Source organism: Klebsiella sp. CN_Kp097 (genome assembly GCF_040064495.1).
GTDB classification, from domain to species: Bacteria; Pseudomonadota; Gammaproteobacteria; order Enterobacterales; family Enterobacteriaceae; genus Klebsiella; species Klebsiella aerogenes.
Genome location: NZ_JBEAIL010000007.1, coordinates 564638 through 1020865, shown reverse-complemented (window position 1 = coordinate 1020865; position 456228 = coordinate 564638). Strand labels below are relative to the sequence as shown.

Below are 456228 nucleotides of genomic sequence, written 5' to 3'. Positions count from 1 at the left end.
ATAGTTGCGATGACCGTCAAATTCAGCAGCAAACAGGAGTTTACTGCCGTCACATGTAAAGCTTTTTTGATAGAAATAGTTGCGATGACATATCACATCTGGTGGTGTCAGACGCGTTATCCGAGCCCCGGTATGCGGGTCACTGAAATGGTGAAAATGTAACTGAATCGTTGAACCCTTAGCCATTACTAGCCCCTGCATTACAGAAGGAAATTTTATTATGAAATTGTGTTTCATAATAATAAAAACAAAGTATCTTTTCTGTCGAGGGGGAATGTCCAGTACCGATGATGGAAATGTAACCCCGGTCACAATTTCTTCAGAAGCGCCCTTAGCAATGTTTTTAATGTGAACATACTCACCTTTCTTTACGGCTATCCTGACTATAAAACACAGTCTTATAAAATCTAAAACGCTATTTCGTTTCTTGTTTGATAACAAAGGGCAGGGTTATGAAGATAGAAAGACCAGTTCTTTTCAGGCATCAGCTCGCATATGGAGGGGGTAACTTGCTGGGTAGCGGGGCACTGGCTATTGCCGGTATCTGGTTACTTTACTTTTACACCACCTTTTGTGGTCTGACACTGCTGCAGGCTTCGGCTATTTTTTCGGTTGCCAGTATTATTGATGCCATCAGCAATCCGCTCATGGGATATATTTCAGATAATTTCGGCAAAACGCGTCTCGGTAAACGCTTTGGCCGCCGCCGGTTCTTCATTCTGCTGGGCATCCCCCTGATGATGGTCTACCCCCTGCTGTGGATCGATGGATTTGGTTTCTGGTATTACCTTTGTACCTATGTGTTGTTTGAGTTGATCTACACCTCTGTCATGGTGCCCTATGAAACACTCGCCACTGAAATGACCGCAGATTTCGCGAAACGATCTAAACTCACTGGTTTTAAAGCTATTTTTGGTAAAGTAGCCAACTTTCTCGCCGCTTTCATTCCGGGCCAGTTCATTCTTGTTTACGGTAAAGAATCGGCCACCCCATTTTTTTACACCGCCCTGACATATGGGGTGATTTTATGTGTGGCGATGGGGACACTCTGGTATTACTCGTGGGAGCGCCCGGCCGCAGATGCTTCGCCGGAAAGTGAAGAAAACACCACGCTCAGCCATGCAATGCTGGCATTGCTGAGGGAGATGAGATCGACTTTTTCACTGCGTGTTTTTCGCAAACATCTGGGTATGTATTTGTGCGGCTTCGGGGCAGAGTGGCTGTTTGCTTCTGTCTTTACCTACTTTATCATTTTTGTCCTGCAGTATGATCCGACCATGGTATCCGGACTGAGCAGCCTGAACTCCGTACTTCAGCTCTTTTCCACAGCTATTTTTATTGCTATCTGCGTAAAACATGGGTTCAGCAAGCCCTATATACTTGCGCTGGGTATCGTTATTTTTTCCGTACTGTGTTATGCCGCGCTCTTTTTTTTCCACCTACCTCAACAGTATGCCACTGCGGCGATGCTGGCGATTACCGTTGTCTTCGGGATCGGTACGGGCGGGGTGTATTACATTCCCTGGACTGTGTATACCTTTCTCGCTGATGTTGACGAAGTCTTTACCGGACGCCGCCGTGAGGGGATCTATGCCGGCACGATGACCTTCTCCGGTAAACTTGTGCGCTCTGTGATTGTGTTTACTATGGGAGCGATCCTGAGTTTCTATGGATTCCAGTCTAAATCGCAAACCCAGCCGGAAAGTGCGGTAATGGCTATTGCGCTGGTCTTTTGCGTCGGTGTGATTGCACTGGCTCTCGCGGGGATTTATTTCAGCGCGCAGATGAAGCTGAACCGGAAGGCACATCTGGTGGTGCTTGCTGAGGTGGCACGTATCCGGGCTGGTGGCCAGATTTCACATGTCACAGCGGATGTTCGTGCCGTCATGGAAGCCCTGATCGGTTTTCCGTATGAACAATGCTGGGGTAACAGTACCGTCTGTTGCGATGGCAGAAACAAGCATCCTGACAGGACACCACTTGTCGGCACGACCCGACAACCCTGAGGTATACCGGTTTCTGTCAGGGCTCGGAAGGGAGGCGGAGTCAGAAGCCGGTGATGTTTCTTCTACCCCCCGGAAGGAGCACCTTTTCCTGACGCTGTCGCATCTCATGGTTTGCGAAACCAGTTCAGTCTGGCCGGGTGAACCAGCCCGTGCAATGCGCGGGAATAATCCAGAACCAGCCCGGGTGTCCAGGCCATGGTAGTGGCACGGCGGCGGAGTTGTGCTGCGATCCAGAGCTCCGGCTGCAAGAAGAGCCGTAAAAAAACTGACCAGCCGCTCCGGTTGCACAGCACACCATCTAACGCGGCTTCAAGTGCGTATGCCACACTGCTGGAGCAATTTCGCCAGGTAAGGTTATATATTTCCTGGCGGCGATAGTATGTAGTGAATGCCCGGAGCGATACCGCGTTGAAAGTATGAAAACAAACCTGTCTGTCGGCTTCACACCAGGCGGCGGACTCTGATGCGTAACTGTCCTGAAATTTTCCGGGTACATTATTCTCCCGTACGGCCCGGAGTGTGCGAAAAAACTCCGAAGGGGACCGATCTATATCCACTGCCGGGTAAAGACTGATATAGATATCCTGCATCTCCAGCGCGGCATGTCCGGTAGAAATGACCCCGGCAGAATCCACTGCTGCAATATAGCGATTCATCACTGGCCGGGGGAGAGTGTCCTGAGTAGCAGAACCTTCCGGTGTCCAGACCAGAACACGGAGCTCTGTCGCTTCCAACGCCACTTCTTCCTGACAGGGATGCTGTGGTTCTGTATTTGTCGGCGCGTATCCTGTGCTGTCCGGAGACTGGACATCAAAAATAGTCACCCCCGGGGCCAGACTTCGGAGCCGAAAAGCAAGCAGAATGCAGTCAACGGCACTGAGCAGCATCAGCGCCCCGATGAACTGAGGAACCGTTCCATCATGATGAGTGGGATAGGGCTGGAAAAGGAATACCGCATACAGGATCTGACACATCCCGCCAGCCAGCGCGCGTCTCCAGTACGGATAACGAACCACCCAGGCGGCAGCAACCTGAAAAGCGCCGGACAACAAACAGATAAATCCCAGTATGATAGCCAGGAGGAGATTACTGCCTGAATATCCTGACAGAATAAGCAGGGCCACGGCTCCAATAATCCCACCTTTAAACAGATAAATTCCTCGCTTAGCCCCGGTGGCACCGGATGACGCAACAAGCGTTAACAGACTCTCGCACAAAAGAAACCAGCCAAAAAGTCCGAGCGGAAAATAGCGTGCTCCCAGCATACCGTCCGCCAGTACCAGAAAACCGAAAAGACCCCAAATCAGACCTGCAGCAGTAAGAAGGTACCGGTTGCCACCGATAAAACGTCGGCCGCATAAAAGCAGTGCAATCTGCAGCATATTCAGTGGTCCTCCGGACGGATAACGGAAACCGGACCACTGGCGGGTAACCAGTATCCGACGAGGAATCCACCTGTTGTACCGGGCAAAAAGAATAGTCCCCGCTCGCAGATCATTACGTGTTCATCTCCCGGCAATGTAAGCCGGAATATCAACGATCCGCCTACGGGCAGGCCGCGGATTGCCTGTTCCCAGCGTGATGTTAACTGTTGCCTGACAGCAGTATCCACGCTCTGGAGCAGGATTTTTCTGTCAGGCAGGTGTGCCACCGTATCTGCCAGCACCGGTGTTCCCTGCAGATCCCAGTCGATCCGGCCACTTCGGATATCCATGCGAAAGGCGGTTTCTTCGTGATGCATCTGCTTACGCCCCGGACCGTTTAGCTTATCCGGCAACCGCAGTAACAGCCGGACAAAGATAGTCAGGATGGCCGTACCGGACAGGTATCCCTGAGCGAGAAGCAGCGGTTCGCCCGGATCCAGGCCATTAATAAAAAAGGGGCCTGTCTGGTGCCATGAAAAGGAAACCACAACGATGCTCAGTGCCAGAAAAGCCAGCGCGCCGGCTTGGGCACCGGCGATGACCGGGACGACAGCAGTCAACAGGACCGGCAAGCAGGCCAGTCCGTAAATGAGCCCCGCCCGGGACTCTTCCCCGGAAGGGGAAGAGAAAATGAGTATGGCAATCACCGCGACCAACAGCACGCTGGCTAGGGTCTTTACGACGTCCCTCGTTGCCTTCCGGGCTGGCTCCCATGTCAGACCTGTCAGTATGGTAGTGGCGACGATGTTGCCGCTGACATTTGCCGCCCACCACAAAGCAGTGGTATCCGCAAAAGACACGGGATGACGCGAAGACAGCCATCCTGCTGCGGCCATACCAGCCAGCGCGCTGATGATAAGAGTACTGATTAGCCAGACACACACCTTACGAAAATCATCCTGTCCACGACTGTAGTGCTGTACGGCCAGCGCTACTGTAACGTCACCACTGACTGAAATCAGGGAAAGTATCAGGGATGTTTCCGAAGAATGGCGCATCAGCAGATCCATCCCTGCGCGGGCAGCAAAGAGCACGATATACATTGCGGGCCAGAATCGTCGCGGCAGAGAAAGGAAAGCGCTGACAGCAGCACCGGCAGGAAACCAGACCATCGCTACACGATTTTGCGGATCGTCCAGTTTCAGAGAGATAAATGCCAGAATAAGATAAATGACGGGCCAGATAATGAGGGCAGGAAGATAGTTTTTTTCTGCAATCTGTATACGTTTCGGCATATCCAGTACCTGCAGGTAATATCAGTGCGTGACGGTGGAGGAAAACAGCTGAATGACCACCACCCCCGACAGTATCAAGCCCATCCCTGCAATGGCGGGAAGATCAAGCTTCTGGCCGAAGAGAAACCAGGAAAAAATGGAGACAAGAAAGATGCCCAGGCCGGCCCATATCGCGTAAGCGATCCCCAGATTCATGACCTTAACGACCTGAGAGAGTCCGTAAAATGACACGGCATAACCGGCGACGACCCCAAGGGAAGGAAGCAGGCGTGTGAATCCTTCTGATGCTCTGACCATGGTTGTTGCAAAGGTTTCGGCCGCGATGGCCAAAATCAGGATGATCCACGTGTTCAGCATGACCTCATTGCCTTAAAGAAAGGGTTCTGGTTTAAAAAATAGGAAACAAACCCGGAATTGGCCACCTGTTGATCAATACCGGTACGAAGGGTTGCATGAACACTGCGGCTGTGACCCTGACCCGAAATCCTGCACCATTCAGAAACAGAATGCCGTCATGATCTACACTCCCTGAACGGAGGTGGTGCCGATGAAAAAGTCACGATTCACCGAAGAACAGATTGTTTTTGCCCTGAAGCAGGCTGAACTGGAGACGTCCGTGCCGGAGGTCTGCGGTAAGCAGGGCATTTCCGATGCCACGTTCTATACATGGCGCAAGAAATAGGGCGGGATTTCTCCTTCGGAGCTGAAACACACGCGGCAGCTCGAGGAAGAGAATCTCAGGTTGAAGAAGCTGGTTGCCGATCTGAGCCTCGACAAGGCCATGCTGCAGGATGTGCTGGCAAAAAAGAACTGACGCTAGCGCGTCTGCGCGAATGGGTCCGGGACCAGCAGGCACGCTACGGAGCCAGTGAGAGGCAGGTCTGTTTTGCGCTACGGGTCAGCCGCAGCTCTTTCCGCTACTGTTCTGTTGCAGCAGACGACAGTGCGTTGCGCCTCCGTATCAGGGAGATCACCGAAACCCGGGTTCACTATGGCTACCGCAGGGTTCACGTCATGCTCAGGCGGGAGGACTTGCGGGATAATCATAAACGCATTTACCGACTCTACAGCGAGCAGGGGCTGTCCCTGCGTCTCAAACGCCCACGCCGGAATAAATCGGCACAGCGCCGACAGTCCCAGCCTCAGGGGCTGTATCCGAATCATGTCTGGGGCATGGACTTTGTCTCTGATGCCTTATTTGACGGGCTTCGGTTACGTCTGCTGACAGTCATTGATCTCTACACACGCGAATGTCTGGGGAACTGCGTGGGCCAGAATCTGCACTCAACGGAGGTCGCAGAGATGCTGAACACCATTGCGCTCAGACGTCCCTTACCACAGTTGCTGAAAACCGATAACGGCTCTGAATTTGCAGGGAAAATGCTGGGCAAGTGGGTGTATGAACGAGAACTGGTTCATGTCTCTGGAGGATGCACAGTGCAAAATCGCGGCCTGGCGCATACACTATAACCAGAGGCGTCCCCATTCTGCACTGGGCTGGATGACGCCATCCGAATTCGCTGAGAAGTCTGCCGGTTGGCAGAATATGCAGCCAACATGAAGCCGGTTATTCCTGATTATGAATGGATCACATATGGGGAGCGGGTCACCAACCGACATTACTAACTGAAGGTTGTATCTAATCCTGGGGGCAGGTCAATCGCAAGTGCGTGATACCGGACAGCAGTGCGGAGTGAACCGGGTCTGGCGACTGATGAAGCGTGCCGGAATAAAAGCTTAGATACAGTGATTTGCTCGAAGTCAGGTGATTCACTATATACAGTTATCTAACTATTCTGATGAGCTCTTTAGTAGTAAGGAAATTGTTTTGCAACTTCAATCTACCCGACTATATCTTCGCCCCGTAACGAAGTCTGACCTTGATGACCTTTTCAGAATTTATGGTGACCCGGCTACGAACACCTTTAACCCCGCAGGGCCCTATCCTGACATACATCATGCTCAAACTGTTTTAGCTCACTGGATTAACCACTGGGAAACCCACGGTTTTGGAAACTGGGCAATCTCTTTGAAGGATAGCCCGGAAAAAATCATTGGCTTTGGGGGGCTGCGTATCCGTAGTTATGCGGATATAGTAATTAATAATTTAGGGTATCGTTTCGCCACAGAGGCATGGGGAAAAGGTCTGGCGACAGAGTTCTCGAAAAACTCTGTCCAATATGGATTTTGTAAGTTAAATCTGTCCGAGATATCCGCCGTAGTGAGAGCTAACCACCTGGCATCGCAGAAGGTTCTAAAAAAAACTGGGTTTCAATATATAAAAGAGATTTATGATGTGAAAGATGCACCGCCGAGTCTGATTTTTTCCCTCAAGCAAAGTGAATGGTTAAGACAACCAATGTGAGCGTACATACTCTATATCATTTAAATAAAAGAATCGTTCTACTGCGCTTTGGATAGAAATAACGTCGGTCATTGGCACGAAGCGGAATAGTTATACAAGCTGAAGGTCCGCTGCGAGCGAGGAGCGGACGATGCAACTTGGAGCTAGACACGCCTTGACTCAGGAGTTCCCTGATGGAATACCATTTGCCATTGGCCATTTCCACTCATTTCCCAGCATGAAGAACGAAGAGAGGCATTACTACCATCTGGATCAAAAGTCCGGTAATGCAATATTGCGAAATTATTTCTAACGATGATAAGTCTAAATTCGTCACTGTGAATGATTGGTCTATCAACTTCAGTAGAAAGTGCCTCTATTGTTTCTGCCCGATCAACTAACATGCCAGATCGCGTTATCTCTCGAAATTCCTCATGAAGTATATGTTCAAGCCATTTCCGATCGTTCCGCTTGTTATCATGAAGAGAACATTCGAGACGTTTAAGTCTCTCAAGGAGCATAGTATTGTCCTGATTACATTGGGTCATTAACTTTTAGGACAATGAACGCTGGAAAGCAATGTCTGCTACTGGCATATTTCGGACGTTATCAATTTATAGGCGCTCAATAGCCTCGATTAATTCTGGCCGTTACCCACGGCCCGGGAAACAGGGTACCATGTAAAATGGTCAACTGACACGGAACCGTCTGCAGCTATTTCTTCGGCTTCTTTCCCTCCTGTATCCTGTCTTATCCATTCCCTGGCTGCTTCTGGTGAAAGTACAAGCGGCCGGCGGTCGTGAATATCTACCAGCCCTTTATCTGCAGCCGCGGTGACAATCAGAAAGCCTTCTGCTTCATCTCCGCGTTCAAATGGTGTGCTTCCGATTGCTGCCATGAATATCGGCTGGCCATCGGCACGATGGATAAAGTAGGGCTGCTTCTTGTCGCCTTCTTTCTTCCATTCGAACCAACCATCAGCAAAGCAGATCGCCAGGTCATGTTGCCATAGCGGCTTAAACATCCTGCTGGTGGCCGCCGTTTCGACGCGTGCGTTAATCAGAGGTGGTTTATCCCACCATCCTGGCGCATAACCCCAGTAGACAGGATCGATATGCAATTGTTCATCGCGTTCGCTCAGAAGCAAAACTTTGGTACCGGGCGCGACGTTGTATCGACCAATCGGCTCCGGGTCATATGCGATGTCACGATCGGCTTCATCGGCAAGACAGGAAAGATAATCTTCACGGGTCATTGACTGGGAGAAGCGTCCGCACATATCAACCTCCAGTGGTCAGACTGAAAGTATAGAAGACGTATCGAGGATCCAAGGAAGGGCGACCATTCTGCACTTAGTGTACCTAAATGCGTCCTTTACAGAATGATCGCTATATTATGATTGGTATATCTTACTGATATTAACTAGCTAATTTGCTTAACTAAAATACTTTCTTGTAAGGTTTCACCGAGACGTGCTGATAGACGCCCGCGGCGATATAGGGGTCATCGTTGGCCCAGGACTGCGCCGCTTCCAGCGATTCAAATTCTGCGATAACCGTTGAGCCGCTAAATCCTGCCGCGCCAGGTTCATTGCTATCCACCGCGGGCATCGGGCCTGCGGTCAGTAAACGGCCTTCATCATGTAATAGTTGTAGGCGCGCCAGATGGGCAGGGCGCACCGCCTGGCGTTTTTCCAGAGAATCGGCGATATCTTCTGCGTAGATGACGTAAAGCACGGCAAGGCTCCTTAATCAAAAAATAGGCAAATCACGTGACGTGAAAGCGTTATGGGCAGCAATGTAAGATGCGCACGCCTTTAGCATGCCACGGCACGCCGGTTTTTTTCCACAAAACGAGGCAAAATTTGATGCAAGATAACACGTCTTATTGAATATGATTGCTATTTGCATTTAAAATCAGGGCATCATTTTTCAACAGAAACGACTATGAGCGCAATGACCCTTGATTTACCTCGCCGCTTTCCGTGGCCAACGCTGCTGTCCGTGGCTATCCACGGTGCCGTTGTGGCGGGGTTGCTTTATACCTCGGTACATCAGGTTATTGAAAAGCCTTCGCCTTCACAGCCAATCGAAATCACGATGGTGGCGCCGGCGGATTTAGAGCCTCCGCAGGCGGCGCAGCCGGTCGTTGAACCCGTTGTTGAACCGGAGCCGGAACCGGAGCCTGAAGTGGTGCCTGAGCCGCCAAAAGAGGCACCAGTGGTTATCCACAAACCGGAGCCGAAGCCCAAACCCAAGCCGAAACCAAAGCCTAAGCCGGAGAAAAAAGTCGAGCCGAAACGCGAGGTGAAGCCCGCTGAGCCGCGCCCGGTCTCGCCGTTTGAGAATAACAATACGGCGCCTGCGCGTACTGCCCCGAGTACCACGGCGGCAACGGCAAAACCGATGACCACCGCGCCGAGCGGTCCTAAAGCGTTGAAACGCGGCGACCCGTCTTACCCGCAACGTGCGCAGGCGCTGCGTATTGAAGGTGACGTGCGCGTGAAATTTGATGTCACCGCCGATGGTCGGGTGGAGAATATCCAGATACTCTCTGCGAAGCCGGCCAATATGTTTGAGCGTGATGTCAAAACCGCGATGCGCAAATGGCGCTACGAGGCAGGCAGGCCGGGCACTGGTTTGACGATGAATATCAAATTCCGCTTAAACGGCGTAAAAATGGATTAAGCTCGCTGATGAAAAAGGCCCTTTTGAGGGCCTTTTTTTACGCCTATTGCAGGGCTTCATCGAGCGCTTTTTGCGCGGTGACCAGGTGCTGACCGCCGAACAGAATTGCCCGATTAAGTAAAGTGTATAGCTGGTAAATCGGTTGCCGTTCAAGGAAACCAGCGGGCAGCGGCGAGACCGACTGATAGCCATCGTAAATCTGCGGCGGTTGTTCCGGATGCAGAGGCAGCATTGCCAGATCGCATTCGCGATCGCCCCAATAACATGCCGGATCGAAAATATACGGCCCATTGGGCCCTAGCGCGCAGTTCCCGGACCACAAGTCGCCATGTAATAAAGAAGGCTGCGGCTGATGGCTGCTGAGCCGCTGCTGTACACTTTCGACAATGTTGTCGATATCGCCGAAGTGCAGTCCTTTTTCCGCCGCTAGCTCCAGCTGCCAGCCAATGCGTTGTTCAGCGAAAAACGTTGACCAGCGGCGCTGCCAGGCATTCGGCTGCGGGGTCGTCGACAGATCGTTGTCAAAATCAAGGCCAAACTGCGGCTGGTCGCTCCACTGATGTAAATGGGCGATTTGCTGACCAAGCAGAAACGCGTTATGCGCGTCCAGCGGTCGCGGCGGCAAATATTCCATCACCAGAAAACTGTAATCCCGGTCGCTGCCGACGGCAAAAACCTGCGGAACGCTGACGGTTTTACAGCGCGAGAGCAGCTCCAGCTGGTCCGCCTCCGCGGTAAAAATGGGGAGCAGTTCGCGTTCATCGCATTTGACGAAATAATCTTTTCCGCCAAAACGTAAATGCCAGGCGGCATGGATCTCTCCGCCGGGTAGCTCGTTGCGCAGTTCGATTTCAGCGCCGTCAGTGTGCTGCTCGCTTAACAAATTGCTAATAGCTTGCCACATGCTGTCTCTCCCCATGTTTTCCACCATATCATAAGGTTAGCGTATAACCTGGCCGTAAAGTTCGAGCTAACGCACAACTGACGTCTTCCACGATGGCGATCGCACTTATTGAGCTTTTAACCATTCGCTAAATGTGGTGATGGCGATCTCTGCCGGCCTGCCTAAAGCGGCTTCCGCGAGACCTGCGCTTAATGCCCGAACGTCTTCGGGGCTTTGCGCGCTCAGCAGGCCAAATGTGTTGGTACCTAAATCATGGGTTTTGCCATCATCGTCGTTGAGCGTCAGGACGAAGCCTGCGCGAATGAAATGATTGCTGAGCTCGTTAATCTCAGTCAGCGCTTGTTCCTGGAACTTAACGGTGATCACGTGCGCGGTAATATCGTTGCTCATTTTTCACTCTGTTGTTATGCATGGAATTTCTAGCATAGACCATGGTAGCGAATTGACCCCCTTCACCCGGGTGAAGGGGGTCGAGACTAGCGGCCACAAAGGTAATCGTAGATTTTCTGCGTGTTGGTTAATGAACACAGGCGGGTGCCGTGGTTAATCGTGGCGGCGCTACCGGCGGCAACGCCAAAGCGGACCATATCCTCAAGCGAGGCATGTTCCGCCAGACGTAGCGTCATTGCGCCGACCATACTGTCACCCGCGCCAACGGTGCTCTGGCTTTTCATCGGTGGCGGCACCACCTGTACGCTGCCGGTGGCATCAACTCCCAGCGCCCCCTGCGGACCCAGCGAAACCACAACCCGGCGTACTTTTCCGGAGCGGATTAGTTCCAGCGCGGCATTACGCACGTCGTCAGGTTGGCTGAGGTCGCGCTGTACCAGCGCGCTAAGCTCTTTCTGGTTCGGTTTGACCAGCTCGATGTTGCCGACATCCAGCGCGGCGGCCAGCGCATCGCCGGAGCTGTCGATGATGCAACGTAGCCCGTGCTGCTGCGCGTTTTTTACCAGTTGAGTCAGATGTTCGACGCTGATTCCGGGCGGCAGACTGCCGCTGATAACCAGCAGAGAACCGGGCTCAATCGCGAGTACTTTCTCTTCCAGGCGACGGAACTCATCTTCGGTTAGCGCCGCGCCGGGCATGACAAAGCGATATTGTTCGCCGCTGGCATCGACATGCACATGTAAGTTCTGCCGCGTCCAGTCGCGGGTTTCTATTGTTTCGACCGGGACCTGCTCATCAGCCATCAGGGCGGTAAGATGCTCGCCGGTGGCGCCCCCAACCGGGAAAATCGCCGTCGCTTTACCGCCCAGAAAGGTAATGGCCCGGGCGACGTTGATCCCGCCGCCTCCGGGTTCGAATACCGGTGCGCTACAGCGTAACTTGCCTTCAGGGTATATTTGCGGTGTCAGCGTTGCGCTATCGAGTGATGGGGCCAGCGTGAGCGTATAAATTTTGGTCATCCTGTTCCTCCTTAATACGAATAAAGCTGCTTTTTTAAGCATGGCACTGAAATGGAGTGAGGGGAAGCGGGGCGGACGATGGATTTACAAAGATGTCTGGGTTTTTATCTTTATGAAATAAAGATTGTTTTGGGAACCGTCTTATTCAAAAAACGAAATAGTAACTGATTGCTAAGTTATTCGTGCTTTTTTATAATCAAGCGCCTTTCTTAGGACTCGCATTCAGCGCGCCTCGCGAAAGTTTCCGGGACCTGCCTGGTCTCCTTAAATGTTGTACGGACTCTAAATTAAATGAAGGGATCGCTGGTCCATTCATCATTTGTACTGTCCTGAAGATATGTATTTTAGAGAGTTATAATGAAGCTTTTGAAGACAGTACCCGCAGCGGCATTGCTGGCGGGGGGGCTTTTTGCGTCTGTAAACGCACTGGCCGATGATTCCGTTTTTACCGTCATGGATGACCCTTCCACTGCCAAAAAACCTTTCGAAGGTGCTGTGAATGCGGGTTATCTCGCTCAGTCCGGCAACACGAAAAGCTCCTCAATGACCGCTGACTCCACGTTGACCTGGTACGGCGATACCACGGCCTGGTCACTGTGGGGCAATGCGAGCAACACGTCCTCTAACGATCAACGCTCTTCGGAGAAATATGCCGTGGGCGGCCGTAGTCGTTATAACCTGACCGATATGAACTATGTATTTGGCCAGGCCAGCTGGCTGACCGATCGCTACAACGGCTATCAACAGCGCGATGTACTGACGGCCGGTTATGGTCGCCAGATCCTCAACGGCCCGGTTCACAGCCTGCGTTTTGAATTTGGTCCGGGTGTGCGTTACGACGAGTATACCGATGGCGATAACGAAACTCAGCCGCTGGGGTACGCCTCCGGCACCTGGGCATGGCAGATGACCGATAACGCCAAATTTACTCAAGGTGTTTCGGTATTCGGCGCTGAAGACACGACGCTGAACTCGGAAAGCGCATTAAATGTGGCAATCAACGCCCACTTTGCGCTGCGTGTCGCCTATAACCTGACGTGGAACTCGCAGCCGCCGGCTTCGGCGCCGGAGCATACCGACCGCCGCACCACCTTATCGCTCGGTTATAAAATGTAATTTTCAGGCCGGGCAACCGGCCTGATTCCTGTTATTTCCTGCCGGGTATGAATTCTCACTATAACGGATGATTCTTTCATTTCGCTTTTTAGCGGTGGTGGTATTTATCTCTTCATTTCAGGTAATTTATCGGTTAATTAACCGTGTGGTTTAAGCGGGAATTGGGCTGACCCCGCCCCGGTAGACGATTCTGTCCCATATTTGCGTTTGATCTATCAGAACACCAAGCCTCGCCATCGTGCTGGGCTTTTTTATGCCTGCGATCCGGGCAGGGCTCTTGGGTAGAGATGTACTGAATGAAACTATAATACCGTGTTGCAAGGGCCATCTACGATATAACTCTTATAGTTTCTGGTTGAAATTAATTAAATATGAAAAAATATATATTTGTTTTCATATTTGGTGATTTTTTGTGATTTTTAGAGTTTTATTTGTGTTCTTTGCTGTACTTTCTGCAAGTGGGTGCGTTCAGAAAACTTTAGATGAGCGTATATCGGAAGCTAAAGGAAAATACGTGACTCAATCAGCGGCGGGTAGTTCTGGTCTGGACCCCACTCAAGATGTTAATCCACTAGTTAGGTTAGAATGCAGTACAAAGGCTGGTACCAAAATCTCTGCACTGGTAAATGGTACATCTCAGATAGTGACGATCAGCGGTGCAGTCTTCCGTTATGTTGATCGATTTGACGATTCAAATGGAAAAGATACTCTGATGTTTGGTCGGGTTACCCATGGCGAAAAGTACGCGTTATTTATTCAAATGGATAGTTTTCCTGTGCCTCTCACCATGTATAGCGAAAAAATGGGTGTCATAAATTTTTCATGTCAGCCTTACACTGAATAATACACTCCATCTCCAACCAGGCTGCGCTTTTGCGTGGCCTTTTTTATTTTCAGGACCGCGGGAATCATCTGCGACGAGCATTGTTGATAAATCAACCCGACGGTCCTCATCCTTTCAAACATACAGCACCCGCTAACTACGCAAGGTGAGAGTATGTATCGCATGGAAAAGATAACCACTGGTGCTGCTTATGGCGCTTCAGCCGGGAGCATCCTGAATGGCATGCTTAATGCCTACAGCCCCGAGCAGTGGAATGCCATCGGCGTGCTGGCGGGCATTGTCATTGCCGTACTTACGTACCTGACGAATTTGTATTTCAAAATACACGAAGACAACCGACGAAGCAGGAGCAGAGATGAACCCGACGCTCAGGAATAAGATTGCGGCGTTGTTTGAATCGGCGATGTGCGCATTGATTACCCACACACTGAATGATGCAAAGCGCCTGTTTCAGGAAAAGGTGAAGTATGCATACGACAAACTGCCGGCGGAGATAAAGGCGGCTAACCCAGACAGCAACGATTCGTCTGGCGAACTCGTTTTTAAGAAAGGCGGCTCGCTATACGTCAGCACGTCGTTTTGTGGCGGTACGCTGCGCTATCTGCATGTTTCCGAGTTCGGGAATATATGCGCCAAGTATCCTGACAAAGCCCGTGAAATCGTCACTGGTGCGTTTGAGGCGGTATCGACAGGCTGCTTCGCTACTATCGAGAGCACAGCGGAAGGCCGGGCGGGTTACTTCTTCGATTACTGCCAGACGGCAGAAAAAGCCTTGCTGCAGGGTAAGCCACTATCCGCGCTCGACTGTAAGTTCTTCTTCTTTTCCTGGTGGAAGAATCCGCATTACGCAATTGACCCGGTTGAGTCGCTACCTCAGCGCTTAGTTGAATACTTTGCTGAGGTGGAGGCAAAGCACGGAGTAGTCGTCAGCGAGCGTCAAAAGGCCTGGTATTACGCCAAAAGAGAAAACACTCGGCGATGACATGAAGCGCGAATAACTGGGCGACGGTCGCCTCATTCTCAACGACTAAAGTTGTCCCTTCGCTTGAACCCAGGTTTACGCGAACAATTCTCACAATTTACAATCAGCTATTTCAAAGGGTTGCATAATGCTGATTGGCTACGCGCGGGTGTCTACCGGCGATCAAAACCTCGATTTACAGAAAAATGCACTGGTTCGCGCAGAATGTGAGCTAATTTTCGAAGATACCGCCAGTGGGAAGAACGCCAGACGACCTGGTTTAAGAAAAGCTATTCGCCGCCTTCGGCCCGGAGATTCACTGGTTGTCTGGAAACTCGATCGCCTTGGTCGTAGTGTGCGAGATCTCATCACGTTGGTATCAGAGCTGCAGGATCGAGGAATTCATTTTCGCAGCCTGACCGACAGTATTGATACCAGTACGCCGGCAGGACGCTTTTTCTTTCACGTCATGAGCGCTCTCGCAGAGATGGAAAGGGAGCTGATAGTTGAACGTACCCGGGCAGGGTTAGCCGCGGCAAGAGAACAGGGGAGAGTTGGAGGGCGCCGCCGGGTAATGACCCCGTAGGTCTTGGAACGATGCCAAAAATTGCTGGGGAATGGGGCGACCCGGCAGCAGGTGGCTGATGTTATCGGTGTTGGAGTAAAGACGATATATAAATATTTCCCTTCGCAAGCGGAAAATCGAATTCCTGGAAAAGTATACTCTGAGCATGTGTCGCCTCAATAGCTTATATTGAACCGACCATAATGGAGCTTCACGACCATCTTGAAAAACTCCCGGTTCGATAAAACTGGATTTCACTTACAACTTATATAATATACTATTGGAAGATTATTAGAATCCTTTCGCTAAGGGGAATAACATGCATAAAAGAGCAAATATTGAACGGTTTGCGGCAGTATGCATGGTAGTGACTTTATCATTAGGTATGGTTCTGTTCTCGCCTAATGTAAGTTCTGAAAATAAATTACATTCAACGACAAGTGCTGTGTCTCAATGCAATAAGGTCAGAAATGTAATCGGTGAATATAGACCTGTAAATGTCAAATACTTTACAGGAACGATGATTGTATATAATGATGATTTTAGTAATCGCTTCAGATATGCACTGCGAGCAAACGATGGGTTTACTAGTGTTTATGAAATAGCAGAGCATGTCAGAGGGTGTAAGTATAAAATCATTAGCAATGACCAGAACTACATCACTTTTAAAGGTGATATCCTAGAATATCATCATATTGGTTCTACCGGGTGGGTAGACAGCTATAGTAAGAAATAATAGGAAAATCATTATGGTTAATGCATCAAGATTAATAGTTGCCAGTCTTTTTGTTCTCCAGGCAGGCTTAGCTGGGGCGGCCACTTTATCTTGCATAGAACAGGGTGCTGATACTACAAAAGCTCAGCCAATAATCAGTTTTATACAAGACAGTAGTGGTAATGTGCAAAAAAACACCTTGGCGACGAGCGGAAAAACTGAGGAAGGTTTGTTTTATTTTTACTCAGGCCAACGAGAGGTTAAGGATAAAAATATTACTATGTTAATGTACAGTACCAGACAGAAGGGGCAGGTTGATAAAGTTGCAGCAGCAGACACATTGGCCATTTACCTTCCACATGATGAGAAGTTAGGGACTGTTGCAAAAGAGTTTCATACAGATAATGAAGGAAATATTACCGATGGTAATTCATATGTATGTGTTGATTTAAATAAATAAAAACTTATTGTACTGTTTGTCAATGCTTGCTGGTATTGCATTAATTTTGGTCAAATTGAACGCAGCCCTGTAAACATGGAGCCTTATGCAATTAATACGTTTTAAAATCAATGGTGAGCAATAGGCTCGATCAATTCAGGTCGGGGCACTTCACATTACCCGCGGCGCGCGTCACTGAATGCCAGATAAACTTATCTGCGGGCGCAGTACCGTCCGCAGCTATTTCCTCCGCCTCTTTCCCTTCAATACTTTGCCTCATCTATTCCCTTGCTGTTTTTGGTGACAGTTCCAGTGTCTGCAGTTTCGATACGTGCTTAACCAGCGGTGTTTTATCCCACCTCCTGGGCATAACCCCAGAAAACTGGATCGATATGCAGTTGTTCGTCGCGTTCGCTCAGAAGCAAAACTTTGGTGCCGGGCGAGACGTTGTACCGGCCAATAGGTTCCGGGTCGTATGGGATGTCGCGATCGGCTTCATCGACAAGACAGGAAAGATAATCTTCACGGGTCATTGACTGGGAAAAGCGTCCGCACATATCAACCTCCAGTGGTCAGAATGAAAGTATAGAAGAGGGAAGAGGGGTTGAAATGAGGTAATAAGGACTCATATATAAAGTCCACAATAAAAGTGTGCAGTTAATGCCATTACCGCGCTTTTACAATTTATCAAGGGCGTGTACTATTGAGGCTCGTTATCAGCAGGCGAAGGTAGGTACATTTAGGAAGTTTACATCCTGATGTACACAGTTTGCAGAGTGAAGCAAATAAAGCCATCTAACCTGATGATATAGTTAATTTATTTAGTTTTGTATGTGCTCTTTCGTGCGGGGCACCACTGCAAATAAGGACATAAAATGCCTGTAATTACGCTTCCTGATGGCAGCCAACGCCATTTCGACCATGCAGTTAGCCCGATGGATGTCGCTCTGGATATCGGTCCAGGCCTGGCGAAAGCCACCATCGCCGGACGTGTAAACGGTGAGCTGGTTGACGCCTGCGACCCGATCGAAACTGACTCCACGCTTTCTATTATCACCGCAAAAGATGAAGACGGCCTGGAGATCATTCGTCACTCCTGCGCTCACCTGTTAGGTCATGCGATCAAACAGCTGTGGCCGAACACTAAAATGGCCATTGGCCCGGTTGTCGACAACGGTTTTTACTATGATGTCGATCTGGACCACACCCTGACTCAGGAAGACATCGACGCGCTCGAAAAACGTATGCACGAGCTCGCCGAGAAAAACTACGATGTCATCAAGAAGAAAGTCAGCTGGCACGAAGCGCGTGAAACCTTCGTGAAGCGCGGCGAACCCTATAAAGTTTCTATTCTTGACGAAAACATCGGCCATGATGACAAGCCAGGCTTGTATCATCACGAAGAATATATCGATATGTGCCGCGGTCCGCACGTACCGAATATGCGTTTCTGCCATCACTTCAAACTGATGAAAACCGCTGGCGCGTACTGGCGTGGAGACAGCAACAATAAAATGTTGCAGCGTATCTACGGCACCGCCTGGGCAGATAAAAAAGCGCTGAACGCCTACCTGCAGCGTCTGGAAGAAGCCGCTAAGCGCGATCACCGTAAAATTGGTAAACAGCTTGACCTGTATCATATGCAGGAAGAAGCGCCGGGTATGGTGTTCTGGCACAATGATGGCTGGACTATCTTCCGTGAACTGGAAACTTTCGTTCGTTCGAAACTGAAAGAGTATCAGTATCAGGAAGTCAAAGGCCCGTTCATGATGGACCGTGTGCTGTGGGAAAAAACCGGCCACTGGGACAACTACAAAGATGCGATGTTCACCACCTCTTCCGAGAACCGTGAATACTGCATTAAGCCGATGAACTGCCCGGGTCACGTGCAGATCTTCAACCAGGGGTTGAAATCTTACCGCGATCTGCCGCTGCGTATGGCTGAATTCGGTAGCTGCCACCGTAATGAACCGTCGGGCGCGCTGCATGGCCTGATGCGCGTTCGTGGCTTTACTCAGGATGATGCGCATATCTTCTGTACTGAAGATCAGGTTCGCGATGAAGTAAACGCCTGTATTCGTATGGTTTATGATATGTACAGCACCTTTGGCTTCGAGAAAATCGTCGTCAAGCTGTCTACTCGCCCGGAAAAACGTATCGGTAGCGATGAGACCTGGGATCGCGCGGAAGCGGATCTGGCGGTGGCGCTGGAAGAAAACAATATCCCATTTGAATATCAATTGGGCGAAGGGGCGTTCTACGGCCCGAAAATTGAATTTACCCTGTATGACTGCCTCGATCGTGCATGGCAGTGCGGTACTGTACAGCTGGACTTCTCCCTGCCGCAGCGTTTAAGCGCCTCTTATGTTGGCGAAAACAACGAGCGTCAGGTACCAGTAATGATTCACCGCGCGATTCTCGGCTCGCTGGAGCGCTTCATCGGCATCCTGACCGAAGAGTTCGCTGGCTTCTTCCCAACCTGGCTTGCGCCAGTGCAGGTAGTGGTCATGAATATTACTGATTCTCAGTCTGAATACGTTAACGAATTGACGCGTAAACTACAAAATGCGGGCATTCGCGTAAAAGCGGACTTGAGAAATGAGAAGATTGGCTTTAAAATCCGCGAGCACACTTTACGTCGTGTCCCGTATATGTTGGTCTGTGGCGACAAAGAAGTCGAAGCCGGCAAAGTGGCCGTGCGTACCCGTCGCGGTAAAGACCTCGGCAGCATGGACGTAAATGAAGTGATCGAGAAGCTGCAACAAGAGATTCGCAGCCGCAGTCTTCAACAACTGGAGGAATAAGGTATTAAAGGCGGAAAACGAGTTCAAACGGCACGTCCGAATCGTATTAATGGCGAGATTCGCGCCCAGGAAGTTCGCTTAACTGGTCTGGAAGGTGAGCAGCTGGGTATTGTGAGTCTGAGAGAAGCTATCGAAAAGGCTGAAGAGGCTGGAGTAGATTTAGTTGAAATCAGCCCTAACGCCGAACCGCCAGTTTGTCGTATCATGGACTACGGCAAGTTCCTTTATGAAAAGAGTAAGTCTTCTAAGGAACAGAAGAAGAAGCAGAAAGTTATCCAGGTTAAGGAAATTAAATTCCGCCCTGGTACTGATGAAGGTGACTATCAGGTAAAACTCCGCAGCCTGATTCGCTTTCTCGAAGATGGCGATAAGGCCAAGATCACGCTGCGTTTCCGCGGTCGTGAGATGGCCCACCAACAGATCGGTATGGAAGTGCTTAATCGCGTGAAAGACGATCTGGTTGAACTGGCAGTAGTCGAATCCTTCCCAACGAAGATCGAAGGCCGCCAGATGATCATGGTGCTCGCTCCGAAGAAGAAACAGTAAGGCCATCAAGTAACATTCCGGTGGGCTTCGGCTCACTGGTTTGTTCGCCTTTGTTTCGTTTATTAACAATGCGAAGTGGAAGTTATTAAAATGCCAAAAATTAAGACCGTACGCGGTGCTGCAAAGCGCTTCAAAAAAACCGGTAAAGGTGGTTTTAAGCACAAGCACGCTAACCTGCGTCACATTCTGACCAAAAAAGCTACCAAGCGTAAACGTCACCTGCGTCCGAAAGCCATGGTTTCCAAAGGCGATCTGGGCCTGGTAATCGCGTGCCTGCCGTACGCATAAGTCGTTAACCCTTTTAACTTTTTAATTAGAATAGATACAGGAGAGCACATATGGCTCGCGTAAAACGTGGTGTAGTTGCCCGTGCACGTCACAAGAAAATTTTGAAACAAGCTAAAGGTTACTACGGTGCGCGTTCTCGCGTATACCGCGTTGCCTTCCAGGCTGTTATCAAAGCTGGTCAGTACGCTTATCGTGACCGTCGTCAGAAAAAGCGTCAGTTCCGCCAACTGTGGATTGCGCGTATCAACGCAGCAGCACGTCAGAACGGTATTTCTTACAGCAAATTCATCAACGGCCTGAAAAAAGCCTCTGTTGAAATCGACCGTAAGATCCTGGCTGACATCGCCGTATTCGACAAATTAGCGTTCACCGCTCTGGTCGAAAAAGCGAAAGCAGCTCTGGCATAAGCCAGTTGAAAGAGGGAGCTTGTCTCCCTCTTTTCGTTTCAACACTATCAATACATTGACTTTTATCCGTGCAGGCTTTTCAATACAGGTCTGACATTTCTTACCAGACAAGGTAATGCAAGCATGAATGCTGCTATTTTCCGCTTCTTTTTTTACTTTAGCACCTGAACTCAGGAGGCTAGCGCGTGAAAGAAGAAACGGAAAACAGCGCCAGAAAGCCTCCCCTGTGGAGGCTTTTTTCGTATATAGATTCGGGATATTTATTTCACTAAAACCGGTGTCTGCACCGACATAATGAGGAAAACCATGTCACATCTCGCAGAGCTGGTTGCCAGTGCCAAGGCAGCCATTAACGAGGCATCAGATGTTGCCGCGCTGGACAACGTCCGCGTTGAATATCTGGGCAAAAAAGGGCATCTGACCCTGCAAATGACCACCCTGCGTGAGTTGCCGCCGGAAGAGCGCCCGGCAGCGGGTGCGGTCATTAACGAAGCGAAAGAGCAGGTGCAGCAGGCGCTGAACGCGCGTAAGGCTGAGCTGGAAGGCGCCGCGCTCAATGCCCGTCTGGCGGCAGAGACCATCGACGTCTCGCTGCCGGGTCGCCGCATCGAAAACGGCGGTTTACATCCGGTTACCCGCACCATCGATCGTATCGAAAACTTCTTCGGCGAACTCGGCTTCACCGTGGCGACTGGCCCGGAAATCGAAGATGACTATCATAACTTCGATGCGCTGAACATTCCGGGTCACCATCCGGCTCGCGCCGACCATGATACCTTCTGGTTCGATGCGACCCGTCTGCTGCGTACTCAGACTTCTGGCGTACAGATCCGCACCATGGAAAACCAGCAGCCGCCAATTCGTATTATCGCGCCGGGCCGCGTCTATCGTAACGATTACGATCAGACCCACACCCCGATGTTCCATCAGATGGAAGGTCTGATTGTTGATAAGAACATCAGCTTCACCAATCTGAAAGGTACCCTGCACGATTTCCTGAATAACTTCTTCGAAGAAGATCTGCAGGTACGCTTCCGTCCGTCCTACTTCCCGTTCACCGAGCCGTCTGCAGAAGTTGACGTGATGGGTAAAAACGGTAAATGGCTGGAAGTGCTGGGCTGCGGCATGGTGCACCCGAACGTACTGCGTAACGTCGGCATCGATCCGGAAGTTTACTCCGGCTTCGCCTTCGGCATGGGCATGGAGCGTCTGACCATGCTGCGTTATGGCGTGACCGATTTGCGCGCATTCTTCGAAAACGATCTGCGTTTCCTCAAACAGTTTAAATAAGGGCAGGACAGAACAATGAAATTCAGTGAACTGTGGTTACGCGAATGGGTTAACCCGGCGATCGACAGCGAAGCGCTGTCCGATCAGATTACCATGGCGGGCCTGGAAGTTGACGGCGTTGAGCCGGTGGCCGGTAGCTTCAACGGCGTGGTCGTCGGTGAAGTGGTCGAGTGCGGCCAGCATCCGAATGCTGACAAACTGCGCGTTACTAAAGTCAATGTCGGCGGCGAGCGTCTGCTGGACATCGTCTGCGGCGCGCCAAACTGCCGTCAGGGCCTGAAGGTGGCCGTCGCGACCATTGGCGCCGTACTGCCGGGCGATTTTAAAATTAAAGCGGCGAAACTGCGCGGTGAACCGTCAGAAGGGATGCTGTGCTCTTTCTCCGAGCTGGGTATTTCCGACGATCATAGCGGTATCATCGAACTGCCGGCCGATGCGCCGATTGGTACCGACATTCGCGAATACCTCAAGCTTGACGACAACACCATCGAAATCAGCGTTACGCCAAACCGCGCCGACTGCCTGGGTATTATCGGCGTGGCGCGCGATGTCGCTGTGCTGAACAAAGCGCCGCTGAACGCGCCGGAAATCACTCCGGTTGCCGCGACCATTGACGACGTGCTGCCGATTCAGGTTGAGGCGCCGCAGGCGTGCCCGCGTTATCTGGGCCGCGTGGTGAAAGGCATCAACGTCAAAGCGCCGACCCCGCTGTGGATGAAAGAAAAACTGCGCCGCTGCGGTATCCGTTCCATCGATGCGGTGGTTGACGTGACCAACTACGTGCTGCTTGAACTGGGCCAGCCGATGCATGCCTTTGACCGCGACCGCATTGACGGCGGTATCGTGGTGCGGATGGCGAAAGAGGGCGAAACGCTGGTGCTGCTGGACGGCTCTGAAGCTAAGCTCGATAGCGATACGCTGGTTATTGCTGACCATAAGAAAGCGCTGGCGATGGGTGGTATCTTCGGCGGCGAACATTCCGGCGTTAACGATGAAACCCAGAACGTGCTGTTGGAATGCGCGTTCTTCAGCCCGCTGTCTATCACCGGTCGCGCGCGCCGTCATGGCCTGCACACCGATGCATCCCATCGCTACGAGCGCGGCGTCGATCCAGCTCTGCAGTATAAAGCGCTGGAGCGTGCGACCCGTCTGCTGATCGACCTGTGCGGCGGTGAAGCCGGCCCGATTATCGATGTAACCAACGAAGAGACGCTGCCAAAACGCGCCACCATCACCCTGCGCCGCAGCAAGCTGGATCGCCTGATTGGCCATCATATCGATGACGCGCAGGTTAGCGACATTCTGCAGCGCCTGGGTTGCGAAGTGACCGTTGGTCAGGACCAGTGGCAGGCCGTTGCGCCAAGCTGGCGTTTCGATATGGAGATCGAAGAAGACCTGGTTGAAGAAGTGGCCCGCGTCTACGGCTACAACAACATTCCTGACGAGCCGGTACAGGCGGGTCTGATTATGGGAACCCACCGTGAAGCGGATCTGTCGCTGAAGCGCGTGAAAACGCTGCTGAACGACAAAGGTTATCAGGAGGTCATTACCTACAGCTTCGTTGACCCGAAAGTACAGCAGCTAATCCACGCCGGTGAAGAGGCGCTGATTCTGCCAAGCCCGATTTCCAGCGAAATGTCGGCGATGCGCCTGTCGCTGTGGACCGGTCTGTTGGGCACCGTCGTCTACAACCAGAACCGTCAACAGAGCCGCGTGCGCATCTTTGAGAGCGGTCTGCGCTTCGTGCCGGATACGCAGGCGCCGCTGGGCATTCGTCAGGATGTGATGCTGGCCGGGGTGATTAGCGGTAACCGCTACGAAGAACACTGGAACCTGGCAAAAGAAACCGTCGATTTCTATGATTTAAAAGGCGATCTGGAATCTGTTCTTGATCTGACCGGTAAATTAGCCGATATCGAATTCCGCGCAGAAGCGGCTACCGCACTGCATCCGGGACAATCCGCGGCGATTTATCTGAAAGGTGAACGCATTGGTTTCATTGGGGTTGTTCATCCGGAACTGGAACGTAAACTGGATCTTAACGGCCGCACTCTGGTGTTCGAAATCGAGTGGAACAAGCTTGCAGACCGCGTGGTGCCTCAGGCGCGCGAAATTTCTCGCTTCCCGGCGAACCGTCGCGATATCGCGGTACTGGTCGCGGAAAACGTCCCTGCAGCCGATGTTTTGGCCGAATGTAAGAAAGTTGGCGTAAATCAGGTAGTTGGCGTAAACTTATTTGACGTGTACCGTGGTAAGGGTGTGGCGGAAGGCTTTAAGAGCCTTGCGATTAGCCTGATCCTTCAGGATACCAGCCGTACACTCGAAGAAGAGGAGATTGCCGCTACCGTTGCCAAATGTGTAGAGGCATTAAGAGAGCGATTCCAGGCATCATTGAGGGATTGAACCTATGGCGCTTACAAAAGCTGAAATGTCAGAATATCTGTTTGATAAGCTTGGGCTTAGCAAGCGGGATGCCAAAGAACTGGTAGAGTTGTTTTTCGAAGAGATCCGTCGTGCTCTGGAAAACGGAGAACAGGTAAAACTCTCCGGGTTTGGCAACTTCGATTTGCGTGATAAGAACCAACGCCCGGGACGTAACCCGAAAACGGGGGAAGATATTCCCATTACAGCCCGGCGTGTGGTGACCTTCAGACCCGGACAGAAGTTAAAAAGCCGTGTCGAAAACGCTTCACCCAGAGAGAAATAATCTGGACTGACTAATTAAAAAGGCCGCTATGCGGCCTTTTTTCTTACCTGTTTTATCTTACGCTTTTACGGCGGTGACCATGATTTCCACCAGGATGTCGGGCCGCGCCATCTCGGCCTGAACGGCCGCCCGCGCTGGGCTATGGCCTTCCGGCATCCACTTCACCCAGACCTCATTAAACGCGGCAAAATCGCGTGAGATATCTTTAAGCCAGATTTGTGCGGAAAGGATGTGCTGCTTGTCGCTACCGGCGGCGACCAGCAGAGCGTCGATCTTCTCCAGTACTTCGCGGGTTTGCAGCGCAATATCATCAGCGCTGCTTTTCGGCGTTTGGCCGGAGAGAAACACCAGGTTGCCGTACTCGACGCTGGAGGAAAGTCGGGGTTGCGGATTATTACGAATAATTGTCATGCGGATTGTTTCCATGTCAGACCATCTAAAGAAATTGCCGGCGCTTCGCCATCGAGGAGTGCTCCCAGTATCACGGCGCTGCCGGCCGCGAGCGTAAAACCAAGGCTACCCTGGCCGAGATTCATCCACAGATTCTGGTATCCGGCGCGCCCCAGCATCGGTGGGCCCGCTGGCGTCGACGGGCGCATACCGGTCCAGGCTTCAGCCTCATCCAGCCCCTGCAGATCGGGGAAGCTGTTCGCGACGATATTTTTCAGCGCCTGAACGCGGCTATCCCGTATTTCTTCACCGTCGTAGCCGATATCCACCATCGCCGCGATGCGTAACCGATCGCCCAGGCGGGCGTAAACGATTTTGTGTCCGTAGTCAGTCACGCTGATATCCGGCGCGATCCCGGCCTCTTTAGGGTAGGGAAGGGTCAGGCTGTATCCCTTCAGCGCGCACAGCGGCACGCGCACGCCCAGATGACCCAGCAGTGGGCCGCTACCGTTGCCGGCGGCGACGACATAATCATCGCCGGTTATTGTACCGCGGCTGGTCTCAAGCGAACTGATGCGCCCGTCGCGCTTATTGAGCCGCAGCACCTCGCAGTGGGTGAGTAGGCTGAAGTTGCTGCTGGCATTGAGTTTGTCGAGCAGGGCGAGGCAGAATGTATGGCAGTCTGCCGTTTCATCTCCCGGTGAATAAATCCCGCCTTGTAGCGACTGGCTGATGTGTTTCAGGGCCGGTTCCAGTTGCAGGCAGGCTTCGGCGCTCAGGGCATGCTGATACTGGGGATTAATCCCTTTTGCCGCTTTATGAAAGTCGTACTCCCGGCGATGAATAATGAGTTTACCGCTACGCCGCCAGTGAAAATCAGCAAGATTATCTTCATCAAGCCACGACTGCATAACCTGACGGCTGAGCAGGGATAAGCGTAAAATATGATCGCCGTTAATTTTGTTGCTTTGGCTATTGCAGGCGCGCAGGAACTGCAACAGCCAGCGCCACTGCTGGAAAGACATTTGCAGGCGCATATTCAGCGGTGAATCGGCTTTGCCCATCCATTTAATTCCCTGCAGGGGAACGCCGCGGTCGGCAAGCGGCGCCACGTAGCGGTAGCTTAATTGCCCGCCGTTGGCGAAACTGGTGGCGCTGCCCGGCTCGGCGTTGCGCTCCAGTAGCTGCACCTGGTGTCCGCTCTTAATTAATACCCAGGCGGTGGCCAGCCCTACCACGCCGCCGCCGATAATCACAATGCGTTTTTTCATAACCTGATATATCCACCGCTGATAAATATCTTGCGGTTATGTCAAAGCATTTACCCCAGCGGCGCAATTGACTTTTTATGGTCAGGGTATAACTGCAGGTTAATTTCTTTGAGCTGTTGACGCAGCTGTTTACACAGAAAATCGACAAATTTCTGTGTGATTGGGCTGAGCGAAACATCGGCGCGACGCAGCAGGCAAAGGTTGATTTTCATTGGCGGCGTAATCGGGTGAATCATCTCCGGCGACAGATTATGTCGCGCCGAAAAGATATCGGTGATGCTGCAGCCGATACCGCGCTTCACGAACTCGGTGGCCATGTAGTAGGTCTGTACATTAAGCCGGGTAGTGGAAAAATCACGGCGGGTGGCGATGGCGGCAGAGAGCGAATGCGGCCCCGGCGAGATCCAGCGCTGCTGATCGATCTCTTTGATGTCCACCGCGCCTTGTCGGTAGTCGCGGTCGATATAGACCAGCGGCACTTCGGCAATCAGGGTGGTGATGATCTCCCCCTGCTGGACCGGCTGCAGCGTCAGCGCTAAATCTATTTCGCGCAGATCCAATTTCTTGACCAGCGTCTCAGTATGCTCGGTGGTTAAGGTCATCACCAGATTACTGTTTTGTTGATAAAAATCGGTCACCAGCTCCGGCACCAGGCTTAATCCGAGGCTTGGTAAACAGCCTAAGGTGATCTTGGCGCGCGGATCGCGGGCCAGATTATCCGCCAGCAGGCGCAGGTTATCGAGATCCTGATAAATGCTCTGCGCTTTTTCAAAAAGTGTGAGCGCTTCGCTACTTGGCAGCAGCTTACCCCGTACCCGCTGAAACAGCTTAAAACCGAGCTTAAGCTCGGCGTTTTTTAACGCTTTACTGGCGGCCGGCTGGGAGATATTCAGCGATTCCGCCGCACGTGAAAGAGAGCCGCAAGTCATTACGGCGTAGAAGATTTCCAGATGGCGCAGTTTCATGAACAGTTAACTCAGGGTTATAGCTTGCCGATAAAAAGTCATTTTCTACTAACACTAAATTAACATAAATTTAATCGCCAATCAGCGCTCCGGTTACATATTGTGCTGCTGGTACCGTCTTCAGGCGGTCTTTTACGTTCTCAGAACCATTCCCTTTGTACCCTACAAACCCTCAGGCCATGAAGCCAATAATGATAACGAGGGGGGATATTTTCTGAGCAGGCCCGAATACGCCAACCTGCAATCGCGGTCGGTTCTAATGGCTTTAAGGAGTTATATGAGTGACTCAACGCTCGCTGGCAATACGCTCGCCAGACGAAATATCACAAGAAAAAACGTTATTATTGGCCTGTTATTGGTGCTGTTTGTGTTGACCGCGTGGTGGTGCCATGGCCGCCCGAGTAATGAACTCGGCCTGTTGGGCTTTACGCCATTAGTGGCGTTAGCGGTGCTGTCTCTGGTCGGTGTCGATATTGTGCTGGCGGTGATTTCTTCGATTATTATCGCCATGATTATGACCTCCACCGGGTTGCCGGAAATGGGCACCATGCTGGCGAAATCCACCGGTTCATTTATCGCCACCGTCGGGTTGATTATTATGCTCGGCGCCGGGGTGGGCGAAGTCGCCACCCGTACCGGCGCCGCGGTTGAGTTAGTGAAATTTGTGGTTCACCGCATCGGCCTTTCCAGCCAGACCCGAGTGAAGTTTGGCATTGTGGTGTCCTCGATTTTAATCTGCGGCTCGCTGGGGACGATGGCTGGTGGTAACGCGATTATTGTCGCGGTGATCATCCCGGTGGCGGCAGCGGTACGCCTGACTCCGCCGACGGTGGCCGCGCTGATGATGACCGCCGGATCCGTGGGATTGTTTACCGGGCCGTTTACCCCCAGCACCGTGACTATCCTGAGCCTCGGCGGATTAAGCTATCCGGATTATCTGCTGTACGTGGGGCTGCCGATGAGTGCGGTGACGCTGCTGGCCGGCTGGGTGATGGCGGGGCGGATCCAGAAGATGACCGAAGGAAAACTACGCTATGAAGTCGACCTCACGGAGAAGCCAATAGAAGCACTGAGCGCTGCGCAGCTGCGTCGGCGTAAGCTCAGCGCGTTGGCCTTCGCGGCAACGATTATCGTGATGGCGGTCATTGGCGTGGTGATCAAAGCCGGATTCAGCTTTGCGATTATCGTGATGCTGCTGGTGGCCTTGATTACCGGGCTGGTGGGCGGCCTGCGTCCGACGCAGATCCTGCAGGCGCTGTACCACGGTTGTGGCCGTCTGGTTTGGATGTTTATCCTCTACTGGCTGTATAACCCGATCCTGGAGCTGATGGATGGCCTTCATGCCTATCAGGGGCTGCTCGACTATACCCAGCCGCTGCTGGAAGGTATTTCGCCTGCCTGGCTGTGCTTTTGCATCTTCGCTTTCAATATTATTGGCCACGTACCGGGGGCGGCGGTGGCGCAGATGACCTTCACCCACAAAATTTTCGGCCCGATGCTAATGGCCGCCGGCGTGCCGCCGCAGGGGACTACCGCGGTGTTACTGGCCTCTTCGCAGGTCGACTGGTTTGGCCCATTCCCCTCTTCGGATATGTTTGGTCAGATGGGGCTGGCGCAGTCTACCCATCTGAAATATATGCTCTATAACGGCTGGGCGATTGTGGTGGCGAATATCATTCTCTTCGCGTTACTGTTCCAGGTATTGGTGTAAATTCCATTCCCACGCTGGCGTCACGAGGAGCGCTGGCGCCAGCGTGGGAATGACTCTGAGTTTTTCCTTTTCTCCCCGCCATCGCCACCGTAAAATCAATCACCTCGCTCACTTGCCTCCGGGACTTATGCAGACCTTTGCCGATATTCAACAGCGCCATAACCGTCGTTGGCTAACCGCCTTAACGCTGATCCTGCTCGTCACATTGACTATTAGCCTGTGCGCCGGCGACCAATGGATCCCGCCGCAGGAGTGGTTTAGCGCCAAAGGCGAGCTGTTTATCTGGCAAATCCGTCTGCCCCGCACGCTGGCGGTGCTGTTAGTGGGGGCGGCGCTGGCGCTTTCCGGCGCGATCATGCAGGCGCTGTTTGAAAACCCGCTGGCGGAACCGGGACTGTTGGGCGTCTCTAACGGCGCGGGCGTTGGGCTGATTGCCGCCGTGCTGTTAGGCCACGGCGTGTTACCCATGTGGGCGCTGGGGCTGTGCGCCATTGCCGGCGCGCTGCTGATTACCTTTATTCTGCTCCGTTTCGCCCGGCGTCACCTGTCTACCAGCCGTCTGCTGTTGGCGGGCGTGGCGCTCGGCATTATCTGTAGCGCGTTGATGACCTGGGCGGTCTATTTCTCAACCTCTTTTGACCTGCGCCAGCTGATGTACTGGATGATGGGCGGTTTTGGCGGTGTCGACTGGCAGCAGCTGTGGCTGATGCTGGCGCTGCTACCGGTGCTGCTGTGGGTATGCTGGCAATCGCAGCCGCTGAATTTACTGGCGTTGGGCGAAGTCTCGGCGCGTCAGCTCGGCCTGCCGCTGTGGCTATGGCGGAAATTACTGGTGGTGGCCACCGGCTGGCTGGTCGGCGTCAGCGTGGCGCTGGCGGGGGCGATTGGCTTTATTGGTCTGGTGATCCCGCATATTTTGCGCCTGTGCGGCCTGAGCGATCATCGGGTGCTGCTTCCCGCCTGCCTGTTAGCTGGCGCCAGCGCGCTGCTCGGCGCCGATATCATCGCCCGGCTGGCGTTATCGGCGGCGGAATTACCGATCGGCGTGGTGACGGCGACGCTGGGGGCGCCGGTGTTCATCTGGTTGCTGCTGCGTTCAGGGCGACGGGGGTAGGGAGACGCCGTCAGCATGGACGGCGTCGGGGGACGCTTACCAGCCTTTGATGGCATCGCCTTTATAGACTTCCTGCGCTTTATCGGCGACTTCCCTGGTCTGGAAGGCCTCTTTCAGCTCCTGAATTTTCTTGCTGTCTTTATTATCTTCGCGCGCCACAATCGCATTGACATAAGGTGAATCCGGGCCTTCCATAAACAGACCATCGCGGGCGGCGGATAAACCGACCTGCGCCGAGAAATTAGTGTTGATGATGGCCAGCGTTACGTTCGGGTCGTCGAGCGTACGGGTCAGCTGCGGAGTATCGACTTCAACAATCTTCAGATGTTTCGGGTTATCAATGATATCCAGCGTAGTGGGCAGATAGCCTACGCCGTCTTTCAACTTGATTAATCCTTGTGCCTGTAACAGCAGCAGGCTGCGGCCAAGCGTGGTGGTTTCGTTAGAAATAGAGACGGTCGCGCCGTCAGGCAGTTCGCTGATATTTTTGATTTTGCGCGAATAGGCGGCAATCGGGAAGACGAATGTTTTACCGACGATGGCGAATTTATAGCCGCGCTCTTTCGACTGCGCTTCGAGATAAGGCAGCGTCTGGAAAGCGTTAGCGTCGACATCCTTATTATTTAACGCTTCATTCGGCAGGACGTAATCATTGAAAGAGATAACCTCAACGTCGAGGTTATATTTATCTTTTGCTACCTGCTCTACGACTTTCCAGATAGCTTCATCCGGGCCGGTATTGATCGCGACTTTAACCTTATTGTTATCGTCCGGAGAGCAGGCGGATAACAGCGCCACCGATGTGGCGATTAACACCGAGCTTAACAACTTCTTCATCTCTAAAAACTCTCTTAAATTAACAAGTAACGAAACACTATTACATACTTTTCACACTGTACACTGATTTGTCCGCTGCGGATATTGAGAGGAATTCATGTTGCCGTTGGCAAGCGCAGCGCTGTCACATCAAGCGACATTTGCCCGCGAATCAAAGTAGAATCAAGCGCGTTGAATCCGCTACAGTAGATAGGGATCTTCTTAACCTGCATTATTGACTGAGGGAAGGCTATGCAACACGACATTCTTAATACCGAAGTGACGACCATTGATGGCGAAAAAACCACCCTGGCAGCGTATGCCGGAAAGGTGCTGCTGATCGTCAACGTGGCCTCAAAATGCGGCCTCACGCCGCAGTATGAGCAACTGGAAGCGCTGCAAGAAGAGTTTGCCCCGCAGGGATTTAGCGTCCTTGGCTTCCCATGTAACCAGTTTCTCGGCCAGGAGCCGGGCAGCGAAGAAGAAATTAAAACGTTCTGCAGCATGACCTACGGCGTCACCTTCCCGCTGTTCAGTAAAATTGACGTCAACGGCGAACATCGCGCGCCGTTGTATCAAAAATTGATTGCCGCCGCCCCGAAGGCCGTCGCACCGGAAGGGAGCGGGTTTTATGAGCGGATGGCCAGTAAAGGGCGCGCACCGCTGTACGTTGATGACATCCTGTGGAACTTTGAAAAATTCCTCGTTGGCCGCGATGGTCAGGTGATTCAGCGTTTCTCGCCGGATATGACGCCGGACGATCCGCAACTGCTGGCTGCGGTAAAAGGAGCATTAGCGCAATAATGCCGTTTTTGATGCAGCTACAGGATGTAGCGGAAGCGGGGCGGCTGTCGCCGTTTACCGCTGACGTGCGGCCCGGTGAGATAATCCATCTCGTGGGGCCGAATGGTGCCGGCAAAAGTACCCTGCTGGCGCGCATGGCCGGGCTGACCAGCGGTCCCGGTTTGATTACGCTTAACCAGCGGGCGCTGGCTCAGTGGCCCGCAGCGGAGCTTGCCCGCCATCGCGCCTATCTGAGCCAGCAGCAGCTCCCGCCCTTCGCGATGCCGGTGTGGCACTATCTGTCGTTACATATGCAGGATAGCGCCCCGCAGGAGTTGCTCAACGAGATTGCCGGGCAACTGGGCTTAAGCGATAAGCTGGGGCGCCAGGTCAACCAGATCTCCGGCGGCGAGTGGCAGCGGGTGCGTCTGGCGGCGGTGATCCTGCAGATTCACCGGCGCGCGAATCCAGCCGGGCAGCTGTTGTTATTGGATGAACCAATGAACAGCCTTGATGTGGCGCAGCAGGCGGCGCTGGATAACGTGCTGGCGTCGCTGTGCGCGCTGGGGATCGCTATCGTGATGAGCAGCCACGATCTCAACCATACATTGCGTCATGCGCAGAGGGCGTGGCTCATTTGTGAGGGGCAGATGATTGCCTGCGGGGAAACGTATGAGGTGTTAAGTGAAGAGAATTTGACCGCCGCTTATCATATCGCTTTCCAGCGGGTGGAAGTCGCGGGTCATCTTATGCTCGTGGCGTCACAGTAGCGGGTAAGGATCTTGCCTGTAAGCCGCTAAACAGGCTAAATTATTGCAATAACAGGACAGGGAACAGAGGAATCGTCTGAGATGCGTGTGTGGTTCATTCTAATTGCGGCGATGGTGCTGGCAGGCTGTAGCAGCCACCGCGCGCCGCCGCCGAATCCACGGCTGGCTGATTCCATTACCGTGGTAGCCAATCTCAATGAGCAATTGCGCAACTGGCGCGGCGCGCCGTACCGCTATGGCGGCATGACGCCACGCGGCGTCGACTGCTCGGGCTTTGTGGTACGCACGTTCCGTGACAAATTCGCCATGCAGCTGCCGCGGGAAACTCGCGAGCAGGCGGAAATCGGCACCCGAATTGATAAAAGCGATCTGTTGCCCGGCGACCTGGTGTTCTTCAAAACCGGCTCCGGCGAAAGCGGCCTGCACGTCGGTATCTATGATACCGACAATCAATTTATTCACGCCTCCACCAGTCAGGGCGTAACCCGCTCGTCGCTGGACAACGTCTACTGGAATAAGAAATTCTGGCAGGCGAGGCGCATTTAACCCGCATCTGGCGAGAAAAGGGAGCGAGAGCTCCCTTTTTTAATTGCCATAACCCTGCAGTTCGCCCGTGTTAATCCCCTGTTGAAGGCACTACACTGGCGGCAGGAGGAACCATGACCCTGTCTTTTACTACTCACTGGCGCGATCGGCTGCCGGGTTTTTACACTTCACTGGCGCCCACGCCGCTGGATAACGCGCGTCTCATCTGGCGCAACACCGTGCTGGCGCAAACGCTGGGCGTCCCGGAGACGTTATTTAATCCGCAACATGGGGCGGGCGTCTGGGGAGGCGAGGCGGTGCTGCCGGGAATGTCGCCGCTGGCGCAGGTCTACAGCGGCCATCAGTTCGGCGCCTGGGCCGGTCAGCTTGGCGACGGGCGCGGAATTCTGCTTGGCGAGCAGCAGTTGCCGGATGGTCAACGTTTTGACTGGCATCTTAAAGGCGCCGGTCTGACGCCCTATTCGCGAATGGGCGATGGCCGGGCGGTACTGCGCTCGACTATCCGCGAAAGCCTTGCCAGCGAAGCAATGCATGCGCTGGGGATCCCAACCACCCGCGCGCTGGCGATGGTGACCAGCGACACGCCGGTTTACCGCGAACGCGAAGAACGCGGCACCATGCTGATGCGCATCGCCGAAAGCCACGTCCGCTTTGGCCATTTCGAACATTTTTACTATCGTCGCGAAGCGGAAAAAGTTCAGCAGCTGGCAGATTATGTGATTGAACACCACTGGCCGCAGCTGCAGCAGGAGGCGGATAAGTATATTCTTTGGTTTCGTGACGTTGTCACGCGTACCGCTGAAATGATCGCCAGCTGGCAGACCGTTGGCTTTGCCCACGGGGTGATGAATACCGACAATATGTCGATTCTTGGCCTGACCATGGATTATGGTCCGTATGGCTTCCTCGATGATTTCCAACCCGGTTTTATCTGTAACCACTCTGATTACCAGGGGCGCTACAGCTTTGATAACCAACCGGCGGTAGGGTTGTGGAACCTGCAGCGTCTGGCCCAGTCGCTCTCGCCGTTCATCAGCGCCGACGCGCTGAACGCGGCGCTGGATGACTATCAGCATGCCTTGTTGACTACCTACGGCCGCCGCATGCGCGACAAACTCGGCTTCTATACTCAGCAAACCGGTGATAACACTCTGCTTGATGGACTGTTCAGCCTGATGGAGCGTGAAGGGAGTGACTACACCCGTACCTTCCGGATGCTGAGCCAAAGCGAGCAGCACAGCGCGGCATCGCCGCTGCGTGATGAGTTTATCGACCGCGCGGCCTTTGATAGCTGGTTTGCCGACTACCGGGCGCGGCTGCGCGATGAACAGATCGACGATAGCGAACGCCAGCAGCGGATGCAGGGCGTCAACCCGGCGGTGGTGCTACGCAACTGGCTGGCGCAGCGGGCGATAGAAAAAGCCGAAGATGGCGACATGGGCGAGCTGGAACGTCTGCATGAAGCCCTCGCGCAGCCGTTCGCCGATCGTACAGATGATTATGCCAGCCGCCCGCCTGATTGGGGTAAACATCTGGAAGTGAGCTGCTCCAGTTAACCGTAAAGCCTCGCCATCGCGCGGGGTTTTATTTGGTCAAAATTAGCTTACCGGCGTGGGTCTGGCGCAGCAGATAGCGCTGGCCGTCATGTTCGATCACCACGCGACCTTCCGCACCCAACAGCGTCCGGCTGCTGATTTGGCGATCGCTGGCAAGGGGATAGGGAGCATTGTCTTTCGTTTTCTCAGCTGTGGCAGTGTTATCCATACGCGTCATAGCACCAAAATAAAAGCAACAATGATAATCATTATCAGTAATGTTAATTTTCACGGCAAGCCTTTTTTGTTGTGGCTTACCATTTCAGGTAGTTATTGCGCAGAGGATGAACGGCGAGCGGTGAAATCCCGCCGCGAGCGCGGCGGGGGGAGGGATTACAACCGTGTAGCGGTGGCTGCAGCCAGTTCAGCGAGCATTTTTTCGCTATCTTCCCAGCTCAGGCACGGGTCGGTAATCGACTGGCCCCAGATCAGCGGCTGACCGGGGATCACTTTTTGCGTCCCTTCGGCGAGGAAGCTCTCCGCCATGATCCCGGCAATGGCGGTGGAGCCCTCGCGGATCTGCTGGCAGATATTGGCGCACACTTCCAGTTGACGGCGATGCTGCTTCTGACAATTGCCATGGCTGAAGTCGACGACCAGTTGCTCAGGGAGATCGAATTCGCGTAGCGCTTCGCCGGCGGCGGCGATATCCGCAGCATGATAATTTGGCCGTTTACCGCCGCGCATAATGATATGGCCGTACGGGTTACCGCTGGTCTGGTAGATGGTCATCTGGCCCTGTTTATCCGGTGACAGGAACATATGGCTGGCGCGCGAGGCGCGTATCGCGTCGACCGCGATACGGGTGTTGCCGTCGGTTCCGTTTTTAAAACCAACCGGGCAGGAGAGCGCCGAGGCCATCTCGCGGTGGATTTGGCTTTCGGTGGTGCGCGCGCCGATGGCGCCCCAGCTAATCAGATCGGCGATAAACTGCCCGGTCACCATATCCAGGAATTCGGTGGCGGTTGGGATACCCAGCTCGTTGATCTGCAGCAGCAGACGACGCGCCAGTTCGATACCGTGATTGACCCGGTAGCTGCCGTTGAGATCGGGGTCGGAAATAAGACCTTTCCAGCCCACGACGGTGCGCGGTTTTTCGAAATAGGTGCGCATGACAATTTCCAGCTGCGGCTGGTAACGTTCGCGCATGCCCTGCAGGCGGCGCCCATATTCCAGCGCCGCTTCAGGGTCGTGAATGGAGCAGGGGCCGATAATTACCAGCAGGCGGCGGTCTTCGCCGTTGAGGATTTTTTCAATCCGCCGGCGGGAGGCGGAGACGTGGGCGGCAACCTCGGCCGTCACGGGATGGCGCTGCGCCAGTTCCGCGGGCGTTACCAGGCTTTCAATGCGCGCGGTACGCAATTCGTCTGTTTTATTCATTGGGGTCTCAAAAATCTGTTTCTTCCGCGGCGAAAATGCCGGGAAGTGATGCGCATCACGATAAACCAATCCCTGCTTATTGCAAGAGCAGGGCATGATCCTGTATAGGCCACGAGCGATAGCATAAACAAATTTGCAATAATGTACTAGTGTGTTAGTACATTCTGCGATTCAGCCCCATGATATCCATGATTTTGGTGGCAATTTCCTCTACCGAATAGTTGGTACTGTTGAGGCAGGGGATCTTGTTTTTGCGGTACAACGCTTCGACTTCGGTCACTTCCATGCGGCACTGGCGCAACGAGGCGTAGCGGCTATTTTCCCGGCGCTCTTCGCGGATTGCCGCCAGTCGCTCCGGGTTAATCGTCAGGCCGAACATCTTGTGCTGCAGCGGCTTTAACGAGGCCGGGAGAACCAGATTGTCCATATCGTCGGCGATAAAAGGGTAGTTAGCGGCGCGAATACCGTATTGCATGGCCAGATACAGGCTGGTCGGCGTTTTGCCGCAGCGCGAAACGCCGAGCAGGATCACCTGCGCCTGATCGAGATTGCGCAGCGAGATGCCATCATCGTGGGCAAGCGTGTAATCGATGGCGGCGATACGCGCATCGTATTTAATCAGGTTACCGGGATTCAGGCCGTGGGTGCGGTGAGCCACCGGCGTGGGATCCAGATGTAACTCTTGTTGCAGCGGGGCGACCAGCGCCTGCACGATATCCTGACAAAACCCCTCGCTTTGCAAAATTATGTCGCGAATTTCGGGGATAACGATGGAGTAGAAGACCAGCGGCCGGATGCCGGTTTGTTGAAAAATGGCATCGATTTGCTCTTTTACCGCCCGGGCGCGGCTGACGTTTTCGACGAACGGCAACGTCACGCTACTGATAGCCACTGGGAATTGCGACATTACCGCATGGCCTAAAACTTCCGCCGTAATAGCGGTACCGTCAGAAATATAAAATACGTGGCGATCTACAGCACTGTCCATTTTGACCATCCGGTATAATTATCTAAAAGCAGAGTAAATTTAAGCACAGAGCTTTAACCTTTGTCTCACTTAAAAAAATGAAACGCTATTTTTGTTTTTAATGAAATGGCAGGTCCAGTTTCTGATTTTGCCCATTATTTGTATCAAATATCAATAGAGTTCATTTTAATCATAGAGTTAGACAATTCTGGAAAACAATCCGAAAAACAGAAAATTAATTTGCTTGAACGATTCACCGTTTTTTTCAGCGGCATAAATATGTCAGGATGAATACCGTAGTCGATCGTGTGTTTTCTATAATTTGTATTAAATCACAAAAGGATTGTCTCGATGTCCAACAATGGCTCGTCACCGCTGGTGCTTTGGTATAACCAACTCGGCATGAATGATGTAGACAGAGTTGGGGGCAAAAATGCCTCCCTTGGTGAAATGATTACTAACCTGTCCGGTATGGGTGTCTCCGTACCAAACGGGTTCGCCACCACCGCTGATGCTTTCGATCAGTTCCTGGACCAAAGCGGTGTTAACCAGCGCATTTATGCACTGCTGGATGAAACCGACATTGACGACGTTTCCGCATTAGCGAAAGCGGGCGCGCAGATCCGTCAGTGGATCATCGACACCCCCTTCCAGAGCGAACTGGAAAACGCGATTCGCGAAGCTTATGACCTGCTGTCCGCCGATGACGCCGAGGCCTCGTTTGCCGTGCGCTCTTCCGCGACGGCGGAAGATATGCCGGATGCTTCCTTCGCCGGTCAGCAAGAGACATTCCTCAACGTGCAGGGTTTTGACGCCGTGCTCGTTGCCGTGAAGCACGTATTCGCTTCACTGTTTAACGATCGCGCGATCTCCTATCGCGTGCATCAGGGTTACGATCACCGCGGCGTGGCGCTATCCGCCGGGGTGCAGAGGATGGTGCGCTCCGATCTGGCCTCCTCCGGTGTGATGTTCTCCATCGATACCGAGTCCGGTTTCGACCAGGTGGTGTTTATCACCTCGGCGTGGGGGCTCGGCGAGATGGTGGTGCAGGGCGCGGTGAACCCGGACGAATTTTACGTCCATAAACCGACGCTGGCGGCTAATCGCCCGGCTATCGTGCGCCGTACCATGGGGTCGAAAAAAATCCGCATGGTTTATGCGCCGACTCAGGAACACGGCAAGCAGGTGCGCATTGAAGATGTGCCGCAGGCGCAGCGCGATGTTTTCTCGTTAACCAACGAGGAAGTGGAAGAGCTGGCGAAGCAGGCGGTGCAGATCGAGAAGCACTACGGTCGCCCAATGGATATCGAGTGGGCGAAAGATGGCCATACCGGTAAGCTGTTTATCGTCCAGGCGCGCCCGGAAACCGTCCGTTCGCGCGGTCAGGTGATGGAGCGTTATACGCTGCATGCCCAGGGGCAGATCATTGCCGAAGGGCGAGCTATCGGCCACCGTATCGGCGCCGGCCCGGTCAAGGTTATCCACGATATCAGTGAGATGAACCGCATTGAGCCTGGCGACGTGCTGGTCACCGACATGACCGACCCGGATTGGGAACCGATCATGAAGAAAGCCTCGGCAATCGTCACCAACCGCGGCGGGCGTACCTGCCACGCGGCGATTATCGCCCGTGAGCTGGGCATCCCGGCGGTGGTCGGCTGCGGCGATGCGACCGATCGCATCCAGGAAAACCAGAATGTCACCGTTTCCTGCGCTGAAGGCGACACCGGCTATGTCTACGCGGAGCTACTGGACTTCAGCGTGAAGAGCTCAAGCGTTGGCGAGATGCCGAATCTGCCGCTGAAAGTGATGATGAACGTCGGCAACCCGGATCGCGCCTTTGACTTCGCCTGCCTGCCGAATGAAGGCGTGGGCCTGGCGCGTCTGGAATTCATCATCAACCGCATGATTGGCGTTCACCCGCGTGCGCTGTTGGAGTTTGACGACCAGGAGCCGGGCCTGCAGAACGAAATCCGCGAGCTGATGAAAGGCTACGACTCACCGAGAGAGTTCTACGTTGGCCGCCTGACCGAAGGGATCGCTACCCTTGGCGCCGCCTTCTACCCGAAACGGGTGATCGTGCGTTTGTCCGACTTCAAATCTAACGAGTACGCCAACCTGGTGGGCGGCGAGCGTTACGAGCCGGAAGAAGAGAACCCGATGCTCGGATTCCGCGGCGCCGGACGCTACGTTTCAGAAAGCTTCCGCGATTGCTTCGCTCTGGAGTGTGAAGCCATGAAACGCGTGCGTAACGACATGGGCCTGACCAACGTGGAAGTGATGGTGCCATTCGTACGTACCGTGGCGCAGGCGAAAGCGGTGGTCGAAGAGCTGGAACGTCAGGGACTGAAGCGCGGCGAGAACGGGTTGAAGATCATTATGATGTGCGAAATCCCGTCGAACGCGCTGCTGGCGGAGCAGTTCCTCGAGTACTTCGATGGCTTCTCGATTGGCTCGAACGATATGACGCAGCTGGCGCTGGGCCTCGATCGCGACTCCGGCGTCGTGTCTGAGCTGTTTGATGAACGCAACGACGCGGTGAAAGCGCTGCTGTCGATGGCCATCCGCGCGGCGAAAAAACAGGGCAAATACGTGGGCATCTGCGGCCAGGGGCCGTCCGACCACGAAGACTTTGCCGCCTGGCTGATGGAAGAGGGGATCGATAGCCTGTCCCTGAACCCGGATACCGTGGTGCAAACCTGGTTAGGTCTGGCTGAACTGAATAAATAAGTTCAACGCGGATAGCCCAATCCCTGGCAGAGATGCCGGGGATTTTTTTTGCCTTCAGCAACGTTTCGCGATGGTTGGTTTTGACGTAAAAAAAAGCCCATCGTGGGAGATGGGCAAAGACTACACACAGCAATTCGTTGTTTCACTCAGGGGATTTCCATGCTTATAAATCAATATCTTGATCTATAACCGTGGGCTAATAGTAGGCATCAGGGCTGTTGGCGTCGATCGGATTCTTCTCAATAGTTAAATCAGTGTGAAGAATATGAGAGGTAAATATCGAGCTGGAACATGAATATGCCGGAAGTGGCGGGGGATTGATAAATTTAGCTTAAGTTTAAGGCGGGTTTCCCCGCCTTTCGGTTACTTTTCGCTTTTGTTATGGCTGGCATTAAGCTCGGCGAGCTCCGCCAGAACCAGATCCGGGTCCAGCGGCGGTGGCGGCACTTCCTGTACCCAGGCGTCGTAAAGACGCCAGGAGACGGCCAGCAGCACCGGACCAATAAACAGGCCAATCATCCCGAAGGCGATCAGGCCGCCGATAACGCCGGAGAGGATCAGAATCATCGGCAGGTCGGCGCCCATGCGAATCAGTACCGGACGAATCACGTTATCCATCGTACCCACCACGCAGCTCCACACCAGCAGCACCGTGCCCCAGGTCGTATCGCCGGTCCAGTATAGCCAGATAATTGAAGGGACCAGCACGATAAGCGGCCCCAGCTGTACCAGACAGGTGAAAATCATCACCACGGTCAACAGCGCGGCGTAAGGCACGCCGCTTATCGCCAGCCCGATACCGCCGAGCACCGCCTGCGCCAGCGCGGTGACAACCACGCCCAGCGCTACGGCGCGTACCGCCTGTCCGGCGAGGACCACCGCAGCATCGCCACGCTTTGAGGCCAGACGGGTCGCGAAGTAGCGGAAACCATAGGCGACGCGCTCGCCGCGCCAGTAAAGCAGGGCGCTGAACAACAGCATCAGTCCGCAGTAAACCAGAAGTTTACCAATGTGCGCCGCCTGGCCGACAAACCAGGTGGTGGTGGCGCCAATATAAGGGCGAACCTTAGCCATAATCGCCGCGCCGCCCATCTCCAGCAGGCTATGCCAGGCGGAATAGAGTTTATCGCCGATCAGCGGAATCGAGTTCAGCCAGGCGAAATCCGGCAGCGTTACCTGGCCGGTGCTGACGATTTTGATCAGCGGGGCGCTATTATCGACCAGGCTATTCACCAATAAGGCGATAGGAATAACGAACAGTAAAAACAGCAGCAGCGTCATCACCAGCACCGCCAGCGAGCGCTTGCCAAACAGCAGCTTTTGCAGACGCAGCAGCACCGGCCAGGTGGCGATGACCACGGTACCGGCCCAGGCAAAAGAGAGAATAAATGGTTGCACAACCCACAGGCAGGAAATAATTATCAGGGACAAAAACAGCACCGACAGCAGAATTTGCGGTATGTCCCGGGGCTGATGTTGGTTAATCATAGAGAAAATTTACCTTTCCAGTCGCGTCTCAATGCTGACGCAGCGTAATTCCATGTACAGATAATAATATCAATAATTTCGCGCGCCTGATTTTGCCCGTAAATCTCGTGGGCGGATATGAAAAAAATGTGATAAAAAGTTGAGTGCGCCACGCAAACGTTTAATTTGCGCATTATTACATCTTCTAAACACAACATATTCAGGCAGGGTCAAGCGTCATGATCCCACAGATTTCTCAAGCGCCGGGCGTCGTTCAGCTGGTGCTGAATTTTTTGCAAGTACTGGAGCAACAAGGTTTCACCGGCGATACCGCCACCAGCTATGCCGACCGGCTCACCATGGCGACAGATAACAGCGTCTATCAGCTGTTGCCGGACGCCATTCTGTTTCCCCGTTCCACCGCAGACGTCGCTTTACTGGCGCGACTGGCGGCGGAGCCACGCTTTAAATCGCTGATTTTTACCCCACGCGGCGGTGGTACCGGCACCAATGGTCAAGCGCTGAACGCGGGGATTATCGTCGATATGTCGCGCTATATGAACCGTATTATCGAAATCAACCCCGAAGAGGGATGGGTGCGGGTAGAAGCCGGGGTAATCAAAGACCAGCTTAACCAGTTTCTTAAGCCCTACGGCTATTTCTTTGCCCCTGAACTGTCGACCAGTAACCGCGCGACGCTCGGCGGTATGATCAATACCGATGCCTCCGGACAGGGGTCATTGGTCTACGGTAAAACCTCCGATCATGTGCTTGGGGTGCGATCGGTTCTCATGGGCGGCGATATCCTTGATACCTTACCCATTCCCGCCGCGCTGGCGGAAACGCTGGGGCGCGAGCAGTCAGCGATTGGCCGCATCTACCGTACCGTCTATCAGCGCTGCAAAGCGCAGCGTCAGCTGATCATCGATAAATTCCCGAAACTGAACCGCTTCCTGACCGGCTACGATCTGCGTCATGTCTTTAATGATGAGATGAGCGAGTTCGACCTGACGCGCATTCTGACCGGCTCCGAAGGCACGTTGGCATTTATTACCGAAGCGCGGCTCGATATTACGCGTCTGCCGAAGGTACGCCGGTTGGTCAACGTCAAGTATGACTCTTTTGATTCGGCGCTGCGTAACGCCCCCTTCATGGTTGAAGCAAAGGCGCTGTCGGTGGAGACCGTCGATTCGAAGGTCCTTAATCTGGCGCGCGAAGATATCGTCTGGCACTCGGTGAGCGAACTGATCGCCGATGTGCCGGAAAAAGAGATGCTGGGGCTCAATATTGTTGAGTTTGCCGGTGATGATGCTGAATTAATAGACGGCCAGGTAACCACCCTGTGTCAGCGTCTTGATGAGCTAATGGCGCAGGGCGCCGCCGGGGTGATTGGCTGGCAGGTCTGTCATGAACTCGATGGCGTCGAGCGCATCTATGCCATGCGTAAAAAGGCGGTAGGTCTACTGGGCAATGCTAAAGGCGCCGCGAAACCGATTCCTTTTGCAGAAGATACCTGCGTGCCACCGGAGCATCTGGCGGATTACATCACCGAGTTTCGTGCTTTACTCGACGGACATGGTCTGAGCTACGGCATGTTTGGACACGTCGACGCCGGCGTGCTGCACGTTCGTCCGGCGTTGGATATGTGCGATCCGCAACAGGAGGTGCTGATGAAGCAGATCTCCGACGAGGTGGTGGCGTTGACGGCCAAATATGGCGGTCTGCTGTGGGGCGAACACGGTAAAGGTTTCCGCGCCGAGTACAGTCCGGCCTTCTTTGGCGAGGAGTTATATAGCGAACTGCGTAAAGTGAAAGCCGCTTTTGATCCGGATAACCGATTGAATCCGGGGAAAATTTGCCCGCCTGAAGGCGTTGACGCGCCGATGATGAAAGTCGATGCGGTGAAACGCGGCACCTACGATCGCCAAATTCCCATCGCCGTGCGTAGCGCCTGGCGCGGCGCGATGGAGTGTAACGGCAACGGTCTATGCTTTAACTTCGATGTAAAAAGCCCGATGTGTCCGTCAATGAAGGTCAGCAATCAGCGCATCCATTCGCCGAAAGGCCGCGCGACGCTGGTGCGCGAATGGTTACGCCTGCTGGCCGACCGCGGGATAGTCCCGAACAAACTGGAGCAAGAACTCCCGGAGAAAGGTGTAAGCCTGCGCGCCCTGATCGAGCGTACCCGCAACAGCTGGCATGCGCGTAAAGGCGAATATGATTTCTCACATGAAGTGAAAGAGGCCATGTCCGGCTGTCTGGCCTGTAAGGCCTGTTCAACCCAGTGTCCGATTAAGATTGACGTGCCGGAATTCCGCTCCCGCTTCCTGCAACTTTATCACAGCCGCTACCTGCGTCCGGTACGCGACCATCTGGTCGCGACGGTCGAGTCCTACGCGCCGCTGATGGCCCAGGCGCCGAAAACATTCAACTTCTTTATCAATCAGCCGTGGATGCGCAAGCTGTCGGAAAAACATATCGGTATGGTCGATCTACCGTTGCTCTCCGTGCCGTCGCTCAAGCAGCAGCTGGCAGGCCATCGTTCCGCCAATACCACGCTTGAGGATCTGGAAGCGATGAGCGTCGAACAGCGTGCGAAGAGGGTGCTGGTGGTACAGGATCCGTTTACCAGCTATTACGAAGCGCAGGTGGTGGCTGACTTTGTCCGCCTGATTGAAAAAGTTGGCTATCAGCCGGTGCTGTTGCCGTTCTCGCCGAACGGTAAAGCGCAGCATATCAAGGGGTTCCTGACGCGCTTTGCGCGTACCGCGCAGAAAACCGCTGATTTTCTCAACCGCGTAGCGCGGCTGGATATACCGATGGTTGGCGTCGACCCCGCGCTGGTGCTCTGCTATCGCGATGAATATAACCAGACGCTGGGCGAGAAACGCGGCGATTTTCGCGTGATGCTGGCGCATGAGTGGCTGACCCAGGCGATAGCGCCATCGGCCGGTCAGGACAATAGCGGCGAACCCTGGTATCTGTTTGGCCACTGTACGGAAGTGACGGCGCTACCGGCCGCGCCCAAACAGTGGGCGGAAATATTTGCCCGTTTTGGGGCGAAAATGGAGTACATCAGTACGGGGTGCTGCGGTATGGCTGGTACCTATGGTCATGAAGTGAAAAACCATGCCAACTCGCTGGCGATTTACGCGCTTTCCTGGCAGCAGGCGATGGCGCGTTTACCGCGCAGCCGCTGTCTGGCTACCGGTTATTCCTGCCGCAGTCAGGTGAAGCGTATCGAAGGCAGCGGAGTGCGTCACCCGCTGCAGGCTCTGCTGGAGATTATCGGATGATTTGGAAACGTCAGGCTTCGCTAGCGCAGCTTAACGCGATGGGCGAGGGGAACATGGTTGGCCTGCTGGATATTCACTTTGTGGCCATCAGCGATAACGCCATTGAAGCGACGATGCCGGTGGATCACCGCACACATCAGCCATTTGGCCTGCTCCACGGCGGCGCATCGGTGGTTCTTGCTGAAACGCTGGGTTCGGTCGCGGGCTATCTGTGTACCGAAGGGGAACAGAAAGTGGTCGGCCTGGAAGTGAATGCCAACCATATTCGTTCGGTACGCAGCGGGCGGGTGCGTGGGGTTTGTACCGCGCTACATGTGGGGTCGCGCCATCAGGTGTGGCAAATCGATATCTCCGATGAGCAGGGGCGTTTGTGCTGCTCATCACGACTGACCACCGCCGTGGTGTAACGGTCGGCAGAATATTTAAGGGGATGCACTTGCATCCCCTTCTTGTTTATTGCGTTTCGTCCTTAATGACCTCGCTGGCACCGTTTCTCTGCACCGAGGCGATGCCCTTTTTGGCCGCATCTTTCGATGAATACATCTCACTGGTGGCGATGGTCTCATGGTTGTCAGCCTTCAGCAGAAAATACCACGGCTGTGGGACGCTCTTATCAGACTTTTTCAGTACGTAATACCCCATTCTTCACCCCTTTCGTTATTAACGAGCACTGAATAATCTGTAGACCAGGGCTAGCGAAACGGCAAGCAATCATCTAATAAATATATATTTGTTAAATCATTCGTTATAATTATGCTACTATTTTAATTACGAAATACTTTCACGGTAACAAAGAGGACGGAGTTAACCATGGGTATCATTTCCTGGATCATTTTTGGTCTGATCGCTGGTATTTTGGCTAAGTGGATTATGCCGGGCAAAGACGGCGGTGGATTTATTGTCACCGTGATCCTCGGTATTATCGGTGCGGTAGTCGGTGGCTGGATCAGTACGTTATTCGGCTTTGGCAAGGTTGACGGTTTTAACTTCGGCAGCTTTGTTGTGGCGGTGATTGGCGCAATCGTTGTGCTGTTTATCTATCGTAAAGTGAAGAGTTAATACGCCGAGCGCATATTCACTCTGAAACAGTAAACCGCCGTTCACCACGGCGGTTTTTTTATGCCCGCGACAGACGCTCGTAAACAAAAAAAAGCCCGCTGGATACCCGCGGGCGAACCCATTTTGGCAAATTTTTTCGGCTGCCTCCTGACAAAGGGCGTAAACTCCGTTTTGCAGGATGGTAAGGCGCAGCCTGACTGCTTCCCGGCTGGAGAAGCAGCGAGGTAATTTTATGTTTAATTCCGGGGTTACATAAGCTGACAAAAACAGTAGGGGGAGGGTTACTCCAGCAACACGCTCATCACCAGCAGCACTACCATGCACATCGACATAATACTGATATCAATCATCCTGTACGACACTCGCTCCCGTAAACCATAATCCGACTTTGCATCGGTAAACATTTACAAACGACGCGAATTGTACATGAGTAAACGCTGCCTAAACCAACCCTGTTTTTAAGAATTAACCGATCACATCACAAAATTGAATCGTTCTATTAGTCGCCAGCTGCGCCGATTGGCGCTTTGGCGAAAATCTGCAACCGGGCTTCGGAGTTGTAAAATGGAATCAGCAGAAAAGCTAAACCCGCGCCACCGGTTGCATACTGCACTGCCAGATCGGCGCTGTGGGTGATAAATATTTGATGTCCCCCCCAACTACAACCCACGCTCATATCCGGAGTACAGTTTTTCCATTTGCTAAGTAACTCGCCACTTTTCGTCAGATATAAATACTTCGTATCCGAACCCGATGGCGGCGTCGCGGATTCGGCTAACAAGGCGAACGTTTGAGTACTTACTACTTTCCCTTGCTCGTCTAACGATGAAGCCTGCAGCGTGGCGGTGGGGAAATTGAAACGTAATTCAATGGTTGCGGCATTTTTATCACTGACGTAAAAAACCTGCGTTAAATTATCCGCACCCCAATATTTTCCGCCGCTGGGTTGCAGCGGTTTGATCTTAAATCGATATACGTTCTGCGTGCGTATATCCTGGCGCTGGGAGTACTCGGCATTGTATTGCGCGCTTTGCGGCGCGTTAACCGAGCAGCCGGTAAGTAACCCCATTAATAGTAGTGCTGTAAATTTGCGCATCCTTTTTCCCGGCGATCGTTCATCTACTGGTGCCGGTTGATTATGCCCGTTATGACAAACGATAAAAAACACAGAACGCTACCAAAGCAGGTAGGTTTTTGCGCTCTGCACAATCTGCCACACCGCTAAAATAAGCTGTGCCATGCTTGTTATCGGATGCTGGAATAGAGAGGAAGAGATGACGATTACGCTATGCAAAGCTTGTGGTACCTCCTATGAATTTAGCGAAAACCCTCCGCAACATTGCCCGATATGCGAAGACGAGCGGCAATTTGTTCCGGTGGGCGGCCAGCAGTGGATTGCATTAAATAAGCTCACCGCATCGCACAGCAATAAGTGGCAACAGCATAACAGCGCGCTTTTTAGCATTCGCACTATTCCTGACTTTGCCATTAATCAGCGGGCATTTCTGCTGCGTACGCCGCAGGGCAATATTCTATGGGACTGCATCGCCAACCTCGATGAGGCGACAAAAACGCTGGTTTCCGCGCTGGGTGGGCTGAAAGCCATCGCTATCTCACATCCGCATTACTACAGTTGTATGCAGGATTGGGCGGCGGAGTTCAAGGCGCCAATCTATCTGCACGGGGATGACCGCCAGTGGGTCATGCGCGACAGCCCGTGGATTACCTTTTGGGAGGGCAATAGCCTGCAACTGACGGCCGATGCCAGTCTGATTCGCCTGGGGGGGCATTTTGCTGGTGGCTGCGTCCTGCACTGGGCGCAGGGCGACGGCCTGCTATTATCCGGCGATATTGTCCAGGTGGCGCCCGGAGCAAACGCCGTTTCTTTCATGTGGAGCTATCCCAATATGCTACCGCTGCCGGCATCAACGGTCACGGATATCATTCATCGGCTGGCTGGCGTGAAATTCAGCCAAATCTACGGTGCGTTCGAGGGGCGGGAGATTCTGAATAACGCCGGGGAGATCGTCCGTCGCAGCGGGGAAAAGTATGTTGCTTGTTTGCGAAAGTAAGATGGGAGTTCGACAACGCCAGTTGCTATCCGTTGTCTCAGGTATTTCAATCCGTAAACGTCAGCCTGATTGAATTTTCAGTCGCAGCAATATAGGCGCTTTTATCGGTGCCTTGCAAAGACCAGCGGGTGCCGAATACCGGATCTTTTTCCTGGCGATAACCTAAAGCGCGTAGGTATTCAGACAAGATGTTTTCGTCCGTATCCCTGGCGTATTCAATCTCGTCTATCTGGGGGGAGGCGCCATCAGCAGCCCTGAAGTGAATCGGCGTGCTGTCATTGATGAGGGGGGCATGTTTAACTTCGCTCGGTGCAATCAGATAGAAGGTGAGCCAGTCCGCGCGCGAGTAATCGGCGCTAGCCGCCATGGCAATCGACGCGGTTTTATATATCCCGCACAACACGACAGCCAAAACCGCGAGCGAACTAAATTTGGTGACCTTCGTCATTAGAGTTCCTTTATGAACGACCTGCTTATCCTGTGATTTTCTGCGGTAGATTAACCCCCTTCATATCCCCAACACTGACGAAAAGTGCCATTTCCGGTCTCTATCGCATAAATCGGTATTTTCGATACATCTTTTCCATTGCCGCTTCGCCTGCGCTCTTATCCTCAATAACTTATTATTTATCAATCTATTAAATATAAGAATTGCTTCCTGATAACCCCTTCACCAGGGTCTATGCTTATAGAAAAGCGCAGAAACGGGCGAAATGGCCGAATACCCCTGCTGCGGCAGGGTTGAAGTGATAATCATTATCACTAACATGAGGGTATGGCCCGATGGCGGCACTCGATGAGGTAGAGCGATGGAACTACAAACAAACACCTTTAATCCCGACGATTTCAACTGGCAGGGGCTAACGATGACCCCCGCTGCGGCGGCCCATATTCGCGATCTGATGCACAAACAGCCGGACAAACAGGGGCTGCGCCTGGGGATTAAAACCAGCGGCTGCGCCGGTTTTGGCTACGTGCTGGAAATGATTGCCGAGCCGGCGGACGATGATCTGCTGTTTGAACGCGACGGTGCCAAGCTGTTTGCGCCGCTGCAGGCGATGCCGTTCATTGACGGTACCGAACTGGATTATGTTCGCGAAGGCTTAAATGAAATATTCAAGTTTCATAACCCTAAAGCGCAGCACGAATGCGGCTGCGGCGAAAGCTTCGGGGTTCAGGCGGAGTAACTATGTCTCGAAATACTGAAGCAACTGACGATGTCAAAAGCTGGACCGGCGGCCCGCTCAACTATAAAGAAGGCTTTTTTACCCAGCTACAAACCGATGAGCTGGCCAAAGGCATTAATGAAGAGGTGGTACGCGCGATTTCCGCTCGTCGTAATGAACCGGAGTGGATGCTCGAATTTCGTCTCAACGCCTTTAAGGCCTGGCAGGAGATGGAGGAGCCGCACTGGCTGAAAGCGCATTACGATAAGCTTAATTATCAGGATTACAGCTACTACTCGGCGCCATCCTGCGGCAACTGCGACGAGACCTGCGCCTCGGAGCCCGGCGCGGTGCAACAGACCGGGGCAAACACCTTCCTGACAAATGAAGTCGAGGAAGCTTTTAACCTGCTCGGGGTACCGGTACGCGAAGGTAAAGAAGTCGCGGTGGACGCCATTTTCGACTCGGTATCGGTAGCAACCACCTATCGCGAGAAGCTGGCGGAGCAGGGGATCATCTTCTGCTCCTTTGGCGAAGCGATTCACGATCATCCGGAACTGGTGAAAAAGTACCTCGGTACCGTGGTGCCGGGCAACGACAACTTCTTCGCTGCGCTGAACGCCGCGGTCGCTTCCGATGGCACCTTTATCTACGTGCCGAAAGGTGTGCGCTGTCCGATGGAGCTGTCGACCTATTTCCGCATCAACGCCGAGAAAACCGGCCAGTTTGAACGTACGATTCTGGTCGCCGACGAGGGTAGCTACGTGAGCTATATCGAAGGCTGCTCGGCGCCGGTCCGCGACAGCTACCAGCTGCATGCGGCGGTGGTTGAAGTCATCATTCATAAAGATGCGGAAGTGAAGTACTCCACCGTGCAGAACTGGTTCCCCGGCGACAACAATACCGGCGGCATCCTTAACTTCGTCACCAAGCGCGCGCTGTGCGAAGGCGAAAACAGCAAGATGTCGTGGACCCAGTCGGAAACCGGTTCGGCTATAACATGGAAATACCCGAGCTGCATTCTGCGCGGCGATAACTCGATCGGCGAATTCTTCTCGGTGGCGTTGACCAGCGGCCATCAGCAGGCGGATACCGGGACCAAAATGATCCATATCGGCAAGAACACCCGCTCGACCATCATCTCGAAAGGGATCTCCGCCGGACACAGCCAGAATAGCTATCGCGGGCTGGTCAAAATTATGCCGACCGCGACGAACGCCCGGAACTTCACCCAGTGCGATTCGATGCTGATCGGCCCGGACTGCGGAGCGCATACCTTCCCGTACGTCGAGTGCCGCAATAACAGCGCCCAGCTGGAACACGAAGCCACCACCTCGCGGATTGGTGAAGACCAGCTGTTTTACTGCCTGCAGCGGGGTATTAGCGAAGATGATGCGATCTCAATGATCGTCAATGGATTCTGTAAAGACGTGTTCTCAGAATTGCCGCTGGAGTTCGCCGTCGAAGCGCAAAAATTGCTGGCTATTAGCCTTGAACATAGCGTCGGCTGATAATTAAGGAAAAAAGATGTTAAGTATTAAAGATTTGCAAGTCGCCGTAGAAGACAAAGAGATCCTGCGCGGGCTGAACCTTGAGGTGCGCCCCGGCGAAGTCCACGCGATCATGGGCCCTAACGGCTCTGGGAAAAGTACGCTCTCAGCTACCCTCGCCGGACGGGAGGATTACGAAGTCACCGGCGGTAGCGTCGAGTTTAAGGGCAAAGACCTGCTCGAACTCGCCCCGGAGGATCGCGCCGGGGAGGGCATTTTTATGGCTTTTCAGTATCCGGTGGAAATCCCAGGCGTCAGTAATCAGTTTTTCCTGCAAACCGCGCTCAACGCCGTACGCGCCTATCGCGGCCTGGAGGCGCTGGATCGTTTCGATTTCCAGGATTTAATGGAAGAGAAGATCAAACTGCTGAAGATGCCGGAAGATCTGCTAACTCGTTCGGTGAACGTTGGTTTCTCCGGCGGCGAGAAAAAACGCAACGATATTCTGCAAATGGCGGTGCTTGAGCCCGAGCTGTGTATCCTCGATGAATCGGATTCCGGGCTGGATATTGATGCCCTGAAGATTGTCTCGGAGGGGGTTAACTCACTGCGTGACGGCAAACGCGCCTTTATTATCGTCACCCACTATCAGCGTATCCTTGATTACATCAAACCGGATTATGTCCACGTGCTGTATCAGGGGCGAATCGTCAAGTCGGGCGATTTCACTCTGGTTAAACAACTGGAGGAGCAGGGCTATGGCTGGCTTACCGAACAGCAGTAACGCGCTGCAGCAGTGGCATCATCTGTTTGAAGCACAGGGCGAAGAACGCACGCCGCAGGCCAATCAGCATTTGCAACAGCTGTTGCGCCTGGGGTTGCCGACGCGCAAACATGAAAACTGGAAATATACACCGCTGGACGCGCTGCTAAGCGGCACGTTTGTTGCGACGCCGGCTACACTCAGCGTGGCGCAGCGCGACGCGCTGGCGCTCAACCTCGACGCCTGGCGGATGGTGTTTGTTGATGGCCGCTTCAGCCCGGCGCTCAGCGACGATCTCACCGCTAGCGGTTTTGACGTCAGCGTTGATAACCAGCGCCAGCATCTGCCGGACGCGGTACAGCCGGAAGTGTTTCTTCATCTCACCGAAAGTCTGGCGCAGACGGTAACCCGCATCGACGTGAAGCGCAATCAGCGCCCGGAGAAACCGCTGCTGCTGATGCATATTACCAGTGGACTGGCCGGCGACGAGCTTAATACCGCTCACTATCGCCATCATCTGGCGCTGGAGAGCGGGGCGCAGGCGACCATCATCGAACACTATATTAGCCTTGATGAGCAGCGGCATTTCACCGGCGGACGCCTGACGATGTCTGTCGCCGACAACGCCCATCTGCAGCATATCAAGCTGGCGTTTGAAAATGGGCAAAGCTACCACTTCGCCCATAACGATCTGCTGCTTGGCCGCGATGCTTCGGCATTCAGCAGCAGCTTCCTGCTGGGCGGCGCGGTGTTACGACACCATACCAGCACCCGTCTGGCCGGTGAAAACAGCAATCTGCGCATTAACTCGCTGGCGATGCCGGTGAAAAACGAGGTCTGCGACAGCCGTACCTGGCTCGATCACCGCGTTGGCTACTGCAACAGCCGTCAACTACACAAAACCATCGTCAGCGATAAGGGGCGGGCGGTATTTAATGGCCTGATTAACGTCGCGAAACACGCGCTGAAAACCGATGGTCAGATGACCAATAACAATCTGTTGTTGGGAAGGCTGGCGGAAGTCGATACCAAACCGCAGCTGGAAATTTACGCCGACGACGTCAAATGCAGCCACGGCGCCACCGTCGGTCGTATTGATGACGAACAGCTGTTCTATCTGCGCTCGCGCGGTATCGATCAACAGGCGGCGCAGCAGATGATCCTTTACGCCTTCGCCGCCGAACTTACTGAAGCCATTAGCGATGACGCGCTGAAACAACAGGTGTTGGCGCGCATTGGCAAGCGCCTGCCGGGAGGGGAAGCATGACATTTTCAGTAGAACGCCTGCGCGCCGATTTCCCGGTGTTGAGCCGCGAGGTTAACGGCCAACCATTGGTTTATCTCGATAGCGCCGCCAGCGCGCAGAAACCGGAAGCGGTGATTAACGCCGAAGCCGAGTTTTATCGCCATGGTTACGCTGCCGTCCATCGTGGTATCCACACGCTGAGCGCCGAAGCGACGGCGCGGATGGAGCAGGTACGCCAGCAGGCGGCCGCTTTTCTTAATGCCCGCTCGCCGGAAGAGCTGGTGTTCGTACGAGGTACCACCGAAGGCATCAATCTGGTAGCCAATAGCTGGGGCGGGGCTAACGTCGGGGCCGGCGATAATATTATCGTCAGCGAAATGGAACACCACGCCAATATCGTGCCGTGGCAGATGCTCTGCGCCCGCGTCGGCGCCGAGCTAAGAGTGATCCCGCTCAACCAGGACGGTACTTTACAACTCGATGTTATTCCCGGTCTATTTGACGACCGCACCCGGCTGCTGGCGATAACCCAGGTGTCGAACGTACTGGGGACAGAAAACCCGCTATCGGCGCTGATCCCGCTGGCGCATCAGCATGGCGCGAAGGTGCTGGTGGATGGCGCGCAGGCGGTGATGCATCACCCGGTGGATGTGCAGGCGCTGGATTGCGATTTTTACGTTTTCTCGGCGCATAAGCTGTATGGGCCGACCGGTATCGGCGTGCTGTACGCCAAAGAATCGTTGTTACAGGAGATGCCGCCGTGGGAAGGCGGCGGGTCGATGATTGCCACCGTCAGCCTGAGGGAGGGCACCACCTGGGCGAAAGCGCCGTGGCGCTTTGAAGCCGGCACGCCGAATACCGGTGGAATTATTGGCCTCGGCGCCGCGTTGGACTACGTCAGCGAGATTGGGCTTGAGCAGATCGGCGAATATGAGCAGACGCTGATGCGCTATGCCTTGCAGGAGCTGAAAAAGGTGCCGGATTTGACGCTTTACGGCCCGCAACATCGTTTGGGCGTCATCGCTTTTAACCTCGGGAAACATCATGCCTACGATGTCGGCAGTTTTCTCGATAACTACGGTATCGCGGTGCGTACCGGACACCATTGCGCGATGCCGCTGATGGCGTTCTATCAGGTTCCGGCGATGTGCCGGGCGTCGCTGGCGATGTACAATACGATGGAAGAGGTGGATCGGCTGGTGGCCGGGCTGCAGCGGATCCACAAATTACTGGGTTAAAGGACGCGACTATGGCGGCATTACCAGACAAAGACAAATTGCTGCGCAACTTTTCTCGCTGCGCTAACTGGGAAGAGAAGTATCTCTACATCATTGAACTCGGCCAACGCCTGGCGCCGCTCAGCGCGGAAGAACACATCGCGCAGAATATTATTCAGGGCTGCCAAAGCCAGGTGTGGATCGTGATGGAGCAGGAGCCATCCGGCGTGATTACCCTACGCGGCGATAGCGATGCGGCCATCGTCAAAGGGCTGATTGCGGTAGTATTCATCCTTTATGACCGCATGACCGCGCAGGATATTAGCGAATTCGATGTACGCCCGTGGTTTGAAAAAATGGCGTTGACCCAACATCTTACCCCCTCCCGCTCGCAGGGCCTTGAAGCGATGATCCGCGCAATTCGCGCGAAAGCCGCAAATCTTAGCTAGAATAAACAGGTAGATTTCATTCTGTTACGTGCGACGAAGGCGAACGCTTTCGTCGCCGCGCAGATCCTGGCGTTTTATCAGCGAAAGAAGGAATCTCAGTATGAAACGCGCGTCTCTCATCGCAATGACCCTTCTCGCAGCTCTGGGCGCGCAGCACGGCGCCTGGGCTGTCGATTATCCGCTTCCCCCAGCCAACAGCCGTTTGATTGGCCAAAACCAATACTGGACGGTACAGGAAGGGGATCGCAACCTGCAGGCTATCGCCCGCCACTTCGACACGGCGGCGATGCTGATTCTTGAAGCCAACGATACGATTGCGCCGGTGCAGCCGAAGCCGGGCACACGGGTCTTAATCCCATCGCAGATGCTGCTGCCGGATGTCCCGCGTGAAGGCATCGTCGTCAACCTGGCCGAGCTGCGGCTGTACTATTTCCCGCCGGGGCAAAATCAGGTGCAGGTTTATCCGCTCGGCATTGGCCAGTTGGGGCTGGAAACGCCGGAGATGACCACCCGCGTCGGGCAGAAAATCCCTAACCCGACCTGGACGCCGACTGCCGGTATTCGCGCGCGCTCGCTGGAGAAGGGTATTAAGCTGCCGCCAGTGATCCCCGCCGGGCCCAATAACCCATTAGGCCGCTACGCGCTGCGACTGGCCTACGGTAACGGCGAGTATCTGATTCACGGCACTAATGCGCCTGATAGCGTCGGGCTACGGGTGAGTTCCGGCTGTATGCGAATGAACGCTGACGACATCAAGGCGCTGTTCAGCCAGGTGCGCGCCGGCACGCCGGTACGGATTATCAATCAGCCGGTGAAGTTCGCGGTAGAACCCGATGGTAAACGCTATGTAGAGGTCCACAGGCCGCTTTCGCAAACTGAAGGGGAAAATACCCGGACAATCTCTTACACGCTTCCTGCCGCGTTTCACGCCTTTTCTGACGATAAAGCGGTGGATGACCTGCAGCTGAAAAAAGCGCTGTCGCGAAGAGCGGGCTATCCGGTAGTGGTTTCTGAAGGGGCGGGCAGCGCGACGACCGAGCTGTCAGCGCAGAATAGCCAGCAGAATGACACTAAACTGACGCAGTAGGGTAAAACAACAGGCAAAAAAAATGGCGCACAATGTGCGCCATTTTTATTACCAGAACTCTTACTTACGGTAAGAGTGAGCCTGGTTGTCCAGACGCTGGTTAGCGCGAGCTGCGTCGTCTTTAGCAGCCTGAACGTCAGAACGCATTGCGTTCACGTCGTTGCTCAGCTGGTCAACTTTAGCGTTCAGAGTCTGAACGTCAGAAGACAGCTGATCGATTTTAGCATTGCTGGAGCAACCAGCCAGCAGAGTAGAACCCAGGATTACCGCGCCCAGTACCAGTTTAGTACGATTCATTATTAATACCCTCTAGATTGAGTTAATCTCCATGTAGCGTTACAAGTATTACACAAACTTTTTTGGGATGAGAATATTTTTTTTACCCGAATGCACTTATTTTTGATCGTTCGCTCAAAGAAGCATCGAATTCGTAGATCTAGTTTAAAAAGCGCTGTGAAAACAGAAGGCTTCCATCGGATTCATCTTAGATAATCTCTTATTAAATAGTAAAATCCGATTTGCATTTTTATTAAGAACAGCTAGTGAATGAATAAAAAAAAGCGCCCCGACTGGAGCGCTTTAAAAAAAGATAAAATAACCTGTAAATTATTACAGCACGTGCACGGAGGCGGTGTTAGTGGTGCCGCTTGGAACCAGCGCGCCGGAAACCATCACAACCACGTCGCCTTTACGCGCCAGGCCGCTCTGCAGCGCCAGCTCTTTACCCAGGTGGTAGAAATCATCAGTAGAGGCGATCTCTTTCACCAGCTGCGGTACTACGCCTTTGCTCAGGACTAACTGACGGGCGGTGGTTTCGTTGGTGGTCAACGCAAGGATAGTGGCGTCCGGGAAGTATTTACGCACGGCGCGTGCGGATTTACCGCCCTGGGTGGCAACGACGATCAGCGGCGCTTCCAGTTTCTCAGCGGTTTCAACTGCGCCTCGGCAAACCGCTTCGGTGATGCGCAGTTTACGGTTGTCGTTGTTGTAATCCAGACGGCTGGTCATCACGCGGTCGGTACGCTCGCAGATGGTCGCCATAATGGTAACGGCTTCCAGCGGGTATTTACCTTTCGCGGATTCGCCGGACAGCATTACGGCGTCGGTGCCGTCGAGGATGGCGTTAGCGACGTCGCCTGCTTCAGCGCGGGTCGGGCGCGGGTTTTTGATCATGGAATCCAGCATCTGGGTCGCGGTGATAACGACTTTGCGCGCGCGGATACATTTTTCGATGATCATCTTCTGCGCGAAGATAACTTCTTCTACCGGGATTTCAACGCCCATATCACCACGAGCAACCATGATGCCGTCGGATGCTTCGAGGATTTCGTCGAAGTTGTTCAGGCCTTCCTGGTTTTCAATTTTAGAGATGATCTGGATGTTTTCGCCGCCGTGCGCCTTCAGGTGCTCGCGGATTTCAACCACGTCAGAACGCTTACGGATAAAGGAAGCGGCTACGAAATCAACGCCTTGCTCACAACCGAAGATCAGGTCCTGCTTGTCTTTTTCAGCCAGCGCCGGCAGAGCGATAGAAACGCCCGGCAGGTTAACGCCTTTGTTCTCGCCGAGGTCGCCGTTGTTCAGCACTTTACAGATAACTTTGTTACCTTCGATCGCGGTCACTTCCATGCCGATCAGACCATCGTCGACCAGTACGGTGTTGCCGACGCTCAGGTCGGTGGTGAAGCCTTCGTAGGTCACCGCAACGATTTCATTGTTGCCGACCACGGACTTGTCAGTGGTAAAGGTAAAGGTCTGGCCCGCTTTCAGGGAGACGTCGTTACCGCCTTCCAGCTTGATGGTGCGGATTTCCGGCCCTTTGGTGTCCAGCAGGATTGCGGCTTTCTTACCGGTTTTGTTCATCACATTGCGCAGGTTCTGGATGCGCTGACCGTGTTCCGCATAGTCGCCGTGAGAGAAGTTCAGACGCATGACGTTCATGCCCGCGTCCAGCATTTTGGTCAACATCTCTTCGGATTCGGTTTTCGGACCGATGGTGCAAACAATTTTGGTCTTTTTCATGACAGTCTTAGTCTTTAAGTTGTGAAGGATATGGAAATCTCGCTCCGGGGGCGCACTGCCGCGGAGTCAAACCTGTGTTACGAAAGTTGCAATGCCACGCTCTAAGGATAGGTGACAACAAAAGAGCGTGCAGAAGAATGTGTGCTGGCGGTTCAGCCCATGAAAAGTGGCAATGTTTTGTACGTTTTTGTGTGCAGTCCAATGCGCTGAAACCATTCAAGAAAGAATCGAGGCGCATTATACGCTGCCGAAACGAAAAAGGAAAATAAAAACGGCGTTTCATTTTTAGTGTGATTAATGTAACAAAATTCACACGATTCGCTCGCGAAGCTGCAACACACTTTTGCCGCAGCGGATCAGATTAAACGGCGTTTTATGATATTTACAAACCTATTAAAGGCAGTAAAACGCTTCATTGAGTGGAAAAAAATAGCGCAGTTTGCTTTATTATAAAATCGTATCAATAATGAATTGATTGATAATGATAATTTACGAGTCTTAATAATGGGAAATAAAGCGAAAGACGACGAACTCTATCAGGAAATGTGCCGCGTAGTGGGTAAGGTGGTATTGGAAATGCGCGATCTTGGTCAGGAGCCGAAACATATTGTTATTGCCGGTGTCGTACGCACCGCGCTGGCAAATAGCAAAATTGAACGTTCAGCGCTCACCCGCGAGGCGATGGAAAGGGTGATTCACGCGTTGTCGGGGCACTAAACCCCGCGCCCCGACATAAGTAATTCTTAAGAGATAACGAACCGAATCACCGCTTTTACCGCAATCTCGCAGTGGTGTGAAACCATTGCTTCGTCGTCGATTTCAGGCAGCGGATCGTCGAGATACAGGCTGCTAAAAGTATAAAAATTCGATACCTGATAGAAGCTAAAACTACTGATCAGCCGATGCACGTCGCGCGCCTGCAGACCGGCCTGGAAAATCCCCTGTTGCTGGCCGCGTTGCAGAATATCTTCGATAATCGACAGCGCGGTACGGTTCAGCGGTTTCAGCTCCCCGGAACCCTTCAACCACTTGCCGCGCTGCATGTTTTCCATACAGATAACTCGCATGTAGTCGGCGTGAGTGGCGTGATAGCGCACGCTCCATTTCACCAATTGCACCAGCGCCTCGACCGGCGGCAGGTGCTCCAGCCCCAGCTGTTGTTCCGTTTCACGGATCCGCGCATACACATGTTGCAGTACCGCCTGGTACAGCTGCTCTTTGCTCTTGAAGTAGTAGACCACCATGCGCTTGGTGGTTTGCGCTTCGATGGCGATCTGCTCCATACGCGCGCCGGGGAGGCCATATTCGGCAAACACGGTGATGGCGGCGGCAAAGATGCGCTCTTTCAGGGATTGTGCTTCATCATGAGCAACGAGGGACATAACGACTCCTTTTTCTATGGAGACAAAAAATACACATAATGATCACAATTTAGCAACCAAATCTGGCGCCTGTGAACCAAATGATACATAGTCAGTGCTCATGTCGAATGATGACCCGAGGACTCTTATGTTGCGTTCCATCGCTACCGTCTCGATATCCGGAACTTTACCCGAAAAGCTGCACGCTATCGCCGCGGCCGGTTATCAGGGCGTTGAAATCTTTGAAAACGATCTGCTCTATTATACGGGCACGCCGCGCGATATTCGCAACCTTGCCGCTGAATTAGGGCTAAAAATCACCCTTTTTCAACCCTTTCGCGATTTCGAGGGCGCCAGCCGCGCGCAGTTTGCCGCTAACCTGCAGCGGGCGAAGCGGAAATTCGCCCTGATGCATGAACTGGGTTGCGATACCATGCTGCTCTGTAGCAACGTCCAGCCGGACTGTTCGGCCGATATCGAACTGCAGGTCGCCGACCTGCGCGCGCTGGCCGATCTCGCCGAGCAGGAGGGGGTTGTCATTGGCTACGAAGCGCTGGCGTGGGGTACTCACGTTAACCGCTGGCGTCAGGCATGGGAACGGGTGCAGCGGGTTAACAGCCCGGCGATGGGCATCGTTCTTGATAGTTTCCATATTCTGTCGCTCGGTGATGATCTACAAGGCCTTGCCGAGGTGCCGGTTGAGAAAATCACCTTCCTACAGCTGGCCGACGCGCCGTTGATGAAGATGGATGTCCTCGAATGGAGCCGTCATTTCCGCTGCTTCCCTGGCCAGGGACAACTGCCGCTGGTGGATTTCGCCTGTGAACTGACCCGCTGCGGCTATCGCGGACCCTGGTCGCTGGAGATTTTCAATGACGGCTTTCGCGCCTCGCCCACGGGTGCCACGGCGAAAGATGGCTATCGTTCGTTGCTGTGGCTCGAAGAGCAGACCCGTCGGCAGCTTGCGGATAGCGATGCGGCGTTATTTTCGCCACCTGCGCTACCGCACTATGACGGCCTGGAGTTTATTGAATTTGCCGCCAGTCCGGCGGAGTCTGTCGCGCTAGGCCAGCGCCTGACGCAGTTGGGCTTTAAGCTTCAGGGCAAGCATCGTTCCAAGCAGGTTGCGCTCTGGCGTAATGGCGAGGCGCGGGTGATTGTTAACGCGCAGCCGCACAGCTGGGCCGACCATTTTCATCAGCGCCACGGCATCTCGTTGTGCGCAATGGCGCTGCGGGTGAGCCACAGCGCACCGGTTGTGGAGCGCGCCCGCGCCTACGGTTATGCCACCTGGCAGGGGGATGCCGGTCCTAATGAGAGTTCGATCCCGGCGGTTTGCGCCCCGGATGGCAGCCTGATCTACCTGGTTGAAACCGGTGACGACATCTACGCCCGCGATTTTCATTTGCAGGCAGACGCGCCGCGCGACGACTACTGCGGTATTGACCATCTGGCGTTAGGCATGGAGGCCGATAGCCGCGACAACTGGATTATCTTTTTCCGTACGGTTTTCGGCTTCAGTCTCGAACACGAACAGACGTTGCCCGACCCCTACGGCCTGGTGCGCAGCCTGGCGGTTCATAGCCCGCAGGGCGATATCCGTCTGGCGCTGAATATTTCGCAAAGTCGAGCCACGCAGATAGCGCGTTCGGTCGCCTGTTATCAGGGCGCCGGGCTACAGCACGCCGCTTTTGCCTGCCGCGATTTACCCGCAACGCTCGAAAATCTGCCGCAGGCCGCGCTGAACGCGCTACCGATCCCGGCGAATTACTATGAGGATCTGCTGGCGCGCTTCGGTGGAGAGCCGCAGGTAGAGACGCTGCAACGCCTGCAAATTCTCTACGACCGTGATACCCGCGGCGGCGAATTCCTCCACCTTTATACCCGTCCATTCGCGGCGGGGCGTTTCTTCTTCGAATTGACCGAACGGCGCGGCGGTTACGCCCAGTACGGCGCGGTGAATGCCGCCGTCCGCCTTTCGGCGATGCAGTACAGTTAAACGTAGCAAATGGTTCACAACACAACATCGCAAACACAATAACAACATTCATCTGTACTCAAGACAGGAAACGACTATGAACTCTTATAGCCATAACCAGGCGACGGCGGCGGATACCGCGACCACCGCGCCTCGCTCCCGGCGGCGTATCGGGATCCTGGCGCTGCTGGCCGTCGGCACGATGATTAACTATCTCGACCGCACGGTGCTCGGTATCGCCGCGCCGAAACTGACCGCCGAGCTCGGCATTGATGCCGCCATCATGGGAATTGTCTTTTCGGCCTTTGCCTGGACTTACGCGCTGGCGCAAATCCCCGGCGGTATTTTCCTCGATCGTTTCGGCAATAAGGTGACCTATTTCCTCTCATTGGCGCTGTGGTCGCTGTTCACCTTATTTCACGGTATGGCGATTGGCTTGAAAACGCTGTTGCTGTGTCGCTTCGGGCTTGGCGTCAGTGAAGCGCCCTGTTTTCCGGTCAACAGCAGGGTAGTGAGTACCTGGTTTCCACAGCAGGAGCGCGCGAAGGCCACGGCGGTCTACACCGTCGGTGAATATCTCGGGCTGGCCTGTTTCTCGCCGCTGCTGTTCTGGATTATGGGCAGCTTCGGCTGGCGCGCGCTGTTTATCAGCGTCGGGGTTGTTGGCATCCTGTTCGCGCTGGTCTGGTGGCGTTGCTACCGCGAACCCCATCAGGACAGCCGCCTGAGCGACAGTGAACGCGAACATATTCTTCGCGGCGGCGGACTGGCTAGCGCGCAGCAGCAGCAAAACGCTTTTAGCTGGCCGCTGGTGCGCCAGCTGTTGGCAAAACGACAGGTGATTGGCGCCAGCGTCGGTCAATTCGCCGGTAATACCGTGCTGGTCTTCTTTCTGACCTGGTTTCCAACGTACCTGGCGACCGAGCGCCACATGGCGTGGTTGAAAGTAGGCTTCTTCGCCATCTTGCCGTTTCTCGCCGCGGCGGGTGGCGTGCTGTTTGGCGGCTGGCTCTCCGACAAGCTGCTGAAAGCCACCGGTTCGGCCAATCTGGCGCGTAAGCTGCCTATCGTCGTCGGGCTGATGATGGCCAGCAGCATTATTTCCGCCAACTGGCTGCCGAGCGACCTGGCGGTGATCCTGATGATGTCATTTGCCTTCTTTGGCCAGGGAATGGTCGGCCTAGGCTGGACATTAATTTCCGATATCGCGCCGCAGGGGATGGGCGGGATAACCGCCGGCATCTTTAATTTCTGCACCAATCTGGCGGGGATCCTCACGCCGCTGATTATCGGTTTTATCGTTGCCGCTTCCGGTAGTTTTTTCTACGCGCTGGTCTATATCGGCGGCGCGGCGCTGCTTGGCGTAGTGGCCTATCTGTTTATCCTTGGCGATGTCAAACGCATCGAACTTTCGCAGTAACAACAGGAGTAGGGCATGATCATTAGTGGTCATACGCGGCTGATAGCGCATCTTGGTTATCCGACCGCCAGTTTTAAAGCGCCGATGATTTATAACCCATGGCTGGCCCATTGCGAGGCGGACGTCAAAGTGGTGCCGATGGGGGTGAAGCCGGAGGATTACGCGGCGCTGGTGCCAGCGCTGTTTTCCATGACTAACATCGTCGGCGCGCTGGTCACCATGCCGCATAAAATGGCGACCTGCGGGCTGGTAGACCAACTGAGCCCGACGGCGGCAATCGCCGGCGCCTGCAATGCCATCCGCCGCGAAGCCGACGGCAGCCTGCGCGGCGATATGTTCGATGGCGAAGGCTTTGTGCTGGGGATTAAGCGCAAGGGCTTTCAACCACAAGGGGCGCGGGCGCAGGTGTTCGGTTGCGGCGGCGTCGGCTCGGCGATTGCCGCATCGCTGGCGGCCGCAGGGGTTAGTACCTTGACGCTGTTCGATACCTCTTTATCCGCCGCCGAGGCGCTGGCGCAGCGGCTGCATCAGCACTATCCGCGTCTGGAGATCGTTCTGATGCAGCGCGATCCCGCCGCGCAGGATCTGGTGGTCAACGCCACGCCGCTAGGCATGAAAGCGGATGATCCGCTACCGCTGGACGTTTCTCGCCTGTCGCCGCGCACCTGGGTCGGCGAGGTGGTGATGAGCGTTGAATATACTCCGCTACTGCGGGAGGCGCAGGCGCTGGGGTGTCCGATTCAGCGCGGTACCGATATGCTGTTCGAAATGATTCCGGCCTATCTCGAGTTCTTCCAACTGCCGGTGGCGACGCCGGAACAGCTGCGCGAACGGGCGGAAATTCGCTACTGAATCAACAAAAAAGGCGTTATCCTGGCGCTATATTTTCATCTTTATAGCGATTCGTGTGATGACCCCTTCATTGACGCTGCTGGCGGCGGGAAGCCTGAAAAGCGCTTTCCTCCCGCTGCTGGCGCGATTTCAGCAGCTTAGCGGCATTCAGGTCGAGGCGCAGTTCGGCCCGGCCGGCCTGCTGCGCGAACGCATTGAAGGCGGCGAACGCTGCTCGCTGTTCGCCTGTGCGAATACCGAACACCCTCAGGCGCTGCTGCAAGCCGGGCTTGCGATAAAATGCTGTTCGTTTGCCGCTAACCGACTGATGCTGACCGTGCGCCGCACGCCTGATACCGATCGCGCTGACTGGCTGGCGTTACTGCACGATTCTCGGCTGCGGCTGGCGACCTCGACGCCGGCCTGCGATCCTTCCGGCGATTACACCTGGCAGCTTTTTGCCCGTCTTGAGGCCAGCTATCCGGGCCTCGGACGGACGTTGATGGCCCGGGCGCAGCAGCTGGTCGGCGGTCGGGCGTCGCTCACTGTACCGTCGGGCGCTACCGCAGGGGCATGGCTAATTGGCGAAGACTTTGCCGATCTGTTTATCGGCTACGCCCACTATGCGGTTCAGATGACGGAGAGCGCGCAGTTTCGCACGTTACTCATTCCCGAGCCGTGGAATATTCGCTGCGAGTATCAGCTGGCGCAAATTGAGGGGAGCGCTGCCGCGCGGCAGCTACGGCGCTATATAACCGCAGAAGAAGGGCAGATGTTTCTGCGCGCGGCAGGATTTTTGACCGTTAGCGATGGATCGTAAACTGCGGCGCCAGTAACGGCACTGCGCTACCGGGATGGTCGATTTTGTGAACCGGCAGGCCGTAGGCACGCTGCAGGTTCGCTTCGCTGAGTACCGCGAACGACTCTCCCGCCAGCCATTCGCCGCCGGGCAACAGCAGCAGGGTATGGCTGGCGACCTGCAGCGCGTGAGTCGGATCATGGGTGGTGAACATCACGGTGCGCTTCTGCCGATGAGCAAGGTCGCTAATCAGCTGTAACACAATCTGTTGATTGGCCAGATCCAGCGCTGAGCAGGGTTCGTCTAACAGGATATTCTGACTCTCACTGACCAGCGCGCGGGCAATGAGCACCAACTGCTGCTGTCCGCCGGACAGGGCGCGAAAAAGCCGATTGGCCAGCGCGGCGATCCCCAACTGCGCCAGCGCCTGTTGAACCTCCCGTTCATCTTCCGGCCCCGGCTGCGCGAACAGATCGACGTGGCGGGCGCGCCCCATCAGTACTACATCGCGTACCTGCCAGCCGAATGCCGGACGAAACGACTGCGGCACGATGGCGATGCCGCCTTCTACGCTAAACTTTCCGCCGAGCGGCGGCAGAACGCCGGTCAGGGTATCCAGTAGCGTACTTTTGCCGCGACCGTTGGCGCCCAGTATCGCCCAGATTTGCCCGTGACGGCACTGCATTGATAGTGGGGAGAAGAGCGGCTGACGATGGCCATAGCGCAGGGTGTCCAGTGATAATGAAATGTTCATTGGGCCACTCCGCGGCGTTGGGACCGAATGAGTAAAAGGGTAAACAGCGGCGCGCCGAGCAGGGCGGTAATAATGCCAATCGGAATCTCCGCCTGGGTTAAGGTGCGCGCCAGGTCGTCCACCACCACCATAAACGCGCCGCCGAGCCAGAATGCCGTTGGCAGCAGTCGGCGGTGATCGGCGCCAACCAGCAGGCGCGCCAGATGCGGAATCACCAGCCCAACCCAGGCGATGCTGCCGCTGACCGCGACCTGGGCGGCGACCAGCACCGCGCAGCAAACCAACACTCCGCGGCGCAATGTGGTCACCGAAACGCCAAGACCGCGCGCATCTTTATCATCCAGCGCCAGCAGGTTGATACGCCAGCGCAGCTTTAGCAGGATAACGGCGGCGACGGCGACCGGCAGCGCCATGGACAGCACTTTATGCCAGTTAGCAGTGGCAAAGCTGCCGAGCAGCCAGAAAACGATATTCGGCAGGGTTTCTTCCGTGTCGGCAAGGTACTGCATCAGGCTGACCAGCGCGGCAAAGAAACCGCTGAGAATAATGCCTGAAAGGATCAGCGCTAGCGTGTTTTCACGCCCTTGCAGCCTGGCAATCAGATAAACCAACACCAGCGCGGCGAGGCCGAAGAAGAAGGTACACCCCATCATCGATATGATGTCAAAACCCAGCAGGAGCGCCAGCGTGCCGCCGAAGGCGGAGCCGGAGGTCACGCCGATGATATGCGGGTCGACCAGCGGGTTGTGGAATACGCCTTGTAAAGTCGCGCCGCATAGCCCCAGCGAGCCGCCGGCCAACAGCGCCATCGCTACCCTGGGAAGCCTGACTGACCAGACTATCTGCCCGGCGATGCCGCTATCGGGCGCGCCATGCGTAAGCTCATGAAAGACCTCATTCAGGCTGAGGTGGTACTGCCCCAGGCATAGCGAAGCGATAGCGATAAACAACGTCGCCGCCGTCAGCCCTCCGTGCAGCAGGGCCCAGTGAAAGTTACTGCGCATTCGGCGTCCATTTCACGCGGTAGAAGCGTTGATAGTAATCCTGCGCTTTCGCATCGACATCGACGTTCCGGTAGCGGGAAGGATAGAGCTTTTTCGCCATCCACAGTTCGCCTATCGCCAGCGCTTCCGGCATTGGGTAGCCCCAGGCCTTGGCGTATTCCGGCATCAGCCATACCCGGTGGTTTTTCACCGCGTCTATCGCTTGCCATTGCGGGTCGTTTTCAATCTGTTTGACCACCTGCGGATAGCGGTCCTGGACGAAGATCACCTCAGGGTTCCACTGCAGAACCTGTTCCAGCGAGACCTGACGGGCACCCTTAACCGTCGCGGCCGCAACGTTCAGCGCCCCGGCATGCTTCATCATCAGACCGGTATATTTGCCGGAGCCGTAAGTGTTGAGATCTGGATTGGCCATGTACACGCGCCCCCGCTGGCTGTCAGGGATACCGGCGACCGGAGCGTTAGCTTCTGCCCGCGCCGCAAAGGTGTAATCAATCAGCGCTTCGGCCTGGTTTTGGCGTTCGACGACTTCGCCAATCAGGCGGATCCCCTGTTTAAGCCCGTCGTTATAGGCCTGCTCTTCATTGGCCATTGTCGGGTTCATTTTGTTTTTCTCGCCCGCCGCGTCCTGACGCAGGGATATCGCGACGACCGGAACCCCGGCGTTTTGGATCTGCTGGATCATCGCCTGCGGCGCGTAATTGGCGACGAACACCACCTGCGGATGCAGCGCCAGCAGGCTTTCGATATTGACCTGAGTTAAATCGCCCGGCGTCGGCAGATTTTCAATAGCGGGCATAAAGCGGACAAACTGCGGCCCGAGCTGTTTTTTCCAGCTGCTTAACACGCCGACGATATCGTCGCCGGCATTCAACTGGACCAGGAGATTTAGCGTCTGGTGCTGCAGGACGACCGCGCGGGTGATGTGGTCCGGCAGCGTAACCTGGCGGCCCAGTTGGTCGGTGACGGTGCGATCGGCAAAGGCCTGGCTGGTGAACAGGCTGGCGCTGAACAACGTTAGCGCCAAAAGTAAACGGTGTGGTGACATGGATTAACCCGATTGGATAAGAATAAGCGATATATATTAAATTATATAGCGATACCGGGAACAAAGCATCCACATCTTGCGTATCGAGCGGCTTTGACCTACGGTAAATCCACCACCAATCCATTCATGCGCCGTTATGTCTTATCCATCCCGCTTATTAAGTGATATCCCCGGTATTCGTTACGCTTTTCTCGATGTGCACGAAACCGCCGCTTTTCCGTACAGCGAAATGGCGCCGGTTAAGCTGGTGCACGGCAATGTTGTTCATCATTATCAGGGGCCGCAGGCAGAGCGGCCGCATGCCGATGCTGTATTTACGGCTCTGCGTGGGCAAAAGGTCGGCGTCGTCACCGCCGACTGTTTACCGCTGTTAATGGCCTCGCGGGATGGGCGCTATGTTTGCAGCGTGCATGCCGGCTGGCGAGGAGCGGCCAGCGGCATTATCGAAAACAGCCTGGCGCTATTTCGCCAGCATCAGGTGGCGATAGAAGATGTTGTGGTGGTCTGCGGGCCGCATATTCACGCCTGCTGCTATGAGGTTTCGGCCGAGTTTTATCAGTTGCTGTTGACCATGCCGGCGGGCAAGCTGGCAAAACGGTACAATGACGAGCTGTTTCATCAGCGCCTCGCCCCGCCAGAAACCGGGCAAGCGCAGGCGACCGGGAACGATAATCTGTGGTTCGATCTCCGCGCGCTGGCGCAGCGGGTGCTGCAACAGGCCGGGGTGGCGGTGGAAAATACCGAATGGCTGGGAAGCTGTACCTACTGCACGCCGCAGGCGCTCGGCTCCTACCGTCGGCGCACCCATTTTCCGGCGGCGAAAACCTTCCAGTATTCATGGATTATGCGCGAATGAGATAAAATGATGTTTGCTGATGTGTAACATTGGCGCACGCTTGCTATCTCTACGGTCCTTCAAACAAGGAGGATCGTAAAATGAAAGCTAACTCAGTTGTACTGGCCCTGACCCCGCTGCTGGCCGCCAGCGCTTTTTCCGCCCATGCAGGACCGCAAGCCCAGGCGGTATGCGGTTACAGCCACACTCTTGGCGACGACGCGATTATGATGTTCGGTATGCCAAACCAGGCGATGTGGCATGATTTCTTCGGCAATACCCACACCGACGCGGTCTCAACTTATCAAACCCTGCGCGCGCAGCCGGAAACCACCTGTGATAACAAGGCCGATAGTTCCGCCTATTGGGCGCCGTCAATGAAGTTGCCGGATGGACAAATTGTCACTCCGGCTTATCAGAAAACCTATTACCAGGCGACCAAAGTCGAACAGTATCCGCTGCATCCTTTCCCGTCGGGGTTAGAGCTGCTGGCTGGCGACCACCACGGCTCCGCGCCGAGCTCACGGATAACCTTCCTGTGCGCCAACGGTAAAGGCTATAGCAACAAGGCAGGTGAGGTTTGCGGCCTACGTAAAGCGGGCGACGCGGTGCAGTTTAATATCGGTATTCAGTTCCCCAACTGCTGGGATGGCGTCAACCTGAAGCCGAGCCACGGTCACAGCAACGCCGCCTATGATGTCAACGGCGCCTGCCCGGCCGACTATCCGGTAAAAATCCCGACGGTTAATATGAATATCGCCTACGTGCTGCCGCAGATTAAATCACTGGACACGGCAAAAATTGAGCTGTCGATGGACCCGGTTATGAAGGGCGATAAACGTGAAGAGAAGTGGGGCAGCATCTATACTGCCCATGCTGATTTCATGAACGGCTGGACGGTCGAGGGCGCGCACTTCATGACCGAACACTGTATGAATGAAGGCATGGATTGCGGGACCAACGTGCCTTATAGCTTCTCGCTGGCGGAAGAAAACGCGGTGGTCGAGAGCGCGCAGCCGAATGTTAACTTCGGGGCGCCTGGAGCGCTGCAGATTTCCGATAACTGGAAGAACGGTGGCCGTACCAGCAACCCGGAAACCCTGACCCTGGTGAAGTTTAAAATCCCGGCGCAGCCGAAAGATCAGGATGCGTCGCTGTTTAAATATCGCCTGCGTCTGTACGGCGGCAAAGTGGAAACTAACGGCGCGGACCAGATCTTCTTCTACCCGGCCAGTAATGACTGGAGCGCGGCGAGCGTGACCTGGAAGCATCGGCCGGCCTGCAGCTACAACTCTGATGCTCAACTGTATCTCAATTCATCTCGTGAGTATCGGATGGTGGATATCGATAAAGCAGTGCGTAAGGCGCTGGCGGAAGGGAAAACCGAGATCTCCTGGTACATCGGCGGCGACCGTCAGGGCAACCACTATCAGTTTGACGCCGCAGCGGCGCAGAAGCAGCCGATCCTGATGCTGGTTGGCTTTAAAACCACCCCGGAAATTTAATTTCCAATAAAGGTAAGCTATTCCCGGTGGCCGTGTCGCCACCGGGTTTGTGACTTACAACACTTTAAAGCCGTGGGTACCATCGCGCGCTAACTGTTCCACCAGGCCATACTCCCAGTCGAGATAAGCCTGCATTGCCTCAGCGGAGTTATCGGTTCCTTCATAAGGCCGTCGATAGCGATCGCCGCGCGGCGTTGCCAGATGCGTCTCGCCCTGTTCCAGCGCCAGCCCGGCATCAATCCACGCCAGCGTCCCGCCGCTTAACAGTTGTACCTGCTTACCGGTCAATGCCGCGACTTCAGGCACGGCATAGCGGGCCAGCAGGCTGCTGCCGCAGGTGACAACGTAACGTTTTGCGGGAGGGATGAGCTCAAGCGCCTGACGCAGCTGTGAACGCGCCAGCCACCAGGCGCCGGGGATATGCCGTGCGACATAGTTAGCGCTGGTGGTGAAATCCAGTACCACGGTGCCGGGTTCACGCAATTGTTCCGCTAACTGCGCTGGGGTTATCTCCTCAGCCTGCGGCGCCGGCGGTACGCTGGCGGGCGGAACGCCGCGTTCGCTCAATTGCTCCACGCGGACATCGCGTAAAACCGCCACTTCCCAGCCCATCTGCGCTAACCAGGACGCTGCTATCGGCGCGCGTATCTCATCATCGGAGACCAGCACAATCCGTGCTCCGCGTACGCTGGCATAATGATCGGTTTCCTGCACCAGCTGGCCGCCGGGCGCATTCACGCTGTGCGGCAGATGGCCTGCGGCATACTCCTCGGGGCTGCGAACATCAAACAGATAGGTGGTGCGGCTCGGCTGCTGTTGCCAGCGGGCTAAAGTCGGGGCATCAATGAAGGCCACGCCAGCGCGCTCGGCCAACTGCGTCACCGCAGCCACGCGCTGCGCTGAGGCGCGGAAATCGGCGTCGTAGCGACGCTGTTGGCCGTGCTCGAGTTCCAGTCCGGCTAAGGTCCAGCCGATGGTACCGTTGCGCAGTGCGTATACCGGATTGGCTAAGCCGGCATTGCGCAGCGATTGGGTACCGACAATGCTGCGGGTACGGCCGGCGCAGTTAACGATCACTGTCGTTTGCGCCGACGGCAGTAGGCCTTCGATGCGTAACGCCAGCTCCCCGCCGGGCACGCTGATGCTGCCGGGAATATTCATCGTTTGATACTCATCGAAACGCCGCGCGTCGACCACCACGACCGGCTGGGGACCCTCGATCAGCGCCTTCACTTCCTCGGCGCTCAACGAGGGCGTCTGGCGCTCGCTCTCTACCAGCTCGCCGAACGCTTTGCTCGGTGAGTTAACGTCCTGAAAGAGCTCGCCGCCACTGCGCTTCCAGCCCGTCAGTCCGCCAGCCAGTAGCGCGACATCCTGATAGCCCCAGCGTTGCAGCCGTTCAAGGGCCTGCTCCGCGAGACCTTCGCCGTTATCGTAGAGGGTAATCGGCGTCGTCAGGCGCGGCACGCGGCGAAAAATCTCCAGCTCCAGCTTGCTGAGCGGCAAATTAGCGGCAAACAGCGGATGGTTAGTGGCAAATACGGCCTCTTCGCGAACATCGATGAGCGCCACTTCTGCGCCATCGATTAGCGCCTGGCGTACCTCGGCTGGCTGGCGATAATTGTAGTCAGGCATATTCATTATCCTTTGAGAGATCCCAGATATTGGGCAAGTGACGGTTGGAGTAACCGGAGACGAAAGGTTTGGCGATCCCATCCGCGGTATAAACAGCACGCCGGACGCTGCCGATGTTAGCGCCGTAGACGTGAATACTGATTGAGACGTGGTCAGCGAGCGCGTTACTCACCCGATGAATATCGCCATCGCGGGATGAGACTTTTTCCACCTTGCCGGGTGAAAGCCGTTCAGCAGGGCCAGTGGCGATCGGCAAACCGCGTTCGTCGAGTCGGTAGCGCTGGTTCTCCTCCGCGCCGCGCAACATACCGATGGCTCCCCAGACCCGATGGTCGTGGATCGGCGTCGATTGCCCCGGCCCCCAGACGAAGCTGACAATCGAAAAACGTTGGCCGGAATCGGCATGCAGCAAATACTGCTGATAGTGATGGGGATGCGGCAGGGTGTACTCTTCCGGCAACCAGTCGTCTTTTTGCACCAGCGAAGCCAGGCGCTCGGCGACGGCGTCGAGCAGGGTGGCCTCATCGGTAAACTGGCGATGCAGAGCATCAAGGTCTTGAATAAACTGGCGTAATTTTTCCACTCGCGGTGCAGTCATGGTGGTTTCCTGTTGTCGGGACTGGTCATTACGCTAGCAAAGACGTTAATATAATTAAAATGCAATTTCCGCATATATTAATATGCAAAAATCACATTAAGGATTATATGCGTATCGATGACATTGATGCCCTGCTGGCTACCGTGCAGTTTTCCTCTCTTAACCAGGCTGCGGAATATCTCGGCATTACCCAATCGGCCATTACCCGTCGGCTTCAGCGCCTTGAGCAAACCCTCAATGTGACGCTGCTGGAGCGCCAGACCCGGCCCCTGACGCTCACCGCCGCCGGGCATCGGGTGTATGAGCAGTGCCTGAGCATTAAGCGGGAAACCAAAAAGCTGTACGGTCTGCTTGACCCGGAGGCGGAACCGCAGGGCGTTCTGCGACTCGGCGTGCCGCAGAGCGTGGCGGAAATCGCCCTCCAGCCGGCGCTGAGCGCGCTACGCCAGCAGTTTCCGGCCCTGGAGCCGCAGGTGACCTGCGGCTGGAGCGGGCTGCTGCAAAAAAGGCTGGAGAGCGTCGAACTGGATGGCGTGTTGGCGATGGGACCACAACAGCAGCGCTTTGCTGACGGCTACAGCGGAAGGCTGCTGTGTCCGCTGGATATTGTGGTCATCGCGGCGAAAAGCTGGCGACTGCACGCCGGGGCGCTGCGCGACTGTGCGCAGCGAGGCTGGGTACTGAATCCCGACGGCTGCGGCCTGCGGGCCGGGCTAATCCGCGAACTGCAATCGCAGGGGCTGCGGCTTGCGCTGAACGTCGAGACCGCCGGCGCCCAGCTGCAAATCAGCCTGGTGGCGCAGGGACTGGGGCTTGGACTGGTGCCTCGCGCCGCGCTGGCCGCCAGCCCGTGGCGCGATGAAGTGGCCACGCTTGCGCTCGCGGATTTTCAGCCGGAAGTGCATCTGTGGCTGGTAAACGCGCAGAATCTGGCTAATCTGAGCCAGCCGCTGACTTTTTTTGCCGGAAAAATTGTGCAGAAACTTAACGCATCTGATTGAAAGATATCTATAAATTTTTAAATGCTTATTCTGCATATTAAGTTATGATAAAAATGCATTTCGCTCATTAAGGGCCTGTGTATAGGGTAATGAAAACGCGCCGCCGCCGCGGCCCATTCATTACCTTGCTACCAGGAGTTCTGTATGAGCATTCAGTTTCTCGGCATGATCGGCCACCGCCTGTCGTCAGAAACCATCGCCCCGGTAGGGCCGATTTTTGACCGTGATTATATTGTGCGCTTCGCGCAAACACATGAAGCCGCGGGGTTTGACCGTCTGCTGGTGGGGCATTGGTCCGATCAACCCGACGGCTTTTTGGTGACCGCGCTGGCGGGGTTGTCGACACAAAAGATAGCTTTCCTGCTGGCGCACCGCCCCGGTTTTGTCTCGCCAACTCTCGCCGCGCGTAAATTTGCCACTCTTGAACATCTGCTTGGCGGCCGGCTGGCGGTACATATTATCAGCGGCGGCAATGATGCCGAGCAGCGCCGTGACGGCGACTATCTCGACCACGACCAGCGCTATGCGCGCACCGACGCCTTCCTCGATACCATCCGCAAAGTCTGGACCGCCGAACAGCCGGTGGACATCGACAATGATTTTTATCAGGCGCAACAGGCGTGGTCGGCGATTCGCCCGCTGCAGAAACCGCATATTCCCCTCTATTTCGGTGGCTCGTCGGAGGCGGCAATTACGGTTGCCGGTAAACACGCTAACGTCTTCGCGCTATGGGGGGAGTCGCTGGCGCAGACTGCGGAAACTATCCAGCGGGTACGGGCCGAAGCGGCAAAACATCAGCGCGAGATCGGTTTCAGCGTGTCGTTCCGGCCGATTATCGCCGATAGCGAAGCGGAAGCCTGGGAGAAGGCCGAGCATATTCTGCATGTCGCCACCGAGCGGGCGGCGCAGAACGACGGGGGCTTTAAAGCCAAGCCCGATAGCGTTGGCGCGCAGCGTCTGCGGGCTACGGCGGCGCAGGGCAAGGTGGTGGATAAACGCCTGTGGACCGGCATCGCGCAGCTGGTGGGCGGCGGCCACAACTCTACCGCGCTGGTCGGTACGCCGGAGCAGGTTGCCGATGCGCTGCTCGACTACTACGACCTCGGCGTGCGTAACTTCCTGATCCGCGGATTCGATCCGCTGAACGATGCGCAGGAGTATGGCAAAGCGCTACTGCCGATTACCCGCGAAAAAGCCGCGCTGCGCGCCGTGGCGGAGCGTGCATCGTGAGTCATCGCCCAATCGCAGATTGGCCACGGCAGCTTGCCGAGATCCGCCAACTGATGGCGGAGGAGGCTGCCAGCCTTGATGCCAGCGGCGATTTTCCCCATCGCAATATTGACGTTCTGCGTCGACGCGGGTTTTTAAGCCTTGCCGTACCGCAGCAGTACGGCGGACCTGGTGCCAGTTTAGCCGAGCTGCAACAGGCTATCGCCGCCATCGCCTGGGGCGAACCGGCAACCGCGCTGATTGTCTGCATGCAGTATCTGCATCATCTGCGGCTGGCGGAAAATACGCACTGGGCAGAGCCGCTACGCCAGCGCGTATTTGATGATGCGCTCACAAACGGCGGGTTGATCAATAGCCTGCGCGTCGAACCGGATCTGGGCTCTCCGGCGCGCGGCGGCCTGCCGCAAACGATAGCCAGCCGTAACAGTCGGGGCTGGCTGATTAACGGCCACAAAATTTATACCACCGGTATCGAAGGATTGAGCTGGCTGGCGCTGTGGGCGCGCAGCGACGACAACCCGCCGCTGGTCGGTAGCTGGCTGGTTCCTGCCGACAGCGAGGGCATCAGCGTAGTGAAAAGCTGGGATCACCTCGGCATGCGGGCCACCGGCAGTCACCAGGTGGTGCTGAAAAACGTGCAGGTGTCCGCCGGGCACGCGGTAGACGTTTGGCCCACCGACGAGCCGCCCGCGCCGGACGCCGAACAATTTCGTCTGTTTGCCAACCGTCATACGGCGCTACTGGCGGCGATTTACGATAGCGTGGCCCGTGCGGCGCGCGACTGGCTTGTCGCGTGGCTCGGCGCGCGGGTCCCCGGCAATCTTGGGCAAGCGCTTTCCAGCCTGCCGCGGGTACAGGAAAAAGTGGGGCAGATCGAAGGGCTGCTGCTGGTTAACCGCGCGCTGCTGGAGAATGCCGCGAAGCTGGGCTTTTCCGCTATTGAGGCCAATCTGGCGAAAGTCACTGTCACCGACAACGCCATTCAGGCGGTCAACCTGGCGCTTGAACTCACCGGCAATCATGGTTTAAGTCGGCAACATCCTCTGGAACGCCACTATCGCAACGTCCTGTGCGGGCGGGTACATACGCCGCAGAACGACAGCGCGTGGCAGGCGGCGGGTAAACACGCTTTTCAACAACAAGGATAATTCAGATGCGCATATCCCATTTTACCCGCATAGCCGGGGCGCTAATGCTATTGACGCTGAGCAGCTATGTTGCAGCTCAGGAAAGAATCACACTAAGAATTGCCGATCAAAAAGGCGGCATGCGGTCACAACTGGAGGCCGCTAACGCCTTGCAAAACCTCGCTTACGATATTAAATGGGCCGAGTTTCCTGCCGCCGCGCCGCTGGCTGAAGCGCTCAACGCTGGCGCGGTTGACGTGGGGATTATCGGCGATGCGCCGCTGTTGTTCGCGCTGGCGAACGGCGCGCCGGTAAAAGCGATTGCCGTCGATAAGAGCAACCCGGCGGGGACCGCTGTATTGGTACCTCCCGGCAGCGCGTTAAAAAGCGCGGCGGATTTAAAAGGTAAACGCATTGCCACCGGGAAAGGATCGATTGGCCATTTTGTGGCGCTGAAAGCGCTGGAGCAGGCGGGTGTTTCGCCGAAGGAAGTGCAGTGGGTATTCCTTGGCCCTGTGGATGCGAAAGTCGCGCTGCTTAACGGTTCGGTGGATGCCTGGGCGACCTGGGAGCCCTATACCACGCAACTGGTGAAAACCGCTGAAGGGCAGATTCTGGTGAGCGGCAAAGGGCTGCTGCCGGGGAACACCTTCCTGGCCGCCACCGATAATGCGCTGAAGGATCCACAAAAGCGCGCGGCGCTTCAGGATTATCTCACCCGACTGGCCGGCGCCGAGCGTTGGGCTTATGCCAATCTCGATAGCTATGGCAAAACGCTGGGGGAGATTATTCGCTTCCCGGCGGATATCGCCCGCGCGCAGTTTGCCAATCGCCAGTCGCAGTGGCAGCGGCTGGACGCGCCGACGGTCGCCCAGCAGCAGTCGACGGCGGACTTTTATCTTGCCAACGGCCTCATTCGCGCAAAGCTCGATGTAACGCCGACATTTGATCACGGCTTTAACGTGCCGGTCACGCCGGTTCATGCGGAGGCGGCGCCATGATGACCACACGTTTTACCCGTCGTCGTTTCTTACAGTTTACCGGTGGCCTGGCGCTGGCCGGGACGTCTGTGCCGCTATGGGCTCACGATATGGCGGAGATGGCGAGCGGTGATGAACACCCGGCGCTGCGTCTGGCGCAGCCTTATAAAATCAAGTTGGCGATTAACAAAAGCGCAGTGTGCCTGGCGCCGGTCGCCGTCGCTGAGCAGCAGAAGATTTTTAGTAAATATAACCTCGACGTTGAGTTTGTTAACTTTGGTAACTCGACGGATGTTCTGCTGGAAGCGATTGCCACCGGCAAGGCCGACGCCGGGGTAGGCATGGCGCTACGCTGGCTGAAGGCGCTGGAGCAGGGCTTTGACGTCAAACTTACCGCCGGAACGCACGGCGGTTGCCTGAATCTGCTGACGGCCAAAAACTCGCCTTTTGGCGCGCTGGAGAGTCTGAAAGGGCAAACCATTGGCGTCACCGATATGGCCGGGCCGGATAAAAACTTCTTCGCCATCTTGCTGAAACGCCACGGTATCGACCCGATTAGCGATGTGCAGTGGAAAGTCTATCCGGCCGACCTGCTCAGCGTGGCGCTGGATAAACGCGAAATCGCCGCCATTAGCGGCAGCGAGCCCTTTAGCTATCGCCTGCTGGAAACCGGGAAATATCAGCTAATCGCCAGCAATATGACCGGCGATTACGCCAATCTCAGCTGCTGCGTGCTGGGCGTCAGCGGTGCCCTTGCGCGCGATCATAAACCGGCGGCGGCCGCGCTTACCCAGGCGATTCTGGAAGCGCACAGCTATGCCGCCGCGCATCCGGAAAGCGTGGCGCAATCTTTTCTCGCCCATGCGCTAAATACTAACGAAGCGGAGGTTAGCGGCATTCTTCACGGCCAGGGGCACGGTCATCATGCGGTGGGCGAGGCTTTTGTTAAAGAGCTGACGCAGTATGCCGTGGATCTGCAGCGGGTACAGGTCATCAAACCGGGAACCGATCCTCATCAGTTTGCGGAGAGTATTTATGTCAACGTTTTCGCCTGACCGCGCGCTCGCCCGACCGGGGCTCGGCGCTTTGCTCTGGACGGAGGGCGGGCTTGCCGCCGCGCTATGGCTGCTGGGCGGCCTGTTCACGCAGGCCTGGCCCGATGCCGGTCGGCGCTGGCCGTTTAGCGAGGAGTGGGCGCTGGCGCAGTTCACTCTCGGCGGCGGACTGCTGTTACTGACGCTGAGTTACCGTTACTGGCGCCAGCGGGGCGCGCGTTTGCAGCGTGCCGGAAAATGGCTGGCGCTGCTGCCGGTGCTCTTCGCGCTATGGGAAGGGCTGACGGCCAAGACGGCGTTTTTGCCGGTGCCGTTTTTCGCTCCGCCGCAGGCGCTGATTGAAGTGCTGCACGATGACTGGCCGCGGCTGCTTGATAGCCTACTGCATTCGCTGGGGCTGCTCGGGCTCGGAGTGCTGCTTGGCACCAGTTGCGGGTTTATCAGCGGGCTGGCGATTGGCTGGTCTCAGCGTATTGGCTATTGGGTGCATCCAATTTTACGCCTGCTGGGGCCGGTACCTTCCACCGCGCTGCTGCCGCTGTGCCTGTTTATCTTTCCTTCCAGCTTCGGCGCCAGCGTGTTTTTGATTGCGCTCAGCACCTGGTTCCCGGTCACGGTATTGACCTGGTCCGGGGTCATCGGTATCGATAAAGCGTGGTATGACGTGGCGCGAACGCTGGGAGCCAGCCAGCGATTTCTGATCCTGCGCGTGGCGATCCCCGCCGCGCTGCCGAACGTGTTTGTCGGCTTGTTTATGGGGCTTGGCGCGTCGTTTTCGGTGCTGATTGTCGCCGAAATGGTCGGCGTCAAATCCGGGATCGGTTTTTATCTGCAGTGGGCGCAGGGCTGGGCGGCCTATCCGAATATGTACGCGGCGCTATTCGTGATGGCGTTGTTATGTTCCGGCCTGATTAGCGGGCTATTTATGATTCGCGATCGGCTGCTGAGCTGGCAGCGAGGAGGGATGCAATGGTAAGTGCCCAGACAATTTCGACCGGTGCGGCGGTGGCGGTACGTCATCTTCATCATGCTTTTACATTGGGCAAACAGACGGTGCCGGTGCTGGACAATATCAGCCTGCAGCTGCGGCCAGGGGAGAGTGTCGCGCTGCTTGGCCCCTCAGGATGCGGTAAATCGACGCTGCTGCGCCTGCTGGCGGGGCTGGAGCCACAGCAAAGCGGGCATATTGAGATTGACGATGCGGCGATGGGCGGGCCGGGGCCGGAACGGATCCTGGTTTTCCAGGACCCGACGCTTTATCCGTGGCTGACGGTGCGGCAGAACGTGCTGCTGGGGCCGCAGGCGCAGGGGAAAAAGGGGCTGGAGCCGAAGGCCGACGCGCTGATTTCGCGCATCGGGCTGCAGTCGTTCAGCGAGGCGTGGCCGCGGCAGCTTTCCGGCGGGATGGCGCAGCGTGCGGCGCTGGCGCGCGCGTTGCTCAATGAACCGCGTTTACTGCTGCTTGATGAGCCGCTGGGTAAGCTGGATTCGCTCACCCGCATCAGCATGCAGCGCGAACTGATTGCGCTATGGCAGCAGCAGGGTTATACCAGCCTGCTGGTCACTCATGATATCGAAGAAGCGCTGCTGCTATGCGAGAGAGTACTGGTGATGTCGCCGCGGCCGGGGCGCATTATCGCTGAATTTACGCTTCCTCTGGCGTTTCCCCGCCATCGCGACAATCCACTGTTATTGCAGCATCGGCAGGATATTTTGCGTATCCTCGGCCAGGAAGAGGATTGGTAAGCCAGGTGCGGGGCTAATCGGGGCTACAAATGACACGGACCGTCGATACTGTTATTGGTTTGCAACTGTTTGGTCCGAGAAAAACAGTTGTTTTGTGTTCATTCAGAGCACATTGCGCTCCCGAAATGTCTTCTGCGTTATGTCTCCCATGGCGCAGGGAGCGCACAGGGGGCGGCCAATCGCCGCCGCCCCCTGTACCCCCGGGCTATGGCCGCCAAAATCGCCACTTCGTGGTACCTTCGACTTATCCCGGCAGGCTTCGGGTCGGGCCGAGGCAGCGTCCTTGCAAAACACGGCCCTCAGCACGCATCCCTGCGTGCTGCCCCGGCCTGCCGGGAACATCTCAGCGATTTTGAGGCCAACAACGGCGGCAGTTTCAGTCGCTATTGGCACAGAAGTAGCCCGGATAAGGCGCAGCGCGCCGCTATCCGGGGCAGGGCAAGGCTTAAAAATCCATTTTCACCGTAAACTGCACTTCACGCGGGTCGCCAATCTGGTTGCCGAGATTATTGGTGCCGATTGACGAGGTGTAATAGGTCTTATCGAACAGGTTCTTCACATTCATCTGTAGCGTTACCGGATACTGCAGCTTCATTTTATAGGCCGCGAAGACGTCGGCCACCGCATAGCCCTGCAGATAATAATCCGCGCCGTTGGTGCCGGAACGTTTGCTGACCGCGTGGCCGCCGCCGCCAACGGTCAGGGTGTTGCTGTTATAGACGTTATGAATGTCATAGGTCAGGAACAGCGAACCGGTATGTTTTGGCACGTTCGGTAGCGGTTTACCGGCATAATCGGGATCTTCCAGCACTTTGGCATCGGTATAGCCGTAGCTGGCGATGACGCTGAGGTTATCGGTGAGCGAGCCCGCCAGATCCACCTCCACGCCGCGCGAGCGAACCTTACCCGCGGTCTTCGCCACCGTCTCGTCGCCGATACTTTCGGTATACAGCACGTTACGTTTATGAATATCAAATAACGCGATATTGGCGGTAATACCCTCTAAAAGGTCGAATTTCGCGCCGACTTCGTAAGAGGTGGACTCTTCCGGCGGCAGTTCGCCGATATAGCTGGCAATCGACGACTGCGGCATAAACGACTGGGCGACGTTAGCAAACAGCGACACGTTGGGCGTTACCTTGTAAACCAGCCCAGCCTTCGGCGTCCATTTCTCATCGCGGCTATCGGTATTGACGTTAAACGGACGGCCTTTACCGGCGTACTGGGTGTAATACTGGTAGCGTACGCCGGCCACGGCAATCCAGTTGTCGGTCAGATACAGGGCGTCCTGCAGATAGGTCGCATAGCTCTCCTGCTTGATGCGCTGATCGCTATCGGCAGCGGAAACGGTATTACAGGTATCGAGAGTGCCGTAAACCGGATGATAAATATTAAAGCCTTTCACGTTCTTACAACGCAGCATATCGGTACGCAGCAAATCGTAATTCTCATAGGCGACGCCGGTCAGCAGTTCATTATAAAAGCCGCCGATGACCACATTGCCTTGTAGATCGGCGCGGGTGGAATGCATCTTTTGCGTCGAGCCGTGCGTGCCGTCGACCCGGCGGGTCAGGTTGCCGGTCGCAGAATCATAGGCCATTACCCTGGCCTGGTTATCGTTGTAGTGATCCTGGCTGTAACTGTAATCAAAGCGCGCGGTCCAGGCGCTGTTAAGACGGTACTCGGCATTCAGTTGGGCAATATCGGAATAACCATCGGTGATATTAAAGGCTTCATCGAAACGGGTTTTACGATCGACGTTGACCGCGTGGCCGGTATCGAGGTCGAAAATGGTGCCGCGGTCAAAGGGGGCGCTGTAATCGCGATGTGAATACGAAGCGGTAATGGTCGCGCTATCGCCAAACCAGCTCAGGGAAGGGGCGATAAAGCTGCTTTTGTTCTTGCCGAAATTGCGCCAGTAATCTTCATTTTGATATTCGCCGATCAGACGATAGGCCAGACGAGTCCCTTCTATCGGACCGGTCACGTCGAAGCTACCCGTGCCGCCGCCAAAACTGCTGGAGGTGGCGGAAACCGAACCAGAGAACTGGCGCTCGGGGCGTTTGGTGACCACGTTAATCAGCCCGCCGGGGTCGAGAATACCGTACAGCGTCGAGGCCGGGCCCTTCAGGACTTCAACCCGCTCGGTAGCGGCGTTAAAGCTGCGCGGCAAAACGGTACGCAGGCCGTTGGTCATGATAGAACCGTCGCGATTGGCGCCGAAGCCGCGGCGGGTAAAGGCATCCTGGGTACCGCCGAGGGTATTGGTCTGCACCACGTTAGCGACGTTATACAATGCTTCATCCAGCGAGGTAGCATGCTGATCTTCCAGCACCCGGTCGCTGACGGTATTCACCACCTGCGGAATATCCAGCAGCGGCATTGAGGTCAATGTCGCCGTGGACGAACTCAGCGGCTGATAACCGCTGGTGGCGTTCTGCTGGCGGCCGTCAGCCACCACGGTAATAGTGTCCTCAACATCCTTTGTATTCTTTGCCGCGTTATTTTCTGCGGCCATTAATCCCGGTGAGGCTAAAAAAAGAAGCGAAAAAAGCGCGCGCCCTTGCAATGTCCTGCAGGCGACATGGGGTTGAGTCATTATCTGTTTCTCGTGAACGAATCTGCCTTTGCGGTCAGATAAAGCCAATAAAATCATTGCCCTGAAAATAAAACCTATCTGTTAAGCGTCTGAACGCGCCTTCAGATATGTAATTGAGAATCATTCAAACACGAAGGAATGTAGTAGTAAATGTTATGTAAGATAAAAAATCGTCGCAGAAGAAAAGCACGATTTCGCAGCCTGTCGTAGAGAGTGTGATGCTTTTATTTTATTGATTATAAATACTATTCATAAAATTCATTTTGTGTCGCCGCAGGGTAGTGAACGTAACGATAACAACATGAAGCACAGTATTGACTACTACATTCATCCCCTTCATGATCAAAAGAGAATGAGATTTATTTTGATTTGACTGCAGAACGTCGAGGGCTGATGCCGGAACGCTGCGGCGCAGGAGCGAGTTATGCCACAGCGGGTAAACCCTGCAGAAAAGGGGATCGTCCTGGAATCCCTGTCGGCCGGATATGGCCAGACGCTTATCGTCGATGACATTAACCTGACGATCCCCAGCGGTAAAATGACGGTGCTTGCCGGGGCTAACGGCTCAGGCAAATCAACGCTGTTATCGACCATCGCCCGGATGCTAAAACCGCTCGGCGGATGCGTGCGTCTGGACGGAAAGGCCATCCACGACATGCCGACCAAAACGGTTTCCCGCCAGCTGGGGATCCTGCCGCAATCGCCGCTGACGCCGGAAGGGCTCACGGTGTTTGAACTGGTATCGCGCGGGCGCTACCCGTGGCAGGGGCTGATGCGCCAGTGGTCTGCAGCCGATGAACAGGCGGTGGAAGAGGCGCTGCTATTAACCGGCACCGCCGAATTCGCCCATCTGGCGGTGGATAGCCTTTCCGGCGGCCAGCGTCAGCGCTGCTGGATAGCGATGGCGCTGGCCCAGCAGACGACAACCATATTACTGGATGAGCCGACCACCTGGCTCGACCTGCGCTATCAGGTCGAAATTCTTGAACTTCTGCAAAGCCTGACCCGCGAACATGGCCGCACGGTAGTGACGGTGCTTCACGACCTGAACTTTGCGGTGAACTATGCCGACCTGCTGGTATTTCTCAAAAAGGGGCGGATAGCCGGGACCATTTCAGAACAGGAAATCTGCAGCCCCGAACTGATTAAAAACGTCTTTGATGTTGATGTGCAGATGTCAATCAATCCGCAAACCGGCAAACCTTTCTTTATGCCGTTTCGCGCACCCCAGGCCGTTGCCCGATGAGCGCCGCCGTGCTGTACGCCACGCGGCGTCGTACTCGTCCGCGGTTGGCCATGCTGCTATTAACCCTGATGCTAATCGCCGGTTCGCTGATTCATCTTGGTTTAGGCGCCCGCTGGATCGCGCCGCAGACGGTCCTGCAGGCGCTGATCGAGTACGACCCGCGGAACTTCGATCACCGTATTATTGTTGATTTACGTCTGGTTCGGCTGGCAGCGGCGCTGTTGACCGGCGCGGCGCTTGGCGTTGCCGGGGTGCTGCTGCAGACGGTGATCCGCAACCCGCTTGGCGAGCCGCATATCCTTGGGCTCAACGCCGGGGCCTCGTTGGCGGTGGTCGCGACCTCGGCGCTGGGCCTCTCTGTCGGCGATTTTCCGGCAGCTCGCCCGCTAACCGCCGCCTGTGGCGCGGCGCTACTGTTCGGCGGGGTAATGGCGCTGGCCTCTGCCGGGCGCGGCGGGGCGACGCCGCTGCGCATTACGCTATGCGGCGTGGCGATCTCGGCGTTTGCCTCGGCGGTGACGGCGGCGATATTAATACTTGACGAACAAACGCTGCTGGCGATGCGCACCTGGCTTGCCGGCGATCTGGCCGGGTTGAACTGGGCTACCCTACAGGCGGCGCTGGTGCCGGCGCTTTCTGGCATGGGACTGGCGCTGCTCCTCGCGCCACGTCTGAACGTGCTGGCGCTGGGCGATAAAGTGGCGCTGGGGTTGGGGGTGAATCTGGTGCAGACCCGGCTGCTGGGGCTGGCCGCTATTGCGCTGCTGTGCGGCGCGGCGGTGGCGGTCGCCGGACCAATAGGGTTCGTCGGGCTGGTGGTGCCACACGTGGTGCGCCGTCTGATAACGCAAGATATTCGTCTGGCGTTACCGCTGGCGGCGCCGGTAGGGGCGCTGGTGCTGGTGCTGGCGGATATCGCCGCCCGTACGATCCTCGCCCCGCAGGAACTAGCGACCGGCGCGATGACCGCGCTGGTGGGCGCGCCGCTCTTTATCTTTATTGCCGCGAGGTTTTTTAAATGAAACGCGCCGTTCATCGCGCCGGATTTCGGCCTCTGGCGATGGGTTCAACCCGCCTATTGTTACGTCCAGCGGCATTAAAAATTGCCGCCTTCATCCTGTTTATTTTGCTGACGCTGGGGCTCTACAGCCTCAGCCGCGGCAGCTTCCCGCTGCCGTCTTCGGCATGGGCGCGTGCGCTGCTGGCGCCGGAGCAGATTGGCGAGCAGCAACGCTTTATCCTGTTTGACATTCGGCTGCCGCGAATTTTGATGGCGCTGCTGTGCGGCGCCATGCTTGGCCTGGCGGGGGCGGCGATGCAGAGCATTACCCGTAACCGCCTGGCGGACCCCGGCCTTATTGGCGTCAAAGAGGGAGCCTGCATTGTGGTACTGGCGCTAATTCTGTTTTTCCCGGCCATAGGGCTGGCGTGGCGGCCGCTGGCAGGAATGCTCGGCGGCGTGCTGGTGGCGCTGTTGGTGCTGGCGCTGGCGCGCGATTGTTCACGTCCGCGCTTTATTCTGATTGGCATCGGCGTGTCATGGACGCTGGCGGCGGCGGTTGGCATTTTTATGACCACCGCCGACGTACGCGATGTACAGACGGCGATGATCTGGCTCTCCGGCAGCCTGCACGCGGCGACCTGGCCGCTGCTGGCGGTGGCGTTTTGCTGGGCGCTGCCTGGCGCATTGATTCTGTTTTGCACCGCCCGCGCGGCGGATGTGGCGCTGCTGGGCGATCGTACTGCCATCGGTCTTGGCGTACGTTTGCCGCAGCTCACGCTGCTACGCTTCTTTGCCCCCGTGCTGCTGACCTCTGCCAGCGTTTCCTGCGTTGGCAGTCTGGGTTTTGTCGGTCTGATGGCGCCGCATATGGCACGTTTCGTCCTGCGCGGCGGTCAGGTGGCGCTACTCTGCGGCAGCGCGCTGATTGGCGCGTTGCTGGTGCTGGCAACCGATACGCTGGGGCGGCTGGCGTTTGCGCCGCTGCAGATCCCGGCGGGGATTGTTATTGCTCTGGTGGGGTGCCCATTTTTTATTGCTCTGCTTTGGCGTCGCCGTGACGCCCTGTAAATCAAAAAGGATTGTTATGCGTTGGTTCGTTTCTCTGCTGGTGCTGTGCGCGGGCGCTGCCGCGGCTGCCGATTCGCAAACCTTCACCGACGATTTAGGTCGTACGGTGAGCGTACCGCTGCATCCGCAGCGTATCGTTTCGATGCACGATCTCGATATTACCATCCCGCTAATTGAGCTTGGGGTACCGCCGGTGGCCAGCCATGGCCGCACGCGCCCGGACGGCAGCCACTACCTACGTTCCAGCGCCCAGTTGACCGGCGTCGATTTCGACAATAGCGAGATTCGCTTTATTGGCACCGCCGATATCGACCTTGAAGCCGTGGCCGCGGCGAAGCCGGATCTGATTATTACCGAGCCGAGCCGCCATGTCTCGGTGGAGCAACTGGCGAAAATCGCGCCGACGGTCAGTATCGATCACCTGCAGGGCAGCGCGCCGCGGATTTACCGCAAACTGGCGCAGCTCACCGGCAGCCAGGCGCGGCTCGCGGTGCTTGAACGTCGTTATCAGGAACAAATTAAACAGCTAAAGGTCACGGTCGACCCGCAGCAGTACCGCGTGTCGGTGATACAGGCGAATAACGGCAAGGTGACGGTACACTACTCCTATCACGCGCTGGGGCGAGTTCTGCGTGACGCCGGGTTCCGCTTCCCGCCGTTGATCGACAAGATCCCCGATGGCCAGCGGATCGACGTCAGCGCCGAGCAGCTACCGGAACTGGATGCCGATTTTGTCTTCGCGACCTGGCGTTCGGACACCGGCGGTAAGCCGCAGGATGAGCTAAAGGCCATGGAGGCGGTAATGCCCGGCTGGTGTGACTTTATGCGCGCCTGCCGCACCGGCCGCTATATTTTGTTGCCGCGCGAAGAGGTTATTTCTAATTCGTATGCCGCATTGACGCTGATGGTTGCTCAGGTGCAGTCGCACATCGCCGGGCGGCCGATTCCGGCGGGGGCGAAATGAAAGCGGGAGTGAAAAAAGAGAAGGGCAGAGTCGATCTGTTTGGCGAGCGTTTTCGCGCCCGCGCGCATCAACTTTCGCCTCGTTTACGCGAAGTGGCAAACTACATTAATGATAATCGCGAGGTGGTACTGGAACGCACGGCGATGGAGATCGCCACCGCTACTCACACCTCCGATGCCACCGTGGTGAGGGCAATTCAGGCATTGGGTTTTGCCGGGCTACGCGAATTAAAAGAGACCATGGCGCGCTGGTTCGGGCCGTCTGCGACCTCGTCGGAAAAGATGCGCTCGACGGTGGGGGCACTCTCCTGTGATGTCAATTCCAGCATCGATTTTGTGCTCGATGGGCATCAACGCGCCTGTGAGGTGCTATCGCGTGCGGATAATCGCGCGGCGGTAGCCCAGGCGGTGGCGCTGCTGGGCGATGCGCGTCAGGTGGCGATATTTGGCATCGGGGCGTCGGGGATCCTCGCCGAGTACACCGCGCGTCTGTTTAATCGTATTGGCTTACCTGCCTGTACCCTCAACCGTACCGGCTTCAGTCTTGCTGAGCAGTTGATTAGCCTGCAGCGCGGCGACGTGCTGATTATGATGGGGCAAAAATCACCGCATCGGGAGGGCATGACCACGTTGCGTGAGGCGCAGCGGCTGGGGATCCCGACGATATTACTCACCCAGGCGCTGGATTCGCGCTTCAGTCAACTGGCACAGGTGGTGATTGATGTTCCGCGCGGCGGCGATAACGGGCGAGTGCCGCTGCACGGTACGGTGCTGATTTGCCTTGAGATGATCGTGCTGTCCGTTGCCTCGACTACGCCGCAAAAGACGGTCAAATCAATGAAGCGAATCAATGAATTGCATCGAGCCATTGGCAAATCAGGTGGTCAACGCGGTTGAACAAACGATAATTCGCTATCCCGATGCTTTCCGGTTGCATGCTATGCTAAGTGTGTGTATTTTTATGCAAAATAAATGCATAAAAAGGATATCTCATGGTCAAGAATTTGCTCAAAGCGTGTTTCATGATGGCCGCGCTGGTGGCAGCCGGACAGGCGGCTGCGGAAACCTATACCGTCGGCTCCGGCGGCACCTACCGTCCCTTTGAATTCGAAAATAGCCAAAAGCAGCTGGAAGGCTTTGATATCGATATCATCAAAGCGATCGCCAGGGCCGAAGGTTTTGACGTGAAGCTGGTCAATACCCCCTGGGAGGGCATTTTCGCCACTCTGGGTACCGGCGATCGCGACATTATCATCTCGGGTATTACCATCACCGATAAACGCAAACAGATGGTGGATTTCTCCGCGCCGTACTTCCCGGCCGAGCAGTCGATTGTGGTGCCGCAAGGTTCAAAAGTGAACTCGCTGGCGGCGTTAAAAAACGAAAAAGTCGGTGTGGTGAACTCCAGCACTGGCGATATTGTGGTTTCGCAGGAACTGGGTAAAAACAGCACCTCCATTAAGCGCTTCGACAATACGCCACTCATGCTGCAGGAGCTGTTTGAAGACGGCGTCAGCGCCGCGGTAGGCGACGTTGGGGTGGTTAAATACTACATCAAGCAGCACCCGGAAAAGCAGTTCAAGCTGGTGCCTGACGCTAAATTTGAGCGCCAGTATTTCGGCATCGCCGTCGCTAAAGGTAACAGTGAACTGCTGGGCAAAATCAACGCCGGTTTGCAGAAAATTGTTGCCGACGGCACCTACGCCAAAATCTATAAAACCTGGTTCGATGACAACGTACCGACGCTGCCTGCGCAATAACACGAATTTTCAGTGACCGCGGCTGTCGCTCAGGCGATGGCCGTATTTTTTAGGGAAGGACTATGACGGGATTCCGTTGGGAGATCATCGAGGAGTATGGCCCGCTGTTTATGGACGGCGCCTTGATGACGATTAAATGTACCATTATCTGCGTGATCCTCGGGACGTTGTGGGGGTTAACGCTTGGACTGGGGCGGATGGCGAAGGCCGAGCACGGGCCATGGAAATATATTCTGCGTTATCTGGTGCAGTTTCCGGTGCGCTTCTACGTCAGCGCCTTCCGCGGTACGCCGCTGTTTGTGCAGATCATGGTGGTCCACTTTGCGCTGGTGCCGCTGTTTATTAACCCGCGCGACGGCCTGCTGGTCACCAGCGGGATAATGAGCGCCGATTTCGCCCGCGAACTGCGTTCTAACTACGGCGCGTTCCTCTCCTGTATCGTGGCGATTACCCTTAACGCCGGGGCCTACGTGTCGGAGATTTTCCGCGCCGGGATCCAGTCTATCGATAAAGGGCAGATGGAAGCTTCGCGCGCGCTGGGTATGCCGTGGTGGAAAACCATGCGTAAAGTGATCCTGCCGCAGGCATTTCGCCGCATTCTGCCGCCGCTTGGCAACAACGCTATCGCTATTGTTAAAGACTCATCGCTGGCCTCGGCGATCGGGCTTGCCGATCTGGCCTACGCGGCGCGAACCGTCTCCGGCGCGTACGCCACCTACTGGGAGCCCTACCTGACGATCTCGCTGGTCTATTGGGTGATTACCTTCCTGCTGGCGCAGCTGGTTAACCGTCTGGAAAAGAGGTTTGGCAAAAGTGATTCACATTAATAATTTACATAAGCGCTTTGGCGATAGCCACGTGCTGCGCGGCATCAGTTGCGATATTAAACCGCAGGAAGTGGTGTGCATTATCGGGCCCTCCGGCTCGGGCAAAAGCACCTTTTTGCGCTGTATGAATGCGCTGGAAACCGTGAGCGAAGGCGAAGTGGTGGTCAACGGCTTTGCCGCCCATGACCGGACGACCGACCTCAACAAGATGCGTGAAAGTGTTGGCATGGTGTTCCAGCGCTTTAACCTGTTTCCGCATATGACGGTGCTGGAAAACCTGCTGATGGCGCCGATGAATTTGCGCAACATGCCGCGCCAGCAGGCGGTCGACCTGGCGGATGCCTTGCTGGCGAAGGTGGGCCTCAGCGATAAGCGCGATGCCTGGCCTTCCAGCCTCTCCGGCGGTCAGCAGCAGCGGGTAGCGATTGCCCGCGCGCTGGCAATGAAGCCGTCGATCATGCTGTTTGATGAGCCCACGTCAGCGCTGGATCCGGAACTGGTAGGGGATGTGCTGGAAGTGATGAAAAATCTCGCCAGCGAAGGGATGACGATGGTGATCGTGACCCACGAAATGGGCTTTGCCCGCGAAGTGGCCGACCGGGTGATTTTCATCGATCAGGGGGTGATTCAGGAAGAGGGCAAACCGGCGCAGATCTTTAGCGCGCCGACCAATCCGCGCACCGCTGCCTTCCTCAGTAAGGTGCTGTAGCCAAAAGCAAAACGGGCAGGTGGATCCCCGCCTGCCCGTTATCAACAACCTCCGCTATTGCGCGGTCTCGGTAGCCTCTTCCATGTCTTCTTCCTGCTCATTGGCGAGCAGCGTTTTTTCATTCTTGCTAAGGCACTGGATTAGCAGGAACAGCACGCCGCTGGCGAACAGGGTGATGATCAAGCCGTCGTAGCCGGAGACGCCAATCAGCATGCCGCTGACAATCGGCCCGGCCACGCTACCGGCGGACCAGAAAAAGCCAAACAGGGCGTTAATCATGATGAGCTTTTGCCCGCTAAAGGTTTTCCCCGCCCGCACCAGCGACAGGGTGTAAAGCGCGCCCGCCGCGGCACCGAGCAGCAGGCAGATAGCCATCAGCTGTACGCGCGAGGCGAGCATAAACGGCAGCGCCAGTAGCGACAGGCTAAAGACAACCGCGCAGATAAGATGCACGCGACGGATGCCGAAGCGGTCGGCAACCCAGCCCAGCGGCGCCTGGAACATAGCGTCGCCGGTGAGGACGACGGTGACCAGCAGTACCGCCATCGTTTCATTTAAACCTTTATCGATGCCGTACAGCGGCAGTAGCGCGAGAATACTGGCGTCGAAGAAGGCAAAGCAGAATACCCCAGAGGCCAGAACTGGCAAGAATGCCCCCAGGCTGCGCCAGCTGGCGCGCTCGGCAAGGCTTTCGCGACTGCCGCGCGGCAGATGACGCAGCATTAGCAGGCAAACGGCGGTAATGGCGACAATGGCCATCAGCGCTGCGTGTTGCCAGGCGGGGCCGACGGAGATAAGCAGCGGGCCGGCGAGCTGGCAGCCGGTAAAGGCCGAGGCATAGATGCCGGTGAGAGTAGCGCGATTACTGCCCGCCGCGCCGCCGGTTATCCAGCTTTCCCCCAATACGATAATGACGCCGGAGGCGAGTCCGGTTAGCAGACGCGGCACCAGCAACAGCGTCATGTCGGTGGTCATGCAGGAGGCGATGGTCGCCAACGCCAGCAGGATCAGGCTAACGCTGAGCAACGCGCCCATTTCAAAACGACGGCACAGCGCGGGAGAAAGAAAAGAAGAGAGCATCATTCCAGCGGGCGGCAGCGCGGCCAGCAGGCCGACATAAAGCGGAGCAACTTGCTGCTGCGCCAGCTCAAGGCTGATTAATGGCACCGTATAGCCGGTGATAAATCCCACAAGTGAAGCGGCCATGATCATCGCCAGCGTGGGGGCCAGGCGATTCTGGTCTGGGTTAAACATTGTATTCCCGATAACGGAAGGTTGCAGGTGGATAATCCGGCAAGACGCCGACCAGTCTGCATGATAATTAATCAGCTGACGGAAGTCACCGCTGAAATAGCTACTATTTTTGATATCGATAAAACGATCCGCTGGTGAATAGACAAAAATCATCATCGCTGAAGTTGTCAGCCGCGGGGGCGAAAGGATATAACGAAGGGTGCCGCCTGGAAGCAGCAGGACGGGGACCACTCATTCAGTAATGGAAGGAACAGGACATGGCGGTATCGTCTTCACTGATTGCCGAAGCTATCGGCTGGCGTCGCGATTTTCATGCTCATCCGGAGCTCGGGTACCAGGAGCAGGAGACCTCGCGTCGGGTTGCTGGGCTACTGGCTTCGTTCGGCCTGCAGGTACATGTCGGGCTGGCAGGTACCGGGGTCGTCGCGACGCTTGAGAACGGCCCGGGGCCGGTGATTGGCCTGCGCGCCGATATGGATGCGCTACCGATCGCTGAACAGGGGACGGTGGAATATCGTTCGCGTCGTGCTGGCGTGATGCATGCCTGCGGTCATGACGGCCACACCGCCATGCTGTTGGCTGCCGCCGCGCACCTTGCCCAGACCCGCAACTTTGGCGGCACCGTGCATTTTGTCTTTCAGCCCGCGGAGGAGAACCTCGGCGGCGCGCGCAAAATGGTGGAAGAGGGGTTGTTCGAGCGCTTCCCGATGGACGCCATTTACGCGTTGCACAACTGGCCAGGCTTACCGCTGGGGCATGTGGCGGTGAATCCCGGGGCAATGATGGCCTCGCTTGACGCCTTCGAGATAACGCTCACCGGTAAAAGCTGCCATGCGGCGATGCCGGAAAGCGGCGCCGACCCTATCGTCGCCGCCGCACAGCTGATTATGGCGTTGCAGACGATTCCGTCGCGCCGCCTGTCGCCGCAGGATTCCGCGGTGGTCAGCATTACCCAGATCAACGGCGGTGAGGCGATCAACGTGCTGCCGGACCGCGTGGTGCTGCGCGGGACTTTTCGCTGCCTGAGCAATACGGTGCGCGAGCGGGTAAAAAACCTGATTGAGCAGTACGTGCATACGCAGCCGCAGGTTTCCGACGTTGACGGTCAGATTTCGTGGTATCCGGGCTATCCGGTGACCAAAAATGATGCGCAACAGGCGCTGAAGGTGCGCGAGGTGGCGCAGGCCGAGCTCGGCGAAGCCGCGGTGCGCTGGCAGATCAATCCTTCCATGGCGTCGGAGGATTTTGCCTGCATGCTGGAAGTGTGTCCCGGCGCCTATTTCTGGATAGGCACAGACGGCGACACGCCCTCCAGGCCGCTACACAATGCCAGCTACGATTTTAACGACGATCTGCTGGCGCCCGGCGTGGCGCTGTGGACGGCGCTGGTGGAATCACTGCTGCCTGCCGGGCAGGGCTAAGTTTTCGTGTGCCGCGGAAAGCGCGGGTGAACGGTCTCGGGGGGCTAACAAAGAAATGATAAATAAAATATTGGTCAGTGCCTGCCTGATGGGCCTTAAAGTCCGTTATAACGGAAAAGAGAAAGCGCAGATGAGCCATCAACTTGCTCGCTGGCAGCGGGAGCAGCGCCTGGTAATCCACTGTCCTGAGCTGGCTGCCGGGCTACCTGTTCCGCGACCACCTGCCGAGATCGTGTCGGCTGATGGGAGAGACGTAATGAGTGGACAAGCCAGAATAATTGAAAATACGGGAAGGGATGTTACGCCGCATTATCAACTGGCAGCCTGGCTGGCTCTGCGAGCAGCACAAGAAGCAGGTTGTACCGCCGCATTGTTAACTGATGGTAGTCCTACGTGCGGCAGTCAGTTTATCTATAATGGTTCTTTCAGTAATCAGCGTAAATCGGGTATGGGAGTGGCGGCGTCACTGCTCAGTGAGCATGGCATCGCGGTATTTTCAGAAGCTCAGTTTGCGGAGCTTGTGAGCTGGATAGAAGAACGGGAATGAGCGGTTCCCCAGGGTTAACGTCGAACTGTATGAGGTTCACACCTCGACATAGCCGACGTTAAAGCCTTATGAAACTCTTGCAGTTTAAAAGTACTGGGGGGAGTTTCACTCAGCTAAATAACCACCATCGATGGGATAAACGCCGCCGGTACAGAACGCCGCATTTTCTGACAGCAAAAACAGTATGAAGTCTGCTATTTCCCGCATTTTTGCCATCCTCTTCATAGGGTGGCTATTGGCGAAACTACGTACGATATTGTCAGGAAATTCACTCATTCGTGGCGTTTGGACATAGCCCGGAGCGACGGCATTGATTCGAATGCCTTGCGTTGCAAACTCTAATGCTGCGGTTTGGGTCAAACCGATGATACCGTGTTTAGCCACGGTGTAGGGCGCTAATCCTGGAATACCAACCAGACCATTGACTGCAGATAAATTAACGATAGAGCCGCCAAACTTCATCATTGCAGGTATTTCGTATTTTAGGCAGTAAAAAACGCCGCTCAATGAAGTGGCAATAACTTTGTCCCAGTTTTCAACCGTCTGTTCTGTTATATTTTTACCATGCTCACCTGTTATGCCCGCATTATTTACAGCATAATCAAGTCTGCCGAAATGTTTGATCACTTCAGCAATCATTTTCTGTACTTGTTCAGGTTGCGACACATCGCATCCGATCCCCAGCGCCTGTTGCCCCTGTGAAGATAATTGTTTCGCTTTTTTGATGGCCTGCTCTGGCGAGCGGGAGACAATAACGACCTTAGCACCATGTTGGTGTAATTGCTCTGCGACTGCCTCACCTATCCCTGTCGTGCTTCCTGTGATGACAGCAACTTTATTCTGGAAATTCATCCTTCCCCCTATGACGTAGAATTGAGTCTTGCATCTGGGGGAGTATACAAAATAGCTGTGACAGTTTTTGTCAGTACTCTTTCTCCTCGGCGATTCCTTCTTTTATTCTCCATTTTTTCAATAAAGCCATCCGGCTTTCCCTGTATATAGAGTCCAGTTGTGCCATCTCTGCAATTTTGTCAGTTCTAAAATGACGAAAATCATTTCTCATCTCACACCATGCGACCAAAAGCCAACATGACTGCATATATGCCAATCCGATGGGCCATATAACACGAGAAGAGTCAGTGCCTTTCTTGTCACAATATTTTATTTGGACTCTCTTTTGCTTTTTAATAGCATCGCGAATGTCTTTGAAAAAGACCTCATTACTTTCTGAAGGGCCGATTAAATAAGATTGGCTTTCGATAAGGCTTTTTAATTCGTCGGGGATGACGGCGTGTATTTTAGCAAGCGCATTCCTTGCTGTGTTTTTGAAATCATCATCTGTGTTATGAGATACCCAATTTAGCCCAAGGGTAATAGCATTGATTTCTTCATGCGAAAAATTTAAGGGTGGCAAATGAAAGTCAGACTTAACGATATAACCCATTCCGGCCCCACCTTCAATGCGCACCCCTTGATGCTGCAGCGTTTTTATATCTCTATAAAGTGAACGTACGCTTATCCCTAATCTTTCTGAGAGCGTGGATGCCGTGATGGGATATCTTTGCGCTCTTAATATCTGTAGTAACTCGAGAAGCCTCTCTGTTCTGGTCATTTGATAAGTCCATTCTGATACAGCGAAAAAATCTTAAACCTAAAGTTTCCCGTTCATGCGCAGCGCATCAACAACGAGTGAGAAGGCTGGGGAAGGCTGTTTGCGGCTGGGATAATAAAGATAGTAGCCCGGAAAAGGATGACACCAGGACTCAAGCACGCGTACGAGACGACCTTCTCTGATGTGTGAGCCGAATTCCTCTTCAGGTAAAAAGGCGATGCCTAACCCTGCCAGGGCGGCGTCGACAACATGATCCGACGTGTTAAACGTCAACTGTCCATTAACCCGGACCTTCAACTCTCCTCCCTCGTGATCGAATTCCCAGACATAAATCCCGCCGGAGCGGACCATGCGCATATTAATACACTGATGCTGCGTCAGATCATGAGGCGTTTTCGGCACCGGGTATCGTGCGAAATAATCTGGCGAGGCGGCTGCTGCCATGCGCAGTTTCGGGCCGATTGGCATCGCTATCATATCTTTATCAATCGTATCGCCAAGCCGCACGCCCGCATCAAACCGATCCGCCACGATATCCCGGAATCCGTGATTAGCATCGAACTCAATATGAATATCCGGATATTCGCGGAGCAGCGGCGCCAGCTTGGGCAGCAGAGTCGTTTTCAGCACGTTCGGCCCGCAGGTGATGCGGACGATTCCTGCAGGCTTGTCCCGCAGTTCAGTCAGCATGTCCAGCTCAGCCTCTATCTCATCAATACGATGGCCCACCGATTGCAACAGGCGTTCCCCGGCCGCCGTCGGGGACACACTGCGGGTGGTCCGCGTCAGCAGGCGGATTTGCATTCGCTCTTCCAGCCCGGAAATCGCCTGGCTCAGCGCAGGCTGGGTCACGCCAAGCTGCGCGGCGGCACGCGTGAAGCTGCCTTCCCGCGCCACGGTGACGAAAGAGAGTAAATCGTTGAGGTTGCGTCTTGCCATATTGGTTTCCGGGCTATTTATAAATTTTACTTATAAGGCTGTTAAGCATTCATTAGCTAGTTTCACCGCTGCCTATTGGTAACAATAATGCGATGAAAAAGTCAACGCTAAACGAGATGGAAAATGCTCACCGTAAGACGTCCCTGCTGATGCTCCTCTCTGCCGGGCTCAGGCTGCGGATTGAGCCGTCGCGCCTTCCATATCCATCGTTCTCTTTAACTCACGCGCTTATCCCCCACGTCGCCGTTTCAGAAGGGGAAGGGCATTCCATTATCAACGGAAAAGAAAGGCTAAATGCGTAATCAGAAAACTGAAACCAAAAACCAGAACGGAGCAAGTGAAAAACAACAGGCGCACTGGGGCGGCGTGTTTGCTATGACGCTGTGCGTCTTCGCCCTGATCGCCTCCGAGTTTATGCCGGTCAGCCTCCTGACATCGATGGCGCAGTCCCTAAACGTCACCGAAGGCATGGCCGGGCAGGGGATCGCTATTTCCGGCGCGTTTGCGGTGGTGACTAGCCTGTTTATTTCCCGACTGGCAGGCACGCTTAACCGGAAAAACCTGCTGCTTGGCCTGACGTGCATCATGGCACTTTCGGGGGGCGTCATTGCGATGGCACCTAATTACCTGACCTATATGACCGGCCGGGCCCTGATTGGCATCGTGGTCGGCGGGTTCTGGTCGATGTCGGCGGCGACAGCGATGCGTCTGGTGCCGGTGCACCGTGTTCCGCTGGCCCTGGCCATTTTTAACAGCGGCAATGCGCTGGCAACCGTTGTGGCCGCGCCTCTGGGCAGCTGGCTGGGGTCCGTCATCGGCTGGCGGGGAGCCTTTTTCTGCCTGTTACCCGTCGCCATCGTCGCGTTTATCTGGCAACTGCTCAGCCTGCCCTCGATGCCGGTTACCCGCCAGCCTGCTGGGGCCGGCAACGTCTTCGCACTGTTACGCCGTCGAGTGGTCACGTTGGGCATGCTCGGTGTGGGGATCTTCTTTATGGGGCAGTTCACGCTCTTTACCTATATCCGGCCTTTCCTTGAGACGGTCACGAAGGTGGACGCCTCAGCGGTGACTCTCATCCTGCTGGTCATCGGGAGCGCGGGTTTCATCGGCACCACGCTGATTGGCCGGGTATTGAAGCGCGGATTCTACCCGACGCTAATGGCCATTCCTGTGCTGATGGCGACCGTCGCGCTGGCCCTGATCGCGTTTGGCAGCCAGGCGGCCATCGTGACGGCCTTGCTCGGGCTGTGGGGGTTTATTTCAACTGCCGCGCCCGTGGGATGGTGGGCATGGGTTCCACGCACGTTCCCGCAGAATGCCGAAGCGGGCGGCGGGCTGATGGTGGCGATGGTGCAGTTGTCCATTGCGCTGGGATCCACCGTGGGGGGCGTGCTGTTCGACCATCATGGCTACCAGAGCACCTTCCTGGCCAGCGCCGCGATGTTGATTATCGCAACCGTACTGCTTTTCCTGACCTCACGTGCAGACGCGTCTGCCGATGGTCTTTCATCACACTCGTCCTGACAAGGAAACTATCATGAATAAATTTGCGTTAGCCCTGGGAATGTTCATCAGCGCATTTGCCGCCTCGGCTGCGGATATGTCCAGAGGCGCTGATAACTTTTATAAAAGCGAAAAAGTGACGCAGCAGAAAGTCACTTTTAAAAATCAATATCAAATGAACGTGGTCGGCAATCTGTTTATGCCGAAAACGTTAAATCAGAACGCCAAAAACCCGGCGATCGTCGTTGGTCATCCAATGGGCGCGGTCAAGGAACAAAGCGCAAACCTGTATGCGCAGAGGCTGGCAGAGCAGGGGTTTGTTACGCTGGCGATCGATCTCTCGTTCTGGGGAGAAAGCGAAGGCAAGCCGGGGCACCTGATTTCACCGGAAATCTACGCGGATGATTTCAGCGCGGCGGTGGATTACCTCAGTACACAATCGTTTATTGATCCAGATAATATCGGCGTGCTGGGCATCTGCGGCAGCGGAAGTTTTGTCATCAGCGCCGCGAAAATTGACCCGCGTATGAAAGCTATCGCCACCGTCAGCATGTATGACATGGGCGCCGCGTTTCGTAACGGCCTAAACCACTCCCAGACGCTGGAACAGCGTAAGGCCTTTATCCAGTCGGCCATTGAGCAGCGGTTTGCCGAGTTCAAAGGAGGAGAGAAAGCATACATTCCGGGCACGGTGAATAAGCTGGATGCTTCCACGCCGGAAATTCAGCGCGAGTTCTTTGATTTCTACCGTACCGAACGCGGCGGTTATACCCCGCAGGGCGAGAAAGAGGAACTGACGACAAAACCGATGCTGAGCAGTATCGGTAAGTTTATGAACTTCTATCCATTTAACGATATTGAAACCATTTCGCCGCGTCCGATGCTCTTTATTACCGGTGACCAGGCCCATTCAAAAGAGTTCAGCGAGGACGCCTTTAAACGCGCCGGTCAGCCTAAAGAGCTGTATGTCGTTCCGGGGGCAGGGCACGTCGATCTGTATGACCGCACTGACGTGATCCCTTTCGACAAGCTGACGGACTTTTTCCGCAACAACCTGAAATAACGCGTGGTAATGGGTTGTATCAACAGCTACCGGCCTTCGGGTCGGTAGTGGGGCGTAATTTGATCAAAAGGACAAAATGCTGCCGCATCACTGAGAGTTGAAATGTCTGTGTAGCGCCACAGGCGGACGCTGCAATATATTCCGCTTTCGGCATGAATCGGACTGAGGTAACGTAGCGGAAATATTTTTCTGGACTCAATCACGATGCCTTCCATCGAAACGTTTATAACTTTCCTTCTCGCGCTGACGCTGCTGGAGATTTCTCCTGGGCCAGACATGATGCTGACTATCGCCAGAGGTGTCGGTCAGGGAAGACGTATTGCGCTGCTTACGGTCCTGGGCAATGTATTTGTAGCAGGTTTTGTGCAAGTTTCTTTTCTTGTCCTCGGGCTGGTAACCGTTGTTCATGCCTGGCCGGTTGCGCTGGATCTGTTACGGTGGGTCGGTGCGGCTTATCTGATGTGGCTGGGCATAAAAATGATTGCGACTTCAGGTACTGATACGCGGCTGCGAAAAACGGCAAAAATTTCTGACTGGAATGCCGTTAAGGAAGGCGCTCTGAACAGCCTGACTAACCCAAAATCCCTGCTGTTCATGTTTGCTTTTCTTCCTCAATTTGTTGATCCCGCAGCGGGTCCAGTTTGGCTGCAATTGCTTGTCCTTGGCAGTATCCAAAAGCTGGCAGGAATCGTGTCTCTGGGGTCTGTCGCGATGGCATCAGGCACATTTGGTAACTGGCTAGGTAAACACCCTGGCGTTATCAAATGGCAGGAACGATTTACAGGTGTTGTCATGATTGGCCTAGGTATCCGCATGTTGTTTAGCGGGTCCGGCATAGTATCAAAATCTATCCGTTAGGTTATACAGAACCGGTAAATCCTGTGTCCGCTTCTCGCTCAGACAGGATTTTAAATTCAGTTGGTTGGTTCGCTTTGTACCAGGAGCGGACAGTTTAGTTCTGGAGCATCATTTATATTGACCGATTGCCGTTAGTGATGCGTACAAATGATTTATTGTGGGAAGAAGACATTGTTGATTTTATGTTAATGCTATAGGCTGGCTGCAATTTATTCTAATAAACCAGACTATGTAACCTGACTATTCAAGGGGATATAATGATTTTTCAGCAGGCACCTCAGCTAGAGACTGAGCGCTTAATTCTAAAACATTTCACGTTAGAGGATTTTTCCGCTCTTCAGGCATGCTGGGCTGATCCAGAAATGGTTAAGATAAATGGCGGAGAAGTTCCCACGGCAGAAGCAGTATGGGCCCGCTTGTTACGTTACATAGGTCACTGGCAAGCTTTAGGTTATGGATACTGGGCTGTTTTTGAAAAAGCAACATAATGGTGAGGTCTGACGCTGTTGTAGTAGTTCAATATGTAACCATTAATTTGCTGTCGGGCTTCGTCCTTGCCTGCGTAACCATTCATTTTCGACCCCGCTAGAAACAGTACTAGCAATAAAAGAGGAAAAGTTCAGGCATTAAAGTGATTGCCTGAATGGACCTTTTAACCCTCACCTCTGTGACATGTACGGATATGAAGTTAATGCTTGCTACAACAGACGTAAAAATGAAATCATACTCCCCTCTGCTGTCTTACAGTCACCATTGCTTATGAGCAACCTCGGGATCAGATATAACTATGGCTCTATCGGAATTATTATTGCCCATGAAATAAGTCATGCTCTCGACGATGAAGGTTGCTATTTTGACGAAAATGGAAATTTAAACATGCTATGGACACAACAGGATGAAGCTAATTTTATTCAAAAAGCAAATGTAATCGCTGATTTTTACAGCAATATAGAAGTCCTTCCCGGAAACTACATTAATGGGCTTCTGACCAAGGGAGAATGCTTGGCTGATTTATCTGGTTGCGATATTGCCTGGAAAACGCTTCAGAGGCTGTCTCAGGAAGAAACTAGTGAATTACGTGAAGCTTCCCAGACCAGTCTGTTAATGCTCTGGCGTGAATATGCCTCTGAAAATATCATGCGTAAGTTGTTAACCAGCGGTCCCCATGCTCCTGCACGCTTTCGTGCAATAGGATGTCTTCATTATCTTGCGAGGCGATATTCCGGAGACGAAAGCGTGAATCAGGGGATTCAGGCGATTGAATTATTTTAATTTATAAGGCTACACAGCCCTCAGGCTGTGTAGCCTTTCTACTATTCCAGCTCGAGGTTGTTTGACCGTGTCTTTGGAGAAAAATATTTTTCGACAAATGAGAAGATTACAATTAGCAAAAAGCCTGAGCCACTGAAGGCATAAAGCGCGTATATTACCCCAAGGTAATCCGAACTATACCCGGCACCTATAGAGACTATTGCAGTGATCATCATCTGCCATCGGTAGCTCTTAGCCATAGCAGCAGCCACATGATTTTCATCAAATTTTTTCAATACTGAATATACCGCGAGCGAGAAAACAACATTTGAAAAAATATGTGCAATAAAGACCAGTGCCAATGCCAGGTAAGATGAGGTTGAAAAAGGGATCAGACCATAGCATGCCACAAAAATAAACAGACATCCCAATAGCAGGCTATTATTATTACTATTTTTCTCAAAACGCTCAGGATTAAGCAGTAACGGGCCGATGAGTTGCCCTAAACTACGAGAGAAAAGAAGAGCCAAAGCTGTTGCTTGAGCTTCATGACCGGTAAGATTCGTTGGAACCAGCCCTGGCAGTAACGCCATCGCCGGGGCTCCTGCGAATGCCAATAGGGGTAATAGCAGGATACCTCGTTTCTGAGTGTTACTGATTTCTTTCCATCTTATAACTGCATCTTTTTGTTCTATATAATGGAAAATATTCCTGAACTTGCCTTTAGCGCTCAATAGCATGATGACTGACAGGGCGTAGCTGGCCAGGTCAATGATCAGCAGGTGTATTACGGTAACATGCCCCAATAGTAACAAACCCAGTCCAACACCAAAAATAACATTACATGCAAAGATAATGGTTTCCAGTGTGGTCGCAACGGGTAATTCCTTTTCACTTAACCCGGTTTTAAATATCTTACTCATAGCAGGGAACGTCATGCCGATGATGAAGGCTGACACGGTTTGTGCGATAAGAAAAAGAGGAATTGAGCCGTTTAACACAGCCATAAAAGGGGCGCTCAAGCCTGCCATGCCTAAAAATTCGCCCACGACAAGAATGGAGAAAGGGTTGCCAGTACGGCAATAATACTCTCCAACCTTACTTCCGATTAAGCCAGGAACAGTTGAAAGCACATACGCTAAAGCAAGGGAGGTTGTCGGGGCAGCGAGCCGAATCAGTTCGCTAAAAACAACAATATAGGTAATGCCATTCCCGACAGAGGAAATAATGAAAGATATACCAAGTAACATCAGCCATGGCTTTCCTGCCAGGGCATTCATGAGTGCTCGAATCATTCTTGATGTCCGTATAAGCTAAACAAGTCTTTGCTTACCTGATGCGTGCTAGCTTTCAGCCAGGCAATACATCCTTTCGGGTAGGCAGTTAAAAATAATGTTATGGGCTTATGTATGGAGCATCACATCACGAACAATCCTCAAATTTAACCTATGATAAATAATGCAAATATAACAAGTATGTGCTTTTGTCAATGCATACAAGGGAGATGTATCGCAGCGGCCTCACAGGCGGTCAACATTATTTGCCACCTCGTAGTCGTTGACTGAATTGGCCTGGTGGAACAGAGGTGTGATGTTACGTTAAGAACACTACGCTGACGTACTGGCAGGCCATAAAAAAGCAGGACAAAGCAGTCTACTCACTGACGTAATCGTGGCAGTCATGCTCAGATTTCATCCTGAACCATCTTGAGTACAGGTCCGCTATAACAAAGTCGGGCACGGAGTTTGGCTGGCCGAGGGATAGGGCGATTCCGTTTTATATGTGCCGTCTCGGTGCTGTCGCCAGCCTGGGTTTTACACTGTACTTTATCTATTCTGCAGTAAACCCTGAGCTTCACTCTCAAAAAGAGCCTGCTGCATGCAGACACTGTGGAATATGTATCGTCAGTACTGATTGCCACTCTTTGAGAAGAGCCAGAAATATTCCTGATTCTCTGTCGCTGTGATTTTGCAATGTCACTGCCATGTTTAAATATCTAGTGTGGGGCTGCAGAGTTAGAGGTTTAAATTTTAAAACGTCCCGGGGTGGTGCCGAATATCCGTCGGAACAGGGCAATGAAGGCACTCACGTTATCATATCCAAGGTCCAGAGCAATTGCCGTCACTGGCTTACCCGCAGCCAGAAGTTCAAGAGACCTGAGTAACCGAATGCGCTGTCGCCATTCATTAAAACTAAAACCGGTTTCTGCACGGAATCGCCGTGTAAGCGTACGTGATGACATTCCGGCCCAGACTGCCCATTCCTCGAGCCTGCGGTCGTCGTCCGGGTTATCTGACAGTGTCTGCGCAATTCTGAGTAGTCGGATATCCTGGGGCATTGAAAGCCCCAGGTTGACCTCAGGAAGAGAGCCAATTTCATCAAGGATGACACCAGCTAAACGTTTTTGGGACGCGTTAAGGTTTACATCTTTCCATGAGGCCGCTCGCGTTATCGCTTCACGCAGCAGATTTGTTATTGAGAGAACACAAGGCTTATCAGGTAGTCCGCTACAGGCTTGGGCAGATACATAAACACTCCATCCTGAATACGGGCCATGCGAGCGCAGGCCGTGCGGAACATCCGGAGGTATCCAGACGGCATGTGTCGCCGGTACCACCCAGCGACAATTTCCGGCATCGACCGTGAGTAGCCCATGCCTCGAACCGAGTAGCTGTCCACAGCTGTGATGGTGATTTGGCGTTTCCCGTATTACATCAGACTCGCGTACCGCGACGACTAAAGTTTGCCCCTCTGAAGCGAAGGCCGGCTCGAATGTAATTAATGGATCATTCATTTTGACTTGTTTACGGTATTTTATGTCTTTTATACCGTACTTAAGCCATTCAGTCGATTGTAAAGTATTCATCACTTTCACAGAGGATCACCCATGAAAATAATGACTATTACTACCGTGCTGGATGAAATTCTCAATCAACAGGAGGTGCCACTGGACCTGATACTCAATCGTCATTTCAGTCCCGTTTACCGCCAGCGTACTAATAACGAGTGGGAAGGTTTGGATGGCTTTGCTCAGCATGCACGTAAACTCCGGGAAATCATCGCATCCGGCAAAATAGAAGTTTGCGATGAGCTTCGTGACGGGAATCTCTATGCCACCAGGCATCGCGTTTTGTGTACCAAGCATAATGGTGAAGAGGTGGATATGGAAGTTTATATGTTCGCTGAAACAGATGATGACGGGCGCTTTATTCGTGTCGAAGAAGCGACGCTAATGCTTCAAGGTGTGGAGAGCGATCGGGGTTTAGGTAACGTAAGGTAAGAGAATTTTAAATGTTAAAATGCCCGCTTCATGCCCTGAGGTATTTAACAAGCTCTCAAAAGTGTGTTGAATTAAAATGGATACGGATTCTTCCTAACCACGCATGTGCAACGGCGGCCAGGCATCAGCAATATCAGGTAATGGAGAGGATGGCACACAGGCAACATGGTATCGGAAACAGTCAGGTGAAGGAGCCGGCTTGTATGGACTACCCTTTACAGTTTAACCTTGATACAGGCGAATAATTTAACTTTTTAACCTAGGTTTTATCGAGCCACTTTTGTGTCAAAAACAGATTTACACACAGATATCAGGCCTCCTGATATCTGTGTGTGAAGTTTTTAAAGCTGATGTTCCGGAATCCGGGCGATAACCTTTATCTCAAAATCAAATCCCGCCAGCCAGTTAACCCCCACGGCTGTCCAGTTGGGATATGGCGGCTTCGGAAAAACGGTTTGTTTCACCTGCATAATGGTTGAAAACTGACTCTCCGGATCGGTATGAAAGGTTGTCACATCGATAAGATCTTCAAACGAACATCCTGCGGCGGTAAGAGTGGCCTTGAGGTTTTCAAAGGCACGTTCTACCTGCGTTGCAAAGTCGGGCTCAGGACTACCATCTTCCCGGCTACCCACCTGACCGGATACAAACAGTAAATCACCAGAGCGGATCGCAGCAGAATAACCATGCTTCTCATAGAGAGCGTGGCGATTCGCCGGGAAAACAGGTTTCGGTTGGTTCATAACGTATCCTTTTTTCGGATGTGTGAAGCCGTGCGTGACATAAATAAATCAATTAATATACGCAGTGTATGTAAACTTAACCACACATACGCGGCGTATGTCAAATTTCATACGCTGCGTATATTGCAAGGAGTCCGCATGGCTGCCAAACGCCGCGCCGAAACGATGGAAGAAACCCGCACGAAGTTGATTACAGCCGCACGAAAAGCCTTTGCCGAAAAAGGGTTTGCAGCAGCATCAATGGATGATTTGACTGCCAGCGTTGGCCTGACGCGTGGGGCTCTGTACCATAATTTTGGGGACAAAAAAGGGTTGCTTGCCGCTGTGGTTGCCCAGATTGACTCAGAAATGGCACAAAGTGCCAAGAGTGCAGCGACACAGTTCAGGGATGACCAGCAAAAGCTTCTGGCTGAAGGGATAGCCTATATCAGAATGGCTCTGGATGAAGAAGTCCGGCGTATCGTTCTGCTTGATGGCCCGGCTTTTCTTGGCGATCCTACGAAATGGCCGAGTCAGAACAACTGCCTTGACGCCACCCGAGAGAGCATTTCAGATCTGATTGAACGCGGCTTAATCAAGCCGGTAGATGTGGATGCTACCGCCTGGCTGCTAAATGGAGCTGCACTGAATGCCGCTCAGTGGGTGGCTGCCAGTGAAGATCCGCAGCATGCTTTACCAAAAGCGATTCAGGTTTTCACCCTGCTGGTAAATGGCCTGCTGGAAGAGGGCAAGCACCCATAACCTCCATTCTCAACCTGAAGGTTCGTTAATAAGTTGAGCTCCGTGCCGCTTGTTCCGGCTTCGATTCTCTCGGGTCAGTAATTCAGTCTGAAAATCACATAAGGCCGGTTCAATACGGCCTTCACGAATCTTGATAGTAAAGAATTTTGTGTAGCAATGTTTTACCAGATTTTTCGGACGTTACAATACAGCGAGCCCGATTGTGTATAAACAGGCCCGAGAAGCTAAACTCCACCTTTCATTCATAGAGATCGTACGGCTATTCAGGCAGTCCGCGTCGCGCCAGAAGCGGATATTGATAATTTGATCAATTAATTATTCGATGCGTTTAACATCTGGATGACGTTCGGTTGCAGCTTCATGGAAAATATCATCTAACCAGCCTGCAATTTCATCTTCTGCCAGATCATCTGGAATAACAACGTCATAGATACGGGAATACTTTCTTTCTGTCAGATCTACTCGAAAAACCAACCAGCACTCATTCTTACGCAGAATGCCAAGGTATCGACCAAAGACATTATAAACCAACATGTTATACCTCCAGTAATGTCAATCAAACCACACGTTATATTACTTCGAATAAGAAAGGCAGAGAATAAATCCTGAATTCGTTAGAGGACAACATCTTCTTTTGTCATTACAGTTCTGGTGATCCTGCATGCTGACCGCTTCGTGCCAGGAGCGGACGTTTATGAAAAGGGTGATAGAAAACATCAGCAATTTTATCTCCGATTACAGCACCTCAACCACTTCGAATTCTTCTGCGATCAACTCCATATCCTCAGAAAAATGACCTTCACGGATGAAAAATCGCTGATGCTCTTTCTTCCAGTATTCAAGACTTAAATCGCCTTCACCCTCTTTGCGAGCGAACTCCTCATTAATATCGCAAAAACGCACCAATTGTAGCGAAACCAGCCGGATCACGCATACCGGGACATTCTGTCCATCAAGAATTATGTTATAGCTGCCAATCCTCGGAGCAGATTCTTCCTGTTGGTAAGAGGCAAAAGATCCACAAGAGGCCGTTTTGATTCCTTTTTTAATAAGGTTAGCAAGCTCGCTTGCCAGTTCTGGACTGTCTCCCATTTGCCAGGCCCCTGCGCCTGGATATTTCATTTCTATTTCCCTAAGCTTAACCATTAATGCATCTGCCTAACCGTTGATGAAAAAAGTAATACGTTACCTCAGATAGTGTGGTTTGCTCTTCGCTCAGACTGGAGCTTAAACTCAGTTGGTTCATCCGCGCAGTGCCAAAAACTGCCCCTGACTGCTTGTTAACCGCGCCTCCTATTGTATAGATATTTTCTGTACATCAAGATACATTGAGATAGCTATTTAATGGCTTAAACAGTAATAGACACTAAGTTCAGGAAGGAAAAGTGCTGATGCCAATACCTATTCTCTATACAGAACGCTTACTGTTAAAACCATTATCCTCAGAAGATGCCTCACAAATTCAGATACTGTATCCTCGCTGGGAGATTGTTCGGTACATGGTCTCATCAGTACCGTGGCCCTATCCGGATAATGGCGCCGAGAATTATGTCAATAACGTTGCCTTGCCTGATATAGCAAATGGAATCGCTTGGATCTGGACTATTAGGCATCGTGAAACACCTGACAACATGGTAGGTTTAATCTGTCTTTATGATGTTGAGGATAACAACCGAGGATTTTGGTTAGCACCGGAGCATCAGGGCAAAGGTTTTATGCGTGAGGCCTGTAACGCAGCTACAGATTATTGGTTCAATTCCTTAAATAAGACTATATTGCGTGCGCCGAAAGCGGCTCTCAATAACCGCTCCAAACGTATCTCACAAAGCAGTGGCATGCGGCTCATTAGGACTGAAAAGAAAGCATATGTCAGCGGTCTGCTGGATTCCGAGCTATGGGAAATCACACGTGATGAATGGAATGCTCGTAAAGGTGGCTGATAAGCTGATGGCATGTCCGCTAAGCGCTCCCAGCGGACCTTCAGCTTCGTTAACACGTCCGCTCCGTGCCAAAAGCGGAAGTTAACTACGGATAAAATTCAGCGCCCCACACTCAGAGCCGCTGCATAACGGCAATAAGCTACACTTGTTCATTATTTCCACAACAGGAAAGCCTTCCGCTGCTTCAACGGTGTGTGTTTGACATCGCGCAGTTGGGACATTTTGATCAACAACGAGCATGGCCAGCTAACGATGAAATTGATACTTGTTCGACACGCAGAAACAGAGTGGAATTGGGAAGGAATTATTCAGGGGCACAGCGATAGCTCCTTGACCTGTCGGGGTTTGCGTGAAACATCCGTCCTACTAGCAGCGTTTAGTGCAAGTGAGTATCAAATAGAGCGTGTTTACGCTTCTCCGCTTGGGCGTGCCTGGCAAATGGGGCAAAGCCTGGCTGAACACTTTCATTGTTCACTGACGGCTGAACCGGCCCTTAAAGAGCAGGCCTTTGGTCAGTTTGAAGGTATGCCGTTAGAACTACTCAGACAAAAACATCCAAACTATGCAAATGCATTATTCAGGCTTGATGCAGAGTATTGTCCACCAGGGGGGGAGTCACTGGCGCATGCTTCTCAGCGAGTTATGCGTTTTTTACAACACCTGGAAGATACTTCATCACATCAACAAACAGTATGTATTGTGTCTCACGGGCATGTCAGTCAGGGCACTCTGGCAATTCTTAAAGAAGGGACTGTCGATAGTTTCCCTCGCTATGCTCATCCCAATGCAAGTTATTCTGTTATCGACCTGATTAATGGAAAATGTATTGGCCTAAAGTGGGGGATTGCTACACATTTACGTCACCTGAATTAGTGGCTACCTTCCAGGCATTGAAAACCCATCCTGCCAGAGTCATCATTATTTAAGCACAATGTTCACTCCTCGCTGTGAGTTCAACGGGTCGATGCAACGCTATCCTTAATCAAGGGGGGACGTTGCTATGAAACGAAGAACTCGGATTAACTTACCCGCGTTGTGCCGGATGCGGGCATCGCAAACTCATGCTCTTCTGATGACGTGGGTGCTAAAGATAATTGTCCATCCATTGAAACCTGATTTTTTCACACTGACATAATCAATGATTCCAGCCTAATTTGGCTAATGGCATAATCAGGCAGGCGAAAGTGAGGGTGAAAATGGATAAAACAGCGAAAAATCAGATAGTAGATAGCGACATTGCACAGTTATTACTAAAGCACAGGAAAGCTCGTAACTGGACGGTAACGGAGCTTGCTCAACGCTCAGGCGTGAGCCAGGCGATGATTAGTAAGATTGAACGAGGCGTCTCCAGCCCCAGCGCGACTATCCTTAGTCGTTTAGCGAACGCCATGAATATTACGCTATCAAAACTTTTCGCCGAGCTTGAGCAACATCAGAATTCGCTGGTTCGTTTCGCTCACCAGCAGCAGCATTGGACAGATGAACAATCAGGCATTATTCGTTGGACATTGTCCCCGGCGGGCGCCAGTCCGGAACTGATAAAAGTTGAAATCCCTGCAATGGGTCAACTGACGATCCCCGCCTCCGCTATTGAGCATCTTTGCGGGCAAACACTTTGGATGCTGAGCGGCAACCTTGATTTTAGGGTCAATCATCAGACTCATCATTTGCAAGCGGGTGATTGTCTTGCTCTTACCTTTGCAGGCGAGTGCCAAATGACTAACCCGGATAGCGAACAGAGCTGTAGATACATCGTTGCGTTTAGCCAAAAAAACAGATGATATTTCCCCTGGCAAAGGGTTAGACGCCATTCCCTTTACGCAGGTGCAGCAGGGGATAAGGTCTTCCCTGACTATCCTGCCCGGAGCGCCCTGAAACCTGAAAGCCCATATGCTGATAAAACCCGACGGCCTGTTGGTTTTGTTCATTGACGTCGACGCTTAAATCAGGATGAAGAGCAAGGGCATGGGATATCAACAGTTTTCCGACGCCAAGCCCGCGAGCAGAGGCATCGACGAACAGCGCCTCCAGATGACCATCATGTAAAAACATAAATCCGAGTGGAAGGTCTTCATCATTTGTCGCTACCCATACAGGGGTTTCTGAAAAAAAACCGACCACCTCTTTTTCGATCTCTTGCCGGTCATGTGTTGTCAGAAAATCGTGCGTAGCATCTACAGAACTTTTCCAAATCTGGATGATGTCTTCCGCTTCAGAAGGTCGTGACATTCTGATTTTTATCATTTTATTTTCCTTAAAGTGGACATGGTTTGGGGTAATTACCTACAAAAACAATCCCATTAATTTACTATGGTGTAATTAAATTCACAATAGTGATTATGTCGCCATGTCTATCGTTGCTAGACTCACTTTCAGGTGCAGAATGCCACGACCGGCTCTGGCCTGATAGCGCTCGAACTGGCGTACAAGCCGTTCGAGCGTATGGAAAGCCGCGATGAGTTCCGATTTATTGTTGTGGAGCTCACCCTATGCATGTCCTCAAGGTCGTAGTCACTGCCCCGGCTATGAAGCAGACTCGCTACAAGATAGTCGAGTAAAGGGCAATGGATAAGGCCTTTCAGGCCGATGCGTTCTACTGACTCAGAAATCTTTTTTACGGAAGCTATCGCGGATGGCGTCCCCCATCAGACAGGTCAGGTTCATCCAGGTAGGCTCGACTGCGAAATTCGCCATGTTTCCAGCCATATTGTCGAATGCTCGCTTGTTGGTGTACAGCATGTGCCCTGGTGACATAAACTTTGCCTCCATGATCGATTTCTCAACGTTCTCATAATTGAGTAGGTTGCCAAAGTTGCCGCGACCAGAAACGAAAGTCTTGCCTGCCTCATTTCCACCCCAGGTAAGATAGGGGTTGAGAAAAATGAAGGACGGCATGCTGTTGATGGCGACCGCACCATATTCCAGGTCAGACACCGCTTGCTCGAGTAATTTCTGATGGGCCTTTCTGGTGTCCTCATCGATAAGTATCGCACTGGCGAGCGTGCCCAGGAGCTGGGTGTTGGCGAACTTGACGGCGCCGGGGAGGAAGTGCGCGGCATTGGCTGGCAGGTCAAGCGGCACCTCAGCGAGCACCAGGCTGAACGCTTCATGTGAAGTGGCGTAGCCACCGGGCTTAACGTCTGTGAGTAATATGACATCGGAATGCGGATACTTGCCGCCCTCGGGGCTCAGTACTTCCGCATCGGGATAGGCCTGTCGAAAACCATCCACGACCTTGTCGGCGCCGGGGTAGTACATACCCATGGCCGGAGTAGTCTCCGAGATAGCGACCCGCAGCGCGTCGAGGAATTCCTTGCGCTGCGGCCAGTGCTTGCTTGTCACCAGAGTTTGGGGACGACCGCAGTTCGCGCCACCATTGAACTTTGCCATGGTGGCTATCTGCACTGCCTGGTGTTCAATTTCCTTCTTTGTCCATGGCCGGTCGCCCGGCACGATGATGCATGGGTTATTACCGCCGCATTCGGAGATCAGCGGCGTCTCTGTCGCTGACATGATAGCCTCGGCCGTTGCGGTTCCACCAGTAAAGTAGATCCTGGAGAGGCGGGGGTCTACTGTCAGATCTTGTCCCCGATCGGCATCGCAGAAGCTCAGAACGCGCCGATCAATCAGCGGCTGCATGATCTTTGCCCAAATCCTGTCGGTTTCTTCGTTCAGGTGATGCGGTTTGTGTACGACCGCACAGTTCTCGAAGAAGATCGCTTTCAACACCTCGAGCGCTGAGCTGTAGTTACCGGCACCCAGCACGGCAATAATACCCGCGGGCTTTTCCATCGGATTGATTTGTTTCGGTGCGCCTTTCACACGAATGCGACTCTTCTGATCCGCGTACATCAACTTGTCTTTCCGCTCCTGCGGAAAGACATAAATGTCGTAGAGATCCTCACTCACTTTTTCCACGCTCAGCGGCTGTGGCATCTTGCCGTCGAGAATGGATTCATAAAGGATGATGGCTGCCGAGACGGTACTCGCCATAGGAACGACGGTAGCAACCTTAGACATTGGGTATGAAAAAAGAGGCGCACCGAGGATGCCATTCTTCATCTTGCTGTCGGCGAAGGCGAGGTCATCACCGTACTTCTTCAGGTTTGCACGGATTTCCTCCAGCAGACGCAAACGTTCTGCGGGAGATGTTGTGGTCCATTTTTGGGGATCCAGTTGGTCGATAGCTTCGGTAGCATTCATTGGGATTTCTCTATTGTTCAGATTGGACCGCCAGGACAGGTGGAACGTGTCCTGGCTGGTGTGATGTTTACATCTCACTATAGGAAGCAAGCCACGACAACGCTCTGGCAATCCGCGCCAATTTTAATGCGAGAGATGCCAGCACAGGGAGTTGAGTTGCGGATGTTACAGATTGGCGTAACGTGCAGTCATTGTGGCGCGGTTTGAAGGGGGGTAAGCGCACGGCTGCTCTATACTCTGAGCGTCAGTTGAATGAGCAATAGTGACGGAGTTCTGAAGGTGCAAAACAAAACTTTTCCCATGGATATTGGCTGGCTGGCAATACTGAAGGACTTAGGTGTTCAGGCTGGCCATGTATTACGTCGGGCCGGCCTTCCAGACGATTTACTCTCCCGTGCAAGACAGGGGCTTTCTGGCGAAGACTATTTTCGTTTCTGGCGCGCTTTAGAGGCTGAGGCAAGTGATGCCATGTTTCCCTTACGCCTCGTCGAGACTCTCTCGGCTGATTCTTTCAACCCACCACTGTTCGCTGCCCTGTGCAGCGCGAATCTGGTACAGGCTTTGCAGCGCCTCGCCAAATACAAGCAACTGGTGGCGCCCATGAGCCTGGAAGTCAATACGGGTGACGCAGGCGAGCTGGTCGTGACGCCTCGCTGGTTGTCGATACAAACCGAGGTACCTTACTCGCTGCAAGTGGCCGAGATTGCGTTTTTCGTGCGACTAGCCAGACTGGCTACCCGTGAGCACATTAAGGCGCATCGCGTTATCCTGCCGCAACTTCCGTCCAGTCGTTATCTCCGGCGTTACGAGAATTTCTTCGGCGTACCTGTGCAAAAGGGAGAGTATCCAGTTATCGCTTTCGCCGCTGTGGATGCTTTGCGTCCATTCCTGACGGTCAACGAAAGCATGTTTCACGCGTTCGAACCCGATCTTCGCCGACGGCTCAGTGAACTTGATTCGACGGCGTCGACGGCAGAACGCGTGCGTGCTGTCTTACTGGAGCTGTTGCCTGGTAACGCGGCTACCATTGAGAAGGCCGCGGAACGACTGGGCTTGAGTAAGCGTACGCTTCAACGTCGGCTTGAGGAGGAGGGGGAAAACTTTCGCGCCCTGGTCAATATGGTGCGGGAGAGCCTTGCCCGACACTACCTGGCAAATACCACGATGTCCGGCGCAGAGATCGCTTTCCTCCTTGGATTCGAAGATCCCAATTCCTTTTATCGCGCATTCCAGGGGTGGACTGGAAAAACACCTGACAGCGTCCGTCATGCCATGCGCTTGAATTGAGGAAAATACACCATGTCTAAACTTACCGAACAGGAGAAAGCCCTGTTTGCCGGCGTCACAGGACGGGGGGGGGGGGCGGCTTCATAATTCATTCCCTGCTGGCAGAACCCTGAACGGGACAACAGATTTTCATAAAGCAGGCCTGCCAAAGAAGACCTATTTTTATGTCAATCCGGTCAACGTCAGATATCAGGGAGAAGCTAAGCCTCTCCCTGAATTCACCCTCAGGCGTTAGCTGCCGCCTTTAACCGCGCCTTCATCAGGCTATAGGTCGTCCAGGCGTACCGTTCCGCCCAGTCCTGGTCGGCAATAGCCTCTACCTTCACCGCGCAGTACTTGGTTTCCGGGGTTTTCGAGATAGGATCCAGATTATCCTGGGTCAGCTCGTTACAGGCGCCAACCCACCACTGGTAGGTCATATACACCGCGCCGGGGTTGATTCGCTCGCTGAGATCGGCGCGAGTCATCACTTTGCCGCGCCGCGAACTCACCCATACCAGCTGACGATCGGCGATACCTGCCCGCTCGGCATCGGCAGGGTGCATCTGGATCCGGCCAGGTTCGTCCGCCAGCGACTGCAGCGCCGCGCAGTTGCCGGTCATTGAACGGCAGGAGTAATGGCCGACTTCGCGCACCGTGCAGAGCACCAGCGGGAAATCATCGTCCGGCGTTTCCGCCGGCGCGCGCCACGGCGCGGCGAACAGTTGCCCTTTGCCCGATGGAGTATCAAAGTGATTATCCTGATACAACCATGGCGTACCGGGGTGATCGAGCGTTGGGCACGGCCACTGCACGTGGCCCATGTCGCCCATTTTCTCCCAGGTTACGCCGTAGAACAGCGGACAGAGTTCGCGCATTTCATCCCAGATTTGCTGGTTACTGGCGTAATGCATCGGATAGCCCATCTCGCTGGCCAGCAGGCTGATAATTTCCCAATCGCGTTTCACGTTACCTGTGGGCGGAATAGCCTGTTCGAAACGCTGGAAGCCGCGGTCGGCGCAGGTAAAGACGCCGCCGTGCTCGCCCCAGGACGTCGCCGGCAGCAGCACGTCAGCCACTTCCGCCGTTTTGGTCATAAAAATATCCTGCACTACCACAAAATCCAGCGCTTCCATCCCTTTGCGTACCAGACCCAGATCGGCCTCGGTTTGCAGCGGATCCTCGCCCATGATGTAGTAGGCTTTGATTTCTCCCGCCAGCGCTTTATGCGGGACTTCGGTGATACGGGTGCCGATTTGCGTATCCATCAGCGCCGGATCGATGCCCCAGGCATTGGCGAATTTGGCGCGCACCGCGGCGTCGGTGACGTCCTGATAGCCCGGGAACTGGTTGGGTAACACCCCCATATCGCAGGCGCCCTGGACGTTATTTTGTCCACGGACCGGGCCGACGCCGACGTTAGCCCGCCCGAGGTTGCCGGTCAGCAGCGCGAGACTGGCGAGACCGCGGACGACATCAACCGCCTGGCCGAACTGGGTTACGCCCATTCCCCACATAATGGTGGCGGAAGGGGCGGCGGCGAAGGTGCGCATCGCCCGGCGAATGGCCAGCGCCGGGACGCCGACCAGTGCTTCCACGGCTTCGGGAGAGTAGTCTTTCACCGCCTCGCGGTAGGCCTCCAGCCCTTCGGTATAACGCTCAACGTAATCGTGATTGTAGAGATCTTCTTCCAGCAGGACATAGGCGAAGGCGTTGACCAGCGCCATATTGCTGCCGTTGTTGAGCTGCAGATGCTGGTCGGCGATGCGGGCGGTTTCAATGCGCCGCGGATCGCAGACGATGATTTTCGCGCCGTTGTCGCGGGCTCTCAATACCCTTCGCGCCACGATAGGGTGAGAATCGGCGCAGTTATAGCCAAAGACCAGCAGACATTTTGAGTTCTCAATATCGCTTATCGAGTTGCTCATCGCGCCATTGCCGAGCGAAGCCTGCAGCCCGGCGACCGACGGCCCGTGGCAAACGCGGGCGCAGCAGTCGACGTTATTGGTATTGAGTACCGCACGGGCGAATTTCTGCATCACGTAATTGGTTTCATTCCCCGTGCCGCGGGACGAACCGGTGGTCATGATGGCGCGCGGGCCATATTTGGCCTTGATCTCGCGGAGCTTAGCGGCGGTGTAGCGAATCGCTTCTTCCCAACTGACCGGAGTGAACGGGCCGCCTTTCTGATAACGAATCATCGGCTGCTTCAGGCGAGGCGTGAGAAGCTGCGTGTCATTGAGGAAATCCCAGCCGTAGTAGCCTTTCAGACATAGCTGGTTTTGATTGGTGACGCCGTCGGCGGCCTCGGCGCGAATGATTTTATCATTTTCGACAACCAATTTGAGTTTACAACCCGCCCCGCAATAGGGGCACACGCTGGTAATTTTATTCATCAGTAACAGACCTGTTAACAGTGAAGATAGGGCGATAGCGCGCCGGGCCCGGCAGGCTACCGTCAGCAAACGCGCGACGTCGATCGTCGTGCGATGCAAATCGATTGCATAATGCGTGCCAAAGTGAAGATAGCGCTGATGACGCGGGATGAAGGTGATGAAGACGCGGGAAAATCATGGATGTCGTCATAAGTGACGATGACGCGGGACGCTGTGGCTGACGATCGCCCCGCGGGGATTGAGGTTAAGCGTTGACTTCCATGTTCTGCTGCAGTTGATTCAACGTCTCCTGCGACATCCCGGCCTGCCGCGCGGCGGCGCAGATCGCCTGCCAGCTACTGGCATCGAGCGGAATACCGTTTGCCAGCCGCTGCTGACGATTGGCCGCTTCCCACTCACCCGGCGCCAGAATAGGTGTATCGGCATCGTGCGGCGACTGTTTACACCAGTCGATAAAGGCCTCGGTTTCGCGCTGCATCTGCGGCGCATCGAAGGCTTCCGGGCTGAGAATAATGGTAGTCATGCAGTTGAAGATGGCGTCGACGCAGCCCTGCAGGCTGTCCTGATGGGTCGTTTGCCCACCCGAGACCGCGCCGCCGAGCACCTCGCAGAGCGTCGCCAGGGCATAGCCTTTATGTTGAGCAAAAGTGAGCAGGGCGCCAAGCGGCGAGGTCTGCATCACCGCCGGATCGGTGGTCGGTTCGCCGCGAGAGTCAATCAATGAGCCGGCAGGCACCGCTTCGCCTTTATGCCATGCGACGCGGGTTTTGCCAAAAGCGATGGCGCTGGTGGCGTAATCGAGCAGCAGCGGCGGATGGCCTTCACGCGGGAAGACCACGCAGAGTGGGTTAGTGCCGAAGCGACTATCTTTGCCGCGAAATGGCGCCACCATCGGGTCGCCGACGACGCTAACGAAATGAATGGATATTAACCCCTGCGCCGCGCATTGTTCCGCCCAGTAACCGATGCGCCCGATATGGTGAGCATTGCGCAGCGCCACGGCGGCGAGGCCGTGCTGTTTGGCTTTTTCAATCCCCAACTGCATGGCTTCATGGGCAACGACCTGGCCAAAACCGGCGTTGCCATCAAGGGTGGCGACGGCGCCGGCGTCTTTCATCACGCTGGCATGGCGGTTAAGCTGCAAAAATCCTTCGCTATGGGATTTTACGTAGCTCGGGATCATGCCGACGCCGTGGGAATCGTGTCCGGCAAGGTTGGCGGCGATCAGGTGGTCTGCGACCAGCGCGGCTTCGGTTGATGTACTGCCCAGCTGCGTGAACAGGGTGGTGACGAAGTGGTGTAGCTCCGTGGGGCGAAAGCGATGTCCTGTAGGCACGGATAGTCTCCTCGATGTATGTTGTTGTTTTGTTGCGTTTGCCGTTCCATGCTGCGCCGCAAGGCGCAGAAGATCAAGGCGATAAATATCTCTCACTGAATAGGGAGATTATTGGCATGGTTCATTTTGACGAAACCGCCCGGCAAAATGGTTTTGAATGTAATATTAGGTGAATATGTAAAAGGTACATTTATTATTGTCAGGAGTAAATTTAATATTACTCTGAATAGCGTTATGTGATGGTTTTTTATTTGAGCAATTTTATTGTGATGGAGCGATAAAAGAGGTATCGTATTGATTCCGTTCAGTTGATGTAATAAATACCAAGCCTGATAGAATAAGGGAATACATGCAAATAATGAGGATGACATACGATAATTTCGATAAAGATGGATACGCAATCCTGCATGTTTATGGCGTTGGTAACTACAGAGTTTTTAGCGGTCAAAATCCATATACTAATCTTGCCAACTGTGCATTTCGACCGAATAGTGCCATACCAGTCGGGAAATATTGGATAGTAGATCGGCCTGTTGGGTCGAGGACTAATCAGTTTAGAGCGTGGGTAGGGGATCTGATAACAGGCAATGACCACAGTGAATGGTTTGGGTTATTTAGCGCTCAAACGATGACTGATAGTATTTTGATTAATGGGGTCTTAAGAGGTAGTTTCCGACTTCATCCTTTAAGGCCAGATGGAGGCGGTCTGTCGCAAGGTTGTATAACATTTGTGGATAGAAATGATTTTTATATTGTTAGGCAAACATTATTGAGAACATCTAAAGTGAAAGTACCGGGTTCTCGATCGGGTTTATTGGCTTATGGTTACGTAGATGTTCAGGGGAGCCGAGACTATGCCAGTTGTGAAGTACATTAAGAATTCATTACTATTTGCGGTATGTTTTCTTTTTGCCTTATGGCTTAGCAGCTATGGTAAACCTCTAAATGGCATCACGCTTTGGGTGATAGATCATACCTGGTGCCTGTTTAACTCCCGTCTCAGTCAACCATATGAATCAGGAGCAGATCCCATTTCTTTTATTACCATCCTGGTAATGGCGCTGCTGTATGCGCTGCTCCTGTTTTTCTTTATTCGAATGGTCCTGAAGAAATGCAAATAAAGGCTTTGCCATTGGCGGTAATCGCTTCGTGACGCTGCGGCATTAATCTGTGACCTCGCTCGCTGTTTTCTCTATTCGCTGAATAAACTCCATAAACACCACTTTTTAAACTACACCACTGTCACAAAAGCCATAAAAACCCTTCCCCCAGCGTTGCAGAGGGGGTTGTAGCACTATATGTTAAATTTGTGTTTAATTATTGATGCTTAAGAGTTGATTTTATGTATAAGAAAATCGGCGGTTTAGTGGTTTCACTGACGACAGTCTTCTCGTACTCCGCGCTGGCGGAGCTGCCGCAGGGCTACCCGGCAGATTATCAAAAAGTCGTTGATGCCGGGGTGAAAGAGGGCAAAGTCGTGGTTTATTCCACAACGGACACCAAAGCGGCAGGGCCGTTAATTAAAGGCTTTGAAGCGCAATATCCTGGGATTAAAGTTGAATATAACGATATGAACAGCACCGAGCTGTACAACCGTTATATTAGTGAACAAGCCGCCGGCGGCGGTAGCGGCGACGTGGTGTGGAGCTCTTCCATGGACACGGCGCTGAAATTAGCCACCGATTATGCGCAAGAGTACGCTTCACCAGAAGTTGGCAAGCTGCCGAAATGGGCGGTCTGGCAGCAAAAAGCCTACGGCACAACCTATGAGCCGGTGGTCTTTATCTATAACAAACGGCTGATCCCACAAAATGAAGTGCCGGATTCACATACCGCATTGGCCAAACTTATCGCCGGGCAGGCTGATAAATTTAAAGGCAAAGTCACCACCTACGATATCGAGAAATCGGGGCTTGGTTTTATGCTGGCGGTGCAGGATAGCAAGGCTGACGGCAATTACTTTGCCGACCTGGCGAATATCGCCAAAGGCGGCCTGACGGTGCAATCCTCTACCGGCACCATGATGGAGCGCGTCTCCTCCGGTGAAAACCTGATCGGCTATAACATCCTCGGCTCCTATGCCGAAGCGCGCGCTAAAACCGACCCGTCATTAGGCATCGCCTATCCGAAAGACTACGTGCTGGTGCTGTCCCGCGTCTCATTTATCACTGCGGAAGCAGGGCATCCTAATGCGGCGAAACTGTGGTTCGACTATGTACTGTCGGAAAAAGGGCAAACGATTCTTGCCTCTCAGGGCGATATCCCGTCAATTCGCAACGACATTGAAGGTAAAAATGATATCGACGGGATGACGAAATTACTGGGCAATGCGCTGAAGCCGATTCCGGTGGATGAAAGCCTGCTGCAATATCTGCAACCCAAACAGCGTCTGGAATTTATTAAGCAATGGCGTGCCGCTGCTGCGAAATAAAGTAATTACCTGTGAAACTTCCCCCGGAATGTATCCGGGGGAATGATCGTATCAGTATTCAGTAAATAAGTACTCATTATCTCTTCTTGATAATTTATCTCTGCACTTTGCCAGGGGAATTAAAGATGAACATTTTACGCAGAAAGTGGCAAGGGCTACCGCGTGGCATGGTGGTATTGATAGCGGCACTGGTAATTTACGTTCCGCTATTATTTATCGTGGCGCAAAGTTTTCTTTCCGCACCATTTTTTGCCCGCTCGAAAGAGTGGAGCCTCGAAGCCTTCGGTTTTATTTTTACCGACCCGGATTTTTACCTGGCCTTACGCTCCGGATTTATCCTCGCTTTTGGTCTGGTCATTATCGCGATTCCGCTGGGCGGCATTCTGGCCTTTTTAATGGTACGTACCGATTTACCCGGCAGGCGCTTTATTGAGCCGCTGATCCTGGTGCCGATTTTCGTCTCGCCGATGGTGCTGGGCTTTGGTTACGTGGTGGCCGCCGGGCCGGTCGGTTTCCTGTCGCAGTGGGCGCAGGCGTGGCTTGGTTTTGTGCCGTGGAATATCTACTCGATGTTTAGCATCGTGGTAATCGCCGGTTTAACGCACGTCCCGCATGCCTATCTTTATATCTCCTCGGCGCTGCGCAGCGTCGGTTCGGACGTGGAAGAGGCGGCGCGTACCGTCGGCGCCACGCCGCTGCAGGTGATGACCTCGGTGAGCCTGCCGATGGTACGGCCGTCCATCCTCTACGCCTGCGTGCTGCTGTTCTTCCTCGGCCTTGAGGTCTTTGGCCTGATGCTGGTGCTCGGCGATCCGGAAGGCAACATGGTACTGGCGACCTATCTCTATAAGTTGACTAATAAACTGGGAACGCCTTCTTACCATCTGATGGCGGCGGTCGCGGTGGTATTAATCTGCATTACCATTCCGCTGGTGATGTTGCAGCGCCGGTTGATGCGTACCGCCAATCGCTTCGTGACCATGAAAGGTAAAGCGTCGCAGTCGCGCGCCTTGCCGCTGGGGAAATGGCGTTGGGTCGCTGGCGCGGTCGTGGTGGCGTGGCTGACGGTAACCATCGGCGTCCCGCTACTGGGTGTGGCGCTACGGGCCTTTATTTCCAATTGGGGCGTTGGCGTTTCGTTATGGGATGAGCTGTCGCTGGCGACTTTCCGCAACATCTGGCAGCAGCCGAATCTGCTGCGGGCGATCGTCAACTCGATGGCGATCGGGATTATCGGCGGCGCGCTGGCGGTGGTGTGCTATCTGTTTGTCGGTATCGCCATGCACCGTAAACCGGATAACGTCACGCGCTTTCTCGACTACAGCGTGCTGGTACCGCGCGCGGTGCCGGGCCTGTTGGCTGGTCTGGCGTTTCTGTGGGTGTTTCTATTTGTGCCGATGTGGCTCGATCAGTCATTGAAAAACGGCTGGCTCTCGGCGCTGCCGGTCGCCGACTGGCTGCGCGAACACCTTATCGTGCAACTGCGCGCGCTGCGCAACACCATTTTCAGCGTCTGGTTGGCCTATACGGTGGTGTGGATGGCCTACGGCCTGCGCCTTATCTCATCAACGCTGCTGCAGGTGGCGCCGGAGCTGGAGGAGGCCGCGCGTAGCACCGGCGCCTCTCGCGGGCAAATCACCCGCCACGTCACCGTTCCGCTGGCGCGCTACGGGCTTATCGGCTCCTGGCTGCTGATGTTCCTGATCTTTGAACGCGAATATTCAACCGGCGTTTATTTGTTGTCGCCAGGCACCGAAACGATCGGGTCGATGCTGGTCTCTCTGTGGGCGGCGGGCGCCATTGATATCGTCGCGGCGCTATCGTTTATCAATATTCTGCTGGTGGTAGTCGGTCTGGGTATCGCCCTGCGCTTTGGAGTGAAATTACATGATTGAGTTATCGGTAGACAATCTGCATCTGACCTATGGCGACAACCCGGTGCTGAAAGGGGTGTCGATGGAGCTCAAACGCGGGGAAGTGGTGTCGCTGCTCGGCCCTTCAGGTAGCGGGAAAACCACGCTGTTGCGCGCGGTCGCCGGGCTGGAGAAACCGACCGCCGGGCGGATCACCATCGGCAATAACGTGGTTTATGACGGCAGTCCGCGTAGCGAGATCCCGGCGGAAGAGCGTAATCTCGGGCTGGTGTTCCAGTCCTACGCCCTGTGGCCGCATAAAACGGTATTCGACAACGTGGCCTATCCGCTGAAACTGCGTAAGGTGGCCAGCGGCGAGATTAAACAGCGGGTGCAGAGCGTTCTCGAGCAGCTAGGTCTGGGACATCTGGGCAACCGGCACCCGCACCAGCTTTCCGGCGGCCAGCAGCAGCGCGTGGCCATAGGGCGGGCGCTGGTCTATAACCCGCCGGTTATTCTGCTGGATGAGCCGCTATCCAACCTCGATGCCAAGCTGCGCGAAGAGGCGCGGGTATTCCTGCGCGAGCTCATTATTAAGCTGGGCCTGTCGGCGCTGATGGTCACCCACGATCAGAATGAAGCGATGGCGATCTCCGATCGCATTTTGTTGCTTAACAACGGCGTGATTGAACAGCAGGGGACGCCGCAGGAGATGTACGGCAATCCGGCCACCCTGTTCGCCGCCGAGTTTATGGGCAGTAATAACCGCCTGCACGGTAAGGTGACGGCGCTGGAGGACGGACGCGCGCGAGTTGAAGGCGCCAGCTGGGCGCTATGGGGACGCGCGGGCGAGGGGGTCAGCGTCGGTCAGCCGGCGACGGCGGTGATCCGCGTCGAACGGCTGCGCCTTGACTGCTCGCCGCAGGATAACAGCCTGGAACTTCCGCTGCTGACCAGCATGTACCTCGGCGATCGGTGGGAATATCTGTTCCGCACCGAGGGCGATGACTTTGCCATCCGAGCCTACGGCACGGCCCTGCGTGATGCCGAACATTGTCATCTGACGCTGCCCGCGGATGATGTGTGGGTTTTTCCGCAGCGATAAACTTTGCTCAGGGCGCCAGATGACACACCGCTTCGATATTGTGTCCATCTGGCGCAATGACAAAGGCGGCGTAGTAATTGGCGTGGTAATTAGGTCGTAATCCCGGCGCGCCGTTATCCTTGCCTCCGGCGGCCAGCGCCGCGTGCCAGAAGGCATCAACCTGCTCGCGGCTCTCGGCGCAAAAGGCGATATGCAGCGGCGCGGGTTTATCTTCGCTTTGATAGAGGCATAAAGAGGCATCGTTTGCCCCAGCTAGCTCCGCGCCGTAAGCCGGCTCGCCTTCGCCCGCCAGCGTCACGCCGAGCGGCGCCAGCGCCTGTAAAAAGAATGCCTTGCTCGCGGCATAATCACTGACGCCAAATTTGACATGATCGAACATAAATTCTCCTTGTGGTTGGGAATATCTGTACGACATCACCGTGTCGTTAAATTGATAAGGGAACCAGTATCGATTTAATTAACAACGGTGATTAACTAATTTAACAGCTCGAATTGTTTAATTATTCATTAAGCGAGTATTTACAGGTGCTTAATCCGCCATGTACCATAAACAAAAAATAACAAATGTGATACATATCACCCTTTATTGGCGCTTTGGTAAAACCAAAGGCGCGAAATTTCCGCATGACTTACCGCACTCAGGTTATTAAATGCCCGATCTTATCGTGACAACCCGGTGAATATTTGCGCCATTTTCCCGCGTTGCGTTGAGAATCGTCTAATATCCAAACGATAACCCTATAAATCTTATCGCTATTGGCGATTTAATGTACGTCTTATTGGCCAAAGCCAGACGGTCTGTTTCGCAACAGTTCAATGGTATCGGTACCAGAGCGGGATTTGCTGGGCTTGTAAGCGACAAAACAGTATTTTTAATTGACAGGAATGTGATTATGTCGAGCGAGAAAACCAACAATTCAAGGCGTGATTTTTTAGTAAAATCAATGGCCTTGATTCCAACGGTAGTCATCGGCGGCGGCAGCGTGGGCGCCATTGGCGTGGCGGCGAGCGCCACGGCACAGGCGGCCTCCGCACCTTCAGCCGGTGGCAACGCGACATCCAGCGACTGGAAGCCGCAATTCTTCAACGATCGCGAGTGGCTGTTTATCAACGCCGCCGTCGCTCGCTTAATCCCGGCCGATGAACTCGGTCCCGGCGCCAAAGAGGCCGGTGTGCCGGAGTTTATCGACCGCCAGCTTAACACCCCTTATGCCACCGGTTCCATCTGGTATATGCAGGGGCCATTTAACCCCGACGTGCCGAAAGAGATGGGCTACCAGCTGCCGCTGGTACCAAAACAGATTTATAACCTCGGTATCGCCGATGCCGAAGAGTGGTGTCAAAACCAGTATCACAAGAGCTTTGCTGAACTGAGCGGCGAACAGCAGGATGAGGCGCTCGGTCTGTGGGAATCCGGCAAGGCGCAGTTCAAACAGCTGCCGGCCTCGCTGTTTTTCTCCTATCTGTTGCAAAACACCCGCGAAGGCTTCTTCAGCGACCCTATCCATGGCGGCAATAAAGGCATGGTCGGCTGGACGCTGATTAATTTTCCCGGCGCGCGCGCCGACTTTATGGACTGGGTTGAACGAGGCGAACGCTATCCCTTCCCGCCGGTATCAATTAATGGGGAGAGGGCGTAATCATGGCGACCGTATTGAAAAAAACCGATGTGGCGATCGTTGGCTTTGGCTGGGTTGGCGCGATCATGGCCAAAGAGCTGACGGAAGCGGGGCTCAACGTCGTCGCGCTGGAGCGCGGCCCGATGCGCGATACCTGGCCGGACGGCGCTTATCCGCAGGTTATCGATGAGCTGACCTATAACATCCGCCGCAAGCTGTTCCAGGATCTCTCTAAAAGCACGGTGACGATTCGTCACAACACCAGCCAGCAGGCGGTACCCTATCGCCAACTGGCCGCCTTCCTGCCGGGAACCGGCGTTGGCGGCGCGGGTCTGCACTGGTCCGGCGTGCATTTCCGCGTCGATCCGATCGAACTGCGTATGCGCAGCCATTATGAAGAGCGTTACGGCAAAAACTTCATTCCCCAGGATATGATCATCCAGGATTTCGGCGTCACCTACGACGAACTGGAACCGTTCTTCGATAAAGCGGAAAAAGTCTTTGGCACCTCCGGTACCGCCTGGTCGGTTAAAGGGAAGGTTGTCGGTAAAGGCCGCGGCGGTAACGCCTTCGCGCCGGATCGCTCGGACGATTTCCCGCTGCCGGCGCAGAAAAATACCTGGTCGGCGCAGCTGTTTGAAAAAGCGGCGCTGGAAGTGGGCTATCATCCCTATAACCTGCCTTCCGCAAACACCTCCGACTCCTATACCAACCCGTATGGCGCACAAATGGGGCCGTGTAACTTCTGCGGTTTCTGCAGCGGCTACGCCTGCTACATGTATTCGAAAGCCTCGCCGAACGTTAACATTCTGCCGGCGCTGCGCCAGGAAAAACGCTTTGAACTGCGTACCAACGCCAACGTGCTGAAGGTCAATTTGACCGACGATAAATCCCGCGCCACCGGTGTGACCTATGTCGACGGTCAGGGCCGTGAAATGGAACAGCCGGCGGATCTGGTGATTATCGGCGCCTTCCAGTTCCATAACGTGCATCTGATGCTGCTTTCCGGGATCGGTAAACCGTACAATCCTGAGACGGGCGAAGGGGTGGTCGGGCGTAACTTCGCCTATCAGAACATGACCACTATCAAGGCCATTTTCGATAAAGATACCTTCACCAACCCGTTCATCGGCGCGGGCGGCAACGGCGTCGGCGTCGATGACTTCAACGCCGATAACTTCGATCACGGCGCGGCGGGCTTCGTCGGCGGTTCGCCGTTCTGGGTCAACCAGGCGGGGACCAAGCCTATCTCCGGCGTGCCGGTGCCTCCGGGTACCCCTGCGTGGGGCAGTAAATGGAAATCGGCGGTGGCCGACACCTACACCCACCACCTGTCGATGGATGCCCACGGCGCGCATCAGTCCTATCGCCAGAACTATCTCGATCTCGATCCGAACTACAAAAACGTCTTTGGTCAGCCGCTGCTGCGCATGACCTTCGACTGGCAGGAAAACGACATCAAGATGGCGCAGTTTATGTTCGATAAGATGGCGCCGATCGCCAAAGCGATGAAGCCGAAATATATGCTCGGCAGCCCGAAAAACGCCAATAGCCACTTTGACACCACCAGCTACCAGACCACCCATATGAACGGCGGCGCGGTGATGGGCGAAGATCCGAAAACCAGCGCGGTGAACCGTTATCTGCAGAGCTGGGACGTGCATAACGTCTTCGTCATCGGCGCTTCCGCTTTCCCACAGGGGCTGGGCTACAACCCGACGGGGACCGTTGCCGCGCTGGCCTACTGGTCGGCGAAGGCTATCCGCGAACAGTACCTGAGAAATCCGGGTCCATTGGTGCAGGCATAAGGGAAAGCAAATCATGAAAATGCAATGGTTATCGGCACTGGTTCTCGGTGCGTTAAGCTGCGCGGCGTTCGCCGAAGAGGCGCCTGCGGACAGCAATCTGATTAAGCAGGGCGAATATCTGGCGCGCGCCGGCGACTGCGTGGCCTGCCACACCAACGGTAAAGAGGGCAAACCTTTTGCCGGCGGTCTGCCGATGGAAACGCCGATCGGCACCATTTATTCCACCAACATCACGCCGGACAAAGCGCACGGTATTGGCGGTTATACCTTCGAAGAGTTTGACGACGCGGTGCGTAAAGGCGTGCGTAAAGACGGCTCAACGCTCTATCCGGCGATGCCGTATCCTTCCTTCGCCCGTATCAACGAAGCGGATATGCGCGCCATGTACGCCTACTTTATGCACGGCGTGGAGCCGGTTAACGTCGCCAACAAAGACACGGACATTCCGTGGCCGCTGTCGATGCGCTGGCCGCTGGCGTTCTGGCGCGGCATCTTCGCTCCGTCCCCGAGCGACTTTGTCGCCAATCCGCAGGTGGACCCGGTACTGGAGCGCGGCCGTTACCTGGTGGAAGGCCTTGGCCACTGCGGCGCCTGCCACACCCCGCGTAGCCTGACGATGCAGGAAAAAGCGCTTAGCGAAAGCGAAGGTGATAACTACCTGGCGGGTAGCAATGCGCCGATTGACGGTTGGGTGGCATCCAGCCTGCGCGGTGAAAATCGCGACGGGCTGGGAAGCTGGAGCGAAGCTGAACTGGCCGAGTTCCTTAAAACCGGGCGCAATGATAAATCCGTGGTCTTCGGCGGCATGAGCGACGTGGTTGAGCACAGCCTGCAGTATCTCTCGAATGACGATATCACCGCTATTGCTCGCTATCTGAAGTCGTTACCGCCGCGCGGCGGTAAACAGACGCCAGCTCCGGTGGAAGATAGCGTGGCGAAAGATCTGTGGAAAGGCGATGACAGCAAAACAGGCGCGGCGCTGTACGTCGATAACTGCGCTGCCTGCCACCGTACTGACGGCGTCGGTTATAAACGCGCGTTCCCGTCGTTGAAAGGCAACCCGGTGGTGCAGACCGAAGATGCGACCTCGCTGATTCACATCATTCTGACCGGCAACACCACGCCGGCGGTGAAGGATGCGGTCTCGAACCTGACCATGCCATCGTTCGGCTGGCGTCTTGACGATCAACAGGTCGCGGATGTGGTCAACTTCATCCGCACCAGCTGGGGCAACAACGCGCCGCCGGTGAGCGCCAGCGATGTGGCGAAAGTACGAAAAGATAAGTCGATGATTCGCGATGAGAAGGCGTTAGGTAACGCCGACGTCTCGAAACTGCCGGCTGCTGCAGAGTAACTGGGCCGGGGCGGGGCACTGGATTCGCCCCGCCTGAGGTAAAAAACGTGATGACACCTGAACAACAGGGGACACAGCCATGATGCCGGAACTGGGCAACTACCTGCTGTGTCTGGCGGCAGGGCTGGCGCTGCTGCTAAGTATCTTTCCGCTATGGGGCGCAGCGCGCCAGGAACGATGGCTGATGGCATTAGCCCGGCCGCTGGCCTGCGCGCTGTTTATCTGCATCATCGGCGCGTTTGCGCTGCTGGTGCATGCCTTTGTAATCAATGACTTCACCGTGCGCTATGTGGCGGAAAACTCCAACAGCGCGCTGCCGGTATGGTACAGGGTGGCGGCCACCTGGGGAGCGCACGAAGGCTCTTTGCTGCTGTGGGTGCTGCTGCTCAGCGTGTGGACGTTCGCCGTCGCGCTCTTCAGTCGCCAGATGCCGCCCGACGCGGTAGCGCGGGTGCTGGCGGTGATGGGAATGATCGCCTTCGGTTTCCTGCTTTTTATCCTGTTCACCTCCAATCCGTTCAGCCGCAGCCTGCCGCTGTATCCCGTAGATGGCCGCGATCTCAATCCTATGCTGCAGGATATCGGGATGATTTTTCATCCACCGATCCTCTACATGGGCTACGTTGGCTTCTCGGTGGCCTTCGCCTTCGCGGTTGCGTCGCTGCTGGCGGGGCGGCTGGATACCGCGTGGGCGCGATGGTCGCGCCCGTGGACGCAGGCGGCGTGGATGTTCCTGACACTTGGGATCGTGCTGGGCTCGGCGTGGGCCTATTACGAACTGGGCTGGGGCGGTTGGTGGTTCTGGGACCCGGTGGAAAACGCCTCGTTTATGCCGTGGCTGGTCGGCACCGCGTTGCTGCATTCGCTGGCGGTGACCGAAAAGCGCGGCAGCTTCCGCGCCTGGACGGTACTGCTGGCGCTGGCGGCTTTCTCGCTGTGCCTGCTGGGGACTTTTCTTGTGCGTTCCGGCGTGCTGGTATCGGTGCACTCCTTTGCCTCCGATCCGGCGCGCGGGATGTTTATACTGGCCTTGTTGACCCTCGCGATTGGCGGCTCGCTGCTGCTGTATGCGGTGAAAGGTGGGCGAGTGCGGGCGCGAGTGGAACATACGCTCTGGTCGCGCGAGTCGTTCCTGCTTGGCAACAATATTCTGCTGATGGCCGCGATGCTGGTGGTGCTGTTAGGCACGCTGCTGCCGTTGGTGCATAAAGCGTTGGGGCTGGGGACGATATCGATCGGCGAACCGTTCTTCAATACCATGTTCACCGCGCTGATGGCGCCGTTTGCGCTGCTGCTGGGGCTGGGGCCGCTGATTCGTTGGCGCCGCGATGAGCCTGGTAAACAGCTTAAACGATTGGCGATATCACTTGTCGTGACGTTGTCACTTTCACTGGCGTTACCATGGCTTCTTCAGGACCGCATCACCGCGATGGCGGTCATCGGCCTGATGATGGCGCTATGGGTGCTTATCTTCGCGCTGATTGAAGTCCACGAACGGGCCACGCATCGCCACGGCTTCTGGCGCGGCCTGCGCACCTTAACGCGTAGCCAGTGGGGTATGGTGCTCGGCCATGTCGGCGTGGCGGTAACCGTCATTGGCATCACCTTCAGCCAGAACTATAGCATCGAGCGCGATGTCCGCATGCGGGCTGGCGACAGCCTCGATATTCATCGTTATCACTTCGTTTTCAAGGGCGTGCGTAATATCGTCGGGCCGAACTGGAGCGGCGGTGAGGGCGTGATTGCCGTCAGCCGCAATGGTCGCCCGGAAGCCATGCTGTATGCCGAAAAACGCTTTTACACCGCCAGCCGGATGATGATGACTGAAGCGGCCATCAGCGGCGGGTTTACCCGCGATCTTTACGCCGCGCTGGGTGAAGAACTGGATGATGGCAGCTGGGCGGTGCGTCTGTACTACAAACCGTTCGTACGCTGGATCTGGTACGGCGGCGTACTGATGGCGCTGGGTGGGCTGTGCTGTATGCTCGATCCGCGTTACCGCCGGTCGCGGCAACAGAAAACAGCAGTGGATCGCAATGACATTAACCGCTCGCTGTACCAGTCCCGACTGCGCGAACTGGAGCAGGAACGTACTGACGGTAATGAGGCGATGATCGTCGAGCTGCAACGTACGTTGCTGGCGGATATCTCGCAGCAGGAACCAACGCGCGTTCGGCCGCTTAGCCGCTGGTTGCTGCTACCGGGGGCGCTGTTATTGGTCTTCGTCAGCGGCGGGCTGTATCTGAAAACCAGCGATGTGGGTCAGGTGCTGCTGTGGCGACAGAGCGAGCGCCATTATCCCGCGCTGCTGGCGCAGGCGAAAGATCCGACCGCGGCGCCGCTGCGGATGGATGAGTTGGCCCAGCTGCGGCTTGGGCTGCGCAGCCATCTGCAGGCTAGCCCTGACGATCTTGCCGGCTGGCAACTGCTTGGGCGGCTTGGCCTGCTGCTAAACGATGGCGAGACGGCGATCGGCGCTTTTGGACGGGCGCATAAGCTGGCGCCGGATGACCCGGCGGCAAGTTTTGATTATGCCAGCGCGCTGGTGCGGGCGGGCGATAACGCGCAGATGCGGATGGGCGAGCTGTTGCTGCGCGATCTGCATCAGCGGCAGCCGAAAAACCTGCCGGTGCTGGAGATGCTGGCGCTCAGCGCGGTACGCAATGAAGACTATCCGCAGGCGGTAGCGGCGCTACAGCAGTTGCTGATGTTGTTGCCGGAGGGCGATGCCCGCCGCGAGGCGATTGCCCGCCAGCTGGCGCAGGCGCAGCAGCAGGCGCGGTAAATATTTGCTTTTTCTGCACTACTCCCCGGTCGCGCTGTCGCTTACTGGGGCTACAAATGGCAGTGACCGCGCGAACGGTAGGCCGGGTAAGGCGTAGCCGCCACCCGGCAAAATAACGGCGTAACAGACGAAAAAAAGCCCCTGCGAACAGGCAGGGGCAAACCATGTCAGAGCTTATTTTTTATTAATTGAATACCATCCCGCCATCGATCAGCAGCGATTGACCGGTCATATAATCGGAATCCGGGCTGGCGAGATAAGAGACGCAGGCGGCGACATCTTCTGGCTCAGACAGGCGGCCGAGGGTGATGCGTTTGGCGAATTCGGCAGTTCCGTAGCCCAGAGGTTTACCCGCCGCTTCGGATACCTGACGATCGATCTCGGCCCACATCGGGGTTTTCACAATCCCCGGGCAGTAGCCGTTAACGGTAATACCCAGCGGCGCCAGGTCGCGGGCAGCGGTTTGCGTTAAACCGCGTACGGCGAATTTGCTTGAGCTGTAGACCGCCAGTTCCGGGTTGCCGACGTGGCCGGCCTGCGAACAGGCGTTGATGATTTTGCCGCCGTGCCCCTCTTTTTTAAAGGCCTCGACTGCCGCCTGAATCCCCCAGATCACCCCTTTAACGTTGATGTTGTAGACCTTGTCGACAATCTCCGGCGTAATGGATTCGATAGGCGTTGATGGCGCGACCCCGGCGTTATTGACGATGACGTTGAATCCGCCCAGCGTTTTCCGCGCCTGTTCGACGGCGGTAAACACCTGCTCACGGTCGGAAACATCGACTTTGACCGCGATTGCCCGGCCGCCGTGCTGGTTGATTTCATCCGCCACGGCTTTCGCTGTGACGTCATTGTAATCGGCGATCGCCACGGCAAAACCGTCCTTCACGAGGCGTAACGCGATAGCTTTACCAATGCCCTGACCGGCGCCGGTGACAAGTGCGACTTTTTTCATTTCCATTTCCTTTTGTGATGACTTAAAGAATTTGACTCAGGTGTAGCTGGCCCATCAGCAGCGGGTTATCACGGTAATCCACGGGGATGGCGACCACCGCCGGGCCGTCGACGTCCATCGCCGCGCGTAGCGTCGGCTCCAGCGCCTCAGCGCTTTCCACCGCAAACCCTTTCGCGCCGAAGGATTCGGCATAGGCTTTAAAATCCATAGGACCGAACTCGACGCCGGACAGGCGTTGATATTTTTTCTCTTCCTGGATGGCGACCATGTTGTAGCCGTTATCGACCCAGATAAGATGCAGGATGTTGGCTTTCAGGCGGACCGCCGTTTCCAGCTCCATGCTGGATTGCAGAAAACCGCCATCGCCGGAAACCGAGACCACTTTGCGCTGCGGATTGACCAGCCAGGCCCCGATGGCCCACGGCAGGGCGACGCCCATGGTCTGCTGACCGTTGGAGATCATCACCTGACGGGCGCGGAAGCTGTAGAGATAGCGGGCGATCCAGATATGGAAGCTCCCCATATCGACCGTCAGCGTGACGTCGCTGTTGACGATATCCTGCATGGCGCGAACGATGCGCAGCGGGTGCAGGGCAAACTGATTCAACTGCGCTCCGCGGCGATCGAGCAGTTCGCGCTGATGCTGGCGGTCGTGGAGGATTTCAGCAGCCTGCGGCGAGAGCACCAGCCGATGATCGATATTTTGCGCCAGCTTGTTCAGCGTGCCGGCGATGTCGCCCACCAGCTCGACATCCGGCGTGTAGTTACGCTCTTCATAGGCGGGCAGTACGTCGATATGTACCAGCGTCGCGTTGCCGCTGTTCCACATCGCCGGTTCGTATTCCACCGGGCTATAGCCGATGCAGATAACCAGGTCGGCCAGTTGCAATAAGCGGTCACCGGCCTGATTGTTAAACAGCCCGACGCGCCCGGCGAAGCGCGAGAAGTTATCCTGATTGACCGCCCCGGCGGCCTGATAGGTGCTGGTGACCGGAATATGGCTGGTTTCCAGCAAACGATGCAGCGCGGCGCTGTTTTCCGTCTGGCTGGCCATTAATCCAAGCAGGAACACCGGATTCTTCGCCTGGGCAATCAACTTCGCAACCTGATTGATTGCCTCGTCAGGCGCGGCGCCCATCTGCGGCGCGCTGCTGGCGGGCAGGACTTTGCCGGTCACCGGACCATCGACCACATCCTGCGGCAGGCTGACGAAGGCGCTGCCCGGGCGACCCTGCTCGGCGGCGCGAAAAGCGTTAGAAACCACTTCCGCCAGCGCATCCGGCGAGGTCACTTCTACCGCGTATTTGGTGACCGGGCTGAACATCGCCACCGTGTCCATACTCTGGTGTACCTGTTTGGCTTTATCCGCGCGTTTGACCGCGCCGCCCAGCGCCACCACCGGGTCGCCTTCGCTATTGGCGGTGGCCATCCCGGTTATCAGGTTGGAACAACCGGGTCCGGAGGTCACCAGCGCGACGCCCGCTTTGCCGGTAATACGCCCGACCGCGGCGGCCATAAAGGCGGCGTTGGCCTCGTGGCGCACCGGAATAATGCGGATTGAGGAGTCCAGCAACGAGTCGAAAACCTTATCGATTTTAGCGCCGGGGATCCCGAAGACCTGCCGTACGCCTTGCGCTTCCAGTTGGCTGACGACCAGATCGGCGCCGTGCGCCCACTGGCGCTGCGGATACTGTTTGTCCATGTGAACCTCCTAACTTTCTACTGAACGGATGGCGGCATCGAGATTATCGGGATGCAAATTGGCCTGCAGGAACGCGCTGTCGGCGGGAAGGTCGATCATCAGCTTATGAATTTCGCCGAAGGTCAATACCCCATGGTCGAGCTGGTAGTCCAGCAGGTGGCCGCCGCCCTGGCGATCATCGGTAATGAAGTGTTCGTGATAGCCGGCGACGTTAATTCCCTGCATATGCTGCGGGGTACGAAAACCGACCAGTACGCCGTCACGCTGGTTAAAGCGGAAAACCGGCTGATCGTCGAGCACGTCGGTCATCGCCCGGTAGGGCGGCGTCTGACGAGGCACGGTGCGGGTATGGGCGTGGCGGAAATGACCATCGATTCGCAGCGCGCAGAACAGATTGTCGGAAGGAATTTGCTGGTCAATAACCTCATGCAGCTGCTGGCGGCTGACCGGATGGTCAAAGGTTTTACGGTACTGCGGCTGAAACCAGGTCATCACCGCAAACGGCGTTTTCTGTTCCGGACGCGCTTTACGCGCGCTGCCGTCGGCACGCAATTGATAAACCTGGCTGCTAAACGCGATCAGCTCGCCGTCGAGTTCATTAAAAGTGCCGAGCCCGAAATCACCGTGCTTCAGCAGGTCCGCAATGGTGGTGGTACCTTCGTAGACGCCGCTGAGCAGGGCGCTCATCAGCGAAGTTTGATACAGCACGCTATCGGGATGCTGAGCGGAAAACGCGCGTAGCGTTTCACACAGACTCTCTTCACAGGTGCAATCTGAAGCATGATTCATGAGCCACTTCCTCGTTCAACAAATATAAGAAAGGTTAAATAAAGGTTGACCCGATTCAGCTCACAGTTCCAATATAGAAACCATGCTGGTTTGAGACGTTTTCGATATGGAACTTCGTTATCTACGCTATTTTGTCGCCGTCGCCCGCACGCGGCACTTCACCCGGGCAGCGAAAGAACTGGGTATCTCACAGCCACCGTTAAGTCAGCAAATTCAGCGGCTTGAGCGAGAGGTTGGCACTCCGCTGTTGCGTCGGCTAACCCGCGGGGTGGAGCTGACCGAAGCCGGGGAGTCCTTTTATGAAGATGCCTGCCAAATCCTCGCGCTGAGCGATGCGGCGCTGGAAAAGGCCAAGGGCATTGCCCGCGGAATGAACGGCAGCCTGTCGTTAGGCATTACCAGTTCTGATGCTTTCCATCCACAAATCTTCACCTTGCTGCACCGTTTTCAGCTCGATCACCCAGGCGTCATCCTCCATCAACGGGAGGGCAACATGGCAAATTTGATGGCGGCGCTGAGCGAGGCGGAGATCGATATCGCCTTTGTCCGTTTGCCGTGTGAAAGCAGTAAGGCGTTTAACTTGCGTATCATTGATGAAGAGCCAATGGTCATTGCGCTCCCGCGCGATAATCCATTGTCAGCGGAACCGACGCTGGCGCTGGAACAGTTGCGGGACGTCGCGCCGATCCTCTTCCCGCGCGAAGTGGCGCCGGGTTTGTATGAGCTGGTGTTCAATAGCTGCCTGCGCGCCGGGATCGATATGAACCGCGCCAGGCAGTCGTCGCAGATTTCATCGTCGCTGAGTATGGTTAACGCCGGATTTGGTTTCGCGCTGGTGCCGCAGTCGATGACCTGTATCGCGCTGCCCAACGTCAGCTATCAATCGATACAGGGGACGCCGGTCAAGACCGATATTGCCATCGCCTGGCGGCGCTTCGAGCGTTCGCGCACGGTGAAGCGATTTTTGGAGATGTTTTGATTATTGCCCCTGAGAAATAGCAGGCTGCGATCGTTCCGGTTTGCGGTACAGTAATGGCAGTTTTTTATTGCTGAAACCAACAGGGATGTATGATGAAAAAAGCATGGATATTTGTCGCGGCAGTCGTTGCGCTAAGCGGTTGTGCGCCGCTACACCCGTCGGATTGTCATAAAACCTCTGCCCTCGGTAGCTGTGACTCCGGGCGTTTTAGCGATGAGGATGAGTATGGTCAGCAGGCGAGGGGGATCAAAGAAGCCTTCGAGTCGCAACTTGCTGACCGCTACGCGTGGCGGGGAAAAAAGTGCCGCCTGCATTTAGAATTCGCCCAGGATGGCACTCTGGAAAAGATGAATACGGCTGAGGGAAATAAAGCCTATTGTGCCGCGCTGCGTGAGGCGGCAAAAAGTGCGACCTTCCCGCCGTTTACTAACGATAAAGTCTACAAGGCCTTTGCTCAATCGCGGTTTGATATGAAGGGTGAATAGCACGAACCAACCGGGGAGGAACAGACAGGCTCCCCGTTGGGAAGATAATTACTGCGCCACCCAGCCGCCATCCATATTCCACGCCGCGCCGCGAACCTGCGCGGCGGCGTCGCTGCATAAAAATAGCGCCATTTCCCCCAGTTGCTGAGGCGTCACGAATTCGCCGGAGGGTTGTTTTTCGGCAAGCAGCTGCGCTCTGGCCTGCTCAGGGTCGGCCCCCTCAGCGATACGTTTATCGATCTGCTGCTGAACCAGCGGCGTCAGTACCCAGCCGGGGCAAATCGCGTTGCAGGTAATGCCGGTACGCGCGGTCTCCAGCGCCAGCGTTTTGCTAAAGCCAATCACCCCATGCTTGGCGGCAACGTAGGCGGATTTCTCTTTCGAGGCGACTAACCCATGCACGGAGGCAATATTAATAATCCGCCCCCAGTTGCGCTCGCGCATGCCCGGCAGCGCCAGTCGGCTGGTGTGGAAGACGCTGGACAGATTTATCGCCAGAATATCGTTCCATTTTTCCACCGCGAACTGCTCCACTGGCGCCACATGCTGGATACCGGCGTTATTAATCACAATATCGACGCCGCCAAATTCGCTTTCGGTATAACGCATCATCGCTTCAATTTGCCCGACGTCGCGCAGGTCGGCATCGTGATAGCCGGGAATTTTACCCAGCGCGGCAACCTCGGCTCGCGCGCTCGTGCTGTCGCCAAAACCATTTAACACCAGCTGCGCGCCGGCCTGCGCCAGCACTTTGGCAATGCCTAAACCAATACCGCTGGTGGAGCCGGTGACCAGCGCTGTTTTACCGTTTAAATTCATTTCGTTACTCCTTAAATCAGGCATCAGACAATACCGGTTAAATAGAACACGGCAATGACAAACAGAACCGCGAGACTTTTGATAAGCGTAATGGCGAAAATGCCGCCGTAAGCCTGGCGATGACTTAAGCCGGTGATTGCCAGCAGCGTGATGACGGCGCCGTTATGCGGCAGGGTATCCATGCCGCCGCTGGCCATTGAAGCGACGCGGTGGAGTACCTCAAGCGGAATATTAGCGGCGTGGGCGGCGGCCACGAAGGTATCGGACATTGCCGCCAGCGCGATGCTCATCCCGCCGGAGGCGGAGCCGGTGATCCCCGCCAGTACGGTTACGCTAATCGCCTCGTTTAACAGGGGATTGGGAATGGCGGTCAGTGCTTTCGACAACACCAGAAAACCCGGCAGGGCGGCAATCACCGCGCCGAAACCATATTCCGAGGCGGTATTCATCGCCGCGAGGATCGCGCCGCCGACCGCCGTACGGCTGCCTTCCGCCAGACGGCCGCGAATATTACGAAAACCGAACACCAGCACCACGACGATACCGGATAGCAGCGCGGCCTCGACGGCCCAGATAGCGGTGATTTTGCCGACCTCGGTGACGATGGGTTTGGCAAGCCCTGGCAGCGTTAGCTCGTGGCTGGCGCCGTACCATTGCGGGATCCAGCGGGTAAACAGCAGGTTCAGCAGGCCAACCAGCAGCAGCGGGGCAATGGCGATCAGCGGATGCGGCAGATTGATGTTATCCGGCGTCTGCGGCTCGTTTTGCAGATCGGTACCGTATCCCTCGCCATTCGCGAGCGCTTTCCGCCGCTGTCGTTCCAGCCACAGTAAACCGAAGGTGATGATAAACAGTGAACCTATCAATCCAAGCCAGGGGGCTGCCCAGGCGTTGGTGCCAAAAAAGCTGGTGGGGATAATGTTCTGAATCTGCGGGGTGCCCGGCAGGGCATCCATGGTAAATGAGAATGCGCCCAGCGCGACGGTTGCCGGGATCAGTCGCTTCGGGATACCGCTTTGGCGAAACAGTTCGGCGGCAAAGGGATAGACCGCAAATGCCACCACGAATAGCGAAACACCGCCGTAGGTCAGCAGGGCGCAGACCAGCACGATCACCGGGATCGCATGTCGACGCCCGAGAATTTGAATCGCGGCGGCGACGATGGAACGCGAGAAGCCCGATAGCTCAATCAGCTTGCCAAAGACGGCGCCGAGCAGAAATACCGGAAAATAGAGCTTCACGAAACCGACCATTTTTTCCATAAACAGGCCGGTAAAGGTCGGGCCTACCGCGCTCGGGTCGGTAAGCAGGACCGCGCCAAGCGCGGCGATAGGGGCAAACAGGATAACGCTGTATCCACGATACGCAGCCAGCATCAGTAATGCCAACGCGGCCAGGGCAATCAACACACTCATTACGACTCCTCACTATCATTGTTATTGTCGGGGTACAAAACGAGAAGTTACGGTTTCAGGGCGTAGCGCAGCTGATGCTCACGGCGCGACTGTATTCGTTTCTGCCGGGTCTCATCCCAGTGATAAAAACCTTGCCCGCTGCGGGCGCCGGTAGCGCCTTGCGCAACCTTGTCGGCGACCAGCGACATCATGTCGCTGCCTGTGGCCAGTTCCGGCAGCAGGTGTTGGCAGATATCCTGGACGGTCGCCAGACCGGTCATATCGGCGGCTTCCAGCGGCCCGACCATCGCGTAGCGGCGGCCGAGCGAGGCGCGCATCACTTTGTCGACCACCTCCGGCGAAGCGATGCCGCTCTTAACGATATGCAGCGCTTCGCGCAGCAGGGCGAACTGTAGTCGGTTGCCGACGAACCCCGGCGCGGCGCGGTTGAGTACTACCGCTTCCAGCGAGCAGGAGGATAAAAAATCGCTGACCTGGTTGGCGAGATGCGGCAGGGTTGCGCTGCCCGGCACCACTTCCACCAGCGGGATAAAATGCGGCGGATGCCAGAAGTGGGCGATTAACAAGCGTTCCGGATGCCGCATACCCTGCGCCAACCGATCGGGCGGTAGTCCGCTGGTGTTGCTGGCGATAATGGCTTCGTCGGCTATTAAGGTTTCCAGTTCGCGGTATAAGGCGTGCTTGAGCGCCAGACGTTCCGGAATCGCTTCGATCAGCAAGGTCGCGTCAGCAAGATCGCCTAATGCCGTGGTGCCGGAGAGGCGCGAGAGCACCGCCGTACGCTGAGCGGCATCAAACTGCTCGCACTCTTCGAGCTCGCGCAAAATGGCGGCGGCGACGCCTGGAATCTCGCTAACGCGCGCCGGGTCGGTGTCGTAGAGGCGTACGGTGTGGCCGTGGCGGGCAAAATGACAGGCGATGCCGACGCCCATCAGGCCGGCGCCCAGTACCGCCAGTTGTGGTGTAAACATAGTGGCTCCTGTTAACGTTCGATGGTCATCGCGATACCCTGACCGCCGCCGACGCAAAGCGTCGCCAGGCCTTTGCTGACATCGCGGCGCTGCATCTCGTGCAGCAGACTAACCAGAATGCGACATCCTGAGGCGCCAATCGGATGGCCGAGCGCGATAGCGCCGCCGTTGACGTTGACTTTCTGGCTGTCCCACTCCAGCAATTTGCCAACGGCCAGCGCCTGCACGGCAAAGGCCTCGTTGGCTTCGATGAGATCCACCTCGTTCAGCGACCAACCGGCGCGCTGCAGCGCCTTCCGGCAAGCGCTTACCGGGCCGATACCCATCACGGACGGATCGACGCCGGCCACCGCAGAGCTGACAATCCGCGCCAGCACCGGCAAGCCAAACTGCCGCGCTTTATCGACGCTCATCAATAAGACTGCCGCGGCGCCATCGTTGAGCGAAGAGGCATTGCCCGCGGTGACGCTGCCATCCTCCGTGCGAAAGGCAGGGCGCAACTGCGCCAGCTGTTGTTCGCTGGTTTCCGGGCGCGGTTGTTCGTCTGCGTCCACCATGCGCGGCGCTTTTTTACCCTGAGGGACGCTAAGCGGCACTATCTCAGCCTGAAAGCGCCCGGCGGCTATCGCGGCGGCGGCTTTGCGTTGCGAAAGGGCGGCGAAGGCATCCTGCTGGGGGCGGGAGATATCAAAGGCGTCGGCGAGATTCTCGGCGGTGATGCCCATGTGATAGTCGTTAAACGCATCCCATAATCCGTCCTGAATCATGCTGTCCTGCATGCTGGCATGGCCGAAGCGCAGGCCATCGCGCGCGCCCTGAACCAGATATGGGGCATTGCTCATGCTCTCCTGGCCGCCGGCGATCACTATCTCCGCCTCGCCGCTGCGAATGGCCTGTACCGCCTGTTGCACGGCTTTCAGCCCGGAACCGCAAACCAGATTGACGGTAACGGCCGGAGTTTCAACCGGTAGCCCGGCGCGCAGCGCGGTTTGTCGCGCCGGATTCTGTCCGCAGCCGGCGGTTAATACCTGGCCAAAAATCAGTTCGTCAACGGCGCTGGCCGGTAGCTGTGTGCGTTCAAGCAGACCACGCACTACGGCGGCGCCAAGCTCGACGGCGGAAAGGGAAGATAAGGCGCCGCGAAAACTGCCGATTGGCGTACGTAGCGCGCAGACGATAGCGACTTCTTTCATATTGCCTCCTTAGTGAAGCGCATTTCGCGGACGTCATCGGCAATGACCAGCCGTCCGGCCGTTTTACGGGCAATTTCGTCAATGCTGACGCCGGGGGCGTATTCGCGCAGAATAAAGGCGCCGTCGCTAATTTCCAGTAGCGCGAGATCGGTGAGTACCCGGCGAATACAGCCCGCGCCGGTGAGCGGCAGGGTACATTGCGGGAGCAGTTTGGATTCGCCGTTTTTCGAAGCGTGCGTCATCACCACGATGATGTTTTGCGCGCCGGCCACCAGATCCATGGCGCCGCCCATGCCTTTCACCATTTTTCCCGGGATCATCCACGAGGCGATATTACCCGCGACATCGACTTCAAAAGCGCCGAGGACCGTGAGATCGACGTGGCCGCCGCGGATCATGGCGAAGGACTGGGCGGAGTCAAAGATAGCCGCCCCGGTTTGGGCGGTAACGGTCTGCTTGCCGGCGTTAATCATGTCGGCATCAATCGTTGACTCATCGGGAAATTCGCCCATCCCCAACAGGCCGTTTTCCGACTGCAGCATTACTTCAATACCGGCAGGAATATAGTTAGCGACCAGCGTGGGAATGCCGATACCGAGATTGACATAATCGCCGTCGCTCAGTTCCTGGGCGACGCGCATCGCCATTTGTTCGCGAGTTAACATATTCAGTTCCCTCCGGCGCGCAGCGTGCGCTGTTCAATACGTTTTTCGAATTGCCCGACGATCAGCCGGTCGACATAAATACCGGGCGTGTGGATGGCGGAAGGAGGGAGTTCACCCGGCGCGACGATTTCTTCGACTTCCACTACCGTGATCCGCCCGGCGGTAGCCATCAGCGGGTTAAAATTTTGCGCGGTATGGCGGTAGATCACGTTGCCGTACCAGTCGGCTTTCCAGCCCTTCACAAGGGCGAAATCGCCGCGAATGGCTTCTTCGAGAATGTAATTTTTACCGTCGAACTGACGCACTTCTTTGCCTTCCGCCACCGGCGTGCCGTAACCGGTCGCGGTATAGAATCCGGGGATCCCGGCACCGCCGGCGCGAATTTTCTCGGCAAGCGTCCCTTGCGGAGTCAGCTCCACGGCGAGTTCGCCGCTCAGTACCAGCTGTTCGAAGAGGGCATTTTCTCCCACGTAGGAAGCCACGACTTTGCGTACCTGGCGCGTTTCCAGCAGCATGCCGAGACCAAAGCCATCAACGCCGCAGTTATTAGAAACTACCGTCAGGCCCTGTACCTGGCGGCGTTTGACCTCGGCGATTAAGTTTTCCGGGATGCCGCACAGGCCGAAGCCGCCGGCCAGTAACGTCATGCCATCGGTTAATCCGTCCAGCGCCGCTTCATAGCTGGCGACGCGCTTATCCAGTCCTGCCATCATTTTTCTCCTGCCTTGCGATGGCTCTATCATTAAGGGCGCGGACTGATTTGATAATTTTGAATTTGTGACCCACTCATTTGGTTTTTTTATTAATTTATCGTTAACTAAATTCTTTCAATTAGTTAACAGGTAGAAAAATGAGAATGAGTGTCAAACAGTTACGCGCGTTTCTAGCGGTAGCTCACACTCTTAACTTCGCCCACGCCAGCGAGCGCCTGAACCTGTCGCAGCCGGCGCTGAGTTTGACCATTAAGGGGTTGGAAGAGGCGCTTGGCGGGGCATTGCTGCAGCGCAGCACCCGCAAAGTGACCTTAACCCAGGAGGGAGAAACCTTTCTGCCGATGGCCCGCCAGCTGTTGGCGGACTGGGATAACGCCGAAGAGGCGATGCGGCAAAGTTTCACCCTGCAGCGGGGAAAGATCTCCGTCGCCGCGATGCCGTCGTTTGCCGCTAACGTGCTGCCGGAAGTGCTTAAAGCCTTCCGCGACCGCTATGCGGGAGTCAACGTAACGGTGCATGACGTGATTAATGAGCAGGTCATTGAGATGGTGCGCGAAGGCCGGGTGGAGATGGGGATCGCGTTTGAGCCATCGCCCGGCAACAATCTGCTGTTTACGCCGCTGGCGGTGGATCGCTTCGTGGCGATCGTGCCGAAAACGTCGCCTTTGGCGAGTAAAAAGCAGTTGAGCTGGCGTGAACTGCTGACGCTGGATTTTATAACCCTGCAGCGACCGTCGGCGGTGCGTTTGATGTTGGAGGAAGCGTTAGCGCGTAGCGGCAGCCCATTAGACGTGGCGCTGGAAAGTCATCAGTTGGTCACCGTCGGGCGGATGGTCGCCAGCGGTCTGGGCGGCAGCGCGGTGCCCGCGTTATGCCAGTCGCAGATGCAGTCGCTGGGAGCGGTTTGTCTACCGTTAAGCGATCCGCCGATTGAAAAGTGCATTGGCGTTATTCATGCCGGACATATGCAGTTGTCGAAGGCGGCGCAGGCGCTGCTGGAAACGCTAAAGGGCTTTTTGCCCGCTTAGGCAGTTACAGGCGAAAAAAAACCGGCCTGGTTAGCCGGTTTAATCATTAGATTTTGCAGGCATCGCCGCAATCATCATCGGCAACAATCGCCTGCGCTTTTTTATCCGCTTCGTCCAGGCGTTCAGCGTTACGCTCTTCCGCTTCTTCCAGGCCGCTAAAGACCAGGTTGTCGAGATCAATTTCCATGAGTTACCCACATAAGTTCAGTTTTAACCGTCATCAATTATAGGGCAAAGCGTAGGGCGATGCATCTCATCGGCCGATTGCCGCACATTACGTTAATACCGTGCCCAGACTGAGTATTTCGTAGTTTTCAACGATAAGAGCTATCAAATTCATTTTATGAATTAAAAAATTCTAAACATTTTATGCGGTTAAATTTTACATAAAATTTACATGTCCATATACTTTCTTACGTTCTTCGCCCTGGTTTGGGGCGTCCAACCAACAGGTTAACTGCGCTGAGCGGCATCGCTTATCGATCGGCGCTTTAAAAATAAATGCTTTGGTTATATCGACATCTGTCGAATGGGATGAAATATGGACGAACAAAAAGGTCATGGTCGAAGGATTTTCTTCACCATCTACCGATTGCTTTTTGTGTTACTGAGTTTTGGCATTGGGATTTTCTTAACTATCTGGGGCGGCAAGCTGCTCTCGCTCGGCGGCAGCGCCTGGTATCTGTTAGCCGGTCTCGCTTATCTTATCATCGCCGTTGGGTACTTCACTCGTAGTCAATACGCGCTGCCTCTTGCTGTTATTACCTTCCTGTTAACGCTGGTCTGGGCGCTGTATGAAGTGCAGCTCAGCTACTGGGGCCTGATCCCTCGTCTGGTGGTTCCTGCGCTGATGCTAATGCTGGCCCTGTGGCTGGCGGCGGCGATGCCGGTGGCTCGCGTGCGTCTGGCGAACTGGAGCGCCACGGTTATTTTTATCGCGCTGCTGGCGGCGCTGGTTTCGGCGTTCTATCCGCACGGCGGCATCCACAATGGCGTCGTGAAAGCGGCGAGCGACAATAGCGCGACGCAGGCGGCAAAAAGCGATAACTGGGAGTTCTTTGGCCGCGATGCCTCCGGCACCCGTTTTGCGCCGTATACCGATATTACCCCGGAAAATGTTCATAAGCTGAAAGTCGCCTGGACTTACCACACAGGCCGCCGCCTGACCGGCCCGGCCATTGGCGTTGACGAAAATACGCCGCTGCAAATTGGCGATACGCTGTATTCCTGTACGCCGCTCAACGTGGTGACCGCCATTGATGCCGATACCGGCAAGGCGCGCTGGAGCTTTGACCCGCACGCGCAGACGGCGGAACATGTGACCTGCCGCGGTGTGGGTTACTATGACGTGCAGAGCGACGATACGCTCAGCGCGGAAGAAAAAGCGAGCCCGGCGTTGCAACAGTGTCCGCAGCGGATCATGGTATCGACCGTGGATGCGCGCCTGCTGGCGCTGAATGCCAAAACCGGCGAACTGTGCGCTGATTTCGGCGACCACGGTAGCGTGGATCTGAAGCAGGGCATGGGCGACACCGAAAACAGCAAACGCTACCATCCGACTTCAACGCCGGTGATCATGGGGCATATTGCGGTGCTGGGCGGCTGGGTACGCGATATCGTACACGGCGAGCCATCCGGAGTCGTACGCGCTTTTGACGTACGCGATGGTAAAGTCGTCTGGGCCTGGGATGTTGGCAAGCCGGAAAATATCACCGACCCGGAAAAAGGCCGCGTTTATACCCTCGAAACGCCAAACGTGTGGACCATTCCCGGCTTTGATAAAGAGCTGAATCTGGTCTATCTGCCGACCGGCAACGGTCCGCCGGACTACTGGGGCGGCGATCGTAATGAAGCGAAAGAGAAATATGGCTCCGCGGTGGTGGCGGTGGATGCCAGTACCGGTAAAACAAAATGGGTTTTCCAGACCGTTCACCACGATATCTGGGATTATGATCTCCCATCGCAGCCGGTACTGTTCCACATGAAAAACGAGCAGGGCGAGGACGTCCCGGTGCTGATCCAGACCACCAAAACCGGACAGATTTACGTGCTCGATCGCCGCACTGGTAAACCGGTGACCCGTGTTGAAGAGCTGCCCGTCGCTCATCAGGGGGCGGAGGGCGAACATCTGTCTGCCACCCAGCCGTTCTCTACCGGCATGCCGCAGTTAGGCGTCGAGCCGTTGAGCGAAAAATCAATGTGGGGCGTGACGCCGTTCGATCAACTGATGTGCCGTATCGATTTTAAAGAGTCGACCTACCTTGGCATGTATACGCCGCCGTCAGAGAAACCGTATATCGAGTGGCCAAGCCTGCTCGGCGGCATGAACTGGGGCGGCATCACCATCGATGAACGTACCGGTACGCTGTTCGTCAACGATATGCGTATGCCGTTGCGGATGTCGCTGGTGCGCAAGGAAGAGATGGCGAAATACAAAGTCTCCACCGACGAAGTCCCTGGCTTTATGGGTACCGTTCGCCCGCAAGTTGCCGGGCCTTACGGCGGCGTGCGTATCGACATCCTGCAGTCCGCGCTGGGCGTGCCCTGTAATACCCCGCCGTTTGGTACCATGAGCGCTATTGACCTGAATAGCCGTCAGCTACTGTGGCAGGTGCCGATGGGCTCGGTGGAAGATACCGGTCCGCTGGGGATGAAAACCCATCTGCATATCCCGCTGGGAATGCCGACCCTGGGCGGCCCAACCTCTACCGCCTCTGGGCTGATATTCTTCGCCGGTACCCAGGATAACTACCTGCGGGCGCTGGATTCCGCCAGCGGTAAAGAGCTGTGGCGCGCTCGCTTGCCGGTTGGCGCGGTAGCGGCGCCGCTGGTCTACAAATCGCCGAAAACCGGCAAAGAGTATGTGCTGATTTCCGCCGGCGGCGCCAGCCACTCGCCGGACGTCGGGGACGATATCATCGCCTACGCGCTGGAGGAATAACCTCTCTAAACGAAACAGGTCCCGGTAAACGGGACCTGTTCCTGGCTGACAGCCGGGGGAGCTAGCAGGGGGCAATGCTGGACTTTTACTCTCTGAATATCACTCTGCGCAATACGCTGCCCTGCGGCATTGACGTAGGCCAGAGACATCGGCGAACCCGTGGTTTTCCCTACTCTCAAATCATTAAAATCCATTGCACGGCAATATTCTTAGCGCTTTCCGCCAGCCCGTCTGGATCCTCATTATTCCCTGTCGCATAAAGCAAAAAAAAGGCCCATCCTGGTGATGGGCCTTTTTGACGTTCGGCGTGTAACCTGAAAGGTGAAAAAATTAATCAAAAACGCCGTTAATGACGGAAGTGACGATTGCGGTACTTAACGCAACCAGCACTAAATCATCGCCCACTGCACGCCATTCATAACCCGGGTAGTAAGGCAGATCGTTAATCATAGATGCCGGCAACGTTTTTTTGGCAATACCTGGAGGTAATGGTTTGCCGCGAACCACATTTTTTGCAATACCCGGCGGTAGCGCCTGATAACCTACCAGACCATAATTCACCGCCAGAGAACGGGCTCGCGAGAAGCTAATATCAGAGTCGACATGGTCGGGTTTGCCGTAGTTTTTACGGTTACCGTGATCCTCTTTCGACTTATCATTTCCCTGGCCTTTGTTGCTGTGGTCACTGCTGTTGCCATGGTTACCGCTATTGCCGTGGTTTCCACCGCTATTACCGTGGTTGCCACCTCCGCCGCTATTGCCATGACCTCCGCCACCCCCGTTGCCATTACCAGGGTTGGCATAAACTGGCGCGGCAAGGACGGCGAGCGAAATAACCGCCGCAAGTGCAGATTTGAGAGTGCGACGCTTAATCATAAGGGTGTTCCTTAAAGTGAAGTACACGCTTTGAAGATATGACGTGCGCATAACCTTAACAATGTCATGTTTTCTTATTTTTATACTCCGCAGAAAATATGCCTCGCCTCTTGCTGGTCATCGCTATCCTGCCCAATGACAGGCGACCAGGTGTCCAGGCGAAATTTCACGAAGCGTCGGCGCCTGACGGCGGCAGTGGTCACTTGCCTGCGGGCAGCGTGACGAAAACCGGCAGCCCTCAGGCGGGCGCGACGGATCCGGGATTTCTCCCTGGACGACCGCCTGCGGTTCGCTTTCGGGATCGAGGGTGGGTACCGCGGCCAGAAGCGCCTGGGTATAGGGATGAAGAGGGCGGCTAAACAGCGCATCGCGGCTGGCGGTTTCCACCAGTTGACCGAGGTACATCACCGCCACGTCGTCGCACAAATGCTCTACAACTCCAAGGTCATGGGAGATGAATAGAAAGGTGACGCCACGCTCGTCGCGCAGGTCGGCAAACAGATTGATAATCTGCGCCTGAATCGACACATCGAGTGCGGAAATGGGTTCATCGGCGACGATAAAGTCCGGATTGAGGATAAGCGCGCGGGCGATGCCGATGCGCTGCCGCTGACCGCCGGAAAATTCATGCGGAAAACGGTGGTAATGCTGAGGCGCCAGCCCGCATATCTTCATCACCGCAATGACTTTCTCATAGAGTTCAGCGCGCGTGCATAGTTTATGCTGCAGCATCGCCTCGCCAATCGCCTCGCCGACGCGGATGCGTGGATTCAGTGAACTATAGGGATCCTGAAACACCAGTTGAATTTTCGGTCGTAGGGCCTGCATTGCCGCCGCTGACAGTTCGGATAACTCCTGACCGCGGAATTTAATGCTGCCGGCGGTCTTTTCATACAATCCAAGCAAGGTTCGACCAACGGTGGTTTTACCACTACCGGATTCTCCGACGAGACCAAAAATCGTTCCCGGACGGATATTAAAACTGACGTCATCGACCGCGCGCAGTTCCCCGGTCTGCTGGCCGAACAGGCCGTCGCGCAGCGGGAAATACTTTTTCAAGCCATTAACTTCAATTAAATAGGGCTGGTTCATACCACCGACTCCGCGAATTGACTATAAAAACAGGCCGCCTGATGCGAGGACCCAAAAAGTGGCGGGATGTCCTGACGGCAGCGTGCGGTTGCCTGTTCGCAGCGATCGGCAAACGCGCAGCCCGCAGGCAGTTGCGCGAGATCCGGCACCTGACCGGGAATGGAGTAAAGCCGCCGGCGGCGCGCGCCCGGCACCGGACGCGAGGCGATAAGTCCGCGGGTATAGGGGTGCTGGGGCTGGCGCAGCACCTCGACGGTGGTTCCCTGTTCGACAATCCGCCCGGCATACATTACGACGACCCTTTCGGCCATCTGCGCGATCACCCCCAGATCGTGGGTGATCAGCAGCATCGCCATCTGGCTTTCGCGCGCGCGGTCCCGTATCAGACGCAGGATCTGCGCCTGCACGGTGACATCCAGCGCGGTAGTTGGTTCATCCGCTATCAATAATTGCGGCCCGCAGCTCAGCGCCATGGCGATCATCACCCGCTGTAGCATACCGCCGGAAAGTTGATGCGGATAGTACGCCATCAGGCTTTCGCTGCGCGCCAGTCCCACCTCGTTCAACAGGTGTATTGCACGCTGCCAGGCGGCTTGCGGCGAGTCGCCGCGGTGGCGGATGAGCGGCTCGCAGAGCTGTTCGCCTATGGTCAGTACCGGGTTGAGCGCCGACATCGGCTCCTGGAAGATCATCGCCAACTGGTTGCCGCGCAGGTCGGCCATGTGACGCGCTTTCAGCGTGAGCAGATCGCGTCCTTCGAAAAGGATCTCGCCGCCGTCAATGCGCGCGGCCTGGGGAGGCAATAGGCCCATTAGCGACATGGCGGTCACGCTTTTGCCGCAGCCGGACTCACCGACGATACCTACCGTTTGCCCGGCCTGAATCGAAAAAGAGACCTCCTGTACCGCGCGCACCCGGCTTCCTTCAGCAGCGAAAGAGACCGAAAGTTGCTTAAAAGAAATTAATGGTGCGCTCATTTCAGCCTCTGTTTCATTTTCGGGTCCATTGCGTCGCGCAGGCCGTCACCCAGCACGTTGATAGCAATGACGGTAATAAAGATGGCAATCCCAGGAGGCATCCATAGCCAGGGCCGCCGCTGAAAATCAATCAGGCTGTTGGCGGCATCCATCATATTGCCCCACGACGGCGTCGGCGGTACTACGCCAAGGCCAAGGTAGCTCAGCGCCGATTCGCTCAGAATGGCGTTAGCGACCGCCATTGTCGCCATCACCACCAGAATCGGGATGGTATTGGGCAGTAGGTGGCCAAACAGGCGGCGGCGCGCCGACAGTCCCAGAACCTGCGTCGCCAGCATAAAATCGCGCTCGCGTAGCGACAGGCACTGCCCGCGCACCAGCCGCGCCAGCTTTGGCCACTCCAGCAGGCTGAGCATAATCACCACCATCCAGATGCGGGAATCCGGCGAAAAGTCGAGCTCGGAGAGCATCGCGCCGGCGACGATTAATAAAGGCAAACTGGGGATCGTCATCACCAGATCGGCCAGCCGCATAATCAGTTTATCGGTGAGTCCGCCGACATAGCCCGATAGCGCTCCCAGTAGATAGCCAAGCGTCACCGACAGCAGCATGGTCAGCAGGCCGATTATCAGTGAAATGCGCCCGGCCAGCAGTAAACGCGTATAGATATCGCGGCCAAGAAAATCGGTCCCCAGCCAGTGTTCGGCGCCGGGCGGTTTGTTGACCATCAGCGCATCGGTGGCGTCATCTTTCCACGGCGACCATATCGGTCCGAGTACGCACCACGTGGCCATCACCGCAAGCAGGATTAAACACAGCATCGCCATCCGGTTGCGGCGCAGTTGGCGCCATGCCTGACGCCATGGAGAGGGGGTTATTTGCGCAAGCGCGGGGATTGTCGCCTGGCGCAGGCGGCGACGGTAACCAAACAGGGAAGTTATCATCATTACCTCACTCGAATGCGCGGATCGGCCCACGCGTAGAGCACATCGGCCAGTAAGTTACCGACGATCGTCAGCACCGCCAGAAACAGGGTAAACCCCATCAATACCGGATAATCGCGAGCGGCCAGCGAATCGATATGAATGTGCCCGGCGCCCGGCCAGTTAAATACTTTTTCGGTAATGATGGCGCCAGAGAACAATCCCGGCAGTTCGAAGCCAAGCAGGGTGATGACCGGCAGTAGCGCATTGCGCAGCGCGTGTTTCATGATAACCGTGCGTTCTCGCAGCCCTTTAGCACGGGCAGTACGAATGAAATCCATCTTCACCACGTCAAGCATGCTGGCGCGAAAATAGCGCGTCAGGCTGCCGGCCTGCAGCATCACCAGCGCCAGTACCGGCAGTACCAGATGGGCGGCGACCTGCAGCACATACTGCCAGCCGCTATCGTCGCTACCGGTATTGGTCATCCCGCCTACCGGCAGCCAGTGCAGGTCGACGGCAAACCACTTAATCAGCAGCAGGCAGAGGAAAAAGGTGGGAAAGGACATGGCGGCGAACACCGCGATACTCACCAGATGATCGAACCATGAATTAGGTCTGAGCGCGGAGACAACGCCAACCGTCAGGCCGATACCCCAGTAGAAGACCAGCGCCACGCTTGCCAGCAGGAAGGAGTTCCAGATGTACTGGTTCAGTAACTGGCTGACCGGGATCTGGTATTGCAGCGAGAAGCCTAAATCCCCGCGCAGCAGTTGCCCCAGCCAGTGAAGGTAGCGGGTGAAGAGCGGCTGGTCGAGGCCGTATATCGCCTTCAGTTCGGCGGCGCGGGCGGCCGTCAAGGTGATGTTGCCATCGATAAAATCGCCGGGGGTTTTAGCAAAGAGCATAAAAATGATAAAGGAGGCCAGCAGCAGCATCGGCAGCGTTTGCAATATGCGCCTCAGGATGAAATTTTTCATAACATTCTCACATCAGCCGCCGGGGGGCCGGCGGCTGGGGGATTTACTTCACGATTTTCACGTCCGGCAAACTGCCGGTGAGGCCGTTATAGATATCCGGCTTAAAGCCGGTCACCCGGGCGCTGCTGGCGGAAAGAATTTCCCGGTATCCCAGCAGGATAACCGGCGGATCCTCGGCCAGCACCTGATACAGCTGGTGATAGATAGGCTTGCGTTGTTCGACATCCAGCACCGCGTTGCCCGCATTGATAAGCTTATCGACTTCAGCGTTGTGATAGCCCGACTCTTTGGCCTCGCTGCTGTAGAAGTCCCACACGCCATCATGCGGATCGTTGAGAGTACTGGTGCTAAACGACGCCAGATCGTAATTACCCGCTTTGCGCTGCGCCATCAGCGCGTTGAAATCAACCACCTGCGGTTTCAGCAGCACGCCTATCTGCCGCCAGTTCTCTTTGGCAATTGGGATCAGCGCATCGTTAATGACTTTTTTGCTCGCCAGTAGAGTCAATTCCAGCCGCTTACCGTCTTTCACGCGGATGCCATCGGCGCCAGGCAGCCAGCCCGCTTCATCGAGCAGTTTTTTCGCTTGCACCGGATCGTAATGGTAGGGGTTGACGCCCTGCGCATTGAAGGCCCAGGAAATAGGCGCGATCGGTTCAATGGCTACCTTACCGTATCCCTGATACACCACGTCGATTAACTTCTGGCGGTCCAGCCCGTAAATCAGCGCCTGACGCACTTTTTTATCCTGCAGCGCCGGGCGATGGACGTTGAACTCCACCTGGCTGTAGTCGCTGGAGCCGTACAGGTTGATATTGGCAAAACCGAGCATCTTAAGCTGCTCAATATCATCCGGGCGCGAGGTGAAGGCGTCGTAGTCGGTTTCGCCGGTCTGGAATAACTGGAAATTGGTAGACGGATTGGTCACGCGATAGATAAAGCGCGGTGTTGGCGGCGTACCGCGATAAAAATGCGTGTTGGCGTGGAAGCGAATCTCCTGCCCGGGAATATATTTATCGTAGACATAAGGACCGTTACCCAGCGGTTTTCCGTGCAGAGAACGCAGATAATCCAGATTTCCACGTTGATACCCTTTTCCGTACCAGGCTTTCGATAATACCGGACCGCCGATTTTCGCCAGCGTTGTCGCGCCCGGCTGGGTGGTAGTAACCTGTAAGGTCAGCGGATCGATAACTTTCAGGCCGCTCACGCTATCGGCTTTGCCTGCTTTATATTCCGCGCCGCCGGCGATATTGGCCAGAGTGATATCGGTATCGCCGTCATATTTCGGGTCGAGCAGAACGGTCAGCGTAAAAGCGACATCCTCCGCGGTGAGTGGCGATCCGTCACTGAAGGTCAGGTTAGGGCGTAATTTGATGGTATAGACTTTGTTATCCGCGCTCACCGTCCAGCTCTCAGCCAGCCCCGGCACCAGCTTACCCTGACTATCCCAGTCAATCAGGCGTGAAAAAATAACGTTGGTGACGTTTTCATCCCAACCGTTGACGAAGAAGTAAGGGTTAAAGATCCCCTGTGGTTCGGAAATGCCGGCCACCACCGTGTCTTTACGCAGTTTGGCGCTGGCCGGGATCTGGCTGGCATCGGTTGCGGGAGTGATCCCTTCTTTAAGAATATCGTCGGCGTTGGCGACAGAAGAAAATGCCACCATGCTACCGAGTAGCGCCACTTTCAGCGCCAGCGCGAAGCGCGTTTGTCTGGTTTTTAATCCTTGCCGTAATCTGGACAAAAGTGCTACCTCATCAAATGATTGCGTTGTTATTTACAATTCATGACGAAGATAAGAGGCGCGCTGAATACTGTCTAACAACGAAACGCTATGGTTTATAGCCATTTCGCATTAGCAAAAAACCGGCAATATAATGCCGGTTTTCGGGGAAGTCATAGTAGATTGTTCTTTATGCCGCGGCAGCTAATCGCCGGCCTCAACCGGCAGCCACAGGGCCTGCGGGTTGGCGAAATAATATTCGACTTCGGCATAAAAACGGCTGGCGTGCTGGCCATCAACAAAAGCGTGATTAAACCGGCCGGCAACCGGAATGATGCCATTTTTCAGTTTTCCCCACGTCAGGGCGGGTACCGCCGCGCCCACGTAGTATTCCGCATGGGTCATGGCGCTGAAGTGCAGCCACGGCAGGCAACTGGCGCAAAAGAAATTTTCTTCTTCCACAATAAGCGGTGAGGGATTGGTGCTTCTTGCAGCCTCAATGCGCGGCGTCGCGGCGGCGCTAAACGCGGGGAAATCAGCGGCGTTATCGCACCATACCTGGCGAAAACCTTCGCTGGCGGTCATGATCGGCGTCATCACTGAGATGGCGTCATATTCGATGATATCGTCGTTGCGCAGGCGCTGTTTCAGCTGCGGTACGGCGTTGGCCGCGCGCAACAGGCCGAATAATGCCAGTTGAAAGAAGGAAACGCCCCGGTCTTTCGCGCAGGTGTATAACTGTTGCGCTTCTACCGGCACGCACAGATTGAAGCTGGGATTGGCAAAGGTACGGTAGAACGTAAAGTGATCCAGGCGAGGCCAGCTCGCTTTATCAATGACGCGATAATGTGCCACGGTCGACTCCTTCATGTGGATTTGCCTTACTATGCGACGATTTCCACCAGGTTTCCATCAGGGTCTTTGATAACCGCCTCATAATAGCCATCGCCGGTAGTGCGTGGGGCAGAGACTAAAATTCCCGCCATTTCAGCGCGTTTGGCTAACGCATTCACCTGTTCCGTGCCGCCGACGGCGATCGCCAGATGCACCCACCCCGTATGGTTGTTATCGTGGGTCGAGTCATGTAAACCGGGTTTGGTCATTAACTCAATGGCCACGTCAGAGCCAATTTTTACAAAGTAGGATTCAAAACCAGGATTGGTTTTACTACGGTATTTTTCGTTGATTTCGCCGGCAAAAAATTCCACCCAAAAGCGTGCTTGCTGCTCAAGATGGCGGGTCCAGAGGGCGATATGGGCAACTTTCATGATTTACCTCGTAAGGGTTCGGGTTGACAGCATGCGCATAAGTGAACGATTATGCTCTTTTCTGCTCGTTATATTTATTTTAAGGAGTTGTTGTGCTCGATTATGCAGCTTTCCCTCAGCAACGACAAGCGCTGATTTGTCAGATCCTGCAGGAGGACGGTAGGGTCGTTTGCGCCGATCTGGCCCAGCGCTTACAGGTCTCTGAACACACTATTCGCCGCGATCTTCATGAGTTGAGCAAAGACGGATATTGTAAGAAAGTCTACGGCGGCGCGGTGATGACCCTCCCGGAATCCATGGAGTACAACGAACGTAAAGAGAAAAACAGGGCAACAAAGAGCAGAATCGCACAGAAATGCGCACAGCTAGTGAAACCGGGCGGCTGTATTTTTATTGATACCGGCACCACCAACCTGGCAATGGCGGAAGCGCTACCGGGCGAACTGGCCTTAACCGTGGTTACCAATTCCCCGGAAATTGCGGCGGTTCTGCTTAAAAAACCGCTTTACGAGGTTGTGATGCTCGGAGGTCTGGTGCAACGCGCGGCTGGCGGTTGTGTCGGCGCATCGGCGGTGGCCCAGGTGCAGGGGATCCTCTTCGATCAGGGATTTATTGGCGGCTGCGCAATGGCTCCGGAGTCAGGTCTAACCGGCTTTGATCACACCGATTGTGAATTTAAGAAAGCGGTTATCAAACAGTGCAGTGAAATTATCGTTGGCTTAACCTCAGATAAAATCCCCGCCGTCGCGCGTTTTGTGGTAGCTGAAAGCAGCGCCATTGACGTGCTGGTCGTGGAGGAAAACATCAGCCGTAAATACCGGGATGCTTTCCGTGAACACGAGATCCGTATCTATACCGTTTAGCACACGGGCAAATTATTAATTTGAGAAAACCGGGCTATCACTTTGATAAAAATGGCGGCGAAATGTTACTGGCCTGCGGGCCGCGGCCTTAGTAGCGCTATTTTCTCCGTACTTTAGCCGCATTTTGCGCGACGACTCACAAAAACGAATCTTAAACGGCACCTCATTGATTTCTGGCACAAATCTTGGATTTGTTATCGGTGATGTGGCTTTTCCCATGGGTTATGGATAGCGCGACGTTTAGCAAACCCGGGATTGCCCGCAACGGATAATCATTGAGGGGACTGTTATGTGTGCTTCACCTTCAGCGCCGCTACGGCGCGTGGATGGACTGGCGAAAGTCAAAGGAACGGCCGTTTATGGCGACGATATTACCTTACCGGGCATGCTGTATGGCGTTTGCCGCTTTGCGGATATACCCGCCGGGAAAATCGAGGCGATAGATCTTAGCGAGGCGCTGAATGTTGCAGGCGTGGTAAAAATCGCCACCTGGCAAGATATTCCCGGTACTCCGGTCGTGGGGATTATCGTCAAAGATTATCTGCCTATCGTCAAAGACGAGGTGGTCTTCCACGGCGATGTCGTCGCCGTGGTGGCGGCAACCAGTTATGAAGCCGCCTGTGAGGCGGCGGATAAAATACATGTGCGCTATACGCCCTATGAGCCGCTAACGGACGTAGAAGCCGCGCTGGCGCCGGATGCCCGGCGAATTCACCCGGAGCGCAGCGATAATATCGCCGCCCATCACCACACCGTTAAGGGCGACATCGCCATAGGTTTTGCCGAAGCCAGTCACGTGATTGAACGTGAATATGAAGTGGGCTTCCAGGAACACGCGTACATTGAACCGGAAGTTGTACTGACCTGGCTTGACCCCACCGATGGTAGCCTGATTATCTCCGGCTCCATTCAGAACCCGCACCGCGTACGCAGCTTCGTGGCTAAGTTTATGGGCTGCCCGCAGAGCCAGATTAACGTCAAACGCGCGGTGATGGGCGGCTCGTTCGGCGGCAAAGATGACATCATCGATCACCTGGCCTGCCGTTCCGCATTGATGACGCGCCTGACCGGCCGTCCGGTGAAATTTACCTACACCCGCGAGCAGTCCATTATCGAAAGCTGTAAGCGCCACCCTTATAAAATGAAGTATCGCGCCGGGGTGGACGACAACGGACGCATTCTGGCGATCAAAATCGATATTCTCGCCGACAGCGGCGGCTATGCGGCGTCCTCCCCGTTCGTCACATGGCGTTCTTCGGTGCAGGCCGCTGGGCCGTACAATATTGATAACGTCCATATCGACGTTAAAGCCGTCTATACCAACAACAGCTATACCTCGGCGATGCGTGGTTTCGGTTCACCACAGGTGGTTTACGCCAACGAATCCTTTATGGATGAAATTGCCGAAGTGCTCAATCTCTCGCCGGTGGCGGTGCGTGAAGTGAACGCGCTGCGTCAGGGCGATACCTCGGTCACCGGGCAGCGGTTTGATAAACACACCGTCTCGGCGACTGAAGTCCTGAGTAAGGCGGTGAATGCCTCGGAATTTGCGGCAAAACGCCAGCACTATCGTGAATTGAACCAAAAAGGCGGCGTTTATCGCTATGGCATTGGCCTGGCGCTGAGCTACCGTGGTTGTTCCATCGGCGCGGAAGGGGTAGATACCTCGACTGCGCTCATTCAGGTGAATGAGGACGGCAGCGTCAATCTGGCGACATCGGTTTCTGAAAACGGTCAGGGTCTGCAAACCGCGATGTCGCTAATCGCCGCGGAAGCCTTTGGTATTCCTCTATCGGAACTGCATTTTATGGAACCGCCGACCTCGGTTATCGGCGACGGCGGATCGACGGCGGCAACCCGTGGGACTATGGTCGGCGGTGGGGCGATTCTTGACGCCGCGGACAAGATAAAACGCCGCATTCTCAGCGTCGTCGGCGACAGCATCGGTACCCGCGAGTTGGCTGAAACCTTGTGGCAGGATGGCTTTATCATCAACGTCCAGGACAGTGAACGGCGTATTGATTTCAAAACTGCGGTTAATAAAACCAAATGGGCCAGCGTCAGCCTGACCGAGTACGGCTGGTTTGTGCCGCCGCCCATTCATTGGGATGAAGAAAAAGGGTGCGGCAGCCCGTACTTTACCTGGGTCTATGGCTGCCAGGTGGCGGAGGTACGGGTGAATACCAGCACCGGTAAAACCGATTTGCTGCATGTTACCGCCGCCCATGACGTGGGCCGGGTACTCAACCCGGTGGGTTTTGAAGGCCAGGTTTATGGTGGGGTGGCGCAGGGTTTTGGCTACGCGCTGCTGGAAGACTTCAACATTGAAAATGGCCAGGTCAAATCGGAAAACTTCGACAGCTACCTGCTGCCGACGATGAAAGATATTCCGCCGATGACGATTATCGGCGTAGAAAACCCGGATATCGCCGGGCCTCTGGGGGCGAAGGGGATCGGCGAGCCAGCTACTGAACTCGCGGCGGCGGCCATCAATAACGCGGTGAGTTTTGCCCTCGAGACGCGGTTTAATAAATTACCGTTGACCCTCGAACAGGTGATCCTCGGCTACAACCTGAAAAAGCCGGTTCGCCAAAGCGAAATGATGCTGGAGGCGGAAAACAAGAAGCAGGTGCTGCGCCTCACTGACGTGGAAGTGACTCGCGCGAAAAGCCTGCAGGAGGCGTTAACCCTGCTGGCGCAAGAGGGCGTAACGGCTATCGCCGGCGGTACCGATGTGATTGTGCAGGGGCGTCTGCAAACCCGCGCGCTGCGGTTGGTTGATATTTCCCGTCTGCCGGAGTTGACGCAGGTGAGCGAAGATCCGGTCAGCCATGAGGTCATCATTGGCGGGGCGATGACTTTTAACCGTATTACCGATCATCCGCTGCTGCGCGAACGTTACCCGCTGCTGGCGCAGGCCTGTCATACCGTCGGTTCGCACCAGATCCGTAATCGCGCCACCATCGGCGGCAATATCGTCAACGCCGCGCCCTGCGGCGATTCCATTCCACCTGCCATCCTCTATGACGCGCGCATCGAGCTGCGCTCGCTAAATGGCGTACGCACCCTCGGTCTGGGCGAGTTTTTGCTGTCCGGCTACAAGACCCAGCGCCAGCCGGATGAACTTTTGACCAAAGTGATACTGCCGCCGCCGGCGCGCCCGCGGGCTAAAGGTTTCTATCACCAGTTAGGGCGGCGCAACGCGCTCAACATCACCCGTCAGAGCCTGAGCGCGCTGCTCGATTTTGCTGATGATGGCACGGTGAGCTACTGCCGTCTGGTGGACGGCGCGCTGTTCAGTAAGCCGCAGCGGTTACTAGATATTGAACGCTGCCTGCTAGGGAAACCGTTAAATAGCGACACGATTAACAGCGCCTGCGAGGTGCTGGACAAGCTTATCTATGCGGCCATCGGTAAGCGCTGGTCGGCGGCATATAAGCAGCCGGTGTTCGTCAATATGTTCCGCGACATGATGGCCGAGGCGCAACGGGCCTCAGGGATTTAATGATTCATTCAGGGCGCCAGAGCGCCCTGTACAGGATAGAGCTATGAGCACAATTAAAGTGAAGGTAAACGGCAAGCTGGTGGAAGCAAAAGTAGAAGGCAATATGCGCCTATTGGATCTGGTGCGGGATACATTGCATCTTACCGCCACCAAAGAGGGATGTTCGATTGGCGAATGCGGCGCCTGCACGGTGCTGATGGACGGTAACGCCGTTTGTTCTTGTCTGGTACTGGCCGAACAGTGTGATGAAGCGGAGATCGAGACGCTCGAAGGGTTAAACGATAATCCGATTACGCAAAAATTACAGGATGCATTTATTGAGAAGGGCGGCGTGCAGTGCGGGTTCTGTACGCCGGGAGTACTGGTCAGCGCCACCGAATTATTAACCAAAGAGCCGCATCCGGACGAAGCGCAAATAAAGGATGTATTAGAAGGCAATATGTGCCGCTGTACCGGCTATCAGCCGATTATTGACTCCATTCAACACGCGATTAAATCGTGATCTTGTAACGGGGCTGCTGTTTTGTTAGTAGCCCCGGTAAGCGCCACCGGGGGAGGATTCCCGGATAGCGGCGCACAGCGCCTTATCCGGGCTACGGTTCGGTAGTCGGTTGGTAGCCCCGGTAAGCGTAAGCGCCACCGGGGAGGGTTCCCGGATAGCGGCGCACAGCGCCTTATCCGGGCTACGGTTCGGTAGTCGGTTGGTAGCTCCGGTAAGCGTAAGCGCTACCGGGGAGGGTTCCCGGATAGCGGCGCATGGCGCCTTATCCGGGCTACGGTTCGGTATTCGGTTGGTAGCCCCGGTAAGCGTAAGCGCCACCGGGGGAAGGGTCCCGGATATCGGGTAAGGCCGCCGAACCTTAACCCATCGCGCTTTCGCGCAGGCGGGCTTTTAGTTTGTTGTACTCCTCGATCACGTACTGCTCCGCCGCGCGCTGATCGGCAATCCGCTCAACGTTAACCGCGCAGTACTTGTACTCCGGCGTTTTGGTTATCGGACTCAGGTTCTCCGACACCAGCTCGTTACAGGCACCGATCCACCACTGGTAGGTCATGTACACCGCGCCTTTATTCGGTCGATCGCTGACCTGCGCGCGGGTGATGATGCGACCCTTACGCGAATTGACCCACACCAGCGCTTCATCCTCGATACCTAACCGTTCGGCGTCGGCGGTGTTGATTTGCGCATAGCCTGGTTCATCGGCAAGCCTGGTTAAGGCCGCGCAGTTGCCGGTCATCGAACGGCAGGAGTAGTGGCCGACTTCGCGCACCGTCGACAGCACCAACGGATACTGTTCAGAGAGTTTATCTCCCGGCGCGACCCAGTCGCAGGTGAAGAACTGGGCTTTACCGCTCGGTGTAGAGAATGTCTCTTTAAACAGATACGACGTCCCCTGGTCGGCGTCGGACTCATCGCGGCATGGCCACATGACATAGCCGAGTTCGCCCATTTTCTCATAGGTGGCGCCGTAGAAGTCCGGGCACAGATGCCGCAACTCATCCCAGATCTCCTGGGTGTTGTTGTAGTGCATCGGATAGCCCATCCGGGTGGCGATTTCGCTGATGATCTGCCAGTCGGTTTTCAGGTCCCACTTCGGCTCCACCGCTTTAAAGAAGCGCTGGAAGCCGCGGTCCGCTGCGGTATACACGCCTTCGTGCTCGCCCCACGAGGTGGACGGCAGGATGACGTCGGCCGCGGCGGCGGTTTTGGTCATGAAAATATCCTGGACGATAACCAGTTCCAGCTGTTCAAACGCCTTGCGCACCGCGGAAAGCTCGGCATCGGTCTGCAGCGGATCCTCGCCCATAATGTACGCCGCGCGGACTTCGCCGTGTTCGGCGCGGTGCGGCAGCTCGCTGATGCGATAACCGGTATGTTCCGGCAGGCTGTCGACGCCCCAGGCTCTGGCAAACTTCTCGCGGTTTTCCGGGAACTTAACGTACTGGTAGCCCGGATAGGTATCCGGCAGTGCGCCCATGTCGCAGGCGCCCTGGACGTTGTTCTGCCCGCGCACCGGGTTGACGCCGACGCTCGGCTTGCCGAGGTTGCCGGTAAGGATCGCAAGGCTGGTCAGCGAGCGCACGGTCTCCACGCCCTGGTAGAACTGGGTGACGCCCATGCCCCACAGGATGGCGGCGGATTTGGCGCTGGCGTACATCCGGGCGCAGGCGCGGATCTCCTGAGCGCTGACGCCGGTTATCTCTTCCACCGACTCCGGCGTATAGCCTTCGACGATTTTGCGATACTCCTCGAAGCCTTCGGAACGGCTGGCGACGAAGGATTTATCGTACAGATCCTCTGCAATAATGACGTGGCCAATGGCGTTGAGCAGCGCGATATTCGAGCCGTTCTTCAGCGCAATGTGCATGTCGGCGATGCGCGCGGTTTCAATCTTGCGCGGGTCGCAGACGATGATTTTCGCCCCGTTACGTTTGGCGTTAATGACGTGATTCGCCACGATAGGGTGGGAATCCGCCGGGTTGTAACCGAAGATAAACACCAGATCGGTGTTATCAATCTCCGTGATGGCATTACTCATGGCGCCGTTACCGACCGACTGGTGCAGACCTGCAACCGAAGGGCCGTGTCAGACGCGAGCGCAGCAGTCGACGTTATTGGTGCCAATAACGGCGCGCGCGAATTTTTGCATCACGTAGTTGGTTTCATTACCGGTCCCGCGGGAGGAGCCGGTGGTCTGGATCGCGTCCGGGCCATATTTTTCTTTAATGGCGCCAAGGCGGGTGGCGACGTAATCGAGCGCCTCATCCCAGGAGACGGCTTCCAGTTTGCCGCCACGCTGGCGACGGATCATGGGGGTTTTGAGACGCGGGGTCAGGATCTGGGTATCGTTAATGAAGTCCCAGCCATAATAGCCTTTCAGACACAGGGTGCCCTGATTGTTTTTCCCCATGGCCGCTTCGGCGCCGACGACCATGCCGTCGTCCACCACCAGCCGCAGCTTACAGCCAGCGGCGCAGTAGGGACAGACGGTGGTGACTTTTTCCATCGTGTGACTCCTTAAAAATAGTACGGCAACAGATAGATAAAACGGCTGTTAATTCCGAGGGTAATGGCGTCCTGGATGGCGGGAACCGCCATCAGGGCCATCATCAACAGTGCAAAAAGCAGACGTTGCGACATAGACATCAATCACTCCTGGCCGTCAGCGGCGGTTTGACCTTTCTGTACCTTGCGCAGCAGCAGCCACATGCGTACCGTACGCACGGCCATGTTGCGAGCAGCCGCGCTCGGCGGCGCCGGGTCCGGTTCCGGGACATCGTGAGAAATACGGAACGGCACGCTGCCGTTCAGCGTCAGGTTGGCGACAATCGCCGTCAGGGTGCCGATAGTGATGCCGCTGTGCAGAAACAGCTGCATCATCGGCGGGAACTGGGTAAACAGATTCGGCACCAATACCGGCATCATGCCGAGACCAAGGGTGAGTGCGACCACCATCCCGTTGTTATTGTTGCGATAGTTGACCTGACCGAGAGTACGAATACCGGAAACGGCAACCATGCCGAACATAACGATACCGGCGCCGCCGAGGATCGGTTTCGGAATCAGTACCACCAGCGCCGCCATTTTGGCGAAAATGCCCATCAGCATCAGAATGACGCCGGAGACCGACACCACGAAACGGCTGCGTACGCCGGTCAGGCCAATCAGGCCGACGTTTTGCGCAAAGGCCGCGTAGGGAAACAGGTTGAAGAAGCCGCAGATCGTCGTCGCCAGTCCGCAGGTATTCAGGCCGTTACGCAGCATGCTGGCCGTGACCTGTTTACCAACGATATCGCCGGTCGCCATGATGGACGACATGGTTTCGACCATCACCACCACCATGACCATCGACAGCAGGGCGACGGGCACGATGTGAAACTCAGGCCGGGCGAACTGCATCACCTGTGGCAGATGTAGCCACGGCGTAGCGTTGACGAGGTTAAAATCCAGCGGCTTGAAGAAGCTCCATAAAATAGTGCCGATCACCAGCCCAATCAGCACCGAGGTGTTTTTGACCACGCCGGTGGCGAAGGTATACAGGTTAAGAATAATGACCAGCGTGATGGCCGCCATCAGCAGCGAGAAGAGATCGCCGAAACCGGCCATCTCGCTGCTGCCGCCGCCAATCCATCCTCCCGCGACCGGCATAATAGAGAGGCCGATCAGCGTTACAATGCCGCCCATCACCACCTTTGGAAAGAAGCGAATCAGGCGGCTAATCCACGGCGCGCAGCAGAGGATAAAAATGCCGGAGACGATAACCGAGCCGGAGATCGCCCCGATACCGTACTCTTTACCAATAAGCACCATCGGGATCAGCGCGGCGAAAGTACAGCCCTGGATCAGCGGTAGGCGGCAGCCCAACCACTGCTTGATGCCCATCGATTGCACGATGGTCGCGGCGCCGCAAATAAACAAATCGGCGCTGATTAACAAAATAATATGCTCCGCAGGCAAACCGACCGCGTTACCCACCACCAGCGGTACCGCCACCGCCCCGGCGTACATCACCAGCACGTGCTGCAATCCATAGAGAATCATTTGCGTAATTGGCAGGACCTCATCGACCGGCGCGACAGTCGCCGTATTGCGTGAGGCCGGAATGGCAAAATCTTTCATGAAGTAGTTGTCTCCTTTACGACTTCCGCCCGTGCCGAACTGAAAGGGGGGAAGTTACGATTCGAAGGCCATTGCCTCCCTCTGCTGATGATGTTCACCAGCGTATAACGCGCACGGAGTTGCTTATGCGTTAGGAGGGTTATGCGTAAGCTGTGCCAAAAATGAGCGATGCGGCAGTGGAGTAATATATTTGTGAAATCAATCACGGGTTGGCTTGTCTATTTCTTGCTGGCCGGTTTAACGTTGCGAGCGGGCATCAGAAATAAAAATGGCGAATATCAGTTTGAGATATATAGCGTCTCATTTTGGTAGGCAAAATAAGCGCTAAGAAGATAAAAATGATAAAAAGTCAGGGCGGAATTGAGATGCCATCCCGGTGATTTGGTGAGGTTTTATTTATTCGAGAGCCACAGGAGAGTAATAATTTGAGCTGACTCGCAAAAATGAATGGCTACATAAGTTGAGCGCCAAATATCGCCCGAATATTGCAATCCATCCCTAAGACTATTCCAGAAGAATAAAAGGGAAGCAAATGAATCGATTTATTGTGGCCGATGTTGCGAACTGTATTGGATGTCATGCCTGCGAAGTGGCCTGCGTCACGGCGCATCATCAGGATGCCTGGCCGGCACAGCGCAGCGCGTTTGTTCCGCGCATCCATGTTGTCTTCCACCGGAATACCAGTACTGCGACCACTTGCCACCATTGCAACGACGCGCCTTGCGTCACCTCCTGCCCGACTCAGGCGCTGTATGTCGCCAACGACAGCATCCAGTTTACCCAGTCCGAGTGTATCGGTTGCAAAAACTGCGTCGTCGCTTGCCCATTTGGCGCAATCGAGATGGTCGCCAGCGGGGAAGATGGCCCGCAGCTGGCGCAAAAATGCGATCTTTGTCGCGATCGCCCCTCAGCAGAGCAGGCGTGCGTGGCCAGTTGCCCGACTCAGGCGTTGCGCGTAATGGACGAAAGCGCGCTCCAGCGTTTACAGCGGGAAAGACAAATCCGCTCCGCCCAGGGGCAGCCGCTGGCCGAGCGACGTGGCGCAAGGCGCGAAGCGATCCTGGATAAAGCGCCGCGGGTGGGGGCGAAGAAGCTTGCCGCGGAAGAGCGAAAAGCGCATTTTGCCGAGATCTACCAGCGCCTTAGCGAATGTGATGCCGAATATGAAAGCGAGCGTTGCCTGTACTGCGCGCAAAAAGCCTGGTGCAACTGGACCTGCCCGTTACACAACCATATTCCTGATTTCATACGACTGGTGCGTGAGGGCAAGATTATTGAGGCCGCAGAACTCTGTCATCAAAGTAGTTCGCTGCCGGAAATCTGCGGCCGGGTCTGCCCACAGGACCGGCTATGCGAGGGTGCCTGTACGCTGAAAAACGAAGGCGGCGCGGTGGCGGTTGGCAATCTGGAACGCTATATCACCGATACCGCGCTGGCGATGGGCTGGCGGCCAACCACAGGCGAGGTTGCCCCGCGTCAGGAACGCGTGGCTATTATCGGCGCCGGCCCGGCGGGACTGGGCTGCGCGGATATTCTCGCGCGCGCCGGGGTACAGGTTGATGTTTTTGATAAACATCCTGAAATTGGCGGGCTGCTGACTTTCGGCATTCCGTCTTTCAAGCTGGAAAAAACGGTAATGGCGCTGCGGCGCGAGATCTTCAGCGATATGGGGATTCGTTTCCATCTCAATCAGGAAGTGGGGCGCGACGTGGTCTTCAGCGACCTGGTTGCTAACTATGACGCGGTCTTTTTAGGCGTCGGCACCTATGGGCTGATGGGCGCGGGTCTTGATGGCGAAGACGCGCCGGGTGTTATTCAGGCGCTGCCGTTCCTGATTGCCAATACCCGTGAGGTGATGGGTCTTGAAGAGAGCGCCGAATATCCGTTAACCGACATTAAGGGTAAGCGGGTGGTAGTGCTGGGCGGCGGCGATACGGCGATGGACTGTCTGCGCACCGCGGTGCGTCGCGGAGCCGAGAGCGTAACCTGCGCCTATCGTCGCGATGAGTTAAGCATGCCAGGCTCGAAAAAAGAGGTGGTGAACGCGCGGGAGGAGGGCGTGGCGTTTCAGTTTAACGTTCAGCCGCAATATATCCTGCATAACCGTAAAGGCCAGGTCAGCGCCGTCGGGATGATCCGTACCGAAATGGGTGAACCAGGGCCGGATGGCCGCCGGCGCCCGCGGCCAATTGCCGGTTCAGAATTCGAACTCCCGGCCGATGTGCTGGTGCTGGCGTTTGGTTTCCAGGCTCACGACATGCCATGGCTGCGGGGGCATGGCATCAAACTTGACCGCTGGGGGCAGATTGTAACGGGCGGCAAAGGTCGCGGCACCACACAGACCAGCCATGACAAAATCTATGCCGGCGGCGATGCGGTACATGGCGCCGATCTGGTGGTGACGGCTATGGTTGCCGGGCGCCAGGCCGCAAGCGAAATGCTGGCGCGATTTGACCATAAGGAGCGGTGATGACCCATTTTATTCTTGCCAGTTCACAGGCCTGTATCGGCTGTCGTACCTGCGAAGTCGCCTGCGCACTGGAGCATGTGGCGGAAGGGGCGGAGTTTCATCCGCGATTGAAGGTGATGCGACTCGACACGTTGAGCGTGCCGGTGATGTGCCATCAGTGTGAAAACGCGCCATGCGTCGGGGTCTGTCCGACCGGCGCATTGGCGATGGGCGCCGAGCGGGTAGAAGCCGATGCCGGGCGCTGCATTGGCTGCCAGAGCTGCGTCGTCGCCTGTCCATTTGGCGCGATTACTATCGAAACATCGGCGGCGCATCCGCCGGTTATTGTGAAGTGCGATCTCTGCGAGCAGCGAGACGGTGGCCCGGCCTGCGTATCGGTGTGCCCAACGGCGGCAATATCGCTGATGACCGGTGAGGCGCTGGCGGCGCTGCAGAAACAGAGAACGATCGCCAGCGCCAGCTTGTTGAGCTTGTAGGAGAGTCCCGGATGGCGACGCGCTGCGTCTTATCCGGGCTACCCGATCGATGTTTCTGTGCTATTTATAGCCCCGGTAGAAGCCAAAAAATAAACCCGGTACAGCGACCGGGTTTTGTTTTTGCGTGATGGGTTTACGGCAACGCATCCATCCGCTGCCACATCTTCTTCGCCACCTTTCGCGCTTCGGCGAAAATCGTATCGCAATCAATAGCGAACTGCCGATCCTCATAGACCATGACGCCATTTACCATCACGCTATGAACGTGGCTGGCCCCCAGACCGAAGGCGATGTGCCCGGCGAGATTCGCCGCCAGCAGCGGCGTCGGCGGAATATAATCGCTGATGGTTAAATCCGCCTTATAGCCTGCCTCAATACGGCCAAAACGGTCGTTAAAGTTGCGGCTAAGCAGCGTGTTACCGTTGCTTAATGCCCGCGCAAAGCTATCCGGCCACAGTGGCCCGCCGGCATCGCGGTGTTTAAAGAAAGCGAATTTGAGTTCTTCAAACATATCGGAGCCGATGCCGTCGGTGCCCAGCGCCAGGTTGCGAAACGCCGTCAACTGCTGGTTATAACCAACGTGGTTGTTCATGTTAGAGCGGGCGTTATGGACAAGGAAACCATCGTGCGCGTTCAGCAGTTCAATATCAGCTTCCGACAGATACAGCCCGTGCGCTACCAGCGTTTTACTATCGATGAGATCGAACTCCGCCAGGCGTACCAGCAGATCTTTACCGTAGTGATGGTGGCTGTGAGAAACGTCGTAACGGTCTTCCGCCATATGAATATGCAGGCCGCGCCCGGTTGTTTTTAATGCTTCGCGAAGCATTAAAAGCCCCTCATCAGGAACCGTAAACGGCGCATGAGCGCCGATATGCGCTTCTACCAGATACGGTTCGTCGCCGCTTTCCCGCGCCCGATCGATTTCGCGGGCAAAGCGGATATTTTCCTCGACGCTTGCCTGAAGTTCCTGCAACCCGCCGTTACGGTCGGTGGTTTCAAAGCAGGTCATGCCACGCAGGCCGACCTTGATGAAAGCGTTACGTAACTGACTTAATGATCCAGCGATATAGTTCGGCGACGCGCTGTGGTCAATGACGGCGGTGCAGCCGCTGCGAATGGCCTCCAGCGAACAGATAAGCCCGCTGTAGTATAAGGACTCCTCATCCAGAGCGCGGTCCAGGCGCCACCACAGGTTTTTCAGCGTCGAGATAAAATCGGGACTCGGCGCGATATTGGCCTGAATTCCGCGCGACAGTCCGGAATAAAAATGGTTATGCGAGCAGACCATTCCCGGCATCACCAGTCGGCCGTGCATTTCTTTAATACGCGCCTGCGGGTAACGCGGGCTCAGGTTCGCGCCTGTTTCGAGAATCCTGTCATTTTCAATGACGATATCGACACCTTCTTCCACTTTTGCCGGGTGAAGCTGGGCAAGGGTGGCATTTTTAAGCATTAAGATACTCATACTTCGACGGCTCCCAGCAAATAGTGATGATGTTGATGAACGTGGCTGATGATGCGGCACATGGCATCCAGCTGCGGCGGTACTTCAGCGAACTGACCTCGCTGGTCGATATCCAGCAGCCAGGTCATGCCATCCTGACGCACGTGGACGCGCTGTTGCTCCACGAGAAAACCCGGATTACTGCTGTTGTTGAAATCCTGTTCGAGGCTAAAGACGGTGACCTTGTCCTTATAGGGTTTTCCCTGCCATGGGCAGAACTGCGCGCAGTTGCCGCATTCGTTGCAGTACGCGTCGAGGTGCAGCGTCTGAAAGCGGTTGTCGAACCCCGGTACCGCAATAGAGACGTTGGCGCGGTTCGGGCAGACATCAACGCATTTGCTGCAGACGTAATTACATTCGAGGCAGCGCTCCGCCTCCTGCGCGACAAAGGCATCGCGGTCGTCTTTATCAACCTGAGCGATAGCAATGGTCCCTTTGCGGCGGTAGATGTCCGCGGGATCGACGTTATTCCACTGTTTATCGCCGAAGTGGCTGCGGATATTCTCGCGTTTGAGAATTGCATCGCTGGCGCGACGGGCGTTGCCTATCGCCGAGACGATAGAAGAAGGGCCACGCTGTACGTCGCCAATCAGGAATACATTAGCCAGCCGGCTTTCGCCATCAGCGTTGACTTCAGGCCAGCCGCGATCGTTGAGCGGGATCCCCATCGCCGCCAGCGCTTCGCCATCCTGCTGTTCGCCGATGGCGGTAATCAGCGTATCGACCTGCAGCGTCCAGGTTTCATCGGTGGGTATTGGGCGACGTCGACCCTGTTCATCAGGCTCGCCGAGGGCCATGGTGCGGACGGTTAGCGTGCCGTCAGCGGCGAAGTATTCCGGGTTGCTGAGAAAACGGAACGTAACGCCATCCTGGAGGGCTTCTTCGTACTCCTCGCGCCATGCCGGCATCTCCTGCTGCGAGCGGCGATAAATCACCGTCGCTTTCTCAACGCCGGGGATGCGCAGCGCCGCGCGGGCGCAGTCCATTGCGGTGTTACCCGCGCCGACAATGGCCACATGTTTACCCACGTTCAGGCGATCGCCGCGGTTGAACGCGCGCAGGAAGTTGAGCGACTTATGAATATGCGGGTTATCGCCGCCAAGCTTCACGCCGCTGTTTTTGTCGGTGCCGGTGCCGATCAGTACATAGCGATAACCCTCCTGACGGAGTTTTTCGACGGTGAGATGCGGTTCGCAGCCGTAGACAATGTTGACGCCGTGATTAACAACGAACTCAATATCCTGCTGGATAAGTTCAGCGGGAATGCGGAAATGCGGAATGATATTTTTTACCACTCCGCCAGCGTTGGCTTCGCGCTCAAAGAGCGTGACCGGGTGGCCGGCGCGGGCGAGGAAGTAGCCCGCCGCCAGCCCCGCCGGGCCTGCGCCAATCACCGCCACCGGGTTTCGGCTGCCGGAACCCGCCGGTTTATGCCAGCGGCGTTGGTATTCCGGCCAGCCTTTCTCAAGGGCGATTTTTTTCAGCTCGCGGATATTTAACGCACTGTCATAATCAAGACGCGTACAGTTGTACTGGCACTGGTGATCGCAGATGTGACCGGTAATCGCCGGCAGCGCGTTACGTTGATAGATAAGCTCCAGCGCATCGGCATAGCGCTGCTCGCCCATCAGGCGAATGTATTCCGGAATATCCTGTTTGATGGCGCAGGCGCTGACGCAAGGGGCGACGTAGCAGTCGGTTAACGGCAGCGGCTCGCCAACGTCGATGCGATCGTCAGGCTTCCAGTGTTTTTGCGTGTACTCCATGCTGACCGCTTTTTCCGCCAGCGCGTTCAGGCGCTTGACGTCGACCTGATTCATCTCCCAGCCATCGGCCTGCTCCAGCTCGCGCATGCACTGGCTAAGACGCAGATAACCACCGGGTTTTAGCAGATCGGTCGCCATGGTAATGGGGCGGATCCCGGTTTCAAAGATATCGCGAATATTGAGCTGGCTGGCGCCGCCGGAGTAGGAGATCGGGAGTTTGCCGTCGAATTCACGCGAGAGCAGTGCTGCAACGTTGATGGAGAGCGGGAACAGCGCGCGGCCGGACATATACATCTCATCGCCGGGCAGCGCGCCTTTATTGTTGACCGTGCCGAGGGTGTTGGTCAGCTTCACGCCGAAGCCAAGTTGTTTACTTTTCGCCAACGCCATCAGGCGCGTCAACATTTCCAGTGCCTGGCCGATTTTAAGATCGTGTTCAAAAGATTCTTCATTCAGACCGATATAGTCAAAGCCGCAGGTGTCGAGAATTTCGCGTACGCGGGGGTAGCCCAACAGCGTCGGATTGAGCTTCACGAAGGTGTTGAGCTGTTTCTCTTCCAGCATATAGCGGCAGATCGCTTCGATTTCATCTGGCGGGCAACCATGCATGGTAGAGAGGGTAACCCCTTGTACCAGTTTTGCAGGAATGCGTTCCGCGAGCGTCGCCAGCCGTGGGCGAATATCATCCAGCGACAAGCGGGTGAGGAAGGCGTCATCATGCAGCCAGCGGTTCAGCGTGTCGCGGTACTGGGTAAATTTTGGCTGCGCGGCGGCGTTCATCATATTATCGATAAACTGCTGCATCGGCGGTTGTTTAATGCCTTCCAGGTTATAACCGACGCTCATATTGAAAATAAAGGACTTACCGTTCTTCGCCGGCGTGAATGGGAAAAGCTCTTCCAACAGATGCAGAATAAACCATGCTTTAAGATACTCATCCCACGCTTTTTGCAGCGTAAATTCTGTAGACCATTCGGTGTTAAAGCATTCGTCTTCGGCATCGATGCAGGGTTTTTCCAGCTCAAGCCGGTCGAGAATCTGTACGGTTTTCAACTCGATAAACCGCCCACCGGTGAGCCAGGCGGTGATGATATTCTGCGCCAGTTGGGTATGCGGCCCGGCGGCGGGGCCGATTGGGGTGGCGCAGCTTTCGCCGAAGACGCTTACCCGGCGTTGGTTGGCAGGCGAATAGAACTGCTGCTCAGGAATACCAAAAATGGAATGGTGTTGTTGATACTCATCGAAAATGCGCGTCAATAATTCCTCAAACGGGACGGGACGCATGATATCCCCCATAACCCTCTCCTTTATTTGTGCAATCAAATTTGCCGGTTAGTGGTACTTATTCAGACGGATAGTTAAGGAGGAGCAACAATCGAACCAGTTATTAAAGACAGGAGGGAGAAATAATTAAAAATGTGAGAGAGGTCTAAAGAACGCCGGGCTATGTGAATGGGCTCACGCTATGGTAATGAGAATTAAAATCACTCTATATTTTTATCCGTCGGGATTTCTCAAAATAAACGGCGAAATATCACAATGATAATTTCCCGACAAAGACATGATTAATACTGGTTTTGCAGGCGAATAAAATCAGCAGGGGTATCGATATCCCAGACCATTTGCGGAAAATCTAACTCCAGGCAGCGATGGCGGCTCTGTAATAACCGTTTGCGCATTGAGTCAGGTCCATCGTAAGTGATAAGTTGGCGCAGCTGTGTGCCGGTAATAAGGATGGGATGACCCGGTACGCCTTGATATTGCGGAAGAAGGGCGCTGTCGCCGCGTTGTTGCCAAAGCCGCTGGAAAAGCGCTGGCGGCAGGCAGGGTAAATCGCCGAGGGTGATAAAACAGAAGTTGTTTCGCACCTGGCTCGCGCCAGCGCAAACAGAAGTAAACAGACCCTGTTGATAGTTGGGATTATAAACCAGGGTTATTTGCGGATGCGCCGAATAGCGTTGATGTAGCTCCTCTGCGCGAAAACCGCTCACCAGAATAATACGCGAGCAGAATTGCAGGGCGTTTTTTATACTTGCATCAAGTATTGTCGTACCGCGCCAGGGTAACATCATTTTCCACTGTCCCATCCGGGAGGACAATCCGGCGGCGGTAATAATACAATCGACCTGTTTCATACTCCTCCCTGAATAATGGAATCCTGGCCAGCGCATGGAAAATATACCGCATCTGCAATCGCTGTTTTGTGATTTAGGCGTAAATGATGGTCCGCTGCTCATTTCCGCCGTCGGCGCGGGAGGCAAAACCAGTACCTTAATGTGGCTGGCGCAGCGTTTTCTGGAGGCTGGCCGACGGGTTCTGATCACCACGACCACCCATATGTATCTCCCGGCATCACTACCTGTGGTGATTTGCCGCGAACCGCTGGCGCTGCCTGTCGAGGTTTGGCAGCGGCCGCTGCAGGCCTGCTACGCCTCGTGGCTCGCCCCTGCGGGTAAGGTTCGTGGGTTTAGCCCGCAACAGCTTGATGCGCTGGTTGCCGCGGGGCGCGTGGATGTGGTGCTGGTAGAAGCTGACGGGGCTCACGGTTTCGCCTTAAAAGCGCCAGCTGAGCACGAACCTTGCATACCTCAATCCTGTTGCTGCGTTATTGCCGTCATGGGGGCCTGGAGGCTCGGGCAAAACGTTGGGCCAGCGACCGTTCATCGCTGGCCCCTTTTTTCCCGCATCACCGGCGCGGCGCCGGATACGGCGCTGAGTTGGCCAATGCTGCATCGCTTAATTACGCATCCGCAGGGAGCGTTTAAAGGTGTTCCGCCCGCCAGTCGCCGGATCCTGCTGCTGAATCAGCTTTCTCAAAATGAGAATTTACCGGAGCAGGCGCTGTTGCAGCAGTGGGGGGTTAACGCACTGTGGGCGGGAGCAGTACAAGAGCAGCCCGCGATAACGCGACGACGAACAACAGAGTGACGCCCCGGCTTGGGCGCATAGCGGATATCCATTGAGGTTGTTATGAATATTTTCTCTGAAGCGGCAAAACTCGAAGCACAGAATCGCCCGTTTGCGCTGGCGCAGATTGTCGATAGCCGCGGCTCAACACCGCGCCATTCGGCGCAGATGTTAATTCGTGAAGATGGTTCGATAGTCGGCACCATCGGCGGCGGCATGGTTGAGCGCAAAGTGATTGAACAGGCGCTGGAAGCGCTCAGCGAAAAGGCGTCGCGCATGTTTCATGGGCGGATGGCGCGTAGCGGCAGCGATGCGGTCGGCTCCGATTGCGGCGGGGCGATGTCGGTATATATTAGCGTACATGGCCTGCGCCCGCGTCTGGTGCTGATCGGCGCCGGGCACGTGAACCGCGCGGTGGCGCAAAGCGCGGCGCTGCTGGGTTTTGAGGTGGCGGTGGCCGATATCTATCCAGAGAGCCTGAACCCCGACTATTTTCCGCCGACAACGCAGTTGCTGCATGCTGAAACCTTCAGCGAGGCGGTGGAGAATCTGGCGATCCGCGGCGATGACTTTGTGTTAATCGCCACCAATAACCAGGATCGTGAAGCGCTGGATAAACTGATTGAACGGCCGGTCGCCTGGCTTGGGCTGCTGGCCAGCCGCCGTAAAGTCCAGGTGTTTTTACGCCAGATGCGGGAAAACGGCGTTGCCGCAGAACATATTGCCCGCCTGCATGCGCCGGTTGGCTATAACATTGGCGCCGAAACGCCGCATGAGATAGCGATTAGCATTCTGGCGGAAATCCTGCAGGTAAAAAATCGCGCACCAGGTGGCTTGCTGATGGCGGCAGCCACGCCTGCGCAGCAGCAGTTGGTCGCTATCCGCGGCGCCGGCGATATCGCCAGCGGCGTGGCTCTGCGTCTGTGGCATGCGGGGTTCAAAGTGGTGATGTTGGAAGTCGCTAAACCGACGGTGATCCGCCGTAGCGTCGCGTTTGCCCAGGCAGTCTTCGACGGTGAAATGACGGTAGAAGGGGTGGTGGCGAAGCGGGTGTCATCCGCTCAGGAGGCCATCCGGGTAATTGAAAATGGCGCGATCCCGGTATTGGTGGATCCGCTATGCGAATCGCTGAATGAACTGCGCCCTGTCTGCGTCGTGGATGCCATACTGGCGAAAGAGAATTTTGGTACGCAGCGAGAGATGGCGCCAGCGGTAATTGCGCTAGGCCCTGGTTTTTGCGCCGGTGTGGATTGCCATGCGGTGATTGAAACCAATCGCGGCCATTGGCTGGGGCAGGTGATTTACGATGGCAAAGCGCAGGAGAACACCGGGGTTCCTGGTAATATTCTTGGCCATACTTCGCGACGGGTGATCCGCGCTCCGGGAGCCGGGGTGATGCGCGCTAAAGTGGCGCTGGGTGATATTGTTAATGAAGGCGATATCATTGCCACCGTCGGCGAGGCCGAGATTATTGCGCCATTAAGCGGTATGGTGCGCGGTTTGCTCAGCGATGGGTTAGTGGTCGAGAGCGGCTTTAAAATTGGCGATATCGACCCGCGCGGCGCCAGCGCCGATTTTACCAGCGTCTCCGATAAGGCGCGCGCCATTGGCGGTGGGGTGCTTGAGGCGCTGATGACGCTGATGAATAAAAGAATAAAAGAGAAGAGTGAGTTATTGTCGGTGGCGTAGATAGCAGCACGAAGCCGGTGTTGATGGCCTCAAAATCCCCGGTGGCGCTACCGCTTACCGGGGCTACATTCGGTGCCTTTTTACCCTTCAATGACCGTACCGGTTTTTCCTTCAATCCCTTCTTTGGCTTTATTTAATACGGTGATCAGCGCTTTGCGCCCCGGACGTGAACGGGCGAATGAGGTGGCGGCCTCAACCTTCGGCAGCATTGACCCCTTAGCGAAGTGACCTTCACGAATGAACTGTTCGGCATCGCTGAGCGACAGCTTATCCAGCCACTGTTCGTTGGGTTTGCCAAAGTTGATCGCCACTTTCTCGACCGCGGTCAGGATGATCAGCATGTCGGCGTCGATCATCGCCGCCAGTTTAGCGCTGGCCCAGTCTTTATCAATTACCGCGCTGGCGCCGCGCAGATGATTGCCTTTGCGGATTACCGGGATCCCGCCGCCTCCCGCGGTGATCACTACGTGGCAGGCGTCCATGAGAGCTTTGACCGTCTCTTTCTCAATAATATCGACCGGCTGCGGCGAGGCGACAACCCGGCGATAGCCGCGTCCGGCATCTTCTTTCATGGCGTACCCCTGACGCGTCAGCTGTTCTGCTTCCTGCTCAGTGAAAAAAGAGCCGATAGGTTTGGTCGGATTTTTGAACGCCGGGTCGTTGGCGTCGACTTCCACCTGGGTGATGATTGTTGCCACCGGGATATGCATCGATCGCGACAGCAACTCCTCGCGCAGGGCGTTTTGCAGGTCATAGCCGATATAACCCTGGCTTAGCGCCACACAGACCGACATGGGCAGCATCGGGGTATGGGCCTCGGTTTTGGCTGCGGCTTCGAAGGCCAGATTAATCATCCCAACCTGCGGGCCGTTGCCGTGGGTTACGACCACCTGGTGGCCTTGGGCTATCAGATCGACAATAGCCTGCGCGGTTTGTTTAACGGCCTGCATTTGTCCGGCCAGATCCTCGCCAAGCGCGTTACCGCCGAGAGCGAGCACAATTTTCTTACTCATGAATGCCTCACTTAAGATGTGATTCCGCTAACCGGAAGGTGAGCGGTAGAAAAGGGATCGCGGCGTAAAAAGCGGCCCTGGCCAGCGCTACCGGTAAAAGTGCCGTTATCGAAAATGACCCGGCCATGCGATAAGGTCTGACGAATCGCGCCCTGGCAAATAAAGCCCTCCCAGGGCGAATAGTCGGCGTTGTCATGCAACATCTCATGGCGGATCGTAGTGGTGCGTTGCGGATCGATAATGACGACATCGCCGTCTGCGCCGGGTGCCAATCGTCCTTTTTTCGGCCACAGGCCAAATAGCTTCGCGGGAGTGGCGCTGGTTAGCGCGACGAAACGCTGCGCTGAGATCCTCCCGGTCATGACGCCGTGGGAAAACATGAGCAACAGGCGGTTTTCCACCCCCGGTAGGCCATTCGGACAGCGGCTGAAATCGCCGCCGGAGAGCTGCTGGCGTTGTGCCATCGAGAAAGCGCAGTGATCGGTCGCCACCACGTCGATCGAACCATCGGCGATACCGCACCACAGCGCATCATTGTTGCTGGCGTTGCGCAGCGGTGGGCTTAACAAATAACCCAGCGCGTCTTCGCGTTCATAGCAGCGGTCGTCAAGCAACAGATATTGCGGACAGGTTTCAATCCACACCGGCTGGTGCCGCCGCTGCGCGAGACGCAGATAATCCAGCCCCAGGCCGTTGGAGAGATGAACGATATACAGCGGCGCGTTGTCGGCGAGCTGGGCGAGATTGATCATTCGCGCGATAGCCTCCGCTTCACACTCCAGCGGGCGACTAAGGGCGTGGTAGCGCGGCGCGGTTTTGCCGGCCGCCAGAAATTCGGCCCGTTTACGGGCGATAGCGGCGTCGTTTTCCGGATGAACGGTGGTTAGCGCGCCAGCGCGATGGAGATGGCGCATCGCCTGAAGCACTTCATCATCGTTCAACTTATACTGGTAGGTGAGGTAGAGCTTGAAGCTGCTAATCCCGGCTTCAACCATCATCGGGATTTCATCGAGGATGGCATGGTTGATATGCTGGATCACGCCGTGAAAACTGTAGTCGATCACCGCTTTGTAGGCGGCATAGCCGTGATAGGCCTCTAGCTGGTGACGAAGGCGGCAGCCGGCGGGGCCGAAGCCCATATGGTCGACGATAGTGGTGGTACCGCCGCAGGCGGCTGCGCGGGTGCCGGTAAAGAAATCATCGCAGCTGCGGGCGTGCCCAGTATCGATATTAAAATGAGTATGAACATCAATGCCGCCGGGCATGACATAGCAACCTGCGGCATCGATAGTCTGGCAAGGTTCGGTTGGGGTTATCCGTTCGGCGAGCTGGCTGACCAGGCCGTTTTCAATCAGCAGATCCTGTTTTGCCTGGCCGTCGGCGTTGACCACGATGCCGTTTTTAATCAGTACGCGCATAAAAACTCCAGACTCCCGCCGACGCGCGGCGGGAGGAATAACCGTACAAACTTACTCTGTGGCCAGCCAGCTCAGCGGGATTGCGGCGTACATCGCGGCACAGGTCACCAGATGCTGTTTCCAGGTTTTTTCATTTGGCGCATGGGCTTCCGGCTCTTTACCTGGCCCGAAACCGATAACCGGGATGCCGTGACGGCCCATGATGGAAACGCCGTTGGTGGAGAAGGTCCATTTATCGACCACCGGCGCTTTACCGAACAGCCCTTCATAAGCGTTGCTGAGCGCGCGTACGGTGAAATGATCCTCTTCTACTTTCCAGGTCGGGAAGTAGCATTCCGTTGGATAAACCAGCCCGGTCCATGACGGGCGTTCATAGTTGTACATTGAGACCACGGCGCCGGCCTTCTGTACGGCAGGCAGGGCGCGGATCTCATCCAGCGCGCCTTCCCAGGTTTCGCCCCAGGTCAGACGGCGGTCGATAGAGACCGCGCAGCTGTCGGCAACCGCGCAGCGGCTTGGCGAGGTGAAGAAAATTTCTGAGACGGTGAGGGTGCCTTTACCCAGGAACTCATCGTTGCCCAGGTTATGGGAGAGCTCCTGCAGTTCGTTAAGAATTGGACCCATTTTGAAGATGGCATTATCGCCACGCTCCGGCGCCGAACCGTGGCAGCTTACTCCCTGGACATCAACGCGAATCTCCATACGCCCGCGCTGGCCGCGATAGATTTGGCAATCCGTTGGCTCGGTACTGACCACGAATTCCGGGCGAATGCCGGACTGTTCGATGATGTACTGCCAGCACAGACCGTCACAATCTTCCTCCTGAACGGTACCGGTCACCAGCAGGGTATATTCATCTTCCAGACCGAGGTCCTTGATGATTTTTCCAGCGTAGACCATCGACGCCATCCCGCCTTCCTGGTCGGACGCGCCGCGCCCGCCGATCAGCTCATCGGTTTCCATCCCCTGATAGGGGTCGAAGGTCCAGTTCTTGATGTTACCGATGCCAACGGTATCAATATGCGCGTCCATGGCGACCAGTCGCGGGCCGTGGCCGATATAGCCCAGCACGTTGCCCATCGGGTCAATCTCGACTTTATCGAAGCCGACTTTTTCCATCTCTTCTTTAATACGATGCACGACGCGTTTTTCGTCACAGCTTTCGCTGGGGATAGCGATCATATCGCGCAGGAAGCGGGTCATATCCTGCTGGTAGTGGTTTGCTTTTTCGACAATCAGTTTGAAAGGAATGTGCTTAGCCATGAATTAACTCTCCGGTCCTGGTTTCCCGCTTCGCGGGATGAATATGTTGAATAAGTTGAACGTTTATTGTGCTGCCGGCAGCTTGCCTTCCCAGACGACCTCGCGGTAATGCTGCACGTCGGTGTCGCCTTCGGTGCTGATGACCAGCACCACGGAGTGGCTATCGAGCCCCAGTTTGTTCATCAGCGCCTGGCGCTGCGGATGGAAGTGGACGGCGGCCAGCGTCCCGAGCCCGACGGCGCCGGATTCACCGGAGATAACCCGGTGGTCATTGCCGACAGGATTACCGAGTACGCGCATACCGAGGGCGGCAACGGCATCCTGGCAGGAGATAAATTGGGTGGCGCAGTTGCGCAGAATTTCCCAGCCCAGCGGGTTAGGTTCGCCGCAGGCCAGTCCTGCCATGATGGTGGCCATGTCGCCGCCGACGTTGACGATGTCGCCTTTTAACCCGGAGCGATAGATGCAGTCCGCCAGTTCAGGCTCCACGATCACCGAGTGCAAATCGCGGGCGCCGAAAACGTCGACCAGATAACCGAGCACGCCGCCTGCCATCGCGCCGACACCGGCCTGCAGGAAGACGTGGGTAGGGCGAGCAATGCCCATCGCCGCCATTTGTTCTACCGCTTCATCGGCGAGGGTGGCGTAACCTTGCATAATCCAGGTTGGAATTTTTGTGTAGCCTTCCCATGCGGTGTCCTGTACCACTTCCCAGCCGTTTTTCTGTGCGGTTTGCATGGTAAAGCGCACGGTATCGTCGTAGTTCATATCGGTAACGATACATTCCGCGCCGAGGCGTAAAATGGCGTCCACGCGTTCCTGCGCTGAACCTTTCGGCATGTACACCACCGCGTTTTGCCCAAGCTGCTGGGCGGCCCAGGCGACGCCGCGCCCGTGGTTGCCGTCGGTGGTAGTGGCGAAAGTCATCTTCTCTTTGATGGTGGATTTCAGGGTCTCAAACGAGAAGGCGTTAATATCGAGATGGTATTTTTCACACAACAGTTGGGCGATGGCGTAGGCGCCGCCGAGCATTTTGAAGGCGTTGAGGCCAAAGCGCTGGGATTCATCTTTTACCAGGATGTTCTTTACGCCGAACAGCGTCGCCAGTTCCTTCAGGGCATACAGCGGCGTCGGTTGGTAACCGGCGATTTTTTGATGAAAATGGCGCGCCTGTTGTGCCTGCTGACGAGAGAACAGCGGCGAGGTTTCACCGGTAAAGAAACGGTTGTCGGCAATATCCATTTTCAGCGAAAAAGCAGACATATTTTGTCCTTATCCTTCTTTGGAGTCGGGGAAGCCGGCCCGCAGACCGGCTCGCGAGGTTATTTGATGCGTTTTTGCGCGTCCTGCAGCAGTTGCTCCAGCAACTGACCGGGTTTGGCATATTTGCGACAGAGGATCATGGCGGCGATGATGTACGGCTTCCAGCTGGCCTCTTTATAGGTGGCGATACGGTATTTCTCGAACACCGCTTCGGTGACTTCGCCTTCCTCGCAGGAGACGCCGGTAATATCCGCCGGCAGGCAGTGCATATACAGCGCGTCACCGTCTTTGGTGTGCTTCATCATCTCTTCGGTACAGTGCCAGTCTTTGTGATTGGCGTTCTGGGCGAGACAGGCTTTTTCCAGCGCTTTCAGCCCGTCATGGTCGTTGGCGCGCAGTAGCTCGGTGCGTTGTTCCATCACTTTGTATGGCGCCCAGGATTTCGGGTAAACGATATCGGCGTCTTTAAAGGCTTCCGCCATATCGGTGACCTGACGGAAGCTGCCGCCGGAAGCCGCGGCGTTTTTCTTCGCCACTTCGATAACGTCCGGGATCAGATCGTAGCCCTCTGGATGGGCGAGGGTGACATCCATACCGAAGCGGGTCATCAGGCCGATGATTCCCTGCGGGACGGAAAGCGGTTTGCCGTAACTTGGCGAGTAGGCCCAGGTCATGGCAATTTTTTTACCTTTCAGATTTTCCAGCGAGCCGAAGTGCTCACGCAGCCAGGCCAGATCGGCCATCGCCTGCGTCGGATGGTCAATGTCGCACTGCAGGTTAATTAATGCCGGGCGCTGCGGCAGTACGCCCTGTTTGTGGCCGTCATCCAGCGCTTCGCCGACTTCACGCATATAGGCGTTGCCGGCGCCGAGATACATATCGTCGCGAATACCGATAGCGTCTGCGCAGAAGGAGATCATATTGGCGGTTTCGCGCACCGTTTCACCGTGGGCTATCTGCGACTTGCCTTCGTCGAGGTCCTGCTGCGCCAGGCCGAGCAGGTTTAACGCCGAGGCATAAGAGAAGCGGGTGCGGGTGGAGTTATCGCGAAAGACCGAAATACCCAGCCCGCTGTTAAAAACTTTTGTCGCGATGTTTTCCGCCCGTAACGTTTTCAGCGCTGCGGCGACATCCAGCACCTGCTTCAGCTCGTCCGGCGATTGCTCCCACGTCAGCAGGAAATCTTTTTCATGCAGGTTAGAGTTGAGCTTATTGATATCCTTGATCAGTTCGTTAACAGTTTTCATATTTCGATCCTGGTAGTGAATGACGGCTTATTGATTGCTGTGCAGTCGAAATGACATTGATGTAAGTGGCGACGGCCAGCGCTGTATTACCACTAACAATAAGCGTGCCAGTTATAATTCAGTCGCGGTGGACGAGTGGAAAAGTCGGGAATTATGCGAGGCGGGTCACGAAAAATAGCTTGTAACGCTCAACTGATGGAAATGAAATTCATTTGCCAGTTGTCACGGTAAATTTACTTTGAGCCGTCAGACAAGCGTGGATATCGTTCTGCGACAGTGATTTCAACACCAAAATGATAATTTTGCCCTGCGGATTATCATATTGAGAGGAAAATGTGATACCTCTTCCATATTTTCTTTAAGCTGTAAAAAAGCGCAGGGTTGGCACCTTTTTTCAGCCTGGGCGGCGGTAGTATGATAAACGCAGAATAAAAAGAGTCGATCTTCAGCATTTTCTTTCGGCTACTGATATTAAAAGGTCAATTATGATTCCCTCCAATTCGCTATCCGTTTTAATGCAGATTCAGCCAACGATTCAACGTTTTGCCCGCATGCTCTCCAGCGTGTTACAACTCGAAGTCGAGATTGTCGACAATACGCTGTGCCGGGTCGCCGGTACCGGCGCCTACGGTAAATTCCTGGGGCGAAAATTAAATACAGATTCGCGACTTTTACGTTACATAATAGAAACAAAAAAAGAAAAGGTCGTGACTCATTCGCGTTTTGATCCCTTGTGTAAAGACTGTACCAATAAAGAGAACTGTAAAGAAAAGGCATTTCTGGGTACCCCGGTGATTTATCAGGAACAGTGTGTCGGGGTTATTAGCCTGGTCGCCTTAACTCGCGAGCAGCAGGAGCGCATTAATGACAACCTTCACGAGTTCTCAGATTATGTACGCCATGTTTCTTCAATATTTGTCTCCCGCCTGTTAGAGGACCAGGGCGGGGGAGATAATATGCTCAAAATGTTTTCCACCATGATTGAAAACATGGATCAGGGCGTGCTGGTGGTTAGCCAGGATCAAAAAGTAAAATTTGCCAATCAGGCGGCGATGAAAATCCTTGGCGCGAATCACGGCAGTATGATTGGCAAAACTATTCATTTTCGTCCGCTGACTTTTGCGCAAAACTTTATTCGCGGTCACGTACAGCACGTCATTTCTTTTGATGATAAGAAAGAGCTTATTATCGGTCAGCTGCACGCTATTCAGGATCAATGGCTGTTCTTAATGGCCTTCCATCAGTCGCATTCGTCGGCCGATCTGGCGCCACCGCAGGATGGTCCGCAGATTGAACAGATGGTTGGCGAATGTCGGCCAATGCGTCAGCTGAAAAAACTGATTACCCGCGTGGCGCCAAGCCCGTCGAGCGTGATGATCGTCGGCGAAAGTGGAACCGGCAAAGAGGTGGTCGCTCGCGCGGTGCATAAACTCAGCGACCGTCAGGCGAAGCCTTTCATCGCGATCAACTGCGCGGCCATCCCCGAACAGCTACTGGAGAGCGAACTCTTTGGTTACGTCAAAGGCGCATTTACCGGGGCCTCGGCCAATGGCAAGACCGGTCTGATTCAGGCGGCTAATCACGGCACGCTGTTTCTTGATGAAATCGGCGATATGCCATTAACCCTACAGGCCAAGCTGCTGCGGGCGATTGAATCGCGCGAAATTCAGCCGGTGGGCGCCAGCCATCCGGTGCCGGTCGATATCCGCATTATTTCGGCCACTAACCAGAACCTTGAGCAGTTCATTGCCGAAGGGAAATTCCGCGAGGACCTGTTCTATCGGCTTAATGTCATCCCACTACGCCTGCCGCCTTTGCGCGAGCGTCAGGATGATATCGAACTGCTGATTCACTATTTCCTGCATCTGCACACCCGTCGGCTGGAGCTGGTCTATCCCGGCGTGTCCCCGGAAGTCATCGCCTTACTGAAGAACTACCGCTGGCCGGGCAATATTCGCGAGCTGAGTAACTTGATGGAGTATCTGGTTAACGTGGTTCCCTCCGGCGAGGTGATCGATCTGTCGCTGCTGCCGCCAAATCTTATCAGCAGCGGCAAAGTCAACGAGCGCGAAAGCAGCCGGGCGGCACCAGCCAGCGTTGCGAAAGAAGAAGAGGGGGGAACGGCGCTGGAGGAGATGGAAAAACAGATGATCCGCGATGCGCTGACGCGCTATAGCAATAAAAAGCAGGCCGCCGATGAGCTCGGGATCGGCATTGCGACGCTATATCGCAAAATTAAAAAGTATGAACTGGTCGGGGTCTGATAAGCCGTATCACTCTGAGAGCAACGTTTATCAAAATCGCCGATCGTTATTGATCTGGCAACGAAAACACCTCGATGTCCGGGAAAGAGAAAATCACTACCGATGATTTTCTCTTTTTTTACAGCTTTCAACTCCCTCTCCTCATGGCTTATGGGTTGTGCTTGCTCGCTTCAGTCGCCATTTTCTGTTCGTTTTTTCAGCAGGTGGCATTGTTCTTGCCTTTACCGTTTGCCGTCGACTACTGCGATAGTCGGCAAACAAACATGATAAGGACAGGAATATGGTGCAGATAAATGAGAATCTCGCGACTCCGCCCGTTTCATCGTTGAGTCGTTTTTTTGCTAAGCCCCGCATTATTGCTAAACCTGGATTTAACCGCTGGTTGGTCCCTCCCGCGGCGCTGGCGGTGCATTTGTGCATTGGCATGGCCTACGGCTTTTCCGTCTACTGGCTGCCAATGTCGCAGCTTATCGGCGGCAGCGCGCCGCTGCAGTGTCCGGTCGATATGTCATTCTGGCAGCAACTGGTGACCCGCCAGTGCGACTGGAAAATTTCCCTGCTCGGCTGGACCTATACGCTGTTCTTCGTTTTTCTCGGCTGCTCCGCGGCGCTTTGGGGGAGCTGGCTGGAGAAGGTTGGCCCGCGTCTGGTGAGTTTTGTCGCCACCCTCTGCTGGTGTGGCGGCCTGGTGCTGGCGAGCGCGGCAATCTATTTTCATCAGCTGTGGCTACTGTGGTTGGGCGCCGGTGTGATTGGCGGCATTGGCCTGGGGCTTGGCTATATCTCGCCGGTCTCAACGCTGTTGCGCTGGTTCCCCGATAAGCGAGGGATGGCCGCGGGAATGGCGATCATGGGCTTCGGCGGCGGGGCGCTGGTGGGAGCGCCGCTGGCCAATTGGCTGATTAATTTTTTCGCCGATGGTCAGGGAAGTGGGGTATGGCAGAGCATTCTGGCGCTGGCGGTGATATATGCGCTGTTCATGCTTTGCGGCACTTTTGGTTACCGTCTGCCGCCTATGGGCTGGCATCCGGTCGGCGCGAAGGCGCAGCAAGCCATCAGCAAGCAGCCAACCGTTCAGGTTCACGTCAGCGTCGCGTGGCGCACCCCGCAATTCTGGCTGCTGTGGCTGGTGCTGTGGCTCAACGTTACCGCCGGGATTGGCATTCTCGGCATGGCCTCGCCGATGCTGCAGGAGATTTTTGCCGGCAAGCTACTATCCCTGGATCTGGGCTGGCAGGAACTTAATACAGAACAGCTGAAGCGCATCGCGACGATGGCGGCGGGATTTACCGGGCTGCTCAGCCTGTTTAATATTCTGGGGCGCTTTTTCTGGGCTTCTGTTTCCGATATGTGCGGCAGGAAAGCCACCTTCGCGCTGATCTTCTTTCTGGGAACCCTACTTTACGGCACGTTGCCGTTGATTAACCACGGCGGCTACGTGGCGTTTTTTGTTTGTGCGCTCTGTGTGATTATTTCTATGTACGGCGGCGGTTTCGCGACCATCCCGGCGTATCTTGCCGACGTATTTGGCTCACAAATGGTTGGCGCGATTCATGGCCGTCTGCTGACTGCCTGGTCGGCGGCCGGGGTCAGCGGCCCGGTGCTGGTCAACTATTTGCGCGAGTACCAGCTGGCGCAGGGGGTGGAACCCGCGAGAATTTATGACATCACGCTGCTGGCGTTGACCGGGTTGCTTATCATCGGCTTTATTTGTAATCAGCTGGTTCGGCCGATTCCGCAGAAATATGCCATGACTGCGGAGCAACAGCAGCAGGCGAGGGGCCTGTATACTATCAATAAAGACGCGCAGCTGAGCTGGGAACCGACGCCCGCGCCGCTGCTGCTGACGCTAAGCTGGCTGGCCGTCGGTATACCCTTGCTGTGGGGAATGGGCACCACCTTGCAACAAGCGGTGAAGTTCTTTATGTAGACCCACAGAGGCAAGCACCCAAAGGACAGGTTGGGTGCTTATTGCACAGCTATTATCAATAACGATTCCCATTCTGCGCTTCGGTGATACACTAGCTAAATGTGATCTTTGTCATATCGTAATTACTACAGAGAAAAGAGACACTGCTATGCAACATATCATTGAGGGCTTCCTCAACTTCCAGAAAGAGATTTTCCCGCAACGCAAAGAGCTCTTCCGCAGCCTGGCGTCGAGCCAGAATCCAAAAGCGTTGTTCATCTCTTGTTCTGATAGCCGCCTGGTCCCGGAGCTGGTTACCCAGCAGGAGCCAGGGCAGCTGTTCGTTATTCGTAATGCCGGTAATATTGTGCCCTCTTTCGGGCCGGAGCCGGGCGGCGTGTCAGCCACCATTGAATATGCGGTTGTCGCCCTCGGTGTGACGGATATTGTCATCTGCGGCCACTCCAACTGCGGCGCGATGAAAGCCATCGCCACCTGCCAGTGTCTGGAACCAATGCCTGCCGTTTCCCACTGGTTGCGTTATTCGGACGCGGCGAAAGCGGTGGTTGAGAAGAAAACCTGGGCCAGCGAGACCGATAAAGTGAACGGTATGGTGCAGGAAAACGTTATTGCCCAGTTGAACAACATTAAAACGCATCCGTCGGTTGCGGTTGGCCTGCGCGACAAAACCCTGCGTCTGCACGGCTGGTTCTATGATATTGAAAGCGGCGATATTCGCGCGCTGGATAAAGACACCAAAACCTTCGTTTCACTGTCGGAAAATCCGGAAGTCTACTTCGAATAATATTCCCCAGGGCAAGGAAGCCCTGTGCATCGTAATAGATAATTCATGAGCCCATCTCATAGGTCTGTTCGTTTTTGCCTGGCTAATCAACCCCCTGCCAAGTTTCTATAATCTTTTTCTCCTGTCGATACTTTCCGTTTGGAGAACAAACGATGCAAAACCCATTGAACGCGCGCCAACAGGCGCTGATCCCGGTTGCCGCCCTGGCCGCCGAAGGCAATATCGCGGCGTTGGCCCCGGCGCTGGATACCGCGCTGGATACCGGCCTGACGATAAATGAATTAAAAGAGACGCTGGTGCAGCTGTACGCCTACTGCGGCTTTCCGCGTAGCCTGAATGCGCTCTCCTGCCTGATGAAGGTGATAACCGAGCGTCAGGCGCGAGGCGTTATTGATAACGAGGGGGCGACAGCGACCCCGTTACCGGAGAATTGGGATAGCCTGCAGGCCGGTAGCCGTAATCAGACACAACTGGTCGGGCAAACGGTCAGTGGACCGCTATTTGAATTTGCGCCAGCTATCGACTGCTATCTGAAGGCGCATCTGTTTGGCGATATTTTCCAGCGTGACGTCCTGGATTGGCCGACGCGCGAGCTGGCGACGATTTCAATGCTGGCCGCATTATCGGGCGTGGAAAGCCAGCTGAAGAGCCATTACGCGATTAGCCTGCACAACGGCCTGACGGCGCAGCAACTGCGTGGATTTATTGACGTGCTAGCGACAAAAGTCAGCGCCGAAATAGCGGCAAAGGCCTCGGCGGTGCTGGAGCAAGTGGCAGGTAGTTGAAGCATCGGTGGAGAGGACAACGACACTGTCTTCGCTGAAAAGCAGCGCGGCGCGCCAGAGATAAAGCCTGGCGCGTCACACTCGCACTATTATTTGCTCAGTTCGGCAGTCATATAGACGCGGTTATTGAACTGGGCGCTGGTAATTTTATAAGACGCGCCTTGCTCCGCAGCCTGGGCGGCAATTTTCGCTTCCGCACGGTCGAGGGTTGAAGCGGTTGCCGTCACGCTCTGGGCGAAAGCACCGAATGACATCAGGGACAGCACGGTAACTGCAGCAAAAGTTTTGATGGATTTCATGGTCATATTCCTTAAAGATTTTGTTTGGCGAGGAGCGCTGTTGCTCCGATGTGATAAGAATAGAACCAATGATGATTGTTTAAAATCGAAACAATTTGCCTATCTTGTTCAAAATCACTGATGTTTTGATTGGTAGCGTAGTGGATACTCCGCAAGTGGATGGGGCAGGTTCATATTGTGGCTGCCCTCAATCTCGGCAACGATGGTTTGATACCCGGCGATCCAGCGTTGCCCCTGAGCTTTGGCCTGCTGGTGTTGCAGATGGTTCATCATCATTTCCATAGACTGTCGGTCGCGCCAGTAGTAGTTGTTGATGATTCGGCCGCTGGCGGCATCATGATAGCTCTCCATACCGATAAATCCCTCCAGCGACTGGGTATAGCGCTCGATCTCGCCGTCCAGTTGATAAAAGTCATCGTCGTACTCTTTCTTCTCAAAGATAAAACTGGTTAAAAATAGTGACATTACCTGCTCCTGTGTCTGACTTTATAGGCTGATTAGCGTGGACTGGTGGCTCAAGCCGGGCATCATCTGCTCCAGCCCCCCGGTAAGCATGCGGCCGGCCTCATGCAGCGCTTCGAGCGGCATCTCTGGCAGGCTTTCCAGAATAAACCACATCTGTCGATCGCGAGCGCTCAGGCGGGTACGAACTCCCTGTCGCCAGTTCCAGCGGCGGCAGGTCACACCGCGATCGTCACGCCAAATGACTTCTCCCGGTTCCGGTGATTCAACGGCGGCTAAGCCTTCCTTCATCGTATCAAAGGGCTCAGAGCCGTCGGCGATGACCAGACGCGGCGCGCCGCAATAGGCGGCGATGTTCTCGCCGCCGACGGGAATGGCATACCGCAGACTGACGGCATTGTAGAGGTCAACGACCGGGTCAATTGCCGGCATGGCGCCATCGCGAAGTACGCGTTTACGCAACGCCTCTGCGGAACAGGGCGTACGTTTCGGTTTAGCGCCAAACGCTTTGAATACCGTAGACCATGCCGCGAGATGGTCCTCCGCCCATGCGGGCTCTCCGGCTAATACTGCCTGACAGGCTGACGCCAGCGCGGCTTCACCGATAGAAGCATCACTTAGCGGCGCAGCGTTGACGGTAATACTCAGCGCCCGAAACCCAGGAGCGATCCCGGCTAACTGTGGGCTAATTGACGGTAATGGGTGAGACATTGCATAATCCTGTAATGACTGATTTAGAGCATAATATCGACCGATGAATGATAAAGTCAATATAACGACCGATAACAGCAACGATCTAAGCCGCATTAATGAGGCGGTATCGCGGCGTATTAAGCAGTTTCGACGCGAAAAGAAGATCTCTCTCGACGAGCTTTCCCGTCGCGCCGGCGTCAGTAAAGGGATGCTGGTGGATATCGAAGGGTGTAGGGCGAATCCCAGTATCGCGCTGTTGTGCAAAATCGCTGCGGCGATGGGGGTGTCGGTGGCGGAGTTTGTCAACGTTGCCAGTGAGCCGATGGTTCATCTTATCGACCGTGATGCGATTCCGGTATTATGGCGCGGCGAGCAGGGCGGCAGTGCCAGGCTGCTGGCCGGCACCAGCGGACCGGATATGCTTGAACTCTGGCAGTGGCGGATGTTGCCTGGCGAATCGTTCCGTTCGCCGGGGCATCCGGCCGACACCTGGGAACTGCTATACGTGACCGAGGGAGAACTCACCCTGACGGTGAATAATGACCCATATCAGGTGGCTGAAGGGTGTTCTGCGGTAGCACGTACCGATGTGCCACATGAATATTGTAATTTCAGTCAGTTGCCCGTCGTCTTTACCATGACCGTGTATGAGAAAGGGCGCTGACGCGGACTCTGGCGTAATTCTGGCTTCACCACTACGCTGAATAATTCACGCCCTGGATAGATATAGCCTCCAGGGGAATACGGTGAGCCAGAGGAAACCTTATGAGTGAAGTCAAAATTGTTGCCACGCTGACCCCCCATCCTGAATATATCGATACCATCAGAGAGGCGGCATTAGCCATGGTGCCGCCGACGCACAGAGAAGCAGGGTGCCTGCAATATGACCTGCACGAAAGCCGGGAGATCCCTGATGTCAGGCAGCTTTCCCGGCAAGGAAAGATCTCATTTGTGTTTATTGAGCGTTGGCGCTCGGAAGACGATCTAAAACAGCACGTTGCGATGCCGTATCATGACGATTTTCTGGCGATTCTGGAGGGGAAACTGGAGAGTATTCAGGTACAGCGACTGATGTCGTTATAGATAAAAGCAAGAGGAAAGAAGAGAAGTGCGCACCAAATCAATAATGATTGAAATGGTGCGTCCGAGTGGACTCGAACCACCGACCCCCACCATGTCAAGGTGGTGCTCTAACCAACTGAGCTACGGACGCATATGGTGCGTTTAATTGGACTCGAACCAACGACCCCCACCATGTCAAGGTGGTGCTCTAACCAACTGAGCTATAAACGCGAATGGTGCGTTCAATTGGACTCGAACCAACGACCCCCACCATGTCAAGGTGGTGCTCTAACCAACTGAGCTATGAACGCAATGTTGTGGTGACAACGGGGACGCATATTAACGGCAGGGAGGCCGTGTGGCAAGAGGCAAACGTCACTTTTCTTGCAGAATAGACGCGTTTGCAGAACTTTTATCCATATCGCCCATATTTTACTGATGATAAAGGATATTTCTTCAACAATGTCCTGCTCCGTTGCGTTTTTCTGCCCGGATTGGCAGGGGAGACGCTCACCGACTTTATGCTAGAGTGTGCGGCAAATAAACGACGGAGCGCAGTAATGAAAGCAATTGGCATTTTTTGTGGTTCTTCTACCGGGGAAAACCCGATTTATCAGGTTTACGCGCAACAGGTTGGCAAGGCGCTGGCGCAAGCCGGGGTGGAGCTTGTGTATGGCGGCGGTAAAGTAGGACTCATGGGCGCCGTGGCAGATGCTGCAATAAAACACGGCGGGCGGGTCATTGGCGTGATGCCGCGCGGGCTGGTGGAGCGTGAGATTGCGCATAGCGGATTAAGCGAGCTGCATGTCGTTGAGAATATGCATGAGCGCAAAAACAAGATGTCGCTGCTGGCGGACGGCTTCATTGCCATGCCGGGTGGAGCCGGAACGCTGGAGGAGATTTTTGAACAGTGGACCTGGGCGCAGCTCGGTATTCATGAAAAGCCCTGTGCTTTCCTGAACGTGAACGGCTATTACAACCCGCTGCAGGCGATGGCGGAAAAAATGGCCGCCGAAGGGTTTATGCATCGCCGCTATGCTGAGATGCTGACTTTTAGCGATGATATACAGGAGATTTTAACCGCATTCCATCGCTATACGCCACCGCAGCGCAAATGGCTTGCGAAGTAGCGCTATTAAAGGGCAAACCGTTTTATCGGCTTGCCCTTTTCTTTAGCGTTTCTGGTTAGCGCGCGGCGCGCTGCAGGATCACGCTTGACGGCTGACGTTGCAGGAAGCGCATGCGCAGCATCATCATGATGGCAGCGGAGGTCAGGCCGATGATAAAGCCGCACCAGAAGCCCGCAGGCCCCATCCGCGGCACCACAATATCCGTCAGCGCCAGCAGATAACCGCTTGGCAGGCCAAGTACCCAGTAAGCGGTGAAGGTAATAAAGAAGATCGACCGCGTATCTTTATAACCGCGCAGAATACCGCTGCCGATCACCTGAATGGAGTCGGAAATCTGATAAATCGCCGCCAGCAGCATCAGCTGTGAGGCCAGTAGCACCACCTCAGGGTTATCGTTGTACAGCAGGGCAATCTGCTTACGCATCAGGATCGTGAAAATCGCGGTGATCATTGCCATGCAGACGCCCACGCCGACCCCGGTACGCGCGGAGGTCTGTGCATCCAGCGTCGAGCCCTGGCCGAGACGAAAACCAACGCGTATTGTTACCGCCGCCGCCAGCGAGAGCGGAAGAACGAACATCAGCGAACTGAAGTTAAGGGCGATTTGATGCCCTGCGACATCGATAATCCCCAATGGCGAAACCAGCAGCGCCACAACCGCGAACAGCGTGACTTCAAAAAACAGCGCCAGCGCGATTGGCAACCCCAGCTGTACCAGCCGTTTTAATACCGAAAAATCAGGTTTACTGAAACGCTCAGCGCAGCGGATATCGCGCATTGAGCGCGCGCGGCGCACCCAGGTCAGCATGCTGGCAAACATGACCCAGTAGACCGAGGCGGTCGCGACCCCGCAGCCGATGCCGCCAAGTTCCGGCATACCGAAATGACCATAGATAAAAATGTAGTTCACTGGAATGTTGACCAGCAGGCCGATAAAACCCATCACCATACCGGGCTTAGTTTTTGCCAGCCCTTCGCACTGGTTACGCGCGACCTGGAAGAACAGATAGCCTGGCGCGCCCCATAGCAGCGCACGCAGATACCCCACCGCTTTGTCGGCAAGCTGTGGGTCGATGTTGTGCATCGAGCTGATGATATAGCCTGCGTTCCACAGCACCACCATCACCAGTACGGAGACAAAGCCCGCCAGCCAAAAGCCCTGGCGTACCTGCTGGGCGATACGATCGCGGCGACCGGAGCCATTAAGTTGGGCGATAACCGGCGTTAGCGCCAGCAGCAGACCGTGGCCAAACAGGATGGCAGGTAGCCAGATCGAGGTGCCGATAGCCACGGCGGCCATATCGGTTGCGCTGTAGCCGCCGGCCATCACCGTATCGACAAAGCCCATCGCCGTCTGGGCGACCTGCGCCAGAATGACCGGGATAGCCAATGCTAATAACTGACGCGCTTCTATAAAGTACTTCTGCACGTGAACACCTTTATATTGTTGTTATTTTGAGACTAAAAAAGCCGCCTTAAATGGCAGCAAGAAGAAAAAACAGGAGGAATTTCCAGTCTATTGTAGCGAGGATTAGCCATTAAGCCAGTGAAAAAATGGTGGGGGCACGATGCGCGCTGGCAACCTGTTTGGCCAACTGTTATTGTTCCGCGTATATATAACGGTAATGATACCGTCACGATTCTCAACAGGAGCAAAGTATGTTTACTGGTATTGTACAGGGGACTGCGAAAGTGGTGTCCATCGATGAGAAACCGAATTTCCGCACCCACGTGGTGGAGCTGCCGGCGCATATGCTCGATGGCCTGGAGACCGGTGCTTCGGTGGCGCACAATGGCTGTTGCCTGACCGTTACCGAAATTGACGGCCCGCGAATCAGCTTTGACTTGATGAAAGAGACGCTGCGTATCACTAATCTTGGCGCTATCCATGAAGGCGATATGGTCAACGTCGAGCGAGCAGCGAAATTCAGTGATGAAATCGGCGGCCATTTGATGTCCGGCCATATTATGACCACCGCCGAAGTCGTTAAAATCCTCACCTCGGAAAACAATCGCCAGATTTGGTTTAAGGTACAGGACCCGGCGCTGATGAAATATATCCTGTATAAAGGGTTCATTGGCGTGGACGGTATTAGCCTGACGGTTGGTGAAGTGACCCCGACTCGTTTCTGCGTGCATCTTATTCCGGAAACGCTGCAGCGCACCACGCTTGGGGTGAAAAAACTCGGCGATAAAGTAAATATCGAAATCGATCCGCAAACTCAGGCGGTGGTGGATACCGTGGAACGCGTGCTGGCGGCAAAAGAAGCGGCGCAAAAAAGCGCGGAAGAATAATAAAAAAGCCCCCGCAGAAATACATTTCTACGGGGGCTTTTTTTAGCGAGTCTAGCGGGCTACGCGCAGGCCATGTTCAACACCGCGCGAGAAGACGACTTGCCAGAGCTGAATGTCGCGGGCGCGGAAAGCACCCGCGCAGGCATTCAGATAATAGGTAAACATGCGTTTGAAACGGTCTGAATAGTTATCGGCAATATCCGGCCAACTGGCAAGAAAACGCTCGTACCAGGCCATCAAGGTGGTGTCATAATCGGCACCAAAGTTATGCCAATCTTCCATCACAAAATGCTTCTCGCTGGCATCGGCGATATGGCGTACCGACGGCAGGCAACCGTTAGGGAATATATATTTATTAATCCACGGGTCGACGTTGTGATCGGTAATCTTTGAACCAATGGTGTGTAGCAGAAAACGACCGTTTGGTTTTAAATTACGATCGACAACTTCAAAATAAGTGGCGTAATTTTTAGGCCCAACGTGCTCGAACATCCCGACGGAGACGATACGGTCAAAACTTTCGTGAAGATCGCGATAGTCCTGCAGCAGAATATTGACATCTAATCCTGCACAGCGCTCCTGTGCCATTTTTTGTTGTTCGGCCGAAATGGTCACGCCTGTCACACTGACGTTATAGTTTTTGGCCATGTAATAGGCCAGCCCACCCCAACCGCAACCGATATCCAGCACTTTCATTCCCGGCTCAAGCTGCAGTTTGCGACAGATAAGATCTAATTTATCCTGCTGCGCCTGTTCCAGATTTTCGGCCTCTTTCCAGTATCCGCAGGAATATTGCATATAGGGATCGAGCATGCGGTGGAAAAGGTCGTTGCCTAAATCGTAGTGTTCTTTACCAACAATCCAGGCGCGTTTTTTGCTTTGCAGATTAAACAGGCGAGCGCCAGCGATACGTAGCGTATCTTTGAAGTGGTGGGGGAGTTGCTTATCCAGCCCGGCGCGCAATACCTTGTGAAAGAATATATCCAGGCGTTCGCATTCCCACCAGCCGTCCATATAGCTTTCGCCTAATCCGAGAGACCCTTCCTGTAACACGCGTTTAAAAAAGAGCGGGTTTTTTACCCGGATATCGGAGGGTGCGGAACCATTGATCTCAATTCCGGCACGGCCCAATAATTCAGCTGCAATCCGGTACCAATCATCGTTTGGTACACTTACTTCTTCTATACACGATGAACTCATAGCTTCTCCATCACGCCCAAGTGATCAGAACCTTAAAACAGCGTAGACGCTTTTTTGGCTTTGTGAGAAATCTCACGAAAAAATCGTGAGGGTGCTATCCGACGTAGAACAGAGGAAGGGAGATAACCCTTGCCGAAAGGCCTTCCATGGTGAAACGGGCTGCTTCCTGCCCCCGTTAATATCTAAAAAACTTTCTATTTATGTGATGCCGGATCCAGTATAGGCCGCTAAAAACCGCCTTTCAATAAAAATATATTAGCAGGCTAATTACTGGTCCGGGAGATCCTTTAAAAAATCATCAAGCGTGAGACGATTCGTTCACTAACTGCACGCGTCGTTGCTGCATCCAGAAACCGATGCCTGCCAGAACGATGGAAATCAGCATCACGCTGGTGGTGGTCAGAAGCGGAGTGGCGATAAGGCTTGAGACCAGCAGGCTTGCCAGGAAACAGAGGCCAAGCTGCAGCGTATTCTGCAGGGCGGCGGCGCGCCCGGTTGCCTGTGGAAAAGGTTTCAGCGCCTGGGCGACGACGATAGGGTAAATCCCGCCATTCACGATCGCCATGATGCAAAACGGAACCATTAGCGTAACCAGTGACGGATGATCCTGTATCCCGGCAAGCCAGGTCGCCGCCACGCTCAGCGCAAAAACAACCAGCAGCCAGGGCAGCATCTGATGACCCTGCCATTTTTGCAGCGCCGCGCGGCAGCCGTAACCGCCGATCAGGAAGGCGATAGTTTGCGGCACGTAGCTAAGACCAATCACCGTCGGGCCATAGCCCATTTCATAGAGGATAAACGGCGAACCGGTGAGCCAGGCGAAGAAGCTGGCGGAACACGCCGCATAAATGAGTACGTTACCGCTATATTCACGTGAACGCAGCAGGGCCATAAAGGTAAGTTTCTGCTGGGTTTCGCCAGCAGGTTTGACGACCGCCTTCAGACGAAAAGCCGGCAGCATCAACAGTAAGGTGATAGCGAACAGGGTGGCGAAGATAGCCTGCCATTCCAGATGGACTAACAGCCAGCTGCCGAGTAACGGCGCCAGCGCCGGAGAGAGCCCGACCAGCGGCATGATCGTTGCGAAAATGCGGTTGGTGCGCTGGGCCGGATAGTAGTCGGTCACCATCGCCTGCCAGGTCACCGCGGCGGCGCATACGCCAATCGCCTGGACAAAACGCAGTACCAGCATCAGCGTCGCATCGCGTACCCACAGCATCCCAAGACAGCCAAGAGCGAAGATAGCCAGCCCGGCGAGCAGAATCGGTTTCCGACCATAGCGGTCCGACAGCGGCCCCCAGAACAGCTGGCCGATCGCGAAGCCCGCGAGGAATAAGCTCAAGCTGGCGCTAACCGATGCGGCAGAGGTGTTGAGGTCTTGCTGAATGGCGGCAAAGGCCGGTAGATACATGTCGGTGGCCAGAAAGCCAAGCACGCTCAGGCCGCCCAGCCACACTAAAAATCCTTTCCCAGGTTGTTGCATAACGTTCTCTTTCTACTGATGCAGGTACGATGCCGCAGAGTGTAGGGAGTGTAATCCGCCTTGTGAAACGCTATTATTTGTCACATGCATTCAAAAATTTTGCAGGCAGAATATGTGGTCTGAATATTCCTTAGAAGTGGTTGATGCTGTGGCGCGTAACGGGAGTTTCAGCGCCGCGGCGCAGGAGCTACACCGCGTACCTTCGGCGGTGAGCTATACGGTGCGACAGCTGGAGGAGTGGCTGGCGGTTCCGCTTTTTGAACGTCGCCATCGTGATGTTGAATTGACCCCCGCCGGGCACTGGTTTTTGCAGGAAGGGCGTTCTGTTATCAAAAAAATGCAGATCACCCGCCAGCAGTGCCAGCAAATTGCTAACGGCTGGCGCGGCCAGCTGTCCATTGCGGTGGACGATATCGTTAAACCGGCGCGGATGCGCCAGATGATCGTTGATTTTTATCGCCATTTTAGCGATGTCGAACTGATCGTTTTTCAGGAAGTTTTCAACGGCGTCTGGGATGCGTTAGCCGATGGGCGGGTAGAACTCGCTATCGGCGCGACGCGTTCGATACCGGTGGGAGGGCGTTACGCTTTTCGCGATATGGGGATGCTGAACTGGCACTGTGTCGTCGCCAGCAGTCATCCGCTGGCGCAGATGGAAGGGCCGCTCAGTGATGACGTGTTGCGCAACTGGCCGTCCCTGGTGCGCGAAGATACCTCGCGCTCGCTGCCGAAGCGCACAACCTGGCTGCTTGATAACCAGAAGCGGGTGGTGGTGCCGGATTGGGAATCTTCAGCCACCTGTCTATCGGCAGGATTGTGCGTCGGGATGGTGCCAGGCCATTTCGCCCGCCCGCATATCGATAGCGGGGAGTGGACGGCCTTGACGCTGGAAAACCCATTCCCGGATGCCGCCTGCTGCCTGACCTGGCAACAAAGCGATGCTTCACCCGCTTTAAGCTGGCTGCTTGACTATCTTGGCGACAGCGAAACGTTGAATCGGGAGTGGTTGCGGGCGCCGGAATAACCGGCGCCGGAGGAGGGTGTTAACGACGATAATCGACGAACGGGCCGTCGGCAACCGAGCGGCGCTCAATAAGACGTGGATGCACCTCGATGGACTGCGACTCTTCGCGTTTATTAACAATGCGATCGAGCAGCATATTGAATGCCGCTTCTCCGAGTGAGTCCTTGGGTTGATGTATTGTGGTCAGCGCCGGGCTGAAGTAGCGGGCGTTGCGCACATTATCATAGCCGATCAGCGAAATGTCCTGCGGCACGCGCAGGCCCATTTCGTCGGCGGCGCAGATAGCGCCCATCGCCATGATGTCGCCGCCGCAGAACACGGCGGTTGGGCGATGCTGCTGATTAAGGATCTGCTGCATGGCGCGGTAGCCGGATTCCGGTTCAAAGTCGCCCTGAACAATCCAGTTTTCCGGCACATTGATATGCGCTTCTTTCATCGCCTGCATGAAGCCGGCAAGGCGCCCGGCGCCGGTGTTGCGCTCAAGCGGGCCCGGAATAACGCCAATTTCACGATGGCCGCGTTCAATCAGGTAACGGCCGGCGATATAGCCGCCTTCAAAGGCATTATCAATAACCGAGTCGGTAAAGTCCGCTTTGGCTTCGCCCCAGTCCATCACCACCATCGGAATATGACGATACTCTTCGAGCATACTGAGCACCGACTCAGGGTACTCGGAACACATCACCAGCAGGCCGTCAACGCGCTTTTGCGCCATCATCGACAAGTAGGCGCGCTGTTTTTCCGGATCGTTCCAGGCGTTGCCCAGAATCAGGGTATAGCCTTTCTGGAAGCAGCTCTTTTCTACGGATTCGATAATTTCAGCGAAATAGGCCGCTTCGCTGCTGGTGGCCAGCAGACCGATCGATTTAGTGTGATTGACTTTCAGGCTGCGAGCCACGGCGCTTGGCGAATAGTGGAGTTCTTTAATTGCCGCCCACACCGCATTGCGCGTCTCTTCCGCCACGAAACGGGTTTTGTTAATCACATGTGATACAGTTGTAGTGGAAACGTTTGCGCGTTTCGCTACATCTTTAATAGTTGCCATTACTTCTCACTCCAGACCTTGACCTGATCGTCTGATTATCGATACGTAAACGTTTGCCTATACACACCCTGTATACAATGCTCAACATTGCAACACCTGGGAAAACGACACAGAACGACAGGAAGGGGTCAATGGCCGATACGCTTTCAAATTAGCGTGGGATTTTGTCCTATCTCGCGGCAAAGGGGAAGAGCAAAAATGTGCATCACTCTAAATCCGGGAAGATTTTTGCATATTTTTGTGCAAAAATGAGCAAGCTCACTTTCTATGTGGGGATAATCAGGGGAGAAAATTGATGGACACAAATTTAAAGTTTTCGCTGACAACGACGGTTATTGTTTTGGGTCTGATCGTCGCCGCCGCGTTGACCGCGGTACTGCACTGATTCCAGCAGGGAGGGGGCTTCCCCTCCCATCCCGCCATTATTAGCAAATCTGCAAAAATCTTTTGTCATTTCGTTTACTTCTGTTTTTCTGTGATTGATGTCATGCTTTTGGCTTCTGATGTAATGCCGTGTCCTGAATCGGCCTGATGGAGTCTCTGAATGAAAATCAACTTTCCCTTACTCGCGTTGGCGATCGGTGCCTTTGGTATCGGTACCACCGAGTTTTCCCCGATGGGATTACTGCCGGTTATCGCCAAAGGCGTCGATGTTTCTATTCCGGCCGCGGGGATGCTGATTAGCGCCTATGCCATTGGCGTGATGGTCGGCGCGCCGTTAATGACGTTGCTGCTATCGCATCGCGCTCGCCGCAATGCATTGATCTTCCTGATGGGGATCTTCACCCTCGGCAACGTGCTCTCTTCTATTGCGCCGGATTACACGACGCTACTGCTGTCGCGTATTATCACCAGCCTCAATCATGGCGCGTTCTTCGGCCTTGGCTCGGTCGTTGCCGCAAGCGTGGTGCCAAAACACAAACAGGCCAGTGCGGTCGCGACCATGTTTATGGGGCTGACCATTGCCAATATCGGCGGCGTACCGGCTGCCACCTGGCTTGGCGAAACCATCGGTTGGCGAATGTCTTTCCTCGCCACGGCGGGTCTGGGATTAATTGCGATGGTCAGCCTGTGGTTCTCCCTGCCGAAGGGTAGCGCCGGCGAACGTCCGAACGTGAAGCGCGAGCTTTCAGTGTTGATGCGTCCTCAGGTACTCTCTGCGCTGTTAACCACCGTGCTGGGCGCCGGGGCGATGTTCACGCTGTATACCTACATTTCTCCGGTACTGCATACCATTACCAACGCTTCACCGCTGTTTGTTACCGCCATGCTGGTATTAATCGGCGTCGGTTTCTCGCTTGGCAACTATCTGGGCGGTAAGTTTGCCGACCGTTCAGTCTCCGGAACGTTGAAAGGGTTCCTGTTGTTACTGATTGCCATCATGTTGGCCATTCCGCTGCTGGCACAATCGCAGTTGGGTGCTGCCGTCAGCATGGTCGTGTGGGGCGCGGCAACCTTTGCGGTGGTTCCGCCGCTGCAGATGCGCGTAATGCGCGTGGCGCACGAAGCGCCGGGCCTGTCATCGTCGGTTAACATTGGCGCTTTCAATCTCGGTAATGCGTTGGGCGCGGCGGCGGGCGGCGCGGTGATATCCGGCGGCCTCGGTTATGCTTTTGTGCCGGTGATGGGGGCGATTATTGCCGGGCTGGCATTAGCGGTGGTGCTGTTTGGCGGGCGTTCACAACCAGAAGAAGCGTTAGCGAATAACTAAGTCGCACTAAGAAAAAACCGCAGCGGGGTAACCCTGCTGCGGTTTTATTTTTATGCTGCCAGGTTGGCGGCAACAAATTTCCAGTTTACCAGCGCCCAGAAGTGTTCCAGATAATTAGGACGGGCATTGCGGTAGTCGATGTAGTAGGCGTGTTCCCAGACATCAACGGTCAACAGCGGCGTCGCATCGGTAGTCAGCGGAGTGCCGGCGTTGCTGGTGGAGACGATAGCCAGGCTGCCGTCAGCGTTTTTAACAAGCCAGGTCCAGCCTGCGCCGAAGTTTTTCGCCGCTGCATCGGTGAATTTCGCTTTAAAATCAGCGAAGCTACCGAAAGATTTGTTAATCGCTGCGGCCAGTTCGCCTTCCGGCTCACCGCCGGCGTTAGGCGCCAGGCAGTTCCAGTAGAAAGTGTGGTTCCAGACCTGCGCTGCGTTATTGAAAACGCCGCCTTCAGAAGAGCGAACGATCTCTTCCAGAGATTTGCCTTCAAAAGCGGTGCCTTTGATCAGGTTGTTGAGGTTGGTCACGTAGGCCTGGTGATGTTTACCGTAATGGTATTCCAGGGTTTCTGCGGAAATGTGCGGCGCCAGGGCGTCTTTTGCATATGGTAATGCAGGTAATTCGAACGACATTGCTACTCTCCTTATAACTTTTTGTTTTTTCTCACATTAATTAGGTGAATGTTCACCTGAATATCGTATTTACTGTGTAACGCTGTCGCGAGTGTTACATGTTATTGTGTTGAGAATGTTAACATTTGCTGAAGTCAGTTAAAAGACTTACAACAACAAAGGTTATTTATTGCTAACGCGACTGATTAAGCCTTCGCCAGTCTGGCGCATGGCGAGCGATATGATTCGCAAATTCCCCATCGACGCTCCTGCCTACGACTAAAACGCTGCGTATCTTCATCACCTGTTATCTTTTTAGATCGATATAAAACATTAGCTTGCGAGCATTATGCGTAATGGGAATGACTTTCATGCCCAATAATCATTAGGATTAATTTTAATTGTATGACAAATATAATTGTCTCTGCAGGCAACGGACCTCGGAGTAAGAAATCCTTATTGAACAAGCATAAAGCTCATAATTGATGGATGAGAAGAGATGGCGCATAAACATGAAATGGTCAGCGGACATATTATTCCGATCGTCATAGATATCATCGAGTGGATCGAAGACAACATTTTTACCGCGCTACCCGTCACCGCAATCTCAAGGAAATCGGGTTATTCGCACTGGTACTTTCAGCGCCAGTTCGCGCTGATTACCGGTTATACGCTGGGAACATATGTTAGCCGACGCAAAATGACCATTGCCGCCGGTATTCTCAAACAGACGCAGGATTCGGCGTTGAGTATCTCATTGCTGCTCGGGTTTGAAGGCCAGGCGACATTTTGCCGTACTTTCCGTCGTCATTTTGGTATGTCGCCGACCAGTTATCGCCGTCATCCCGCGCAACTGGAGGAGCGAATGCAGTATCCGCTGAATCTGGAAGAGGAGGGGAATGTACAGAAGAGCGGTTTGCCGGCGCAGCGGCAAACCGGGGTCTGCGCCTCTTAACGAATGGTTTTTGGCGTCATTACGCGGCGCGCGCCGACGTAGTGGCGAACCCAATAATCTTCGCTCAGGGAGGTTATCTGAATATCACGGCCGGTACGCGGCGACTGGATAAACTTACCGTTTCCAACGTAAACGCCTACGTGGTCGGCGGTGCCGCGTCCGCGGGTGCGGAAGAAGACCAGATCGCCGCTTTGCAGTTCATCGCGGTCAACCGGGCGGGCATCGCGCAGGTGGTACATTTCGTTAGCGGTGCGCGGAATATGAATTTTTACCAGATCTTTATAGGCGTAATAAACCAGCCCGCTGCAGTCGAAACCGGTACGCGGTGAGGAGCCTCCCCAGCGATAAGGTTTGCCTAGCTGATCCATGAGTTTATTCATGGCAGTGCTTTGCGCTTTTTGCACTCGGGCTTTGTGCGCATCGGCAATCGTCAGATTCGGTTCATCAGCGACAGGTTTACAACGTTTTTTGTAGCCTTTACGCACCACGCATTTGCTTTTCACGCTGTTCAACGCCAGCGTCGATGCTTCGCTGGATTTTACCGTTTTCGCACACTGCTTTTTATAGCCTTTACGCAACACGCATTTTTTAGTGGCGCCGGCGACTTGACGATTAAGCGCGGTTTGGCTTGCTGCGGTAGTACGAGTAGGGGACTTCGCGCTTGAGGTTTTTTTACGGGTAGTTTTAGCGGTGGATTTGGATTTATTTTGCGTTGCTTTCTTCTTACGCTCGGCGGTGGAGCCTTTCGCCGGGTGCGCCTTCGGCGTAGCCGAAGCGTGCGTATGCCCTGAAGCATGCGCCAATGGCGTAAGCGAGATAGATGTAAACAGTAATGCACAGAGCGATATCGCGATTTTATTGAGCCGCGCCACTGAGCAATCCCCTGATTAAATTACAGACATATACTAATGCCTGACGGTGAATGACAAACCGGAATGATTCTAAAGCATAAAAAGCCAGAAAGTTAATACTCTTTTGTATCTAAAATGTCGTTTGGTTAACGATTGCAAAAAAATGAGTCAGACAATCGCCGCCTCGTACAGAAAGTGCGCAATTCGTCCCGCACTGACGTCATAAAGTGATATTTTTAAGGCAACTTCAGACGACAGAAGATAAAATGTGGCGAGTGAAAAAAATGTTATTATCGGTCCTGCGTCCAGGACGCTACAATGACAAATTACTGCCGTAAAGATGTTTAAGGAAGCACGACAATGAGCACCACTCTAGAAACGATCCAACGTCAAATCGCTGAAAACCCGATCCTGCTGTACATGAAAGGCTCTCCGAAGCTGCCGAGCTGCGGTTTCTCCGCTCAGGCAGTGCAGGCGCTTTCTGCTTGCGGCGAACGTTTTGCCTACGTTGATATCCTGCAGAACCCGGATATCCGCGCTGAACTGCCGAAATACGCTAACTGGCCGACCTTCCCGCAGCTGTGGGTTGACGGTGAACTGGTTGGCGGTTGCGACATCATCATCGAAATGTATCAGCGCGGCGAACTGCAGCAGCTGATCAAAGAAACGGCTGCAAAGCACAACGCTGACGAGCCGAAAGCAGAGTAATTCTTTGCTGCAAAAGAAAAAGCGACTTCTCCGGAAGTCGCTTTTTTTATCGCTTACGCTTCAGGTACAGGTAACGGCCAGCCGCCAAGGCGCTTCCAGCGGTTGACGATTTCGCAGAATAGCTGGGCGGTTTGCTCGGTATCGTACAACGCAGAATGGGCCTTGCTGCCATCAAACTCCATGCCGGCGGCGATGCAGGCTTTAGACAATACCGTTTGCCCTAAGGCCAACCCGCTCAACGCGGCGGTATCGAAGGTCACGAAAGGATGGAACGGGTTGCGTTTCAACCCGGCGCGCTCGGCGGCGGCCATCGTAAAGCTGTGATCGAAAGTCGCGTTATGCGCCACCATAATCGCGCGGCTACAATCGCTCTCTTTCATTCCTTTGCGAACCATTTTAAAAATGGCGTGCAGCGCATCGTATTCACTTATCGCGCCGCGCTCCGGATCGTTTGGGTTAATTCCATTGAAAGCCAGCGCTTCCGGCTGCAGGTTGGCCCCTTCGAAGGGAGCCACGTGAAAATGCAGCGTTTCGTCCGGCATCAGCCAGCCCTGCTCATCCATCTTCAACGTAATAGCGGCGATCTCCAGCAGGGCGTCGGTTTTGGCATTAAACCCGGCGGTTTCAACATCAATTACCACAGGATAAAAACCGCGAAAACGGCCGCACAGACCATTAAGTTGAGCGTTCTCGGACATCAGATTCTCTTAGCTGGAAAAAAGTAGCGCGCATTATGGCAAATTTTGCCGCGGCTTGCAGCAGGAAGGGAGAAAACATCGGGCGCGAACGCGCCCGAATTAACTTAGTTGCCGAGACCTTTTCCGGCATCTTTCTCTTCGATCAGCTCAATTTTGTAGCCGTCCGGATCTTCAACAAAGGCGATAACCGTGCTGCCGCCTTTAACCGGGCCAGCTTCGCGAGTGACGTTGCCGCCATTCTGGCGAATACGCTCGCACGCTTGCGCCGCGTTGTCGACGCTCAGCGCAATATGGCCATAGGCGGTACCGAGTTCGTAGCTATCCACGCCCCAGTTATAGGTCAGTTCGATAACCGCGGTATCGCTCTCTTCGCCGTAGCCGACGAAAGCCAGCGAGTATTTATATTCAGGGTTTTCGCTGGTACGCAGCAGCTTCATGCCCAGCACGTTGGTGTAAAACTCAATAGAACGTTGCAGGTCGCCAACGCGCAGCATGGTGTGAAGTAAGCGCATAATTTCCCCTATGCAGTTTGTTTTGATACCTCAGAGTCTTGAGTATAGCGGCGTTGGTACGCCGCTATCAATGGAGGGATTACAGGGTTGGATAATCGGTATAACCTTCCGCGCCGCCGCCGTAGAAGCTTTCCGGGCGCTGCGGGTTAAGCGCCGCCTTTTTCTGCAGACGCGCCACCAGATCCGGGTTAGCGATGTAATCGCGGCCAAAGGCCACGGCATCGATCAGTCCTTTATTGATAAGGTCGTTGGCTTTCTCCACCGTATAGGCGCCAGCGCCGATAATCGCGCCCGGGAAGCGATCGCGAACTTTCTGACGGAATTCGTCGCTGTACGGCTGGCCGCCGGCCCAGTCTGGTTCGGACATGTGCAGATAAGCGATACCGCGTTTTGCCAGCTGCTCAATAAGATAGAGCGCATCGGCTTCTTCGTTCGGGCCGTTATCGACGTTCTGGAAACTACCGATTGGCGACACGCGAATGCCGATACGATCGGCGCTCCACTCTTTACTGACGGCATCGACCACTTCCAGCACCAGGCGGGCGCGATTCTCGACGCTGCCGCCGTACTGGTCGGTACGCTGGTTAGAAGAAGGCGACAGGAACTGGTGCAGCAGATAGCCATGCGCGGAGTGCAGCTCTACCAGATCGAAGCCGACATCGCGGGCATTGCCTACCGCCTGACGGAAATCATCCACGATCCCTGGGATTTCGTCTGTTTCCAGCGCGCGCGGCATCGACGTATCGACGCGAATGGCATGACCGTTTTCATCACGTAGCGAAGTACGCGTACCTGCGCTCAGCGCCGATGGCGCAACCGGCGCCGCGCCTCCCGGCTGCAGGCTGTTATGGGAAATGCGGCCGGTGTGCCACAGTTGCACGGCGATATGACCGTTTTCAGCATGAACGCCAGCAGTGATTTTTTGCCATGCGGCCATTTGCTCTGCGCTATGTAGGCCCGGCGCGCCGGCATAGCCTTTCGCCTGGGCGGAAATTTGCGTCGCTTCGGTGATAATCAGGCCGGAGCTGGCGCGCTGACGATAATACTCAGCCATCAGCGGAGTAGGGATGTCGCCTGGTTCGATGCTGCGCAGACGGGTCAGCGGAGCCATAAATACGCGGTTAGGTACGGTCACCGCACCGACTTTTAACGGGCTGAACAATTTAGATTCTGACATAATGACTCCTGAGTAGACCGGTCGTCTTGTAACTGGTTAAATAAAACGCCTGTTAAACCGCAGGCGCTGCAATGATTTGTTTGGCGTGAGCAAGGGCGCTTTCCAGCGGCGTTGCGCTACGCGTAATTTTGGCCTGTAAATTGGCTCCCAACCACAACGAGTACAGCACCTGTGAAAGGGTGATAGCTTCCCCCTCAAACAACAGGCTACCCTCCAAACGGCCCTTTTCCAGCGCTTCGCCCAATAGGGCGATAATCTGGCTGGCGCCTTTATCCATGGCAGTACGCATATCTTCCGACAGGTCGCACACCTCCGCCGACAGCTTCACGGTTAAGCAACCGCTGATAATGCCCTGTTGGCAAAACTGATTCAGCGTGTGCTGATAGTAGGCCAGCAGTCGGTCGCGGTAGTTGCCTTCGCCATGGTCAAAGTGATCAACCAGGCGCTGCAGATAGCCGGTGTAGTGATGTTCAAGCAGCGCGACGCCGAAGGCTTCTTTTGAGCGAAAGTAGTGATAGAAAGAGCCTTTCGGCACTTCCGCCGTTTTCAGAAGTTCACTTAAGCCCATGCCGGTAAAACCACGATGCATGCATAGTTGCTCGCCGGTGATGAGGATGTGTTCTCGGGTATCGCATTCGCTGTGTCTGTTCATGGAGCACACTGTAGTAGACCGATTGGTCTAATGCAAGCAAAATGATCGTTAGCGCGAATACGAAGACAACAAAAGTTGCGCACTGGCGGTGGAACGTCTTCAATGAGAGACAGAGAGAAAATACAGGAGAGCGGTGGTGGCAGAGCAGCTGGAGTTTTTCCCGGTACAAAGTCCGTGCCGGGGAATATGTCAGTCCGATGAACGCGGATATTGCCGCGGCTGTTTTCGTAGCCGGGATGAGCGCTTTAACTGGCAAAAGCTGAGCGACGCGCAAAAACAGGAGGTTCTGCGTCTGTGCCGCCAGCGTCTGCTGCGTAAAATTCGCGCGACTAAGCAGGAACCGGCGGAAGAACCGCAGCAACCCTCACTGTTTTGACGACAAATATGCGTATACTCAGAACACTTTTTTGTCGAGGAAGCGTTTATGGTTCAGCGTATTGCTATGGCTCCGCAGGGGCCGGAATTTTCACGTTTTGTAATGGGCTACTGGCGTCTCATGGACTGGAAGATGTCCACCGACGCTTTGGTTGGCTTTATTGAGCAGCACCTGGATCTGGGGGTTACGACCGTCGACCACGCCGATATCTACGGCGATTATCAGTGTGAAGCCGCGTTTGGCGAAGCGCTTAAACGAGCCCCGCACCTGCGTAACCGTATGGAAATCGTCAGCAAATGCGGTATTGCGACCAAGGCGCGCGCGGAAAATACTATTGGCCACTATATTACTGACCGCGACCATATCATTCTCAGCGCCGAGCAATCCCTGCGTAATCTGGCGACCGATCATCTCGATTTACTGCTGATTCACCGCCCGGATCCGCTGATGGATGCCGATGAGGTCGCTGAGGCTTTCCTCGCGTTACATCATAGTGGGAAAGTGCGCCACTTTGGTGTATCTAACTTTACGCCGGCGCAGTTTACGCTTTTACAATCGCGCCTGCCTTTTACCCTGGCCACTAACCAGGTCGAGCTCTCGCCGGTACATCAGCCGCTGCTGCTTGACGGCACCCTCGATCAACTCCAGCAGTTGCGCATTCGCCCGATGGCCTGGTCCTGCCTCGGCGGCGGACGCCTGTTCAACGACGAAAGCTTCCAGCCGCTGCGCGACGAGCTGGCGCAAATTGCCCAGGAGCTCAACGCAGAAAGCATTGAGCAGGTGGTTTACGCCTGGGTATTGCGCTTGCCGTCGAAACCGCTGCCGATTATTGGCTCGGGGAAAATCGAGCGCGTGCGCTCAGCTATTGTGGCGGAAAAACTGCATATGACGCGCCAGCAGTGGTTCCGCATTCGTAAAGCGGCGCTGGGTTACGACGTCCCGTAAGCCAGATTACGCCTCCGGATGTCGCTACCTGGTTTACACTTATCAGGGATACGGCTAATCCGGAGGTGTTATGCAACGATGTTTACTCGCTATTTTCACTCTCGCATTTTGCGCTGGCGCTCAGGCCGCCAGTGAAGATGTCTCCCTTAATCTTGTCACCAGCCAGAGCGTTGGCCAGGCCGTCGGCAGCGTTAAAATCACTGAAACCGACAGGGGTCTTGAGTTTACGCCTGATTTACGCGCGCTTCCGCCGGGCAAACACGGCTTTCATATCCACGCAGAAGGGAGCTGCCAACCGGCGATAAAAGACGGTAAGGCGGTCGCCGCTGGCGCGGCGGGCGGTCATTTCGACCCACAACATACCGGCAAACATGAAGGGCCATTAGGGGCAGGGCATCTCGGCGATCTTCCTTTGCTGGTGGTGAACGACGATGGCGTGGCTAACCAACCGGTTATTGCCCCGCGCCTGAAAACGCTCGCGGAAGTGAAGGGCAAAGCGCTGATGGTGCATGTCGGAGGCGATAATATGGCCGATAGCCCGCAGCCGCTGGGCGGCGGCGGCGAGCGTTTTGCCTGCGGGGTGATTAAGTAGTCCGTTCGGTAATGGTGCCGGCAATCGGCGCTTGTTCTAATTGCGATAGAGAGCAGTATAACCGCCAGATAATCGCCGCCAGCTCTTTAGCCGCCGGCTGATGATGGTGATTAAGGGTGTCGCAAATCCGCTGCAGTTCCAGCAACGTCGAGGCAAGTGGGCGTTGCTGGACGCCGCGTTCACTCATGACGTCGCGTAGCAGGCTAATACACAAGTCGCGCACTTGTGAAAGCGGATCGGAGCGTGTCTCCCAATCACGTAGTTGCCACACGACATGCGAGCAGTTGAGCAGCACCACGCCCCAGCGCAGCAGCCAACGTCGCGCCAGTGCGTCCTGGCTGCTGCTTAACTGGCTAATGTGGTGGTACACCAGTGACTCAAATTCATGCTCGCTGTGCTGCGGGCGTCGGCTCAACTGATCGACAAAGTGACGCCGTAACGCACGAATATGGCGGCGGCTTTTCCGCGCATCCGAGCCGGGGCTGATAATCGCAAAGGCAAGCCACGCAAGACCGACACCAATGATTTTGCCGAGGTTATCATTAAGGAACGAGGCAAAGTCGTAAACCGGAGGGTTGGTGACCGAAATAAACGATCCCATAAAGACGATTAACTGCCCCCACAGCCCTGCGAACTTCGGCATCTGGAGTTTCAATAACTGCATGGTGGTGAGCAGCGGGAAGAGAAACAGTAAAAACTGCCACAGGTCGGTTATCTGCACCATTAGGCCAAACTTCACCACAAAGCTGAACAGCGACAGCAGCACCAGCGTACGCATCAATAAGGTGAGCGATTTAAAGGGCGAAGGCGATATCGAGTAGAGTACGCAGCTAATGGCGGCGAGGGTGAGCGCGGCGGCGCAGGCCTGCCATTGGGTGCTGATACCCCAGGCGCCCACGGCCACCAGCGCGCAGAAGGTCCGTAAGCCGTTCCATAACGCTTCCGCCTGATCGGTATGGCGCGACAGCGCGGGCGCCGAAGGGACATTGAACACCGTGATAGCGCTGGCGTTCTCGATGCGGCGGATCCAGCGGCTGCTTTCGAGATAGATACGACAGAAATAACGCAGCCGTTTCCAGAACGCCAGATGGCGATAGTCGGCGTTAGGGCCGGGGGCTAGCGGCACCAGAATTCGCGCCACGCTATAAACATTTGCGTGCGGATTGGCGAGCTCGCTAAGTAACGTTTCCAGCACCGCCCGCGTATTACCAGGCGCATCCGGCCAGTTCAATAACATTCGCCGTAGGCTGGAGATGACGCTGGTCATTCGCAACTGCTGATGCAGCAGATAATTCAGCAAGGGGTTCTGCCGTCTGAAACGATAATGGCTCCAGAAGGCCTGGATACGCAGTAGATTCATAGTCAGGATCTGACCGATGACGCTTTCATGAGCGCTACGAATCGCATCGGTGGTTTCCGGCACCCACAGCAGGCTGGCATGCTCTAATAACCGGGAGTGCATATTCTTCAGTGCCGTCAGCAGCGTGACGCCATCCGAGGTACTGGGCAGGATCATCATCATGAATCCGCCGGACAATATCCCCACAATCACTTCACAGACCCGCGACTGAGCGATAGTCCACAGTTCATTTGCGTCGGTAACATTTATAACCGGGAAGGCGATGATTGCGCAGGTATAGCCCGCCAGTTGAAAAGCGTAGGCGACGTTATTGGTAAACATCGCGCAGGCCCAGGTACAGAGCGCAATCCAGGCTGAGATACTGAATAAGAATAGCCACGGGTCGTTAAGGGTATGGCCCGCCAGTAACAGGGCGGCGCAGGCGCCGAGCAGGCTGCCGGCGATACGGCCAAAACTCTTACTGATAACGCCGCCGACGGTCGGGAAGCTCACGACTGCGGCTGATGTCATTGCCCAGTAGGGTTCATCAAGATCCAGCGCATAGGCGATGCTAAGCGCCAGACACATGGCTATCCCATTGCGCAATGCGTAGCGCCATTGCGGGCGGCTGGCTTTAAACCACGGCAGTGATTGCCAGCGCAGAGCCTGCAGCTTCATTATTGTCCGCCAATTGACACGGTACAGGTGGTACCTGAAACCAATGTGACATCCGCAGGGAGTTTATCGAACTCGATACGTACCGGTACGCGTTGCGCGAGGCGCACCCACGGAATATTGGGTTTAATATTAGCGACTAACGCCGAACCGCCTTCGACGCTCTGGTCGACAATAGCGCGGCCAATGCTGGAAACGTGACCCTGTAACGTTTGTTTGCTGCTGTAAAGAACGACCTGGGCGCTATCACCTTCGCGGATGTGACGTAGTTTGGTCTCTTCAAAATAACCCAGGACATAGAAAGAGTGGCTGTCGACAAGGGCAAATACGGGATGGCCGACGGAGGCATAGTCCCCGACCCGCGTTGACAAATTAGTTATCCAGCCATCAACCGGGGCTTTAACCACGGTTTGCGACAGCTGCCACTGCGCATGCTCCAGCGCGGCTTGCGCCACGCCAACGACCGCTTTAGCCGCCTCATAAGTCGTATTGGCGGTATTCAGCGCGGTATTGACGGTTTCCATATCTTCAGCGGAGATGAAGTTTTGCGACAGACTGCGGCGGCGAGTAACGTCGCTGGCGGCCTTGGTTTGCTCGGCTTTGGCTTTTGCCAGTTCCGCTTTGGCTTTTGCCAACTGCGCCTGAGCGTTTAATACCGCAATGCGATAAGGCGTATCGTCAATACGGAACAGCACGTCGCCGGCGTTGACCAATTGGTTATCTTTAACATTCAACTGCAAAATACTGCCGGAGACCTGCGGGGTGATGCCGACTTGTTCGGCGCGGATTTTACCGTCGCGGGTCCATGGCGACTGAGTGTAGTAGTTCCAGACCAGCCAGGCGGCGATGATTGCGCAGACGGCGATAATTAAGGTTGAGAGATATTTTAGTTTCTTCATGAAATGAGCATCACAAGAGAGTCAGGAGAACCAGCGCCAGGCAAACGGCCAGCGCAAACAGGGAAAGGTCCATCAGCAGGGGATGCCAGATTTCGCCGGCGTACATCCAGTCGCGCAACTGACGATGAACTATTAGCCAAATAAAGAAACCAAGCACGACGGCTTTAAATAACGGGGGAAAATAGATAGAAGCGCCGAACACCAGGTCCTGTAGCGACAATCCGGGAGTGTTAAGACTCAGTTTCACAAGCAAAAATCCTTTGCCGTTGCAGGGATAATGTTCTTGGTGATGAATTAGTTCACATTGTAAATCATTGTTTTGAATTTAGTGAATCAAGTAATTCATTTGTTTTGGTAATTTAAATGCTGCACACTATTCTAAAAGCAGTATAATAACTTAGCAAGCTAATTATAAGGAGATGAAATTGGAATCGCCACTTGGTTCTGATCTGGCACGTTTGGTACGCGTTTGGCGCGCGCTGATCGACCATCGCCTGAAACCTCTGGAGTTAACGCAGACGCACTGGGTCACGCTGCATAACATTCATCAGCTACCTCCTGAGCAGTCGCAAATCCAGTTGGCCAAGGCAATTGGTATTGAACAGCCCTCTTTGGTGCGCACGCTGGATCAACTGGAGGAGAAAGGGCTTATTTCTCGCCAGACTTGTGCAAACGATCGCCGGGCGAAACGTATCAAGCTAACGGAAAAGGCTGAACCGCTGATCAACCAAATGGAAGACGTGATCGGCAAAACGCGTGATGAAATCCTTGCAGGTGTATCAAAGCAGGAAGTCGAAACGCTGCTCAACTTAATCCGTAAACTTGAAAACAATATCCTCGATCTTCAGGCTAAAGACTAGCCAGGAACAGGGCTCTGCGCTTGCAGAGCCCTTTCAATTATTTATTCTGCCAGACCACCACGCGATTGCGGCCACCGTTTTTCGCCGCGTACATAGCCGTATCCGCGCGCTTAACGCACTCTTCAGCCTCAATGAGCGAGCTTGTCGCCGTGTAGACACCCATACTAATGGTCATTTGTTCCGGCAGTGAATCCTGCCCGGCGCTGACCATCTGGCGAATTCGCTCGGCTATCGCCAGCGCATCATCAGCATCAGTATTTACCAACAACAGGGCAAACTCTTCGCCGCCGATGCGCGCGGCAATATCCTCACGACGGACATAGGTTTGTAATACGCTGGAGGCAAACTGAATCACCTTGTCACCCTGGACATGACCGTAGTTGTCGTTGATACGCTTAAAGTGATCGAGATCGCTGACGATGACGGAAAGCGGTTGTGCTGCTGAAGTATGCGGCAATAGTCCATTCAGCGTGTCGTAAAAGTAGCTGCGGTTGTACAGCCCGGTTAACGGGTCACGGATAGAGTTCTGATATGAATTGATGTATTTGTTGTTAGAGTCGCGATAGAGAAGAAAAACGTCGCTTAACAGGACGAACAGCATAAATAAGGTACTTAAGGTTTCGAACAGGCGCGCCTGATTCCAGGCGATAATATGCTGACTACCTGTCGCTGTGAGTAATACGTTTAGCGTAAATATATAGGCGGCACAGAAAAATGCGCCGCTGTACCAGAAGATATTACGTAGCCGGGTTAGCATAATCAATAATATCAACGTACATACCCAGGCTAAAAATAGCAGCCAGCCCATCCAGTAATGCCATAACGGAGTAAAAGTGCTGGTGATATCGTCGATAAAATCGATGCTTAATAACGGACTATTACTGGAGTGTAGCCAGGATAAAATAAGAATGGCGGCACTGAATAGAAAGCATACCGTCAGTATTATAGCATGTGCGCCAGCAGCCTGGTTAAGATGTTGGCGAAAACGATATATTATAATGGCAGTGATAAATAACACGGCCATCAGAATATTGCGGAACGAATAAAAGATCAGCGCGTCATTTTGTTTAACAATATATTCGCTGTTGCACAGTAGCCAGCCGGGATAGCTGCTCAGGGTGCCCAGCATCAACAGGGCAGAGCTGGCAAAAGCGAAGGCGATGGGCATCAGATACAGGCGGTTTTTATCACACCAATACTTCATGCTCATAAAACAGGAAATAGTAATGTGAAAAATCATTAATATTATTGTCAGTAAAGGGAAAAGTGGTGATGAAGTCGTAGGGATACGATTAACAACTGAATTAGATAATAAATCGATCGTAATAATTGCCAGGCTGCAGGCAATAATATAAGCAAATAAGCGGTGTGATAACCGGTTTAGTTTCAGAGGCACAGGCAAACTCCCGCGATAAAAGGGCGGATAAAAACGACGTGCAGGTCGCTAAATGAGAAAGACCACTTCAGGCTAACGAATTAATCAACGGGAAATATTGCGCAAACGCAAGTTGTCGCGGAGAAATATCAATAAAATTGATATATGTATGATAAATTATTTGGAGCTAAATAATAATTATGAGGGATTAATGCGGCCAATAAAGGCCGCATTAGAGAGGCTTAACGCGGGGAAACCGTCACTTGACTGCCGCTGCCGGCAATGGCTACGCGCTGGCCGACGGAGAATGGGGTGTTACCCTGTTTCTGAACCACCATGATGGTGTTACCGTCATCTTTACGGATTTCCAGCTCAACGCCCTGCGTTTTGTTCATCGCGCCCTGTACGCCCTGACCGGCTACGCCACCGGCAACCGCGCCTGCAGCGGTTGCAAGAGAACGACCAGTACCGCCACCGATGGTATTACCAAGGAAGCCACCGAGTACCGCGCCGCCAATCGCGCCGATGGCATTGCTGTCATCGCCGCTTTGGATCTGGACCGCACGGGTATGTACGATGGTACCGTAGGTCACGCTTTGCACCTGCTTGGCTTCTGAGGCTGTGTAAACATCGCCGGATAGGCCACTGCTGCTGACGCAACCCGCCAGGGTTAAGCCAATCATCGAGACAGCCAAAACACGTAAAATCATCTATGAATCTCCTGTGTACCAAAATGTTCCAGTGAACTTCCATGTGGTCAATTATATGGCATTTAAGCGTTCGCTGGCATAGCTTCCTTATGGACCGTTTAAAAATAATAAGGTTCGCTTTAACGACGGATAAACGTAAGTACTTTACCTAACAAATTCTTGCGGCAGAACTATTGTTAAAAAGTATTAGTGCGCCATAGCATTGCACGCTGCTTTATGATGCACTGATGGTACTGCAAAAGTCATGGAATGAGGGTAGGCGTATGAAATCAGGTCGTTTTATTGGCGTAATGTCTGGCACCAGCCTTGATGGCGTTGATGTTGTTCTGGCGGCAATAAATGAAAACATAGTGGCGCAGCAGGCGAGCCTCTCGTACCCCATCCCGGTCAATCTGAAAGAAGATATTTTAGCGATTTGCCAGGGGCAGCAGCTGACCTTGTCGCAACTGGGGCGACTCGATACCCGTTTGGGCCGGCTATTTTCTGACGCAGTATTAGCGCTGATGCGCCAGCAGAACCTTCAACCTGAGGATATCGTCGCTATCGGTTGCCATGGCCAGACGGTGTGGCATGAGCCGACCGGCGATGCGCCGCACACGATGCAAATAGGCGATAACAATCAGATCGCAGCGCATACCGGCGTGACCGTGGTGGGGGATTTCCGCCGCCGCGATATGGCGCTTGGCGGCCAGGGCGCGCCGCTAGTCCCTGCCTTCCATCAGGCTCTGTTGGCGCACCCGGTTGAAAGGCGCATGGTGCTTAACATCGGCGGCATAGCCAACCTTTCCTTGCTGGTTCCGGGGCAGCCGGTACGCGGTTACGACACCGGGCCGGGGAATATGCTGATGGACGCCTGGATCTGGCGCCAATGTGGTAAACCCTACGATAAAGACGCGCAATGGGCCAGTGAAGGCAAAGTCTTGCTACCGCTGCTGCAGGATATGCTTAGCGACCCGTGGTTCGCGTTACCCGCGCCGAAGAGCACCGGTCGCGAGTATTTCAATTATGGTTGGCTGGAAAAACATCTGGCGCGCTACGCCAATCTGCGAGGGCAGGATGTTCAGGCTACGCTGACAGAACTGACCGCAGTGACCATCAGTGAGCAGGTTTTGTTAAGCGGCGGCTGCGAGCGTTTGTTAGTTTGCGGCGGCGGGGCGCGAAATCCGCTGTTGATGGCTCGTCTGGCGGCGCTGCTGCCAGGTACTGAAGTCACGACCACCGATGACGCCGGCATCAGCGGCGACGATATGGAAGCGTTGGCCTTTGCGTGGCTGGCATGGCGTACGCTTGCTGGCCTGCCGGGTAATCTTCCTTCCGTTACCGGCGCCAGCGAAGCGACGATTCTTGGCGCCATCTATCCCGCGAATCGAGCGCAGAATCAGAGTTAACTGAAGTCGCTATTTTTTATTTACCGGTAAACTGGACGAAATTCCGGGAGGGCGGTTTGCTCTCCTGACCGGGAAAGTCGAAGGCATACTCATGAAAAAAATTCTTATTGCGGTAGTTCCTTTCATGCTGGCGGGGTGTAGCTATTACAACCAATTCGTTGAACGGATGCAGACCGACACCCTTGAATATCAGTGCGATCAAAAACCGTTGACCGTCCATCTGAACAACGCGCGTCAGCAGGTAAGCTTTATCTATGATAATCAACAATTAAACCTGACCCAGGGGCTCTCGGCTTCCGGGGCTCGTTATACTGATGGCGTTTATGTCTTCTGGTCGAAGGGCGACAGCGCCACCGTTTATAAGCGCGACCGCGTCGTACTGGACAACTGCCAGTTGCAGACCGCGAAACGTTGAGATTTCCGTAGCGGGGGCGCACAATAACGCCACCCTATGACAACGATCTCAATGGTTATGTCTGACAACGACGAATTGCAGCAAATCGCGCATCTGCGCCGTGAATACACCCGTGGCGGCCTTCGTCGCCACGATCTTCCCGCTGAACCCCTGACGTTATTTGAACGTTGGTTGCGTCAGGCCTGCGACGCTAAGCTTGCCGACCCGACGGCAATGGTGGTCGCGACCGTTGATGAAAACGGCCAGCCCTATCAACGCATCGTATTGTTAAAGCACTATGACGAAAAAGGGCTGGTGTTTTATACCAACCTGGGTAGTCGCAAAGCACATCAAATCGAAAAAAATCCCCATATCAGCCTGCTGTTTCCCTGGCATATGCTGGAGCGGCAGGTGATGGTAATCGGTCAGGCAGAGCGTCTGTCGACGCTGGAAGTGGTTAAGTATTTCCACAGCCGGCCGCGCGATAGCCAGATCGGCGCCTGGGTCTCCCAACAGTCCAGCCGTATCTCCGCGCGTGGGATCCTGGAAAGTAAATTCCTTGAGCTGAAACAGAAATTCCAGCAAGGCGAAGTGCCGTTGCCGAGTTTCTGGGGTGGCTTCCGCGTCAGCATCGAACAGATGGAGTTCTGGCAGGGCGGCGAACATCGTCTACACGACCGCTTTTTATACCAGCGGCAAAATGATGGCTGGCAAATCGACCGTCTGGCGCCATAAAGGACGCAAAATGTTGTTTTAAGCGCTGGTGCTACGTGCTCCGGCGCTTTATTCTATGTACCTTTCGCGTCTGGCGAAAAGTCGTGTACCGGCAAAGGTGCAGTCGTTTATACATGGAGAATTTGATGGCAAGCAGTAACTTGATTAAACAATTGCAAGAGCGGGGGCTGGTAGCCCAGGTGACGGACGAAGAAGCGTTAGCAGAGCGACTGGCGCAAGGCCCGATCGCGCTCTATTGCGGCTTCGATCCTACCGCTGACAGCTTGCACTTGGGGCATCTTGTTCCATTGTTATGCCTGAAACGCTTCCAGCAGGCAGGCCACAAGCCTGTGGCGCTGGTGGGCGGCGCGACCGGTCTAATTGGCGACCCGAGCTTCAAAGCCGCTGAGCGTAAACTCAATACCGAAGATACCGTGCAGCAGTGGGTGGACAAAATCCGTAAACAGGTTGCGCCATTCCTCGATTTCAACTGCGGCGACAACTCGGCGATTGCCGCGAATAACTACGACTGGTTCGGCGGCATGAACGTGCTGACCTTCCTGCGTGACATCGGTAAGCACTTCTCTGTGAACCAGATGATCAACAAAGAAGCGGTGAAGCAGCGTCTGAACCGTGACGATCAGGGTATCTCTTTCACCGAGTTTTCCTATAACCTGCTGCAGGGTTATGACTTTGCCTGCCTGAATAAACTGCACGGCGTGGCGCTACAAATCGGCGGCTCCGACCAGTGGGGCAACATCACATCTGGTATCGACCTGACCCGTCGTTTGCACCAGAATCAGGTCTTCGGTTTGACCGTTCCGCTGATCACCAAGGCCGATGGCACCAAGTTCGGTAAAACCGAAGGCGGCGCGGTATGGCTGGATCCGAAGAAAACCAGCCCGTACAAATTCTACCAGTTCTGGATCAACACCGCGGATGCGGACGTTTATCGCTTCCTGAAGTTCTTCACCTTCATGGACATTGCAGAGATCAATGCGCTGGAAGAAGAAGATAAGAACAGCGGTAAAGCGCCGCGCGCGCAGTACGTGCTGGCAGAGCAGGTGACGCGTCTGGTCCACGGCGAAGAAGGCCTGGAAGCAGCGAAACGTATTACTGAAAGCCTGTTCAACGGCAATCTGAGCGATCTGAGCGAAGCGGATTTTGAACAGCTGGCGCAAGACGGCGTGCCGATGATCGAAATGGAAAAGGGCGCCGATCTTCTGCAAGCGCTGGTAGATTCCGAGCTGCAGCCGTCCCGCGGCCAGGCGCGTAAAACCGTAGCCTCCAACGCGGTGACCATTAACGGTGAAAAGCAGTCCGATCCGGAATATGTATTCAGCGATAGCGACCGCCTGTTCGGCCGCTATACCTTACTGCGTCGCGGTAAGAAGAATTACTGCCTGATCTGCTGGAAATAAAAAATAAAACCAGGGCGTGGGAAACCACGCCCTTTTTCTTTTTAGGGTTGTGGTAAGAAAATGAAGAACATCCTCGCCATTCAGTCTCACGTTGTGTTTGGCCATGCGGGCAACAGCGCCGCTGAATTTCCGATGCGCCGTCTCGGCGCCAACGTCTGGCCCCTCAATACCGTTCAGTTCTCCAACCATACGCAGTACGGCAAATGGACCGGCTGCGTCATGCCGCCTTCGCATTTGACCGAAATCGTGCAGGGGATTGCCGACATCGATAAGCTGCAGAGCTGTGATGCGGTACTGAGCGGCTATCTGGGTTCCGCCGAGCAGGGCGAACATATTCTCGGCATCGTGCGTCAGGTTAAAGCGGCGAATCCGGCAGCGAAATATTTTTGCGATCCGGTGATGGGCCACCCGGAAAAAGGCTGTATCGTCGCCCCTGGGGTGGCTGAATTCCACGTACGCTATGCGCTGCCGGCCAGCGATATTATCGCGCCGAATCTTGTCGAGCTGGAGATCCTGTGCGGCCATCCGGTTGCTAACGTTGATGAAGCCGTTAGCGCAGCGCGTGAGCTGATAGCGCAAGGGCCGCAGGTCGTGCTGGTGAAGCATCTGGCGCGGGCGGGGATGAGTATGGATCGCTTTGAGATGTTGCTGGTGACAGCGGATGAAGCCTGGCATATCAGTCGCCCGCTGGTCGATTTTGGCAGCCGTCAGCCGGTCGGCGTGGGCGATGTGACCAGCGGCCTGCTGCTGGTTAAGCTACTGCAGGGCGCCAGCCTGCGCGATGCCCTTGAGCACGTCACTGCGGCAGTGTATGAAATCATGTTGGCAACCAAAAATATGCAGGAGTATGAACTGCAGGTGGTGGCGGCACAGGACCGCATCGCCAAACCGGAGCATTACTTCAGCGCTACGCAACTGTAAGCGCGATGGCATGCCCGCTTGCGGGCATGCCAATGGTTTACTTCAGACCTTCCGCCGACAGCGCCGCCGCAACGGACGGACGCGCCGCGACATGCGCCATCCAGGCGCCAATATTTGCGTACGCTTCCATATTCAGTTTCACCGCATAGCCCCAGCGCAGTACCGTGAACAGATAGCCATCAGCTATGGTAAAGCGATGCCCATTCAGCCACTGTTTATCTTTCAGCGCCTCATCGACATACTGCAGCTTTTTCTCCAGCAGGGCACGCACCGTTGGCTTGTAGTCATCCGGCGTATCCGGGCGGAACAGCGGGGTGAAGCCTTTATGTAATTCGGTGGCGACGTAATTCAGCCATTCCAGCGTCTGGTAGCGGGCAATGGTACCCACTGGCGCCAGCAGCTGACGGTCAGGTACGCGGTCGGCAATGTACTGCATGATGGCCACGCCCTCGGTCAGCAGCACTTCGTCGTCAAGCAGCAGCGCGGGAACCTGACCCTTAGGGTTAATCAGCAGGTAGTCATCGCCATTTTCGAGGCGTTTCTTCGCCAGGTCGACGCTATCGATGGTAAAGTCGAGGCCGCTTTCGCGCAGGGCGATATGAGAGGCAAGGGAACAGGCGCCGGGCTTGTAGAACAGTTTCATCAGTAACTCCTCGTGGCTGCAGTTTTCTGTATGTTAGTCCGCCCAGGGACAAAAAAAAAGCCGCTAACAAACGTTAGCGGCCTAAATTTATTGGTTTTCCCGGAGCATTTAAGCGGTTGCGGTTTCGCGCGCTTTGGCGACAGCGTCGTCGTCAAGAGTCATGCGGTTCAGCTTTGGCGCGGTCAGCAGCATCAGGAAGGCGATGACTGCGGTCGCGATACCAATCTGCAGGAACACGTGGCCGTAAACATCCAGAGAAACCAGCGGGTCGGTCACGTTTTCCGGTACTGCCATCAGGTTAGCGATTTTACCTGCAATGATGGCGGCGCCTGCGGTGGTCAGGAACCAGCTACCCATGATGAAGCCCATCAGACGTTGCGGTACCAGTTGAGCCACCATCGCCAGGCCGAGGCCGGAAATCATCAGTTCGCCGATACTCTGCAGCGCGTAGCTGAGGATCAACCAGTTGACGGAGACGATACCAGCATCGCTGGCGAATTTGGTACCCAGCGGCAGCACCAGGAAAGCGCCGGAGCACAGTACCATACCGATGGCGAATTTATGCGGCATCGGCAGGCGGTCACCCATCTTGTTATAAATCGCCGCCAGAATCGGGCTACCAATCATAATCCAGAACGGGTTCAACGCCTGATACTGCTCCGGTTCGAACGCGATACCCAGAATCGAGTGCTCAACGTTACGGATCGCGAAGAAGTTCAGCGAGGTTGGCATCTGGCTGTACAGTACGAAGAAGACAATCGCTTCAACCATCAGCAGGAAAGCAACGATCATTTTACGACGCGCCGCGCCCTGCAGCGCCATGGCTTCTTTAGCGAAGATGATAACAATACCCAGTGCGATGACGCCCAGCGCCATACGTGCGATGCCCTGGTTGTGCAGCAGCCAGGTGGCAATCGCGACCAGCACGACTACGCCGACGATAGTCGCCAGCAGTTTGCCGACATGCACCGGTGCGAAGTCAGGTTTGGAACCGTACTGTTTGACCCACTTCTGGCAGAAGGCAAAGTTAACCACGGTAATCAGCATGCCCACGACGCTCAGCGCGAACGCCACGCTCCAGCCGAACTTCGCTGCCAGCCACGGTGTAGCCAGCATAGAGAAGAAGGAACCGATATTGACGGACATGTAGTACATGGTGAATGCACCGTCCAGACGCGGGTCGTTCTTGTCGTAGCAGGTAGAGAGCAGGGAGGACGGGTTAGCTTTGAACAGGCCGTTACCGACGGCGATAGTCGCCATACCCATATAGACGATGGCGGCATCGTGACCGGACCAGGCAACCAGCGCATAGCCGATAGCCAGGACAATCGCGCCAAGCATGATGACGCGTTTGGTGCCAAGTACCTTGTCGCCGAGCCATCCGCCGATAGCGACCAGGCCATAAACCAGTGCACTAAAGGAAGAGAACAGGGTGATAGAATCCGCTTCCGACATACCCAGCTGTTTTACCAGGTAAACGGCCATGATCCCTTGCAGGCCGTAATAACCAAAACGCTCCCATAACTCAATGGAGAAGATGAGATAAAACGCTCTTGGTTGTTTGAAAGCGTTCAGACTCACGCTTTCTGCTGGTTTATTGTTTGCAGTTGACACATATACCTCTTTTTTTACATCCCATATTAACGGGGGCTGTTTGGGGCGCAATCGCGAAGGACCGCCGCCTTTATAGTTATTCTTGGAGGGAAAACGGCAAGTAATGTTCACTATCCTGCCCCATCAGGCAATAGCTTTGTAATACTCTGTTACACATAACTAAGCCACTATAATTAGCCAGTCATGCAAATGTTATACAGAGTTAAATTTCACCTATTCGTTAAACATGATATTTTAATCTGTGGCGGGCGGCTACTGAGGGGATAAAGGCGATATATTCTGCTTTTTGACCTTGAAGGTAGTGGGATGGCCTATATTCCGAAAAATAAGCAGGCTATTGTCCTGTTGTCTAAGGCTCTGATATTGAAATTGCTGGCTTTTTGCATCATTTTCGCAACAGTTATTTAACGATGAGTTGCATGGATGATCTTGATCACAAATACATAGAAAATTTTCGACGGTAAAAAACGAATGCGCTGATCGTTCGTTATATAACCGCATAATTATCCATCTAAATGGCAAAACTATGGAGTGATTATCGGTGTGGCTGGTAAAACATAGAGCCATAACCACAGGTTAGGTTATGGCTCCAGGCTGGCGACGATGAAAAAGGCGACTACGGGGGGGGGAGCGGTCATATTCACAAGATATGCAGAAATCAGGACTCTACCTTCTCTTTATACTCGCACAAATCTTCAATCAGGCAGGAACCACAGCGCGGTTTTCGCGCGATGCAAGTGTAACGGCCGTGAAGAATAAGCCAGTGGTGGCAGTCAACTTTAAACTCCGCCGGCACCACCTTTAACAACTTTTCTTCGACTTGTTCAACGTTCTTGCCGGGAGCAAATTGTGTCCGATTGCAAACGCGGAAGATATGGGTGTCGACGGCGATAGTCGGCCAGCCAAAGGCGGTATTCAGCACGACATTAGCGGTTTTACGTCCGACTCCTGGTAGCGCTTCCAGCGCCGCCCGGTCCTCTGGCACCTCACCGTTATGTTTCTCCAGTAAGATGCGGCAGGTTTTGATGACGTTTTCGGCTTTACTGTTAAACAGACCAATGGTCTTGATATAGGACTTCACGCCGTCAACGCCAAGCTCCAGCATCGCCGCCGGCGTATTGGCGACCGGATAGAGCTTCGCCGTCGCTTTGTTGACGCTCACATCGGTGGCCTGCGCCGACAGCAGCACCGCTATAAGTAGCTCGAACGGTGAGGTGAAATTGAGTTCGGTCGTTGGGTGCGGGTCGTTGTCCCGCAGCCTGGTCAGGATCTCCAGGCGTTTGGCTTTATTCATCTTACGCTTTCCCTGTCACATCAGTTGGGGCGACGGAGACGGCCTGCGCCGCTTTCGCCTTACGCTGCTTAGTACGCTCATCAATGAGGTATTTTACCGCCAGCATCATACCGAGGCCAATGAAAGCGCCCGGCGGTAGCATCGCCAGCAGGAACGGCGTATCGGTATGGAAAACTTCGATGCGCAGGACTTTCGCCCAACTGCCTAATAAGCTATCGGCGCCATCAAACAGTGTGCCATTGCCGATTATTTCGCGCAGCGACCCCAGCACAAACATGGCACAGGTCGCGCCCATACCAATGGAAAAACCATCGAGCGCCGACAGCGCCGGCCCTTTTTTGGCGGCGAACGCTTCGGCGCGCCCCACCACGATACAGTTGGTGACGATAAGCGGAATGAAGATACCCAGCGATTGATACAGGCCGAAAGCGTAGGCGTTGATAAGCATTTGTACCACGCTGACTACCGAGGCGATGATCATCACGTAGATCGGAATACGGATCTCCGCCGGCGTCCAGCGGCGCAGGCTGGAGATGGTGAGGTTGGTTAGCGTCAGTACCAGCGTGGTCGCCAGGCCGAGGCCCAGGGCATTGGTAGCCGTTGAGGTAACCGCAAGCAGGGGACACATACCCAACAGCTGAACCAGCGCCGAGTTATTCTTCCACAACCCTTGAACAATGACGTCTTTTACTTCGCTCATGGCTTAGTCTCCGCAGGCGGTGAATTCAGGGATCTGCGCGGGCAGCGTTTGCGCATACAGACCCGCGCGTTTAACGGCATTTACCACCGCGCGCGGGGTAATGGTCGCGCCGGTGAATTGGTCGAAATCGCCACCGTCTTTTTTCACCGCCCAGTGGCTATCATTTTGACCATGGATAACCTTGCCGCTGAAGTGGGTGATCCAGTCAGAAATACGCAGTTCGATCTTATCACCGAGCCCGGGTGTTTCATGATGCTCGGTGACACGTGAACCGAGAACGGTGCCTTTAAAGTCGGCTGCTACCAGCAGTTGAATCGCCCCGGAATAACCATCTGGCGCCGTGGCTTCCATCACCGCGCCGACCGGCGCATCGTTCAGCTTTGCAATCCATACTTTATGCTGACCTTTGCCTAACTGCGGCGCGGTCACCAGATAACAGCTTTGCAGCAGGTCGTTATTATAACTCTCCGCTGGCAGGACCTGATCGAACAGGGCCTTTTGCTGCAGCGCGGCCTGCTGCTCAATGGTGTTTTTGGTTAACTCATTGATGGCGGCCGTTAGTCCGGTAGAGCCAGCGGCAAAGAGCGCCAGCGTGATGCCGTGTTTACGCATGCTTTTTAACATGACGACTCCTTAACGGTGGCCATACACGCGCGGACGCGTGTAGTAGTCAATCAATGGGACGGTTATATTCGCCAGCAGCACGGCAAAGGCGACGCCGTCCGGATAACCGCCGAAGCTGCGGATCAGCCACACCAGTAAACCTGCCAGCGCGCCGAAAATCAGGCGTCCGCGGTTGGTGGTGGATGCCGTCACCGGATCGGTAAGGATAAAGAACGCCCCGAGCATGGTGGCGCCGGAAAGCAGATGCATTTGCGGCGATGCCAGGCTTTCCGGCGAGAAAATCCAGCCGAGAGTGGCGCAGACGGCAAGGCTTAGCAGGAAGCTCACCGGGATATGCCAGCGAATGGTTTTTTGCCAAAGCAGGAACAGACCGCCAGCCAGCCAGGCGAGGTTAACCCATTGCCAGCCAAGGCCAGCCAGTTGGCCGCCGTAAATTGGATATTGCAGGATCTCTTTTGCGCTGTGCCCGGCATGAAGCGAAGTCTTAAATGTATCCAGCGGCGTGGCCTGGCTGATACCGTCGATTCCCATGCGCAGGCTGTTCATATCGCCGCCGCTAGCGGTATGGCCGCTGAAAATGACCTGCAGCGCATCCATAAAGCCAGGAACCTGAGCGGCAATTTCGTGCGGCGGTAACCAGGAGGTCATCTGCACCGGGAAAGAGATTAGCAGAACGACATAGCCGATCATTGCCGGGTTAAAGGGGTTATGTCCTAATCCGCCGTACAGTTGCTTGGCAATCACCACCGCAAAGGCGGTGCCCAACACCACCATCCACCACGGCGCCAGCGGCGGAATACTCACGGCCAACAACAGCCCGGTCAGCAGGGCAGAGTTATCCGCAAGGGTTGCCGCGATATTCTGTTTGCGCAACTTGAGAATAGCCGCTTCGGTTCCCCATGCGGTGAAGGCCGCGAGGATAATCTGCAACAGGGTACCCCAGCCGAAAAACCAGCTCTGGACGGCAATGCCAGGGATCGCCGCCAGCAGCACCAGGAGCATAATTCGCGAGGTCTGGCGCTGGTTGTGGGTATAAGGGGAGCTTGCGATTCTGAAAACCATTTATTCCTCGTTAACTGCCTGCTGTGTTGCTTTACGTGCCTGAACGCGAGCGATAGCTGCCGCGACGGCCGCTTTACGCGGATCGTCATTGGCGGCGTCCGGCGCGGTTTGTTGTTCTGCTTGTTGGGCGGCTTTACGCGCCTTGGCGCGGGCGATAGCGGCCTCAACGGCGGCTTTACGCGGATCGACCGCTGGCGCAGCTTCAGCCGTGGTTTCACTTTCGGCAGAGGGAGCGGCGTTTTCACCCTGGTGCGCGGCTTTGCGCGCTTTGGCGCGAGCGATAGCGGCTTCAACGGCGGCTTTGCGCGGATCGACCGTGGGCGCAGCTTCAGCGTTAGTTTCACTTTCGGCAGAGGGAGCGGCGTTTTCAACCTGCTGCGCGGCTTTGCGCGCTTTGGCACGGGCGATAGCGGCCTCAACGGCGGCTTTACGCGGATCGGTCGCCTCGGTTGTCGATTCAACAGCGGCTTGCTGTTCAGCTTTGCGCGCCCGGGCCTCGGCTTTACGCGCTTCGCGGGCGGCAATCGCTTCGCTGTTATCTGGTTTGCTGCCGGATTGAATAACAATCGGCTGCGCCGCATCACGCTGCTTTTCACGCACGCGGGCCAATGCGGCGTTAATGGCATCCTGATCTTTCGCCGCCGGTTGTACGGCTGCTTTTTTGTGCCGCTCCTGGCGCGCGGCTTTTTCACGTTCAAGACGCGCCTGTCGCGCTTCAAACCGAGCTTTCGCCTCGGCGGCGCGCTGTTCTTCCTGACGGATGGCGGCAATTTCCGCTTTTTCCTGGCGGAAATATTGCACCAGCGGAATATTACTCGGACAGACCCAGGCGCAGGCGCCGCATTCGATGCAGTCGGCTAAGTTATGGGTAGTGGCTTTGTCGTGCTGCTGGCCTTTACTGAACCAATACAGCTGCTGGGGGAGGAGATCTGCCGGGCAGGCATCAGCGCAGGCGCTACAGCGGATACAGCCTTGCTCTTCCTGTGTTTCGCCCATCTCAGTTACCGACGGAGCCAGCAGACAGTTAGTGATTTTCACGACCGGAACGTCGAGCCAGGGCAGAGTGAAGCCCATCAACGGGCCGCCCATGATGACCATCGGCTCGGCGCTGGCGCAGAAACCGGCATCGCTCAGAAGATGGCGCACCGGCGTCCCCAGGCGCGCCCAAACGTTGCCCGGCCGGCTAATCGCTTCGCCAGTCAACGTGACGACGCGCTCGGTTAACGGCTCGCCGTCGATCACCGCGCGTTTAACAGCATAAGCGGTGCCAACGTTCTGCATCAGGACGCCAATATCGGAGGAGCGGCCGCCATGCGGCACCTGCTTACCGGTGAGAATTTGCGTAAGTTGCTTCGCGCCGCCGGAGGGATATTTGGTTGGAATCACCCGCAGCGCTATGCCGTGGGCGTCGGATAACACCGCGCGCAGCATGGAAATGGCCTGCGGTTTGTTATCTTCGATACCAATCAGCACCTGTTTGGGTTGCAGAATATGCGCAAGGATGCGGATCCCTTCAACAACCTGCGCCGCGCAATCCTGCATCAGGCGATCGTCTGCGGTGATATAGGGTTCGCATTCTGCAGCATTGATAATCAGGGTATCGATTTTATCGCCGCCGCCGCGCAGTTTTGTTCCCGTGGGGAAGCCGGCGCCGCCGAGTCCGGCGACGCCAAACTGGTGAATACGCTCGATCAGCTCTTCACGCGACTTGTTGTGGTAGTCGCTCCAGCCGTCGCGCTCGATCCAGCAGTCTTCGCCATCGGCGTCGATAATAACGCTGAGTTCCGCCAGCGCGGAAGGGTGGGCGGTGGAATGGGGGGCAATAGCCGTCACCGTTCCGGAAGTCGGGGCATGAACCGGCAGCATCCTGCCAAAGCCGCGGGTTAACGGCTGACCGCGCAAAACTTTGTCACCCGGTTTTACGCACAGTTCGCCTTCAGCACCGATATGCTGCTTCAGCGGAATGACAAAACGCTGCGGCAGAGGAACCTGACGCAGCGGCGTGCTGTTGGACTGAGTTTTCATTTCCGGCGGATGAATACCGCCGTTGAAGTCCCAGATCTTGTCTTTTCGGAAAGCGGAAAATAACTTAAACATGTTGTTCCACAGGAATATTGCGTACCGGGATGGCCTGCAGGTCCCATTTCCAGGTTTCGGTGGTCTGAGCGACTGGACGCAGGTCAATACACTGAGTCGGGCAGGGGGCAACGCAGAGATTACAGCCGGTGCACAGGTCGCTCATCACCGTATGCATGGCGCGGGTCGCGCCAACGATGGCATCAACCGGACAGGCCTGAATACATTTGGTGCAGCCAATGCAGTTGGCTTCATCAATCACCGCCAACATGCGAACCGGCTCTTGCTGCTGCTCATCGCCGTCAATAGGCTGCGGGTCGACGTTCAATAATGCGGCGATTTTTAACATGACCGCTTCACCGCCGGGGGCGCAGCGGTTGATTTTTTCACCCTGAGTGCCCACGGCTTCCGCGTAGGGACGGCAGCCAGGAAAGCCGCACTGGCCGCATTGACTTTGCGGCAGCAACTCATCAATTTTTTCTACCACCGGGTCGTCTTCCACCGCAAAACGGCGCGACGCGTACCCCAGTATTAAGCCGAAAATCAGCCCGAGCAGGCTGATGGCGATCACGGCTATCCAGACAGCGCTCATTACAACTTCACCAAACCACTAAAGCCCATAAATGCCAGCGACATTAATCCAGCGGTCACCAACGCAATCGCGTTACCGCGAAACGGCGCGGGAACATCGGCAACCACCAGACGTTCGCGAATCGCGGCGAATAACACCATTACCAGCGAGAAACCAACGGCGGCGGCGAAACCGTACAGCGCGGACTGCAGGAAATTATGCCCGAGGTTAATATTCAGCAATGCCACGCCCAGCACCGCGCAGTTGGTGGTGATTAACGGCAGGAAGATCCCCAGCAGGCGATACAGCGCCGGACTGGTTTTACGTACCACCATCTCGGTAAATTGCACCACCACCGCGATGACCAGGATAAAGGCCAGGGTGCGCAGATAAACAAGGTTCAGCGGGATAAGGATCCAGGTATCAATCAACCAGGCGCAAATTGAGGCCAGCGTCATCACAAAGGTAGTGGCCAGTCCCATCCCCATAGCGGTTTCCAGCTTTTTGGAAACCCCCATAAACGGGCACAATCCAAGAAACTTCACCAGCACGAAGTTATTAACAAGGACAGTACCGACAAAGAGCAGTAAATAATCAGCCATTATTGGACCTGAAACGAAAAAAAGCCGCCTATTATCGAATAAATCGATACCGGCGACAACAGGTGAACTGTGTGGTTATTACGGATTGACGAAGGTCCGCTTAACCCGCGCAGAGCGTCGAAAATAGGGCGCAAACAGTGCCGCAGCGAGCAACGGAAACAGCAGCTGGCGCATGGCCAGAAGATCCGAAATCGGCGAAAAAGCGAACGCCTTAATCGCCAGCAGCAGAGAAATAAGCAGCCAGATAATGTAGTGTTTGGGTACCACCGCGCGGCGTTTGAAAAACGCTATCGTCAGCCACAGGGTATAATACCACATCGCGACGGCGAACAGCAGCGAAGCCAGCCAGAGCGCCAGATGGCCAAAGCTCATGGCTTTCAGCAATGCCCAGGTCTGCGGCGCCATCAGCGCATTCGCGTACAGTATTAATGATAAGGAGGTGCTGAGCAACGCGAGCAGTAACCACGCCAGCGGCGCCAGTAGCCATCCGCCGATACGTTCTGCAGATTGAGAGGACATCCTAACCCCCGGATTCAACGCCAGTTAGTTAATTTCAGGGCGGGAAGTATAAGCAACTGGCGTGAATGATAACAGTCTTTATTGCACGTAACGCCACACCGACTTCGGCACCTGGCCTACATCGAACAGTTTTCCACCAGAGACTAACTCGGCGCGGCGGTGATCGGCGGCGCGATACATGTTGACGATTTCATTGGTGTCAGAGAGAGAATAGTTAAGATGATCAAAAAGTTTTTCCAGGCTTTCCAGCGAACTAATTTTGCGGAATTTTAATAAATAATCCTGTACGGTCATTTGTGTATCCATTTAATAATCGGAATTAAGTCGAATATTACCAATTTTCTGTAAACCGTGTTTCAACTAACAGCGCCTTCTTGATGGGCCGGCGGAATTATTTCGGTTGCCAATACTAAAAACAAGAACTGATTAGGATCCTGGCATCGTAAAAAGAAATTTAAGAATATTCTACAACCAGATCAGGCGCCGGACGGCGCCTGGGAGGGAAGATTAACGCTGTTCGCCTCGGCTGGCAATAACGTTTTGATACCAGAAATAACTCTTTTTTCGTTTGCGAGCGCGGTTCTGCTGGTGATCGACGTAGACAAAGCCATACTGCTTCTGATAGCCGTTGAGCCAGCTTAGCAGGTCAATAAAGGACCATGGGTAAAAACCGCGGACATCCGCACCTAATGCTATTGCCTTTTCCAGCGCATTAATGTGGCTACTCAAATAGTCAATTCGCGGATCGTCGACTATTTCACCGTCAATAATCGGATCTTTCGCCCCCAAACCATTTTCGGTGATATAGATTGGGATATCGCCGTAACGCTCTTTTATCATCATGATGCCGTCGGTTAATCCCTGCGGCCAAATTTCCCAACCCCATTCGGTATAAGTACTTTGCGGATTGCGGACAAAATAAAATAATCCATCCACGCCGGACTCGCCAACGCCTGGACCATCCTGCGGCGTGGCGGAGACCGTCTCCCGACGATAATAATTCAGGCCGATAAAATCGCAGCGGTTTTCCTTGAGCAGCGCGTCGTCGCCCGGTGCGAAGCGCGGTACGTTCCACAGCGCCTGAGCCTGTTGAAGTAAAGCGTCTGGATAGGCGCCTTTGAGTACCGGATCGTATAGCCAGTGGGTATGGATAGCATCGGCCAACGCGGTGGCCTCAATGTCCTCGGCGCTTTGCGTCAACGGCGTATGGGGCTGCAGTACGTTAACGAAACCAATCTGGCCGTTAATGTTCATGTCACGGAAGGTCTTAACGGCCAGCGCGTGGGCGATAAAGACATGGTGACAAGCCTGGATGGCGCGAGCCGGGTCGCGTACCGCCGGTGGATGGCAGCCATTAATATAACCGTGGCCAATAAATACAATGGTTTCGTTAAAGGTTGCCCACAGCTTGACCCTGGAACCGAAGCGCTGATAGCACAGTCGCGCGTATTCGGCGAAGGCTTCCGCTGTGCTGCGAGCCTCCCAACCCCCTTCGTCCTGCAATGCCTGGGGCAAATCCCAGTGATAAAGGGTGATCATCGGTTCAATATTGTGCGCCAGCAGTTCGTCGATCAGATCGCTGTAAAACTGCACGCCTGGTTCATTGACTTCGCCACGGCCACGAGGCAATAACCGAGGCCAGGAGATAGAAAAGCGGTAGCTTTGGAGCCCCATTTCAGCCATCAGGGCGACATCTTCACGAAAGCGGTGATAGTGATCGACGGCGATATCGCCATTGGTGCCCTGAAAGGTGGTTCCCGGCTGGTGCGAGTAGATATCCCAAATAGAAGGGCCTTTGCCATCGGCATCGTGCCCGCCTTCAACCTGGTAGGCGGCCGTTGCTGCCCCCCAGAGAAAATCTTGCGGAAATGCGGCCATCAAAAAAACTCCTTATCAAGTGATAAAGAGAGTGTATTGAATGGCGCGACAAATCTGCAACCGGTTTCTGAAACCGGTTGCAGATTTGCGGCGAGCATCACTCTTTGCCGTTATTTCGCCTGTACAGTGCTGGCCGGAGGCGGGGACTGGTAATCATCAATTTGATGCGCAACCACCAACAGCACAGCCGAAACGCCAAAAACAACCCAGCCAATAAGTTCTACAATGCGGGTAAAAACAGTCGTCATAATTCTAAAGCGGAAAGTTAAAATGGATTGAAATGTTACTAAACCGCGGAAACAACGCAAGTATTACCGCCCGTAGATTGCGCAACTGGCGCAAAGATAAACAGCGTGCACGGATAAGCGGAAGATTGCGGTTTATAGTTGAAGTCATGGTTGCGTACGAGGATGAGGTCATGAGTGATGCTATACGGGTAGGGCTGATAGGTTATGGTTATGCAAGCAAGACATTTCACGCGCCATTGATTTCCGGTACGCCGGGCATGGCCCTGACGACCGTGGTCAGTAGCGATGCGCAGAAAGTGCTGGCGGACTGGCCGGCGACCCAGGTGGTGACTTCCGCGAATTCGCTATACGCTGACCCTGATATCGATCTGATTGTTATTCCAACTCCCAACGATACTCATTTCCCGCTGGCGCGAGCGGCGCTGGAGGCGGGCAAACATGTCATTGTTGACAAACCTTTTACCGTGACACTGTCACAGGCGCGTGAGTTGGATGCTATCGCCAGAAGCCGCGGGCGGCTGTTATCGGTGTTCCATAATCGCCGTTGGGATAGCGATTTTCTCACGCTGAAGGCCTTGATTGCTGCAGGGGATTTGGGGGAGGTCAGTTATTTTGAATCACATTTCGATCGTTTTCGCCCGCAGGTTCGTGACCGCTGGCGTGAGCAGGGTGGCCCTGGCAGCGGTATCTGGTATGACTTAGGCCCCCATCTGCTGGATCAGGCGGTCAACCTGTTTGGCCTACCGGTAAGTATTGCCGTCGATCTGGCGCAGCAGCGCCCCGGTGCGCAGGCGACGGATTATTTCCACGCGGTGTTAGTTTATCCGCAACGGAGAGTGATTTTGCACAGTACGCTGCTGGCGGCGGCGGAAACGGCGCGTTATATCGTCCATGGTTCACGAGGAAGCTATGTAAAATACGGTCTCGATCCGCAGGAAGAGCGATTGAAAAGCGGCGAGCGACTGCCGCAGGAGGATTGGGGCTACGATATGCGCGACGGCATATTGACCCGCGTTGAAGGCGAGGAGCGCGTCGAGGAATCCTGGCTAACGCTGCCCGGGAACTATCCCGCTTATTATGCGGCGATCCGCGATGCGCTCAACGGCAGCGGGGAAAATCCGGTACCTGCAAGCCAGGCGATTCAGATTATGGAGCTGATTGAATTAGGGATTGAATCGGCACGGCACCGGGCGGCGCTGTGCCTGTTTTAACAGCATGCTCCGCCTGCGCGGCGGAGCTTTGGCTTAATTAGCCTGCAGCACGCGTTGGATCAGCGCCTCTTTTTCCTGACGGCTGAGGAATGCCAGTTCCAGACCGTTAATTTGCGCCTGACGGATCTGCTCACGGCTGAGGCCCGCCGCCGGTGCGGCGACATTGTACTCGTGAATAATATCCACCCCCTGTACCGCCGGATCATCGGTGTTAATGCAGGCCAGCACGCCGTGATCGAGGAAGGTCTTCAGCGGGTGCTGCGCCAGTGAGGAGACGGTACTGGTCTGGATGTTCGACGTCAGGCAGGATTCAATGCCAATACGTTCAGCGGCGAGGAAGTCCATTAACTTCGGATCCTGCACGGCTTTCACCCCGTGACCGATGCGTTCGGCGCCCAGTTCACGAATGGCCTGCCAGATACTTTCCGGCCCGGCGGCTTCACCAGCGTGGACGGTGATACGCCAACCCGCGTCACGCGCGCGACGGAAATGATCCATAAACAGCGCGCCGGGGAATCCCAGCTCGTCGCCCGCCAGATCCAGCGCGGTGATCCCATCGCGATGGGCCAGCAGGGCGTCGAGTTCCTCTTCACAGGCCGCTTCGCCGAAGGTGCGGCTCATGATGCCAATCAGACGCGCTTCGACGCCGAAATCACGGCAGCCCTCGCGTACCCCGGCAATCACCGCTTCGACGACGCCAGCGACCGGTAATTGATGGGTCATCGCCATATAACGCGGAGAAAAACGCAGTTCAACGTAGTGCAGGCCGTTGCGCGCGGCGTCTTCAACGTTTTCCCAGGCAACACGGCGGCAGGCTTCCAGAGAAGCCAGCACCTTCACGCCCCAATCAAGTTTCGCCAGGAAGCTAACCAGGTCTGGTTCATTGCTGGTGACCTGCACATGCGGACGCAGCGTTTCAAGGGTATCTGCCGGGAGAGTAATATTGAACTGGCGGCCAAGATCGAGAATGGTTTGGGCACGGATGTTGCCGTCAAGATGGCGGTGAATGTCTGTTAAAGGCAAAGCTGAATCAATCATGGTCGCACTCATTTTTTAGTTGAAGTGCACGATATTATACATCAGTAGCGTAACCGTTTAAAAGTACGGAAAAAATCCTATGGATACAGGGAGATGGCTGGTGCAAAGTCTGTTTTTGCGCAAATAGAAAGCCATTTCCCTTTTTTGTTGCGCAAATTGAGGTGTTGAGCGGCCCCAAGCGTAAACTAACTTCCGGGCCGTCTGAATATCTGGATGAGCGTTTAATAATTTCTGCGATTAAAAGGGGAGAATCATATTTTCCATATGCAATAACGTATTGTCTTTTGACCAGTAGTGTCGCGTTTTTTCATTGAGATCAACCACCCACTTGAATACCCCGGCATTTGCCAGTTCGGCGCAATAGTTATCAAAAGTGGTAATACCGCTAAAGTGGCGCCGGGCGGCATCTCGGGTGAGCGCTCTGCAGGACTGGGAATTAACCCGCAACAACTTTCTGTTGCTTTTCAGGGAAACGAAAGTATCTGATGACATAACAAAATTCACATTCCCTGTAGCGACAAAATAGATGTAATAAGAGACATTGTTCTCCAGAAGTACTTCAGTAAATGAAATAAAATCCGCATCAGTGCGTACTCGCTCAAAAATGGTCCTGAGCAAATCCAGAAGCTCCATGATTTTCCTTGTGGGTCGTGTGTGCGTGCGAAACGGCTTCCTATACAGCTGATGTATACGAAACGTTCACTTATCTATTTATTATAATGCTAATAATATAATCTTAATTTTAATGTGTGTAATGGTATTGGAACAGTGTTTCAAGTGTTACAAAGTATTGCTTTAGCGCAAGAAATCAGCAGTTCCACTGGCGGGTGAGTATAAGCAGCGTGGCGACTTATCAATAGCGTTTCGCTATTAGTCATAGTGAATCAGTATTTAATCTTAGAAAGATGCTTTTATATAGTGTCCCGGACTGACATTCCTGCCATCGTTAGCAGGCTATATTAAAAGGACGCCGGGAAAATGGCTTTTTCACTTAAAGGTTTAACTCATTCATTGGCCCTCGTTAGCGCGTTGCTGCTAGCGGGCTGTGGGCCAAAAGATCAGGATCCTAATCATATTAAGGTGGGGATTAGCGCGGGTATCGATCAGCAAGTCTGGGCGGTGGTGCAAAAAGTCGCTAAACAGAAATATAACCTTGATGTTGAAGTGGTGACTTTTAATGATTTCGTTCTGCCCAATGAGGCGCTGAATAATGGCGATCTCGATATCAATGCTTTCCAGCATAAACCCTATCTTGATAAACAGATCCAGGAGCGCGGCTATAAGCTGGTAGATGTTGGTACTACTTTTGTCTATCCGATTGCCGCTTATTCAAAGAAAATCACCGCCATTTCACAGCTTCCGGACGGCGCCCAGGTAGCGGTGCCTAATGACCCAACCAACCTTGGGCGTTCTCTGTTATTGCTGGAGCAGCAGGGGCTGATCACTCTGAAAGAGGGGGTTGGCCTGCTGCCAACCGCGCTGGATATCGTGAATAACCCGAAGAAGCTGAAAATCGTCGAGATTGAAGCACCGCAGCTGACCCGTGCGCTGGATGATAAACAGGTGACCATGGCTATCATAAATACCACGTTCTCCAGCCAGATTGGCCTGTCGCCGACGCGCAATGGTCTGTTCATCGAGGATAAAAATTCGCCGTACGTCAATATTTTCGCCAGCCGCGAAGATAATAAAGACAGCGAAAAAGTGAAGAATCTGGTGAAAGCCTACCAGACCGACGAAGTCGCCAACGCCGCCGACGAATTGTATAAAGGCGATGCGGTGAAAGGCTGGTAGTTATTCTTCCTTCCCCGTCTGGTGCTGTACATCCAGCACCTCAGTTAATACGCGCCGCGCATTCGCGGCGCAGTCAATGTCATCCGGCTTCTGTTGTATCTCATGGATAACGTTGACCAGTTGCGCTTTACTGTGCGCGAGTTTCTGTTCCAGCTTTTCGATATCCGCGACTTTTTGTTGCAGGGTGGTGAGTAGCGTTTGTCGATCCCAGTGATTGAGGTCTGACGGCAACAGGGATGATATCTCTTCGAGGCTGAAACCCGCTGCCTGAGCGGTGGTAATTAGCCCCAGCACCACCAGCGTTTCTTCCGGATAGCTGCGATAGCCATTGGCTTTACGCTGCACGGTTTTGAGGATCCCCGCGCGCTCGTAATAACGGATCCGCGAAGGCGCCAGGCCGCTGCGTTTTGCCAGAGTTCCGATGTTCATTTTTATTCCTCATAAGCTGCTTGACCTTAAACTTAACTTTAAGGTTATGGTTTGTCCAGTTCACTGACTGGAGCCCTGACATGACCCTCTTTACTCCTCTGCGACTGGCCTCTGGCGTGGTCATTAACAACCGCATCGCTAAAGCGGCGATGGAAGAAAATATGGCCGATGCCGATCATGCGCCGTCAACGGAATTACTCACCCTTTATCAGGCCTGGGCGCAGGGCGGCGCCGGGGTGATTATTACCGGTAATGTGATGGTGGACGCCCGGGCGATGACCGGCCCGGCAGGCGTGGTGCTGGAAGATGAACGGCATCTGGATAAGTTCCGCGCCTGGTCGCAGGCGGCGCGATCGAAGGGTGCACAGGTGTGGATGCAGATAAACCATCCTGGGCGGCAGATGCCCGGTGGCCTTGGGCAGGAGACGCTGGCCCCTTCGGCGCTGGCGCTGGATCTTGGCTCGCAGTCTTCACGCTTTCGCCTGCCGCGGGCGATGAATGATAAGGATATCGCCGACGTGACACGACGGTTCATCACCACTTCCCGGTTAGCGGAGCGCGCCGGATTTCACGGCGTCGAAATCCATGCCGCCCACGGCTATTTGCTGAGCCAGTTCCTCTCGCCGCTCAGTAACCAGCGCACCGATCGGTATGGCGGGAGCATTGAAAATCGCGCCCGTTTACTGCTGGATATTGTGCGCGGCGTTCGCGAGACGGTGGCGGCGGGTTTTACCGTGGTGGTTAAACTCAATTCAGCAGATTTCCAGCGCGGCGGCTTTTCGATTAACGATGCGAAGACGGTGGTGCAACTGCTGGCGGAAAGCGGCGTCGATCTGGTCGAACTTTCCGGCGGCAGCTACGAAGCGCCGGCGATGATGGGCGCCATGCGCGATGAACGGACGCTGGCGCGGGAAGCCTATTTCCTGCAGTTTGCCGAGCAAATTGCCGACGTCGCGACGATTCCTTTAATGGTTACCGGCGGCGTGCGGCGGCGTGAAGTGGCGGAGAGGGTAGTGAATAGCGGGATTGCGTTGGTGGGCATCGCTACGGCAATGGCGATAGTCCCCGGCTTGCCGCAGTACTGGCGTGAGGGGGAGTATGATGCGCCACTGCTGCGTCAGGGTAACTGGAAGAACAAGGCTATTGCCGCCACCGCGCATATGGCGGCGGTGAAATATCAGCTGCAGCGGCTAAGCCGCCACCGCGCGGTGCGGCCACAGGTCTCACCGCTGTGGGCGCTGCTGACGGCGCAACTGACAGCAAAACGGCAGGCTAAACGTTATCGGCGCTGGATGGCGGGCAAGTAATGACAGCCGGTAGCGCGCTACCGGCCCTTCGCGTCATTTTTGAATCAGATAGCGGATCGTCGGCCCATCCTGCTGAATATCCAGCACGGTATAGCCGTGATTTTTAGCATCGTGCGGGATGTTGTTGATTGACTGCGGACAGTCGCTCACCACTTCAAGTATTTCCCCTTTTTTGAGTGCCGGCATCGCTTCAAGCGTGGCCACGGCCGGGTAGGGGCAAGGTTCACCAACCATATCGAGGCGGTAATCAGGAACGATCTCTTTCATGCGGTTTCCTTAATACGGGTCGCCGAAGTGTTTTTCTGGCGAAAGAAGTGTTTTTCCCAGGCGATGACCAACATCAGCGCGATAAATAGCAGCAGGTAGGTGATAAGCAGGCCGCCGAACGGACCAAAGGTCGTCAGCAGGTTAATCTTATCCCAGTGGGTGGCAAGCGCCGGCGATAAATCATCCCAGAAGTAAGCCAGCAGGGTGGAGCCGATAACGTTGCCTAACCCGACCCACCAATAATGAACCTGACCTTCAACGGCGCGATACATCCAGCCGGTTTCACAGCCACCGGCCAGCACGATGCCGAAACCGAACAGCAGGCCGCCAATCACCGCGTTCGGCCCGGCCCACATGATTTTGGGCTCCATGCCGAGCTGTACATAGCTAAAGATACCGATGGCGCTGGCCGCCATCCCGAAGATGATCGCTTTCGCCATATAGGTGCGCCCGGTCACCCACATATCGCGAAAGGCGGAGGTGAAACAGATTTGCGCCCGTTCGATGAGCAGGCCAAAAGCAACGCCGAACAGCAGGGCCAGACCCAATTTAGGCTGATTGGCGGCTGTCAGTAGCCCCCAACCGATCATAGCGAAAAATACCAGCATTCCCAGACGAAAGCGGCGGCGGGCCTGCGCGGGTTTTTGAGTTAACGGTGAGGCCGCGGAGACTTTCTCAATTTTGACCGGGATACGGAAAACAGGCAGCAGCGTAAAGCGCGCGCCGAACCAGGTCCCGATGGCGGTGGCGATGGCGAAGAACCATGCGTGCAGGGAAAACTGTGGGATCCCGGTAAAGAAGGCCGCCAGATTACAGCCCATTGCCAGCCGGGCGCCGAAGCCGGCAATAATCCCGCCGGCCAGGGCCTGGAAAATGCGGATGCGGCTACGCGGCATCCGCAACTTGACGTTATTCGCCCACAGCGCGGCGGCCAGGCAGCCGCCAAACATGCCAAGGATCATCATACCGTCGATACGCGTTAACGGCGTGCCTTCGAGATGGATTAATTGATAGTAACCCCAGTTTTCGGCCGGGATGCCCATCAACTGCAGTAGTTGGCCGCCCCAGCGGGTAAATTCGCCGGTGACTGCCCAGAAAGTACCGGTAATGCCAAAATAGTAAGTAGAAAGAATACCGGCGGCGATCACCGCGGGCGCAGGCGCCCAAAATTTGATTAACCAGGCTTGTTTGAATTGTTGCCATGTCATAGAAATGCCTCTGAACTCAGAAGGTAATTCGCCCCGAAAGGGCGTGAAGAGCCGCGATAATACGCCGCTTAGCTTTGAGAATCACTCGACGAGATCAAAAGCGGGAAGAATGCCTCATGAAAAAGGCCGCCAGTCAGGGCGGCCTTAAATCAACAACGCCGGAATTAATTAAAGCCCAGGCGAATAAGATTCAATGGGCAATACAATTCATGACTACCGTCTAATTCTACGCAGTTACTGCGGCGCAGCTGTTCGCTGTTTTTATTAGCGCCATGAATGGCCTTAATCACTCCCGTCGCGCCGCTGTCGGCCACCATGACCCGGCTGCCGGCATCAATAGCATTACGGTTACGATCGTAGGTTTTCATCATTTCCTCCTCTGCATTGTCATTCGGACGTGATAGTTCAGCGCTGTTTTAATACTCCTCCGTGGTTAAAAAAGTTTTGAGATATATCAAAATTATTTTAAGTCAGGGCGTAATGACCGCAGAGCGGCAATCAATCCTTGCACCCCTTTCTCAAGCTTCTCCCGCGGGCAGCCGGCATTTAGCCTGATGAAACCATTACCCTCTTCGCCATAGGTATAACCCGGCATAATCGCGACTTTTTGCTCTTCAATTAGCGCGCGTTGCAGCGCACGGTCGTCGACGCCGAGCGGGCGCAGATCGATCCATGCCAGATAGGTGGCCTGCGGCGGCTGCCAGCGTAGCTGCGGGAAGGCCTGATTCAGCTGCCCGGCGATATAGCGCATGTTTTCCTGCAGATAATCGCGTAACGCATCCAGCCAGGGCGCGCCCTGACGATAGGCGGCGATATGCGCGACCAGCGCCGGAACCGAAGGTGATGAGAGACCATCGCGACCTTTCAGCGCTTGCAGATAGCCATCGCGCGAAGCAGTATCGGCGATGAGCCCATAGGCGCCGGTAAATGCCGGGATATTGAAGCTTTTTGAACCCGAGGTGAACAGCGCCCAGGGGCCCTGCGCAACGGCGCACCAGGGGGTATGACGGTGTTCGCCCCAGGTCATATCCATATGAATTTCATCGCTAATAACCCGGACGTTATGCTTCGCGCACAGCTGCGCCATGGTGGTCAGTTCGTCGCGGCTCCAGACTTTGCCCGTCGGGTTATGCGGGCTGCATAGCAGCAAAATGCGGTTGTCGGGACGGGCGAGCGCGGCTTCCAGTTCGTTCATGTCGCAGCGCCACTCACCCTCATCAAGCTTGAGCGCCACCGGGGCAATGCGGCGCTGGTTGCCGTCGATAGTTTTGTAAAACGCGTCGTAAGCCGGGGTATGGACCACGATGCCGTCGCCCGAATTGGACCATTGCCTAATCATTTCGGCCACCATATAGATAACCGACGGGCCGTAAACGATGGCCTCGTGGTCAATGGGGCTATGAAAACGGCTGGCGAACCAGTGGCTGATGGCGCCGAGAAACTCGTCATTTTTCCAGCGGCTATAGCCAAAAACGCCGTGCGCCAGTCGCTGGCTGACGGCGTCGATAATGCAAGGGGCGGTAGCGAAATCCATATCGGAGATAGTGAACGGCAGCAGGTCGGCGGCGCCGAAACGGTCGGCAACATAGTCCCATTGGGTGCACCAGGTCCCGTGGCGGTCAACTGGTGTGGCAAAATCAAACATCTGAACGTCCTTCGCGAGAGCCCCCTCCGGGTGAGAGGGGGCGTATGTTTAGGCCTGAACGGTATTCATCAGGGTGGCCATTTCATCTTTTACCGACTGAACCTGTGGGCCGATGACCACCTGCAGGTTGTGATCGTTAAGCTGGACCACGCCGATTGCGCGGTTGGCTTTTAACGCGGCGGTATCGACTTTGCTCATGTCGTTCACCGACAGGCGCAGGCGGGTAATACAGTTATCGAGCGTGACAATATTATCAGCACCGCCGAGCGCGGCCAGAATCGCCGGCACGTTATAACCTGATTTGCCAATCGTTCCGGCAACCGCTTTTTCGATGTTGGCCGCAGTTTCTATATCGCGGCCCGGCGTTTTCAGATTGAAGCGGGTGATGGCGAAACGGAAGATACCGTAGTACACCGCGAACCAGATGGCAGCGACAACCGGCACCATATACCATTTGGTCGCCAGACCGTGCAGGATGCCAAACACCACGAAGTCGATAATGTTGCCGTCGGTGTTGCCGATGGTGACGCCAAGTACCGCCATGATAGTGAAACCAAGGCCGGTCAGCAGGGCGTGGATGACGTACAGTACCGGCGCGACGAACAAGAACAGGAATTCCAATGGCTCAGTGGTACCGCCGACCACGCAGGCAATGACGCCGGAAATGAGCAGCCCTTTAATTTTATGACGGTTTTCCGGACGAGCGCAGTGGTACATCGCCAGCGCCGCGCCGGGCAGGCCGCCGAGGAAGGCGGGCATTTTACCCTGCGACAGGAAGCGGGTCGCACTTTCAGAGAAGCCGTGCGTCGTCGGGCAACTCAGCTGCGCCTGGAAGATGGTCAGCGCGCCGCTAACGCTGTGGCCGCAAACGTCCATGGTGCCGCCCGCTTCGGTAAAGCGGATCAGCGCCACCAGAATATGATGCAGGCCGAACGGCAGCAGCAGGCGTTCTCCGGTACCGAAGATCATCGGGCCAAAATCGCCGGCGCTATTGATAACGTGGCCCAGTCCGTTGATACCCATCGCGAACACCGGCCACACCAGCGGAATGACCAGCCCGACCAGGCCTAACACCACGGTGGTAACGATCGGCACAAAGCGCGTGCCGCCAAAGAAGGCCAGCGCATCCGGCAGACGGATGTTGTGGAAGCGTTCGTGCAGCATCCAGACGATAATCCCGGCGATCACCGCCCCGAGGATCCCGGTGTCGATCGACTGAATACCGATAATATTCTGGATGTTGTTGGCCTTGAGGATCGCCGCGTCGGTGGTCGGCAGGATGCCTTTCGCCGTCAACCAGAAGTTGACCGCGAGGTTCATTACCGCGTAGCCGACAAAGCCCGCGAAAGCGGCGACGCCTTTGTTTTCACGCGCCAGGCCGAGCGGAATGGCGATACAGAACATGACCGGCAGGAAGCTAAAAGCGAAGGAGCCGACTTTACTCATCCAGACAAAAATCGCCTGCAGCAGCGGCACGTTCAGCCACGGCAGCAGCGTAATCACATCGTGGCTGCTTAACGAGCTGCCGATCCCCAGCATGATCCCGCAAAACGAGAGCAACGCCACGGGCAACATAAAGGTTTTTCCTAACTGCTGGAAAAACTCCCATAAGGTAATTTTAGGTGCTGTTTTCGCCGTCATACACGAATCCTGGTTCTGAAAAGGGTCGATAGGATGTAACGTAGCGGCAAGATAAAACGTTTTACCATTTTTTAGTGCGATAAAAATCACATAATCAAGCGATAATAAGGTTTATAAAGATAACATACTGATAAAACGTTTTATCGAAAGGCAAAGGGAGTCAGCCAGTCGTTATGGCTATCGCAAAAAAGACAACCATCAATGATGTGGCGCTGGCGGCTGGCGTCTCGGTCAGTACGGTATCGCTGGTGCTCAGCGGTAAAGGGCGCATCTCTTCGGCCACCGGCGAGCGCGTCAATCAGGCCATTGAGCAGCTCGGGTTTGTGCGTAATCGCCAGGCGGCGTCGCTCCGCGGCGGGCAAAGCGGGGTAATTGGCCTTATCGTTAGCGATCTGTCGAAGCCGTTTTATGCCGAGCTAACCGCCGGGTTGACCGATGCGCTGGAATCACAGGGTAAAATGGTATTTCTCACCCAGGGCGGGCATCGCGGTGAGAAAATGCTTCAGCGCTTCGAAACCCTGGTCTCACAGGGCGTGGACGGGGTGATTATCGCTGGCGCTATCGACAAGGGCGGCGAACTGCGCGATCGTGCCGCCGAAGTGGGGATGCCGCTGGTTTTTGCCTCCCGCGCCAGCTATCTGGACGATATTGACCTGATCCGCCCGGATAACATGCAGGCGGCGCAAATGGTAACGGAACATCTGATTCGCCGCGGTCATCAGCGCATCGCCTGGCTTGGCGGACAAAGCGCGTCCTTGACCCGCGCCGAACGGGTGGGCGGCTATTGCGCCACCTTATTGAAGTACGGCCTGCCGTTTCATAGTGAATGGGTTGTCGAGTGTGGCTCCAGTCAGCAGCAGGCGGCGGAAGCCATGATCGCGCTGCTGCGGCAAAACCCGACCATCAGCGCGGTACTTTGCTATAACAGCGTCATCGCCACCGGGGCGTGGTTTGGTCTGCTGCGCGCCGGGCGGCAGAGCGGCGAGGGTAGCGTGGAAAGTTATTTTGAGCAACGCATCGCGCTGGCGGCCTTTGCCGAAGTGCCGGAAGCGGCGCTCGATGATGTCCCCTTGACCTGGGTGACTACCCCCGCGCGTGAGATGGGGAACAGCCTGGCGGAGTGTATTTTACGCCGCCTCGAGGAGGGGCAAGGCAGCGCGCGTAATCAGATTATGCCGCCGCGGCTGGTTATCAGAAAGTAGGGGCCGCCATCGATTAAGGTGATTCCCGGGCTACCTGACCGCAGCCCGGGACGTTTTTTACTGCTGCGGTTCGGCGGTGGGGAGCGTCAGGCCGAACATGGCGGCGAAATCAGCCAGCGGCATTTTCTGCCCGTTTAGCGTTACCTGGCCGTCGGCGTACTGCAGGCTGGAGGTAATCGCGTTATCTTCCATCGTGGTCAGACGGAACATCTGTCCCATCGCCGCCAGCCCTTTAACCTGCTGATCGGCAAGTTTCGCCGCATCCTCCGGCTGATAGCCTTCCAGCCCGGCAATCTGCGTCATCAGAGCGGTGGCCATATCCACTGGGATCACCAGCTTACCGTCCAGCGATTTAACGCTGCGGTCCAGTTCATCGGCGACGGTCTGCGGCGCGGCGGTCGTTTGCGCCGGGTCCTGCATCAGCACCGACAGATTCAGGGTGCTTTCGCCTTTAGCGTTTTGCCAGCTCAGCGGGGAAATCGTCAGCGACGGATTACCTTTCAACAGAATCGGCAGCGAGCTAAAGAAGATCTCGGTTAACGCCTGCTGATAGAGCTCCGGATTCTGCGCCAGCTCGGGCTTCGCCATCAGCGCCTGCGCCTGGGCGTTATACTGCTGACTGAATTGATGCCACGCCTGACCGTCGAGATTATCCAGCTTAACGGTGAGTTTGCCGCGGCCCATATCCTGGTTTTGCAGTTTCAGGCTGTTAAGGTTGTAATCAAGCTGGCTATTGATACGTTTGCCGTCATCGGAGAGCGTCGAGCGGCCGTCGATATTCATGCCTTCCAGCAGCGCCAGCTCTTTACCTTCAACGCCGATAGCCAGTTTATCAAGGGAAATCTTCTGCTTGCCGATACGTTCTTCGAAGGCGGTCATTTCGGTGGCGCCGTCAGCCTTCAGGTTGCTAAAACTGAGCTGGACTTTCTGGTTGTATTCGTTGACCGCGTTGATCTGCCCGCTGGCCGCTTCGCCGCTCAGGCTGATCGTTTTGCCATCGCGATCGGCATTGAGCTGGAACTGACCGCCGCTAAAGATAACTTTTTCATTGTCTTTAGCGTAATCCAGCGGGTTAAGGAAGATGGCCGACTGGGTATCGCCGCTGTAGGCAATACGGGTGTCGATGTTAAACGGCGACTGCCCTTTGGCGATATCAAACAGCGCTTTGCTGGCATCGTTATTCACCAGAGTGGTGTTGACCGAGGCCATTGCCGGTACCAGGTTAAAAGATTTTAACGAGGCAAGCGGGAAGGGACCATGATCGACCTTTTCGTCAAAAATCAGGCTCTGACCGGCGGCCAACAGGCTGTGGTCTTTACCGGCCTGCGGCTTCACCACCAATTGCAGGTGGCTGCTGAATAACCCGCGCTGGTAGTCCTGATAGCTCAGCTCTACGCCAGCTTCCGGCGCGTTGCTCTGTAGTTGGGCATTCGCCTGCTGCACCATTTCGGCAATACGGTTTTCCAGTTGCTTACCGGTAAACCAGGCCCCGCCTGTCCAGACGACGCCGAGCGCGACGATAACTCCCGCAGCGACCAATGTTTTTTTCATAGCATTTGTCCATAAATGAAACCAGGCGGAACATGCCGCCTGGTGGTGTTGTCATGATGGGGGAAGTCTAGCAACTGCGGATTAAAAGTTCAGTAACTTACTTAAGCTTATTGAACACGCGCGCCAGACGACCCTGGCCGCTGACCTGTACCGGTGATTCGTTGCAGGCGATAAACGCCGATTCACCCGGCTGCAGGGTCAGACGCTGTTCGCCTTTACGCAGCGTTGCTTCGCCTTCCACGCAGAACAGAATCGCGGCGCTCTCTTGCGCCAGAGAGGCTTCATTGCTGGTCAGATCGTGCAACGAGAATGCGAAATCGTCGACCGGGATTGGGAAATCCAGCTCGCTGCCGTGTTGTACCGGCTTGGTCAGCAGCTCAGCGGCCGGTTTGGCGACAAACTTCACGTTTGCCACCAGTTCCGGGATATCGATGTACTTCGGCGTCAGACCGGCGCGCAGTACGTTATCTGAGTTGGCCATCACTTCCAGCGCGACGCCCTGCAGGTAGGCGTGCGGGGTTTCGGCAAACAGGAACATCGCTTCGCCAGGATTCAGTTTCACCACGTTGAGCAGCAGCGGAGAGAAGAGGCCGCTGTCATCCGGGTAGAATTCAGCGATCAGACGAATGGTCTGCCACGGCTCGCCCTGTTCGCGGTCGAGGGCGCTTTGCAGCACGCTGAGCGCATGCGCTTTTTCTTCGCCTTTCATATTCAGCAGGCTGGCGAACAGCTGGCTTAAACGCCCGGCGTCCGGCTGTTGAATGAATTCGCCGATGGCAGGATGCGCCCCGGCAACCGGCTGCAGGAGCGCGACAATTTCATTAAATTCGCGGAACGCGTTCATGGCGAGGAACGGCGTCAGGGCGAAGACCAGCTCCGGCTTGTGGTTGGGATCTTTATAGTTGCGCTCGGCGGCATCCAGCGGAATACCCGCGGCGTTCTCTTTGGCAAAGCCAATTTCCGACGCGCGTTTATTCGGGTGAACCTGGATGGAGAGCGGCTGGGCGGCGCACAGTACTTTGAACAAGAACGGCAGTTCGCCAAAACGCTCGGCGACGTTAGCGCCGAGGAGGGCATTTTTATCGGCTTCAATGACCTCGCGCAGCGACTGCGGCTGGCCGTCGGCGTTAAGGATCCGCGAGCTGCTTTTCGGGTGTGCGCCCATCCACAGTTCCGCCATCGGCAGGTTGTCCGGATTGGCGATACCGTAAAGGTCGGTTAACGCGGTGTGACTTCCCCATGCATAGTTTTGCACTGAGTTAATGAGCTTTTGCATTCTCAATCCCTGTTTCCACATAAAAATGTTGGCTCTATTAAACCAACAAATCGTCGAGAAGCAACTGCTGAAAGAAAAAGTCGTCCTTGTCTCAGTTTTTGTTAAAAAATTGTGTAAGATTGATCGACTCGCTTTTCTACAGGCAAATGGAGTGTCTGCCTGAAACATAATCAGCCAAGCAGTAAGTGAGAGTACAATGTCGAACAAACCGTTTGTTTATCAGGATCCTTTTCCGCTTAAAAAGGATGACACCGAGTATTATCTCCTCAGCAGTGATTACGTCTCCGTCGCCGAATTCGCCGGCCAGGAAGTTCTGAAGGTTGAACCTCAGGCGCTAACCTTACTGGCTCAACACGCGTTTCACGACGCCTCCTTTATGCTCCGCCCGGCACACCAGCAGCAGGTCGCGGATATCCTCAACGACCCGGAAGCCAGCGAAAACGACAAATACGTCGCGCTGCAATTCCTGCGTAACTCCGATATCGCCGCCAAAGGCATTCTGCCGACCTGTCAGGACACCGGTACCGCGATCATCATGGGGAAAAAGGGACAGCGCGTTTGGACCGGCGGCGGCGATGAAGCCGCGCTGGCGCAGGGCGTGTACAACACCTATATCCAGGACAACCTGCGTTACTCGCAGAACGCGCCGCTGGACATGTATAAAGAGGTCAACACCGGTACCAACCTGCCGGCGCAGATCGATCTTTATGCAACCGATGGCGATGAGTATAAGTTCCTCTGTATCGCCAAGGGCGGCGGCTCCGCGAACAAAACCTATCTGTACCAGGAAACGAAAGCGTTAATCACCCCGGCGAAGCTGAAAAACTACCTCGTCGAGAAGATGCGCACCCTCGGTACCGCAGCCTGTCCGCCTTACCATATCGCCTTTGTTATCGGCGGCACCTCAGCGGAAGCCACGCTGAAGACGGTGAAACTGGCCTCGACCAAATACTACGATGGTCTGCCGACCGAAGGTAACGAACATGGCCAGGCGTTCCGCGATGTGCAGCTGGAGCAAGAGCTGCTGCTGGAAGCGCAGAACCTCGGCCTCGGCGCGCAGTTCGGCGGCAAGTACTTCGCCCACGATATCCGCGTAGTCCGCCTGCCGCGTCACGGCGCTTCCTGTCCGGTGGGGATGGGGGTCTCCTGTTCCGCCGACCGTAACATTAAAGCCAAAATTAACCGTCAGGGGATCTGGCTGGAAAAACTGGAGAGCAACCCAGGCAAATATATCCCTGAGCACCTGCGTCAGGCCGGTGAAGGCGAAGCGGTAAAGGTGAACCTCAATCAGCCGATGAGCGAGATTCTGGCGCTGCTGTCGCAGTATCCGGTGTCGACTCGTCTGTCGCTGAGCGGCACGATCATCGTGGCCCGCGATATTGCCCATGCCAAGCTGAAAGAGCTTATCGATAACGGCGAAGCGCTGCCGCAGTATGTCAAAGATCATCCGATTTACTACGCCGGCCCGGCGAAGACGCCGGATGGTTACGCCTCCGGTTCTCTGGGGCCGACGACCGCTGGCCGCATGGACTCGTATGTCGATCTGCTGCAATCGCACGGGGCGAGTAAAATCATGCTGGCTAAGGGTAACCGTAGCCAGCAGGTGACCGATGCCTGCCATAAACACGGCGGTTTCTATCTCGGTAGTATCGGCGGCCCGGCGGCGGTTCTCGCGCAACAGAGTATCCGCAGCCTTGAGTGCGTGGCTTATCCGGAGCTGGGAATGGAAGCTATCTGGAAAATCGAAGTGGAAGATTTCCCGGCCTTTATCCTCGTTGATGATAAAGGTAACGACTTCTTCCAGCAGATCCAGACGTCGCAGTGCTCGCGCTGCGTGAAGTAAACGAGACCGCCCTTCGGGGCGGTTTTTGTTTGGGCCGCTTAGCGGCACGAACGACCAAAACAACTAATAAATCTGGTTAATACTTAATCCTTTAAGCAGGTGAGCTTTGTCGCTATGACGCACTTTGAATCCAAGGAGAAAGTAATGACAACGCATCGCAGTGAAAAAGACTCGATGGGCGCAATCGACGTCCCGGCCGATAAACTTTGGGGCGCGCAGACCCAGCGCTCGCTTGAGCATTTCCGTATCTCAACGGAGAAAATGCCTGATGAATTGATCTATGCGCTGGCGCTGACCAAGCGCGCGGCGGCGAAGGTTAACCAGGACCTGGGCTTGCTGGCGGCGGACAAAGCGGGCGCTATCGTCGCCGCCGCCGATGAAGTTCTCGCCGGCAAGCATGCGCAGGAGTTTCCGTTAGCTATCTGGCAAACCGGCTCCGGTACCCAAAGCAACATGAATATGAACGAAGTGCTGGCTAACCGTGCGAGTGAGTTGCTTGGCGGCGAGCGCGGCATGGCGCGCAAAATTCACCCCAATGATGACGTCAATAAAAGCCAGAGCTCGAATGATGTTTTTCCAACAGCCATGCACGTCGCGGCGCTAATCGCGTTGCGCGAAAAGCTACTCCCGCAGTTACAGGCGCTGCGGGCCACGCTACAGGAAAAGTCGCTGGCCTTCGGTGACATTGTTAAAATTGGCCGCACTCACTTGCAGGACGCTACGCCGCTGACGTTAGGGCAGGAGATCTCCGGTTGGGTCGCGATGCTGGAACATAATCTCCGCCATATTGAACACAGCCTGCCGCATCTTGCAGAGCTGGCGCTGGGCGGTACGGCGGTTGGTACCGGCTTGAATACGCACCCGGAATATGCGGTGCGGGTGGCGACGGAACTGGCGTCGCTTAGCGGACTGCCGTTCGTCACCGCGCCCAACAAATTTGAAGCGCTGGCCACCGTGGATGCGCTGGTTCATGCCCACGGCGCGTTGAAGGGGCTGGCAGCTTCGCTGATGAAAATCGCCAACGATGTGCGCTGGCTGGCCTCCGGGCCGCGCTGCGGCATCGGTGAGATCGCCATTCCGGAGAACGAACCAGGATCCTCCATTATGCCCGGCAAGGTCAACCCGACGCAGTGCGAAGCGTTGACCATGCTATGCTGCCAGGTGATGGGTAACGACGTGGCGGTGAATATCGGCGGTGCGTCAGGGAACTTTGAGCTTAACGTCTATCGGCCAATGGTCATCCACAATTTCCTGCAGTCGGTACGCCTGCTGGCGGACGGCATGGAGAGCTTTAATGAGCACTGCGCGGTGGGTATTGAGCCGAACCGCGAGCGGATAGACCAGTTGCTTAATGAGTCGCTGATGCTGGTGACCGCGCTCAATACCCATATCGGCTACGATAAAGCGGCGGAGATCGCCAAAAAAGCGCACCATGAAGGGCTGACGCTGAAAGCCGCGGCACTATCGCTTGGTTACCTGACGGAAGCGGAATTCGATAGCTGGGTGCGCCCGCAGGATATGGTTGGCAGCCTCGCTACTCGCTAGCCAGCCATAAATGCAGACGCGGGATCAGTAATCGTAACGACTGCGCCTGCGGTTTGTGGCGATACTGCACGTTATCAGCATCGTAATTCAAGAGTTCGCCAAGATCCGGCACGCTTACCCCACGCGTGCCGGAGATAAGCGCAATCAGCGGGCCGGGACAGGCGTACTGCACCTGCTTCTGCTCGCCGGCATACCACACTCTGGCAATCGGCTGTACCTTGACCGGGCGTTTGATTTTCAATTTTGCCCGCTGCGGCAGGGCGGCGATATCCTGAAATTCCCGTTCCAGCTTGCTTTGCCACTGTTCGCGGGTCCAGGGCGGCACCGCGCGCGGCGATTGCAGGCTCTTCTCTAGCTGCATTAATACTTCATCGCGGGTCAGATTTTTAATCACATGCTTATTGGCCCAGCCGAAGCGGATGGTGCTGGGGTCGCACAGCGGCGTCAGCGTACGATAGGCGCTGAGGGTAATCAGGCCGGGCAGGTGGCGGTGAACCCATTCGAAACGCGCGGCGGCCGGCAATCCGGAATCGACGGTGACGATTCTCTCAAACGCCGCTTTCAGCGCGTTAATGGCGCTGATTTTCTCCAGCAGCTCTGCCTGCTGTTGCGTATCAACCGCCAGGCAAATCGCCCCGGGGAGGCGTACCGCCGCCTTGCTGCTGCGGTTTTCCGATTGCTGCTGAATAAACAGATGGCTGTAGTGCCTGAGCGCCATCTCCAGCGCGCTTTGGCCGACGTGCTGCGTGACCTGAATGGTATCCAGCGGCGCGTGCTCCGCCTCTTTGCTCACCGCCGGCAATTCGAAAACCCGCGCCGCCAGCAGGCGGCAGCGGCTCAGCGATGCTTTGAAGGTTTGTAGCTCGCGCTCAAGCTCACGAAAGGTGTCATTTAAGCGCGCAACGAGGTCGTAGCTTGCCATGTTTACCGCCTTAGTTACAACATACTATTTGAGTATAAACTATACGCAGGCCGTAACGCCTGCGCAAGTTCGGCTAAGCAGAAGTAAAAGCGGGAAGCTGGTGGTAAATAGGCCAGCTGAAAATGAACGCCGCGCCGCCGAGCGAGCTTTCGTCGCAGCGGACTTCACCGGCCATCGCCTGAGCAATACTGTGTACGATGGCCAGCCCCAGGCCGCAGCCGCCGGTGGCGCGATCGCGGCTGGGATCGAGACGGACAAACGGCTCGAATACCCGTTCGCGTTCCTCAAGGGCGATACCCGGGCCATCATCTTCCACGCGCAGCGTCGCCCGTGAACCGGCCAGCGACAGGCTGATATGAATATGTTGATGGCTGTAGCGCAGAGCATTATTGACCAGATTATCCAGCACGCGCTCCATTAAACGCATATCCAGCGCACCGTAGTCGCCCGCCGTAAGCTGGCGCAACGCGACTTCACGCTGCGGATTGACCAGCTGAATATCTTCGACGTGCGCGCGGATCCAGGCCGGGAAATCCGGGGTGGTCAGGTTGAGTTCGTTCTGCGGGCGATCGAGGCGCGCGTAGGTGAGCAGTTCTTCAATCAGCGCTTCCAGTTGCCCGATATCGCGATTGAGAGCCTGCGACTCCGCCTCGGTCAGATTTTCGCTCATCTCCAGGCGATAGCGCAGGCGCACCAGCGGCGTGCGCAATTCATGGGCGATACCGTCAATAAGCTGTTTTTTACTGGCTATCAGGGCGTTGATATTATCGGCCATCTGGTTAAAGGCTACGCCGAGTCGCTCGAAGCTCGACATGCTATCGAAATGAATGCGCTCGCTAAAATGGCCTTCGCCGAAGCGCTGTGCGGCGGTTTCGATTCGCAACATATCCTGCCAGTGCGGACGCATCCAGATAAACACCGGGAACGCCAGTGAAATAGCGATAAACGCCATCAGTGCGACGTCCAGCAGGCGCATCTCATGCAAAAAATAGAGATAGGGCACCGGGCCGACTGACAATACGTAATGGCTGCGCGGGATGCGTTGAATAAAGGTGTACTGATCGTCCAGCGCCACGATATCGCCCGCGCGCAGGTGCTGCATCGAGCTTTCCGAGAGCTTGAATTTGCTTAACGGTTCAATGTGCAGATCGAAAGAGAGGTTGAGGTCCAGCTCTTTCAGCGTGTTGCTCCAGTCGCGCGGGGGGATCTCGCGCAGTTCGCTGCGCATCAGATACAGCGAGCTTTTCATCAGATCGTCCAGCGACTGGCGTCCGGCGCGCTCGGCGGTGAATTTATACACCAGGCCGACCAGCATGGTCATGACCAGGAAGCAGACGAACAGCAAAAGGTAAAACTGCACAAACAGTTTTTTCATTAATCATCACCGGTCATTAACTGGGTTATCTCGCAACAAAAGATTCTACAGGAGAAGGATCCCGCTCGGCAAAGTTCTCTCAGAGTCGCCAGGCCGAATGACCGAGAGCCATTTTAAGTCGACTGCCCGTCCTGTCACGTGCCAGCCTCTCTGTTAATTTAAGCGCCCCAAAAATGATGGAGAGCGCCAGATGACTAAGCCCGTGTATTTGCATACTGATAATGATGTTGAGATTTTAAAAACCTTCGATATGGTCCTTAGCCATATGCAGGCGATCGCCGACCCTTATCAGTGGAAGTGGGTGATTACCGGCTGGCACAGCATCCTGCAGAACGCGATGGTGTTGGCGTTGTGTCAGGGCGATGACTTTCAGGTCTACCTGGCCGACGGTAAAGCGTCGACTCGAGATATTTACCAGCAAATTTGCAACGACGATTTCACCAACATCAATAAACTGCAGCTGCCGTCCTTCATGACGCTATACCGTGCGACGAGGAAGAGCAGCGGATTCACACCCAGCGAAGACTGTACGGTGGCGATGGACAAGCTTCACCAGTTGCGCAATGATTTCATTCACTATCATCCAGGGGGCTGGAGCCTACAGGTCGATGGTTTACCGCAATGGATTCTGGCAAGCGGTGAATTACTGGATCATTTCCTTGCCAGCCGTGAGGTCGTACGCTGGTATGACGAAAACGATGAAAAGGCATTCAGAGAGAAATACGCTGAATTTCAAGACCGACTACACGGCGTGATGTCGGTCTATTCCTGACGCGGATTAATTATCCCAGGCATGCGGGGCGAACAAATAGCCTTTGTTGCGCACCGTCTTGATGCGGTAGGGCTCGGTGGCGTTGTCGAGCAGCTTTTTACGCAGGCGTGAAATGGCGACATCGACGCTGCGATCCATGCCGTCGTAGCTGACGCCGCGGAGATTTTTCAACAGCGCATCGCGATCCATAATCTGCCCGGCATGGGTCGCCAGCTCCCACAGCAGGTCAAAATCGGCGGTGGACAAAGCGACGTTGTCGCCGCTGAGCAATACCTGACGGTTAACCGGGTCGATCGACAGCGAACCAAAGACAATGGCTTTATGCGGCGTCAGGGTTGCGGGAGCGGGCATCGACGGCGAAGCCACATGCTGGCGCAGATGCAAACGTAAGCGGGCCAGCAGCACCGCAGGGGGAGTGGTTTTGAGGATATAATCACTGGCGCCCATCTCCAGCGACAGAATATGGTTCATATCGCTATCGAGCGAGGTCAGCAACACGATCGGACCCTGCCACTGGCTGCGCAGGTCCCGGCACAGCGTCATCCCGTCTTTGCCAGGCAGCATGATATCCAGCAGTACCAGATCGGGTTGTTCACGAGCAATAACCTCTTCGGCCCGGTCGCCGCGCGGCTCAACAACCACGTCCATATCATGTTTTCCCAGATAGGCGGCGATAAGCGCGCCAACTTCGGGCTCATCCTCAACAAAAACGATCTTATTCATATCTTACGCGTATAAATTAAAAAGCTAACATACACCGCCCGCAAATTGCCTGCCATTAATCTTTCATAAACAAATGTTCTTCCGTTATGCTGGTGGAAATTGTTGTTCAAATGTTAAGGCATAAAATGGGGCTGTTGATTAAAGCGCTGCTGGGAGCGCTGGTGGTGGTACTGATAGGCGTACTGTCAAAAACCAAAAATTACTATATTGCCGGTTTAATTCCGTTATTTCCGACCTTCGCGCTGATTGCCCATTATATCGTCGCCAGCGAGCGCGGCATTGAAGCGCTGCGCACGACTATTGTCTTCGGCATGTGGTCAATCATCCCGTATTTTATCTACTTACTTTCATTATGGTACTTCACTGGCGTAATGCGCCTGCCTTACGCGCTGGCAGGCGCGGTGATCTGCTGGAGTCTGGCGGCCTGGCTGCTCATTCTCGGCTGGAGCCGTTTCCACTAGCGCAGCGGTCGGCCGCCGTCGACAGCGAAAGAGCGGCCGGTCACATAGCAACTGGTGAACAGATAATCGATGAGGTCGATAATCTCTTTCTCACCCGGCGCGATTTTCATCAGCGATTTATCCAGCGCCTGTTTACGATATTCAGCGTCATCATGCTCGTTAAACATAATCAGCGATGGCGCGATGGCGTTGACCTTCACTTCCGGGGCCAGCTTACGGGCGAAAGAGCGGGTCATATTATCAAGTGCCGCTTTACTGGCGGCATAGGCGATATGCTTATCGCTGCCGCGTTCCACCACGTAGTCGGTAATGTGAATAATATCGCTGGCGGCGTGACCAAAACCACGCAGCAGGCTCTCCAGCGCATGGTTAAGCAGATAGGGCGCGTGGACGTGAATCTGCATCATCCGCGATATCACCGTGGATAACGGCACACCGGGTTTTTCCGCCATCCAATCACTGGCGTTATGAATAATCGCACGCAGCCCGCTGGTCTGCGCCTTCACCGCTTCCGCGAAGGTAAGAATACCGTCGTCGCTGCTGAAATCGGCCTGCAGACACACCGCGCCGGCTTCGCGCAGGGTGTCAATCGAAGGATAATGCTGGCGATAGCTGACGATCACCGGTTGCTGCTGGTTTAAAAAATGGTGTGCCAGAGCGAGGCCGATACGGCGGCCTGCTCCTGTGATCAGGACCGGACGAGGCTGTGGTTCAGCCATGGGTATCTCCTTTCAAGTTCAGCGGTAGGGCAACCGCTTACCCCACCAGCATCCACGTTGCCGGAACGGCGGCAACCAGCAAAAAACCAATTAATGCCATTTCACGGCGTTTGAGCATGCGATCGTGCTGGTGCGTACGGCGGGCGTACAGGAAAACCAGAAGACCCGGAGCGTAAAGTACCACCGACAATAACAAATGCACAGGACCGGACGCATACAATAACCATAAGCCATAAACGCACGCGCCGACACCCACGGCTTTATGTAACGGACGTACAGCAATCTTAAGCAGGAAAGCGCCAACGAGGAAATAGGGCACCAGAATCATTTCTGAGGCGATGGTTAGCAGGGTACCGTAGTCGGATCCGGTAAGCCAAATCAGCACCAGACAAATCTGCACGCTGATGTTGGTCAACCACAGCGAGGAAGAAGGCGCATTATTCTTATTGGTTTTGGCGAACAGGCGCGGGAACGCTTTATGCGTCGCCGCCAGATACGGCACTTCAGCGGCCATAATGGTCCAGCTTAAATAGGCGCCGCAGACGGAGATAATTAATCCCGCGGCGATTACTACTTCGCCCCATGACCCCATCATTTTGACCATCAGGCCTGCCATCGACGGGTTGCGCATTTCAGCCAGTTCCGGGCGGGCGACAACGCCCAGCGACAGCAGGGTGACCAGCAGATAAACCGCCAGCGCCGAGACCACCGCCAGCAGCGTTGCGCGGCCAACGTCGCGCTTGTGGCGCGCGCGAGCAGAGACTACTACCGCGCCCTCCACGCCGATAAATACCCACAGGGTGATCAGCATGGTGTTTTTCACCTGTTCCCATACCGGTACGCCGAGCGCGATACCGCTGAAGTCGAGGCGGAAAGTATCGAGCCGGAACGCAATAGCGGCCAGCGCCACAAATGCGCCGAGTGGCAACAGTTTAGCCAGCGTCGCCACCAGGTTAATGCCTGCCGCGGTCTGGACCCCACGCAGCACCAGAAAATGCACCACCCAGAGCAGCACGGACGCGCCGACGATCGCCTGCCAGGTGTTACCGTCACCAAAAATACGCATCTCCGGCGTATCGGTGAAGAAACTGAGGGCGGAGAAGACGATAACCAGGTAGGAGACGTTGGCAATCACCGCGCACAGCCAGTAACCCCAGGCGGAACAGAAACCGATCAGTTCGCCGAAACCTTCGCGGGCATAGGTAAAGATTCCGCCGTCCAGTTCCGGGCGGATTCGGGTCAGCAATAGCATGGCGAAAGCGAGGAATAAAATCCCGACGCCGGTGATGGCCCAGCCGATAAGCAGAGCGGATGGGCTGGCAACGGCAGCCATGTTTTGCGGCAAACTGAAAACGCCCGCGCCCAGCATGGAGCTGAGTACCAGTGCGGTCAGGGCGCTAAGGCCCAGTTTCTTTTCCATTGTATTCCCGAGGTGGCAACAGTGAATCAAGAATATTTATTTGGCGAAATCGCATAAAAATGGAGGATTACGCTAAGGCGCGGGATTTTACGGAGTGTCTTGAACGCATGCAATGGCGGCGGGCGAAAAAATGTAAAAAGGCGACCCGATGTCGCCTTTTTGAGCAGCTGAAACCGATTACTTATACAGGTCGGCGCTAATGGTGATGTTACCGCCACGTTCCTGCCACTGGCGGGTGATGTGGTAGTATTTTGCCCCTTTCTTCGCCGCGCGTTTCGCGGTCTGATAGGAGATTTCCGTCATGTTGCCGTAGTTACCGGTGAATTTGATGCTATCAAACGGCACCATCTGCGCGGCGGTGATCTTGTTCACTTCTTCGACTTTAGTACCATTCGGCAGGGTGACAGTGTAACGTCCGCCTTTCGACGATTGGGTTTCGTAGAACAGGCCTACGCCGGTGCCGGCGCCGACGGCCGCAGAGGAGGCCACGCCTGGGATCTCGACATTTTTAGCCGCTTCGCCGCCTTTCGCCAGAGCGGCGCGACCGGCTTCGGAATCCGCTGGAATCGCATCAGGGCTCTGCAGTACGCGCTTCTGCGCATCCTTTTTATAGATATAAGCGGTGATGCGCTGGTTGCCGCCCTGGTTGGCGTCAACCTGACGGACGATGAAGAAGGCATACGCGCCTTTGGCTTTCGCCGCTTTGGCGATGGCGTCGTTGACTTCCGGCTGGCTGCGGTAGAAGCCCTGTACGGTCACGGTGTCATACGGCATCAGCGTGACGGCCTGGTCTTTCGGCAGTTCCATCACGCCGTTAATGATACGGTTTTTCGGGGTATCCGCCTGCGGGGCGTTTTCTTTATAGAAATCCGCCGTTACGCGCCAGTTGCCGCCGTTGCCGAAATCTGAGGTGTCGACAACATAAAAGGAAGCTGCGCCATCTTTATCCGCCTTGCGGGAAACCGCCTGTACGGCATCGCCAATCGCGTTAAAACGGCCAGTGACGACGACGCGGTCATAGGGCTTCAGCGCTGCCGCTTGCTCCGGAGTCAGCTCGGTCGCTGCATGGGCAGACAACGCGGTGGTAGCCAGAAGAGCAGACGCCAGGAGTGTGTTCTTAAGCTTCATAAAAATAATCCTTTGCCTTGCGCAAACCATGTACTGGTATTGTTGTTGACTGAAAACAGGTGATTATTGCATTTAAACAACGTAACTGTCTGCGTCATTTTTCACTTCCCGCCCGAATCGTTCGTTACAAAAATATAACAAATACTGATATGTTGAAAAAACAGCCCCTTGAACAGCAAAATCGATAATCAATATCACTTTTATAAGTTAACGTAATGTTAATGCAATGATGCTGACGGTAATAAATGGCGAATTAATCCCTCAGGTAAGCGAATTATCAGGTTCTGGCATAAAATTAAGGCAAATATTGCTGCCTGACGCAGTCAGGACTAATTTTTCTCAATAAAATCAAAAATTCTGTTTTAACGATGTAGATCACAATCGGTATTTTCAGTAGGTTATAAAAAGTTTGTTACTGTTTCATTTTCCAGATGAATACCTGAGCGGCGTTTTTGCGCCGCCGCTGGCGCATTTGTGAAAAAAATAAACCATCATCAAAAACCGATGGAAGGGAAAACTATGCGAATTGGGATACCAAAAGAGAGCTTAGCTCAGGAAACCCGGGCCGCTGCGACGCCGAAGACGGTCGAGCAGCTGCTTAAGCTCGGGTTTAGCGTGGCGGTCGAGAGCGGGGCCGGGAAACTGGCGAGCTTCGACGATGAAGCCTTCGAACAGGCGGGCGCGGAAATCGTCAGCGCGGATAACGTCTGGCACTCCGACGTTATCCTCAAGGTTAACGCGCCGAACGATGCGGAGATTGCGAAGCTCAATCCGGGCACCACGCTGGTGAGTTTCATCTGGCCGGCGCAGAATCCGGATCTCATGGAAAAGCTGGCCGCTCGCGGTATCAACGTGATGGCGATGGACTCGGTACCGCGTATTTCCCGCGCCCAGTCGTTAGATGCCCTGAGTTCGATGGCCAACATCGCCGGTTATCGCGCGATTGTCGAAGCGGCGCATGAATTCGGCCGTTTCTTCACCGGCCAGATCACCGCGGCGGGTAAAGTGCCGCCAGCAAAGGTGATGGTAATCGGCGCAGGCGTCGCCGGCCTTGCGGCGATCGGCGCGGCGAACAGCCTCGGCGCCATCGTCCGCGCCTTCGATACCCGTCCGGAGGTGAAAGAGCAGGTGCAGAGTATGGGCGCCGAGTTCCTTGAACTGGATTTTAAAGAAGAAGCGGGCAGCGGCGACGGTTACGCCAAAGTCATGTCTGAAGCCTTTATCAAAGCCGAGATGGCGCTGTTCGCCGCGCAGGCGAAAGATGTCGATATCATTGTCACCACGGCTTTAATCCCGGGTAAACCGGCGCCGAAGCTGATTACCCGCGAAATGGTTGACACCATGAAGCCAGGCAGCGTGGTGGTCGATCTGGCGTCGCAAAACGGCGGCAACTGTGAATACACCGTGCCGGGCGAAGTCGTGACCACCGCCAACGGCGTGAAAATTATCGGCTATACCGACCTGCCGGGTCGTCTGCCGACGCAATCTTCTCAGCTCTACGGCACCAACCTGGTAAACCTGCTGAAGCTGCTGTGCAAGGAAAAAGACGGCAATATCACCATCGATTTCGACGATGTAGTGGTACGCGGCGTCACGGTGGTCCGCGAGGGCGAAATTACCTGGCCGGCGCCGCCGATTCAGGTCTCCGCGCAGCCGCAGGCGGCGGCGAAAACCGTCGAAGCGCCAAAAGAAGAGGCTAAACCAGCTTCGCCGTGGCGTAAATACGCGCTGATGGCGCTGGCGATTATCCTCTTTGGCTGGCTGGCGAACGTCGCGCCGAAAGAGTTTCTGGGTCACTTTACCGTCTTCGCGCTCTCCTGCGTAGTCGGTTACTACGTGGTGTGGAACGTGTCGCACGCGCTGCACACGCCGCTCATGTCGGTAACCAACGCCATTTCAGGGATTATTGTCGTTGGGGCATTGCTGCAGATAGGGCACGGCGGCTGGGTCAGCTTCCTCAGCTTTATCGCGGTGTTGATCGCCAGCATTAATATTTTTGGTGGTTTCACCGTCACTCAGCGCATGCTGAAAATGTTCCGCAAAAACTAAGGGGTAGCACATGTCTGGAGGATTAGTTACAGCTGCATACATTGTTGCCGCTATTCTGTTTATCTTTAGCCTTGCGGGGCTGTCAAAGCACGAAACGTCGAAGCAGGGGAACCTGTACGGCATCGCCGGGATGGCGATTGCGCTGATTGCCACCATCTTTGGGCCGGACAGCGATAACGTCGGCTGGATCATCGTGGCGATGGTTATCGGCGGCGCGATCGGTATTCGTCTGGCGAAGAAAGTCGAAATGACCGAGATGCCGGAGCTGGTGGCGGTGCTGCATAGCTTCGTTGGTCTGGCGGCGGTGCTGGTCGGCTTCAACAGTTATCTCGACCACGGACCGGGGCTCGATCAGGTGCTGGCGAATATTCACCTGACTGAAGTGTTTCTTGGCATCTTTATCGGCGCCGTGACCTTCACCGGCTCGATCGTTGCTTTTGGTAAGCTGCGCGGCAAAATTTCGTCAAAACCGCTGATGTTGCCGAATCGCCACAAGCTGAACCTGGCGGCGTTAGTCATCTCCTTCCTGCTGCTGGTGGCCTTCGTGCGTACTGACAGCACCGGAACGCAGGTACTATGCCTGCTGGTGATGACCATTATCGCCCTGGCGTTCGGCTGGCACCTGGTGGCGTCTATCGGCGGCGCGGATATGCCGGTGGTGGTATCGATGCTGAACTCGTACTCCGGTTGGGCGGCGGCGGCGGCGGGCTTCATGCTCAGCAATGACCTTCTGATCGTGACCGGCGCGCTGGTCGGTTCTTCCGGTGCCATCCTCTCCTACATTATGTGTAAGGCGATGAACCGTTCGTTTATCAGCGTTATCGCCGGCGGTTTCGGCACCGATGGCGGCAGTTCCAGCGGCGATGAAGAAGTTGGCGAGCATCGTGAAATCAGCGCCGAAGAGACGGCGGAAATGCTGAAAAACTCGCATTCCGTGATCATCACGCCGGGCTACGGGATGGCGGTGGCGCAGGCGCAGTATCCGGTGGCGGAAATCACTGAGAAGCTGCGTGCGCGCGGTATCAAGGTGCGCTTCGGTATCCACCCGGTCGCCGGACGACTGCCGGGGCACATGAACGTGCTGCTGGCGGAAGCGAAGGTTCCGTACGATGTGGTGCTGGAAATGGATGAAATTAACGATGATTTCGCCGATACCGATACCGTACTGGTGATTGGCGCGAACGACACGGTGAACCCGGCGGCGCAGGACGATCCGAAGAGCCCGATCGCCGGTATGCCGGTGCTGGAAGTGTGGAAGGCGCAAAACGTGGTGGTCTTTAAACGGTCGATGAACACCGGCTATGCAGGCGTGCAGAACCCGCTGTTCTTCAAAGAGAACACCCACATGCTGTTTGGCGACGCTAAAGCCAGCGTGGATGCCATTCTGAAAGCGCTGTAATAGCGCAACGCTCTAAGCCGTCTCTGTTGAGACGGCTTTTTTATATAGACAGCGAAACCATGATTTGCTCATAAAGTGAACGGCGATGGGTGTTATACTATGCCTGTTTTTTCACCACACTGAGGATATTATGGATACCGAGTTAACCCCCACGCAGATGGCCATCGAGTACCTGCGCCGCGATACCGCTGTTATGACCCCCGCGCAGTACCTGAAGAAGCTCAAACTCCTCGAGCTCGAGTTTGCCGATCTGATGTCGCTTTCGTCGATGGAACTAAAAGAAGAGATCGACCTGGCCTGGCGTTTAGGTATCCACTAACGCATTCTCTAAGCTTGTTAAATTAGCGTTGATATCCGGGGCCGTATGGCCCTTTTTCTTTTTTAGCGGGCCGACAAAAAAATCCCCCGACGGGCGGGGGATGTTAGATATAATTTCAAACCTCATGAGACGCCGTTAGTCGTCGTCTTCATCGTCCAGTTCAACCGGGGTTTGATAAGCTTCCGGTTTCAGTACCAGCAGGTCGCAGCGCAGGTGGTCGATAACCTGTTCCGCGGTATTGCCGAGAAACGCGGCAGAAATACCGGTGCGGCCAACGGTGCCCAGCACCACAATCCCGGCCTGCAGATGTTCAGCTAAATCAGGGATAACCTCTTCCGGCAGCCCTTTCTCTACGTGGGTGCGGTTTTCATCGATGCTGAATTTCTGGCGCAGCGCTTTCATAGCCAGCAGATGCTGGCCGCGAATCGCATCGTTATAGATGCTCGGGTCAAAATCAGGTAATTCAATGGCGATGTTGATAGGCGTCACCGGATAGGCGCCAACCAGATGTACTTCGGTATGGTTAACCTGATCGGCGAGGGCGATGGTCTCCCGCACCAGTTTTTCATTGAGGGCGTTGTGATAGTTCTCTTCACTGGCCAGATTAACCGCCACCAGCGCTTTACCGCCTTCCGGCCACGGTTGATCTTTAACCATCCATACCGGGCATGGACATTTGCGCAGCAGGTGCCAGTCGGTCGGGGTGAAGATGACGGCTTCGAGTTTGTCGTGCTGATGGGCCATTTTCAGCAGCAGGTCGTGTTTATCGCTGATGATTTCCTGAATGATGGCTTCAAAGGGGCGGTTGTGCCACACCACTTTGATATCGATTGGCACCCCGGATTCAATGTAAAACTTGGCCTGTTCACGGATCCAGGCGCTGCGTTGGCTAATCACGCCCTGGCGCATCGCCGTCCGCTCGTCGGGCGACAGCAGGGTGGTCATTTCATAGGAAAAATCATAGATCGGCAAAAAGGCTTTGATGCGTCCACCAATCCGTTGGTGCAGATACACCGCGCGCCGTAATGCAGGCTGGTCGTCCTGGTTAGGGTCGATTACTACCAGCATGTTCTGATACTTCGCCATACAGGGTCTCCTTACAGCTGTAGCTACAGTCAGTCATTAAAAAGATAACCTATATGGATGAATTGAAACAGGGGATGACCCTGGCCAGATCAACAAATTAGAAAAAAATGTCGATCCGGCACAAGGTAGAAGAAAGTATAGCGGAGATAAATCAGGCGACGTTGCGCGCCTGGCCTGCCAGTTGCGCCAGCAGATCGCTGTTTTCGATGGTGATATATTTCCCTTTCACCGCCAGCATACCGCTTTTCTGGAAACGACCGAGCAGGCGGCTAATGGTTTCTACCGTCAGGCCCAGATAGTTGCCGATGTCGCCACGCGTCATGGTCAGGCGGAACTCACGCGGTGAGAAGCCGCGCTGCGCGAAACGGCGGGATAGGTTGTAGATAAAGGCCGCCAGCCGTTCTTCTGCGTTCTTTTTGGAAAGCAGCAGGATCATGTCCTGATCGCCTTTGATCTCGCCGCTCATCAGGCGCATCATCTGCTGACGCAGGTTCGGCATTTTACCGGAAAGATCATCCAGCGTTTCGAACGGAATTTCACAAACCATTGAGGTTTCCAGCGCCTGCGCAAAGCTTGGGTGCAGGGCGGTGCCAATGGCGTCAAAACCGACCAAATCACCCGCCAGGTGGAAGCCGGTAATCTGCTCATCGCCTTGTTCGGTGATGGTGTAGCTTTTGATGGTCCCTGAACGGATAGCGTACAGCGACTTCAGCTCATCACCCGCTTTGAACAGGGTTTGCCCTTTCTGAATAGGCTTCTTACGCTCGATGATATTATCAAGCTGATCCAGCTCATGTTCGTTCAAAGTAAAGGGGATGCAGAGCTGGCTAATGCTGCAATCCTGACAATGGATTGCACAACCACCAGACTGAATGCGTCGTATAATTCGCTTTTCCGGGATCATATGTCTGCTCAAGCTTTAATTGATATTGGTCAATTTTAACATCTTTTTGAGGAGCAAGTAAGTCTCGAAACCCGGAAAGACGCAATATTAGAAGGGGAAATATACCTTTCACCCTATCTCTTTGATAACAAGAAATTTATTAAGCGATCAATTATTGTAAAGTTACCTGTAATTTCCAAAAAAGGCATTATCTGTTAAAGCAGCAAATAGCCTTCATGGCGCAATAACCACTCTTTGCGCTGTACGCCCCCGGCGTAGCCGGTCATGGTGCCGTTACGGCCAATCACCCGATGGCAGGGAACCACAATGCTGACCGGATTGGAACCGTTTGCCGCGCCGACCGCACGGGCCGCGCCTGGGCGGCCGAGAGCCTCGGCTAACTGACCGTAGTGCATGACTTGCCCGCAGGGAATCGTGCGCAGCGCTTGCCATACCTGACGTTGAAACGGCGTCCCGCCGGTGGCGGTCGGCAGGGTATCGATAATCGCGAGATCGCCGTCGAAGTATTGCCGCAGCTTCGCGCTCAGCCCGCCCGGATCGCGCGCATCAAGACGTTCATAACCCTCATGGCGGTAGTGGATGTCGAGCAGTTGCTCCATACGGTCACGGTGCTGATCCCACTCCACGGCGCGCAGGTTAAATTGTTCATCGCAAATGACCCACAACGGCCCCAGCGGGGTATCGATTTTATCTTGCAGTAGCGTCAGCATCGGTCTTCCTTCTACGAGGTTATTTCGGCAAGGGCACACCATATCATGACGTGCGCTCTGCCAACTATACCCCCGAAAGGTCAGCAAATAATGAAAGGCTGTACTATTAATTTATAAATACGAATCGCAGTCATTTAAATTCCGTCATTCGATTGCCCAATCGCAAATTGCCGGAATAAAGGGACGGGGAGCAATGTTTATTTTTGCATTAACTAGCAGGCGCGGCAGAAAGAGCATTTTGCTACCTTTGTCTGGCGGCGAATTCCCCTGTGCGGAGGAGCGTTCAGTTCAAATCTCTATGCAGTTTGTCATACGCACGCGAATTAGCGTGAACTGGCTAATTCACCGGGAGGCACCCGGCGTCGCAGATAAATATACATGCATTCCTTGAGTCAATTATTTTTCCAGCGCTTTGGCGCTGGTTTTTTTTAACCAACAGAAAGGTGGCGATATGCAATACATATTAACGGGAGTTGTTGTGTTGATTATCAGTGGGTTAGCTATCAATTTGCTGTCGTTGGCCATCGAAAGTCTGTGTAAAACGCTCCTGAACCGCACCACAATTCGTTAACTCACGCAGGCCCTCCCTGGCCTGTCGCTGCGTTAGGGCAAACGCGGATAGATGCCGGGACCTATCGGCAGCCCGACAAGATACCAACCCACCAGCAGCAGTAGCCAGACGGCTAAGAAAATGAGTGGGTAGGGTAATACCAGCGAATAGTAGGTGCCCAGTTTGGCATCGGGCCGGTAGCGCTGTAAAAAGCCGAGAAACAGCGGCACAAACGGCGATACCGGCGCGAGCGGCAGCACGGAAGAGTCAGCGATGCGGAACAGGATCTGCGCAAACGCCGGGTGAAAGCCCAGCAGCATAAACATTGGTACAAAAATGGGCGCCAGAATCGACCAGATAGCCGAACCGCTGGCGATAAACATACACAAAAACGCCGACAGTAGCGCCAGGCCGACAAACGCCGGCACCCCATTCATCCCGGCGCTCTCCAGCACATCGGTCAGACCAACGGCCATGAATTTCCCCATGTTGCTCCAGTTAAACATGGCGACAAACTGGGCCAGCGGGAAGACCATCACGATAAATCCGGCCATCTCCTTCATCGGCTCGATCATTAACTGCGGCAGGTCAGCCTGACGGCGAATTTTGCCGGTGGCGATGCCGTAAGCTAAAGACACGACAAAGAAAAAAAAGATAATCAGCGGCACAATGCCTTTAATAAAGGGCGAGGGCATCACGGTATGCTTGATGGGATCGCGCAGAATGCCGTTGTCCGGCACCACCATCAGCGCGATAACCGCCACAAACAACAGCGCCGCAATACCGGCAATGCGCAGCCCGAAGCGCTGTTCCGCCGTCAGCGTCTGCAGCGTTTCATCACTCTTACCCTGCCACTTTCCTAACCGCGGCTCGACCAGTTTATCGGTAATCAATCCGCCGACCAGAGTAAGTACGATGACTGAAGTAGCCATGAAGTACCAGTTGTCGATGACGCTAACATGCAGCGAGGCATCGAGCGTTTTCGCCGCTTCGGTACTGATACCGGAGAGCAACACGTCGGTGGTGACAATGAGTAAATTTGCCGTGAATCCGCAGCCAACGCCGGCGATTGCCGCCAGTAACCCCGCCACTGGATGACGACCGACGGCGAGAAACATCAACGCCCCTAGCGGCGGCATAATGACCAGCGCCGCGTCGGAAGAGATATGGCTGAAAAAGGCGATAAATAGCACCATATAACTGGCGTAACGCGCGCTAACGTGCGATGACATCTTGACCATCAGCGATGGCAGCAGGCCGACGCGTTCGGCAAAACCGGCGCCGAGCACCAGCGCCAGAATCGCCCCCAGCGGCGCGAAGCCGCTAAAGTTTTTAATCACGTTCGGCAGAAACCAGTGCAGCCCTTCAACGCTGAGCAGATTCTTTACCACCACTCGCGAACCGTCGGTGGGGTTCTGTACGCCGACGTTTAGCGCCGACAAGATGGCGGTAGCGGCCATCAGCGCCACTATCAGATAGATAAACAGCAAAAATGGATGCGGAACCTTATTACCTATTTTTTCAACCCAGCCATACAGCTTACCGGTGGGGGAATGCGACGGTATGGATGACATACTCATGGGCGTTCCTCAGTTGTCGTTGTTGTGTTGGTTGCGGCATACCTCATGGGTTCTCAGCTGTTATTTTTATTGGCGATTGCCATCACGCTGTACGTTATCCCAGAGGCTAATTTTTCTTATTGTAAAATTGATGGTACGACGTCACGCGGGATCGGGCACTGGTATGGGCTTACCGCCAGTACCTGAGCCAGTTCCTGCTGGCTTGCTTCGAGTAATGGCCTGTCGCTGAACAAACGAATCGCCGTTGCTCCCAGTATCTTACCCGCCAGCAGCATCCCTTTATGGGCGATGGAGGTTCTTCCCTGGCTTACCAGTTGCCAGCTGTGCAGCGGCGTACCGATGGCGAAGCAGGGGCTAAAACACTGGGCCACCGGCGCTTTCCAGCTCACGTCGCCGACGTCGGTAGATCCGGCCAGCACGTTTTCCGTCGCCGCCCACGGCGCGACTTCATCGATCAGCACCGTGTCGTGATGGCGGCGGGCAAACGCTTTTCCTTCTTCACCGCTGGTGCCGGCAATATTCTTCAGGCTGTTCTGTATATCGTTCACGCCGAGCGTGGCGCGAATATCCGCTGCGAAAGCGCGCTCTTCGTTACTCCATTGCGGCGTACCGTAATGACACACGGCCTGATACATTGCCGCTTCCAGCGTGCGATTGGGGAGATAGCTGGAACAGGCTTTTTCAAAACGACAGCTGACGCTGGTTTCGGTCATCAGCGCGGCACCCTGAGCAATTTTCTCAATACGGGCAAAGATTTGCTGCACGTCGGCCATTTCCGGAGCGCGAATCAAATACAGCACTTCAGCCTGCGCCTGCACCACGTTGGGCGACACGCCGCCGGTATCGGTAATGGCGTAGTGCACACGCGCTTTCTCGATAATATGCTCATTGAGGAAGTTACTGCCGGTGGTCATCAGCGTGACGGCGTCCAACGCGCTACGCCCAAGATGCGGTGAGTTTGCCGCGTGGGCGGCGGTTCCGGTAAAGCGCCACGCCGCCTGAATATTGGCCAGCGTGCTGGTGCTGAACATCCCGGCCCAGGCTTCCGGATGCCAGGTGAGGGCGGCGTCGATATCATCGAATAGTCCCTCGCGCACCATGAAGGTTTTACCCGAGCCTCCTTCTTCACCCGGGCAACCATAAAAGCGCAGGGTGCCCGAGCCGCCATGCTGCTGCAGCCACTGTTTCGCGGCGACCGCAGCGGCGAACGCTGCGGTGCCAAGTAGATTATGCCCACAGCCGTGGCCATTTTCCCCCGGCGTCGCGGATGTTGGTTCAGCACTGTGCGCCTGTTGGCTGAGTCCTGCCAGCGCATCAAACTCGCCGAGCAGGGCGATGACTGGTTTACCCTCGCCAAAGCTGGCGATAAACGCATTGGGGATTCCACCAGCGTGACGGCTTAGTTGAAAACCTTCCGCTTCCAGCGCGTCGGCCAACCGCGCGGCGGACCAGAATTCCTGGAATCGGGTTTCCGGATGATCCCAGATATCATCGGCAATAGCGCAAAAATCGTCGCGTCGCGATTCAATGATGTCATCAACAAATTGATAGATCTTTTCCATCACACACCTCGCTGCCAGGGAAAGTTGAGCGCGATGCGCGCCAGCGTCTCGACCGCGATGGTCATGACCCCTTCGTCGAAATCAAATTTCTCATTGTGATGTCCGGCGCTCAGTTCAGTACCGAAAATCATGTATGAAGCCAGTCCGCCGCGCTCCTGTACCCGCGCCATCATCAAAGTGGCATCTTCGGATCCCGCCGGCGCAGCAATGTGATCCACCGCCTCTATCACACCTGGCACCTGTGCTGCCTGCTCACGCAGGTATTGCACCCACGCCGGAGAGGGGGCGCTGGAGGTCGCCGCGCCCATGAGCCGTAGTTCATAGCGGGCTTCATACATCGCTGCGGCGCCGGCAATCACGTTTTGCGCCCGCTCAAACACATACTGGTTGATAGCTTCCGTCTCGCCGCGAGTTTCGACTTTTATCAGCGCGGAAGAAGGGACCACGTTGCGCCCGGTACCGGCCTGCATAACACCGACGTTAACCCGCGAGGCGCCGGCGTTGTGCGGCGCGATGGCGTGCAGGGCGAGGGCGGCCTGCGCGGCGGCCAGTAGCGCGTTGCGCCCATCTTCCGGTTTACCGCCGGCGTGAGCGGCGACGCCCTCGAATTGCACATCGAATTTGGTGGTCGCCATAAAGTTGTCACCGCCGCAGACCACGGTGCCGCTGGGGACGCCGGTGCCGATATGAATGGCGGTGAAATAATCCACGTCATCGAGAACTCCCGCCGCCACCATCGCGCGCGCGCCGCGGGTGCCTTCTTCGGCAGGCTGGAAAATAAGCTTGATGATCCCGTTGAGCCGATCGGCATACTGCTGTAGCACATGTGCCAAACCCAGCCCAATGGCGGTATGGCCGTCATGACCGCAGGCGTGCATCATTCCGGCGTTGCAGGAGGCGAAACCCGCGCGATGCGGGCGATGGCAATCGTCGTGTTGTTCGTTAAGATCGAGCGCGTCCATATCGACGCGAAACGCCAGCGTCGGGCCGGAGCGGCCGGTGTCCAGGGTGGCGACGACGCCGGCGAATCCACCTTCAAAAGCCGGTAGCCAACGTTCCGGCGCTCCCTGTTCGCGGGCGCGCTGGAATGCCTGTGCCAGGGTGGCGTCGTCGGGCAGCCCCATCCGGCTGTCGGCATCGATAACGTCGCGACCCAGCGCCAGTTGATAACCGAGTCCGTCTAAGATCCCGGCAACCTTGCTGGCGGTACGAAATTCCAGCCATCCGGACTCCGCGTGCAGGTGAAAATCACGACGCCATTGCGTCATTTCCGGCGCCAGTTGGCTTACCAATTCATGAAGTTGCGGCATAACCCTTCCTGTCATATTAAAAAAGTGTGACGGTGTTCACGAAGTGATAGCTTTTGCTTATCACATACGCCTTTCATGCAATCTCACCCTTAACCTGCCACAGCATGTTCGATTACAGTAGATGTCATTTTCTTCTGTCTGATAAACAATGGTTATCACCTAAAGCATGTCATTTCAGATTAAATTTCATCAAATTCGCGCTTTCGTTGAGGTTGCCCGCGAGGGGAGTATTCGCGGCGCCAGCCGGGCGCTGGCGATCTCGCAGCCTGCGTTGACCAAGGCGATTAAAGAGCTGGAAGAGGGGCTTTCCGCCCAACTGTTTGTCCGCCGCAGCCAGGGGGTGGCGCTGACGGAAAACGGCGAAAGTTTTTACCAACATGCGAGCCTGATCCTTGAAGAGCTGCGGGCGGCTCAGGATGAACTGCTGCAGCGTCAGGGCGAGCAGGCCGGGCAGATTAATATTGGTCTCGGCGCCAGCGTCGCCCGTTCGCTGATGCCATCGGTGATCTGCCGCTTTCATCAGCAGCATCCGTTGGTGAAGGTGCGGATCATGGAAGGGCAACTTCTGGCGATGATTAATGAACTGCGTCAGGGTGAGCTTGATTTCACTATCAACACCTACTATCCCGGCCCGTACGACCATGAATTCAGCTTTGAAAAACTGTTTGAGAAACCGTTCGCGGTATTCGCCCGCGCCGGACATCCGGCGGCGCGCGCCACTTCTCTCACTGAATTGCTCGATCACCACTGGACGATGCCAACGCCGCGCGGTAGCTACTTTAAACAACTGCAGGAGATGTTTAACCAGGCCGGGCTGGCGCCCAAGGTCGATATCGTGTGTGAAACCTTCTCTTCGTGCATCAGTCTGGTGGTGAAGAGCGATTTCCTCAGCATTCTGCCGGTAGAGCTCGGAAACGATCCGATGATGGCGGATAAACTGGTGATGATTCCCATACGTGAAACGTTGCCCAGGGCAACCTACTACCTGATTCAGCGGCGCGATACGCGACCAACGCCGTTAACGGCTTCGTTAATCACCTTGTTTCGTCGTCAAAGCCGTCAATTGTTTCCTTAAAAATCCTGCGTGGGGCAATTTGCCGGCAGTGGCGGCTAAACGCGTTGAGGGGGAGGCGCGAGGCGGCTATAGTAGCAGGCGATAGCCGCTGGAGGAGAGACCATGAACCTTGACGACAAATCCCTGTTTCTTGACGCCATGGAGGATGTCCAGCCTCTGAAACGCAATAATGACGTACACTGGCACCGTGAGCGCAACGTGCGCGCCCCGCAGCGTATCGATACCCTGCAGCTCGATAATTATCTGACCACCGGCTACCTCGATATTGTGCCGCTCGCCGTGCCGCTGGAGTTCAAACGGGAAGGGCTGCAAAGCGGAGTGCTGGAAAAACTGCGGCGCGGAAAATACAGCCAGCAGGCAAGCCTGTCGCTACTGCGCCAGCCGGTCGAACAGTGTCGGCAAATGCTGTTCGCCTTTGTGATACAGGCGCAAAAAGAGGGGCTGCGTAATTTACTTATCATCCACGGCAAAGGCCGTGATGACCAGGCCCACGCCAATATTATTCGCAGCTACCTGGCGCGCTGGCTGCCAGAGTTGCCCGAGGTACAGGCGTTTTGCGCCGCGCTACCGCACCACGGCGGCAGCGGCGCTTGTTACGTGGCGCTGCGTAAATCCGAACAGGCTAAGCAGGAGAACTGGGAGCTACACGCCAAACGCAGCCGCTAGCGCAGCAGCAGCGTTAGCTCGCGGGCGGCTTTTTGTAATTCCGGCAGCACCCGATCCAGCATTTCGCGGGTCGACATCTGGCCCGCGTGAACCCCGACGTTCAGCGCCGCTTCCACCTGTCCTTGCGGGTTATATAGCGGCACTGCCAGCGAACGCAGCCCCATTTCCAGTTCCTGATCGTTTAACGCATATCCCTGCTGATACACGCGTTTTAGCTCCGCGCGCAGCTTATTTACCGAATCTACCGTCTGCGGGGTGTAGCGAATCATCGTCACCCGGCTCAGCATGTCGTTTAGCCGTTCCTCCGGCTGATGGCTTAACAGCACGCGGCCCATGGAGGTCGCCCACGCCGGCAGGCGGCTGCCGATATCAAGATCGATCGTCATAATTCGCGAACTGGAGGCGCGGGCGATATACAGGATATCGTCGCCATCGAGGGTGGCAATTGAGCAGGATTCATTGAGCATTTCGCTCAGATGCTTGAGCACTGGCTGCGCCGAGCGCGCCAGCGGCGTTGAGGCCAGCCAGGCGTGACCGAGGGCAAGGATCCGTGGACGCAGCTGGAAATTCTTACCGTCTTCGGCGTAGACGAATCCCAGTTTGCTTAAGGTATACAGGCAGCGCCGTACCGCCGCGCGAGGAATGCCGGTTTTCTGGCTGATCTGCGAAATCGACAGCACCGGACGCTGCGGGGTAAAAGCCTGAATCACTTCCAGCCCCCGCGCCAGCGACGCCATAAAGTTCGGGTCGCCCTTAAACGGATCGCCGTCGCCCGCCACTACATCATCTGGATGCTTGTCCATTTTGTTCTCCGTATTTGCCATCGATCACATTCTTTCGCTAAAGATATACGATGTTCGATTATCGCACCATATTTCGATTATCGCCCTTGACCAGCATCGTTAAGCGGGTCACATTTTGTGCGAACAACGCATATAAGTGCGATTACCGCACGTAAAGGAGCGACCTGATGATTGATAAAAGCGTGTCGACGCTGAGTGAGGCCATTGCCGGGATCCACGACGGCGCGACCATCATGATTGGCGGTTTTGGCCCCGCCGGGCAGCCGACGTATCTGATTGATGCCCTGATTGAACAGGGCGCCCGCGACCTAACCATTATTAATAACAACGCGGGTAATGGCGAAGTGGGGCTGGCGGCGCTGCTCAAAGCCGGGCGGGTGCGCAAAATGATCTGCTCATTCCCGCGCCAGGTGGATTCACAAGTTTTTGATGACCTCTATCGCCGCGGTAAGGTTGAGCTGGAACTGGTGCCGCAGGGCAATCTGGCGGCGCGGATCCAGGCCGCTGGCGCGGGGCTCGGCGCGGTCTTTACCCCGACCGGCTACGGCACGCCGCTGGCGGAAGGCAAAGAAACCCGGGAAATAGATGGCCGCCATTATGTGCTTGAGTATCCGATTAAAGCCGATTTTGCTCTTATTAAAGCCCATCAGGGCGACCGCTGGGGCAACCTGGTCTACCGCAAAGCGGCGCGCAACTTCGGCCCGATTATGGCGACCGCCGCCAAAACCACCATTGTTGAAGTCTCGCAGCTGGTCGCCCTTGGCGAACTCGACCCGGAAAACATCATCACCCCGGGGATTTTCGTCCAGCGCGTATTCTCGCTGGAAAATCTGTCCGTCGCGCAAAGCGCCTGAGGAGCCGAACATGCAAAAACTGACTCGTGACGAAATGGCCCAGCGCGTCGCCCGCGATATTCCGGAAGGCGCTTACGTCAACCTTGGTATTGGCCTGCCGACCCGCATCGCCAACTATCTACCTGCCGATAAAGAGGTGTTCCTGCACAGTGAAAACGGGCTACTGGGAATGGGGCCGAAGCCGCAGCCCGGCGAAGAGGATCCAGAACTGATCAACGCGGGTAAAGAGTATGTCACCCTGCTGCAGGGCGGCTGTTTTTTCCACCATGGCGACTCCTTCGCCATGATGCGCGGCGGACATCTGGATATCTGCGTGCTGGGCGCCTACCAGGTTTCCGCCAGCGGCGATCTCGCTAACTGGAGCACCGGCGCGCCGGATTCGATCCCGGCGGTTGGAGGGGCGATGGATTTGGCTATCGGCGCCCGCCAGGTGTTTGTGATGATGGACCATCTGACCCGCGATGGCGAATGCAAACTGGTCGAACAGTGCAGCTACCCGCTGACCGGCGTCGGCTGCGTCAGCCGTATCTATACCGATCTGGCGGTCATTGATATTACCGACCGCGGCCCGGTGGTGCGTGAAATCTTTAACGGTCTCTCATTTGAAGAGCTACAGCGCATCACTCCGGTGGCGCTGACTTTTGAACAACTGGCGGAAAGCGCGTAAGGAACCTATGATGAATCAGGCATTTATCTGTGATGCGGTGCGTACGCCGTTTGGCCGTTTTGGCGGCGCATTATCCAGTATGCGCGCCGACGATTTGGCGGCGCTGCCGCTGAAAGCGCTGCTGGAGCGTAACCCGGGACTCGATCCGGCGCTGATCGACGATGTGATCTACGGCTGCGCCAACCAGGCCGGAGAAGATAACCGTAACGTGGCGCGCATGGCGCTGTTGCTGGCCGGGCTGCCGCAGAGCGTTCCCGGCAGCACGATTAACCGCCTCTGTGGTTCCAGTCTCGATGCGATCGGCGTCGCGGCGCGGGCGATTAAAAGCGGCGAAACTCAACTGATGATCGCCGGTGGGGTGGAGAGTATGTCGCGCGCGCCGTTTGTGATGGGCAAAGCCGAGAGCGCCTTTAGCCGCTCGATGCAGATGGAAGATACCACCATCGGCTGGCGCTTTATTAACCCGCAGATGAAAGCGCTGTACGGCGTGCACTCGATGCCGGAAACTGCGGAAAACGTCGCCGATGAGTTTGCCATTTCTCGCGCCGACCAGGACGCTTTTGCGCTACGCAGTCAGTTACGTACCGCGGCGGCGCAGGAAGCGGGGCGTTTCGCCGATGAACTGATCGCCGTATCGGTGCCGCAGCGCAAAGGTGAGCCGCTGCGTTTCAGCCGAGATGAACATCCGCGCAGCACCTCGCTGGAGGCGCTGGCTAAACTGCGCGGCGTGGTCCGCACCGATGGCAGCGTTACCGCCGGTAACGCCTCCGGCGTCAACGATGGCGCCTGTGCGCTGTTATTGGCAAGTGAACAGGCGATGTCGGCGAATGATTTACAGCCGCTGGCGCGGGTTGTCGGCGTGGCGACGGCGGGGGTGGCGCCGCGGATTATGGGCTTCGGCCCGGCGCCGGCGGTGCGCAAAGTGTTAGCGCAAACCGGGCTGACACTGGCGCAGATGGATGTCATCGAACTGAATGAGGCTTTTGCCGCGCAGGCGCTGGCGGTTACCCGTGATTTAGGTCTGCCGGATGATGCCGCCCACGTTAACCCCAACGGCGGGGCCATTGCGCTGGGTCATCCGCTGGGGGCTTCCGGCGGACGTCTGACGATGACCGCCGCTTATCAGCTGAAGCGTACCGGCGGCCGCTATGCGCTATGCACCATGTGTATCGGCGTGGGTCAGGGGATTGCGCTGATTATTGAACGCGTTTAAGGAGTCGCGATGAGTTTGTTGACCCCCATGTTGCGCAGCAGTCCGTTAACCGACTGGTTCAGCGATGCGCAGCGGGTACAGGGTATGCTGGATTTCGAAGCCGCGCTGGCGCAGGCGCAGGCCGACTGCGGGCTGGTGCCGCAGGCGGCTGTCTCGCCGATAGTCAACGCCTGCCGGCATGCGCTTATCGATTTCGACGCGCTGGGACAATCGGCGGCCAGCGCCGGCAATCTGGCTATTCCGCTGGTTAAACAGCTGACTGCGCGGGTGAAAGCACAGGATCCGGACGCCGCGCGCTATGTCCATTGGGGCGCCACCAGCCAGGACGCTATCGATACCGGCTTTGTTCTGCAACTGCGGGGCGCGCTGGCGGCGACGGATAGCCTGCTACAAAGCCTGATTGACGCGTTCGCCGAACAGGCGCAGCGCTATCAACATACGGTGATGCCGGGGCGCACCTGGATGCAGCATGCGCTACCGGTCACCTTTGGCCTTAAACTGGCGGGGACGCTGGATGCGCTGCTGCGCTGGCAACAGCGGTTGATTGAGATGCGCCCACGGGTGCTGGCGCTGCAGTTTGGCGGCGCGGCGGGCACGCTTGATTCATTGAAACAGCAGGCGCCGCAGGTGGCGCAGGCGTTGGCGCAAACCCTCGACCTGCAGTTGCCGGATACGCCATGGCATAGCCAGCGCGACCGTTTCCTCGAGGTCGGCGCCTGGTTCGCTGGCGTTTGCGGTACTCTGGGAAAATTCGCCAATGATTTTTCGCTGCTGATGCAAACCGAGGTTGCGGAAGTCGGCGAGCCGCTGGCGGAAGGGCGCGGGGGCTCCTCGACCATGCCGCACAAACGTAATCCGGTCTCCTGCGCGGCGATTCTCACCGCGGCGCAGCGCACGCCGGGGCTGGTCGCCACCCTTTACGCCGGTCAAATCCAACAGCATGAGCGCGCGCTCGGCGGCTGGCAGGCCGAATGGGAAACGCTACCGGAACTGATCATGCTGGTGGGCGGGGCGCTGGCGCAAACTGACATGCTGGTGCGCGAGATGCAGGTTTTCGTGCATAAGATGCGTGCCGACCTTGATATCACTCACGGGCTGATTATGGCGGAAGCGGTGACCCTGGCGCTGGCGGAGTTTATTGGCAAAGCCGAGGCGCACCATCGTGTAGAAGCGCTGTGTCGTCAGGCGTTGGATCGCAATGGCTTGCTTGTCGATCTGCTGGCGGCTGACCCGCAGGTCAGTCAGTATCTCTCCCGCGAACGTTTAAACGCGCTACTGGATCCGGCAACGGCCACCGGTAGCGCCGAACGCTTTGTGCGCCAGGTACTGGCGCGTTATCAGGAGCAACATCATGAATCTTGATTATCAACTCGACGGGCCGGAAGGCGCGCCGGTTATCGTGCTGTCGAACTCGCTTGGCACCACGCGCGCCATGTGGCAGCCGCAAATGGAGGCTCTGACGGCGAATTTTCGCGTACTGCGTTATGACACCCATGGCCATGGTAAAACGACGAAAAACGGCAAGGTGACCCTGGCGCAACTGGGCGAAGACGTACTTGCGCTGCTCGATCACCTTAATATCGGTAAGGCGCTGTTTTGCGGTATTTCGATGGGCGGGCTGACGGGATTATGGCTGGCGCGCTTTGCGCCGGAACGTTTTTATGCGGTGGCGGTGGCTAATACCGCGGCGCGGATCGGCGATCAGTCGGGCTGGCTTTCCCGCGCTCGTGCGGTGCGTCAGGAAGGGATGGATGTGGTTGCCGCGGGAGCGGCGGACCGCTGGTTTAGTGATAATTTCCGCCAGCGCGCGCCGGAGGTGGTCGAGGTGTTATGTCACCAGTTGACCCATAGCGACGCTGAAGGCTACGCCGCCTGCTGCGAAGCGCTGGCGGCGGCAGACCTGCGGGGGGAGGTCGGGCAAATTGCGATTCCGGTGCTGATTTTTGCCGGAGAAAGTGACCCTGTCACCACTGTCGACGACGCTAACTTCCTGCATCAGCAGATTGCCGATTCCCAGGTGGTGGTGCTGAGCGCGTCGCATCTGTCGAATATCGAAGCGCCAGCCGCCTTTAACGCCGCGCTGAACGGCTTTTTGCTGGGGGAGCAAAATGGAAGATAAACAACGTTATCAGCAGGGAATGGAGGTTCGCCGCAAGGTATTAGGCGATGCTCACGTTGACCGTACGCTGCAGAACCTCACGCCGCTGAATGAGGAGTTTCAGGATTTCATCACCCGTTACGCCTGGGGAGAAACCTGGACGCGTCCGGGGCTCGATCACCATACCCGCAGCATGATCACTATTGCGATGCTGATTGCGCTCAACCGCGAGGCGGAACTTAAGATGCATCTGCGCGCCACCTTTAATAACGGCGTGACCCGTGATGAGCTGAAAGAGTTGATTATGCATTCGGCGCTGTACTGCGGCTTACCGGCGGCAAACGCCACGCTGCACCTTGCGCAGCAGGTGTTTGCCGAGATCGACGCCGCGCAGTAGCCCCGGTAAGCGATAGCGCCACCGGGGATTTTGAGTTGTAGGCCGGATAAGCGCAGCGCCATCCGGCATTACCTGGTGACGCTGCGTTGGCGTAGGATGTCGTTATCTGTCGCCTTCCTGCGGCGCGACGGCCGGGGCGGTATACCAATCCTCTTTGGCGACCACCACCGCGCTTTTCGGTTGCATGACAAAATTGGGCGACATAATCTGCACGCCAAATTCGTTAAATACATCGATAATGCTGCTGTGCAGCGCGTTGCGCCCCTCCGGCAGCGTCGTTTCCGGTAACAGCCGCACCTGCAGTTCATACGACGTATACCAGTCAAGCAATCCCAGTTTGCGAACCACCGGCGCCACCTGATGATCCACTCCCTGGGCGCGGTGGGCCGCCAGTTCCAGCATCGCCTGTACCTGCCGCCACGGCGTGTCGTAACCAATGGTCACACCGGTGGTGAGGTTGATTCCCTGTTGCGGGTCACTGGCGCTGAGATTGGTGATTTTACCGCTGACCACCACCGCGTTCGGCAGGGTGACAATATAGTTTTCGCGGGTCAGGATTTTGGTCGCCAGCATGCCGATCTCGCTGACCTGGCCTTCGTTATCGGCGATGCGGATCCAGTCGCCTTTATGCAGCGCGCGGGTATAAATCAGCACCAGTCCGCTCATGGCGTGATTCATCACCCCCGCTGAGCCCAGCGTCAACATCAGGCCGAAGAACACGCTAATTCCCTTGAAGGCCAGAGAGTTTGCCCCAGGCAAGAAAGGATAGGCGGCGGAGAGCGCAAAGAGCCAGATAACCACGGCGATAAGCTTTCGCGTGGCGCCGACGGTTTCCGGATGCAGACCGGGGATCTGCAGACGTCCGGCGGCGACCTGATCCAACACCACCTTCAGCAGGCGGATGATAAACCACGTAATCAGAAAGATAAGCAGTACGATCATCAATCCCGGCAGCGCCGACACGATGGACAGCGAAATATCGCGAATTACCCCTACCGACCACTCACCGAGCGATTCTCCCCATACCCGGGTCCACGGAAACAGGCTGAATACCCAACTCAGCCAGACATAACCCGCCAGTACCCCTAGCAGTATGACCAGTAGCGCGTATAACCGGCTTTCAATGTTGCCGAGAAACCGCCGCCAGCTATGTGGGATCATGCTGCGTTTTTCGAGGATCCGTAGATGGAAAAAACGGCGCACTCGCCGCCATGAGCGAAAAGCGAAATAGCAGGCCAGGGCGAGGAGCAACGCGCCGGCGGCGGATTTCAGCGCCGCCAGCAACAAATAGCGGGTATTGTACTGTTCGAGCAGTGACGTCCTTTGCGCTTCCATACGGGCAAGAACGCGCTGCGCCGCCTGATCCAACGTCAGATCGTCGCCTTCATCGAGGTCAGCCTGGCTTAGCAACATAATAGGTTTGCCATTCATCAGAAACAGCCGCCCCGGCTGGTTGTAGCGGGTGACTGGCACCACCTGTAGCGGCTGGCTGATGTCGGCTTCGGTGAAGGCGCGTAGCGTATTGCGGATGCGCAGAACCCGTTCTTCCGGCGTGGTCTGGCCGAATGTCGCCTGTAGCATGACGATCGGTTGATGGAAAATAGCGACGGTTCGCGCCTGCTCGCGAGCGGTGGGCTGCTGACGAGGTTCTGCCGCGGATAGCGGGAAGGCCAGCCATAGCAGAAAACACGCCGTTAATAACGCCTGGATCCTGTTCATATGCGACACCAGAAAAGAGGAATTATTGTTATTTTTCAGCCGGTCAAACTCTGAGCGGCTGCTGGATTGAGCATAGTTCAGCGTCGGGTGAATTCAAGAATTAAGGGGGGAGAATACGCCCGACGATGAGCCGCCGGGCGCGGAGGGGATTAGCCGTGTTGTTTACAACCGGCGCACTGCTGATTTTGGATCTGCTGGAAGAAGTCGTTACCTTTATCATCAACGAGGATAAAGGCCGGGAAATCTTCCACTTCGATTTTCCAGATAGCTTCCATTCCCAGCTCCGGATAAGCCACGCACTCGAGACTCTTAATACTCTGCTGGGCGAGTACTGCCGCCGGGCCGCCAATGCTGCCGAGGTAGAAACCGCCGTGTTTATGGCAGGCGTCAGTCACCTGCTGGCTGCGGTTACCTTTGGCCAGCATCACCATGCTGGCGCCGTGCGATTGCAGCAGATCGACGTAGGAATCCATGCGTCCTGCGGTAGTCGGGCCGAGAGAGCCGGAGGCGTAACCGGCAGGCGTTTTTGCCGGGCCGGCATAGTAGATAGGGTGATCTTTCACGTACTCCGGCAGCGCTTCGCCGTTATCGATAAGCTCTTTCAGCTTAGCGTGGGCAATGTCGCGGGCCACGATAATGGTGCCGTTAAGGCTCAGACGCGTGGAGACCGGGTGTGCCGACAGCTGCGTCAGGATCTCGCTCATCGGTTGATTCAGGTTGATGCTAACCACCTTGCCTTCGCCCTGTTGGCGCAGGTGTTCAGGGATATATTTCCCCGGGTTGCTCTCCAGTTTTTCAATCCAGATGCCGTCGCGGTTGATTTTTGCTTTGATATTGCGGTCGGCGGAGCAGGAGACGCCCATGCCGATCGGGCACGAAGCGCCATGGCGGGGCAGACGGATAACGCGGATATCGTGGGCAAAATATTTCCCGCCAAACTGCGCGCCGAGACCGAGATTTTGCGCTTCCTGCAGCAGCTCTTGCTCCAGCTGCACATCGCGGAAGGCCTGACCGTGCTCGTTGCCTGCGGTCGGCAGGTCGTCATAATAGCGGGCGGAAGCCAGCTTAACGGTCTTCAGCGTCGCTTCCGCAGAGGTGCCGCCAATCACAAAGGCGATGTGGTAAGGCGGGCAGGCCGCGGTACCGAGGGTACGCATCTTCTCGACGAGGTAGTTTTTCAGCTTCGCCGGGGTGATTAACGCTTTGGTTTCCTGGTACAGATAGGTTTTGTTGGCGGAACCGCCGCCTTTCGCCATGCACAGGAATTTATATTCGTCGCCGTCGGCGCTGTAGAGATCGATCTGCGCCGGCAGGTTGGTGCCGGTGTTGACCTCTTTATACATATCCAGCGGCGCATTCTGCGAGTAACGCAGGTTGTCTTCGGTATAGGTGTTATAGACGCCCTGCGCCAGCGCGGCTTCATCGCCGCCGCCGGTCCAAACGCGCTGGCCTTTTTTACCCATGATGATGGCGGTGCCGGTATCCTGGCAGGTGGGCAGCACACCTTTGGCGGCGATTTCGGAATTACGCAGGAACTGCAGCGCGACGTATTTGTCGTTTTCGCTGGCCTGCGGGTCGAGCAGAATGGCCGCGACCTGCTGCTGATGAGAGACGCGCAGCATAAAAGCGGCATCGTGGAAGGCCTGCTGCGCCAGCAGAGTTAACGCCTGCGGTTCAACCTTCAATACTTCCTGGCCCGCGAATTCGGCGACGGAGACGTGCTCTTTGCTGAGCAGATAGTATTCGGTATCGTCATGCGCCATCGGGAACGGGTCTTGATAAACAAAGGGTTTCGTCGACATATTCACATACTCCATAAAGATAAAAACCGCCGGGGGAAGACCCGGCGGTTATGAATCAGAACATCATGGACATCCACGGATAGCCAATCAGCAGCAGGGCGGCCAGGAAGATGGCGCCGAAGATGGTGCCGAGGCGCCAGTAGTCTTTGGTTGGCAGGTAGCCGCTGCCGTAGTAAATCGGGCTCGGACCGGTACCGTACGGGGTGATGATGCCCATCACGCCCAGCGAGGTCACCATCAGCAGGACGAAGACTTGCATATTCATTCCCGGGATAGTCGAAGCGATGGTCAGCATGGCCGGCAGCAGCGCGGTAGTGTGCGCGGTGGTACTGGCGAACAGGTAGTGCAGCAGATAGAACGCCAGCAGCAGGACGATGGTCGCAACGCCCGGAGATATACCGCTCATCAGCGCGCCGCCTTCTTTACCCAGCCAGGCGATGAAGCCAGTGGAGGAGAGACCGTCAGCCAGCGCGACCAGCGTGGCGAACCAGACAAAGGTATTCCATGCCGCTTTGTTGTTGGTGATATCGCTCCAGGACAGCACGCCGGTCCACAGCATCAGCACGATAACCAGCAGGGCAGCCAGCGCCGGTTCAATCCAGTCGGCGGCGAAGATCCACATCATCAGTGCGAAGCAAACAAACACCAGCAGCAGGATTTCATTGCGCGACAGTTTGCCCAGTTTTTCCAGTTCACGAGCGGCCCACAGCGGCACTTCGTTATTGATTTTTACTTCTGGCGGGTAGAACCAGTACGCCAGCAGCGGCATGGCCAGGATCAGCAGGATACCCAGCGGCAGGAAGGCGATAAACCAGGTACCCCAGGAGATGTTGATACCGACGATGCTTTTTACCAGCGCCAGCGCCAGCAGGTTCGGCGCCAGCGCCGACAGGAACATGGAACTGGTGATACAGGCGGCGGTAATAGCTACCCACATCAGATAAGAACCAATACGGCGTGCGCTCGGATCGTTAGGTTTAGAACCGTACAGCGGCGGCAGGTTAGCAATAATCGGGTAGATGGTCCCGCCGCTACGTGCGGTATTGGACGGGGTAAACGGCGCCAGCAGCAGGTCAGCGAAGGTAATGGCGTAGCCCAGCGTCAGGCTGCGGCGGCCAAGATATTTTACCAGAATCAGCGCCAGACGGCGGCCGAACTGGGTTTTGTCATAGCCCGCGGCGAACATGAACGCGCCGAAGATGAGCCACACGGTAGAGTTACCAAAGCCGCTGACCGCCCATTTAAATGACGCGCCGGCCAGCTTAAAGCTCGGCGCCGCCATCTGTTCCGGACTGAACAGCAGCCACTGGCTACATAAAGCAATCACCACCACCCCGGTGATACCGATAACGGCGCCCGGCAGCGGTTCGAAGATAAGGCCGACGATAACGCCGACGAAGATAGCAAAATAGTGCCAGGCGAATGGCGGTAAGCCGTCAGGCACCGGGACGAACAGCAGCAGTACGGCGACGATAATGGGCAACGCCATCATGATCAGACGTTTATACGCCGCGTTAGACGCGGCACCGGCAGGCGGTATGGTTGTCTTTTTCTCTTTCATAATGAGTATCTGCTAGTAGTTGAAAATACGGTTCCGTCTTCGCTTACAATGCTCGATTTTTTTAGTTGCGAAAGTTTCTTTAATTATTAATGGTCGAGATTGCTTATTGCTTAAACGGTTATTTAACGCGTTTTTCGCGGCGTTAAATTAAATTCATTGGGTATTTATATATTGCGCTTTCACGTTGCATTGCAATTGATCGAGATCAAAAAAAACAGGTGATCTGGATCTTTTTTTCGTTTGGCAATAACCACATATGATGATGTGGTTATTATCCGTAAGAAACGTTAATTGTTAATGGAACGCTTAAATAATAATAAATGGCTAAACCGGTTTATTATTTAATTTATTGAAATGGCATGTTTTATTTTTGTTTTGTGCGTTTTTTCAGCGTTAACAAAAGTGACTGAAATGTTATCATTCATTTGTATTATGTAAATGCGATATATAAATTTAATAATACAATAGAGGTATTGCTGTTATTGCAGGTATTAAATAGTTTTTTAACTAACGTAATTAATTTAGTAACTAAAAAACGCGCTATATTATTGGCATGACAACAGGAATGAAAATAAACAATCAATAAAATTTCCGTCACCCAATTCTGAATTTCAATATTTAAAATCTGGAGTATTAATATGACCAGTAACGAACGAATTCTGCAGCCATTTACTTTACCGAATGGGACTGAACTGAAAAACCGTTTGCTAATGGCGCCAATGACCACCTGCACCGGTTATTTCGATGGTACCGTCACCAGCGAGCTCGTTGAGTACTATCGCGCCCGCGCCGGCAGCATCGGGACTATCATCGTTGAATGCTGCTTTATTGATGATTATGGTCTGGCCTTCCCGGGCGCTATTGGCATTGATAACGATGAAAAAATCGCCGGACTGGCGAAAATCGCCGAAGCGATAAAAGCGGAAGGCTCGAAAGCGATTCTGCAGATTTACCATGGCGGCCGCATGGTTGACCCACAGTTGATTGGCGGTCGCCAGCCGGTGGCGCCGAGCGCCATTGCCGCGCCGCGCGACGGCGCCGCCATGCCGCGCGCCCTCAGTGGTGAAGAAGTCGAAGGCATGATTGCCAAATTTGGCGACGGCGTACGCCGCGCGATTCTTGCCGGTTTCGACGGCGTCGAAATCCACGGCGCCAACACCTATCTTATCCAGCAGTTCTATTCGCCGAACTCTAACCAGCGTGACGATGAGTGGGGCGGCAGCCGCGACAACCGCGCCAGATTCCCGCTGGCGGTACTGGACATCACGCATAAAATGGCCCGCCAGTACGCTGACGATGCCTTTATCATCGGCTATCGCTTCTCGCCGGAAGAGATGGAAGTCCCGGGGATCCGCTTCGACGACACCATGTATCTGCTGGAGAAACTGGCCGCCCGCGGCGTCGATTATCTGCATTTCTCGGTTGGCGCGACGCTGCGCCCGTCTATCGTTGATACCAGCGATCCGACGCCGCTGATTGAAAAATACTGCGCCATGCGTTCTGAAACGCTGGCGCAAGTGCCGGTGATGGGCGTCGGCGGGGTAGTTAACGCCGCTGATGCCGAACAGGGCCTCGATCACGGTTATGACCTGATGGCCGTCGGCCGCGCCTGCATCGCCTATCCGGACTGGGCTTCACGTATCTCCGCCGGCGAAGAGCTGGAACTCTTTATCGACAGCACCCAGCGCGAGGCGCTGAATATTCCGGAACCGCTGTGGCGTTTCTCGCTGGTCGAAGCGATGATCCGCGACATGAGCATGGGCGACGCGAAATTTAAACCGGGGATGTTTGTCGAAACCGTTCAGGACGATGCCAACGAACTGGTCATTAACGTCAGCCTCGAAAACGATCGCATTGCGGATATTGAGCTGGCCGCAAGCCCGGTGCAGAGCGTTGAATTTACCACCAGCTTCGAAGAGATCCGCGAACGTATTCTGACCGCCAACACGCCGCACGTCGACGCTATCTCCGGCGCGACCAGCCAGAGCGAAGCGGTGAAAAAAGCGGTGTCCAAAGCGATGCTGAAATCCAGCAAAGCGCTGGCCGCGGAAGAGGGCGGCAACGATGCCGCGCCGAAAAGCTATGACGTGGTGGTGGTGGGGAGCGGCGGCGCCGGTTTGGCCGCGGCGATTCAGGCCCACGACGAAGGTGCCAGCGTGCTGATCGTTGAAAAAATGCCGACTATTGGCGGCAACACCATCAAAGCTTCCGCCGGGATGAACGCCGCGGAAACCCGCTTCCAGCGCGTCAAAGGTATTCAGGACAGTAAAGAGTTGTTCTATCAGGAAACCCTGAAGGGCGGCCACAACAAAAACAACCCGCAGTTGCTGCGTCGTTTCGTTGAAAACGCGCCGCAAGCCATTGAATGGCTGGCGGACCGTGGGATTATGCTTAACGATATCACCACCACCGGCGGGATGAGTATCGACCGTACCCACCGTCCGCGCGATGGATCGGCGGTTGGCGGCTACCTGATTAGCGGTCTGGTGCGTAATATCACCAAACGCGGTATCGATGTGCTGCTGGATACCTCGGTAGAAGAGATCCTGATGCGCAACGACGAAGTGAGCGGCGTGCGTCTTATCAACGATGAACAAGAGATCATCGACGTGCAGACCAAAAGTATCATCGTGGCGACCGGGGGCTTCAGCGCCAACAGCGCGATGGTGGTGAAATATCGTCCTGACCTCGAAGGCTTCGTGACCACCAACCATAAAGGGGCGACCGGTAGCGGTATTGCGCTGCTGGAGCGCATTGGCGCCGGCACCGTGGACATGGGCGAAATTCAAATTCACCCGACCGTCGAGCAGCAGACCTCGTACCTGATTTCCGAATCGATTCGCGGCGGCGGCGCTATTCTCGTTAACCAGCAGGGGAACCGCTTCTTCAACGAGATGGAGACCCGCGATAAAGTGTCTGCGGCGATTATCGCGCTGCCGGAACACTATGCTTACATCGTCTTCGACGAGCATGTGCGGGCGAAAAACAAAGCCGCCGACGAGTATATCGCCAAAGGCTTCGTCACCAGCGCCAGCTCGCCGCGTGAACTGGCGGAGAAGCTGGGGATGGATTACCATGCGTTCCTCGCTACCCTGGAATGCTACAACGGCGCGGTGGAAAAACAGCACGATGAAGCGTTTGGCCGCACAACCGCGCTGCGCGCGCCGATTAACGAAGGCCCGTTCCACGCCATTCGTATTGCCCCAGGGGTGCACCACACTATGGGCGGCGTGACCATTAATACCGATGGCGAAGTGCTGAATGTGGCGCAGCAGCCGATTCGCGGCGCCTACGCCGCGGGTGAAGTGGTTGGCGGTATCCATGGCGGTAACCGCATCGGCGGTAACGCGGTCGCGGATATCATCATCTTCGGTACCCTCGCGGGCCATCAGGCGGCGAAACGTGCCAGAGGATAATAGGTAATTGCTGATGCCGGGCTGGCTTAGCCGCCCGGCTTATCCCTTCTAAGGAGAGCCCAATGTCCGATAACCGCGTCTATAGCTACTCCGCCGTGTTGATGGGATCGCCCATCCTGCTCAAACTCTATTCCCACGATGAGGCGCTGGCCTCCCGCGTATTTCAGTTAATTAAACGCTACGAAGATCTGCTCACCGTGAACCGGGCGCAGTCGCAGGTGATGGATATCAACCATGCCGCCGGGCGTCATCCTGTCACCGTTAGCCGTCCGGTGTACCAACTGATTAAGTGCGCTAAAGCCGCCAGTATGGTGCGCGACAGCGCCTTTAATCTGGCTATCGGTCCGCTGGTTAAACTGTGGCGCATTGGCTTTCAGGGGCATCGCGTGCCGTCGGCGGCGGATATAGCGGCCCGGCTGCCATTAACCCGCCCGCAGGATGTCATTCTCGATGACGAAAAGCAGAGCGTGTGGCTGGCGCAGGCCGGAATGGAAATCGACCTTGGCGCAATCGCTAAAGGATATATCGCTGACCAGGTACGCGATTACCTGGGCCAGCAGGGGATCGAACAGGCGCTGATTAATCTCGGCGGCAATGTACATACGTTAGGGGAATGGGCGATTGGGCTGAAAAAACCCTTTGCCGCGGCGCAGGAACTTATTGGCTCTATTGCCGTTAGCGGGCAGTCGGTTGTCACTTCAGGCACCTATGAACGCTATTTCGAGCAGGATGGCAAACGCTGGCACCATATCCTCGATCCGCGCAGCGGCTATCCGCTGGATAACGAACTCGATAGCGTAACGGTCATTTCCGCGGATTCACTGGACGGCGATATCTGGACCACGCTGCTGTATGGCCTTGGCGTGGAGAAGGGCTGCGCGGCGTTGCGCCAGCGGGACGACATTGAAGCGATTTTTGTCACCAAAAACCGCGACGTGATTCTGTCGTCACCGCAGCGCATCCGCTTTCAACTGCTCGACAGCGGCTACCAGATTACTGACTGTACTGCTTGAGCAGGCCGTACTGCTCGGCGACCAGCCGATAGCGATACACCGGTCGGCCGGTCGCGCCGTAATGGATGGTGGTATAGAGAATATTGATCTGCGCGAGCCAGATCAGATACTTGCGACATGAGACGCGCGAGATATTCACCGCCGCCGCCAGCTCATCGGTAGAGAATTCCACATCAGGGTGGCTATCAATCCACTGGCACAGCGTGCGTAGAGTTTGCGCCGTTAAGCCTTTCGGTAGCTTACGCGCGTCAGCCGCTTCCGGCGTGCCGCCGTGCAACAGACGATCGACATCCGCCTGCTCGTAATAGGGCTGGCCGGTCATCAGTTTGCGTTTTTCACGCCATGCGGTCAGCGCTTCTTCAAAGCGCGGGAACTGGAAGGGCTTAATCAGATAATCCACCACGCCATAGTGCATAGCGGTTTGGACGGTGGCGGCATCGGCGGCGGAAGTTATCATAATCACGTCGATGGCGCGGCCGCTGGCGCGAATGGTCGGCAGCAGATCGAGGCCGCTATCCTGCTGCATGTAAACGTCCAGCAGCACCAAATCGATCGCCATCTGCGGGTCATTAATCATCTCCTGGGCTTTGCCGAGCGTCGACGCGGTGCCGCAGCAGCTGAAACCGGGGATGCGCGCCACGTACAGGCGGTTCAGCTCGGCAACCATCGCATCGTCGTCAACAATTAATACATTTATCACGCTTTTTTCCTTTTACTATCCCAGGGCAGGTGAACAAAAAATTGGGTAAATACGCCAGGCTCGGACTCGACGGACAACATGCCGCCGAGTTCGTGGAGCTGCTGGTTGGCGAGAAACAGGCCGACGCCGCGATTTTCGCCTTTAGTGGAGAAGCCCTTATTAAAGATGGCGTCAATATTGGCCGCCGGGATCCCCGGGCCATCGTCGCTCACTTCACCGCTTAGCCAGCCATCCTGATAGTGCAATAGCAGGCTCACTTCGCCTTCCTCCTGGCTGCTCATCGCGTCCAGCGCATTTTCAATCAGATTGCCTAACACCGTCACCAGTACGGTGACCTGTTTTTCATTCGGGCAATCCGGCACCAGGCTCTCTTCGGCGAGGTTCAACGTGAAACCTCGCTCTTTGGCGCGCTGGATTTTACCAATCAGGAAACCGGCGACCACCGGCGATTTTATCCGGTGCTGAATTTCGCCGATATCGGCCTGATAGGCATGGGCGGTTTGCAGCACATATTCTTCCAGCTTGTCATAGCTTTTCATATTCAGCAGGCCGAGGATCACGTGCAGCTTGTTCATAAACTCGTGCGAAGTGGTGCGCAGGGCATCGACGTAGCTCATCATGCCGTCCAGTCGCTGCACCAGTTGACTCATCTCGGTCTTATCGCGGAAGGTGCTGATCGCGCCGACGATGGCGTTCTGGCTGCGCACCGGGACGGTATTGCTGATCAGCAATAAGCCATTACAGCCGAGCGCTCGGTCATAGATAGGCTCGCCGCTGCGCAGAACTTCCTGCAGGTCGGCCAGCAGTGGGGTGCGATCGATGCTTTTATCCGGCCCGCTAAGTAACATGCCGCGGGCGGCCGGGTTAATCAGCGTGACCTGGCCGCTGCTATCCACGGCGATCACGCCTTCTTTCAGCGAGTGCAGCATCGCTTGTCGCTGCTGGAATTGGGTGGAGATATCCTGCGGCTCCAGCCCCAGCAGAATACGTTTTAAGCCGCGCACCAGGCTCCAGGTGCCGATAGCGCAGACCAGCGCGCTGAACAGAATGGTCAGCAGAACGTCCCAGCGGCTATTGGCGATCTGTTCGTCGACTTTACTCAGCGAAATACCTACCACTACCACGCCTATCTGCTGATGCTGTTCATTGAATACCGGGGTAAACACGCGCAGCGCCGGCGCCAGTACGCCGTGGTTAATCGCCACGTTTTCCCGCCCGGCGAGGGTCGGGCGGATATCCTCGCCGATAAAGGGTTTACCGATGATGGCGCTATCCGGATGCGAATAGCGAATGCCGCGCATGTCGGTCACAATCGCGTAAAGCAGGTCGTTACGCCGGGTAATGGACTGCGCCAGCGGCTGAATAATATTGCTCTGCGGCGGCTCGCCGAGACCGCGCTTCACCTGCGGCATATCGGCCATGGTGCGCGCCACCGCCAGCGCCGTCTCTTTTAAGCCGTCGCGAGTGGCGTTACTGATTTGCATAAACCATAGCGCGTAGACCAGCAGCAGCACCGCGCCGATAACGCTGCCAATCATCAGCGTGACGGCGGTACTTAATTTCAGGCTGCGGGCGCGCTTGCGGGCGGGCGGCTGTAGCTCGGCTTCCTTCATGACAACCCCGATCGATTCGTTGAACGATCATTATCGCCGATAGGGCGGCTTTCATAAAGCCGTGTAATAACAGTAAAACCGGCGTACCGGGTATCCGTTGCCTGACATGCGTAGCCCTCATGCTCGGATAACGCGCAATCGCGCTGCGATTAGGTGTCGGGTGAACAAACTGTGACCCCCGTGGCGGTAAAGCCGTGAATGAAGGCTTTACACTGGCTGCATCAATCAAATAGCCGTGATGAATGAATGGATATGTCACCGCTATTGATTTCGCCGCAGTGAGTTCGGTTTTAAATGGAGGTTTTATGAGCAGTAAGCCAACCGCATCAATGCTGGAACGACGCCACCCGCAAACGCGCCATATCGATACGCTCGCCACCCTCGATATGCTGACCCTGCTGCAGCAGGATAACAAACAGATAGCCGTTGCCATCGATGCCTGCCTGCCGCAGATTACCCGGCTGGTGGATAACGCCGCGGCGACCCTGAGCCGGGGAGGACGGCTGGTGATCGTTGGCGCCGGGGCATCCGGGCAGGCGGCGTTGCAAACGGTTAATGACTATTCCCCTGAAGCCAATCACTCACTGGTGGCGATGATCGCCGGTGGCGAAGGGAGCGCGCTGCAGGCCGCCGAGCGGGCGGCTAACGATTATGACGCGGGCTTACGGGATATGCAGCTATTGTCCCTGAGCGCTAACGATATGCTGCTGGCGCTCACCGTCAGCGGCAAAACGCCGTGGGTGTGGGGAGCCATGCGTCACGCCTGGTCGCTGGGGACGCCGATTGCGATCCTGACGCAGCAACCTGATAGCGAAGCCGCGCAGCTGGCGGATATTATGATTGCGCCGCAGACCGGGCCGGAAGCGGTGGCGGGTTATGGCAATCCGAAAGCGCAACTGGCGCAGCGGCAGATCCTCACCCTGTTAACCACCGGCCTTGCGGTACGCAGCGGCAAAGTGTTCGGCAACCTGCGCGTTGATCTACAGGCAACCAGCCCGCGCTGGGAGGAGCGGCAAATCGCCATGGTGATGGCCGCCGCAGAGTGTACGCGCGCGCAAGCTAAAGCCGCGTTGGCCAGTTGCAATCAGCATTGTCGGACGGCGATTCTGATGCTGATGTCGGGGCTCGATGCCTGGCAGGCGCGGGATCTGCTCAGCGAAAACAACAACCATTTGCGTGTCGCCCTGGCTGAAGCGCAAGAGAAAACGCTCAGTAACGTTAATTAATCTCCTCGCCGCGCCGGTTTGTTAAATAACTAAATAAACCGGCGCTATATTTCTTATCGCCCGAATGATCCTGATTTTCCGTCGCTATTTTTCACAATAACTGCCAGCGAAATAAATAAGCTGCTTTTTTAAGTTAAAAAACTGTTTGATTAAAATGTCGAAGTGTAAATGATATTTTAAAATAAAGTAAAAGTGCGTTAATATGACGGCTCTTATTACACTTTTGCTACGCGATATTTCTATTATGCCTGCAATTAAAAAAACGATTATATCTATGACCGCATTAGCGATGTTCGTCAGTACGGCGACCTACGCAAATGGCGATACCTCGAAAAAAACTGACTTTCTGCTGATCGGCGGCGGCATCATGAGCGCCTCGCTGGGCACCTGGCTGCAGGAGTTGCAGCCGGAGTGGAAACAGGTGATGGTGGAGAAACTCGACGGCGTCGCGCTGGAGTCCTCCAACGGCTGGAATAACGCCGGTACCGGTCACTCGGCGAATATGGAACTGAACTACACGCCGCAGCGTGCAGACGGTTCTATTGATGTCAGCAAAGCGCTGGATATCAACGAACAGTTTATGATTTCGCGCCAGTTCTGGTCGGCGCAGGTCAAACGCGGTATTTTGCACGATCCGCACTCGTTTATTAATTCCACGCCGCATATGAGTTTCGTGTGGGGCGATAATGTGGATTATCTGCAAAAGCGTTATAACGCGCTGCAGCAGACCACCTTATTCCAGGGAATGAAATTCTCCACCGATCACGCGCAAATTAAACAGTGGGCGCCGTTGGTCATGGAAGGACGCGATCCGCAGCAAAAAGTGGCCGCGACCTGGACGCCGGTCGGTACCGATGTGAACTACGGTGAAATTACCCGTCAGCTGATCGGCAGCCTGAAAAAGAGCAGCAACTTCTCGCTGCAGACCTCTTCTGAAGTCACCGATTTTAAACGCAATGCCGACAACTCCTGGCACGTGACGATTAAGAACGTGCAGAGCGGTGAAGAGCAGGCTATCGACGCCAAATATGTCTTCATCGGCGCCGGCGGCGGCGCGCTTAAGCTGCTGCAGAAAACCGGTATTCCGGAAGCGGACAACTATGCTGGCTTCCCGGTAGGCGGCTCATTCCTGATGACCGAGAACCCGGAGTTGACAAAACTGCATCAGCAGAAAGTTTATGGTCAGGCTTCAGTTGGCGCGCCGCCGATGTCGGTACCGCACCTGGATGCTCGTTACCTCGATGGTAAGCGCGTGGTGCTGTTCGGGCCATTCGCCACCTTCTCCACCAAGTTCCTGAAAAACGGTTCGTTCTTCGATCTGCTGAGTACTACCACCACCAGCAACGTGCTGCCGATGACCCACGTTGGCCTCGACAACTTCGATCTGGTGAAGTACCTGGTTAGCCAGGTTATGCTCAGCGATGATGACCGCTTTGCGGCGCTGAAAGAGTACTACCCGAACGCGCGTAAAGAAGACTGGAAACTGATTCAGGCCGGTCAGCGCGTGCAGATCATCAAAAAAGACGCGGAAAAGGGCGGCGTGCTGAAGCTCGGTACCGAAGTGGTGGTCGATCAGCAGAAAACGATTTCTGCGCTGCTCGGCGCATCGCCAGGTGCTTCCACCGCCGCGCCGATCACCCTGAACGTTCTCAAGCAGATGTTCCCGCAGCAGTTTAACTCGCCGGAATGGCAGAGCCGCATTCGCGCTATCGTGCCGAGCTACGGCGAGAAGTTAAACGGCAACGTGGCGCTGACCCAGCAGGTTTGGGATGACACCGCCGCGGCGCTGCAACTGACCAAGCCTCCGGTCATTCAGATGCCAGAGACGGCGCCGACCGCGACCGCCAAACCGGCAGAGACGCCGCGCGAGGCCTCGCCGCAGCACGATATGGCGCTGTAACGACGCATCCAGGCAGTGAACAAAAGGGAAGACCATGGTCTTCCTTTTTTGCGTTTTTTACCGGCTGAGGCCGCGCGCTGCCTGCAACTTTGGCCTCATAAAAGATATACTGGTTTGAATTGAAATAAGAAAATTAAACCAGGGGTGTGGAAGGGTTATGAAAGACGATATCAACCAGGAGATCACCTTCCGCAAGCTATCGGTCTTTATGATGTTTATGGCGAAGGGCAATATCGCCAGAACCGCCGAAGCCATGAAGCTCAGCAGCGTTAGCGTTCACCGCGCGCTGCATACGCTCGAAGAGGGAGTCGGCTGCCCGCTGTTTGTTCACAAAGGGCGCAACCTGCTGCCGCTGCAGGCGGCATGGACGCTGCTCGAATACTGCCAGGATGTGATGAGTCTGATGAGCCGCGGGCTTGAGGCGACGCGTAAAGTCGCCGGCGTCGGTCAGGGACGGTTGCGCATCGGTACCCTCTATTCTCTGACACTGGAAACCGTTCCGCGCATCATCATGGGGATGAAGCTGCGTCGCCCGGAGCTTGAACTGGATCTGACGATGGGCTCCAATCAGATGCTGCTGGATATGCTGGAAGACGATGCCCTTGACGCTATTTTAATCGCCACCAATGAAGGCGAGTACAATAATTCGGCCTTCGACGTGGTGCCGCTGTTTGAAGATGATATCTTCCTCGCCGCGCCGGCGACGGAACAGCTCGATACCACTCAGCTCGCCGACCTGCGCGATTACGCCGATCGTAAATTTGTCTCGCTGGCGGAAGGGTTTGCGACGTATGCCGGATTTCAGGAGGCCTTTCATGTAGCCGGTTTTGAGCCGGAAATCGTGACCAGGGTGAATGATATCTTTTCGATGATAAGCCTGGTGCAGGCGGGCGTCGGGTTTGCGCTGCTGCCGGGGCGCATGAAGAAGGTTTACGAAAACGATGTGCAGCTGTTAAAGCTGGCGGAACCCTATCAGATGCGCCAGCTGATCTCTATCGTCTATTCACACCATCGCGAGCGCGATGCCGACCTGCTGGCGCTGGCGGCGGAAGGGCGCATGTACGCCCGCAGTATTAATCGCTAAGCCGCTGCGCCAGATGGCGGGCGACGTCTACGCCGCTGCGCTCCAGCGAAATTGTCTCGCCGCGCCAGCCCGCCTGGCGGGTCAGGCAGGTGAGCACGCCGCCGGGCGGCATCTCGATTGCCAGCCTCGCGTCGCGTTCATCAGCGGCGATCATCGCCTCCTGCCAATGCACGGTGCGCGCCATGTTCATCGCCAGATCGTCGGCGATCCGCTGCGGATCCCACAGCACGCGCGCCGTCGAGCCGCTTAAATAGGCGCGCTGAGGGCGCGTTAAGGTGACGTCGGCAAAGGCTTTTGTCAGGGCTGTGGCAGGTTTATCCAACAGCGCGCAGTGCGACGGCACGCTGACCGCCAGCCGTTGGGCTTTACTGGCGCCAGCCTGCAGCGCCAGCTGCGCCACCTCGGCCATGGCTTCATCGCGCCCGGCGATCACGATTTGCGTTTCGGCGTTCAGGTTGGCGAGATAAACCTCGTGGCCCTGCATCAGCGCCTCAACCCGCGGGCGGGTCAGCCCCGTAATCGCCGTCAGCCCGTAACCTTCGGGATAAGCCTGCTCCATTAAATCGCCGCGTAGCGCCACCAGCCGCAGCGCGCTGGCGAAATCGAGCGCGCCGGCAATCACCGCTGCCGGAAACGCGCCGATAGAGAGCCCGCTGACCATCTGCGGATCCACGCCCTGGCGCTGTAGTTCGCGCGCCCAGGCTACCCCGGCGATCAGCAGACAGAGTTGTACTGCACGGGTATGCTTTAGCGCGTCGGCGCTATCGAGGGTATCGACTTCATCCCCCAGCACGGCGCGCGCCTGGGTGAGGATAGCCTCGCGATCGGGGATTGCCGCCAGCATTGCGGGGCGCTGGCCGCCCTGACCGGGAAAAGTAAATATAATCTTCATCAGTCCTCCCTGTGCCACGGCGTCGCGGTTAAACGCGCGCCGCGGGATGTTTTCAGCAGCGCGCGGCCATCGCGCAGCCACTCATTAAGGGCGAAGGCGCCGTACGGTGTTTCTATCTGGGTATCGGCGCGGCACGGTAGTAGGGCCACCCGGGCCTGCCATTCCAGCAATGCCTCGCGGTCCAGCGGCTGCGGCGCGCGGATCAGCAGATCCAGATCGCTTGCCGCATGCAGCACCGGGATTTCGGTTGCCAGCGCGTAGCCGGTACTGCCGGTGACGCCCCAGCCCCAGGGCCAGCGGTGTAAGGTGAGGGCAATAGCCGCCTGGACCGGCGGCTGCGAAACAAAAGGCGAATGGAGCAAGACCTCACGGTCAACAAGCATCTCCGGGGTGACGCTGCGCACGATATTGTGCGGCTGAACCCAGCCGGCGGCGCGCTGTTCGCGCTTCATGCCCCGCACCCCAACCGGGATGCGGGCCTGGCCGTCAACGTCGCGCCTCACCACCACCGGCAGCGCGGCTCGCCACTGTTGAGCCACCCATGGCTCGGCAATGTCTTCCAGGGCGCTGGCGTGGTTTAACCAAACTAAATCGTGGGGACGCGGCGTTGATGACATGGTTTACAGTCCTGAAGTTAAAGAGATAAACAGCGGTAGCGACAGGATACACAGAACCGAGCTTAACAGCAGCACGGCTTCAGCATCCGGAGACTGCACGCCGAAGCGGTTGCCGAAGACCACGCCGAAGAAGCCGGCGGCCAGCGCAATCATCAGGATCGCGGTAATGGCGATAGAACCGTGCAGACCAAGTAACATCACCAGACCCCAGGCAATAAACGGCTGCACCAGCAGTTTTACGATGGTTGATGTAGCGATCAGCGCATTGAGCTGCAGTTTACGTGCCGACAGGATCACCCCGGTGAGGAACAGCGCGGCGGCGGTGGCGGCAAGGCCCAGCGGTTTGATCGACGCCAGCAGCAGGTCCGGCATTTTAATGCCGATCGCGGAAAGCACCACCCCAAGCAGCGGGCCCCAGACGATCGGTTTTTTCACTGAACGCCACATCAGCACCGGCAGCATCGCCAGCGTAGAACTGCTGTTTTCACCCGCGGCGCGGGCTTTTTCACGCTCCAGAATCAGCAGGCAGAACGGGGTCATCAGTACCGAGCCGCAGGCGATAGAGACCGCCACCGACAGCGAGGTAGAAGCGCCTTCACCCAGCACGCTGCCGAGGATCGGCAGACCCAACGCGGCATAGTTTGGCAGGGCGACGGTGAGGGTCAGCACCGCGGCATCCTGCGGCGTACGTTTGAACATGCTGGTGGCGAGGAAGTAGATCGCGGCATAGGTGATCCACATCGCGCCGGTCAGCACCAGCACCAGCGGCGACTGGGCGACGATACCGGCCCACGGCGTTTGTACCGTCGCGCTAAACAGCGTGGCGGGTAAGGCGAAATCCATTACAAAAATATTAAGCAGCGAGACGTTTTTGTTATCTACCATCCCGGCCTTACCGGCCCAGAAGCCCAGCAGCATAATGACGAAAATCGGGGCAAGAGCATGAATAATCACATAAGTCATAAATCACCTGTAAATAAAATAGAGTACTGGCGCGATTGTTATTTTTTCTAAAAGCCGTCCCTTCCCGGAGCGTTTATTCCGCGCTCCGGGAGACTGCTTCCGGCAGGTTTTCTTCTACTACTTACGTACGAACGTCTTACCAGCTGGCGCGCATGCGATCGCGAACCAGTTGCGAGCTGCGGCGGTTTTCCGCGCCCAGACGGCACTTCAGTGAGGTATCGGTGCGCGCGTCAGCGATGGCGTCGCGCAGGGTACGGCTGACCAGTGACAGATCGCCTTCGTCTGGCGCATCCGGATGGTTGATATCGAGCAGGGCGGAGAGCAGGCCGAGCGTAGCGTAGTTGCTGACGTCGTAGGCCATCGGCGGGATCGTCGCCGCCAGTTTCTCCAGCGCCTCTACGGTACGCAGCGTAATGCGCGCTGCCGATTCTTTACCCATCGCGTGAACCAGCACGCCGCTATCGTTAAAGGCGATCAGGCGGTTGGCCTGATAGCCGTGGGCCAAAAACGCCCCGGACATCGCTTTTCCGACAATCAGGCCAATCACCGGGTGGCCGGCAAGACGGGCTTTGGCGTAGGCGCCTGCCGCCCCGGCCAGGGCCTGGTGGATGCCAAAGGCTTCTTCGCGGCGGCCATAGGCCTGGCTCGGGACATCAATTACCGCGACGATCGGCCGTTTGACAGGCCGATCGGCGTCGGCGGCGATGGTTTCGTTGACCACTTTCGCCAGCGTCCAGCCTTCCAGCAGGCCGACTTCGCCGCCGGCGGCGCGCGGGTAGTGGTTGTTAGCGTCAGGCACCACGGCGATAAAGCGGACGTTTTCGCCATCAATCTGGCCATCTGCGACCTGCACCGAAGGGCACAGACCACTCATCAGCGGCGCGTCGGGCGCCAGTTTATTCAGCCACAGCGCGGCGCGGTTTGGGAACTGACTCATTATTTATCCTCCCGGGCAAAAAGCTGTTTAATCTGCGCGGTATCCGCCTGCTGGCGGGTATCGAATTGGCTCAAGCGACGCAGATAATCGTCATAGTTGTCGCTGCGGTGCTGTGCCGGTACGCCTTTGGCGATCGCCTCGTTCATTGCGGTTTTAACGGCGTTAACGCCATCGTTAACCAGCGCGTCGACCAGCCCGCTGGCTGCGCGAATTTCGCCGCCGGTCATGCTCCAGATAAACGGACGGTTGCGGGAGTCGTACTCTTCAATGCCGGCTTCCTGCTCGATAACCTGCGGGCCGTTGAGGCCGAGACGGGCTTCACGGGTGACGATAAGATAGCTGCACAGCGCCGCGGCGATGGACATACCGCCGAAGCAGCCGACGGTACCGGTAATAATGCCGACCACCGGGGTGTAGCGGCGCAGGTCGACAATCGCGGCATGAATATCGGCGATGGCGGCCAGACCGAGGTTGGCCTCCTGCAGACGTACGCCGCCGGTTTCGAGGCACAGCACCGCCTGGGTCGGGATACCGTTGCGGTTATCTTCCGCCGCCAGCTCCAGCGCGGCGGCCATTTTGGCGCCGGAGACTTCGCCCATACTGCCGCCCTGGAAGGTGCCTTCGATGGCAATCACCACTGCAGGTTGGCCGTTGATCGTGCCTTTGGCGACCACCATACCGTCGTCGGACTGTGGGACGATGCCCTGCGCGCCGAGCCACGGCGACATAATGCCTTCAAACGGATCCAGCAGTTCGCGGTAGCTGCCGTCGTCCAGCAGGGCGTGGGCGCGTTCGCGAGCGCGCAGTTCGATAAAGCTGCGATCGTTACGCATGAGCGGCCTCCTCAAATACTTGTTCAATACGAATACGGGCGACGCCCGGCGTGGCGCCGAAGTCATGGATAATCAACTGCCCGGCGGGCAGACCGTTGATCAGGTTCAACCTGTCGAACAGCGCCTGCCAGCGCGCCTGGCTGTTATCCACTGAGGTGGTGATCTGTACGTTGAGCGTGGCGCCCTGTGCGGCGGTATAAAGCACTTCCATATCGCCTGAACCTACGACCCCTGCCAATGCTTTGCCGCTGAGGGCGCGGTTGGCAGGAAATGACAATGTAATCTGTTCCATAACATCCTCTGAATGCGTTAGCCGGAAACCCGGTCGAGAAACAGGGTGGCGGCAAGGAGATCGGCCGCGCCACCCGGCGAGGCGTTTTGCGCCAGCATCTGCGCATCGAGGCGCGCCAGCGCGGCGCGACCGGCGACGCTGGCGCAACCACCCGCCGCCAGAACCTCGCGGGCGCCTTGCTGCATGGCGTGCAGGCCGTTCATGCCGGCGCGCGACAGCACGCAGGTATCGCTCAGCGAGGTCATGATGGCCATCAGCGCATCAAGGCGCGCCTGCTGCTCGCTGGCGCCTCGCGCCCGGCTCTGTTGCAGTTGCGGCAGCGCCAGGGCGGTAACATGCGGAAATCCGCGCTGCGCTTCCTCGCGTGCCCCCGGCACCTGCCAACGGCGGCTGGCGCGCAGCCCCTTACTAAAGCTTTTCGGCGCGAAACCGTCAGGCAGGCGGGCAAGGGCGGCGGCGGTCCCGGCGATCGCCTGTGATTGACCCTCTCCACCCAACATCGCCACCGCGCTGACCAGCAGGCCCAGCGCCCAAATGGCGCCGCGGTGGGTGTTAACGCCACCTGTCGCCATCATCATCTGCGCTTCACCTTCGCGACCGAGGCGGCCGACGGTTTCGCGCAGGGCGATATCCGCCGGACGCTGCCAGCTTTGCTGCGCCAGTGCGTGAAAGGTTGGCTGCAGGCTGCGGGCGGAGCGTTCCATCAGGTCCAGATTGAGATCCTGATGCGCGCCGTTGCCGCGACTATCGACCAGACCCGGTTTCGGACTCAGGCGGGCTTCGTCAATCAGACACGCGCTGGCGGTATGCGCCAGCCAGCTGACGCGGCTTTCTGCGTGTAGGGGGGAGAGATTTTTCATTACCAGCTCCGGAATTTTGCCGGTGGGTTGTACAGTCCGTCGGACCACTCCACCAGCTCGGCGACGCTGCCGGCGGCCAGTAGCGAGCGGGTGGCATCACTACGGCGAATGCCGATATCTTCCGGGTACACCACTTTGCCGCTCTGGCGCAGCGCGGCGACGCGTTTGGCGTCCACCCCGAGGCCAATATCGGTGATCCCGGCCACCGCGGCGACCATCGCCCGGCGCTCTTCAAGGCTCTCCGCGCGGTACAGGTAGGCGATACCCTCTTCGGTCAGCACGTGGGTCACGTCATCGCCATAAATCATCACCGGCGCCAGCGGCATGCCGGAGGTTTTGGCGACGTCGACCGCGTCGAGCGTTTCAACGAAGGTCGGTTTTACGCCGGCCTGGAAGGTTTCGACCATCTGCACCACCAGTTTTTTACCGCGCTGCATCGGGTCTGGTTCGGTGATCATATTGAGCCAGGCCGGGGTGGCGTGGCGGCGACCGTGCGGGTCATGGCCCATGTTCGGCGCGCCGCCGAAACCGGAAAGACGACCGCGGGTGACGGTTGAGGAGTTAGCCAGACCATCAACCTGCAGGGTCGAGCCGATAAACATATCTACCGCGTACTGACCTGCCAGCTGACAGAAGGCACGGTTGGAACGCATTGAGCCATCCGGGCCGGTAAAGAAGATATCCGGGCGGGCGCGGATATACTCTTCCATCCCCAGTTCGCCGCCGAAGCAGTGCACGCTCTCCACCCAGCCGCTTTCGATGGCCGGGATTAAGGTCGGATGCGGGTTCAGCGTCCAGTGTTTACAGATTTTGCCTTTCAGTCCGAGCTGTTCGCCGTAGGTGGGCAGCAACAGCTCGATGGCGGCGGTATTAAAGCCGATGCCGTGGTTAAGCGACTGCACCTGATGTTCCGCGTAGATGCCTTTGATCGCCATCATCGCCATCAGAATGTGTTCTTGCTTAATCAGACGAGGGTCGCGGGTGAAGAGCGGTTCAATGAAGAACGGTTTGTCGGCGACCACCACGTAATCAATCCACGAGCCGGGAATATCGACGCGCGGCAGATCGCATTCGTCGTCCACCAGTTCGTTGACCTGGGCTATCACAATGCCGTCGTGGAAGGCGGCGGCTTCGACCAGCGCCGGGGTATCTTCGGTACTTGGCCCGGTGTACAGGTTGCCTTTACGGTCCGCTTTATAGCCAGCGATCAGCGCGACGTTTGGCGACAGATCGACGTACAGGCGGGAGTAGAGTTCAATATAGGTATGGATGGCGCCGATTTCGAGCAGGCCATCTTCCAGCAGCTGCGAGATGCGCAAGCTTTGCGTGCCGGAGAAAGAGAAATCCAGTTTACGGGCAATGCCTTTTTCAAACAGGTCCAGATGCTCGCTGCGCCCGACGCTTGGCATAATCATATGCAGGTCGTGGATTTTCTGCGGATTAACCTCGGCGAGCATGCGGGAGAGGAAATCAGCCTGCTTCTGGTTGTTACCTTCCAGTACTACCCGGTCGCCAGGGGCGAGCAGATTTTCCAGTACGCTGACCAGTTGGTCAGTGGGGATGACTTTGCCGGCAATCTTCGTTTCGGCCAGCCGCCGCTGTTTTTCCGTCCGGCGACGGTTCCAGACCCGTCCCGTCGTTTGTTCAGCATTCATTGTTAACCTCCTGATTCGACAAATCGTTTCGTTTGTCCTGGTGGAAGTTAGTGTGCGATGCGCGGCGCTGCGCATCAATTAAGCATGCCGGCTAATCGTTAGCTTTAGAGTAATGATTGGATGTGCCCATTTGTGATGGGGATCAATAATAAAAAAGGAGTAACGGTCTAAGCGGAAAAGATGAAAGGAGGGAAGGCTGGCGGATAGGCCAGCCAGATTGCCGATTATTCTTTACTTAAGTCACTGAGTAAGAAGGCAATACTTTGCCCACCGTTGGTTTGCTCAAGGGCGATTTTCACGATGATGGTCAACGGCACCGACAGCAGCATACCGACCGGGCCCAGCAGCCAGCCCCAGAATATTAACGACAGGAATACCACCAGCGTGGAGAGCCCCAGCCCACGGCCCATGATACGTGGCTCGAGAATATTGCCGAACACCAGGTTGATAATCAGGTAACCGGCAGTGACGATCAGCGCCTCATACAGGCCGCCAAATACCATCACCTGCAGAATCGGCGGGATGGCCGCCAGTACCGAACCGATATTGGGAATATAGTTCAGCGCAAAGGCCAGTAGCCCCCACATAAAGGCGAAGCGGACGTCCAGCAGCGCCAGCATACCCCAGACCACCAGCCCGGTGACCAGGCTAATCGCGGTTTTCAGTACCAGGTAATGTGAGACGCTATCTATCGCCCGCTGAATGGCGCCCATTCCCTCAACCGGCCGCGACATTAGCTGCTGGAGCTTGGCGGGCAACTGCGGCACTTCCAACAGCATAAATACCACGGTGAGAAGCAACAGAAAAATGGACGACATCGCATTCGACAACTGGGTCAACAAGCTGGTAACCAGGGTCATCACCGCGTTGGGATCGATATACTTATTCAGCTCAATGGCGGAGACGGTAAAACCAAAGCGCTGTAGCCATGGGGTGACCGTCTTTAGCGGTTCGGCCAGCGACGTGCGGTATTGCGGCAGGGTGCGCGCCAGTTCGTTAAGCGAGGTGCCAAGCGACGCCAGCAGTACCACCGCCAGCAGCACGATAGCGCCCACCAGTAGCGAAATCGCCAGCACTCGCGGCACCCGACAGCGTACCATCAGTTGGACCAGCGGATTGATCACCACCGCAAGGAATAGCGCTAAGATAAAGGGGACGATAATGTCGGCGGCAAAACGGATGCCGGTAAGGATGATAACCAACATGCCCAGCATGATGACGATCTTGAGTCCATTTAGGGTGATGATGGGTTTGGCCATTGGGTTCCTTACGGTGAAGATGAAAACGTCCTTGATCATAGCGACTTTGCTATACACGTTTATGATGGAGATCAGTTTGAGAAAATACTAATTGAAATCGCGCATTAGACGTAAAGAATTGCAAATTCTTTGAGTTAATATTAACACTATGGTACAAATTTACTTGTGTTTAACTACCGAGGACAATTTTTTTCCGCAATGACGAGAAGCAACACCGCGGATAATTGTAATTTTATGAACAATCAGTTCAGCCTTTATTTTTCGACTCATCACGCATTACCCTTCATCCTTTCCCGATTTGCTGGCGAACAGCACTGGCGCTCCGCGCTATAGTCCCATTCTCTCTGCCTGAGCTGGCGCACCGCGCACGGCTAAAACTACGTCAGAATTTTTTCGGTTTACTCGCGTAAGCCGTCATGGATTGTATTCTCAAGCAGGAGAAGGGATTATGTTTTATTGGATTTTATTAGCCTTAGCTATCGTCGCTGAAATTACCGGCACGTTGTCTATGAAATGGGCAAGCGTCAGCGGCGGTCATACAGGTTATATTTTAATGCTGGCAATGATTGCGCTTTCCTATATTTTCCTGGCCTTCGCCGTTAAAAAAATTGCTCTCGGTGTGGCGTATGCGCTGTGGGAAGGTATCGGTATTTTGTTGATTACCGTATTCAGCGTGCTGCTGTTCGATGAAAGCCTGTCTATCGTAAAACTTGCCGGGCTGGCAACGCTGGTCGCGGGTATTGTGCTGATTAAGTCCGGCACAAAGAAAGCGGTGAAACAGCGTGAGGAGACAGCTCATGCAACAGTTTGAGTGGATTCACGGCGCCTGGCTGGCGCTGGCTATCGTACTGGAAATAACCGCGAACGTATTGCTGAAATTTTCCGACGGCTTCCGTCGTAAGATCTACGGTATTCTGTCGCTGGCGGCGGTGTTAGGGGCCTTTAGCGCCCTGTCGCAGGCGGTAAAAGGTATCGACCTGTCCGTCGCTTATGCGCTGTGGGGCGGATTCGGGATTGCGGCCACCATTGCCGCTGGCTGGATCCTCTTTGGTCAGCGTCTGAACCATAAAGGTTGGGTTGGCGTCGTGCTGCTGGTGGCCGGTATGGTATTGATAAAACTGGCCTGATATGATGCCGCCTGCGTTCGCAGGCGGCAAATTCTGTTCTCTGTATTACGCTTAAAAAAGCAGATTCGGCATCTTTCTGTACGCCGCTATGAGGACAGCACATGATTCCTTTGCCTGGCTGGCGGAATATTCCCTCTGCCAAAATCCTTTCCATTCTGGTATTTCTTGCCGGCCTGGGCCTGGTCGTCTCTGTGATTTCTCTTTTCTATTTGTCGCAACATCTGGTCAGTATTAAAACTAATGAAATAGATAAACACCGTTCGATGCTTTCGGTAGAAGGCGCCGTGCAGACATCGGTGAACCGGGTGCTGTCATTGGTACTGGATAATTCGATTTGGGATGATGCGGTTAAACAAACCTATACGCCCCATCTTGATGCACACTGGCTGTATGATTCGTGGGGATCGGGTTTTAAGATTAATAATCTCTACGACGGCACTTTTATCCTGGATGAAAACTATCGCATCTTGTGGGGGGCTTTTCGCAGCGAGCTATTTACCGAATCCGATATTGGTTTTTTCGGCAGCGGGTTACAAACCCTTATCGAGCAGCACGCGGATGCGCTGAGACGCGGTAAAAATGCCTTTGCCGGAATCACCCGTACCCGCGCGGGCATTGCGTTTGTCGGTATCGGCTTGATTCGCCCGACAATCGGCCGCTTACCGATTTATGATAAAACCCGTCGCTATCTGGTGATTACCCGCCACATTAATCCAACCATGCTGGAAACTCTGGGGAACACTTTCCAGATTAATCGACTGCATACGACGCAGTTTGCCGGCGAATACAGCGTACCATTACGCACAGAGGGCGGGGAGACGCTGGCCTATCTGAGCTGGCAACCGCGCCTTCCTGGTGCGGAAGCGGCGCGCGCCGCGTCAAACAGCATCAGGCTCATCGCCATTCTGGCGGCAAGTTTAATTTTGCTGTTTATCATGCTGAGTAGCCTGGGGCTTTACAAGCTGGCGCGCGGCGAACAGCAGGCGCGAAAAAATGCGCTTATCGATTGGCTGAGCCGTTTGCCGAACCGTCGGGCATTGATTGAACGTTTAAATGCGATGGGCGAATGCGGTAAGAATGAAATGCAGAGCGTGGTATTTATCGATCTCGATGGTTTTAAAGACGTCAACGATAACTACGGCCATGATACTGGCGACGCGCTGATTACCCATATCGCCCGCGAATTACGCGATCGGGTTCCGGCGGGGGCGATGCTGGCGCGGATGGGCGGGGATGAATTCGCCATGACCATGAGCGGCGAACATGCGGTTAATCAGGCCTCAGCATTCGCCCTGGCGGCGCTCGAATTATTAAAAACTCCCGTTGCGCTCAGCGCCCGGAAAATATATATCAGCGCCAGTATTGGTATTGCCAGCGGGGTGCCGACGCAGTGTTCCAGTACTGAGTTGTTTCGCCGTGCGGATATGGCCATGTACCACGCGAAGAAAAGCGGTAAGGGAAGAGTGGCCTGGTATGATGACACCCTTAACGAAACGCGTCAGCACCAGCTGCACATTGAAAATAGTATCCGCGAAGGTCTCGAAAAAGGCGAATTTGATGTCTGGTATCAGCCGATCGTCAATGCCGAAACGCTGGTGATGGAAGGCGTAGAGGCCTTGCTGCGCTGGCCGCGACGTCCTGAAGGCCCGCTGGCGCCGGATGCTTTCATCCCCATTGCCGAAAGCAGCGGATTGATTTATGCCTTGGGCCAGTTTGCGCTGTCGCAAGCCTGTTACGATCTCGAGACGATGGGGGATTTACTCCTTTCCGTCAATATATCCCCGGCGCAGTTCCGCGACCCGGAATTCGAAACTCGGGTGATCCAAACCCTGGGACGCTGTCAGTTTCCTGCCCGCCGCCTGCAGCTTGAGGTAACCGAAAGCTACGTACTGGAAAACCCGGAGCGCGCTCGCGTGGCTATCGAGAACCTGAAATCGTTAGGTATCGCCGTCGCGCTGGATGATTTTGGCATTGGCTATTCCAGTATTGGTTATCTACGCAGCTGTCGTTTTGATAGCCTCAAGATTGATAAGTCGTTAGCCGGGGTGGTGGATGTCGACCCGCAGGCGGCAGAACTGGTGCGCGGCACGGTACGTATCGCTAATGCGCTGGGGATCACCGTGGTTGCTGAAGGGGTAGAAACTCAGCAGCAGCTGGCGCTGCTGCGGCGGGCGGGATGCGATCGACTTCAGGGATATTATTTCAGCCAACCGATGCCGATCGATTCATTGCTTCAACTGCGCCAGCAGCAGGGATAATCACTCGTTAGCCAGCGCTTCCAGCTTGTCGAGAAAACCGGTCACGGCAATAGCCCGGTTATCGGCGCGATAGCGATCTTTCGGTCCCGGCGCCGAGCTTTGCACTGCAATGACCTGCCAGCCGTTGTCCGTTTTTAACAGCAGCGGAGAACCGCTGTCGCCCGGTAGCGTATCGCATTGATGTGATAGAACTGAGGCTTGCGCCCATCCCGTCACCAGACAATCCTGGTGGCTATAGAGGCTATCCAGATGATCTTCCGGGTAGCCGGATTGCGTCACTTTGCGGTCCGTTGCTTTCAGCGCCGCGGTCAGCGCTTCTTTATCACCGGGAAACACAGGAACAGGCGTAATGCCGCCGGGCGCGTAGCGCAGGACGATCAGGCCAAAGTCCCAGGGGGCTGCGGAAGAGGGGACAATCCAGCCATCGCCGTCCGCTTTAAGCCGTTTGCCTAGCGATGGGTCGGTACGGCCGTCAATCCCGTGAATTTCATAGACCCAACTGCCCTTACGCGAGATAAAACGCAACGCAACGGCCTTGTCCGGCTTTCCTTTCGGCGGCTGCAGCAAACAGTGACCGGCGGTGAGAGCCAGATGCGGCGAAATCAGCGTTGCGGTACACAGATTACCACTGGCGGTTTCTAACTGGCCGATGGCATCCCAGGGGGAACTGGCCGGATCGCTGACCGCTTTACGATCGTCATGGCCGAAAAAAAGCGTTTTGATATCTTTCGCGCTCATGCCGTCATCATCAGCGTGAGCAAACAGGGGAAATACACAAAACGAACACAGTAATAACAGTACGTCTCTACGCATATCACTCTCTGGGGAGATAATTATGTCTATTGAAAGTAGCAGGAGATTTAAGTTTATGAAAGTTAAGAATAATTTTTATTAAGCCAAACGGCAGTTAAAATGACTCCTGAAGACATTTCATCTATGCAAGAACCATGTTAATTCAGATGGTTAACGCATTATCTCTGCTGTTGTCATTTCCGCAGAAAGCGGCGTGCAACGCAACATAATTCGTGTATCGGAACGTACGTAAAACGACGGCAAAATAATCACTTTGCCTTACAGGACATTCGCAAAGCGCAATTTTTCGAGGGTGTTTTAGTCGCCTTAAGATCGCAAAAGTTCATGGTCATTGGCGTTTTTTTACCATCTTCTCAATTATTTTCACTACGAAACATTTTCTCACTGTAAACATTGTCATTGGCGATTCCCGTTGAGTGAAATGTGAGGTTGACCCGGCCATCATAAGCGCAATGTCATTTCCCGTAGTGGGAGGGTGTATGTCTAAACAAGGTATTCGCGCATTAGTTTATGTTTCGCTGGTTTCTTTTTTTATGTGGGGAGCGATGGGCTATCTCGTGATTGAGGCGGTACGTGCCATGTAGCGTCACGCCAGCGCCACTGAGGTGGCGTTGGCTATAATATCTGTGAATGAATGCAAACTGGCGGATATGATGACTATCGATGAGAAGCAATTGCGGGCGATCATTACGGGGGAAAAAACCGAAGTGTCGCCCCCAGAACTGGCGAAGGAATTGCTGGCGGCGCGGGTAAAAATTGGCGAGCTGGAACGTCAACTGGCGACGCCGATTCGCTTACCTTTCTCCAGTGCGAGCCCGGTATGCGAAATTGAAGCGGGATATGCTGCGGGCGTCAGCGATTGCCGTCAGGCAATTCGTGAAGCCGGTTTTCCTATTGAGGGGGATGATTAGCGGCGCCTAATAGAGGAAAAAGCGGGTTGCCACCAGCGCGCATATTATCAGCAGTATCAGGATGAGCTCAAAACGATAGCGTCGCAGCATAGCGCTCTCCAGAAAAAAACGGCGCTGAAACAGCGCCGATTTATACAATACCAGACTAACCGAAACGATTATGCAGCCGGCTGAGCAGCAGGTTTAGCAGCGGTGTGTTTAGTGGTTTTGTGGTGTTTTTTCGCAGCCTGAGCTTTCTGCGCTACTGGTTTAGCGGCAGTTTTGTGGTGCTTTTTGGCAGCCTGGGCTTTCTGTGCAGCCGGTTTAGTGGCGGCTTTGTGGTGTTTTTTCGCAGCCTGAGCTTTTTGCTCTACAGCGGGTTTCGCCGCGGCTTTTTTGTGTTTCTTGGCAGCCTGGGCTTTCTGTTCTGCAGCCGGTTTGGCGGCAGCTTTGTGATGTTTTTTATGGTGAGTTGTCTTGGCAGTGGTGCTGTGAGTTGCAGCAGCAGGTGCCTGAGTGGTGCTTGCTGCATCAGCAGCGAAAGCAGCGGAAGACAGACCCATAGCAGCGGCAACGACCAGAGCTAATACTTTTTTCATTCTGATATCCTCGAAAAGGTTTCTTCATTTCAACCCCACTGCGGGGCCGTTGAAGTAACTATATGCTTGTCTTTTCGAGCTTTCCGTGAGTGTTTGGTATCGGCGTGTAACCATATGTACAACGCGAAGCGAACGGGTATAACGCGCCGGAGCAGGCCCCGGCGCGCAGGCTTAGAGATAACGCGCGGTAAGATGCTGGCGGAAATACTCACCGTTGAGATCTTCGCCGGTGGCATTCTTAATCAGCTGCGAAGTGGTAAAGCGGCTGCCGTGCTGCCAGATATTTTGCCGCAACCAGTCGAACAGAGCGTTAAAATCGCCGCCGGCGATATCCTGTGCGAGATTCGGTAACGCGCGTCTGGCGGCCGCCATTAACTGTGCGGCGTACATCGCCCCCAGCGTATAGGAAGGGAAATAGCCGAAACCGCCATCGGTCCAGTGAATATCCTGCATACAGCCGTCACGATAGTTGCCGAGGGTCGAAATGCCCAGCCAGCTCTGCATTTTCTCGTCCCACAGGGCGGGAATATCGTCTACTTCAATATCGCCGTCGATCAGCGCCCGCTCGATTTCATAGCGCAGAATGACGTGCGCCGGGTAGCTGACTTCGTCGGCATCGACGCGAATGAAGCCCGGCTTCACGCGCTGGTTCCAGGCGATAAAGTTTTCCGCGCTGAACGCCGGCTGGTCGCCAAAGCGCTGACGCACGGCGGGCAGCAGGCGGTTGAGGAAGGCTTCGCTGCGGCCAAGCTGCATTTCGAAGAACAGACTTTGAGATTCGTGAATCGCCGTTGAACGAGCCAGCCCAACCGGCTGATCGAGCCAGTTACGCGGGAGGTTCTGTTCATAGCGCGCGTGGCCGGTTTCGTGGATCACGCCAAATAGCGCGCTGAGTAGATCGTTTTCGTTATAACGGGTGGTAATACGAACGTCCTCAGGCACGCCGCCGCAGAAGGGGTGTGCGCTAATATCCAGGCGGCCGCCATCAAAATCAAAGCCTAAAACCCGCATTGCTTCCAGCCCCAGCTCGCGCTGGTCGTTGATGGCGAAGGGCCCCTGTGGCTCGAGCAGCGTCTTCTGCGCTTGCTTATCGACGACGTTTGCCAGCAGCGACGGCAGCCAGGATTTCAGATCGGCGAATAGCACGTCAAGACGCGCGCTGGTCATATCGGGTTCGAAAATATCCAGCAGGGCATCATAACGTGAAGAGCCTTTCGCATCGGCACGGATCTGCGCCTCTTCGCGGCTGAGCTTAACGACCTCGCGCAGGTTTTCGGCAAACCCCTGCCAGTCGTTAGCCGGGCGCTGGCTGCGCCAGGCGTGTTCGCAGCGGCTGCCGGCCAGCGATTTCGCTTCCACCAGGCTTTCCGGTAGTAGCGCCGCTTGCTGGTACTGGCGGGTCATTTCGCGCAGGTTAGCCTGTTCCAGATCGTTAAGATCTTCCTGCAGGGCGTTTTCCAGCCATTCACCGACCTTCTTATCGGTCAAAATTTGGTGCTGCAGCACCCCGAGCTCCGCCAGCGCTTCGCCGCGCGCGCGGCTGCCGCCGGGCGGCATCATGGCGAACATATCCCAGCCGGCGATGGCGGCAAGGTGAGAGAAGCGGGAGAGCCGTTGGAAAGTGCGGGTGAGCTGCTGATAGTTGTTGTTGTCAGTCATAGTCTCTGCTGGCCTGTGGCGAGTGAAATAAATCTGTTGTCAGTGGGTACACTAGCGCGTCGGGGTGATTTGGTCGAGTCGCTGGAACGACATTTTGCGTGTATCGAAAAATGCGCATGTGATAACCATAACGGACGGTGCGCTTCACCAGCGGCTACACTGAAAACAGGCGCTGGCTGTCAGCGGAGGCGAGTATGAATCCGTTCACGTGGGTGTTTTTCGCACTGCTTTCTATGGATGCTCTCAGAGAACTGTTGGGGTTACCATCGGTACTCGGGCTGTGGTGAACGGACGTGACCAATAAGGTCACGTCGTTTAACGATTATTTCAGGCGGTTGTGCAAACAGGCGCCGGTCAGCAGCGCGGCCATTAACAGCAGGGCGATAAAGCCGCCGACGCCATTCCAGCCGTAATGATGCCAGAAGACTCCACCGAGCGTCCCCGCAATACTTGAGCCAAGATAGTAGCTGAACAGGTATAACGAAGATGCCTGGCCGCGCGCGCGACGCGCCCGTGGTCCGATCCAACTGCTGGCGACCGAGTGCGCGGCAAAAAAGCCGGCGGAGAACAGCAGCATGCCGATGAAAATCAGCCACAGCGGCGAGAATAGCGTCATCAGCAGGCCAAACAGCATCACCGCAATAAAGAACAACATTACTGGACCGCGGCCATAACGCACCGTCAGCGCGCCGGCTTTTGGCGAACTCCAGGTCCCGGTCAGGTAAGCAACCGACAGCAGGCCAACCACCGCCTGATTCAGCGACCATGGCGACATCATCAAACGGTAGCCAATATAGTTAAACAGGGTCACAAATGCGCCCATCAGCAGGAAGCCTTCGAGGAACAACAGCGGCAGGCCGCGATCGCGCCAGTGCAGATGGAAGTTAATCAGCAGCGTTTTCGGTTTCAACGAAATAGGGCGGAAGTGGCGCGACTCGGGAAGAATACGCCAGAACATGATTGCCGCAGCGAGGGCGAAGGCGCTTATCACCGCCAGCGCCACGCGCCAGCCGAAGAAATCGGTAAAGACCCCGGTGAGCAGGCGGCCGCTCATGCCACCTATCGAGTTACCGCTGATATAAAGCCCCATTGAAAACGCCACCACGCTTGGGTGGATCTCCTCGCTGAGATAAGTCATCCCTACGGCGGCTACGCCGCTGAGCGACAGGCCGATCAACGCGCGCATGATCAGAATACCGTGCCAGCTGGTCATCATCGTTGATAATAATGAGCAACACGCCGCCAACAGTAAGGCGGTGACCATTACCGGTTTACGGCCAATGGCATCCGACAGCGGGCCGGTAAATAGCAGGCCGATGGCGAGCATCGCGGTGGAAATCGATAATGAAATACTGCTGCTGGCCGGGCTTACGCCGAACTCGCCTGACAGCACCGGCAGAATGGGCTGCACGCAATAGAGCAGGGCGAAGGTGGCCAGTCCGGCGGAAAATAGCGCCAGGGTGACGCGGATAAACGCCGGGGTGCCGCGTTTAATAAATTGATTTGGCTGGGAAGCGACCTTATCCCTGACATCGCTCGCCGGCGCGGTGTCAGCGGTTGTTGTGTTACTCACGGAGAATTCCTTGCTTATATACAGCTGGATTACAAACAAACTGATGTGACCATTCAGCTCACATTTTTAGGGTATAAAATTGTAAATATTCCGTCTAATATATTAATAATCTCAAATAAGACGTTTTAAATATGAATATCGAGCTGCGTCATCTGCGTTACTTTGTCGCCGTGGCGGAAGAGCTGCATTTTGGCCGCGCGGCGGCGCGCCTGAATATCTCTCAGCCGCCGTTAAGCCAGCAAATTCAGATTCTCGAACAACAGATTGGCGCGCGGCTGTTTGCCCGCACTAATCGCAGCGTCAGCCTGACGGCGGCGGGAGTGCAGTTCCTCGCCGATAGCCGACAAATACTGACGCAGGTTGAAGATGCCGCCGCTCGCGCCGGGCGCCTGCACCACGGCGAAACCGGTGAACTGCGTATCGGCTTCACCTCGTCGGCGCCATTTATCAAAGCGGTTTCCGATACGCTTTCCACTTTTCGTCGCCGCTTTCCCGATGTCCATATCCAGACCCGCGAAACCAACACCCGCGAACAGATCGTGCCGCTGAATGAAGGGGCGCTTGACCTTGGCCTGATGCGCAACACGCAGCTGCCGGATACCTTGTGCTGGGAAAGGGTGCTGCGCGAACCGCTACTGGCGATGGTGCCCAGCGATCATCCCCTGGCCCGTCAGCAATCGGTCAGTCTGCTTGAGCTGGCGCGCGAGCCGTTTGTCTTTTTCGATCCGCACGTTGGTACCGGCCTGTATGACGATATTCTCGGGTTGATGCGCCGCTACGGTACCACGCCCGTTATCACCCAGGAGGTCGGCGAGGCAATGACCATCATTGGCCTTGTGGCTTCAGGTCTTGGGGTATCGATCCTACCGGCCTCGTTTAAGCGGGTGCAGTTAAATGAAATGCGCTGGCTGCCGATTAGTGAACCCGATGCGGTGTCGGAAATGTGGCTGGTGTGGGCCAAACACCGTGAACAGGGTCTGGCGGCGCAGCGCTTTCGCGATTATCTTCTCGCTGCCGCCGCCTTGGCGAATTAAGACAAAAACGGGGTAAAAATGTGCGGCAAATCACAAGGCTAAGTAAAAATTTGACGTGCACCATCGAAGTGCTTCACCATAGCCAAAAGTTTATTTCGAAGCGCGAAAATAAAGGGAGTCAACGGTGGTAGCGGACAGTCAACCAGGCCATATCGATCAAATAAAGCAGACTAATGCTGGCGCGGTATATCGCCTGATTGATCAGCTTGGCCCGGTGTCGCGTATCGACCTTTCCCGATTTGCGCAACTGGCGCCGGCCAGCATTACCAAAATTGTTCGCGAGATGCTGGAAGCGCACCTGGTGCAGGAGACCGAAATCCAGGAGCCGGGGAGCCGCGGCCGCCCGGCGGTCGGGCTGATGGTTGAAACGGAAGCCTGGCATTATTTGTCGTTGCGCATCAGCCGGGGGGAAATCCACCTGGCGCTGCGCGATCTGAGCAGCAAGCTGGTGGTGGAAGAACAACTGGAACTGCCGCTGCAGCATGCGCAACCGCTGCTGACGCGGATCATCGAGCATATCGACCAGTTTTTTATTCGCCATCAGCACAAGCTCGAACGACTTACCGCAATCGCCATCACCTTGCCGGGGATCATTGATACTGAAAACGGTATCATCCACCGGATGCCGTTTTATGATGACGTGAAAGATATGCCGCTCGGTGAGGCTCTGGCTAATCACACCGGAGTGTCGGTCTATATACAGCACGATATTAGCGCCTGGACTATGGCCGAATCGTTGTTTGGCGCCTCGCGGGGGGCGCGCGACGTCATCCAGGTGGTAATCGACCACAACGTCGGCGCGGGAGTGATCACCGATGGCCGCCTGTTGCACGCCGGCAGCAGCAGCCTGGTGGAGATCGGCCACACCCAGGTTGACCCTTATGGTAAACGCTGCTATTGCGGCAATCACGGCTGCCTGGAAACCATCGCCAGCGTCGAAAGCGTGCTGGAACTGGCGCAGATGCGCATGGCAAAATCCATGAGCTCTATGCTGCATCAACAGCAGTTGAGCGTTGAATGGTTATGTCAGGCGGCGCAGCAGGGTGATTTACTGGCGCGGGATATCATTACCGGCGTTGGCGCTCATGTAGGGCGTATTCTGGCTATCATGGTCAATCTGTTTAACCCGCAAAAAATCCTTATTGGTTCGCCGTTCAATCAGGCGTCTGATATTTTGTTTCCGGCAATTTCTGACTGTATTCGGCAACAGGCGCTACCGGCATATAGTCGTCATATCGCGGTTGAGAGTACCCAGTTCTCAAACCGCGGAACGATGGCTGGCGCGGCTTTGGTGAAAGACGCCCTCTATAACGGATCGCTCCTTATCCGACTGTTACAGGGTTAACATTTTTTCATAGTCGCACCAAAAATTGCGCTATCTCAATCTGGGCCCCGACGGCTTCGCGTAGACTTTTCCCACTGTTGATTATTTCTCTTATGTATTTTTCGTATACACAACTTTGGGGTTAGTGATGTTTAAGCGTTTCTTTATAACAGGTACTGACACTGCTGTCGGGAAGACGGTAGTATCCCGCGCGCTGCTGCAGGCACTTGCTGCCAGCGGTAAAAGCGTCGCCGGGTATAAGCCTGTGGCGAAGGGCAGCAAAGAGACGCCGGAAGGACTGCGTAACAAAGATGCGCTGGTATTACAGAGCGTGTCGACGCTGTCGCTGCCGTATGATGCTGTCAATCCCATCGCGTTAAGCGAAGAAGAAAGCAGCGTGGCGCACAGCTGCCCGATCAACTACGGCTTACTCAGTGACGGCCTGCAGCAGCTCAGCTGCAGAGTGGATCATGTCGTAGTGGAAGGTACCGGCGGCTGGCGCAGCCTGATGAACGACTTACGCCCGCTCTCCGAGTGGGTAGTGCAGGAACAACTGCCGGTAGTGTTGGTGGTGGGCATTCAGGAAGGGTGTATCAACCATGCTCTGTTGACCGCTCAGGCGATCGCCAACGACGGTCTGCCGTTAATCGGCTGGGTCGCCAACCGCATTAACCCTGGCCTTGCGCACTACGCTGAAATCATCGATGTGTTGAGCAAAAAGCTGCCTGCGCCGCTGATTGGCGAGCTGCCTTATCTGCCGCGCGCCGAACAGCGCGAACTCAGCCAGTATGTTGACTTAGACGTGCTCGGCAACGTGATGGCGATAGATCGAATCCCGGCGTAACGTCCGCGACACTACCGAAGCCAGTACGCAGGCGATCAATAAACCGGGCAGCAGCACATACTGCCCGGTCATCTCACAAATCATCAGCGTCGACATCATTGGCGCATGCGTTGTCGCGGCGAGAAACGCCGCCATTCCGGTTAACCCAATCATAATCGCTATGTTCTGATCGTTATCTAACCACAGCCCGCTAAAAGTGGCGAATAGCATTCCTATTGCCAGCCCGACGAATAGCGTTGGGGTAAAGACGCCGCCTGGCGCGCCGGAGCCGCTGCTGGCCAGCACCGCCAACAGTTTACAGACAAAGACGATGATAATGACGCTAAATAGCGGCGGCGATAGCAGATAGCTTTGCACCACGCTATAACCATTGCCCCATACCGCCGGGGTAATAAGCGATAACATGCCGACGATGAGTCCCCCCAGCGCCAGCTGCCACGGCGGCGACAGTTTCAGCCGGACGAAACCACGGTGGCTGTAGTCCATCAGCCAGATAAACAGCGGCCCGCACAGCCCGGCCAGCAGGCCGGTTGCCAGCATTAAACCGTAATGCAGCGCGGTCAGGTTTTGTTGCAAGACGACGTGGTACAGCGGCGCGGCGCCGCCATTGAGTAAATTGGTCAGCAGCAGGGCGATCACCGCTGAAATGACCACCGGCCCGAGCGAGGCCAGCATCAGGGTGCCGAAGAGGATTTCGGCGATAAACAGGCTCCCCGCCAGCGGCGCATGATAGGCGCTGGCCATCCCGGCGGCGGCGCCGCAGGCGACCCACAGCTTCCATTCAGCGCGCGGGGTAAAACGGCGGGCAAACAGCGAGGCGGCCAGCGCGGCCAGCAGGATCATGGCCCCTTCGCGGCCAATGGCGCTGCCGGTCACGACCACCAGCAGCGATGCCAGCGATTTGACGAGGCTTGCCGGCGTATCGAAACAGCCATCGCCGGTTTCCAGCGCTTCCATGTAATCGGTCGGGGCGTGCGGACGCGACACGTTGCGCCGTTGCCATAACCAGAGTAATGTCCCCGCCGCGATTCCGCCAAGCGCCGGCGTCAGCAGCCGACGCCACCACGGTAGCGACTGCGCGGCGTTCACCAGACTGCCGCTATCATTACCGAGAAATAAAGTTTCCAGTGCCACCATCGAGTGGCGAAACAGCGCCACGGCCAGCGCCGCAAAGATGCCGACGAGCGTGGCGATGATCAGGCGACGGAACATCACCTGCACATCAGGGTAGTTATGAAGACGATGCATTAGCGGGAATGAAATTGGGAGTCATAGCGTTATTGTGATAGGGAATAACCTTAGATGCAAAAGCTATAAGTGCCGCGCCGGGGATCGACGCGGCGGGTGAGTTAACGATACAGCTGCTTTTCCGCCACCGCGATGGGCAAATATTCCTGCCAGTTAGCCAGCGTCGACTGCGCCAGTTGGCCCAGCGCCCGATAGAACGGATGCCCGGCGTTTTCCATAAAGACGCTCAGAAAACGCCCGGACCACGGCAGTAGATGCCAGGCCAGCAGTTGCGCAAACAACTCATCCTGATTTGTTTCACACAGCCATGCGGCCAGCAGCAGCATTGTTCCGAAGTGGTCTTCGGGTTCGTTGCGCTCAAGATCCAGCGCAATACCGCTGGTGCGCATCCACTCGCGCAGCGCAAGCGTTGAGTCGCCGAATAACACCGACTCTTTATCCAGCCACACCGAACCCCACGGCGGAGCGGGAAGCGCCCATGGACCGATAAACAGACGCTGCCAGGCTTGCGGCAGCGCCTCGTCGCTGCTGGCGGCGAATTCCATTGCCAGTGAATCGGAGACCGGGAACGGCCACTGCGGCTGCCAGCTACCATCCAGAAAAGCGGCGACCAGCGGCGCGTTTTGCTCGCTATTCGGCGCATAAGAGAACAGCGCGCCCAGCGTGCGGGCGCTTAGTGCGACGGCGTCGCGATTTGGGATCTGCATCATTACCCTATTCCTTACTGCGGCGCGCACAGGCGCGCCGTCTTGTTAACCCGCAACCGCCATACCCACGGTCATATGCAGGCCATAAAACAGGCCGCGGCCTATACACTCCGCGACTAAAACCATTATCAGCCCGATCAATAACCCGGCGGCGCGCGGCGGCTGGCGGCGGATCAGCGGACACAGCCAGCAGCCGAGACCGAGCGCCAGCAGGATCAGCCGTAGAACCTGTAGTCTGCCGTAATCCGGTAGCAGGGCGTTCGCCTGTTGTACTGAACTGTGGATCGTGCCGAGATCCGCGCTTTGCAAGACAACAACGGCCACGCTGATGATGAGTGCGGCCACGCTAATAGCGGCAAAAAACCAGCCGTTGAAATCGACTTTCGCCAGCTTTAGCAGCAGGGCAGCGAACAGCGGACCGGCGAGCAGTACCGTCAGGAAGAACGCGCTGGTGGTGTAGCCATTGTACCACGTTGGCACGGTGTCAATTTGGTAGACCCGGGTCATCGCCATCACAAATAGCAGCCCCAGCAACATGGTGAGAAACAACCAGATTTTGCCAAGTGCCGAGGGCATTTTTCCCACCGCCGCCAATAGCCACCAGAATCCGCCGACGATGAAGAAGAGGGTGCCGCTGGCGATTTCATTACTGAGCGCTGAAGCGCCAACGCGGTTCAATGAGTTAAATGCCCGTAGCGGCGAGCCGAGATGCATGACAGAAGCAAGAAAACCTATTCCCATCAATAGCCAGATAAAGAACATGCTGCGCACCAGCCGCTCTCGCGCTTCGCGCTGATCGCAGAGCGACACCCAGCCCAGGCCGCTGACAATAACCGCGCCAGCTACGCATTGCCCCAGTACCGTAAACAGAACCAGCGGCCATTCATGCCATCCATTTCCCATTTTAGACCTCCTTCGGATTGGCCAGATAGCCGGTGGTATCGCCGCATGGACGGCTGTTGGCGTTTGGTTTTATCACAATGCTCGGCCTGGTGAAGTGCGCCGACGGCAGCGGCGCCACGGCGGCCAGTTGGCCGTGCTTTTCACGCAGTTCGGCAATCGGCCCGAAGTCCAGCGCCCGCAGCGGGCAGGACTCGACGCAAATCGGTTTCTTGCCTTGTGCGACGCGTTCGTGACAGCCGTCGCATTTGGTCATATGCCCTTTAGCGGCGTTGTACTGCGGCGCGCCATACGGGCAGGCCATATGGCAGTAGCGACAGCCAATGCACACCTCTTCATTGACCACCACAAAACCATCTTCGCGCTTGTGCATCGCTCCGCTCGGGCAGACCTTGGTGCACGCCGGGTCTTCGCAGTGGTTACAGGCGATGGAAAGGTAGTAGGCAAAAACGTTCTGATTCCAGACGCCGTTGTCCTCCTGCCAGTCGCCGCCGGCATACTCATAGATACGACGGAAGCTGACGTCCGGCGTCAGGTTCTTGTAGTCTTTACAGGCCAGCTCGCAGGTTTTGCAACCGGTGCAACGGGCGGAATCGATAAAAAATCCGTATTGAGCGCTCATGGTTTACTCCTTAAACCTTCTCGATTTCGACCAGGTTGGTATGCTGCGGGTTTCCCTTCGCCAGCGGTGAAGGCCGGTGGGTGGTGAGGGTATTCATGCAGGCGCCGTGGTCGACGCGATCGCCAGCCATATTGGCATCGTGCCATGCTCCCTGACCCATCGCCGTTACCCCAGGCATAATACGCGGCGTAACTTTTGCCGGAATACGCAGTTCGCCGCGCTGATTAAAGATGCGCACCATGTCGCCGTTTTTAATCCCACGTTTTTCGGCATCGATGGGGTTAAGCCACACTTCCTGGCGGCAGGCCGCTTGTAAGACATCGACGTTGCCGTAGCTGGAGTGGGTACGCGCCTTATAATGGAAGCCAAACATTTGCAGCGGGAATTGGCTGCGCAACGGATCGTCCCAGCCTTCAAAGGTGGAGGCATAGACCGGCAGCGGGCTAATGACTTCGTCTTTTTCCAGTTGCCAGCGGGCGGCAATATCGGCGAGGCGGCTGGAGTAAATCTCAATTTTGCCGGAGGGGGTTTTTAGCGGATTCGCTTCAGGGTCGCGACGGAAATCGCGATAGGCGACGAAATGGCCGTTCGGGTCTTTACGCTTGTAAATGCCCATTTTCTTGAGCTCGTCATAACCCGGCAGCGCCGGATCTTTGGCGACCATTTTGGCGTACAGATACTGTAACCACTGCTCCTGAGTTCGTCCTTCGGTGAAGCGCTGATGCACATCGTCGCCAAGGCGTTTTGCCACTTCACTTAAGATCCAGTAGATAGGTTTGCGTTCGAACTTCGCCGTGGTGGCGGGCTGGATGAAAATCAGATAGCCCATATTGCCGGCATAGTCGTTAGGGATGATATCTTCCTGTTCTACGGTCATCAGGTCCGGCAGCAGAATATCGGCATATTTTGCCGACGAGGTCATAAAGTTTTCGATAACCACGACCATCTCGCATTTACTCTCGTCCTGCAGGATATCGTGGGTTTTATTGATGTCGGAATGCTGGTTAATGATGGTGTTGCCAGCATAGTTCCACAGGAATTTAATAGGGACCGCCAGCTTCTCTTTGCCGCGCACGCCGTCGCGGGTGGCGGTCATCTCCGGCCCGCGAGCGATAGCGTCGGTCCAGCTAAAGCAGGAGATGGCGGTTTTTACCGGATTCTCCAGCACCGGCAGGCGCTCAATGGTGATGGTATAGGTCGATTCGCGGGCGCCGCTGTTACCCCCGTTAATGCCGACGTTGCCGGTTAAAATCGGCAGCATGGCGATAGCGCGCGCGGAGAGTTCGCCGTTCGCCTGGCGCTGCGGGCCCCAGCCCTGGCAGATATAGGCGGGTTTGGTCATACCAATTTCGCGCGCCAGCTTAATGATGCGATCGGCGGGAATACCGGTAATACGCGAGGCCCACTGCGGTGTCTTGGCGGTAGCGTCGTCCCCCTGGCCGAGAATATAGGCTTTATAGTGGCCGTTGGCCGGGGCATCGGCCGGCAAGGTTTTCTCATCGTAGCCGATGCAGTATTTATCGAGGAACGGCTGGTCGACCAGGTTTTCGTTAATCAATACCCAGGCGATACCGGCGACCAGCGCGGCATCGGTACCGGGACGAATCGGGATCCACTCATCTTCGCGCCCGGCCGCGGTATCGGTATAGCGTGGGTCGATGACAATCATACGGGCGTTAGAGCGCTCACGCGCCTGCTCCAGGTACCAGGTAATGCCGCCGCCGCTCATGCGGGTTTCCGCCGGGTTATTGCCGAACATTACCACCAGTTTACTGTTTTCAATATCCGAAGTGCTGTTGCCGTCGTTGCTACCGTAGGTATAGGGCATGGCGCAGGCGATCTGCGCCGTACTGTAGGTACCATACTGGTTAAGCGAGCCGCCGTAGCAATTCATCAGCCGCATTACCGGCGAGGCGGAAGGGGAAGAGCGGGTCATATTGCCGCCGACAATTCCGGAAGAGTAGTTAATATAGACCGCTTCGTTGCCGTACTCTTTTACCACGCGTTCCAGATTCCCGGCGATGGTATCCAGCGCTTCGGTCCAACTAATGCGCTCGAATTTTCCTTCGCCGCGTTTGCCGACGCGTTTCATTGGGTAGTTTAGACGATCGGGGTGGTTGATACGCCGGCGAATAGAACGCCCGCGCAGACAGGCGCGAACCTGATGATCGCCGTAGATATCGTGGCCGGTATTATCGGTTTCCACCCACACCACTTCGTCGTCGCGGACGTGCAGGCGTAGCGCGCAGCGACTGCCGCAGTTAACCGAGCAGGCCCCCCATACGGTTTTTTCTTCTGCTCCGGTGGCTTGCTGCACGGCGGCGGCCGCGGCGCGTAGACTGAACGGCAGCGACAGACCGCCGGCAGCCAGGGCCAGTGAACCGATTGCTGAGGATTTTATGAGGTTGCGACGGCTGACGCCGCCGGGATGTTCTGGGTAGGACATTGTGCTCACTCCATGATTTTTATTATGCGAAATGCCGCTGGCAACAGCGTGGTTGCTGGCGCATGGGTGAGGAATAATACTTAAATAGGGGTAGGCGAATCTTATCTCCGGTCAACCAGAGATAAGATCCTTCACTCGAAAGCGGCGGTTATTGCCCGTCTGAATCGGTGGCCGCCGCGTCGCCGTTGCGGGTATAGATTATCTTGAAGGTGTCGTTAGCGCAGTGGCCCACCACCTGAGCGCCGGGTTGGTCAGGCTGATCGTTCGGTACAATGGCCAGGCTAAAACCAGAAGCCGGAACGCCGTTGTTGATGATCTTTTGCTGGATCTCGCCTTTTACCCGCTCGCAGGAGTCCGGCGCTGCCAGTGCGGATGCCGAACTCAGCAGCAGGGCCGCGCACAACCATGAGGATAGTTTCATCATAAGCTCCTTATTGATGTCATCCAGTTTTAAGCATAGCAGAATTGGTGTAAACAATTGTATTTGCTAAAATGATTGGAATGTTCCCAAAAAGGTAGCGGCTGTGAATAAACTGTTTTTGCTGATCCCGGCGGCGTTGCTGCTCAGCGCCTGCGATAAGCCGTCAGCGCCGGCGGCGTTTACCCCGGAGATGGCCAGTTTTTCCAATGAGTTTGAGTTCGATCCGCTGCGCGGCCCGGTTAAAACCTTTACTCAGATCCTGTTCGACGACCAGGGCGAAATGGTGAAACGGGTGCGTGCCCAGGTGTCGGCAGAAGGCTGTTTTGATCTGCTGGATTTTACCGACCTCGAAAACAAAACCGGCGCCACGCTGATACTTGACGCGAATTACTATCTGGATGCGCAAACGCAGGAGAAACGCCTGCGGCTGCAGGGGAAATGCCAGCTCGCCGAGATGCCGGCGGCGGGCGTCAGCTGGGAGACCGATGACAACGGCTTTGTGGTGACGGCTCGCGGGAAAGAGAGTACTTCCAGCTATCGCTACGACAGCGAAGGTTATCCACTGGGCAAAACCACCACCGCGAAAGATGAGCGCTTCAGCGTCGTATCGACGCCGTCCACCGATCCGCGTAAAAAGCTCGATTACAGCGCGGTGAGCGTATTTAACGACCGCGCGTTAGGCAAGGTCAATCAAACCTGCGACTATGACGATCACGACAACCCGATCCGCTGCGAGATGCAGGTTGTCGATGAAAGCGTCCAGCCGGCGGTGACGCGACACTACAGCATCAAAAACAGTATCGACTACTACTGAGCGGTGGGCTTGAGTAGCGTCTGGCCTTGAGGACGATGTTTCTCAAGGTACTGATGCTGGAACAGGCACATGCGAATAGTATTGCGGTATTCGCCGTTGATAAAGAACTCGTGAATCAGCTCGCCTTCGACCATAAAACCGAGTTTGCGGTAGATGTGGATCGCTTTTTCATTTTCTTTATCGACAATCAGATACAGCTTATACAGATTCAGAACGGTAAAGCCGTAGTCCATTGCCAGCTTAGCGGCGCGCGTCGCCAGCCCTTTGCCCTGATATTCCGGGGAGATGATAATCTGGAACTCGGCGCGACGGTGAACGTGGTTTATCTCCACCAGTTCAACCAGCCCGGCTTTTTCGCCATCGCATTCGATAACGAAACGGCGTTCACTTTGATCGTGAATGTGTTTGTCGTAAAGGTCAGAGAGTTCGACGAAGGCCTCGTAAGGTTCTTCAAACCAGTAACGCATTACGCTGGCGTTATTATCAAGCTGGTGGACGAAGCGCAGGTCTTCGCGCTCAAGCGGGCGGAGTTTGACGTGAGGGGCGTCAGACATGGGAAATCCTGTGTGCATGAATAGAAATAGAGGATGGCGCCCACGGGCGCCGGGGAATTATGGCGTAATAACGCGACCGGTACGGCGGTCAAGACAGCGCAGTGTGTTAGGTTCCCAGTAGGCGTTGACGTTGGCGCTCTTCTGGCAGTTATCCTGCGCATCGAAGGCGACGTCGGTTTTGTCCCACTCTTTCTCCGCGCGTTTATTCACCTTCTGCCGTAGCGAGCGGGTATCGTTCCACTGCTCTTTTTCCATTGCGGCTTGCTGACGGCTCTGCGCGCTGTCGCCGGACTCGATCACCAGTTTGTCGGTTTGCGCGAAGGACGAAGCGGTATAGACCATTGCGCTTGCCGCCAGCAGGGCGGTCAGGCACCAGCGTTTATTGCGTGTCATTTTCATCACGATTTCCTTTGAGTGATAAAAAGGGTTAACCAGTTGGACAAGTTTACTACAACTCGCTACCCGCGCCTACCGGACAAAATGGCATGGGTGCCTGCGCATTATCGCGTACACTAGTGCAACAAATTGTCTCATTTACCAAACTTTAATGCTGAAAACCACGTTACTTTTCTTTGCTACCGCGCTGTGTGAAATCATCGGCTGTTACCTGCCGTGGCTATGGCTGAAGCGGGGCGGTTCGCCGCTGTTGTTGATCCCGACTGCGATGGCGCTGGCGATGTTCGTCTGGCTACTGACCCTGCACCCGGAGGCCAGCGGCAGGGTGTATGCCGCCTATGGCGGCGTCTACGTCTGCACCGCGCTGCTGTGGCTGCGTTTCGTCGATGGTGTGAAGCTAAGCCACTTTGACTGGGCGGGGGCGGCGATTGCGCTATGCGGCATGCTGATCATCGTTGCAGGCTGGGGGCGGGCATAGCGTCTTGTAACAGGATAAAAAATCGCCCTTTGTGATCTTCCACGCTAATTTCAACCTTAATTCTTGTATGGTAGAAGACTAGTTGCCTTACTTACCTTAACCGCATCGTGCTGTTTATCGTAAGAGGCAATTATGGCTACACAAACCCTTGCCAGCGAAGCTGGCACCAAACCCGTGCGTATTGGCCGGGTGCAAAAAGTCACCCTGACGCTGCTGTTTATCGCCGGTATCGTCAACTTCCTCGATCGTTCGTCATTAAGCGTTGCCGGTGAGGCTATTCGCGGCGATCTCGGGCTTAGCGCGACCGAATTCGGCGTGCTGCTGTCGGCGTTCTCTCTGTCATACGGCTTTGCTCAACTGCCCTCGGGTATTTTGCTCGATCGCTTCGGCCCGCGAATTGTATTGGGGGCAGGGCTGATTTTCTGGTCACTGATGCAGGCGCTAACCGGGGTGGTGAACTCCTTTAGCCACTTTATTTTGCTCCGTATTGGCCTCGGGATTGGCGAAGCGCCGTTTATGCCGGCGGGGGTAAAATCCATTACCGACTGGTACGTACAAAAAGAGCGCGGCACCGCGGTCGGCATTTTTAACTCGTCAACGGTGCTTGGCCAGGCGATTGCGCCGCCAGCGCTGGTGCTGATGCAGATAGCCTGGGGCTGGCGTACCATGTTCGTGGTTATCGGCCTTGCGGGGATCGTTGTGGGCCTGTGCTGGTACGCGTGGTATCGCAACCGCGCGCAGTTCGATCTGCAGCAGGAGGAGCGCCAGTATCTGGCGGCGCCGGAAAAAGCGCGCCCAACGCTGGTATTCAGCGAGTGGCTGGCGTTGTTCAAACGGCGCACCACCTGGGGCATGATTTTAGGCTTCTCCGGGGTGAACTATACCGGCTGGCTGTATATCGCGTGGCTGCCGGGTTATCTGCAGGCGCAGCAGGGACTGAGCCTTGCGAAAACCGGCTGGGTGGCGGCGATCCCGTTCCTGGCCGCGGCGGTGGGCATGTGGGTCAATGGGCTGGTGGTCGATGCGCTGGCGCGCCGCGGTTACGATCTGGCAAAAACGCGCAAAACGGCCATTGTGGTTGGCCTGACGCTTTCTGCGCTCGGCACGCTGCTGGTGGTGCAATCAAACTCGCCGACCCAGGCGGTGGCGTTTATCTCCATGGCACTATTCTGCGTCCACTTTGCCGGGACCTCGGCCTGGGGGCTGGTACAGGTGATGGTCAGCGAGAATAAAGTCGCGTCGGTGGCGGCGATTCAGAACTTCGGCAGCTTTGTTTTCGCCTCTTTTGCACCGGTCGTCACCGGTTGGGTGGTGGATACCACGCACTCCTTCAACCTGGCCTTGGTTATCGCCGCCTGCGTGACCTTTGCCGGCGCGCTGTGTTATTTCTTCATCGTAAAAGACCGCATCAATTAATCGCTAACGGGGGGCGCCAGGCGCCCCCCGCAACCACATCCGTTTGTGATCCTTCGCATCTTTTTTAAATATCATACTTGTATGGTAGTAGGTCTGGTGATTTAATTTTGATCACTAACCGCACAGATGTAAGGAATTACCCATGAAGATCGTTGCCGCCGACGTGTTCGTTACCTGTCCAGGGCGTAACTTCGTCACCTTAAAAATCACCACCGATGAAGGGATTGTCGGCCTCGGTGATGCCACGCTAAACGGCCGTGAATTGTCGGTCGCCTCATACCTGAAAGATCACCTTTGTCCGCAGCTGATTGGCCGTGATGCTCACCGCATCGAAGATATCTGGCAGTTCTTCTACAAAGGCGCTTACTGGCGCCGCGGCCCGGTGACCATGTCGGCGATTTCCGCCGTTGATATGGCGCTGTGGGATATCAAAGCCAAAGCCGCCGGAATGCCGCTTTACCAACTGCTGGGCGGCGCCTCGCGCGAAGGGGTGATGGTCTACTGCCACACCACCGGTCATTCCATTGATGAAGTGCTGGACGACTACGCCCGCCATCAGGAAATGGGTTTTAAGGCGATCCGCGTGCAGTGCGGTATTCCGGGGATGAAAACCACCTACGGCATGGCCAAGGGCAAAGGTCAGGCATACGAGCCGGCGACCAAAGGCGTGTGGCCGGAAGAACAGCTGTGGTCAACGGAAAAATATCTCCATTTTACCCCGCGGCTGTTTGCCGCCGTGCGCGAAAGATTTGGCTTTAACGAGCACCTGCTACACGACATGCACCATCGCCTGACGCCGATCGAGGCGGCGCGCTTTGGTAAAAGCATTGAGGAGTATCGCCTGTTCTGGATGGAAGATCCGACCCCGGCAGAGAATCAGGCGTGCTTCCGCTTAATCCGCCAGCATACCGTCACGCCGATTGCCGTCGGCGAAGTCTTTAATAGCATCTGGGATTGCAAACAGCTGATTGAAGAGCAGCTCATTGATTATATCCGCACCACCATTACCCACGCTGGCGGGATCAGCGGAATGCGGCGCATCGCCGATTTTGCTTCGTTGTACCAGGTACGCACCGGTTCTCACGGGCCGTCAGATCTCTCTCCGGTATGTATGGCGGCGGCGCTGCATTTCGACCTGTGGGTGCCAAATTTCGGTGTACAGGAGTACATGGGCTATTCCGAACAGATGCTGGAGGTCTTCCCGCATAGCTGGCGTTTTGACAATGGCTATATGCATCCGGGCGATAAACCGGGGCTGGGCATCGAATTCGACGAGAAGCTGGCGGCGAAATATCCCTATGAACCCGCCTGTCTGCCGGTGGCGCGCCTCGAAGATGGCACGCTGTGGAATTGGTAAGGAGAGAAAAATGAAAAGTATTGTTATCCAACAGCCAAACGCGCTGGCGATTGAAGAACGGCCGCTGCCGCAGCCGGGAAATGGAGAAGTGCGGGTAAAGGTGAAACTGGCGGGAATTTGCGGCTCAGATAGCCACATCTATCGTGGACATAACCCGTTCGCCAAATATCCCCGGGTCATCGGCCACGAGTTTTTCGGCGTGATTGATGCCGTGGGCGAGGGGGTGACGGATAAAGTCGTGGGCCAGCGGGTGACGGTTGATCCGGTTATCAGCTGCGGCCACTGTTATCCCTGTTCGGTCGGTAAGCCCAACGTCTGCGCTTCGCTGGTGGTGCTGGGCGTCCATCGCGATGGCGGTTTTAGCGAATACGCGGTGGTACCGGCCAAAAATGCCTGGCCGGTGCCGGAGAACGTGAGCGATCATCATGCGGTAATGGTTGAGCCCTTTACCATTGCGGCGAATGTCACCGGGCAGGCTAAACCACGCGAACAGGATATCGCGCTGGTCTACGGTGCTGGGCCGATGGGGCTGACCACCATTCAGGTGCTCAAGCGCGTCTATAACGTGCGGCAGGTCATCGTTGCCGATCAGATCCCCGAGCGGCTGCAGATGGCGCAGCAAAACGGCGCCGACTTGACCATCAATAATAAGGAACAGCCGCTGGCGCAGGCGCTGGAAGCGCAGGGTATCCGGCCGACGCTGATTATCGACGCCGCCTGCCATCCGGCGATTTTCGCAGAGGCCATCGCACTGGCCTCGCCGGCGGGCAGGATCGTATTGATGGGCTTTTCTACCGAACCTTCAATGGTGGCGCAGCAGGGGATCACCGGCAAAGAGCTCACTATTTATTCTTCCAGACTCAATGCCAATAAATTCCCGCTGGTTCTTGAATGGTTGGCAAACGGATTAATAAATCCGGAGCGGCTCATCACCCATCAGTTTGCCTTTGAGGATGTTGTCGATGCCATGACGTTATTTGAAGAAGATCGCAAGCATTGTTGTAAGGTGTTATTAACCTTCAACGCATAAATATAAATAACCTCGCTGTATCCTACTTTAGAGATTATTATTATTATGACGACAGCTAAAAAAGAGAGAAGCACCTCGGATCTAATTCGCGCCGCGGTATCCGGTTGGCTTGGCACGGCACTGGAGTTTATGGATTTTCAGCTTTATTCTTTAGGCGCCGCGCTGGTCTTTCATGAAATATTTTTCCCGGAGCAGTCGGCGGCTATGGCGCTGATATTAGCGATGGGAACCTATGGCGCAGGATATATTGCGCGGATCGTTGGCGCTTTCATATTTGGTAAAATGGGGGACCGCATCGGGCGTAAAAAGGTTCTGTTTATTACCATCACCATGATGGGAATTTGTACCACGTTGATCGGCGTTTTACCTACCTACGCGCAGATTGGCATTTTTGCACCGGTGTTACTGGTGACCCTGCGTATTATCCAGGGGCTGGGGGCGGGCGCCGAAATTTCTGGCGCCGGTACCATGCTGGCGGAGTATGCGCCAAAAGGCAAACGCGGCATCATCTCTTCTCTGGTGGCGATGGGCACCAACTGCGGGACGCTGAGCGCCACGGCCATCTGGGCGATAATGTTCTTCCTGCTCGATCGCGAACAACTCATCGCCTGGGGCTGGCGTATTCCGTTCCTCGCGAGCGTCGTGGTAATGATCTTTGCCATCTGGCTGCGTTTGAATCTGAAAGAAAGCCCGGTATTTGAACAGGTCAACGAAGCCGATGAAATTCAGGCTAAAGCCGCCGCCGCGCAAAACACGTTCGGTGCGATGTTAAAAAGTAAATCATTCTGGCTGGCGACCGGTTTACGCTTTGGACAGGCCGGTAATTCCGGTTTGTTGCAAACATTTCTCGCGGGATATCTGGTACAGACTCTATTATTTGATAAAGCGATTCCGACCGATGCCTTAATGATTAGCTCAGTGATTGGTTTTATTACTATTCCGCTGTTAGGTTGGTTGTCAGATAAAGTTGGGCGCCGTTTGCCTTATATTATCGTCAATATTTCGGCCATTATTCTGGCCTGGCCGATGCTGGCCATTATTGTCGATAAAAGCTATAGCGCCAGCACAATTATGCTATCGCTGATTGTCATTCATAACGTGGCGGTGCTGGGCTTGTTCGCGCTGGAAAATATTACTATGGCGGAAATGTTCGGATCGCGTAATCGCTTCACCAGAATGGCTATCTCAAAAGAGGCAGGCGGTCTGGTGGCGGTGGGATTCGGGCCGGTGCTGGCCGGTATCTTCTGTAACGTAACCGGTTCGTGGTGGCCGATTGTCGCGATGCTGATCTGCTATTCAGCTATCGGTCTCATCTCGTCCTTGCTGATGCCGGAAGTGTGCGACCGTGACCTGAGTCTGGACCACGATGCGGCGGACGCCGGTACACGCCAGGCGCTGAGCGCGGACGGCCAATACGCGAAATCCTAATCTCATCGTTAACGCTATCCAGCCGGGTTTATTCCCGGCTCATTCCCGCCATTGCGCGCAGGATCACGAAACGCGACAGCGCCGGATCTTCTTGTATGGTAGTTGATGGAAATCAAAGATGTCATACCAATTGCGTGCGATGGTTTACCTCACCAAAACATTCTGTTTGAGAATGATTTATCAGTCATCATAAAATTGAGAGACACCATGGAAAACACGCTTTTAAACGCCAGGGCAACGCTTCCTTCTTACGATCGCAGCAAGCTGGTTTCTCGCATCGTTCATCTCGGTTTTGGGGCTTTCCACCGCGCCCATCAGGCGGTGTATGCCGATATCCTTGCCGCCGAACACGGCAGCGACTGGGGCTATACCGAAGTGAACCTCATTGGCGGTGAGCAGCAGATTGCCGATTTGCAACAGCAGGACTTGCTCTATACGGTGGCTGAAATGTCCGCCGATGCCTGGACCGCGCGCGTCGTCGGCGTGGTGAAGCAGGCGATGCATGCGCAGGTCGATGGCCTGGAAAGCGTGTTGGCGAAAATGTGCGAACCGCAGGTGGCGATTGTCTCGCTGACCATCACCGAAAAAGGCTACTGCCACTCTCCGGCCACCGGCCAGCTGCAGCTCGATAACCCGCTGATTGCCGCCGATCTGCAAACTCCACACCAGCCGAAATCGGCGCCGGGCGTGGTGGTAGAAGCGCTGGCGCGCCGTCGCGCCGCCGGTCTGCCGGCTTTCAGCGTGATGTCCTGCGATAATATGCCGGAAAACGGCCACGTAATGCGCAACGTAGTTTGTGCGTATGCCCGCGCCGTTGATGACGAACTGGCGCAGTGGATTGAGCAGAACGTGACGTTCCCTTCCACAATGGTCGACCGCATCGTTCCGGCCGTGACCGCAGATACGCTGGATAAAATTGAACAACTCACCGGGGTGCGCGATCCGGCTGGCGTGGCCTGTGAACCGTTCCGCCAGTGGGTTATCGAAGATAACTTCGTGGCTGGTCGTCCGCAGTGGGAGAAAGCCGGTGCGGAGCTGGTCACTGACGTGGTGCCGTTTGAAGAGATGAAGCTGCGTATGCTCAACGGCAGCCACTCGTTCCTTGCTTATCTGGGTTATCTCGCCGGTTATCAGCATATCAATGATTGCATGCAGGATGATAACTACCGCCGCGCCGCGCAGGCGTTAATGTTGCAAGAGCAAGCGCCGACGCTAAAAGTACAGGGCGTCGATCTGGCGCGTTATGCTGGTTTGCTTATTGAGCGTTATAGCAATCCGGCGCTTAAGCATCGCACCTGGCAGATTGCGATGGACGGTAGCCAGAAGCTCCCGCAGCGTATGCTTGATTCCGTGCGCTGGCACCTGGCGCATCACAGTGATTTCAGCCTGCTGGCGCTGGGTATTGCCGGCTGGATGCGCTACGTGAGCGGCGTCGATGATCAGGGGCAGGCGATTGAAATCAGCGATCCGCTGCTGCCGGTAATTCAACAGGCGGTGCAGGGCAGTAAAGAGGGTAGCGAACGCGTGCAGGCGCTGCTGGGTATTAAGGCCATTTTCGGCGATAGCCTGCCGCAGGAAGCGCGTTTTGTCGATGCGGTGACGGCGGCGTATCTCTCTTTACAGATTCACGGCGCGAAGGCGACCGTTGCCGAATGGGCTAAAGCCCAGTAAAAAACCATCATTCCATTAGTAGCCCGGCAACGTATAGCGTGCCGGGCTATTTTTGTATTAGCAATACGAATACCTTTTGATATTTCCCGCCTGTACATCACTCTAAAAATCTATAATTAATTATACATTTCTGAAATTTATTTTTATCTCTGAAGTATTTATTTGGGTGATTGATCGTATTCCCATACGTTTAAATATGGCAGAATAAAATCATCCCAACGGTTTCTTCAGGACTAAGGAGCTCAGGCTATGTACAAAAAAATACTGTTGCCGGTCGATGTTTTTGAAATGGATTTAAGCGATAAGGCCGTTCGTCACGCCGATTTTTTAGCATCTGCCGAAGAGGGTGAAATCACGTTGCTGAACGTGCTGCCTAACAGCACCAGTTCTTTGCTGCGCGGCTTTACGGCGGATATTCGTAAATTTGAAGCCTATATGAAAGAGGAGTCGGAAAAGAAAATGCGCGATCTCTCGCGGTTGTTTTCTACCCCGGCTTCGCGGATCCATACCCACATTGTTTTTGGTAATGTGCGTGAGGAAATATTAGCGCTGAGCGAAAAAGAAAAGTTTGACGTTATCGTTATTGGCTCACGTAAACCGGGTATTTCAACCCACCTTCTTGGTTCAAACGCTGAATCCGTTTTACGCTATGCCAACGTTCCGGTGTTAGTGGTGCGGTAATCTATTTTACGGCAGCTGACGCAACGTTGGCTGCCGCTTATCCCATTATTCTTCGCTGAACCACTCGCTATTTTCCTGACGAATTAACAATACCGACTCGCTAATCTCATGCAGGTGGATATTCATCGCCTGTTCGACGGCATCAAGATCGCGTTTTTCCAGCGCATGAAAAATATCGAGATGCTGACGCAGCAGCATATCCGGCGGGGTCACGTGATCGAGACTCATATAACGAACCCGGTCGATGGTCGCTTTAATATTTTCAATGGTGTCCCACGCCAGCTGGCAGTCGGCGATAAGAGACAATTTCTGGTGAAATTCGTCATCAAGCTGGAAAAAATCATTGAGCTGCTGACGCTCTACCGCCACCCGCTGCTGGTTGAGGTTTTGCTCCAGCTGATAGAGCTGTTCATCGTTGATCATCGAACCTGCGCGGCGTACTACCGCGCACTCAATGGCCTGACGCACGAAACAGCCGTTGCGTACCTGGGTCATCGAGATTTTATTCACATAACTGCCGCGCTGTGGGCGGATCTGAATCAGCCCGTTTTCCGCCAATTTGATAAAGGCTTCGCGTACCGGCTGGCGAGAGACATCAAATCGCACCGACACCTCTTTCTCCGACAGCGGCGTTCCCGGCGGGATCAGGCAATGGACAATATCCCGGCGAAGGATGCGATAGATTTGCTGATTGACGGGCTGGGTCGGATTCAGTTGCGTTTCTGCGGCCATTGATGATTACTTTTTAATGGGTTATGAGCATTATTTTACTCGTTTTTTACCGTTCCGCCCAGACCTGGCCCGCAGGCCAGGCCGCAGAGGACGTTAGCCCTGACGATGGACGCTGAGACCGGCAAAGCTCTGGCTGACCGGCATCATTTCCAGCGTGTTTATGTTGACGTGTTTCGGCAGATTCGCGACCCACCACACCGCTTCGGTGACATCTTCCGGCGTCAGCGCCTGGGTGTTCTCATAGGTTTTACCGGCTTTCGCATCGTCGCCTTTAAAACGTACGTTGGAGAACTCGGTGCCGCCAACCAGGCCCGGCTCGACATCGGTGACGCGAATCGCAGTGCCGTGCAAATCGGTGCGCAGATTCAGGCTGAACTGGCGCACGAACGCTTTGGTCGCGCCGTAGACGTTACCGCCCGCGTAGGGCCAACTGCCGGCGGTCGAACCGATATTAATAATATGGCCGCGATTACGCTCAACCATCCCCGGCAGCACCGCGCGGGTCATGTAAACCAGGCCTTTATTGTTGGTATCGATCATGTCTTCCCAATCTTCAACGCTGGCGCGATGGGCGGGTTCCAGACCTAACGCCAGGCCGGCGTTGTTCACCAGGACGTCGATAGCCTGCCACTGTGCAGGCAACCCGGCGATCATCTCTTCGATGGCGGCGCGATTACGCACATCGAGTTGCGCGGTATACAGGTTATCGCCAAGCTCCTCTTTGAGCGCCTTCAGGCGTTCTTCACGACGCCCGGTGGCGATTACTTTGTGGCCGTTAGCGATAAAACGACGAGTAATACATTCGCCAAATCCAGCAGTTGCACCAGTCACCAGAATAATCATCTTACTGTTCCTCAACGCTTTTTGTGTTGTCATAACATAGCATGCGATAACGCCGCGCGGTAAAGGAAAATCGTATCGTCATCTGTTGGTATAACGCGCTGGCAGGATAAATCATTGCGACCAATCAACGAGTTGCCTAATCTTAGTGGATACCCGCGTTCAGGAGAGAATGATGACGGACAATAATCCCTTTTTACACGTCAGCCTACTGCCGTACCAGGCGCCGCATTTTGATTTGATTGAAGATAGTCATTATCGCCCGGCTTTTGATGAGGGCGTACGGCGCCAGCGCGAGGAGATCGCGGCGATAATCAATAACCCGGCGCCGGCGGATTTTGACAATACCCTGGTCGCGCTGGAGCAGAGCGGTCAGTTGCTGGGGCGGGTGACCCGGGTCTTTTTCGCGATGGCCGGGGCGAATACCAATCCGCTGATACAGCAACTGGACGAACAGTTTTCCGCCGAGCTCGCCGAGCTTGGCAACGATATCTGGCTCAACGATGCGCTGTACCAGCGAGTCAAACAGGTTTGGCAGCAGCGCGATGCCCTGAGTCTGGATCCGGAGTCGCGTCGTCTGCTCGAAGTGAGCTGGCAGCGTTTTCAGCTGGCGGGAGCCGCGTTGGCGCAAGAGCAGAAAACCGCGCTAAAAGCATTGAATACCGAGGAGGCGTTGCTGCAAAGTCAGTTCCAGCAGCGTCTGCTGGCGGCAGTGAAGTCCGGCGGTCTGGTTGTTGATTATCTACACCAGCTTGACGGACTGGCCGCGGATGAGATTGCCGCCGCCGCCGATGCCGCGCGCGACAAAGGCCTGCACGACCGTTGGCTGCTGGCGCTGACCAATACCACCCAGCAACCGGCGCTGCAGGCACTTGCCGATCGCCAGACCCGGCACAATTTGTTCGCCGCGGGCTGGACGCGTAACCAGAAGGGCGATGCCAACGACACCCGTGAACTGGTTTTGCGGCTGGCGGAAATCCGCGCGCGTAAGGCCGAATTGCTGGGCGTCGCCGATTACGCGAGCTGGTCGATGGCCGATCAAATGGCGAAAACGCCGTCTGAGGCGCTTGCCTTTATGCGCCGCATCGCGCCTGCGGCCCGCCGACGCGCCGAACAGGAGCTTGCCGACATCCAGCAGGTTATTGATGAAGAGGGCGGTGATTTTCAGGCCGCGGCCTGGGACTGGTTATATTACGGCGAGCAGGTGCGGCGCGCTAAATTCGCCATCGATGAAGCGCAGCTAAAACCCTATTTCGCTCTGGACCGGGTGCTGGAAGATGGCGTTTTCTGGACCGCCTCCCAACTGTTTGGCATCCGTTTTGTCGAACGTTTTGATATTCCGCTTTACCATCCCGATGTGCGGGTCTGGGAAATCTTTGATGCCAACGGCGAAGGCATGGCGCTGTTTTACGGCGATTATTTCTCGCGTGATAGCAAAAGCGGCGGCGCCTGGATGGACGTATTTGTCGAGCAATCGACGCTGCGTGCCCAGCATCCGGTGATTTACAACGTTTGCAACTACCAGAAACCAAAAGCCGGCGGCTGCGCGCTGCTATCCTGGGATGACGTCATCACGCTGTTCCACGAGTTTGGCCATGCGCTGCACGGCCTGTTCGCTAACCAGCGTTATGCGAGCCTTTCAGGCACCAATACGCCGCGCGATTTCGTCGAATTTCCGTCGCAGATTTACGAACATTGGGCCCGCGAGCCGCAGGTCTTCGCCCATTATGCGAAGCACTACCAGACCGGCGAAGCCATGCCGGACGATCTGCGAGACAGCATGTTCCGCGCCTCAACGTTCAATAAGGGTTATGACATGAGCGAACTGCTGGCGGCGGCGCTGCTGGACATGCACTGGCACAGCGTCACCTCGCAGGGGCTGCCGCAGGATGTCGATGCTTTCGAACAGCAGTCTCTGCGCGAGGAGCAGATGGATCTGGCGGCGGTTCCGCCGCGCTATCGCAGCAGCTATTTCTCACATATTTTCGGCGGCGGTTATGCGGCGGGCTATTATGCCTATCTGTGGACGCAAATGCTTGCCGACGACGGTTATCAGTGGTTTGTCGAGCAGGGGGGATTAACCCGGGAAAACGGTCAACGTTTCCGCGAGGCGATCTTATCGCGCGGTAACAGCTGCGATCTCGAAGCGCTGTATCGCGACTGGCGCGGGCACGATCCGCTGATCGAGCCGATGTTGAAAAATCGCGGTTTGTAGATACTGTGCTACCCGCCGCCAGGGTTTTTCCCGGCGGCGGCGCATTGCGCCTTGTTCGGGCAACCAAAACGCACGGCATGCTACTGTCACCAATGTACATTTTGCGACCATTCTCAACGCCCGGAGCAACAAATAAGAGTTGTTAAGATTCACAATTCCACTTTTTTCCTTCATCATTTGTCGGCCTTTACTACTAATAATGCGTACTTACAAAGTGCAATTTGTTTTTTTTTATATTCCTGGCCGCTATGAACTATAAAAAAGTACTTACGATGATGTTTTTTCCTGCGGCGCTTGGGCGTGGCCAGGGACTTGTTCAATGACATTTTTGACCCCACTCGGGAGGAACACAGTGCACCCGTTAATTAAGGTCATGCTGGTGGGCGGCAAAGCAGATGGTCTGCTGGTCAGCGTCGCCGACACCGCGACGGAAGTTTCCGTCACGCCTGCGCAGTACGGTGCGCCATCCGGGCTTCCGCTGAACTACCGGGTGGTGTCGCAGGTTATTGATAATGAACGCCTGTTTTTCGGCGTGTTTAGTGATACACACCTGGATGCCGATAAGCTCGCCAGAGTCGCGCTGACGCGCGGGATGAAAAAATCGCTCAGTTGAGCGTCGGCACGCCTGAGGAATGGCATGATTAACCGTATTCGTATCAATAATTTCCGTTCAGTCAGAGAGATTGAACTGGAACTGGGGCCGCTGAATATTGTGTTTGGCCCTAACGGTTGCGGAAAATCGAATATCTACAAAGCAATCCATCTGTTAACCGCCTCGGCTAACGGCCAGTTCTCCAGCTATGTCAGCGAGGAGGGCGGGCTGGAGAACATCATGTGGTCAGGCAAGCAGGCGCCGACCGACCGCCACCCACGGCGTCTGCAAATCGCCTGCCTGACCGATGAATTTGAATATGAACTGCAGGTCGGGTTTCCGGAAAAACTGCCGTATCCGACGCAATTCATGCTCGATCCGATCGTTAAAGAAGAGAATATCTGGCTGTCGGGCTTTAACCGCCGGCCATCATCGCGTGTACTGCAGCGGAAAAACCAGGCGGCGTTCCTGGTCGATGTCAATGGTGAAAAAAGTACCTTCACCGATACCATTTACGAAAACGAGTCTATTTTCGGCCAGCTTGGCGAGCCGCATCGTTTTCCGGAAGTATCGCGCGTGCGGGAGACCATGCGCCGTTGGCGTTTTTACCATGAGTTTGCCATCGGCAGGCTTTCACCGCTGCGCCAGCCGACGGTCGGCTACCGTTCGCCGGTGCTCGATAGCGATGGCGGCAATCTGGCGGCGGCATTTCAGACTATCGTCGAAATTGGCGCTGAGGAGTTGCTGCATGAAATCCTCGGCGAAGCGTTCCCCGACTGTACCTTTTTCTGTGAGAACGACAACTCGCGGTTCGTGATGAAGATGCGCCGGGAGGGGATTTATCGGCCTCTGCTGGCGGCGGAGATGTCTGACGGTACCCTGCGTTTTTTATGCCTGGCGGTTGCCTTACTCAGCCCACGACCACCGGCCTTTCTCGCCATTAATGAGCCGGAAAACAGCCTGCATCGTCAGATGTTCCCGGCGCTGGCGCGACTGATTGTCGAAGCATCACGCTATAGCCAGATCTGGCTCACCAGCCACTCGGCGGAACTGGCGCAATTGATCTCGGCGCGTGCGCAGAGCCGCATCTACGAATTGGAAAATAACGGTGGGCAAACGCAAATTAAAGCGGCGTTGCCGTCATCCCTGACGGAACGTTAATCTCTCAGGCCGCGTTGTTATACTCTGCCGTGGGCAGCAGCGTCTTACCGCCTTTTAAGGTAAATAGCGATACCAGGGTAAAGCTCAGGGTGATTGAGCCGAGGATCAGGTAGGCCTGGTGAAAACCCACGGTGTCGTACATCCGCCCGACCCAGGCCGAAAGCACTACGCCGGAAAGCTGTTTCGACAGGTTAAAGCCGATTAAAAATAGGGTGGCGGAAAGCTTAGGGTTAAATGCGGAAGAAATATATTTGAAGGTCCCGACCAGCAGGAACGGTAATTCAAACATGTGCAGCATTTTTAAAATGACCACTTCCACCGCCGAAGTCGCAAATGAAGATCCGAGAATGCGCATCGACATAATTATACCGGCGATCAGCAGGGCGTTTTTCGCGCCGATGCGGTTAATAATTGCCGGGGCGCAGAACATAATCATCGCGTTGAGTAATTCACCGCCGGTGGTGACAAAGCCAAAAACTTCGGTCCCGCGCTGCGGCGTGGCGAAAAAGCCTTTAAAAAAGTTTGCGAACTGCTGGTCAAAAACGTCATATACGCTGGCGACGCCCACAACATAAATAATAAATCCCCAGAAACGCGGCATTCGCAGCAGTTCGGCCGCCGTACGCAGAGAAAAGGCCTGGCGGTTGGCGCCGATGGCGTCAATAACCTGCGCACTGCTGCTGGCTTCCGGGCGCGATAGCCATAGCAACACGCCAAGCACCAGCGCAAAACCGGAGGCTATCCAGAAGGTAATATTAGGATCAATACCGAATAAGATGCCGGTAATTGACGCGCACAGGGCCCAGCCGACGCAGCCCGAGACGCGTACTTTGCCGTATTCAAAACGGTTGGCGCGGCTGACGCGTTCAATATAGGCCTCGACCGCGCCGGAACCGCTGGAAAATACCACGCCTAAATAAATTCCCCCCACCAGCGCGCCGGCGATAATGTTCATTTGCAGCAGCGGCGAGAAGACAAAAATAAAGAATGGGGCGAATAAAATAAGCAGTACGGTAATGGTCCACAGCAGATGTTTACGCAGCCCGAGCTTATCCGAAATCAGGCCAAACACCGGTTGGAAAATTATCGCGAACAGTGAAATGGAGGAGAACACAATCCCTGTTTCGGTTTTCGTTAAATGGTTTACTTCCGCCAGCCATACCGGGAAAAAGGGAAAGTAAGCCGACATAATGAAATAGTAAAAGAAAAAGAACAGCATGAAATAGATAAAATTGTGCCGTTCGCGGGGCGTGAGTTCAGAGAGTTTCATATCTTATTATACCTGTGCGGTGGGGGCCGAGGCCCCCGTTATTATTGACAATGAAGCGTAACCTGATAGTGCCAGTGGGTCTCGAGCAGCAGCCACTGTGGCAGAACGCTTGGTGTCCAGGAATCATCGCCGCCAACGCCCATATGCTGGCCGTCGAGGGTGATCCAGACGCCTTTTTCCGGAGTCATGCGATGCCAGTGATCGGTCCTCATCAGCTGTTCCGTGCTGTACGGCTGCACCGAAAAGTGGAACTGGCCTGCGACGTGCCAGCATCCCCAGTCCAGCGCTTTGCAATCGCAGCGCAGACCGTTTTCGCTGGGGAAGATATAGGGAGTGCTCATCTCGCGCAGCGGCTGTTGCCAGCGTGAAAAACAGGCGCTACTTTTGCGATCCGGATAGTTTTCGTGCGGCCCTAATCCCAACCAACTGACCTCAGCGTGTTGTTCGGCGACCTGAAAGCGCAGCCCGACGCGCGCCAGCGGCGGTAACGTGGCGGCACGTTCGCCATCAACGGTGAGCTGGAGCTTGCCGTCGGCGGTGAAGGTCATACGCCAGTGGCTGGCAATGACCGTCTCCTCGTCGCGCAGATAGTGCCAGTGGCTATCAACGATCACCTCCCGTGCCAGCTGTTGCGCCTCGCATTTCACGCAGCGGGTCGTCAACGAATACAGACCGGCGCTCTTCCAGCGTTCGACCCAGGCGTTCGGATCGATACGTTCGACTTCGCTGACGCCGATATCATTGTCCAGCGGCGCACGGACAAACTGATCCTCCAGCGGCGTCAGCAGCTGCTGTTCTCCCGCGCAATACCATTCGCTTAAACGCCCGCTCTGGCGATCGATAACCCAGCGCTGGGATCCGACGCTAACCTCGTAGATCGCGGGTTTGATGGTCAGGACCGGCGCCGGGCCTTCGGCGGAGGTCTCAGCTAGCGCCAGAGGCGCGGTAAGCATTAGCTGCTGCCAGGCGACGCGGTGACCGGGCTCAGACCATGACGTCGCCTGCGGCTGGATCACCTCGAGTAGCAGCCAGACATCGCGGGCGCCGCGCGGCAGGGCCAGGCTGTCGCTAAGAATCAATTCCGCCCGCCCTTGCGGCGGCAGCGCCAGCGCTAAGTCGCCGCTGGCTATCGTTTCTCCGGCGCACTCTACTCGCCAGCGCAGCGTTTCGTTGTCGGTGGCGCGGAACAGGTATTCGCTGGTGATAGCAATGCGCAGCGGATTTTGTTCCAGCAAGGCGAACTGGAAATACTGTTGCGCATGTTTGGCCTCGATAAGCGAAGGATGAGCGCGCCGGTCGGGGAATACCAGGCCATTCATGCAGAACTGCCGGTCGTTAGGCTTATCGCCGAAATCGCCGCCATAGGCCCAGCCGACGCTACCATCCGGGAATGTTTTTTCGATTGCCTGGTCGGCCCAATCCCAGATAAAACCGCCCTGCAGGCGAGGATAGTCGCGGAAGGCTTGCCAGTAATCGGCGAAATTGCCCAGGCTATTGCCCATCGCGTGGGCGTATTCGCAGAGGATTAGCGGGCGTTGTTCGCCAGGCATACCGATCCACTTTTTGATCGACCATTTGGGCACCGCCGGGAAGGGCTGGTCGCGCTCGACGCGGGCGTACATCGGGCAGATAATATCGGTGGCGCTGCTGTCGGCGCCGCCGCCTTCATACTGTACCGGACGCGAAGGATCGTTGTGCTTCAACCATTGGTACATGGCCTGATGGTTGTCGCCGCAGCCGGACTCATTACCCAGCGACCAGATAATGATCGAGGGATGGTTGCGGTTGCTCTGGACCATACGGGTGACGCGCGCGCTGTAAGCGGCAAGCCAGGCCGGATCGTCAGACAGCCGATTCATCGGCACCATGCCGTGAGTTTCGATATTGGCTTCGTCCACCACGTACAGGCCGTAGCGGTTGCATAGCTCGTACCAGCGCGGCGCGTTGGGGTAGTGCGAACAGCGCACGGCATTGAAATTGTTCTGCTTCATCAGCAGAATGTCCTGCACCATATCCTCTTCGTTGACCACCTGGCCGCGCTGATGATGATGTTCGTGGCGGTTGACGCCGCGGATCAATAGCGGCTTGCCGTTGAGCAACAGTAGCCCGTCACGGATTTCTACCTGGCGAAAACCAATATCCCAGCCTTCCGCTTCAAGCAACGTCTCGCCGCGCCATAGCGATACCACCGCGCGGTAGCAATGAGGCTGCTCGGCGCTCCACAGCCGCGGGCGATCGACGTCGAGATTGATGATTGCCCGCTCGCCGTAGCTGCCGCGTTCATCAATAATCGGCGTACCCAGCGGCTGGCGCTGGCTGGCAAGGCGCGTTTTGCCATCCCACAGCGCAACCTCCACTTCCAGCGCCGCCAGCGCTTCAGACGCGGCCTCGACGCTAAGCTTGACCTGCAATTGCGCATCGCGATAGCGCGCATCGAGCTGCGGGGTTAATTGCACATCGCTGAGGCGGGCCTGCGGTTTATGCAACAACCAGACCGAACGGAAGATACCGCTCATGCGCCACATATCCTGATCTTCAAGCCAACTGCCCGCGCTCCAGCGCATCACCAGCACGCACAGGCGGTTGGCGCCTGGCTGCAGATACGGGCTTAAATCAAAGGCGGCGGGCAGGCGGCTATCCTGTGAGTAGCCGACCCATTCGCCGTTGCACCACAGATGAAAGGCGGAGTTGACGCCATCAAAGATAATTTGCGTTTGCCCTTCGGCCCGCCACCCCTCATCGACGGTCAACTGTAGCGAATAGCAGCCGGTAGGGTTGTCTTCGGGCACCCGCGGCGGCACGGTATCAATCGGATAGCGGACGTTGCTGTATATCGGCGCGTCATAGCCCTCCATTTGCCAGTTTGAAGGCACCGGCGTCGGGCGACTGTCAGGCAGGTCATGCAGTAGCCAGCTGGCATCCACCTGAAATGGACTGCGGGCATAGGAAAATTGCCATTTGCCGTCCAGCTGACGGCGGCGGTCGGAAGGACGGTTGTCGCGCGCCGCATCGGCATCGCGCCAGCTGGCAAAAGAGGGATGAGCGGGCAGTCGGTTGAGGTGGGTGATAGTCTGGTTCTGCCAGTCCTCGCGGGCCAGGACTTCGTGAAAAGCGGGGCCGCGAGCGGCGCCTGAATCATATCGTTGCATACGCATACCTGACGGATAATGGTAATAAATGTTATTCGCTAAACAATCTCATCGGGTTATCGGGTATTTTTTGCAGGCCCGCAACGTTGGCGAAAATGAAACCCATTCACGATCACGAATCACGGCGCAAATAGCAGATTTCTGTCGTAAGGAAGACATAAAATGTTAGCGTAAGACATTAAGTCATTTTCACTGACAGGAGTACGCGATGCAGCGCCGTTCAGCCACTTTAGAAGATGTCGCCCGCGAGGCGGGCGTTTCGCAGCAGACGGTGTCGCGGGTGGTGAATAACCCACAGATAGTGGCGCAGCGCACCCGTGAAAAGGTGCTGCGCGCGATGCAGACGCTTCACTATGTACCTAACCGGTCAGCACAGCTATTGGCGGGCAAAGCGGCAGCGTCGATAGGGCTTATCACGGCGTCGTTAACCTTACACGCGCCGTCGCAAATTGCCGCGGCGGTGAAACGGTATGCCGGTGAGCAGGGGCTGGAGGTCGCCATCGCCATGCCGGCGCAAAGTGATTACCCGGCACTGCAGGCGCGGCTGGATGAGTTTCGCGCCCAGCATATTCGAGGCGCCATTATCAGCCTGCCGCTGGAGAGCAGCGTCGCCGAACGGCTGGCGGCGGAAAATACGGATATCGCCTGCCTGTTTCTCGATGTCTCGCCGGAGACGGATGTCTCCTGCGTGCGTTTCGATCATCGTGATGGCTGCGGCGCCTGCGTGCGCCATCTTTGGGAATTAGGGCATCGCGAGTTTGGCCTGTTGGCCGGGCCGGAAAGCTCGGTATCGGCGCGGATGCGCCTTGGCAGCTGGCGCGAGACGCTGCACCGGTTGGGGGTCAGTCAATCGATTACGGTGTTCGGCGACTGGAGCGCCGCCAGCGGCTGGCAAAAAACCTTTGAGTTGCTGCATAAAAACCCGAAATTAAGCGCGATCGTGGTCGCCAACGATCAGATGGCGCTCGGGGTGTTAAGCGCGCTGGCGCAGCTTAATCGGCGCGGCAGCCAGGCGATTTCGGTGACCGGCTATGACGATACGGCCGATAGCCTTTACTTTCAGCCGCCGCTTACCACCGTCGCCCAGGATTTTGATCTGTTAGGCCGCCGGGCGGTGGAATTACTGATGCAGCAGATGGCGGCGCCGACCGGTCGCCTGCGCGAACTGCTGCCGGCGCGGCTGGTGGTACGCCAGTCGACGTGGCCGCTCGCGGCGCAGGACAATACCGCGCCGCTGATCGCTGAACTCAAAGCGCTGGTAGAGAAGCTATGAGTACGTCTGCGGTTTAAGATTTATTGAACAAGGGCGTGCTAGCCTGCGAGTCAGACGTAGGAACTCACGACGCTTTTCTACGAAAACGCTAAATACAATCTACGATCTATCCATGCAAGCATTTATTCACCGCCAGTCACATGGCGGTTTTTTTTTGCCCATTCCCCCGGTCTCGTCGCTTGTCGATTTTATTATCCTCTGCTGGTTGTTGATAATTTGCGCTGATGGCAGCGTAAATACGTTGTTTTTCATAGCGAGGGTCTCGGAGATTCCCAGGGCTGTATTTTCTAAGGCAGCATAAAATGCTGATAGCTATCGGGATGGAAAAAACGGCCAGGGCTAACCATACTGATGACATTGTGACAGGAGGTGGTGCTTTCAATGAACGATGATTTTCAGGCGATTAAGAACGAATTTGCGAAGTATGCCGATGCGACGCAAGGGACCGCGGTGGCTTTTGCCATGTATGAAGATTTAGCCCGACGGCTGGCAACTTACTTCCACAACCTCGATCAGCTTAACAAACGACGTTTTCTGCTGAAGCTGGAAGAGGGGGAACGCGAAATTGGCACCCAGGGCAGCTATGACTGGTATGGGGCGCTGACGCGCTTTTCATCGGCTGCGCATTAATCCAGCCACCTGATTTTTCGCTTTAGTGCAATGAGGCTTTATGAAATTCCCTGGCGTACCGGAAAATGAAGAAGAAAGACTGAAGTCGCTGTATCTGGCGGACCTGCTCGATACCCGTGATGATGAGCGTTTCGAACGCCTCACCCGGTTGGCTAAAAAAATTTTTCAGGTGCCGGTGGTACTTATCAGCCTGCTCGACCGGGAACGGCAGTGGCTGCTCGCCTGTCAGGGGCTGGGGATTCGCCAGACCCGGCGCGATATCTCTTTTTGCGCCCACGCCATCTTGCAGGAAGGCGCCTTCATCGTTAACGATGCGGTCAAAGACGATCGTTTTTATGATAACCCGCTGGTGACGGGCGAACCCTATATCCGCTTCTACGCGGGCTATCCTGTCCATCTGCCCGATGGCGCCGTGGCCGGTACGCTATGCCTGATTCATACCACGCCGCGCGAGTTTAACGATGAAGAGATCGCTGTCCTCAAGGATCTGGCGTATATCGTCGAGGATGAGTTCCAGGTGATTGGCATGGCGATGACCGACAGTCTGACCGGCATCGCTAACCGGCGCGGCTTTTACCGCATCGGCGATAAACGTTTCCGTACGCTTACCAGCAATGCAACGCCGTTTAGCCTGGTCTTTTTTGATCTCGATAAATTCAAACCCATTAACGATCTGTGGGGGCATGCGGAAGGTGACGAGGTGCTAAAAACCTTCGCGGCGTTTCTGGCGCAACATCTGCTGCCAGGCGAGGTTATCGGCCGTTTAGGCGGCGATGAGTTCGCCGCCATCATTACCCGCAACGGGCGTGCCGACACATTCTTGCAAAAGCTGCGTGAGAGTGTCGATCATTACAACCAGACGTCAGGAAAACCCTATAACATTAATTACTCTTACGGCGAGCTACAGAGCGATGTCAGCCGTTATCCGATGCTCGGGGATATGCTAAAACAAAGCGATGAAGTGATGTATTCGCGCAAGCGTAGGAAAACCTTATAAACGCGATTATTCCGCCAGAGGATATTTTTTAAAAGCGACTAAAGCCTCACATGCTTCGGCTAAACCATGTATATGTTTAAAATCGTGGGGCGGGATCGTCGTTGGGATCATGGCCTGAATAAATGACCAGACGACAGTACTGGTTATCATGACCTGATCAAGCTGTTGGGCGGTAGTGCGGCCGGCCAATCTTGCATCCCATTCATGACAAGCTGCCAGCAGTTGCTGTGTTACACGCTCAATCCATGGCTGATGCTGTTTTTCCGCCGGACGGAGACGATGTTCATAAATATTTTGTACCGCCTTTTCGCTGGCAGCGAGAATAAACCCCAACAGTTGCATATCCTCCGCTAACCGATGCGGATTTTTCGCTAACAGTTTACGCCTGGGTTCGGCCTGCATTTCGAAATATTGTAGAATCAGTGTCGAGTCCATTAATAACAAACCGTTATCCAGTACCGCCGTTGGCGCTTTAACAACCGGGTTAATTTGTGAAAACGCATCAAAGGTGCTGAATACTGATAAAGGAACGCTCACAAATTGTATGCCGTATAGTTCCAGCGAGATTGCAACACGCCTAACGTAAGGCGAATCCATCATACCAATAAGTTTCATCGTCATTTTTTTATTCCAGATTAACATCATTCTATTATCGGGAAATCATGTGTTCAGGCGCTGCCGATAAGCAGACCACCGCAGATTAGCGTAAACCGATAGCGACGAATATCATGGTTTTCTTATACAGAGCGTAAGTATTTCTGACATTAACCGGCAGGGTGCAGAGAACAACAGATGTCGAATTATCCACCTATTGCAAGTTTGCGCAGTTTCGAGGCCGTCGCCCGTCTTGGCAGCGTGACGCTAGCGGCGAAGGAACTGAATGTGACACATTCGGCGATTAGCCAGCAAATCAAAATCCTCGAGGAGCTTGTTGGGGTAAAACTCTTTATCCGCCAGGGGCGTGGCGTACAAATCAATGAAGAAGGGCGGCTGTACGCGCTGCAAATTCGCGAGGCTCTGCAGCATATCGCAGAGGCGACAAAGCTGGTACAAATTAAACCTCGGACGTTGGAACTTACGTTGTCAACACTACCTTCATTTGGGTGTCACTGGCTATTGCCGCGGCTAATGAGATTTCGCGAGAAATATCCTCATATCTTATTGCGGCTTCAGGCCAGCTTGACGGTGAGCGATCTGGAACAGGAAGGGATTGATATTGCTATCCGTATGGGGCGTGGTGAATGGGAAGGGGTTAAAAGTCATTTTCTCTTTGCGGATGAATTAATGGTTGTCGCCGCGCCAAATTATAACGGCGGCAAGCTGCCAGCGACGCCGGAGGAGGTGGCTGCGAGCAACATTATTTATTCGATGGAATCATGGAAAAGCTGGTGCCTGAACGCTGGGCTGGAGAAAGAGATCGAGCCTGGCGGACTACGGGTTAATGATTCAAATCTGGTTCTTGATGCGGTACGGCTGGGCGAAGGTATCGCTCTGGAGCGTAGATCTCTGGTTCAGGGGGCGCTGGATAGAGGAGAGTTGGTGCAGATAACGGCAATTACTGCGCCTTATCCCTGGCACTACTGGTTGGCGGTCTCTCCGTTGGCGGAGGAAAAGGAGGAGGCAGCGCTGTTTATCGGCTGGCTTTTTGACGAAATCACTATCTGGCAGCAACAACGGCAATAACGGGCTTTAAAAACAGAACGCCCCCTGGTGCAACAGCAGCAGGGGGCGCTTACGGGTGGGGATTATCGTCGTTCATCAGTCATCCCATTTGTGGCTTAGATACGCGGCCAGAAAACCAAAGAACAGGATTGTTCCCAGTACGGCCATAAAAACATGCATGTTTCCCAGCATGGTCTACCTCCATCTTATTTATGCGCTAATGTTGTCCTCATTGAACAGGGTTTACGGTTGTTGAATAGATAATATCCTGGTCAATCTAAACAAACGATTAACCAGAATGGCGTTAGGGTATATGAAATAAATTAACGCATCAGATGGCGCGTTCAAGCACAAATAAATACGCTTCGCGCGACCAGAACAGTGCGCTGCGGCGGCGTTCGACCGCCATGGTTTTGACTTCCCAGCCCTGCTGCGTGTACTCAGTGAGGAACCGGCTCATTTTATCGGGATCGGCTTTCGCTTCGCCAAAAAACATACTGCCCAGCAGCCCCTCTTTATAGATAACGACGCGACACTCTTTTTTCATCAGCTTAATCCTTGCAGGTGTAAATCAACGACGCGAATAATTGTCGCTGGCCATCTTAATATTATCACTGACGGGTGGAAAACTTTTTTCGATATTGCAGCGGGCTCACGGCGAAATGCTGGCGAAAGTGATGACGTAGCGTACTGGCATTAGCGAAACCGCAGATTTCGGCGATTCTGTCGATGCTGAGGCGGCTGTCGGTGAGCTGCTGGCGGGCGCGAAGCAACCGCTCATCGAGCAGCCAGCGGGCCGGTGATTTGCCGGTCGCCTGCTGAAAACGGCGCAAGAAAGTGCGCGGGCTCATATCCATCCGTTGCGCCAGCGAGGCGAGGGTATGGCTCTCAGCGAGATGCTGATACAGGTAATCAAACAGCTGGCCGAGGCGCTGGCTTTCACGCGCTGTAGCCACCGGGCGAATCACCTGCTGCGCCTGCCCACCGTCGCGGTGCGGAGACACCACCAGCCGCCGTGCGACGATATTCGCCGCTTCATGGCCGAAATCTTCGCGCACCAGATGCAGACAGAGATCAATGCCCGCGGCGCTGCCGGCGGAGGTCATCAGCCGCGCATCGCCAACGTACAGCACGTCTTCCACCACCTCAATCAACGGAAAACGCTGCTGCAGCCGGGCAGTATAACGCCAATGGGTGGTGGCCTGCCGCCCATTGAGCAATCCGGCGGCGGCGAGCACAAACACCCCGGAACAGATAGAAACGATTCTGCAGCCGCGCGCGTACGCAGCCGCCAGCGCCTGGCACAACGCTTGAGGAACATCGCTTTCTATGCCACGCCAGCCGGGCACCACGATGGTGTCCGCTTCATCAAGCAGCGCCAGCCCGCCATCGCTGACGATACGGATACCGCCGGTGGCGCGAAGCTCGCCATCATCGACGGCGGCGACCGCGAACCGATACCAGCTTTCCCCCATTTCCGGGCGCGGGAGGCCAAAAATCTCCACCGCCACGCCGAATTCAAAGGTACACAGGCCGTCATAGGCCAGAACGACGACTTTTGGTGGTGACAGTGTCACATTGCGGGTTGTCAGGATTTCAGCGTTTTCTGTCATCAATGGGGGCGGTGGTCCGGGTACGGTGGTGGTTAAAGTAGTGTTACCACAGACAAGGAGAATACGCCATGAGTGTTGTAAGCCAATTTACACCAGCCGCCCCGGTCGATGCCGCTGCCTGGTTTGCCCATAAATTGAGTTTCGAAACCGACTGCGCGGATGTCCATCACGCCATGCAGCACGGCGAACAGGACTTTGTGCTACTGCACGTGATTGGCAGTCATGATGTGTTTGCCCGTCGCCACCTGCCTGGCGCGCTGCATCTGCCGCATCGCGAGATCAATGCCGCGCGAATGGCGCAGTGGCCCGCGGAAACGCTGTTTGTTGTCTATTGCGCCGGGCCGCACTGCAACGGCGCGGATATTGCCGCCTTAAAGCTGGCACAGCTTGGCAGACCGGTAAAAATGATGCTCGGCGGCCTGACTGGTTGGGCGGATGAGGGGTTCGCATTTAGCCTCAGCGAAGCCAGCAACATGAAATAAATTCAACAGCCATGAATTTTTCTCGTTTGCCGATGCTCTCTCCGCATGACAGTATCTGGACATATAGACATCCAGAAGTCTAAAAATTCAAATAATGAATTATCACGGCGGGCAACTACCTGCCTGCCGTTAAGGAGAGAACATGCAACGTCACCAGGCCCCGTTCCGCGCAGATATTGTCGGCAGTTTTTTACGTCCTGACGCTATTAAGCAGGCGCGCCTGCAACTGGCGGAAGGCAATATTGATGCCGGCCATCTGCGTGAAATTGAGAATGAAGCCATCCGCCAACTGGTTCAGCAGCAGTGCGATTGCGGCCTGCACGTGGTGACCGACGGTGAGTTCCGGCGCGCGTGGTGGCACTTCGACTTCTTCGACGGTCTGGAAGGCGTGGAACGTTACGATTCAGAGAAAGGTATTCAGTTCAACGGCGTACAGACCAAAGCGCACGGCGTGCGCGTGACCGGTAAACTGGGCTTCGGCAACCATCCAATGCTGGAAGATTTCCGCTTTTTGAAAAGCGTCAGCGGCAATGCGCAGCCGAAAATGACCATCCCCAGCCCCAGCGTGCTGCACTTCCGCGGCGGGCGAAAAGATATCGATAGCACGGTATACCCGGACCTGGCCGAATACTTTGACGATTTAGCAACCACCTGGCGTGACGCGATCCGCGCTTTCTATGACGCTGGCTGCCGTTATCTGCAACTCGATGACACCGTCTGGGCCTATTTATGTTCAGACGAACAACGCCAGCAGGTACGCGAGCGCGGTGACGATCCGGACGAACTGGCGCGTACCTATGCCCGGGTGCTGAATAAAGCGCTGGAAGGGAAACCGCAGGATCTGACCGTTGGTCTGCACGTCTGTCGCGGTAACTTCCGTTCGACCTGGATTTCAGAAGGCGGCTACGAGCCCGTGGCGGAAATTCTCTTCGGCGGCGTCAACATCGATGCGTTCTTCCTCGAATATGATAATGACCGTTCCGGTGATTTTGCCCCGCTGCGCTTTATCCGACCAGGCCATCAGCAGGTGGTACTGGGGCTGATTACCACCAAGAATGGCGAACTGGAAAACCCGGAAGGCGTGAAGGCGCGCCTGCAGGAGGCGGCGCAGTATGTGCCGCTGGAGCAGATTTGCCTGAGCCCGCAGTGCGGCTTTGCCTCCACCGAAGAGGGCAATTCGTTAAGCGAAGCCCAGCAGTGGGATAAAGTGCGGCTGGTCACAGGGATCGCCGCCCAGGTCTGGTAAGGAGATAGCCCGCATTAAGCGGGCTTTTTCTATTTGCGCAGCAGGCGCTGTAGGCGTGCCTGTCGCCAGTGGCGGATCCACCCGGCAAAGACAAACAGACGTAATCCCCGTAGTAGCAATAATGCACCCCAGACGATCGCCACCCATACTGACCAGTAGACATCCGGTTGGGTGAAATAATTAATCACCAGCAACAAAACGCAAACCGTGACCGCCACGCTTAGCGAGCGGAAAAAACGGCTCTCCTGATGCAGACGGCTTTTCGCTTCTTCGATCCGTAAATCGAGCGACGCTTCGTGACCGACAGGCGCATCGTCGCTGAGTTCGGCCACATTTATCTCAAACACTGCCGCCAGAGCGCTCAGGGTTTCTAACCCCGGGCGATCGCCGTTTTCGATCCTCTGGATAGTGCGAACGCTGACGCCAGCCAGTTCGGCAAGCTGTTCCTGGGACCAGGCGCGCTGCAGACGTAATTGTTTGACTCGGGTACTGCTGTTCATGATGTTAATCTCCGGATGGGAACCTGAGACCAGTGTGGTTTTTTAGCCTGCCGGGCGCCACGACAGGCACCCGACAGACAGACGACAGCAACCCGACAGCCGCATGACGCGCGGTTTACGCCTGTACGGTTTGCCACGGACGCACGTTCATGCCGCGGAAAATCATCAGCCAGGCGGCGACTATCGCCAGCATTAAAATGAAGAATAGCGACCAGTGCGGCAGATGGGTGAGGATTATCCCGGTTAGCATCGGATTGAACGCCGCGCCTAACCAGCCTAACGACTGGGCGGAAAAGTAGCTGGCTTTCATACCGGGTGGGGCAATCTGATCGATCAGCATATATTCGCCCGGCGCATAAATAATTTCGCCAAGGGTAAAGATGGCGGCGGAAATGCCCCACATCAGCAGATTATTACCGGAGAGGATAAACCCGCCGAGACCCAACACATAGCACAGGGTGCCGAAGGTCATTAGCGGGCGGATGTTTCGCGCCGAAAGCCGTCGCCCGACGGCATATTGCAACGCGACGACCACCGCGGCGTTGACCGGCAGCACTACCGCGACCACTTTTTCCGCGAAGTCGCTGGTGCCTGCGGCCAGCACATACTGCGAAATGCAGGAGGCGAAAGAGCCGCCGACAAATGACGCCAGCAAGCCGGAAAAGGTAAACCACAGCAAGGCGCGGTCGCGCAAAAGCACCGACGGCGTCCACTGCGGCGTGATGCCTTCCGCACTGGCGGCAGAGGTGCGCTCGACGAAGAGCTGAATAAACACCAGCGGGAAGGCGGCGCACAGCGCAGCCAGCCAGAAAGGCAGGTTAATACTCTGCATTACCAGCAGGGTGCCGATTGGCGGCCCAACGGTCCAGCCGATATTGAGGAAGGTATAGTTGAGCGAAAAGATGCGCGCTTTTTTCTCCGGCGTCAGCACGTCGGCAAACCAGGCTTTCAGTACCGTGGAGAAAACCGAATAGGCGCAGTTGATCAATGAGAAAAAGAACACCACCAGCGCCACGCTATTGACCGCGGGGATGGCGATAAAGCCCACGATAAACGCCACGATGGCGATCAGCATATAGCGTTTTTTGTCGAACTTATCGGCAAGAATACCGAAGCCCATGCTGAAGATAACGCCGACGACCAGCGCGACGGAGAGCGCATAGCCAATGACATCGACTTCCAGCTGGAACCGACGGGTGAGATAAATCGTCATAAAAGGAAGCGTTGCGCCGCGGCCGATGGTTAACAGCAACGACGACGCCAACAGCGCTACCGTTGAGCGCCTGATGGTGGTTGTCATTTTTTCCTTGCCCGATGAAGTGTTTTATTTTTGTTGTGCCCGATCACAAATAGCATGCTAACTGAGCCTTGTATAGCGGGCTCCGTGTCGGAAAGTGCCTTCAGTACCTGCTAAAAATAATGATCTGTTCGAGCGGCGGGAATTTGGTTACTTTGACGGAGGTCATCGTTGACCAGGAAGACAGGGGCTTCGTATGACGCGCAGAGATGGGCTGCTGGCAATGCTGGTAGTGGTGGTGTGGGGGCTTAATTTTGTGGTGATTAAGCTCGGGTTGCACAATATGCCGCCGCTGATGCTGGCGGGGTTACGTTTTTTGCTGGTGGCGTTTCCGGCGCTGCTGTTCGTTGCTCGGCCCAAAATACCGCTGCGTCTGCTGCTGGGCTACGGCCTGACCATCAGTTTCGGCCAGTTCGCCTTTTTATTCTGCGCGATTAACCTCGGTATGCCGGCCGGGCTGGCTTCTCTGGTGCTGCAGGCGCAGGCCTTTTTCACAATCGTGCTGGGCGCTTTTGTCTTTGGCGAGCGGTTACAGGGAAAACAGGTCGCCGGTATCGCGCTGGCGATTTTTGGCGTATTGGTACTGGTTGAGGCCAGCCTCGGTGGCCAGCACGTGCCGCTGGTCGGTTTTATGCTGACTCTGGCGGCGGCGTTTAGCTGGGCCTGCGGTAACATTTTCAACAAGAAGATTATGTCTCAGCAGCACAAGCCGCCGATTATGTCGCTGGTGGTGTGGAGCGCGTTAATTCCGGTTTTACCGTTTATGCTGGCGTCGGGTATTGTTGATGGTCCGCAGGCGATGGCGGAAAGCCTGGTGAATATCGACGCCACGACCGTGCTATCGCTCATGTATCTGGCGTTTGTCGCTACTATTGTTGGTTACGGTATTTGGGGAGCGCTGCTGGGACGTTATGAAACCTGGCGGGTGGCGCCGTTGTCGCTGTTGGTGCCGGTGGTCGGGATGGCCAGCGCGGCTCTGCTACTCGGTGAACGGCTCAATGGCCTGCAGCTGTTGGGGGCGGCGCTGATTATGGGCGGGCTCTACATTAACGTGTTTGGTCTGCGGCTGGTGCGCCCGGGCGCGGCGCGGGATAAAAAAGCCCCGCGTTAGCGGGGCCCAGGAGATATCAGAACAAGTGGAGCATTAGTTGTAATACGGTACGCCCAGCTCATCCGATTTATCATTGCCGGCAGCCATGTGATTAAAATCAAACGGCGAGTCGTTATGTTCCGAAGGAATAATCATCGCATCCCGGTTATTGTGGCGAACCGGAGTGGTGGTTTGCTCCGCGTAACTCTGGCTTGCAGCCAGCGCCATTAGCACGATGGCGGCGGTAGCGAATAATTTCATGATTTCCTCGATACGTCTTTATGCAGGCGATTAACAACAATAATTATTTAGCGGCATCAGGTAGCGGGATTCTCCCGGAACGTTGGTGATGCGATATTTGTGCGGCGGAACATCGAAGTAGTTTTTAAACGTTCGCGTCAGCGTCTGTTGCGATTCAAAACCGTAACGTTCAGCCAGATACAAAATTGGCTCGTTGCTCTGCTTGAGTTTTTGCGCAATCTCCGTCAGCTTACGACTGCGGATGTACTGGCCCAGCGAGTGGCCGGTCTCTTTCTTGAACATTCTTTGCAGGTGCCATTTGGAGTAACCTGAGCGCTCCGAAACTTTCTCCAGCGACAATGGAGATTCCAGGTTCTCTTCGATCCACGACAAAATACTATGGATAGTGATGGCGTCGTTATTGCGTCTGGACATCATCTTACCTCTTCTTATTACGGCAGGACTTTCTTGAGCAGTTGCTCAAGCATGACCACTTCGTCTGCCGTTAGATTTTTTGTTAGTTCCTGGTGCAATTTTTGACCCACAACCTGATGACAGTGCTCACAAAGGGCTGCGCCTTCTGGAGTCAGTTGCACCAGAATGCCGCGCTTGTCATTGGGGTTGGGCAACCGTTCTATCCAGCCTTTGCAGACGAGTCTGTCGAGCATGCGCGTCATTGCGCCTGGATCGACCGACAGAACGGTCTTCAGCTCAACGGGTGTCGTACATACCTCGCAGCGAATGGAACAGAGCACCCGAAATTGGGTAGCGGTGATATCCATGGGTGAAAGGTAGTCGTTGAGCAGTCGATCTTTTTTCTGGTTAACCATCTGGATCAATCGGCCGAGAGGGATCATCTCGTTGAACAGATTGTTGGTGTTTTCCATGATAGTTGCCCAGGCAATTATTTAGTTGCGATGGATATTATTGCCGTGGCAATCATAAGTCAACATTATGAATTCGCCGATGCCACGATTTGCTAAAGAACGATAATTTGATGGTGGTCACTTTTTTCCATTTTACTAACGCTTGTTATTTTTTATAAGCGTGATTTTTTCATGGGGTGTGGCATCTGCGCTGCTGCTGTCGATATACTCACGGGGTGAAACTGTACTGAAAAAATGATACTTAACGGGATGTTGACTCACTATGCTGGAACTCTTTAAAGCAATAGGGATCGGTCTGGCGGTGATTTTACCGCTGGCGAACCCGCTCACCACCGTGGCATTGTTCCTTGGTCTGGCGGGCAATATGAACAACGCCGAGCGTAACCGGCAATCGTTGATGGCATCGGTGTATGTCTTCGCGATCCTGATGGTGGCGTGGTATGCCGGCCAGGTGGTCATGAATACCTTCGGTATTTCCATTCCCGGTCTGCGTATCGCCGGCGGGCTGATCGTGGCTTTTATCGGTTTTCGTATGCTGTTTCCGCAGCAGAAAGCCCATGATTCGATGGAAGCGAAGATCAAATCGGAAGAACTGCAGGATGAACCCACGGCGAATATCGCCTTCGTGCCGTTGGCGATGCCCAGCACCGCCGGGCCGGGCACCATTGCGATGATTATCAGCTCCGCCTCGACGGTGAAGCACGGCGTCGATTTCCCTGATTGGGTAGTATTGGCGGCGCCGCCGATTATCTTCGCGCTGGTGGGGATCATTCTGTGGGGCTGCCTGCGAAGTTCCGGGGCAATCATGCGGCTGGTTGGGAAAGGCGGCATAGAAGCGATTTCCCGCCTGATGGGTTTCCTGCTGGTCTGTATGGGGGTTCAGTTCATCATTAACGGCGTGCTGGAGATTATCACCAACTATCACGCCTGATCGCGATAACTTTCTGAAAGGCCCGGCGACGTGTCTGTTTCGGGCCTTTTGGGGATAGGATGTCGGCGCCGCGGGCGGCATTGACCGCCCGCGTCGTTATCATGAGTGATGCGCTTGCTGTTCATCAAGCGGCGTTGGCCAGCGGCGAAAAATCATCACTGCCCAGACCAGCGCCACCAGCGCCGGCACTGCGCCAACGTAGCCTATCGCCGACATCGACAGCTGCGTACTCACCTGACTGCCGACCAGCGCGCCGGCGCCAATACCAATATTGAAAATACCCGAAAACAGCGACATCGCGACATCGGTAGCATCCGAAGCCAGTGCCAGCACTTTCACCTGCATGCCGAGGCCGATGACCATTATCGCGATCCCCCAAAACACGCTGAGCAGCATCAGCTGGTTGGCGTTCCGTGAGGCGGGTAGCAGCAACAGCAGGCATATTAGCAACAGGCCGATAGCGGTGGTAATCAGCCCTGAAGCATGTTGATTGCCCAGCTTGCCGAAGACAATACTGCCGATAATACCTGCGCCGCCGAGCACCAATAGCAGTAGGGTGGCGAAGTTACCGCTAAGGCCAGCGACGGTTTGAACGAAGGGTTCAATATAGCTGTATGCCGTGTAGTGCGCGGTCACCACGATAACCGTCAGCAGATAAATGCCGAGCAGCGCCGGGCGGCGGAACAGTTCCGGCAGGCTCTTCAGCGAACCGGAATGTTCGCTTGGCAGCGCCGGCAATAGTTTCGCCAGGCACACCAGCGTCGCTAAAGCACCAAGACCAATGGCCAGGAAGGTGGTTCGCCAGCCGAAATATTGCCCGACGATACGGCCAATAGGGATGCCGAACACCATGGCCAGCGCGGTACCGGTGGCGATAAGACTTAGCGCCTGTGCGCGCTTGCCGGGAGGGGCCATACGAATAGCCAGCGCGGAGGTGATCGACCAGAACACCGCATGGGCGAACGCAATGCCAATTCGACTCACCACCAGCACCGTGAAGTTCCACGCGAAAAATGACAATACGTGGCTGGCGATAAATAACACGAACAGGCCAATGAGCAGGCGACGGCGCTCCATTTGGCTGGTCAGCAGCATGAACGGCAGCGACATCAATGCCACTACCCAGGCATAAATGGTCAGCATGATCCCGACCTGGGCCGTTTCCATGCCGAAGCTGTCGGCGATATCAGACAGCAAACCGACCGGAGCAAATTCCGTGGTATTAAAGATAAAGGCGGCAATTGCCAGCGTGACGACCCGCAGCCACGCGACTCTGCGTGAGACCGTATTTGTAAGCATAAATTCCGGGCTGGTAGTAATGAGAAGAAGAGAAGGCGATCTTAAAACGAATGCTGCTGAAAATACAATCACTTTGTGATCTGCATCTCATTTTATGCTGACACCTGTGCCTGCTAACAACTTAATTTTTCAGCTAATAGTGTGCACCCGCGCTTTCTGTGTCATGTTGATAGACGATAAAAAAGGGGAGCACGATGAAAGAAATTAGTTTTTACCTGGTCGATGCCTTCAGCGATCGCAATTTTGGCGGCAACGCGGCGGCGGTGTGCCCGCTCAGCGAATGGCTGCCTGATGAAACGCTTTTAAAAATGGCGCAGCAGCATAATCAATCCGAAACGGCGTTTTTTGTTCGTACCGACAGCGGCTATGAGCTGCGCTGGTTCACTACCCTTGATGAGATTAATCTCTGCGGTCACGCCACCCTCGCAGCATCGCACGTGATTTTTGAATATCTCGATCACCCTTCGGCAACCATCGTATTCAGCACCCGTTTTGTCGGTGAACTGCGGGTGACGCGCAGTGGCGATTGGCTGACGCTGGATTTCCCCGCCTGGCAAACGACACCGGTGCGCGACGTGCCGACGTCACTGTTCGCCGGGTTGGGTATCGATGACGCGCTGGAGGTGCGGGAAGGGCGTGATTACCTGGTGGTGCTACGCGACCGGGCGCAGGTTGAAGCGGTACGTCCGAATATGGCGCTGCTGGAGGCGCTGGATAAGCGGATTTGCATCAGCGCCGCCGACGAGGAGTACGATTTTGTCAGCCGATTTTTCTGTCCCGGTGATGGGGTGCCGGAGGATCCGGTAACCGGTTCAACCCACAGTATGCTGATCCCCTACTGGGGAGCGAAGCTCAATAAAACCGACCTGTTGGCGCGCCAGGTGTCGGCGCGCAGCGGCGAGCTGCGCTGCCAGTGGCGCGATGACCGCGTATTGATTAGCGGCCAGGCGACCACCTATCTGCGCGGCACGGTCTATTTGCGCGAAAGTTAACGATAGTTTCCCCGGCTGACGCAGCGCTTAGCCGGGCAATCCTAACTAAGTGAGGCGCCGCCGCACATTACCAGCTCTTGTCCGGTCATGGCCGCGGCCTCTTCGCTAAGAAGCCAGCTCACCAGCGACACCACTTCCTGTGGCTTAATCAATCTACCGAGCGGCGGCGTCTTCGGCGGCGAACTCTCCCGCCCTGGCTGGCGCAGCATTGGCGTATCGGTGGCGCCGGGGGCGACCACGTTAACGGTAATGCCCGCCGCGCCAAGTTCCGCCGCCCAGCTTCTCGCCAGCGCCACCAGCGCCGCTTTGGTTGCCGTATACTGAGAACGGCCTGCCGCTCCGCGAGAGGTTCGGCTACCCAAAAGGATAATCCGACCGCCGCGGCTCATAACGGGCGCAAAGCGGTTGGCTAAGGTCTGCGCTGCATCCACATGCAGACGCCATAACGTCTCGCCACGCAGTGCGTCAAGTTCTCCTAGCGGCGCCGCCGCCATCATACCGGCGGCATGGATAATCGCCTGCGGCGTCGGTACCGACGACAGAGCATCAACCAGCTCCTGGCGGTCGCTCAAATCGACTGCCAGATGCCTGAAGCCTTCATGAGCGAATGGCGGCGCGGAGCGGCTTAGCCCGAGCACCTGCCAGCCCTCCGCCAGCAGTTGCCCCACAATCGCCGCGCCGATCCCCGAACTGGCGCCTGTGACCAGTGCCTGCTTCATGGCGCCTCCAGCATGCTGCGCGGTACTTTAAACACCGCTTTCCTCACCGGGGCGGGTGTTGCAAAGGCGCATAGCGCCTGGTGTGGTTCGCCGGGCAGAAAGACCGCGAAGTCGCCGGCATGCAAATGCAGCGTGACGCTTTGCGGCGTCTGCTGGCTGATAAAGAGATCTGGTTTGCGTTGTTCATCGTCGGGTTGGCCGCTGTACAGCGTACCGGCATGAATAGTCTCCTTTCCGCTTAAAATGACCTGAATATCGGCCCACTGGTGGTGGTATTCGGTATGTCGCTGTTCTGCCGCCTGGGTTTGCGCGGTGCCGATGGTGCAGTACCAGTCGCTATCAGCAGGCTGAAAGCGACCATCTTCACGGGCTGTCAGGGCGGCAAGAGAACATTCAGGACGGCTGAGGATTTGCCGTAACGCCAGTGGCAACCCCGCCTGAGGCAAGGCGTTCAGATTACCGATGATCATGCGATTTCTCCTTTCACCCACTGCGGCGATACGCGGATATACTTGATGGCCTGTCGGTACCAGGTATAGGCAATGTGTAAATTACCGTCTTCACCCTGTTTAATACTGGGGTAGGAGAATTCGCGGTTCAGTTTTTGTTCGGAATTGTTGGTCATACAGTAGCCGTCGCCCTCATCAAGGTTGCGCATCCATGGCCAGCTTTTACCGCCGTCAGCGGAAATCGCCACGGTCATTGGCGCACGCGGCGCGCCCCAGAAGGCGGTTTTGCCAGTGCGTTCAGGCTCTTTACGACCGTCATCATCTTCTATTTCATCGTATAACGATGCCCGACGCTCGCTGGCGCCTGCTGCGCTCATGTTATTGAACACCAGTGCCAGATCGCCGTTGCTCAACGTGGTAACCTGAATGGACGAGTTATTGTTTGGCAGCGTGGTGGGGATCGGCGCTGACCAGCTTTCGCCAAAATCTGTCGACCGGCTGTACCAGATATGATCGGCCCAGCGGCTGCGGAAGAAGGCGACCAGCGAGCCATCGGCCAGCGGGGTGATATTCATATGCACGCAGCCGAGGCTCTGCGGTACCGGCACGTCGCGCCAGCTCTTGCCGCCATCGGCTGAGATTTTTACCGCGCTCACATCATCGTTACCGACCCATTTCTCCCCCGGCCGGGTACGACAATAGAAAACCGGCAGCAACCAGTTGCCGTTGGGCATCACGCTGATGGGTTGCCGGATAAAGGTGCCGGGTTCATCGAGCAGGGTGGCGATTGCTCCCCAGTGTTTTCCGCCATCGCGCGACTGGCGATAACGCACAATAGCGGTGTCCTGATTGCCGGCATACTGTGCGGTCCATAATAGCCACAGCACGCCATCTGGAGCCTGAAACAGCACCGGGTTTTGTTCCGAACGCTGCGGATCGTCGGATAACTTTACTGCTTCGCTCCACGTTGTGGCGCCCGGCGCTAAACGCGCCCCCCAGACTGAAATATCCGCTTTTCCTTCCTGCGAACCCCCGAACCATACGCACAGCAGCGTGCCATCGGGCAGCGGCAAAAGATTGGCGGCATGGTTTTGCGGGCAGCCGGAGGGCAACATTGCCCATGCCAGATGAGGATCCTGTTGGTGTTGGCGAATTACGCCGTCAAAAGTTGGGGTGGTGGTCATTTTTACACTCCACGTTGTTCAATGGGGGCCGGGGATGATTGTTGCGCTTTATTGGGGATCAGGCGGTCGATAACCATAATCAGGGCCGGGGTGATCAGCGCGATGTACATGTTATTGATGCCGAACGGATCGCCGAGCAAATACCACGCCGAAGTCACCACGCAGGCGCCGATAAGGCCAGCGTTCGCGCCGCGGGCGCTCTTAAAGAACGGCGCATAGAAGGCGATGACCGCGACGACGGTGATAGAGAGCCTGATGGCGCGGGTAAAGAAGGAGAGCTTCAGCACTTCCGGGACCAGCAGCACAAAAATAAGCGGCAGAAAACCGATGATCAGCGAGGCCCAACGGGTGGCTTTAAACTCCTGCTCCGGCGTTGGATTGCGCCACGGCACGTAAAAATCTTTTACCACCAGCGAGGCAATCGCCAGGGCAACGGTACTGACGCTAACGAAAATTGAAGCAACAAGTGACGTTGTCACTAACCCGGCAAGCCACGGGTTCATATCTTGCAGAAACACCGGCAGGGCGTACAGGCTGTTGATTTCCGGGTGTAAAAACTTCGCCGCCACGCCGATAATGGCGATCGCGAAGGCGATAGGCAGGCAGAAGAAAAAGGCAATCCAGGTAGAGCGTTTCGCCGATTTTACGTTTTTGGTCGAACTGATCGCCTGAATGACAAACTGGGTACAGAAGATGGAGCCGATGGTGCCGATAAGCCAGGCGCAGATCGTGCCGGCGCCAAAATTACCATCCCAGGTCCAGTAGTAATCTGGCATTTTCTCGATCATTGGCGTAAAACCGCCGGTTTTTGCCAACGCGAAACCCATAATAATAAGCAGGCCGGCATATTTTAAAGCGCTGTGCAGCATGGTGACCCAGGCCACGCCTTTCATACCGCCAAAGGCAAAATAGAAAGTACTGACGATGGCGGTAATAAACGCCGCGAGGGGTAAATTGATTTTTAATACCGTGGAAATTGCCGCCGCGCCGCTGACGTAGTTACCGACGTTCACCAGCAACAGGGCGTAAATCATAATAATGGAAATAATATTCTTGGTGCTGGTGCCGTATTTCTCGGCAATCGCCCCGGAAATAGTAATTTTGCCAGTGTTATAGATGCGCTTAACCAGTATCAGGCCAAATAGTGGAAAGCCAATGGCGGCGCCCAACACCGACCAGGAGGCGGCAATCCCGCTCTCAAAGGCGGCCTGTGCGGTTCCGATAGTGGACTTGGCGCCGATATATTCCGACATCAGTAGGATACCGACAATAAAGGCTGGCATCGCGCGCGAGCCCTCCATAAAATCCCCGGAGTTTTTACTTCTAATACGGAACGTCAGCCAGGTGGTAAATAAGATATAGGCGATGACAATGCCAACAATAATAAAGGTATCTTCAGTGGTAAAATGATTCATCTTAGCCTCTCTTTGGGCGTACGAATCCTGGGCACGCAGGTGCCCGGTCTATTTTGTTGAAGAAGCGCAGCGCTTAATTAAGATACTGCGCGATGATTCCACGTATTTGCTGCAGTTGAGATGCGCTAAACTGCACCGCGTAGCGGCTATCGCCGACCTCATAGCCCATCAGCTGCAATGCTTTTTTCACCGCGGCGGGGGAAAAGGCGACTTTGTAGAGATCGGTACGCAGGCCGGTGACGTTTTCCTGCGCCAGCCTGGAGGCTTCAATATCGCCTGCCTGGAAGGTTGACCAAATCGCGTTAATCTCTCGTGGCGCAACGTTAGCCAACCCGGAAATGCACGCTGAACAACCGTCAACGAAACCCTGATGAATCAGCGAATCCGGCCCGTTCAGGACATTAAAACCGTCGATATCCTTCACCGCATCAAGAAAGCCCTTAAGACTCTCATAACTACCGGCGCTATCTTTGATGCCAATGATGTTGCCATGCGCAGCCAGCTGACGTGCGGTTTGCGGTTCAATGGTGTTACCGGTGCGCGCCGGGATGTTATACAGAAATACCGGTACGCTCAGCGCATCAGCGATCGCCGTGTAGTGGCTTACCAGCTCATCTTGTTTTAGCGGCACGAACCACGGGGTGATGACGGACACCGCGTCGACGCCTGACTTTGCTATCTGCTGGCCAAGACGAATGGTTTCCCGCGTCGACACTTCGCCAATATGCGCCACCACCGGTGCGCGTCCGGCAACCGCCTCGACGCAGGTTTCGGCAACAGCTATTTTTTCCGCTTCATTGAGGACGAAAAACTCGCCGTTGGTTCCGCCGCAAAAAATGCCATTACCGGCGGCCAGCTGTCGTTCTACCTGTTGGCGCAGCGCCGTCAAATTAAGTTCACCGCTGGCGGTAAAGGGGGTAACAATGGCGGTTAACACGCCGCGAATGGAATGATGCATTTATTTCTCTTCTCCCTGATGAGATGACTGTGGAAACAGCGTCTGGTAAATCGCCTGGACTTCGTCCTGGTTCACGCTGCATGGGGCATTATTCATTAATCGTTTTACTTCCAGCGCCGCGGCGCTTAGCGTTTCAATACTCTCTGGTGGTACACCCAGCGCGGCGAGGTTGTCCGGCAGCGCCAGGCGTTTCACCAGTTGCGCCAGCCAGCGGACCAGCGCATGAGATTTCTCTTCGTTATTCAAGGTCAGATCGGCGTCCGGGATCAGATCCCAGACCTGAGCGAATTTATCCACCGCGTGCGGGCGTACGACCTGCATACAGGGGGCCAGCAGAATGGCGTTCGCGACGCCGTGCGGCAGATGCCAGGTGCCGCCAAGCGGGTAGGAGAGCGCGTGCACCAGATGCGTGCCGGCATGATTGATAGCCACGCCGCCATAGTACGAGGCCCACAGCATCTCCAGTTTCGCCGTAAGATCCTGCGGGTGGGTCACGGAACGCTCAATATGCCGCACCAGCTTATGCAGGCCGATTAAGGCGGCGTTATCGCTCACCGGGTTAGCGACGGTTGAAGTAAAGCACTCCAGTAGATGACACAGCGCATCGATGCCGGTGGAGGCGGCAATGGCCGCAGGCATGCTGGTGGTCAGTTCCGGCAACAGAGCCACGAAATCCGGCAGCAGTACCGGGGAGATAATCCCCACTTTGGTATTACGTTCGGGAATAGCCAGGATGGCGTTTGGTGTCGCTTCCGAGCCGGTGCCTGCGGTGGCGGGTATCAGCAGCGATGCCAGACGCAGGCGCGGTTTCTCGCTGTCGATCAGCGCGTTGAGCGCAGGGGAGGCGGGATGAAGTAATACCGAGAGCAGTTTCGCCACGTCGAGGACGCTGCCGCCGCCGATACCGACGACCATCTCCGGTTGCGCTCCCGCAAGTTGGGCAACAATTTGCGCCACGTCATGTTGGCTGGGCTCTGCCGGTACGGAATCCACGATCCTCACATCAACGTTATTCTCGCCCAGCAGATGTTGGATCTGTTTGGTCGCTGCCAACTTACCAACGTTCGCATCGGTGACCAGTAAAATGCGCTTTTTACCTGCCAGCACTGGCTTCAGGGCTGATATGGCGCCCGCGCCGCTGATAATCGTGCTGTTAATCGTCGCCACGTCTCACTCCTCTATTGTTATGATTGAATTCAATCAGCATGCTTAGTGTTCACTCATTTCAATGAGCAAAAGTTATAATTTATACGGACGTTTAATAACTTGAGCTTGCTCACATTTAATCAAATATGATTGAATATAATCATTAACGATTCAAATAAGCGATGAAGGAAAGAGAATGAGCTGCGGCGATAACCCTGTTCTGGTGCTGGCAGATGACTTTACCGGGGCCAATGATGCTGGTGTCAGTCTGGCGGAAGCGGGCCTGGCGGTTGAGGTGGCCTTTAACGCCGGCCATCAGTCCACCACCCGGGCGTTGGTCCTCAATAGCGATAGTCGGGCGCTTTCCAGGGCGCAGGCTGCAGAGAAAGTGAACGCAGTACTCCGTGATGCGGCAAATTTCGCCGCCGTCTGGCAGGTGAAGAAAATCGACTCCACCCTGCGCGGCAATCCCGGCGCGGAACTGGAGGCGATGATGCGTGCGCGGAGCTGCTCTGTCGCGGTTGTCGCGCCTGCCTTTCCGGGTGCAGGGCGTATAACCCGCGGGGGGCGCTGCTATGTCCACGGCGTAGCGCTTAATGAAACAGAATTCGCCAGCGACCCCAAAACCCCGGTCACTAGCGCCGATATTGGGCAATTGCTCGCCATGCAGAGCCAACTGCCGTGCCGTTCGCTTGACGTGCGACAGCTGGCAGCCGCCCTTGCGGAAGAGAGCGACCAACCACGAGTGTTGATTATTGATGCCGAAGAAGACGAGCAGCTGGATGAGGTTATCGCCGCGGTAGCCAGTCGCGCGCGGCAAACGCTGCTGGTGGGCTCTGCGGGGATCTGCGAGGCGCTGGCGCGCTATCTGCGCCGGGATGCGGCCGGGCCGTTGCTGGCGGTGGTCGGCTCCATGAGCGAAATAGCACAGGCTCAGGTCGCCGCTTTGGCCGGCCATCCGCGGGTCGAGCGGATCGGGATTGATACCGCCCGCGCCTTTAACGGCGACGCCCTGGCCGATGCCCGGCGAATCGCCGCGGTGCTGGCGGCAAGTCATCATTGCGTGGTTACCACCTGCGCGGACAGCGCTGCCCGGCACGGTATTGAGGCGCAGTGCCGTGAACGCGGGGTGAGCCGCGCGTCGCTGGGAGAACGGATCTGCGCTTATCTCGCGCAGGTCACCCAACTTGCCGTTGAGTTACATGCGCCCGGGGCGCTTTATCTGTCCGGCGGCGATGTCGCTATCGCCGTCGCTCATGCGCTCGGCGCGCAGGGGTTTTATATAACCGGCCGGGTGGCGCAATGCGTGCCGTACGGCCATTTTCTCGGAAGTCGCTGGCCGCGTCCGGTGATGACCAAAGCAGGGGGATTCGGTACGGAGACCACGCTGCGGGATGTCGTGAATTTTATTGAGGAGAAACTGAGTGTCTAACATGATTGCGGTAACGATGGGCGACCCGGCGGGCATTGGTCCGGAAATTATTATTAAATCACTGAGCGAAGGGGAACTGAGCGGTGCGCCGGTAGTGGTCGTGGGCTGCGCGCAGACGCTGCGGCGAATCCTGGCGCTGAACATTACCCCGCGTGCGGAGTTGCGGATTATTGAGCACCCGAGAGAAGCGCTGTTTTCACCCGCGACGATTAACGTGATTGATGAACCGTTAAGCGATCCGCAGGCGTTGCGGCCAGGCGAAGTCCAGGCACAGGCCGGCGATTTGGCGTATCGCTGCATCAAGCGCGCCACCGCGCTGGCGCTGGCTGGCGAAGTCAAAGCTATCGCCACCGCGCCGTTGAATAAAGAGGCGTTACATCTGGCCGGACACCATTTCCCTGGACACACCGAACTGCTGGCCCATCTGACGCAGACCAAAGATTATGCCATGGTGCTGTACACCGATAAGCTCAAGGTGATCCACGTTACCACCCATATCGCGCTGCGGCGTTTCCTCGATACCCTAAGCCAGTCGCGGGTGGAGACGGTTATCCGGGTTGCCGATGATTTTTTACGCCGCGTGGGGTATTCGCAGCCGCGCATCGCGGTAGCCGGAGTGAACCCGCACGCCGGTGAAAACGGTCTGTTTGGCGATGAAGAAATCCGTATCGTCGCCCCGGCCGTCGCGGCGATGGAGGCGCAGGGTATCCATGTTGTCGGACCGTGCCCGCCGGACACCGTCTTCATGCAGTGTCACGAAGGCATGTACGATATGGTGGTGGCGATGTATCACGATCAGGGGCATATTCCGCTCAAGTTGCTTGGATTTTATGATGGGGTGAATATCACCGCCGGGTTGCCGTTTATCCGCACTTCCGCGGACCACGGCACCGCCTTTGATATTGCCTGGACAGGTAAAGCGAAGTCTGAGAGCATGGCAACCTCCATTGAGCTCGCCATGCAAATCGCACAGGAATAACATGAAGGGATATAATCGGTTAGAGCAGATTATGGACTTCCTGAAAAGCCATAATCTGGTAACGGTCGACCAACTGGTTGCGGTAACTAACGCCTCGCCGGCGACCATCCGTCGCGATCTGATTAAACTCGATCAGGAAGGGGTCATTAGCCGTACCCACGGCGGCGTGACGCTCAACCGATTTATTCCCACACAGCCGACGACGCTGGAAAAAGCGCAGCGTAGCCCTCAGGAGAAATACGCCATCGCCAGGGCGGCGGCGTCGCTTATCAAGGCCGGCGATGCCATTGTGCTGGACGCCGGTACCACCATGATTGAACTGGCGCGACAGATTACGCATCTGCCGCTGCGGGTCATCACCAGCGATCTGCATATCGCGCTGTTTCTGGCTGAATTCAAACAGATTGAGGTGACGATTATCGGCGGGCGCATCGATGACAGCAGCCAGTCGTGTATTGGTGAGCATGGGCGACGCTTGCTGCAGAATGTGTGGCCGGATCTGGCATTCGTCAGCTGTAACGGTTGGGATTTGCAAAAGGGCATTACCGCGCCGACGGAAGAGAAGGCGGCGCTGAAGCGCGATCTGATCGCCAACGCCCGGCGGCGGATCCTGCTGGCCGACAGTTCGAAATACGGCGCCTGGTCGCTGTTCAATATCGCGCACCTCGACTCACTCACGGACATCATCACCGATGCGCATTTGCCAGGGGAGACCCGTGATGCGCTCCAGGAACTCTCGCCGCGGCTGATTATCGCCGATTAACGTCCGGCCATCATGTCGCGCTTGCCGCCTGACGGTCCTCGTTCAGCAATTCAATAAATGCCTCCAGCTGGCGCGTCTTCGCGCCGCGTCGCCACACAAGCCAGGTCGTCAGCCAGCGCCACTCTTCGGCGAGCGGCCAGGCGGAAACCTGCTGATGGCCTGGCATACTCTCCAGCATACTGCGTGGGATCAGCGCCAGCCCAGCGCCGGCGATTACGCAGGCTAACATACCGTGGTAGGACTCCATCTCATGGATCCTTCCGGGCGTCGCTCGGTCGGCGTGAAACCAACTCTCAAAATGACGGCGGTAGGAGCAGTTGGCGCGAAATGCGTAGACATTCGCGCCGTTGACCTCGCTGGCGCGGGTTACAGGCGCATGGCCATAAGGGGCGACGATCATCATCTCTTCCGGGAACACCGGTAGCCCCTCCAGACCGGGATGAACCAGCGGACCGTCGACAAACGCCGCGCTGAGCGTGCCTTCCAGTACTCCGTCAATCATGGTGCCGGAAGGGCCGGTGGACAACGCCAGGTGGATCTTCGGGTAACGCTGGTTGAAAAGGGCTAACGTGGTGGGGATGCGCACCGCAGCGGTACTTTCCAGCGAGCCGAGGGAAAACAGCCCCTGCGGCTCATCGCCGGCGACCACCATCCGCGCTTCATCGACTAACGCCAGGATTTGCTGGCTGTAGCGTAAAAAACTGTGCCCGGCGGGCGACAGACGCAGCCGTTGATTTTCGCGAATAAATAGCTCGGCGCCGAGGTCGGCCTCCAACTGGCGAATGCGGGTGGTCAGATTCGACGGGACGCGATGCACCTTCTGCGCGGCCTGGGTAATACTGCCGGTACTGGCGACGGCGTTAAACATCTCAAGTTGGGTAAGGTCCATAGTATTCTTCTTTTGTGAATGTATTGCTTAATATTATTCATTTTCAATGAAAGGAAGAGTAGGCCACACTATCCACACTTCGCAATCCCTACAGAGAGAATAACCATGAATTTATCTGCCACCCACGCGGTTTCCGTGAACCCGACCACTGGTGAAGTCGTGTCGTCTCTGCCGTGGTCAACCGAACAACAAGTGGATTCAGCCATTGCCCTGGCGCAACAGGGTTTTCGCCAGTGGCGCCAGGTAACGGTCGCCGATCGCGCCGCCGCGCTGCGTAAAGTCGGCGGCGCAATGCGCGCCCGCGGTGAAGAACTGGCGCAAATGATCAGCCTTGAAATGGGTAAGCCCATCGCCCAGGCACGCGGCGAAGTGAGCAAATCGGCTAATCTCTGCGACTGGTATGCCGAACATGGCCCGGCGATGCTGGCGACCGAAGCCACCCAGGTAGAAGATAATAAGGCGGTGATTGAATACCGGCCGCTGGGGCCGATTCTGGCGGTGATGCCGTGGAACTTCCCGGTCTGGCAGGTTCTGCGCGGCGCGGTACCGATTCTGCTGGCTGGGAATAGCTATCTGCTGAAACACGCGCCGAACGTGATGGGCAGCGCGCAGCTGCTGGGCGAACTGTTTGCCAAAGCGGGTCTGCCGGCTGGCGTCTTTGGCTGGATCAACGCCACCAATGAAGGCGTCTCGCAAATTATCAATGATGATCGTATCGCGGCGGTCACGGTGACCGGTAGCGTACGCGCCGGGCGGGCAATCGGCGCTCAGGCCGGCGCAGCGCTGAAAAAATGCGTGCTGGAACTCGGTGGTTCCGATCCCTTCATCGTGCTTAACGATGCCGATCTGGACGAAGCGGTGAAAGCCGCCGTTGTCGGCCGTTATCAGAACAGCGGGCAGGTCTGCGCGGCGTCGAAACGCTTTATCGTTGAGGCGGGTATCGCCGACGCTTTTACTAAAAAATTCGTGGCCGCGGTGGCGGCGCTGAAAATGGGCGACCCGCGCGACGAGCAAAATTACATCGGCCCGATGGCGCGTTTTGATTTGCGCGATGAACTGCATCAACAGGTTGAAGCCACGCTGAAGGAAGGGGCGACGTTATTGCTTGGCGGCGAGAAAATCGCCGGCGCCGGCAACTACTACGCGCCAACGGTACTGGCCAACGTGACCCCGGAGATGACCGGTTTCCGTCAGGAGCTTTTCGGCCCGGTGGCTACCATCAGCGAAGCCCGCGACGCGGCCCATGCCCTTGAACTGGCTAACGATAGCGAGTTTGGCCTTTCGGCAACCGTCTTTACGTCAAGCAGCGCGGAAGCGGAGCGTTTTGCGCGTGGTCTGGAGTGCGGCGGGGTGTTTATCAATGGCTACAGCGCCAGCGATGCTCGCGTGGCGTTCGGCGGCGTGAAGAAGAGCGGCTTTGGTCGGGAACTGTCGCATTTTGGCTTGCATGAGTTCTGCAATATTCAAACCGTATGGAAAGACCGCCGCTAATCGACGTTAGCGCCTGACGTCCGTCGCCGCGCTCTGCTATACTCGCCACCCGAATTTCGATGGTGGGCAAGGAGCCGAGTGTGGCGACGGTTATTAATAATGCAATGCTGGATGCCGTTCTGGCAGAAATCAGGCCGCTGATAGGGCGCGGCAAGGTAGCGGACTACATTCCAGCCCTGGCGCGGGTCAGCGGCAATAAACTGGGCGTCGCCATCTGTACGGTTGACGGCCAGCACTATAGCGCCGGCGATGCCCACGAACGTTTCTCGATTCAATCTATCTCGAAGGTGCTCAGTCTGGTGGTGGCGATGAACCATTATCAGGAAGAGGAGATCTGGCAGCGCGTCGGTAAAGATCCCTCCGGCCAGCCCTTTAACTCCTTACTGCAGCTGGAGATCGAGCAGGGCAAACCGCGTAATCCTTTTATCAACGCCGGGGCGTTGGTGGTCTGCGACATGCTGCAAAGCCGCCTGAGCGCGCCGCGTCAGAGAATGCTGGAGATCGTGCGTCGGCTGAGCGGGGTGGACGATATCGCCTATGATTCGGTGGTCGCGCGCTCCGAGTTCGAACACTCCGCACGTAACGCCGCCATCGCCTGGCTGATGAAATCCTTCGGCAATTTCCATAATGATGTCGCCACGGTGCTACAAAACTATTTCCACTACTGTTCGCTGGAGATGAGCTGCGTTGAGCTGGCGCGGACTTTCCTGTTTCTCGCCGATCGGGGGATTGCCCCGCATCTGGCGGACCCGGTCATCGCGCCGATTCAGTCGCGGCAGGTTAACGCGCTGATGATGACCAGCGGCATGTACCAGAACGCCGGCGAGTTTGCCTGGCGTGTCGGGCTGCCGGCAAAATCCGGCGTCGGTGGCGGTATTGTGGCGATTGTGCCGCAGGAGATGGCGATTGCGGTGTGGAGTCCTGAACTTGATGAAGCGGGTAACTCGCTGGCGGGGATCGCCTTACTGGAAAAACTCACCCAACGTTTAGGAAGATCGGTGTTCTGATGTCTGCAATGGAAAATCTGTTCGCCCGGCTTGGGCGTTCAACGTTCCGCTCTCGTTTCCACCTCGGGGTGAAAGAGCGGCAGTATTGTTATGATAAAGGGCCAGAGATTATCGACAGCCACGCGGCGGATTTTATCGCCAAACGGCTGGCCCCGGCGCAGATTGCTAATGACGGCAAGCAGACGCCGATGCGCGGGCACCCGGTATTTATCGCCCAGCACGCTACGGCGACCTGCTGCCGCGGATGTCTGGAAAAGTGGCATGCGATCCCGCGCGGGCGTGAACTGAGCGGCGAGGAGCAGCGTTACGTGGTACAGGTGATTCACCACTGGCTGGTGATGGAAATGAACGCGATTACCAACCGTTAACCGATAACGCTCAGGCATGGCAGTATGCCTAACAAATATTCTCATGCTATGATAATCCGCTAACTAATTATTTACATAATAATTGCCTGAAACAATTAGACGGATAATTACTGAATGTCTTCACTGTCGATTCGGTCATTCACGCTATTTCGCGAGGATCAACCGGTGCGCGATGCGCTGGTGTTATTCACGCTGACGATCCTGCTGCACTTTATGGGCGCTATGTTGCGTCTGGTGCAGGAGCTCTCGTTCTTTTGGCCGCTCAACGCCGTTATGGCAGGTATTTTCGCACGCTACGTCTGGCTAAATCGCAGCTATTTTTACGCTATTTGTTTTGCCGCGATGCTGGTTTATGACGGCCTGACTTCCCGTTGGGGCATGGGTTTTGCGTCGCTGCTGATTAACTTCTCCAATATCGTCTTCATCGTCATTCTGGCGCAACTGGTGCTGTGGGATAAGCGGCGTGCCGATTCGATGCCGGGGCCAATTAACGCTCTGAATCTTTTTTGTTATTGCCTGCTGGCGGCGTTGGTGTGCGCGGCGGTTGGCGCGTTGGGCTCGGTTGATGTTGAACGGGCGACTTTTATTCCGCAACTGGCGGACTGGTTTAGCGAGCAGTTCTCGACCGCGGTCCTCATCCTGCCGTTTATTCTGACCCTGACGCTGCCATCGGTGCTGGGCCGCTTTCGCTTTAGCCAACTACTGCCGGTGATAGCGCTGGTGCTATCGATGGCGCTCGGCGTGGCGGTAGGCGGCGCCGGAAGCCTGACTTTCCCGCTGCCGGCGCTGATCTGGTGCGCGATTCGCTATCCATTGCCGCTGACCTGCCTGCTAACGTTTATTACCGGTATCACTGAGATTCTGCTGGTGGCAAACTCGCTTATCCATCTGTCGCCGGATGCGCGTCCGCAGCCGTGGCAGCTGTTTTCAACCCGTCTCGGCATGGCGGCGATGCTGATTAGCCCGGTGATCGTGGCGACCAGCGTCGAGGCTATCAACAACCTGGTAAAACAGCTGGCGCTCCGCGCTGATTTCGATTTTCAGACCCGGGTTTACTCTCGTTCCGGTTTGGGCGAGGCGCTGAAACGCCAGGCGCCGCACCCGGATAAACAGCTCTCGGTGATGGTGCTGGACATCGATGGTTTTAAACGGGTGAATGATACCTGGGGCCACGAATGCGGTGACTGCGTGCTGACCCAGTTTGCCCAGCGCGTGCGTGAGCTGGCGGGCGAAGAGGGAATGGTGGCACGTATCGGCGGGGAAGAGTTTGCCGTTGCGGCGCTGCTCGATAATGCTCAACAATCCCATCTGCTGGCGGAAAAAATTCGCCAGGGGATTGAGTCGGAAACGTTCACCTGGGGGCAGCAGCGTATTCGCCTGACGGTGAGTCTCGGCTTGCAGTGCCGCGAAGTCGGTGAAGGACGGATCGCCGAGCTGTTTAATCAGCTGCTGATGGAAGCGGATGACCTGTTAGTCAACGCCAAGCAGGCCGGGCGCAATCGTGTTTGCGTGCAGGCGCTGCCTGACGGCGTGTGATAAGAAAATCCAATGGTCTTTTTGCTTGAGTTAAATATTAGTTAAAAACATAGTGATGTGGTCATTTTCAGGGAGCAACCTATGGCCACACCTATTTCACTTCGCACGCTGACGCGTGAATCTATTCTTGAATCCCTTCCGCAATTAAATGAAATCCTCGCCAGCTGCGTGAACGGCGGGGCTTCGGTCAGTTTTATGCAGCCGTTTTCACCGGACACCGGCGAGCGCTTCTGGCAGCGGATGGCGCAAAGCGTCGCTGCCGGCGAGCGGATTGTGCTGGCGGCCGAAAACCAACAACGGCAGATAGTGGGGACCGTCCAGTTGATTATCGACCAGCCGGAAAACCAGCCGCACCGCGCCGATGTCGCCAAGCTTTTGGTTCACCAAAATGCGCGCCGGCAGGGGATCGCCGGGTTACTGATGAGCGAGCTTGAGGCTATTGCACTGGCGCACGGGAAAACCGTGCTGGTGCTGGATACCGCCACCGGTAGCGGCGCGGAGAGCTTCTATCAGCAGTGCGGCTGGCAAAAAGCGGGAGAAATTCCGCAGTTTGCCTTAATGCCTGACGGGGAAATGTCGGGTACCTCGCTGTTCTATAAGATCCTCCCGACGACAGAATAATGCGAAGAGGTTTGATCAAAACGGGGTTTTGCGAAGCATAAAACCTGATAACTTATTGGACCAATTACTCAGGTTGTATGACTACTCTAAGAGGGAACCCATTGTGAAAACCTTAAACCGTCGTGATTTCCCCGGCGCGCAGTACCCTGAACGTATCATCCAGTTTGGCGAAGGTAACTTCCTGCGCGCGTTTGTTGACTGGCAAATTGACCTGCTTAACGAGCATACTGACCTGAATGCTGGCGTGGTCATCGTCCGACCCATCGCCAGCGATTTCCCGCCGTCGCTGAGCACTCAGGACGGTCTCTACACCACGATTATTCGCGGACTGAATGAAAAGGGCGAAGCGGTCAGCGATGCGCGTCTTATTCGTTCGGTAAACCGCGAAATTAGCGCCTACGCCGACTATGACGAATTTCTGCGCCTGGCGCACAATCCGGATATCCGCTTTGTCTTCTCCAACACCACCGAGGCCGGTATCAGCTACCATGCGGGGGACCGTTTTGACGATGCCCCGGCGGTAAGTTATCCGGCGAAACTGACCCGGCTGCTGTTCGAACGCTTCAGCCATTTTGCCGGCGCCGCCGATAAAGGCTGGGTTATCATCCCTTGTGAACTCATCGATTATAACGGCGAGGCGCTGCGTGAACTGGTGCTGCGCTATGCGCGTGAATGGGCGCTACCGGAATCCTTTGCCGCCTGGCTTGCAGAGGCGAACACCTTCTGTTCGACGCTGGTGGACCGCATCGTTACGGGCTATCCGCGCGATGAAGCGGAGCAGATTGAAACGCAGCTTGGCTATAAAGATGCCTTTCTTGATACCGCCGAGCACTTTTACCTGTTCGTGATCCAGGGGCCGAAATCGCTGGCCGCCGAACTGCGCCTCGATAAATTACCGCTCAACGTGCTGATTGTTGACGATATCAAACCCTATAAAGAACGGAAGGTCGCGATTCTTAACGGCGCGCATACCGCGCTGGTGCCGGTAGCCTGGCAGGCGGGCCTGGATACTGTCGGTGAAGCGATGAACGACGCGGAAGTCTGCTCATTTGTCGAAAAAGCGATATATCAGGAGATTATCCCGGTTCTCGATCTGCCGCGCGATGAGCTGGAATCATTCGCCAGCGCGGTAACAGGACGCTTCCGCAACCCCTATATCAAACACCAGCTGTTATCCATCGCCCTCAATGGCATGACCAAGTTCCGTACACGTATCCTGCCGCAGCTGCTGGCAGGGCAGAAGCAGAGCGGTAAGCTCCCAGCGCGCCTGACTTTCGCGCTGGCGGCATTGATCGCCTTCTACCGCGGCGAGCGTAACGGTGAAGTCTACCCGGTTCAGGACGACGCGGAATGGATCGCACGCTTTCAGACGCTGTGGGCGCAGCATCGCGATGGCCAGCTTTCAACGCAGGATCTGGTAACGTCGGTGTTGTCGGTAGAATCGCACTGGCAGCGGGATCTGACGCAGGTGCCAGGACTGACGGCGCAGGTAACGGCTAATCTGGATGCTATCTTACGTGACGGCATGCGCAGCGCCGTAAAACCGCTGTGCTAAACGCTCCTCTGCAATGACCCGGCATGCTGCCGGGTTAATCTCTTTCATTAGTTACAACATTCTGGTTGTTGTTAGCAGTAAACCGTTGCAGTAACATCGTACCGACATCGCTTCGCAGCGGGGAAAGGGATGAAATGTGCACTCGGCGCTTGAAGTCATTTTCAGAAAGCAAAATAATGACTTAACGATGATGTTTAGCGTGCGGAGATCCCATCAATGAATATAGACATACGTGAACCTACTGACCGGGATTACAGCGCCTGGCGAGTGTTATGGGAGGGGTACACGCAGTTCTATAATAGCCCGCAGCCGGAAACCGTCACCGAACATACCTGGCGACGTCTGCTGGATCCGCAGTCTCCGGTGATCGGTCGGGTAGCCGTGGTTGAGGGCGAGGTGCTGGGGTTTGCTATCTGCGTACTTCACGAAGGCACCTGGGTAACGACGCCTGTCTGTTATCTGGAAGACCTGTTTGTTGCACCAAAAGCCCGCGGGCGGGGAGTCGCGAGAACGCTGATTCGAACCCTGCAGGCTGAAGGTAAAATTCAGGGATGGTCGCGGCTGTACTGGCACACCCGTCACGATAATCCTGCACGCCGACTGTATGATGAATTCACCCCTGCGGACGATTATGTTCGGTATCTGATGAAGCTCTAGCTGTGCGACACAGGAGAAGCAGCATGGAAAAACGAATCGAAACTACCGTTAATCTGATTATGTTTCTGTCGTTACTGGCCACCGCCTGGGATCTTTCGCTGGTTCACGACTTCCCCTGGTAACATGCAGCGGCGCCGTCGGGCGCCGCTGGTACCGAACCTATTTGAGGTAATCTGCCATATACTCTTCGATCATTTCGCTGAAGCTGTGGTTGGCGATAAACCCAAGACGTTGAGCATAGCGCGTGTCGAAATCGCCAGGCCACGAATTGACAATGCGTTCAATGGCGGCATTGTGCGTGAAGGTGATACGCTGCGCGACTTCACTGCCGGCAACCTGGCGCAACGCCGCGATCATCTGTTCGACGCTGACCGACAGCCCGCAGAGATTAATCACCCGACCGTCCGTCAACTGTGCTTCAGCCAGTTCATGCCCGTGAATTAAAGCCTTAATCGCGTTACGGGGCGACAATAGCCATAGACGGGTATCCGCCGCGACCGGGCAAACGGCGGATTCCCCATTAAGTGGCTCGCGGATAATACCGCTGGCAAAACTCGATGCCGCCTGATTGGGCCTCCCCGGGCGCACGACGATGGTGGGCATGCGCAGGCTTCTGCCATTAAGCCAACCGCGACGGCTGTAATCCGCCAGTAACAGATCGCAAATGGCTTTTTGCGTGCCGTAAGAACTCTGCGGCAACCATACTTGTGAATCGCTCACTTTTTCCGGCAAGTCGCCGCCGAATACCGCCACCGAACTGGTGGTCACCAGTTTGACGCTCTGCGGCAACTGACGCAGGTGCTCCAGCAGTTGGCGGAAGGCATCAACGTTGATTTTCATCCCCAGCTCGAAGTCCTGTTCCGCCTGGCTTGAAACGATGGCGGCTAAATGAAAGACGCTATCGACCTGAGCGGGAATCGCGCTACGTAACCATTCGCTATCGCTGATGTCGCCGGTTAATACCTTTAAACGGCTATCGTCAATCCCCTGTAACGCCACGCGGTCGATAGCGATCAGTCTACCGATTTCCTGCGTTTCACCCTGCGGGCCGCTTAGCGAACCACGCTGAAGTAGCGCCTTGACCAGTTGGGAGCCAAGAAATCCGGCGGCGCCGGTGACGGCAATCGTTAATTTATTATTCATGGTGTTTTTCTCAATATTATTAATGGTTAACCATACGGGCAGGAATACGGAATATCGCCGCAGCGCCGATAAACAGCGTCGCGGAGATGATTAAGGTGCCGGTTAGCGTCGAATGGGTCATATCGGTGAGCAGGCCCATAATCCACGGGGCGACAAAGCCGGCGAGATTGCCAAAGGAGTTGATTACCGCGATACCGACCGCGGCGGAAGTGCCGCCAAGAAAGGCCGTCGGCAGGCTCCAGAAGAGTGGTAGGGTGCTCAATCCGCCCGCTGCGCCAATTGTTAAACCGATCATCGCAATCACCAGATCGTGGCTGAACAGCGCCGCAATAATCATCCCCAGGCCGCTCATGACGGCGATGGCGGCGAGATGCCAGCGACGTTCTCTACGTTTATCGGCGCTGCGCGAAGCGGCAATCATGGTGACTATCGCTGCGGCATAAGGAATAGCGGTTAACAATCCGACTTTCAGCACATCGCCTTCACCGGCGTTATGAATCAGCGTTGGCATCCAAAAACTGACGGTATAGAACCCGGCAATCAGGCAGAAATAGATAAAAGTCAGTAACCACACCTTCGGATTCTTCAAAACAGCCAGCATCGAACCATGCTGTTCGGTCTTATGGCTGCCATCGCTGCGCAGTCGCGCCTCGAGCAACGCTTTTTCGTCATCTGACAGCCATTTCGCCTGCGCAATGCGGTCGGTCAGCAGAAATATCACCAGCACGCCAATGAGCAGAGATGGCGCGCCTTCAATAATGTACAACCACTTCCAGCCAGCGAGACCGCCGTACTCATGAAAATGGCCCATAATCCACCCGGAGAGCGGAGCGCCGAGGATCCCGGAAAGCGGTACGGCGGTAGCAAAGAGGGCGAACATCCGCCCGCGGCGATAGCTGGGGAACCAGAACGAAAGATACAGAATTACCCCGGGATAAAAGCCAGATTCCGCCACGCCTAAAAAGAAGCGCACGGTATAAAACTCCAGCGGCGTGCGCACAAATGCCGTCAGCGGCGCAATGAGCGCCCAGGAAATAAGTAAACCGCCAAGTAAACGTCTGGCGCCAAAGCGATGAAGGATCATATTACTGGGAATTTCAAAAAAGAAAAAACCGATGAAAAATATTCCCGCACCGATACCGTAAACGGTGTCGGAAAATGCCAGATCGCTCGACATTTGTAATTTAGCGATACTGACGTTGATCCGGTCAAGATAGGCCAGAATATAGCAAATCATTAATAAGGGCAGCGTGCGGCGGACGACTTTCTTCCACACTAACTCTTCATTTATGGCAGGCGCAACGCCCTCCAGGCTCAACGCAGAGTGGTTTGACATAGTTCTATCTCCGAAAAATGAGCGCGCACCGGTGCTCACTGAGGCATTGATATTATGTAGGTTTTAGTTATTTAACCAGACTTGCGCCCAATCCAGTCCGGCTTGCGTTCCGGCGCGAGGACTATATTCCGCGGCGACGTAACCATCATATTTTTCCTGCTCGAGTACGGCGAAAATCCATTGATAATCCACTTCGCCGTCAATCGGTTCCTGGCGCGCCGGTACCGACGCAATCTGAATATGGCCGATATACTCTTTATAGTTTTTCAATAAATACGTTAGATTGCCATCGACCTGCTGGGCATGGAAAATATCAAGCTGCAGTCGAATATTGTCGCGGTCCGCCTGGCGAATATATTCCATCGCCTGATATTGGCTGGAAAATAAATAACCCGGACGGGTGGCGGGCGATAAACCTTCAAGCAAAATGGTGATGTTATGCGGTTTGGCCAGATCCGCCGCGTAGCGTACGTTGTCAATAAACGTGTCCGCACAGTGCTGCCGATCGAACCCTTCGGTGACGCCCGCCATAACATGTATCGCCGGGCACTGCAGAGCCGCAGCATAGTGAATGGCTAAATCAATGGCTTTGCGGGCTTCCTCTTCACGGCCAGGTAAAGCCGATAATCCCCATTCGCCGCGTGCGGTATTGCCTGCCGGAGTATTAATGCCGATAAGCTTGAGGTGATGTTTCTCTAATTCGCGGGCGACGGTCTCTACGGGATATTCGTAAGGGAACCACATCTCAACGGCATTAAAACCGGCTCTGGCCGCCAGGGAGAAGCGCTCCAGAGGCGGATTTTCGCCGAATAACATCGATAAATTGGCAGCAAGTTTCAACATTATTGCATTCCTCGAAGCACAGTCATTTGTTGATGATCGAGATAGTTCACCGGGCTGTTTTTCAACGTGAAGAACAGGCGGGCGGACGCTTCCATCTCTTCCAGATTGTCGGCGGCATCGCGTAGCGATTTACCCACCACCACCGGGCCATGATTAGCCAGCAAAAAAGCCTTATGCTGCGCGGCGCGTTCGCCGAGCCATTGGCCAATCTGCGGATCGCCTGGGCGGAAATAGGGGACCAGCGGTATTTCGCCGACCCGCATGACCACATACGGTGTACAGGCCGGCAGGGTATTAGCCGGGTCCAGGTCCTGCAGGCAGGATAGGGCCGTCAGGTAATGGCAATGCAGATGGACGACGGCGCGACACTGCGGATTGTTGCGGTACAGCGCGAGATGAAAACTCACCTCTTTTGAGGGTGTTAAACCCGAGAGCAATTCACCGCTCAGAGTCACGTGCGACAATTCTTCGGCGTTAAGCTCGCCAAGACAGGAGCCTGTCGGGGTGGCCAGAATCGTGCCGTCAGCAAGCTGGACGGAAAGATTGCCAGCCGAACCGGTTGCATAGCCGCGATTAAAGAAAGAGCGAGCGATAGAGACCATCTGTTGGCGTAAGGATGACTCGTTCATGCGCAAGCCTCCGCGGTCTGCGCGCGGGCAAAGAAATTGTCATCGCCAAAATTACCCGATTTGAGCAGCAGGAAAAGCGGCCGGGAATCTGCCTTGATCCACGGAACGCCGGGTGAGACTGCAGCGCCGATAGTGAAATGGTGAATATCAAGCGCTTGCGTTACCGCGCCGGAGGTCTCTCCGCCCGCGACGATGAACCGGCTTACGCCTTGCTGCGCGAGTTGTTTTGCCAACAGAGAAAACAGCGCCTCAACCATCAACCGACTTGGCTCGGCGCCATAGCGCTGTTGGATGTTGTGCAGCTCTGCGACCGAAGTCGTGGCGTAAACCATTGGCGCCATGGCCGCGTCGGACTGCTGGTGCAGCCATTCAACGATCTGACCGCAATACTCATCAAGCGTCCAGCGTTTATCAAGCAAACCTGCCACGTCCACGGCCAGCGCTGGCGCCAGTTGGCGGTATTTTTCCACCTGTGACTGAGTTCTCATAGAGCAGGACCCGGATAATACTACCGTACAGGCCGCTGGCGTGGTGACGCTAAAGGGAAGGGAAGGCTCCGTGGCGTTGGCCCAGCAACGCGCGAGACCCGCGGCTAAGCCGGAACCACCGGTAACCAGCTTCATATCGTGCAACGCTTGCCCCTGAATTTGCAGATGTTTCTCGTTTAATGCGTCCAGCGCGATATAGCGATAGCCCGCGGCGGATAGGGTTTGGAGCGCGTCGCGCACGGCTGCCTCGCCGGATTCCAGAATCTGTACATTGATAAGGGCGCATGTGCCGCGTGACTGACGTTCCATTAAACGGCGCAGATCGCTGTCATCCATGGGATTGACCGGATGATTGCGCATACCGGACTCCTGTAGCAGGCGGTCTTCTACGAATAAATGTCCCTGATACACCGTACGACCGTTAATAGGCAACGCCGGGGAGATAATCGTGGTTGCGACGCCCAGCGCATCCATTAAGGCATCGGTTACCGGGCCGATATTCCCCTTTCTCGTGCTATCGAAGGTAGAGCAGTACTTAAAATAAAAACGATCGCACCCCTGTTGTTGCAGCCAGTGCAGCGCATTAAGTGACAGCGTCACAGATTCTTCGGCTGGTACAGAACGTGATTTCAGACTCACGACTAATGCGCGCGCATCGCCCTGGTAATCTTCACCGGGGACGCCGCTAAACAGGCTGGTCGCTATTCCGTTATTAGCCAGAAAACTGGCGATATCCGTCGCGCCGGTAAAATCATCGGCAATTATGCCTGCTCTCATATACTGTCCCCTCATACAGCGAGTGTTAATTTACGGTATTATCTGTTGTTAAATGTTAATATCAATGATTGAGGTGATGAATACAGCGACGATGATCACAATAAATAACATTTATTATCTATTTTTCACATTAACTGGCACTGTTAATCCGGTGTACAGCCCTGGGTGATGTGATAAAATGTGAAAATATGAGATAGCGAGACACCATCAGGAGAAATCGATGCTGCCATTGGAGAGACAAGAGAAGATATTGGAAATCATTAAAGACAAAGGGGTGGTCAGTGTCGTCGAACTGGTCGAGGCGCTGGGCGTGTCGCATATGACAATCCGGCGCGATATTCAGCGCCTGGAGCAGCTTAACGTGCTGGCCAGCGTATCGGGGGGTGTGGCACTTCCGCAACGAACCCGCCTGCTGAATGAACCTTCGCATCGCGATAAAACGCTTATGTTCCCCCAGGAAAAGGAGGCTATTGGTCTGGCGGCGCTTAAGCATATTCCCGCGAACAGCACCGTCTATCTGGATGCCGGGACCACGACGCTCGCACTGGCCGAAAACCTGGTTGAGCGTCAGGACTTGCTGATCATCACCAATGATTTCGCCATTGCCAATTTGATGATTGAACGCGGGCAATGTGAATTGATCCATACCGGCGGACGCTTATGCCGTGAGAATCAGTCGACCGTTGGCCACCTGACGGCAAAAATGCTGGAGAACCTGTTTATCGATGTCGCGTTTATTTCGGCGTCATCATGGAATTTGCGCGGACTGTCGACGCCCAACGAAAATAAAGCCATCGTGAAACAGACTGTGGCGAAGGTAAGTGAAAAATGTATCCTGCTAAGCGACTCATCAAAATATGGAAAAATGGCGAATTACCTGATCCTGCCGCTGAGAGAGCTTGATGTCATCATCAGCGATGACCGGCTTAGTAGCAGTGTGGTAAATCAGCTGAATGCGCTTAACGTTGATGTCGAACTGGCGACTACGCGTTAACCAGGCGTCGCGCGACAATAAACAGTCGCGGGAACAAGAACAGCACTTTCCCGTTACACTGTAACGGATAATGTTGTTGTAACAGCGTCAGATAACGCTCTAAAAACACGTTCTTTTCTTCTTCATCAAGATTCTGCAAATACGGGCGCAGACCGGTCGCCTGCAGCCAGTCAACGATCGCCTGGTGCGATTCCAGAGGGTGATAATAGGTGGTGCGCCAGAGGTCCACCTCGCAACCGCTGTTGCTCAGCATGTCGTAATACTGCTGGACGCTGGGGAGCGGCTGTCGGCCACTTTCCGGAAATCCCAGCTCTTCAGCGACCTGACGCATCAGGGTATGAGAGGGCTCTTGCCAGTTATCCGGCATCTGAACCGCGAGAACGCCGCCATCGCTTAACTGACCGGCCAGTCGCGGGAACAGCGTTTGATGGTCTGTGAGCCATTGTAAAGAGGCATTCGCATAGATCACGTCTGCGGGCTCAGATGGCTGCCAGTCTTCTATATTTGCGGTGATAAACTCACAATCGGGAAGCGCTTGCGCCGCCTGTGCCAGCATGGCGGCGGAATTATCAACGCCAATAATTCGCGCTTCAGGCCACGCTGCACGCAGTAAGGCCGTGCTGTTGCCTGGACCGCAGCCCAGATCCACAGCCAGCTTGACCGGCTGTTGCGCAATACGCGCCGTTAACTCAGCCGCCGGTCGGGTGCGCTCATCAGCAAATTTCAGATACAGCGAGGGATTCCAGTCTGCCATAGATAACCTCAAGTTAACGATCCGCGTCTATCAGCATAGAGGACGTAGCGCGGTTGTGAAGCTGTTTTTTAGTGACAGTGTCACTTTATTCGGAGTGAAGGGTGCGGCGCTCATCACACAGATTGCAGGGTTTCTTCGTTACACTGGTCGTGCATATATAACAGGGATGAATGAAATAATGGCCTTAACCATCAGGGTATTACTGGAAAATCGCCTTGCGGCGCACGCCGATCCGGCGTTGACAGCCAAAGCAGGACTTAGCCTGCTCCTTGAGGATGAAACCAGCAAAGTGCTGTTTGATACCGGCCCTGACGGCAGTTTTCTTAAGAATGCGCAGCGGATGGGGATTAAACTGGATAACTTGACCGCGACGGTATTATCACACGGCCATTACGATCACTGCGGTGGCGTCCCCTGGCTGCCGGAGGGGAGCCGAATTATTTGTCATCCACAGCTTACCCAACCGCGCTATGCCGCTATCAGCCTTGGCCGGCACGTACGCAAAATCAAAAAACTCTCGCTTGAGCTCGACTATTCCCGCTTTCGCATGGAATGCTACCGGCAGCCGTTTGCCATCAGCGAACGTCTGTTGTGGTCCGGCGAGATTGTGGTAAACCGTCCGCAATCCTTTGGCGTTTTAGCCAGCTCGCCGTTGACGCCTGATTATATCGTCGATGAAGGCGTCCTTATCTATCTTTCTGACCACGGTCTGGTCATCATCTGCGGCTGCGGACATCGTGGCGTAGAGAACATTGTGCGGCATTGTCAGAATATCACCGGTATCGAGCGGGTCCACGCATTGATCGGTGGGCTACACCTGCGCGCCGCATCCGTCGCCAGGGTCTGGCAGGTCCGAAGTTATTTACAACAGCTGCAGGTGGAGAAAATTTTGGCCTGCCACTGTACCGGCGCCTGGGGAAAACTGTGGCTCGCCGGCGCACAGGCGCCGGCTACAGGGGATATTTTGCAGCTAGCTTAATAAGGATCAGTCGGCATCTTTGAGCATTTCGGCGCGCCGGGCGGTGGCATAGACGAATTCCAGCATCGGCTCAAGGTCAGTATCGTGTCCCGCCTGGATGATTTTGCCACGCAGCCATTCGATTTCGCTGGTGATATCCGGATGAAAAATGTTGTTGTCCTGCGCCTTGCGTAACCATTTGAGAAGAAAATTATTTTTTCCTCTCGCTCCGCCCGATTTCTTCGTTTTTACGTGGATTTTCAGCGCGACCAGAATGCAGTAGTAAAAATGGACGCGCTGGTTGAAACTTTGATGCATGTCGGTATTTCCCGCCAGGGTAAGCCGCTCGCCGCGGCAGGCGACGAGTCGAATGGAGCCAGGTCACGGGGGGATCGTTTTGTTGACGACCTCTATCACTGCACCCGTACCGCCCGGCATCCAGGACTGGATGCTCGCGGAATGGTGGCACGGATATTAAAGCGTCGTCAATTATTGATTAAATTGTTACCAGTATCATGATTAATCGGCATACATCATACGTTCGCCCTGGTCTGTTGCAGACGAACCCGAAGCAGCAGGATAAACGCCATGGCGACGACCACCGCCGCCAGTAGGTACAGCGTATCGAGCGCATAATAACCCGCCACCCAGCCGGCCACCGGGCCGGTCAAACCCAGCGCCAAATCGAGAAAGGCTGAATAGGTACCCAGCGCCGTGCCTTGGTTTTGTTCTTCTACCTGTTTCACCGCCTCGACGCCCAGCGCCGGAAAGACCAGCGAGAAACCAGAACCGGTGAGGAATGCGCCAATACCGGCGACCCACGCCGACGGCGCCTGCCAGATAATCAATAATCCAAGACACTCCACTACGAAGCAGACAAGCGACACCGGCACGCCGCCGTAGCGGGTGATGGTGTTGCCAAGGATCAGGCGTATACAAATAAAACCGATGCTGAAGAGAGAGAGGGTGAAGGCCGCGCCTTGCCAGTGGTGAGCCGAAAAATAGAGGGTGATAAAGGTGGCGATAACGCCAAAACCGACGGTACCCAGCGCCAATCCCAGCCCGTAGGGCCAGATCCTGCGCACTACCACATGAAACGGCGCTCTCACTCCGGCGGTTACGCTGACATCCTGGCGGGTGCGGGCAAAGAGCAGGCCAATTAGCGCAACCAGCACTACCACTACGGCAAAACCGCTGATGCCAAAATAATTATTGAGCATCACCCCCAGCGGCGCGCCGACGGCCATTGCCACGTAGGTCGCGACGCCATTCCATGAAATCACCCGCGAGGTGTGAATCGCGCCAACGGTTTTAATGCCCCATAACGTTGCCCCGGTGGCGGTAAAGCTTTCTCCCACGCCGAGGAAAACCCGGCCAATCAACAGGGCGCTGACGGCGAGAAGCGGTATAGCTTGCAACATCACCGCCGCGAGGGTGAAGAGTCCGCTTAACATGCAGCAGATGATGCCGAGGCTAACGACCTTTTTTGGCCCCCAGATATCGGTATAGCGGCCAGCATGCGGGCGGCTTACGAGCGTTGAAATGTACTGCAGGCTGATAACGACTCCGGCGATTAGCGTACTGTACCCGAGCTGGTAGTGGATGTAGCCGGGAAGCACCGCCAGCGGCAGGCCGATGGAGAGATAGCAGATACAGGTGAAGACAACGATGGAAATAATTCGCAGGTTAAGCTGAGTGGTGCTGACAGAAGTAGTCATAACGCTAAGTGTTTAAAACGAAAGGGAGGTTAAGCATAGCGCAAGCGCGGCGGCTCCGGCGAGCGGGCGAGCATTTTATGCCAACGCTCGGTTCATTTATTGGCAAAATGACCGATAATATAGCTATACAGATGATAAATAACGCCCATATTATTTCTTAGAGTGATACCTGAGTTTGAAAGGGAAATGGATGAGTGGCCAGTCTTAGGATGGAGCACGGCAACCTATTTGCTTCCCGGAGGTCATCGCGATGAAAAAATTACTTATATTGCTCATTGTTTTTGCTGTATCCGCCTGTTCAGGAGGTTCCTCATCATCCTCGGGGATGGCGCCGGGTCAGGGCCTTGATTCGCAGACCTGCATGAACGACACCATTGACGCTAACAGCGCCTGCGGCCATTCGGTCGCGCCACAGTTTAATTGATGATAAAGACAGCCTGAGAGAGGAACTCGCCTCAAATCAGGCTGCCGACTATTTTAACGGGCAAAGCGCTTCGAACCGATCACGCAGAAAATGATGCCAAGCGTGACGGCAACCATCAACGGGCTCACTGATTCATGAAGGAGTAGTGCCGCCAGCGCCAGGCCGAAAAAGGGCTGCAATAGCTGGAGTTGACCGACCGCCGCAATACCGCCGATTGCCAGTCCCCGATACCAGAAGATAAAACCTATCAGCATGCTGAATAACGAGACATAGGCCAGCGCGGTCCACGCAGACGCACTGATACCACGGAAACTGACGGGAAGCGTTAACCCGCAGGCTAGCACCATCAGGGGCAGGGACAGGAGCAGCGCCCAACAGATGACCGCCAGCCCGCCAAGCTCTCGGGTGAGGCGCGCCCCCTCGGCATAACCCAATCCGCAGACCACTACCGCCGCCAGCATCAGCAGGTCGCCTGAAATGGACATCCCGGTGTTACCGGCCAGCGCGAAACTGGCTACCAGTATGCTGCCCAGCAGCGAGAATCCCCAAAAGGCAGGGCGCGGTCTCTCAACGCCGCGGATCACCGCGAAAATCGCCGTCGCTAGCGGCAATAACCCAATAAAAACAATTGAGTGGGCTGACGTCACCCGCTGCAGCGCCAGCGCCGTCAGCAGCGGAAAACCGATGACCACGCCGCCGGCAACCAGCGCCAGTGAACGCCATTGTCCCGCTTGCGGGCGCGGCAGGCGTAAAAGCCAGATCAGGCCCAGCGCAAGCACCCCGGCAATCGCCCCACGGCAGAAAGTCAGGAAAAAAGGATCGAACTCCTGCACGGCGATGCGGGTGGCGGGTAGAGAGCCGCTAAAAATAGCGACGCCGATAAAACCGTTTATCCAACCGGATATAGAAGTGGAAGCGCGACGGTTGTGCACGTGTGACCTCTTTGTAGTGATAGTTAATGTGGTTGACCGGGTCGATAGTAGGTCGCACAATCCATGACAATCAAATAATTGTCATGGATACAATGACGATGAAAAACCGCTATAAATCTCTGGTTGATCGCTATGCGGCAGCCATCCGCAGCGGTGCGCTGGCGGCTGGCAGCCAGCTGCCGACCCATCGGCAATTGGTCGTGGAACACGGAATCTCTCTGGCTACCGCGACGCGGGTCTACAGAGAACTGGCGTTAATGGGGCTGGTCAGCGGCGAAACGGGACGCGGGACTTTTGTGCGTGAACTGAGCTTGCCGCCGGGGCTGGGTGTCGATCAGCACGCCATTGCCCCGGACATGATCGATCTTAATTTCAACTCTCCGGCGTTGCCGGAACAAACCGTTCTCCTGCGCGAGGCATTAAAAAAACTGTCTGGCGCGGGCGATCTGGAGGCGTTGTTACGCTATCAACCGCACGCCGGACGCATGAGCGAACGGGAAATAGTGGCCCAGCATCTTAACAGACAGGGTATGGCGGCCAGCGCCGGGCAGGTCGCTATCGTTAACGGCGCTCAGCATGGGCTGGCGGTCACGCTCGGCGGTCTGCTACGTCCCGGCGATGTGGTTGCGGCAGATGCCTTGACCTATCCGGGATTTCGCGCCCTCGCCAGGCTCTATCAACTTGAACTGGTTGCTATCCCGCACACAGCGCAAGGTCCGGATCTCGACATGCTTCGCAGCCTGTGTGAAAAACGGCGGGTAAAAGCGATTTATACCATGCCGACGCTGCATAACCCTCTCGGCTGGGTAATGAATCTGGCGCAGCGTAGTCAACTGGTTGATATTGCCCGCCAGTTCGATTTGTTCATCATTGAGGATGCCGCCTATGCGTGGTTGATCGAGAACGCGCCGCCGCCGCTGATGTCTCTGGCGCCTGAGCGTACGGTCTATGTGTGCGGTTTTTCAAAAAACATCGCCACCGGTTTACGGGTTGGCATGGTGGTATGCCGCGAAGCGTTAATGCCGGCGATAGAGCGGACGATCCGCGCCACCAGCTGGAATACGCCGGCCTTAACGACGGCGCTGGTCTGCGGCTGGATCCAGGATGGGACGCTGGCCCGGCTCGAAACCATAATGCGCGCAGATGCGCGGCGGCGGCAGGCCATCGCCCGTCAGGCACTGGCTGGCTTACCAATGATCGGCAATGAAAATGCCTGGTTCCTTTGGCTGCCGTTGGGCGAGGACGTCCGCGCCGATCGCGTCGTGAAACAGTTGCTAACCATGAATATCGCTATTTCCACCGCCGAACCGTACAGCGTCGGTCGTGATGTGCCGCATGCTTTGCGTCTGGCGCTGGCGTCACCGAGCCTCGATAAACTGAGCGCTGCGCTGAAGATAATGCGGCCTATTATCGAGTACGGCGTTTAACGACCGTGCGCTTTTGACAACCATCCTTCGTCGCTAACCGAAGTATCCTCTGGTTGGTGCTTTTACTCTTTGCCCTGGCGCGGCGGCTTGCTCGTCGCATCACGCTAATACATAATAAAAAGAGAATTAAAATTAAATAATATTCTCTTTTTAAGATTAAATTATGCAAGGGGTAACGCAGATGCGACAAATCAGGCCGGAGATAAACGCTTTCTTATTAGCGATGGCAGGGGCGACGGTATTAATGATTGGTATGGGTTACGGCCGCTTCGCCTTCACCGGGATCCTGCCGGTGATGTTAAGCGATCAGATCCTGACGCTGCGTCAGGGGAATCTGGCCGCCTCCGCTAATTATGCCGGGTACCTGCTGGGGGCATTGTTACTGGCGAAGGCAAAGCCGGAGCAGGCGAGCAGAATGAATATTGTCTCGGTCATTCTGACGCTAATTTGTCTGGCGCTACTGGCCTGGCTGCGTTCGCCGCTGGCTATCATTATCCTGCGCGGGTTGGCCGGGGTGCTCAGCGCGGTAACGCTTATCTCCGCCTCGTTATGGCTACTGCAACATATGAAACATCATAACGGCGCGCCGGTACTGTTTGCCGGTGTCGGGATGGGGATCTTTTTGTCGGCGGAGTTTATTGCCGCCGGTAAAGCGCTGGCGTTTAGCAGTCAGCAAATCTGGCTACTGTGCGCCATCACGGCGACGATGCTGTTTTTATGCGCCTTGCGCGGATTATTAAGCCCGGCGGATTCGCTGCTGGCGTTAAACAGCGGGCCCGCAACAACGATGCCGAGCGACAATGGGCGCACGAGCGATGCGGTAAAATTGCTGCTGATTTATGGCCTCGCGGGCTTTGGCTACATCATCACCGCGACCTATTTGCCGCTGTTTTTGCACGGCGCGCTCTCGGGTATCGACCCGGTGCACCTGTGGGCGGTATTTGGTCTCGCGGCGGTACCTTCCTGTTTTATCTGGCATCAACTCGTGCTGAAAATTGGCTATCAGCGGGCATTTTGTAGCAATCTCGTTATTCAGGCCTTCGGCGTGGCCTTACCAGCGTGGAGCCACTCATTCACCTTTTGTTTGTTGAGCGCGCTGCTGGTTGGAGCGACCTTCCTTGGGACGGTAACCATCGCCTTGTCAGAGGGCAAGCGGCTAAATCAGGCGGTAAAATTTAATATGATCGCCGCGCTAACGGCGACTTACGGCGTCGGACAGATAATCGGGCCGCTGGTCGCCGATGGGTTATACAGCCTGACGGGATCGTTTAACCCTTCACTATTGACGGCCAGCGGCGTGTTGCTGGGAGCCGCCGGGCTGGTTGCCTGCGGCCGGCGCCAGCAATAACTGGCGCAGGACGTCGAGAATCGGCGATACATACCCGCGGCGCCAGATAAGCTGGGTGGCGGCCTGGGTGACGTAATGCGTCTGGCAGCCTGCGGGTAGCGTGAGCAGGGCCAGAACGCTTTCCGGGAGCAAACAGGCGTAGCGGCCGGTGGCGACGTTAGCCATCATCGCGTGATAGGAGCTGACATCGACGATGTCCACGTGTGCTCCCGTCTGCTGCAGATACTCGATGCCGTGCTGGCGGTAGGAACATCCTGCCGGGAAGGCGGCAAAACGGTAGTTGCGCCCCTCGACAGGGGCGATAAGGACCAGTTGTTCGATAAAAAGCGGGAGATATTCAAGCGTCTGTGGGCATTGAAGGCTGCCGTCTGGACCGGCCGGCAGTGAAACCAGCGCGCAGTCCAACGTGGAGTTTTCGACCAGTTCAGTCAGCTGACGGGTGGGCATGGTACGCAATGTCAGGTCGGCGTCCGGGCAGCGTTGCTGAAACAGCGGCAATATGGCCGGCAGGCGGCTGGCGGCACAGGCTTCCATCGCGCCGAGCTTTAACGTTCCCGCGGGCCGTGCCGGGTGCAGCGCCAGTTTGGCTTCTTCGGCAAGGCTTAAAATTCGCCGCGCGTAGCTGAGGAAGTTTTGCCCGGCGGGAGAAAGCAGCATCTTCTTGTTTCCGCGCACGAAAAGCTCGGCTTCCAGCTCCTCTTCAAGCTGCTGAATGCGCGTGGTGATATTGGACTGCGCGCGACCAAGTTGTTTCGCCGCCTGAGTGACGCTTTGGGTTTCGGCCACCAGTTTAAAGATCAGTAATGTGGTGTGGTTCATATTTTTCTTCTCAATATGACAATATGGTTGATCTTAACATCTTAAAAAGAGATGGTTAATGCCTCACATCGCAAATTGCACAGGATCGCCAATGAATCAGCATTTACCGCGATTACTTAATATTCGTTATCCGATTATTCAGGCGCCGATGGCAGGGGTGTCGACACCGTCCCTGGCTGCAGCGGTAAGCAACGCCGGAGGATTGGGTTCGCTGGGGCTCGGCGCGTCGACGGTTACGCAGGCGCAGGCGCTTATTGAACAAACCCGGCAGCTCACCGATCGTCCCTTTAACGTCAACCTTTTCTGTCATACGCCGTCGCGCCGCGATGCCGTTCAGGAAGCGCAGTGGCTGGCGCGGTTGGCTCCGGCGTTTGCCCGTTATCACGGCACGCCGCCGAAACAGCTTAACGAGATTTATCAGACCTTCCATCAACATCAATCCATGCTCGATATGCTGCTTGAACAGAAGCCGGCGGTGGTGAGTTTTCATTTTGGCGTGCCGTCGTCAGAGGTTATTCGCCGCTTCCAGCAACAGGGAACGGTGACGATGGCGTCCGCCACCTGCGTCGACGAAGCGCGATTAATTGCGCAAGCGGGTATTGATGTCGTTATTGCGCAAGGGTATGAGGCCGGTGGCCATCGGGGGATTTTTGACCCATACGGCGACGATCGTCAAATGAGCACCTTCACTCTGCTTCAGGCTCTAAAGCAGGCTGTCGATTTACCCATTGTCGCCGCCGGCGGCATTATGCATGGGGCGGCGATAGCCAGCCTGATGCAGCTCGGCGCGTCGGGCGTTCAGCTGGGAACCGCATTTTTATTGTGCCCGGAAGCGGGTATAGATAGTGGATATCGACAGGCGCTCACGCAAAATAGTGACGTTGTCACATTTTTGACAGCGGCTATTTCGGGTCGGCCAGCACGCTGCGTTAAAAATAGCTGGCACGAAATCGGCGAAGGAGAAATTCCCGCCTATCCGCTCGCTTATGACGCCGGAAAAGCGCTGGCGACGGCGGCAAAAGCGCAGGGCGATCATGGTTTCGGCGCGCACTGGGCGGGACAAGGGGTGGCGATGATCCGCGAAATGCCGGCGGCAGCGCTGGTCAGGGTTCTCGTGGAGGAAGGCGGCCTGCAGTAGCCGCCTGCGAATGAGAGCTTAGCGGCGATGGGCAAGCTGTCGTACCAGCCTGTCGCCGATCATTTGTACGCCCTGAACCATCACCACCAGAATCAGTACCGTACCGACCATCACCTGATCGTTAAAGCGCTGATAACCGTAGCGAATCGCCAGGTCTCCAAGCCCGCCTCCGCCAATGACGCCCGCCATCGATGAAAAGCCAATCAGCATCACGATAGTCAGGGTGATCCCGGCAAGCAGGGTCGGTAGCGCCTCCGGCAGCAGCGATTTAAAGATAACGTGCCACAGATTACCGCCCATCGACAGAATGGCTTCAATGCGCCCGTAATCCACTTCATCCAGCGCGTTTTCGGTCAGCCGCGCGAAAAACGGAAAAGCGCCGATAGTAATCGGCACGACGGCGGCTGTGCTGCCCAAGGTGGTGCCGATGATAAGCCGCGTAAAGGGGATTAATGCGATCAGCAGCACGATAAACGGCAGCGATCGGCCAAAATTGATAATCGCCCCCAGCAACGCATTCAGTTTCGGCATCGGCGCCAGGCCGTTGCGACGGGAGACAAACAGTAACACGCCGACCGGCAGGCCGATTAAAATGGTAAACAGCGCCGCCAGACCTACAATATAGAGGGTTTCCAGGCTGCCTTCCCACAATAAGGGCCATAAATCTTCCCAACTCATGCGACTACGCATAAAGGCCTCCCGTGAAAGCCGTGACGGGCAAGGAAATCTTGCTCCGCCTGCGGATTATGCAGTAACGACTGACGTAATCTGGACCACGGTGCCACCAGCAGATCGGCGATTTTCCCGCTCTCGATGACTTCTCCATGCTCCAGCAACGCCGCGTGATCGCACAGCGTTTTGACGACTTCCAGCTCATGGGTAATAAGCACGATAGTCAGATTGAGCCGCTGATTGATATCGGCCAGTAACGCCAGCACCGAGGTGGTGGTTTCCGGATCGAGGGCGCTGGTTGCTTCATCGCATAGCAGCACATCCGGGCCGGCCGCCAGCGCGCGGGCGATGCCGACGCGCTGCTTTTGACCGCCGGAAAGCTGGGATGGAAAGGCGGTTGCTTTATCCGCCAGTCCCACTAACTCCAGCAACTCGAGCACGCGTTCGCGGCGCGCACGTTTGTCGACACCGGCGATTTCCAGCGGAACCGCGACGTTGTCAGCCACGTTGCGGGCATGCAGCAGGTTGAAGTGCTGGAAGATCATTCCGGTGCGCAGACGGTGCTGACGTAAACCGGCTTTGTCTAACTGAGTGATATCCTGCCCGTTCACCACAATTCGGCCCGCAGAGGGCCGTTCGAGTAAATTGAGACAGCGGATCAGCGTGCTTTTGCCTGCGCCGCTGCGCCCGAGAATGCCATAAATCGCGCCTTTCGGGATCTGCAGCGACACGTCGTTTAACGCCGGTCGGCCTGTTCCGGCATAGGTTTTACTCAGCCCGACGACCTCAATCATGATTGCGGCGCAACCGGGATAACCGAGCCGTTATAGTTTTTGCGAATAAACTCGGCAACCTGCGGCGAGGTGAGATCTTTGGCCAGCGCTTTAATGCGTGGGTCATTAGCCAATTGCGGCGTCGTCACCAGGATATTGGCGTAAGGGTTGTTGTTCGCGCTCTCCAGCCCTAACGCATCTTTCGCCGGTACCAGTCCCGCCTCCAGCGCGTAGTTGCCGTTAATGACCGCTAAATCGACATCGTCTAAGGAACGCGGGATCTGCGGCGATTCAATTTCGAGGATCTTCAGATGTTTGGGGTTTTCCACGATATCTTTCGGGGTGGCTAACGTGGTCGCCGGATTGGTGAATTTAGCGCCGAGTTTGATTAATCCCTGGCTTTGTAGCAGGAACAAGGCGCGACTGAGATTGGTGGTGTTGTTCGGCACCGCGACGGTCCCGTTTTCCGGGACGGAATTAAAGTCTTTGTGCTTACGGGAGTAAATACCCAGCGGTTCAATATGCACCGTAGCGGCGACGGCAAAGGTCTTACCCAGCGCTTTTTCCTGATCCTTCAGATACGGAACGTGCTGGAAGTAGTTGGCATCAACGTCGCCATTCGCCAGCAGCTCGTTGGCGTTAACGCCGCTGGTGAGTTCGACCACTTTGATATCGAGGCTGGGATCGATTTTTTTGATGTAATTGAGGATCTCAGCGTGTGGTACCGGGTCAGCGGCAACGCGCAGCGCGGCAGCCTGGGCGGATGTCCATGCCAGAGAAAGAGATAAAGCGACCCCTGCCAGTTTGAATGCGGCATATTTCATATTGTTATCCTTATTAAATTAAACGATCAGTTGCTCAGTACGTTCGCGAAAAACATCCTGGTAATAACGTTCGGCGACATCCGGGTGAGAACGCAGCCGCCCTTTGAGGTAATTCCAGCCAACATCCCGCAGCAGCGGATTTTGCGGATCGCTATCCGGGCCGAGCGCTTCCTGCGCCAGATGAGTGGGCAGGCGGTACACCGGCACCACGGCATCGAGCTGCGCGCCAAGAAAGAAGGCGATTGAGAGGCGTTCCTGTTCTGCCGGCGGCGAGACCACGCGATGAACGGTGGCGCGCAGGTAACCGTTAGTCGCCAGCTCAAGTAGCTCACCGATATTCACCACAAAGCTGCCCGCCAGCGGCGTGGCGTCGATCCAGTGCTCCGGCGCGACTTCCACCTGCAGTCCTTTTTGCTCGTCCTGTAACAGGAAGCTTAAGAATCCAGAATCTTTATGCGCCCCAACGCCTTGTGCGCTTTTGGTTTCACGCTGACCGGGGTAGCGAATCAGTTTGATATGTTCATTCGGTTTATCGCCATACAGCGCGTCAAAGGCGTCGGCAGGCAACTGTAGCGCTTCGGCAAACGCGCGCAGCAAGGTCATCCCGACGCCGGTCATCGCCTGCTGCCAGCCCAGTAGGGTCGGTTTCAGCGACGGTAGCGCGGCGGGCCATAAGTTCGGTCCCTGCAGACGCTGCCAGCGTGGCGCGTTTTCGGCGAGAGTTAAAGCCGGGCGTTCGGCGCCGATGTCAAACTGTTCGCGCCAGTCTGGCTGGCCGCGAGTGAGCTCGGAAGCCGCGCGGTTATAGCCGCGAAAGTGCGGGGAGTGAATCATCGCCACCTGCTGCTTTTCGCTATCATCAAGAGCAAAAAAGCGTCGCGCCTGGCGTTGAACTTCAGTTTGCAATCCGGCGTCCACGCCGTGATTAATAAGATAAAAGAAACCAATATCGCGAGCGGCATGGCGGAGGTCGGCAAGAAAACCGCTCTTTTCAGCAGGGTTGGTATAGCGGGCCAGATCGAGAATCGGCAAAGTCGTGGCGTTCATTGTGTTCTCCGAGAACGGGGTACGGGTCATTGGCTATGAAGTGATTCTGGGTTCGGCAACAACAACGGCGCATGATGATTTCCTCTGTCGGGTAGATGCGCTCAGCTTGCCTTAGCGCAATTTTTTCGACCAATAACGTTCTTTTCTAATTTATGACCGCGGTGGGTTCAGTGCTTTTGCGAAAAACAGATAAGGAGTGGGGTTTCGGCCTAGCCGTTATTTAAAAAAAGTGGCGGGATGTTGCATGATGCCGCCGCGGTCCGTATGGTGAGCGAAATTTTTCATGCAGGAAAGACAATGCACACGTCAAAAGATCCGCTTCACGGCGTGACGCTCGAAGCGTTACTCACTGACCTTGTGGCCAGATATGGCTGGGATGAACTGGCCCGACATATCAAAATCAACTGTTTCAAAAGCGATCCGAGCATTAAGTCGAGCCTGAAATTTCTACGCCGCACGCCGTGGGCGCGTAAAGAAGTGGAAAACTTTTATCTCGATTCTCTGGAAGGGCTCATCGACAAACCCGCCGACGCTGGCCCGTGGGCCAACTGGCAGAAGAAGTAACGCTTATCAGGTTACCGCTTGTTCATTGACCCCATTGCGTAGCGCTCCCGGCGCTTTGCCGGTAATGCGTTTAAAGGCGCGGCTAAAGGCGGCGAGCGAGTTGTAGCCGAGGCGGAAGGCGACTTTTTCCAGCGCTTCGCCTTCATGGCTGATGTATTGTACCGCCAGGCGCATGCGTAATTCTGTCAGGTAGCGGGCCGGCGTGGTACCGGTGGCGATGAGAAAACGTTCGGCGAACACCGAACGCGACAGGCCGGATTCGCGGGCTAAGTCTTCTACCTTCCAGTTGACGCCGGGCTGCTGATGCATAGCATATATCGCGCGCGATAGCTTCGGGTCGCGCAGTACCTGTACCCAGCCGGTAGCGTTACCGCAGCCGCATTCCACCCAGGCGCGGACGATCAGCGCCGCGACGACATCGGCGAGACGTGCCAGAATGCCGGCATAGCCCACCTGACGCGTCAGAGATTCACGCTCCATTGCCGCCAGCAGCGGCTGGATTTCCGGGCGGGCGCTTAACAGGCTACTCACCAGCATTACCTCCGGCATGGCCCGAACCAGCGGCTGCATTCCGCCTAATTCAAAATCCATACAGGCGCTGAAGATAACCGCATTCTCTTCGGTATTAACGCAGCCTGCGTTTTTGATGCAGGAAACCGTCCCGCAGACCGGTTTGCTGTCGAGCTCCATCACGTTCACCCGCGCGGCTTTGCTATCTGAGAGCAGGGCGTGCGCATCGCTATTGGGAATGAACACCGCATCGCCGCTCTCAAGCGAGAACTGTTTACCGTTGCTCATTTTTAGCAGCAGCGGGCCGCGGCTGACAAAATGAAACTGCGCTTTGCCAGGAACCGAATTAAACTCCACGCCGAAAGGACGTGAGGTTTCAATCCGTCGGTATTTCACTCCCGACAGTCGCATGCCCTGTAACAGCTCGCTGGTCAGATCTAAGGTTTGCTGGCTCATCGTTTTTCCGGACGAATAATCAATAATTGCAGAGTATGTATCATATATCGTCTTAACGGAAGCCACTAAGCTTGGCGAATGTTAATGATTCTGGAGAGATGTATATGAGTTCTTGCATTGTCGCTGAAGAGAGCGCGATTAACGCCCGCCCGGCGTGGCGCGCCGTGTATGCGCTGGCGTTGGGGGTCTTTGGCCTGATCGTCGCTGAATTTCTACCGGCCAGTTTACTGACGCCAATGGCCACCAGCCTGGGCGTGAGTGAGGGGATGGCCGGACAGGCGGTGACCGCCACGGCGTTAATCGCTCTGGTGACGGGGTTATTGATTACCTCTGCAACCCGCAATATCGACCGGCGTTGGGTGCTGATGTTCTTTTCCGTATTGCAAATCATCTCCAGTCTGATCGTGGCCTTTGCCGGTTCACTGGAGTTCCTGTTGCTGGGACGCCTGCTGCTTGGTATCGCTATCGGCGGCTTCTGGGCGATGTCGACGGCGACGGCGATGCGGCTGGTTCCGGCGGCGATGGTGCCGAAAGCGCTGGCGATTATCTTCTCGGCGGTGTCGATTGCCACCGTAGTGGCGGCGCCGCTGGGTAGCTATCTTGGCGCGCTCATTGGCTGGCGTAACGTCTTTATCATCTGCGCCGTACCGAGTCTGGTCGCGCTGCTGTGGCAGCTATGGGTACTGCCGTCGATGCGCCCGGAGAGCGCTGGCAGCTTTAGTACGCTTTTTAAGGTACTGCGGCGGCCGGGAATGGTTGGCGGCCTGCTGGCTTCGATTTTGATTTTTGGCGGACACTTCGCTTTCTTTACCTATCTGCGGCCGTTTCTCGAAACCGTGGCGCTGGCAAGTGTAGAAGGGGTGTCGTTGATTTTGCTGGGGTTCGGCGTGGCCAACTTTATTGGCACCTCGCTTGCCGGGCATCTGCTGGCGCGCAGTTTGCGTTTGACGCTGGCGCTGGTGCCACTGGCGATGAGCTTGCTGGCGCTGATGATGGTGCTGTATGGTCATATTGCGCTACTGGATGGCCTGTTGGTCGCCCTGTGGGGATTTGCATTCGGCCTGGTGCCGGTGGCCTGGTCAACCTGGCTTGCCACTACGGTACCGGATGAAGCGGAAAGCGCAGGGGGATTATTAGTCGCGGCGATCCAGCTGGCCATTAGCGCCGGGGCTGCCGGCGGTGGGGCAATATTTGATATCAGCGGCGCCAGCGGCGTATTTACCGGCAGCGGGCTGTTATTATTAAGCGCCATGCTGATTGTCTTTATTGGCGTCAGGGTGACGCCGCCGGTCAGAAACAATTAATGATTAAACGCGCCGACTGGCGCGTTTATTTTTCTTCAGGCGCAGCGAGTACTCATTTTATTATTATAAAACGAGCGGCTAATTGATGAGTTGAAAAACTTCTTACGTTTTCCCGCGTGAATGCGGTTGCTGGCCTCAGCGTTTTGTCAGGTGGTTTCCATCACAGATTGGGCGCTATGTTATTAATTATTCTATTAAATAGCGTCTGTCAGTTGGTCAACGATAACTTTACCGCTGTTATCAAATTGGGTAATACGAAAATTAACGTTCCACGAGCGGCGAGTATTAAATTTATCAAACAGGGAGACGCGGCCTTTTTTCTTACCCTCTTTATTGAGGATCACCCACTCAGTCACTTCGGTATACTGCTGGCTAGGTTGATGACCGCTTTGTTGTTCAACTAATTGGTCTTCAGAATCCAGTTTTAAATAATCGCGTAACATTTTGCACCTCTTTGTTAATGTTTTTTTAACGTTACTCCTTTTTTTGATTCTTTCAATCTGAGTTTTTAATCGATGTGTGTGACTATTAGTTGGCGATCTAGCTGTTATATTTTTGCTAATCACTCTGCTGAATCCCAGGCTATTGTAACCATTCAGCACCAGACCGACCTACGGAAGCGAAGCGATGAATGCCTCATCCAGCGGAAAGAGGCCCGTTGGATGTGGCATTGATTACCCGGTTTTTGGGATTGAGGTTATTCATCGTGCTGATGAATATTACAGCACCGCTACGTACTTAATACCGTTATTGTTCTGTTTTAGCCTTTCCAGCGCCTGTGGGATCTCGTCGAAACTGACGCTTTCTATCGGCGGCATCATCAGTTCGCCGCGGCCAATTTGCTGCAGCATGTTTTCCCCGGCCTGACGTAATCGACTCCACTGCCTCTGGGTACCGTAAGGATGGATTGCCGCCAGCGCGACCTCATGCAATGAGATACTGGTAGTAAACGCGGGTAGCGGCGCGTGCTCGAGCCGGTCCTGTATACAGACCAGATGGCCGTAGTAGCCGAGCAACCCGGCAAGCGAAAGGGCATTTTGCTGATTTACGGTATCGAAAGCGGCATACAGCGATTTACCCGCCAGCGCGCGTTTTAGCTCCTGCGGCCAGGAAGTATGGTGATAATCAAAGGCCTGAATCACCCCACGAGCCAGTAGTTTCGGGTGATGCGTGGCGCTGGCCGTGACGTAGACGTTAGCGCCGCTCTCAATCAGTAATTGGCTTAGCAGACTGCCGGCAGCGCCGCCGGCGCCGCTGACCAACACATTCTCGCCAGCCGGAAGGGGGATCTTTTGCGCTGCCTGCCACGCTGTCAGACCAGGGCACGGCAGCGCCGCAGCGGTAAGGTCGCTAATGTGGTCGGGAACCGCAATCACCGCCTGAGCGCTGACTAACGTATGGCGGGCAAAGCTACCGTCAAAACGCAGGTCGGTGTGATACATCACACGCGTGCCGGGACGAAGGTGGCGGGCGTTGCGGCCAACGGCGGTAATCACCCCCATACCGTCGACGCCGGGGATCTGATCCTCCTGCCAGGCGTCGGAGAGACCGGCCATCAGCTTCCAGTCGACCGGATTAAGGCCAATGGCGCGGTTCTCGATCAGCACCTGATCGTCAGCGGGCGTGACTATTGTTTTCTCATGGCGTTCAAGCAGAAGCGGGGAGGCGTGCTTTTTCCACAGCCAGGCGTCGGTTTTTATCATTGTTTCTTCCTCTGGTGTTGGTGAGCTATCCATTTAAACAAAATCAGAACTCAAGATAATTCCATAAATAGCAATTATCTATTGCGATTAGTGCTGTTTATCGCAATAGCATTCCATGAAACACTTTGCTCATATTTTCAACGTGATACCGCACGGCGGTTGACGGAGTGACCCATGAGCATCGAAAAATTAACCCAGCAGCCGCTAACGATTGGCGTGGAACTGCCGCTGGACAATGACTGGTCGACAAGCGGACAGCTAAAACGGCAGCGCGACGGGCGACCGTTTGGCGTGCCGGATATGAGCGAGCACGCGGAGCGCATTAAACTGGCGGATACGCTCGGGTTTCGCGCTACCTGGATCCGCGATGTTCCGCTGTACGATCCGCAGTTTGGCGATGCGGCTAACGTCTTTGAAGCCTTTACCTACCTCGGCTATTTATCGAGCCTGACGCAAAATATTTTGCTGGGCACGGCGGCGGTTGTGCTGCCGTTACGTCAGCCATGGCTGGTACGTAAAGCCGCCGCCACGGTGCAGGCGCTCAGCGGCGACCGGCTGCTACTGGGCATCGCCAGCGGCGACAGGCCGGTCGAATACCCGCTATTTGGTGAAGACTACGCCAGCCGCGGCGAGCGTTTCCGTCACGGCGTGAGCGTGCTGAAGGGCGAGACCGATCGTCAGCTGGAGCCGGGCCTGGAGTTGCTGCCAGCCAAACCGACCCCGCCGCTGCTGGTTGCTGGTTTGGCGCAACAAACGGCGCAATGGGTAGGCAGTAATATGGATGGCTGGCTTGCCTACCCTGGCCAGCCTGACGAGCACGTTAGCCGCGTCAAGCTGTGGCGCCGGGTAGCGGGCGAGAAACCCTATATCAGCTTTATCCACCTGGATCTGCAAGATGACGCCAATGCGCCGATTCAGCGCCATCGTTTCGGCATCAGCAGCGGCCGCCATGGTCTCATTCAGGAATTGAACGCGATGCGCGATGCCGGCGTGAACCATATCGGTCTGCATTTTCGTCGCAACCAGCGTCCGCTGGCCGAGACGATGCAGGAGATTGGCGAACTGGTGCTGCCGGCATTCCATTATTAAAGTACGCCGTCACCGCCGTCTGAACACCAGACCTGGCCGGAGGCATACGAGCAGGCATCAGAGGCGAGAGTCACATACAACGGGGCGATCTCAACGGGTTGCCCTGGCCGCCCCAGCGGCGTATCGCCGCCAAAGTTTTGCACTTTTTCCGCCGGCTGTCCGCCGCTTGACTGCAGCACCGTCCAGTACGGGCCGGGAGCGACCGCATTGACCCGGATCCCACGCGGCCCTAACTGCTTGGCCAGCGATTTGGTGAATGCCACCAGGCAGGCTTTGGTCTGGGCATAATCCAGCAAAATAGGGCTCGGTTTAAAAGCCTGTACCGAAGAGGTGTTGATAATCACACTTTGGGCTTTGAGGTGCGGCAGCGCGGCTTTGGTTATCCAGAACGGCGCATAGACGTTGGTTTTGAAGGTTGCATCGAAATCGGCGGTGGTAAGTTGCTCAATTTTTTCACAGTATTGCTGACGACCTGCATTGTTCACAACAATATCCAAACCGCCAAGACCGCTTACCGCTTTTTCCACCAGCGTTTCACAGAAGGATTCCACGCGAATATCGCCCGGTATTGCCACCGCCGTACGGCCTTCCGCTTTGATAAGCGCGATGACGGCGTCCGCATCGCTCTGTTCTTCCGGAAGATAGTTAATGGCAACATCCGCGCCTTCGCGGGCAAAGGCGATAGCCACGGCGCGACCAATACCGGAGTCTCCGCCGGTAATCAGCGCTTTCTTACCCTGTAGCCGTCCTGACCCGCTGTAGCTGACTTCACCATGATCCGGTGTGGGTTCCATTTCGGCGGCCAGGCCGGGAGGCGTTTGCGGTTGATCGGGGAAAGGGGGTTGTGGCCAATGGTTGGTACGCAGTTTGTCATTATCCATAGCAATCTCCTTCACAGAAAAGAGTAATGATAGAAGGTATGCGGACGCTACGATAAATGTAAATCCCTGCCCAATGGACATATTCCCGCTTTTCCTTAGCCAACTTACTGATATAAGGCGATTTATATATAATCTTTCGCTGGGTTATTTTTCAGATTATTCAGCGAAATATTTAAAAATAGAATATTTAACTTTATTTACAGTTCTATTTTTTCATGCTCAAGTCGTGGTGGGTTTTGGCCGTGCCGTTGCGTTTATTTCTTCTGGTTAATATGATCTTAGCGATGTCTTGTTTATTTTTGCCGCCCCGCTATTTATTTTTTAATTAATTTTATAGCAACTGTTAATATATTTTGTTTAATTTGCATTTTTCACTTATTGCTCCAGACTTAATTCTCGACGGCGATGATTTAGAGCGTTAAATCATCTTTTACTAACCAAGCTAAAAGGTAAACGTTATGGCAGAACACAGAGGTGGTTCAGGTAATTTTGCAGAAGACCGGGAAAAAGCATCTGAAGCCGGACGTAAAGGCGGACAGCACAGCGGCGGGAATTTTAAAAATGACCCGGAACGTGCATCCGAAGCCGGTAAAAAAGGCGGTAAAAACAGCCATGGCGGCGGCCGTAAATCCGGTGATAGCTAGCTTGTGAATATAAGTGATTTGATCTGGTAACTGCTGTTAAAAATACCCTGCGGGTCATCCGACCCGCAGTTTTTAAAAGGTGTGAATTATGAAAATACAAACCATTGAAGATATTTTTATTCATTTATTATCGGATACCTACAGCGCGGAAAAACAGTTAACCCGCGCGCTGGCTAAACTATCCCGCGCCAGCGCATGTGAAGAGCTACAAACGGCATTCAGCGCTCACCTTGAGGAAACACAGGGCCATATAGAACGTATTGATAAGCTCCTCGAACAAAATGATCAAATTCGCCTGAAACGGATGAAGTGTGTGGCGATGGAAGGGCTTATCGAAGAGGCCAACGAAGTGATCGAAGCGACGGAAAAGAACGAGATCCGCGATGCTGCGCTGATAGCCGCCGCGCAGAAAGTTGAACACTATGAAATTGCGGCCTACGGTACGCTGTGTACGCTGGCAGAGCAGCTCGGCTATAAAGCCGCGGTGAAATTGCTGGCGGAAACGCTGGAAGAAGAAAAAGACGCTGATATGAAATTAACGGACATCGCCGTTGGACACGTCAATCAGGATGCCCAACAGTCCGCTTAACCCTATCTAAGGCATCAGGCAAAAAAATGAGTCTTAGTCCGGTTGTAATAAAAAGGTGTCATCTCGTCGCGGCGATAATGTGGTTTGTACTGGCTATACCGTCGGTAATATGGTGGAAAGACAGTGTCCTGTGGGTCATCATTATTAGTATTTATGCAAATATTGTCGGCCACTTATCAGGGTATAGCGCAGCGCGAGCCGACCAGGCCGCAGAAGAAAATGAAGATAAGGCTGAAGAGTAATTATCTTTTTATAAAGAGGTTGTTATGACTGATATTGAAAACTATCACGATTGGTTGCGTGACGCGCACGCTATGGAAAAGCAGGCCGAATCGATGCTTGAATCGATGGTCAAACGCATCGACAGCTACCCGGAATTATGCACCCGCCTTGAGCAGCATCTTTTTGAGACCCGTCGGCAAATTACCGTGCTGGATGATATTATTGCGCGCAATAATATTTCCCGCTCGGTTCTTAAAGACTCAATGAGTAAAATTGCCGCAATGGGACAATCTATTGGTGGAATGTTTCCACAAGATGAAGTGGTGAAAGGGGTGATCAGCGGCTACGTTTTCGAGCAGTTTGAGGTCGCCTGTTATACCTCCTTATTAACCGCCGCGCAAAAGGTCAACGATCATGATTCAATTGCGGATTTAGAAAGTATTCTGGCGGAAGAGAGAGGCATGGCCGAATGGTTGCTGCAACATATTCCGGATATTACGGAGCAATATATTATCCGCTCCGAAACGCCGGGTTTTGATGCTAAGCGTTAGCGGTAAAAGGTCTGTAAATGATTCGTCTCCTTGCTATCTTGTCGCGTATTAACGATAGCGCGCCGCCGCTAACGGCAGCAGGGCGGAATATTACGTTAGAGATAAATTTCGGCGAGCACTGTCAGTGTCCGTCGTTGACCCCGAGGCAGCGAATGATGGTAGATAAACTTGCCACACGTCCGAAGTCTGCGCAGAGAAAATAAGAGCTTATACCTCGGGTATGTTTCTGGCGCTCGTGATGTTCTACTGATACGAGGGGGAATAATGCCTCGCCAACCGTGGTTTCAAAACGCTGTAATTTATCAGGTTGATACCTCGCTGTTTTATGATGCCAATGGTTATGGCTGTGGCGATCTGGCCGGAATAAGGCAAAAACTCTATTACTTACGTAGCTTTGGGGGGACGGTATTGTGGTTAACCCCCTTTTATCTGACGCCATTTCTCGATGACGGTTATGACGTGCAGGATCATCTGCAGCCCGATCCGCGTTTTGGGCAAATCCGTGACGTTATTCAACTGATTGATGACGCGCGGGAACTGGGGATACGCGTTATCATTGAGTTGGTTATCCAGCATACCTCTTCGCAACACCCCTGGTTTCTGGAGGCGCGTAAAAACAGACATTCTCCTTTCCGGCCATATTATCTCTGGGCCGATTCGCCGCCCGAACAGGACGATCCGCCAATGTTTCCCGGTGTCGAAAAGAGCGTTTGGCGCTGGGATCAACAGGCGGGACAGTATTATCGTCACATGTTCTATCGCCACGAGCCGGATCTCAATCTGGTGCACTCTCCGGTGATAGACGAAATTGACAATATTTTGCGTTTTTGGCTGCGCGTTGGGGTGAGCGGTTTTCGGCTAGACGCCGCCTCGCACCTGGTCAAACAAGCCGGAAATGGCGACGAAGAGCAGGGGTACTGGATATTGGCCCATCTTCGGCAACTGGTTGAACAGACCAATCCTGAAGCCATTCTGCTCGGTGAAGTTGACGTGGCAGTGAACGATTACCGTCACTATTTCGGCCACAGCGATCGTCTGCAACTGGTGCTTAATTTCTGGCTGAACAAATTTTTTTACGTCAGCCTCGCCCGGCAGAGTGCGAAGCCGCTCGTTAGCGCGCTGCAAGCGATGATTAAGCCGCCGCCCGGTTGCTGTTTTGCTAACTGGCTACGTAATCACGATGAGCTCGACCTGGAGGGTATTGAGGACGCAGACAGGCAGTTTGTGCTGCGCTGTTTTGCCCCCGAGAAGTCGATGTCAGTCTATCAACGTGGCATTCGCCGCCGCCTGGCGCCGATGCTGGAGGGCAATATCCGTCGGCTGGCGCTTTGCCATGCGGTGTTACTGTCGCTGCCTGGAGTGCCTGTGATGCGCTATGGCGATGAAATCGGTATGGGAGAGGATCTGTCGCTGAAAGAGCGTTATGCCGTGAGGACGCCTATGCAATGGTCAGCCGGGGTGAATGGGGGCTTTTCCACCGCCGCGGCGGAAAAATTACTCGTCAGGCCGGTTGCCAGCGGCCCCTGGCGATATCAGCAGGTAAACGTCGAACTGGCGCTGCGTCAACGCCACTCGTTGCTGCAGCGAGTGCGGCAGATGGTTCAACTGCGCGCCGAATACCATGAGCCGGGGGCCACCCCCTTTGAGCTGGTATCCGGCTTGCCGCCATCGGTGTTAGCGCTGCGCTACCGCGGTCAATCTCGCGATCTGCTCATGCTGGCGAACTTTAGCGAATGCCCGGTAGAGGTACGATTGCCGCGTCAGGAGACAGGTTACTGGTCCTGCGTGCTGGAGGACCACCGTTATCGCGATCGCCTTACCGGCGGCAAGGTCTGCCGGTTACAGCTTGCCGATTATGGTTATCGCTGGTTTAGCCGCCAGCACGATTAACGGCGCTTGCGCGGGCGGCGTAGTAGTCCGCGTAATATCATCAGTCCAAATGCGATCCCAACGCCAGATGCGACTTTACCAGGTAAATCGGCGCTGACGTTAAATGAGCGCTGGCGAGCGCCAGCGCTAAATGTCCCGCGGGTGCTATGCTCGCCCCGCACGGCAGAATAGAGATCGTCTGGCTTTTCGCTGCGTTTCGCTTGTGCTGTCAGCTGACCTTCCCAGGCTTTGTTAACCATCAGGCGGTCAAGTAGTGAAGGGAAGAAAAATTGGCCAACGATGGATTGAATGGTGCTTTTACCCACCCACAATTCGCGAACGGGGCGCTGAACGACGCTAAAAATCGCCTCTGCCGCCACCTCCGGCTGATAAACCGGGGGAACGGGCTGCATCTCTTTATCCATTTTATTTCTTGCCCAACCAAACTGCGTCGTATTCATTCCCGGCAGTTGGACCATGGCTAATTGGATCCGGCTGCGTTGATGCATCAGTTCGGTTCGCACAGCATCGGTAAATCCGCGAATCGCCGCCTTCGCGCCGCAATACGCCGATTGCAAAGGGATGGAACGCCAGGCAAGCGCGGAGCCCACCTGGATTATTATCCCGCGGTTTCTGGGGCTCATCACTTCCAGCGCGGCGCGTGTGCCGTTGACATAACCTAAATAGGTCACCTCCGTCACGCGGCGAAATTCCTCATCACTCATCAAATGGAAGGGCGCTAACACCGTGGTCATGGCATTATTGATCCACACTTCAATGGCGCCGAGCTGGGTTTCGATTTCCGCCGCAGCCTGCCGCAGCGAACGGGCATCAGCGACGTCAGCGCTGATAACCTGCGTCCGGACGCCGTACTGTCGACATGCGTTTTCGGCCTCCTGTAGCCCACTTTCATCCCGCGCAATAATCGCCACATCATAGCCTGCCTTAGCAAAACGTTGCGCCGTCGCTTTACCGGCGCCCGCGCTGCCGCCGGTGATAACCATTACCGCCATAGTCGCCTCAATTGGTCTGAACATGGCATTTCGCCATGGTGTATTGGTCACTGAGTACTTGAGTATTATTGATTCATTGCTGGCCGGTGGTCGGAAATATCCGAGAGTACTTATTATGGCTAACAAACGACATTATTTATTATGGCAATGGCCAAATTTCATGATAACGCTACAATTTATAATTCAATGCCGCAAAGTTGGAGGTGGTATGTATATTAATTATGTTACTGAAAAAGAAGAGGACGACCCGACACGGGCTCCTGAGTCAGGTGATAAACAACCGGAACGCGATAAGTAACGTCTCTACGCTTCGGTCGGAATAATTGAAATCTGTCCATTACGTTCGAGGATCGCAAATTTAATCTTCTCAAGTTGATATATACCATGGTGCTGTCGCGCGGCGAGCAATATGTCATCCACAGAGATATTGACCATTTTCATTTTATCGTCAGCGACAACACCATTTTCTACGACGATCGTCGGCGAACCATCAAGATAATTCTCAGCCTGCGAAAAGCGCTTCTTTATATAGCCAAATAAAATGTCCACGCTGACCAGCGTGACAATAGTCAGCATTGAACCGGTAACAGAATAGTCGGTGCTGAGCATGGCCTGCTGGGTGGCCTCACTGATAATCAACAGTAAAATCAGATCAAAACTGGTGAGTTGCATAAGCGTTCTTCTGCCAGCAACTTTAAATATAATCAATAAGATAAGATAGATTGCGACGGCTCTGAGCACCATTTCCATCGTTGTGACTCCTAAGGAAAGACAAATTGGCTAAAGGTGACGGCAGGTTGCCGGTTCGCCTGTAGTGTCGTGGAAAGTTTGCCAAATGTTTTTGGCGTGATAGATAACCACAGCGAAAGCGGCGAGCCACGGCTATTTTCATTGTAAACCAGTATCAGATGACCGTTAGCGCTGTACATTTTATCGGGTTGCGGTCGAATATCACCAATTTGGTAATGGCTTAATAACGTGGGGGAAAAATCCACTGAGGTATGAGCGAGGCCACTGTTTTTTACCTGAACATTGACTTCGGTTTCGCTCATTAGCCTGGCAAAACGGTCATAGTCTACCGTTAACGATGAAGCGGAATTCTCATGATGGGCGGAGCTCAGGAAGCCAGATGAAAATAAACCGCATAATGCAGCAATGATAATAATGGCGAGAAAAACCACCCCATAGCGCCGGAAGTTATACTCGAAGCGTAACGCCTGTAGATTCTCGTTTATCTCTGGCGGATCCTGTTGATTATTGTCCATCTTTCGGCTCCAGCATGATTTATATTTAACGATACGATAGCGACGTTGTTATTTTAGCTGATATCAGAATTATTGACGTTGTTAAAATCGCTATCCGCGGCCAGACTTTAATAACAGTCATGCTGACATGAAAGGTGAAATAATGAGGAAAAAGCTAATCGCGACACTCTGTTTGTTACTCACCGCTGGCGTCTGGGCTGAAGAGAAGGGCGGTTTTAAAAACGATGCCGCACCGCCGCCGCCGCACCAGCTGGACGACGGCTATCGCGGTATGGAGGATGGCCGGATTATGACCATTGAGCAGGCGAAAACCATGCACGACGGCGCGACTATTTCCCTGCGCGGCAATGTGATTAAGCATGAAGGCGACGACCGTTATCTGTTCCGTGATAAAACTGGCACCATTGCGGCCATTATTCCGGCAGCCGTTTTTGATGGTCAGGACATCAAGCCAGACAAACTGGTGAGCATCAACGGAAGCCTGGATAGTAAAATGACGCCGCCGCTGGTGCGGGTTGATAAGCTGCGCAAACAAGCGCCCAATTAACCGGAGAGCCTGAGTATGAGCAGAGCGCATCACCATGAACTCGATAAACGCGGTAAACACCCGGCGCGAGAAGAGCCGGGTAAACACGGCGAGATCCCGCGTAAACGGGATGATAGCGACGATCACCGAAGCGATCCCTATCATCCGACGGAAAACGCCAAAGCGGTATGTTTCTGCTGAGGGTAATGAAACCCCGCGCCGCGCGCGGGGTTAGCGTTTACTCACGTAGCGCGTTTCGCCAGTCAGCGATCAGGTCTTGCGGATCTTCAATACCTACCGAGAGTCGAATCAACTGCGGCGTTATGCCATTCGCCAGCCGCTGTTCCAGCGGAATGGAGGCGTGCGTCATGCTGAATGGCTGGCTCACCAGGCTTTCCACACCCCCCAGGCTTTCCGCCAGCGTAAATAACCGTAGTTTTTTGATGATGCGCCCGGCGTAGTCATCATCTCCTTTGACCACAACGGAAATCATACCGCCTGGCAGGGCCATCTGTCGGCGGGCCAGATCGTGATGGGGATGGCTGGCGAGCCAGGGGAACCACACTTTCTCGACCTGCGGCTGCTGCTCCAGCCATTCCGCCAGCAGCAGAGCGTTGCTGCTATGACGTTCCACCCGTAGAGCCAGGGTGCGAATGCCGCGCAGCGTCAGGAAACTGCTGAATGGGTCAAGTACGCCGCCGACGGCGTTTTGCAGATAGCCCAACTTCTCGGCCAGCGCCGGATTGTCGCCAACCACCGCCAACCCGGCGACGACATCCGAATGACCGTTGAGATATTTGGTCGCTGAATGCACCACGATATCAAAGCCCAGTTCGATAGGGCGATGGATGATCGGTGAGGCAAAGGTATTATCGGTGACGCTGATAATGTTATGCCGACGGGCAATCTCGGCAATGGCCGCAAGATCCGCCAGCTTGAGTAACGGATTGGTCGGCGTTTCCACCCAAATCATCCGCGTATCAGGGCGGATCGCGGCTTCGATGCCTGCCAGATCGTCAGGTTTGACCCAGGTCACTTGCAGACCGGCGCTACGACGGCGAACATTTTCAATCAGCCGGTATGTGCCGCCATAGACATCATCTACCGCCACCAGATGGCTATCCTTATCCAGCAGTTCCAGTACCGTGGAAATGGCCGCGAGGCCTGAAGCAAAAGCAAAACCCCGGCTACCGCTTTCCAGCTCTGCAATGGCCGTTTCCAGCGCGTGGCGGGTCGGATTGCCGCTACGCGAATATTCATAGCCGGTATGCTGGCCCGGCGCGGGCTGGGCAAAGGTAGAGGTGGCGTAAATTGGTGGCATCACCGCGCCATGCTGGTCGTTAAAAATGCCGCTATGGACGCTGAGCGTCTGTAAATTTTTCATGTTCGTTCCTTATTGTTCCAGTCGGTTACGCCAGGTGGTCAGGACGTCGCTACGGGTAATCAGGCCGATAAACCGATCGTTATCGGTAACGACCACGACATGTCCACGGTCGAAGATATCTTTAAGCGCGCTTTCCGGGGCGTGCTTATCCAGGGTTTCGACATGGCGGGTCATCGCCTCTCTGACCGGTAGCGCGAAACGCCGGCTGTCGCCCTGGACGTGGCTTATCAGATCCCATTCATCGACGATGCCAACCACGCGGCCGTTTTCCAGCACCGGCAGCTGGGAGAAATCGTACAGGCGCATACGAGCAAGGACGGCAGCCAGCGTATCGTCGGGCGCGGCGGTGACGGTTGCGCCTTCATCATGACGCAGGGCGATAAAATCGCTAAGATCGCCGCGCGTCGGGCGGCTTAGCAGACCTTGCTGGCGCATCCAGTCGTCGTTGAACATTTTCGACAGGTACTTGTTACCGCTATCGCAGGCGAAGGTTACCACCCGCTTAGCGGTGGACTGCGACCGGCAGTAGCGCAGAGCTGCTGTCAGCAGGGTGCCCGTTGACGAGCCGGCGAGGATACCTTCCACTTGCAGCAGCTGCCGGGCGGTGGCGAACGCTTCACGATCGGTCACGCGCCACGCTTTGCGCACCTTCTCCAGATGGGCGAGCGGGGGAATAAAATCTTCGCCGATCCCCTCCACCAGCCAGGAGCCGGTTTCGCCGTATTGCCCGGTCTCTACCTGATCCGCCAGAATCGAGCCCGCAGGATCGGCAAGAATAAATTCGGTTTTCGGCGAGTGTTGCGCAAACCATGCCTGCAAACCGCCCAGGGTACCGCCTGAGCCGACACCAACCACCACGGCGTCAATGTCGCCATCGAGTTGCTCAAACAGCTCCGGCGCGGTAGTGGTGGCATGAGCCAACGGGTTGGCTTCATTATTGAACTGGTCAATATAAAACGCGCCCGGCGTTTCATCCGCCAGACGGCGGGCGTAGTCCTGATAATAGGCGGGATGACCTTTGTTGACGTCCGAGCGGGTTAACTGCACGGTGGCGCCCAGCGCACGCAGATGGAAAATTTTCTCGCGGCTCATTTTGTCCGGCACCACCAGGATCAGTTTGTAGCCTTTCTGCGCGGCAATCAGCGCCAGCCCCAACCCGGTATTACCGGCGGTGGCTTCAATGATGGTGCCGCCGGGGCGCAGTTTTCCCTGGCGCTCGGCTTCATTAATCATCGACAACGCCACGCGATCCTTTATCGAACCGCCGGGGTTTTGGTTTTCCAGTTTCAGGAACAGGCTGCACGGGCCGGTATCCAGTTTATGCAGCTGTAACAGTGGGGTATGACCAATCAGGTCGCTTACAGAGTGAAAGAGTGACATAACCATTTACCCATTCGTATCGAGATAGCTGAATGGTAGAACTGTAAAAACGGCATTTTAAAGAACATAAATCTGCCTTTTAGCGCAAAATGGAATATAAGATGCTTTTTAGCCATCCAGAAGGAAAGCAGGTTATCCGCCCGGGCGTATCGATTGCTGGAATAACGGTTTTTTGTCTTGTTTTTAAGCAAATTAGCCGCTGGCGTTGGCTGGTCTATGCATTTTCCGGCAAAGCATTACTGAAAATTATCGATAGCTTGACTCTCCAGGCATAGCGATTATAAATAAATTGACTCTGCCGATACGGCAAGGCTATGACCGTCACTGGCTTACCACCTGGACCGATAAGGGAATACTGATGAAACTGTGGAATAAAACGCTGATTACCTCTGCATTATGCCTGGCGTTGTTTGGCTGCGATGACTCATCGAAAGTCGACAATAAACTGGATCAGGCCAAAGATAACGCGGAACAAATTAAAGATGCGGCTGCCGATAAAGCGCGGGCCATTAAGCAAGAAGCGGATAAGCAGATCGACGACATCAAAACGCAGGCCAATAATGAAGCGGATAGCCTGAAAACCCAGGCCAGCAGTATTAAATCTGAAGCCGACAAGAAGGCCGACGCGATTGCCCAGGATGCGAAAAATAAAGCGGATGCGGTAAAACAGGATGCGCAGCAAAAAAGCGATGCGATCATGAAAGAGGCGGGAAAAATTAAAGATAACGCTATCGTTGAAGCCAACCAGCTTTCCGCCGATGCCGCCAATAAAACCAAAGAAATAAAAGAGAGTATCGCGCCGGAGCAAGCGCCAGCACAGCAGGCGCCGGCCGGCCAACAGTAAATATTTGAGTGCTTACCGCGGCGGTATTGTCGCCGCCGCGATGCGTTTCTCAGGAAATAAACAGACTCAGTAATAACACCATCAACAGACCCACCACCGAGTTGATGAGCTCCAGTAAGCCCCAGGTCTTAAAGGTATCACGCATCGAGATACCAAACGTTTCCTTAAAGAGTAAAAAGCCGCCGTCATACATCAAAGTAATGGTATTACTACCACAGGCCACCGCCAGGCACATCAGCGCTGGATTAAGATGAAATGCGGTAACCATTGGCGAAACAATCCCGGCTGAAGTAATTGCCGCAACGGCGCCCTGGCCGGTAAGAATACGAATAATAGCGGTAATCAGCCAGGCGATAATAAACGGCGACAGCGGGACGTGGCTCATCATCGTAACGATATGGTCGCCGACGCCGGAATCGATAATAACCTGTTTGAGAATGCCGCCGGCGCTGATGACGAACAGGACGTTGGCAATTCTGGCGACCGAGTCCGTGACGCAGTGGTTAACCTGAACGGCGTTCATACCGCGGCGGCAGCCGAGCAGCCAGATTGCGGCGCCGGTCGCCAACAGCATGCTAATTTCCGCGCTACCGAGGAACTGGAAGAATTTTGCCGCAGAAGAGGCCGCGCCAAACAGCGACTGAATCAGCGAAGACGCAATCATTAATATCGCGGGGATCAGCGGAATGGCAATGCTGACCGCAAACGACGGCAGCGCCTCGGCAGGTTTCTCCTCCTGCGGTTTAATCATGGCATTCAGCTTCATCTCGCGGATACCTGGAAGCCAGGCGGGTAACAGGATCCCCGCACAGAACAGCGCCGGGATGATCACGATAATGCCATACAGATAAACCTGAACAATATCCGCCTGGAAGGCGCTGACTAATGCAACCGGCCCCGGTTGTGGCGGAAATAAACTATGGCCCATGGTGGCGCCGACGACCGTCGGTATAACCAGTTTCATCCACGGGATATTGGCTTTGCTGGCGATGTTGAGAACCAGCGGCATGGCAATCAAAAACGCCACTTCATAAAACATGGCGATGCCGAAGATAACGCCGATAAACATCAAGCCGACCGCCAGATAACGGGTACCGCAACGCCTGATGACCGTATCGGCGATCTGCTGGCTGGCGCCGGATTCGGTCATAAATTTGCCGATGATAGCGCCGAATATAATGATCAGCGCCAGGTGTCCCATTATTCCGCCCAGTCCTTGCTGAACCATCGAGACGATTTTATCGAGGGGCACGCCCTCCATAATGGCGACAAACAGACCGGCAATTAACAAGGCGAAAATATTGTGGACTTTGTATTTCAGATTCATGATGACCAGTAGCGCAATACCGACCACCACCCATAGCAGAGCCAGGGCTGGAGACATGGCATCCTCCCAACAGAGATTTTATTATTTTCAGTGCCGGAGAACTCCGGCACCTGAGTGAAGAGCGGATCAGGCGTGCTGGTTTTCCAGCGCTTCCCATAATCCCAGCAGGTAAGTGGCGCCGAGCGCGCGATCGTACAGGCCGTATCCCGGGCGGCCGGTTTCTCCCCAGATAAAACGGCCATGATCGGGGCGAATATAGCCGTCGAAGCCGTTGTCGTGCAGCGCCTGCATCACCCGGTACATATCGAGCGAGCCGTAGCGGGTAGGGTGCGCCGATTCGTAGAAATCTTTGTCTTTTATGATTTTAATATTTCTGACATGAGCGAAATGAATGCGCCCGCGCTGGCTGAATTCCGCGAGGATTTGATAAATATTATTTTGCGGCTCCTCGGCAATAGAGCCGGTACATAAGGTAATCCCGTTTGCCGGTGAATCCACCGCGCGACACAACCAGTCGAGATCGTCGCGGTTTTTAATAATGCGCGGCAGGCCAAAAATAGAGTACGGCGGATCGTCAGGATGAATGGCCATTTTCACGCCGACCTCTTCGCAGACCGGGATAATTTTCTCCAGGAAATAGACCAGATTTTCTCGCAGTTTGTCATCATCGACCGCTTTATAGCTGTCGAATAACGTCTGTACCTGCGCTAAACGTTCGGGCTCCCAGCCCGGCAGGGCATAGCCGTTGGCGTTGCTGAGCACTTCCGCAACGACCTGTTCCAGCGTTTTATCGATGCCGGCTTTTTCAAAAGCCATCGTTAGCGAACCGTCCGCCAGCCGGTAGTTCATGTCGGTTTTCATCCAGTCGAAAACCGGCATAAAGTTGTAGCAGATGACCTTAACGCCAAAGGCGGCGAGGTTACGGATAGTTTGCTGATAGTTGGCGATATAGCGATCGCGCTCCGGCAGCCCGATTTTAATCGCGTCGTGAATATTCACGCTTTCGATAACTTCCATCGTCAGACCGTTAGCGTGGGCCTGCTCGACTAACGCCTTAATTTTCTCCCGTGGCCAGACTTCGCCAACCGGTACGTCGTACAGCGCGCCGACCACACCTTCCACTCCAGGAACCTGACGGATCTGCTCAAGAGTGACTTTATCTTCGTCTGGCCCAAACCAGCGCATCGTCATTTGCATGAAAACTTTTCCTTACCGCGTTGTTTATAGTCTACTACCATACAAGTTAGGTTAAGGATAACGACAATGCGGAGAGGGGGACATGATCGAACTCACAAAACCATACATCGGATGAATTGCACACGCTGACGTAATGCTCATTACAAGATGCGTAAAATCGGGTAAAGGGGGCGGTTAACGTGGCGGCATCAGGTAGAATTACTATGCTTAGAGACGAAGTCTCTTTTTTAAGTCGTTAATTTTGTTTGTATGGAGAGTGTATGGGTTTCTGGAGAATCGTATTTACTATCATCCTGCCGCCGCTGGGCGTACTGCTGGGTAAGGGCTTCGGCTGGGCATTCATTCTGAATATAATTCTGACCTTGCTGGGCTATATTCCTGGCCTTATTCACGCCTTCTGGGTACAAACCCGCGATTAATTACTGTCAATAATTTAGCGGCGCATTCGCGCCGCTATCGTTCATAGCGTGAAGCTTCAGCGATTAGATTTTAGCGTGCCTTTCAGCCCATGCGGTTCTGAACGCAGGTATTGCGGCGGTACGCTAACCTGGGCCCCCAGAGCCGCCGCAGCCTGCCACGGCCAGTGTGGGTTGTAGAGCGCTGCGCGGGCGATGGCAATCAGATCGGCGTCGCCGTTTTGCAGTGCATCTTCAGCCTGCTGCGGTTCGGTAATCAACCCTACGCCAATGACCGGAACGTTGATCTGCTGGCGGATTTCATGGGCGAACGGTAACTGATAGCCAGGACCGACCTGAATCGCCTGCTGCGGCGACAACCCGCCGCTGGAGACGTGAATATAGTCGCAACCCAGCGCTTCAAGCTGCTGGCTAAAGACGATGGATTGCGCCGTATCCCAACCTCCGTCCACCCAGTCTGTCGCCGAAAGCCGTACGCCGACGGCGATATTTTCGCTGACCGCCTCCCGTATTGCCTGGAAAACCTCCAGCGGGAAACGTAAGCGGTTTTCCAGCGAACCGCCGTATTCATCTGTTCGCTGGTTGCTCAGCGGCGAGAGGAATTGGTGCAACAGATAGCCGTGGGCGGCATGCAGCTCTATCAGTTCAATTCCCAGGCGTTCAGCGCGCCGCGCGCTATCAACAAAGGCTTGTTTAAGCCGCGCCAGATCGTCATGGCTCAGCGCTTTCGGCGCCCGGTCGCCGTCATGAAATGCCAGCGCGGATGGAGCGACGGTTTGCCAGCCGCCGTTATCCAACGCCAACTGACCGCCGCCAAGCCAGGGGGCAGCGACGGAGGCTTTGCGCCCGGCATGCCCCAGCTGGATACCGATGCGGGTTGTTGAATAGGCGCGAACATCTTCCAGTACCCGGTACAGGGCGGCTTCGGTTTCATCATCCCACAGGCCGACGTCCGCCGGGGAGATGCGACCCGCGGGCTCAACGGCGCTGGCTTCAATAATCACCAAACCGGCGCCGGAAAAAGCCAGCTGTCCAAGATGAATGCGGTGCCAGGCGGTTGCCTTGCCGTTTTCGGCGGAGTACTGACACATCGGGGCGATGACAATCCGGTTTTCCAGCGCCAGTTTACCAATTCGCGCAGGGCTAAATAGTTGACTCATATGTACCTCGTAAGCGTTGTGCTACCTGATAACCTGTAGTTGTAACATGCCTGGATGGCGGTCTCTTTTCCGTTGTTGCGCTTAAGACGCGGTTAGTCGTTATTCGCATGCTGATGGATCACCACTCTTCATGACTGAACCACAGCTTGCGCCGGCGGCCGCTGGCCTGCTGTGAAACCGATCTCGCCATCGCGGCGCCGATTTCCGCGCTGGCGACGAGGCCCTGAACGAAAGGGCGGTCATGCATCAACCACGGCAGCGCGCCGAAGGCAATGCGGCCGCGAGCGCACGCCGGCGCCTGCAGGGTGTAATCATCACCGATATCCGGGATCTCATCACCGCAGGCGAGAAGTTGCTGGCGCAGCGTCGGGAAAGGGATGTCTTTACTCTTCAGCGCCTTTTGGCCTCTGGCGTCAATAAAGACGTCAAATTCGCTGCGTTGGTTGTGATGGTGAATGACCGTCCGTTGTGGTTGAACTTCCAGTTGATAATCGGCCCCGAGCGGCAAAATACTAATCACCCCGGCCTCACGCAGCGCCAGCAGGCGGCGAATCGATTCCGATGGAATGGCCGCGTAATTATCGATAAATACCCGGGCGAGCCCTGTTTTAAAGCGTTCGCGGTCGCGTTCGTTAAGATGCGGCGTAATCATCTCAATCACTTCATGCAATCGCAGAATGGTATACCGCCACGGCACGGTATGCTGTTGCTGTTTGTTGCGTTCCACTTCCTGCAAATTGGCTTGCGCCCAGGCAAAGGGATCGTGTCGTTTTCTGTCGATAAACCAGGCGTCGCTGAACGTATCCGCGGTGAGCTGGCGTAAGCCTATCTGCTTACACCAGTGCGGCGCGGCGAGTTCCAGCTCCCTGACGATAAGCTGGAATACGCGATCCAGCAATCCCTCACTACCCTCAGCGATGGCCGTTTCCAGCCTCTGATGGGTGACAATTTCCAGCGGTTCATAGGGGATAGGACAGTAGAAATCGGCCTCGGGCAGGATGCCGTTTCGTGACATCAGGGTGATATGGAGTTTATGACTCGCGTCATTAAGCCGAAAATGGACGCTCTCATCGGCGTCAGTCGTAAAATGGCCATGCTGAATGACGACGGCGACGGCAGCATCAATGCCGCTGAGTGAAGTCCCCATGATACCGACCCGGCAGGGGGCTATCTGCGCCTGCATCAAACCGCTCCAGGGGCTGGGATAATATTCGCGGGAAGAATCATCGTCCTGCGGCCAGAGATGACCGGTGGCGATAACGGCAAAATCCGCACGTTCCGCTGTGGGCGCGTGATTAATCCACAGTTTGACGCCATCCTGTTCCGCCTGGAGATCGGTAACCTCGCAGGATTCGCGCACGCTAACGTTGAAACCCGCTAACCTGGCTTTCTCCAACAGCGCCAGGAACCGATCGCGATAATAGTCGCCGAGGATCACGCGCGGTAAAAATTGCCGCTCATGTAAGGCCTCACGCTCAATGCCATACCGGCTGAGCCAGTTTTCGCTCTGATTTTGTAGCCACGTCAGATAGGTAATATAGATGGGGGGGATTTCGATACTGGCGATATTCGCCAGCATTTGCGCTGAGTTATGCTCATCGTTATAAGGCATGCCGACGCCAGCCTCTTCACCCTGCTCGTAGAGCACTATCTCCAGCGGCTCACCCCGTTCAACCAGGGAATGAAAAGTATAGATCCCGGTCGGCCCAACGCCGACAATCGCCACTTTCTTCATCGTTATCCTTCCTTTGGTGTGGTTCCCGAACTGAAAGATAAGTGTGGTAGAGAAAATGACGAAAGGTGGAGTTATTTAGGCAACGCGAGGAAAAGTGTGCGTTCCTGGGTGGTGGAGGCTTTGAATCCGTGGTGTAAATAGAATCGTTTCGCGCTATCGGTCAGGGCATGGACCATCAGGGCACGAACGCCAACATTTTCGGCAACGCGATAACTGCGTAAGAGCGCATCATGGAGTAAATCAGCTCCCAGCCCCTGTCCGTGATACGCGCAGTCGATCGCCAGGCGGGCGAGAATGATGACCGGGATAGGATCGGGCATATTGCGCCGCAGGCCGCCAGTGGCTTCCGTGTGATTAACGCTGCCGGTTGCTAACGAATAAAACCCCACCACCTGATGGCTCTCTTCCTTGCAGACCACAAAGGTTCTCGCGGCGCCCTGAGCCTGGTTTTTCAATCCTCGCTGTTTCAGCCATTGATCGAGAACCGTTTCTCCACAACAAAATTCCGCGATCTGATGGTGTGAAGATAGCGGTGCAGGCGCGCTTATTTTTCCCATTGTGGTTTTCTCGCCAGCAATTTGTCGAGAGCGGGGTTAGCTTCAACCGGCGCATCCAGCATGTCGATAAATTCGGCGTATTGCTCATCGCTTAAGTTAAACACCCGGCGGTCGAGAATGACGTTTTCTGCCGCCTGGCAGGCCATCTCAAGAATAAAGTCGGTCCGTGATTTGTGCAGAATTTCGGCAGCCGCATCAATCAGCGCCCGCTGGGACTCCTTCGCCCGGATGTTGAGTTGGATATCTGATTTCATCTTCTTTCCCCGTATAGCAATTGGTATACAGCTCATTGTAGAACAAGTGTATAGCAAATGCTATACATTCTGTCTGCACGGTCTATCAGGGGACATATACTTAATTTGAAACAAATTAGCATGCTAATTAACTTGCAGCCATACGATTATTGGGTGTATTTAACATATGGGTAACTTAAGAAACTTTACATTTACATATGCAGTTGGCCCTGCATGTTCTTTCGGCTAGCTGCTACATCTCCAGGCCGCTGTGCCAGGATAGGGATAACACGATGTTAGGCTGGACTTCACTACAGCGCAATGCCGCCATTGCCAGCTTCTTAAGCTGGACACTTGATGCCTTCGATTTTTTCCTCCTCGTCTTCTTACTGAGTGACATTGCCCAGACGTTTCATGTTGGGCTGGAAAAGGTCACGCTGGCGATACTACTGACGCTTGCCGTACGGCCTATCGGCGCGCTCATTTTTGGCCGGCTCGCCGAGAAATATGGCCGTAAGCCGATCCTGATGTTGAATATCATCTTCTTTTCGATTTTCGAGTTGCTGTCTGCTGCGGCGCCGTCATTAACGATTTTTCTGGTCTTAAGAGTGCTATATGGCGTGGCGATGGGCGGTATTTGGGGCGTGGCGTCGTCGCTGTCAATGGAAACCATTCCGGACCGTTCCCGTGGACTAATGTCGGGAATTTTCCAGGCCGGTTATCCGTTTGGCTATCTGATTGCCGCCGTCGCTTATGGGCTGCTATTTGAATTACTCGGCTGGCGCGGGATGTTTGTCATCGGCGCTGCGCCTATTTTGCTGCTGCCGTTTATCTGGTTCTGCGTGCAGGAGTCACCGGTATGGCTGGCGTCACGAGAGAGAAAGGAAAGCACGGCGCTGCTGCCGGTACTGAAAACGCACTGGAAACTATGCTGCTATCTGGTGGTGCTGATGGCAGCGTTCAACTTCTTTTCCCACGGTACCCAGGACCTGTATCCGGTATTTTTGAAAGTGCAGCATGGCTTTGAGCCGAAAACGATCAGTATTATCGCGGTCACTTACAATATTGCATCGATCATCGGCGGGGTGCTGTTCGGTTCGCTTTCCGAGAAGATTGGTCGTAAAAAGGCCATTATAACCGCCTCGCTGCTGGCGCTACCGGTTATCCCGCTGTGGGCATTCGCTAGCGGTTCACTGATGTTGGGAATCGGCGCATTCCTGATGCAGTTTATGGTTCAGGGCGCCTGGGGCGTAGTGCCGACCTATCTGAATGAACTGGTTCCAGCGAATACCCGCGCGGTGCTGCCGGGCTTTGTGTATCAACTGGGTAATCTTATCGCTTCGGTTAATGCGACGTTACAGGCCACGATTGCGGAACATCATGGTCAAAACTATGGGCTGGCCATGGCAATCGTTGCCGGTACGGTGGCGATCATTATCGCGATCCTGACCTTCTTTGGTCATGAAAGCCGGGCGAAGAAGATAAGCGGGGCGGTTGAGCAAAACGCCATGCAGCATGTGAGTCGGTAACCCGTTATGACGATGCGGGTAGCAATAGTCTACCCGCGTTGGATTAGCCCTGGTTAAGCTTGCCTTCGATAGATTGCAACCCGGCAATCGCACAGGCTTCGTCAAAATTTCCCCCCGGCGCGCCGCCGACGCCAACCGCGCCAATGACCTGGTCACCCATCTTAACCGGCACTCCGCCAGCTAATAGCAGAAAACCGGGTATATCTCGCAGGTTCGCGGCTCCGGCGTTGGACTGAGAACCTTTCATGACATTGCTGGTGGCGTTTTTAGTGGTTAGCGCGGTGAATGCTTTCATGCGGCTGGCTTCGACGGTGTGTGGGCCCGCATTATCCATTCTCTTCATTAATAGCGGCGTACCGGAACGGTCGACCAGCGTGACGGCAACGTTATAGCCGTCTTTGGCGCAGGCCTGTAGCGTGCTTTGCGCGATTTTATCCGCGAGCTCCACTGACAAATTTTTCTGGCTGAGAACGCCAGTTGCGGCGCTAGCGGTCGTGACCAGGCTGCCGAGCAGGATGGCGCTAAGAAGGATACGTTTCATGGTGATGCTCCGTCGTGTTGAGTGGCGATAGGCCAATACTAGGAGGGAAGGAGCATGGAGACTATTGCCGCGAATACTGAACGTACCAGGTATTTTTACTTAGAACCACTGGCGATATCAGCGTAAATCTTCAACAGTTTGGGCAGCGAGTTAACTTCAAGTTTGCTAAAAATATTGGCGCGATGCGCTTCGACGGTACGCGGCGATAGCGAGCATAAACGGGCGATTTCTTTACTGGAGTAGCCCTGAAGCAGCTGCTGGAGCATTTCATGCTCACGGGCGGTAAGGGTGGCGAGTTTTTCCTGCAGCGGCAGTAATATTTGTTGTCGTTCAAGATGCGCTTTTTGCTGCGCCATCGCTTCGCCGACCACTTCGAATAACAGGTCGGCATCAATGGGTTTGGTTAAAAATTCAAATGCGCCATTTTTGAAGGCGCGACGACATAAATCAATATTACCGTGCCCGGTCATAATAATAACCGGCAAGGTTAGACCTAGCTGGCGCCACTCATCGAGCAGCGTCAGCCCGGTTTTCCCCGGCATGCGGATATCCAGCAGCATACAGCCGGTTAATTCGGCTAGATTCCCTGCCTGATGTTGAAAAGCGTATGCGCTATCAAACGCCTGCGTCTGCCAGCCAACGGTTGAGAGCAGCAGACTTAATGAATCGCGTATTGCCGCATCGTCATCAATTAACCAGATGTACTGCTCCATTACTTCTCCTCATTGCGCAGCGGAAACCATAACCGGAAGCAAGCGCCTTGTCCGGTGATATTGCTCGCTTCTATCTTGCCATTAAGACGCTGAACAAGGGTATCCGCAAGGGCCATGCCGAGTCCCACACCATCAGTACGGGTGGTATAAAACGGTATAAAAACCTGCTCCAGCGCTTCAGATGATAACCCTGGTCCGCCATCAGTAAGAGTTAAAGCGATACCGTTATTTACCCGCACGGCTTGCAGATGAATCCACGCACTACCTGGAACATTTATGCTTTGTGCCTGAATGGCATTGCTAACGATATTATGCAGTATTTGCTCTACCCACAGCGGCGGCGCAGGAAGCGCGGGTAGGTCCGACGGAAAATGGCTGGAGATACGAACTTTACCGGCGCGGATCTCATTATCCAGTAATTCGCACACGCGTAGCCACAGCGACGGAAGGTCAACCGGCTGATATTCGGCGCGCTTGCTGGTTAGCTTGAGACGAAACTGGCTGAGCAGGGCGTCAATGCGTTTTATCTGCAACACTGAGGCCTCAAGCAGTTCGGGGATCTTTACGGGATCGTTTTTTTTAATCAGGCGCACTGCCGCCTGGTTATAGCTCATAATGGCGGTTAAAGGTTGATTAAGCTCATGCACGATACCAGCGGCCAGCTCGCCCATGGTGTTAAGGCGAGTCAGTTCGCCATAGCGGGTGCGTAGATCGGCGATATCCCGTCGGCGTTTATTGGTTCGATACTGATTAACAAGATAGATAATCACCGCCCAGAACAGTGCCGGTGAAAGTATCAGCCACCACGGCAGTTGATGCCATTGCGGGTTATCACCTGCGCTAATGAGCAGAGGTTGTGTTGGGCTGGCAACAGTTTTCTCCCAGCGCCACCAGGTGTTGGCAGATGCGGCACCGTCCTCAAACAACGTGGTACCGTCCCAACGAATGGCAAGATGTTTGAATGTCTTTTTCTCATTGAGACTGTTAAGTAGGGTGTTCAAATCAATCAGCAGAGAGATGCCCGGAAGATTCAGCCAGTAGCGTGCGGGGCTTTGTGCGACGATGGGGCGTCGCGGCTCCAGGGAATCATAGCGCCGCCATTGCACGATCTGCGGCAGGATCTGCTGGACTTCGGCGGCATTTTGACCGGACGGAAGCAGGGGGATGATGGCATCGTGCTGCGACACCTTTACCGTGATTTCGCGATACAGGATGCGGAAGTCGGCGGAGCGCGCGTCATATTGCTGTTGAAGAAACCAGGCGCCAAGCCCCGTTGCGCTTAGCAGTGTAAGTGTGAGCCAGCAGAGGATTTTTATCATACTTTATTTTGTACATGATGTTTTAATTGCCAGCGCCAAATTCGATTATGCAAATAAAATGCTGAGGTTTTTACAAACATAGCACTGTTAACGAGTTTGATGCTGCCAGCGCTAAATAATACACCAACCAAAGCGCTTATAAGCAAGCCGGCATGCCCGCCACATATGAATACCGAAATGAATGCGTAGATGAGATTTCCCGCGGCTAGCGCGGCGGTCAGGAAAATCAGACTTAGATAGAACTTAAGCGCTGCCAGAAAACCTCGAGAGAACAGCGTCATCGACGGGAAGATCAGCAGACAGTAGAGTAAACCTGTGGGGATTATACCAGCAAAAACAGCATGCGCGGGCCAGGAAAACCATTGAAAGATGGTCCCCCAAAGCGTTAGCTGCGGCATAGCAAAACTTACCACGCTTAACAACGCGCTTGAGATAAAAGGCACACCTGCGGTATGCAAACCGACAGACGTTCCCATACGCTCCATCAAGTCCATTTTCGCGGACTCTAGCTGCTTAGGATCCCGCTCCTTTATTCTTTGCTCAACGATGGTACCCAGTTTGAGGCTGTCATTAATATATTTCATTACGCCGTGCATTAGCGCCCTAATGGTTTATCTGATACGCATAGTACAACTTAGATGTAGGCTTTAACAATTTTATTGTGCGGCGATAAAAAATGAAAACGTCGCCTGCCAGCGATTAAGTGTGACGCTGGCAGGCGTGAAGATGATAGTGCAAGGTTGTGAGTTAGTCTGGCGAATTATTTACTCAACAGTTCTTCATATTGCGCCTGGAATTGCGGGGCGTTCATTGCCCCATCAAAGAGGCTATAGGTGATATAACCTTTATTAAGCCAGCCGGAATCGGTATCGTTCTCTACTGTCTTTAACGATTCCGGATTGATGGTTTGTTTAGCGCGTCCATCAGGCAAAATATCATAACCAATCTGTGGGGTAGGGAACATCTCATTTTCGACATAGTGCACACCTTTAATTTTTGATTTTGGCAGCGGCGGATAGTTAATGCTTAAGCCCGACCCTTTAGGCAATAAAGGTGTTCCAGAAACCTGTTTATGATTCAGCGTTTCAACAACCTCAACCACATAATCCACTGCATCAGGCCAGTATTTATGGGTGCTTGGCCATTTATTCTTCATTTCATCTTCAGTAAAGATATACCCAATGCTGGCCGCAATCGCCGGGAAACCATAACGTACAGCCCTGGCTGCCGCACTTACCGTCCCTGAATTGACCTGAGCCATTCCTGTATTCGGGCCATCGTTGACGCCAGAAATAACCAGGTCCGGCGGATTATTAATGAGTAATCCCCGTAAGCCAAAATCAACCGAATCGGCGGGTGTTCCCGGGAAGCAGTAGCGTTTATCAGCAGCCTTCTTTACATCAAAGATTTTACCCGTTTTGAAGGTAATGGCTGAACCGATGCCGCTCTGATTGGTGGCTGGAGCAACCATCCACACCTCAAAACCTTTTTGCGTGAGTTTTTCCTGAAGCGAAATACTGCCCGTGGATTCGCAACCATCGTCGTTGACAATCAAAATTTTTAGCGGTGCGGCGCTTGCGGTAAAAGCGAATGCAGAGATCAGCGCAGCGGCAATACATGACTTGTTCATCGTAACTCCTGTTATTCATGAGGGTAACTAAAATGCAAAAAAAAACCTAAGGCCGCTCCTGCAACGAGTACAGAAACGGCCTTAGGTTTTGCCTGAAACAGTAACAATCCCAAGAGAGTTTAAAATACGTACTGCAGATATTAACGTCCAGATGGGAATACGGTTGATATGAGGAGGATCACAATTACATAAATCATCGCTATAGATTAGGTGCAATTCAAAAACATTAGTGATAGGGTCGACAGTAGCTGGATTGTTACTGTTTCAACAGGCAAAACCTACGTTTTCTTCTCCACCTCAATACCAGGGGGCTGAAGAGTACGTAGGTTTTTTTTTGGCTATGAAAAAGGACTCTTTAAAATGAAAAAATTATTTCTGGGTGTCTTAATGGCAGTTACTGCCATTACCAGTCCACTGCTGATGGCGAACACGAATGATAAAAATGACCAGCAGGAGGTCATCAATATTTATTTTGCGCGCCATGGTAAAACGCTGCTTAATTCGTTTGACCGCGTACAAGGTTGGATTGATTCCCCATTGACGAAGGATGGGGTGCAGGTTGCTCAATATTTAGGTGAGGGACTCAAAGGGATAAAATTTGATCGTTTTTATTCCAGTGATGCGGGACGGCAGCGCGAAACCATGGCAGTGATTCTTAAACAGGCTGGCGTAACGGATTATCATTTAACAGAAATGACAGGCCTGCGAGAGGCGTTTTTTGGTGGTTTTGAAGGCGGTTATAATGTCGATATGGCCAATGCAGGCGCACACACGCTAGGAATGACGGACAGCAAAGCGCTTTTTAAAGCGATGAAAGCAGGCACGCTCTCGGTAAAGGAAAGCCAGAACGCGCTGGCCAAATCCGATCCTAAACAGCTAGCGGAAAACTATGAGCAAGTAAAAGTACGGACACAAGCTGCGCTGGCAACTATTGTAGAAAATGCTCAAAAAGAGGGTGATAAAAATATTCTGGCCATTTCTTCAGGCACGGCGATTCAGATAATGATTTCCGATCTGACGGATGACCCGGCCAAAAATCTGCCATTGTCGAATGCTGCAGTTGTGAAAATCACGTATCACGATGGTAAATACAGCGTGCCAGAAATTGGCACCATGAAATACGTTGAAGCAGGCAAAAATTCACTAAATCACAAATAATCTTACAGTTTAGTTTCCCGCCATAAATAAGCTATGGCGGATCTTTTCTCAGGAAATAAAAATGTTTAAGAACATAACTTCCGCGTTAATAGCGTGCGGGCTGGTTACGCCTGTATGGGCCGCTACAGACGCTATTTTTGATGATCCTTTTTTTACTGACTCACAGCTCACCATCTCTGCAAAGAATTACTGGAAATATCTTAAAGAGGAAAATGCCAATCCTAAACATGTACATAACGCCTGGGGGCAAGGATTTTCAGCAGAATACCAGTCTGGTTATTTTGCAGATATTATCGGCTTCGACGCATCGTATTATAGCGCGATAAAATTGGGTGCCAGCGACTATTTCAACTCCCGCGGCGTGCTTTATAACAATGGGACTGGTAACAAAAAAAGCAATGCAGAAGGGTATTCAAAGTTTGGTCAACGTAACGTGAAGCTTAACTACACGCTTTCTGGTGCTCAGCTAAACGCGCGCTGGGGATGGCAGATATTGAAAAATTATGGCGTTATTTCAACATCTAACAGGCTTTCGCCGACAACGTATTCCGGCGTAAGCAGTGCTGTAAGCTACGGCCCATTTACCATAAGAGGGGCATGGCTTGAAAATTCCATGGACAGAAACTCACCAGATAAAAAGCGATTTCAGACCAATACCGGTGAATATATTAGCCACCTGGCAAGCGGAGAAATTCTCTGGCGGGGAAAAAATTTTGATGCACAGTATGCTTATGGTGAGAGCAAAAACTATCTGCAGCGGCACCTGCTGTTTACGCAGTTTCGACCTGATACGCAGCTAACGATAGGCACTCAGGTATACGGCACCCACGCCATGGATAGTTACCGTGCAATGCCCGCGAGTAAACGGGATTTTGACAATAATGCCTGGCATTTTGCGTTGGACGCGACCTGGAAAGGCGAACGCTGGAATAGCAAAATGGGCATTGGCTACACCAATGCTAAAAAAGCAGATGAAGTCGGGTTTTATCCACGCCACATGAGCAAAAATTCCAGGGGAACATTTATTTCTATGGCCTACGCTGGCGATGATTACATGCGGGATGGGGAACTGATGCTGGCGAACATCACCGAATATCGATTAACGCCTGAATTAGCCGTTGGCCTGGCGGGAAACATCGGGCAATTTAACTATAAAGGGAATCACGTGCGCACCGGAGAAATCAATGCCTTTAGCCGTTGGGTTCCAACGCAGTCCATGTTTAAAAACTTCACCTTTTGGGCGATGTTCGGGCCGGGATGGTCATATAAGACGCAAGGTAAAACGCCAGTCCTTACGGACGGTCATTATACACGTACAAACACGCTGTCGTCGGAAGTGATCATGGAATATCGATTTAAGGTGTTCTGATCGAGATGACATGCCGCTCGAAAGCGATGGCGAACGATGAGCGGTTAAGCCGCCATGTTGATAACGATGTTTTAAGCGCGGGCAGCAAAAGTTGTTGTCCGCGATTAATCTGACAACTGGAGATTACCGTTGGCCAGTAGCCATGGGAAAAAGCGACATGTCAGAGTGAGGATATCATGAGTCTGGAAGTCACTCGAAACAGGAAGAACGACGATAGATGACTGTCAGTACGAGATTGGAATCAGCGTAGGCCAGCAATAACCAAAGCAAATCCACACGGCAAACGCCGTTATCGGCCACAATCTACATTTGTCAAAGCTAAGTTCAGATGTCCGGGGTAGGGCAAAGCTCAAATGTCCGCTGTGTGCCAGGAGCAGACATTGGCTTACCAGGAAAGTAGCCGTGATGTGTTTTCATCTACGCTGGTTACATTAGAATAGCCTCGTTGAAAACGAGAGAACTGGAGTGAAAATGTTTGCTGATTTTGGTGTCGTGAATTTCTGGACGTACCTGCTTGGTGCGACGCTGATAGTCCTTGTGCCTGGCCCTGAAACCATGTTCGTGATTAAAACGAGCATTACCAGCGGCATCAAGCGGGGCTTTGCTGCAATATTTTCCATTCTGCTGAGCGACGTTATTCTGGTTCTGCTGGCATGGTGTGGGCTGGCGGCGGTCATAAGCTCAACCCCTGCCTTGTTTAACGCCATCAAGTACGCAGGCGCTGCTTATCTTTTCTATCTCGGTGTCCAGACGATACGCGCTATCTTTAAGCCAGTTCTCGAAACGAGTCAGGAAAAGAAATCGTCTGCTGATGCTAAGGGGATCATCGGGCGCGGAATGCTGGTTACTCTATTGAATCCAAAGACGCTGCTGTTCTATATCTCTTTCTTCGCCCAGTTTATCAATGTTCAGGCTGAACATTCCTGGATGGCATTTATCATTCTTGCTGCGGTAATGTTCGCGATTACTCTCGTTTATTTCGGCTTCCTCGTTTTCTGCGGCTCTTATCTGCTAAGCCGTCTGAAAGGCAATCGTAGATTATCAACCATTGGAAACGCGCTGGTAGGCATGTTCTTTATTGGATTTGCAGCACGACTCGCAAGCGCAACTTCCTAACTGGACAGCTAAACCGCCGTGAGGCAGTTTTTTTTACGTTCTTCTGCTGGATGGGACGTCCGCTCATCGCTCATAGCGGACCTTAACGCTACTTATCTTGTCTGCCTTGTGCAGCAAGAAAAGAGTTATGAGTTATATAGACATATTTCATATCAACACGCAGCAACAGATTTAACGTTCAGGTTCAGGTTCAGGTTCAGCAGATTAACTAAACATCACAGGTAAATACTCAAATCTGAGAATGCATGTCCGCCCCGCTTTTTCAGCTGTCTTTATCGACGGCAAATTTTCCGGAATGATAGTCCCTGTCATTAGGCAGGGTTCCCGGCTGGAGCGTTGAAGATGGTTACAAAGCAGGCGCTGAGCCCGGGAGGCCAGAGAGCGTCCGCGAAAGGCAGGAAGGATTATCTCTTCAGAAATCCGGTGGCCACTTAAAAAAGCGACGCCTCCTTTTTCGCAAATTATTAGTCCGACGCGTACTCCTTCTTCATAAACAATATGCGCAACGCCTTCTGAAATATAATCACTGAGTTCTTCGTCATCGACAGAGCACAGGTTGCCTCTTAAGGCTGGGATAGCTGACAACGAATTCTGATAGGCATCCATGAGCGCCTTTCGACACCATTCAAAATCGGCGTGTTTAGCCAGCCTCAGGGTTACTGTGTCATCTTGATATTCTGAGGCACCTGACAGGCAGGATGCATAGATGAATTGATCTGTTATACCCTGATTTTTATGATGGCCGGGCGTGAGAATTCGAATGTACAGCGGCTTTAGCTGCGCCCACTCTTGGCAAACGTATTTGAGTACAGAACAATCTATACTGGAGTCTGAAGCGACAATGTCAATGAAAGGGCTATTGATATCGCCCCCACGGTAACGCGGACCAGTAAGAAAATGCTGTCCATCAATATTAAGTTTTCGCTGTAAAAAATACTCCTGTGCCAAGCCAGTTTCTTTCCACGGGAACCTTGCTGAAAAGGTGCTATCCACACAGTATTTTTCCTGCTCAGAAATCCATTTTTCAAGCCAGCTATGGAGAATATCCTGTGGTACGGGTAGTTGAGCATACTGAGAAAGCATGAATTCTAGCATCATATCTGTCTGGCATAATTCCATGGTTCAGCTGAGGCTACACAGATTGCACTACCTTTCGCTCAAATAGCAAGCAGTTTTCGGAACTAAAGAATCCACTTCTGGTTTATGGCGCGTTGCGCTGCTAAAGCTCTGTCCGCTTCGTGCCAGGAGGGGACCTTACCCTGATGAAGTAAGTCAGGATATTTGCGGATAAATACCCAATAATTTACGTAGGCGGGAGCCATTCAACAATAGTTTTTGCCAACTCCCTAGGTTGTTCGAGCGGAATCATATGGCCGCAATTCCGAATGATTCTAAACGACGCATAAGGTATGGCTTCGACCAACTCTTCTGCCTCCTTCATCGAACGGATGGCATCATCTTCACTGGCGATAACCAATGTTGGACAACATATCGTTGCATAAGGTATACCTTGCCGGGATAAGGATGATTGCGTGATGAAGGCTTCAAATCCCAGAGAGCATCCCATTTTCTGAATAGCTGAAATCATATCCTGATTTGATGTGTTTATAGGATGGAGTGTCCGGGCAATAGCATGGCTGCTCAGCCCCTTAAACGTTGTGGGGGACAATGACTGCACGCTTTTTCGCTTTGCTTCAGCCTCTAACGGCGTATCTTCCCGTAAGGAACTGGCAATAAGCACTAAGGACTCTACACGTTCAGGGAATTCTGCTGCCAGTTGTCGGGCAATATACCCTCCCATCGAAAAGCCTATCAAAGAAAACTTCTCAGGCAGAAGAGTAATCAGATGCTGAACGACATCATGAATGGTTCGTCCTTCAGTTACAGATGCATGATGAACAATACAGTTTGACGGCAGGTATGTTTCAAATTCATGCCAAAGCATTTCATTCAGCATAAACCCGGGAATTAAAACGATTTTACGCGGCTTTAAACTCATAGAACTCGCTTAAATGCATCATGTGTATTTATTAGGTTAGACAGGTTAAAATATCTTACTAACTGCGACAATATCAAATACCAGCCCTGGATAAGCGTTTCAATTTCCACAGAGTTTCTTAACATTTCTAACGTCCTCCCAGGCTTCCTCCACCATCAACAGGCAGTACTACGCCAGTAATAAAACTCGCTTCTGATGATAAAAGAAAGGCTATTGCTGAAGCCACTTCAGCAGGAGAGCCCAGTCTGCCCATAGGGATTGTCGATAAAACACGTTGTTCTGCTTCACTTCCAACAGGTCGTGTTTTATGAAAAAGCTCTGTCTCTATTGGCCCAGGAGCAATCGCGTTTGCGGTGATCCCGAATTGAGCAAGCTCTAATGCCCAGGTTCGTGTACAACCTACCAGCGCACTTTTTGCTGCTGCGTAAGCTGTTCGGTCAGTCGCACCGTAAATAGCACGGCTACATACATTCACAATTCTTCCCCAGCCTCTGCGCTTCATTTTGGCAACCAGCGCCTGTGTTATCTGAACTGCTACCCGTACATTGATATCCATGACATTCAGGAAGGTCGGAATATCAATACTTCCCAGTTGTTGAGGTAAGGCCACCCCTACGTTATTTACGATACCGTGAACTTCGTGATTTTTGGCAATTTTCATTAGAATTAAATTTGTTTCATCAGAGCTACTCAGATCGGTCGTATATAAAACCCCTGGAAAGCTGGCATCACTATTACGGGCAATACCCACAACCAGGTGACCCTGTTCTGATAATTTGTCACTGAGTGCTCTCCCTATACCTCTGGTTGCGCCTGTAATAAGAAAAGTACGATAAGGTCCCATAGTAGAATCCTCGATCTCATTTGAATGGATGCGAATAAGATGGTACTGACATCCCATTTTTTGTTCACCGTCTATTAGACTAGCAGAACAATGACCAACTTCCGCTCTTCGCTCAAAGCGGACGTTAGATACCGAAGCATTGCTGTTTATCATGGGATTCAACTCATCTCCTTGGGCCAAAAATTTCTCCAGAACGTGATTGCAACGTCTTCAATGCTTCCAGCATATCGTCGCCATTCAGTGAACGTTGGGATTTCTTCTCAGTTGGTTTTCTTTTCCGCCGCGAGGGGCCATCTCCGGCAGGGAGAGCCTGAGACCGGTTATTGTCGCGTTTGTCCTGAACCAGCTTAATAAACTCTAGTGTGCGTCCGAGTCGTTTGTTGTCTACGATAGCACCCTGGTCAATTTCCTGAAGACGATCATAAGTGGAGTAGGGAAGGACGACTCCGTTTAGCCGGAGTTCTTTCCGTCCATCCGGGTAATGCCAGACCTCAATATACTTGCTTACAACTTTGCTGTTACCCTGCATGTCAAGGCTAAGTTCAGATGTCCGCCTGCCAGCAAAGCTGAAATGTCCTTTGATTACAAAGGATGGAAGCCCAGTTCAAAGCCGTACACATGGCCGCTCAAAACGGTATGTCAAGAAGAGACATGTACACGACTTGTGTTATTATTACCGTATATTTATGGATTTTCCCTTGTTATGGGTATTACGAAATGAAGAAGGTTATTTTATTCCTTTGTCAGGGATTAGAAGAATATGAAGCCAGTGCATTTACTGATGCTATTGGCTGGACAACAACATACGGAATGGAACCCGTAGAATTGGTAACAGTTGGTCTACGAAAAAAAGTTAAATGTGCCTGGAATTTCACCATCGAACCAGAATATCAACTGGATGAAATTGATGGTGATAGCTTTGATGCCATTGCCATTCCCGGCGGAATGAGCCGGGCTGGTTTTTACGAGGATGCATTTGATGAGCGGCTGGTCAGCCTTATTCGAAAATTTAACAACCAAAACAAAATTATCGCTTCTGTCTGTGTTGGCGCTTTACCAGTAGCAAAAAGCGGTGCTCTTCAAGGTAGAATGGGTACGACGTATCATCTGAGCAGTAAACGTCAAACGCAGTTATCTGAAATGGGTGTCAATGTCATTGACCGCCCAATTGTAGTGGATGGTAATATCATTACATCGCAAAGTCCTGCAACAGCTATTAATGTCGCATTTACTTTAATAGAAAAGCTGACGTCCAGAGCTAACGTAGAAAAAATTAAAGAGGGAATGGGATTCCCCCTCATTGTGAATGAACAAAATTCGTTAAAAATGTGAGATTGTTGAATATGCGAATATTGACTGTTGTTGATTATGATGACATGTGGCCTACATTATTTGAGAACGAACGTTCTCTGTTGCAGGTAACACTTGGTCATGTGATATCCCAGATTCACCATATTGGTAGCACCTCGGTGCCTGGATTATCAGCTAAACCAGTGATAGATATATTAATTGAAGTTACTAATCTTGATGAACTGGACAGCATGAATCAGGCAATGGAGCGTGCCGGATATACTGTGCGTGGTGAAAATGGAATTTCCAATCGTAGGTACTTCACAAAAGGTGAAAACCAGCGCAGTCATCACATCCATGCTTTCACCACCGGGGATGCTCAAATAATAAAACATCTGGCATTTCGCGATTATCTTATTAGAAACAATGATATAGCAACTCAGTACGCTTTAATGAAAAAAAACGCGGTGCTTTTATGTGATAACGATACCCACCGATACAGCATTTATAAAGCAGATTTCATTCAAAAACATCTTCGTATGGCGCTTATTGATGCAGGGCATCTGAGCTGACCCTTAAATAAACTACAGCCTATGTCTTTTACTATATTATGCCCTATGTTTTTTGAGTATTAGAACCGAATATTTCACCGGAACGACTCTGTAAAACTTTCAAAGCTTCCAGCATATCATCGCCGTTCAGTGATCGCTGGGATTTCTTATCAGTTGGTTTCCTGCGCCGCCGTGAAGGTCCATCGCCAGCAGGTATTGCCTGAGAACGGTTATTGTCGCGTTTGTCCTGAACCAGTTTAATATATTCTAGTGTACGTCCGAGCCGCTTGTTGTCCACGATAGCTCCCTGGTCGATTTCCGACAGGCGATCATAAGTGGAGTAGGGAAGAGCAACGCCGTTAAGCCTGAGTTCTTTTCGGCCATCCGGATAATGCCAGACCTCGATGTATTTCCCGATGGCTTTGCGACTGATTTCACTGTCATCAATAAGATAGAGCACTTTATCATACTGAACCGTCAGAGATTTCGAAACGCGACGCGGTTCCCGCCATGTGAAAAAGGCAGCCAGATCATCATCATGTTCAAGTGGCCGATGCACATCAAAGTCATGTCGCGGAGCTTTGGCAAAGCGCCGGTTATAATCGTCCATAAATTCATCAGCATACTCATTGGCTGCGTCAACAGAAGAAATTCCCCTGAGCCGGAGTTCTTTTACCAGTCGGTCCTGAAGCGTCAGATGAGCGCGTTCCACGCGGCCTTTGGCAGAGCTGGTATTCGCGCAGATAGTCTGGATATTCAGTTCATGCATCGCACGCCCAAACTGGGTAAAGCCATCACCACCAGTGGCATTTTTGTTGTTTATTCTGAATACACTGGCTTTGTCACTGTATAACGCCAGCGGTTTACCATGTTTTTCCAGGTAGCCTCGTGTGGCCTCAAAATAGGTGAATGTTGATTCCGATTTTACAAAGCGGAGCTGCATCAGTCGGCTCGTTGCATCATCAACGCAAACCAGCGCGGTACAGGCTGGAGCACGGTTCTCGAACCAGTGGTGGTCACAGCCATCTATCTGTATCAGTTCGCCACAACAGGCCCGGCGATAGCGTGGCTGCTGAATTTTTGGCGCACGTTGCTTACGGGGGACCCAGAAACCGGCTTTAACCATGAGCGACCGGACAGTTTCTTTGGACAGGTGGACATCGTGCAGTTCTGCAAGCTTTTCACACGCCAGAGTCGGCCCAAAGTCTGCATAGCGCTCACGTATAATACTGAGTGCATACCGCGCAAGGCCATCAGGCAACTGATTATTGCTGGGTTTCCCACGACGACGATTAGCCATACCAAGTGGGCCAGATTCACGGTAACGCGACAGAAGCCGTCTGCACTGGCGATCCGAGATGCCCAGTCGCTGAGCTGCCATTTGAGTTGTCAGACGGCGATCAACAACATCCTGAATGATTTTGAGTCGGTTAACTTCATCCAATGTAAAAAACTCCGCTGCATGAGCCGTCATGGTGATCTTCTTGTTGATTATACATGACGGACATCTTAACTTAGCCCAAAGCGGACATTACAACTTTGCTGTTACAACATTGGTGCGCATAATGTATATTATGTTAAATGTAGTCGATTGTTAACTTACTTACTATGGTCCTGTCCTGACGATGTCCGTTATGATCCTCTTTCACGGAATAACAATGACAATATCCAGCGCCGGCAGCGCGAATATTACTCGCTGCCGCGACAGTTTCCCAACTACTCGATTTTAGTTATGGGTGATTCACGAGTTGGATGACTCCCTAATAGCCCGCTCAGTCTATGCCGTGCGGACTATTTTCCTCTTCTAATATAAAATCACGCCGTTAAACATGATTGTCTCCACCGTCCGTTCCCCTAAATATCATGCGATAGAACGAGACCATTACTTGTTGCCCTTTATAAACGCTCCGGGCGTAAATCCATTAGAGGCAGCCAACTGTGCAAACCAAAGAGCGTTACGCTTTATCTGTCGCTCCCCGCTTTCCAGATCCAGTCGCCAGAAACCGTAACGGCGTTTAAAGCTATTTATCCACGACCAGTTATCAATAAATGTCCACTGGTGTACGCCAAAGCAGTTCGCCCCCTCGCTGATGGCGCGATGGAGCTGTTCGAGGTGTTCTTCCATTAATTCGATACGGAAAGTGTCATCAATAACCCCATCAGCCAGAACAGGACCTTCTGACTGGATATCCATGGCGATACCGATTTCAGCCAGATACCACTTCATATTGTCGTAATTATCGCGGATGTTGCTGGCTATATCGTAAATCGCCTGCGGAAAAATCTCGTTATTATCGCGATACGGATTGAAGCGCCCTTCGGGATCGCTGTAGTTCTCGAAGTAATACTCTGGCGTGAAGTAATCAAGTTCATAGGGACATTCGCGCGCTTTAACCCGACGTGGAACATAGTAGTTAACCCCCAGGAAATCTACCCGCGAACTCGTTATCAGATCGACATCCGCTTTTTTTATTTCTGGCAAGCAATCATGGGTTGCGAGGACTTCACATAACTCCTTCGGGAATTCATGCTTAACCAGCGGTTCAAGGAAACTGCGATTAAAGAACAGGTCGGCATACCACGCTGCTTTTTTATCCTCGTCGCTATTGTTTCGGGTATACGAGGGAGTCAGATTAAGCACCACGCCTATTTCGCCCGGTAGCTCAAGTTTCCGGTACAGGTGCACCGCTTTTGCATGCGCCAGCATAATGTTAAATGCAACCTGCGCCGCCAGCTTGCCATCTTTTTTGCAAGGATAATGGAAATCATAAAGATAGCCGCCTTCGACAGGTACTATCGGCTCATTAAAGGTGATCCAGTATTTGACCTTATGACCAAATAGCTCAAATGCAGTGCGGGCAAACCTTGCGAAAAGATCCGTCACATGGGGTGATTCAAAACCGCCATACTGCTTTTGCAATATTTCCGGCATGTCGAAATGATAAAGATTAATCATTGGTTCAATGCCGCTGGCGATCATCTCATCGAAGTAGTTGTTGTAAAACCGGACAGCTTCTGCGTTTGGGGTACCGGTTTCAAAATCATCAATCAGCCGTGACCACTGAATGGAAGTACGAAACGAGTTAAATCCCGTTTGCTTCATTAGCGCAACGTCCTCTTTATACTTGCTGTAGGTTTCACATACTTTCTGCGGACCAATCTGCTGGAAAAAGCGGTTGGGTTGTTCTGCATACCAGCTATCCCAGATAGAACGGTGCGGCTTATTCGCGAAGCCTTCTGTCTGCGGGCCTGATGCTGCAGCCCCCCAAAAAAAACCTTCCGGAAATTGATACCGATTCATAATGCCTCCTGAATGTTAAAAAGCTGCCCCAAAAGGGCAGCCAAATAATTACTCTGCAGTAACTTCAATTGATTTGATGAACATATATCCCCAGTCGCCGGTAAACTTTCCAAAACTGATGGTATTACCCCCCTCTTTGAGCGAAACAGGAACGACTATGGTCTTGCCCTTCTCATCCGTTTGCGGAAATTCAATGCTGACTGGCGTTCCGTCGTTCACGATGAACGAGTTTTTCTTGCTTCCCCATTTGCCGTTAAATTTCACGTGTAGGGTAAATTTACCGTCCCAGGGAGCGCTAACCTGCCAGCTCACGCTGTCTCCGTCATGCGCGAAAGGCCCGAGGAAACCGTCTTCTCCGATGGCTAACGTATCTTTTTCACTTTTAATGGAGTTAAGTGTTCCCTTGCTAACATCCATAGTCCCGCTGCCAAAGCTGCAATAATCTGCCGGTACAGGCCTCACAGCGGGCTTCACGCTGACATTTATCGTTTTGCTGCTTTCCAGCAACCCGTCATCAGCAGTAAAGGTCAACGCATAGTCGCCCGGCGCGGAGAACCAGACTCGGGTTTCCTCTTTACTGCTGTTACAGAAGTGAACGTTATTCTTACCGTCATGGCTCCACGCTACGCTGACTTTCGGGCCAGGTAGATTGTCATCCTGCCAGGCAGCATTGAGTTGAACGCCTTTATCGACAGTGGTAGAAAGCATGTCCTGCAGGGTAATAACCGGTGGAAGGTTTTTCTGCATATGTTTCAGGCGAATCACGTTTGAAGGTGCTGACTGACCACTATCATTCTTAGCGATTACCCGATAGTAGTAAGTCTGGCCGAGCGTCAGGCTGCGATAATTATCGCGGAAAAGACTCATTTTCGATGGATCCCATTCATTTTTGCCGTCGGAAATGTCCTTTCCGACGCGTGTCCATGGGCCCTGTGGCTGCACAGCTCTTTCCACGTCGTAATAACGACCAACGGGTGACCCCATCCAGTTAATGGCAAAGGGGGAATCGCTCTCGCGTAACCTCGGTGCTTCTGGTACCGGCAAATCTGGCACCTTGCTCAGACCAGCCATTTGTGCGGCGGCAGTCCGTACCAGGTTGACAACCTCCATCTCCTGATTCGCTTTCCCCTCATCCGGGAAGCCAGGCAGATGGTAGCTATAGTGTCCGGTATACTCTTTGTGCCAGTAAAAACCGCCATCATGCCGATGACCGCGAAAACCCCAGATAAAGCCGCCCGCGGCCTGCACGCCATTGACCTCAGTATGCACAATAGACTGCATGATAGCGTTAAGGTCTTTTTGGTCGAGGAGACCAAATTCGCCAACCAGATAGACTTTTTTGCCACCAATCGCCTCCAGATCTTTACGAACCTGCCCGGGGTGGTTGTTATTGGCATTGGTGTAATAGTGATTGCTGATGATGTCGACGTTCGGATCGCTGAGCGCGAAATCATTCACCTTTTTATAAGTCCCATCTACGACAAGCTGATGGGGTGCCCATTTACGGATCCAGGCAGATGTCTGATGAAGAAAATCGGCGTTAGTGTCCTCCAGCTCATTACCCGTTTCCCACGCCATAATCGCCTTTTCATCGTAGTAGTGGCGTCCCGTAATGGTGTTCGTCCGGGTTATAACCTGACGAATCACGTCAAGATAAGCCTGGAAGGTTTTACTGTCCGTCCGATAAAAATCCTCAGGTTTTTCATGATAAAATGAGGCAAGCTGTTCTCTCCCACCCCACCACCACCAGTGATCGATAAACGGTAGAATCAGGCGAAGCCCCTGCTTATCTGCTTCAGCAATCATGTTGTCATAAACTTTCATTGCCGCTTCATTCAGCCGCGGCATGCCGTCAGGCGTTTCCGGCGACAGGATATGCGTTTCACGTCCGCAGGCCGCGTCGTTTTCCTGCTGAACGGATAGCACATACACGCGCTGTGCTTTAGCACCCGTTTGCACCAGGGCTTTAATCCAGTTTTCTTGCTCTTCAGCAGTAGGCCATTTGAAATATTGCCCCCACCCGCGCGGATCCGCTTTGCAGGTTCCTCTCGCGTCATCCTCTATACGATGCAGCTCCGGGGCATGGATCCCGGCAAAGCGAAAGAGCCGATCGCCGTCTTTTAACGCAGCACCATCACGAGTAATAAAATGTTCAAAATGGGATTGTTCCGCCGCCAGCGCCCCCGCGCTTCCCAGCGCGGACAGTAAGGAGACGAGCAGAAGTTTTCGAATCGGGAAAGCCATCTCTTATCTCCTCAGAACCAGACTTCAGCCTGTACACCAAAATTCAGCGTATCGGTATCCCCGCTGCGAGAGTATCCCCCCGGGCTAAGGGTACCGGTGCTCCAGTCGTAATTTCTGTCTATCGCATCCGAGACGCCTTTATCCCATTTGGCATACGTGGCAAAGAAGCGCAGCTGTGGACGGCTCCAGAATCCAGAATCGAAGGTGAGCGTTGGCGCAATGGTCACCTTGGTCAGGCCCCCCTTTCCTTTGCCGTTTACCCCCATGTAGTTTTTATCATCCAGATATTCGTAACCCACTTCATATTGCATGGCGAAATTCTTCGTTATCTGATGATACGGCCGGATACCCGCCACCCACATGGAGCGTCCCCAGCCGTCATCATCGCTGGTCCACCAGCGGTAGTTTTTATCTTTCTGATAAAATGCAAAGGTCGATACGTCCACTTCGCCCAGACTGGCCATGCCATCCAGAATCACGCGCCAGGACTGGGTGTCTTCCAGGTTTGCCCAACCCCAGCCGTTTTTACCCAGCGAGTCAGCGGCAGCGAGCCCTTTGCCGTACTGGAAAACAATGCGGGAATAGCCACCTGTCAGCCCATAAAAACTGTCGACGTTATACAGCGCCGTCACGCCATAACCTTTTTCAGCAGAAGTGGGATGGTTTTCGTTGCGGTTCATATGGTGGCCAATAAGCTCAACATCCAGCCCGGTGCCGCCGATTTTTTTAAACCAGAGGTTAAGCGAGTAATCGTCAGGGTATCCCTGATCCCCCAGAGCCACGGGATAGGCTTTGGCTTCATCCGTTGTTGAAAACGCATAAACGCCGGCGTCAAAGCGCGCGAAGCCTAAATCCAGGTTATCAAACCCGCCCCCGGTTCCGTTGTACTGAATATACTCCCAGTCGAACTGGTGACTGGAAAGATTGGAGCTGCTGTAACGTTTACCCGCCCAGAAAGTCATATCCGGCGCAAAATCGAGATTTGATAACTCAGCAAAACCTTCGCGGAACTGGGTTTCTTTACCGTCATCGTCGGTACAGTTCCAGTCTGCGGTACATTTTGTTTGATGCGTCAGGTTGGCCTGAACACGAGCAACTGCGCCAGTATCCGATTTCAGCGTTACTGTCGGGATAAGCTCAATCTTGGTATCTTCTTCGTTCCCCAGACGCCATTTCCCGTCGGGCATCAGTCCCACTGAATCCACCCGGTTTCCGTCACTGTTGGCGAGGATCCCTGAGCGCAAATAGCCGTGGAGTGCAAAATCATATTTCTCATCTGCGCTGGCATAGCCGCTGATGACAGTGAGGGTAATCAAGGACAGAGGTATTGATTTAAATAACGTTTGCATAGGTTCCCTTTGAATTTTTATTTTCACGGTTAAACGTGCAGGGGAAATGTAAGGATCTAAAATGGAAATGTACATCCATTAACGGAAAGCGCTTTCCGTGTTTGCCGGATTGAATCACAAATTTGAGATCTTTGAGAATATTTTTGTGATGAATATCACTAATTAAGCTTCTGCCCACGAGAAATGGGCAGAAACAGCAAGAGGAGCGTTATTTTTCCAGCTGCATCAGCTGGCGTTCGTGAACCTTAAAGAATGGACGATAAAGCATCCATGCGTTGAAAAAGGCAAATAGGCACATGCACATATTCTTCCAGCTACCGTTGGCCGACCATGCAGCACCCAGCGGTGAGGGCATTGACCATGGCAGCATTGCAACGGCCCTGTCGAGGATACCCATTTGCGTCAAATACCAGGCTATACAGGCATTTATCAACGGAACAAAAACAAAGGGCAGTAAAAAAACCGGGTTCATGATGACGGGGAAGCCAAACAATATTGGCTCATTAATGTTGAACAGAGAAGGCAAAAGACCAATCTTTCCCACACTCTTCAACTGCCTTGAGCGGCTTCGTATTGCCATAAACACCAGTGGCAGCGTAGAGCCGATACCGCCAATCAACAGATAAAAATCCCAGAACCCCTGTAAATAAATATGGGGCAGCACAGCCTCTCCAGCGGCCAGGGCTCGCTGATTTTCAAACAGATAGGTGAGCCAGAACGGGTTCATGATCCCCGTAATGATCAGCGCGCCGTGAATACCGACGAACCATAAAAGATTACACAGAAACAAGGAGATAAGCACAGCCGTGAGAGTATCTGACGCTACAATGAGTGGGCGCAATGCTTCCCCAATCAGTTGCGGCAAAATCTGTCCGGTCGTCTGCAGCATCACGGCATTCATCACGCTGATGGAAAGCATAATCACCAGCAGCGGCATCAGCAGCTGGAAACCATTCCGTGTCATCACCGGCACCTCATCCGGCAAACGAATGCACCACCCTTTATTATAAAAAAACCTTATAATTTCAATCGAATATGCGCTTGAAATGAGGGCAGTAAAAAGCCCCATCCCTCCCAGAAAAACATTCGTCGCGCCATTATCCCGAAAACCGATAAACAGCAGAAAGGCGAGACATCCGGTGAGCCCGCATAACCGTTCCGGTAATTGATATTGCTTGGCAAGGCTGGCACTTGCACCAAATGCAACAATCAACGCCACCAGGCCGAGCGTCAGCTCAAAGGTTGGTAACAGCATCGGACGCAGCAGCAGATAAAAAGATCCGAATCGTGAGGTGCTTGAAATGGCGAACGGTGGAAACAGCATTGGCACCATCAGACTTCCCACGATGACAAAAGGCATTGCAAGAGAAAAGCCGTCTCGCATTGCTGTAATGTGTTGATTTTTAGTGATTATATTCGCCACCGGCGTGAGGCGTTGCTCTATCAAATCCACAGCAACATTCATCAAATGAATGTTCATAAGTCGACCTTAGTAGTTCTTGAATAGCAGGGATGATCGCGCACATTCATACAAAGTGAAAGGTGCTCTCAAGTGATCGTGGTCACAATTACCTTATCCGCAAACGGAAAGCGCTTTCCGTTTTGTTCCGTGGTGACTATATTCCAGCCATAAATTCAAAGGAGACGTTATGAAAAAAATCATGTTGTGTTGTTCTGCCGGGATGTCTACCAGCCTGCTGGTAAAAAAAATGGTCGATGAAGCGCACAGGCGTGGCCTGGAAGCGGAAATCAAGGCGTATGGCGTTGCCGAATTTGCCGAGCAGGTTGGTCACTACCAGGTGGTATTGCTTGGACCACAGGTGAAGTACATGCAAAGCGATCTACAGAAACAAGCCGATAAATACGGGATCCGCGTTGAGCCAATCAACATGATGGATTACGGCATGCAAAAAGGGGGCGCCGTTCTCGATTTCGCCCTCTCCCTGATAGATAACAAATAAAGAAGGGAAACCCTATGAGCTCTCTGTACGCAAAACTAATTCAGGTTATCGAAAAGAAAATTACTCCGATGGCGGGCGCCGTCGGCCAGCAAAAATATGTCACCTCCATTCGTGACGGCTTCATTACCGCTCTGCCGTTCATGATTGTGGGTTCTTTTATGCTGGTATTTATCTTCCCCCCCTTCTCGCCCGACACATCCTGGGGCTTCGCCAGGGCATGGCTGCAATTCTCGCTCGATCACCGTGAAGCTCTCATGCTGCCCTTTAACTTCAGCATGGGAATTATGACGATCTTTATTTCCGTCGGGATTGCCGCAAGTCTGGCCAAACACCACGATCTCGACGCACTTACCGCCGGGATGCTCTCTTTAATGGCCTTTTTGCTTGTCGCTGCGCCATTGAAGGACGGGCAGATTTCAACGGCCTACTTCTCCGGTCAAGGGATCTTTACCGCCATTCTGGTGGCTATTTACTCCACGGAACTTTACGCCTTCCTGAAGCGACATAATATTACCATCCGCCTGCCGCCGGAGGTCCCAACTGGCGTAGCGCGCTCGTTTGAGATCCTCATCCCGGTACTGGCAATCGTCATCACGCTGCATCCGCTGAACCTGCTTATTGAAGCGCAACTGGGGATGATTATTCCCGAAGCGATTATGTCGCTGGTGAAACCGCTGGTTGCCGCGTCCGATACGCTCCCCGCAGTGCTCCTCTCGGTGCTGGTGTGCCAGGTGCTCTGGTTTGCCGGTATCCATGGTGCGCTGATCGTCACCGGTATTATGAACCCTTTTTGGATGGCAAACCTGTCCGTAAACCAGGCGGCAATCGCCGCGGGTGAAGCTATCCCGCATATTTACGTTCAGGGTTTCTGGGACCATTACCTGCTAATTGGTGGTGTTGGCTCGACGCTGCCGCTGGCCTTCCTTTTGCTGCGCAGCAAAGCCATCCATTTGCGGACTATTGGGCGAATGGGCGTGGTACCAGGGGTGTTTAACATTAACGAACCCATTCTGTTTGGTGCGCCCATCATTATGAATCCTCTGTTTTTCCTGCCGTTTGTGCTGGTCCCGATGGTCAATGCCACCTTCGCATGGTTTGCACTGGATCTTGATTTAGTCAGCCGTGTGGTATCGATGACGCCATGGACAACACCTGCACCCATTGGCGCATCATGGGCAGCCAACTGGAGCTTCAGCCCTGTGATCCTGTGCCTGATATGCATGGTGACATCTGCCGTCATGTACTTCCCCTTCCTGAAGGCCTACGAAAAACAGCTTCTGGAACAAGAGCATGAAAACGCGGTTGAACATGCAGAAGATGCGGCTCAATCCGCCTGAAAGTAGAACATAGAGGAAAAAAACATGGAATTAGAAGAACAAGTTATGGGCATCATCATTAACGCGGGTCAGTCGCGCAGCCTTTGTTATGAAGCCCTCGGCTGCGCAAAGCAAGGTGATTTTGAAGCCGCAGATCAACTAATGAAAGAGGCGACTCATTTTGCCCGCGAAGCTCACCTTGTTCAAACCCAGCTCATTGAAGTTGATGAAGGCGAAGGGAAAACCAAAATGACGCTGGTGATGGTGCATGCGCAGGACCACCTGATGACCTCCATTCTGGCCAGGGAGCTGGTGACCGAACTTATTCACATTTACCGCACACGCCCGCACCAGGCATAACGACAGCAGAGAGGCCGCGGCCTCTCTTATGACAGAGGATTGTATGCATTATCTTGGACTGGATATCGGTGGCACAAAAATGGAAGCTGTATTGCTTTCAGCTCAAGGCGATTATCTCTGGCGTAAGCGCCAGCCGACTCAGAAAGAAAGTTACGCTGAATTTATGCTGCATCTGGTGAGCCTTATTGATGATGCCCGCGCGGCTAGCCCGGAACCCTTCACCGTAGGGGTCGGTCTGCCTGGCGCAATTGACCCGCAAACGGGGCTCATCAAAAATTGCAATTGCCTGGTTCTTAATGGTCACGATCTGAAAGCCGATCTTGCCGAACGTATCCGGCAGCCAGTGTGGATTGCCAATGACGCTGATTGTTTTACTCTCTCTGAAGCGGTAGATGGCGCAGGTGCAAAGGCTGACACCGTATTTGGTGTGATTATCGGTACGGGGTGTGGCGGTGGGATCGCCGTGCGCCGGCATTTGTTACAAGGCCCAAACGCCATTGCCGGCGAATGGGGGCACAACCCGCTTCCGGGGTACGTACCAGCGATTGATGGCCCCGCTCAGCCCTGCTACTGTGGCAAGCATAACTGTATTGAATCCTTTATTTCCGGTACCGGTTTTGCCCGTCGTTTCCCGGGAAACCTGACCTCTCAGGAAATTATCAACGCCGCAGAACAGGGAGATCCGAAGGCGCGCGAACACTGGCGGCATTTTATTGATGCATTTGCCCGTAGCCTGGCGTCAGTCATCAATATTCTGGATCCCCAGGTCATTGTGTTAGGAGGAGGATTGTCGAATGTCAGCAGAATCTACGATGATCTGCCTGTCGCTATTATTTCTTATCTCTTTTCTGAAACCTGCTATACGCGCATTGTTCCGGCGCGCTTTGGCGACGCCAGCGGCGTACGTGGCGCAGCCTGGCTTCCCCGGCTGAACGCGAACGAAACATAAGCGTCATGACCGGCGACGGGACGATTCTTCGTGAGGGTTATGTTAAGATGATGAAAACTCACCACGCAGAAAACGCTATGCCAACGATTGATGATGTATCTCGATTAGCCAATGTTTCCAGAGCAACGGTTTCCCGCGTGCTGACGGGGACCAGGGGTGTTCGCGAAGAGAGCCGTGAGGCGGTATTACGGGCTGTAGAAGAACTCAACTACCGCCCAAGCTTCGCCGCGCAAAACCTGGCGAGTCAGTCATCAAGCCATATCGGTGTGGTGCTTTCCTCACGTGAGGAAAGCAGTGGCGCACGTATTCTTCCCGCGCTTGCGCGCGCAATGAAAGTGCTGAACAAAACGCTGATCGTCCAGTATGTGGATAATGACGTCGAACATGCAGCTTCGGTAGATGATTTACAACGACAATGCGCCGCCGTTGTAGTGTTCGGACCAGTTGTACCGGGCAGTGGCGATAACGTGATTTCTTTCGACCGACCCGTGGTGGACGCGAAAAGTCAGGGCTACGATTTCGCCTTTGCTACGGAGAGCGCCTGCCGCTACATGATAGGTAAAGGCCATCGCAACATCGCGCTGGTTATCGATAACGAGACGGATGACGCAAGCAAGCGAATGGTTGAAGGTTATCGCAATGTGTTGCAGAACTACTCATTTCCGTTTAATCGCCAGTTGGTATTAACAGCCAATGAGAGTGTCGAACGCGCGCTGTTGACGCTTATTAATAGTCTGAGCAAGTTCTCTTCCATCGTAGTTAAGCGTGATGCTTACGCTGCGGAGGCCATGCGCCTCTTCCGCGAATTTAATATTGCCGTGCCTCAGGAGGTATCCCTCCTCAGTCTTGAGGATTCACCGTTGGCCACGCAGTTATATCCGCAACTGACCTGTATTTCATGGCCAATGGAACCCCTCCTGCACCAGTGCGTACAGCGTATTAAAAGCATCGTTGAGGGTCGTCCGCTTCGCGAAACGGAACTGCCACCGATAATTGGTAAGCTTACGCCTCGCCAGTCGGTGCTGGAAATGAGTTAAATATTTTTCAGGAGTGAAGATATGAATGCAGTCCAGCTTTTGTGTTCTCTGGCATTGATTTTGGTCGCATCCTTTCGCATTTTTGCGCAGGAACCAGGGCTCCCGCTGAAGGAACAGGTCAATACAGATGAAGGTACAATCTGCGTTTATGAACGCGGGGAACACCGTGAAAAAATCGTTATTCCTGTTGGTCAGGCGTGCCCGAAAACCTCAGCTAACAATAATGAATGATGTCAGCGTGTGGGCGCTGTCCTTGAATGTAAAATCCACTGACGATTACGCCCATCTGTGAAAATAGCTCACAACACCATTCGATGGCGCATGCTGGTTCCCTTCATGTCAGTGCAATACCCTGTCACATACAGAATTGCTGGCAATAAAAGAAGGAACACAGAATGAAGTATGTGAATCTGGGTCGTAGCGGTTTGCAAGTCTCCCGTCTTTGTCTCGGTTGTATGAGCTATGGTGAACCTGAACGCTTGCCTCAACCCTGATCCCTGGATGAGAAGGCGTCACGTCCGCTCATTCGCCAGGCGCTTGAAGCGGGCATTAATTTTTTTGATACCGCGAATATTTACTCGGGCGGAAGTTCTGAAGAGATCACTGGAAAAACGCTGAGAGAAATGGCCAGACGCGATGAGATCGTTGTGGCGACAAAGACCTTCTTTCCGTGGCGCAACTCACCCAATACCGGGTTTCTTTCCCGCAAGGCCATTTTTCAGTCTATTGACGACAGCTTGATGCGCTTAGGTATGGATTATGTGGATCTCTTTCAGATTCACCGCTTTGACCACTCAACGCCTGTTGAAGAGACCATGGAGGCTCTGCATGACCTCGTTAAATCAGGAAAAGTACGTTACATCGGCGCATCATCTATGGAAGCCTGGCGCTTTGCAAAAATGCAGCATACTGCAGAGCGTAACGGCTGGACCCGATTTATTACGATGCAACCGCAATACAACCTGCTTTACCGGGAAGAAGAGCGCGAGATGTTGCCCCTGTGTGAAGACCAGGGCGTTGGTGTGATCCCCTGGAGTCCGATGGCGCGGGGCAGGCTCACGCGAGACTGGAGTGTCACGTCCCGACGAACGCAAAACGATGCCTTTGCGTTAAAAATGTATGAGAACGCAGCCCTGCTGGATAAGCCCGTTATTGATGTTGTTGCCAGCATTGCTGAAAAGCACCATGTGCCAAGACCCCATGTTGCAATTGCCTGGTTGCTATCAAAAACGGTCATCACAGCACCGATCATCGGCGCGACGAAACCAGAACATCTTTCCACGGCTATCAGCGCGCTGGACTTTTCACTTAGCGATGCCGAAATCATGGAGCTCGAGGCACACTATCTGCCGCACCCCGTCGACGGGATCATCCCCCCACTTCCGGATACGCCACCTTCACTCACGCCGCCTTCAGCAATACAGGACTGTTAATGCCCTAAGCGCGTTATGATTTAGTCCATTCATATGGTTTATCCCTGACAATAACACAGAGGGAGACATTATCTACAGTCTCCCTGTGACAGTAAGTATAAAGGTGGCCATCACCGTTTAACTTTTATCAAACTGACTTTCGGTAAACGGATCTGCGCGACCGCCCTGCAATGGGATCCTGGCAAGCGCTGCATCGATTTCGCTTAATTCGCTGTCCGTCAACCGGACTTGCGGTGCACCACTGTTTTCTATTAGGTGCGGATATTGCGTCGTACCCGGTATGGGGACTATCCATGGCCGCTGTGCCATCACCCAGGCCAGTGCGAACTGAACCGGAGTGGTGTTTTTGCGGCGGGCCCACGATTGCGCGAATTCAAGCAGTACCATGTTTTTGGCCAGTGCATCGGGCTGGAAGCGTGGCAGGTTATGCCGCCGATCGGTGCTGTCGAACCGCTGATCTGGATTGACTGCTCCGGCAAGGAAACTCCGGGCGGTCGGGCAGTAAGGTACAAAGCCGATACCCAGCTCTTCGAGCGTTGGAAATATCCGTGTCTCCGGTTCACGCCACCACATGGCATACTCACTCTGCACTGCAGTCACAGGGAGTACCGCATGTGCGCGGCGGATTGTCCTGGCACTCGCTTCCGACAATCCCCAGTGTTTCACTTTACCCTCCTGGATCAACGCCTTCACGGTTTCCGCCACATCCTCAATCGGCACATTCGGATCGGGGCGATGTTGATAAAGCAGATCGATGTGGTCCGTTTTCAGACGCTTTAGCGAGCCCTCTACGGCGCGGCGGATGTGGTCAGGATGGCTGTTGAGGGAGGTTGGCTTCCCCTCCTCCACGCCGAAACCGAACTTAGTCGCAATCACCACACGATCGCGAACGGGGGCCAGTGCTTCCCCGACAAATTCTTCACTGAGATGGGGGCCATACACCTCGGCAGTATCAAAGAACGTGATGCCTTGTTCGAAGGCTGCCCGGATGAGCGAAACCATGGCTTTACGATCGCGCGGACCACCGCCGTAATACCCCACCATGGGCAGACACCCCAGCCCCATGCTTGAAACCTCCAGCGAGCCGAGTTTACGCGTGGTTAAGGTCTCCTTCTGGACGGGAACAGCATCCGAAGGGTCTTTCGACGTGTCCTGACCAGCCGGTTTAGCCATCACTGCTCCGCTCCTGCCAAGGGTGGTAGCGGCCAACGCCAGACCGGCGCCGGCGATCAGAAAATTGCGACGATCCCGGGAAGCGGGTACAGAAGCAGAATGCTGGTCATGCATCATCTTGCTCATAAACTGGAACTCCCTAAAGCGAAGAAAGGATTCATTAATTTGATCATTACCAGGCATAAGCCTGGGGTGCTTCTCCCCCGGGCCCGGGCCAGATTTCGTCGAGGCAGCTCATGGTGTCGTCTGATAGCGTGATTGTCGTGGCGTGAAGCGCCTCCCGGAGTTGTTCGACCGTACGTGGCCCGATAAGTGGAGCAGTAACGACAGGATTCTGCAGGAGCCACGCAAGCGCCACATCGGAAGGGGTTTCGCCGAGGTCCTCACATAATCCTTCGTAGGCTTCCAACTGCGGACGATACTGTTCGATAAGACGGGAAAACTCGGGCCTGGCACGGCGCCCGCTTGCCATCTTTTTCAGTACGCCGCCAAGCAACCCTCCGGCAAGTGGGCTCCAGGGAATCAGTCCCAGCCCAAAATGACGGCATGCGGGAATGACCTCCAGCTCAATAGTTCGGGCAGTCAGATTGTAGAGACTTTGCTCAGCAACCAGGCCCAGGGAATGACGGGCCGTAGCAACTGACTGTGCAGTCGCAATGTCCCAGCCCGCGAAATTGCTGCTACCGATATAAAGGACTTTTCCCTGCTGAACAAGGAGTTCCATGGCCTGCCAGATCTCTTCCCATGGCGTACAGCGATCGATGTGATGCATCTGATAGACGTCAATATGGTCGGTCTTAAGCCGTCGCAAACTGTCCTCACAGGCTTTGCGAATATGGTAAGCAGAAAGACGCCGATCGTTCGGACCTGGCCCCATTGGCTGATAGACTTTCGTCGCCAGAACGATACGGTCACGGCGGCCACCCTGCTGGAGCCAGCGACCAATAATTTCTTCAGACAGCCCCGAACCTTGCTGGATATCGGGTGATTGTTCAGTGCCATACACATCTGCTGTATCAATGAAATTTATACCTGCCTCAAGCGCTTCATCCAGAATGCGGGCGCTGGTTTTCTCGTCGGTGACGTCACCAAAATTCATGGTTCCGAGACAAAGGCGGCTGACTCTCAGGCCGGTGCGGCCAAGATGCGTATAGTTCATACACGGCTCCGTTAAGTGAATGTTCCGCCCTGACCGACGGCCAGAGCGCATAATTTTCAAGAATAACGAAGCACAACGTGTTCAGTGAGAGGCGATGAGTGGATGGACTTGTGAAAAAAATTCAGCAACGGATTAGCCCTGGTCGGTCTAATGTGTATATCATTTCCGTATCAACGCATTCGGCCTTTAACGCACAAGGAAAACTATTCTGTATGCAAATAAGCAGAGCTGATGTCGCCGATCTCATTTATTTCATGGCTATTGCACGTCATCGCAGTTTCAGCCGTGCGGCGATTGAATTAGGTGTCAGTGCATCAGCGCTTAGTCATGCTCTGAAGGGACTGGAAACCCGGCTCGGGGTTCGCCTGCTTAATCGTACGACCAAGAGCGTTACCCCTACGGCTGCAGGTGAAGAACTGGTTCAGTCTGTCCTTCAGCCTTTCGACAAGATAGAAGGCGCGCTTGAATCGCTTAACCGGTATCGTAATACCCCTACCGGACGTATCCGCATCAATGCTGCCGTTGAAGCGGCCAATCTTTTGCTTGCGCCGGTCATGCCTGCGTTTATGGATCGCTATCCCGATATTGAAATTGATATTGTGGCCAGCAACCGTATGGTTGACGTCACTGATGCGGGCTTCGATGCGGGTATCCGCTATGGTGGCACCGTCCCGGAAGACATGGTTGCCCGCCGTTTATCTGCCGATATTCGCTGGGTTATCGCAGCATCCCCCGACTACCTGGAACGTTACGGAACACCTGAACATCCGGATGATTTGTTACACCATCGCTGTATAAGCAATCGTCTCGGCGACGATCGGATTTATCGCTGGGAACTTGAGCGAGACGGCGAAACGTACCAAATCACTGTGCCAGGCTCTGTGACGGTCAATCAGGCTGAAACGGGCCTTGTGGCCGTATTAGGCGGAGCCGGCCTGATGTATTTTCCGGAGCCTCTTGTTGCACCCTATGTGAAGGATGGACGGCTCCGCCTGGTGCTTACGGAGTGGTCCCCGCTGGAGGAAGGTTTTCATATCTATTATTCAAGCCGCCGGCAACTACCGACCGGGCTTCGCCTTCTGATTGAGTTCATCCAGGAGGCCAGGCCGCTGGGGTTGTGAAATAGCACTTCCATGCGGGACGATGCGTTATCGTCTTTATCGCCCCGTAACGGATATCAGAAAATCAATCAGGGCCTTCACTCTTTTCGTTTTGCCCGCGTTTTTGGGGTAATAGAGATACACTGGCGGGTAGGTTTTCCAGTAGCTCTCCATCACGGGTATAAAGCGCTCCCTGTCCGGCTGTAACTGTAAGATGGGTTCAAACAAACGTCCGATTCCCAGGCCGTTACGGATCCCGTCTGCCATAACGTCAATATCGTTGCTGATTAACTGCCCGGGCATCTCAACCGTCAACTGCTCTCCGCGATCGTTCAGAATCAACGGAAGGATGCGGTTGTTAGTGATAAAACGGTAGCCAATCAGCTTGTGTTGACTGAGGTCAGCCGGCACCTCGGGCATTCCATGCTCGCTGATATAAGCTGAGGATGCATATAACCCTTCACGAAAGGGTTTCATTAACGGCCGCGCCACTACCCCACCTTCGAGGATATCGCCAAAACGGATCCCAAGATCAAAACGCTCTTCGATAACATTCACGGTACCGTCGTAAACCGAAATTTCAAGCTGTACACCCGGGTATTGCTGACAGAATTCCGCCATGGCAGGCTTAAGAATTAACAGATAGGCAAAACGCGAGAGCGTGATTCGCACGATACCAGAGGGCTCCTGATTCTGGTCGCGAATGCTTTCAAGCGAATTTTCCAGCGACTCCACCGCCGCAGCGGTCTGTTCCAGCAACAGCTGCCCAGTTTCCGTCAGCTCAATACGGCGGGTCGTACGCACAAAAAGCGGATGGCCAATATGATCTTCCAGCAGCTTAAGCGCATTGCTGACGGAGGGAGGCGTAATTTCCAGTTTTCTTGCGGCTGCCGAAATATTGCCCTCACGTGCAATGCTCTGAAAGATGCGTATCTGGTTATACAGGGCGTTATTCATAATGTGTTCCTAAAGCAATCTCCGCCTGATTATTAAGTACAGTCTAAAGATGCTTAAGTCAATGCTCCTCTAATATTCGTGAAATTCGCCTCTTATACTTTTATCTCTTTCTACAACGACCTGAGTTCAGGAGACTATGATGCGAATTTTATGTCTGGATATCCCCGCACCTGGAGCATCGCTGGAAAAATATGCTCCACACCTTAACGCTGAAGCGCTACACGCCTGGGGATTGTATAAATCCGGCTTCATCCGCGACATCTACTTCCGTCAGGACAGACCTGGCGTCGCTATTTTTCTTGAATGTGACTCTGTCGATGAAGCGATGAACGTAATGGCCGAATTCCCGCTGGCAAAAGCTGGCTTATTAAGCTTTGAGTGCATTCCGCTTGGCTCCTTTATTAACTGGGAAAATCTCTTTGCCGCTGAATTTAAAAATAAATAGTGAGGCCCGATATGAAACCTGCAGATAAACCCGTGCTGTGTGTCGTTTCCAGTCATCCGATTAAAGGCGCATCCGGTGTACCAACCGGTTTTTTCCTGGCTGAGCTGACGCATCCGCTGAAAGTACTGGAAGATGCCGGACTAAAAACGACGATAGCCAGCATTCGCGGGGGACAGCCGCCGGTGGATGGATTTGACCTCAGTGACTCTGTCAACGCCTGGTTCTGGAACGAAACCGATTTTCAGCAGCGCCTGGCCACAACGCCTGCGTTATCTGAGCTGAACGGTACCGATTACAGCGCCGTTTTCTTTGCAGGCGGCCATGGAACCATGTGGGATTTCCGTTATAGCCAGGATGCCCAGCGTATTATCCGCGAAGTGTATGAAAGTGATGGGATTGTCTCAGCCGTCTGCCACGGGCCTGCGGCACTGGTTGACGCAAAGCTCAGCAGCGGCGAATACCTGGTGAAAGGCAAAAACGTGGCGGCCTTTACCAACAAGGAAGAGGAAGAAGTTCACACCACAGATGTGGTTCCCTACCTGCTTGAGACTGCACTCCGCGAGCATGGCGCGCTTCATCATGAAGCCCCGAACTGGTCTGAAAACGTGGTTACCGACGGACGCCTTATCACGGGGCAGAATCCCGCTTCAGCGCACGGTGCCGGTGTGGCGCTGTTAAATGCCCTCCGCCAGCCAACTTAATTCATTCATCTGTCTTTCATCGTTACTCACCCTCTTTGGCCGGTTTACGTCAGCAACGTTCCGGCCTTTTTTCAGGAGCTGAATATGAAAACTCTTCCTCCAGTCGCGCTCGGCACATGGTCCTGGGGCACAGGCTTCGCCGGTGGTGACACCGTCTTCGGCAATCATCTTTCTGATACTCAGATGGCAGACGTGTTCACCACGGCCATGAGTAAGGGTCTCAACCTCTGGGATACCGCAGCAGTATATGGCATGGGGAGTTCCGAGGCAGCGCTGGGAACATTAGTCCGTCAGTTCCCCCGCGAGGATATGATTTTATCCACCAAATTCACGCCGCAGATTGCGAACGAGCAGTCTGCACAGCCTGTCAGCGATATGCTTGAAGCCAGCCTCGGACGCCTGGGCGTGGACGCGATTGATATCTACTGGATCCATAATCCCCTCGACGTCGAAAAATGGACGCCAGGACTGATCCCACTTTTACAAAGCGGTAAGGTAAAACGCGTAGGTGTTTCCAACCACAATCTGGCACAAATCAGACGCGCCAATGAAATCCTTAACGCTTCCGGTTATTCCCTCAGTGCAGTACAAAATCACTACAGCCTGCTCTATCGCGCTTCTGAAGAGGCCGGGATCCTTGATTATTGCCGACAAAATAACATCACGTTCTTTGCTTACATGGTCCTGGAGCAAGGCGCGCTCAGTGGTCGTTATGATTCAAATCATCCCATGCCTGCCGGGAGTGGCCGGGCCGAAAGTTATAACGCAGTACTGCCGCAGATAGAAAGACTAACCGCCGCCATGAAAAAAATGGGAGCCGAAAGGAATGCCAGCGTGGCACAGATAGCCATCGCATGGGCTATTGCGAAAGGTACCCTTCCCCTCGTTGGTGCGACTAAAGTCCATCACGTTCTGGACGCCGCCTGCGCTTCAGACATCCAGTTACGCGATGAGGAAATCATCCTGCTGGAACAACTCGCCGCAGAGACCAGAGTGGATACACGAGGCGCCTGGGAAAAACCGATGGTGTAAAGCCCGTCCGGAACAGACTGTCATGAATGACACACACGAACGGGCTGTTCCGGGTGATTCTAATCTGTATCAATTTTACTGCTTTGTATGAATGGTGAGAATATGAAAATCATTTGCCTCGAAGAACATTATCTCGACAGCGAGTTAGGGCGAGCGTGTATGCCTGTTGCGCTTGAGCAGGCACCTTTCCTTGGCGACTGGGGGAAAACCGTCGCTGATGGTCATAATCCTGACCGAAGCCGGCCGCAGATAGAAAAGAATGCGCTGATAAACGCGAAAGGCGCTGATTTGGGAAGCCGCCGCCTCAGGGATATGGATGAGGCGGGAATTACCCTGCAGATACTCTCTGTGGGCGGATTCCCCCAACTGGCACCCGAGGATGAAGCGGTAACATTAAATACGGCGGCAAACGATCGCCTTGCCGAGGCGGTAAGAAATCACCCAGATCGCTTCGCGGCATTTGCCACACTTCCCTGGGCACAGCCGAAAGATGCTGAAAATGAGCTTGTCCGCGCAGTTGAAAAACTAGGATTTAAAGGAGCACTGCTGAATGGCAGACCCTCTTCATGCTTTCTCGATCATCCTGACTATGACTCCCTGCTTTCCCGCTTTAATAAACTGAATGTGCCACTCTATCTTCATCCCGGATTACCGCTTAAAAGCGTACAGCAGGCCTACTTCACGGGCTTCAGCGCAGAGGTCAACGCCAGGCTTTCTATGTTTGGCTGGGGCTGGCATCACGAAGCGGGGATCCATTTGTTGCGGCTGATGTTATCGGGCGCATTTGATAAATATCCCAACATGCAGGTAATCAGTGGCCACTGGGGGGAGATGTTACCCTTCTGGCTCCAGCGTCTTGATGACAGCCTACCACTGGCTGCAACGGGTCTGTCACGCACGCTAACGAGAACCTTCCAGGAACACGTTTACGTTACCCCGTCAGGTATGCTGACACTGCCGCACTTCAAGTTTATCTACGAGTTAATGGGGGCAGAAAGGATCCTGTTCTCCGTCGATTATCCCTATCAGACCCTGGACGGTGTAAAAACCTTTATAGACAGTCTGCCCGTCAACAAGGCTGAAAAAGAGGCCATCGCATTTCGCAATGCAGAACGTTTACTGGGCATCACGGCGTAGTTCACGGGTTCGTGATGACCGGTACAATGAGAACAGTTGACCATTATTAGTTTTTGTCTAAAAGTGAATGAGTCTTTACTACTCTAAAAAAAATAATGGTGTCACTCTATACTGGGTTAAACATTCACCAAATATATTTAACTCATTGAAATGAAGAATATCCTTATTGTTTCAGGCCATCCTGAGCTTACCCATTCCGTCGCCAACGCCACTATCCTTGATGAAGTGGCGACCGCCCTTCCCGATGCTGAAATTCGTCGTCTGGACTGGCTCTATCCGGACGGCAAATTCAATATCGCTGCGGAGCAGGAAAGCCTGCTCAGGGCTGATGTGATTGTCTGGCAGTTTCCTTTTTCCTGGTATGGGCTGCCCGGGTTAATGAAACATTGGCTGGACGAGGTCTTTGTCCACGGCTTCGCGCATGGCTCAACGGCGAAACTGGGCGGTAAAAAGCTGATCCTCTCCTTCACTACAGGGGCGCCACAGGCGCTCTATACCGCTGACGGTTTCTTTGGCCATGCCATTGAAGAATATCTTATTCCGTTCGAGACCACGGCAAAACTGTGCAATCTTGAGCTGCTGGCGCCGGTTTATACCTGCGGTATCAGCTATGCCGACCGGGATGCCGACAAAATAGCGCAGCAAAAAACGCTTGCCCGGGAACACGCTTCAAGGCTTGTCGATCTGCTCAATTCCGTCGTGAATAATCCAGAGGGAGAATAACGATGCAGTATACCCGGCTCGGTAAAAGTGACTTACTGGTCTCCCGCATCTGTATGGGATGTATGGGGTTTGGCGACCCGTTAACGGGCCAGCATCGCTGGACGCTGGACGAAACAGCAAGCCGGGACATCATCCGCTACGGTCTCGAAAAGGGTATCAATTTTTACGATACCGCCATCGCCTATCAGAACGGCTCCAGCGAGCGATACGTTGGCCGGGCGCTGCGGGAGATGGCAAAACGCGAGGACGTGGTGCTGGCCACCAAGTTTCTGCCGCGAACCGCCGAGCAAATTGCCGCGGGGATCGGCGGAAAAGAGGCAATAGCCCGATCGCTCGACCAGAGCCTACAGAATCTGGGGATGGACTACATCGACCTCTACATCTACCACATCTGGGATTACAACACGCCAGTTATTGAGGTGCTTGAAGCGCTTCATGCCGCCGTTACTGCGGGGAAAGTGCGCGCTATTGGTATTTCCAATTGCTATGCTTGGCAGCTTGCGAAAGCGAACGCCCTTGCCGAACGCGAAGGGCTGACGCCCTTTGTCTCTGTGCAAAGCCACTACAACCTGATTATGCGTGAAGATGAACGAGAGCTCTTCGGTCTGTGCGCTGAAGATGATATCGCCATGACCCCCTATAGCGCGCTGGCCAGCGGTCGTCTCTCCCGGAAAGAAGGCCACACGCGGCGAGCCACCGAGGATGCCTATGCCCGCGGAAAATATGACAGCACGGCTGAACAGGATCGGATCATTATCGAGCGCGTCTCCGAGCTTGCTGAACGGCATCAGGTGTCCATGACGGAAATCTCACTCGCCTGGCTGCTGACAAAAGTCACGTCACCTGTCGTAGGGGCCACAAAAAAAGATCACGTCGATGGCGCGGTAAACGCCGTAAATCTTCAACTGAGCCCGGAGGAAATCCGGTTTCTGGAAGAAACCTACCAGCCGCACGTTCTGACGGGGATCATGGCGCAAAACACGCCGCAAACTAAAGACGCCAGGCAGGTCTGGACGCGGTAGCCCTTATTCTCTTTCATGAAAGGTTATGAGGAGGAAGGATGATTTTTAAAACAGTGGTAGCCACTCTTTTCACACTCTCCGGGCTCGCGCCAGCCCTGGCAGCAACGCCTGCTTATTACATCGCAGAGTTTCAGGCGACCGATCTTGACGCTATCAAACCGTACAGCGCTCAGGTTGAATCCACCTTCAGACCTTTTGGTGGACGCTTCATCGTCAGAGGAGGTGAACCCGATGTTAAAGAAGGGTTTGGAGCACAGGGCAGACTGGTTGTAATCAAGTTTGAGAGTCTCAAAAATGCCCAGGACTGGTATAGCTCGGTCGCGTACCAGAAGATCATTCCTATCCGACACCGTGCTGGCAATTCGCGAACCTATATCGTAGAAGGATTGCCAGAACTGGCTCCTGTTACACCATAGCGTTTTACAGTCCTGTTAAGACAAAGGAGGTTTATGATGGTGTTACTTCAGCGCAGAGCAGCAGCATTGTTTTTGTTTGCCTTTATCTTCCTCATGCCCGTTAGTCATGCTTATAGCCGTGAAAAGACCGACATTAAAACGCTCGTTATCGTCTCTCACCCTTATCCGGAACGCTCAGTTCTGACAAAAGGGCTGCAGGAAGCCGCTGAGAGTCTGGAAGGCGTGACGGTTCGCAACCTTGAGACGCTGTATGGCTATGACACACGTCGGATTAATGGCGACGCGGAGCGAAAAATGATGCGTGAGCACAGGCGTGTTGTTTTTATCTTCCCGACACACTGGTTCAACATTACACCAATGATGAAGGCCTGGCTGAATGAAACCTGGGGAAGTGTCGGACCCGGTCTTTGGCAGGGAAAGGAGATGTTTGTTGTCAGTACGGCTGCGGGGGGAAGCTCCACTTACGGGACGGACGGCAGGATCGGGGTATCGCTTGCGGATGTGTTTTTACCGATGAAGGCAAGCGCCCTGCACGCAGGTATGACGTGGCTTCCTCCCCTGGTCTTTGAGAGCGCCAGCAGCGATCGGTTACCTTCTTACCAACACCAACTTATAGAACGTCTTAAACAGCCATTTCAGTAAAAGGATCATCGTGAAAAAGACTCTTATGCTTTTAATTTGCATGCTGATAAGCAGCCCTGTCTTTGCAACAAAACTGGACGCGCCGGATAAGCGAGTGATGAATCTCTTTGAGCTCGGCGTCAGGCCCGATCGGGACAAAGATTTTGCAGACGTAGCCAGACAGACGATTTCCGCTTCGGTTGATCATGAAGTAGGTACACTGGCGATGTACGCCCTGCACCGCAGCGACAATCCACATAAGGCATTCATGGTCGAACTCTATGAAAACGAGAGTGCTTACCGCAAACATCTAAATGCTAAACCATACAAGGCATTCGCTGCCTGGGCACCTGACATTATCGATTGGAAAAATAAAATCACTCTGGAGCCCCAATTTCTGGGGGACAAACACATCATACCGAATGAGCGAACCATTAATAATCTGGTGTTCGTCGAGGTAAAGCCTGAATTTCAGACCGAATTTAAAAACATCGTCCTGCCCGAAATGGCGGAATCGCTCAAAGTAGAGAAAGGCGTATTAACGATGTATGCCGCTACAGACTCGCAGACTCCGAACCGCTGGTATTTCTATGAGATTTACGCCAGTGAGGAAGCGTATCAACTGCACCGACAAACGCCACACTTCCGTGACTATCTCAGGCAAACGGCGCATATGAGCGCCAGTAAAGACGCTATCCCGGTAAAACCGGTATTTCTTCGTAACAAAGGCGGAATCAAACAGGAACCGCACCGTTGACCAGTGAGGATTAACATGAAAAGCGTAATTGCAGCGGCGGCCATGTCGCTTGTTATTTCTGATTTTGCTACCGCTGAGGAAACAAGAGGTAAAGCGATGATGAAAATTGAACCTTCAGCGATTTCGGAAGCTGATATTCGGTCTGTCTCACCGGCTCTTGCGCGCTTTGGTCGAGAAGTGATTACTGAAGATCTGTGGACACGCGATGCCCTCTCGCCCAGGGATCGTAGTATGGTGACCGTCGGCATGCTAATTGCCAGAAACCAGCCTGGCGACCTTAAGCACTATATAGGCATTGCCCTTGATAATGGCGTTACGCCAGCGGAATTGTCAGAAATCATTACCCATCTGGCGTTCTACTCAGGTTGGTCAAATGCCATGTCAGCCGTCAGCGTTACCAAAGCAGTATTTGAAACTCGTGGCGTCACGGCAGATGCACTTCCTGACGCTTCTCCGGACCTGCTTCCTCTCAATCAGGAAGCAGAAAAGCAACGTTCAGAGACAGTGGAAAAAAATGTTGGCCCAATATCTCCAGGCCTGGTTAAATTTACTGCTGGCCCCCTGTTCCTGGATCTCTGGCAAAGACCCGCGCTGAAACCCCGCGACAGAAGCCTGATTACGGTCAGCGCGTTAATCGCATCCGGACAGAGTGCGCAGATTGGCTATCACCTTAACAGGGCGATGGATAATGGACTTTCAGCTGAGGAGGCTGGTGAGATCGTTACCCAGGCCGCCTTCTATGCTGGCTAGCCAAACGCATTTACCGCTGCTCCGGTTGTCGGAGAGGTGCTAAACAATCGATCATCGAGTAAAAGGTAATATTACTGAACACTAAAACCTGACGCACATCACAAAATTAGAACGAACAGTTCATGAACCAACAGGCGTGACATCGAGTGATTTATGGACAGCGTTTAACACAGTTATGAACCAAAACTGAGTTCATAACTGTGAGTTTGAATCGCCATTTGATTAATATCCATTTAAAACAGTTTGTTATACTGTTTCTGGTGCTGTCGTAAATTATGTATATTCCTCAAACCCAGAATAGTTAAATTGAATTAACCATGCTATTTGTGGTGATTAGCTACACCTCTCCCGCAAAGCAGACCAAACTGCCCTTTTTTCTTCTTAAGTAAAAGCAGCTTGATCTAAACGAGTCGATGCCGCAGATTCAAGACCTCCATTTGATCATGGAGTCATCTCAATCAGCCGCAAACTCAACAGTCTGAAAAGTCGCTGAGTGGACGGTTCATTCACCTGACAGGCCTGAAGCCTGACATCAAACCATCGCTGGAGGAAGCATGCTTAAAAAATCGATAGTCGCCCTTTCATTGTTTTTCGCTCTGACGCCCGCCGTTTTTGCGGGCAATAGCGAAAGCGAGCTGTTGAATAAAAAGAATGTGATTGATTTTTATAATAAGGCCTTGAATGAAAAAGACTTCTCTGCCGCCAGGCCCTATCTCGGGGATCGCTATGTACAGCACAATCCGATGGCAAAAGATGGCGTGGAAGGCTTCGAGCAGTTTATCGCTTTTCTGAAGAGTAAATATCCCGACTCGCACAGCGAAATTAAGCAGGCATTCGTCGACGGAGATAACGTGATCTTGCATGTTGAAGTGACCGGTCGTGAGCCAGGCGTTACGCGGGCTATCGTGGATATCTTCCGCCTCAACGAACAGCACAAAATCGTTGAACATTGGGATGTTACCCAAAACGTTCCGCAAAAAACCGCCAGCGGCAACGGCATGTTCTAAGACCTTTGACTCACGCTCTTGCTTTCCCTTTTTTCATTCGTACAGAAGATTGCTTGTTTAAATAATTTATTTACTTTACTGTAAAGTAAATAAATTCATGAGATCACACTGATGCTCAACGAAAGAAATTGGGGAAAGCTTCTTTATTTCATTGGCTTATGGATTTTTAGCTCCAGTGCTGTTGCTGGTTTGCCAAACTTCAGCAGTGAATACTTGCGCGCATCACCATGTGTTGCAACCCGCAAATTGTTCACAATCAACTCCTACGGCGTGGCAAAACAGATACCGCCCTTGCCTTTTTCTCCTCTTCCGGCTGACGACGAGCTAAACGAACCAACTGACGCGTTTGCTATGCAAAAATCCCTTAACTGACTAAAGGTGAATAACAATGCTGGCCCGTTTTTTTGTCTTTCGCCCGGTTTTTGCCGCGGTCATCGCCATCTGCATCATGGCAACCGGCGCTCTCGCCATGATGACTTTGCCGGTGGAACAGTATCCGGATATCGCCCCGCCTGCTGTTAATGTCACGGCTAACTATACTGGCGCTTCAGCAGAAACCGTCGAGGATAGCGTTACTCAGGTGCTGGAGCAGCAGATCAAAGGTATCGATGGGTTGATCTACTTTTCCTCAAGCAGCAGTTCAGCTGGCCAGGCCCGCATTAGCCTTAGTTTCGATCAGGACGTTAACCCTGATATGGCGCAGGTACAGGTACAAAACTCGGTAAATCAAGCAATTACACGATTACCACAAGAGGTGCAGCAGCAAGGAATTACCGTTACCAAATCTCAGGGGGACAGCTTGATGGTGGTAGCCCTGTATGACCCAAGCAGGCAATTAACCAGCCTTGATATTAGCGATTTCCTCATCAGCTCTTTACAAGAACCGTTGAGCCGCGTCGAAGGCGTGGGTGAAACCACTGTTTTTGGCGCGCAGTATGCCATGCGCATCTGGCTCAATCCGCTCAAACTAACCAGCTATGGATTGATGCCCTCGGACATACAGGCCGCGATCGAGGCGCAGAATTCGCAAGTGACCAGCGGTGAAATTGGATCTCTGCCGACGATTGAGGGACAATATTTGAACGCCACGGTGACGACGCAGTCCCGCCTTGGTCATCCGGAGCAGTTTGAGAATATTATTCTACGCACTCATCGCGATGGCTCAGTAGTGTACTTGCGCGACGTGGCCCGCGTGGAAATCGGCGCGGAAAACTATCAAAACCAAACGACGCTCAATGGTTACCCTTCCGCTGGGATCTCAATTCAGTTGGCCTCGGGAGCCAACGCGCTGGAAACGGCGGAGAAAGTTAGGACTGAAGTCGAACGCCTTTCTCCCCGCTTTCCACAAGGCGTAATCGCCGCCTATCCACGCGACAGCACTCCGTTTGTGACGGTATCGATCGAAAGCGTGGTGCATACGCTGATTGAAGCGATACTCTTTGTCGTGGCCGTTATGTATCTTTTTCTTCAAAGCTGGCGTGCAACGCTTATCCCGACCCTGACGGTACCGGTGGTTCTGTTGGGCACTTTCGGCATTCTTAGCCTGCTTGGCTACAGCATCAATACACTGACCCTTTTTGCCATGGTGCTGGCAATCGGGCTGCTGGTAGATGACGCTATCGTGGTGGTGGAAAATGTTGAACGTTTGATGGCAGAGGAAAACCTCACTCCACAGGAGGCCACGCTGCGCTCGATGAATGAGATAACCGGGGCGCTGATAGGTATTGCTCTGGTTCTCTCCACCGTTTTTATCCCGATGGCGTTCTTTGGTGGCTCTGTGGGGATTATCTATCGTCAGTTCACCGTGACCATTGTTTCAGCAATGGCGCTGTCTGCATTGGTCGCTCTGACGCTGACGCCAACGCTGTGCGCCCACCTGCTCAAGCCTGGACACATAAATAAAGGTCGTTTTTTTATCCTCTTCAATCGCGGAGTAACGATAAGTCAGAACAGCTACCTGGCCACACTTCGTCGAATGACCGCCCATCCACTCCGTTTTGTTTGTCTGGCCCTGATACTAACTTTTTTGATGCTCTGGCAATATCAAAAGCTCGCAAGCGGATTTTTGCCCGAGGAGGATCAGGGCGCGGTTATGGTTCAGTACTCGCTGCCGTCTGGTTCGCCGATGTCGATGACCGAGGCCGTTGGCGCGGATATTACCCACTATTTTATGACTGAGGAGAAAGATAACCTCGACGTTATTTTTATGGTCACAGGAAGAAATAATTCCGGTAGCGGGCAGAACGTCGGTATGGCATTCGCTGAGTTAAAACACTGGGACCAGCGTCCCGGGAAAGAAAACAGCGCTCAGGCCATTATTCTACGCGCAAACCAGTATTTTAATAACAATGCCAGGCAGGCCAACATAAGCGTGATGTCACCCCCGACCATTCGCGGTCTCGGACAATCCAGCGGTTTTGAATTATGGCTGCAGGACAGCGCCGAAAATGGCAGTGCGGCACTTATGCAGGCACAAACCACCCTGCTCAATGCCGCCAGAGAAAATCCTGCTCTTAACGCGGTAAGGATTAATAGTCTGGAGGAAAAGGCGCAGCTGCAAGTCGATGTCGACCGACAAAAAGCCCAGGTTCAGGGGCTGGATCAGGCCGATATCAACAATACGCTTTCAGCGGCCTGGGGGGGCATATATGTTAACGACTTTGTCGATCGAGGGCGGGTTAAACGCGTGTATATCCAGGGAGACGCGCCCTGGCGTTCAACACCGGAAAATTTATCCGCTTGGTTTGTCCGTGGCAACAGCGACAACATGGCGTCCTTCGACAGCTTCTCGACGCTTCGCTGGACCAGCGGACCGCAGATGCTTCAGCGTTTCAATGGGCTGTCGGCCGTGCAGTTTCAAGGAGGTGCTGTGTCTGGCGTCAGCTCCGGCATGGCAATGGCTGAAATGTCCGAAATGGCCAGCTCGCTGAACGGATTTGACCTGCAATGGAGCGGTTTGTCCTGGCAGGAGCGCTCGTCTTCGGTGCAAACGCTGTGGGTCTATCTGGCATCGCTAGCCTTTATGTTTCTGTGCCTCGCTGCCTTATATGAAAGCTGGTCGATCCCCATTGCCGTGATGTTGATTATCCCGTTGGGCATCATTGGCGCGATCAGCGCTTCGTTGCTCGCCGGTTATGAAAATGATATTTATTTCCAAGTGGGGATGTTAACAACAATGGGCCTTTCGGCCAAAAATGCGATCCTGATCGTCGAATTCGGGCTATCGCAGTTTCAGCAAGGAAAAAGCCTGACGGAAGCCGCACTGGAAGGCGCACGGCTGCGCTTGCGTCCGATTATTATGACCTCACTCGCATTTGTTGTCGGCGTGATCCCTCTGGTACTCTCTGCAGGTGCCGGCGCTGCCAGCCAACAAGAAATTGGGACGGCGGTGATTGGCGGCATGCTTTCAGGGACGCTACTGACGTTGCTTTTCGTTCCACTATTTTTCCTGCTAGTGCAGCAAGGAATTATGCGACTGAAAAGTCGCAAACAGTAAGGACTCAATTGATGGTCAATCAACGCGGGCGGCCGATGAAAGCTCGCCCTCGCATTTTGCAAACCGCGCGTGAGCTGTTTCTCCAGCACGGACTGGACGTGTCTTTGGATACCATCGCCGCCGAAGCGGGCACCACGCGTCCGACGCTGTACAGCCATTTTCCCGGTGGTAAAGATGCGCTGCTACTGGAGACTTTTGCGTTTCTGAATGACACAATGCAGCCCCCCCTACGCCAGCTTTTACAGGAACGTCAGCAGGATTTTCCCGCGCTGCTGCACGGATTTGCAAACGTTGTGCAGCAGCACTTCTATGCCCCTGAGAACATCCATTTTCAGCGCTTACTGATCCAGGTTCTCGTGCAGAAACCCGAGCTATATGTCACGCTTGAGCAACGGCCCTCCGGTCGCGTACTGCAGGCACTCAGCGAGATCCTTGCGCAAAAACGAGACGAGGGACTGTTGACCATCAACGACCCGGAACTGCAGGCAACAGCGTTTCTCGGCGCAATTATGGGTTACCCGCTGCCTGGGGCGCTCATTGCACAAAAAGCAATAGATCCAAAAAGGCTGGAGCAACTTGCCGACTGCGCAATTGAGGGGTTTCTCAAAGCATGGGGGTACAAGCCGTAATGCTTTGCCACAACTATCTGAAAAAACAAGGAGAATACCTGAGGTACTCTCCTTGTTTTATGGGTGGTTAATCACCCCGACATATATAAGTGGGATAATGTCGGTCCTGGATCAGCCACACCGATGGCGAAACCTCGGAGATGGTCAGATAGTAACGCGCGGTCGGATTAGCGAAGCTTCCCCATTGCGCATCCGGCGTGTTGTCATTGTGCCTGCGCCAGGTTTTGGTGTAGCTCAATACCACCACTTTATCATCCTCCCGCCGCGACCAGATAAAATCGACGTCTCTGTCGACGATCATGCTCTGGCCATTTGCCCAGGCGGCCCCTTTATAGGCTGTCAGACCAGTGCCGTCGCGGTGAAAATAGAACTGAGCAACGGTATTAACCCGCACTTCACTGGCCTTACCTTCGTTGCGCGTAAAATTAAACACTGTACTGCAGGCCAGTACATCCCGCTTACCAACACCGGTGGAACAATAATAAAGCGCCAGTGCACCACCTAACAGAAAAATGCTGAGGCCGCCGATGAGTTTAATTTTCATTTCTCAGCCCCACTTTTATAACGAATGGTTTTACACAAGCTGTCTTTATTGACCGGGCATGCACCGATAAACACTTCATCCGCCGCGACGAGGGAAAAACGAGCGCTGAAATAATAGACACTGTACTCTTCTCGCTGGCACGCCACATTGTTTTTATCCAGCAGTGCGGCTAATTTCGATAACACTAGCGGTCGCCCATGATCGTTAATAAGCCAGACGCTACATTTTGCAATTTTTTGCTCAACAGCCTTTAGCCTTATCGGCGTTGTTATATTCTGCTGTTGGCGAATAATTATGCCAATACCGAATACTGACGCTAATAATGCCGTGAATATCAGCCACCATTTCAGACGTGGTGGTTGCTTCCTCTTTTCAGCTTTTTGAAGCTGGGGTTGGGGTGCGCTGGTGTCAATGTTTTGCGCTGGTTGAAAAATAACATCCGCATCAAACCGAAAACCATATCGCGGTATGGTTACAATCAATTCATGATGTTCTCCCAACGCCTGGAAACTTTTGCGTAACTCACTTATCGCTTTGTTGAGATTATTTCCCGAAGGCGTAAAACCAAATTCCTGCCATACGCGGGTAATCAACTCCTCACGGCTAAGTTCGCTTCCTTTATGACGAATAAATTCCTGTAACAGACGCACGGCCGGTGCCGAAAGCGTTAATACGGATTCAGGTTGTCCAACAACACTAACTGTGTGAGCTTCAGGATCAAATAACAACGAATTGTTGCATATAAAAAACATATTTCACTCTCATCTGTTGCCGCTTGCTTTTAATCCTTGTAACAGCAGGCAAGAAAGCCCTTCTGAATTAGCTTGTTTTTTCATCAGTGGGAATTTTCTTAAGCCTCTTAGGATTTGGCATTTTCTTTTAACTATACAACTTTAAAGCCTGGAATGCAGGATAAAGAACTGTATTTTTTGAGTTAACTAATACAAATTTTCACAACCTGCTGTTCCGGTTAAAGTTTCCCTGTCCTGAAGCGATACGAAAGCAGACGGTGTCGTGGTGTAAAAACGCCGTACATGAACTCAGAGCAGGCAGAATGAATGTGAAAGTAAAAAACAGAGTAAACAAGTCCACTGCGCTTTATCTCGCTGCCCTGTCGATGTCATTTTTCGCAGAAATGACACAGGCTAATATGAGCGTTTACCCGATGGAACTTAACGTCGACAGTTCCGGGACGGCCCAAATCAGAGTGGCCTCTAAAAGCGATGATATTCAGTTCATTCGGGTGAGGCAAAAGAAAATTCTTAATCCGGGTACGCCACAGGAAAAAGAAGTTGAGATGGCAGCCTGGAAAGACGGTGGCGTTGTCGTTACCCCTGAAAAATTCGCCTTAGCGGCAGGCGCTTTACGTATCGTGAGGCTGGTATCTCTGACCCCGCCAGAAAAAGAGAGTACCTGGCGCGTTTATTTTGAAGGTGTAAAACAGCCGGATAGTATTCTGCCCGCAGCATCTGCGGGAACGCCGGCTTCGGCCAAACTCGGCGTTAACGTTATCTGGGGAGCATTGGTTCATTTGGCGCCGGAAAAGCCGGTGGTTTCTCTGCGAATAAATCCCGCAGCAGGAACTTTAAAAAATGACGGCTCTTTGCGGGTACCGCTGAAAGAAATTGGCGCTTGCGATGTTAATGATAAATGCAGGTGGTTTAAAGAAGATGCGACTATTTATCCGGACACCGAGCGAAAATTAAAAGTGCTCACTCAGGTTCGTGGCCAAAAATATAAATTCCGCTATTTCAACTGGATTAATAAAACAGCTGAAGAAGCCGACTTACCCGTCGTGCAATAACACGACATCACTGTCAAAACCACGTGTGGTTTGTTTAAAGAGCTAATGGAGCTCGTTTATAAATATGGAGATATCAATGAAGAAGTATATTAAACCTCTGATGATCGTTGCTGCGATGTCGACTGCGTTCAGCGCAATGGCTATTCAGAAGGATATTACGGTTAATGCCAACGTCGATTCCCAGTTGGATATGACCCAGGCCGATAATACGCCGTTACCTGCCAGCATCGATATGCAATATCTGCCGGGCCGTGGGCTGGAAAGCTACCGTCTCAATACCAAAATCTGGTCGAACTCAGCCACCAGCAACGTCAAAGTCCGTCTGGTTAGCGCAGCGAATCTGACCAATGAAGATGGCGCCGAGACGGTACCGATGACCGTAAAACTGGGCGATAAAACCCTGAACACTACCGATGCAGAATTTACCGGCAGCGAGCTGTTCCCAGGCAGCGTTGAAAACGGTTCTGCGGTCCTGCCGCTGACCATCTCTCAGACCACAAAAGGCATTCTGAAAACCGGTCAGTACAGCGGCGTGGTGAGTCTGATGCTGACTCAGGCGACCACCGCGGAAGGCGGCGCGTAACCCCACAATACGTATAAGGAAGTACATCAGAGGGCGCCTGCCCTCTGATGTCAGGATGACGTCGAGGCTCGTTCATGGCTTTTCACAGAAATGCTCTTCTTTTTGTCGTTTTGTTACCTGCTTCCGTTCAATTAGCCAGCGCCAGTATCGTCGTACCTGCGGGTTTTGAAGATCTGGCGAAAACGCAGCGCCTGTGGACAGAAGTGAGTCTGTATGGCGCGTCGCTTGGCCTGTTTGAAGCCGATATCACGCTTGAAACGGTAACCTTTGTGGCGCCGGAAACGCTCATCGCGGCAATTAAGCGTCAGTTCAACGATGATCCTGCCTTGATCGCCTCTGTGACCGCCGCCCTTTCCTCTCCGCTTGCGCGTAACGGCAATCTCGCCTGCAGCAGCAATGGTTCCGCGGCGGGTTGCGATTTTATCGACACCAAAAGCGTGGCCCTGATTTATGACGAGAATAACGCCCGTATTAACCTGTTTTTCGACAGGCGGTATCTACCGAAACAAACGGCGGAAAATCAGTGGTATCAGCCTACGCGCAATACTGAGAACGCGCTGATCCACCAGCAAAATATCAACTTCGTGGCCGATGAAGACTATCAGTCGATGACCGTGCAGGGAAACGGCGCGCTGGCCATGACTGAGAATGGGTATTTTAACCTCGACTGGACCTGGCTTGGGCAGCGCTCTCGCCATCAACAGCAGCAGGAGATCACGGTCAATAATGCCTGGTTCCGTCAGGATCTGTGGCACCAATATTACGTTCAGTTAGGTGAAATGGATACGCGCGATCTGTTCAGCGCGGCTGGCGGCAATATCAACCTCAGCCAGCTACCGATTGGAAAAATTCGCGGTCTGCGTACCGGCTCGACGCGAGCGTGGATCAACCCCGTTCAGCAGTCCAGTGGAACGCCCATTACGGTGCTGCTTTCCCATGACGCGCGTATCGATGCGCGCCGAGGCAATCAGCTGCTGGCCAGTTTTTATCTTAATGCCGGGGCGCAAACCCTGGATACCCGTTCGTTTCCGGATGGGAGCTATACCGTGACGCTGGCGATTTATGAAAACAACCGCCTGACCCGCACCGAGCAGGTTCCGTTTACCCGCACCGGCATCACGCCATTCGACCGCGTCGAGTGGTTTATGCAGGCCGGTGAAACCGATAACGACGATATGAGCGACGAACGCAGCGCCGTGGCGCAAGCGGGCATTCGCCTGCCTGTAACTTCTACGCTGGCGGTCACCAGCGGCGCAACGGTGAAAAAGAACCAGCGTTTTCTGGAGAGCGCGGTTGACTGGAGTCGCGGTTTCAATACCGGCCCCATTGATGGCGTGCTCAGCACTCGCTTTA

The 456228-nt window shown here is 54.7% G+C and carries 442 protein-coding genes, 3 tRNA genes, 1 other RNA gene, 10 pseudogenes and 1 other annotated feature (2 of these 457 only partly in view); of the genes and pseudogenes, 226 read left to right on the top strand and 230 right to left on the bottom strand.

Annotated features, from left to right (window positions below; translation table 11 throughout):
* On the bottom strand, positions 1 to 186 hold the start of the coding sequence (locus ABLV07_RS15350) for an oligogalacturonate lyase family protein (protein WP_348853531.1). It extends 996 nt beyond the left edge of the window; 186 of the gene's 1182 nt are visible here — the first part of the coding sequence; it begins with the start codon at positions 184 to 186; the stop codon falls past the left edge of the window.
* Between the two features lie 266 nt (positions 187 to 452).
* Here ABLV07_RS15350 and ABLV07_RS15345 point away from each other — a divergent pair, with 266 nt between their 5' ends.
* Positions 453 to 2006 carry an MFS transporter gene (locus tag ABLV07_RS15345; RefSeq protein ID WP_045362740.1) on the top strand — a complete coding sequence of 518 codons (1554 nt, stop codon included), beginning with the start codon at positions 453 to 455 and terminating at the stop codon, positions 2004 to 2006.
* Positions 2007 to 2110: 104 nt separating this feature from the next.
* On the opposite strand, the gene ABLV07_RS15340 is transcribed toward ABLV07_RS15345, so the two are convergent.
* Genes ABLV07_RS15340 through ABLV07_RS15330 form a run of 3 tightly spaced genes read right to left on the bottom strand, consistent with a single transcriptional unit; the run spans position 2111 to position 5022 of the window.
* A complete protein-coding gene (locus ABLV07_RS15340) occupies positions 2111 to 3388 on the bottom strand; it encodes a hypothetical protein (RefSeq protein ID WP_015367057.1) in 1278 nt (425 codons plus the stop codon).
* A gap of 2 nt (positions 3389 to 3390) precedes the next feature.
* On the bottom strand, positions 3391 to 4665 hold the full coding sequence (locus ABLV07_RS15335; protein WP_020079103.1) for an MASE1 domain-containing protein: 1275 nt from the start codon (positions 4663 to 4665) through the stop codon (positions 3391 to 3393).
* 21 nt (positions 4666 to 4686) lie between these two features.
* Positions 4687 to 5022 (bottom strand): SMR family transporter, encoded by a 336-nt coding sequence (locus ABLV07_RS15330; RefSeq protein WP_045367424.1) that lies wholly within the window; start codon positions 5020 to 5022, stop codon positions 4687 to 4689.
* Positions 5023 to 5212: 190 nt separating this feature from the next.
* Between ABLV07_RS15330 and ABLV07_RS15325 the strand changes: the two are divergent.
* Both ABLV07_RS15325 and ABLV07_RS15320 read left to right on the top strand, forming a co-directional pair.
* Positions 5213 to 6226: pseudogene (locus tag ABLV07_RS15325) on the top strand (IS3 family transposase).
* 267 nt (positions 6227 to 6493) lie between these two features.
* A complete protein-coding gene (locus ABLV07_RS15320) occupies positions 6494 to 7030 on the top strand; it encodes a GNAT family N-acetyltransferase (protein WP_020079101.1) in 537 nt (178 codons plus the stop codon).
* Between the two features lie 143 nt (positions 7031 to 7173).
* Here the strand turns inward: ABLV07_RS15320 and ABLV07_RS15315 are convergent, their stop codons facing one another.
* The 3 genes from ABLV07_RS15315 to ABLV07_RS15305 form a co-directional block, all read right to left on the bottom strand.
* Entirely contained in the window at positions 7174 to 7530 is a 357-nt protein-coding gene (locus tag ABLV07_RS15315; RefSeq protein WP_071596089.1) for a nuclear transport factor 2 family protein, read from the bottom strand.
* 116 nt (positions 7531 to 7646) lie between these two features.
* Positions 7647 to 8288, bottom strand: a complete 642-nt coding sequence (locus ABLV07_RS15310; protein ID WP_032714311.1) for an SOS response-associated peptidase — start codon at positions 8286 to 8288, stop codon at positions 7647 to 7649.
* Between the two features lie 160 nt (positions 8289 to 8448).
* Positions 8449 to 8745 carry a YciI family protein gene (locus ABLV07_RS15305; RefSeq protein ID WP_015367051.1) on the bottom strand — a complete coding sequence of 99 codons (297 nt, stop codon included), beginning with the start codon at positions 8743 to 8745 and terminating at the stop codon, positions 8449 to 8451.
* A 210-nt stretch (positions 8746 to 8955) separates the two neighbouring features.
* Between ABLV07_RS15305 and tonB the strand changes: the two genes are divergently transcribed.
* Positions 8956 to 9696, top strand: coding sequence for a TonB system transport protein TonB (tonB, locus tag ABLV07_RS15300; RefSeq protein WP_015367050.1), 741 nt, complete (start codon positions 8956 to 8958; stop codon positions 9694 to 9696).
* 43 nt (positions 9697 to 9739) lie between these two features.
* Here tonB and ABLV07_RS15295 read toward each other — a convergent pair whose 3' ends face one another.
* The 3 genes from ABLV07_RS15295 to pfkB all read right to left on the bottom strand — a co-directional run bounded on the left by ABLV07_RS15295 (position 9740) and on the right by pfkB (position 12009).
* Positions 9740 to 10600, bottom strand: a complete 861-nt coding sequence (locus tag ABLV07_RS15295) for a fructosamine kinase family protein (RefSeq protein ID WP_015705109.1) — start codon at positions 10598 to 10600, stop codon at positions 9740 to 9742.
* A 105-nt stretch (positions 10601 to 10705) separates the two neighbouring features.
* The gene (gene ghoS, locus ABLV07_RS15290; protein ID WP_015367048.1) at positions 10706 to 10990 is read right to left on the bottom strand and encodes a type V toxin-antitoxin system endoribonuclease antitoxin GhoS; all 285 of its coding nucleotides are present in this window, start codon (positions 10988 to 10990) and stop codon (positions 10706 to 10708) included.
* A gap of 86 nt (positions 10991 to 11076) precedes the next feature.
* Positions 11077 to 12009: a 6-phosphofructokinase II gene (gene pfkB / locus ABLV07_RS15285; protein ID WP_020079097.1), complete on the bottom strand. Its 933-nt coding sequence runs from the start codon at positions 12007 to 12009 to the stop codon at positions 11077 to 11079.
* Between the two features lie 357 nt (positions 12010 to 12366).
* Here pfkB and ABLV07_RS15280 point away from each other — a divergent pair, with 357 nt between their 5' ends.
* The 7 genes and pseudogenes from ABLV07_RS15280 to ABLV07_RS15250 all read left to right on the top strand — a co-directional run bounded on the left by ABLV07_RS15280 (position 12367) and on the right by ABLV07_RS15250 (position 16670).
* Positions 12367 to 13125: a YdiY family protein gene (locus tag ABLV07_RS15280; protein WP_015705111.1), complete on the top strand. Its 759-nt coding sequence runs from the start codon at positions 12367 to 12369 to the stop codon at positions 13123 to 13125.
* Between the two features lie 514 nt (positions 13126 to 13639).
* Positions 13640 to 13969, top strand: a complete 330-nt coding sequence (locus ABLV07_RS15275; RefSeq protein WP_047739867.1) for a hypothetical protein — start codon at positions 13640 to 13642, stop codon at positions 13967 to 13969.
* A gap of 153 nt (positions 13970 to 14122) precedes the next feature.
* The gene (locus tag ABLV07_RS15270; RefSeq protein WP_047739866.1) at positions 14123 to 14347 is read left to right on the top strand and encodes a class II holin family protein; all 225 of its coding nucleotides are present in this window, start codon (positions 14123 to 14125) and stop codon (positions 14345 to 14347) included.
* Positions 14348 to 14351: 4 nt separating this feature from the next.
* Positions 14352 to 14964 (top strand): annotated as a pseudogene (locus tag ABLV07_RS15265) (terminase); the annotation flags it as partial.
* Between the two features lie 114 nt (positions 14965 to 15078).
* A pseudogene (locus ABLV07_RS15260) lies at positions 15079 to 15678 on the top strand (recombinase family protein).
* Between the two features lie 136 nt (positions 15679 to 15814).
* A complete protein-coding gene (locus ABLV07_RS15255) occupies positions 15815 to 16231 on the top strand; it encodes a hypothetical protein (RefSeq protein WP_047739865.1) in 417 nt (138 codons plus the stop codon).
* A 13-nt stretch (positions 16232 to 16244) separates the two neighbouring features.
* Complete coding sequence (locus ABLV07_RS15250) at positions 16245 to 16670, top strand: hypothetical protein (RefSeq protein WP_045367434.1); 426 nt, start codon at positions 16245 to 16247, stop codon at positions 16668 to 16670.
* 107 nt (positions 16671 to 16777) lie between these two features.
* Here the strand turns inward: ABLV07_RS15250 and ABLV07_RS15245 are convergent.
* A pseudogene (locus ABLV07_RS15245) lies at positions 16778 to 17206 on the bottom strand (SOS response-associated peptidase family protein).
* A gap of 318 nt (positions 17207 to 17524) precedes the next feature.
* Between ABLV07_RS15245 and thrS the strand changes: the two are divergent.
* From thrS to ihfA, 8 genes are all read left to right on the top strand, one after another.
* The gene (thrS, locus tag ABLV07_RS15240; protein ID WP_015367045.1) at positions 17525 to 19453 is read left to right on the top strand and encodes a threonine--tRNA ligase; all 1929 of its coding nucleotides are present in this window, start codon (positions 17525 to 17527) and stop codon (positions 19451 to 19453) included.
* A gap of 3 nt (positions 19454 to 19456) precedes the next feature.
* Positions 19457 to 19999, top strand: coding sequence for a translation initiation factor IF-3 (gene infC / locus ABLV07_RS15235; protein WP_004189469.1), 543 nt, complete (start codon positions 19457 to 19459; stop codon positions 19997 to 19999).
* Positions 20000 to 20089: 90 nt separating this feature from the next.
* Positions 20090 to 20287, top strand: coding sequence for a 50S ribosomal protein L35 (gene rpmI / locus ABLV07_RS15230; RefSeq protein ID WP_001124225.1), 198 nt, complete (start codon positions 20090 to 20092; stop codon positions 20285 to 20287).
* 50 nt (positions 20288 to 20337) lie between these two features.
* Complete coding sequence (gene rplT, locus ABLV07_RS15225; RefSeq protein WP_004102963.1) at positions 20338 to 20694, top strand: 50S ribosomal protein L20; 357 nt, start codon at positions 20338 to 20340, stop codon at positions 20692 to 20694.
* Between the two features lie 118 nt (positions 20695 to 20812).
* Positions 20813 to 20937: a sequence feature (Phe leader region), on the top strand.
* Positions 20818 to 20862 (top strand): pheST operon leader peptide PheM, encoded by a 45-nt coding sequence (gene pheM / locus ABLV07_RS15220; protein WP_001386830.1) that lies wholly within the window; start codon positions 20818 to 20820, stop codon positions 20860 to 20862. (Overlaps the previous feature by 45 nt.)
* A gap of 63 nt (positions 20938 to 21000) precedes the next feature.
* The gene (gene pheS, locus ABLV07_RS15215; protein ID WP_015367044.1) at positions 21001 to 21984 is read left to right on the top strand and encodes a phenylalanine--tRNA ligase subunit alpha; all 984 of its coding nucleotides are present in this window, start codon (positions 21001 to 21003) and stop codon (positions 21982 to 21984) included.
* Between the two features lie 15 nt (positions 21985 to 21999).
* Complete coding sequence (gene pheT / locus ABLV07_RS15210; RefSeq protein WP_032711430.1) at positions 22000 to 24387, top strand: phenylalanine--tRNA ligase subunit beta; 2388 nt, start codon at positions 22000 to 22002, stop codon at positions 24385 to 24387.
* A 4-nt stretch (positions 24388 to 24391) separates the two neighbouring features.
* The gene (ihfA, locus tag ABLV07_RS15205) at positions 24392 to 24691 is read left to right on the top strand and encodes an integration host factor subunit alpha (protein WP_015367042.1); all 300 of its coding nucleotides are present in this window, start codon (positions 24392 to 24394) and stop codon (positions 24689 to 24691) included.
* A 57-nt stretch (positions 24692 to 24748) separates the two neighbouring features.
* On the opposite strand, the gene ABLV07_RS15200 is transcribed toward ihfA, so the two are convergent.
* The 3 genes from ABLV07_RS15200 to ABLV07_RS15190 are packed head-to-tail and all read right to left on the bottom strand — an operon-like array spanning position 24749 to position 27317.
* Entirely contained in the window at positions 24749 to 25102 is a 354-nt protein-coding gene (locus ABLV07_RS15200; RefSeq protein ID WP_080962791.1) for a RidA family protein, read from the bottom strand.
* Positions 25099 to 26364: a D-amino acid dehydrogenase gene (locus ABLV07_RS15195; protein ID WP_323129595.1), complete on the bottom strand. Its 1266-nt coding sequence runs from the start codon at positions 26362 to 26364 to the stop codon at positions 25099 to 25101. The genes ABLV07_RS15200 and ABLV07_RS15195 overlap by 4 nt, the downstream gene beginning before the upstream one ends.
* A gap of 38 nt (positions 26365 to 26402) precedes the next feature.
* Positions 26403 to 27317, bottom strand: a complete 915-nt coding sequence (locus ABLV07_RS15190) for a LysR family transcriptional regulator (RefSeq protein WP_015705115.1) — start codon at positions 27315 to 27317, stop codon at positions 26403 to 26405.
* Positions 27318 to 27594: 277 nt separating this feature from the next.
* On the opposite strand from ABLV07_RS15190, the gene ABLV07_RS15185 reads away from it, so the two are divergent.
* The gene (locus ABLV07_RS15185; RefSeq protein WP_348853533.1) at positions 27595 to 29028 is read left to right on the top strand and encodes a gluconate:proton symporter; all 1434 of its coding nucleotides are present in this window, start codon (positions 27595 to 27597) and stop codon (positions 29026 to 29028) included.
* Between the two features lie 127 nt (positions 29029 to 29155).
* The gene (gene btuC, locus ABLV07_RS15180) at positions 29156 to 30142 is read left to right on the top strand and encodes a vitamin B12 ABC transporter permease BtuC (RefSeq protein WP_015367036.1); all 987 of its coding nucleotides are present in this window, start codon (positions 29156 to 29158) and stop codon (positions 30140 to 30142) included.
* 36 nt (positions 30143 to 30178) lie between these two features.
* Here btuC and ABLV07_RS15175 read toward each other — a convergent pair whose 3' ends face one another.
* A complete protein-coding gene (locus ABLV07_RS15175; protein WP_015367035.1) occupies positions 30179 to 30979 on the bottom strand; it encodes a MetQ/NlpA family lipoprotein in 801 nt (266 codons plus the stop codon).
* Between the two features lie 231 nt (positions 30980 to 31210).
* Here ABLV07_RS15175 and ABLV07_RS15170 point away from each other — a divergent pair, with 231 nt between their 5' ends.
* From ABLV07_RS15170 to selO, 4 genes are all read left to right on the top strand, one after another.
* Positions 31211 to 31762, top strand: coding sequence for a glutathione peroxidase (locus tag ABLV07_RS15170; protein ID WP_015367033.1), 552 nt, complete (start codon positions 31211 to 31213; stop codon positions 31760 to 31762).
* Entirely contained in the window at positions 31762 to 32511 is a 750-nt protein-coding gene (gene btuD / locus ABLV07_RS15165; RefSeq protein WP_047063615.1) for a vitamin B12 ABC transporter ATP-binding protein BtuD, read from the top strand. Before ABLV07_RS15170 ends, btuD begins: the two co-directional genes overlap by 1 nt.
* Positions 32512 to 32592: 81 nt before the next feature.
* On the top strand, positions 32593 to 33057 hold the full coding sequence (locus tag ABLV07_RS15160; protein ID WP_015367031.1) for an NlpC/P60 family protein: 465 nt from the start codon (positions 32593 to 32595) through the stop codon (positions 33055 to 33057).
* 113 nt (positions 33058 to 33170) lie between these two features.
* Positions 33171 to 34613, top strand: coding sequence for a protein adenylyltransferase SelO (gene selO, locus ABLV07_RS15155; protein WP_047063614.1), 1443 nt, complete (start codon positions 33171 to 33173; stop codon positions 34611 to 34613).
* Positions 34614 to 34641: 28 nt separating this feature from the next.
* Here selO and hemP read toward each other — a convergent pair whose 3' ends face one another.
* The 4 genes from hemP to ABLV07_RS15135 form a co-directional block, all read right to left on the bottom strand.
* Positions 34642 to 34821, bottom strand: coding sequence for a hemin uptake protein HemP (hemP, locus tag ABLV07_RS15150; protein ID WP_026612342.1), 180 nt, complete (start codon positions 34819 to 34821; stop codon positions 34642 to 34644).
* Between the two features lie 164 nt (positions 34822 to 34985).
* Positions 34986 to 36032: a 3-deoxy-7-phosphoheptulonate synthase gene (locus tag ABLV07_RS15145; protein WP_032706206.1), complete on the bottom strand. Its 1047-nt coding sequence runs from the start codon at positions 36030 to 36032 to the stop codon at positions 34986 to 34988.
* Positions 36033 to 36186: 154 nt separating this feature from the next.
* Positions 36187 to 37020 (bottom strand): pyruvate, water dikinase regulatory protein, encoded by an 834-nt coding sequence (locus ABLV07_RS15140; protein WP_015367027.1) that lies wholly within the window; start codon positions 37018 to 37020, stop codon positions 36187 to 36189.
* A gap of 143 nt (positions 37021 to 37163) precedes the next feature.
* Positions 37164 to 37274: a hypothetical protein gene (locus ABLV07_RS15135; protein ID WP_015705123.1), complete on the bottom strand. Its 111-nt coding sequence runs from the start codon at positions 37272 to 37274 to the stop codon at positions 37164 to 37166.
* A gap of 76 nt (positions 37275 to 37350) precedes the next feature.
* Between ABLV07_RS15135 and ppsA the strand changes: the two genes are divergently transcribed.
* On the top strand, positions 37351 to 39729 hold the full coding sequence (ppsA, locus tag ABLV07_RS15130) for a phosphoenolpyruvate synthase (protein WP_015367026.1): 2379 nt from the start codon (positions 37351 to 37353) through the stop codon (positions 39727 to 39729).
* A gap of 85 nt (positions 39730 to 39814) precedes the next feature.
* Here the strand turns inward: ppsA and rprA are convergent.
* Positions 39815 to 39922: antisense sRNA RprA (gene rprA, locus ABLV07_RS15125), an RNA gene on the bottom strand.
* Positions 39923 to 40092: 170 nt separating this feature from the next.
* Positions 40093 to 41217 (bottom strand): AI-2E family transporter YdiK, encoded by a 1125-nt coding sequence (gene ydiK, locus ABLV07_RS15120; RefSeq protein ID WP_015367025.1) that lies wholly within the window; start codon positions 41215 to 41217, stop codon positions 40093 to 40095.
* Positions 41218 to 41435: 218 nt separating this feature from the next.
* Here ydiK and ABLV07_RS15115 point away from each other — a divergent pair, with 218 nt between their 5' ends.
* Together ABLV07_RS15115 and menI are read left to right on the top strand one after the other, a co-directional pair.
* Positions 41436 to 44492, top strand: a complete 3057-nt coding sequence (locus tag ABLV07_RS15115) for an FAD-binding and (Fe-S)-binding domain-containing protein (protein ID WP_047063613.1) — start codon at positions 41436 to 41438, stop codon at positions 44490 to 44492.
* Positions 44489 to 44899: a 1,4-dihydroxy-2-naphthoyl-CoA hydrolase gene (gene menI / locus ABLV07_RS15110; RefSeq protein WP_015367022.1), complete on the top strand. Its 411-nt coding sequence runs from the start codon at positions 44489 to 44491 to the stop codon at positions 44897 to 44899. The genes ABLV07_RS15115 and menI overlap by 4 nt, the downstream gene beginning before the upstream one ends.
* Before the next feature lie 46 nt (positions 44900 to 44945).
* Here menI and ABLV07_RS15105 read toward each other — a convergent pair whose 3' ends face one another.
* Complete coding sequence (locus ABLV07_RS15105; protein ID WP_015367021.1) at positions 44946 to 45134, bottom strand: YegP family protein; 189 nt, start codon at positions 45132 to 45134, stop codon at positions 44946 to 44948.
* A 168-nt stretch (positions 45135 to 45302) separates the two neighbouring features.
* On the opposite strand from ABLV07_RS15105, the gene ABLV07_RS15100 reads away from it, so the two are divergent.
* Positions 45303 to 45551 carry a GlsB/YeaQ/YmgE family stress response membrane protein gene (locus ABLV07_RS15100; protein ID WP_015367020.1) on the top strand — a complete coding sequence of 83 codons (249 nt, stop codon included), beginning with the start codon at positions 45303 to 45305 and terminating at the stop codon, positions 45549 to 45551.
* Between the two features lie 499 nt (positions 45552 to 46050).
* Here ABLV07_RS15100 and ABLV07_RS15095 read toward each other — a convergent pair whose 3' ends face one another.
* Positions 46051 to 46647: a hypothetical protein gene (locus tag ABLV07_RS15095; RefSeq protein ID WP_032707811.1), complete on the bottom strand. Its 597-nt coding sequence runs from the start codon at positions 46645 to 46647 to the stop codon at positions 46051 to 46053.
* A gap of 178 nt (positions 46648 to 46825) precedes the next feature.
* Between ABLV07_RS15095 and ABLV07_RS15090 the strand changes: the two genes are divergently transcribed.
* On the top strand, positions 46826 to 47623 hold the full coding sequence (locus tag ABLV07_RS15090) for an MBL fold metallo-hydrolase (protein ID WP_259925023.1): 798 nt from the start codon (positions 46826 to 46828) through the stop codon (positions 47621 to 47623).
* Between the two features lie 46 nt (positions 47624 to 47669).
* Here ABLV07_RS15090 and ABLV07_RS15085 read toward each other — a convergent pair whose 3' ends face one another.
* The gene (locus ABLV07_RS15085; protein ID WP_032707813.1) at positions 47670 to 48071 is read right to left on the bottom strand and encodes a hypothetical protein; all 402 of its coding nucleotides are present in this window, start codon (positions 48069 to 48071) and stop codon (positions 47670 to 47672) included.
* 361 nt (positions 48072 to 48432) lie between these two features.
* Between ABLV07_RS15085 and sufA the strand changes: the two genes are divergently transcribed.
* The 7 genes from sufA (at position 48433) to ABLV07_RS15050 (ending at position 55041) form a co-directional block, all read left to right on the top strand.
* Entirely contained in the window at positions 48433 to 48810 is a 378-nt protein-coding gene (gene sufA / locus ABLV07_RS15080; RefSeq protein WP_015367014.1) for a Fe-S cluster assembly scaffold SufA, read from the top strand.
* 2 nt (positions 48811 to 48812) lie between these two features.
* A complete protein-coding gene (gene sufB / locus ABLV07_RS15075; RefSeq protein WP_015705129.1) occupies positions 48813 to 50300 on the top strand; it encodes a Fe-S cluster assembly protein SufB in 1488 nt (495 codons plus the stop codon).
* A gap of 16 nt (positions 50301 to 50316) precedes the next feature.
* On the top strand, positions 50317 to 51063 hold the full coding sequence (gene sufC / locus ABLV07_RS15070) for a Fe-S cluster assembly ATPase SufC (RefSeq protein WP_015367012.1): 747 nt from the start codon (positions 50317 to 50319) through the stop codon (positions 51061 to 51063).
* Positions 51038 to 52309, top strand: a complete 1272-nt coding sequence (gene sufD / locus ABLV07_RS15065) for a Fe-S cluster assembly protein SufD (protein WP_046884215.1) — start codon at positions 51038 to 51040, stop codon at positions 52307 to 52309. The genes sufC and sufD overlap by 26 nt, the downstream gene beginning before the upstream one ends.
* Complete coding sequence (gene sufS / locus ABLV07_RS15060) at positions 52306 to 53526, top strand: cysteine desulfurase SufS (RefSeq protein WP_045366935.1); 1221 nt, start codon at positions 52306 to 52308, stop codon at positions 53524 to 53526. The genes sufD and sufS overlap by 4 nt, the downstream gene beginning before the upstream one ends.
* A gap of 11 nt (positions 53527 to 53537) precedes the next feature.
* A complete protein-coding gene (sufE, locus tag ABLV07_RS15055; protein ID WP_015705132.1) occupies positions 53538 to 53954 on the top strand; it encodes a cysteine desulfuration protein SufE in 417 nt (138 codons plus the stop codon).
* Between the two features lie 100 nt (positions 53955 to 54054).
* Complete coding sequence (locus ABLV07_RS15050) at positions 54055 to 55041, top strand: L,D-transpeptidase family protein (protein ID WP_046884217.1); 987 nt, start codon at positions 54055 to 54057, stop codon at positions 55039 to 55041.
* Between the two features lie 60 nt (positions 55042 to 55101).
* Here the strand turns inward: ABLV07_RS15050 and ABLV07_RS15045 are convergent, their stop codons facing one another.
* Positions 55102 to 55338: a major outer membrane lipoprotein gene (locus ABLV07_RS15045; RefSeq protein ID WP_002908860.1), complete on the bottom strand. Its 237-nt coding sequence runs from the start codon at positions 55336 to 55338 to the stop codon at positions 55102 to 55104.
* Positions 55339 to 55650: 312 nt separating this feature from the next.
* Entirely contained in the window at positions 55651 to 57063 is a 1413-nt protein-coding gene (gene pykF, locus ABLV07_RS15040; protein ID WP_015705134.1) for a pyruvate kinase PykF, read from the bottom strand.
* Positions 57064 to 57200: 137 nt separating this feature from the next.
* On the opposite strand from pykF, the gene ABLV07_RS15035 reads away from it, so the two are divergent.
* Together ABLV07_RS15035 and fumD are read left to right on the top strand one after the other, a co-directional pair.
* A complete protein-coding gene (locus tag ABLV07_RS15035) occupies positions 57201 to 57332 on the top strand; it encodes a hypothetical protein (RefSeq protein ID WP_161798791.1) in 132 nt (43 codons plus the stop codon).
* A 235-nt stretch (positions 57333 to 57567) separates the two neighbouring features.
* Entirely contained in the window at positions 57568 to 57780 is a 213-nt protein-coding gene (gene fumD, locus ABLV07_RS15030) for a fumarate hydratase FumD (RefSeq protein WP_015367006.1), read from the top strand.
* Between the two features lie 26 nt (positions 57781 to 57806).
* On the opposite strand, the gene ABLV07_RS15025 is transcribed toward fumD, so the two are convergent.
* Entirely contained in the window at positions 57807 to 58445 is a 639-nt protein-coding gene (locus tag ABLV07_RS15025; RefSeq protein WP_015367005.1) for a TetR family transcriptional regulator, read from the bottom strand.
* Between the two features lie 127 nt (positions 58446 to 58572).
* Here ABLV07_RS15025 and ABLV07_RS15020 point away from each other — a divergent pair, with 127 nt between their 5' ends.
* From ABLV07_RS15020 to ABLV07_RS15005, 4 genes are all read left to right on the top strand, one after another.
* Positions 58573 to 60423 (top strand): sugar phosphate isomerase/epimerase and 4-hydroxyphenylpyruvate domain-containing protein, encoded by a 1851-nt coding sequence (locus tag ABLV07_RS15020; RefSeq protein ID WP_045361249.1) that lies wholly within the window; start codon positions 58573 to 58575, stop codon positions 60421 to 60423.
* A gap of 76 nt (positions 60424 to 60499) precedes the next feature.
* Positions 60500 to 61822 (top strand): MFS transporter, encoded by a 1323-nt coding sequence (locus ABLV07_RS15015; RefSeq protein WP_015367003.1) that lies wholly within the window; start codon positions 60500 to 60502, stop codon positions 61820 to 61822.
* A gap of 15 nt (positions 61823 to 61837) precedes the next feature.
* Entirely contained in the window at positions 61838 to 62674 is an 837-nt protein-coding gene (locus ABLV07_RS15010; protein WP_045361247.1) for a shikimate dehydrogenase, read from the top strand.
* Positions 62675 to 62732: 58 nt separating this feature from the next.
* A complete protein-coding gene (locus ABLV07_RS15005; protein WP_045361245.1) occupies positions 62733 to 63473 on the top strand; it encodes a substrate-binding domain-containing protein in 741 nt (246 codons plus the stop codon).
* Here ABLV07_RS15005 and ABLV07_RS15000 read toward each other — a convergent pair.
* From ABLV07_RS15000 to ABLV07_RS14990, 3 genes are read right to left on the bottom strand one after another with little or no spacing between them, the layout of a single operon-like run.
* The gene (locus ABLV07_RS15000) at positions 63457 to 64206 is read right to left on the bottom strand and encodes an ABC transporter ATP-binding protein (RefSeq protein WP_045412696.1); all 750 of its coding nucleotides are present in this window, start codon (positions 64204 to 64206) and stop codon (positions 63457 to 63459) included. The genes ABLV07_RS15005 and ABLV07_RS15000 overlap by 17 nt on opposite strands.
* Positions 64203 to 65210, bottom strand: coding sequence for an iron ABC transporter permease (locus tag ABLV07_RS14995; RefSeq protein ID WP_221914566.1), 1008 nt, complete (start codon positions 65208 to 65210; stop codon positions 64203 to 64205). Before ABLV07_RS14995 ends, ABLV07_RS15000 begins: the two co-directional genes overlap by 4 nt.
* Positions 65200 to 66258, bottom strand: a complete 1059-nt coding sequence (locus tag ABLV07_RS14990) for an ABC transporter substrate-binding protein (protein ID WP_045361239.1) — start codon at positions 66256 to 66258, stop codon at positions 65200 to 65202. Before ABLV07_RS14990 ends, ABLV07_RS14995 begins: the two co-directional genes overlap by 11 nt.
* Positions 66259 to 66394: 136 nt before the next feature.
* Between ABLV07_RS14990 and ABLV07_RS14985 the strand changes: the two genes are divergently transcribed.
* Positions 66395 to 67114, top strand: coding sequence for a polyphenol oxidase family protein (locus ABLV07_RS14985; RefSeq protein ID WP_015705140.1), 720 nt, complete (start codon positions 66395 to 66397; stop codon positions 67112 to 67114).
* A gap of 80 nt (positions 67115 to 67194) precedes the next feature.
* Complete coding sequence (locus tag ABLV07_RS14980) at positions 67195 to 68598, top strand: DUF1996 domain-containing protein (RefSeq protein ID WP_221914567.1); 1404 nt, start codon at positions 67195 to 67197, stop codon at positions 68596 to 68598.
* 54 nt (positions 68599 to 68652) lie between these two features.
* On the opposite strand, the gene ABLV07_RS14975 is transcribed toward ABLV07_RS14980, so the two are convergent.
* A complete protein-coding gene (locus ABLV07_RS14975) occupies positions 68653 to 70233 on the bottom strand; it encodes a rhodanese homology domain-containing protein (RefSeq protein WP_045361235.1) in 1581 nt (526 codons plus the stop codon).
* On the bottom strand, positions 70226 to 70831 hold the full coding sequence (locus ABLV07_RS14970) for a cysteine dioxygenase (RefSeq protein WP_045361233.1): 606 nt from the start codon (positions 70829 to 70831) through the stop codon (positions 70226 to 70228). Before ABLV07_RS14970 ends, ABLV07_RS14975 begins: the two co-directional genes overlap by 8 nt.
* A gap of 107 nt (positions 70832 to 70938) precedes the next feature.
* On the opposite strand from ABLV07_RS14970, the gene ABLV07_RS14965 reads away from it, so the two are divergent.
* From ABLV07_RS14965 to ABLV07_RS14935, 7 genes and pseudogenes are all read left to right on the top strand, one after another.
* Positions 70939 to 71832: a LysR family transcriptional regulator gene (locus tag ABLV07_RS14965; RefSeq protein ID WP_015705144.1), complete on the top strand. Its 894-nt coding sequence runs from the start codon at positions 70939 to 70941 to the stop codon at positions 71830 to 71832.
* A 144-nt stretch (positions 71833 to 71976) separates the two neighbouring features.
* Positions 71977 to 73030, top strand: a pseudogene (locus ABLV07_RS14960) (LLM class flavin-dependent oxidoreductase); the annotation flags it as partial.
* An 85-nt stretch (positions 73031 to 73115) separates the two neighbouring features.
* Positions 73116 to 74210: an acyl-CoA dehydrogenase family protein gene (locus ABLV07_RS14955; protein ID WP_047036681.1), complete on the top strand. Its 1095-nt coding sequence runs from the start codon at positions 73116 to 73118 to the stop codon at positions 74208 to 74210.
* Positions 74211 to 74215: 5 nt separating this feature from the next.
* Positions 74216 to 75190, top strand: coding sequence for an ABC transporter substrate-binding protein (locus ABLV07_RS14950; protein WP_348853535.1), 975 nt, complete (start codon positions 74216 to 74218; stop codon positions 75188 to 75190).
* Positions 75187 to 76224: an ABC transporter substrate-binding protein gene (locus ABLV07_RS14945; protein ID WP_020079071.1), complete on the top strand. Its 1038-nt coding sequence runs from the start codon at positions 75187 to 75189 to the stop codon at positions 76222 to 76224. Before ABLV07_RS14950 ends, ABLV07_RS14945 begins: the two co-directional genes overlap by 4 nt.
* The gene (locus ABLV07_RS14940) at positions 76205 to 77200 is read left to right on the top strand and encodes an ABC transporter permease subunit (RefSeq protein WP_020079070.1); all 996 of its coding nucleotides are present in this window, start codon (positions 76205 to 76207) and stop codon (positions 77198 to 77200) included. The genes ABLV07_RS14945 and ABLV07_RS14940 overlap by 20 nt, the downstream gene beginning before the upstream one ends.
* On the top strand, positions 77194 to 77970 hold the full coding sequence (locus tag ABLV07_RS14935; protein WP_020079069.1) for an ATP-binding cassette domain-containing protein: 777 nt from the start codon (positions 77194 to 77196) through the stop codon (positions 77968 to 77970). The genes ABLV07_RS14940 and ABLV07_RS14935 overlap by 7 nt, the downstream gene beginning before the upstream one ends.
* A gap of 445 nt (positions 77971 to 78415) precedes the next feature.
* Here ABLV07_RS14935 and ABLV07_RS14930 read toward each other — a convergent pair whose 3' ends face one another.
* Positions 78416 to 80488 carry a TonB-dependent siderophore receptor gene (locus ABLV07_RS14930; protein ID WP_072206517.1) on the bottom strand — a complete coding sequence of 691 codons (2073 nt, stop codon included), beginning with the start codon at positions 80486 to 80488 and terminating at the stop codon, positions 78416 to 78418.
* Positions 80489 to 80993: 505 nt separating this feature from the next.
* Here ABLV07_RS14930 and ABLV07_RS14925 point away from each other — a divergent pair.
* The 8 genes and pseudogenes from ABLV07_RS14925 (at position 80994) to ABLV07_RS14890 (ending at position 88145) form a co-directional block, all read left to right on the top strand.
* Complete coding sequence (locus ABLV07_RS14925) at positions 80994 to 81815, top strand: ABC transporter ATP-binding protein (RefSeq protein WP_015705152.1); 822 nt, start codon at positions 80994 to 80996, stop codon at positions 81813 to 81815.
* Positions 81812 to 82837: an iron ABC transporter permease gene (locus tag ABLV07_RS14920; RefSeq protein WP_045412714.1), complete on the top strand. Its 1026-nt coding sequence runs from the start codon at positions 81812 to 81814 to the stop codon at positions 82835 to 82837. Before ABLV07_RS14925 ends, ABLV07_RS14920 begins: the two co-directional genes overlap by 4 nt.
* The gene (locus tag ABLV07_RS14915) at positions 82834 to 83886 is read left to right on the top strand and encodes an iron ABC transporter permease (RefSeq protein ID WP_045412717.1); all 1053 of its coding nucleotides are present in this window, start codon (positions 82834 to 82836) and stop codon (positions 83884 to 83886) included. Before ABLV07_RS14920 ends, ABLV07_RS14915 begins: the two co-directional genes overlap by 4 nt.
* Positions 83887 to 83897: 11 nt before the next feature.
* Positions 83898 to 84850, top strand: a pseudogene (locus ABLV07_RS14910) (iron-siderophore ABC transporter substrate-binding protein).
* On the top strand, positions 84847 to 85746 hold the full coding sequence (locus ABLV07_RS14905; RefSeq protein WP_015705156.1) for a MurR/RpiR family transcriptional regulator: 900 nt from the start codon (positions 84847 to 84849) through the stop codon (positions 85744 to 85746). Before ABLV07_RS14910 ends, ABLV07_RS14905 begins: the two are co-directional and overlap by 4 nt.
* Before the next feature lie 95 nt (positions 85747 to 85841).
* Positions 85842 to 86609, top strand: a complete 768-nt coding sequence (locus ABLV07_RS14900; RefSeq protein ID WP_045412722.1) for a basic amino acid ABC transporter substrate-binding protein — start codon at positions 85842 to 85844, stop codon at positions 86607 to 86609.
* Between the two features lie 62 nt (positions 86610 to 86671).
* The gene (locus ABLV07_RS14895) at positions 86672 to 87436 is read left to right on the top strand and encodes an amino acid ABC transporter permease (RefSeq protein WP_020079062.1); all 765 of its coding nucleotides are present in this window, start codon (positions 86672 to 86674) and stop codon (positions 87434 to 87436) included.
* Positions 87423 to 88145, top strand: coding sequence for an amino acid ABC transporter ATP-binding protein (locus tag ABLV07_RS14890; RefSeq protein WP_032715551.1), 723 nt, complete (start codon positions 87423 to 87425; stop codon positions 88143 to 88145). Before ABLV07_RS14895 ends, ABLV07_RS14890 begins: the two co-directional genes overlap by 14 nt.
* A 54-nt stretch (positions 88146 to 88199) precedes the next feature.
* Here the strand turns inward: ABLV07_RS14890 and ABLV07_RS14885 are convergent, their stop codons facing one another.
* Positions 88200 to 89399 carry an MFS transporter gene (locus ABLV07_RS14885; RefSeq protein WP_026612337.1) on the bottom strand — a complete coding sequence of 400 codons (1200 nt, stop codon included), beginning with the start codon at positions 89397 to 89399 and terminating at the stop codon, positions 88200 to 88202.
* 257 nt (positions 89400 to 89656) lie between these two features.
* On the opposite strand from ABLV07_RS14885, the gene ABLV07_RS14880 reads away from it, so the two are divergent.
* Positions 89657 to 90820 (top strand): M20 aminoacylase family protein, encoded by a 1164-nt coding sequence (locus ABLV07_RS14880; RefSeq protein ID WP_045412724.1) that lies wholly within the window; start codon positions 89657 to 89659, stop codon positions 90818 to 90820.
* A gap of 55 nt (positions 90821 to 90875) precedes the next feature.
* Positions 90876 to 91367: a DUF523 domain-containing protein gene (locus tag ABLV07_RS14875; protein WP_042896326.1), complete on the top strand. Its 492-nt coding sequence runs from the start codon at positions 90876 to 90878 to the stop codon at positions 91365 to 91367.
* Between the two features lie 105 nt (positions 91368 to 91472).
* Here ABLV07_RS14875 and ABLV07_RS14870 read toward each other — a convergent pair whose 3' ends face one another.
* The 3 genes from ABLV07_RS14870 to ABLV07_RS14860 form a co-directional block, all read right to left on the bottom strand.
* Positions 91473 to 92219: an SDR family NAD(P)-dependent oxidoreductase gene (locus ABLV07_RS14870; RefSeq protein WP_015705162.1), complete on the bottom strand. Its 747-nt coding sequence runs from the start codon at positions 92217 to 92219 to the stop codon at positions 91473 to 91475.
* A 70-nt stretch (positions 92220 to 92289) separates the two neighbouring features.
* Positions 92290 to 92979, bottom strand: a complete 690-nt coding sequence (locus ABLV07_RS14865; RefSeq protein WP_015705163.1) for a YafY family protein — start codon at positions 92977 to 92979, stop codon at positions 92290 to 92292.
* Positions 92980 to 93018: 39 nt separating this feature from the next.
* Entirely contained in the window at positions 93019 to 93918 is a 900-nt protein-coding gene (locus tag ABLV07_RS14860) for a LysR family transcriptional regulator (RefSeq protein WP_015366976.1), read from the bottom strand.
* A gap of 294 nt (positions 93919 to 94212) precedes the next feature.
* Here ABLV07_RS14860 and ABLV07_RS14855 point away from each other — a divergent pair, with 294 nt between their 5' ends.
* The 5 genes and pseudogenes from ABLV07_RS14855 (at position 94213) to ABLV07_RS14835 (ending at position 98614) form a co-directional block, all read left to right on the top strand.
* On the top strand, positions 94213 to 95442 hold the full coding sequence (locus tag ABLV07_RS14855; protein WP_080943384.1) for an MFS transporter: 1230 nt from the start codon (positions 94213 to 94215) through the stop codon (positions 95440 to 95442).
* A 13-nt stretch (positions 95443 to 95455) separates the two neighbouring features.
* A complete protein-coding gene (locus ABLV07_RS14850; RefSeq protein ID WP_348853537.1) occupies positions 95456 to 96484 on the top strand; it encodes an alpha/beta hydrolase in 1029 nt (342 codons plus the stop codon).
* A gap of 204 nt (positions 96485 to 96688) precedes the next feature.
* Positions 96689 to 97342, top strand: a complete 654-nt coding sequence (locus ABLV07_RS14845; RefSeq protein WP_015366973.1) for a LysE family translocator — start codon at positions 96689 to 96691, stop codon at positions 97340 to 97342.
* Positions 97343 to 97599: 257 nt separating this feature from the next.
* A pseudogene (locus tag ABLV07_RS14840) lies at positions 97600 to 97827 on the top strand (GNAT family N-acetyltransferase); the annotation flags it as partial.
* Between the two features lie 187 nt (positions 97828 to 98014).
* A complete protein-coding gene (locus tag ABLV07_RS14835; RefSeq protein ID WP_072056975.1) occupies positions 98015 to 98614 on the top strand; it encodes a M13-type metalloendopeptidase in 600 nt (199 codons plus the stop codon).
* 41 nt (positions 98615 to 98655) lie between these two features.
* Here the strand turns inward: ABLV07_RS14835 and ABLV07_RS14830 are convergent, their stop codons facing one another.
* The 3 genes and pseudogenes from ABLV07_RS14830 to ABLV07_RS14820 form a co-directional block, all read right to left on the bottom strand.
* Positions 98656 to 99888, bottom strand: a complete 1233-nt coding sequence (locus ABLV07_RS14830) for a hypothetical protein (protein ID WP_015705169.1) — start codon at positions 99886 to 99888, stop codon at positions 98656 to 98658.
* Between the two features lie 728 nt (positions 99889 to 100616).
* On the bottom strand, positions 100617 to 101069 hold the full coding sequence (locus ABLV07_RS14825; RefSeq protein WP_032706210.1) for an AraC family transcriptional regulator: 453 nt from the start codon (positions 101067 to 101069) through the stop codon (positions 100617 to 100619).
* Between the two features lie 99 nt (positions 101070 to 101168).
* Positions 101169 to 101387: pseudogene (locus tag ABLV07_RS14820) on the bottom strand (AraC family transcriptional regulator); the annotation flags it as partial.
* Between the two features lie 99 nt (positions 101388 to 101486).
* Here ABLV07_RS14820 and ABLV07_RS14815 point away from each other — a divergent pair.
* Entirely contained in the window at positions 101487 to 101873 is a 387-nt protein-coding gene (locus ABLV07_RS14815) for a nuclear transport factor 2 family protein (RefSeq protein WP_170926287.1), read from the top strand.
* A 341-nt stretch (positions 101874 to 102214) separates the two neighbouring features.
* Here the strand turns inward: ABLV07_RS14815 and ABLV07_RS14810 are convergent, their stop codons facing one another.
* Positions 102215 to 102616, bottom strand: a complete 402-nt coding sequence (locus tag ABLV07_RS14810; RefSeq protein ID WP_015705171.1) for a RidA family protein — start codon at positions 102614 to 102616, stop codon at positions 102215 to 102217.
* A 138-nt stretch (positions 102617 to 102754) separates the two neighbouring features.
* Between ABLV07_RS14810 and ABLV07_RS14805 the strand changes: the two genes are divergently transcribed.
* Complete coding sequence (locus ABLV07_RS14805; protein ID WP_015705172.1) at positions 102755 to 103357, top strand: TetR/AcrR family transcriptional regulator; 603 nt, start codon at positions 102755 to 102757, stop codon at positions 103355 to 103357.
* A gap of 315 nt (positions 103358 to 103672) precedes the next feature.
* Here ABLV07_RS14805 and ABLV07_RS14800 read toward each other — a convergent pair whose 3' ends face one another.
* Both ABLV07_RS14800 and ABLV07_RS14795 read right to left on the bottom strand, forming a co-directional pair.
* A complete protein-coding gene (locus tag ABLV07_RS14800; protein WP_015366962.1) occupies positions 103673 to 103891 on the bottom strand; it encodes a hypothetical protein in 219 nt (72 codons plus the stop codon).
* Positions 103892 to 104092: 201 nt separating this feature from the next.
* On the bottom strand, positions 104093 to 104449 hold the full coding sequence (locus tag ABLV07_RS14795; protein ID WP_161798772.1) for an ASCH domain-containing protein: 357 nt from the start codon (positions 104447 to 104449) through the stop codon (positions 104093 to 104095).
* A gap of 299 nt (positions 104450 to 104748) precedes the next feature.
* On the opposite strand from ABLV07_RS14795, the gene ABLV07_RS14790 reads away from it, so the two are divergent.
* From ABLV07_RS14790 to ABLV07_RS14780, 3 genes are all read left to right on the top strand, one after another.
* Complete coding sequence (locus tag ABLV07_RS14790) at positions 104749 to 105297, top strand: GNAT family N-acetyltransferase (RefSeq protein WP_015705173.1); 549 nt, start codon at positions 104749 to 104751, stop codon at positions 105295 to 105297.
* Between the two features lie 252 nt (positions 105298 to 105549).
* The gene (locus ABLV07_RS14785) at positions 105550 to 106170 is read left to right on the top strand and encodes a histidine phosphatase family protein (protein WP_348853538.1); all 621 of its coding nucleotides are present in this window, start codon (positions 105550 to 105552) and stop codon (positions 106168 to 106170) included.
* Between the two features lie 323 nt (positions 106171 to 106493).
* Positions 106494 to 107078, top strand: coding sequence for a helix-turn-helix domain-containing protein (locus ABLV07_RS14780; protein WP_348853550.1), 585 nt, complete (start codon positions 106494 to 106496; stop codon positions 107076 to 107078).
* 19 nt (positions 107079 to 107097) lie between these two features.
* Here ABLV07_RS14780 and ABLV07_RS14775 read toward each other — a convergent pair whose 3' ends face one another.
* Together ABLV07_RS14775 and ABLV07_RS14770 are read right to left on the bottom strand one after the other, a co-directional pair.
* Positions 107098 to 107541 (bottom strand): acetyltransferase, encoded by a 444-nt coding sequence (locus tag ABLV07_RS14775; RefSeq protein WP_015705176.1) that lies wholly within the window; start codon positions 107539 to 107541, stop codon positions 107098 to 107100.
* Between the two features lie 357 nt (positions 107542 to 107898).
* Complete coding sequence (locus ABLV07_RS14770) at positions 107899 to 109500, bottom strand: aldehyde dehydrogenase family protein (RefSeq protein ID WP_015705177.1); 1602 nt, start codon at positions 109498 to 109500, stop codon at positions 107899 to 107901.
* A gap of 279 nt (positions 109501 to 109779) precedes the next feature.
* Between ABLV07_RS14770 and ABLV07_RS14765 the strand changes: the two genes are divergently transcribed.
* A complete protein-coding gene (locus ABLV07_RS14765; protein WP_015705178.1) occupies positions 109780 to 110787 on the top strand; it encodes an AraC family transcriptional regulator in 1008 nt (335 codons plus the stop codon).
* A 224-nt stretch (positions 110788 to 111011) separates the two neighbouring features.
* Here the strand turns inward: ABLV07_RS14765 and fdhF (ABLV07_RS14760) are convergent, their stop codons facing one another.
* A complete protein-coding gene (gene fdhF, locus ABLV07_RS14760; protein WP_015705180.1) occupies positions 111012 to 113162 on the bottom strand; it encodes a formate dehydrogenase subunit alpha in 2151 nt (716 codons plus the stop codon).
* Between the two features lie 244 nt (positions 113163 to 113406).
* Complete coding sequence (locus ABLV07_RS14755) at positions 113407 to 114498, bottom strand: malate/lactate/ureidoglycolate dehydrogenase (RefSeq protein ID WP_045361204.1); 1092 nt, start codon at positions 114496 to 114498, stop codon at positions 113407 to 113409.
* Positions 114499 to 114512: 14 nt separating this feature from the next.
* Here ABLV07_RS14755 and ABLV07_RS14750 point away from each other — a divergent pair, with 14 nt between their 5' ends.
* The 5 genes from ABLV07_RS14750 to ABLV07_RS14730 all read left to right on the top strand — a co-directional run bounded on the left by ABLV07_RS14750 (position 114513) and on the right by ABLV07_RS14730 (position 119887).
* Complete coding sequence (locus ABLV07_RS14750; RefSeq protein WP_155953463.1) at positions 114513 to 114671, top strand: hypothetical protein; 159 nt, start codon at positions 114513 to 114515, stop codon at positions 114669 to 114671.
* 176 nt (positions 114672 to 114847) lie between these two features.
* Positions 114848 to 115375: a DUF2778 domain-containing protein gene (locus ABLV07_RS14745; RefSeq protein ID WP_071596086.1), complete on the top strand. Its 528-nt coding sequence runs from the start codon at positions 114848 to 114850 to the stop codon at positions 115373 to 115375.
* A gap of 465 nt (positions 115376 to 115840) precedes the next feature.
* A complete protein-coding gene (locus tag ABLV07_RS14740) occupies positions 115841 to 116929 on the top strand; it encodes an ABC transporter substrate-binding protein (protein WP_032707865.1) in 1089 nt (362 codons plus the stop codon).
* A gap of 125 nt (positions 116930 to 117054) precedes the next feature.
* Positions 117055 to 118824 carry an iron ABC transporter permease gene (locus ABLV07_RS14735; RefSeq protein WP_045361202.1) on the top strand — a complete coding sequence of 590 codons (1770 nt, stop codon included), beginning with the start codon at positions 117055 to 117057 and terminating at the stop codon, positions 118822 to 118824.
* Entirely contained in the window at positions 118817 to 119887 is a 1071-nt protein-coding gene (locus ABLV07_RS14730) for an ABC transporter ATP-binding protein (protein WP_032707866.1), read from the top strand. Before ABLV07_RS14735 ends, ABLV07_RS14730 begins: the two co-directional genes overlap by 8 nt.
* Positions 119888 to 119894: 7 nt before the next feature.
* On the opposite strand, the gene ABLV07_RS14725 is transcribed toward ABLV07_RS14730, so the two are convergent.
* Entirely contained in the window at positions 119895 to 120266 is a 372-nt protein-coding gene (locus ABLV07_RS14725) for a VOC family protein (RefSeq protein WP_015366948.1), read from the bottom strand.
* A gap of 511 nt (positions 120267 to 120777) precedes the next feature.
* Between ABLV07_RS14725 and ABLV07_RS14720 the strand changes: the two genes are divergently transcribed.
* The 4 genes from ABLV07_RS14720 to ccmI all read left to right on the top strand — a co-directional run bounded on the left by ABLV07_RS14720 (position 120778) and on the right by ccmI (position 127453).
* Positions 120778 to 121527 (top strand): gluconate 2-dehydrogenase subunit 3 family protein, encoded by a 750-nt coding sequence (locus ABLV07_RS14720; RefSeq protein WP_026612334.1) that lies wholly within the window; start codon positions 120778 to 120780, stop codon positions 121525 to 121527.
* 2 nt (positions 121528 to 121529) lie between these two features.
* Positions 121530 to 123314: a GMC family oxidoreductase gene (locus tag ABLV07_RS14715; protein WP_015366945.1), complete on the top strand. Its 1785-nt coding sequence runs from the start codon at positions 121530 to 121532 to the stop codon at positions 123312 to 123314.
* Positions 123315 to 123324: 10 nt separating this feature from the next.
* Complete coding sequence (locus ABLV07_RS14710; RefSeq protein WP_164513135.1) at positions 123325 to 124668, top strand: cytochrome c; 1344 nt, start codon at positions 123325 to 123327, stop codon at positions 124666 to 124668.
* Positions 124669 to 124747: 79 nt separating this feature from the next.
* Entirely contained in the window at positions 124748 to 127453 is a 2706-nt protein-coding gene (ccmI, locus tag ABLV07_RS14705; protein WP_087877256.1) for a c-type cytochrome biogenesis protein CcmI, read from the top strand.
* A gap of 184 nt (positions 127454 to 127637) precedes the next feature.
* Here the strand turns inward: ccmI and ABLV07_RS14700 are convergent, their stop codons facing one another.
* The 3 genes from ABLV07_RS14700 to budA are packed head-to-tail and all read right to left on the bottom strand — an operon-like array spanning position 127638 to position 130899.
* A complete protein-coding gene (locus ABLV07_RS14700) occupies positions 127638 to 128408 on the bottom strand; it encodes a (S)-acetoin forming diacetyl reductase (protein ID WP_163366238.1) in 771 nt (256 codons plus the stop codon).
* Positions 128409 to 128430: 22 nt separating this feature from the next.
* Positions 128431 to 130110 (bottom strand): acetolactate synthase AlsS, encoded by a 1680-nt coding sequence (gene alsS, locus ABLV07_RS14695; RefSeq protein ID WP_015705187.1) that lies wholly within the window; start codon positions 130108 to 130110, stop codon positions 128431 to 128433.
* A gap of 9 nt (positions 130111 to 130119) precedes the next feature.
* Positions 130120 to 130899, bottom strand: a complete 780-nt coding sequence (gene budA / locus ABLV07_RS14690; protein WP_015705188.1) for an acetolactate decarboxylase — start codon at positions 130897 to 130899, stop codon at positions 130120 to 130122.
* 106 nt (positions 130900 to 131005) lie between these two features.
* On the opposite strand from budA, the gene ABLV07_RS14685 reads away from it, so the two are divergent.
* Both ABLV07_RS14685 and ABLV07_RS14680 read left to right on the top strand, forming a co-directional pair.
* Complete coding sequence (locus tag ABLV07_RS14685) at positions 131006 to 131878, top strand: LysR family transcriptional regulator (protein WP_015366939.1); 873 nt, start codon at positions 131006 to 131008, stop codon at positions 131876 to 131878.
* 92 nt (positions 131879 to 131970) lie between these two features.
* Positions 131971 to 132363 carry a cell envelope integrity TolA C-terminal domain-containing protein gene (locus ABLV07_RS14680; protein WP_015366938.1) on the top strand — a complete coding sequence of 131 codons (393 nt, stop codon included), beginning with the start codon at positions 131971 to 131973 and terminating at the stop codon, positions 132361 to 132363.
* A 48-nt stretch (positions 132364 to 132411) separates the two neighbouring features.
* Here the strand turns inward: ABLV07_RS14680 and ABLV07_RS14675 are convergent, their stop codons facing one another.
* Genes ABLV07_RS14675 through ABLV07_RS14650 form a run of 6 tightly spaced genes read right to left on the bottom strand, consistent with a single transcriptional unit; the run spans position 132412 to position 138136 of the window.
* The gene (locus ABLV07_RS14675) at positions 132412 to 133182 is read right to left on the bottom strand and encodes a 3-hydroxybutyrate dehydrogenase (RefSeq protein ID WP_015366937.1); all 771 of its coding nucleotides are present in this window, start codon (positions 133180 to 133182) and stop codon (positions 132412 to 132414) included.
* 23 nt (positions 133183 to 133205) lie between these two features.
* The gene (locus ABLV07_RS14670) at positions 133206 to 134597 is read right to left on the bottom strand and encodes a GntP family permease (protein WP_015705189.1); all 1392 of its coding nucleotides are present in this window, start codon (positions 134595 to 134597) and stop codon (positions 133206 to 133208) included.
* Positions 134598 to 134644: 47 nt separating this feature from the next.
* Positions 134645 to 135568, bottom strand: a complete 924-nt coding sequence (locus tag ABLV07_RS14665) for a 3-hydroxyacyl-CoA dehydrogenase family protein (RefSeq protein WP_015366935.1) — start codon at positions 135566 to 135568, stop codon at positions 134645 to 134647.
* 11 nt (positions 135569 to 135579) lie between these two features.
* Positions 135580 to 136761: an acetyl-CoA C-acetyltransferase gene (locus ABLV07_RS14660; RefSeq protein ID WP_032714355.1), complete on the bottom strand. Its 1182-nt coding sequence runs from the start codon at positions 136759 to 136761 to the stop codon at positions 135580 to 135582.
* The gene (locus ABLV07_RS14655) at positions 136758 to 137426 is read right to left on the bottom strand and encodes a CoA transferase subunit B (RefSeq protein WP_348853543.1); all 669 of its coding nucleotides are present in this window, start codon (positions 137424 to 137426) and stop codon (positions 136758 to 136760) included. The genes ABLV07_RS14660 and ABLV07_RS14655 overlap by 4 nt, the downstream gene beginning before the upstream one ends.
* A gap of 2 nt (positions 137427 to 137428) precedes the next feature.
* Positions 137429 to 138136: a CoA transferase subunit A gene (locus tag ABLV07_RS14650; protein ID WP_047040989.1), complete on the bottom strand. Its 708-nt coding sequence runs from the start codon at positions 138134 to 138136 to the stop codon at positions 137429 to 137431.
* Between the two features lie 140 nt (positions 138137 to 138276).
* On the opposite strand from ABLV07_RS14650, the gene ABLV07_RS14645 reads away from it, so the two are divergent.
* Entirely contained in the window at positions 138277 to 139167 is an 891-nt protein-coding gene (locus ABLV07_RS14645) for a LysR family transcriptional regulator (protein ID WP_042894898.1), read from the top strand.
* A 46-nt stretch (positions 139168 to 139213) separates the two neighbouring features.
* On the opposite strand, the gene ABLV07_RS14640 is transcribed toward ABLV07_RS14645, so the two are convergent.
* Positions 139214 to 139354 carry a hypothetical protein gene (locus ABLV07_RS14640; RefSeq protein ID WP_015705194.1) on the bottom strand — a complete coding sequence of 47 codons (141 nt, stop codon included), beginning with the start codon at positions 139352 to 139354 and terminating at the stop codon, positions 139214 to 139216.
* A 354-nt stretch (positions 139355 to 139708) separates the two neighbouring features.
* Between ABLV07_RS14640 and ABLV07_RS14635 the strand changes: the two genes are divergently transcribed.
* Positions 139709 to 142108 carry a membrane-bound PQQ-dependent dehydrogenase, glucose/quinate/shikimate family gene (locus ABLV07_RS14635; RefSeq protein ID WP_348853545.1) on the top strand — a complete coding sequence of 800 codons (2400 nt, stop codon included), beginning with the start codon at positions 139709 to 139711 and terminating at the stop codon, positions 142106 to 142108.
* 330 nt (positions 142109 to 142438) lie between these two features.
* Here ABLV07_RS14635 and ABLV07_RS14630 read toward each other — a convergent pair whose 3' ends face one another.
* The 8 genes from ABLV07_RS14630 to ABLV07_RS14595 form a co-directional block, all read right to left on the bottom strand.
* Positions 142439 to 142984: an anti-virulence regulator CigR family protein gene (locus tag ABLV07_RS14630; protein ID WP_015366928.1), complete on the bottom strand. Its 546-nt coding sequence runs from the start codon at positions 142982 to 142984 to the stop codon at positions 142439 to 142441.
* Positions 142985 to 143107: 123 nt separating this feature from the next.
* Positions 143108 to 144076 carry an oligopeptide/dipeptide ABC transporter ATP-binding protein gene (locus ABLV07_RS14625; RefSeq protein ID WP_015366927.1) on the bottom strand — a complete coding sequence of 323 codons (969 nt, stop codon included), beginning with the start codon at positions 144074 to 144076 and terminating at the stop codon, positions 143108 to 143110.
* Positions 144073 to 145053 carry an ABC transporter ATP-binding protein gene (locus ABLV07_RS14620; RefSeq protein WP_063402552.1) on the bottom strand — a complete coding sequence of 327 codons (981 nt, stop codon included), beginning with the start codon at positions 145051 to 145053 and terminating at the stop codon, positions 144073 to 144075. The genes ABLV07_RS14625 and ABLV07_RS14620 overlap by 4 nt, the downstream gene beginning before the upstream one ends.
* On the bottom strand, positions 145050 to 145997 hold the full coding sequence (opp4C, locus tag ABLV07_RS14615) for an oligopeptide ABC transporter permease (RefSeq protein ID WP_032707879.1): 948 nt from the start codon (positions 145995 to 145997) through the stop codon (positions 145050 to 145052). Before opp4C ends, ABLV07_RS14620 begins: the two co-directional genes overlap by 4 nt.
* Positions 145998 to 145999: 2 nt before the next feature.
* The gene (locus tag ABLV07_RS14610) at positions 146000 to 146956 is read right to left on the bottom strand and encodes an ABC transporter permease (RefSeq protein WP_348853546.1); all 957 of its coding nucleotides are present in this window, start codon (positions 146954 to 146956) and stop codon (positions 146000 to 146002) included.
* Positions 146957 to 146999: 43 nt separating this feature from the next.
* Positions 147000 to 148703, bottom strand: a complete 1704-nt coding sequence (locus ABLV07_RS14605) for an ABC transporter substrate-binding protein (protein WP_015366923.1) — start codon at positions 148701 to 148703, stop codon at positions 147000 to 147002.
* A 183-nt stretch (positions 148704 to 148886) separates the two neighbouring features.
* Positions 148887 to 149537: a CatA-like O-acetyltransferase, family 1 gene (locus ABLV07_RS14600; protein ID WP_032715556.1), complete on the bottom strand. Its 651-nt coding sequence runs from the start codon at positions 149535 to 149537 to the stop codon at positions 148887 to 148889.
* A 29-nt stretch (positions 149538 to 149566) separates the two neighbouring features.
* Positions 149567 to 149950, bottom strand: coding sequence for a glyoxalase/bleomycin resistance/extradiol dioxygenase family protein (locus ABLV07_RS14595; RefSeq protein WP_015366921.1), 384 nt, complete (start codon positions 149948 to 149950; stop codon positions 149567 to 149569).
* A 92-nt stretch (positions 149951 to 150042) separates the two neighbouring features.
* Here ABLV07_RS14595 and ABLV07_RS14590 point away from each other — a divergent pair, with 92 nt between their 5' ends.
* The 3 genes from ABLV07_RS14590 to ABLV07_RS14580 all read left to right on the top strand — a co-directional run bounded on the left by ABLV07_RS14590 (position 150043) and on the right by ABLV07_RS14580 (position 154820).
* Positions 150043 to 150813 (top strand): DeoR/GlpR family DNA-binding transcription regulator, encoded by a 771-nt coding sequence (locus ABLV07_RS14590; RefSeq protein ID WP_032707884.1) that lies wholly within the window; start codon positions 150043 to 150045, stop codon positions 150811 to 150813.
* A gap of 289 nt (positions 150814 to 151102) precedes the next feature.
* Positions 151103 to 154318, top strand: coding sequence for a molybdopterin cofactor-binding domain-containing protein (locus ABLV07_RS14585; protein ID WP_045361186.1), 3216 nt, complete (start codon positions 151103 to 151105; stop codon positions 154316 to 154318).
* A 43-nt stretch (positions 154319 to 154361) separates the two neighbouring features.
* Positions 154362 to 154820, top strand: a complete 459-nt coding sequence (locus ABLV07_RS14580; RefSeq protein ID WP_015366918.1) for a (2Fe-2S)-binding protein — start codon at positions 154362 to 154364, stop codon at positions 154818 to 154820.
* Between the two features lie 24 nt (positions 154821 to 154844).
* On the opposite strand, the gene ABLV07_RS14575 is transcribed toward ABLV07_RS14580, so the two are convergent.
* Genes ABLV07_RS14575 through ABLV07_RS14560 form a run of 4 tightly spaced genes read right to left on the bottom strand, consistent with a single transcriptional unit; the run spans position 154845 to position 158939 of the window.
* Complete coding sequence (locus ABLV07_RS14575; RefSeq protein ID WP_285197693.1) at positions 154845 to 155138, bottom strand: hypothetical protein; 294 nt, start codon at positions 155136 to 155138, stop codon at positions 154845 to 154847.
* Positions 155139 to 155178: 40 nt separating this feature from the next.
* Positions 155179 to 157326, bottom strand: a complete 2148-nt coding sequence (gene fdhF, locus ABLV07_RS14570; protein ID WP_285197691.1) for a formate dehydrogenase subunit alpha — start codon at positions 157324 to 157326, stop codon at positions 155179 to 155181.
* An 11-nt stretch (positions 157327 to 157337) separates the two neighbouring features.
* Complete coding sequence (locus ABLV07_RS14565; protein WP_015366915.1) at positions 157338 to 157466, bottom strand: hypothetical protein; 129 nt, start codon at positions 157464 to 157466, stop codon at positions 157338 to 157340.
* A gap of 3 nt (positions 157467 to 157469) precedes the next feature.
* Positions 157470 to 158939 (bottom strand): nucleobase:cation symporter-2 family protein, encoded by a 1470-nt coding sequence (locus tag ABLV07_RS14560; protein ID WP_015366914.1) that lies wholly within the window; start codon positions 158937 to 158939, stop codon positions 157470 to 157472.
* Between the two features lie 532 nt (positions 158940 to 159471).
* On the opposite strand from ABLV07_RS14560, the gene ygfT reads away from it, so the two are divergent.
* Both ygfT and ABLV07_RS14550 read left to right on the top strand, forming a co-directional pair.
* Positions 159472 to 161409, top strand: a complete 1938-nt coding sequence (ygfT, locus tag ABLV07_RS14555) for a formate-dependent uric acid utilization protein YgfT (protein ID WP_087876853.1) — start codon at positions 159472 to 159474, stop codon at positions 161407 to 161409.
* On the top strand, positions 161409 to 161885 hold the full coding sequence (locus ABLV07_RS14550; RefSeq protein ID WP_015366911.1) for a 4Fe-4S dicluster domain-containing protein: 477 nt from the start codon (positions 161409 to 161411) through the stop codon (positions 161883 to 161885). Before ygfT ends, ABLV07_RS14550 begins: the two co-directional genes overlap by 1 nt.
* 133 nt (positions 161886 to 162018) lie before the next feature.
* Here ABLV07_RS14550 and ssnA read toward each other — a convergent pair whose 3' ends face one another.
* The 3 genes from ssnA to ABLV07_RS14535 form a co-directional block, all read right to left on the bottom strand.
* Complete coding sequence (gene ssnA / locus ABLV07_RS14545) at positions 162019 to 163353, bottom strand: putative aminohydrolase SsnA (protein WP_047076702.1); 1335 nt, start codon at positions 163351 to 163353, stop codon at positions 162019 to 162021.
* Positions 163350 to 166454 carry a putative selenate reductase subunit YgfK gene (gene ygfK, locus ABLV07_RS14540; protein WP_032714363.1) on the bottom strand — a complete coding sequence of 1035 codons (3105 nt, stop codon included), beginning with the start codon at positions 166452 to 166454 and terminating at the stop codon, positions 163350 to 163352. The genes ssnA and ygfK overlap by 4 nt, the downstream gene beginning before the upstream one ends.
* Before the next feature lie 269 nt (positions 166455 to 166723).
* Complete coding sequence (locus ABLV07_RS14535) at positions 166724 to 167293, bottom strand: NTP transferase domain-containing protein (protein WP_015705210.1); 570 nt, start codon at positions 167291 to 167293, stop codon at positions 166724 to 166726.
* A gap of 34 nt (positions 167294 to 167327) precedes the next feature.
* On the opposite strand from ABLV07_RS14535, the gene yqeC reads away from it, so the two are divergent.
* The gene (gene yqeC / locus ABLV07_RS14530) at positions 167328 to 168086 is read left to right on the top strand and encodes a selenium cofactor biosynthesis protein YqeC (protein ID WP_015705211.1); all 759 of its coding nucleotides are present in this window, start codon (positions 167328 to 167330) and stop codon (positions 168084 to 168086) included.
* A gap of 42 nt (positions 168087 to 168128) precedes the next feature.
* The gene (yqeB, locus tag ABLV07_RS14525; protein ID WP_015366906.1) at positions 168129 to 169754 is read left to right on the top strand and encodes a selenium-dependent molybdenum cofactor biosynthesis protein YqeB; all 1626 of its coding nucleotides are present in this window, start codon (positions 168129 to 168131) and stop codon (positions 169752 to 169754) included.
* An 80-nt stretch (positions 169755 to 169834) separates the two neighbouring features.
* Here yqeB and arcC read toward each other — a convergent pair whose 3' ends face one another.
* The 5 genes from arcC to ygeW all read right to left on the bottom strand — a co-directional run bounded on the left by arcC (position 169835) and on the right by ygeW (position 175958).
* Positions 169835 to 170767 (bottom strand): carbamate kinase, encoded by a 933-nt coding sequence (arcC, locus tag ABLV07_RS14520; protein ID WP_032714364.1) that lies wholly within the window; start codon positions 170765 to 170767, stop codon positions 169835 to 169837.
* Between the two features lie 11 nt (positions 170768 to 170778).
* Positions 170779 to 172185, bottom strand: coding sequence for a dihydropyrimidinase (gene hydA, locus ABLV07_RS14515; protein WP_015705212.1), 1407 nt, complete (start codon positions 172183 to 172185; stop codon positions 170779 to 170781).
* Positions 172186 to 172236: 51 nt separating this feature from the next.
* On the bottom strand, positions 172237 to 173448 hold the full coding sequence (locus ABLV07_RS14510; protein ID WP_015705213.1) for a YgeY family selenium metabolism-linked hydrolase: 1212 nt from the start codon (positions 173446 to 173448) through the stop codon (positions 172237 to 172239).
* Between the two features lie 63 nt (positions 173449 to 173511).
* A complete protein-coding gene (gene dpaL / locus ABLV07_RS14505; RefSeq protein ID WP_015705214.1) occupies positions 173512 to 174711 on the bottom strand; it encodes a diaminopropionate ammonia-lyase in 1200 nt (399 codons plus the stop codon).
* 59 nt (positions 174712 to 174770) lie between these two features.
* Positions 174771 to 175958 (bottom strand): knotted carbamoyltransferase YgeW, encoded by a 1188-nt coding sequence (gene ygeW, locus ABLV07_RS14500; RefSeq protein ID WP_015366901.1) that lies wholly within the window; start codon positions 175956 to 175958, stop codon positions 174771 to 174773.
* A gap of 485 nt (positions 175959 to 176443) precedes the next feature.
* On the opposite strand from ygeW, the gene ABLV07_RS14495 reads away from it, so the two are divergent.
* From ABLV07_RS14495 to ABLV07_RS14480, 4 genes are all read left to right on the top strand, one after another.
* On the top strand, positions 176444 to 178222 hold the full coding sequence (locus ABLV07_RS14495; RefSeq protein ID WP_015366900.1) for a sigma-54-dependent Fis family transcriptional regulator: 1779 nt from the start codon (positions 176444 to 176446) through the stop codon (positions 178220 to 178222).
* Positions 178223 to 178502: 280 nt separating this feature from the next.
* Positions 178503 to 180152 carry an OFA family MFS transporter gene (locus tag ABLV07_RS14490; RefSeq protein ID WP_059444047.1) on the top strand — a complete coding sequence of 550 codons (1650 nt, stop codon included), beginning with the start codon at positions 178503 to 178505 and terminating at the stop codon, positions 180150 to 180152.
* Between the two features lie 148 nt (positions 180153 to 180300).
* The gene (locus ABLV07_RS14485) at positions 180301 to 180936 is read left to right on the top strand and encodes a carbonic anhydrase (RefSeq protein WP_015366898.1); all 636 of its coding nucleotides are present in this window, start codon (positions 180301 to 180303) and stop codon (positions 180934 to 180936) included.
* Positions 180937 to 181046: 110 nt separating this feature from the next.
* The gene (locus ABLV07_RS14480) at positions 181047 to 181721 is read left to right on the top strand and encodes a carboxymuconolactone decarboxylase family protein (RefSeq protein ID WP_257393955.1); all 675 of its coding nucleotides are present in this window, start codon (positions 181047 to 181049) and stop codon (positions 181719 to 181721) included.
* An 89-nt stretch (positions 181722 to 181810) separates the two neighbouring features.
* On the opposite strand, the gene ABLV07_RS14475 is transcribed toward ABLV07_RS14480, so the two are convergent.
* From ABLV07_RS14475 to ABLV07_RS14465, 3 genes are all read right to left on the bottom strand, one after another.
* Positions 181811 to 182020 carry a YdgH/BhsA/McbA-like domain containing protein gene (locus ABLV07_RS14475; RefSeq protein WP_015366896.1) on the bottom strand — a complete coding sequence of 70 codons (210 nt, stop codon included), beginning with the start codon at positions 182018 to 182020 and terminating at the stop codon, positions 181811 to 181813.
* 114 nt (positions 182021 to 182134) lie between these two features.
* On the bottom strand, positions 182135 to 182485 hold the full coding sequence (locus tag ABLV07_RS14470) for a hypothetical protein (RefSeq protein WP_015366895.1): 351 nt from the start codon (positions 182483 to 182485) through the stop codon (positions 182135 to 182137).
* Between the two features lie 21 nt (positions 182486 to 182506).
* Positions 182507 to 183193 carry a B3/4 domain-containing protein gene (locus ABLV07_RS14465; protein WP_015366894.1) on the bottom strand — a complete coding sequence of 229 codons (687 nt, stop codon included), beginning with the start codon at positions 183191 to 183193 and terminating at the stop codon, positions 182507 to 182509.
* 43 nt (positions 183194 to 183236) lie between these two features.
* Here ABLV07_RS14465 and ABLV07_RS14460 point away from each other — a divergent pair, with 43 nt between their 5' ends.
* Both ABLV07_RS14460 and ABLV07_RS14455 read left to right on the top strand, forming a co-directional pair.
* Positions 183237 to 183839: a cupin domain-containing protein gene (locus ABLV07_RS14460; protein WP_042892320.1), complete on the top strand. Its 603-nt coding sequence runs from the start codon at positions 183237 to 183239 to the stop codon at positions 183837 to 183839.
* Positions 183840 to 183940: 101 nt separating this feature from the next.
* The gene (locus ABLV07_RS14455; protein ID WP_020079007.1) at positions 183941 to 184258 is read left to right on the top strand and encodes a putative quinol monooxygenase; all 318 of its coding nucleotides are present in this window, start codon (positions 183941 to 183943) and stop codon (positions 184256 to 184258) included.
* 53 nt (positions 184259 to 184311) lie between these two features.
* On the opposite strand, the gene ABLV07_RS14450 is transcribed toward ABLV07_RS14455, so the two are convergent.
* From ABLV07_RS14450 to ABLV07_RS14440, 3 genes are all read right to left on the bottom strand, one after another.
* Positions 184312 to 184388 (bottom strand) — tRNA-Val (locus ABLV07_RS14450).
* 3 nt (positions 184389 to 184391) lie between these two features.
* Positions 184392 to 184468 (bottom strand) — tRNA-Val (locus ABLV07_RS14445).
* Positions 184469 to 184471: 3 nt separating this feature from the next.
* Positions 184472 to 184548: transfer RNA gene (locus ABLV07_RS14440), tRNA-Val, on the bottom strand.
* A gap of 249 nt (positions 184549 to 184797) precedes the next feature.
* On the opposite strand from ABLV07_RS14440, the gene ABLV07_RS14435 reads away from it, so the two are divergent.
* Complete coding sequence (locus ABLV07_RS14435; protein ID WP_042892323.1) at positions 184798 to 185367, top strand: TIGR00730 family Rossman fold protein; 570 nt, start codon at positions 184798 to 184800, stop codon at positions 185365 to 185367.
* A gap of 55 nt (positions 185368 to 185422) precedes the next feature.
* Here the strand turns inward: ABLV07_RS14435 and mdtK are convergent, their stop codons facing one another.
* Entirely contained in the window at positions 185423 to 186796 is a 1374-nt protein-coding gene (gene mdtK / locus ABLV07_RS14430) for an MdtK family multidrug efflux MATE transporter (RefSeq protein ID WP_015366890.1), read from the bottom strand.
* A gap of 230 nt (positions 186797 to 187026) precedes the next feature.
* Here mdtK and ABLV07_RS14425 point away from each other — a divergent pair, with 230 nt between their 5' ends.
* Positions 187027 to 187662 (top strand): riboflavin synthase, encoded by a 636-nt coding sequence (locus ABLV07_RS14425; protein WP_015366888.1) that lies wholly within the window; start codon positions 187027 to 187029, stop codon positions 187660 to 187662.
* Positions 187663 to 187713: 51 nt separating this feature from the next.
* Here the strand turns inward: ABLV07_RS14425 and cfa are convergent, their stop codons facing one another.
* Positions 187714 to 188862, bottom strand: a complete 1149-nt coding sequence (gene cfa, locus ABLV07_RS14420) for a cyclopropane fatty acyl phospholipid synthase (protein ID WP_015705219.1) — start codon at positions 188860 to 188862, stop codon at positions 187714 to 187716.
* A 298-nt stretch (positions 188863 to 189160) separates the two neighbouring features.
* Positions 189161 to 190345, bottom strand: coding sequence for a purine nucleoside transporter PunC (gene punC, locus ABLV07_RS14415; protein ID WP_348853261.1), 1185 nt, complete (start codon positions 190343 to 190345; stop codon positions 189161 to 189163).
* Positions 190346 to 190457: 112 nt separating this feature from the next.
* Here punC and punR point away from each other — a divergent pair, with 112 nt between their 5' ends.
* Positions 190458 to 191369: a DNA-binding transcriptional activator PunR gene (gene punR / locus ABLV07_RS14410; RefSeq protein ID WP_015366885.1), complete on the top strand. Its 912-nt coding sequence runs from the start codon at positions 190458 to 190460 to the stop codon at positions 191367 to 191369.
* A gap of 19 nt (positions 191370 to 191388) precedes the next feature.
* Here the strand turns inward: punR and purR are convergent, their stop codons facing one another.
* Positions 191389 to 192414: an HTH-type transcriptional repressor PurR gene (gene purR / locus ABLV07_RS14405; RefSeq protein ID WP_015366884.1), complete on the bottom strand. Its 1026-nt coding sequence runs from the start codon at positions 192412 to 192414 to the stop codon at positions 191389 to 191391.
* A gap of 295 nt (positions 192415 to 192709) precedes the next feature.
* Here purR and ABLV07_RS14400 point away from each other — a divergent pair, with 295 nt between their 5' ends.
* Together ABLV07_RS14400 and ABLV07_RS14395 are read left to right on the top strand one after the other, a co-directional pair.
* Complete coding sequence (locus ABLV07_RS14400) at positions 192710 to 192799, top strand: YnhF family membrane protein (RefSeq protein ID WP_032705726.1); 90 nt, start codon at positions 192710 to 192712, stop codon at positions 192797 to 192799.
* A gap of 159 nt (positions 192800 to 192958) precedes the next feature.
* On the top strand, positions 192959 to 194125 hold the full coding sequence (locus ABLV07_RS14395) for an MFS transporter (RefSeq protein WP_015366882.1): 1167 nt from the start codon (positions 192959 to 192961) through the stop codon (positions 194123 to 194125).
* Positions 194126 to 194175: 50 nt separating this feature from the next.
* Here ABLV07_RS14395 and sodB read toward each other — a convergent pair whose 3' ends face one another.
* A complete protein-coding gene (gene sodB, locus ABLV07_RS14390; RefSeq protein WP_015366881.1) occupies positions 194176 to 194757 on the bottom strand; it encodes a superoxide dismutase [Fe] in 582 nt (193 codons plus the stop codon).
* Positions 194758 to 195235: 478 nt separating this feature from the next.
* On the opposite strand from sodB, the gene ABLV07_RS14385 reads away from it, so the two are divergent.
* Positions 195236 to 195691: a helix-turn-helix domain-containing protein gene (locus tag ABLV07_RS14385; RefSeq protein ID WP_015366880.1), complete on the top strand. Its 456-nt coding sequence runs from the start codon at positions 195236 to 195238 to the stop codon at positions 195689 to 195691.
* On the opposite strand, the gene ABLV07_RS14380 is transcribed toward ABLV07_RS14385, so the two are convergent.
* Entirely contained in the window at positions 195688 to 196563 is an 876-nt protein-coding gene (locus ABLV07_RS14380) for a C40 family peptidase (protein WP_015705220.1), read from the bottom strand. The two genes, ABLV07_RS14385 and ABLV07_RS14380, sit on opposite strands and share 4 nt — an antisense overlap.
* Before the next feature lie 339 nt (positions 196564 to 196902).
* On the opposite strand from ABLV07_RS14380, the gene ABLV07_RS14375 reads away from it, so the two are divergent.
* Positions 196903 to 197250 carry a Grx4 family monothiol glutaredoxin gene (locus ABLV07_RS14375; RefSeq protein WP_015366878.1) on the top strand — a complete coding sequence of 116 codons (348 nt, stop codon included), beginning with the start codon at positions 196903 to 196905 and terminating at the stop codon, positions 197248 to 197250.
* A gap of 53 nt (positions 197251 to 197303) precedes the next feature.
* Here ABLV07_RS14375 and rnt read toward each other — a convergent pair whose 3' ends face one another.
* The 4 genes from rnt to ABLV07_RS14355 form a co-directional block, all read right to left on the bottom strand.
* Complete coding sequence (gene rnt, locus ABLV07_RS14370) at positions 197304 to 197948, bottom strand: ribonuclease T (protein ID WP_015366877.1); 645 nt, start codon at positions 197946 to 197948, stop codon at positions 197304 to 197306.
* Positions 197949 to 198052: 104 nt separating this feature from the next.
* On the bottom strand, positions 198053 to 198460 hold the full coding sequence (gene gloA / locus ABLV07_RS14365) for a lactoylglutathione lyase (RefSeq protein ID WP_015705221.1): 408 nt from the start codon (positions 198458 to 198460) through the stop codon (positions 198053 to 198055).
* A 79-nt stretch (positions 198461 to 198539) separates the two neighbouring features.
* On the bottom strand, positions 198540 to 199637 hold the full coding sequence (locus ABLV07_RS14360) for an alkene reductase (protein ID WP_015366875.1): 1098 nt from the start codon (positions 199635 to 199637) through the stop codon (positions 198540 to 198542).
* 52 nt (positions 199638 to 199689) lie between these two features.
* Positions 199690 to 200289 carry a TetR/AcrR family transcriptional regulator gene (locus tag ABLV07_RS14355; RefSeq protein WP_015705222.1) on the bottom strand — a complete coding sequence of 200 codons (600 nt, stop codon included), beginning with the start codon at positions 200287 to 200289 and terminating at the stop codon, positions 199690 to 199692.
* Positions 200290 to 200422: 133 nt separating this feature from the next.
* Here ABLV07_RS14355 and ABLV07_RS14350 point away from each other — a divergent pair, with 133 nt between their 5' ends.
* The 3 genes from ABLV07_RS14350 to sodC all read left to right on the top strand — a co-directional run bounded on the left by ABLV07_RS14350 (position 200423) and on the right by sodC (position 202202).
* A complete protein-coding gene (locus ABLV07_RS14350; RefSeq protein WP_161799874.1) occupies positions 200423 to 200665 on the top strand; it encodes a DUF1289 domain-containing protein in 243 nt (80 codons plus the stop codon).
* Between the two features lie 48 nt (positions 200666 to 200713).
* On the top strand, positions 200714 to 201610 hold the full coding sequence (locus ABLV07_RS14345; RefSeq protein WP_020079000.1) for an aldo/keto reductase family oxidoreductase: 897 nt from the start codon (positions 200714 to 200716) through the stop codon (positions 201608 to 201610).
* 70 nt (positions 201611 to 201680) lie between these two features.
* Positions 201681 to 202202, top strand: coding sequence for a superoxide dismutase [Cu-Zn] SodC (gene sodC, locus ABLV07_RS14340; protein WP_015366871.1), 522 nt, complete (start codon positions 201681 to 201683; stop codon positions 202200 to 202202).
* Here sodC and ABLV07_RS14335 read toward each other — a convergent pair.
* The 3 genes from ABLV07_RS14335 to ABLV07_RS14325 are packed head-to-tail and all read right to left on the bottom strand — an operon-like array spanning position 202195 to position 205362.
* Positions 202195 to 204219, bottom strand: a complete 2025-nt coding sequence (locus tag ABLV07_RS14335) for an FUSC family protein (protein WP_015366870.1) — start codon at positions 204217 to 204219, stop codon at positions 202195 to 202197. The two genes, sodC and ABLV07_RS14335, sit on opposite strands and share 8 nt — an antisense overlap.
* Entirely contained in the window at positions 204219 to 205115 is an 897-nt protein-coding gene (locus tag ABLV07_RS14330) for an HlyD family secretion protein (RefSeq protein WP_348853262.1), read from the bottom strand. The genes ABLV07_RS14335 and ABLV07_RS14330 overlap by 1 nt, the downstream gene beginning before the upstream one ends.
* 10 nt (positions 205116 to 205125) lie before the next feature.
* On the bottom strand, positions 205126 to 205362 hold the full coding sequence (locus ABLV07_RS14325; RefSeq protein WP_015366868.1) for a DUF1656 domain-containing protein: 237 nt from the start codon (positions 205360 to 205362) through the stop codon (positions 205126 to 205128).
* Positions 205363 to 205534: 172 nt separating this feature from the next.
* Here ABLV07_RS14325 and slyA point away from each other — a divergent pair, with 172 nt between their 5' ends.
* Positions 205535 to 205975: a transcriptional regulator SlyA gene (gene slyA, locus ABLV07_RS14320; protein ID WP_020078997.1), complete on the top strand. Its 441-nt coding sequence runs from the start codon at positions 205535 to 205537 to the stop codon at positions 205973 to 205975.
* A 37-nt stretch (positions 205976 to 206012) separates the two neighbouring features.
* Here the strand turns inward: slyA and ABLV07_RS14315 are convergent, their stop codons facing one another.
* Positions 206013 to 207371: a GGDEF domain-containing protein gene (locus ABLV07_RS14315; RefSeq protein WP_045366858.1), complete on the bottom strand. Its 1359-nt coding sequence runs from the start codon at positions 207369 to 207371 to the stop codon at positions 206013 to 206015.
* Between the two features lie 221 nt (positions 207372 to 207592).
* Positions 207593 to 208060, bottom strand: coding sequence for an outer membrane lipoprotein SlyB (gene slyB / locus ABLV07_RS14310; protein ID WP_015366865.1), 468 nt, complete (start codon positions 208058 to 208060; stop codon positions 207593 to 207595).
* A gap of 263 nt (positions 208061 to 208323) precedes the next feature.
* Between slyB and anmK the strand changes: the two genes are divergently transcribed.
* From anmK to pdxY, 5 genes are all read left to right on the top strand, one after another.
* Entirely contained in the window at positions 208324 to 209448 is a 1125-nt protein-coding gene (gene anmK / locus ABLV07_RS14305) for an anhydro-N-acetylmuramic acid kinase (protein WP_015366864.1), read from the top strand.
* 85 nt (positions 209449 to 209533) lie between these two features.
* Positions 209534 to 209863 (top strand): C-type lysozyme inhibitor, encoded by a 330-nt coding sequence (gene mliC / locus ABLV07_RS14300; protein WP_161798796.1) that lies wholly within the window; start codon positions 209534 to 209536, stop codon positions 209861 to 209863.
* 57 nt (positions 209864 to 209920) lie between these two features.
* Entirely contained in the window at positions 209921 to 210577 is a 657-nt protein-coding gene (pdxH, locus tag ABLV07_RS14295) for a pyridoxamine 5'-phosphate oxidase (RefSeq protein ID WP_032706215.1), read from the top strand.
* Positions 210578 to 210702: 125 nt separating this feature from the next.
* Entirely contained in the window at positions 210703 to 211977 is a 1275-nt protein-coding gene (gene tyrS / locus ABLV07_RS14290; RefSeq protein WP_015366861.1) for a tyrosine--tRNA ligase, read from the top strand.
* A gap of 60 nt (positions 211978 to 212037) precedes the next feature.
* The gene (gene pdxY, locus ABLV07_RS14285; protein ID WP_015366860.1) at positions 212038 to 212898 is read left to right on the top strand and encodes a pyridoxal kinase PdxY; all 861 of its coding nucleotides are present in this window, start codon (positions 212038 to 212040) and stop codon (positions 212896 to 212898) included.
* A 37-nt stretch (positions 212899 to 212935) separates the two neighbouring features.
* On the opposite strand, the gene gstA is transcribed toward pdxY, so the two are convergent.
* The 13 genes from gstA to blr all read right to left on the bottom strand — a co-directional run bounded on the left by gstA (position 212936) and on the right by blr (position 224729).
* On the bottom strand, positions 212936 to 213541 hold the full coding sequence (gene gstA, locus ABLV07_RS14280) for a glutathione transferase GstA (protein WP_015366859.1): 606 nt from the start codon (positions 213539 to 213541) through the stop codon (positions 212936 to 212938).
* A gap of 108 nt (positions 213542 to 213649) precedes the next feature.
* Entirely contained in the window at positions 213650 to 215155 is a 1506-nt protein-coding gene (dtpA, locus tag ABLV07_RS14275; protein ID WP_015366858.1) for a dipeptide/tripeptide permease DtpA, read from the bottom strand.
* A 658-nt stretch (positions 215156 to 215813) separates the two neighbouring features.
* Positions 215814 to 216449 carry an endonuclease III gene (nth, locus tag ABLV07_RS14270; RefSeq protein WP_015705230.1) on the bottom strand — a complete coding sequence of 212 codons (636 nt, stop codon included), beginning with the start codon at positions 216447 to 216449 and terminating at the stop codon, positions 215814 to 215816.
* Between the two features lies 1 nt (position 216450).
* Positions 216451 to 217149, bottom strand: coding sequence for an electron transport complex subunit E (locus ABLV07_RS14265; protein ID WP_015366856.1), 699 nt, complete (start codon positions 217147 to 217149; stop codon positions 216451 to 216453).
* Between the two features lie 3 nt (positions 217150 to 217152).
* Positions 217153 to 217773 carry an electron transport complex subunit RsxG gene (gene rsxG / locus ABLV07_RS14260; protein WP_015366855.1) on the bottom strand — a complete coding sequence of 207 codons (621 nt, stop codon included), beginning with the start codon at positions 217771 to 217773 and terminating at the stop codon, positions 217153 to 217155.
* A 9-nt stretch (positions 217774 to 217782) separates the two neighbouring features.
* On the bottom strand, positions 217783 to 218835 hold the full coding sequence (gene rsxD, locus ABLV07_RS14255; protein ID WP_015366854.1) for an electron transport complex subunit RsxD: 1053 nt from the start codon (positions 218833 to 218835) through the stop codon (positions 217783 to 217785).
* Positions 218836 to 220932 (bottom strand): electron transport complex subunit RsxC, encoded by a 2097-nt coding sequence (rsxC, locus tag ABLV07_RS14250; protein ID WP_348853263.1) that lies wholly within the window; start codon positions 220930 to 220932, stop codon positions 218836 to 218838.
* Positions 220925 to 221503 carry an electron transport complex subunit RsxB gene (gene rsxB / locus ABLV07_RS14245; RefSeq protein ID WP_020078990.1) on the bottom strand — a complete coding sequence of 193 codons (579 nt, stop codon included), beginning with the start codon at positions 221501 to 221503 and terminating at the stop codon, positions 220925 to 220927. The genes rsxC and rsxB overlap by 8 nt, the downstream gene beginning before the upstream one ends.
* A complete protein-coding gene (rsxA, locus tag ABLV07_RS14240) occupies positions 221503 to 222084 on the bottom strand; it encodes an electron transport complex subunit RsxA (RefSeq protein ID WP_015366851.1) in 582 nt (193 codons plus the stop codon). The genes rsxB and rsxA overlap by 1 nt, the downstream gene beginning before the upstream one ends.
* A 78-nt stretch (positions 222085 to 222162) precedes the next feature.
* Positions 222163 to 222603 carry a DUF2569 domain-containing protein gene (locus ABLV07_RS14235; protein WP_015366850.1) on the bottom strand — a complete coding sequence of 147 codons (441 nt, stop codon included), beginning with the start codon at positions 222601 to 222603 and terminating at the stop codon, positions 222163 to 222165.
* Positions 222604 to 222681: 78 nt separating this feature from the next.
* Positions 222682 to 222897, bottom strand: a complete 216-nt coding sequence (gene ydgT / locus ABLV07_RS14230) for a transcription modulator YdgT (RefSeq protein WP_015366849.1) — start codon at positions 222895 to 222897, stop codon at positions 222682 to 222684.
* A gap of 213 nt (positions 222898 to 223110) precedes the next feature.
* Positions 223111 to 224481 (bottom strand): GH1 family beta-glucosidase, encoded by a 1371-nt coding sequence (locus ABLV07_RS14225; protein WP_015366848.1) that lies wholly within the window; start codon positions 224479 to 224481, stop codon positions 223111 to 223113.
* A gap of 110 nt (positions 224482 to 224591) precedes the next feature.
* Positions 224592 to 224729: a division septum protein Blr gene (gene blr / locus ABLV07_RS14220; RefSeq protein WP_015366847.1), complete on the bottom strand. Its 138-nt coding sequence runs from the start codon at positions 224727 to 224729 to the stop codon at positions 224592 to 224594.
* Between the two features lie 170 nt (positions 224730 to 224899).
* Between blr and ABLV07_RS14215 the strand changes: the two genes are divergently transcribed.
* Positions 224900 to 225940, top strand: coding sequence for an oxidoreductase (locus ABLV07_RS14215; RefSeq protein ID WP_015366846.1), 1041 nt, complete (start codon positions 224900 to 224902; stop codon positions 225938 to 225940).
* 33 nt (positions 225941 to 225973) lie between these two features.
* On the opposite strand, the gene add is transcribed toward ABLV07_RS14215, so the two are convergent.
* Positions 225974 to 226978, bottom strand: coding sequence for an adenosine deaminase (gene add, locus ABLV07_RS14210; protein ID WP_015366845.1), 1005 nt, complete (start codon positions 226976 to 226978; stop codon positions 225974 to 225976).
* Positions 226979 to 227215: 237 nt separating this feature from the next.
* Positions 227216 to 227611 (bottom strand): DUF1398 domain-containing protein, encoded by a 396-nt coding sequence (locus ABLV07_RS14205; protein ID WP_015366844.1) that lies wholly within the window; start codon positions 227609 to 227611, stop codon positions 227216 to 227218.
* A 345-nt stretch (positions 227612 to 227956) separates the two neighbouring features.
* Here ABLV07_RS14205 and metQ point away from each other — a divergent pair, with 345 nt between their 5' ends.
* A complete protein-coding gene (metQ, locus tag ABLV07_RS14200; protein ID WP_032723062.1) occupies positions 227957 to 228772 on the top strand; it encodes a methionine ABC transporter substrate-binding lipoprotein MetQ in 816 nt (271 codons plus the stop codon).
* On the opposite strand, the gene ABLV07_RS14195 is transcribed toward metQ, so the two are convergent.
* Complete coding sequence (locus ABLV07_RS14195) at positions 228773 to 229201, bottom strand: MerR family transcriptional regulator (RefSeq protein WP_015366842.1); 429 nt, start codon at positions 229199 to 229201, stop codon at positions 228773 to 228775.
* Between the two features lie 80 nt (positions 229202 to 229281).
* Between ABLV07_RS14195 and ABLV07_RS14190 the strand changes: the two genes are divergently transcribed.
* Entirely contained in the window at positions 229282 to 230508 is a 1227-nt protein-coding gene (locus ABLV07_RS14190) for an NADH:flavin oxidoreductase/NADH oxidase family protein (protein ID WP_015366841.1), read from the top strand.
* A gap of 33 nt (positions 230509 to 230541) precedes the next feature.
* Here ABLV07_RS14190 and yedF read toward each other — a convergent pair whose 3' ends face one another.
* The 5 genes from yedF to malX form a co-directional block, all read right to left on the bottom strand.
* On the bottom strand, positions 230542 to 230775 hold the full coding sequence (gene yedF / locus ABLV07_RS14185) for a sulfurtransferase-like selenium metabolism protein YedF (RefSeq protein WP_015366840.1): 234 nt from the start codon (positions 230773 to 230775) through the stop codon (positions 230542 to 230544).
* Positions 230772 to 231983, bottom strand: coding sequence for a selenium metabolism membrane protein YedE/FdhT (gene yedE / locus ABLV07_RS14180; protein WP_015366839.1), 1212 nt, complete (start codon positions 231981 to 231983; stop codon positions 230772 to 230774). The genes yedF and yedE overlap by 4 nt, the downstream gene beginning before the upstream one ends.
* A 164-nt stretch (positions 231984 to 232147) precedes the next feature.
* A complete protein-coding gene (gene ydfZ / locus ABLV07_RS14175) occupies positions 232148 to 232351 on the bottom strand; it encodes a putative selenium delivery protein YdfZ (protein WP_015366838.1) in 204 nt (67 codons plus the stop codon).
* A gap of 92 nt (positions 232352 to 232443) precedes the next feature.
* Positions 232444 to 233628, bottom strand: a complete 1185-nt coding sequence (locus tag ABLV07_RS14170; RefSeq protein ID WP_015366837.1) for a MalY/PatB family protein — start codon at positions 233626 to 233628, stop codon at positions 232444 to 232446.
* Positions 233629 to 233676: 48 nt separating this feature from the next.
* Complete coding sequence (malX, locus tag ABLV07_RS14165) at positions 233677 to 235269, bottom strand: maltose/glucose-specific PTS transporter subunit IIBC (RefSeq protein ID WP_015705244.1); 1593 nt, start codon at positions 235267 to 235269, stop codon at positions 233677 to 233679.
* Between the two features lie 173 nt (positions 235270 to 235442).
* On the opposite strand from malX, the gene ABLV07_RS14160 reads away from it, so the two are divergent.
* Entirely contained in the window at positions 235443 to 236471 is a 1029-nt protein-coding gene (locus ABLV07_RS14160; protein WP_015705245.1) for a Mal regulon transcriptional regulator MalI, read from the top strand.
* 57 nt (positions 236472 to 236528) lie between these two features.
* Here ABLV07_RS14160 and ABLV07_RS14155 read toward each other — a convergent pair whose 3' ends face one another.
* Together ABLV07_RS14155 and manA are read right to left on the bottom strand one after the other, a co-directional pair.
* Positions 236529 to 238022, bottom strand: a complete 1494-nt coding sequence (locus ABLV07_RS14155; protein WP_015366834.1) for a YdgA family protein — start codon at positions 238020 to 238022, stop codon at positions 236529 to 236531.
* A gap of 97 nt (positions 238023 to 238119) precedes the next feature.
* The gene (gene manA, locus ABLV07_RS14150) at positions 238120 to 239298 is read right to left on the bottom strand and encodes a mannose-6-phosphate isomerase (RefSeq protein ID WP_015366833.1); all 1179 of its coding nucleotides are present in this window, start codon (positions 239296 to 239298) and stop codon (positions 238120 to 238122) included.
* A 196-nt stretch (positions 239299 to 239494) separates the two neighbouring features.
* Here manA and fumA (ABLV07_RS14145) point away from each other — a divergent pair, with 196 nt between their 5' ends.
* Both fumA (ABLV07_RS14145) and fumC read left to right on the top strand, forming a co-directional pair.
* The gene (fumA, locus tag ABLV07_RS14145) at positions 239495 to 241141 is read left to right on the top strand and encodes a class I fumarate hydratase FumA (RefSeq protein WP_015366832.1); all 1647 of its coding nucleotides are present in this window, start codon (positions 239495 to 239497) and stop codon (positions 241139 to 241141) included.
* A 144-nt stretch (positions 241142 to 241285) separates the two neighbouring features.
* Positions 241286 to 242686 carry a class II fumarate hydratase gene (fumC, locus tag ABLV07_RS14140; protein WP_015366831.1) on the top strand — a complete coding sequence of 467 codons (1401 nt, stop codon included), beginning with the start codon at positions 241286 to 241288 and terminating at the stop codon, positions 242684 to 242686.
* On the opposite strand, the gene tus is transcribed toward fumC, so the two are convergent.
* Together tus and rstB are read right to left on the bottom strand one after the other, a co-directional pair.
* Positions 242676 to 243608, bottom strand: a complete 933-nt coding sequence (tus, locus tag ABLV07_RS14135) for a DNA replication terminus site-binding protein (RefSeq protein WP_015366830.1) — start codon at positions 243606 to 243608, stop codon at positions 242676 to 242678. The genes fumC and tus overlap by 11 nt on opposite strands.
* A gap of 73 nt (positions 243609 to 243681) precedes the next feature.
* Complete coding sequence (gene rstB, locus ABLV07_RS14130) at positions 243682 to 244983, bottom strand: two-component system sensor histidine kinase RstB (protein WP_015705253.1); 1302 nt, start codon at positions 244981 to 244983, stop codon at positions 243682 to 243684.
* A 190-nt stretch (positions 244984 to 245173) separates the two neighbouring features.
* On the opposite strand from rstB, the gene ABLV07_RS14125 reads away from it, so the two are divergent.
* On the top strand, positions 245174 to 245755 hold the full coding sequence (locus ABLV07_RS14125; protein ID WP_015366828.1) for a hypothetical protein: 582 nt from the start codon (positions 245174 to 245176) through the stop codon (positions 245753 to 245755).
* A 6-nt stretch (positions 245756 to 245761) separates the two neighbouring features.
* On the opposite strand, the gene rstA is transcribed toward ABLV07_RS14125, so the two are convergent.
* Entirely contained in the window at positions 245762 to 246478 is a 717-nt protein-coding gene (gene rstA / locus ABLV07_RS14120) for a two-component system response regulator RstA (RefSeq protein ID WP_047036421.1), read from the bottom strand.
* A gap of 125 nt (positions 246479 to 246603) precedes the next feature.
* Here rstA and ABLV07_RS14115 point away from each other — a divergent pair, with 125 nt between their 5' ends.
* Positions 246604 to 246939: a GlpM family protein gene (locus ABLV07_RS14115; RefSeq protein ID WP_015366825.1), complete on the top strand. Its 336-nt coding sequence runs from the start codon at positions 246604 to 246606 to the stop codon at positions 246937 to 246939.
* Here the strand turns inward: ABLV07_RS14115 and folM are convergent.
* The 3 genes from folM to ydgH form a co-directional block, all read right to left on the bottom strand.
* Entirely contained in the window at positions 246936 to 247658 is a 723-nt protein-coding gene (folM, locus tag ABLV07_RS14110; RefSeq protein ID WP_015366824.1) for a dihydromonapterin reductase, read from the bottom strand. The two genes, ABLV07_RS14115 and folM, sit on opposite strands and share 4 nt — an antisense overlap.
* Before the next feature lie 37 nt (positions 247659 to 247695).
* Positions 247696 to 249078, bottom strand: a complete 1383-nt coding sequence (locus tag ABLV07_RS14105) for an amino acid permease (protein ID WP_015366823.1) — start codon at positions 249076 to 249078, stop codon at positions 247696 to 247698.
* Positions 249079 to 249255: 177 nt separating this feature from the next.
* A complete protein-coding gene (ydgH, locus tag ABLV07_RS14100; RefSeq protein WP_015366822.1) occupies positions 249256 to 250206 on the bottom strand; it encodes a DUF1471 family protein YdgH in 951 nt (316 codons plus the stop codon).
* 519 nt (positions 250207 to 250725) lie between these two features.
* Between ydgH and pntA the strand changes: the two genes are divergently transcribed.
* The 3 genes from pntA (at position 250726) to ABLV07_RS14085 (ending at position 253973) form a co-directional block, all read left to right on the top strand.
* Positions 250726 to 252255: a Re/Si-specific NAD(P)(+) transhydrogenase subunit alpha gene (pntA, locus tag ABLV07_RS14095; RefSeq protein ID WP_015705256.1), complete on the top strand. Its 1530-nt coding sequence runs from the start codon at positions 250726 to 250728 to the stop codon at positions 252253 to 252255.
* 10 nt (positions 252256 to 252265) lie between these two features.
* A complete protein-coding gene (gene pntB, locus ABLV07_RS14090; RefSeq protein ID WP_015366819.1) occupies positions 252266 to 253654 on the top strand; it encodes a Re/Si-specific NAD(P)(+) transhydrogenase subunit beta in 1389 nt (462 codons plus the stop codon).
* A 130-nt stretch (positions 253655 to 253784) separates the two neighbouring features.
* Positions 253785 to 253973 carry a YdiH family protein gene (locus ABLV07_RS14085; protein WP_015366818.1) on the top strand — a complete coding sequence of 63 codons (189 nt, stop codon included), beginning with the start codon at positions 253785 to 253787 and terminating at the stop codon, positions 253971 to 253973.
* Positions 253974 to 254108: 135 nt separating this feature from the next.
* Here ABLV07_RS14085 and uspE read toward each other — a convergent pair whose 3' ends face one another.
* The 6 genes from uspE to ABLV07_RS14055 all read right to left on the bottom strand — a co-directional run bounded on the left by uspE (position 254109) and on the right by ABLV07_RS14055 (position 261675).
* The gene (uspE, locus tag ABLV07_RS14080; RefSeq protein WP_015366817.1) at positions 254109 to 255059 is read right to left on the bottom strand and encodes a universal stress protein UspE; all 951 of its coding nucleotides are present in this window, start codon (positions 255057 to 255059) and stop codon (positions 254109 to 254111) included.
* Between the two features lie 151 nt (positions 255060 to 255210).
* Positions 255211 to 255963, bottom strand: a complete 753-nt coding sequence (gene fnr / locus ABLV07_RS14075; protein ID WP_004862555.1) for a fumarate/nitrate reduction transcriptional regulator Fnr — start codon at positions 255961 to 255963, stop codon at positions 255211 to 255213.
* Between the two features lie 194 nt (positions 255964 to 256157).
* The gene (ogt, locus tag ABLV07_RS14070; protein WP_015366816.1) at positions 256158 to 256673 is read right to left on the bottom strand and encodes a methylated-DNA--[protein]-cysteine S-methyltransferase; all 516 of its coding nucleotides are present in this window, start codon (positions 256671 to 256673) and stop codon (positions 256158 to 256160) included.
* Positions 256674 to 257276: 603 nt separating this feature from the next.
* Positions 257277 to 258803: a p-aminobenzoyl-glutamate transporter gene (abgT, locus tag ABLV07_RS14065; RefSeq protein WP_020078968.1), complete on the bottom strand. Its 1527-nt coding sequence runs from the start codon at positions 258801 to 258803 to the stop codon at positions 257277 to 257279.
* Positions 258804 to 258919: 116 nt separating this feature from the next.
* Positions 258920 to 260365, bottom strand: coding sequence for a M20 family metallopeptidase (locus ABLV07_RS14060; RefSeq protein ID WP_047040702.1), 1446 nt, complete (start codon positions 260363 to 260365; stop codon positions 258920 to 258922).
* Entirely contained in the window at positions 260365 to 261675 is a 1311-nt protein-coding gene (locus ABLV07_RS14055; RefSeq protein ID WP_157194878.1) for a M20 family metallo-hydrolase, read from the bottom strand. The genes ABLV07_RS14060 and ABLV07_RS14055 overlap by 1 nt, the downstream gene beginning before the upstream one ends.
* A 166-nt stretch (positions 261676 to 261841) precedes the next feature.
* Between ABLV07_RS14055 and ABLV07_RS14050 the strand changes: the two genes are divergently transcribed.
* Entirely contained in the window at positions 261842 to 262750 is a 909-nt protein-coding gene (locus tag ABLV07_RS14050; RefSeq protein WP_015366811.1) for a LysR family transcriptional regulator, read from the top strand.
* 102 nt (positions 262751 to 262852) lie between these two features.
* Positions 262853 to 263416 carry a DNA endonuclease SmrA gene (gene smrA / locus ABLV07_RS14045; protein WP_015366810.1) on the top strand — a complete coding sequence of 188 codons (564 nt, stop codon included), beginning with the start codon at positions 262853 to 262855 and terminating at the stop codon, positions 263414 to 263416.
* On the opposite strand, the gene ABLV07_RS14040 is transcribed toward smrA, so the two are convergent.
* Entirely contained in the window at positions 263413 to 264219 is an 807-nt protein-coding gene (locus tag ABLV07_RS14040) for an IclR family transcriptional regulator C-terminal domain-containing protein (RefSeq protein WP_047036430.1), read from the bottom strand. The two genes, smrA and ABLV07_RS14040, sit on opposite strands and share 4 nt — an antisense overlap.
* Before the next feature lie 167 nt (positions 264220 to 264386).
* On the opposite strand from ABLV07_RS14040, the gene ABLV07_RS14035 reads away from it, so the two are divergent.
* The 6 genes from ABLV07_RS14035 to pcaC are packed head-to-tail and all read left to right on the top strand — an operon-like array spanning position 264387 to position 269448.
* A complete protein-coding gene (locus tag ABLV07_RS14035) occupies positions 264387 to 265073 on the top strand; it encodes a 3-oxoacid CoA-transferase subunit A (RefSeq protein WP_032711547.1) in 687 nt (228 codons plus the stop codon).
* Between the two features lie 10 nt (positions 265074 to 265083).
* Positions 265084 to 265740 carry a 3-oxoacid CoA-transferase subunit B gene (locus ABLV07_RS14030; RefSeq protein ID WP_015705262.1) on the top strand — a complete coding sequence of 219 codons (657 nt, stop codon included), beginning with the start codon at positions 265084 to 265086 and terminating at the stop codon, positions 265738 to 265740.
* A 10-nt stretch (positions 265741 to 265750) separates the two neighbouring features.
* The gene (gene pcaF, locus ABLV07_RS14025) at positions 265751 to 266953 is read left to right on the top strand and encodes a 3-oxoadipyl-CoA thiolase (RefSeq protein WP_227393980.1); all 1203 of its coding nucleotides are present in this window, start codon (positions 265751 to 265753) and stop codon (positions 266951 to 266953) included.
* Positions 266954 to 266962: 9 nt separating this feature from the next.
* Positions 266963 to 268315 carry a 3-carboxy-cis,cis-muconate cycloisomerase gene (locus ABLV07_RS14020; protein WP_020078964.1) on the top strand — a complete coding sequence of 451 codons (1353 nt, stop codon included), beginning with the start codon at positions 266963 to 266965 and terminating at the stop codon, positions 268313 to 268315.
* The gene (gene pcaD, locus ABLV07_RS14015) at positions 268305 to 269072 is read left to right on the top strand and encodes a 3-oxoadipate enol-lactonase (RefSeq protein ID WP_227393978.1); all 768 of its coding nucleotides are present in this window, start codon (positions 268305 to 268307) and stop codon (positions 269070 to 269072) included. Before ABLV07_RS14020 ends, pcaD begins: the two co-directional genes overlap by 11 nt.
* A complete protein-coding gene (pcaC, locus tag ABLV07_RS14010; RefSeq protein ID WP_348861454.1) occupies positions 269062 to 269448 on the top strand; it encodes a 4-carboxymuconolactone decarboxylase in 387 nt (128 codons plus the stop codon). Before pcaD ends, pcaC begins: the two co-directional genes overlap by 11 nt.
* 102 nt (positions 269449 to 269550) lie before the next feature.
* On the opposite strand, the gene ABLV07_RS14005 is transcribed toward pcaC, so the two are convergent.
* The 3 genes from ABLV07_RS14005 to ABLV07_RS13995 form a co-directional block, all read right to left on the bottom strand.
* On the bottom strand, positions 269551 to 271167 hold the full coding sequence (locus ABLV07_RS14005; protein ID WP_046884258.1) for a mechanosensitive ion channel domain-containing protein: 1617 nt from the start codon (positions 271165 to 271167) through the stop codon (positions 269551 to 269553).
* A gap of 149 nt (positions 271168 to 271316) precedes the next feature.
* A complete protein-coding gene (gene fumA / locus ABLV07_RS14000; RefSeq protein ID WP_046884259.1) occupies positions 271317 to 272969 on the bottom strand; it encodes a class I fumarate hydratase FumA in 1653 nt (550 codons plus the stop codon).
* Between the two features lie 55 nt (positions 272970 to 273024).
* The gene (locus tag ABLV07_RS13995) at positions 273025 to 274530 is read right to left on the bottom strand and encodes an anion permease (RefSeq protein ID WP_015366800.1); all 1506 of its coding nucleotides are present in this window, start codon (positions 274528 to 274530) and stop codon (positions 273025 to 273027) included.
* A 638-nt stretch (positions 274531 to 275168) separates the two neighbouring features.
* On the opposite strand from ABLV07_RS13995, the gene ABLV07_RS13990 reads away from it, so the two are divergent.
* Positions 275169 to 277946: a flavocytochrome c gene (locus ABLV07_RS13990; RefSeq protein ID WP_171824747.1), complete on the top strand. Its 2778-nt coding sequence runs from the start codon at positions 275169 to 275171 to the stop codon at positions 277944 to 277946.
* A gap of 62 nt (positions 277947 to 278008) precedes the next feature.
* A complete protein-coding gene (locus ABLV07_RS13985) occupies positions 278009 to 278959 on the top strand; it encodes an FAD:protein FMN transferase (RefSeq protein ID WP_126027442.1) in 951 nt (316 codons plus the stop codon).
* On the opposite strand, the gene dcuR is transcribed toward ABLV07_RS13985, so the two are convergent.
* Together dcuR and ABLV07_RS13975 are read right to left on the bottom strand one after the other, a co-directional pair.
* Complete coding sequence (gene dcuR / locus ABLV07_RS13980) at positions 278940 to 279659, bottom strand: two-component system response regulator DcuR (RefSeq protein WP_015366795.1); 720 nt, start codon at positions 279657 to 279659, stop codon at positions 278940 to 278942. The two genes, ABLV07_RS13985 and dcuR, sit on opposite strands and share 20 nt — an antisense overlap.
* The gene (locus ABLV07_RS13975; protein WP_171824748.1) at positions 279656 to 281272 is read right to left on the bottom strand and encodes a sensor histidine kinase; all 1617 of its coding nucleotides are present in this window, start codon (positions 281270 to 281272) and stop codon (positions 279656 to 279658) included. The genes dcuR and ABLV07_RS13975 overlap by 4 nt, the downstream gene beginning before the upstream one ends.
* Before the next feature lie 305 nt (positions 281273 to 281577).
* Here ABLV07_RS13975 and ABLV07_RS13970 point away from each other — a divergent pair, with 305 nt between their 5' ends.
* From ABLV07_RS13970 to ABLV07_RS13960, 3 genes are all read left to right on the top strand, one after another.
* Positions 281578 to 282498 carry an N-acetylmuramic acid 6-phosphate etherase gene (locus ABLV07_RS13970; protein ID WP_032711556.1) on the top strand — a complete coding sequence of 307 codons (921 nt, stop codon included), beginning with the start codon at positions 281578 to 281580 and terminating at the stop codon, positions 282496 to 282498.
* Positions 282499 to 282742: 244 nt separating this feature from the next.
* Positions 282743 to 284398, top strand: coding sequence for a malate dehydrogenase (quinone) (mqo, locus tag ABLV07_RS13965; RefSeq protein ID WP_042892408.1), 1656 nt, complete (start codon positions 282743 to 282745; stop codon positions 284396 to 284398).
* Positions 284399 to 284555: 157 nt separating this feature from the next.
* A complete protein-coding gene (locus ABLV07_RS13960) occupies positions 284556 to 285482 on the top strand; it encodes a LysR substrate-binding domain-containing protein (protein ID WP_015366791.1) in 927 nt (308 codons plus the stop codon).
* Here the strand turns inward: ABLV07_RS13960 and mdcH are convergent.
* The 9 genes from mdcH to ABLV07_RS13915 form a co-directional block, all read right to left on the bottom strand.
* Positions 285472 to 286374 carry a malonate decarboxylase subunit epsilon gene (gene mdcH, locus ABLV07_RS13955; RefSeq protein WP_047058502.1) on the bottom strand — a complete coding sequence of 301 codons (903 nt, stop codon included), beginning with the start codon at positions 286372 to 286374 and terminating at the stop codon, positions 285472 to 285474. The genes ABLV07_RS13960 and mdcH overlap by 11 nt on opposite strands.
* Positions 286374 to 286991, bottom strand: coding sequence for a malonate decarboxylase holo-ACP synthase (locus ABLV07_RS13950; protein WP_047075616.1), 618 nt, complete (start codon positions 286989 to 286991; stop codon positions 286374 to 286376). Before ABLV07_RS13950 ends, mdcH begins: the two co-directional genes overlap by 1 nt.
* 3 nt (positions 286992 to 286994) lie before the next feature.
* Entirely contained in the window at positions 286995 to 287954 is a 960-nt protein-coding gene (locus tag ABLV07_RS13945) for an AEC family transporter (RefSeq protein WP_047040684.1), read from the bottom strand.
* Between the two features lie 136 nt (positions 287955 to 288090).
* A complete protein-coding gene (gene mdcE / locus ABLV07_RS13940; protein WP_032707948.1) occupies positions 288091 to 288891 on the bottom strand; it encodes a biotin-independent malonate decarboxylase subunit gamma in 801 nt (266 codons plus the stop codon).
* Positions 288891 to 289724 (bottom strand): biotin-independent malonate decarboxylase subunit beta, encoded by an 834-nt coding sequence (locus ABLV07_RS13935; protein WP_012541866.1) that lies wholly within the window; start codon positions 289722 to 289724, stop codon positions 288891 to 288893. The genes mdcE and ABLV07_RS13935 overlap by 1 nt, the downstream gene beginning before the upstream one ends.
* Complete coding sequence (gene mdcC, locus ABLV07_RS13930; RefSeq protein ID WP_008805033.1) at positions 289717 to 290016, bottom strand: malonate decarboxylase acyl carrier protein; 300 nt, start codon at positions 290014 to 290016, stop codon at positions 289717 to 289719. The genes ABLV07_RS13935 and mdcC overlap by 8 nt, the downstream gene beginning before the upstream one ends.
* 17 nt (positions 290017 to 290033) lie before the next feature.
* A complete protein-coding gene (locus ABLV07_RS13925; RefSeq protein ID WP_004190298.1) occupies positions 290034 to 290876 on the bottom strand; it encodes a triphosphoribosyl-dephospho-CoA synthase in 843 nt (280 codons plus the stop codon).
* A complete protein-coding gene (gene mdcA, locus ABLV07_RS13920) occupies positions 290876 to 292531 on the bottom strand; it encodes a malonate decarboxylase subunit alpha (RefSeq protein WP_015705280.1) in 1656 nt (551 codons plus the stop codon). The genes ABLV07_RS13925 and mdcA overlap by 1 nt, the downstream gene beginning before the upstream one ends.
* A gap of 224 nt (positions 292532 to 292755) precedes the next feature.
* Positions 292756 to 293790, bottom strand: a complete 1035-nt coding sequence (locus tag ABLV07_RS13915; protein ID WP_015366785.1) for an AI-2E family transporter — start codon at positions 293788 to 293790, stop codon at positions 292756 to 292758.
* Positions 293791 to 294238: 448 nt separating this feature from the next.
* Between ABLV07_RS13915 and mdtJ the strand changes: the two genes are divergently transcribed.
* From mdtJ to ABLV07_RS13900, 3 genes are all read left to right on the top strand, one after another.
* A complete protein-coding gene (gene mdtJ, locus ABLV07_RS13910; protein ID WP_021463805.1) occupies positions 294239 to 294601 on the top strand; it encodes a multidrug/spermidine efflux SMR transporter subunit MdtJ in 363 nt (120 codons plus the stop codon).
* Positions 294588 to 294917, top strand: coding sequence for a multidrug/spermidine efflux SMR transporter subunit MdtI (gene mdtI / locus ABLV07_RS13905; RefSeq protein WP_015366783.1), 330 nt, complete (start codon positions 294588 to 294590; stop codon positions 294915 to 294917). Before mdtJ ends, mdtI begins: the two co-directional genes overlap by 14 nt.
* Before the next feature lie 101 nt (positions 294918 to 295018).
* On the top strand, positions 295019 to 297175 hold the full coding sequence (locus tag ABLV07_RS13900; protein WP_108684313.1) for a bifunctional diguanylate cyclase/phosphodiesterase: 2157 nt from the start codon (positions 295019 to 295021) through the stop codon (positions 297173 to 297175).
* Here ABLV07_RS13900 and ABLV07_RS13895 read toward each other — a convergent pair whose 3' ends face one another.
* On the bottom strand, positions 297176 to 297988 hold the full coding sequence (locus ABLV07_RS13895; protein ID WP_020078950.1) for a serine protease: 813 nt from the start codon (positions 297986 to 297988) through the stop codon (positions 297176 to 297178).
* A 653-nt stretch (positions 297989 to 298641) separates the two neighbouring features.
* On the opposite strand from ABLV07_RS13895, the gene ABLV07_RS13890 reads away from it, so the two are divergent.
* Positions 298642 to 298899: a hypothetical protein gene (locus ABLV07_RS13890; protein ID WP_015366779.1), complete on the top strand. Its 258-nt coding sequence runs from the start codon at positions 298642 to 298644 to the stop codon at positions 298897 to 298899.
* 158 nt (positions 298900 to 299057) lie between these two features.
* Here the strand turns inward: ABLV07_RS13890 and asr are convergent, their stop codons facing one another.
* From asr to ABLV07_RS13875, 3 genes are all read right to left on the bottom strand, one after another.
* Positions 299058 to 299477, bottom strand: coding sequence for an acid resistance repetitive basic protein Asr (asr, locus tag ABLV07_RS13885; RefSeq protein ID WP_015366777.1), 420 nt, complete (start codon positions 299475 to 299477; stop codon positions 299058 to 299060).
* 171 nt (positions 299478 to 299648) lie between these two features.
* A complete protein-coding gene (locus ABLV07_RS13880; protein ID WP_047040679.1) occupies positions 299649 to 301136 on the bottom strand; it encodes a carboxypeptidase M32 in 1488 nt (495 codons plus the stop codon).
* A 322-nt stretch (positions 301137 to 301458) separates the two neighbouring features.
* A complete protein-coding gene (locus tag ABLV07_RS13875) occupies positions 301459 to 302748 on the bottom strand; it encodes an MFS transporter (protein WP_071596080.1) in 1290 nt (429 codons plus the stop codon).
* Between the two features lie 92 nt (positions 302749 to 302840).
* Here ABLV07_RS13875 and ABLV07_RS13870 point away from each other — a divergent pair, with 92 nt between their 5' ends.
* From ABLV07_RS13870 to bioD, 3 genes are all read left to right on the top strand, one after another.
* Positions 302841 to 303743, top strand: coding sequence for a LysR family transcriptional regulator (locus tag ABLV07_RS13870; protein ID WP_015366774.1), 903 nt, complete (start codon positions 302841 to 302843; stop codon positions 303741 to 303743).
* Between the two features lie 124 nt (positions 303744 to 303867).
* On the top strand, positions 303868 to 305088 hold the full coding sequence (gene mlc, locus ABLV07_RS13865; protein WP_015366773.1) for a sugar metabolism global transcriptional regulator Mlc: 1221 nt from the start codon (positions 303868 to 303870) through the stop codon (positions 305086 to 305088).
* A 127-nt stretch (positions 305089 to 305215) separates the two neighbouring features.
* Positions 305216 to 305911: a dethiobiotin synthase gene (gene bioD, locus ABLV07_RS13860; protein ID WP_348853264.1), complete on the top strand. Its 696-nt coding sequence runs from the start codon at positions 305216 to 305218 to the stop codon at positions 305909 to 305911.
* Here the strand turns inward: bioD and clcB are convergent.
* From clcB to ABLV07_RS13830, 6 genes are all read right to left on the bottom strand, one after another.
* Entirely contained in the window at positions 305864 to 307159 is a 1296-nt protein-coding gene (gene clcB, locus ABLV07_RS13855; RefSeq protein WP_032707953.1) for a voltage-gated ClC-type chloride channel ClcB, read from the bottom strand. The genes bioD and clcB overlap by 48 nt on opposite strands.
* Before the next feature lie 101 nt (positions 307160 to 307260).
* Positions 307261 to 307869, bottom strand: coding sequence for a Tat proofreading chaperone DmsD (gene dmsD / locus ABLV07_RS13850; protein WP_042892401.1), 609 nt, complete (start codon positions 307867 to 307869; stop codon positions 307261 to 307263).
* A gap of 42 nt (positions 307870 to 307911) precedes the next feature.
* Entirely contained in the window at positions 307912 to 308769 is an 858-nt protein-coding gene (locus tag ABLV07_RS13845) for a DmsC/YnfH family molybdoenzyme membrane anchor subunit (RefSeq protein ID WP_015705292.1), read from the bottom strand.
* A gap of 1 nt (position 308770) precedes the next feature.
* Positions 308771 to 309388 (bottom strand): DMSO/selenate family reductase complex B subunit, encoded by a 618-nt coding sequence (locus ABLV07_RS13840; protein ID WP_015705293.1) that lies wholly within the window; start codon positions 309386 to 309388, stop codon positions 308771 to 308773.
* 10 nt (positions 309389 to 309398) lie between these two features.
* Positions 309399 to 311834, bottom strand: a complete 2436-nt coding sequence (gene ynfE, locus ABLV07_RS13835; RefSeq protein WP_348853265.1) for a selenate/tellurate reductase subunit YnfE — start codon at positions 311832 to 311834, stop codon at positions 309399 to 309401.
* A 148-nt stretch (positions 311835 to 311982) separates the two neighbouring features.
* Positions 311983 to 312255, bottom strand: a complete 273-nt coding sequence (locus ABLV07_RS13830; RefSeq protein WP_015366766.1) for a DUF1161 domain-containing protein — start codon at positions 312253 to 312255, stop codon at positions 311983 to 311985.
* Positions 312256 to 312358: 103 nt separating this feature from the next.
* Here ABLV07_RS13830 and ABLV07_RS13825 point away from each other — a divergent pair, with 103 nt between their 5' ends.
* Entirely contained in the window at positions 312359 to 313069 is a 711-nt protein-coding gene (locus tag ABLV07_RS13825) for a YnfC family lipoprotein (protein WP_032714418.1), read from the top strand.
* Here the strand turns inward: ABLV07_RS13825 and speG are convergent.
* Together speG and ABLV07_RS13815 are read right to left on the bottom strand one after the other, a co-directional pair.
* Positions 313063 to 313623 (bottom strand): spermidine N1-acetyltransferase, encoded by a 561-nt coding sequence (speG, locus tag ABLV07_RS13820; protein ID WP_015366764.1) that lies wholly within the window; start codon positions 313621 to 313623, stop codon positions 313063 to 313065. The genes ABLV07_RS13825 and speG overlap by 7 nt on opposite strands.
* Positions 313624 to 313680: 57 nt before the next feature.
* Positions 313681 to 314022, bottom strand: coding sequence for a DUF1283 family protein (locus ABLV07_RS13815; RefSeq protein WP_015366763.1), 342 nt, complete (start codon positions 314020 to 314022; stop codon positions 313681 to 313683).
* Positions 314023 to 314108: 86 nt separating this feature from the next.
* Between ABLV07_RS13815 and ABLV07_RS13810 the strand changes: the two are divergent.
* The 7 genes and pseudogenes from ABLV07_RS13810 (at position 314109) to ABLV07_RS13780 (ending at position 322080) form a co-directional block, all read left to right on the top strand.
* Positions 314109 to 314497 (top strand): annotated as a pseudogene (locus tag ABLV07_RS13810) (YnfA family protein).
* A 132-nt stretch (positions 314498 to 314629) separates the two neighbouring features.
* Complete coding sequence (locus ABLV07_RS13805; protein ID WP_042897599.1) at positions 314630 to 315913, top strand: MFS transporter; 1284 nt, start codon at positions 314630 to 314632, stop codon at positions 315911 to 315913.
* A 142-nt stretch (positions 315914 to 316055) separates the two neighbouring features.
* Positions 316056 to 317270 carry a D-mannonate dehydratase ManD gene (manD, locus tag ABLV07_RS13800; RefSeq protein ID WP_015705296.1) on the top strand — a complete coding sequence of 405 codons (1215 nt, stop codon included), beginning with the start codon at positions 316056 to 316058 and terminating at the stop codon, positions 317268 to 317270.
* A gap of 10 nt (positions 317271 to 317280) precedes the next feature.
* A complete protein-coding gene (locus ABLV07_RS13795; protein WP_015705297.1) occupies positions 317281 to 318300 on the top strand; it encodes a Zn-dependent oxidoreductase in 1020 nt (339 codons plus the stop codon).
* A gap of 45 nt (positions 318301 to 318345) precedes the next feature.
* The gene (locus ABLV07_RS13790) at positions 318346 to 319728 is read left to right on the top strand and encodes an MFS transporter (protein WP_047042816.1); all 1383 of its coding nucleotides are present in this window, start codon (positions 318346 to 318348) and stop codon (positions 319726 to 319728) included.
* Between the two features lie 207 nt (positions 319729 to 319935).
* Positions 319936 to 321399 (top strand): mannitol dehydrogenase family protein, encoded by a 1464-nt coding sequence (locus tag ABLV07_RS13785; RefSeq protein WP_015366756.1) that lies wholly within the window; start codon positions 319936 to 319938, stop codon positions 321397 to 321399.
* A 249-nt stretch (positions 321400 to 321648) separates the two neighbouring features.
* Positions 321649 to 322080: a universal stress protein gene (locus ABLV07_RS13780; protein WP_139397409.1), complete on the top strand. Its 432-nt coding sequence runs from the start codon at positions 321649 to 321651 to the stop codon at positions 322078 to 322080.
* 45 nt (positions 322081 to 322125) lie between these two features.
* Here ABLV07_RS13780 and ABLV07_RS13775 read toward each other — a convergent pair whose 3' ends face one another.
* Positions 322126 to 322812 carry a GntR family transcriptional regulator gene (locus tag ABLV07_RS13775; protein ID WP_015366754.1) on the bottom strand — a complete coding sequence of 229 codons (687 nt, stop codon included), beginning with the start codon at positions 322810 to 322812 and terminating at the stop codon, positions 322126 to 322128.
* A gap of 93 nt (positions 322813 to 322905) precedes the next feature.
* Positions 322906 to 323655 carry a bifunctional NADP-dependent 3-hydroxy acid dehydrogenase/3-hydroxypropionate dehydrogenase YdfG gene (gene ydfG / locus ABLV07_RS13770; protein WP_015366753.1) on the bottom strand — a complete coding sequence of 250 codons (750 nt, stop codon included), beginning with the start codon at positions 323653 to 323655 and terminating at the stop codon, positions 322906 to 322908.
* Positions 323656 to 323827: 172 nt separating this feature from the next.
* Here ydfG and dcp point away from each other — a divergent pair, with 172 nt between their 5' ends.
* The 3 genes from dcp to ABLV07_RS13755 all read left to right on the top strand — a co-directional run bounded on the left by dcp (position 323828) and on the right by ABLV07_RS13755 (position 327620).
* The gene (dcp, locus tag ABLV07_RS13765) at positions 323828 to 325867 is read left to right on the top strand and encodes a peptidyl-dipeptidase Dcp (RefSeq protein ID WP_139397411.1); all 2040 of its coding nucleotides are present in this window, start codon (positions 323828 to 323830) and stop codon (positions 325865 to 325867) included.
* A gap of 352 nt (positions 325868 to 326219) precedes the next feature.
* Positions 326220 to 326480, top strand: coding sequence for a hypothetical protein (locus tag ABLV07_RS13760; protein WP_015705301.1), 261 nt, complete (start codon positions 326220 to 326222; stop codon positions 326478 to 326480).
* Positions 326481 to 326504: 24 nt separating this feature from the next.
* On the top strand, positions 326505 to 327620 hold the full coding sequence (locus ABLV07_RS13755; protein WP_032711571.1) for an AAA family ATPase: 1116 nt from the start codon (positions 326505 to 326507) through the stop codon (positions 327618 to 327620).
* 4 nt (positions 327621 to 327624) lie between these two features.
* On the opposite strand, the gene ABLV07_RS13750 is transcribed toward ABLV07_RS13755, so the two are convergent.
* Both ABLV07_RS13750 and ABLV07_RS13745 read right to left on the bottom strand, forming a co-directional pair.
* Positions 327625 to 328890: an MFS transporter gene (locus tag ABLV07_RS13750; protein ID WP_015705302.1), complete on the bottom strand. Its 1266-nt coding sequence runs from the start codon at positions 328888 to 328890 to the stop codon at positions 327625 to 327627.
* Positions 328891 to 328931: 41 nt separating this feature from the next.
* Positions 328932 to 332039, bottom strand: a complete 3108-nt coding sequence (locus ABLV07_RS13745; protein WP_151084991.1) for a beta-galactosidase — start codon at positions 332037 to 332039, stop codon at positions 328932 to 328934.
* A gap of 208 nt (positions 332040 to 332247) precedes the next feature.
* On the opposite strand from ABLV07_RS13745, the gene ABLV07_RS13740 reads away from it, so the two are divergent.
* The 3 genes from ABLV07_RS13740 (at position 332248) to ABLV07_RS13730 (ending at position 334939) form a co-directional block, all read left to right on the top strand.
* Positions 332248 to 333312: a LacI family DNA-binding transcriptional regulator gene (locus tag ABLV07_RS13740; protein WP_015366745.1), complete on the top strand. Its 1065-nt coding sequence runs from the start codon at positions 332248 to 332250 to the stop codon at positions 333310 to 333312.
* 381 nt (positions 333313 to 333693) lie between these two features.
* Positions 333694 to 333942, top strand: coding sequence for a hypothetical protein (locus tag ABLV07_RS13735; protein WP_015366743.1), 249 nt, complete (start codon positions 333694 to 333696; stop codon positions 333940 to 333942).
* 40 nt (positions 333943 to 333982) lie between these two features.
* The gene (locus tag ABLV07_RS13730; RefSeq protein WP_045387745.1) at positions 333983 to 334939 is read left to right on the top strand and encodes a sensor domain-containing diguanylate cyclase; all 957 of its coding nucleotides are present in this window, start codon (positions 333983 to 333985) and stop codon (positions 334937 to 334939) included.
* A gap of 6 nt (positions 334940 to 334945) precedes the next feature.
* On the opposite strand, the gene ABLV07_RS13725 is transcribed toward ABLV07_RS13730, so the two are convergent.
* Positions 334946 to 335554 carry a glutathione S-transferase family protein gene (locus ABLV07_RS13725; RefSeq protein WP_045388243.1) on the bottom strand — a complete coding sequence of 203 codons (609 nt, stop codon included), beginning with the start codon at positions 335552 to 335554 and terminating at the stop codon, positions 334946 to 334948.
* Positions 335555 to 335731: 177 nt separating this feature from the next.
* Between ABLV07_RS13725 and ABLV07_RS13720 the strand changes: the two genes are divergently transcribed.
* The gene (locus tag ABLV07_RS13720; RefSeq protein WP_020078931.1) at positions 335732 to 336622 is read left to right on the top strand and encodes a LysR substrate-binding domain-containing protein; all 891 of its coding nucleotides are present in this window, start codon (positions 335732 to 335734) and stop codon (positions 336620 to 336622) included.
* A 75-nt stretch (positions 336623 to 336697) separates the two neighbouring features.
* Here ABLV07_RS13720 and mgtS read toward each other — a convergent pair whose 3' ends face one another.
* The 3 genes from mgtS to ftrA form a co-directional block, all read right to left on the bottom strand.
* Positions 336698 to 336793, bottom strand: a complete 96-nt coding sequence (mgtS, locus tag ABLV07_RS13715) for a protein MgtS (protein ID WP_004102377.1) — start codon at positions 336791 to 336793, stop codon at positions 336698 to 336700.
* A gap of 139 nt (positions 336794 to 336932) precedes the next feature.
* Positions 336933 to 337148, bottom strand: coding sequence for a DUF4177 domain-containing protein (locus ABLV07_RS13710; protein WP_015366741.1), 216 nt, complete (start codon positions 337146 to 337148; stop codon positions 336933 to 336935).
* Between the two features lie 64 nt (positions 337149 to 337212).
* The gene (gene ftrA, locus ABLV07_RS13705; protein WP_045387748.1) at positions 337213 to 338214 is read right to left on the bottom strand and encodes a transcriptional regulator FtrA; all 1002 of its coding nucleotides are present in this window, start codon (positions 338212 to 338214) and stop codon (positions 337213 to 337215) included.
* Between the two features lie 68 nt (positions 338215 to 338282).
* Here ftrA and ABLV07_RS13700 point away from each other — a divergent pair, with 68 nt between their 5' ends.
* Positions 338283 to 338696, top strand: a complete 414-nt coding sequence (locus ABLV07_RS13700; protein WP_045387751.1) for a rhodanese-like domain-containing protein — start codon at positions 338283 to 338285, stop codon at positions 338694 to 338696.
* 142 nt (positions 338697 to 338838) lie between these two features.
* Entirely contained in the window at positions 338839 to 339942 is a 1104-nt protein-coding gene (locus tag ABLV07_RS13695; protein ID WP_042897583.1) for a cobalamin-independent methionine synthase II family protein, read from the top strand.
* A gap of 29 nt (positions 339943 to 339971) precedes the next feature.
* Here the strand turns inward: ABLV07_RS13695 and ABLV07_RS13690 are convergent, their stop codons facing one another.
* Both ABLV07_RS13690 and ydeE read right to left on the bottom strand, forming a co-directional pair.
* Positions 339972 to 340442, bottom strand: a complete 471-nt coding sequence (locus tag ABLV07_RS13690; RefSeq protein ID WP_032707969.1) for a helix-turn-helix domain-containing protein — start codon at positions 340440 to 340442, stop codon at positions 339972 to 339974.
* Between the two features lie 115 nt (positions 340443 to 340557).
* The gene (gene ydeE / locus ABLV07_RS13685) at positions 340558 to 341742 is read right to left on the bottom strand and encodes an efflux MFS transporter YdeE (RefSeq protein ID WP_015705311.1); all 1185 of its coding nucleotides are present in this window, start codon (positions 341740 to 341742) and stop codon (positions 340558 to 340560) included.
* A gap of 193 nt (positions 341743 to 341935) precedes the next feature.
* Between ydeE and eamA the strand changes: the two genes are divergently transcribed.
* Positions 341936 to 342850, top strand: coding sequence for an O-acetylserine/cysteine exporter (gene eamA, locus ABLV07_RS13680; protein WP_045360784.1), 915 nt, complete (start codon positions 341936 to 341938; stop codon positions 342848 to 342850).
* Between the two features lie 33 nt (positions 342851 to 342883).
* Here the strand turns inward: eamA and marB are convergent, their stop codons facing one another.
* The 3 genes from marB to marR are packed head-to-tail and all read right to left on the bottom strand — an operon-like array spanning position 342884 to position 343956.
* Positions 342884 to 343090: a multiple antibiotic resistance protein MarB gene (gene marB / locus ABLV07_RS13675; protein WP_020078926.1), complete on the bottom strand. Its 207-nt coding sequence runs from the start codon at positions 343088 to 343090 to the stop codon at positions 342884 to 342886.
* A 30-nt stretch (positions 343091 to 343120) separates the two neighbouring features.
* Positions 343121 to 343504 (bottom strand): MDR efflux pump AcrAB transcriptional activator MarA, encoded by a 384-nt coding sequence (gene marA, locus ABLV07_RS13670; RefSeq protein ID WP_015366733.1) that lies wholly within the window; start codon positions 343502 to 343504, stop codon positions 343121 to 343123.
* Between the two features lie 17 nt (positions 343505 to 343521).
* On the bottom strand, positions 343522 to 343956 hold the full coding sequence (gene marR, locus ABLV07_RS13665) for a multiple antibiotic resistance transcriptional regulator MarR (RefSeq protein WP_015366732.1): 435 nt from the start codon (positions 343954 to 343956) through the stop codon (positions 343522 to 343524).
* A gap of 262 nt (positions 343957 to 344218) precedes the next feature.
* On the opposite strand from marR, the gene ABLV07_RS13660 reads away from it, so the two are divergent.
* Entirely contained in the window at positions 344219 to 344887 is a 669-nt protein-coding gene (locus ABLV07_RS13660) for a MarC family NAAT transporter (protein ID WP_015366731.1), read from the top strand.
* Positions 344888 to 344986: 99 nt separating this feature from the next.
* On the opposite strand, the gene ABLV07_RS13655 is transcribed toward ABLV07_RS13660, so the two are convergent.
* Positions 344987 to 346186 (bottom strand): sugar transporter, encoded by a 1200-nt coding sequence (locus tag ABLV07_RS13655; RefSeq protein WP_045387760.1) that lies wholly within the window; start codon positions 346184 to 346186, stop codon positions 344987 to 344989.
* 194 nt (positions 346187 to 346380) lie between these two features.
* Here ABLV07_RS13655 and ABLV07_RS13650 point away from each other — a divergent pair, with 194 nt between their 5' ends.
* The gene (locus ABLV07_RS13650) at positions 346381 to 347178 is read left to right on the top strand and encodes a PhzF family phenazine biosynthesis protein (protein ID WP_045387763.1); all 798 of its coding nucleotides are present in this window, start codon (positions 346381 to 346383) and stop codon (positions 347176 to 347178) included.
* 41 nt (positions 347179 to 347219) lie between these two features.
* Here ABLV07_RS13650 and ABLV07_RS13645 read toward each other — a convergent pair whose 3' ends face one another.
* The 6 genes from ABLV07_RS13645 to ABLV07_RS13620 all read right to left on the bottom strand — a co-directional run bounded on the left by ABLV07_RS13645 (position 347220) and on the right by ABLV07_RS13620 (position 353070).
* Positions 347220 to 347897, bottom strand: coding sequence for an SDR family oxidoreductase (locus ABLV07_RS13645; protein ID WP_348853266.1), 678 nt, complete (start codon positions 347895 to 347897; stop codon positions 347220 to 347222).
* Positions 347894 to 348367, bottom strand: coding sequence for a YhcH/YjgK/YiaL family protein (locus ABLV07_RS13640; protein ID WP_015705316.1), 474 nt, complete (start codon positions 348365 to 348367; stop codon positions 347894 to 347896). Before ABLV07_RS13640 ends, ABLV07_RS13645 begins: the two co-directional genes overlap by 4 nt.
* Positions 348364 to 349530 (bottom strand): exo-alpha-sialidase, encoded by a 1167-nt coding sequence (locus ABLV07_RS13635; RefSeq protein WP_045387766.1) that lies wholly within the window; start codon positions 349528 to 349530, stop codon positions 348364 to 348366. The genes ABLV07_RS13640 and ABLV07_RS13635 overlap by 4 nt, the downstream gene beginning before the upstream one ends.
* Positions 349531 to 349532: 2 nt before the next feature.
* Entirely contained in the window at positions 349533 to 350945 is a 1413-nt protein-coding gene (locus ABLV07_RS13630; protein ID WP_015705318.1) for a sodium:solute symporter family protein, read from the bottom strand.
* A 73-nt stretch (positions 350946 to 351018) separates the two neighbouring features.
* Positions 351019 to 351903, bottom strand: a complete 885-nt coding sequence (locus tag ABLV07_RS13625) for a dihydrodipicolinate synthase family protein (protein ID WP_045387769.1) — start codon at positions 351901 to 351903, stop codon at positions 351019 to 351021.
* Positions 351904 to 353070: an iron-containing alcohol dehydrogenase gene (locus ABLV07_RS13620; protein ID WP_015705320.1), complete on the bottom strand. Its 1167-nt coding sequence runs from the start codon at positions 353068 to 353070 to the stop codon at positions 351904 to 351906.
* A gap of 175 nt (positions 353071 to 353245) precedes the next feature.
* Between ABLV07_RS13620 and ABLV07_RS13615 the strand changes: the two genes are divergently transcribed.
* From ABLV07_RS13615 to ABLV07_RS13605, 3 genes are read left to right on the top strand one after another with little or no spacing between them, the layout of a single operon-like run.
* Positions 353246 to 354481 (top strand): four-carbon acid sugar kinase family protein, encoded by a 1236-nt coding sequence (locus ABLV07_RS13615; RefSeq protein ID WP_047042787.1) that lies wholly within the window; start codon positions 353246 to 353248, stop codon positions 354479 to 354481.
* Positions 354474 to 355460, top strand: a complete 987-nt coding sequence (locus ABLV07_RS13610; RefSeq protein ID WP_015705322.1) for a D-threonate 4-phosphate dehydrogenase — start codon at positions 354474 to 354476, stop codon at positions 355458 to 355460. The genes ABLV07_RS13615 and ABLV07_RS13610 overlap by 8 nt, the downstream gene beginning before the upstream one ends.
* A 1-nt stretch (position 355461) precedes the next feature.
* Positions 355462 to 356223, top strand: a complete 762-nt coding sequence (locus tag ABLV07_RS13605) for a DeoR/GlpR family DNA-binding transcription regulator (RefSeq protein ID WP_015366720.1) — start codon at positions 355462 to 355464, stop codon at positions 356221 to 356223.
* Positions 356224 to 356233: 10 nt separating this feature from the next.
* Here ABLV07_RS13605 and ABLV07_RS13600 read toward each other — a convergent pair whose 3' ends face one another.
* Entirely contained in the window at positions 356234 to 357112 is an 879-nt protein-coding gene (locus ABLV07_RS13600; RefSeq protein WP_348853267.1) for a LysR family transcriptional regulator, read from the bottom strand.
* Between the two features lie 105 nt (positions 357113 to 357217).
* Here ABLV07_RS13600 and sad point away from each other — a divergent pair, with 105 nt between their 5' ends.
* The 7 genes from sad to ABLV07_RS13565 all read left to right on the top strand — a co-directional run bounded on the left by sad (position 357218) and on the right by ABLV07_RS13565 (position 364347).
* Positions 357218 to 358603 (top strand): succinate-semialdehyde dehydrogenase, encoded by a 1386-nt coding sequence (sad, locus tag ABLV07_RS13595; protein ID WP_015366718.1) that lies wholly within the window; start codon positions 357218 to 357220, stop codon positions 358601 to 358603.
* Between the two features lie 80 nt (positions 358604 to 358683).
* Positions 358684 to 359610 carry a glutaminase B gene (gene glsB, locus ABLV07_RS13590; protein WP_015366717.1) on the top strand — a complete coding sequence of 309 codons (927 nt, stop codon included), beginning with the start codon at positions 358684 to 358686 and terminating at the stop codon, positions 359608 to 359610.
* Entirely contained in the window at positions 359610 to 359978 is a 369-nt protein-coding gene (locus ABLV07_RS13585; RefSeq protein WP_015366716.1) for a DUF4186 domain-containing protein, read from the top strand. Before glsB ends, ABLV07_RS13585 begins: the two co-directional genes overlap by 1 nt.
* A gap of 114 nt (positions 359979 to 360092) precedes the next feature.
* Entirely contained in the window at positions 360093 to 361514 is a 1422-nt protein-coding gene (locus ABLV07_RS13580; protein ID WP_015366715.1) for a GGDEF domain-containing protein, read from the top strand.
* A gap of 81 nt (positions 361515 to 361595) precedes the next feature.
* A complete protein-coding gene (locus tag ABLV07_RS13575; protein ID WP_015705327.1) occupies positions 361596 to 362135 on the top strand; it encodes a GNAT family N-acetyltransferase in 540 nt (179 codons plus the stop codon).
* A 103-nt stretch (positions 362136 to 362238) separates the two neighbouring features.
* The gene (locus ABLV07_RS13570; RefSeq protein WP_348853268.1) at positions 362239 to 363690 is read left to right on the top strand and encodes a tagaturonate reductase; all 1452 of its coding nucleotides are present in this window, start codon (positions 362239 to 362241) and stop codon (positions 363688 to 363690) included.
* Positions 363691 to 363906: 216 nt separating this feature from the next.
* Complete coding sequence (locus tag ABLV07_RS13565) at positions 363907 to 364347, top strand: GNAT family N-acetyltransferase (RefSeq protein ID WP_032711589.1); 441 nt, start codon at positions 363907 to 363909, stop codon at positions 364345 to 364347.
* A gap of 159 nt (positions 364348 to 364506) precedes the next feature.
* Here ABLV07_RS13565 and denD read toward each other — a convergent pair whose 3' ends face one another.
* The 5 genes from denD to otnK form a co-directional block, all read right to left on the bottom strand.
* Positions 364507 to 365490, bottom strand: coding sequence for a D-erythronate dehydrogenase (denD, locus tag ABLV07_RS13560; protein WP_045365830.1), 984 nt, complete (start codon positions 365488 to 365490; stop codon positions 364507 to 364509).
* Positions 365491 to 365509: 19 nt separating this feature from the next.
* On the bottom strand, positions 365510 to 366826 hold the full coding sequence (locus tag ABLV07_RS13555; protein WP_059476306.1) for an MFS transporter: 1317 nt from the start codon (positions 366824 to 366826) through the stop codon (positions 365510 to 365512).
* A 63-nt stretch (positions 366827 to 366889) separates the two neighbouring features.
* Positions 366890 to 367669 (bottom strand): 2-oxo-tetronate isomerase, encoded by a 780-nt coding sequence (gene otnI, locus ABLV07_RS13550; protein ID WP_047042769.1) that lies wholly within the window; start codon positions 367667 to 367669, stop codon positions 366890 to 366892.
* Positions 367669 to 368298, bottom strand: a complete 630-nt coding sequence (locus ABLV07_RS13545) for an aldolase (protein ID WP_047042768.1) — start codon at positions 368296 to 368298, stop codon at positions 367669 to 367671. The genes otnI and ABLV07_RS13545 overlap by 1 nt, the downstream gene beginning before the upstream one ends.
* A complete protein-coding gene (otnK, locus tag ABLV07_RS13540) occupies positions 368295 to 369563 on the bottom strand; it encodes a 3-oxo-tetronate kinase (protein ID WP_059476304.1) in 1269 nt (422 codons plus the stop codon). Before otnK ends, ABLV07_RS13545 begins: the two co-directional genes overlap by 4 nt.
* 220 nt (positions 369564 to 369783) lie before the next feature.
* Between otnK and ABLV07_RS13535 the strand changes: the two genes are divergently transcribed.
* Positions 369784 to 370557 (top strand): DeoR/GlpR family DNA-binding transcription regulator, encoded by a 774-nt coding sequence (locus ABLV07_RS13535; protein WP_047042763.1) that lies wholly within the window; start codon positions 369784 to 369786, stop codon positions 370555 to 370557.
* Here the strand turns inward: ABLV07_RS13535 and tam are convergent.
* Positions 370547 to 371311, bottom strand: a complete 765-nt coding sequence (tam, locus tag ABLV07_RS13530; protein WP_047042758.1) for a trans-aconitate 2-methyltransferase — start codon at positions 371309 to 371311, stop codon at positions 370547 to 370549. The genes ABLV07_RS13535 and tam overlap by 11 nt on opposite strands.
* A gap of 178 nt (positions 371312 to 371489) precedes the next feature.
* Between tam and ABLV07_RS13525 the strand changes: the two genes are divergently transcribed.
* Positions 371490 to 372290, top strand: a complete 801-nt coding sequence (locus tag ABLV07_RS13525) for an MBL fold metallo-hydrolase (protein WP_015705337.1) — start codon at positions 371490 to 371492, stop codon at positions 372288 to 372290.
* Between the two features lie 6 nt (positions 372291 to 372296).
* Here the strand turns inward: ABLV07_RS13525 and ABLV07_RS13520 are convergent, their stop codons facing one another.
* The 3 genes from ABLV07_RS13520 to ABLV07_RS13510 form a co-directional block, all read right to left on the bottom strand.
* On the bottom strand, positions 372297 to 372587 hold the full coding sequence (locus ABLV07_RS13520) for a hypothetical protein (protein WP_015366702.1): 291 nt from the start codon (positions 372585 to 372587) through the stop codon (positions 372297 to 372299).
* Between the two features lie 215 nt (positions 372588 to 372802).
* The gene (locus ABLV07_RS13515) at positions 372803 to 373987 is read right to left on the bottom strand and encodes an MFS transporter (protein ID WP_049034034.1); all 1185 of its coding nucleotides are present in this window, start codon (positions 373985 to 373987) and stop codon (positions 372803 to 372805) included.
* Between the two features lie 477 nt (positions 373988 to 374464).
* A complete protein-coding gene (locus ABLV07_RS13510) occupies positions 374465 to 375343 on the bottom strand; it encodes a DMT family transporter (RefSeq protein WP_047058790.1) in 879 nt (292 codons plus the stop codon).
* A 98-nt stretch (positions 375344 to 375441) separates the two neighbouring features.
* On the opposite strand from ABLV07_RS13510, the gene ABLV07_RS13505 reads away from it, so the two are divergent.
* Positions 375442 to 376770 carry a PLP-dependent aminotransferase family protein gene (locus tag ABLV07_RS13505; protein WP_047058788.1) on the top strand — a complete coding sequence of 443 codons (1329 nt, stop codon included), beginning with the start codon at positions 375442 to 375444 and terminating at the stop codon, positions 376768 to 376770.
* Positions 376771 to 376951: 181 nt separating this feature from the next.
* Positions 376952 to 378118 (top strand): YbfB/YjiJ family MFS transporter, encoded by a 1167-nt coding sequence (locus ABLV07_RS13500; RefSeq protein WP_047056785.1) that lies wholly within the window; start codon positions 376952 to 376954, stop codon positions 378116 to 378118.
* Here the strand turns inward: ABLV07_RS13500 and ABLV07_RS13495 are convergent.
* On the bottom strand, positions 378050 to 378937 hold the full coding sequence (locus tag ABLV07_RS13495; RefSeq protein ID WP_032711601.1) for a LysR family transcriptional regulator: 888 nt from the start codon (positions 378935 to 378937) through the stop codon (positions 378050 to 378052). The genes ABLV07_RS13500 and ABLV07_RS13495 overlap by 69 nt on opposite strands.
* A gap of 91 nt (positions 378938 to 379028) precedes the next feature.
* On the opposite strand from ABLV07_RS13495, the gene ABLV07_RS13490 reads away from it, so the two are divergent.
* Complete coding sequence (locus ABLV07_RS13490) at positions 379029 to 380075, top strand: nitronate monooxygenase (RefSeq protein WP_348853269.1); 1047 nt, start codon at positions 379029 to 379031, stop codon at positions 380073 to 380075.
* Positions 380076 to 380093: 18 nt separating this feature from the next.
* Here the strand turns inward: ABLV07_RS13490 and ABLV07_RS13485 are convergent, their stop codons facing one another.
* From ABLV07_RS13485 to ABLV07_RS13470, 4 genes are read right to left on the bottom strand one after another with little or no spacing between them, the layout of a single operon-like run.
* On the bottom strand, positions 380094 to 380753 hold the full coding sequence (locus tag ABLV07_RS13485) for a methionine ABC transporter permease (RefSeq protein WP_348853298.1): 660 nt from the start codon (positions 380751 to 380753) through the stop codon (positions 380094 to 380096).
* Entirely contained in the window at positions 380750 to 381541 is a 792-nt protein-coding gene (locus ABLV07_RS13480; protein WP_072255020.1) for a methionine ABC transporter ATP-binding protein, read from the bottom strand. Before ABLV07_RS13480 ends, ABLV07_RS13485 begins: the two co-directional genes overlap by 4 nt.
* Positions 381538 to 382344 (bottom strand): MetQ/NlpA family ABC transporter substrate-binding protein, encoded by an 807-nt coding sequence (locus tag ABLV07_RS13475; RefSeq protein ID WP_015366692.1) that lies wholly within the window; start codon positions 382342 to 382344, stop codon positions 381538 to 381540. Before ABLV07_RS13475 ends, ABLV07_RS13480 begins: the two co-directional genes overlap by 4 nt.
* An 18-nt stretch (positions 382345 to 382362) precedes the next feature.
* The gene (locus tag ABLV07_RS13470) at positions 382363 to 383391 is read right to left on the bottom strand and encodes an isopenicillin N synthase family oxygenase (RefSeq protein WP_348853270.1); all 1029 of its coding nucleotides are present in this window, start codon (positions 383389 to 383391) and stop codon (positions 382363 to 382365) included.
* 297 nt (positions 383392 to 383688) lie between these two features.
* On the opposite strand from ABLV07_RS13470, the gene ABLV07_RS13465 reads away from it, so the two are divergent.
* The gene (locus tag ABLV07_RS13465) at positions 383689 to 383955 is read left to right on the top strand and encodes a VF530 family protein (protein WP_015366689.1); all 267 of its coding nucleotides are present in this window, start codon (positions 383689 to 383691) and stop codon (positions 383953 to 383955) included.
* Positions 383956 to 383961: 6 nt separating this feature from the next.
* Here ABLV07_RS13465 and ABLV07_RS13460 read toward each other — a convergent pair whose 3' ends face one another.
* Positions 383962 to 384921 (bottom strand): AraC family transcriptional regulator, encoded by a 960-nt coding sequence (locus ABLV07_RS13460; protein WP_171830176.1) that lies wholly within the window; start codon positions 384919 to 384921, stop codon positions 383962 to 383964.
* Between the two features lie 104 nt (positions 384922 to 385025).
* Between ABLV07_RS13460 and ABLV07_RS13455 the strand changes: the two genes are divergently transcribed.
* Positions 385026 to 386225, top strand: a complete 1200-nt coding sequence (locus tag ABLV07_RS13455; protein ID WP_126027963.1) for an MFS transporter — start codon at positions 385026 to 385028, stop codon at positions 386223 to 386225.
* 194 nt (positions 386226 to 386419) lie between these two features.
* Here ABLV07_RS13455 and ABLV07_RS13450 read toward each other — a convergent pair whose 3' ends face one another.
* A complete protein-coding gene (locus ABLV07_RS13450; protein ID WP_015366686.1) occupies positions 386420 to 386668 on the bottom strand; it encodes a hypothetical protein in 249 nt (82 codons plus the stop codon).
* Positions 386669 to 386944: 276 nt separating this feature from the next.
* The gene (locus tag ABLV07_RS13445) at positions 386945 to 387928 is read right to left on the bottom strand and encodes a zinc-binding dehydrogenase (RefSeq protein ID WP_230249715.1); all 984 of its coding nucleotides are present in this window, start codon (positions 387926 to 387928) and stop codon (positions 386945 to 386947) included.
* Between the two features lie 174 nt (positions 387929 to 388102).
* Between ABLV07_RS13445 and ABLV07_RS13440 the strand changes: the two genes are divergently transcribed.
* On the top strand, positions 388103 to 389017 hold the full coding sequence (locus ABLV07_RS13440) for a TIGR03571 family LLM class oxidoreductase (RefSeq protein WP_348853271.1): 915 nt from the start codon (positions 388103 to 388105) through the stop codon (positions 389015 to 389017).
* Here the strand turns inward: ABLV07_RS13440 and ABLV07_RS13435 are convergent.
* Positions 389014 to 389898, bottom strand: coding sequence for an SDR family oxidoreductase (locus tag ABLV07_RS13435; protein ID WP_015366683.1), 885 nt, complete (start codon positions 389896 to 389898; stop codon positions 389014 to 389016). The two genes, ABLV07_RS13440 and ABLV07_RS13435, sit on opposite strands and share 4 nt — an antisense overlap.
* 458 nt (positions 389899 to 390356) lie before the next feature.
* Between ABLV07_RS13435 and ABLV07_RS13430 the strand changes: the two genes are divergently transcribed.
* The 5 genes from ABLV07_RS13430 (at position 390357) to ABLV07_RS13410 (ending at position 393794) form a co-directional block, all read left to right on the top strand.
* Positions 390357 to 390542: a general stress protein gene (locus ABLV07_RS13430; RefSeq protein WP_004143718.1), complete on the top strand. Its 186-nt coding sequence runs from the start codon at positions 390357 to 390359 to the stop codon at positions 390540 to 390542.
* An 88-nt stretch (positions 390543 to 390630) separates the two neighbouring features.
* Positions 390631 to 391131 (top strand): ferritin-like domain-containing protein, encoded by a 501-nt coding sequence (locus tag ABLV07_RS13425; protein WP_015366681.1) that lies wholly within the window; start codon positions 390631 to 390633, stop codon positions 391129 to 391131.
* A gap of 26 nt (positions 391132 to 391157) precedes the next feature.
* Positions 391158 to 391373 (top strand): hypothetical protein, encoded by a 216-nt coding sequence (locus ABLV07_RS13420; RefSeq protein ID WP_032705768.1) that lies wholly within the window; start codon positions 391158 to 391160, stop codon positions 391371 to 391373.
* Positions 391374 to 391397: 24 nt separating this feature from the next.
* Positions 391398 to 391904, top strand: coding sequence for a DUF892 family protein (locus tag ABLV07_RS13415; RefSeq protein WP_015366679.1), 507 nt, complete (start codon positions 391398 to 391400; stop codon positions 391902 to 391904).
* A 264-nt stretch (positions 391905 to 392168) separates the two neighbouring features.
* Positions 392169 to 393794, top strand: a complete 1626-nt coding sequence (locus ABLV07_RS13410) for an alpha-amylase family protein (RefSeq protein WP_230249712.1) — start codon at positions 392169 to 392171, stop codon at positions 393792 to 393794.
* Here ABLV07_RS13410 and ABLV07_RS13405 read toward each other — a convergent pair.
* Complete coding sequence (locus tag ABLV07_RS13405) at positions 393791 to 394777, bottom strand: SDR family oxidoreductase (RefSeq protein WP_230133032.1); 987 nt, start codon at positions 394775 to 394777, stop codon at positions 393791 to 393793. The genes ABLV07_RS13410 and ABLV07_RS13405 overlap by 4 nt on opposite strands.
* A 31-nt stretch (positions 394778 to 394808) precedes the next feature.
* Here ABLV07_RS13405 and ABLV07_RS13400 point away from each other — a divergent pair, with 31 nt between their 5' ends.
* Positions 394809 to 395084: a hypothetical protein gene (locus ABLV07_RS13400; RefSeq protein ID WP_100280374.1), complete on the top strand. Its 276-nt coding sequence runs from the start codon at positions 394809 to 394811 to the stop codon at positions 395082 to 395084.
* A gap of 5 nt (positions 395085 to 395089) precedes the next feature.
* On the opposite strand, the gene ABLV07_RS13395 is transcribed toward ABLV07_RS13400, so the two are convergent.
* Both ABLV07_RS13395 and ABLV07_RS13390 read right to left on the bottom strand, forming a co-directional pair.
* Entirely contained in the window at positions 395090 to 395536 is a 447-nt protein-coding gene (locus ABLV07_RS13395; RefSeq protein WP_015366672.1) for a YetF domain-containing protein, read from the bottom strand.
* Positions 395537 to 395547: 11 nt separating this feature from the next.
* Positions 395548 to 396051: a hypothetical protein gene (locus tag ABLV07_RS13390; protein ID WP_149270798.1), complete on the bottom strand. Its 504-nt coding sequence runs from the start codon at positions 396049 to 396051 to the stop codon at positions 395548 to 395550.
* Between the two features lie 142 nt (positions 396052 to 396193).
* Between ABLV07_RS13390 and ABLV07_RS13385 the strand changes: the two genes are divergently transcribed.
* Both ABLV07_RS13385 and ABLV07_RS13380 read left to right on the top strand, forming a co-directional pair.
* On the top strand, positions 396194 to 396598 hold the full coding sequence (locus tag ABLV07_RS13385; RefSeq protein WP_015366670.1) for a YdeI family stress tolerance OB fold protein: 405 nt from the start codon (positions 396194 to 396196) through the stop codon (positions 396596 to 396598).
* A 15-nt stretch (positions 396599 to 396613) separates the two neighbouring features.
* Positions 396614 to 396778 (top strand): hypothetical protein, encoded by a 165-nt coding sequence (locus ABLV07_RS13380; protein WP_015705356.1) that lies wholly within the window; start codon positions 396614 to 396616, stop codon positions 396776 to 396778.
* A gap of 37 nt (positions 396779 to 396815) precedes the next feature.
* On the opposite strand, the gene ABLV07_RS13375 is transcribed toward ABLV07_RS13380, so the two are convergent.
* Complete coding sequence (locus tag ABLV07_RS13375; RefSeq protein ID WP_087860741.1) at positions 396816 to 397961, bottom strand: PLP-dependent aspartate aminotransferase family protein; 1146 nt, start codon at positions 397959 to 397961, stop codon at positions 396816 to 396818.
* A 9-nt stretch (positions 397962 to 397970) separates the two neighbouring features.
* Positions 397971 to 399347, bottom strand: coding sequence for a pyridoxal-phosphate dependent enzyme (locus tag ABLV07_RS13370; protein ID WP_162184312.1), 1377 nt, complete (start codon positions 399345 to 399347; stop codon positions 397971 to 397973).
* Between the two features lie 95 nt (positions 399348 to 399442).
* Here ABLV07_RS13370 and ABLV07_RS13365 point away from each other — a divergent pair, with 95 nt between their 5' ends.
* Together ABLV07_RS13365 and ABLV07_RS13360 are read left to right on the top strand one after the other, a co-directional pair.
* Positions 399443 to 399616, top strand: a complete 174-nt coding sequence (locus ABLV07_RS13365) for a hypothetical protein (RefSeq protein ID WP_020078890.1) — start codon at positions 399443 to 399445, stop codon at positions 399614 to 399616.
* Positions 399617 to 399699: 83 nt separating this feature from the next.
* Positions 399700 to 400185 (top strand): lipoprotein, encoded by a 486-nt coding sequence (locus ABLV07_RS13360; protein WP_015366666.1) that lies wholly within the window; start codon positions 399700 to 399702, stop codon positions 400183 to 400185.
* Positions 400186 to 400234: 49 nt separating this feature from the next.
* On the opposite strand, the gene ABLV07_RS13355 is transcribed toward ABLV07_RS13360, so the two are convergent.
* Positions 400235 to 401569, bottom strand: a complete 1335-nt coding sequence (locus tag ABLV07_RS13355; RefSeq protein ID WP_032708012.1) for a gluconate:H+ symporter — start codon at positions 401567 to 401569, stop codon at positions 400235 to 400237.
* Positions 401570 to 401638: 69 nt separating this feature from the next.
* Entirely contained in the window at positions 401639 to 402709 is a 1071-nt protein-coding gene (uxuA, locus tag ABLV07_RS13350; protein ID WP_046883609.1) for a mannonate dehydratase, read from the bottom strand.
* Between the two features lie 260 nt (positions 402710 to 402969).
* Here uxuA and ABLV07_RS13345 point away from each other — a divergent pair, with 260 nt between their 5' ends.
* On the top strand, positions 402970 to 403128 hold the full coding sequence (locus tag ABLV07_RS13345; RefSeq protein WP_002903230.1) for a YqaE/Pmp3 family membrane protein: 159 nt from the start codon (positions 402970 to 402972) through the stop codon (positions 403126 to 403128).
* A gap of 56 nt (positions 403129 to 403184) precedes the next feature.
* Here ABLV07_RS13345 and ABLV07_RS13340 read toward each other — a convergent pair whose 3' ends face one another.
* The 4 genes from ABLV07_RS13340 to ABLV07_RS13325 all read right to left on the bottom strand — a co-directional run bounded on the left by ABLV07_RS13340 (position 403185) and on the right by ABLV07_RS13325 (position 406831).
* Positions 403185 to 404285 (bottom strand): NADH:flavin oxidoreductase/NADH oxidase, encoded by a 1101-nt coding sequence (locus ABLV07_RS13340; protein ID WP_015705363.1) that lies wholly within the window; start codon positions 404283 to 404285, stop codon positions 403185 to 403187.
* A 118-nt stretch (positions 404286 to 404403) separates the two neighbouring features.
* A complete protein-coding gene (locus tag ABLV07_RS13335; RefSeq protein WP_042897505.1) occupies positions 404404 to 406020 on the bottom strand; it encodes an FAD-NAD(P)-binding protein in 1617 nt (538 codons plus the stop codon).
* A 71-nt stretch (positions 406021 to 406091) separates the two neighbouring features.
* A complete protein-coding gene (locus tag ABLV07_RS13330; protein ID WP_015705365.1) occupies positions 406092 to 406577 on the bottom strand; it encodes a GNAT family N-acetyltransferase in 486 nt (161 codons plus the stop codon).
* Entirely contained in the window at positions 406565 to 406831 is a 267-nt protein-coding gene (locus tag ABLV07_RS13325; RefSeq protein WP_015705366.1) for a DUF1778 domain-containing protein, read from the bottom strand. Before ABLV07_RS13325 ends, ABLV07_RS13330 begins: the two co-directional genes overlap by 13 nt.
* A 272-nt stretch (positions 406832 to 407103) precedes the next feature.
* On the opposite strand from ABLV07_RS13325, the gene ABLV07_RS13320 reads away from it, so the two are divergent.
* Entirely contained in the window at positions 407104 to 408339 is a 1236-nt protein-coding gene (locus ABLV07_RS13320) for an MFS transporter (protein ID WP_032711619.1), read from the top strand.
* 43 nt (positions 408340 to 408382) lie between these two features.
* Here ABLV07_RS13320 and ABLV07_RS13315 read toward each other — a convergent pair whose 3' ends face one another.
* The 5 genes from ABLV07_RS13315 to surE all read right to left on the bottom strand — a co-directional run bounded on the left by ABLV07_RS13315 (position 408383) and on the right by surE (position 412542).
* Positions 408383 to 408880: a heme-binding protein gene (locus ABLV07_RS13315; RefSeq protein WP_032711620.1), complete on the bottom strand. Its 498-nt coding sequence runs from the start codon at positions 408878 to 408880 to the stop codon at positions 408383 to 408385.
* Between the two features lie 95 nt (positions 408881 to 408975).
* On the bottom strand, positions 408976 to 409593 hold the full coding sequence (locus ABLV07_RS13310) for a response regulator (protein WP_032705773.1): 618 nt from the start codon (positions 409591 to 409593) through the stop codon (positions 408976 to 408978).
* Complete coding sequence (locus ABLV07_RS13305; protein WP_042897499.1) at positions 409593 to 410912, bottom strand: ATP-binding protein; 1320 nt, start codon at positions 410910 to 410912, stop codon at positions 409593 to 409595. Before ABLV07_RS13305 ends, ABLV07_RS13310 begins: the two co-directional genes overlap by 1 nt.
* A complete protein-coding gene (locus ABLV07_RS13300; RefSeq protein ID WP_046883610.1) occupies positions 410909 to 411496 on the bottom strand; it encodes a hypothetical protein in 588 nt (195 codons plus the stop codon). Before ABLV07_RS13300 ends, ABLV07_RS13305 begins: the two co-directional genes overlap by 4 nt.
* Before the next feature lie 176 nt (positions 411497 to 411672).
* Complete coding sequence (gene surE, locus ABLV07_RS13295; RefSeq protein ID WP_042897497.1) at positions 411673 to 412542, bottom strand: 5'/3'-nucleotidase SurE; 870 nt, start codon at positions 412540 to 412542, stop codon at positions 411673 to 411675.
* Between the two features lie 360 nt (positions 412543 to 412902).
* On the opposite strand from surE, the gene ABLV07_RS13290 reads away from it, so the two are divergent.
* The 3 genes from ABLV07_RS13290 to leuE all read left to right on the top strand — a co-directional run bounded on the left by ABLV07_RS13290 (position 412903) and on the right by leuE (position 416185).
* Positions 412903 to 413700 carry a histidine phosphatase family protein gene (locus ABLV07_RS13290; RefSeq protein ID WP_032711626.1) on the top strand — a complete coding sequence of 266 codons (798 nt, stop codon included), beginning with the start codon at positions 412903 to 412905 and terminating at the stop codon, positions 413698 to 413700.
* A gap of 61 nt (positions 413701 to 413761) precedes the next feature.
* The gene (locus tag ABLV07_RS13285) at positions 413762 to 415069 is read left to right on the top strand and encodes an OprD family outer membrane porin (protein WP_042897495.1); all 1308 of its coding nucleotides are present in this window, start codon (positions 413762 to 413764) and stop codon (positions 415067 to 415069) included.
* A gap of 471 nt (positions 415070 to 415540) precedes the next feature.
* On the top strand, positions 415541 to 416185 hold the full coding sequence (gene leuE, locus ABLV07_RS13280) for a leucine efflux protein LeuE (protein WP_047038616.1): 645 nt from the start codon (positions 415541 to 415543) through the stop codon (positions 416183 to 416185).
* A gap of 204 nt (positions 416186 to 416389) precedes the next feature.
* On the opposite strand, the gene ABLV07_RS13275 is transcribed toward leuE, so the two are convergent.
* The 4 genes and pseudogenes from ABLV07_RS13275 to ABLV07_RS13260 form a co-directional block, all read right to left on the bottom strand.
* Complete coding sequence (locus tag ABLV07_RS13275; protein ID WP_047038760.1) at positions 416390 to 417280, bottom strand: GNAT family protein; 891 nt, start codon at positions 417278 to 417280, stop codon at positions 416390 to 416392.
* A 208-nt stretch (positions 417281 to 417488) separates the two neighbouring features.
* Positions 417489 to 418184, bottom strand: coding sequence for an alpha/beta hydrolase (locus ABLV07_RS13270; RefSeq protein WP_047038613.1), 696 nt, complete (start codon positions 418182 to 418184; stop codon positions 417489 to 417491).
* Positions 418185 to 418311: 127 nt separating this feature from the next.
* Entirely contained in the window at positions 418312 to 419208 is an 897-nt protein-coding gene (locus ABLV07_RS13265) for an SDR family oxidoreductase (protein WP_227504962.1), read from the bottom strand.
* A pseudogene (locus ABLV07_RS13260) lies at positions 419192 to 419530 on the bottom strand (ISNCY family transposase); the annotation flags it as partial. The gene ABLV07_RS13265 and the pseudogene ABLV07_RS13260, both read right to left, overlap by 17 nt.
* A gap of 215 nt (positions 419531 to 419745) precedes the next feature.
* Between ABLV07_RS13260 and ABLV07_RS13255 the strand changes: the two are divergent.
* Both ABLV07_RS13255 and ABLV07_RS13250 read left to right on the top strand, forming a co-directional pair.
* Positions 419746 to 420360: a DJ-1/PfpI family protein gene (locus ABLV07_RS13255; protein ID WP_045420631.1), complete on the top strand. Its 615-nt coding sequence runs from the start codon at positions 419746 to 419748 to the stop codon at positions 420358 to 420360.
* Between the two features lie 11 nt (positions 420361 to 420371).
* Positions 420372 to 420890, top strand: coding sequence for a GrpB family protein (locus ABLV07_RS13250; protein ID WP_038991646.1), 519 nt, complete (start codon positions 420372 to 420374; stop codon positions 420888 to 420890).
* Between the two features lie 43 nt (positions 420891 to 420933).
* On the opposite strand, the gene ABLV07_RS13245 is transcribed toward ABLV07_RS13250, so the two are convergent.
* The 5 genes from ABLV07_RS13245 to ABLV07_RS13225 form a co-directional block, all read right to left on the bottom strand.
* Positions 420934 to 422343 carry an ISNCY family transposase gene (locus ABLV07_RS13245; RefSeq protein WP_348853272.1) on the bottom strand — a complete coding sequence of 470 codons (1410 nt, stop codon included), beginning with the start codon at positions 422341 to 422343 and terminating at the stop codon, positions 420934 to 420936.
* A gap of 408 nt (positions 422344 to 422751) precedes the next feature.
* A complete protein-coding gene (locus ABLV07_RS13240) occupies positions 422752 to 424170 on the bottom strand; it encodes a glycoside hydrolase family 1 protein (RefSeq protein ID WP_015705375.1) in 1419 nt (472 codons plus the stop codon).
* A 48-nt stretch (positions 424171 to 424218) separates the two neighbouring features.
* Entirely contained in the window at positions 424219 to 426414 is a 2196-nt protein-coding gene (locus tag ABLV07_RS13235) for a CBM35 domain-containing protein (protein WP_032708021.1), read from the bottom strand.
* Positions 426415 to 426425: 11 nt separating this feature from the next.
* Positions 426426 to 427763: a carbohydrate porin gene (locus tag ABLV07_RS13230; RefSeq protein ID WP_015366649.1), complete on the bottom strand. Its 1338-nt coding sequence runs from the start codon at positions 427761 to 427763 to the stop codon at positions 426426 to 426428.
* Positions 427764 to 427971: 208 nt separating this feature from the next.
* Positions 427972 to 429243 (bottom strand): PTS transporter subunit EIIC, encoded by a 1272-nt coding sequence (locus tag ABLV07_RS13225; protein WP_032708022.1) that lies wholly within the window; start codon positions 429241 to 429243, stop codon positions 427972 to 427974.
* A gap of 169 nt (positions 429244 to 429412) precedes the next feature.
* Here ABLV07_RS13225 and ABLV07_RS13220 point away from each other — a divergent pair, with 169 nt between their 5' ends.
* From ABLV07_RS13220 to ABLV07_RS13190, 7 genes are all read left to right on the top strand, one after another.
* The gene (locus ABLV07_RS13220; RefSeq protein ID WP_015705379.1) at positions 429413 to 429724 is read left to right on the top strand and encodes a PTS sugar transporter subunit IIB; all 312 of its coding nucleotides are present in this window, start codon (positions 429413 to 429415) and stop codon (positions 429722 to 429724) included.
* A 14-nt stretch (positions 429725 to 429738) separates the two neighbouring features.
* Positions 429739 to 431061 carry a PTS sugar transporter subunit IIC gene (locus ABLV07_RS13215; protein WP_015366646.1) on the top strand — a complete coding sequence of 441 codons (1323 nt, stop codon included), beginning with the start codon at positions 429739 to 429741 and terminating at the stop codon, positions 431059 to 431061.
* Positions 431062 to 431085: 24 nt separating this feature from the next.
* Entirely contained in the window at positions 431086 to 431400 is a 315-nt protein-coding gene (locus tag ABLV07_RS13210) for a PTS lactose/cellobiose transporter subunit IIA (protein ID WP_015705380.1), read from the top strand.
* A gap of 43 nt (positions 431401 to 431443) precedes the next feature.
* Positions 431444 to 432349, top strand: a complete 906-nt coding sequence (locus ABLV07_RS13205; protein ID WP_015705381.1) for an ROK family protein — start codon at positions 431444 to 431446, stop codon at positions 432347 to 432349.
* 77 nt (positions 432350 to 432426) lie between these two features.
* On the top strand, positions 432427 to 433386 hold the full coding sequence (locus tag ABLV07_RS13200) for a LacI family DNA-binding transcriptional regulator (RefSeq protein ID WP_015705382.1): 960 nt from the start codon (positions 432427 to 432429) through the stop codon (positions 433384 to 433386).
* Between the two features lie 21 nt (positions 433387 to 433407).
* On the top strand, positions 433408 to 433617 hold the full coding sequence (locus ABLV07_RS13195; RefSeq protein ID WP_020078806.1) for a hypothetical protein: 210 nt from the start codon (positions 433408 to 433410) through the stop codon (positions 433615 to 433617).
* Positions 433618 to 433883: 266 nt separating this feature from the next.
* Positions 433884 to 434819: an aldo/keto reductase gene (locus ABLV07_RS13190; protein ID WP_348853299.1), complete on the top strand. Its 936-nt coding sequence runs from the start codon at positions 433884 to 433886 to the stop codon at positions 434817 to 434819.
* 117 nt (positions 434820 to 434936) lie between these two features.
* Here ABLV07_RS13190 and ABLV07_RS13185 read toward each other — a convergent pair whose 3' ends face one another.
* Both ABLV07_RS13185 and ABLV07_RS13180 read right to left on the bottom strand, forming a co-directional pair.
* Positions 434937 to 436118, bottom strand: a complete 1182-nt coding sequence (locus ABLV07_RS13185) for an aldo/keto reductase (RefSeq protein WP_045361125.1) — start codon at positions 436116 to 436118, stop codon at positions 434937 to 434939.
* Between the two features lie 46 nt (positions 436119 to 436164).
* Entirely contained in the window at positions 436165 to 437151 is a 987-nt protein-coding gene (locus ABLV07_RS13180) for an aldo/keto reductase (protein ID WP_045360845.1), read from the bottom strand.
* A gap of 212 nt (positions 437152 to 437363) precedes the next feature.
* On the opposite strand from ABLV07_RS13180, the gene ABLV07_RS13175 reads away from it, so the two are divergent.
* Entirely contained in the window at positions 437364 to 438272 is a 909-nt protein-coding gene (locus ABLV07_RS13175) for a LysR family transcriptional regulator (RefSeq protein WP_015705386.1), read from the top strand.
* A gap of 36 nt (positions 438273 to 438308) precedes the next feature.
* Here the strand turns inward: ABLV07_RS13175 and ABLV07_RS13170 are convergent, their stop codons facing one another.
* The gene (locus ABLV07_RS13170) at positions 438309 to 439208 is read right to left on the bottom strand and encodes a LysR family transcriptional regulator (RefSeq protein ID WP_087877012.1); all 900 of its coding nucleotides are present in this window, start codon (positions 439206 to 439208) and stop codon (positions 438309 to 438311) included.
* 139 nt (positions 439209 to 439347) lie between these two features.
* On the opposite strand from ABLV07_RS13170, the gene ABLV07_RS13165 reads away from it, so the two are divergent.
* The 14 genes from ABLV07_RS13165 to ABLV07_RS13100 all read left to right on the top strand — a co-directional run bounded on the left by ABLV07_RS13165 (position 439348) and on the right by ABLV07_RS13100 (position 451944).
* On the top strand, positions 439348 to 439653 hold the full coding sequence (locus ABLV07_RS13165; protein WP_045910563.1) for a hypothetical protein: 306 nt from the start codon (positions 439348 to 439350) through the stop codon (positions 439651 to 439653).
* An 11-nt stretch (positions 439654 to 439664) separates the two neighbouring features.
* Complete coding sequence (locus ABLV07_RS13160; protein WP_334662081.1) at positions 439665 to 440354, top strand: type 1 glutamine amidotransferase domain-containing protein; 690 nt, start codon at positions 439665 to 439667, stop codon at positions 440352 to 440354.
* An 84-nt stretch (positions 440355 to 440438) separates the two neighbouring features.
* Positions 440439 to 441386, top strand: coding sequence for an aldo/keto reductase (locus ABLV07_RS13155; RefSeq protein ID WP_063447079.1), 948 nt, complete (start codon positions 440439 to 440441; stop codon positions 441384 to 441386).
* Positions 441387 to 441488: 102 nt separating this feature from the next.
* Entirely contained in the window at positions 441489 to 442523 is a 1035-nt protein-coding gene (locus tag ABLV07_RS13150; protein WP_015705390.1) for an amidohydrolase family protein, read from the top strand.
* A 150-nt stretch (positions 442524 to 442673) separates the two neighbouring features.
* Positions 442674 to 443246 (top strand): NAD(P)H-dependent oxidoreductase, encoded by a 573-nt coding sequence (locus tag ABLV07_RS13145; protein ID WP_020078799.1) that lies wholly within the window; start codon positions 442674 to 442676, stop codon positions 443244 to 443246.
* 2 nt (positions 443247 to 443248) lie between these two features.
* The gene (locus ABLV07_RS13140) at positions 443249 to 444268 is read left to right on the top strand and encodes an aldo/keto reductase (RefSeq protein WP_015705392.1); all 1020 of its coding nucleotides are present in this window, start codon (positions 443249 to 443251) and stop codon (positions 444266 to 444268) included.
* A gap of 38 nt (positions 444269 to 444306) precedes the next feature.
* Positions 444307 to 444684: a DUF1330 domain-containing protein gene (locus ABLV07_RS13135; RefSeq protein WP_015705393.1), complete on the top strand. Its 378-nt coding sequence runs from the start codon at positions 444307 to 444309 to the stop codon at positions 444682 to 444684.
* A 93-nt stretch (positions 444685 to 444777) separates the two neighbouring features.
* Positions 444778 to 445326 (top strand): NAD(P)H-dependent oxidoreductase, encoded by a 549-nt coding sequence (locus ABLV07_RS13130; RefSeq protein ID WP_052320185.1) that lies wholly within the window; start codon positions 444778 to 444780, stop codon positions 445324 to 445326.
* 40 nt (positions 445327 to 445366) lie between these two features.
* Positions 445367 to 446062, top strand: coding sequence for an antibiotic biosynthesis monooxygenase (locus ABLV07_RS13125; RefSeq protein ID WP_047740723.1), 696 nt, complete (start codon positions 445367 to 445369; stop codon positions 446060 to 446062).
* Positions 446063 to 446077: 15 nt separating this feature from the next.
* Positions 446078 to 446812 (top strand): carboxymuconolactone decarboxylase family protein, encoded by a 735-nt coding sequence (locus ABLV07_RS13120; protein ID WP_185954395.1) that lies wholly within the window; start codon positions 446078 to 446080, stop codon positions 446810 to 446812.
* 554 nt (positions 446813 to 447366) lie between these two features.
* Complete coding sequence (locus ABLV07_RS13115; protein WP_015705397.1) at positions 447367 to 447819, top strand: nuclear transport factor 2 family protein; 453 nt, start codon at positions 447367 to 447369, stop codon at positions 447817 to 447819.
* Between the two features lie 111 nt (positions 447820 to 447930).
* Complete coding sequence (locus ABLV07_RS13110) at positions 447931 to 448191, top strand: hypothetical protein (RefSeq protein ID WP_131625406.1); 261 nt, start codon at positions 447931 to 447933, stop codon at positions 448189 to 448191.
* 16 nt (positions 448192 to 448207) lie between these two features.
* The gene (locus ABLV07_RS13105; RefSeq protein ID WP_348853273.1) at positions 448208 to 451315 is read left to right on the top strand and encodes a multidrug efflux RND transporter permease subunit; all 3108 of its coding nucleotides are present in this window, start codon (positions 448208 to 448210) and stop codon (positions 451313 to 451315) included.
* Between the two features lie 11 nt (positions 451316 to 451326).
* Positions 451327 to 451944: a TetR/AcrR family transcriptional regulator gene (locus ABLV07_RS13100; RefSeq protein ID WP_020078793.1), complete on the top strand. Its 618-nt coding sequence runs from the start codon at positions 451327 to 451329 to the stop codon at positions 451942 to 451944.
* Between the two features lie 67 nt (positions 451945 to 452011).
* On the opposite strand, the gene ABLV07_RS13095 is transcribed toward ABLV07_RS13100, so the two are convergent.
* Both ABLV07_RS13095 and ABLV07_RS13090 read right to left on the bottom strand, forming a co-directional pair.
* Entirely contained in the window at positions 452012 to 452488 is a 477-nt protein-coding gene (locus ABLV07_RS13095; protein ID WP_015705400.1) for a hypothetical protein, read from the bottom strand.
* On the bottom strand, positions 452485 to 453240 hold the full coding sequence (locus ABLV07_RS13090) for a winged helix-turn-helix domain-containing protein (RefSeq protein WP_015705401.1): 756 nt from the start codon (positions 453238 to 453240) through the stop codon (positions 452485 to 452487). The genes ABLV07_RS13095 and ABLV07_RS13090 overlap by 4 nt, the downstream gene beginning before the upstream one ends.
* A 302-nt stretch (positions 453241 to 453542) precedes the next feature.
* On the opposite strand from ABLV07_RS13090, the gene ABLV07_RS13085 reads away from it, so the two are divergent.
* The 3 genes from ABLV07_RS13085 to ABLV07_RS13075 all read left to right on the top strand — a co-directional run.
* Positions 453543 to 454292 carry a fimbrial protein gene (locus ABLV07_RS13085; RefSeq protein ID WP_045394403.1) on the top strand — a complete coding sequence of 250 codons (750 nt, stop codon included), beginning with the start codon at positions 453543 to 453545 and terminating at the stop codon, positions 454290 to 454292.
* Positions 454293 to 454368: 76 nt separating this feature from the next.
* Complete coding sequence (locus tag ABLV07_RS13080) at positions 454369 to 454875, top strand: CS1 type fimbrial major subunit (protein WP_015366620.1); 507 nt, start codon at positions 454369 to 454371, stop codon at positions 454873 to 454875.
* 74 nt (positions 454876 to 454949) lie between these two features.
* Positions 454950 to 456228 carry the 5' end (the start) of a TcfC E-set like domain-containing protein gene (locus ABLV07_RS13075; protein ID WP_348853274.1) on the top strand. The gene runs 1439 nt beyond the window's last position, so 1279 of the gene's 2718 nt are visible here — the first part of the coding sequence; its start codon is at positions 454950 to 454952; its stop codon lies beyond the right edge, outside the window.

Bases quoted from the DNA above. Each gene is read 5' to 3' on its own strand.
- ABLV07_RS15345 (WP_045362740.1), top strand. From the start codon at position 453: ATGAAGATAGAAAGACCAGTTCTTTTCAGGCATCAGCTCGCATATGGA.
- ABLV07_RS15340 (WP_015367057.1), bottom strand. From the start codon at position 3,388: ATGCTGCAGATTGCACTGCTTTTATGCGGCCGACGTTTTATCGGTGGC.
- ABLV07_RS15335 (WP_020079103.1), bottom strand. From the start codon at position 4,665: ATGCCGAAACGTATACAGATTGCAGAAAAAAACTATCTTCCTGCCCTC.
- ABLV07_RS15330 (WP_045367424.1), bottom strand. From the start codon at position 5,022: ATGCTGAACACGTGGATCATCCTGATTTTGGCCATCGCGGCCGAAACC.
- ABLV07_RS15315 (WP_071596089.1), bottom strand. From the start codon at position 7,530: ATGCTCCTTGAGAGACTTAAACGTCTCGAATGTTCTCTTCATGATAAC.
- ABLV07_RS15310 (WP_032714311.1), bottom strand. From the start codon at position 8,288: ATGTGCGGACGCTTCTCCCAGTCAATGACCCGTGAAGATTATCTTTCC.
- tonB (WP_015367050.1), top strand. From the start codon at position 8,956: ATGAGCGCAATGACCCTTGATTTACCTCGCCGCTTTCCGTGGCCAACG.
- ABLV07_RS15295 (WP_015705109.1), bottom strand. From the start codon at position 10,600: ATGTGGCAAGCTATTAGCAATTTGTTAAGCGAGCAGCACACTGACGGC.
- ghoS (WP_015367048.1), bottom strand. From the start codon at position 10,990: ATGAGCAACGATATTACCGCGCACGTGATCACCGTTAAGTTCCAGGAA.
- pfkB (WP_020079097.1), bottom strand. From the start codon at position 12,009: ATGACCAAAATTTATACGCTCACGCTGGCCCCATCACTCGATAGCGCA.
- ABLV07_RS15280 (WP_015705111.1), top strand. From the start codon at position 12,367: ATGAAGCTTTTGAAGACAGTACCCGCAGCGGCATTGCTGGCGGGGGGG.
- ABLV07_RS15270 (WP_047739866.1), top strand. From the start codon at position 14,123: ATGTATCGCATGGAAAAGATAACCACTGGTGCTGCTTATGGCGCTTCA.
- ABLV07_RS15255 (WP_047739865.1), top strand. From the start codon at position 15,815: ATGCATAAAAGAGCAAATATTGAACGGTTTGCGGCAGTATGCATGGTA.
- ABLV07_RS15250 (WP_045367434.1), top strand. From the start codon at position 16,245: ATGGTTAATGCATCAAGATTAATAGTTGCCAGTCTTTTTGTTCTCCAG.
- thrS (WP_015367045.1), top strand. From the start codon at position 17,525: ATGCCTGTAATTACGCTTCCTGATGGCAGCCAACGCCATTTCGACCAT.
- rpmI (WP_001124225.1), top strand. From the start codon at position 20,090: ATGCCAAAAATTAAGACCGTACGCGGTGCTGCAAAGCGCTTCAAAAAA.
- rplT (WP_004102963.1), top strand. From the start codon at position 20,338: ATGGCTCGCGTAAAACGTGGTGTAGTTGCCCGTGCACGTCACAAGAAA.
- pheS (WP_015367044.1), top strand. From the start codon at position 21,001: ATGTCACATCTCGCAGAGCTGGTTGCCAGTGCCAAGGCAGCCATTAAC.
- pheT (WP_032711430.1), top strand. From the start codon at position 22,000: ATGAAATTCAGTGAACTGTGGTTACGCGAATGGGTTAACCCGGCGATC.
- ihfA (WP_015367042.1), top strand. From the start codon at position 24,392: ATGGCGCTTACAAAAGCTGAAATGTCAGAATATCTGTTTGATAAGCTT.
- ABLV07_RS15200 (WP_080962791.1), bottom strand. From the start codon at position 25,102: ATGACAATTATTCGTAATAATCCGCAACCCCGACTTTCCTCCAGCGTC.
- ABLV07_RS15190 (WP_015705115.1), bottom strand. From the start codon at position 27,317: ATGAAACTGCGCCATCTGGAAATCTTCTACGCCGTAATGACTTGCGGC.
- ABLV07_RS15185 (WP_348853533.1), top strand. From the start codon at position 27,595: ATGAGTGACTCAACGCTCGCTGGCAATACGCTCGCCAGACGAAATATC.
- btuC (WP_015367036.1), top strand. From the start codon at position 29,156: ATGCAGACCTTTGCCGATATTCAACAGCGCCATAACCGTCGTTGGCTA.
- ABLV07_RS15175 (WP_015367035.1), bottom strand. From the start codon at position 30,979: ATGAAGAAGTTGTTAAGCTCGGTGTTAATCGCCACATCGGTGGCGCTG.
- ABLV07_RS15170 (WP_015367033.1), top strand. From the start codon at position 31,211: ATGCAACACGACATTCTTAATACCGAAGTGACGACCATTGATGGCGAA.
- btuD (WP_047063615.1), top strand. From the start codon at position 31,762: ATGCCGTTTTTGATGCAGCTACAGGATGTAGCGGAAGCGGGGCGGCTG.
- ABLV07_RS15160 (WP_015367031.1), top strand. From the start codon at position 32,593: ATGCGTGTGTGGTTCATTCTAATTGCGGCGATGGTGCTGGCAGGCTGT.
- selO (WP_047063614.1), top strand. From the start codon at position 33,171: ATGACCCTGTCTTTTACTACTCACTGGCGCGATCGGCTGCCGGGTTTT.
- hemP (WP_026612342.1), bottom strand. From the start codon at position 34,821: ATGGATAACACTGCCACAGCTGAGAAAACGAAAGACAATGCTCCCTAT.
- ABLV07_RS15145 (WP_032706206.1), bottom strand. From the start codon at position 36,032: ATGAATAAAACAGACGAATTGCGTACCGCGCGCATTGAAAGCCTGGTA.
- ABLV07_RS15140 (WP_015367027.1), bottom strand. From the start codon at position 37,020: ATGGACAGTGCTGTAGATCGCCACGTATTTTATATTTCTGACGGTACC.
- ABLV07_RS15135 (WP_015705123.1), bottom strand. From the start codon at position 37,274: ATGCCGCTGAAAAAAACGGTGAATCGTTCAAGCAAATTAATTTTCTGT.
- ppsA (WP_015367026.1), top strand. From the start codon at position 37,351: ATGTCCAACAATGGCTCGTCACCGCTGGTGCTTTGGTATAACCAACTC.
- ydiK (WP_015367025.1), bottom strand. From the start codon at position 41,217: ATGATTAACCAACATCAGCCCCGGGACATACCGCAAATTCTGCTGTCG.
- ABLV07_RS15115 (WP_047063613.1), top strand. From the start codon at position 41,436: ATGATCCCACAGATTTCTCAAGCGCCGGGCGTCGTTCAGCTGGTGCTG.
- menI (WP_015367022.1), top strand. From the start codon at position 44,489: ATGATTTGGAAACGTCAGGCTTCGCTAGCGCAGCTTAACGCGATGGGC.
- ABLV07_RS15105 (WP_015367021.1), bottom strand. From the start codon at position 45,134: ATGGGGTATTACGTACTGAAAAAGTCTGATAAGAGCGTCCCACAGCCG.
- ABLV07_RS15100 (WP_015367020.1), top strand. From the start codon at position 45,303: ATGGGTATCATTTCCTGGATCATTTTTGGTCTGATCGCTGGTATTTTG.
- ABLV07_RS15095 (WP_032707811.1), bottom strand. From the start codon at position 46,647: ATGCGCAAATTTACAGCACTACTATTAATGGGGTTACTTACCGGCTGC.
- ABLV07_RS15090 (WP_259925023.1), top strand. From the start codon at position 46,826: ATGACGATTACGCTATGCAAAGCTTGTGGTACCTCCTATGAATTTAGC.
- ABLV07_RS15085 (WP_032707813.1), bottom strand. From the start codon at position 48,071: ATGACGAAGGTCACCAAATTTAGTTCGCTCGCGGTTTTGGCTGTCGTG.
- sufA (WP_015367014.1), top strand. From the start codon at position 48,433: ATGGAACTACAAACAAACACCTTTAATCCCGACGATTTCAACTGGCAG.
- sufB (WP_015705129.1), top strand. From the start codon at position 48,813: ATGTCTCGAAATACTGAAGCAACTGACGATGTCAAAAGCTGGACCGGC.
- sufC (WP_015367012.1), top strand. From the start codon at position 50,317: ATGTTAAGTATTAAAGATTTGCAAGTCGCCGTAGAAGACAAAGAGATC.
- sufD (WP_046884215.1), top strand. From the start codon at position 51,038: ATGGCTGGCTTACCGAACAGCAGTAACGCGCTGCAGCAGTGGCATCAT.
- sufS (WP_045366935.1), top strand. From the start codon at position 52,306: ATGACATTTTCAGTAGAACGCCTGCGCGCCGATTTCCCGGTGTTGAGC.
- sufE (WP_015705132.1), top strand. From the start codon at position 53,538: ATGGCGGCATTACCAGACAAAGACAAATTGCTGCGCAACTTTTCTCGC.
- ABLV07_RS15050 (WP_046884217.1), top strand. From the start codon at position 54,055: ATGAAACGCGCGTCTCTCATCGCAATGACCCTTCTCGCAGCTCTGGGC.
- ABLV07_RS15045 (WP_002908860.1), bottom strand. From the start codon at position 55,338: ATGAATCGTACTAAACTGGTACTGGGCGCGGTAATCCTGGGTTCTACT.
- pykF (WP_015705134.1), bottom strand. From the start codon at position 57,063: ATGAAAAAGACCAAAATTGTTTGCACCATCGGTCCGAAAACCGAATCC.
- ABLV07_RS15035 (WP_161798791.1), top strand. From the start codon at position 57,201: ATGTGTGCTGGCGGTTCAGCCCATGAAAAGTGGCAATGTTTTGTACGT.
- fumD (WP_015367006.1), top strand. From the start codon at position 57,568: ATGGGAAATAAAGCGAAAGACGACGAACTCTATCAGGAAATGTGCCGC.
- ABLV07_RS15025 (WP_015367005.1), bottom strand. From the start codon at position 58,445: ATGTCCCTCGTTGCTCATGATGAAGCACAATCCCTGAAAGAGCGCATC.
- ABLV07_RS15020 (WP_045361249.1), top strand. From the start codon at position 58,573: ATGTTGCGTTCCATCGCTACCGTCTCGATATCCGGAACTTTACCCGAA.
- ABLV07_RS15015 (WP_015367003.1), top strand. From the start codon at position 60,500: ATGAACTCTTATAGCCATAACCAGGCGACGGCGGCGGATACCGCGACC.
- ABLV07_RS15010 (WP_045361247.1), top strand. From the start codon at position 61,838: ATGATCATTAGTGGTCATACGCGGCTGATAGCGCATCTTGGTTATCCG.
- ABLV07_RS15005 (WP_045361245.1), top strand. From the start codon at position 62,733: ATGACCCCTTCATTGACGCTGCTGGCGGCGGGAAGCCTGAAAAGCGCT.
- ABLV07_RS15000 (WP_045412696.1), bottom strand. From the start codon at position 64,206: ATGAACATTTCATTATCACTGGACACCCTGCGCTATGGCCATCGTCAG.
- ABLV07_RS14995 (WP_221914566.1), bottom strand. From the start codon at position 65,210: ATGCGCAGTAACTTTCACTGGGCCCTGCTGCACGGAGGGCTGACGGCG.
- ABLV07_RS14990 (WP_045361239.1), bottom strand. From the start codon at position 66,258: ATGTCACCACACCGTTTACTTTTGGCGCTAACGTTGTTCAGCGCCAGC.
- ABLV07_RS14985 (WP_015705140.1), top strand. From the start codon at position 66,395: ATGTCTTATCCATCCCGCTTATTAAGTGATATCCCCGGTATTCGTTAC.
- ABLV07_RS14980 (WP_221914567.1), top strand. From the start codon at position 67,195: ATGAAAGCTAACTCAGTTGTACTGGCCCTGACCCCGCTGCTGGCCGCC.
- ABLV07_RS14975 (WP_045361235.1), bottom strand. From the start codon at position 70,233: ATGCCTGACTACAATTATCGCCAGCCAGCCGAGGTACGCCAGGCGCTA.
- ABLV07_RS14970 (WP_045361233.1), bottom strand. From the start codon at position 70,831: ATGACTGCACCGCGAGTGGAAAAATTACGCCAGTTTATTCAAGACCTT.
- ABLV07_RS14965 (WP_015705144.1), top strand. From the start codon at position 70,939: ATGCGTATCGATGACATTGATGCCCTGCTGGCTACCGTGCAGTTTTCC.
- ABLV07_RS14955 (WP_047036681.1), top strand. From the start codon at position 73,116: ATGGCGGAGGAGGCTGCCAGCCTTGATGCCAGCGGCGATTTTCCCCAT.
- ABLV07_RS14950 (WP_348853535.1), top strand. From the start codon at position 74,216: ATGCGCATATCCCATTTTACCCGCATAGCCGGGGCGCTAATGCTATTG.
- ABLV07_RS14945 (WP_020079071.1), top strand. From the start codon at position 75,187: ATGATGACCACACGTTTTACCCGTCGTCGTTTCTTACAGTTTACCGGT.
- ABLV07_RS14940 (WP_020079070.1), top strand. From the start codon at position 76,205: ATGTCAACGTTTTCGCCTGACCGCGCGCTCGCCCGACCGGGGCTCGGC.
- ABLV07_RS14935 (WP_020079069.1), top strand. From the start codon at position 77,194: ATGGTAAGTGCCCAGACAATTTCGACCGGTGCGGCGGTGGCGGTACGT.
- ABLV07_RS14930 (WP_072206517.1), bottom strand. From the start codon at position 80,488: ATGGCCGCAGAAAATAACGCGGCAAAGAATACAAAGGATGTTGAGGAC.
- ABLV07_RS14925 (WP_015705152.1), top strand. From the start codon at position 80,994: ATGCCACAGCGGGTAAACCCTGCAGAAAAGGGGATCGTCCTGGAATCC.
- ABLV07_RS14920 (WP_045412714.1), top strand. From the start codon at position 81,812: ATGAGCGCCGCCGTGCTGTACGCCACGCGGCGTCGTACTCGTCCGCGG.
- ABLV07_RS14915 (WP_045412717.1), top strand. From the start codon at position 82,834: ATGAAACGCGCCGTTCATCGCGCCGGATTTCGGCCTCTGGCGATGGGT.
- ABLV07_RS14905 (WP_015705156.1), top strand. From the start codon at position 84,847: ATGAAAGCGGGAGTGAAAAAAGAGAAGGGCAGAGTCGATCTGTTTGGC.
- ABLV07_RS14900 (WP_045412722.1), top strand. From the start codon at position 85,842: ATGGTCAAGAATTTGCTCAAAGCGTGTTTCATGATGGCCGCGCTGGTG.
- ABLV07_RS14895 (WP_020079062.1), top strand. From the start codon at position 86,672: ATGACGGGATTCCGTTGGGAGATCATCGAGGAGTATGGCCCGCTGTTT.
- ABLV07_RS14885 (WP_026612337.1), bottom strand. From the start codon at position 89,399: ATGTTTAACCCAGACCAGAATCGCCTGGCCCCCACGCTGGCGATGATC.
- ABLV07_RS14880 (WP_045412724.1), top strand. From the start codon at position 89,657: ATGGCGGTATCGTCTTCACTGATTGCCGAAGCTATCGGCTGGCGTCGC.
- ABLV07_RS14875 (WP_042896326.1), top strand. From the start codon at position 90,876: ATGATAAATAAAATATTGGTCAGTGCCTGCCTGATGGGCCTTAAAGTC.
- ABLV07_RS14870 (WP_015705162.1), bottom strand. From the start codon at position 92,219: ATGAATTTCCAGAATAAAGTTGCTGTCATCACAGGAAGCACGACAGGG.
- ABLV07_RS14865 (WP_015705163.1), bottom strand. From the start codon at position 92,979: ATGACCAGAACAGAGAGGCTTCTCGAGTTACTACAGATATTAAGAGCG.
- ABLV07_RS14860 (WP_015366976.1), bottom strand. From the start codon at position 93,918: ATGGCAAGACGCAACCTCAACGATTTACTCTCTTTCGTCACCGTGGCG.
- ABLV07_RS14855 (WP_080943384.1), top strand. From the start codon at position 94,213: ATGCGTAATCAGAAAACTGAAACCAAAAACCAGAACGGAGCAAGTGAA.
- ABLV07_RS14850 (WP_348853537.1), top strand. From the start codon at position 95,456: ATGAATAAATTTGCGTTAGCCCTGGGAATGTTCATCAGCGCATTTGCC.
- ABLV07_RS14845 (WP_015366973.1), top strand. From the start codon at position 96,689: ATGCCTTCCATCGAAACGTTTATAACTTTCCTTCTCGCGCTGACGCTG.
- ABLV07_RS14835 (WP_072056975.1), top strand. From the start codon at position 98,015: ATGTACGGATATGAAGTTAATGCTTGCTACAACAGACGTAAAAATGAA.
- ABLV07_RS14830 (WP_015705169.1), bottom strand. From the start codon at position 99,888: ATGATTCGAGCACTCATGAATGCCCTGGCAGGAAAGCCATGGCTGATG.
- ABLV07_RS14810 (WP_015705171.1), bottom strand. From the start codon at position 102,616: ATGAACCAACCGAAACCTGTTTTCCCGGCGAATCGCCACGCTCTCTAT.
- ABLV07_RS14805 (WP_015705172.1), top strand. From the start codon at position 102,755: ATGGCTGCCAAACGCCGCGCCGAAACGATGGAAGAAACCCGCACGAAG.
- ABLV07_RS14800 (WP_015366962.1), bottom strand. From the start codon at position 103,891: ATGTTGGTTTATAATGTCTTTGGTCGATACCTTGGCATTCTGCGTAAG.
- ABLV07_RS14795 (WP_161798772.1), bottom strand. From the start codon at position 104,449: ATGGGAGACAGTCCAGAACTGGCAAGCGAGCTTGCTAACCTTATTAAA.
- ABLV07_RS14790 (WP_015705173.1), top strand. From the start codon at position 104,749: ATGCCAATACCTATTCTCTATACAGAACGCTTACTGTTAAAACCATTA.
- ABLV07_RS14785 (WP_348853538.1), top strand. From the start codon at position 105,550: ATGAAATTGATACTTGTTCGACACGCAGAAACAGAGTGGAATTGGGAA.
- ABLV07_RS14780 (WP_348853550.1), top strand. From the start codon at position 106,494: ATGGATAAAACAGCGAAAAATCAGATAGTAGATAGCGACATTGCACAG.
- ABLV07_RS14775 (WP_015705176.1), bottom strand. From the start codon at position 107,541: ATGATAAAAATCAGAATGTCACGACCTTCTGAAGCGGAAGACATCATC.
- ABLV07_RS14770 (WP_015705177.1), bottom strand. From the start codon at position 109,500: ATGAATGCTACCGAAGCTATCGACCAACTGGATCCCCAAAAATGGACC.
- fdhF (WP_015705180.1), bottom strand. From the start codon at position 113,162: ATGAATAAAATTACCAGCGTGTGCCCCTATTGCGGGGCGGGTTGTAAA.
- ABLV07_RS14750 (WP_155953463.1), top strand. From the start codon at position 114,513: ATGTATGTTGTTGTTTTGTTGCGTTTGCCGTTCCATGCTGCGCCGCAA.
- ABLV07_RS14745 (WP_071596086.1), top strand. From the start codon at position 114,848: ATGCAAATAATGAGGATGACATACGATAATTTCGATAAAGATGGATAC.
- ABLV07_RS14740 (WP_032707865.1), top strand. From the start codon at position 115,841: ATGTATAAGAAAATCGGCGGTTTAGTGGTTTCACTGACGACAGTCTTC.
- ABLV07_RS14735 (WP_045361202.1), top strand. From the start codon at position 117,055: ATGAACATTTTACGCAGAAAGTGGCAAGGGCTACCGCGTGGCATGGTG.
- ABLV07_RS14730 (WP_032707866.1), top strand. From the start codon at position 118,817: ATGATTGAGTTATCGGTAGACAATCTGCATCTGACCTATGGCGACAAC.
- ABLV07_RS14725 (WP_015366948.1), bottom strand. From the start codon at position 120,266: ATGTTCGATCATGTCAAATTTGGCGTCAGTGATTATGCCGCGAGCAAG.
- ABLV07_RS14715 (WP_015366945.1), top strand. From the start codon at position 121,530: ATGGCGACCGTATTGAAAAAAACCGATGTGGCGATCGTTGGCTTTGGC.
- ccmI (WP_087877256.1), top strand. From the start codon at position 124,748: ATGATGCCGGAACTGGGCAACTACCTGCTGTGTCTGGCGGCAGGGCTG.
- ABLV07_RS14700 (WP_163366238.1), bottom strand. From the start codon at position 128,408: ATGAAAAAAGTCGCACTTGTCACCGGCGCCGGTCAGGGCATTGGTAAA.
- alsS (WP_015705187.1), bottom strand. From the start codon at position 130,110: ATGGACAAACAGTATCCGCAGCGCCAGTGGGCGCACGGCGCCGATCTG.
- budA (WP_015705188.1), bottom strand. From the start codon at position 130,899: ATGAATCATGCTTCAGATTGCACCTGTGAAGAGAGTCTGTGTGAAACG.
- ABLV07_RS14685 (WP_015366939.1), top strand. From the start codon at position 131,006: ATGGAACTTCGTTATCTACGCTATTTTGTCGCCGTCGCCCGCACGCGG.
- ABLV07_RS14680 (WP_015366938.1), top strand. From the start codon at position 131,971: ATGAAAAAAGCATGGATATTTGTCGCGGCAGTCGTTGCGCTAAGCGGT.
- ABLV07_RS14675 (WP_015366937.1), bottom strand. From the start codon at position 133,182: ATGAATTTAAACGGTAAAACAGCGCTGGTCACCGGCTCCACCAGCGGT.
- ABLV07_RS14670 (WP_015705189.1), bottom strand. From the start codon at position 134,597: ATGAGTGTGTTGATTGCCCTGGCCGCGTTGGCATTACTGATGCTGGCT.
- ABLV07_RS14665 (WP_015366935.1), bottom strand. From the start codon at position 135,568: ATGTTTACACCACAACTGGCGGTACTGGGCGCCGGCCTGATGGGCGTC.
- ABLV07_RS14660 (WP_032714355.1), bottom strand. From the start codon at position 136,761: ATGAAAGAAGTCGCTATCGTCTGCGCGCTACGTACGCCAATCGGCAGT.
- ABLV07_RS14655 (WP_348853543.1), bottom strand. From the start codon at position 137,426: ATGTTAACTCGCGAACAAATGGCGATGCGCGTCGCCCAGGAACTGAGC.
- ABLV07_RS14650 (WP_047040989.1), bottom strand. From the start codon at position 138,136: ATGGCAGGACTGGATAAGCGCGTCGCCAGCTATGAAGCGGCGCTGGAC.
- ABLV07_RS14645 (WP_042894898.1), top strand. From the start codon at position 138,277: ATGAGAATGAGTGTCAAACAGTTACGCGCGTTTCTAGCGGTAGCTCAC.
- ABLV07_RS14640 (WP_015705194.1), bottom strand. From the start codon at position 139,354: ATGGAAATTGATCTCGACAACCTGGTCTTTAGCGGCCTGGAAGAAGCG.
- ABLV07_RS14635 (WP_348853545.1), top strand. From the start codon at position 139,709: ATGGACGAACAAAAAGGTCATGGTCGAAGGATTTTCTTCACCATCTAC.
- ABLV07_RS14630 (WP_015366928.1), bottom strand. From the start codon at position 142,984: ATGATTAAGCGTCGCACTCTCAAATCTGCACTTGCGGCGGTTATTTCG.
- ABLV07_RS14625 (WP_015366927.1), bottom strand. From the start codon at position 144,076: ATGAACCAGCCCTATTTAATTGAAGTTAATGGCTTGAAAAAGTATTTC.
- ABLV07_RS14620 (WP_063402552.1), bottom strand. From the start codon at position 145,053: ATGAGCGCACCATTAATTTCTTTTAAGCAACTTTCGGTCTCTTTCGCT.
- opp4C (WP_032707879.1), bottom strand. From the start codon at position 145,997: ATGATAACTTCCCTGTTTGGTTACCGTCGCCGCCTGCGCCAGGCGACA.
- ABLV07_RS14610 (WP_348853546.1), bottom strand. From the start codon at position 146,956: ATGAAAAATTTCATCCTGAGGCGCATATTGCAAACGCTGCCGATGCTG.
- ABLV07_RS14595 (WP_015366921.1), bottom strand. From the start codon at position 149,950: ATGAAAGTTGCCCATATCGCCCTCTGGACCCGCCATCTTGAGCAGCAA.
- ABLV07_RS14585 (WP_045361186.1), top strand. From the start codon at position 151,103: ATGTGTGCTTCACCTTCAGCGCCGCTACGGCGCGTGGATGGACTGGCG.
- ABLV07_RS14580 (WP_015366918.1), top strand. From the start codon at position 154,362: ATGAGCACAATTAAAGTGAAGGTAAACGGCAAGCTGGTGGAAGCAAAA.
- ABLV07_RS14565 (WP_015366915.1), bottom strand. From the start codon at position 157,466: ATGTCTATGTCGCAACGTCTGCTTTTTGCACTGTTGATGATGGCCCTG.
- ABLV07_RS14560 (WP_015366914.1), bottom strand. From the start codon at position 158,939: ATGAAAGATTTTGCCATTCCGGCCTCACGCAATACGGCGACTGTCGCG.
- ygfT (WP_087876853.1), top strand. From the start codon at position 159,472: ATGAATCGATTTATTGTGGCCGATGTTGCGAACTGTATTGGATGTCAT.
- ABLV07_RS14550 (WP_015366911.1), top strand. From the start codon at position 161,409: ATGACCCATTTTATTCTTGCCAGTTCACAGGCCTGTATCGGCTGTCGT.
- ssnA (WP_047076702.1), bottom strand. From the start codon at position 163,353: ATGAGTATCTTAATGCTTAAAAATGCCACCCTTGCCCAGCTTCACCCG.
- ygfK (WP_032714363.1), bottom strand. From the start codon at position 166,454: ATGGGGGATATCATGCGTCCCGTCCCGTTTGAGGAATTATTGACGCGC.
- ABLV07_RS14535 (WP_015705210.1), bottom strand. From the start codon at position 167,293: ATGAAACAGGTCGATTGTATTATTACCGCCGCCGGATTGTCCTCCCGG.
- yqeC (WP_015705211.1), top strand. From the start codon at position 167,328: ATGGAAAATATACCGCATCTGCAATCGCTGTTTTGTGATTTAGGCGTA.
- yqeB (WP_015366906.1), top strand. From the start codon at position 168,129: ATGAATATTTTCTCTGAAGCGGCAAAACTCGAAGCACAGAATCGCCCG.
- arcC (WP_032714364.1), bottom strand. From the start codon at position 170,767: ATGAGTAAGAAAATTGTGCTCGCTCTCGGCGGTAACGCGCTTGGCGAG.
- hydA (WP_015705212.1), bottom strand. From the start codon at position 172,185: ATGCGCGTACTGATTAAAAACGGCATCGTGGTCAACGCCGACGGCCAG.
- ABLV07_RS14510 (WP_015705213.1), bottom strand. From the start codon at position 173,448: ATGGCTAAGCACATTCCTTTCAAACTGATTGTCGAAAAAGCAAACCAC.
- dpaL (WP_015705214.1), bottom strand. From the start codon at position 174,711: ATGTCTGCTTTTTCGCTGAAAATGGATATTGCCGACAACCGTTTCTTT.
- ygeW (WP_015366901.1), bottom strand. From the start codon at position 175,958: ATGAAAACTGTTAACGAACTGATCAAGGATATCAATAAGCTCAACTCT.
- ABLV07_RS14495 (WP_015366900.1), top strand. From the start codon at position 176,444: ATGATTCCCTCCAATTCGCTATCCGTTTTAATGCAGATTCAGCCAACG.
- ABLV07_RS14490 (WP_059444047.1), top strand. From the start codon at position 178,503: ATGGTGCAGATAAATGAGAATCTCGCGACTCCGCCCGTTTCATCGTTG.
- ABLV07_RS14485 (WP_015366898.1), top strand. From the start codon at position 180,301: ATGCAACATATCATTGAGGGCTTCCTCAACTTCCAGAAAGAGATTTTC.
- ABLV07_RS14475 (WP_015366896.1), bottom strand. From the start codon at position 182,020: ATGAAATCCATCAAAACTTTTGCTGCAGTTACCGTGCTGTCCCTGATG.
- ABLV07_RS14470 (WP_015366895.1), bottom strand. From the start codon at position 182,485: ATGTCACTATTTTTAACCAGTTTTATCTTTGAGAAGAAAGAGTACGAC.
- ABLV07_RS14465 (WP_015366894.1), bottom strand. From the start codon at position 183,193: ATGTCTCACCCATTACCGTCAATTAGCCCACAGTTAGCCGGGATCGCT.
- ABLV07_RS14460 (WP_042892320.1), top strand. From the start codon at position 183,237: ATGAATGATAAAGTCAATATAACGACCGATAACAGCAACGATCTAAGC.
- ABLV07_RS14455 (WP_020079007.1), top strand. From the start codon at position 183,941: ATGAGTGAAGTCAAAATTGTTGCCACGCTGACCCCCCATCCTGAATAT.
- ABLV07_RS14435 (WP_042892323.1), top strand. From the start codon at position 184,798: ATGAAAGCAATTGGCATTTTTTGTGGTTCTTCTACCGGGGAAAACCCG.
- ABLV07_RS14425 (WP_015366888.1), top strand. From the start codon at position 187,027: ATGTTTACTGGTATTGTACAGGGGACTGCGAAAGTGGTGTCCATCGAT.
- cfa (WP_015705219.1), bottom strand. From the start codon at position 188,862: ATGAGTTCATCGTGTATAGAAGAAGTAAGTGTACCAAACGATGATTGG.
- punC (WP_348853261.1), bottom strand. From the start codon at position 190,345: ATGCAACAACCTGGGAAAGGATTTTTAGTGTGGCTGGGCGGCCTGAGC.
- punR (WP_015366885.1), top strand. From the start codon at position 190,458: ATGTGGTCTGAATATTCCTTAGAAGTGGTTGATGCTGTGGCGCGTAAC.
- purR (WP_015366884.1), bottom strand. From the start codon at position 192,414: ATGGCAACTATTAAAGATGTAGCGAAACGCGCAAACGTTTCCACTACA.
- ABLV07_RS14400 (WP_032705726.1), top strand. From the start codon at position 192,710: ATGGACACAAATTTAAAGTTTTCGCTGACAACGACGGTTATTGTTTTG.
- ABLV07_RS14395 (WP_015366882.1), top strand. From the start codon at position 192,959: ATGAAAATCAACTTTCCCTTACTCGCGTTGGCGATCGGTGCCTTTGGT.
- sodB (WP_015366881.1), bottom strand. From the start codon at position 194,757: ATGTCGTTCGAATTACCTGCATTACCATATGCAAAAGACGCCCTGGCG.
- ABLV07_RS14385 (WP_015366880.1), top strand. From the start codon at position 195,236: ATGGCGCATAAACATGAAATGGTCAGCGGACATATTATTCCGATCGTC.
- ABLV07_RS14375 (WP_015366878.1), top strand. From the start codon at position 196,903: ATGAGCACCACTCTAGAAACGATCCAACGTCAAATCGCTGAAAACCCG.
- rnt (WP_015366877.1), bottom strand. From the start codon at position 197,948: ATGTCCGAGAACGCTCAACTTAATGGTCTGTGCGGCCGTTTTCGCGGT.
- gloA (WP_015705221.1), bottom strand. From the start codon at position 198,460: ATGCGCTTACTTCACACCATGCTGCGCGTTGGCGACCTGCAACGTTCT.
- ABLV07_RS14360 (WP_015366875.1), bottom strand. From the start codon at position 199,637: ATGTCAGAATCTAAATTGTTCAGCCCGTTAAAAGTCGGTGCGGTGACC.
- ABLV07_RS14355 (WP_015705222.1), bottom strand. From the start codon at position 200,289: ATGAACAGACACAGCGAATGCGATACCCGAGAACACATCCTCATCACC.
- ABLV07_RS14345 (WP_020079000.1), top strand. From the start codon at position 200,714: ATGGTTCAGCGTATTGCTATGGCTCCGCAGGGGCCGGAATTTTCACGT.
- sodC (WP_015366871.1), top strand. From the start codon at position 201,681: ATGCAACGATGTTTACTCGCTATTTTCACTCTCGCATTTTGCGCTGGC.
- ABLV07_RS14335 (WP_015366870.1), bottom strand. From the start codon at position 204,219: ATGAAGCTGCAGGCTCTGCGCTGGCAATCACTGCCGTGGTTTAAAGCC.
- ABLV07_RS14330 (WP_348853262.1), bottom strand. From the start codon at position 205,115: ATGAAGAAACTAAAATATCTCTCAACCTTAATTATCGCCGTCTGCGCA.
- slyA (WP_020078997.1), top strand. From the start codon at position 205,535: ATGAAATTGGAATCGCCACTTGGTTCTGATCTGGCACGTTTGGTACGC.
- slyB (WP_015366865.1), bottom strand. From the start codon at position 208,060: ATGATTTTACGTGTTTTGGCTGTCTCGATGATTGGCTTAACCCTGGCG.
- anmK (WP_015366864.1), top strand. From the start codon at position 208,324: ATGAAATCAGGTCGTTTTATTGGCGTAATGTCTGGCACCAGCCTTGAT.
- pdxH (WP_032706215.1), top strand. From the start codon at position 209,921: ATGTCTGACAACGACGAATTGCAGCAAATCGCGCATCTGCGCCGTGAA.
- tyrS (WP_015366861.1), top strand. From the start codon at position 210,703: ATGGCAAGCAGTAACTTGATTAAACAATTGCAAGAGCGGGGGCTGGTA.
- pdxY (WP_015366860.1), top strand. From the start codon at position 212,038: ATGAAGAACATCCTCGCCATTCAGTCTCACGTTGTGTTTGGCCATGCG.
- gstA (WP_015366859.1), bottom strand. From the start codon at position 213,541: ATGAAACTGTTCTACAAGCCCGGCGCCTGTTCCCTTGCCTCTCATATC.
- nth (WP_015705230.1), bottom strand. From the start codon at position 216,449: ATGAATAAAGCCAAACGCCTGGAGATCCTGACCAGGCTGCGGGACAAC.
- ABLV07_RS14265 (WP_015366856.1), bottom strand. From the start codon at position 217,149: ATGAGCGAAGTAAAAGACGTCATTGTTCAAGGGTTGTGGAAGAATAAC.
- rsxG (WP_015366855.1), bottom strand. From the start codon at position 217,773: ATGTTAAAAAGCATGCGTAAACACGGCATCACGCTGGCGCTCTTTGCC.
- rsxD (WP_015366854.1), bottom strand. From the start codon at position 218,835: ATGGTTTTCAGAATCGCAAGCTCCCCTTATACCCACAACCAGCGCCAG.
- rsxC (WP_348853263.1), bottom strand. From the start codon at position 220,932: ATGTTTAAGTTATTTTCCGCTTTCCGAAAAGACAAGATCTGGGACTTC.
- rsxB (WP_020078990.1), bottom strand. From the start codon at position 221,503: ATGAGCGCTGTCTGGATAGCCGTGATCGCCATCAGCCTGCTCGGGCTG.
- rsxA (WP_015366851.1), bottom strand. From the start codon at position 222,084: ATGGCTGATTATTTACTGCTCTTTGTCGGTACTGTCCTTGTTAATAAC.
- ABLV07_RS14235 (WP_015366850.1), bottom strand. From the start codon at position 222,603: ATGTCCTCTCAATCTGCAGAACGTATCGGCGGATGGCTACTGGCGCCG.
- ydgT (WP_015366849.1), bottom strand. From the start codon at position 222,897: ATGACCGTACAGGATTATTTATTAAAATTCCGCAAAATTAGTTCGCTG.
- ABLV07_RS14225 (WP_015366848.1), bottom strand. From the start codon at position 224,481: ATGGCCGCATTTCCGCAAGATTTTCTCTGGGGGGCAGCAACGGCCGCC.
- blr (WP_015366847.1), bottom strand. From the start codon at position 224,729: ATGACGACTGTTTTTACCCGCATTGTAGAACTTATTGGCTGGGTTGTT.
- ABLV07_RS14215 (WP_015366846.1), top strand. From the start codon at position 224,900: ATGAGTGATGCTATACGGGTAGGGCTGATAGGTTATGGTTATGCAAGC.
- add (WP_015366845.1), bottom strand. From the start codon at position 226,978: ATGATTGATTCAGCTTTGCCTTTAACAGACATTCACCGCCATCTTGAC.
- ABLV07_RS14205 (WP_015366844.1), bottom strand. From the start codon at position 227,611: ATGGAGCTTCTGGATTTGCTCAGGACCATTTTTGAGCGAGTACGCACT.
- metQ (WP_032723062.1), top strand. From the start codon at position 227,957: ATGGCTTTTTCACTTAAAGGTTTAACTCATTCATTGGCCCTCGTTAGC.
- ABLV07_RS14195 (WP_015366842.1), bottom strand. From the start codon at position 229,201: ATGAACATCGGAACTCTGGCAAAACGCAGCGGCCTGGCGCCTTCGCGG.
- ABLV07_RS14190 (WP_015366841.1), top strand. From the start codon at position 229,282: ATGACCCTCTTTACTCCTCTGCGACTGGCCTCTGGCGTGGTCATTAAC.
- yedF (WP_015366840.1), bottom strand. From the start codon at position 230,775: ATGAAAGAGATCGTTCCTGATTACCGCCTCGATATGGTTGGTGAACCT.
- yedE (WP_015366839.1), bottom strand. From the start codon at position 231,983: ATGACATGGCAACAATTCAAACAAGCCTGGTTAATCAAATTTTGGGCG.
- ydfZ (WP_015366838.1), bottom strand. From the start codon at position 232,351: ATGAAAACCTACGATCGTAACCGTAATGCTATTGATGCCGGCAGCCGG.
- ABLV07_RS14170 (WP_015366837.1), bottom strand. From the start codon at position 233,628: ATGTTTGATTTTGCCACACCAGTTGACCGCCACGGGACCTGGTGCACC.
- malX (WP_015705244.1), bottom strand. From the start codon at position 235,269: ATGACGGCGAAAACAGCACCTAAAATTACCTTATGGGAGTTTTTCCAG.
- ABLV07_RS14160 (WP_015705245.1), top strand. From the start codon at position 235,443: ATGGCTATCGCAAAAAAGACAACCATCAATGATGTGGCGCTGGCGGCT.
- ABLV07_RS14155 (WP_015366834.1), bottom strand. From the start codon at position 238,022: ATGAAAAAAACATTGGTCGCTGCGGGAGTTATCGTCGCGCTCGGCGTC.
- manA (WP_015366833.1), bottom strand. From the start codon at position 239,298: ATGCAAAAGCTCATTAACTCAGTGCAAAACTATGCATGGGGAAGTCAC.
- fumA (WP_015366832.1), top strand. From the start codon at position 239,495: ATGTCGAACAAACCGTTTGTTTATCAGGATCCTTTTCCGCTTAAAAAG.
- fumC (WP_015366831.1), top strand. From the start codon at position 241,286: ATGACAACGCATCGCAGTGAAAAAGACTCGATGGGCGCAATCGACGTC.
- tus (WP_015366830.1), bottom strand. From the start codon at position 243,608: ATGGCAAGCTACGACCTCGTTGCGCGCTTAAATGACACCTTTCGTGAG.
- rstB (WP_015705253.1), bottom strand. From the start codon at position 244,983: ATGAAAAAACTGTTTGTGCAGTTTTACCTTTTGCTGTTCGTCTGCTTC.
- ABLV07_RS14125 (WP_015366828.1), top strand. From the start codon at position 245,174: ATGACTAAGCCCGTGTATTTGCATACTGATAATGATGTTGAGATTTTA.
- rstA (WP_047036421.1), bottom strand. From the start codon at position 246,478: ATGAATAAGATCGTTTTTGTTGAGGATGAGCCCGAAGTTGGCGCGCTT.
- ABLV07_RS14115 (WP_015366825.1), top strand. From the start codon at position 246,604: ATGGGGCTGTTGATTAAAGCGCTGCTGGGAGCGCTGGTGGTGGTACTG.
- folM (WP_015366824.1), bottom strand. From the start codon at position 247,658: ATGGCTGAACCACAGCCTCGTCCGGTCCTGATCACAGGAGCAGGCCGC.
- ABLV07_RS14105 (WP_015366823.1), bottom strand. From the start codon at position 249,078: ATGGAAAAGAAACTGGGCCTTAGCGCCCTGACCGCACTGGTACTCAGC.
- ydgH (WP_015366822.1), bottom strand. From the start codon at position 250,206: ATGAAGCTTAAGAACACACTCCTGGCGTCTGCTCTTCTGGCTACCACC.
- pntA (WP_015705256.1), top strand. From the start codon at position 250,726: ATGCGAATTGGGATACCAAAAGAGAGCTTAGCTCAGGAAACCCGGGCC.
- pntB (WP_015366819.1), top strand. From the start codon at position 252,266: ATGTCTGGAGGATTAGTTACAGCTGCATACATTGTTGCCGCTATTCTG.
- ABLV07_RS14085 (WP_015366818.1), top strand. From the start codon at position 253,785: ATGGATACCGAGTTAACCCCCACGCAGATGGCCATCGAGTACCTGCGC.
- uspE (WP_015366817.1), bottom strand. From the start codon at position 255,059: ATGGCGAAGTATCAGAACATGCTGGTAGTAATCGACCCTAACCAGGAC.
- fnr (WP_004862555.1), bottom strand. From the start codon at position 255,963: ATGATCCCGGAAAAGCGAATTATACGACGCATTCAGTCTGGTGGTTGT.
- ogt (WP_015366816.1), bottom strand. From the start codon at position 256,673: ATGCTGACGCTACTGCAAGATAAAATCGATACCCCGCTGGGGCCGTTG.
- abgT (WP_020078968.1), bottom strand. From the start codon at position 258,803: ATGAGTATGTCATCCATACCGTCGCATTCCCCCACCGGTAAGCTGTAT.
- ABLV07_RS14060 (WP_047040702.1), bottom strand. From the start codon at position 260,365: ATGGAAAAGATCTATCAATTTGTTGATGACATCATTGAATCGCGACGC.
- ABLV07_RS14055 (WP_157194878.1), bottom strand. From the start codon at position 261,675: ATGCCGCAACTTCATGAATTGGTAAGCCAACTGGCGCCGGAAATGACG.
- ABLV07_RS14050 (WP_015366811.1), top strand. From the start codon at position 261,842: ATGTCATTTCAGATTAAATTTCATCAAATTCGCGCTTTCGTTGAGGTT.
- smrA (WP_015366810.1), top strand. From the start codon at position 262,853: ATGAACCTTGACGACAAATCCCTGTTTCTTGACGCCATGGAGGATGTC.
- ABLV07_RS14040 (WP_047036430.1), bottom strand. From the start codon at position 264,219: ATGGACAAGCATCCAGATGATGTAGTGGCGGGCGACGGCGATCCGTTT.
- ABLV07_RS14035 (WP_032711547.1), top strand. From the start codon at position 264,387: ATGATTGATAAAAGCGTGTCGACGCTGAGTGAGGCCATTGCCGGGATC.
- ABLV07_RS14030 (WP_015705262.1), top strand. From the start codon at position 265,084: ATGCAAAAACTGACTCGTGACGAAATGGCCCAGCGCGTCGCCCGCGAT.
- pcaF (WP_227393980.1), top strand. From the start codon at position 265,751: ATGAATCAGGCATTTATCTGTGATGCGGTGCGTACGCCGTTTGGCCGT.
- ABLV07_RS14020 (WP_020078964.1), top strand. From the start codon at position 266,963: ATGAGTTTGTTGACCCCCATGTTGCGCAGCAGTCCGTTAACCGACTGG.
- pcaD (WP_227393978.1), top strand. From the start codon at position 268,305: ATGAATCTTGATTATCAACTCGACGGGCCGGAAGGCGCGCCGGTTATC.
- pcaC (WP_348861454.1), top strand. From the start codon at position 269,062: ATGGAAGATAAACAACGTTATCAGCAGGGAATGGAGGTTCGCCGCAAG.
- ABLV07_RS14005 (WP_046884258.1), bottom strand. From the start codon at position 271,167: ATGAACAGGATCCAGGCGTTATTAACGGCGTGTTTTCTGCTATGGCTG.
- fumA (WP_046884259.1), bottom strand. From the start codon at position 272,969: ATGTCGACGAAACCCTTTGTTTATCAAGACCCGTTCCCGATGGCGCAT.
- ABLV07_RS13995 (WP_015366800.1), bottom strand. From the start codon at position 274,530: ATGAAAGAGAAAAAGACAACCATACCGCCTGCCGGTGCCGCGTCTAAC.
- ABLV07_RS13990 (WP_171824747.1), top strand. From the start codon at position 275,169: ATGACCAGTAACGAACGAATTCTGCAGCCATTTACTTTACCGAATGGG.
- ABLV07_RS13985 (WP_126027442.1), top strand. From the start codon at position 278,009: ATGTCCGATAACCGCGTCTATAGCTACTCCGCCGTGTTGATGGGATCG.
- ABLV07_RS13975 (WP_171824748.1), bottom strand. From the start codon at position 281,272: ATGAAGGAAGCCGAGCTACAGCCGCCCGCCCGCAAGCGCGCCCGCAGC.
- ABLV07_RS13970 (WP_032711556.1), top strand. From the start codon at position 281,578: ATGAGCAGTAAGCCAACCGCATCAATGCTGGAACGACGCCACCCGCAA.
- mqo (WP_042892408.1), top strand. From the start codon at position 282,743: ATGCCTGCAATTAAAAAAACGATTATATCTATGACCGCATTAGCGATG.
- ABLV07_RS13960 (WP_015366791.1), top strand. From the start codon at position 284,556: ATGAAAGACGATATCAACCAGGAGATCACCTTCCGCAAGCTATCGGTC.
- mdcH (WP_047058502.1), bottom strand. From the start codon at position 286,374: ATGAAGATTATATTTACTTTTCCCGGTCAGGGCGGCCAGCGCCCCGCA.
- ABLV07_RS13950 (WP_047075616.1), bottom strand. From the start codon at position 286,991: ATGTCATCAACGCCGCGTCCCCACGATTTAGTTTGGTTAAACCACGCC.
- ABLV07_RS13945 (WP_047040684.1), bottom strand. From the start codon at position 287,954: ATGACTTATGTGATTATTCATGCTCTTGCCCCGATTTTCGTCATTATG.
- mdcE (WP_032707948.1), bottom strand. From the start codon at position 288,891: ATGAGTCAGTTCCCAAACCGCGCCGCGCTGTGGCTGAATAAACTGGCG.
- ABLV07_RS13935 (WP_012541866.1), bottom strand. From the start codon at position 289,724: ATGCGTAACGATCGCAGCTTTATCGAACTGCGCGCTCGCGAACGCGCC.
- mdcC (WP_008805033.1), bottom strand. From the start codon at position 290,016: ATGGAACAGATTACATTGTCATTTCCTGCCAACCGCGCCCTCAGCGGC.
- ABLV07_RS13925 (WP_004190298.1), bottom strand. From the start codon at position 290,876: ATGAAAAATCTCTCCCCCCTACACGCAGAAAGCCGCGTCAGCTGGCTG.
- mdcA (WP_015705280.1), bottom strand. From the start codon at position 292,531: ATGAATGCTGAACAAACGACGGGACGGGTCTGGAACCGTCGCCGGACG.
- ABLV07_RS13915 (WP_015366785.1), bottom strand. From the start codon at position 293,790: ATGGCCAAACCCATCATCACCCTAAATGGACTCAAGATCGTCATCATG.
- mdtJ (WP_021463805.1), top strand. From the start codon at position 294,239: ATGTTTTATTGGATTTTATTAGCCTTAGCTATCGTCGCTGAAATTACC.
- mdtI (WP_015366783.1), top strand. From the start codon at position 294,588: ATGCAACAGTTTGAGTGGATTCACGGCGCCTGGCTGGCGCTGGCTATC.
- ABLV07_RS13900 (WP_108684313.1), top strand. From the start codon at position 295,019: ATGATTCCTTTGCCTGGCTGGCGGAATATTCCCTCTGCCAAAATCCTT.
- ABLV07_RS13895 (WP_020078950.1), bottom strand. From the start codon at position 297,988: ATGCGTAGAGACGTACTGTTATTACTGTGTTCGTTTTGTGTATTTCCC.
- ABLV07_RS13890 (WP_015366779.1), top strand. From the start codon at position 298,642: ATGACTATCGATGAGAAGCAATTGCGGGCGATCATTACGGGGGAAAAA.
- asr (WP_015366777.1), bottom strand. From the start codon at position 299,477: ATGAAAAAAGTATTAGCTCTGGTCGTTGCCGCTGCTATGGGTCTGTCT.
- ABLV07_RS13880 (WP_047040679.1), bottom strand. From the start codon at position 301,136: ATGACTGACAACAACAACTATCAGCAGCTCACCCGCACTTTCCAACGG.
- ABLV07_RS13870 (WP_015366774.1), top strand. From the start codon at position 302,841: ATGAATATCGAGCTGCGTCATCTGCGTTACTTTGTCGCCGTGGCGGAA.
- bioD (WP_348853264.1), top strand. From the start codon at position 305,216: ATGTTTAAGCGTTTCTTTATAACAGGTACTGACACTGCTGTCGGGAAG.
- clcB (WP_032707953.1), bottom strand. From the start codon at position 307,159: ATGCATCGTCTTCATAACTACCCTGATGTGCAGGTGATGTTCCGTCGC.
- dmsD (WP_042892401.1), bottom strand. From the start codon at position 307,869: ATGATGCAGATCCCAAATCGCGACGCCGTCGCACTAAGCGCCCGCACG.
- ABLV07_RS13845 (WP_015705292.1), bottom strand. From the start codon at position 308,769: ATGGGAAATGGATGGCATGAATGGCCGCTGGTTCTGTTTACGGTACTG.
- ABLV07_RS13840 (WP_015705293.1), bottom strand. From the start codon at position 309,388: ATGAGCGCTCAATACGGATTTTTTATCGATTCCGCCCGTTGCACCGGT.
- ynfE (WP_348853265.1), bottom strand. From the start codon at position 311,834: ATGTCCTACCCAGAACATCCCGGCGGCGTCAGCCGTCGCAACCTCATA.
- ABLV07_RS13830 (WP_015366766.1), bottom strand. From the start codon at position 312,255: ATGAAACTATCCTCATGGTTGTGCGCGGCCCTGCTGCTGAGTTCGGCA.
- speG (WP_015366764.1), bottom strand. From the start codon at position 313,623: ATGTCTGACGCCCCTCACGTCAAACTCCGCCCGCTTGAGCGCGAAGAC.
- ABLV07_RS13815 (WP_015366763.1), bottom strand. From the start codon at position 314,022: ATGAAAATGACACGCAATAAACGCTGGTGCCTGACCGCCCTGCTGGCG.
- ABLV07_RS13805 (WP_042897599.1), top strand. From the start codon at position 314,630: ATGGCTACACAAACCCTTGCCAGCGAAGCTGGCACCAAACCCGTGCGT.
- manD (WP_015705296.1), top strand. From the start codon at position 316,056: ATGAAGATCGTTGCCGCCGACGTGTTCGTTACCTGTCCAGGGCGTAAC.
- ABLV07_RS13795 (WP_015705297.1), top strand. From the start codon at position 317,281: ATGAAAAGTATTGTTATCCAACAGCCAAACGCGCTGGCGATTGAAGAA.
- ABLV07_RS13790 (WP_047042816.1), top strand. From the start codon at position 318,346: ATGACGACAGCTAAAAAAGAGAGAAGCACCTCGGATCTAATTCGCGCC.
- ABLV07_RS13785 (WP_015366756.1), top strand. From the start codon at position 319,936: ATGGAAAACACGCTTTTAAACGCCAGGGCAACGCTTCCTTCTTACGAT.
- ABLV07_RS13780 (WP_139397409.1), top strand. From the start codon at position 321,649: ATGTACAAAAAAATACTGTTGCCGGTCGATGTTTTTGAAATGGATTTA.
- ABLV07_RS13775 (WP_015366754.1), bottom strand. From the start codon at position 322,812: ATGGCCGCAGAAACGCAACTGAATCCGACCCAGCCCGTCAATCAGCAA.
- ydfG (WP_015366753.1), bottom strand. From the start codon at position 323,655: ATGATTATTCTGGTGACTGGTGCAACTGCTGGATTTGGCGAATGTATT.
- dcp (WP_139397411.1), top strand. From the start codon at position 323,828: ATGACGGACAATAATCCCTTTTTACACGTCAGCCTACTGCCGTACCAG.
- ABLV07_RS13755 (WP_032711571.1), top strand. From the start codon at position 326,505: ATGATTAACCGTATTCGTATCAATAATTTCCGTTCAGTCAGAGAGATT.
- ABLV07_RS13750 (WP_015705302.1), bottom strand. From the start codon at position 328,890: ATGAAACTCTCTGAACTCACGCCCCGCGAACGGCACAATTTTATCTAT.
- ABLV07_RS13745 (WP_151084991.1), bottom strand. From the start codon at position 332,039: ATGCAACGATATGATTCAGGCGCCGCTCGCGGCCCCGCTTTTCACGAA.
- ABLV07_RS13740 (WP_015366745.1), top strand. From the start codon at position 332,248: ATGCAGCGCCGTTCAGCCACTTTAGAAGATGTCGCCCGCGAGGCGGGC.
- ABLV07_RS13735 (WP_015366743.1), top strand. From the start codon at position 333,694: ATGAACGATGATTTTCAGGCGATTAAGAACGAATTTGCGAAGTATGCC.
- ABLV07_RS13730 (WP_045387745.1), top strand. From the start codon at position 333,983: ATGAAATTCCCTGGCGTACCGGAAAATGAAGAAGAAAGACTGAAGTCG.
- ABLV07_RS13725 (WP_045388243.1), bottom strand. From the start codon at position 335,554: ATGAAACTTATTGGTATGATGGATTCGCCTTACGTTAGGCGTGTTGCA.
- ABLV07_RS13720 (WP_020078931.1), top strand. From the start codon at position 335,732: ATGTCGAATTATCCACCTATTGCAAGTTTGCGCAGTTTCGAGGCCGTC.
- mgtS (WP_004102377.1), bottom strand. From the start codon at position 336,793: ATGCTGGGAAACATGCATGTTTTTATGGCCGTACTGGGAACAATCCTG.
- ABLV07_RS13710 (WP_015366741.1), bottom strand. From the start codon at position 337,148: ATGAAAAAAGAGTGTCGCGTCGTTATCTATAAAGAGGGGCTGCTGGGC.
- ftrA (WP_045387748.1), bottom strand. From the start codon at position 338,214: ATGACAGAAAACGCTGAAATCCTGACAACCCGCAATGTGACACTGTCA.
- ABLV07_RS13700 (WP_045387751.1), top strand. From the start codon at position 338,283: ATGAGTGTTGTAAGCCAATTTACACCAGCCGCCCCGGTCGATGCCGCT.
- ABLV07_RS13695 (WP_042897583.1), top strand. From the start codon at position 338,839: ATGCAACGTCACCAGGCCCCGTTCCGCGCAGATATTGTCGGCAGTTTT.
- ABLV07_RS13690 (WP_032707969.1), bottom strand. From the start codon at position 340,442: ATGAACAGCAGTACCCGAGTCAAACAATTACGTCTGCAGCGCGCCTGG.
- ydeE (WP_015705311.1), bottom strand. From the start codon at position 341,742: ATGACAACCACCATCAGGCGCTCAACGGTAGCGCTGTTGGCGTCGTCG.
- eamA (WP_045360784.1), top strand. From the start codon at position 341,936: ATGACGCGCAGAGATGGGCTGCTGGCAATGCTGGTAGTGGTGGTGTGG.
- marB (WP_020078926.1), bottom strand. From the start codon at position 343,090: ATGAAATTATTCGCTACCGCCGCCATCGTGCTAATGGCGCTGGCTGCA.
- marA (WP_015366733.1), bottom strand. From the start codon at position 343,504: ATGTCCAGACGCAATAACGACGCCATCACTATCCATAGTATTTTGTCG.
- marR (WP_015366732.1), bottom strand. From the start codon at position 343,956: ATGGAAAACACCAACAATCTGTTCAACGAGATGATCCCTCTCGGCCGA.
- ABLV07_RS13660 (WP_015366731.1), top strand. From the start codon at position 344,219: ATGCTGGAACTCTTTAAAGCAATAGGGATCGGTCTGGCGGTGATTTTA.
- ABLV07_RS13655 (WP_045387760.1), bottom strand. From the start codon at position 346,186: ATGCTTACAAATACGGTCTCACGCAGAGTCGCGTGGCTGCGGGTCGTC.
- ABLV07_RS13650 (WP_045387763.1), top strand. From the start codon at position 346,381: ATGAAAGAAATTAGTTTTTACCTGGTCGATGCCTTCAGCGATCGCAAT.
- ABLV07_RS13645 (WP_348853266.1), bottom strand. From the start codon at position 347,897: ATGAAGCAGGCACTGGTCACAGGCGCCAGTTCGGGGATCGGCGCGGCG.
- ABLV07_RS13640 (WP_015705316.1), bottom strand. From the start codon at position 348,367: ATGATCATCGGTAATCTGAACGCCTTGCCTCAGGCGGGGTTGCCACTG.
- ABLV07_RS13635 (WP_045387766.1), bottom strand. From the start codon at position 349,530: ATGACCACCACCCCAACTTTTGACGGCGTAATTCGCCAACACCAACAG.
- ABLV07_RS13630 (WP_015705318.1), bottom strand. From the start codon at position 350,945: ATGAATCATTTTACCACTGAAGATACCTTTATTATTGTTGGCATTGTC.
- ABLV07_RS13625 (WP_045387769.1), bottom strand. From the start codon at position 351,903: ATGCATCATTCCATTCGCGGCGTGTTAACCGCCATTGTTACCCCCTTT.
- ABLV07_RS13615 (WP_047042787.1), top strand. From the start codon at position 353,246: ATGAGCTGCGGCGATAACCCTGTTCTGGTGCTGGCAGATGACTTTACC.
- ABLV07_RS13605 (WP_015366720.1), top strand. From the start codon at position 355,462: ATGAAGGGATATAATCGGTTAGAGCAGATTATGGACTTCCTGAAAAGC.
- ABLV07_RS13600 (WP_348853267.1), bottom strand. From the start codon at position 357,112: ATGGACCTTACCCAACTTGAGATGTTTAACGCCGTCGCCAGTACCGGC.
- sad (WP_015366718.1), top strand. From the start codon at position 357,218: ATGAATTTATCTGCCACCCACGCGGTTTCCGTGAACCCGACCACTGGT.
- ABLV07_RS13585 (WP_015366716.1), top strand. From the start codon at position 359,610: ATGTCTGCAATGGAAAATCTGTTCGCCCGGCTTGGGCGTTCAACGTTC.
- ABLV07_RS13580 (WP_015366715.1), top strand. From the start codon at position 360,093: ATGTCTTCACTGTCGATTCGGTCATTCACGCTATTTCGCGAGGATCAA.
- ABLV07_RS13575 (WP_015705327.1), top strand. From the start codon at position 361,596: ATGGCCACACCTATTTCACTTCGCACGCTGACGCGTGAATCTATTCTT.
- ABLV07_RS13565 (WP_032711589.1), top strand. From the start codon at position 363,907: ATGAATATAGACATACGTGAACCTACTGACCGGGATTACAGCGCCTGG.
- denD (WP_045365830.1), bottom strand. From the start codon at position 365,490: ATGAATAATAAATTAACGATTGCCGTCACCGGCGCCGCCGGATTTCTT.
- ABLV07_RS13555 (WP_059476306.1), bottom strand. From the start codon at position 366,826: ATGTCAAACCACTCTGCGTTGAGCCTGGAGGGCGTTGCGCCTGCCATA.
- otnI (WP_047042769.1), bottom strand. From the start codon at position 367,669: ATGTTGAAACTTGCTGCCAATTTATCGATGTTATTCGGCGAAAATCCG.
- ABLV07_RS13545 (WP_047042768.1), bottom strand. From the start codon at position 368,298: ATGAACGAGTCATCCTTACGCCAACAGATGGTCTCTATCGCTCGCTCT.
- otnK (WP_059476304.1), bottom strand. From the start codon at position 369,563: ATGAGAGCAGGCATAATTGCCGATGATTTTACCGGCGCGACGGATATC.
- ABLV07_RS13535 (WP_047042763.1), top strand. From the start codon at position 369,784: ATGCTGCCATTGGAGAGACAAGAGAAGATATTGGAAATCATTAAAGAC.
- tam (WP_047042758.1), bottom strand. From the start codon at position 371,311: ATGGCAGACTGGAATCCCTCGCTGTATCTGAAATTTGCTGATGAGCGC.
- ABLV07_RS13525 (WP_015705337.1), top strand. From the start codon at position 371,490: ATGGCCTTAACCATCAGGGTATTACTGGAAAATCGCCTTGCGGCGCAC.
- ABLV07_RS13520 (WP_015366702.1), bottom strand. From the start codon at position 372,587: ATGCATCAAAGTTTCAACCAGCGCGTCCATTTTTACTACTGCATTCTG.
- ABLV07_RS13515 (WP_049034034.1), bottom strand. From the start codon at position 373,987: ATGACTACTTCTGTCAGCACCACTCAGCTTAACCTGCGAATTATTTCC.
- ABLV07_RS13505 (WP_047058788.1), top strand. From the start codon at position 375,442: ATGAAAAACCGCTATAAATCTCTGGTTGATCGCTATGCGGCAGCCATC.
- ABLV07_RS13500 (WP_047056785.1), top strand. From the start codon at position 376,952: ATGCGACAAATCAGGCCGGAGATAAACGCTTTCTTATTAGCGATGGCA.
- ABLV07_RS13495 (WP_032711601.1), bottom strand. From the start codon at position 378,937: ATGAACCACACCACATTACTGATCTTTAAACTGGTGGCCGAAACCCAA.
- ABLV07_RS13490 (WP_348853269.1), top strand. From the start codon at position 379,029: ATGAATCAGCATTTACCGCGATTACTTAATATTCGTTATCCGATTATT.
- ABLV07_RS13485 (WP_348853298.1), bottom strand. From the start codon at position 380,753: ATGAGTTGGGAAGATTTATGGCCCTTATTGTGGGAAGGCAGCCTGGAA.
- ABLV07_RS13480 (WP_072255020.1), bottom strand. From the start codon at position 381,541: ATGATTGAGGTCGTCGGGCTGAGTAAAACCTATGCCGGAACAGGCCGA.
- ABLV07_RS13475 (WP_015366692.1), bottom strand. From the start codon at position 382,344: ATGAAATATGCCGCATTCAAACTGGCAGGGGTCGCTTTATCTCTTTCT.
- ABLV07_RS13470 (WP_348853270.1), bottom strand. From the start codon at position 383,391: ATGAACGCCACGACTTTGCCGATTCTCGATCTGGCCCGCTATACCAAC.
- ABLV07_RS13465 (WP_015366689.1), top strand. From the start codon at position 383,689: ATGCACACGTCAAAAGATCCGCTTCACGGCGTGACGCTCGAAGCGTTA.
- ABLV07_RS13460 (WP_171830176.1), bottom strand. From the start codon at position 384,921: ATGAGCCAGCAAACCTTAGATCTGACCAGCGAGCTGTTACAGGGCATG.
- ABLV07_RS13455 (WP_126027963.1), top strand. From the start codon at position 385,026: ATGAGTTCTTGCATTGTCGCTGAAGAGAGCGCGATTAACGCCCGCCCG.
- ABLV07_RS13450 (WP_015366686.1), bottom strand. From the start codon at position 386,668: ATGTTACGCGATTATTTAAAACTGGATTCTGAAGACCAATTAGTTGAA.
- ABLV07_RS13445 (WP_230249715.1), bottom strand. From the start codon at position 387,928: ATGATAAAAACCGACGCCTGGCTGTGGAAAAAGCACGCCTCCCCGCTT.
- ABLV07_RS13440 (WP_348853271.1), top strand. From the start codon at position 388,103: ATGAGCATCGAAAAATTAACCCAGCAGCCGCTAACGATTGGCGTGGAA.
- ABLV07_RS13435 (WP_015366683.1), bottom strand. From the start codon at position 389,898: ATGGATAATGACAAACTGCGTACCAACCATTGGCCACAACCCCCTTTC.
- ABLV07_RS13430 (WP_004143718.1), top strand. From the start codon at position 390,357: ATGGCAGAACACAGAGGTGGTTCAGGTAATTTTGCAGAAGACCGGGAA.
- ABLV07_RS13425 (WP_015366681.1), top strand. From the start codon at position 390,631: ATGAAAATACAAACCATTGAAGATATTTTTATTCATTTATTATCGGAT.
- ABLV07_RS13420 (WP_032705768.1), top strand. From the start codon at position 391,158: ATGAGTCTTAGTCCGGTTGTAATAAAAAGGTGTCATCTCGTCGCGGCG.
- ABLV07_RS13415 (WP_015366679.1), top strand. From the start codon at position 391,398: ATGACTGATATTGAAAACTATCACGATTGGTTGCGTGACGCGCACGCT.
- ABLV07_RS13410 (WP_230249712.1), top strand. From the start codon at position 392,169: ATGCCTCGCCAACCGTGGTTTCAAAACGCTGTAATTTATCAGGTTGAT.
- ABLV07_RS13405 (WP_230133032.1), bottom strand. From the start codon at position 394,777: ATGGTTATCACCGGCGGCAGCGCGGGCGCCGGTAAAGCGACGGCGCAA.
- ABLV07_RS13400 (WP_100280374.1), top strand. From the start codon at position 394,809: ATGGCATTTCGCCATGGTGTATTGGTCACTGAGTACTTGAGTATTATT.
- ABLV07_RS13395 (WP_015366672.1), bottom strand. From the start codon at position 395,536: ATGGAAATGGTGCTCAGAGCCGTCGCAATCTATCTTATCTTATTGATT.
- ABLV07_RS13390 (WP_149270798.1), bottom strand. From the start codon at position 396,051: ATGGACAATAATCAACAGGATCCGCCAGAGATAAACGAGAATCTACAG.
- ABLV07_RS13385 (WP_015366670.1), top strand. From the start codon at position 396,194: ATGAGGAAAAAGCTAATCGCGACACTCTGTTTGTTACTCACCGCTGGC.
- ABLV07_RS13380 (WP_015705356.1), top strand. From the start codon at position 396,614: ATGAGCAGAGCGCATCACCATGAACTCGATAAACGCGGTAAACACCCG.
- ABLV07_RS13375 (WP_087860741.1), bottom strand. From the start codon at position 397,961: ATGAAAAATTTACAGACGCTCAGCGTCCATAGCGGCATTTTTAACGAC.
- ABLV07_RS13370 (WP_162184312.1), bottom strand. From the start codon at position 399,347: ATGGTTATGTCACTCTTTCACTCTGTAAGCGACCTGATTGGTCATACC.
- ABLV07_RS13365 (WP_020078890.1), top strand. From the start codon at position 399,443: ATGCTTTTTAGCCATCCAGAAGGAAAGCAGGTTATCCGCCCGGGCGTA.
- ABLV07_RS13360 (WP_015366666.1), top strand. From the start codon at position 399,700: ATGAAACTGTGGAATAAAACGCTGATTACCTCTGCATTATGCCTGGCG.
- ABLV07_RS13355 (WP_032708012.1), bottom strand. From the start codon at position 401,569: ATGTCTCCAGCCCTGGCTCTGCTATGGGTGGTGGTCGGTATTGCGCTA.
- uxuA (WP_046883609.1), bottom strand. From the start codon at position 402,709: ATGCAAATGACGATGCGCTGGTTTGGGCCAGACGAAGATAAAGTCACT.
- ABLV07_RS13345 (WP_002903230.1), top strand. From the start codon at position 402,970: ATGGGTTTCTGGAGAATCGTATTTACTATCATCCTGCCGCCGCTGGGC.
- ABLV07_RS13340 (WP_015705363.1), bottom strand. From the start codon at position 404,285: ATGAGTCAACTATTTAGCCCTGCGCGAATTGGTAAACTGGCGCTGGAA.
- ABLV07_RS13335 (WP_042897505.1), bottom strand. From the start codon at position 406,020: ATGAAGAAAGTGGCGATTGTCGGCGTTGGGCCGACCGGGATCTATACT.
- ABLV07_RS13330 (WP_015705365.1), bottom strand. From the start codon at position 406,577: ATGGGAAAAATAAGCGCGCCTGCACCGCTATCTTCACACCATCAGATC.
- ABLV07_RS13325 (WP_015705366.1), bottom strand. From the start codon at position 406,831: ATGAAATCAGATATCCAACTCAACATCCGGGCGAAGGAGTCCCAGCGG.
- ABLV07_RS13320 (WP_032711619.1), top strand. From the start codon at position 407,104: ATGTTAGGCTGGACTTCACTACAGCGCAATGCCGCCATTGCCAGCTTC.
- ABLV07_RS13315 (WP_032711620.1), bottom strand. From the start codon at position 408,880: ATGAAACGTATCCTTCTTAGCGCCATCCTGCTCGGCAGCCTGGTCACG.
- ABLV07_RS13310 (WP_032705773.1), bottom strand. From the start codon at position 409,593: ATGGAGCAGTACATCTGGTTAATTGATGACGATGCGGCAATACGCGAT.
- ABLV07_RS13305 (WP_042897499.1), bottom strand. From the start codon at position 410,912: ATGATAAAAATCCTCTGCTGGCTCACACTTACACTGCTAAGCGCAACG.
- ABLV07_RS13300 (WP_046883610.1), bottom strand. From the start codon at position 411,496: ATGAAATATATTAATGACAGCCTCAAACTGGGTACCATCGTTGAGCAA.
- surE (WP_042897497.1), bottom strand. From the start codon at position 412,542: ATGAACAAGTCATGTATTGCCGCTGCGCTGATCTCTGCATTCGCTTTT.
- ABLV07_RS13290 (WP_032711626.1), top strand. From the start codon at position 412,903: ATGAAAAAATTATTTCTGGGTGTCTTAATGGCAGTTACTGCCATTACC.
- ABLV07_RS13285 (WP_042897495.1), top strand. From the start codon at position 413,762: ATGTTTAAGAACATAACTTCCGCGTTAATAGCGTGCGGGCTGGTTACG.
- leuE (WP_047038616.1), top strand. From the start codon at position 415,541: ATGTTTGCTGATTTTGGTGTCGTGAATTTCTGGACGTACCTGCTTGGT.
- ABLV07_RS13275 (WP_047038760.1), bottom strand. From the start codon at position 417,280: ATGCTAGAATTCATGCTTTCTCAGTATGCTCAACTACCCGTACCACAG.
- ABLV07_RS13270 (WP_047038613.1), bottom strand. From the start codon at position 418,184: ATGAGTTTAAAGCCGCGTAAAATCGTTTTAATTCCCGGGTTTATGCTG.
- ABLV07_RS13255 (WP_045420631.1), top strand. From the start codon at position 419,746: ATGAAGAAGGTTATTTTATTCCTTTGTCAGGGATTAGAAGAATATGAA.
- ABLV07_RS13250 (WP_038991646.1), top strand. From the start codon at position 420,372: ATGCGAATATTGACTGTTGTTGATTATGATGACATGTGGCCTACATTA.
- ABLV07_RS13245 (WP_348853272.1), bottom strand. From the start codon at position 422,343: ATGACGGCTCATGCAGCGGAGTTTTTTACATTGGATGAAGTTAACCGA.
- ABLV07_RS13240 (WP_015705375.1), bottom strand. From the start codon at position 424,170: ATGAATCGGTATCAATTTCCGGAAGGTTTTTTTTGGGGGGCTGCAGCA.
- ABLV07_RS13235 (WP_032708021.1), bottom strand. From the start codon at position 426,414: ATGGCTTTCCCGATTCGAAAACTTCTGCTCGTCTCCTTACTGTCCGCG.
- ABLV07_RS13230 (WP_015366649.1), bottom strand. From the start codon at position 427,763: ATGCAAACGTTATTTAAATCAATACCTCTGTCCTTGATTACCCTCACT.
- ABLV07_RS13225 (WP_032708022.1), bottom strand. From the start codon at position 429,243: ATGAACATTCATTTGATGAATGTTGCTGTGGATTTGATAGAGCAACGC.
- ABLV07_RS13220 (WP_015705379.1), top strand. From the start codon at position 429,413: ATGAAAAAAATCATGTTGTGTTGTTCTGCCGGGATGTCTACCAGCCTG.
- ABLV07_RS13215 (WP_015366646.1), top strand. From the start codon at position 429,739: ATGAGCTCTCTGTACGCAAAACTAATTCAGGTTATCGAAAAGAAAATT.
- ABLV07_RS13210 (WP_015705380.1), top strand. From the start codon at position 431,086: ATGGAATTAGAAGAACAAGTTATGGGCATCATCATTAACGCGGGTCAG.
- ABLV07_RS13205 (WP_015705381.1), top strand. From the start codon at position 431,444: ATGCATTATCTTGGACTGGATATCGGTGGCACAAAAATGGAAGCTGTA.
- ABLV07_RS13200 (WP_015705382.1), top strand. From the start codon at position 432,427: ATGCCAACGATTGATGATGTATCTCGATTAGCCAATGTTTCCAGAGCA.
- ABLV07_RS13195 (WP_020078806.1), top strand. From the start codon at position 433,408: ATGAATGCAGTCCAGCTTTTGTGTTCTCTGGCATTGATTTTGGTCGCA.
- ABLV07_RS13185 (WP_045361125.1), bottom strand. From the start codon at position 436,118: ATGAGCAAGATGATGCATGACCAGCATTCTGCTTCTGTACCCGCTTCC.
- ABLV07_RS13180 (WP_045360845.1), bottom strand. From the start codon at position 437,151: ATGAACTATACGCATCTTGGCCGCACCGGCCTGAGAGTCAGCCGCCTT.
- ABLV07_RS13175 (WP_015705386.1), top strand. From the start codon at position 437,364: ATGCAAATAAGCAGAGCTGATGTCGCCGATCTCATTTATTTCATGGCT.
- ABLV07_RS13170 (WP_087877012.1), bottom strand. From the start codon at position 439,208: ATGAATAACGCCCTGTATAACCAGATACGCATCTTTCAGAGCATTGCA.
- ABLV07_RS13165 (WP_045910563.1), top strand. From the start codon at position 439,348: ATGCGAATTTTATGTCTGGATATCCCCGCACCTGGAGCATCGCTGGAA.
- ABLV07_RS13160 (WP_334662081.1), top strand. From the start codon at position 439,665: ATGAAACCTGCAGATAAACCCGTGCTGTGTGTCGTTTCCAGTCATCCG.
- ABLV07_RS13155 (WP_063447079.1), top strand. From the start codon at position 440,439: ATGAAAACTCTTCCTCCAGTCGCGCTCGGCACATGGTCCTGGGGCACA.
- ABLV07_RS13150 (WP_015705390.1), top strand. From the start codon at position 441,489: ATGAAAATCATTTGCCTCGAAGAACATTATCTCGACAGCGAGTTAGGG.
- ABLV07_RS13145 (WP_020078799.1), top strand. From the start codon at position 442,674: ATGAAGAATATCCTTATTGTTTCAGGCCATCCTGAGCTTACCCATTCC.
- ABLV07_RS13140 (WP_015705392.1), top strand. From the start codon at position 443,249: ATGCAGTATACCCGGCTCGGTAAAAGTGACTTACTGGTCTCCCGCATC.
- ABLV07_RS13135 (WP_015705393.1), top strand. From the start codon at position 444,307: ATGATTTTTAAAACAGTGGTAGCCACTCTTTTCACACTCTCCGGGCTC.
- ABLV07_RS13130 (WP_052320185.1), top strand. From the start codon at position 444,778: ATGCCCGTTAGTCATGCTTATAGCCGTGAAAAGACCGACATTAAAACG.
- ABLV07_RS13125 (WP_047740723.1), top strand. From the start codon at position 445,367: ATGCTGATAAGCAGCCCTGTCTTTGCAACAAAACTGGACGCGCCGGAT.
- ABLV07_RS13120 (WP_185954395.1), top strand. From the start codon at position 446,078: ATGAAAAGCGTAATTGCAGCGGCGGCCATGTCGCTTGTTATTTCTGAT.
- ABLV07_RS13115 (WP_015705397.1), top strand. From the start codon at position 447,367: ATGCTTAAAAAATCGATAGTCGCCCTTTCATTGTTTTTCGCTCTGACG.
- ABLV07_RS13110 (WP_131625406.1), top strand. From the start codon at position 447,931: ATGCTCAACGAAAGAAATTGGGGAAAGCTTCTTTATTTCATTGGCTTA.
- ABLV07_RS13105 (WP_348853273.1), top strand. From the start codon at position 448,208: ATGCTGGCCCGTTTTTTTGTCTTTCGCCCGGTTTTTGCCGCGGTCATC.
- ABLV07_RS13100 (WP_020078793.1), top strand. From the start codon at position 451,327: ATGGTCAATCAACGCGGGCGGCCGATGAAAGCTCGCCCTCGCATTTTG.
- ABLV07_RS13095 (WP_015705400.1), bottom strand. From the start codon at position 452,488: ATGAAAATTAAACTCATCGGCGGCCTCAGCATTTTTCTGTTAGGTGGT.
- ABLV07_RS13090 (WP_015705401.1), bottom strand. From the start codon at position 453,240: ATGTTTTTTATATGCAACAATTCGTTGTTATTTGATCCTGAAGCTCAC.
- ABLV07_RS13085 (WP_045394403.1), top strand. From the start codon at position 453,543: ATGAATGTGAAAGTAAAAAACAGAGTAAACAAGTCCACTGCGCTTTAT.
- ABLV07_RS13080 (WP_015366620.1), top strand. From the start codon at position 454,369: ATGAAGAAGTATATTAAACCTCTGATGATCGTTGCTGCGATGTCGACT.